Raw genomic sequence first — 461,373 nt, 5'->3', positions numbered from 1 at the left:
AGGTGGATGTATATAAGCAGTTGAGCAAGGAATGTTATATCCGATCCGGACTTTCCGAAGGAGACAGGGTGTTGAATAATAATGTATTGTTAGTGTATAATGCTTTGAATACGGATTAAAAACAGAGAATAGACTTATGCATAAATTCATAGATAATATAGTGGCTTTCTCGCTGAAGAACAAGTTCTTTATCTTCTTTTGTACGGCGATTGCCATTATAGCCGGAGCTGTCTCTTTCAAGCACACTCCGATAGACGCTTTTCCGGATGTAACAAATACGAAGGTGACGATTATCACGCAATGGGCGGGACGCAGCGCGGAAGAAGTGGAGAAATTTATCACGATTCCTATCGAGATAGCCATGAATCCGGTTCAGAAGAAAACGGATATCCGCTCGACTACGCTTTTCGGACTTTCCGTTATCAATGTGATGTTCGAAGACCGTGTGGATGATTTTACAGCCCGTCAGCAGGTATATAATTTGTTGAATGATGCCGATTTGCCCGATGGGGTGACACCGGAAGTACAGCCTTTGTATGGCCCTACCGGAGAGATTTTCCGCTATACGCTACGTAGCGACAAGCGCAGTGTGCGGGATTTGAAGACCATTCAGGATTGGGTAATCGAGCGTAATCTCCGTTCGGTGTCCGGTGTGGCGGATATTGTGAGCTTCGGTGGTGAAGTGAAAACTTTTGAGGTGAGTGTGAATCCTCACCAGTTGATTAATTACGGCATTACTTCCCTCGAACTCTATGACGCGATAGCCAAGAGTAATATCAATGTAGGGGGAGACGTGATTACGAAAAGCTCACAAGCCTATGTGGTTCGTGGCATCGGTCTGATTAACGACCTGGACGAACTGCGGAATATCGTAGTGAAGAATATCAATGGTACTCCGATTCTGGTAAAGAACCTTGCCGAAGTACACGAATCATGCCTGCCCCGTCTCGGACAGGTAGGGCGAATGGATGAGGACGATGTAGTTCAAGGTATCGTGGTGATGCGGAAAGGGGAGAACCCGGGCGAGGTAATCGCCAACCTGAAAGACAAGATAGAAGATTTGAATCAGAATGTGCTTCCGAAAGATGTGCAAATAGTCTCGTTCTATGACCGTGAGGACTTGGTGAACCTGGCTGTCAGGACGGTGACGCATAACCTGATTGAAGGAATATTGTTGGTTACCTTTATTGTTTTAATTTTCATGGCAGACTGGCGGACTACTGTGATTGTTGCTGTTGTCATCCCATTGGCGCTGTTGTTCGCATTCATCTGTTTACGTGCAATGGGAATGTCCGCCAATCTGCTTTCTATGGGAGCTATCGACTTCGGTATCATTATTGACGGGGCGGTGGTGATGGTAGAAGGGGTATTTGTCGCCCTGGACAAGAAGGCAAGGCAAGTGGGAATGCCTGCTTTCAACGTCATGTCCAAAATGGGACTGATCCGTAATACGGCAAAGGACAAGGCGAAAGCGGTATTCTTCTCCAAATTGATTATTATCACGGCACTGATTCCTATTTTCTCTTTCCAGAAAGTGGAAGGAAAGATGTTCTCACCCTTGGCATATACGCTGGGTTTTGCACTCTTGGGGGCACTGATATTTACGCTTACCTTAGTGCCGGTCATGTCTTCCATGCTGTTGAAGAAAAATGTCCGTGAAAAGAATAACCGTTTTGTCCATTTTATCAATACCAAATGCTCGGCTCTCTTTGATACTTTCTATGCGCATAGAAAGCTCACTATCGGACTGGCTACGGTGATAGCGGGTGTCGGCCTATGGCTTTTCTCTTTCCTGGGTACGGAGTTCCTTCCGCAGTTGAATGAGGGTTCTATCTATATCCGCGCCACTTTGCCGCAAAGTATCTCATTGGATGAATCAGTGACGCTTGCCAATAAAATGAGAAGGAAGTTATTGACATTCCCCGAAGTGCGGCAAGTATTGTCGCAGACCGGACGACCGAATGACGGTACGGATGCTACCGGATTCTATAATATAGAATTTCATGTCGATATTTACCCCGAAAAGGAATGGGACAGCAAGTTGACCAAGTTGCAGTTGATTGACAAGATGCAGGATGATTTGTCTATCTATCCCGGCATTGACTTTAACTTCTCGCAGCCGATTACCGATAACGTGGAAGAAGCGGCTTCGGGCGTGAAGGGTTCTATTGCCGTGAAAGTCTTCGGCAAGGATTTATATGAGTCGGAAAAGTATGCGGTTCAGATTGAGAAGATTCTCAGTACGGTGCAGGGGATTGAAGACTTGGGAGTAATCCGGAATATCGGTCAGCCGGAACTTCGTATCGAATTAAATGAACGGCAGTTGGCACGCTACGGAGTAGCCAAGGAAGATGTGCAGTCGATTATCGAAATGGCTATTGGCGGTAAATCAGCTTCACTGCTCTATGAAGATGAACGGAAATTCAATATCATGGTGAGATATAGCGAACAGTTCCGTCAGAATGAAGAGGAGATAGGCAAGATACTGGTTCCGGCAATGGATGGAACGATGGTGCCTGTCAAGGAACTGGCGGATATCACGACCATTACAGGCCCGTTATTGATTTTCCGTGATAACCATGCACGTTTCTGTGCGGTTAAGTTCTCCGTGCGGGGACGGGACATGGGTACGGCAGTTGCGGAAGCGCAGAAAAAGGTGAATGCGTCTGTACATTTACCTGCGGGATATTCTTTGAAATGGACGGGCGACTTTGAGAATCAGCAACGGGCAACGAAGCGGTTGGCGCAGGTGGTGCCTGTCAGTATCGCTATTATCTTTATCATTCTGTTTGTCCTTTTCTCTAATGCGAGGGATGCCGGACTGGTATTGCTGAATGTCCCGTTTGCGGCTGTCGGGGGGATTGCGGCACTTCTGATAACCCGTTTCAATTTCTCTATTTCGGCAGGTATCGGCTTCATAGCCCTGTTCGGTATCTGTATTCAGAATGGGGTGATTATGATATCCGATATAAAAGCGAACCTGAAGCTGGGGGCTCCGTTGCAGGAAGCGACGAAAGAAGGAGTCCGCTCGCGTATCCGTCCCGTGATAATGACGGCGGCGATGGCGGCTATCGGTTTGATGCCTGCCGCCATGAGCCACGGCATCGGTTCGGAATCCCAGCGTCCGCTGGCGATTGTTATCATTGGCGGATTGATAGGAGCCACTTTCTTTGCCTTGTTTATTTTCCCTCTTATTGTGGAAGTGGTATATGAACGGATGCTGTATGATAAAAACGGTAAGTTATTGCAAAGACGTATATAAATAATTTCATTATCTATTCTATGAAAAAAACTCTCATAGATTAAATTGTATGTTTTCAGTAGGTAGAAGTGAGAAAGGGATAAAAAAGGGGGTGAATTAAAAAATCACCCGTACTTTTGTCCCTTTTTCTATTTCGGAAGATATTTCCAGTTTGCCGTTGTAGGCAGATATAATTTTCATTGTCAGGCTAAGGCCGATTCCCTGTCCTGCATAGTCGTGGGTATTGCTGCCCCGGTAAAAAGACTGGAAGATATGCTCTATTTCTTCCTGCGGGATACCGATTCCCCGGTCTTCTATTTCAATCACGACTTGTCGGTTTATCCGGGAAAGGATAATGTCTACTTCCTTTTCAGAATATTTGCATGCATTGTCTATGATGTTCTTCAAGGCTATTTTTAGCAGGTAGGAGTTTGCTTGTATAGTAGCCGGTGCGCCCGATTCCCGGGTATGAAGCCGGATTCTGTCATTGTCAGCCGTTAAATCGGTCAGCATATCCTGAAGGGAGATTTCTTCGATGTTGGTTTTCAGCAGTTCTTCATCCTGTCGGGAGAGAAAAAGGAGATGGCGTATTAGGTTGGACAGCCGTTTGCTTTCCGATGAAATACGTTGCAGGGCTTCCACATATTCTCCGGTGCTTCTTTCTTTGAGCAGGCTGATTTCACATTCTCCCTGAATGGCGGTTATCGGGTTGTTCAGCTCGTGTGACGCATGGCTGACAAAGGATTTCTCTGCTTTGAAAGCACTGTCCAGGCGGTCGAGCATATGGTTCAGGGTGACTATGATTTCTTCCAGTTCGTCATTGTTTCCGGTTTGTTTTAGTCGCCGGTTGAGGCTGTTGGCGCGTATTCTTTTCAGTTCCTTCAATATATGCTGAAGGGGAACAAGGATGCGTCCCGAATAGATTTTCCCTATAAAGTAGATTAGGATGGAACTGAATAATACCAGGAAGATGGAAAGCAGCAGCAGATGTTCCTGAATCTCCGTTCCGTAAGCATTGCGGGACATGACGAGAACGATGAAATTGCCTTCATTGTCGGGATAATAGAGGGCTGCACCCAGTTGGTCTTTATATTTGAAGGAGAAAGGGATGCTGTCTTCGCCTGTTATAAGAAGTGCCTGTTGCTGTTGGGTGAGATATTTATCCAGTGTATCGCGTACTTCGGAAAGGCTGTCCATATTCAAGAGAATCTCATGGGCTTCGGGCAGAAGTTCGTCATATTTGCGTTGGATAATCTGATAACTCTGTTCGTCCACTTCGTCTTTCTCCCAATGTTTCTGCGCGGTCAGGTAGGCTTTTTCACGAAGGTAGGAAGCATAGAGCCTGTTGATATACTGCGTGCTGAAGATATAGAATACAGTAATGATAATAACAGTAGTCAGCACACTGGCTAATGTATAGAAAAGAGCTATTTTAGAACCTACTTTCATACCCGTGGCGGTTGGTGATGTGTTTAAGCATTCATTATATATCCTAATCCTACTACCGTGTGAATCAGTTTCTTATCGAAGTCACGGTCTATCTTTACACGGAGATAATTGACGTAAACATCCACGATATTGGTATTCGTGTCGAAGTTCTTGTCCCATACATCTTTGAGCAGGGTGATGCGTGAGAGGGCTACCCCCTGATGAGTCATGAAATATTCGAGCAGGCGGTATTCCTTGACCGTGAGCTCGATGTCTATATCCCCTCTTTTTGCCTTCCGGGTGTTGCAATCCAATATCAGATTATCACAAGTCAGTTGGTTGGCGGCAACTTCCTTGCCGCGGCGCAGCAATGCCTTGATGCGTGCTTCCAGTTCCTGGAAACTGAATGGCTTGACAAGGTAATCATCCGCTCCCGCGTCCAGTCCCTTGACAATATCCTCAGTTGTGCCCAAGGCCGTCAGCATGATAACGGGAGTCTGGTAACCGAACATCTGGCGATAGAGATGGCAAAGTTCCAAACCATTTATTTTCGGCATGATAATATCCAGTATTAAAAGGTCGAAAGGTTCTTCCTGAAGGATTTTCCAACCGGTATTGCCATCGTGACAAACGCTTACCGTATGTCCGAATTCTTTCAGTCCCCGTTCAATAAAAGAGGCGATATTTATTTCATCTTCCACCAATAGTATCTTTGCCATAATCGTACTGTTTACGTGCAAAGATACTTTTTCTTTGCATTTGGAGAAAGAAAATCGCCTTACATTTAAGTGTTTCTTGTTTCTGAATTGTACTATATATAAACAAGAGATATGCTATGAAAATAAATTATTTAGTCGGAGCTTTTCTGTGTATGCTGGGATGTTATGCGTGTAGCAGTCTGAAAACAGAAGTCAAATCACCGGACGGTCATATTAAAATGTCTTTTACAGTAGATGAAAACGGCAGACCACTTTATAATGTTTCGGTAGGTGATTCCTTATTAATTGAAAATTCGGCAATGGGATTCACGGAAGGCAACGGCGTTGTCTTGGGAGAAGGATTCCAAATAAAGAATACAACTTTTACCAGCAAGGACGAGACTTGGACACAACCCTGGGGCGAGAATAAAACCAACCGCAACCATTACAATGAAATGGTAGTCAACCTGACTAACGGGAATCAGGTGGAACTGACGCTCCGTTTCCGTGTGTTCGATGATGGAGTAGGGTTCCGCTATGAATACAACGTCCCCACAGTAGATTCATTGATGATAACGGATGAACTGACCACTTTCCGGTTCCGCCAGGACGGTACTTCATGGTCGATTCCTGCCAGTGCGGAAACTTATGAATTACTATATAAGCAACAACCTGTCTCCGAGGTGGAAACAGCCAATACTCCCTTTACTTTCAAAACGGCGGACGGCGTGTATGGAAGCATCCATGAAGCAGCTTTGTATGACTTCTCCGAAATGACCTTGAAGCAGGCAGGTAACTATACATTGAAAGCGGAGCTTACCCCATGGCCCGATGGCATCAAGGTGCGCAAAGGCAACCACTTTACCACTTCCTGGCGCACCATTCAGATTGCTCCCGAAGCTGTCGGACTTATCAATTCTTCATTGATTCTGAATCTGAATGACCCTTGTGTACTGGAAACTACCGACTGGATTCGCCCGTTGAAGTATGTCGGAGTCTGGTGGGGAATGCATCTCGGCGTAGAAACCTGGAAGATGGACGAACGTCACGGAGCCACTACGGTCAATGCTAAAAAATATATCGACTTCGCAGCCGCCAATAATATAGAAGGCGTCTTGTTTGAAGGTTGGAACGAAGGCTGGGAAAGTTGGGGCGGTATGCAGAACTTTGACTTTACGAAGCCTTATGCCGATTTTGATATTGACGAGATAGTCCGTTATGCCAAAGAGAAAGGCATTGAAATCATCGGCCACCATGAGACAGGTGGAAATATCCCTAACTATGAGCGTCAGATGGATCATGCAATGCAATGGTACACCGACCATGGCATTACGATTCTGAAAACCGGTTATGCAGGAGCTTTCCCAGACGGACTTTCACATCACGGACAGTATGGAGTCAACCACTATCAGAAAGTGGTGGAAACGGCTGCCCGCCACAAAATGACACTTGATGCGCATGAACCGATTAAGGATACCGGAATCCGCCGTACATGGCCTAATATGATGACTCGCGAGGGTGCCAGAGGGATGGAATGGAATGCATGGAGCGAAGGCAACCCGCCTTCCCATCATGTGATGCTGCCGTTTACCCGTCTGTTGTCCGGCCCGATGGATTACACTCCGGGAACTTTTGACATTCTGTTCTTACAGACTAAAGATTCTCCCCGTCGTCAGAAATGGAACGACCAGGATAAAGGAAACAGCCGTGTGAATACAACTTTGGCAAAACAGCTCGCTAACTGGGTAATTCTGTATTCTCCTCTGCAAATGGCTTCTGATATGATAGAACATTACGAGGGACATCCTGCTTTCCAGTTCTTCCGTGATTTTAATCCGGATTGTGACGAATCGAAAGCATTGGCAGGAGAGCCGGGAGAGTTTGTAGCAATCGTGCGTAAAGCAAAAGACAATTATTTCTTAGGAGCAGCTACCGACGAGAAGCCGCGTACACTGGAGATAAAGCTGGATTTCCTGGAACCGGGAAAACAGTATAAAGCTATCATCTATGCCGATGGAGAAAAAGCGGACTGGAAAACAAATCCTACGGATTATCAGATAACAGAGCAGACGGTGACTTCCGAAAATACATTGACTGTGCGGATGGCTGCCGGCGGTGGACAGGCTGTTTCGTTCATGCCGCTTTAATTCAAAATTGGTATTATAAATGGGTATTTTATTTAGACATAAGAACAAAAGAACATAAAGGCTGCGCTTGGAAAATTATTTCTGCCGGTCATTAAACTACTACTGTTGTTTCATCTTTTGTTCTTATGTTCTTCTGTCTAAAGAAAATATTATTCTGTCTGCAAAAAAAAATATCATTTAATTGTGAGACAATATCCATGTCCAACTGCATTATCCTTTCGCTTCCTGATACATAAAGCGTTTGATTGATTTCTTCGCCGTCTTTTCAAATTCTTCGAAATGAATTTTAATCTTGCTTATTTGAGAATAGTTGGGAAGCTGCTGATTCAGTTCGATACGGTTCTGTTCCATTACTTTTTGAATATCCGCCTGCTGCAATCCATGCGCAAAAGCGTCATCGAAATCCGGATAAATAAGAGCTACCAGTTTTTCATGCTGCAAGACAATGATGGACTCCGAAACATACGGCATGTTGTTCAATTTGCTTTCAATCTCTTCGGGATAGATGTTCTGTCCGCTCGAAGTAAGAAGCAGGTTTTTGCTACGGCCACGAACCGTTATGTATCCTTCTTCATCCATTGTTCCGAGGTCGCCCGTATGCAGCCAGCCGTGTACATCTATGATTTGTGCAGTAGCTTCGGGATTTTTGTAGTATCCCAACATCATATTGGCTCCTCTGCAAATGATTTCTCCGGCATGGGTTTGGGGATCCGGTGAGTCGATTTTCACTTCCATGCGTGTCGTTGCTTTTCCGCAGGAAGCCAGCTTCAACGTTTCCCAACGGCTGGAACAGATTATCGGCCCACATTCGGTCATACCGTAAGCAATAGTGTAGGGGAATCCTATCTTTTTAAGGAAAGCTTCCACTTCGGCATTGAAAGGAGCGCCGCCAATAATGATTTCGTCAAAGTTACCACCGAATATTTCCATAGCGGCCTGACGTGCCAAAGACTTAATCTTGTCATTGACAATAGGCACTTTGAGCAATAACTTGCCAATCTTGCTGTCCACTTTAGGCAGAATATCCTTCTTAATAATCTTTTCTACAATCAAAGGCACACAAGAGATTACTCTTGGTTTGATTTCCGAGAAAGACTGGGAAATGATTTTCGGAGACGGCATACGCGTCAGGAAGTAGATATGCGCACCTGCCGAGAATCCGTACAGAAAGTCGTACACCATACCGAATACATGACCCATAGGAAGCATGGAAACGATGTTGTCTCCCGGCTTAAGCGGAAGCATCTCGAAGCAATACGCCACATTCGACCAAATGCTGCGGTAGGGGAGCATGACTCCTTTTGAATATCCCGTAGTGCCTGAAGTATAGTTGATAATCGCCAGTTCTTCCGGCCTGTCTTTCCGGTAACAGATGTGTTCCGGTCGGAAATTCTTGGGATACCGCTGGCCATAAATAGCGTTCCGGTGTTCGAAGGCATAAGTGAGCTTCTCGTTCCGTGATACCAAGGCTGAAAAGTCAGTCAGCAAAGCAATACCTTCCAGTAAGGGCATGGCATCCTCATTCAGATTTTCCCAAGCCTGGTCGCCGACGAAAAGTAGTTTGGCTTCGGAGTGATTGACGATATTATGAATGTTGTCCGCCTTGAATTCATGCAAGATAGGCACGATAACGGCTCCATAAGTGATAGTGGCTAAGAAAGTAACTGCCCAGTGGGCACTGTTGCGTCCGCAGACTGCTATTTTATCTCCCGGCTGAATTCCGGCGCTTTCCAGTACGATGTGAAATTTAGCGATTTTACGCGCTACGTCTTTATATTGAAGGGTGATTCCTTTATAGTCAGTTAAGGCATCTTTGTCCCAGTTTTTGATAATACTTTGCTCAATATAATCAATGAACTGATGTTCTTGTTCCATTCGATTCTTGCACATTTAGTTAAAAACTGCGCAAAATTAATACTTCATATGTGTAAACCGAATTTTAAATTCAAGTTTTACGGTTAATTAACGGAGACTGACCGAACAATTCCTTTCGGGCTGACGGCGGGCTTTTCCCGTTTCTTCCTTAAAGCTGATTGGCGGGTATATTTGAAACGTTGAGAGGTATCAGATAAATCAAATATTTATTATAATAATAAGGCACGGATTACACGAAGTTCACGGTCTCAAAAGATTAATTAGTCAAAACCGTGTAATCTGCGTAATTCGTGCCTAAATAATTAGTTATAACGAAGTTCTGGCAAATCTATTCATAAATTGTACCTATTCTATTGCTTCCTCTTTGGATTTCTCGGAAATGAGCAATAGTTTATCCCCCTCGTGCAATTTCAATGTTCCGTTGGGAATCAGGAACTCATCTCCACGTTTCACAATCATTACCAGTGTACCTTTGGGAAGATTCATATCTTTCAATGTATCCGCTTCTTCCAGCATTTCCCGGGTGATTGTCATGTCGCTTAGGTCGGAGTCTATTTCTTCCGGAAGTTCGACACCGAAGTCATTGCCTGTTTTCTCCAGTGGTTCGGAGAGATGCAGTAAACGTGCCACAAAAGAAATGGTAGTACCCTGCACAACCAGTGAGACAATGGTAATGAAGAACACGATATTGAAGATAATATTCGAACCTTCGACTCCTGCAACCACCGGATAGGTGGCGAAGATAATAGGAACTGCCCCGCGCAATCCTACCCACGACACGAACAAGCGTGATTTCATCGTTATTTTACGGAACGGGAGCAAGCAGAGGAATACGCTTAGCGGGCGACCGATAACAATCATAAATACGCCAATCAGCAAGGCAACGACAGCTACTTCCAACATTTCGTGCGGATTGACAAGCAATCCCAGGCAGAGGAACATAATGATTTGGAACAACCAGGTCAGTCCGTCCATAAACGTATAGATTTCCTTACGATGCATGATTTTATTGTTTCCTACCATTATACCGGCGATATATACAGCCAGGTATCCATTACCTTTCAGCAAGTCGGTGATGGAGAAAGTAAAGAAAACAAAAGCCAGTAACAGGATAGGGTATAACGCCTGATTGTCAATATTAAGCTTATTCAACATGCGGATAGCCAGTTTGCCGAGTAAATATCCGGCAGCGGCACCTACAATAAACTGGATGATAAAGGACATTGCGATAGCGCCGACTCCCATGCCTGCAGATTGGATAAACTGTATCAGGACAATGGTAAGCATATATGCCATCGGGTCATTACTTCCACTCTCCAACTCCAGCATAGGGCGGAGATTGTGCTTTAAGTTCATCTTTTGTGAACGAAGAATGGCGAACACCGAAGCCGAGTCGGTAGATGACATGGTAGCTGCCAGTAGCAGGGAAGTAGTGATAGGTAAATAAATGTTCGTCCAACTCATGCCGGATAACCACCAAATAAAGAGTCCGGTGAATAGGGCTGTTAATAGCACTCCGACAGTGGAAAGCACGATACCGGAACCTAATATAGGTTTTATTTCTCTGAATTTCGTGTCCATACCACCCGAGAAAAGGATGATACTCAAGGCGACCATACCGATGAACTGCGCCTCTTTGGCATTATGGAACTGGAGTCCGAAACCGTCGCTTCCGAATATCATTCCCACTACAAGGAATAGTAATAACGTGGGTACTCCAAAGCGGTATCCGGTCTTTCCAACGACAATGCTGACGAAAAGTAAGATAGAACCGATAAGTAAGGTGTTTTCTGCTGTAAATATCATAGGCAATATATTATAAAGTTATAAAATTGTCGTATTGGTTTTCACTGTGCGAAGTTACACATTATTAACAACAAATAAAACCCCTATTTGGATGTATTTTTGTCAAAAAAGGTAGTTAAATTGTCTAAAAAGATTAATTTTATACTCAATTATCTACAATCTACTTATGGATTCAAATAATCTTACGCTTTTGGAGAAAGGAAAAGAATCACCCGCACCACAGATTGATGAACGGTAGCGCGGGTGATTTTTATTTATAAAGGTTTATGACAAGAATTTCATTATATCTTCGTCTACAGTACTGATACCACCGATACCGAATTGCTCAATCAATACATTCTTTACATTCGGTGAAAGGAAGGCCGGGAGAGTGGGGCCTAAGTGGATATTCTTCACACCTAATGCCAATAGAGCTAACAATACGATAACCGCTTTCTGCTCATACCAGGCAATATTATAAACAATAGGCAGTTTATTGACGTCGTCCAGACCGAAGATTTCTTTCAGTTTCAGTGCGATAACCGCTAATGAGTAACTGTCGTTACATTGTCCTGCATCCAGTACGCGGGGAATCCCGTTAATATCACCCAAAGCTAATTTATTGTACCGGTATTTAGCGCAACCGGCAGTCAGGATAACGGTATCCTTCGGTAACTTCTGCGCAAATTCCGTGTAATACTCACGGCTTTTCATACGTCCGTCACATCCTGCCATGACAAAGAATTTGCGGATAGCTCCACTCTTGACAGCATCTACCACTTTATCAGCCAGTGCTGTCACCTGTGCATGGGCGAATCCGCCGATAAGTGTTCCGTTTTCGATGGCTACGGGCGGCTGGCATTGCTTGGCATGGGCAATCAGTGCGGAGAAGTCTTTTGGTTTTCCGTCTTTCCGTTCAGGGATATAATGTGCGCCTTCCAGTCCGCAGGCTCCTGTGATATAAATACGGTCTTTGTAAGTAGCGTTCGCACGCGGGGGAACGATACAGTTACTGGTAAACAGGATAGGGCCGTTGAAACTTTCAAATTCTTCTTTCTGTTTCCACCAGGCATTTCCATAGTTCCCCGCCAGGTGTTTGTATTTCTTCAATTGCGGATAGTAATGTGCAGGAAGCATTTCGCTGTGGGTATATACATCTACTCCCGTTCCTTCGGTTTGTTCCAACAGTTCTTCGAGGTCTTTCAGGTCGTGTCCGCTGATAAGAATGCCCGGATTGTTGCGGACGCCGATATTAACTTCAGTGATTTCGGGATTTCCGTAGCTGCTTGTATTCGCTTTGTCCAGTTGTGCCATAGCGGATACGCCATGTTTCCCTGTTTCCAAAGTCAGTTGTACCAACTCTTCCACGGTAATGTCATTACGGGTTAATTCCGCTAATGCGTGTTGCATAAAGGCAAAGATTTCCGGTGACTGGTAACCTAGGTTGTTGGCATGCTCTACATAAGCCGCCATTCCTTTCAGTCCGTAGTGCACCAGTTCTTTCAGCGAACGGATATCCTCGTTCGGGGTACGAAGTACGCCTACCGTTTTCGATTTTTCTTCAAACTCGTTTTCATTGCCATCCCAAAGACATTCGTCGGGAGCATTTTGAATCGTTACCTTACTGCCGAGTTCTTTTTTCAGCTTCAATCCTTCTTTGATTTTCCGGGTGATGGCATCCTTGTCAAAGTTGGCGTTGGTAATGGTGATAAACAGGGCATCGTAGATAAATTTGTCTGCGTCTTCAGAAGGATGTCCCTCTTTGCGCAGGTGTTCGTTGTAGACAGCAATTCCCCGTACTACAAAGAGTAACAAGTCTTGCAGATTAGCCACTTCGGATGTTTTACCGCATACTCCTTTCAAGGTACAACCAGTACCCATTGCAGTCTCTTGACATTGATAACAGAACATACTCATAACTTTTACGTTTTAATTAGTCTTATAGTTTATTGAACGCAAAAGTAGGGGAAAGGTTTGAGCCAATTCTGTAACCAATGTTACAAGGATGAATGTTTTTTCATTAATACTCCGGATTTTCTATTAATTACCCGAATTTTTTATTGAATGAGCCGGATAAGCGATTCTTTTTGGAGAATCGTAATATGCTTCCGGTCGGCTATAAGCAGACCATCTTCCTGCATATGCGCTAGCTCGCGTGCGAGGGAAGGACGCGATACTCCGAAATAATCGCTTAACTCCTGTTGCGAACGGTCGAGAGTGATATGTAATTGCTGCTGCTGTTTATGCAACCGGAGCAGATAAGAAGCCAGTTTCTGCCGAATCGTCTTGAAGGACATGAAGAACAGCTTATCCGATAACGTCCGTGCATAATTGGCGGAAAGGTTCATATAGTTTTCCAAAAACTGCTCGTTCTTACGAAACAGGTTCAGGACGCTCGATTTGGGAAGTTCGATAACTTCCGTCGGTTCGTTGGCAGTCACTTCTACCGGAAAGCGATTCTCTTCTCCAAAAAGAAACAAAGGAGCGAGGGCTCTTGGCGCAGCTATGTCTTCCACTTTGATAAGCCGTCCCGAATAGTCAATCATTTCACCGCGTACACTTCCTTGGGTCAGGATGACCAGGCGGTTGCACACATCTCCCTGCCGGGCGAGTATTTCCCCTTTCTTATAAGAACGGGTGTGGAAACTGATTGCTTCCAAATCGGCAGAAAGCCTTTCAGGAGTAATACCACGGAATAACGGGTTATTGATGAGTGTAGGTATCATAATCGGCTATTATTATTGGGGGTTATAGTTGGCTGTTATTATTTGAATTTAAGGATAAACCTGGTTTCCTTGTCCGGCAGTAACGTAAGACTTCCGCCTGAAAGGCGCATAATCTGACGGGAGATGCTTAATCCGATTCCGCTACCCCCTTCCTTGGTGGTAAAGAAAGGGATGAATATATGCTCCGCTATCTCTAACGGGATTTCAGGGCCGTTGTTTTTTATTTCAATCAGTATTTCTTCCGTGTCATTGCAATAAGCCTGAATCTCAATTTTTCCATCCGGTTGGCTACCGATAGCTTGAATGGCATTCTTCAGGAGATTGATAACCACTTGCGAAATCAAATTCTCATCTGCATATAGAATCAAGTCCGCAGGAGAAATCTCCGTATGGAAGATGATGTTATCACACGGGTTCTGATGGCGGGCGAGTTCGACCATTCTTTCTATAAATGCCTTTACATAGAATAAAGATGGTTCGGGAGTCGGTATGCGTGTGAACTGCCGGTAAGATTCTACAAAAGAGAGCAGTCCTTTTCCCGTAGCGCTGATAGTCTGCAATCCATGGCTGATTTCTTCGTCCTTGCTCTCCGACATGGAAAGGAGCGTGTCGCAAAGGGAAGTGATGGGAGTGACCGAATTCATAATCTCATGCGTAAGTACACGCGTCAGGCGAATCCATGAATCTATTTCCTTTTCGTCCAGTTCGGTATTAATGTCATTCAGTGCCAGGATGCGCAGATGCTCTTTGCGCACATTGATTTCAGATACGCGTATGGACAGGTTGACCGTTCCCCGCTCATTATGGAAAGTTACTTGCAGCTTGTCTCCGGGACGGCAATTTTCCACCCTGTTCATCAATTCGGTATCTACTTTACTTAACTGGCGGACGTGCGTGAATATATTCAATCCTATAAGTCGCAGAGCTTCTTTGTTCTTCTGATAGACTGCCCCATTGTCATTAAGCACTAACAATCCGGTGCTGACAAAGTCCAAAATCAGTTCGTAGTATTTTTCCTGTTGCGCTGTTTCCGACTTTACATTATATAAGATATGTCCAACCCGGTTGAGCGCTACATTAATTTGCCTGCTTTCCATTGTTCCGTCTTCTTCGGGAAAACGAAAAGTATTGTCGTTATTCTCTAAAGCATCAATCATGAAAAGTACTTGCTTGATATGATGGCGGTATAGCCGCATTTGCCATATAACGCTTAGAATCAGTAGAATGACGCAGATACCGAATCCTATATATTCCTTCTGAAAATCAAACCAGACAGTCAGCAGACAAGCACAGACAGTCAGTACTATCCTGAACCAATATCGGTAACTAAGTTGCCGGAAAAACTTTCTCATAATCCGAACTTTTTCATCTTGTTATAAAGAGTCTGCCTGGTGATTCCCAGTTGGCCGGCAACTGCCGATAGATTTCCTGCACAGGCGTCCAGGGCTTTCCGTATCATCTGTATCTCCATCTCTTCCAGTGTGGAAATACTTTTCTCCTGAATCCCTGCCGTACGTGGAACGGATAATTGAAACAGCCCGGCAGGAATCAACGGGCTGTCATTGATAATGATAGCCTTTTCAATCACGTGTTCCAGTTCGCGGATATTTCCATACCAGGGATGCGCTGTCAGTTTCTCTTTTGCTTCGGGCGCAAATGCCATCACAGCCTTGTCATATTGCTTGCAGAACCGTACGATAAACCTTTCCGCAAGTGGAATGATATCCTCTTTCCGTTCCCGCAAAGGGGGAATTTCCACATGAATGGTATTGATTCGATACAGCAAATCTTCCCGGAATTCTTCTTTTCCTACCATCTCTTGCAGATTCCGGTTCGTTGCGCATATCAGCCGGATGTCAATGGGAACAGGAGTATTGCTTCCTACACGCACAATACTTCGGCGTTGGATGACAGTCAGCAGTTTGGCTTGCAGATGATAAGGCAGATTTCCTATTTCATCCAAAAACAGGGTGCTTTTGTCGGCAGACTCGAACTTGCCTGTACGGTCAGCGTGTGCATCCGTGAAAGAGCCTTTTATATGCCCGAAAAGCTCGCTTTCAAACAAGGACTCCGTGATAGTCCCCATATCAACAGCAATCATTTCTTTATGTTTCCGGTTGGACAGGGAATGAATTTCACGTGCCAGCATCTCCTTTCCCGTTCCGTTCTCACCGGTTATCAGGATATTGGCATCGGTGGCGGCCACCTTTTCAATCAGCGTGCGGAGTTGCTGCATCACTTTGCTTTCTCCCCAGTACATAGCCGGGTGAATCGGTTCTTCTTTTACGCTCGTTTTCTTTTCGCGGAGTGTAGACGCGGCTGCGGTTTGCAGGGTTGCCACTAGCTTTTGGTTATCCCAGGGCTTCACGATAAAGTCGGTTGCCCCTTCCTTTATCCCCCGGATAGCCAGTTCAATATCCGCGTAAGCCGTAAAAAGTACGACCGGAAGCCCCGGACATACTTTCTTTATTTCATGCAACCAAAACAATCCTTCATTACCGGTATTGATGCCCGATGTAAAATTCATATCCAGCAATATTACTTCCGGCATCTCTTCCCGAATGACGCTTGTCAGCGTGACGGGAGAGGAGAGTGTAACGACTTTTGAGAAATAGCTTTTTAAAAGGATTTGTACTGCGGTCAGCACCCCTTTATTATCGTCTACAATGATGATTGTTCCTGATTTACCCATTTTCGTGTAAGTTTGTAATGCGCAAACTTACGAAAAAAGTAGTTGATAATTCAATATTTGGATTTCAAAATTAAATTTACAGCCATTGGAACTTCAATCCGAAAGACAGGCTTAGGTAATCACGCGGACGGAGATAGCTATTCTGTACGGCACTAATCAAGTACAGGTCGCACGTACTTATTTCATAGAAAAATGTCACGGATTTTGCCAGGAATCTGCGTTGCGGGTCAATATCATAAGTCAGCCGCTGCCCCATAAAGACATGGAAACGTACTTTGCTTGAAAAGCCATAGTAACCTTTCGGATAGCGGTCGGGCTCATTTACCCAAAATTGGTCTCCGAATACCGTATTCACATAAAGACCGCAGGCAAGAGGTTCCGTAGAGAATCCTTTCCCTATATTGATGCTCCAGGGCATATAATTCTGTTTGAGCGTCAGGGTTACTTTCGCCTTTTTAGAAGAATACTTCGGGATAAATCCGAGCAAAACATCCGTTTCCCATTGATTCCGCTTACCATAATCCCAGCCTGTGCCGAAAGAAAGCAATCCCATATTTCCGGCATATTGTATCTTGGAATGAGTCGGGATGATTCGTTCCCAGTTCCTGCGCAAACGGTGTACCCGTTTGTCATAACGGGAATGCTTGACATGCTTGGGTGTGGCAGGCAATACAGAATCCGCCTTGATAACAGTAAAGACCGAATCTCCTGTATGAAAGGCAATAATCGAATCATCCTTAATAACAAAATGGAGTGATTCCATTTTAAATGTATTAATGAGAGTATCCGTCTTGCAAGTGGCCGAAACCAGTAAGGGGAAGGAGAGGAGTACCGACAGCACTCCTGCCCGTAAGATATATTTAGTATTTAACCAGTTCATATTCGTATTTTTCCGGAGTTATGGTAAACACCAGATAACTGCGGTAATCCATGCAGTCACTGGTGATATAATGTATGGCATCATCAAAAATCACGTCGTCCCGATGATGGTGGGTGTGCGCGGCCGTGCAGAATTGTATGCCCGGGTATTGAGTGACATAACGATGGAATACTTTTGCCACGTTATCATTGAATACATCCGTATAAGGACGCGCATGCATACTAATTACTGTCTTTTCAAATTCATCGCTTCTGTTCGTTATTTCCTGCTCCATGAAAGTGAAATCGGGAACAGGCTCTGAATAATCATATTCCAGTGCATTGGTATTCAGGCAGACAAACTTCACATTGCCTGCAATAAAGGAGAAATTCGTAGCACCGAACACAGCTTTGTATGTTTCCGCCCCCGTACCCAAACAGTCATGGTTCCCAATCAGAGCCACGTAAGGTACGTTTAGCCCGTTCATAATATCACGTTGCCAAAGGAATTCTTTCGTCACCCCGAAGTCACTCATATCCCCGCCATGAATGACGAAATCAATATCATTCCGTTTATTAATCGCTTTCACGAAATCTTCTGTTTCGTCATACCAACGTTGTGAATCGCCCATGGTTGCGAAGCGTAGTGTAGTCTTCCCTTTGCAATTCGCTTCTATCTTTTCGATATTGTGTGCATTGACATTAGTTTCGCCACTGATGCGGACATCGTACGGATGATAATCTATCATACCACATCCGGAGAGGAACAGACACGACAAGAGTACATATAAATTCTTTCTCATCATAATTAAATATTATAGTTTAGAAAACTTTACGCAAAGATATAGTTTTCTGTTTGGATGGACAACGGCTAAAACGCGAATGAGGAGTGAACGAACAATAAATGTGTAAAATAGAACAGTTCACCGTTGTCTAATAATTAGACGCTGCTGTCTAATTATTAGACAGTATTTGCAAGACTCTAAAAGGTAAACAGTTGATAATGAGTTATTATTCTTTTTGGCACGCTTTCTGCGTTTAATAAATAGAGAAAAAACAGAAAAACATCTAAAATATGAAACAACTCTATTATGTAATCCGGACTTTGTTGCGGGGGCGTGGTTCAAACATTATCAAAATCCTTTCTTTGGCATTGGGACTGACAATGAGTATCCTGTTGTTTGCCCGTGTAGCTTTCGAGCAGAGTTTCGATAAGTGCTTCAAGGAATATGATAACCTATATCAGATTTTCTCCGTCTTTTCCACGAACGGACAGACTTTTGAGCCGCAAGATAAGAATTGCGGCCCGGTGGCAGGCGCTATCTTGGAGAATTTTCCCAAAGAAGTGGAAGCGGCTACCAGTTATTGTGACTGGATGGGAGCCTCTCTTTATAATGGAAGTGTCCGTTTCGATGCCCGTAAGCTTGTAGCCGATTCACTTTTCTTCAAGACGATGGGGATTGAAGTACTGAGTGGTATCCCTGAAAAAGAACTGATGCAGAAAGACGTTATCTTTTTGAGCGACCGCCTGGCACGGAAGATGTTTGATAAGGAAAACCCGATAGGGAAAGTAATCACCTACAACAAGGATATAGAGTTAACGGTAAAAGGAACCTTTGTCGACATCCCGGAGAATTCCACGGTAAGACCGGAAGCCGTGGTTTCCTTACCTACCATCTGGACTCGTAATTGGGGAAATTACTCATGGAGAGGGGGAGACAGTTGGCTCGCCTTTATCCGCTTCCGTCCGGGATCCGACAAGTCGGTGGTAAATGCCCGCATAGATGAAATGATAAAGAAATACCGTCCTGCGGAAGATCAAAAGGTGGTAGGCTATACAGCTTTCGTGAAACCTATTCGTGATGTTTATCGTGAGTATAAGGATGTGAAGCGGATGCGGAATATCATGTCAATCTTGGGAATCATCATTCTCTTTATCGCTACCTTGAATTATGTCTTGATTTCCATTTCCTCACTTTCTCAACGTGCCAAAGCCATCGGTGTACATAAGTGCAACGGTGCAGGCAGCGGCAGGATATTAAGTATGTTCCTGTTGGAAACAGGCGTCATTATTCTACTCGCATTGGTGCTGATGGGCTTAATCCTGTTGAACTTCCGTGAATTCTTTGAAGATACCGCGTCTGTCGAGCTAAGTGCCCTGTTCGCTTTAGACCGTCTTTGGGTACCTTTGCTAATTGTCGTCGTACTGTTCGTAATAGGCGGAATATTGCCCGGTCGTCTGTTTGCCAAGATACCTGTATCCCAAGTATTTCACCGCTATACCGAAGGAAAGAAAGGTTGGAAACGGCCGTTACTGTTCGTGCAGTTTGCTGGCGTAGCCTTTATCTGCGGACTGATGTATGTAGTGATGCTGCAATATTATTATGTACTGAACAAAGAGCTTGGATATAACCCGCAACGTGTTGTCGTAGCCAGTGCCAGTTTTGGAAATGACGAGAATCAGAATTATGCTCTGACGTTCTTTAAGGGTCTGCCATATGTAGAGGCGGTGTCCAGTGCCGATACCCATCCGGTGTATAGTTATAGCGGGACAATGATTCAAAATGAAGGTGGACAGTCACTTTTTTCATCCCGTTATTGTGATATGATGGAAGATTATCCGGCAATGATGGGGATGGTTATGAAAGAAGGACGTATGCCGCGCAACCGTGAAGAAACGGTAATCAATGAGACATTTGGCGAATGGATGCACTGGGGAAACGACCTGCTGAATCGTACCGTCTACAACTCCGGTTATGTCTGCAAGGTAGTGGGAGTTCTCAAAGATTTTCGTATCGGAAATTTCACTAATCCGCAACAACCTATCACCATTATGGTCACCAAGAAATTTGGATCCTGTATCCACATCCGTCTAAAAGAACCATTCATGGAAAACCTTCAGAAACTGAATAAAGAATCGGCAGAAGCATTCCCCGATAAAACGATTGATTTCCGTCCGATGGAACAAATGATAAAAGACAGTTATAATTCAGTCCGTGTATTCAGTAACGCCACTATGTTGGCGGCGATAACCATGTTCTTTGTGATGCTGATGGGATTGATAGGATATACCACCGACGAAGTCCGCCGCCGTTCCAAAGAGATTGCCATCCGTAAGGTCAACGGTGCCGAAGCATCCGGTATTCTGGAAATGCTGGTGAAAGACGTGCTCTATATAGCCGTTATTGCAGTTGTTATCGGCGTGATAGCTTCCTGGTATGTCAATGATATGTGGATGGATATGTTTGCCGAACACGTGCCCGTCAGTTGGGCGGCCTATGTCCTGATAGCGATAGTCAACCTGCTTGTCATCGTTGCCTGTGTCGTTTGGAAATCCTGGCACATAGCGAATGAAAACCCGGTAAACAGTATTAAAAGCGAATAATTAAAAACATAAAATAAAAAGATTATGATTGAAATAAACAACATCAGTAAAGTATTCCGTACTTCCGAAGTGGAGACAGTAGCTTTGAATCACGTAAGCCTTGACGTAAAAGAAGGAGAGTTTGTAGCCATTATGGGGCCTTCCGGCTGTGGTAAATCTACCTTGCTGAATATCCTCGGACTGTTGGATAATCCCACCGAAGGTTCTTACCGATTGGTAGACGAAGAAGTGGCCGGACTGAAAGAAAAGGAGCGCACTCATGTCCGCAAAGGCAAGTTAGGCTTCGTATTCCAAAGTTTCAACCTGATAGACGAACTGAACGTTTACGAAAACGTGGAACTCCCTTTGACCTACCTGGGCATTAAATCTTCCGAACGCCGCCGCATGGTGGAAGACATCCTGAAAAGAATGAATATCAGCCACCGTGCCAAGCACTTCCCGCAACAGCTTTCCGGCGGTCAGCAACAGCGTGTAGCCATTGCCCGCGCCGTAGTGACTAACCCGAAGCTGATTCTTGCCGATGAACCGACAGGTAATCTTGATTCAAAGAATGGCGCGGAAGTGATGAATCTACTGACGGAACTGAATAAGGAAGGAACTACCATTATTATGGTGACACACTCACAGCACGATGCGAGTTTTGCCCATCGCACTATACATTTGTTCGATGGTAGTATTGTAGCGAGTGTCACAGCATAAAAAAATACGAAACAGTATGAGACAAATCTACTATAATATACACACATTACTACGTGAGCGCAGCTCGAATATCATAAGAATCATCTCTCTTTCATTGGGACTGACTATTGGTATTCTGCTTTTCTCGCAGATAGCTTTCGAGCTAAATTTTGAACAATGCTATCCGGATGCGGAACGGTTGTCTCTTATTTTGCGGAACAGGCATGGCTTGACCAGTTTGCCGAACAGATTGATTTGGATACGTTGCTTTTTGTAGGCACAGCCCTTTTTGTTCAATTACTGATTGTAATTTGTGTTGTTCTGAAAGCATGGCATATCGCCAATGAGAATCCGGTAAATAGCATCAAAGCGGAATAGAAGTTACAGGACAAAAACAGAATAGGGCAGGAACAGCCTTATTCTGCTATCACACTCTGTTGTTTCGACACCTTCTTAATATAAATCATCAGACTGACAACCGCCGTAATAAACGCCAATGCATCCGATACCGGCATACTAATCCAAATCCCTTTCAATCCTAATCCCCACCAATTGGGGAAAAGCAACAGGCAAGGCAACAAATAAAGCAACTGCCTTGTCAGCGAAAGGAAAATGCTGATTTTCGCCTTGCCGATACTTTGGAAGAAGTTACCGATAACAATCTGTGCCCCTACGAACGGGAACATCAATACCGTCAAGCGCAGTCCTTCTACGGCAAGCCCGATCAGTTCATCATTATCCGTAAAGAGCGCGGACACCGCATGCGGGAAAAACTCACAAATCAGGAAACCGCTGCTAGTGATAACCACTCCCGAGATAATCCCCAGTTTCAACGTCTGCTTCATCCGGTCTATCTTCTGTGCCCCGAAGTTATAACCGACAATCGGCTGCATGCCCATCGTCAATCCCAATACAATCATAACATAAAGCGTCAGCAATCGGTTGATGATACCATACGCGCCGATAGCCATATCGCCCCCATATTCCTGCAAACTGTTATTGATAATAATAACAATGGCACACGCGCAAACATTCATCAGAAACGGCGACATGCCGATAGCGAAAATACTCTCCACGATTCTCCGCTTCATCTTCCATACCTTTCCTTCAAAATGCACCGTGCTGTCTTTCTTCATAAAATGGCTCACCACCCACACCATGCCGATCAACTGCGAAATGACCGTTGCCGTAGCAGCACCGCGCATTCCCCATTCAAAGTGGAAGATAAAGATAGGGGCGAGGATGATATTAGCCACCACCGTCACCATAGAAGTAAGCATCGCCTTCTTCGGATAGCCGGTAGCACGCATCACGTTGTTCAATCCTATCATCGTATAAGTAATGGGAGTTCCCAATAAAATAACCTGCATAAAACTACGTGCATAAGGCAACGTATCAGGACTCGCCCCGAAGAAAGTCAATATATCATCCAAAAAGATGAAAGACAATATCCCGAAGAAGAAAGAATTTGTGATGCAGAGCATCAGCGTATGTGACAGAATCTCCGTAGCCCCCTTCATATCCTTTTGCCCCAGACGGATAGAAGCAAGCGTAGAACCGCCCGCCGACACTAACGTACAGAAAGCCACCACAAGATTCATCAGTGGGAAACTGATAGCCAACCCCGCAATAGCCATCGGGCCGACCCCATGCCCGATAAAAATACTATCAATAATATTATAGATGGAAGTAATCGTCATTCCTATAATAGCGGGAATGGAGTATTGTAACAGCAGTTTGCCGATACTCTCTTTTCCTAAGATATGTGGGTCGTTCTTGCTCATGCGTCAGTCGATTTGTTGGATAAACCAGTAGAATTGTTGGATAAAAACGTATGTTACGTTTTTTTTAGCTTTGCAAAGGTACGAATAATTTGCCTGATTCGATGATTATTCGGAACTTTGCGCCCGTTGATACACAAGGTTTAACGTTTTAGGTAAAAAGAAAGTTTGATATGAATACAACAAAGACAATTGCGGCACTGTTCGACTTCGACGGTGTCATTATGGATACAGAGACGCAGTACACCGTTTTCTGGAACGAACAAGGACTGAAATATCTGAACGAAGAAGATTTCGGGCGCCGGATCAAAGGACAAACCTTGGCGCAAATCTACGAGAAATACTTCTCGACTCTCCCCGAAACACAGCAGGAAATCACAGCGAAACTTAACGTCTTCGAGAAACAGATGTCCTACGAATACATCCCCGGTGTAGAAGCCTTTATCGCCGACCTGCACCGTCATGACGTAAAGATAGCCGTAGTCACCAGCTCCAACGAGGAAAAGATGCAGAACGTTTATAACGCCCATCCCGAATTTAAAGGAATGGTAGACCGCATCCTTACTGGCGAGATGTTTGCCCGTTCCAAACCCGCTCCCGACTGTTTCCTGTTAGGAATGGAAATATTTGAATCCACCCCCGAAAGCACATACGTCTTTGAAGACTCCTTCCACGGCCTGCAAGCCGGAATGACTTCAGGCGCAACCGTTATCGGACTCGCCACCACCAACTCCCGCGAAGCCATCACCGGAAAAGCCCATTACATCACGGACGACTTTACCGGAATGACCTACGATAAACTGTTGACGCTGAACCGCTGACCCCGTTCCGCATTTAAACGTCTTCATCCATCTTCCCGACCGCCCGTCAGCTATCCCTGACGAGTGATTGAGAGGATTTTTTGTATTTCCTTCTCTGTTATGAATTAAATGTTATAACTTTGCCCCGATTTTTTGCTGATGTTTAACGACACAGCTCAAAACACATAATAATAAATTTATAATTAAAACTTAAAAAAGACATGGCTGGTTATATATCAGATGACACAAGAAAGGTGACTACTCATCGCTTGGTTGAAATGAAACAGAGAGGCGAAAAGATTTCTATGCTTACTTCCTATGACTACACGATGGCACAGATTGTAGACGGTGCAGGAATGGATGTTATCCTCGTAGGCGACTCCGCTTCCAATGTAATGGCAGGTAACGTAACCACGCTGCCCATCACGCTTGACCAAATGATTTATCACGCTAAGTCCGTAGTACGTGGTGTAAAACGTGCCATGGTAGTCGTTGACATGCCTTTCGGTTCCTATCAGGGCAACGAAATGGAAGGACTTGCTTCCGCTATCCGCATCATGAAAGAGAGTCACGCCGATGCTTTGAAACTGGAAGGCGGAGAAGAAATCATTGGTTCTGTGAAACGTATTATCAGCGCAGGTATTCCGGTAATGGGACATCTAGGACTAATGCCGCAGTCTATTAATAAATACGGAACTTACACCGTACGCGCCAAAGACGACGCTGAAGCTGAGAAACTGATTCGCGACGCCCATTTGCTCGAAGAAGCGGGCTGTTTCGCCATCGTGCTCGAAAAGATTCCGGCAACCCTTGCCGAACGTGTAGCTTCCGAGCTGACTATACCTATTATCGGTATCGGTGCAGGCGGTCATGTAGACGGCCAGGTACTGGTTATTCAGGATATGCTTGGCATGAACAACGGCTTCCGTCCCCGTTTCTTGCGTCGTTACGCCGATTTGTACACGGTGATGACCGATGCTATCAGCCGTTATGTATCCGATGTGAAGAATTGCTACTTCCCCAACGAGAAGGAACAATATTAAACAAACTATATGGCAGTTAAATTGTGGACAGTTCATTTTATGCGGATATGTGTAGCTAATTTGCTGTTGTTTATATCCTTGTATGTGTTATTTCCGGTGCTTTCCGTTGAGATGGCCGACCGTCTCGGAGTGCCGGTTGCACAGACAGGAGTAATCTTTCTCTTTTTCACGCTGGGAATGTTCCTTATCGGCCCTTTCCATGCCTACCTCGTAGATGCATACAAACGTAAGAGTGTGTGTATATTCTCTTTTGCCCTGATGGTAGCGGCAACGGTAGGTTATGCTTTTGTGACTAACATAACGGAACTTATCCTGCTGAGTACCGTACAGGGATTGGCATTCGGCATAGCCACAACAGCAGGCATCACCTTGGCAATCGACATCACCAACTCTACACTGCGCAGTGCGGGGAATGTCAGTTTCTCATGGGTGGCACGCCTAGGGATGATACTGGGTATCATTCTCGGAGTATGGCTCTATCAGAGTTATTCCTTCCAAAATCTGCTGTCCGTCTCCGTTATCACCGGAGCAGCGGGAATCCTCGTAGTGTCCGGTGTCTATGTGCCTTTCCGTGCGCCGATTGTCACCAAGCTCTATTCCTTCGACCGTTTCTTGCTGTTGCGGAGTTGGGTGCCTGCCATCAATATGATTCTGATTACGTTCGTGCCGGGACTACTGATTCCGCTCGTTCATCCTTTCCTTAACGACTCTGTACTCGGAACTACGGGAATCCCCGTACCTTTCTTTGCAGGAGTAGGAGTAGGATACCTCGTATCTCTGTTTCTGGCACGCCTGTTCTTTATGAAAGAGAAAACGCTCAGACTGGTCATTGTAGGAATCGGACTGGAAATGCTGGCTATGTCCCTGCTGAATGCGACTACTTCGATAGCCGTTCCTTCCGTGCTCTTAGGACTCGGACTGGGGCTTATCCTGCCGGAATTTCTGGTCATATTTGTGAAACTTTCCCATCATTGCCAGCGTGGAACGGCAAACACCACCCATCTTCTGGCAAGCGAGGTCGGAATCTCCTTAGGTATCGCCACTACTTGCTATCTGGATTTGGATACCGACAAGATGCTTCATGTCGGACAGATGGTAGCTTCGGTCGCTTTAGTGTTTTTCGTCATTGCGACGTATCCTTATTATATAAGAAAGAAAGTGAGATAAGAGGGATAAAATCCCTCTGGAAAATGGCGTCACTATACTGTCCGGATAGTGACGCTATACTATAAAAATAGTGACGCTATCACATGCGGATAGCGTCACTATTTTTATTGCATGAATTCGTTGTTAATTCCGGCTTACCTGTTTCACTCCTTTCACCGTCCTCAGCTTCTTGATAAGCGCTTCCAGTCTTCCCGTATCGCCAACCATAACCGTCAGCGTCCCCGAGAACAAGCCGTCATGCGAGTCAATGCCGATAGAGCGGAGAGTAATCCCGTTCTCCTTGGATATAATAGAAGTGATATTCGTTACGATACCAATATCATCGTGTCCCACAACGCGCAGCGTGATAGGATACTGTGTACCTACCGACTTACCTGCCCAGCGGGCCTTCACAATCCGGTAACCGAAACGTTCGCGCATCTGATTCGCGTTCGGGCAGTCCTTCCTATGAATCTTGATTCCCCCGCTTACCGTCACGAAACCGAATACATCATCACCGTAAATAGGATTACAACACTTCGCCAGTTTGAACTCCAATCCTTTCAGGTTCTGGTCAATCACAAGCACGTCCTCTTTCGAAGTCGTCTCTTCCTGTGTAGCCTGCAAGTTATATCCCTCGGCACTGCGATACACAATCTCGTCATGCGTATCATTGTCCCGCTTCTGCTGCTCGATGTATTTGTCCAAAACCTCGTTGACATCCAGTGCTTCATCAGCTATTTTCTGATAAAACTCCGTCACGTTCTTGAATCCTAAACGCTTGATAAGACGCATCATCGTCGCCTCGTCATACTCCAGTTTGCGGTTCTTGAACTTCCGTTCCAGTGTCTCTTTCGCAAAGTCATGCTGACGTGCCACCATCTCTTTGAGAGCCTGCCGGATCTTCGTGCGGGCTTTGGAAGTGGTCACAATATTCAGCCAGTCCTGTTTCGGCGTCTGCGTATTCGAAGTCATAATCTCCACCTGGTCGCCGCTGTTCAGCTTCTGCTTCAGTTGGACATTCTTTCCGTTCACCCTTGCGCCGATACACTTGCATCCCAACTTGCTATGGATATGGAAAGCAAAGTCGAGCACCGTAGCCCCCTTTGCCAGTTTGAACAAATCCCCTTTGGGCGTGAAAACGAAAACTTCGTCCTCGTAAAGATCCATCTTGAACTGATCCATTACCTTCATCGAGTCGTTGTCCGCATTCTCCAACGCTTCCCGCACCGAAGTCAGCCATTCGTCCAGACCCGTTTCGCCTTTGATACCTTTATATCTCCAGTGCGCGGCCAGTCCGCGTTCCGCGATTTCGTCCATGCGGCGGGTACGTATCTGCACTTCCACCCATTTCCCTTCCGGGCCCATCACAGTGATGTGCAACGATTCGTAACCATTGCTTTTCGGGATAGACAACCAGTCGCGCAGCCGCTTCGGGTTCGGTTGATACATGTCCGTCACGATAGAATATACCTGCCAACATTCCTGCTTCTCCTTCGCCGGTTCCGGTTCCGAATCCAGGATAATGCGGATGGCAAACAAGTCATAAATCCCTTCAAACGGAGTCTTCTGTTTCTGAATCTTGTTCCATATCGAATGGATGGACTTGGTACGCCCCTTGATGTCGAATTTCAGTCCCGCTGCCGCCACCTTCTTTTGGATAGGCTCGATAAAAGCAGCGATATACTTGTCGCGTGACGCCTTCGTCTCATTCAGCTTATCCTTTATATAATAATAGGTGTCCCGCTGTGTATATTTCAGCGACAAATCCTCAAGTTCCGATTTCAACTTGTAAAGTCCCAGCTTATGCGCCAGCGGAGCATACAGATAGGCAGCCTCATTCGCTACCTTGTTCCGGTCTTCCTCGTTGCCCGTATCCTTGATTTTGCGCATCACGTTCACGCGGTCGGCAATCATAATCAGAATCACACGCATATCCTCGGCAAACGAGAGCAGCAGGTTACGGAAATTCTCCGACTCAATCGCCGGACTCTTGGCATAGAGTTCATTCGTTTTCACCAATCCCTTGATGATGCTCGCCACATCTTCCCCGTATTCCGCATTCACTTCCTCGATGGAGAGTATATGCGCTTTCACAATTTCGTGCAGCATGATACCAATCAGGCACGAGCCCTTCATTCCAATTTCTTCGGTCACGATAACCGCCGTTTGTAAATCTCTGATGACGGGATTCATCCCGAAGTTATTGCGTTGCAGCCCGTTACATTGGGCAGCTTTGATTAGATGTTTCTTTAACTTTAGGCAATCCTGCCAGGAAATGCTGTCTCCGGCAGATAGCATCAAATGCCGGTAGAGTGAAAAAAGCTCCTTTTTTTCCTCTGATGTAAAAAAGACGTCCATATTCAATCTTGTTAATTCGATGTAAAAGTAGTTTTTTTCCTGCACATTCAAAAGGAAGTAACAATTATTTGTTATCAGTAACTTATAAATATGGTTTGGTTATCAATATGTCACATTTCAGCCCTAAAAGAACCAAAGTGAAGAACCATAAAAAAGAACCATTTTAAAGAACCGATTATGATAGGGCAGATTTTTTTCAATGAAGTTAGGGCTAGTTTTAATTTGAGGAAGCCGAAAAGTGACAGACCAACGAATATATATCTGGTATGCCGAATAAATAAAAAGCAGGTAAAGTTATCTACAGGAGTAAGGGTGTATCCCGACCAGTGGAACACAAAAAAGCAGGAAGCGTATGTAAGTCCAAGACTAACCGAGTTGGATAATATAAATAACGCAATAGTAAACGATGAGATAAATAAACTCAAAGCAGATTTTATTGATTTTAAGCGTTATATTTGCGATAATCCAAATGAGATTGATAATAGCTTATTTTTACTAAAGAAATATATTTACAAATATAAAATGATGAAACAACAAGAATTGCAGAAGCCTGTTCAGTGGCTTCGTAGAGCTATTAGCCAAGATAAAACGATAAAATCAGATGGACAAAGGAATACATTGGCTATTTATTGGGGACATTTAAAGGTATTTGAAGAATTTCTAAAAGCAACCGATAGAGATGATATAACGTTTACTGACATAAATTTGGCTCTAATCAAAGATTTTGAAACTTATCTGTTTAATAAACAGGTCAGTAAGGGTAAGACTACTAAAACAAGTACTGTTGGTAATAAAGTAACCGCTTTGATTTCAATTATAAAGAGAGCAGAACCATACGGCTTAATAGACACTTCAGCAGCGAAGTTGAACCTGTATAAGAAGCCCAAAAGTAGGGAAGGTGATGATAATGAAATATATCTGTCAGAAGAAGAAGTAAGCAGAATGTATGCTTTAGAACTCAAAGGCTTAGAGGAAAAGGCTAGAGATGTTTTTGTATTACAATGTTGGACAGGGCAGAGGTTCAGTGATATGCAATTGTTAAATGGTGGTACTGTTAAAGACTTCAATAATGGGAAGATATTGGAAATTGTGCAAAAGAAAAGAACACATAAAGTTTCAATACCATTGTTTCCTGTTGCTTTAGAGATACTGGAAAAGTATAATTTTCAAGTACCCAAAGTACGTGAAAATACTATGTTGAAATACATAAAGGAAGCAGGACAAAAGGCAGGTATAATAGGCAAACATATTGTAACAGAAGATAGAGGTTCAAAAATAACTAATACTACTTATTGTAGATATGAATTGATAGGTACACATACAGGAAGACGTTCATTCATTAGTAATATGCTGAAACGTGGTTATGATAGTCATATACTTATGAGAATAACAGGGCATACTACAGAAATGGCATTTAAGAAATATGCTAAAATAAGTTCAGAAGATGCAGCTAACTTGATGCTAGAAACAGAAGCTAGCAAGATTAATCAAGCTAATAAAGTCAAACAATCCAATGACATTATACCTTCTAGTAATGAGAATATAGCAGAAGCAATAAGTAAAGGTATTGAAGCTGGTTTGAAACATAAGAATGATATAGCTTATGACTTGTTATTTAATAGTCAGGAAAGTAATATTGAATCTTACGGAATAGATAGAGATGTGGATATAAGCCAATTCGATTTAAATAAGGATGAACTAGACTTTCTTAATAGGTCAATGGATAATTTTGAAGTTGGAACACCATCTTTAAAGGTAAGGAAAATACTGAATAGATTGCTGGAATTGGGAATAGTGGTACGGCTTAAATAAAAATATTTATATGAAAAAAGCCCACCTTGATTTATATCAAAGTGGGCTTAAGTTGCTTATAATCAGGTTTATTAAGACGCTAGTTTGGCATCCTGTAGATTTCCATTCATCCATTTGCCGTTCTTTCTGATAAAGATTCCAGCCAGATTAGTAGGTATCATAATAACGCCTTTGGTTGTTTTGTAGTAGTTGTAATTGGCAGTAGTGTAATTGCAATACGCTGTTTCAGAACGTAGATTCTTTACTTTGTCTGCATTATATATAAAGCATATATCTTCGCCAAAGAAGTTGACGTACCACGCTGCTTTACAATCGTGAGTATCCTTGACAGCCAATAGGCTTTTAAGTTTTTCAGTTTCCATTAAATGAGTGGGATAATTAACGTACCGTATATCCCTGCATTTTATTTCAGCTACTATTTTATCTTCGTTGTGTATTAAATAGAAATCTACGGGATTATATCTACCAGTAGATTCCTTGTATTTGGTTATATTTCCATCTTCTAATAATGACTTGAATAAGTCCCTTCCTTTACGTTCCATTGCTAAAAAGTTATCCATTTGCTAGTAATTTGATTACTAGCCTGTTTCTATATTACATATTCATAAACATTAGCCATTGTGCATTTTCATTACAGGCTAATTAGGTTAATATATTTATTGTCTTGTATTGATAATCCTATCTGCTTCTTTCGTGATGTGTTGCTTAATCTCTTTTACTGTGAATCTTACTAAGTAAGTTGATAATAGTGCTGCTGCAATAAGTGTAATGTAAATCATAATCGTTTATTTAATTGAATGTTGTCTTGGTGTATCTTTACTTGAATACTATCTTTGGTCTGTAAATCTCATATCCTTTGACTGTTTTACTGTCAATCCACTTAGCAATAGGTTTACAATCAAACCATTTATCAAGGTCTGTAGCTTTGACCTTATCGGTAATACCTAGTATATCGTATGCTTCTTTAATACAGTCCTTAATATCAGCATTACTAAAGAATCCAGTCTTTATCTGCTTGCTAAGTATTTGTACTATTTTCGTATCTCTGTTTTTATCCGATTCCAGACTGATAAGAGCTTTTTCTATAGCTGTTTTGATGTATCGCAAACTTCTAACTTTATCAGTTCCTAATTTGTGATAAGCAGGTACTACTAATGGCTGTACTCTAACTATTTCGTCTGTTTCTGGAGTAATAACCATATTTTGTAGTAGTTCCGTATATCTAAGGAAAGCATCTTTAAAAGATAGTTTTTTTCCTGCTTTATTCATTGTTTCGTTTAGTCTTTCATATTCTAATTCAGTAGTCATATTCCCGTTTGCATTGTGTTCCTTTCTTAAAGCGATACCATCATTATAGATAACCTTTTCCAATTTGAAATTATAAAGGTCTAACTTTACTAGCATATCATTAAGGAAATAGTTCCCTTCTTTATCACACACTGCATAGGCACTGTTAAGCATCTTTTCAGCCATACTTTTAGCTTTCTTGCTACTATTGTTGATAGCAGTAATTAATTCGTTTGCACCTTCTATTTCATCATTCATTCTTTGTACCATTTCTTCGTAGGTAATATCTAGATTTAGCTTCCTTTTTCCCACACTATTAAAGATGTGTACCATTATGTTTCTAAATGGATTGGATTCAGTCCTGATTCTACCAGCTATCTGGTAAATGTCAGTGGATATATCGAGCAGGGTATTAGTATTGCTGGAATTACTAACCACGAAGCACATACCTGTTTCACTGAAATAATCAGCACCTTCAAATGATTTGGAAGTAATGAAAGTAAATGGCTTATTGGTACTTCTACTGTTGCTGATAGTATATCCTGCTAATTTGTCTCTGTTTGACGGATTATCTGCACATACAATCTTTACTTCATCGTTACCAAGTTGGCAATATTCTAAGATAGAAGCTATATCTGTAACAGAATTTATAAAGAAGTATGCTTCCGTACTTTTATTACCATTTATTTCCAGATAGCCATCTTTCTTATAAGCGTTAATATAATTGGCTGCCTTTACATAGGGATGATTGGTTTGGTCTAATTTTACTATTAAAGTGTCTGTATTATCCCATTGAGCTTCTACCAGTTCCACATCTGAAAGAATGGACGGTGTGAAATCTGCACTGATTGGAGTGGCAGACATAAAACAGAATGATTTGTATTTCCTAAAGCAGTCCAGTACACCGTCAATAGCTTTCTGTCTATAACTGTATGCTTTTAGCAATATATGATATTCATCTATAAGCAGTCTGAAATCGGTAGGATTTAGGTACTGTTCTAAATATTCCATCTTATCATAGGTACACATTATCTTTTTTATTCCAGTGCTGGAAGCATATTTCTTTAGCTCTTTTTTGGCTTGGTAAGTAAAAGTACCGAATAATCCAAATACAGGCTGCTCTTTGCCATCATAGGATGTAATAGTAGTAAGACCAGATTCTGTTAAGCCCGTCTTATTTACGATAAGTTCTGTAGTAGGTACTGCAATGATATAGGATTCATCATTAAAGAGGACTACAGTAGTACCACCACAGCCAGTAACTACTTTATTAAAGATACAATTATGTGGTAAATCAGGTAAGTTTAAATATCCATTAGTTGAATTTATTTTTAAGGTTTTCATAGGTTTTTACATATTAAATTAAGGTAGTAAGTAATCTGAATAGTAGTAAATCTGAATTTAGAAGTTAATCTGGTTAAAATCTTTGGTCTTGAGTTCCTTACTTTTTTTGTATGGTATAAGGTAGCATTTGCAAATTTTGGTAAGGATTGGGATAAAATAATAAGCGTATCACTACGCCTATTATCCGTTGTTTCAATTTACTAATTTAAGAAAATGCAGAGGAAAGCTGCATTTTTAACAATGGAATCCCAAAGGGATTATATGAATTATGAAAAATGAATCAAAAAGAAGGAACTAGCTACTATTATTCACTAGTTCCATATTTTAGTCAGAATTTCGCAACAATAGAAGCATTTATGATAGTAGCTGCTTCTTCTAATTTGCTGATACAAAGATAATAAAACTTTTTGACTATAAAAACTGGAAGATACACAAATTTGAAAAATAGTGTACAGGTGTTTCTAAGCTCTGTATTTATCTACCAGATGTGCGTGAATGCTGGATGAATGAAGGTGAAGTATGTTTTTTTATCGTTTCTTTCCAGTATCCCGTTTTCAAGAGCAAAGTATATACTATCGTGTTGTATGCTTACTTCGTGGACTATCCGATTAAGTGAGAGGTCTACAATATTAGTACCAATTCTGGTGTATGATTTAAGCCGTATAAGTGCTCCTAATTGGTTCTTATTGCCATTAATGTTAAGCAGGTCTGAATCTATGGTTATATATAGTCTATCAGGTTCTGTGTATCTGTATGTGTTATATGTTCCAGTTCTATCTATTACTAAGTATCCTAGCTCATCAAATTTCTTTAAATGCTTGAATACAGTAGTTTCGCTTATACCACAGGTACGTACTACATCTTTAATTGTTGCATCTGGATTATTGGCTATTGTTACTAATGTACAGAAGTAGGTGAATGCTTCATTATTTGTAAGATTCTGAATGTATTGGATGTTTAGTTTGATTTTCATTGGTAAAATGGGATATTATTTGTTTTAATATATTTATATTTGCATCTAAACTTAATTGTTGTAATTATGGAAGATAAGAAAAATAAAAAGTGCTTTATAATGATGCCTATTAGTGATGCAGAAGGCTATGACAAGGGGCACTTTACGAGAGTGTATGAACATCTTATAAAGCCTGCTGTTATGGATGCTGGTTTTGAACCAGTACGGGCAGATGATACATCAAAGGCTAATTTTATAGTAGTTGATATACTAAAGCAGATACTTGATTGTGATATGGCTATATGTGATTTAAGCTCTAGAAATCCTAATGTATTTTATGAACTTGGCATTAGGCAGGCTTTTAATCTTAAGACTGTTTTAATAAAGGATAGTAAGACTGTAATGCCTTTTGATATATCTGGAATAAGAACATTACCTTATAGTGAAACTCTTAGAATAGATGAGGTTAAGAAAGCTATTCCAGAGATGGCTAAATGTATAAAAGAAACATATGATGCTGATATTAAAGAGGTTAATTCGTTGTTGCAGTTGCTTTCAATAGAAAAACCAGCAGCCTTGCCAGAGAAAATAACTTTAACACAAGATTCTAGTATAATATTAGGCGAAATAAATAAATTGCATAAGAGGATTGATGTTTTAGCTACAAATGGAAACTACTTCGTAAAACTTCCTAATGGTGAAACAGCTCAAGTTGGTAATGAACTTTATGATACTAACTTCAATTCTGTAGGGGTTTTGGTTGGAGAAACATCGTATAGTATTATACTTAGAGATAATGAAAATAATATAGAAAATATACCCAAAAATAGTGACTTAGGTAAAGTGCTTACAATGTTTCCTTTCTAAAGACACTGTCCAAAATTTTGTGTAAATGGCAATATGATTCAGTTGTAAGTTTCCTCTTATTTATATCTGGATTCTGTTTCCATTTACACAAAATATTTTATAATGCCAAATCTTTTTTAGTATGTAAATGTTTTCTGGAATGGCACTGTTCACATATAGACATTAAATTATCTGGATTATAAGCCACTTCTTTGCGTTTCATTCCTTCATAGTTCATAAAGCTATCTATATGATGGGCGTGAAACGCAGGAGTGATTACACCTTTGGATAAACATACTTCACATAATGGTGACTGCATTAGTTTGCTAGCTCTAAGTTTGTGCCATCTGTCAGTATTATAAATCTTCTGTCTTTCTATCCTGTTATTTGATGGATTACGCTGTTTCTTCGCTTTCTTTAAATATGGCATTATTGTAGTATTCTGTAGGTATTATATACTCTCCATCTTCCGTAGCTATTTCCAGTGGAAATAGCTTTTTCTTCATAGTGTAACTTTGCAGTTGTGCATATTTTTTAGCTGTATAAAACTGTATCTTTACTAATTTCAGAACGGTGTCTTCCGTTACTTTATCCAGTCCTATTTCCAAACATTTGATTATAGCTTTATGAAGTAAATCTTCTACAGTTTGGGACATATAAATAGTGTCTTTATAATAGTTGGTGCACTGCTTTAGTAAATCTGGGTAGTGCTTAGCTATGATAGCCATAATTTGCTTATGTTGTGGTGATAGCGGTTTGTCTATTGTTGGATTGTAGCTGTATTGTTCGTATTGTGGTTTCCAGTTAATCTTTTTATCTAGTTCTTCTGTTGATATGTGAAATATTTGCGCTGTTTTATCTATTCCATAGTCATATATATACTGTTCCAATACTTCTTTACTTGGGATTGTCTTTTTCATTTTTAAATCGTAGGTAGTCATTCATTGTTTGCCTGTTGTAGCCATAGAAGTCTTTCAGTATTGCTTCTACCAGTTTTTCTCTATCTAACTCGTTGTCTGTCTCTTTATATTTGTCTATTAAATCCAGATTCCTGTCAAAGAAATCAGCGATTATCAATCTTAATATTTTAGACCTGTCTTTCTTTAATAAATCGCATAGTTCATTCAGTAGCAGTTCCGTATTCAGGTCTATTTTAAACTTAATTTCTATCGGATAATTACACGTTCTTTCCATAGTGTTTGATTTTTTATTCTATACAAATTTACTGAAATAAAATAGGGTGTCAAAATGAATGTATTACATTCTTAATTAATTGTGTTATAGTCTCTTTATGTGTAATTGAGTACCTTTTTAGCTTTACTATTTAGAAAATAAAAAACGTAATACTATGAAGAAATATTCAATTCCCAAAGGTATAGAAAAAGAAGCTGCTGAATACATACAAGGAGTACTTGCAGAGCTTGAAAATAGAGGTGTTTTAGAGAATATAGATAATGCTGCCTTAGATATGCTGGCAAGAAATTACAGCACATTTATCAAGGCATCCAAACAGTTGGAAATAGACGGTTTGACAGTTACCAGTGATAGAGGTAATATAGCACCACATCCATTGGTAAAAGTTGCAAAGGATGCACAAACACAAGCTATGAAAGTTATGTTGGAATTTGGACTGACAGCCAAAGCACGTACCAAATTACCAAAGATGGATAAAACGGATGACGAGGAATCCACACCATTAGAACAGTTCATTGTTACTGGTAAGAAAGAAGTTAGATGATGAAACTTTACTATGAGTATGCAAGTAAGGTTCTTAATAATGAAATAATAACAGGTGATACAATAAAACTGGCTTGTAAGAGATTCCAGAATGACTTATTGAGGGATGATTTGGAGTTTAGGGAAGATGTAGTAGACAGGGCTATTAGCTTTATTGGCACTTTGAAACATTATACAGGCAAGCACGCTGGCAGTAACTTCATACTGGAAGGCTGGCAACAGTTTATTATAGCTAATATACTGGGATTTTACTGGAAGGGTACAGGAACTAGGAGATTCACCAGTTCATACATAGAAGTATCTAGAAAGCAAGGTAAGACTGCTTTAGCTGCCGCCTTGTGTTTGTATTATCTAATTGCTGATGGTGAAGATGGTGCAGAAGTCTTGCTGGCTGCAAACAGTAAGGAACAGGCAAAGATAGCTTTTGATATGTGTTCCAAGTTTAGTAAGGGACTGGATACCAAAGGCAAATATTTGACAGCTTACAGGGCTGATATTCTGTTTAAGGCTACTAATAGTAAATTGAAAGTACTTGCTGCTGATGATAGCAAACTGGATGGATTTAATGCCAGTTTCGGTTTACTGGATGAATACCACGCTGCCAAGACAAGTAAGGTAAGGGATGTAATAAAATCCAGTATGGGTATGCGTGAGAATCCACACCTGTGTACTATTACTACTGCTGGATTCGACAAAACTTTACCTTGTTACCAATTAAGAACTGTAGCTATAGAAGTGCTTAATGAATTGAAAGCAGATGATGAAATGTTTATTGCCATCTATTCTTTAGATGCTGCTGATGATTGGAGAAGTGAAAAGAACTGGATGAAAGTTGCTCCTAATTTGAATATTACTGTTACCAGCAAATACATCAAAGGACAAGTACAGCAGGCTATTAATAATCCTTCTGATGAAGTGGGAGTACGTACCAAGACACTTAACCAATGGTGTGACAGTGCTACAGTCTGGCTGTCTGATGAAAGTATTATAAAGTGTACACAAGCAGTAGAGCTGTCAAAATTCAAAGGATTACCCTGTTATATTGGAGTGGATTTAGCTGCTACCAGTGATTTAACTGCTGTATCTTATTTAGTCGTTGATAGTGATAAATACTATTTTAAAACTCATTACTACCTTCCTGAATCGGCACTTACAGATAAGACAGACAAGGAACTTTATAAGCTATGGAAAAGGGCTGGCTTACTTACTGTTACTGCTGGTAATGTTACTGATTATGATTACATAACTACTGATATGCTTAAATATTCAGAAATAGTTAATATACAGGCTGTAGGATATGATAAGTATAATGCTACACAGTGGGCTATAAGTGCTACAGAAAAAGGATTACCACTGGAAGAATACGCACAGACATTAGCCAACTTTAATAAGCCTACCAGAGAGATGGAACGGCTTATATTATCTGGGAAGGCAGCAATAGACAATAATGAAATAAACAGGTATTGCTTTAGGAATGTGACTTTGAAGTCAGACCATAACGGCAATATCAAACCTAACAAACAAGTAGACAAAAAGAAGATTGATGGAACTATATCTATGATACAGGCTTTAGGTATGTATTTGCAAGTACCACACTACACAAACCAAATATTTACATTTTAATGAAACTCAATATCAATTTCAATCCATTTAAAAAGAAAGAAGCCAGACAAGAAGAACGCAGCTATAACTTTCTTTCAGATTCTCTATTTTATAATTCAGCTACTACATATTCAGAATCAAAAGCTATGCTGTTATCTGCCGTTTACAGATGTGTAGACGTGATAAGTGATTCTGTTGCACAGTTACCGTTAGAACCGTATTATGTAGATGATGAGGGCTTTAAAACAAAGTTTACCAAGCATCCTACATATTGGTTATTAAACAGAGAACCGAACGACCAAATGAGCAGATTTACTTTTATCAAGACACTGGTTACCAGCGTACTTCTTACAGGTAATGGCTATGCTCTTATTAACAGAGATGAAAAAGGTGATGCCAAAGAACTGATATTCTTAAAATCAGATTCAGTATCAGTCACTTTTAAAAACGGAAAAAAGATGTATAACATTACAGGGATAAATCAATTGGTAGAAGCTATCAATATGATTCATATCCTGAATTTTAGTTATGATGGGATTACAGGTATAAGTACTTTAAAACACGCCAGAAATACACTAGGGTTAACTGCCGATTCAGAAGCGCACGCAGAAGGATTTTTCAAAGGTGGTGCTAATCTGGCTGGCATTATTAAAGTGGAATCTTCATTGACGGCACAACAGAAGCAGGACATTAAAACGGCTTGGAGTAGTGCTTTTAATTCTATTACTGGTACTCCCAACGGTGTAGCCGTAATGGAAGGCAATATGACTTTTCAGCCTATAACCGTAAATCCGTCTGATGCACAACTATTGGAGACTAGACAGTTCAATGTGATTGATATTTGCAGGTTTTTCGGTGTGTCGCCAGTCAAGGCTTTTGATTTGTCCAAGTCCAGTTATAGTACAGTAGAAGCTACTCAACTGGCTTTCTTGACTGATACGCTTTCACCACTACTGGAAAAGATAGAACTGGAATTTGAACGTAAACTGTATAAGCCGTCTGAAAGGAATAATATAGATGTTCGTTTTGACACTTCCGTTCTTCTTCGAGCAGATAAGGCAAGTCTGGCTAGTTATTATAATACGCTGTTCCAGATTGGTGTGATTACTCCAAATGAAATCAGAAAGAATCTGGATTTACCAGCTATTGAAAACGGTGACAAATCATTTGTACAGGTGAATGTACAGACACTAGATAATGCAGTTACTAAGCAAACAGAAAAAGACAATGAGGTATATAATCAAGGGGAATGATTTTAGCTTTACTTGGACTATAAAGGACTGTAACGGCTATGTAGATTTATCTGCTGTTACTGATTTGAAGGTAATGTATCAACATTCTACAGTTCCATCCAAGAAATATGTAGCAGATGCCAGAATAGTTGATATAGTCCTTAAAGAGAGGGAAGAAGATTTAGGGGATACTGTTCTTTATGACAGTACTTTAGTGAAAGGCATTGAGTTTGAGGTAACAGCCGAACAACAGCAGGAAATGCTTTTGGGAGACTATAATGTTATCTGTACATTTATAAAGAATGATGATAGTCACTGCTATAAAATGATTAGGGCTTATACCATAGTAGCAGATAATGATGGTCTTAAATATTGCTGTTCTGAATCAAAGGAAAGACTGATTAAGCTAAGTCAGTTGATAAATGATATGGGATTTATCACTAGAGATGATTTACCTACCAAAGTAAGCGAGTTGCAAAATGATTGTAACTATGTCAATATAAATAGTGTACCTACTAAACTTAGTCAGTTAGTGAATGATAGTAACTTTGCTTCCAAAGATGAAGTTCCCAAATATACAACGGAGCTTTCCAATGATGCACAGTTTACCAATGTTGTAGACTTGGCAAAAAAGGTTGATAAGGAATCTGGCAAAGGATTATCTACTAATGATTATACTAATGAAGATAAAACCAAGCTTACTAATTTATCTGATTTTGATTCGACAGGTATTAATAAGGAACTAAAAGAACTGGAAGAAGCACTGGCTGCTAAAGCTGATACTAGTGAAATACCTAATTTCACGTCTGATTTAATAAATGATTCCAAGTTCGTAACAAGTTCCGATTTACTTGCTGAAAATGTAGGATATGACAGTACAACTGTGAAAGACACATTGGATTCATTGCTGTACGAAGCTATTAATATAACTTCATTTACCAGTAACGTAGAACCAGTACAGGAAATAGGAACTAACATTAACAGTATAACACTTACTTGGAAGTTAAGCCAGCCAGCAACGGAACAATTTATTAATGATGTACCTGTGACAGGCAGTTCTTTCACATTTGATACTCCATTCAACAGCAATAAATCATTCACACTAAAGGTAAATGATGGAACTACCATCAAATCTAAAACTATTGATATTAAGTTTATGAATAATATATATTACGGTGTATCATCTTCTACTACTTATGATTCCAACTTTATTGAATCTCTTACAAAAGAACTACGGCAAGCTACAGAAATGAATTTCAGAGTAAATGCAGGCAAGGATGAATATATCTGTTTTGCATATCCTTCTCATTATGGAGAAGCCGTATTTAGTGTAGGCGGATTTGAAGGAGGATTCAGAGAAGTAGCCAAGTTTTATTACACCAATGAATCAGGATATAACGAACAATATACAGTTTACTGCTCTGATAATCCCTGTCTGGGAGATACTAGGGTAAAGGTAATATATGTATAAGGGATTACTACGATACTATGAAAGAAACACGAAATTGTAAAATTGAAAAAAGAAACGAAGATTCCAGAATTGTTGAGGGTTATGCAATAGTATTCAATTCTGAATCTAGAGATTTAGGCGGGTTTACAGAAGTTATAGAACCTACGGCACTGGAAGGAGTGCTACAACAGTCAGATATTTTGTGCCTTTTGAATCATAATGAAGACAGAGGTATTCTGGCACGTTCTAAATATGGTGCAGGCAGCCTGAAACTGAAAGTTGATTCTACAGGTCTTAAATATAGCTTTGAAGCACCCTGTACAAATCTGGGAGATGAATTGCTGGAAGGTTTAAAGAGAGGTGATATTACTACTTCATCTTTTGCTTTCACCATTGATTCCGATACTTGGACAAAGAAGGAAAATGGTTCTTATATCAGGACTATCAATAAGTTCAAAGAACTGTTTGACGTGTCACCTGTCTATAAAGAAGCGTATCCTGATACGAGTGTAGCACTTAGAAAGCTGGAATCATTTGATAAAGAAGATTTGACTGATTACTATATGGAGCTAAGACACAAACTACAATAATGAACACTTTAGAACTGTTAGACAAAAAAGAACAGTTAAAGCAACGGGCAGAGGAAATAGTTTCCAAAGCAGAAAAGGAAACCAGACGGTTAAATGAAGGTGAACACGCTGAATTTAATTCTATCACCGTTGAACTGGAAGACATAGATAAGGAAATAAGAAAGATTGCAAGCGAGACAAAACTAACAAACACAAATAATACATCTATGAAAAAAGAGAAGTTTTCACTTTTAAAGGCTATTAATGACGTAGCCAATAGCAGACAACTGGACGAAAGAGCGCAAGAAGTTGTATCTGCTGGTATTGCAGAATTTAGAAAATCAGGACAGAACTATTCTGGACAAATCGTATTACCGATTGAGGAAAGAGCTATTGTACAAGCAACTGTAGAAGGTGCAGGACAGGAAACTGTAGCAGAAGATAAACTGGCTCTGTTAGAACCATTGAGAGCTAATTTAGTAATGGTTAAAGCTGGTGCAAGCTATCTGTCTGGACTGGTAGGTAATGTTTCTATTCCTGCTTATTCTGGAAGTAATGTTAGCTGGGCTGGTGAAGTTGCTGCTGCTACAGACGGTGCAGGTGATTTCAGTGAAGTAAACTTAGAACCAAAGAGACTAACCGCTTATGTAGACGTTTCCAAACAATTCTTGATTCAGGATTCTGCCAGTGCAGAAGAGATGCTTAAACGTGACATTGTAAATGCTATATCAGACAAACTGGAAGCTACAATCTTGGGTAGTGCTGCTGGTTCTGCTACTATGCCTGCCGGTATCTTTAATGGCGTTACTGCTGAAACAAAGGATATTACTTATAAGAGATTGGTTGATATGGAAACTGCACTGGAAGAAGCTAATGTAGCAGGAAACAAATGTTTCATTGTATCGCCATCTGCAAAAGGTATTTTGAAAACTACTGCTAAAGACGCTCTTTACAATGTAACTGACGGTGGTGTACATACCTGTGTCGGTTGTGCTGGTTGTCTGATGGAAGAAAATGAAGTGAACGGTTATCCAGTATATTGTACATCCAATGTTACCAGTAAGGGTGTTGTAATGGGACACTTTGAAGATTTTGTTATTGGACAATGGGGTGGGATTGACTTAACAGTAGACCCGTACACACAAGCAGCTAACGGTAAAGTTAGATTGGTTATCAATGCGTATTTCGATGCAAAACCAAGAAGAACAGGTTCTTTCCAAAAAGCTATCTTAAAATAATATGTACGTCAAACTGGAAGAAGCTAAGAAGCACCTTCTTTTGGATGATTCTTTCAAGGATGATGATTTATATATACTTGGATTGATTGATGTTGCAGAGGATGCAGTAGCACGCAATTTGAATCTGAAACTGGATGAATTGGCAGTGGATGGGGAATTTACCCCACCTGCTGTTATTCACGCTATTCTGCTGCTGATTGGTAATCTATATGCCAATCGTGAGCCAGTATCTTATTCATCCGTTAATAAAGTGCCATATACATTTGACTATCTAATTTCACTTTATAAAAACTACAAAGAAGTATGATTGACTATATACATAATAGAGACGGTAGGGCAACGTCTACACAGGTTAGTAGAATGGATGATATTACAGAGGATGTATTCACACCAGAATTTTATTTTCTCATTAAAAATACCAATGATAATGAAGTAACTGTAGAAATTAGACCTGCTGGACAAGAGAAGTTTATAACTACGGTTCTTTATCCTGGCTGGAATCCTGAATTATGTAGTGCAGTAAAAATAAGCGGTGAAACTGGATTACAGTACGGCTATTAATACTATATACTATGAGGGCAGGGTTACTGACAGAGACAATATTACTACAGGAATCAGTACCAGTTAAAAATGAGTTTGGGGCTACTTCTATGGAATGGGTAGACTATCTGCAAACAAGAGCCAACATTAAGTTTAATTCTGGTAATAGGGTTAATCAGAATAATGAAATATTTACTTCTTATACACTGACTTTCACAATCAGGTACTATCATAAGGTAAACGAGCAAATGAGAATTATCTATCAAGGTAAGAAGTATAGGATACTGGCTATCAATTCAGACAGGGCTAAACAATCTACAGAAATCATAGGAGAGCTTATTAATGAATAACGGTGTAACTGTAGACGCTTCACAGGTGCTAAGAATGTTTAGTGAACTTAACAGCAGACAGCAAAAAAATGTGTATAAGAATGCACTACGGAAAGCTGGAAGAATACTGCAAAAGGAAACGAAGACACAACTAAGAAGCGTAGTAGGTAAAGCTATAAATCATAAGAATAGATGGAACGGCAAAACTTTAGGCAGTGGAATAAAACTAAAGGTTGATAAGAAAGCTACAGAAGCGAAGGTTCATATAATGGGGGACTTTAGATTAAAGTTCTTTGAACTTGGAACAACTACCAGACAGCTTAGGAAAAACGGAGCTAACAGGGGGAGGATGAAGGCTGCACATTTCTTTAAAACTGCTAAAGATAAAACGGAACGTGCCATCTTCGATAATATAAATCAAATGGTTGAAGAATCAATAACAAGGATTGCTAATAAAAAATGAGCTTACAAATAGGAAAGGTTATCTATCATTTATTAAAGAAAGATAGCAGGATAAAAGAAAAGGTAGGTTCTAAGATATATCCTTTGATAGTTGAAGAATCCACCACTTTTCCTTTTATCATTTATAAAAGAACCAATATCACACCAAACTACACTAAAGGCAGTTATTCCGTTAATGAATCTGTTACGGTTGATGTAGTTATAGCTTCTAAAGATTACACGGATACCGTTGAACTGGCAGACTATGTAAGGGATGCTTTAGAAGGTAGAAGGGGGAACTTTGCAGGAATAGAAATAAATGATATAAGGATGATTAGCGCAGATGAAGAATACATAGAAGATACATTCATTCAGAATTTAACATTCGACATAAACACAAATGGCAAACAAAATACTTAGAGGTAATGACCTGATGATTTTTAAAGATACAACTGGTGCTGGTACTGCTTATAAAGCATTGGCATTTTCAACCAGTTGCCAGCTTTCCTTAACAGGAAACACTTTGGAAACTTCATCAAAAGACGGTGGTAAGTGGACTAGTAAAGCTGTAAGCAAGTTAAGCTGGTCAATTACAACTGACAATTTATATAGTGTAGAAGATTTTAATGCTTTAGTAAATAGCTGGATAAGCAGGGAAGAACTGACTGTTGCTTTTGCTGTATGCACCAATGCAGACAGTGACACAGGTATGCCTGCCGATGGCTGGACTGCTGGCGGTGGATATACAGGCAAGGTAGTTATCACCAGTATTACTGCTAATGCTCCAGATAATGACAATGCTACTTATTCTGTTACTTTGGAAGGAACAGGGGCTTTATCACCTAAAGTAGCGTAATATATTCACTGGGGAAGCTGTTACAGTTTCCCCTTTTTTATTTATATACTATGGAAATTCAAATTAAAGGTACTGCATATAATATACGATATACTATCAGAGCTATGTTTGTGTTTGAACAGATAACAGGCAAGGTATTCAGATTGGAGAATCTGACGGATTACTACCTGTTTTATTATAGCCTGTTGGTAGCCAATAATCCAGATTTGCAAATGACATTCGAGGACTTTATTAATGAATGCGATGATGAACCAGCCTTAGTTATCCAGCTACAGGATTTTCTTTCTAAGGAGATGGAAAAGCAGTCTGCATTCATATGTGATACTGTAGATTCAAAAAAAAAGTAACGATTAGCGAATTGTATGCTTTGATAGTTCTGGAAGCAGGTATAACACCTGATTATTTTCTGGACAGTATGCAAATGTATGAGGTGAAGGCAATCTTGGAGAATCTGCAATATAAGAATAAGACTGGCTGGGAACAGGCTAGGATGATAAGCTATATCATAGCCCAAACTAACAGTACCAAGCAGTTATCACCTACTGATATTATGAAGTTTGATTGGGATGAAGCCAAAGAAAAAGATACTTCTATCAGTAAAGACGATATAGCCAGACTACAGGCTAAAGCTAATCAATTTATAAACACACAAAACTAAATATATATGGCTGATTTAGTAACCAGACTATTACTTGATTCATCTGGTTTTAATAATAACATAGTTAGGAGCAGTAGGCAAGTACAGGAGTTTCAACAGATAACAGGCAATATAGTAGGTACTATAGGAAAGTTTGCTGCTGGTATTGGAATTGCGACTACTGCCAGTGACGCTTTTATGAAGATAATAAGAAGCTCACAGGCTACTAATGATGAATGGGACAATACATTAAATTCCTGTAAAGGAACTGTAGATTTATTCTTTCAGTCTATGTCTGCTGGCAGTTTTGAAGCATTTAATAACGGTGTTCTTTCTACAATAAGGAATTTGAAAGAACTTTCTGCTTTGCGTGATTCGTTGAATGATGCTAAGTTATCAATGGGATTCAATACTAAAGTCTTTGAAACGGAGTTTACGAAATATGAATCTATAATCAGAGATACTACCAAAAGCAAGCAGGAACGGGAAAAGGCATTTAAAGACTTGCAAAAGTTGAAAGACGATTTTAAAATAGATGTTACTGATGTCTTGGGAGGTGCAGAAGAAGAACTTATTCAATCATTGAATATTAGAACAGGACGAAAAGACTTTAATATTAATGATATACATAAATATATATCAATCAATAATAATGATTTTTCATCTAGAAATGAGAAAAAGGCATTAACGGAGTATCAAGACCAGTTAAAGGCATACGAAAAGGAAATAAACCAAATACAAGGCAGGATTAATTCTACCAGAGGTGATACTAATGAATGGACAGGTGAAACCAAAAAACAGATGAGGGAAAAACTGTCTTCTATTAAGCAACAAATGGAACTGTTCAAACAACAAAATTCAGAACTTGAAAAGCAGAATTTCTTGAATCAGGATAATGATGCCAATAGAGGTGAAATGATTAAAAACTATGAATATGCTTATGATTTGAAAAAGCGTATGTATGATTTTGATAAACGCACATTGGAATTACAGAATAGTCTTAAACCTGCTGGAGGAAATAATAAGGTAAAAACAGAAGAAGTAATTCCTGCTGGTTCTGTTGCTGAATTGGATAAGCTGATAACGGAAGCCAGAAAGAAGTATGCTGCTGCCATTACAAACGATGCCAGAGTATCTGCACTAAAACTGATACAGGAACTGGAACAGAAAAAAATAGTTCTGAATATTACTGCTAAATATAACAGTAGGGAGCAGGGAGATTTAAAACCTGCTGGTATTCCATCTGTTAAAGGCTTTAATTCAAAGGATATTGGTAAACTAACTTCTCCATTTGTAACAGAAGAAGATGTAAAAGTAAATAATGATTATGCGACTTCATTAGGAGCTATTGCTACTGTTATGGGTTCTATATCCCAAATGACAAATGAAGGTGCTTCTGCTTGGTTAACTTGGAGTGCTAATTTAATGACAGCTATAGGTACTGCTATTCCTGCTATAGAAGCTCTTATTGCTGCAAAGAAAGCGGAGTCTATAGGAAATGCCGTAGCCAGTGCCACGCAAACACCAGTAGTAGGTTGGTTGTTGGCTGGTGCTGCTGTAGCTTCTGTAATAGCAGCTTTTGCCACTATGCCACAATTTGCCAATGGTGGTGTAGTTGATGGCAGTTCCTTCTTTGGTGATAAGGTGTTGGCTAGGGTGAATAGTGGTGAAATGATTCTGAATAAAAGTCAGCAGTCCAATCTGTTCAACCTGTTAGACGGTGGTTCATCTGTAAAAGGAGGTGCTATGTCAGGTGAAGTTGAATTTAAGATTTCAGATAAAGCATTGGTTGGAGTTTTAAAACAACACAATAATAGAACAAACAGACTAAGGTAAAATGGGCTATCAATTAATATATAACTCATCTTTTAAGGATATAGATGAGAATACTATCAATATTGAAATATACAGAGATTCAGGAGGAACTTTGATAGCTTCTGAATTACTCTGTTCTGCTGATGCAGTTTCAATTAACTATGAATCAGATGATGATGTATTCAAACCAATCAAATGCTCAGATTGCCAGATTAATGTCTTAACAACTAAGGTACTGGCTAATCTCTACACAGCATTAGGAAACCAGATATATTGTACCATCTCAAAGAATGGTTCTTTATTGTGGTGTGGTTATTCAGTCCCCTGTCTTTACAGTACGGATTATAATGAAGAATATAATTTGTTATCCTTGCAGTTCAATGATATTCTTTCATCTCTTGGTAACTATAACTACACCTATCTAAATGAAAAGCAGTCTATAGTGTCTTTTTATCAGGTAATCAAACATATCATAAGCCAGATTGATACTAATGAACTAATAAAGAATGTCTATGTACATAACGCTAAGAAAATAAATGATACTACTGATTTACTAAATAACTTATTCATCCTTGATAGGAATTTTTTTGATGAAGCAAATGAACCAGAGAATTGTAAAGACGTATTAGAATATATTGCAAGGTATCTGGGTATGACTTGCTATTATTATGGTGATTCTATTTACTTCGTGGACTATGATATTATTAAGAATATCAATTCATATACTAAATATACCCTGTCAGATGATAGTAATACGGTGGTAGCACTTGATAACACCGTTATTAATGTTAATCAGAATATTTATGAAAGTAATGCCAGTATAGCTATTGGTGAGCTATATAATAAGGTGGTGGTAGTTGCTAATTCAAATTCTAATAATACTATAATTCCTGAATGGAATGATGAGGATGATATTATAAATCAGAATGCAGACGCAAATAAGTATTATGAATCGACAAGGGATATTAGTGGTAAGAATTATACGTTGCTGAATGCTTTCTTTAAATCGAAAAATAATTGGTGGTGGGCTAAACCTTCTATTCTTGCTGTTCCGATTGAAGAAGTAACGCCACAGAATGCAGATAGTAACGGAAGTTATTGGCAGAAGGCAGCATATTATGAGACTGCCAATGAACCTTCTTCTTTAAATTGGAAGACATATTTTACGATAAGTGATTACGGTCTGATGGGATGGAAAACAACAGACGGAGTCCAATTGTCATTGAAAAATAAGCTGCCTATAGCAGTCAAAGGTGGAACTTTCATTATTGATATAAATTATAGACTGTCTGGTGATTGGAATGCAGCAGAATGTATTGTAACATCTGATGAACAATACTATGATGGTAAATATTCCACTGGATTTACAGATACGATGTTTAAATGTAAACTTGCAATTGGTGATAAGATGTACTATGATGGTGATGGATGGGTTAATTATCAAGAGTATCATAATAAAGTTGCAAGGAATTATTATAAGATATGTAACGGTCCAAATACTTGGGCAGGTGCAACTTGGTATAAGTATCTGGATGAATACGGCTACTGGCGATTTGTTACTAAAGGGGAATATGATTCTATTTCTGGACGTGAAAAGTATAGCGGTGGATATGCAGATAGAAATTATGTGTATTCATATATGAATAGCAGTAATGAGCGTGTATTTGTCGAGAAATGGTTCTATGATGAATGTAAATTGCAAGACTGTTTTTATCTGGTGCATAAGAATAAAGTAGGGGATAAGGTGTTTGATACAGATTATTCATTGACTAATACAGTTTCGTGGCGTATGAATCTGGCAGAAAGTGAAGATGGTGTTGCCGTTTCATTGCCATCTGATAAAATGACATTAGGGGAGTTGATATTTGAACTTTACGCTCCTAATCAACTTGGAACTACTCCTATGAGACGTACCGATAAAGAACCTGTCAGGTGTAATTCATTTCATATTAATGATGTTAAATTGAAATATACTACATCTGATTATGTGAAGGATATTTTTAATGATGAAACGTATGATGAAGACTTGAAGTTTGAGAATGTAATTGATGAAAATATAGTCAATGATTTTGATGATATTGAATTTAGAATCAATACTTATAACGAACACGCAGGCAGTTATAGCTATGTTCTTACTAAGATAGGAGATGAGTATTACTTTGTTGATACGTTGACTGATACAGCTTCACTGGATAAACTGAAAGCAGAAGAGCACTGTATTAATAAATATGTGAATTACTATAGTAAGCCACGATTCAGATACAGTAATTCAATAAAGAATAGGGGTATATCGCTTAATTCAGTCCTGAAAGAGAATACCTTGAATAAGAACTTTGTAATCAATTCCATCACATACGATTTGATTAATAATAAATGTGATGTTGAATTGAACGAAATACGATAATATGGAAATAAAATCTAACTATATACCACATAATTTCAGGAACAAGTATTTAAAGAATGTAGGTGGAAGTTATTCAAGTACAGTTTTACAGTCTACAGTATCAGGTGAAGCTGGTACTAAAGTTGTGGTAATTGATGATTTGGAAACTTCCAGTAAAGATAAGGCATTATCTGCCAATATGGGTAAATACTTGAATGAAAACAAACAAGATAAGAATGAATATGTAGATACAATAAATCAGTATTTAAGTACTGATTCTGATGTGAAATTTAACTCTGTCGCTGGCAAGAATGGAGAGTTTGACAATCTGAAAGTAAAAGGTGGTTTGGATGTCTTTACTATTACGAGTAATGAGGTAAGGGGAACGAATGGCATTTTATATGTCACCGATTCAGCACAAGTAACAGGTATAACTTCTAATGAAAATAATGTAATGGTTCTTACAGTCAGTGATTCTGTTTTTAGGGTAGACGATATTCTACTTAGCCAGACTTTTGATTCATCTTCAAAGAAGATAGTCTTAAAGGTAACTACTGTAGATGGTACAACTATTACCTGCAATGTAATAGAAGCATTAGGCAATATAGAAACTGGTGATGCTTTAGTAAGGATAGCCAATACGAGTGATGCAGCCAGACAAAGTTCTATCCTGCTGAATCCGTATGATGGCTGTATTGATATACGTACAGGTTGTACTTCTGAATCAGATTCCATAGTATCCAGTAGAATAGGTAATCTGGATGGAATTACTGATACTGATTTTGGGAAACTGTCTGGTGATGGACTTTATTCTAATAATGCTTATCTGTCTGGTGCAATAAGAAACTTATCTGGAAAATGGGAATTGAAAGATGATGGTTCTGGTAAGTTGGCAAATGGAAATATTAGCTGGGATACAGAAGGTAGTTTAACATTAAAGTATGGTACGAGGAAGGAATTTAAAACTATAGATATTGATGATTATGATTTTGCAAATGCATTTGAAGTTGATTTAAAGGATGGGTTGAATTTCTTCTTTACGAAAAATAAGGATAATGACCCTAGAACAATAATATTACCTTGCAGTGATACATTTATAGGGCTTGAAGTTGAAATGATATTTAAGGGAAATCCCGGTTTAATAAGGATTGAATGTACAAATAATTATGCGTTTATGTATAACGGGCAAGATGTACGCTACATTTCAATCGGACATTATCCAAGACGATTAAAATTAGTAGCGAGAAAATATAATTTCTCAACTAAGGGTATGTGTAGTTGGTGGATTGATAATGCAGCAGAGTTTAAAATCAGTAGTGATGGTACATTTGCAGGAACATTCAGGTCTATTTGAGTTTATGAATCAGCAACAAATACAATTAATAATAGCCTGCATACTGGTTGTCGTAGGTATAGGATTACTGATAGCAGGATTCTGTGTAGTACCTGTAGGTATCATACATAGTTCTATTCTGGTAGCATTTGGTGAGGTGCTTACTTTCGTTGGAGCTTTATTTGGAATAGATTATCATTATAAGAGTAAATAATATTAGCCTGTAGTCTTGATTGATTACAGGCTTTTTTTGTACCTTTGCAGCAATTTCAGATATCTAATGTATTAGGAGCTGAAAGGACATATTAGTTAACGAAGAGCGTTTTAAATATTATCCTATCGTGAAATCTCGACAATTTCAAGGAATGGGGATAGTAGGCAAGAACGCTCACGTCAGTGTTATATACTCATCTTATATGGATGGATTATATACATATCTGGCGTGGGCTATTGTTTATTACCCATTCTAGGCAGTCGAGAGCCTCACGATAGTAATATTCAATAGTTTCCACGCCTTCTTTATGTTTAATCGTCAATGGAGGGAACAGTTGACATTAATACAAGTATCTAAGAAACAGACAGTCTATCTACTAATCAACTACAGTTCTATTTAAGAAGTGTGCAACTTCTGTTGTGTTCCTCACACTTATTCCAAATTATTAATGCTTTCTATAAGGAACGTAGAATCATAAACGGATTATGTAACAATGAAAATATTCAGATTAATAGGCATACTTTTTATAGGAAGTACTCTATTCTCTTGTAGTAATAGTGACGACGAACTACTACCTAAGGAGCAGGAACAAAACGACCAAGAAACTTATACTATCTCATTCGATTTAGGAGGTGAGTTTATTTCGACTTCTGAAACTCCTTTAAGTAGAGTAGGAGAAAAGTTAAAAAAAAGGATTTATGGAATAAATGTATATTATAAAGAGGATAATGGTACTTATAAAAATTATGCATATGGTTTATTCGATAATATTGGGGATATGAACATATCTTTAATTAGTGGATATAAATATAAGTTTGAATGTACTTTAGTAGAAGATGGGGTGGATATTGTTTATTTTGAAAATAGTAGCAATCAGTCTAAGTATTATGCGCCGTTTCATAGAGGGATATTGTCGAATGGGGTTAATAATAAAGTATATCAGTATTCTATCTTGAATAATAAGTTTGAAATATCTACGTTGTTTGATACTCATTTGGAAGGATTACAATTGGGTATAACAAGTATTAGAGATAGCAGCAATGGAGGAGCAGAGCAATATCCACGAACTGATAGATTTTATGGTGAATTAACTGATTATATCCCAACGGCTAATGGTACTGTCAATATAGATTTAAAACGCACGGTTTTTGGGGTAAAGTTTGCAGTCCATCCACCTGTAGACGGTACATTATCAGTTAGAAATTATGAACTTGAACTTGATATGGCGATTTCTACAAATGATAGTATGCAAGAGACCGAAGCCATCTATACTTTTTATAGGGTTTATGATTGCTGGAAAACTGATAATTATACAAATAATTTTAAAATAGATTTGGCTTGGAGAAGAGCTAATGGCGCTACTCAATATTTTAGTGAATCTATTACTGTTAAACGTAATATAATGACTACAGTTAATATTAAAGTGGATGGTGGAAGTACAGATGCTGCTATTGGATTAAATGAAGAAAAAACTCCAATGGGAAGTGAGAATGTTGATATGAACTTTGATGGAGGGGATTTAGATGATAACGAAGTAAATCCTAGTAAGTAAATAATTAAAACTATTTTAAAATGAAAACATTAAGATTTATAGGAATGGCAATAATTGCCGTGATTATGAGTGTTAACTTTGCTGCTTGCAGTAGTGACGATGATGATGAAAATAAAAGTGATTCTCCACTAGTAGGCACGTGGATGATGACGAAATCTATTAAAGATGGTCATACACGTATTCCTGGACAAAATGGATTTGATGGCGGATTAGGACTTGTTTTTTCAGCTAATGGCACATTTTACAAATTGGTTGAAAATGAAAAAGCAGAAGATGGTAAGTACTCCTATGATGAGAAGGGGAATACCTTGACGCTTATATATACAGATGATGAAACGGTACACTGTACTGTTAAGTCATTTAGCGAATCTGCTCTTGTTATTTCATATACGGAAGGTTCATCTACTCGTGAAGATTATTTTGTTAAGCAGTAGTAAATAACCTGTCGGTTTATTGGAAAACAGCATTTGAAGAAATTCATTTGCTGTTTTTTTATTTTATAGGATAAACTATTGAAGTGTTTAAGTATATTTGCTGTTGTAATCATTTAAATATTAAAACTATGAGTATTGAAGAATTTAAAAAGACATTAGAGATTATAAAAGAAGACTGGAACAATGAATCTCATTCTTATAAAAACGAGAACTATTTTATCTATATAAAAGAAAATCTGGAAAGTTCCTATGTAGAAAGGACTTTAGGGACGAAGTCTTTAATAAATATACGATATATTATTCCTATAGGAGCATATAGCTATTCTTTCAAGAATAATAAAGAAACCTCTCTAAATACGATTGGCTTCTTTAATAACGAATATGAACCTTGTGAAGTAGTATTTGATACTTGGGAGATGTACAAATTGGAATTTACAAGTCTCAATTGTGGTGGAGTAATAGATTATTATCCTATACCCTATATTAGAAAAATAAATAATCCGACTTGTAAGCAGAAACTTGAAACAGGTTATACTATTGAAGATTTTGATGAAATTCTAGCTGCTATTTGGAAATATATAAAAGAACAAAAGTAGGTAATGAAGCCAGTAGATAAGTTCTCAATCCAGTATAGCGAGTTGCTAGAGTATATATATCCAGTGACACAAGAATATTTCCCTGATTTTGATTATGATGAAGAAACAGGACAGGCATATATGTTGCCGTCACAAACGCCAGATACTTTTAAAGGAAGGTACAACAGAGGAATATTGAAAGGCAAATTCTCGTTTGATTCATACATAAAGAATGACGAACTTCAAGAATTGCTTACTGTATTGGGCTTAGACGCTGAAAAGTTCTGGTATCTATTGCTTTTCTGTTATGATTGCAGTTGGGGTAAATGTATGGAAGGTATAGAAATAAAAGAATCCCCTAAAGAACAGATAGAAAAATTTGTTAATGCTATCAGTGAGGATTATAAAAGAGATACTCCGTTTGGTGCAGTCTTTAAAAGCCCAATTTGTATTACCTTGAAAATAGGTAGGAAGAATATCGTGATAGATAATAAGACGGCTATTGCTAGTATAGCCAAGTTTTGTGCAGACGGATTGGAAACAGTAAATTCAGACCAAATGAATACTGGTAACGTTGATTTGAGTAATTCACATACTGAATCATTCTCCGTATTGGCTTATTATTTCTCACAAATGATTATCACTGCCTTGAATTATCAAGAACAGGTAAAAGAAAAGAGAAAGAAGGGAGCTAATATGTCTGACAAGGAAAAGACGCTGATTTCTCATTTACTATACTTCACTGGTATCGTGAGCAACGAAAGTGTGTTGGTTGACTATGACTACTTGAAGTCCCTGTTGAAACAATATAAGGATAAGGACATAAGGAGTTTGAACGCATTTTATTATTGATTGAGACTTATTTTATTGTTTATTTCTGCTTTCTTATTCTCTAAATACTTCATTCTACAGCTTGTGAAGTAGGGGAATAAGAAAGCGGTGTTTTTTTATTCCCGTTAGCTTTTCAAGAAAAGGGCAATCTTTGTAGTATAAAATTAATTAAAGCTGGAGCGCACCAGTCTAAAAACTGCAAAGGTATTATGACTACAAAAGAATGTAAGAATGAAATCTTTACTCTGGAATCAAGAGAATTGAACGAAGGAAAGAAAGTTGCTTTTATTGCTGGTGGTATTAATCGGGACATCAACAAGGCTAACTTGAATGACAAAATGAAGTCTATTGGAGAACATACACAGTATTTTCCGCTTGTTGTGGTTGATGGTGAAGATGTGGTAAAGGAGGGGTTAACTTTGAAAGACCCTGTATCTGGTTTTCCAATAGATTCTTCTAAAGCTAATGATTATTTGGTTATTATTGAAGGTCAGCACAGGTATAGGGCTATAATGGAGCTTCGAGAAAAAGATGCAAAGGCTAAGAAGAATTATGAAAATGCAATGAAGAAATGGCAAAAGAACGGAAGCAGAAAGGAAGATAAGCCAGAAGAATTTACGCCTAAAGCTCCTGCACAGATAAAGGCTATGTATCCATTGGTTAAAGATGAGGATATACGGATTATGATATCAGAAATGAACAATACGTCAGTAAAGTGGAATAAAGGAGATTTTGCTAAACAGGCTTGTGCAGCGTATCCTGATAATGCTATCTTAGGTTTTATCGTTAAGTATATGGATATACAACACCAAAGAACAAAGAAAGGTGAAGCAGATGATATGTTACCAAATGGTGGATTCAAACTGACAACGCTTAGTAAGTATCTGATTTATTCTGCTGACATAAAAGAATCGGTACTGGCAGATACGTGTAAATATGGAGAAAGCACTCTTACAAAGTATGTAGGTAATGAGCCTGAAAAAATGGTTGAAAGAGCAGAGAAGATAATTAAAGCTGGATTAGATGCTGGGTTTACCTATCGTTTTCTGGCAAAAGGTTTCTTCATTGATTGGATTGCGAATAAGAATAATTTAGGGATTCAATATACAGAACTCCTTGAAAAGTTAAAGGATGTAAATAGAGAGGTGGTAGACAGTATTATGAGAGAAGCACAGAAACATAATTTTATGGAACAGTTAAATAGAATAGGATAAACGGGAATCTTTAGTTATTGATGTCAGTTGCCAGCTAGCGTAATGTTAGCTGGCTTTTTTATTGCTTTATTATCGGTTTATCTGCCGTCCGTCTCAACAATAGGGGTATGGGGTGAAATTTTATCAGGAAAGTGCTTTAAACCACACGCTCCCCAACTTTCCACGGCTGGTAAGATTTCAAATATCTAAAAGGTCTGTAATCTTATTGTAATCGGTTAACTCTATTTATTCTACAAATTCTGTGATAACATCGGATATTTATCTATCTTTGTTGTGTTCAAATAACGCTGAAAAGTACATAAATGAATAACACTTCTTCGTAAGTGGCTGATAATGAAATATGGAAAGAAAAGTAGTTTTTTTCTTGGTTATTCGGCAAGAAGTAAATAACATTTTGTATTTTTGGGCATCAATTAATAAAAATAGATATTATGATAACGACACAGGACAAAGAGTTGCTTGCCAAGAAAGGCATTACGGAAGAGCAAATAGCCGAGCAACTGGCTTGCTTCCAGACAGGTTTTCCTTTTTTGAAACTGGACGCTGCGGCTTCCATCGAGAAAGGTATATTAGCCCCCGGCGCTGAAGAGCAGAAAGCATATTTGGCAGCATGGGACGCATATACAAACACGGATAAGACTATCGTGAAGTTTGTACCGGCTTCGGGTGCCGCGAGCCGTATGTTCAAGAACCTCTTCGAGTTTCTGTCTGCCGACTATGATACGCCGACTACAAAATTTGAACAAGCATTCTTCGACGGTATCAAGGATTTTGCTTTCTATGACGACCTCAACGTAGCTTGTCAGCGTACAGCCGGAAAAGACATCCCCGGATTAATCGAGGAAGGTAACTATAAAGCCGTAGTTTCCGCATTACTCGAAACTGCCGGCTTGAATTACGGCGCACTGCCGAAGGGTCTGCTCAAATTCCATAAATATCCCGAAGGCGCACGCACCCCGTTGGAAGAACATCTTGCCGAAGGGGCTATGTACGCAGCCGGAAAGAGCGGCAAAGTCAACGTGCACTTCACCGTATCTACCGAGCATCGTGAACTCTTCAAGAAACTGGTGGAAGAAAAGTCCGGCGAATTCGCCAAACGCTACGGAGTAGATTACTACATCACATTCTCCGAGCAGAAACCGAGTACCGACACCATTGCTGCCGATATGGACAACCAACCGTTCCGCGACAACGGCAAACTGCTGTTCCGTCCCGGTGGACACGGCGCGTTGATTGAGAACCTGAATGACCTCGATGCCGATATTATCTTTATCAAGAACATCGACAACGTTGTTCCCGACAAACTGAAAGAGGACACCGTTACTTATAAGAAACTGATTGCCGGCGTACTCGTCTCCCTGCAAAAGCAGGCATTCGAATACCTCGAACTGCTTGACAGCGGCAAATATACGCACGACCAAATGATGGAAATGCTCCAGTTCCTGCAAAAGAAATTTTTCTGCAAGAATCCGGAAACGAAAGACCTCGAAGATTCCGTACTCGCTATCTATCTGAAGAACAAACTGAACCGTCCAATGCGTGTCTGCGGAATGGTGAAGAACGTAGGCGAACCGGGTGGTGGCCCGTTCCTTGCATACAACAGTGACGGAACGATTTCCCTGCAAATCCTCGAAAGCTCTCAAATTGACATGAACGACCCTGAGAAGAAGGAAATGTTCGAGAACGGTACACACTTCAACCCGGTAGACCTGGTATGTGCCGTGCGTGACTATAAAGGTCATAAATTCGATTTAGTGAACTACGTGGATAAGGCAACTGGCTTCATCTCCTACAAATCAAAGAACGGCAAAGACCTGAAAGCTCTTGAACTTCCCGGCTTGTGGAACGGTGCGATGAGCGACTGGAATACCGTATTTGTAGAAGTTCCCCTCTCTACCTTCAATCCGGTGAAGACGGTGAACGACCTGCTGCGCGAGCAACATCAGTAAAGTAAAAAGACGACCGCCCGGTCGGGGAAAACCGGGCAGCCGTTTTCCACAAACTAACAGTCCGGTTGCGTTTGAGCGGCTCTGCATCCGCAAGCAACCGGCTATTTAAAAAAGAGTGTTTAGAATGAATCAGATTGAGAAAATCATTGATATTGCTACCTGGAACAGAAAAGAACATTTCGAGCACTTCAGTGCTTTTGACGACCCGTTTTTCGGAGTGACGGTCAATGTAGACTGCACCCGCGCATATCAGGAAGCCAAAGACAAAGGCGTATCTTTCTCCCTCTTGGTGCTGCACCGGATTGTTACCGCTGCCGCCAAAGTCGAAGAGTTCCGCTACCGTATCGAAGGGGATAGGGTAGTGTGCTATGACAGCCTTCTGCCCGAAGCCACCGTAGGCCGTGCCGACCATACGTTTTCTTTCGCCGCCTTCGAATATGACCCGGACGAACTTACCTTCATCCGCAAAGCGAAAGCCGAAATGGAACGTCTGCAAGCCACCACCGGACTGAACAAAGGGGGGACATTCTATCCCAACGCCATTCATTACTCGGCTGTTCCGTGGCTCGTTTTCACAGATATGAAACACCCCACCAATATGCGTTCGGGCGACAGCGTCCCAAAAATCTCCACCGGAAAGTATTTCCGTGAAGGAGAGAAACTGCTGCTACCTGTCTCCGTCACTTGTCATCATGGACTGATGGATGGTTATCATGTCGCCAAGTTTATTGAAATCCTCGATTTATAAACTTCGTTCTAAAAAGACAAACCAGACGTCTATGAGATTCAAAATACCAAGATGGAAAGACATCGCCTTCCGTTTTACCTTCTGTTCGGCATTACTTTTTCCGGGAGCTTTTTTACATTCACAGGAAGTCCGGCAAGATACACTGGAAGATACCCGTCAGGATGTGAAACAACTTCAGGAAGTTGTACGTGAACTCCGACAGGAAGTCAGGAAGCTACAGGAAGAAATCCGTGGACTCCGGCAGGGATATTTCCCGGAATACGGGGAATACCGATTCGATTCCGTTTCGGCATACACTCCTCATCGCTTTATCCATCGCCTGGGCATAGAAGCCCGCCCGCAGTACGTATTTCCCACCAATCCTTTCCTGCGTGGAGAGAACGAGCGGTGGAAACCGATTCAGACGTCTTTTGCCGCCCATCTGAAATATTCATTCAAATTCCGTCCCAATACTTGTGCCGATCGCATCTATGGCGGTGCCTATCAAGGTTTCGGTTTGGCTATCACCACCTTTGGCGACAAGAAACAGCTCGGTGACCCTTTCACTTTCTATCTATTTCAAGGTGCACGCATCGCGCGTTTCAATCCGCGCCTTTCGCTCAATTACGAATGGAATTTCGGTATTTCCGCCGGATGGCAGCCGTATGACAATGATTATAATTCCTATAACGGAGCTGTCGGCTCCCGCATGAATGCTTACCTCAATGCAGGTATTTACCTGAATTGGGCGTTCTCCCGTTATTTCGACCTGATAATCGGTGGCGACTTCACGCATTTCTCCAATGGAAACACCAAGTTTCCCAATGCAGGAGTGAACACTACCGGAGCTAAAATCGGACTGGTTTACAACTTCAACCGCGAGGAATCCGACCTGACCAAATCACTGGTAACTCCATTGATTCCCCGCTTCCCGCGCCACATCAGTTATGACCTTGTCATGTTCGGCTCATGGCGGCGGAAAGGAGTGTATGTAGAGAGTGGAAAACAGATTGCTTCTCCCGGCAGTTATCCCGTGGCGGGATTCAACTTTGCCCCGATGTACAATCTCAATTATAAATTCCGTTTCGGAGTTTCGTTGGATGGTGTTTATGACGGCAGTGCCAATGTCTATATCGAAGATGTGATTACAGAATACGGAGATACCGGTGCCCGCCGTTTTTGCAGACCGGGAATCCAGCACCAGTTAGCCTTGGGTGTTTCGGGGCGTGCGGAATACGTGATGCCTTATTTCACAATCGGCGTCGGTCTTGGCTCGAACGTACTTGGGCGTGGCGACTTGCGTGGCTTATATCAGGTGTTTGCCTTGAAAATGGACATCACCCGTAGTTCATTCCTTCACATCGGTTACAATCTTCAGAACTTTCAGACCCCTAATTACCTGATGCTCGGACTCGGTTTCCGTTTTCACAATAAATATCCGAAAGTACGTCATTAAAAAAGGCCGTATTTCATCGAAATATACTAATTTTGCATCACTAATATAAAACACTCAAAATGATGAAGAAAATACTGTTACTCGGTTCAGGAGAACTAGGAAAAGAGTTTGTAATTTCAGCTCAGCGTAAAGGTCAGCATATCATTGCCTGTGACTCTTATGCGGGAGCTCCCGCTATGCAAGTGGCTGATGAATTTGAAGTATTCGACATGCTGAACGGTGAAGAACTGGAACGTGTCGTAAAGAAACACCAGCCGGACATTATCGTGCCGGAGATTGAAGCCATCCGCACAGAACGCTTGTACGACTTCGAGAAAGAAGGAATCCAAGTAGTGCCCAGTGCCCGTGCCGTCAACTTCACGATGAACCGCAAGGCCATCCGCGACCTTGCCGCCAAAGAACTCGGACTGAAAACAGCCAAATATTTCTATGCCAAGACACTGGAAGAACTGAAAGAAGCTGCCGCCCAAATCGGTTTTCCCTGTGTGGTAAAACCTTTGATGTCATCATCCGGCAAAGGACAATCCCTTGTAAAGAGTGCCGACGAACTCGAACACGCCTGGGAATACGGATGCAGTGGAAGCCGTGGTGATATCCGCGAACTTATCATCGAAGAATTTATCAAGTTTGACAGCGAAATCACCTTATTGACTGTTACCCAAAAGAATGGCCCTACCTTGTTCTGCCCGCCCATCGGACACGTACAGAAAGGTGGCGACTACCGCGAAAGTTTCCAACCCGCACATATCGACCCCGCCCATCTGAAAGAAGCGGAAGAAATGGCGGAAAAAGTAACCCGTGCCCTGACAGGCGCAGGACTGTGGGGAGTGGAATTCTTCCTGAGCCACGAAAACGGAGTTTACTTCTCCGAACTTTCTCCACGTCCGCACGATACGGGCATGGTGACACTGGCAGGAACGCAAAACCTGAACGAATTTGAACTTCATCTCCGTGCCGTACTTGGTCTGCCTATTCCCGGTATCAAGCAGGAGCGGATAGGGGCAAGCGCCGTTATCCTTTCTCCGATTGCCAGCCAGGAACGTCCTCAATATCGTGGATTGGAAGAGGTGACAAAAGAAGAAGATACCTATCTCCGCATATTCGGCAAACCGTTTACCCGTGTCAACCGTCGTATGGGAGTAGTGCTCTGCTACGCTCCGTTGAATTCCGACCTCGATGCGTTGCGTGATAAGGCAAAGGGAATCGCTGAAAAAGTAGAAGTGTACTAAAAAACAAACATGAAAAAAGCCCACCTTTTTGTAGCAGGTGCAACCCTGCTGCTACTGACTGCTTGCTCGCCCAAAGTGGTGACCCATATCTCAAAAACTTATCCGGACGTGATTCCGGCAGATTCTGTGCACGTTATCGAACCGGGCGGGATGGTTCCTAATACTGCCGAAACGATAGGACGTGTTGTGGTAGTAGATCGGGGCTTTTCCAATAAATGCCGTTACGACCAGGTACTGCGTCTTGCACAGGAAGCTACCGGGAAGAACGGCGGGAACGGGCTTGCCATTACCGACCATCTGGAACCTTCTTTTTGGGGAAGTTCCTGCCATCAGATTTCCGGCCTGATGCTCCGTCTTTCGGATATGGAAGTGGATACGCTGAAAGTGAATCCGTTGCAAGATGTGATTGACCTCGGTCATGTGGTAGCTAAGGAAGAGAAGGAGAAGAGGCGGGCGCCCGCCAGTACTATCGAAGCCAGTATAGGGTATGGATGGATTACAAGTAAACTCTATGACCCCGACGGAAAATCTTTGGGAAATAAAGGTGGCTTGGAATGGAAACTTTCTTACGAATATACTTGGAGTAGCGGTTGGGGCATCGGATTGCAATATTCCGGTTTCAAAACCTCTTTCCCCGGCGGGGACATGATGCTTTCTTATATCGCTCCCGAATGGGTGGCGCGTTACCGATGGGATAAATGGATGATGAAAGCCGGCTTGGGTGTCGGTGTATTCCTTTATCACGAGCCTTTCTATAATTCTACCGGAGTAGGAGCGCATGCTACGATAGGTATGGAATATATGATTGACACCCATTGGGGTATTGGTGTAACTGCGAATACGGTTAACGGCAGTCTGCCCGACCGTAGCGAAGTGAAACTGAAAGATAATGAACGTACCGGAATTACCCGTATCAATGTTCTTGGGGGAATACGCTACTATTTCTGATTGTCACTATAAGTTCAGAATCTATTCCTTTCATTAAGGAAATCATATCAAAAGGCGGCTCATGTCCAAGTAACATGAGCCGCCTTTATGTTGGAATCATAATAATCCCCAAATAATAAATTATAGATTTAAAAATATCCGGCTTGGCTTTCTATATTCAAAAAAATATTGTTTCATTTATAAAGTGGGAAATGATGAATTTAGTAAATAATAATTATTGTAGAAAAGTAAATGAAGAAAGAAAGTTTAGTCTCGTTTATGAGAGAGATTGCAGCGGAATTACAAAAAAGTGGGAATTTAGGGACTGCCCATGTATATAGGAGCAGCTTGAATGCAATACTCACTTTTCATGGTTCCGAAAAATTATCGTTTTATCAGTTGACGCCCGAATGGTTAAAACGTTTTGAGAGTAGTCTTCGGAAACGTGGATGCAGTTGGAATACGGTGTCTACTTATATTCGTACTTTGCGGGCGATTTATAATCGTGCGATAGACAGACGGATAGCTGTATATGTACCGCATTTGTTTCATTCGGTTTATACAGGCACACGTGCAGACCGTCAGCGTGCATTGGATATGGAAGACATGAAGAAAGTGTTTGCCCGTCTGCCGCGACAGGCTACTGCTTCTGTTCCTTCCGCTATGAGAGAGGCGCAAGAGTGGTTTATTTTGATGTTCTTGCTTCGTGGCTTACCGTTTGTCGATTTCGCTTATTTGCGCAAGAGTGACTTGCGGGATAACGTCATCACTTACCGTCGGCGTAAAACAGGACGTCCGTTGTCGGTGACACTGGCTCCGGAAGCAATGATTTTATTGCGGAAACATATGAATCATGATGTTAGGTCTCCTTATTTGTTTCCTGTTCTGAAAAGCGGGGAGGGGACGGAAGAAGCCTATCGCGAATATCAATTGGCATTGCGTAGCTTCAATTATCAGTTGGCTTTGCTAGGGAAATTCTTGGGGCTTAAAGACCACTTGAGTTCTTACACCGCCCGCCACACGTGGGCTACGACTGCTTATTATTGCGAAATTCATCCGGGTATTATCTCCGAAGCGATGGGGCACTCATCCATTATGGTGACGGAGACATATCTGAAGCCGTTTCGAAACAAGAAAATTGATGATGCAAACGGGCAGATTATTGATTTTGTGAAGCGGTCGATCGGTGGCGCAATAGCTTAATAAATAGACTGTTACTTTGTAGGTAACAGGAATATTATTCCGCTGCAAATATGGTCATATTTCTTAATTTAAACAAATAAAATACGACTTTTTTTCTTCTAAATGAATCTAAAAGGGAATTGACACGATAAAACATATAGATTTTTTGCTTTAGAGCTCTTCTACTCTCTGAATTTTGCAAAAAGCTTCCTTCCCTCTACTACCCTTTGGAAGCAGGGGTAAGAATATTTCATCTTTAATTAGGCTGTTTTCCGTATTGATTACTCTAAAAGAGCAGGAACAAAGGTTTTCCTGTTACCTACAAAGTAACAGGAAAAGGGATGGTATAATTAATAGTGAAGTGATATGATACAACAAATTCGGAAATTTTGCAAATCAAGACATCGTGGTGTTTATAATGAGTTGGCTATCAAGTTTAGAGTCTCTCCCTGGAAGATTTATAAACTTGCACATGGAAAGCGGGCTGTAACTAATGTAGATTCGGATATACTGGAAGAGTTGTTTGAACGTGGCATCATTAGTGGGATAAGACCCTATTAGGCAAATTAGATATAATTAAGATTAGAAATAAGGGAAGGAGAGCTGTATAATGGATATTAAGAAGCATAATTTTATTTTTATTGTAATGTTGTTCTTATTGGGGACAACAAGCGTGTTAATGGGTGGTTGCCAGAAAGACTACGACGGACAACTGGAAATCATCCGTAATCAGATAAAGGATGGAGAAATCAGTTTGGATAATCTAAATTCAAAGGTAATTCTTATTGACGAACAAATCGCGGCATTGCAAAAAGCATTGGAAGATGCTGAAACTACGGAGGAGCATAAAAAAGATATTCAGGCGGTTCTGAAGAAACTGGATGATGTGAAAACGGAACTGGAAGGGAAAATCGCCGGTTTGGAAAAGAAAATTGCGGATAACAATGAAGAATTAATCGGTATTAAAGACTCGATTGAATCTTTGGAACAGCAGTTTAATGAGAATTTATTGGCTATTTCTATTGAAATCCAAGGTATTGATGTTCGTCTTGATGCATTGGACGGGCGCGTGAATGCCCTGGAAGGACAAGTGAAAGCGTTGGAAGAGATACGGGAAACCATTCAAGATGAAATTGATGACTTGAGGGACAAAATTGCAAAGGCACCTTCTCAAGAACTGATTGGGAAACTGGAAAAAGCGGTAGGCGATTTGACCAAATTGCAGGAAGAGTTGGGGAATAGTATCACAACTCTTACAAAGCAAGTGGGCGATATTGCTACTGATGTGAAACGTCATGAAGAGGCGATAAGTGATGCTGCACGGGATATTATAGATATTAATAACCGGATAACTGAGGTGATGGCAGAACATGCTACTGAGTTTAAGAATTTGTGGGATGCTATTAATGGAATAAAAGAACAATATACCAAGTGGGATGAAAAGTTTGAAAAATTGACTGATGAATTTTCTGTCTTACAAAATGACTATATTGAAAAAATAGCAGCTCTTGAAGAACTGATTAAGACAGTAGAACCGGAAAAAATTGCAAAAGAAATTGAAGAGGTAAAGAAAGAACTGAATGAGTTGTCTGGTGCTGTCGAAAAAAACAAGACTGACATATTAACCACAAGTAAACTTGTGGCAGATGTTAAGAAACAAGTTGAAGCGTTGAATAAAATCGTTACGGAGTACGAACAAAGGATTTTAGCGATAGAGAAGGAAATAGAATCAATACAAGAAGATATAAAGAATCTGTTTGACCGTATCCAAAGTATGGTGATTATTCCGCAATACATAGGAAACTACGTGAAATTAGAATCTAGTGATAATGGTTATGAATTAACTATGGAGGTGGATATTAGACCTTTTGAGGTAGCGAAAAAAATTGCAGAAGGTGCGTTCTCAATCTCTGTGAAGTCAGTGGACTCAACTCCGACTCGTGCAGAAAATGAACTTCCGGTTTTTAGTATTGAGTCTATAACTTCTACACAAAGTTCTACTTTTACAATAACAGCATCAATGACAACGGAAATCAAGAATGCATCTATCTATTCAACTCCTATGAATTTCCAAGTAGCTCTTGCTTTGAACGACGTAAGCGTTGGTGCTTCAAAGAATGATAGACTATCTGAGTATATGGGCGTATATTATGTTGCACCGGGATCTGTTGATGAGGGTTTACTTTATAAGTTCTATGAAAATGGGGATACGAAAAAAGAACTGAAGAATGTAAAAGAAAGTATATCCCCTACCATTTCAGAATCAGATTGTTATCAAAGATACTTTTTGATAGACGGCAATTTCATGAATCAATCACATCCTATTTTTGACTCTAAGATTACAGCTAATCAAGGAGAAAAAACGTTAGCTAATGAAGGAGAGGATTTAGAGGTAGAATTTAGTTTAGCTTCTGCTGCATATAGCAATCAAACAAGTCTTGGCTTGGCGAATTGTTTTACCGTATCCAGCAATGGGACTATAACGCAAATTAAAGATGCGTCTGACTACGTGAAGACTTTGGATGGCGTTAAAATATTTGTAGGCTTACAAGCTAAGAAAGGCTCAGTTAAATACGGTAAACATTGCTATATCTGTGTAGTTCTTAAAAACAAAGCAAACTGATTGCGAATTTATTGTAAACAATAAAATTGATACAAATGAAAATATTACGTTATGTAGCGATAATAATATGGTGGGTGTATTTGCCGGATATGACTGTTTCAGCCCAAGATATACATATTTCAGACCCTTATGCGAATTATCCTACTAAAAAAGCAATGTATGATGAGTATTCGCATTGGAGTATCGGACTGAATGGCGGTATCCCTTTTTTTGCCGGCAATTTCCGCTCCATGTCATTGGGGAATAACTATTGGGGCGGAATGGCTGGCATACAAGCCGGATATCAGATTAATCCTCTTTTCGGAGTGCGTATGTCCGTAGATTACGGAGTGAACAAAGCAGGTTCTAAAAACTATGAGGATAACTTTATCCTACTGCCTGATGCGGAAACTTATTACAATGTCAATCTTCCTGAGGGCGCTAAATACTATCGTGAACTTTACAGTTCCATCAAGATGTGGAACGTCGGTTTGAATTTCGAGACAAACCTGTTTAACTTGTTCCGTAGAAGTGATGGTGACCGTCGTTGGGGAGTGATTGTATCTCCGGGCATCTATTTGCAGAAATTTTCGCCTACCGTGAAATCAAAATCGGACGGTAAACAATTCGCTTCTGAAATCAGTAATAAACTGAATATCGGCTTGGGTGGAGATTTGGCTGTACGCTATCGGGTGAACCGGAATATTGATTTACAGCTAAAAGGCGGCATGATGTGGGTAAATAACAATACCCTCGACGGAGTGAAAACCATATGCGATTGCAAACATAGCAGTATGGTCACTGTCCAGGCAGGTGTTATCTGGAAAATTGGCAATGGCACGAATAAGAAGAAAGATAATATCATGTATGCTCCGGGATATTTGCCGGAATGGAAGCGTGCGACGCGTACGGTGACTAAGATTATCCATGATACTATTTATATAGAAAAGAAAATCATAGAGAAATCTCCCGAAGTGGTAGTTTGCAAAGGCTTGCCTGATTTGCCTGCTATCTATTTTGAACGTGGCAAGTCGAAATTGGATACGGATAAATATGCTATCCAGTTGTTTACTATAGCCCAAGCCATGATGAGTAGTCCTTTATCCGAAATTGATATTCTTGGATTTGCCGACCATACAGGCGGGGAAGCGATTAATGCCAAACTTACGAAGAAGAGGGCGGAAGCTCTGAAGAAATTCCTGGTAAAGGTTGGTATTGACAGTTCCCGGATTCATACGTATGGTATGGGAAAAGATATGAAAATAGAGAAAGAACTGCAATTTTCGGAGAAAGCCCGTCGTACAGAAATCAAGGCAATCTTGAATAAAAAATGACCAGTCATTGGCTAATTGTCAAACATGAATAATTTAGTGATATTTTTTCAACGTAAAAAAGACTAAACCCTGTTTCAGGCTTTCTTGGGAATATTGAAAGACCTGAAACTCATCTCAGAAAGTTGGGGCTTGTGAAAGTCCGGGCTTTCAAAATCATGAAAAGGGATATCGCCTTATATCTATGGGGTATTCCTTTTCAATCCCTAATTTTTTGAAACATCTTCCTTTGTTGCGTAAAAAGCGTCAGTCCTCATTTCCCTTGGATAAGGGGATGTTTCAAAAATACAAACGCCCGGGTCTGTGAAGATCCGGGCGTTTCGGTTTCTTCAAGAAAACTTTCGTACAGGATTTTGTGTTTTCTTAATTTGAAAAGTGTATCTTTGTAGTATATTAAAGATTGGAGGTCAATATGGATGATACTTTAAAATTAACAGAATCCTATTGGGAAATGTTGAAGTCGTTGAGTGATGAAGTGAAATTACGTTTGGCAACGCGCCTTACCGCATCTGTGGTAGCGTCAAAATCGAATAGCATGGATAAGACGGAAGAAATGCTGAATAAACATCTTGGGGTTTGGAAAGATGACCGCACTACGGCTAAGATTATTGAGGATATGTATGCGGAACGTCAGAATACTAAAGCTCCCCTGAATTTCGATTGATATGGTAGGAAAGTATTTACTTGATAGTAATATCTGCATTTATATTCTAAGGGATAAAAAAGGAATGCGTGAGCAATTAAAGAAAGTGGGATGGGAGAATTGTTATATTTCAGAAATGACAGTCGCGGAACTGTTATATGGTGCTGAATGTAGTAATGCGGTTGAGGATAATATAAAAGCTGTTAACTCTTTTTGCTCGGATATGAAGATTATACCTGTTGGCATTGCATTGGCCGAATACGCCAAACAAAAAGCAAGATTAAGAAAAAATGGAGTTTTGATTGATGATTTAGATCTCTTTATTGGCTGTACAGCCCTTATCTCTAATTGTATAATGGTCACGGAAAATGTGAAACATTTAGAGCGCATTGAAGGTATTCATATTGAGAACTGGTTGATGGAGAATCTATAAAGCTGTTTAGTAAGAAGAATTATATGAATCGGAATCCTGTACGAAATTTTTTCGTGCAGGATTTTGTGTTTTCATTAAGACGTCTTTAATCTTTATTAAACAAAGAAGGGAATAGGATATAGTTTTGTGCTCGACCACAAAACTAGTTGTCATTGCTACTATTTTATCTCCCGGTTAATACACTGATTTTAAATAAGCAGATATAAAACTCTGCGAATATATGGAGTTTATTATTATTTTATCATCAGATAATACGTATTACTTTATAATTGTAACTGAAAGATTCCGATTTTGTCATTTTTGTAGTATTTCTTGGGCTAATAAGTGTTATCGAACGACAAATAATGACAAAGGAAGAACAATCTCACGTATTTGTTTCTACATTTGTACCGTTGTTTATTTAACTATTTCTTTTGATGATAGTTTATTAGAAATAGAAAATAGATGAACAAAAGCTGAACTTAGCTGTTTATTATAATAGTAAAACAGATAAAGCGCGAAATATTCGTTCCTTGTCATACTATTAAGATTCAATAGGAATAGAGAAAGAATAATATAAATAAAAAGATTGCTTATGTCACAGATTATCGGACATATCTCGCAGGTTATCGGCCCTGTGGTCGATGTGTACTTTGAAGGTACGGATGCAGAACTGGTGCTGCCAAGTATCCACGATGCACTGGAGATAAAAAGGCCAAACGGCAAAATACTGGTTGTGGAAGTTCAGCAACATATCGGTGAGAATACGGTGCGTACCGTAGCAATGGACAGTACCGACGGACTGCAACGAGGCATGAAGGTGTATCCCACCGGAGGCCCGATTACCATGCCGATCGGCGAACAGATTAAAGGCCGGTTGATGAACGTAGTCGGTGATTCTATCGACGGTATGAAAGACCTCGACCGCAAAGGCGCTTATTCCATCCATCGTGATCCCCCTAAATTTGAAGATTTGACAACTGTGCAGGAAGTGCTCTTCACAGGTATCAAGGTTATCGACCTGCTCGAACCGTATGCCAAAGGTGGTAAAATCGGTTTGTTCGGTGGTGCCGGTGTGGGGAAGACTGTATTGATTCAGGAACTTATCAATAATATCGCCAAGAAGCATAACGGATTCTCCGTATTCGCTGGAGTAGGTGAGCGTACCCGTGAAGGTAACGACTTGCTGCGCGAAATGATTGAATCGGGCGTTATCCGCTACGGCGAAGCATTCAAGGAAGGGATGGAGAAAGGTCATTGGGATCTTTCGAAAGTAGATTATAACGAATTGGAGAAATCGCAGGTATCGCTGATATTCGGTCAGATGAACGAACCGCCGGGAGCGCGTGCTTCCGTAGCATTGTCCGGACTGACGGTAGCGGAATCTTTCCGTGATGCCGGAAGCGAAGGCGAGAAACGCGATATCCTGTTCTTCATTGATAATATTTTCCGTTTCACGCAGGCCGGTTCGGAAGTGTCCGCCCTTTTGGGACGTATGCCTTCCGCCGTTGGTTACCAACCGACACTGGCTACGGAAATGGGTGCGATGCAGGAACGTATCACGTCTACCCGCAAAGGTTCCATCACCTCTGTACAGGCTGTGTATGTGCCGGCTGACGACTTGACAGACCCGGCTCCCGCAACGACTTTCAGCCACTTGGACGCGACTACCGTGCTCGACCGTAAGATTACGGAGCTGGGTATCTATCCGGCTGTAGACCCGTTGGCTTCTACTTCCCGTATCCTTGACCCGCACATCGTCGGCCAGGAACATTATGACGTAGCGCAACGGGTGAAACAGATTCTGCAACGCAACAAGGAATTGCAGGATATTATCTCCATCCTCGGTATGGAGGAACTTTCGGAAGAGGACAAGATGGTAGTGAACCGCGCCCGCCGTGTGCAGCGTTTCCTTTCACAACCGTTTGCCGTAGCCGAACAGTTTACGGGTGTGCCGGGCGTGATGGTGACTATCGAAGATACGATTAAGGGATTCAGGATGATTTTGGACGGTGAAGTGGATTATCTTCCCGAACAGGCTTTCCTGAATGTCGGAACCATCGAGGAAGCGATAGAGAAAGGTAAGAAACTGATGGAACAGGCAAAGAAATAAAAACATAGAGTGATGAAAGAACTGCATTTGAGTATAGTATCGCCCGAGAAGAGCATATTCGACGGAGATGTGAAGATTGTCACATTGCCGGGCACCATCGGGTCGTTTTCCATTCTTCCGGGGCATGCGCCCATCGTCTCGTCATTGAAAGCGGGTACGCTGAGTTACACGACGTTGGAAGGAGAGGAGCATACAATGGATATTCAGGGTGGTTTTGTCGAAATGAGTGACGGGACGGTTTCTGCCTGTATTTCCTGACGGAAAAAGACGAGATTGAATAAGTACAGAAGAAAAACACAGTGACATTATGGTGAACATTAGTAAAACGAAACGGAACTTTATCGGTTTGCATACTTTATTTGCAATCTTAAGCGCGGCACTTGGGGCGGTCATTTTGCACTTTGCTCTGCCCGGGCATTATTTCGGCGGGTATCCGTTCATTCCGGTTTATTTCTATTTATTCGGTTTGTTTAGTATCTATATGTTCGATGCGTGCCGACTGCACGCTCCGCAAAGAATGTTACTGTTGTACCTGGCGATAAAGATGGCAAAGATGATTCTTTCTATTATCCTGGTCTTGATTTATTGCCTTGCCGTACGCGAAGAAGCCAAAGCGTTTCTGCTCACGTTTATCTCGTTCTATTTGATATATCTGATATTCGAAACCTGGTTCTTCTTCTCCTTTGAAGTGAACCGGAAACTGAAGAAGAAAAATAAGAAGAAAAATGAAACAGTTGCATAACATAGTAGCTCCTTTGGTTCTGTCCTGCCTGATGTTGGTGGTCAGCCTGCCGGTTCTTGCACAGGAACAGGCGGGGGACGCGACTTCTCAAACGCAGGACGGGATTACTCCGAAAGAAGAAGAGGAGAACACGGTGGACGTGAAGGAAATCGTGTTCGGGCATATCGGCGACTCATATGAATGGCACATTACGACATGGGGTAAGACGCAGATTATTATACCATTACCCATCATCGTTTATAGTGGTAGTACAGGTTGGCACGTGTTCCTTTCTTCCCGTCTCGAAGAGAATGGCGGTACGTATGAAGGACTCTCCATCGCTCCCGCAGGAAGTAAGTACGAAGGCAAATTGGTGGAATATAATGCGGCAGGTGAGCAGGTTCGCCCTTGGGATATTTCTATTACGAAAGTGACATTCGCCCTGCTGTTCAACAGCGTATTGCTGCTGGTTATCGTGTTGAGTGTGGCGCACTGGTACAGGAAACGTCCCCAAGGAGCCAAAGCGCCGGGTGGATTTATCGGATTTATGGAGATGTTCATCATGATGGTGAACGACGACATCATTAAGAGTTGTGTCGGCCCGAACTACCGGAAGTTTGCCCCGTATCTGCTGACAGCGTTCTTTTTTATCTTTATCAATAATATGATGGGATTGATTCCGCTCTTCCCCGGAGGTGCGAATGTGACGGGAAATATCGCCATTACCATGGTACTTGCGATATGTACGTTCCTGGCAGTGAATATCTTCGGAACGAAGCATTATTGGAAAGACATCTTTTGGCCGGATGTGCCCTGGTGGTTGAAAGTGCCGGTACCGATGATGCCGTTCATCGAGTTCTTCGGAATCTTTACGAAACCGTTTGCCTTGATGATCCGTCTTTTCGCCAATATGCTGGCGGGACATATGGCGATGTTGGTGCTCACTTGTCTGATATTCATCTCGGCAAGCATGGGGCCTGCGCTGAATGGCACGCTGACGGTGGCTTCCGTATTGTTCAACATCTTTATGAATGCGCTTGAACTGTTGGTTGCTTTCATCCAGGCTTATGTATTTACCATGTTGTCGGCAGTGTTTATCGGACTGGCACAGGAAGGAGCAAAGGTCAAGGCAGAAGAGAAATAAATAGATGAATAAATAGAGAATAAAAAGAGAGTAAATAAAAAATATAAACCATTTTAAAACTGAAAATTATGATCCTATCAGTATTGTTACAAGCCACTGCGGCAGCAGTAGGAGTAAGTAAATTAGGTGCAGCTATCGGTGCAGGTCTTGCAGTAATCGGAGCTGGTTTGGGTATTGGTAAAATTGGTGGTTCGGCTATGGAAGCTATTGCACGTCAGCCGGAAGCGTCAGGTGATATCCGTATGAATATGATTATCGCCGCCGCCTTGATTGAAGGTGTGGCATTGTTGGCGGTAGTAGTTTGTCTGTTGGTATTCTTCCTCTAAGCCTATGTCATTACTATTACCTGATAGTGGCCTGTTGTTCTGGATGTTCCTCTCATTCGGGATTGTGTTCGTGATATTGGCAAAATACGGCTTCCCCGTCATCATCAAGATGGTGGAAGGCCGTAAGACCTATATCGACCAGTCCTTGGAGGTGGCGAGGGAAGCCAATGCGCAGTTGTCCAAGCTGAAAGCGGAAGGCGACGCGTTGGTGGCTGCTGCCAACAAGGAACAGGGACGCATCTTGAAGGAAGCGATGGAAGAACGTGACAAGATTGTTCACGAGGCTCGCAAGCAAGCCGAGATAGCCGCACAAAAGGAACTGGATGCGGTGAAACAACAAATCCAGATTGAAAAGGACGAAGCTATCCGCGATATACGTCGCCAGGTGGCTGTTCTTTCGGTCGACATCGCCGAGAAGGTGCTCCGCAAGAGTCTTGAGGACAAGGATGCGCAGATGGGCATGATTGACCGGATGCTGGATGAATTATTAACCCCGAATAAGAACTAAGGAAGATGGAAGTCGGAATACTCTCGATGCGTTATGCAAAAGCGATGATTGAATACGCGCAGGAAAAAGGTTTGGAGGACAGGATATACCAGGAATTTATGACTCTGGCCTATTGCTTCCGTGCCCAGCCCGGGTTGCGTGAAACGCTTGAAAATCCTGTCGTCACGACGAAAGAGAAATTGGCGCTGGTCTGTACCGCTGCCGATGGTGACGGTAAGTCAACGAGGGAGTTTGTCCGTTTCATCACTTTGGTATTGAGAAACAGGCGTGAGGGCTATCTGCAATTTATCAGCCTGATGTATATGGATCTTTACCGGAAACTGAAACATATCGGCACCGGCAGGCTGATTACGGCCGTGCCCGTCGATAAGGAGACGGAAGACCGGATTCGCTCTGCTGCCACGCATATCCTGCACGCCCAAGTGGAACTGGAAACGGTGGTGGATCCGTCTATCGACGGTGGATTTATCTTCGATATCAACGACTACCGGCTGGACGCGAGCGTTGCCACGCAGTTGAAGCGAGTGAAACAACAATTTATTGATAAGAATAGGAGAATTGTATAATGTCTGAAAATATAAGAGTAAGCGAAGTATCGGATATATTGCACAAGCAGCTCGAAGGAATCAATGCCAATGTGCAACTTGACGAAATCGGTACGGTGCTCCAGGTGAGCGACGGTGTTGTCCGTATCTATGGACTGCGGAATGCCGAAGCGAATGAACTGCTTGAGTTTGACAATGGTATCAAAGCAATCGTGATGAACCTTGAAGAGGACAACGTGGGTGCTGTGCTACTGGGGCCGACGGACAGAATCAAAGAGGGATTTATCGTGAAACGTACCAAGCGTATCGCCTCTATCCGTGTGGGAGAGGGGATGTTGGGACGTGTCATCGACCCGTTGGGTGAACCGCTCGACGGTAAAGGGCTCGTCGGTGGCGACCTGTATGATATGCCGTTGGAACGGAAAGCTCCGGGAGTTATCTTCCGTCAGCCGGTAAACCAACCGTTGCAGACCGGACTGAAAGCTGTGGATGCCATGATTCCTATCGGTCGCGGACAGCGTGAGTTGATTATCGGTGACCGTCAGACAGGAAAGACCTCTATCGCGATTGACACGATTATCAACCAGCGTAATAACTTTCTGGCGGGTGACCCTGTATATTGTATCTATGTGGCTATCGGTCAGAAGGGTTCTACCGTTGCTTCTATTGTGAATACGCTTCGCGAGTACGGCGCACTGGAATACACGATTGTAGTTGCCGCCACAGCCGGTGACCCGGCTGCATTGCAGTATTATGCACCGTTTGCGGGTGCCGCCATCGGTGAGTATTTCCGTGATACCGGTCGTCATGCATTGGTTGTCTATGATGACCTTTCCAAACAAGCGGTAGCTTATCGTGAGGTTTCTTTGATTCTTCGTCGTCCGTCGGGACGTGAAGCATATCCGGGTGATATTTTCTACCTGCACTCCCGTCTGTTGGAGCGTGCGGCAAAGATTATCAGCCAGGAAGAAGTGGCGCGCGAAATGAACGACTTGCCGGACAGCTTGAAAGATATTGTCAAAGGTGGTGGTTCTCTCACCGCACTGCCTATCATCGAAACGCAGGCAGGTGACGTCTCGGCCTATATCCCCACGAACGTGATTTCTATCACCGACGGACAGATATTCCTCGAAACCGACTTGTTCAACCAGGGTGTACGTCCGGCCATCAACGTCGGTATCTCCGTTTCCCGTGTAGGTGGTAACGCGCAGATCAAGGCGATGAAGAAGGTTGCCGGAACACTGAAGATGGACCAGGCGCAATATCGCGAACTGGAAGCTTTCTCCAAGTTCAGCAGTGATATGGACCCGATTACCGCCCTGACCATCGACAAGGGACGCAAGAATGCCCAACTGTTGATTCAACCTCAGTACAGCCCGATGCCCGTAGAGCAGCAGATTGCTATTCTCTACTGTGGTACGCACGGACTTCTCCGTAACGTCCCATTGGATAAGGTGCAGGACTTTGAACGCAGCTTCATCGAATCTCTGCAACTGAATCATCAGGAGGATGTCTTGGATGTATTGAAAACCGGTGTTATCGACGATAGTGTAACGAACGCCATCGAAGAGACTGCCGCCATGGTTGCGAAACAGTACTTATAGAAATGTGTAGAAATGAAGAAATCATTTGTTTATACTGCATAGCAGGTTCTTCATTTCTCATCTTTAATTCTTAAATTAGAAAGTTATGGCTTCACTGAAAGAAGTAAAAACCAGAATAAATTCGGTAAAAAGTACCCGAAAAATCACTTCAGCAATGAAGATGGTGGCTTCTGCCAAATTACACAAGGCACAAGGAGCCATTGAAAATATGCTGCCTTATCAGAGGAAGTTGAACAAGATTCTGACTAATTTCCTAAGCGCTGACCTTCCTGTCGAGTCTCCTTATGTGAAGGAACGCGAAGTGAAGCGTGTTGCCATTGTCGCTTTTTCCTCGAACACCTCTCTGTGTGGTGCTTTCAACGCCAACGTCATCAAAATGTTATTGCAAACGGTTGGCGAATACCGTACCCTGGGACAGGACAACATCTTGATTTTCCCGGTAGGCAAGAAAGTGGATGAAGCCGTGAAGCGCATGGGGTTCCAACCACAGGAAACTTCTCCCACGCTCTCCGACAAACCGACTTATCAGGAAGCCGCCGATCTGGCTCACCTCCTGATGCAAATGTATGTGTCCGGTGAAGTGGATCGCGTAGAGATCATCTATCACCACTTCAAATCTATGGGCTTGCAGATTCTTCTCCGTGAAACGTATCTCCCCATCGACTTGACGCATATCATAGATGAGGAGGAACAAAAGAACAAGGAGGAAGTGGAAGATCATGAAATAGCAAACGATTATATCATCGAACCCAACGCCGAAGAACTGATAGCCAACCTGATTCCAACGGTATTGAGCCAAAAACTGTTTACTGCTGCCGTTGACTCAAATACTTCGGAACATGCCGCGCGTACGTTAGCTATGCAGGTAGCTACGGACAATGCAAACGAGCTGATTCAAGATTTGACGAAGCAGTATAACAAGAGTCGGCAGCAGGCGATTACCAATGAGTTGCTGGATATCGTAGGCGGTTCCATGAAATGATGTTCTTTTTCTTTCGTATCAAGACGAAAGAAAAAGAATATTAGCTACCTTTGTTGAAAATTTGAAGCACATGGAAAATAACCCTGAACTGCAACTTGCTTGGCAGTTCATAGAAAATACAGGCACACATCTATTTCTTACCGGTAAAGCCGGAACTGGAAAAACTACATTTTTAAGACGGTTAAGAGAACAAAGTCCTAAACGCATGGTTGTTTTGGCGCCTACGGGTATTGCGGCTATCAATGCGGGCGGAGTAACAATCCATTCTTTCTTTCAGTTGTCTTTTGCGCCGTTCGTGCCGGATACCACTCTTAACTCGGCACAGATACACTACCGTATTAATAAGGAGAAACGTAACATCATTCGGAGCATGGATTTGCTTGTGATTGATGAAATCAGTATGGTACGTGCGGATTTGCTGGATGCGGTGGATGCGACTTTGCGGCGTTATCGTGACCGTGAGAAACCATTCGGCGGGGTACAGTTGTTGATGATTGGGGATTTGCAGCAGTTGGCGCCCGTTGTGAAAGACAGCGAGTGGGAGATGTTGCGGCATTATTACGAAACACCCTATTTCTTTGCTAGCCGTGCGTTGAGGGAAACTACTTATATGACGATTGAACTGGAAAAGGTATATCGTCAGAGTGATACTTTTTTTCTTTCCCTGTTGAATAAGATACGGGAGAATAAAGCGGATGATGAAGTCTTGAATGAGTTGAACAAACGGTATCAGCGAGATTTTCAGCCCCCAAAAGAAGAAGGTTATATCCGTCTGACGACACATAATAATCAGGCACAGCGGATCAATGACCGTGAGCTGGCTTCTTTGCCCGGGAAGGCTTACAGTTTCCGTGCTGAAGTGAAAGACGATTTCCCCGAATATTCCTATCCTGCGGATGAAGTTCTCACTATTAAGGAGGGGGCGCAAATCATGTTCCTCAAGAATGATGTTTCTTCGGAAAAACGGTATTATAACGGTATGATTGGAGAAGTGGTGACTGTCAACGAAACGGGTATGTTTGTACGTGGAAAGGATAGCGAACATGAGTTTCAACTGTTGCAGGAAGAATGGGGGAATTATAAATACGTATTGAACGAGGAGACGAAAGAAATTACAGAAGAAATAGCGGGAGTATTTCGACAGTATCCTATTCGGCTGGCTTGGGCTATTACGATTCATAAAAGTCAGGGATTGACGTTTGAACGTGCCATTATTGATGCGCGTAATTCCTTTGCACATGGACAGACGTATGTAGCTTTGAGCCGATGCAAGACTTTGGACGGAATGGTGCTGGAATCTCCTTTGCGCCGGGAGGCTATCATTAGCGACAGTGTGGTCGATAACTTCACAAAAGCAGTGGAGCGGAATAAGCCGGGAAACAAACAGTTGAATGATATGCAGAAGGCCTATTTCTTTGACTTGTTAAGTGATTTGTTTAACTTCTATTCTATTGAGCAGGCTTATAAGCGGCTGCTCCGCATGATGGATGAAGACCTTTACAGGCTCTTTCCGAAGCAGCTTGCCGAATACAAGGCTTTGGAACCCCACATGAAGGAAAGGATTGTGGAAGTTGCCCGTCGTTTTCGCAACCAATATACCCGGTTGATAAATGAAAGTGAAGATTATGCCGGAAATCAGGAGTTGCAGGAACGTATCCGTTCCGGTGCCGGATATTTTCGTAAAGAGTTGGAACCGGTTCGTGCCTTGTTCGATAAGACCAATATGCCTCTTGACAATAGGGAATTAAGGAAACAATTGAATGAACGTCTGCAAACACTGGATGATGCGTTGTGCATTAAAGAATCTTTATTGGACACCGTATGTACGTCAACTTTCACCGTTTCGGATTATCTGAAGCAGAAAGCGAAAGTTATGTTAAGTCTCGAAGAAGATTCTTCAACTTCTGCCTCGTCTTCCAGAGTTCCGGGAGAGAAAAGAGAACGGAAAGAACGTGCGGCAAGCAGTCGTTCCGGGAAAGTGAAAGTAGATGTTCCTACGGATATTCTGCATCCGGAGCTTTATCGTGCTTTGGCGGAATGGAGAACAGAAAAGACGCGTGAAGCCAATGTGCCTGCTTATGTCATTATGCAGCAGAAAGCATTGATGGGAATTGTCAATCTGTTGCCGGACACTCCGGCGGCTTTGGAAGCCATACCGTATTTCGGGGCGAAAGGAGTGGAGAAATATGGGCTTGAAATTCTGGGGATTGTTCGTAAGTATATGAAAGAAAATCAAGTGGAACGGCCGGAAGTCAAGGAGATATTTATTTCAGCGAAGGAGCATAAGAAAGATAAGAAAAAGGAAGAGAAAAAAGAGCTGAAGAAAGATACAAAAATTGTTAGCTATGAAATGTTCTGTCAAGGGATGAGCATAGAGGAAATTGCTAAAGCGCGTGATTTGGTGACTGGGACGATTGCAGGACATTTGGAACAGTATGTTCGTTCGGGTAAGATTAAGGTGGAACAGGTGGTGAAAGCTGAAAATCTGGCGAAGATACGGAAGTATTTGGAAGAACATGAATATATGGGGATGTTTGCTATTAAAGCAGCATTAGGAGACGATGTCTCCTATGCTGATATTAAGTTTGTCCTCGTTGCTTCCGGATTAGTCCATCCGTCTTAGAGATTACAGAAAAAAGAGACGAAAACCGGAACGCTGATATCAATCAGGATACCGTGCAGGATGGCAATGGGAATCATTTCCTTTCCTGAATATCTGCTGATAGACGGTAACAATACATCCATTGAATTGACTCCGGCTACTGAGATAGGGGCTAGCTTCCCAAAATATTTCTTGATAACCGGAGTGCCCAGTAGAGCCATCATTTCACGGAAGATATTGGTCAGCAGGGCGATAGTTCCCAGTTCCGTAGCCAGTTGAAGGCCGATAGATGGTTCCTTGAATTGGGTGATGAGGATAGAAGAAAGCGAGTAATATGCAAATCCGCTTCCCACTGCCATACAGTCGAATACACTCCATTGACGCAGTAACAGGCTTGCCAGGGCCGAGAATAACAGTGTGCCGATAATTGTCCCCAAAGGAATCAATAACATTTTGGGATGCAGATGTGAAACAATAGCTTTCAGATTCTTGTTAGAACCGATACTGATTCCCACTTGCAGCATTAATGCGTAGAGTATATACATAGAAACGGTATGTGTATCGAATTCGAACTTATTGAAAAGTCCCATGACACAGCCTACGCAAAAGAATAATATAACAATCAGACTTCCTTTCATTGTTTACCTCCTTTCTTGAAAAATAGTTGTAGTACCAAGCGGGCAGCAATCAGGCTTCCCAATACACCGGATGAAGCAAGAATGACAGCTTGCCATCCGAACTTTCCGAGATTGTTCACAATCAGGCTATTAGAGCCGATAGACACACCGAGAATAAAGAGCAACAAGAATATTGTAAGAGAAATTGTCTTTTCTGTCTTTTGCAAAATACTCCAGTTACGCAATACATAACCGATGCCGATTCCTAAGAACATAGTAGATATAATAGAGAACATATTGTATATATTTTTGGTTAGGTTAAACGAATGATTGGATTACACACTGCACATTTTCAAAAAAGATGATGCATCTTATTGAAAATCAAGTAGGAATACTGCTTATGAGTAACAAAATAAGTCGATAGGCAGTTCCTTTAAAAAAGGATGGGTGAATTTAGATGAATCCGCTGAACCAATGCACATGCACGCAACTTGAATTGCAGAAGGAAGGTATCCCTGCAAGAGTCGGAGAAGCGTTATGTAATTGTAATATTTGATTCATCACTGGTCTTTTTTTATTTTGGTGCAAAGATAAGGCTTTACTGCATATTTTCAAAATAAATATGCAATAAAGATAGATTATTGAAAGGTTGAAGCCGGAAAATACTGTTGTAATAAGTTGGTAATGTGTCCTTTCCCTTATAGAATTTCCCAATCTGAAAGGATCTTTTTTAGTTTTCGTGGTTCGTATCCAAGCATCGTTTTAGCTTTTTCAATACTCATACCGCTGAAACGGGGACGGGGAGTGGCTTCTTTCATCTCTTCCGTAGTGGCAGGATGGATAAGCGAACGGTCGAGATTCAGATAGTCTGCTACCTGGTAAGCAATCTCGGTGATGGTCATACATTCATCCCCACAAATATGAAATATTCCGTTGGTCGTATTTTCTATCAGGAGTTGTATTCCGTTCGATACGTCTCCGACATAAGTCGGGGTTCGCCATTGATTGGATACAACGCGAATCTCTTGTCCGGCTTTCAAACGGTTCATCACTAATTGGACGATATTTCCATGCTGATCTGCCAATGCTTTGCCATAAACAATTTCCACCCGAGCTATTGCGTAATTGCTACAAATCCCGGCAACCTTTTCTTCGCCTTTCCATTTGGTAAATCCATAATAATTAACGGGAGCGGGAACGTCTTCTTCCGTATATAATTGTCCGATATGCTCATCCATCTTTCCGTCAAAGACGAAATCGGTGGATAGATGGATGAAACGGCTTTTGTATCCCTCACAGAGATGTGCCAGTTGCTCTACTGCCGTAACATTGGTAAGATAAGCTTCTTCGTGGTGCGTCTCGCAATAATCGGGGACGGACAGGGCAGAACAGTTGACGACTACATCGGGATGAACTCTTTTGAAAAGGTCTTTCACAGCCGCCGCGTCCCGTATATCAGTTTCAATGAAATGATAGCTTCCGGCCTTGTCCGGAGTTGGAAGAATATCCGGGTGCAGGGAGCATCCGGTGACGTTATATTGTTTATGAGCCAACAAATCATTCAATAGTTGGCGTCCGGTAAATCCGTTAGCGCCGATAATCAGTATTCTTTTCATTGTTTCTTTTTAAGCAGTTTGAGTATGGACATAAAAAAAGGAGCAACGCCTTGCTCCAACCTTTGTTAACCTTAAATCTAATACTATGAAAAACACATTACAAAGGTACGTACTTTTGCGACATCTGCAAATAATCCAAGATAAAAAGTATGTTTTATAACATTGATTAAGAATTTGTTTTCTCGATTCAATTTTTATTAAGAGATTTTGCCGGAAGCCGTCAGAGTGATGGCATTTATTCTGACAGTTCCCTGTCTCTCTTTAAATAGCTTCCTGTCTCTTCAATGTGTAGCCATATACCAGGCTGTCTCTTTCTTTTTAGCAGCTTCCGTACTGGTGCTCGGGTCGGAAATAGTAATCCCCGAAAAAGTATCTATTTTTATTTTTCCTCTAGTCATTGTGTAGTAATAATCTGTATTTCTTTTGAATGGAACAGTCCTATCCAACTGTTCTTTAAATTGGGCTAATAATCCCTGGTCAGGACACAACTTAGAAACATAGTCTTCACAATCGAAGAATATAGCAGGTGAATAGCCATCCAGTCTTTGCAAAGAACCGATTAATGTCGGGTCAAATGTATATTGGCTATTAATGTCTTTCATTATGGTTGCCAGATTTTCCAATTCCGAGCAATTGGTAACAGCAAGCGTACCGCACGGCATTGCTGTATAATTTGAATAAAAAGAATAGAACCCGTCACAAATCTTCTCGTAATTGACTTCTCCTATCAGATATTCTCCAATCTCTGTATAAGGCATTCCATATGCCATCACCTCACTGGTAGAAGCAATTAAATGCTCCGTTACGTCCTTGAGGTCATAAGCTACCTCTACGCCCGACATATAGCAATCATCAAAAAGTATATATTCCATTTTCAGGCCGACACGGGTTATTCCTTCGGCAAGCGTAGTTATATCCGTCTGATATTCGGGAGACAGTCCGCCGAATAAACGTGTCATAGGTACATTTTCATATTCCCAATGTCTCTTGGTTGCACTGAATCTACTGCGGGATTGAGTATTGGATACGGGAATCCATCCCAGTCCGTGACATCCGATAATCATTGCATATCGTTTGGCAGGAGCATAGGTTTTAACATCATTCAGAATAGCGGCAATACCATCTGTTGTTGTATATTCAAGATTTGAAAACTCATAATTATTTTTATAAGTCTTTCGTACGTCTTCTCCGTCTTCATAGATAAGTTCGAAAAGAGCTGCTTCTGTCGGTGTGGTACACATGAACACGATAATCCGTTCATTCTTTAACACATTTCTGCCTACTACTTTTCTCAGATCGGTGATATTCTGTTTGAAGTTACTTGTAAGGTTAGTAGACCAGGGAAGATACATGAATACAGTTTGTTCATTATCCGGACGTATAATCGGGTCACTAAGTTCAAAATCCGTCAAGTCGTCGACCGGAGGGTCTGTTTGTCTTGTACTCGGAGGGGTGGAAACAGGTTCTTCTTTCTCGCACGAACTCATGCTGAAGGAAAGAAGTAGTATGAAGAAAACTGATTGTATCAGTCGGAAATATTTGTGCGTTGTCTCCATGATTCTATGGGGTTAATTTTTTCTTTTTATATATAACGTAAAAAAAGAACTTTTTGATTTATCTTATCGGGAGAAATTAGATTTGATGCATCTCTCTTTATGCAAAGTTACTGAAAATTAGCGGATTTCTCACTATTGGGCATAAAAAAAGGAGCAACGCCTTGCTCCAACCTTTGTTAACCTTAAATCTAATACTATGAAAAACACATTGCAAAGGTACGTACTTTTGTGATATCTGCAAATAATCCAAGAAAAAAAGTATGTTTCATAACATAGATTAAGAATTTGAACTTCCAATTCTATTCTTATTAAACACTTTTTTTAATTAGGCATCCTAAAATCATTCGGTGAACACCCGGTAATCTTCTTGAATAGCCTGCTGAAATATTGCGGATTCTGAAACCCAAGCTCCTGTGTTATCTGACTAAGTGGCTTATCGGTATTTGTCAGCCACTCTTTCGCTTTCTCGAAGCGTTTGAACTGGACATACTCTTTAAATGATTTCCCTGTTTCATATTTCAATAAATCATTGAAATATTCAGAAGATAAATGAAGGAGCCCGGCATATGTCTCATTCGAAAGTATATCGAAAGTCTGGGCAGGCTTCGTTTCAAAATGATTATCGAGGATTTTATCGAACCGTTCGATAATTTGTTTATTCACTTCGTTGCGTGTAATAAACTGGCGTTCGTAGAAGCGTACACAATAATCGAGCAATAACTCGATATATTGGGAGATAATCTTCTTGCTGTGACGGTCGATGCAACGTTCCAACTCCTGATTTATCTTATCCATAAATTCCAGAATTACCTGTTTCTCGCGTAAGGAGACGTGCAGTGCTTCCTTGAGGTGATAAGAGAAAAGAGTATAGTCTTTTATATTCATCCCGAGGGGAGTACCGCAAATAAGATCGGGATGGAATGCCAATATCCATCCTTTGGAAGGAAGTCTTTTATTATTTGCTTCTATACTGATTGACTCTCCGGGAGCAAGGCAGACAAGAGTACCATCCGAAAAATCATAATACCGATGACCGTATGTATATGCTTCGCACTTGCACTCACTCAACAGAATTGTATAAAATCCGAACTTGATATCAGTATGTGGCGACAAGTCAGCCTTTGAGAGGTCGATGACACTCACCATCGGGTGCAGTGTCTTACTTCCCAAACAACAGTTACATTGATGTACGGTTCCTATTTTGAGTATTTTATCTCCCATGACGTAAACTATCTCCTATATCTGATACCTTAAAAACGATGTTTTAGTTATTTTGTTTATATTCGTTTGGTGTGCATCCGACGTGCTTTTTAAACAACCGGCTGAAGTGCTGCGGATACTGGAATCCCAATTCATAAGCTATCTGGCTGACGGTCTGGTTTCCTTCCAGTATCCGTTCCTTGGCAAGCTCTATAATCCGGCACTGGATATATTCTTGCGCAGTTTTTCCTGTCTCCTTTTTAATCAGGTCGCCGAAATAATTCGGAGAGAGACAAGCTTTGTCGGCAAAGTATTTCACAGAAGGCAGCCCTTCTGTCAGCGCATGCTGATTCAGGAAATATTCATCCAGCAGTTGCTCGAATTTCACGATTATATCTTTATTCTCCTGATTACGTGTGATGAACTGACGTTCGTAGAAACGCATACAGTAATCAAGCAATAACTCGATGTTACGGACGATAAGCTGCTTGCTATGCTTGTCGATAGGATGCTCCAGTTCCAGTTTTATCTTATGGATACAGTCGGTTACGATTTCTTTTTCCTGGTCGGAAAGATGAAGTGCTTCGTTCACTTCATAAGAGAAAAAAGTATAGTTTTTAATCGTCTGCCCCAATGACGTTCCCCGGATTAAATCAGGATGGAATAAAATGCCGATAGAATTTGTCCGTGGAGTTGTCGTATTTCGTTTGTCCACTCCGGTGACCTGTCCGGGAGCCATGCAGACCACTGTCCCTTCCTGATAATCGTAATACTTGCGTCCATATCTGAGGTCACCGCAGTTCGCTTCCTTTAGAAATAAACAATAGAACCCGATATTCATGCGGATGTATTCGACCGTCCTTGTGGACTTTGCGAATTCAACCACATTAACTAACGGGTGCAACGTTTCCAGACCAAACAGTTGGTCGTACTGGTCAATAGTCTCAATTTTAGTTATTTCATCCATAGTGCCTTGTTATTTATCTTCTGCCACAAAGATAAAACATTTCGATATATCTTTCTCATTCTGATATTCAAATCAGTAATAAGGGTACAAGAATCTGTAATTTGTATACTACAGCAAATTAATACCAACGATTGGCGGAAATGAACCATAGAATTGATATATTTGTTCCACAGAATTTAAAGACCTATTTTTATGAAAGCATTATTCATTGGTGGAACAGGTACAATCAGTACCGATGTCGTTGCATTGGCACAACAAAGAGGGTGGGAGATTACCCTTCTCAACCGCGGTTCGAAAAAGATGCCGGAAGGAATCCGCGGCATCCTTGCAGATATAAACGATGAAGACGCTGTGGCAAAAGCCATCGCAAATGAAAGCTACGACGTAGTTGCCCAGTTCATAGCCTACACGGCAGAAGATGTGAAGCGTGACATTCGTCTGTTCCATAATAAGACCAGGCAATATATCTTTATCAGCAGTGCTTCCGCCTATCAGAAACCATTGGCTGATTACCGCATAACAGAGAGCACCCCTTTGTCAAATCCCTATTGGCAATATTCGCGAAATAAGATAGAAGCGGAAGAAGTACTGATGGCAGCTTATCGGTCGGATAGATTCCCGGTAACCATTGTCCGTCCCAGCCACACCTATAATGGCACAAAACCGCCTGTCAGCGTACATGGAAACAAAGGCAACTGGCAGATTTTAAAACGTATTCTCGACGGAAAACCTGTGATTATCCCCGGTGACGGGACATCTCTGTGGACATTGACACACTCCAAGGACTTTGCCGAAGGATATGTAGGACTGATGTCAAATCCCCATGCCATAGGGAATGCCTTTCATATCACTACCGATGAAAGCATGACCTGGAATCAGATTTACCAAACGATTGCCGATGCTTTAGGAAAACCTTTGAACGCATTACACGTTCCTTCCGATTTTCTTGCCAGTCATGGAGAAAATTATGATTTCAGAGGTGAACTGCTGGGAGACAAAGCAGCTACCGTTGTCTTTGATAATTCGAAGATAAAACGTCTCGTGCCTGATTTTATTTGCCATATTTCCATGGCGGACGGTCTGAGACAATCTGTACACTATATGCTTACCCATCCTGAATCTCAAACACCCGATCCGGAATTTGATTCATGGTGTGACCGTATAGCCGGTTCGATGAGGGCTGCGGACGAAGCTTTTCTAAGGGACTCCCGTTAATTTTTTCCAGTAACCGATTCCCTTAGGATTGTCGATTCCTTTTGGGTTTTAGTAGGGGACATTGCGCCCCTGCTGCACTTCAATCCGTATGCCGAAATTACCATTGGCGGATTTTAGCTCGAATGCACCCCGGAAATTATTTTTTTCCCAAGGCATAGCGCTCCGGTTGGGTATTCTCCAACCGTCTTTATCATAATCTCCATACGTATTGATTCTCATTCCATTTTTCAGCTTGAAAGAGCCCATCTGCATAAATTGCGGAGAAGAAGACAATCCCCAACCATATCCATATCCGAAACCGGAAAAAGAAGAGGAAGAAAAAGCATCCGTAAATCCCTGCGTATAGGTAGCATCCGTATTGAAACGGAATATCTGATTGTAGTCTTTACTCAAATCGGGCATACTCAAATCAAACTTAGGCAGTTGGGGAGCAGTGACATTCATCAATCCCATATCCAGTAAGAAACCGCCGAACTCTTTTACATTGGCTGACGGGGCACGACGAATACTATCGGAAGGAATTTCCGACTGTGCGGATGCAAAACCGACTGATAATGCCAGCGAAAGAAATAGAATCAGTTTTTTCATCTTCGTAAAGGTTGATTTACGACAAAGATAGAAATTTTCAGCCTGACTACCCACCTTCGTTATATTTTCTTAGAGAAAAACTCCTTAAAACATGCTGACATTATTTATATGCCAGTTTAAGTAGCAATCAATTTATATCCGATTCCCCGTACATTTACGATACGAATCTGTTCGTCCGACGAGAGCTTATGACGTAATTTCGTGATAAACACATGCAGGCTCCGGGAATTGAAGAAGCTGTCATCTCCCCAAAGTTCGAGCAATACATCCTGCGTGTTAACTACCTGGTTACGATTCTCACACAACCGTTTCAAAATCTCCGATTCACGATGAGAGAGTTCCTGTTTCACTCCGGCATGCAGCAATGTCTGTGCTGTGGGATCGAACAGATAACTCCCAATCTCGAAACGGTTGGAAGTTTTATTTTCAGAGAAAAGGAATGCTTTCCCCATAAGCGCCTTGATACGGATAATCAACTCCTGCATGCTGAAAGGCTTCTTCAGATAATCATTGGCACCGAGCTCAAAGCCTTCCACCACATCATTGATGCCCGAACGGGCAGTCAGGAACAGGACAGGGGTCTGCTTGTCCGTCTGACGAATCCTACGCACCATTTCGAAACCATCCATTTTGGGCATCATAACATCTGCCACCAATACATCCGGCCGGAGTTCGAAGAAAAGGCGCAGCCCTTTCTCTCCATCGGCGGCTGTATGGATAATGAATCCACTATCTTCAAGCGTATCTTTGATAATCATGGCGAGAGTCAGCTCGTCTTCTACCAGCAGTACTGTTATTTCGTTTTTGCTCATGACCCAAGTGTTTTATAGAGTTCAAGTGTATTTTATAGAGTGATGGTAAATATACTTCCTTTTCCCGGTTCGCTTTTTACGGTAATCGTTCCGCCGTGTTTCTCCACCATGCTTTTCACATAGAAAAGTCCCAGTCCATACCCTTTCACATTGTGAAGATTGCCTGTCGGAACCCGGTAAAACTTATCGAATATATGCTTCTGTTTATCCAAAGGAATCCCGATTCCCCGGTCGGCGATACTGATTGTAACCGTCTGCTCCGTCTGCCGGCAACGAATGGTAATATCGGCTCTCTCTTTCGAATACTTCACGGCATTGTCTATCAGGTTACTGATAATATTACTGAAATGTGTCCGGTCTACTACGATAGTCAGTGTCTCCGGTTCAATCTCCAAAGTTATCTGCGCCGGCTTGTCCGCCTTCAGTTGGTGCTGTTCCACCAATGAAACGATCAACTCTTTCAGATTGACCTCTTCGGGATGCAGGCGGAAAGTCTTGCGGCGTTCCATACTCATAGATAAAATCTGTTCTACCAAACTACTCAAACGTTGCAACTGTTCCTGGCAGATACGCAGATATTGATCCCGTTTCGTCTTTTCTTCCGCCTGATTAAAATTGAGTAACGCATCATTCGCCGCGTAAGCCACCGCAATCGGCGTTTTCAGTTCATGCGTGATATTATTGGTAAAATCACTTTTTATTTCTTCCAATGTCTTTTGCCGGAGTAGCGTCCGGATAAGAAACCAAAAGGAGAATCCTAAAATAAGTAGAATAATGAAAGAAGTAGCCAGAATTCCCGTCATATGTTTCCATACCAGTGAATCGACAGGTTCAAAGACAAGCTGGTAACGCTGGCTGCGACTCATGTTAAAGTCGTAATCGTAGCGAATCGCCCGTGGAGTAGGGATGTAACTGCTGTCTCCCGCCATACCGACAGTATCAATATACATAACGGTGGAATCCGCATTCCTTCCGGTATGAATCAATAAAGTATGATGCGGAATTTCAAGTTCATGTTCCTTCAGCACATTGTTCAGCAGACTGTCATATCGTTGCAGGTTAATGTCGATATACGTATCTACTCCCGCATGGATACCTTGCTGAATACTAAGCAGCAGTTCCTTCAAAGAATCCTGCTTCTTCAATAAAACGTCCAGTCCGCTTTCACTGGACGCAACTGCCCGTGCTTCGTCACTTCCCGTATCCGTCCTTACAGTGTCAGCTATTGTCTCCGTCCGTGAATGTAGCGTATCCTTATAAGTACTGTCCGTATAAGAAATCGTCTGACTTGTCACTAATGAATTACCGTCCGCGCCATATCCGGCAGACACCGTCACCGAGCCATGCTCCACATTATCCTTCTGAAGTTCATTCACCCGGAGCACTATCTCGTTGAAGTCACTCGTACGCATGGCATCCCTAATGGTATTTTCCATATCCTGCTTCATAGTCCGGTAAAGCCCTGTCAACCAATAAGCCTGATAGACAAAGATACCCGCTAACGAGCAAATGACTAGAATAACGATATGTTTCAATGGTAATTTCATACCCGCAAAGATAAGAGGAAACAATTATATCCCTTCTCTTTGATAAGACTAAATAACACAGAAATGTGAAATTAACAGTCTGTTGCACAGATACCTATAAACACTGAAAAAAAAGTAGGTAACGAGTAAGAATACTAGAGGCTATTTTATATCTCAATATTGTTGTGGAAGAAATCAAAACTAGACCACTATGTTATTATGGGTTGACCGGGTTTGTCCGTATATGTAGAGAGTTTCCAATGTAGCTGTCGTGTAAAATGCAAAAACCTAATGGGTACCAAAAGTGTTATTAACTCATTATTGATATGCATATTATGAATGAAAGTAAACTAATTATATACGGTGCTTATGGGTATTCCGGAGAGTTAATGGTGCGCGAAGCCATCAAGCAAGGGATTAAACCGGTGGTTGCAGGACGTATTGCCGAAAAATTGCTGCCCATAGCCAACGAACTTGGTTTGGAATATAGGGTATTCAGCGTGAAGGATGCCGCAGGGTATTTGCAGGACGTAACCGTTTTGCTGAACTGTGCAGGACCGTTTTCTGCTACGGCAGAAGCTTTGGCAAAGGCATGTCTCTCACAAAAGGTACATTATTTGGATATTACCGGCGAGATAGATGTTTTTAGAAAATGCTATGCGCTGGACGATGAAGCCAAAAGCCGTAACGTAATCGTGATGCCGGGTGTGGGAACCGACATCGTACCGACCGACTGCCTGGCAGCCATGCTGAAAGAGAGGCTGCCTGCTGCCACCCGTATCGACCTTGCTTTTTCTTTTGGTACAAGCCCGAGCATCGGCACCGTGAAAACTTCCATCGAAAGTGTTGGAAAAGGAGGATTAATCAGGGAAGGCGGTCGGCTCAAGACTGTGCCCAATGCATATCGGATGAAGAAGATTCCTTTCCAGAATCAACCGCAATGGGCGGTAACTATTCCCTGGGGTGACGTCTTCACATCGGGAATATCTACCGGAGTACCTGACGGAATGGTTTATATGGCGATGACCAAACTGGGCATTTATATGTTGCGTCTGTCCAACCCGTTTAAAGGGATTATGAACACCCGTTTTGGGCAGGACTTGGGCAAGAGTTTGGTAAGCAAATTCATAAAGAAAGGTCCCGACGAACAAGCAAGAGAAACGCAGCGGGGGCAATTCTGGGGAGAAGCGGAAGCGCCCGGCGGCGACAAAGTGGAAATGACCATGTCAACTCCGAACGTCTATTCGCTGACTGTCGAGGTAGGTATCCGAATTGCCGGGTACTGTTTAGGTAACCACGGGAAAAGCGGATATTACACCCCCTCCATGTTATTAGGGAGCCATTTCATCGATTCAATTCCGGGTATTGATATAAGAGTGCTCTAATTGTTGCAGAATGACTTTCGCTATTTCTTTCGAACTGAAGGGGTTCTGACCGGTAATCAGGTTACCGTCCACCAAGACTTTAGATGTCATCGGTATAAAGGCTTTCCGATAATCGGCACCCCTCTTTTTCAGTGTCTCTTCAAGATTAAATGGCACTTCCTTTTCCCGCCTTGCCAAAATTTCTTCGAACCAGCTATATCCGGTTAATTCTTTTTCTCTCACCAGATACTCTCCGTCGGAGAGTCTGACGTTCAGCAATCCACATACACCATGACAAATGGCTGCCACCATCTTGTCGCTTTCATAATGGGATTTAATGATGGATTGCAAGACTGCGTTGTCCGGGAAGTCGTACATCGTGCCATGCCCACCCGCAAGATAAATGCAATCGAACATCTTTCCCGATATTGCATCCAAGCTTTGGGTATGTTGCAACATGCGTCTGAATGCCGGATCGTCCCAATACTTCCTGGATATTTGGTCTAATAGCAGTTGTTTTAAACTCTCGGGGTCAATAGGCACATTACCACCTTTAACATGAAAGGCTGAGAAATTAATAAGCCAGCATTACTCTACCCAAGCAGTGTTATGTACAAACTGTAGTGGCGTATAGGAACGGATGGATCATCGATTCGGTCATACATTACTCAAATCGGTTGTATTCTGTCTTATTGGAATCGAAAGTTCAATAGTAAATCCTGATTGAAACTTAAGGTTGCCCTTCGTTTTTTCTTTTATCAGTGATTTTGGTTAGATAATCAGTGATTTATATACCTTTATGATAGATATTATTCTGTAATTTTGTACCATGATAATAGAAATTAAAACTATAAAGGGCAATGAAGATTAAAAGTATGATTATGGTAGTGATCATGATGTTATGTATCACTATAAATGCACAGGAACAGAGTAATAAGACATTGGTGGCTTATTTCTCGGCAACAGGAACGACGGAGAAAGCAGCAAAGTTGATTGTAGAAGTTACAGGGGTGGTACGCTCTACGAGATACAACCTGAAAAGGAATATGTCACTGCTGATTTGGATTGGCATGACAAGTCTTCACGTAGCAGTGTGGAGATGTCAAATGCTAAATCACGCCCTGCATTAAAATTTAAACCGGAGAATCTTGCAGATTACGATATCATTTATATAGGTTTCCCTATTTGGTGGAATTCAGCTCCGAGAATTATCAATACTTTTATTGAAAGCGGTGATTTTGCAGGTAAAATGATTATTCCGTTTGCTACATCGGGTAGCAGCAGTATTTTTAATGCGGAAAAAGAGTTGCAGGAAGCCTATCCTGATATGAAATGGCAAAAGGGCTGCCTTTTGAATGGTGCGACGAAGGAAGATATTAAGAAATGGACTAAAAAATAAATTATTATGAGAAAGAATTTTGGGGCAAAGCCCTTTACTTATCCGCAGCCGGTGTTTATTATCGCTGCTTATGATGAAAATGGTACTCCCAATGCTATGAATGCGGCTTGGGGTGGTATCAGCGAGATGCATGAAATTAGTATTTGTATTAGTGAGGGACATAAGACGACTGCAAATATACTGAAGCGTAAGGCTTTTACCGTGAGTATGGCAGAGGTCGGACAAGTTGTTGCCTGTGATTACGTGGGTATTGTTTCCGGTAATAAGGTATCGGATAAATTTGCTCGTGCAGGTTTCCATGCTACTCGTTCGGAGTTTGTAGATGCACCGTTGATCGACGAATTATCTGTAGTGCTGGAATGTAAGTTGAAGGATTATAATCCTGAAACCTGTATTTTGCGTGGGGAAATAATAAATGTGAGTGTAGATGAACGTGTTCTTGACGAAAACGGAAAAGTGGATGTATCCAAAGTGTCTCCTATTATATTCGATCCGTTCAATAACGATTACCTGGAAGTGGGTAAGAAGGTAGGTAACGCCTTTTCGGATGGGAAGAGATTGAAATAAGGAGTAGCATTATATATGAAAGAAATAAGAATAGACTGCGCACACCAAAGAGCGGGTAGTGTTGTGACCAGAGACGTAGAACCGAACACGATTGTGGCAGGTAATCCCGCCAGAGTAATTCGGAAGATTTAGATTTTTCGATTATTGGTTATGGAAAAATATAAGAATAAAAACGGAAGGGATTGATTTCTCTTCTGTTTTTATTTTTGTGAACCCTCGTTTGTTGCTTGTAGAAATTCAGACAATATTCCTCTTTATATATGTTTGTGTTCTGGGACAATGCACAAGGCATTTCAAACAGGTACTACATCCATGTATGTTAACGATTTCATCTCTTGAAACAGATCTACTCCAAACTTTACCTTTGAGAACTTTTCTCTCGCAGATATTGACGCAAGTAATGCAATTTCCGCATTTTGGAGATAGAGGTTCATGCAATACCGTTTCCAGTGGAGCATCAGTCAAAACCGTGCCGAGACATTGTGCTGCGCCATATTCAGGAGTAATTAACAGGTTGTTTTTCCCAATCCACCCTAATCCGCCAAGTAGTGCAACGGTTTTATGGGGCAATACTGATTCTTTTGTTTCATAATCGAATACGCCATCAGCCACTAATCCTGTATCGGATTGCGATATGGCTTTATAGCCCTTCCCGGTGATGAACTTGGCTAATTCGTCTGCTATTTCTCCCGCTTTATGTTCGGTTTGCGAATATTCATCATCGTCAAAATTGTAATTATCCGCTATCCGTGCTTGTACGTAGTCGGGAATATTAAATACCATTTCAGCATATTCTGCGGTAAGCGGAAGTGCAAAAACAATGGCGGTCGGGAGTTGTCTGTTTTGCTTTTCATCCAAATGCGATATGTCAACAAAGCGTATCAGTTTTGCTCCTTGATTTTTTAACTCGTTTTCTATTTCTTGGTTTAAGTATTTCATATTTCTTTTTTTGTAATAGGGATATAAATATCTGTTATAAGCTCCGAAACCGGAGTTTTTTCGAGAGTGTTGATGTAACTCTCAAAGGTGAGCTGTTCCCGCAGGGTATAATCGCTTGTCGGCAACCAGTCAAGGTAAATATGGCGGTATACCTTATTTAATTCATGAAAACTCACGTATTTACATCCTTTTGAAGATAATTCATATTTTTCGGAAAATTGTAGCAACTGCTTCCACAAAACAGAGAAACTATGGATGACATTATTTGTTCTTTCCAATTTCAAGTATGCGATTCGGATACCAGATATTTTTTCAATACTTGGTTCAATTCGTATCGAATTCTTCCTTTCCGAAGTGAGATTGACTCCTGTCTCTTTATAATATTCTTCGGGGAAAAGCTCCCAAAGGTAAATGAGATAATCCATTGAGAAATCATAGAGTTTAACCCCGTTGTGCAAACAATAGTCGCAATATTCCACATTTTGGTTTGCCTCAAGATTTGTATAATCTATATCTAAAGGTATTCCACACGTCTGGCAATATTTTGTTTCAGCATTGATTTTCATAAATATCTTATTATTCAGGTACAAAGTTAACCAATAGATTGTACTAAAGGTTACCATAAATAGCTTTCTTTTAAAAGAAAACAGGGGATACCTTAATAATTATAGATTAGTCTGTTATCTGTGTTATTATCATTCTTCTTTGTTAGGTAGCGGGCGATAAGACTAAATAACACTAGATAAGCGGGCGATAACGCAAAGTCTCGCTTTTTCTGCCGTATTTTGCAGAGTACCAAAATTAATGAAATACGAAATGAAACGAATCAGTTTACTACTTCCGCTTTGCGTCTGCGCATGGATGCCGGTAGCGGCGCAGCAGGAACAGCAAATGCAAGCCCCTGCGGATAGCGTGAAAAATATAGCTTACATCGACAGCATATTCAAAGAACTGCCCGAAGTAATGATAACCGGCGAACGCCCCATCGTTAAGGCGGAACAGGGAAAGCTGGTCTATGACCTTCCGAGACTGGTAGGCAACCTGCCCGTAGACAATGCCTATGACGCCGTGAAAAACCTTCCGGGAGTCATGGACTTGGGGGAAGGACTGATGCTGGGCGGTCAGGAAGTAACCGTCGTTATCAATGGAAAAGTGACCACCCTGTCTACCGGACAATTAAACGCATTATTGAAATCAATCCCCGTCAGCCGGATCGAAAAGGCGGAAGTGATGTACTCCGCCCCGGCACGTTACCAAGTCCGGGGTGCTATGATAAACCTGGTACTGGCTTCAGGCACAGGACACGAACCTTCCCTTCAGGGAGAACTCTATACCGCTTTTAATCAAAACCATTACGAATCCTTGGCAGAGCGTGGAAGCCTTCTTTATTCCGGCCGTAAATTCTCTGCTGACCTTCTTTACTCTTACTCTTACGACCGCGACCGGAGAGAAACGGACAAAGAAGCGCTTCACACGCTTGCCGACGGTTCAACACATCAGATGGATATGTATGAAAACACAATCTCCCGTAACAACAGCCATCAGATACGTCTCGGAATGGATTATGCCTTTACAGACCAACATCTGCTCAGCCTTGTATATACAACAGCCTTTACAGATTCCAAACATAATGCCACAGTGACCGGCGCACAAAACTCATTGACAAACTCGCACGCGGACAATCAGCTCCATAACACGAAACTCGACTATCAAACCCCGTTCGGCCTGAAAGCCGGCGTGGAATTTACCTATTACCGTTCTCCCGGCAGCCAACTTCTATACAGTACGCTGGGAAATGAAACCATGAACTTCCTAAGCCGGGATAACCAGCGAATCAACCAATGGCGTTTCTATGCCGGACAAGAACATACCTTAGGCAAGGACTGGGGATTGAACTATGGTATGGCATACACGACCGCCTTAGACCATAGCTTCCAAAGATACTACGAACCCGAAACAGAAACCCTGCTGCCGGACAATAACATGCAGTCCCGCCGCCGCGAACAAACCCTCAACTTCTACGCCGGCCTGAGCAAAAGCTTCGGGCAGAAATTCTCGGCGGATATCTCTTTAGCGGCCGAACAATATCATACGGACATTTGGAATGAATGGAGCTTCTACCCGGTTGCCAACCTTACTTATACCCCCACTGCCGGACACATGCTGCAACTCTCATTAAGCAGCGATAAGGAATACCCCGAATATTGGAGCGTACAGAACGCCACCTCTTATATGGGCGCTTATTCCGAAATCCAGGGCAACCCCCTGCTCAAACCCGCCGCGAATTATGAAACGACACTTAGCTATATCTTAAAAGGCAAATACGTCTTTTCCGCCTATTACAGCTATACGAAAAATAATGAGATGCAGACCCTTTACCAATCTCCCGACCGCCTGGTAGAAATCTATAAATTTTTCAACTTCGACTTTTCAGAACAGGCAGGAATTATGATGGCCGTTCCGTTTAAAATAAAGAATTGGCTGGATTCCCGCCTGACGGCAGTCGGACTTCGTTACCACCAAAAGGACAGCGATTTTTGGGATATTCCGTTCGACCGCAAACTCTATACATTTGTGCTGACCATGAACAATACCTTCATCCTCTCCACCAAACCGGATTTGAAGCTGACCCTGACCGGCTTTTATCAAAACAAAATGATACAGGGAACATTCGACCTTCCCCGTTCGGGAAACCTGAATACAACACTGCGTTATACTTTCGCCAAGGGCAAGGCGCAACTCACACTGAAATGCGATGACATATTCAATACCTCTACCATTTCCACACGCATCCGTTTCGGCAATCAGAACGTGAAGAACCATTATATGAGAACAACACGTGAGTTCGGCGTTTCTTTCAACTATAAATTCGGCGGATATAAAGAGAAAAAACGGGAAGAAATTGATACTTCCCGTTTTAAATAAACTTATGATACGGATGCTTTCCAGGTTTCGGCATACTCTTCCAGTACCCGCTTGATGCTCTGCCCGATTTTAACATAATCGTTTTCATTCAGATTGGCGAGCGATACGCGGACACTCCATTTCGGGCCGGCGAAACCACCGCCGTTCAACAGCACGAGTGAAGTCTCATTGGCGAGGCGGAACACTACATCCAACGGATTATATGACTTTTGCAGGTAAGCAACGAAATCATCTCCATAGAATTTCTTCGCCCATACCAGCATATCTATTTCCGAATAGTATCCGGCGCGTAACGGGTCTTCCACCAGTGTGAAACCGGTATTGTCCCATAACGCATGCAGACGGCGATGAATAATTTCCTGCATCCTGGCTTTATAGCGGTCTTCCTTGTCAAGCAGTGAGAACATGGCAAACAGACTCATCTGCATCTGTTGCGGCAGTGAAAGCCCTGCGGTATGATTCAGTGCAATTTGCCGGCTGTCTGCCACCATGCGGTCGATAAACTTCATCTTTTCCGGCTGCAAACTCAGGCTCGAATAACGCTTGTTCAGGATTGCCTTCTGCTCCGCCGACAGGCGGGCAATCATTTTGTCGTAGATGTTGTCTTCGTGCAATGCAATAACCGCGTCTCTCCATCCCGTAGCTCCGAAATATTTGGAGAAAGAATAGACGCAAAGCGTATTATGCGGTAATTCTGCCATCAGCGAACGGAAGTGCGGGATAAATGTCCCATACACGTCATCCGTAATAATCATCAGGTTTGGATTGTCATTCTTTACGATGTTGACAATACGGGCGGCAGTCTCCGCGCTGAGCGCGTAACTGGGCGGATTGCTCGGATTCGTGATAAACAATGCCTTGATTCGCGTATCTTTCAGCTTGTCAATATCTTCATCCTTATATTGCCACGTATGCAGTCCGTCGGCCGTCATTTGGTCAGCAGATATTTCGGTAACATCGAACTGATAACGCCGTAGTTGCGGAATCTCGATATAAGGTGTAAATACAGGAACCATCAACGCGATGGCATCTCCCTGATTCAACAGGAAGTTCTCCTGCAGTGAATCAAACAGGTAACACATGGCAGCCGTTCCCCCTTCAGTGGCGAAAAGGTCGAAAGTTCCTTTCGGCGGACGGCGGTCGCACATTTCCTGTGCCAGATAATCCTGTATTATCAGTTCCGTGAAATGCAGGATACGGTCGGGCACAGGATACTGGTCGCCGATAACGGATTCCGCCCATTCGTGAACAAGCGTGTCCGGATCGGCAGCGTGTTCCATCAACATATAGTTGTATCCTTCTTTCAGCAGGTTGGCACCTGCCGCTTTCTCATTGTCTTTCAGGAAAGCCTCGAAACGTGCGGCAATTCCTGCCTTTTGTGGAATACCCGCTATCCCTTCATCCAGTGAAAACGCACGGCGGCATTCGCAAAGCCCGAACTGTCCTAACAGGAAAAACGCTTCCCGTGGTTCGGTAGCAATCCAGTTCGGGTTACCCCGACCGGCATTCAGCATGGTATGCGCTATTTTCTTGATACTTTCATCCGCCATGTCAATGAGCTTGTTTTTAAGCTCGAACGGGCTGATGGTTTCCATTTTCCTGGCATAGCTTTTGCTGATAGCCGGGCTATTGTCTTTTTTTTCCATAATGTGAAATCTATAATTTGTTAATGAATTGTCTAAAATATCCGGTCAACGTCTACATCAGTAACACGATAACCACTCCCCAAATAATCAGTAACGTGTTGCCGACAGCATAGGTAACCGTATATCCCAAAGCCGGAGTATCACTTTCCACCGCGTCTTGGATAGCTCCCAGCGCGGCAGTTGTAGTACGTGCTCCCGCTGTGCATCCCAAAGACAGGGCAGGATGGAACTTGAATACATATCGTGCCATCAATAACCCGCAAAGCAACGGAATTGCGGTAGCCAGTGCGCCGACGATAAACAGGCTGAAACCTACATCCTTGAATCCGGCTACGAAACTGGGGCCTGCGGCAATGCCGACCACTGCGATAAACATATTCAGCCCCACATTATTCAGTACCCATAAAGAAGGCTCGGGGATACCGCCGAAAGTAGGATGCTTGCTGCGCAGCCAACCGAATAGAAGTCCGGCAATCAATGCGCCGCCACTCGTGGAGAGACTGATAGGAATACCGCCCAAATGAATGGCAAGCGCACCGACAAGACCGCCGACCAAAATACCCAGCCCTACGAAAATCATATCTGTCTGATTAGTCGGACGGTCAACATATCCCATCTGCCTGGCAGCTCCTTCCACTTCATGCTTCATTCCTGTAAGTTCGAGGATATCTCCCGAATCCACCACCGTCTGCGCAAGTACAGGAACATTGATACCTGCACGCTTGATGCTGCGGATGCTGACACCATGCATGAATTTCTGTGCCCGGATCGTCGCAATCTTTTCTCCCGCGAAAGTCCGGTGAGTAACCATGACCGGCAACGTCTCCGCCGGAAAATCGAGTAACTGTGCATCTACCACTTCCGGCCCGATCCAATCTTCTTCACCGATAACGAACTCCCGTCGTCCGCTCAATACTACTTCATCGCCCGGTTGGAGAATCATGTCAGGACTGACTTCCTTCACGACTCCCTGCTGGCGAACCCGTTCAACAAATAACCGTTTGTCTTTCCCGGTCAGATAGGTTTCCAGTTCGCTGACTTTTTTCCCTTTGCCAAACCACTTATTCGTGATTTTATAGGCACGGAACACCACGGGACGAAGGGCAGGAGAGAATCCCGGCTCATCTACTTCCGAAGTCCCCATTTGTGCTTCCAATGCTTTGCAATCCGCCTTTACCTTGTCCAGTCCACCCAGCATCTTCGGGCCTAGGGAAGCCAAGATCCATGCCGAGCCTGCCGTACCGAAAATATAAGTCACGGCGTAAGCCACCGGAATGGCATTGATATACGTAGCCTTCTGCGCTTCGCTGATACCCAACTGATTGATCGTGTCACTAGCCACACCGATAACGGCTGAAATAGTCTGTGACCCCGCCAGTAATCCGGCAGCTTCCCCCACATGATACCCCATGATTTTGGCCAGTATCCACGGGGCTATCAGGCTGACAATACACATTAGCACGGCGAATCCCACTTGTGGTAACCCATCTTTTTTCAGCCCGCGAAAGAATTGCGGGCCTACCTTATAGCCTACGGCAAATAAAAAGAGCAGAAAAAATACGGCTTTCATCGGGCCGTCTACGGTAATATTCAGTTGTCCTACCAATACCCCGACCAACAGGACACTGGTCACAGTACCTAAAGAAAACTTCCCGATTTTAAGCCTGCCCAACCAGAATCCCGCAAAGAGAGTGAGAAAAATGGCAAGCTCCGGGTGTACCCTTAGTTGATTAATAATCCATTCCATAATTAAGTTGTTGTTTAGGTTTATGTTACTTACAACAGTTATTGTGCGGAAAGAGTTTGTTACTCGACGCAGATTTGTTACTTTTGCATTTTCAAAATAAAACTAACCATATTCTATATGAAATCAGACATAGAAATTGCCCGCAGCATTGAGCTGAAGAAAGTAAAGCAAGTTGCTGAAAGTATCGGAATCCCCCGCGAGGAAGTAGAAAATTATGGTCGCTATATCGCAAAGATTCCCGAACAACTGATTGACGAGGAGAAAGTAAAGAAGAGTAACCTTATCCTGGTAACTGCCATTACAGCCACCAAAGCGGGTATCGGTAAAACTACAGTATCTATCGGTCTTGCCCTGGGACTCAATAAAATAGGAAAGAACGCTATTGTTGCCTTGCGCGAACCTTCTCTCGGCCCATGCTTCGGCATGAAGGGCGGAGCAGCCGGCGGCGGATACGCCCAAGTACTCCCGATGGACAAAATCAATCTCCACTTCACCGGTGATTTTCACGCCATCACCTCTGCGCACAACATGATTTCCGCCTTGTTGGACAATTATCTTTATCAGAACCAGGCGAAAGGTTTCGGACTGAAAGAAATCCTTTGGCGTCGGGTGCTCGATGTGAACGACCGTTCACTGCGCAGCATTGTCGTTGGGTTGGGGCCGAAATCGAATGGTATCACCCAAGAATCCGGTTTCGACATTACACCCGCTTCAGAGATTATGGCTATCCTCTGCCTTTCTAAAGACGTGAACGACCTCCGCCGCCGTATTGAAAATATCCTGCTCGGATTCACCTACGATGACAAACCTTTCACAGTTAAAGACCTGGGGGTGGCAGGAGCCATCACTGTATTGCTGAAAGATGCCATCCACCCCAACCTTGTTCAAACCACTGAAGGAACTGCCGCTTTCGTACACGGTGGCCCGTTTGCGAACATCGCTCACGGGTGCAACTCTATCCTGGCTACCAAACTGGCCATGTCTTTCGGCGACTACGTAATCACAGAAGCCGGATTCGGTGCCGACCTCGGTGCGGAAAAGTTCTATAATATCAAATGTCGTAAAAGCGGGCTTCAACCACGCCTGACAGTAATCGTTGCCACGGCGCAAGGACTGAAAATGCATGGCGGCGTCAGTCTCGACCGCATCAAGGAACCGAACATGGAAGGGCTGAAAGAAGGATTGCGCAATCTCGACAAGCACGTCCGTAATCTCCGCTCTTTCGGACAGACTGTGATTGTTGCTTTCAATAAGTTCGCTACCGATACGGATGAAGAAATGGAACTGCTTCGCGAGCATTGCGAACAACTGGGCGTAGGATTTGCCATCAACAACGCATTCAGTGAAGGCGGAGAGGGGGCAGTGGATATGGCACGCCTGGTAGTGGACACCATCGAAAACAAACCGTCTGAATCTCTGCGTTATACGTACAAAGAAGAAGACAGCATAGAGCAGAAGATTGAAAAGGTAGCTACTAATATCTACGGAGCAAGTGTCATCACTTACAGCAGCATTGCCCGCAACCGTATCAAGCTGATTGAGAAAATGGGAATTACACACTATCCGGTCTGCATCGCCAAGACGCAATACTCATTCTCTGCCGATCCTAAAATTTATGGTGCGGTGAATAACTTCGAATTCCATATCAAGGATATAGTTATCAATAACGGTGCGGAAATGATTGTGGCGATAGCAGGAGAAATCCTTCGTATGCCGGGACTTCCGAAAGAGCCGCAGGCATTGCATATCGACATTGTGGATGGAGAAATTGAAGGGCTGAGTTAACAACAGTTGAACCGCAAGGAAACCTTGCTCCAACGCTACGTTGGTAAATCCCCGTCTTTCCTTATAAATCAATAGGGAAAGACGGGGATGCTTGTATATAGAGTCCAGTGCGCTTTTTTATATCTCTTCTTGCACACTGTACGATTGAATTCATCTTTATCGAAGAGATATTTTTATATCCTTTTTGTAATAAGAAAAACGAATTTTCTGACAGATAGTTCGGAGAGCGGAGTTAATAAATACAAAAAAAGTCTGCCCTTTTCACAAAGAGCAGACCCATGAAAATTCACGAATCAGAATATGATAGCCGGCTAAAACTATCATATATAAAAATATTTTTAATAAGCAAAAAGAGGATATTTCTTCATTGTCTCGTTGACACGTGCACGTACCTGTGCAATAACCTCTTCGTTTTCTACGTTAGACAATACAGTCTCAATCATTTCAGCAATTTCGATCATCAAGTCTTCCTTAGCACCACGGGTAGTGATGGCAGGAGTACCCAAACGGATACCGGAAGTCTGGAAAGCCGAACGGCTGTCAAACGGAACCATATTCTTGTTAACGGTAATGTCAGCAGAAACCAATGCCTTTTCTGCCACTTTACCTGTCAGGTCAGGATATTTGCTACGCAGGTCTACCAGCATGGAGTGATTGTCAGTACCACCGGAAACGATGGTAAAACCACGGTCTACAAGAGCCTGTGCAAGTACAGCTGCATTTTTTTGTACCTGTTTAGCGTATTCCTTAAATTCAGGTTGCAGGATTTCGCCGAAAGCTACTGCCTTGGCAGCAATCACGTGTTCCAGCGGTCCGCCCTGGATACCGGGGAATACGGCAGAATCCAACAATTGAGACATCATTTTGATTTCACCTTTCGGAGTCTTCTTGCCCCACGGATTGGGGAAATCCTTACCCATCATGATGACACCACCACGAGGTCCGCGAAGTGTTTTATGTGTAGTAGAAGTGACGATATGTGCATATTTTACCGGGTTTTCGAGTACTCCGGCAGCAATCAGACCGGCAGGGTGAGCCATGTCGATCATCAGGATAGCGCCTACTTTGTCAGCGATTTCGCGCATGCGTTTGTAGTCCCATTCGCGTGAGTAAGCAGAACCACCGCCGATAATCATTTTCGGTTTCTCGCGCAGAGCGACTTCTTCCATCTGGTCGTAGTCAACGCGTCCTGTTTCCTGATTCAGGTTATATTCGCAAGGAGTATAGATAATCCCCGAAGTATTCACCAGTGAACCATGAGAAAGGTGTCCGCCGTGTGCAAGGTTCAATCCCATGAATTTGTCGCCCGGATTCAGGACAGCCAGGAAAACTGCTGCGTTGGCTTGCGCTCCTGAGTGCGGCTGTACGTTTGCCCATTCGGCTCCGAAGATTTCTTTCAGGCGGTCGATAGCGATTTGTTCGCTTTGGTCTACAACCTCACAACCACCATAATAGCGTTTGCCCGGATAACCTTCTGCGTACTTGTTGGTCAGACAAGAACCCATTGCCTGCATTACCTGGTCACTCACAAAGTTTTCTGATGCAATCAGCTCGATACCTTTCAGCTGACGTTGATGCTCTTTTTCGATGATGTCGAAAATTAAGTCGTCTCTTTTCATTCTTTTATAAGTAAGATTAAATTTCTAATTCGAGATACCTATTTTTAAGCGCACAAAGTTAATGAAAATAAATAAAGAATGAAGGAAGTGCAAGAAAAATGTTAGTAAAAAGCGGGATTTAATGATATTTTATTTCTAAAGGATGAATCCCAACGAAAAACTTAACGCGCTGTCGCGACGGCGGAAAGTGATGTTGCTGACTCCCGTACTACCGTCGGAATTGATATTATCATACACTATGGATTTGGAAATATTTCCCACCCCCTGCTCATAGCGGAAATCGAAGAAGATACGGGAAATATTGACGCCGACACCGATCACGGCACTGATATTGAACGGATACAACTTCTCGTGAATACCTTTCTGGTCGAAGTTCTTGAAAGTGATCTCATTCTTCTTCCCCCATAAATAGCGGAGCTTCGGGCCTGCAAAGATAGACATTCCATACGGTCCTTTCTTCACCACATTATACCCGTACAAGACAGGGAAGTCGATACTATGCAGTACAGACTGCACCGAAGCATAATCCGGCTCGATGGCAGGATGCTGCGATCCCAACTTGTCAAAAGTAATCTCGCATTTGGTCACATTGTACGATACTTCCGGCTGAATGAAGTGCTTCTTCATATTGATGCGCATAAAAAGGGCTCCGAAATAACCGATTTTATAGTTATTCTGCACCTCGTCAATCGTCACATCCTTAATCTTCAATTCAGATACCATGAACATGGACGAGTTGAATCCCGCCTTGATACCGAAATTTATTTTCTTCGTATTGGGGCGGTCTACTCTATCTGTGTTAAAGTTCTGCCCGAAAGCCATGCAGGCTACAGATAACGAACCGAAAAGAAAGATTTTGCGCAGCATATTCATGGCTATATCGTCCTTAGTTTATGTCTTTTTCTTTTCTACACTCCATCCGAACTTACCGATTTTCTCTCCCAAATCATAATACCCGCCATGTACATACACCAACGGATTAGCTTCCGCCAGTTCGAGTTTTCCGGTTTCGGGATTCAGGTTCCGGTCGTCGGCGCGTACATTCACCACATCTGCTATGAACATATCATGCGAACCGAGAGAAATAATTTCCTTCACACGACATTCGATACAAAGGGGAGACTCCTCAATCAGCGGTGCGCTGACCACAGTACATCGTCCCGGAGTAAGTTTCATCTCTTTGAATTTATGATAATCGCGTCCCGAACGAACCCCGCACCAGTCGGTGGCAAAAGCCATGTCTTTAGTTGTCAGGTTGATTACGAATTCCATATTCCGTTTGATAATCTCATAAGAATGTCGTTCCGGTCGTACGGATATATAGCACATGGGCGGGTTTGTGCAAATCGTACCCGTCCATGCCACAGTGATAATGTTATATTCACTTTCTTCTTTTCCGCAGCTGACTAGTACAGCCGGCAGCGGATAGATCATCGTTCCTGGTTTCCAGTCCTGTTTCAATTTGAATGAAGATTTAAAAATGAGGAATCAAAGAATTCAGAGGATGGTAATTTCCTCACGTTTCTGTTCTTTCTCGCAATAATGGCATTTTACGATGCAGTTATCCTTGTCTATCACGTGGAATAACGTAGCCATCGGCTCATTGTTCGTGATACATTTCGGATTGGCGCATTTCACGATTCCGCGAAGTTCGTCCGGCATCTTCACTTCCTTCTTTTCCACTACCTCGTAATCACGGATGATATTCAGTTTGACATGAGGCGCAACCACTGAAATACGGTTGATCTCCTCATCGCAGAAAAACTTATCCGCAATCTTGATGATACCTTTCTTGCCCAGTTTCTTGCTTTCGAGATTGAATCCGATAGTGATGTTGCTCGTCATATGTTCCACACCGAGCAGTTGTACTACGGTAAAGAGCTTTTCAGATGGAATATGGTCAATCACTGTCCCGTTCTCAAGGGCGGCTACTTGTAGTTCTTGTTTATTTTCGCTCATAATAAAATATCGTTTTTAACGTCATCTAATGTGATACCTAACACATCGCAAAGAATTGCTTCGCGGGCATACAAGCCGTTTTGTGCCTGTTGGAAGTAATACGCTTTCGGATTATCGTCCACGTCATATGCAATCTCGTTGACACGTGGCAGCGGGTGCAAAATGCGCAGGTTCGGACGGGTATTTTCCAGCATCTTGTTGCGGAGAATATACACGTTCTTCACCCGTTCGTATTCCATCAGGTCGGTGAAACGTTCGCGTTGCACACGGGTCATATACAGAATATCGGCATCAGCGATAATCTCTTCGGAGAAGTCCGTATGTTCAACGTATTTTATTTGGTGAGTCTTGCAATAGAGTTTGTATTCTTCCGGCATTTTCAGCTCTTCGGGAGCGATGAAATGGAAAGTAGGATTAAAGTGGCGCATCGCCATCAACAGTGAATGTACGGTACGTCCGTATTTCAAATCGCCTACCAGGAAAATATTCAGGTTCTCCAGCGTACCCTGAGTCTTGTAGATAGAGTAAAGGTCGAGCATGGTTTGCGACGGATGCTGGTTAGCTCCGTCTCCTGCATTGACAATAGGCACCGGAGCCACTTCGCTGGCATAGCGTGCCGCTCCTTCGAGATAGTGGCGCATGACGATAATGTCCGCATAATTGCTCACCATCATAATCGTGTCTTTAAGTGTTTCCCCCTTGGAAGAACTGGTAGCCTTGGGATCGGTGAATCCGATAACCCGGGCGCCGAGACGGTTGGCAGCTGTTTCAAAACTCAGGCGGGTGCGGGTGGAAGGCTCGAAGAACAGGGTTGCTACAACCTTTCCTTGCAATAACCGGCGGTTGGGGTTCATTTCAAACTGCTTCGCCATTTCGAGCATGTAGAGGATTTTTTCTTTAGAATGTTCGGCAATGGTTACTAAACTTCTGTTTTCCATTTTGTTATATTTTATGTGGATAGAACTTGTTTTACCGGAGTGTAAAGGTACGAAGAATTTGTGAAAAGCACAGATTTTTCGTACCTTTTTTATCAGCTTTTTATCATCCGGCTTGTTTCCGTCCGCCGGCTAACGCCGCAATGATATATTTCCCCGGCGCCCCGATTTTGTTCCAGGACGTATTGGAAAGCAGTTTCCACACCTGAGTACCTTTCCTGCCATAATCCGACAGCCGGAGAATCGTCTGCCTCTCTTTCGGATTCGTCACTTTGTGGCATTCCAGGCTTTCTATCAGCCCGGCTATGTTGTGCGTAGCCTGATTGTAGGCATACCCCGGAATTTCAAACGAAGCATCGCTTATTTCTTCTTCCTCAGGATTTAGTTTAGTTTGCTTTAGTTTAGTTTGTCCGGAAATGTCATCATTTTCCGGATTCACGTTCTCTTGAGTTGGAAAAATGTCTGCATTTTCTTTACCCGCATCCTCTTTCTGTTTCCCTTTTTTCTTTTTGTTTTCCAATATATAAGGTAATTGGGAGAAATCTATTTTTCGCCGCGTAGTTGCTTCGAACCACACTTCCTGAATTCGTTCCGAAGTCAGTACACCATATTTTTCGAACGTCTCCTTATGGAAAAATCCCTTCTCCAATAATAGTTCCATAACCTTTTCCATTATTTCCTCTTTTATCCCGCCACCTACTTTGCGGATGAAGATCAGGCTTTGTTCCTTTCCCCAGGAAATGTAATATCCTTCCTTATAAATTTTGCAAAGCAATCGCAGGACGATATAAGAAGCTAAAACTCCGAATTTGGCTTCCAGTAATTCCATAGTTTCTTCATCGAAAAAGTTTGCCGGTGTAGGGAAATAAGGTATCCCTTTGTTTATCATACTCATAGTTAAATATTTTTATTATAAATTATACGATTGCCTTCCATTCCATCAGGTTGCTGATTCTGAATCTTCTCCATCCGTTTTGTTCCTCACTCCAGTAGATTACAGACTCCTGTTTCACAGTGAACTTGAATTCACGATGAAAGAATTTTTCGTATCCTACCAATGTGCCTTTTTCCAAACAGAATGTTCCGTCCTGTTTCTGAAAAGCTATCATTACATTTCCATATAGCATGTGCTTTACCAGTTCCATACACTTCTGCACGATTCTTTCCGCACATATTTCCGAAATTCCTTTTTCGACGGCAATACGTTTCTTCCATACTGACATGTAGTCTTCAGACTTTTTTTTCTTACAATTTTTTCTCATTATATAAAAAGATTTAATTAAAATTACTCCTGTTTATTGCATAAACTTCTCCCTCTCGGGATAGTGACGGTATGCTGCAGATATAGCGTTACTATCCTCGTCTCATAGTGACGCCATCGCGACCGGATAGCGTCACTATTTTTTCTGGTAAAAGTTTACTGTTTTTCAGCCGGTTGTAAACGGCGGCAAAAGTAGAGCTTGCATCTCACCTGCACAATTATTTTTGTAAAAACTTATTAGAGCCTTTCTCTTTAGCCTGTCTTTCCTTTTCTTCCCGCTGTTCCCGGAGAGTTCCTCTGATTACGGATAACTCTGTTTCTATACTGCTGACTTCCATTAACTTATACCCACCTTGCTTTGGGACGTACAAGTGCTCTTTTTCATGGATGTGTTTGGCTAAATCTTTTAGTTTTTTGGAGTACTTCATATGGACATCTCCCTTGTCAAATTTTTGCAGATATACCGTGAAAAGTGCCGTTTCATCTCCGGTCAGTCCGCCTCTTTTTTCCAGTTCTTCCTCACTGATAATTTCCGCTTTCTTACATCTGCCGCCACTCTTTTTCCGATTTTGGGCATTGTTTTTTACTCGTGTTTTCGCTTCTCTTTTGGGTGTCTTTTTACTAGCCATAATTTGCTAATTTTTACTTTAGTTAAAAGTATTAAATATTAGAACATACTTTGGCAAGTGTGCGATAAAGCTGCGAAAAGATTCGTTTTTTTGCCGCTTGCCAAATGGTATATATATAAAATAACTAGTGATGCAAATGACAAGTAAAAATGGATTTAGCCGGTGTGGGGAACTCTACATCGGTCGTTTGCGAGAGGAGGGGCGCCATTCCACGGCGCATGTTTACAAGAATGCCCTTTTTTCTTTCAGCAAGTTCTGCGGCATATCCAATATGTCGTTCAGGCAGATCACCCGTGGCCGTTTACGATGCTACGGGCAGTATCTTTACGAGTGTGGCTTGAAGCCCAATACGATTTCTACGTATATGCGTATGCTTCGTAGCATTTACAATCGGGGAGTGGAAGCGGGGAATGCCCCTTATGTGCCCCGACTGTTCGGTGATGTCTATACGGGCGTGGATGTCCGTCAGAAAAAAGCCTTGCCTGCTGCCGAACTTCACAAGCTCTTGTATGAAGACCCGAAGTCGGAGCGTTTACGTCGTACGCAAGCCATTGCCACCCTGATGTTCCAGTTTTGCGGAATGTCGTTCGCTGACTTGGCTCATCTGGAGAAATCGGCTTTGGAAAGCAATGTGCTGCGTTATAACCGTGTCAAGACCAAGACTCCCATGAGCGTGGAGGTGTTGGACAGCGCAAGGGAGATGATTGAGCAACTACGGAACAAGCAGGATTCTTTGCCCGATTGCCCGGATTATCTGTTTGATATTCTCCGTGGTGACAAGAGACGGAAAGATGAGCGTGCTTTCCGGGAATATCAGTCCGCTCTCCGCCGGTTTAATAGTAATTTAAAGGATTTGGCAAGGGCGTTGCATCTGAAATCTCCGGTTTCTTCCTATACGCTTCGTCATTCCTGGGCTACTACCGCCAAATACCGGGGAGTCTCAATTGAAATGATTAGTGAATCATTAGGACACAAATCTATAAAAACCACACAAATCTATTTGAAAGGCTTCGGGCTTGAAGAACGTACAAAGGTAAATAAAGGGAATTTATCTTACGTAATGAACTACTGCGCAGGCAGGTGATTTTAGTGTAATGTATTGGTAACCAGTGATAATAAACGCCCGTTACTTCTTAGGTAACGGATTTAAATTTGACGCAAAGATAGACAAAAACATAAATAGCATACAAATATTTCTTCACTTTTTTTAGTTTTATCTGAAACATAGGGCAAAAAACTATCCGAACATGAAATAAGTCTATTTTCATGTTCAATCATTTTTATTGCCTAATCCAAAGAGCCTTTTCGTTGATTATTAGGCAATTCCTTTTTTTCTCCCCTGTCAATGTGTGTAATTTCCTTTTTCATTGTTGCATGTGATTTATCCGTTACCTAAGAAGTAACGGACAAATATGGGGTAAAAAAACATGATTTTAACAAAGAGAAAATCAGTAATTGCTGGGCCTAGTAATGGGACAGGGGAAGGCGTAGCACACTCTAAACGCTGGTATGTAGCTTTGGTTCGCATGCATCACGAAAAGAAAGTCTCGGAACGTTTGTCTAAAATGGGGATTGAAAATTTTGTTCCGGTTCAACAGGAGGTTCACCAGTGGAGTGACCGCCGTAAGATGGTCGAATCAGTGTTGCTTCCAATGATGGTGTTTGTGCATGCCGATGCAAAAGAACGCAAAGAGGTTCTTTCCTTTTCTACAGTAAGTCGGTATATGGTAATGCGTGGTGAGAGCAGTCCGACTGTCATTCCTGATGAGCAGATGGCTCGTTTCCGTTTTATGCTTGATTATTCAGAAGAAGCAATCTGTATGAACAGTGCTCCTTTGGCACGTGGTGAGAAGGTTCGCGTCATCAAAGGCCCTTTGATGGGACTTGTGGGTGAACTTGTTACGGTAGACGGTAGAAGTAAGATTGCCGTCCGGCTTAATATGCTTGGATGTGCCTGTGCTGACATGCCGGTAGGTTATGTAGAGCCGGTGAGGGCTTGATTTTAATTTCTGGTTGTATCTCTGATACGCAATTTTATTCGTTTATACTATAATGGAAAAAACATTAAGGGGTATAGCTCAATACGCTCGTAAGAACTATTTGAGTTATTGGATCATTTTGGGTATTGATACGGTGGTATCTGTCTTATGTTCATTGGTCGCTTATGCTGTCATTCATTATATGGCGCATGTTCCGATGAGCGACTGGATGCTTTGTCAGTTTGTCGGCGTTTCTTTGTCGGCAAGTGTTGCCGGAGCCTTATTGTTTCACACCTATCGCAATACCATCCGTTTTTCTCAGGCACGCGAGCTTTGGCGTATCATGTGCGCTGTATTATTCAAGATAGGATGTTTGTCCGTGATTTCTTTCTGGATTATATCCGACACACAGCTACTTGATAATTATAAAGTCTCCTACCTTCTGTTTGACGGTTTGTTGACGCTGGCTGCGCTGACGGTCTTTCGTGTTTCACTTATCATCACTTACGATTTTTTGTTGGATTGGGTAAATAAGAAGAATACACGTATCCTTATTTATGGTGTTGACGAGGAGAGTGTAGCCTTGAAGTTGCGTCTCCGTGACAGTGCACATTATAAGGTTGCAGGCTTTTATGTCTATGGCAAAAACAACAGCCGTCGCCACTTGGCGGATCTTCCTATTTATTATTTTGAAAATGAAGCGGATGTTGACTATATAATACGTAAGCGTGGTATTAAGGGTATTCTTTTTGCCCGTTATGAGGATACCCGTCTGGAGGAAAACCGTCTTTTGGAATATTGTAAAAGCAATGCTCTTAAAACTCTGATTGCTCCCACTATTAGTGAGGCGGATTCCGACGGTAATTTCCATCAGTGGATACGTCCCATTAAGATTGAAGACTTGCTGGGTCGTGCTGAAATAAATATCAATCTTCGTCAGGTCGCCGAAGAATTCCGGGGCAAGGTTGTGTTAGTAACAGGTGCGGCTGGTAGTATCGGTAGTGAACTTTGCCGTCAGCTTGTACAGATGGGTATTCAGAAACTCATTATGTTTGACTCTGCCGAGACTCCTTTGCATAATGTCCGTCTTGAATTTGAGAAAAAATATCCTACCATAGATTTTATTCCGGTGATTGGCGATGTGCGTGTGAAAGAACGTGTACGTATGGTATTCGATCTCTATCATCCTCAAATTGTCTTTCATGCCGCCGCTTATAAACACGTGCCTTTGATGGAGGAAAATCCCTGCGAAGCTGTTCTGGTGAATGTCACAGGTTCCCGTCAGGTAGCTGATATGGCTGTGGAGTATGGTGCTGAAAAAATGATCATGGTCTCTACCGATAAAGCCGTGAATCCTACCAATGTGATGGGCTGTTCCAAACGTCTGGCGGAGATCTATGTACAGAGTTTAGGCTGTGCCATCCGTGAGGGAAAAGTGAAAGGCCATACCAAATTCATCACTACCCGTTTCGGTAATGTATTGGGTAGTAACGGTTCAGTTATTCCTCGCTTTAGAGAACAGATAGAGAATGGTGGTCCTGTCACTGTTACTCATCCTGATATCATCCGTTTCTTTATGACTATTCCTGAGGCTTGCCGTTTGGTAATGGAAGCTGCTACGATGGGAGAGGGTAATGAGATTTTTGTCTTTGAGATGGGTAAGGCCGTGAAGATTGTGGACTTGGCTACCCGTATGATTGAACTGGCGGGTTATCGTCCAGGAGAGGATATCAAGATTGAATTTACCGGTTTACGTCCTGGTGAGAAGCTTTATGAAGAAGTTTTGAGTGATAAGGAAAATACGCTTCCGACCGAGAATAAGAAGATTATGATAGCTAAAGTCCGTCGTTATGAATATGCCGATATTCTTGATACTTATGCGGAGTTTGAGAAGTTGTCGCGTACGGTTAAGATAATGGATACGGTCAGATTAATGAAGAAAGTTGTGCCTGAATTCAAATCGAAGAATTCTCCGCGGTTTGAGGTGTTGGATAAAGAATAATAAACTAGAAATATATCTATGAATACATCATTTTGTATTGCTACAAGTATGCAGAAAAAAGTCGGTGGAATACTTTCCTGCCTGTTTGTACTCTTTCTGCTTACTTCCTGCCAGTCATACAAGAAAGTCCCCTATCTGCAGGACTCTGAAGTTGTGGGACAGGTTGCCCAACAGGAAACTCTGTATGATGCCAGAATAATGCCTAAGGATCAGCTTACTGTTGTGGTGTCATGTACGAACCCTGAATTGGCAGCTCCTTTCAACCTGACCACAATTGGTTCTGCCGGTCTGACTACCGAAAACTCACAGAGTGCTTCCCAATCCTCCCAACAGACTTATCTGGTAGATAATGAGGGTAATATTAATTTCCCTGTATTGGGGATATTGAAAGTTGGGGGACTGACCAAAAAGGAGGTGGAGCAAATGATAGTGGAGAAACTGAAGCCTTACATCAAAGAGACTCCGATTGTTACTGCCCGTATGGTTAATTATAAAATCTCCGTATTAGGTGAAGTTGCCCGTCCCGGTACATTTACTGTTAGTAATGAGAAAGTGAATCTGTTGGAGGCCTTGGCCATGGCGGGTGATATGACCATTTACGGAATCCGTGACAATGTTAAATTGATTCGTGAAGGTGCTGACGGCAAACAACAGATTATAACATTGGATTTGAATAAGGCCGAAACTCTTCTTTCTCCTTACTATTGGTTGCAGCAGAATGATATTGTATATGTGACTCCGAATAAGGCCAAGGCTCGTAATTCAGATATCAGTAACAGTACAAGCCTTTGGTTCTCTGCAACTTCTATTCTAGTGTCATTGGCAAGTATATTAGTAACGATTTTAAGAAAATAACATCGTATGGTTGAGGAAAGAAAGGAAAGAACGGGGGCACAATCCGAAGAACAGATCAATATTCAGGAAATCCTTTTCCGTTATTTGATTCATTGGCCATGGTTTGTGGTTTCGGTAATAATTTGTGTTGTTTTGGCATGGGGATATTTACGTCTGACAACACCTGTATATGATATTTCCGCTACTGTCTTGATCAAGGATGAGAAGAAAGGTGGCGGTGCGAATATGTCTTCCGAACTGGAAAAAATGGGGCTAAATGGCTTTGTCTCTTCATCAAGTAATATAGAGAATGAAATTGAAGTTCTGAGTTCCAGGACATTGGCAAGGGAGGTGGTCAACTCTTTGGGATTGTTCGTGACTTATATGGATGAAGACAGGTTTCCTAAAAGGGAATTGTATCGTACTTCCCCAGTTTTGGTAAGCCTGACTCCACAGGAAGCAGACAAACTTCCTCATACAATGGAGGTGGGTATGTCTTTGCAATCTTCCGGTGTGATGGATGTACAGATTAGGGTTGGAAAAAAGGAGTACCGAAAACGTTTTGAGAAATTGCCTGCCGTATTTCCGACCGATGAAGGTACAATCGCTTTTTTTACGAACAACGATACCCTATTATCATCAGTCCGTCCGGAGAGTGTTACAAAAGAATGCCATATCACAGCTTATATCAATAGACCTTTTTCTGTAGCGAAAGAATATGCAGATTTCCTGTCAATAGCTCCTACCTCAAAGGCGACTTCTGTAGTGACCGTTTCACTTAAAAATTCCAATACCCGACGTGGCAAGGATTATATAGATAAGTTACTTGAGATGTATAATATCAATGCCAATAATGACAAGAATGAGGTGGCTCAGAAAACAGCAGAATTTATTGACGAGCGTATTGGTATCATCTCAAAGGAATTGGGCAGTACGGAACAGGATTTGGAGAATTTCAAGCGTAGTGCAGGTATTACGGATTTGAGTAGTGAAGCCCAGATAGCCTTGACCGGCAATGCGGAATATGAGAAGAAACGTGTGGAGAATCAGACTCAGATTAATCTTGTCACGGACCTGCAAAGATATCTGCAAGGTACTGAATATGAGGTGTTGCCTGCAAATGTCGGTTTACAGGATGCTGGTGTAGCAGGTGCAATTGACCGGTATAATGAAATGGTGGCTGAGCGTAACCGTCTGTTACGTACATCAACGGAAAGTAATCCGGCAATTGTAAATCTTAATGCCAGTATCCGTGCGATGCGTGGTAATATACAAACCACCTTGGATGCAACGCTGAAAGGTCTTGAGATCACTAGGGCTGATTTGGCCCGTGAAGCGAGTCGTTATTCCCGTCGTATTAGTGACGCTCCTACCCAGGAACGACAATTTGTTAGTATTGCTCGCCAACAGGAAATCAAGTCCGGCTTGTACTTGATGCTGCTTCAAAAGCGTGAGGAGAATGCCATTGTTTTGGCCGCTATAGCCAATAACGCCAAGATTATTGACGAGGCACAGGCAGACGGTGCTCCGATTTCCCCAAAGCGGATGACGATTTATTTGGCGGCTCTGGTATTTGGAATTGGTATTCCGGTAGGTATCATTTATCTGATTAGTTTGACCAAATTTAAAATAGAAGGTCGTGCTGATGTTGAAAAATTGACTTCGCTCCCTGTTATCGGTGACATTCCATTGGCAGATGAAAAGACAGGGGCTATTGCCGTATTTGAGAATCAGAACAATCTTATGAGCGAGACTTTCCGTAATGTCCGTACCAATCTTCAGTTCATGCTTGAAAATGGTAAGAATGTAATTTTGGTTACTTCTACTATTAGTGGTGAGGGTAAGTCCTTTATATCCGCCAATTTGGCTATCAGTCTTTCCTTGTTAGGCAAGAAAGTTGTAATAGTTGGTCTTGATATTCGTAAACCGGGCTTGAACAAGGTCTTCAACATACCTAAGAAAGAGCATGGTATTACTCAATTCTTGACAAATCCTACTATAAATCTGATGGATTTGGTGCAGCCTTCTGATATAAACAGAAATTTATATATTCTTCCTGGTGGTACAGTTCCTCCTAATCCGACAGAGTTGTTGGCTCGTAACGGTTTAGAAAAAGCTATTGAAACACTGAAGCAGAATTTTGACTATGTGGTACTGGATACTGCTCCTGTAGGTATGGTGACAGATACTTTGCTAATAGGCCGTGTAGCGGACTTATCCGTTTATGTATGTCGTGCTGATTACACCCGTAAGGCTGAGTTTACTTTGATCAATGAACTCGCTGAAAATAATAAATTGCCTAATCTCTGTATTGCCATCAATGGTTTGGATCTTCAGAAGAAGAAATACGGCTATTACTATGGCTATGGTAAATATGGCAAGTATTATGGCTATGGTAAACGTTATGGTTATGGCTACGGGTATGGGGAACATAAGTCAAGTAAAAAGTAAATATCTCATTTTTTAATAATCTGCTAGAGAAGGTAATTTGCCTTTTTGCATTAAAAGTAATATTGGGAGTAGGTGGTAATATCGTCTTGTAAACAATATACTGAAGCCGAATATTAAAAACGAGTAATTATTTTATAGTAGCTCTAATAAAAAGGATATATTTATAGATAGAGTTGTGTTACATGTTTATTTTTCATATTACTATCTTTTTTATTTTGAACGGACATCATTTTTTTAAGTCTTTTTGCAATATATGTCAGAACTACAAATAAGTAATTCGCAATCAAACAATAGGCGGATAGCGAAGAATACTGTTTTACTTTATTTTCGTACACTTTTTATCATGATGATTACACTATACACTAGTCGTGTCATCTTGAATCAACTCGGAGTGGAAGACTATGGTATATATAATGTTGTAGGCGGTGTAGTTGCAATGTTTTCAGTAATATCTGCTGCTCTCTCTTCTGCTATTAGTCGCTTTATTACTTTTGAATTAGGCAGAGGTGATACATATAGGTTGAGCACTATCTTTTCTACGAGCATCAATATTCAGGTGGGAATATCTCTTATCGTTTTGTTCCTTGGCGAAATTATAGGTGTATATTTTCTTAATTGTAAGATGTCCATTCCTCTTGAACGAATTAGTGCAGCTAATTGGGTCTTTCAATGCTCGCTTATCACCTTTTGTATTAATTTGGTTAGTGTTCCTTATAATGCTTGTATTATTGCTCATGAGCGGATGTCTGCGTTTGCTTATATCAGCATTCTTGAAGCAGCTTTGAAACTAGTTATTTGCTACATGCTTATTATTTCGCCATGGGATAAGCTTATCTTCTATTCAGTTCTGATAGTTGCGGTATCTGTCATTATTCGTTTTACTTATAGCATTTATTGTAATATCTATTTTGAAGAGAGTCATTACAAATGGAAGTATGATAAGGCAATTTTACGAGAAATGACAAGTTTTGCTGGTTGGAATTTCTTTACGAATGTAGTATATGTTTTCAACACTCAAGGTGTCAGCCTACTTATAAATATTTTTTTTGGTGTTACACTAAATGCCACTCGAGGAATAGCTTCGCAAGTTGAAAGCGCAGTAATGCAGTTTGTTAACAACTTCACCACTGCTATTAATCCACAGATTACCAAGTGTTATGCAGCTGGTGAGAAAGAACAGATGTTTACCCTCATTTGCCGTGGAGCTAAGTTTTCATATTTGCTCCTTCTAATATTTGCACTTCCTCTTATGATTGAGACTGAATACATTCTTATTTTATGGCTTAAGATTGTGCCAGAACTGACTGTCATTTTCGTTCGTCTTACACTGATAAGCGTAATGGTTAATATACTTGGGAATAGTTGCTATACTGCTTGTATGGCAACAGGAAATATCAAACGATATGTGATATGGGTTACATTTGTGGGTTTACTTGTTTTTCCTTTTACTTGGATTGCTTATGCTTGTGATTTATCGGCGGAGAGTGCTTATATTATTTATATCTTGGTTTATGTGGGCGTGGATATTACTCGTCTTTACATCATGAAAGGGTTGCTTCATTTTCCAATAATAATATTTGTAAAGAATGTCTTGTGTCCTATTACTTTTACTACAATTATCGGAGTTATTCTCCCTGTGCTTGTGGTAATGCATATGCAATCGTCATTCTTTCGTATGATTGTCTCTTGTTTGGTTAGTTTTATTTCTGTAGGATTAGCTGCTTGTTATATCGGTTTAACCAAACATGAGCGTGAAATGACATTTGGGAAAGTCTGGGCAAAAATAAAAAAAAGGATAATATGTCAGTAGTAAATAAACTGAAGTACATGGTTTCTTTTCTTCTCCATGGTAACCCCAAAAAGACTATAGCCAACATCAGCTATCTTCACCCTAATCACCAGTTGCAAGGTAAGAAGATTATTATTACTGGTGGTGGCAGGGGACTTGGTTTTGCTATGGCAAAGAAGTTCAAGGCCGAGGGGGCAGTGGTGCTGATTGCAGGAAGAAACGAAGGTATATTAAAGGCAAGTGCCGAAGAAATTGGTTGCAAATATCTTTATCTTGATGTGCAAAATGTCGATTCATTCAAATCTTTCATAGATGAAGCGGACAAACAGCTTGGTGGTGTCAATTGTATCGTAAATAATGCAGGAATTTCTCTTCATGAAAATGGTTTCCTTGATGTTTCTTTAAAACAGTTTGACTCTCAGTTTGACACAAATCTTAAAGGAGCTTTTTTCTTGACTCAATGCTTTATCAATAAATCTAGGGAAAATAAAACAGAAGGTACCAAAAATATACTTTTCACTTCTTCAGAGACTAGTATTACAGTTGATGAACGTCCGTACGGATTAACAAAAGCTGCGCTTAATAGTCTTGTCCAAGGACTTGCTTATCGTTATGTGAATGAAGGTTATCGTATTAATGCTGTTGCTCCTGGAGTTACAGTATCTGATATGGTGGGAGCTGGAACTGATGGAAATCTCACCTGTAATTATAACATTACAGACCGTTACTACTTGCCTGAAGAAGTGGCAGAAGTTGCTTGTTTTCTTCTCAGTGATGCTTCTAATTGTCTCAATGGGCAGATACTTGTTTGTAATGAAGGAAAAACGCTTAATGCTCGATGGAAATAATGATATAATAATGAAAAAGAAATACTATACCAACGAACGGAATGTGCAGATAGTCATAGCATTACTTAAAGCTTACAACATTCGAAAAGTGATTGCGTCTCCAGGTACTACCAACATGACATTTATCGGTAGTATTCAGAATGATCCCTTCTTTGAAATTTATTCATCAGTTGATGAACGTAGTGCTGCTTATATCGCTTGTGGACTTGCAGCAGAAAGTGGTGAACCTGTAGTAATTAGTTGTACAGGGGCAACTGCATCCCGAAACTATATGCCGGGACTCACAGAGGCTTATTATCGCAAGTTGCCCATATTAGCTATCACTTCGCACCGTGGGGATGCTTCCATTGGACATCTGGTAGATCAGCAGATTGATCGCCGCAACATACCTAATGATATTGCGATGACTAGTGTAACAGTTCCTCTTGTTAAAGAAATTGCTGATGGATGTTATTGTATGAATGAGGCTATCAAAGCTATTCTTGCCCTTCGTCAGCACGGTGGTGGACCTGCTCATATAAATATGCATACGGGGTATTCACTGGATTTTTCAGTTAAAGAATTACCAATTGTACGTAAAATTGAACTACATACTGCTTTTGATAAACTTCCCGAGCTTCAGGAAGGTAAGCGTGTGGCTATTTTTATTGGTGCTCATAAACCTTTTACAGTAGAAGAGACAAATGCCATTGACCACTTTTGTGAAGCGCACGATGCAGTTGTTTTTTGCGATCATACTAGTGGCTATCGTGGTAGGTTCGAGACTCATTTCTCTCTCTTTTTCACACAGGATAATTATCGTTCGCCTTTTTTGAGTGCAGATATCCTAATTCATCTTGGTGAAGTTTCAGGAGATTTGGCACGCATGAGTATCGGTGGGGTATGGCGAGTTAGTGAGGATGGAATTCTTCGCAATACTTTCGGTTGTCTTACTCATATTTTTGAGATGCCAGAGAGTTATTTCTTCGAGGTATATACTCCAGAGAATTACACACCTCGTACAAATTTTTATGATGCATGTCAGCAGGAACTTAAGGGAGCATTAGCTAAACTTCCTGAACTCCCTTTTAGTAATGTATGGATGGCTCAACAGATTCATGACGGATTACCGGAGAATAGTTATTTTCATATGGGGATTTACAATTCTCTTCGTAGTTACAACTTTTTCTCTCTTCCAAAGTCGGTTATATCTTCATGTAATGTTGGGGGATTCGGTATTGACGGTGGTGTGTCAACCCTTGTGGGGGCTTCTTTAGCCCATCCTGACAAGTTACATATCGGTATTTTTGGTGATCTTGCTTTTTTCTATGATATGAATGTTTGTGGCAATCGTCATGTTAGTAATAATGTTCGTATTTTACTTATCAATAATGGTAAGGGTAACGAGTTTAGAAATTATGGTCATTATTGTTCCATTTTGGGAGAAGATGCCGATAAATATGTAGCGGCCGCTGGGCATTATGGACAGAAATCGTCAGTTCTTGTTAAGCATTATGCAGAAGATTTGGGTTATGAGTATTATCAGGCAAGTACCAAAGAGGAGTTCCTTCTAAATGTCGATAAGTTCTTGAATCCAATTATTGGTGACAAGCCAGTCATTTTTGAAGTATTTACTACTACTGAGGGTGAGAGTGATGCTATCCAGATTATGCGCACTTATCTCAATGATTATAAGATAATCATCAAGAATAAGATTATAGGAACTGTACGTATGGTTCTTGGAAAAAATGGAATAGAGACAGTCAGGAAATTGTTAGGTAAATATTGAATATGAGAATAGGGATTCTTACTCAGCCACTCTATTGTAACTATGGTGGTCTTCTCCAATGTTATGCGCTTCAGCATACTTTGCAACGTATGGGACATGAAGCTATTGTTGTACGGCGTGAATGGAACAGGCAGTATAGTTTTAAAGGGGCTTGCATCTATTACGTTAAGCATATAGTGAAGATGCTGATGGGTAAACGTGAGTCTTGGCATTATTATGTGGCTCAGGAGAAGCGTGATTATATAGCTCAGAATACATATAAGTTTATAAATAAGCATATAATTCCTTACTCTAATTATTGTTATTCTACGGAAGAATTGAGAAACGAGGTAGAACGGCTGCAGTTGGATGCTATCATTGTAGGTAGTGACCAAGTATGGCGTCCTCATTACTCTCCTTGTCAGCCCAATTATTTCCTAGATTTTCTCCCTCTGGATAGCCGTATTAAGCGTATCAGTTATGCTGCTTCTTTTGGTGGTGATGATTGGTTGTTTTCTCCAGAACTAACTGTTCAATGTAGCAAACTTCTTAAACGTTTTGATGCTGTTTCCGTACGTGAGCAGTCAGCCATAGGGCTTTGTAAAAAGTATTTCAATGTGAATGCTGTACAAGTTCTTGATCCTACAATGTTGCTTGAATCAGTGGATTATAAGGTAATTATAGGTTCATGCTCAAAAGACAGAGGTAGTCTCTTTTGTTATATATTAGACAGAACAGAAGAAAAAAATAATATAATTAAGAAAATAGCGGAAAGGGTAGGGAAGAAACCATTTGAATCAATGCCTGAGTTACCGGATGAGGTTTATAATCTCTATGGTAAGATAGATAAATGTATTTATCCTCCTGTTGAGGATTGGGTATCAGCTTTCATGGAGGCTGATATGGTTGTTACTGATTCATTTCATGGGACTGTTTTTAGTATCATTTTCAATAAACCTTTTTGGGTGGTAGGTAACGAAAGTCGTGGAATGGCACGTTTTCAGAGTCTTTTGTCTATGTATGGATTGGAAGATAGATTGATTACTGCCAAATCATTGCAGGAGATTGACTTTAATACAACCATTAAATGGGACAGTGTCAATGAGAAGAGAAGAATGTTACAGGTGAAATCAAAAGAGTTTATCACAAAAGCATTATTATGAGTACGATAACTTTCGGTCGTGATAAGACACAAATACTTAAAGGTATTGCTCTATTATTGATGCTTATTCACCATACGAGTAATCCTTCGTATTGGTCGGAGAGAGGGACGTCATTGTATTCTTATTTTGAACATCAAGTAGCATCAACAAAAATGTGTGTGTATATTTTTGCTTTTCTTGTTGGCTATGGTTTCTTTTGTTCAAAGAACAAGACATTGAAATATAGCTTCAAGCGCATACTCCTGTTGATAGTACCCTTTTGGACGATGCTATTTTGTATGTTTGTTCCTGCTGCATACGCATCTGGTGAATTTTATGATGTATTGGACTGTAATGCAATAGGGAGTAAAAATGGTATTGTAGAGTTGTTCTACAATATGTTTGGTTTCGTGGAGACGCTCAATTGGTATAGTTGGTTCGTTGGCTTCTATTGCTTTAGCATGTTGCTTATGCCTGCACTACATAAGTTTTTTCAGAAGTTCCAGTGTTTTGGATGGTTGATTGCTATTATAGTATTCTACATACTTGCTGTAGGCATTCACTCCATTCGTGATTGGGATACTATGCCTATCGTTCACATGATGTTCATAACTTGTACGCTCATACCTCTGATTATAGTGGGCTATATGTGTGCGATGTGGAATGTGCAAGGCAAGATCCCTACATGGTTTGAGGGTAGGGAGCATATACCATTGGCATTGCTTACTATTGCAGCAGTATTGGTGGTAAATGCTCTCAAGATCCAGACCGCAGGCTTCTGCATACAGGCATTCTATACTCCACTGCTCATCTTTGCTGTTGTTGGCATTTTTAATAGCGTCAATGTGAAGTGGTTGAGCAAGGGATTGATGCAAGTTGGCGACCTCTCGATGTATATGTGGTTCTTCCATGCCATCTTCTTTACTGAGACGGTTAACCTCTATACTAAGCAATTGGTCTTCAGTTCTATACATAGCTACTTATACACTCTCTTCATGACCTTTGTACTCACCTACATCGGTTCGTGGATAATTAAGAAAATTATTTCACCTATATTGAATGTGATTAAATGAAATTTAATATTGTATTCTAGTTTCCTGTGCATGAGAAGTTTGAGGTAATTATAGATTGATTGTTAGATATTACTACTTCTAATCGGAATTGTGCAGTTGTTTTACTCATTCAGGTGAAATGATAAAGATATTCAAAGACAAATTTGGTAAATAATAAACAATATGAGACGTCTACACATTGTTATGCCTATGGCTGGCGAGGGCTCTCGTTTTGCCAATGCGGGCTGGACCACTCCGAAACCCCTCATCGAGCTTAACGGTCAGCCTCTGTTTAAACGTGCTATCAGTAGTGTGGTTGCTGAGGGTATTGAGATGAAGTATAGCTTCATCGTGCGTCAAGAACACATCGATAAGTATGGTATCGATGCAGGTATCAAATTATTCCTGCCTAAGGCTAATATCTTCTCAGTGATGAAGACTACCCGTGGAGCTGTTGAGAGCTGTCTGATTGCAGAGAGTGCTATTGCAGATGATGATGCCGTCATCGTGATGGATTGTGATTTGGAGTTCAGGAGTGTGAAGTTTATCGAGATCATTAAACAGATCCTTTCTCTGTCGATGGAGGAAGCTAACGGTGGTGCTCTTGTCAGTTTCGAGTCCGAGCAGCCTAAGTACAGTTATGCAGAGGTAGGTGAGGACGGTTACGTAATACGTACAGCCGAGAAAGAGGTCATCTCCAATCACGCCCTTTGTGGTGCTTACCTCTTTTCTACAGGTAAGCGTTTCAAGGAGATCGCACATCAGTTGCTCAATGAAGCTGAGTTCAAAAAGACCGAGTACTACGTGAGCCTGCTATATAACTATATGCTGGCAGCAGGGGAACGCGTTCGGCTCGCACCTATGGAAGAATATTACTCATACGGAACCCCCGAAGAACTGCAAAGATATTTGTTATGATTAAGGCAATAATTACAGATTTTGATGGCACACTGGTCGATACTTTTGAGGCTAATTTTCGCGCTTATCAAGAAGCGTTTGCCAGTATAGGCGAAACGCTTACTCCAGAGCGCTATCGTGAGTGTTTCGGATATCGCTTTGAGCACTTTATGTTAGAAATTGGTATCAATGATGTAGCAAAAGTAAATGCAATCAAAAAGGCGAAGAAAGAAGCTTATCCTAAGTATTTTGACAGTCTTCGTCCTAATAAGGTGCTAATCTCATTGATCGAGACTTTCAAAGTAATGGGAGCAAAGACGGCAATAGCCTCAACAGCTCGCAAGGAGAATCTCATGAATGCAGCTACATTCCTTGGAGTTGATAAACATTTTGATTTGATTTTTGCAGGAGTGGATGTAAAGGAAGGTAAACCATCACCGGAGATTTATCTTAAAGCGATGGAAACTCTTGGTGTCAAACCTGAAGAAACTTTGATATTTGAAGACAGTCAAGTTGGTATTGATGCAGCAAAGGGTTCAGGAGCGCAATGTATGGTAGTCTCGGAGAAACAGTTTTTGTGATTTGAAATATTTTAAGAAATGATAATAAGTATTTCAAAAGACAAGACAACTGTTTTGAAGGGAATAGCAATTGTTTTCATGATACTCCATCATTGTTTGATTAAGGAGTTTTATGCTGAACCGCCAGCTTTATTGTCAACTTTCCCGGCTCTTAGAATGCAGATTGGCATGAAGATATGTGTCGGTATCTACACTTTCATAATCGGTTATGGATTTTGGTATTGTCAGTCATATAGTCCGAAGTATGTATGGGAGCATATTTGGAAATTGTTGAAGCAATATTGGATAGTGCTTTTCTTGATGATTGTTCCAATTTCTATATGTGGAGGATATTTTATAGGGGGTAAATTGTTGATATACAATATGTTTGGTCTTCAGTGTCAATACAATTTGGGTAATTGGTATATTTATTTTTACGGCTATGCATTATTGGTGTTACCATTACTGAAGCGTGGGATGCTGCACGATGGAATATGGCGATTGATAGTTGCAATTGTGGTATTTGGAGGGTTAGCAACATTATTCAGTTCAAGCAGCATTCTTTCAAACTGTTTTAGATATTCACAAGTACTTGCAGTTGGTTTATATTGTGCAAAGACTCAAGTGCTCTCAAGATGGAGCAAAAAGATAACTTTAAAATATGTGTGGATAGTTTTGGGGCTACTTGCTGTTGTATTTCGTTGTGGCATTAGTGGTATCAAAGGTTTTACAACGGACACCCTTGCTGTTCCTTTGGTGGTAATTACTATATGTTTTCTTTTCCAAGGAAAAGAAAATACCTGTACATTCAGAATATTGACTCAGTTGGGTAAATGCTCAACCTATATGTGGTTTATCCATTGTATATTTTTTAGTGTTGCTACTAGAGGCGTTTTCCAAGATATGCCAATATGGATTAACTCAGTACCTATAGTTTTCGTTATTGTAACGTTGATTTCTTACGCTATTGCAGCAATGTTGATAAAATCAGAAAAGTTATTGATTAAGTTAAAAACAACGTCTTTTGAAGAAAGATTATGAAGATAGAAGTTAAAGGACATAGTGGATGCCAGATTGATGTGGTCAATGAGAGCAATGAAATTTATGTGTATAAATCCACGGCAGATCCAAAGTACATTGAGCGCCTTGTTCTGCAGGCTGAGAAACAATGTGCAGCAGCAGAGATAGAACATCAGCATATCCGTGTGCCTAAAATTTACGATATTGAGAAAACTGATGAGACCGTTGTGGTCAAGATGCAATATGTGTACTCTAAAAACTTCATCGAGTTCTTTGAGCAGGCAGGCTTCGAACAAGTGGATTACCTGATTGGTGCATTGGAGTATTTTGTGGAACATGAGATCAGCAAAAGTAAGTTGCAGACTGTGTCGGCCTCCATCTTTCAGGATAAGTTTGCAGAGATTAAAAGTAAGTGCGAGAGCAATCCTTTCTATCAGAGAGACGAGCGCATTGCTTCTATTCTAAGCCGGTCTGAGTGGGTGTTTGCAGAACTCAACGATATGCTCATCCCTGTAGGTCTCTGCCATGGTGATCTCACCTTTAGCAACATTCTCTTCAACGGCAACAATTATTATCTTATCGACTTCCTTGACAGTTTCATCGAGACCCCTTTGCAGGACATAGTTAAACTTCGTCAGGATACTTGCCACCGCTGGTCACAGTTGATGTACACCAAGCGTTACGATGCTGTCCGTCTGCATATTGTACTCGACAAGATAGACCGTGAGATTGATACCTACTTCAGTAACAAGTATGAGTGGTACCGCACCAACTATCCTATCATGCAGCTTATGAATATCCTCCGCATTCTGCCGTATGCGCATGAGGAGAAAGTCCTCTGTTTCCTCAAGGAGACCCTTGAGTCGCTACTTGATGGTTTAGATAGTAAGAGATGTGTAGAGAATGTAGGAGACTGTGGAGAAAGTACCCCCTCTCAAATTCTCTCAAACTCTCTCAACACTCGCAAGAGTTTGCTCGTTCCCGTAGCCGCCGACAAGCCTGAGTACGAGAATGGTCTTCCATATGTCTTTGGTTTGGACAAGGATGGCGTGATCATCTGCATAAAGAGCATCATGGGGTTGGATCTTGAGAAGTTCGATAATATCTATTTTACCGTCCTTCGCAAGCATAATGAGCGTTTCTTTGTGGCTGACTCACTGAAACTGCAGTTCAAACGTCTCGGCATCAAGAATGCTAAGGTAGTGGTGCTCGATGAACCCACGCAGGATCAGGCTGAGACTATTTATCGTACCATCATGCTGGAACGGATAGAGGATAGTATCTTCATCAAGGATGCTGACTGTTTCTTCTATACCGACCTTACCGATGGGAATGCTGTAGCCATTTTCCCTATTGAGCAGTTGGAGGTTTTGTCACCTAAAGACAAGAGCTATGTAGCCGTTGATGATATGTACTATCTTACCAACATCATTGAGAAGACTGTGGTGGGGCGCTACATCAGTGCTGGCGGTTACGCTATCAAGCGAGTGGAGACTTTCATACACTACTATAACTGTCTTCGTCAGTATGGGCGTCTCTACCTCTCCCACATAATCTATGCTATGCTTCTTGACAAGAAGCCCTTCCGCCCGATGATGGTGGAGGAGTATAAGGACTGGGGAACACAACGTGATTTGATGAGATATGAGTAAGTATGTTTAATAAGTCCCGAATCATCAATTTAGAAAATTGGCTAACAATAATTCGCACATTCGCTAATTCGTGATAAAAAGAAAGTTTATGATATCCAAGCAATGCTAACGATCCAAACAATGGATAATATCATATCGATCTTGAGGCGCAACTATTCACTCTACATCTATATCTTCCATATACTCATTATGTAAGTGTGCGAAGTCGTAGCGATGCGACTTCCCGAGTCGATAGAAAACATATATATGTATTTCAACCCGCTGGTGGTAATTCTGTTCAGTATAGAATTTACTTTCTGCTGGGGAAACTTAGAATAATAAAAGTATGAATAACACTCCTTTGGTGTCTATCCTTTCACCAAGTTACAATGTAGAGAAGTTTCTACCTCAATGTCTTGATTCCATTATTCATCAGACTTACAGCAATTTGCAGATCGTGCTGATAGACGATGGTAGTGAAGATGGTACCTGGAGCGTGATGCAAGAATTTGCCGCCAAGGACAAACGTGTTGAGATATACCACCAGAAAAACTGTGGTGTGGCCATCACACGTAACCATCTGCTGGATAAGGTGAGGGGTGACTATGTGCTTTTTGTGGATTCCGATGACTGGATTGAGCTGGACATGGTGGAGCTCTTAATACAAAAAGCACTAACTACAAACTCGTCCATCGTGACATGTGGTATGGTCAAAAATGATAATTCATTCGACAAAAACACCCAAAACGAAGTAATTTGGGAACAACCCGAAGTAGTTCTCGAATTCCTTCGTCATGTGCGTTTCAACGGTTCATTATGGAATAAACTTGTTGCGACGAGTTTATTCCATAATGTGCGATTTCATTGTGGAATCTCCTACGGAGAGGATGCGCTATTTGTATGGGGATTATTACAGAATGTGGATAAGGTAGTACTGATTGACAAGATACTGTATCATTACAGAATGAATGATGACAGTATCTCCCATGCATCTTGGACACCGGAGAAGAAGGGATCGAATCATCAGGTATGGAAACAGATAACTGAAGATGTAGCCAAACTATGGCCACAATATCTTGATGTTGTCAAGGTGAGAGCAGCCCTCGAAGACATGTGGGCTTTGTATTATGCATCGGCTACATCATATGGATATGATGGGCATATCCATATGCGTCAGCAGAATGTGAGATGCAACTTGATGTTGATACTCAAGTCAGATATCCCAACAGCCAATATGAAGTTGTATGCTATTGCGGCATCCATATCGTTTAGCTTATTAAAATATATACACAAATGATTCCAAAGATTATTCATTATGTTTGGTTTGGAAACAACCCATTCCCACCCAAAATACAGAAGTGCATAGATAGCTGGAAGAAGTACCTGCCAGATTACGAGTTCAAACTTTGGAACGAAGAGACTTTTGATGTCAACTCGTGCCAGTTTGCAAAGGAAGCCTTTGAACTGAAGAAATGGGCTTTTGTATCAGACTATGTTCGCATCGAAGCTATCTATAAATATGGCGGCTGGTATCTTGATACCGACATCGAGATACTCAAGCCTATTGCACCGTTGGAAGTTCATCGCGTAGTATTGGGTACCGATGAGGATGGAGCCATTACCGCCATGTATGGTACAGAGCCGAGACACCCCTATTGGAAGAAGGTGCTTGACTACTACAGAACTATGTCTTTTGTCAAGCCAGATGGTTCGCTCAATATGGCAGTTGTAAACGAACACCTGCAAGAGGTGCTTGTAGAATATGGCTATGTACATAAGAACAAATATCAGGAATTGAAGGAGGGGATTATTCTCTATCCCGACGACTATTTTCATGTGGTGAGTTTGGAGCGAGGAACCAAACACCAAACTGAAAATTCATACGCCATCCATTGGCAGACGATGACATGGACCTCTAAGACCAGCCACTTTGTCCGCTTCATTCGAAAGAAACTCCTCATACCTATCTTTGGAGAAGGCTTTTTGGACTTCTACAACAAATTACGTAAACTGAGAAAAAGAAAATAAGATATGCAAAGAATCATTTTCATCAATCTGCATACTAGCTGGATGCTTGTGCGCAACTCGCAGGTCATCTATTTTAGGACTTCGGCAGCTCTGAAACATAGATATATTCTTGATTATCTGCTTGATAGCGACAAGTATGAGGTGTGCAACTACATCACTGAGCATGGGTTCTCACTCGTTCCGAATGATGGTGGCGCCTTAAATAAGTTCCATTGTCTCAGGTTCTGGGAGAATAAGAATATTCTGAAGAAGAACGGCATCGATCCTAAGAAGGTAACCATTCTGACAAAGGCAAGTGACATCCGACTTGATGACATCGTCATCCTCTATAATATCATGGGTAAGAGCAACTATGAGGTGGCTGGTGATATCAAGGCATTCAAGGCTCTAAGCATGCTTCATTTCCATGGCCGCAAGACCGAGAATGCATGCATGGAGAAGGCCGACTTCCAGTGTTATTTCAACGAAGTGGATCTGAGTAAGTCTTCTGAACTCTTCCGCAAATATTATCACGTAGAGCGTCCATGGGTGGTTATACCTTTTGTGTTTGCTGAGCGTTTTAAGAATATGAAGCCCTTTAAGGAGCGTCAGAACAAGTGCTTTTCCACAGGTACTATCACCTATAAGGAGCATGAGGAGTTCGTGTCTGTCTATGGTGACCCTTGCGACCAGCCTGCTCGTAAGTTCGTGAAGGATTATCCGGACTTCTTCAAGGACACAGTAGATTGCTACAGTAGCGACTATCTGGAGGACAACATAGGTAAGAAGTATGTAGATGGCGAGAACTATTTTGTGCGTATGTACAAGAAGTTTTATAACCTCACCCATATTGGTCAGCAGAAGAAATACTTCAGTTTCAATATGGTGGAGAAGTTCAACGATTACAAGATGCATCTCCTTGGTGAGGAGATCCTCGGTGTTCCTGGTATCGGCTATGTAGAGGGCATGGCATGTGGTAGCGCTTACATTGGTCTCGACTCGCCTATGTATCGTGATCTTGGTCTTATTCCCGGAATACACTACATTGCTTACGATGGTACTAAAGAAGGTCTCCGTAAGACGATAGAGTTCTGGCAGAAGTCTGAGAATCAAGACGAACTGGAGAAGATAGCCAAGAGGGGATGCGAATTTGTGCGTATGAATTTCTGTGGTGAAAAGGTAGCTAAAGAGTTGATGGCAACTCTTGTTAGTCAAAAGAATAATTGGCTAAAGGAGAATTAACAATGATTCCAGGATCATATTATTTATTTATCTACTTGTTCATAGTAACGATTGCCACCTTTTCGGTGTACAATCGGTATAGGATGAGCAGTAGTGGAGTGTTAGTCAAAGACAGTTCTAGCAACACACTTATTCTTGCATTGCTTTGTACAGTCTTTATTGGACTGCGCCCGAATGATCCGGTATTTGTTGATACGGTAGGTTATGTTGCAGGATACTATTATCATTTGCATGAACCTTTTGTGCTGTCAGCAGATGTGGAGAATTTGCTGTTCGAAAACATTTATCGCTTCTTTGCATCATACGATCTTGGCTGGCATACTCTGTTCCTATTTATGGCAAGCATATATTTTATAGGAACGTATCTTGCCTGCAAAAAGTTCTTCCCTAATAACACGTTGATTGCATTTGTTGTTTTTTTAGGGGCTTTTTCCACTTTTTCATATTCTGTAAATGGTGTGAAAGCAGGAGTTGCTGCAGCTTTGTTCCTATGTGCTTTAGCTTATAGGTCTGATAAACCAGTTCTTGCTTCCATTCTGGTTGTTGCTTCATGGGGTTTCCATCATTCTATGACTCCTTGTGTATTGTCCTTCTTTATCGTATGGTTCTACAGCAAGCCTAAATGGTATTTCTTGTTCTGGGTAGTGTGCCTTGCGTTGTCGGCTGCTCATGTAACTTTCTTCCAGACATTGTTTATGTCCTATTCTGATACTAAAGGTGCCTCATACCTTGATGCTGAGAATATGGCAGGTTGGGAAGGCAAGACGGGTTTTCGCTTAGACTTTGTGGTATATAGTGCAATGCCGGTTTTAGTTGGTTATTGGGCAATATTCAAGAAAAAGATAGATAACTTAAAGTACAATCGAGTTCTTTGTACCTATCTCTTAATGAATGGTATTTGGCTCTTGTGTATGTACGCAGGTTTCACCAATCGTATTGCATACCTCAGTTGGTTTATGTACCCTATTGTGTTGGTCTATCCGCTACTGGATGAAGAATGTGTCTGGGGCAGTTCGAGGTTTAAGACTGTAGCCCTTTTTGCCGGCCTTCACCTTGGCTTTACTTTGTTTATGAACATTATTTATCTGTAATGTGTATGAAATATAGAATCTCTGTTATAATGGGCATATACAATTGTGCTCCAACATTGCGTGAGGCCTTTGACTCAATGCTTGCGCAAACATATAAAGGCTTTAAAGTTATTATGTGCGATGATGGATCGAAGGATGATACGTACGCTATTGCTAAAGAGTATGCTAATAAGTATGAGAACTTCATTGTAATCAAAAATAAGTATAATATGAAGTTAGCAGCTACCTTAAATCATTGCATTGAGTATGTTGATACTGAATTTATAGCTCGTATGGATGGTGATGATATCAGTGTGCCGAACCGCTTCGAGACCCTTATTAACTTTTTGGACGCTCATCCCGAGTATGCTTTCGTTAGTAGTGCCATGACACACTTCGATGAGAACGGTGATTGGAAGGTGACACGCAAGGAACCGGAACCAACTATCAACTCATTTAAGCGAACTTCACCTTTCTGTCATGCTCCTGTGCTGATGCGTACAGAGGCTCTTCGTGCTATTGGCAACTATACGGCAGAACCGAAGGTGGAGCGAATGGAGGATTATTACCTTTGGCATAAGTTCTATTGTGCAGGTTATAAGGGATATAATCTTCAAGACCCTCTCTATAAGATGCGCGATGATAAGAATGCAACTATCAGAAGACATGGAATATCATCTAACTTCCGAGGTTACAAAACAGATCTGGAGATCTTGAAGAATCTTGGCATTAAAAACTATTGGTTGGTGCCTACAATGAGGTTCCTCAGAACGCTCCTCATCCCCAATTTCATGATGCATAGACTGAGAAAGATTAAAGCTAAATTCCAAAAATAATATGCCAAAGGTTTCAGTGATTGTCCTTGTCTATAAGACAGAAAAATATATTGAGAAGTGCGCCGTCAGCCTTTTCGAACAGACTCTGGAGGATATTGAGTTTATCTTTGTGAACGATGGCTCTCCAGATAATAGCATAGTTCTTCTTAATGAAGTTATTAGTCGATACCCTAAGCGTGAGAGTTCTGTAATAATCCTGAATAAGGAGAATGGCGGTCAAGCTTCTGCAAGAATCTATGGTCTTCAGCATGCTACTGGAGACTACATCATCTATTGTGATAGTGATGACTGGGTGGATACCAATCTTTATGAGTCGTTGTATAGGAAAGCTATTAAGACTGGTGCTGAGGTGGTGATGTATCCTGTTACTGAGGAATGGGGGGATCATTCTTTTGTGAGAGAATTAGGTGATTTAGGTGATAGCTGTCAGGATGTATTAAAGAATTGGTACAAGAACTGTGTGCAAATGTACACAGTTAATAAGCTCGTGAAGGCGAACGTATATAAGGATAATAACCTTCTTCCATACGAAGGTATAAATATGTGGGAAGACAACGGCTTGATGCTTCGAGTATTCTATTATGCTAAAGGTCTTGCCCAGATAGATAATGCTACATATCATTACTTTAGGGGCAACGAGCAAGCATTTACGCATAACTATGGTCGAAAGGCTGTTGATCAGATGATCAAGTGTGCTGGTTATTTGTACGATTTTTATAAGGAAAAAACAGACTTCAAGGAATACGAGAAGACTGCTTTAGCTATAAAGTTCTTTGCAAGAATAAACCTTATTACCACCACTTTCAGTGGTTTACGTGAATATTACCAATTGTTCCCTGAGAGTGATGCTGTCATTCCTTTCATCGGTGATAATGCTTTCTCGTCAAAGGGTATTATACGTTTCAAATTTGTTAAGTATAATTTGGCATGGCTTTTCGTACTTCTATTTAAAGTTTCATTATGGGTGAAAAAGTAAGACAATCCAACTTTGAACTGCTTCGCATTCTATGCATGTTTGGAGTATTGACATCACATTCTTTGATGGCAATGTATGATCTGCAAACTGCAAATTTCTCATTTGCCAACGAGATGCGCGTATTTGTGATGCATGCAAGCTGTTTGGCCGTTAACTGTTTCGTGATGATTAGCGGCTATTTTCAAATACGCCAATCATGGAGAGGGTTTATCGACTTGTTGGCGCCATGTTTGTTTTGGGCTGCAGTATGTAGTTCGTTTGCATTATTTAATTCAGAATGTAGTGTGATTGAGGCTGGCAAAAATATTCTCTTCCCGCTTACTGAAACAGAGTTATGGTTCATAAAAGCATATTTTGCATTATATCTTATAGCCCCCTTTGCTGAATGCCGGTATTAATCATCTTAATGATGTACAATTAAAACTTGCGTGTTTAATGCTGTTGGTTGTGGATGTGTATATCGGTTATATCCATCAGAGTTCAGAAGTAACAGTAGATGGCTACCATATTATTCACTTTATAACGCTCTATACTATTGCTGGCATGCTACGGAGATTACCGATAAAAACATTAAGTGTCGGTAAGTTAATGGGGGGGGGTAATTTTGTGTATTGTACTCATGACACTCCTCCATATGTGTAAGATGGTATTTCCTCCTACGGCAATAATTTATTCTATGCGGTATAATTCGCCGATACTTTTTGCTACATCCGTATTGATATTTTGGTTGTTTGCAAATCTGAAAATCCAAAACAAGGCTATCAATTGGGTATCAAACTCTGTTCAGGCAGTTTATCTGATATCTTCATTACCGTTTTTTGGATCATGTTATTATAGGTGGCTCGTGCAAGTGAATGAAGCATATACTGGCGTAATTGCTTTACTCTTAGTTGTGGGAATAATGGTATTCTTCTATATTGATTGCATATTAGTCGAACATCTAAGAAAATGGATTATGCATTCACTTGAGGATAAAATTATATCCTTTCTCGAAAGAAGGCTTATTGTGAAGCTTTAATATAGTTATGTGTCTTGGGAGCTATTCGTATTTCTCTTTCACATTGATCTGCTATGGTGGTTGAAGCCTTAGGGACGACAGGGATTCAAAAAATCAAGAAGATTTGAATGGGTTCAATCGCTTGGTTTGTATTATTGATATTTGGATTATAGTTTGCATCTTCCTGATACTGTGGTTCACAGTATTGGGAGGTTAGGGGCATGGTTTATGACCATTGGCTTTAGGGCATTGGTGAGCATTCATATTGAGATTCTACAGTTGGTGACAGGAACTAGTATGTGCGAGACGTATGATGTCTTATATAATAACATTTTAAACAAGGTAAGTAAGAAAAACTTTTATGTAGCGCTTATATTAATTATTGTTATCATTTTCCTTCTGTATAAACTATGTACTAATGCAGGAAGTGTGTAATAATGTGATAGTGGGCCAGTAGACTGATTAGGTGTAGGGAATAATTATGCAGGTGGTATTGTGATGGCGTTTCTCTTTGGATTGTTCATTTTGCGCATGTGCTCAATTGTACAATACAGGAGAATCGAAAAAATGAGACCCTCCGTTCATACAATTATAAGTAACAGTTAAGGCATGATATACATAATAAACTTGAGACTATGATTTTAGAAGAAGCTTGTATCTTTTTAGGTTATTGCGCTTCGTTCTTCTCTAATTAATCTTTTAAAAATATATGAAAAAAGCATTAGTCTTGGCGTCGGTGGCGTCAATGATAGATCAGTTTAATATGCCGAATATCCGGTTGATGATAGAACTGGGGTATAAGGTGGATGTGGCATGCAATTTTGTGGAGGGTAGCACATGTAGTGATGAGAAGGTGGCGGTACTAAAGCGTACCCTGGCGAAGATGGGGGTGGAGTGTCATCAAGTGGACTTTGCCCGTAATGTGCTAAAGGTGGGGCAAAACCTGAGGGCGTACCGTCAGACGCGCCATCTAGTGAAGGAGAACGATTATGACCTGATACATAGTCATTCGCCCATAGGTGGCTTGCTGTCGCGTATTGCAGCCCGTGATATGCAGGGCAAGGGTACGAAGGTGATCTACACCGCCCATGGTTTCCATTTCTTCAAGGGTGCTTCACTGCAGAATTGGCTGATATTCTATCCTATTGAGAAGTTCAGCAGCCGATGGACTGATGTACTGGTGACTATCACTTACGAGGACTACAAGTTGGCGCAGGAGAAGATGTACGCTAAAGAGGTGGTGTATGTGCCTGGAGTGGGTATTAATACCAAGGCTTTCAATCCAGCGGCAGATTATGCTGAGGTGCGTGCTGCTAAGCGCAAGGAACTGGGCATTGGCGATGGCGATATCTTGATGCTGAGTGTGGGTGAGTTAAACAGGAATAAGAATCATGAGGTGGTGCTACATGCGATGGCTTCCTTGGGTGACAAGCGCCTGAAGTATGTGATAGCTGGACGTGGGGTACTGAAAGAACATTTGGAGCAGTTGGCGACAGAACTGGGTATCAACGAACAGTTACAATTGTTAGGGTTTCGCACGGATGTTCGTGAGCTGTTCAAGGCTGCAGATGTGTTTGCGCATCCGTCGTACAGAGAGGGGTTGTCGGTGGCTGTGATGGAGGCTATGGCGAGTGGGTTACCGGTGCTTTGCTCTCGTATTAGGGGTAATACGGATCTGATAGATGAGGGTGAAGGGGGATTTCTGTTCTCTCCTGCCAAGAGCGATGAGGTGACTATCGCCCTAAGTAAGATCATGGTTGCCAAAGACTTGAAGGCTAGGGGCGCGTACAACATTGAAAAGGCCAAGAGCCTGGACGTTGGGGCTGTGATGGAAATTATGAGGGAGTTGTATAATCCTGTCAATGTGCTTTAGACTCCTATTGGGGTACTAAGGATATTGATGTGGAGGAGAATGAGTTTAATAAAAATAACAACATATAAATGAAGAAAATTCTTATTACCGGCGCGGGTTCATACGTGGGTGAGAGTGTGCGTCAGTATATTTTGGCAAGTGCTCCTGGAGAGTATCTGATTGATGCGGTGGATACCATGGAGGATAATTGGAAGAAAGTTGACTATAGCAGGTACGATGTAGTGTTCCATGTAGCAGGTATCGCACATGTGAATGCGGATCCGAAGATGGAGCAGCTGTACTACAAGGTGAATCGTGATTTGGCCATTGAGGTGGCGAAGCACGCGAAGGTGAATGGCGTGAAGCAGTTCATCTTCATGAGCTCGCAGATTGTATTTCACGAGAGTCGGAGTTTGAAGAGCGAGGTACTGACAGCTCATAGCAAGCCGAATCCTAATGGATTCTATGGTGACTCGAAGTTGCAGGCGGAGAATGGCCTGAAGGCCTTGGTGCAGAATAGTTCTGAAGATATGAAGATATGCATTTTACGTCCGTGCATGATCTATGGTGCTAACACGAAGGGCAATTTCTCACGTTTGGTGAAGTTGGCTTGCAAAATTCCTGTCTTCCCGGAGTGGCATAACAAGCGTTCTATGCTCTACATCGATAACCTTGCGGAGTTCGTAAAGCAGGCTATTGAGCATCAGCTAGCAGGCACGTTCTATCCTCAGAACAGAGAGTTGGCTGATACTGTTGAGATTATCCGCTTTTTTGCCAAGGCGAGGGGGCATAAAATTTGGATCACTCGTCTATTTAATCCTTGCGTTTGGTTGGGTAGTTTCATGCTACAGCCAATCAACAAGATGTTTTCCACCTATTATTACGACCCTCAGATGTCGAAGATGGACTTTGACTATCAGTTAGTTTCTTTTGAGGAAAGTTTGAAACGTGTGGCACAATCGTTAAAGAAATAGTAGTATATGAATGTGGTTGTAACTTACGGAATCATCTTTATGATTCTTCTTGCATTGGAGTTGGCGTATTTCAAGATCGCTGACAGGTTTAATATCATCGATAAACCGAATGAGCGTTCGAGCCACTCAACGAGCGTGCTGAGGGGGGGAGGAATCATCTTCCTGTTAAGTCTATGGATTTGGTCTGTCTTTTATGGCTTTCAGTATCCATTTTTCCTCTTGGCAGTTACCCTCATTGCCGGAGTGAGCTTCATTGATGACATCCGTTCGTTACCAGATAGTGTGCGGTTGGTGGCTCAGATTGTTGCCATGACGATGATGTTTGGACAGTTGAATATCCTACACTGGGATATGTGGTGGATTGTGATCATTGCGCTTATAGTGTGTGTGGGCGCATCGAACGTGGTCAATTTTATGGATGGTGTGAACGGCATAACTGGGGTGTATGCAATGGCATCACTTGTACCTCTTGCTTTGCTAAATAACACGATTTACTTTGTTAATCAGTCGCTCATTTATGTGGTGTTGATTGCAGATGTGATATTCTGCTTGTTCAACTTCCGCCCGAAGGGTAAGGCAAAGTGCTTTGCGGGTGACGTCGGTTCTATTGGCGTAGCTTATATCTTGTTGTTTATGATAGGTTTGTTAGTCTTAACAACAGGAGATGTGACTTATCTCATTTTCCTTCTCGTCTATGGTGTGGATGGCTGTCTGACTATCTGTCATCGCATCTTGCTGCACGAGAATCTAGGGGAAGCTCATCGTAAGCATGCCTATCAGATTATGGCTAACGAACTGAAGATCGGGCATGTGAAGGTGGCATCTCTGTATATGGTGGTGCAGCTGGTGCTCTCTCTCGGATTTATCTATCTCTGCCCTGATACAATATTCGCTCATTGGGTATATTTGATCAGTACATTGATTGTATTAGCTATTGCTTATGTATTGTTCATGAAAAAGTACTATCACTTGCATGAAGAATATCTTATATCATTGAAAAAATAACGATTATGGAATTTGATAAAGAATTTTTAGATACGCTTTTTGAACAAGCTGTGACCAATCCTCGTTTACGTCAGAACTTCGATTTGCGTACTTCGCCTGTCGATACGAGCCAGCGCATGCTCAATGCGTTGTTGCCGGGTACGGTTGTGCCTATTCATCGGCATGAGGATACTACTGAAACGGTAATCTGTTTGTGTGGAAAGTTGGATGAGGTAATCTATGAGGAAGTAGTTTCGTATGAGAATGGTGCGGAAGAACTTTCACAAGGTATGGATGCACAGGATGTAGCCCGTAAGGTGAAATATCGAGAGATACAACGTATCCTTCTCAATCCTGCTGAAGCCAAGTATGGTTGCCAAATACCCAAAGGCGCATGGCATACAGTAGAAGTAATTGAGCCTTCGGTGATATTTGAAACCAAGGACGGAGCGTATAAATGAAGCTGCGTGACTATATCTGTATTGGAATACTTAAAGAAATTATGATACGTTCAAATTGAACACTAACTGGGATAATAAATATGCTTAATTTTCAAAAAATAGTAGATACTATCTCTGAAGCATTTAGTATTCTTGATTTTTCTTATATCATTTCTGGAACTTTGACCTTTTTAATCATTCTCTTGAATTTACATATACACGACATTCATTTAGAACTGATAAATAATTCTGTAATGATTTGTTGCTGTATTTTTCTTGCATATATTGCTGGAATATTCTCATGGATAGTAGGAAAAGCTATACGATGGAGGGGGATTAAGGATGATTTTGAAAAAATATATAATGAAACAATAAATGCTTTGGGGGCAAACATAGATATGGATACCTTTACTCCTGTTTCAAAGAAAAAAGATGCGTATACATACATGTGGATTGAACTGCAAAAAAACGAGAATGCGAAAGATAGGGTCAATTTCATTCATCGTTTCTGGGTAATGCAGGCTATGTTTGAGGGATTAATGACTTCTTGTTTGGTGGCATTCGCTGCGGTGTTAGAACTGAAATATAGTTTTGGCGAAAAGTTTGCTTGGGGCTATTTTGTACTTTTAATAGCATTGTGCCTTATTTTGTTTTGGCGATGTATGATAGCTGCCAAAGAAAATGCGGAAGTTCAAATACGTGAAATTATATTAAGTTACTATAGCTATATTAAATCGAATCAAAATTGGATACTATGAACAATACTAAAGTCCTTTTAGATCTTTCAAAAATGAATTATTCGGATGCCGCGGCATGCGAAAACAATAATTTAATTCATCAGTCAAAGATGGCTCAAATTATGAGTATATGGGATGGATTATATAAAAAGGCATTGGGAGCGCTTGATTATAGTAATGAACAAAATCAGGAGATACATCGACATCATAATGCCATTTCTATTTTTGCCAGCAGAGGAGCCGGAAAAACAACATTCTTGTTATCCGTATTAGCTAGAATAAAAAATGAATACGAAAATGTGTTGTGTTTGAAACCTTTGGATCCTTCATTGATTGAAATGAAGCAGCATCCTTTTATCAACATCATTGCTGGTATTCAAGAATTGGTGGAACAAAAATATGATAAGGATGAAAGATATGATACAAGGAGAGAAGAATTTGAATATAAAAAGGAATTTGATAATAACTATAAAAAAATGTTGAGAGCTCTCCCCTTTATAGATGGAGTTGGCAAAAAAGGGGTTTATGAGGAGTGGGATGATGAGGAATTTATTTCTATCTTGGGAATGGAGAAGGCTGAAGCTTCTAATAATTTGGAGAAATCGTTTCATGATTATGTAAGGATGGCTTTAAAACTTCTGAAAAAGAGGTGTCTGGTCATTTCTTTTGATGATATTGATACAGAATTTAAAAGGGGATATGAGATTTTGGAAGTAATAAGGAAATACTTAACTTCTGCTCAGATTGTGACGATAATTACCGGTGATTTGGAATTGTACGGTAAGTTGGTGAGAAAGGCTTCTTGGAAATGCTTTGATTTGGCTTTTTTGAGAAAGGAAGTTCAATACGGGAAGAGAAAAAAAGAAGAATTTTCGTTGATGGTGGATCAATTGGAAAACCAATATTTGGTGAAGATATTGAAACCGGAAAATAGGGTTTTATTAAAAACTATCAGAGAATATCTGGAGGAGGAAAATTATTCTCTTGAAGTGCTTTTTTCTTCTCAAAAAGAAATGGAAATTGATGACTGCTATAGTCTCATAATAGAACTTCTTGGGTTGGAAAAGAATAATTTGAAAGTAAGTGAAGAGATTATTCGTTTTTTAGAGGGATTGTCATTACGGGTACAGATCCGTATTCTTACTTTATTGAATAATTTATTAATAGCGCAGGGACGTTATGATAAAAGAAAAATGCTTGCTAAACCGGAACTGTCTACCGGATTATTAGATATATTCTGGAATGATATCAATCAGAAATCTCATAATGCGAAGGCTTTGATTAAAGCAGGACCTATCTATACGATAGATATGTTGAATTTTCTAGTGAATACTGATGCTTTGTATATTGGAGCAAACTTTTTGCCTGAAACGAATGATGAAATTCTGAATAAAGCCTTATTTGCTATCGGGGCAAGATTTAATGAATTGGTGAATAGAAATCATTTCTTGATTTTTGATTACTGGATGCGTATTTCGTATGTGCGTGTAGTAAGTGAGAAAATGGGGGGAAAAAAAGACAACGAAATTCTTAACAATTTTCTGGGATTTACTCTTTTGGATGCAGATGCCGGATTAAATAAGAGTGTTGGACTGGCTCATGCATTTTGTAATTCTGTATTGAATGACTCTTTTAATGATGAGATAGATGTGTTGCCAGGGACTATTTTTATAGGAAATAAATCGCCGTTGCAATTATTGGAGTATAATTATATATTATCATTACTTCCAATGCTTGGTACGATGGATGCGATGAAAAAAGAAAGTGTATTTGTTTCAATATATAAGTTATTATCTATCATCAGAGATGCTTTGTTTATTTTTAACAAAACGGATAAAAATAAAACAGATGAAAATAAAGTTGCTAAGTTGGTTTTATTTTTGAATAAGCTGGGGCAGTATAGAAATTATTTGGAACCGAATGATGGATTACATCCGCAAATATCTTCTGAAAAGAAAGAAGAAGAGCAATGGGGAGTTTTACAGATGAAGGAGCAGGGAGACATGGAATCTTTGAAAGGTTTGTTGATGGGCTTTATGAGGTGGTCGTCTATGAAGGTTACAGTGTCTTGCCAATTATTGGATCGTGTTTTTACACGTTTTTATTTTACTTTGGTGCATATTGACCAAAATAAGGAGTATTATAGCAATGTGGGTGAGAAATTTAATCTTTATGTCATAGCACTGTTAAATGCCGCTCTTGTTGAGGATGGAGCTGATAAAGGTTGGGAAGGATTAAATTTTAATAACGTAGGTGATATAGAACGAATCTATATTGAAAATGTACAAATAAAGAACTGTATATATAGAAAAAAGAGGCAGATGACTGAACGAATATGTTTGTATGATTGGCTGGCTCAATGTCCGCTGTTGACTTTGTTCTTGAACCCTTTTGTGGTTAGTTTAATAGAACGAAAAACTGATGCGGAAAGAGTTGTTTTGAGTGAGCTGTTAAAGTTTAATCGTAATTTCATATCTTTGGATTCATTGAGAACTATAAGGGGGAAACTGGAGCAGGGTATAGAAAAATGCCGTAATAATATTGATTGGTTAGATAACTTTTATAAATTGGAAGAATTGGAAGAGGAAATAACTTTTATCCAAAAATATATAGATTCTGGAATGGATTTATGGGAAAGGAGGGAAAAACTGAAAAGAGAAAGGGATAAAATAAAGAAAGAGATAAAGAGACCACTTGAGTTGGAAAACGGAAAGATTATTACATACAGAACTAATAAGTCTTTGGTTAATGATCAGTATACGGATGAACAGCAGAATATGAGGGCTTTGGTAACTAAGCTGGAAAATGTGAATAGTGAGATTATAAATCTGGGTAAACGACAAGAAGGGATAGCAAGCTGGGTTAAGGAGGAATATAATAAAGGTATGGAATATAAACAGAATTCTGGGAAGTCCGTTTATAATATATTAAATTCCATTCTTGTAAAATAAATGGGTATGTTGCCGATATTGTCTCAATTTCTGTGCGATAATGAAAGTTTATTTGAGTATGAACGTTGTTTGGATGGAAAGCATATTGTAGATTTTAGGCATATTTGTCGTAGACTTATTGCGGTAGAAAGACAGGCTAATCCCTTTAAAAGTGATATATATTATGAAAGTTTGGGGGATATGTATCTGACGAATTATGAGAACTTTGATGATTTTATATGGAGGATGCCTTGTGAATTGGCTGAGGAGTATTTATTTCGATCAAGAGATTCTTTATATGTAAAAGCGGAGCGTTTTGACGGATGGATGAATTTGATAACTCAAGTTCCACCTTCATTAATTATTGCAGCTAATTTTCTTGATGATTTTTCTATGTGTCTACTTCAGCCTAATGATATATTCTCTTTTGCAAAAAGGAAGCTGTCTATTTTTAAGTATACTGCACAATTGCTACCTTTTCTTCCGGATTTGAATTATTTGGTTCAAGAAGCGGGGGGATTAAATGATTTGCATATACATCTGAATGGAACAACAGAAACAGATGTTTTATGGAATTATATGCTACAGAATCCATGTCTTGTAGCTAAAGATTATTTGGAGGTTTATAATAGCAGATTGGCTGTGAGAAAATTATCTGAGCAGATTATAGCCGATTTTACCCCTATGACATTGTTGAAAAGACTTGAGGATGCTCAGGAAATTAGGAGGAAGATGGTTGTAATAATCGCTTCGGGGAATGATATATTCAAGCAGGGAACTGTAGATCGACTAAAAGACTCTTTGATTCTCAGAAATCTGTGGGGAGAAGTTCGTGATGATAGTTCATTGGGGATACTGGTAGAAGAATTGTTGTTGTATTTGTTAGTGATGTATGAAATCAAACGAACTCGCAATATGGAATTGGTAGGATGGTTTCATCATTATTTGTTAATAAAGGGATTAGTACATAGATTTATAGTAATGCAACAAACACAAACGGGATTTTCACAGTTTCAGTTACTGACAGAGAATTCTTTTCGGTATAGAGTAGAAAAACTATATAAAAATAGGTTTCTGCAATTATCCAGTTGTGGTGGACAAGTGTATTTAGGAACTTTGGAAGGACGTTTTTCACCCAAAGAATCATTGATTGAGAATAGCCGTTTAGTTGCAAGTATTATGAAAGGATATGAAAAGGCAAAAGAAGAGTCTGGACTGCTTGGAAAATCTAATCTATTATTAGTAGCTCATTTTATTAAAGAACCTGAATCAAAAAAAGTCAAAAAACTAGCGATTCGCCATCGTTTGCTACGGAAAAAATTGCAGAAAAAGGCGTTGGCGCTTGATAGCTTTTTACATAGGAGCAAATATAGTTCTAAGATTGTTGGTATTGATGCGGCTGCAAATGAATTGGATACAGGACCGGAAGTTTTTTCTCAGATCTTTCGTTTTTTGAGAAAAAGGGGAATTGAGCATGTAACTTTTCATGTAGGAGAGGATTTTAGACATTTGTTGAGTGGGTTGAGAAGTATTTGGGAAGCTATTGATTTTCTGGAGTTGCGTTCGGGAGATAGGTTGGGGCATTGTACTGCTGTCGGAATTTCTCCTGAATTATGGAGGACGCGAATAGGAAATATATGTTTTGTTTCACAAGGAGAGTGGCTGGATGATTTAGTTTTTGTCTGGGAATTAACGAAAGAATCTCATCATATAAAGTTGCAGAAGGTCATTTTGGAATTGGAAAGTAAAATTCATGAACTTGCATATAAAATATATGGAGATTTTTATCCACCTTATCTTTTATGTTTGGCATGGAAACTTAGAAAATATGATCCTTTTTTGTATTTAGAAAAAAAATATTCAAAGATTGCAGAATGGGACTCTGTGGAATCTTATAAGGAATACAAAAAAGTTGTTGATGTGTTAAAGGAAGAGAGGGTGAGAAGTATAATGAATATGTATCATGCTCCTTTGCAAGGTAGAGGAAGTCGGGCTGAATACGATAAATTAATTCAAATAGAGACGACAGGGGTGATATCGGTGGATATCTTGGAGCTGCTTCAATGTATCATGCTAGAAAAAATGGCCAAGAAAGGGATTGCCGTTGAAGCTTTGCCAAGTAGTAATTTGCGGATTAGTTATTATAGAGAATTGGGAGAGTATCATTTGAAAAAATGGTTGGAAGTACAAGAAACGGATTGCTTGCTTCCACCTGTTGTACTGGGTACGGATGATCCAGGAATATTTATGACTAATATTTATAATGAGTATGCTAGAGCGTATTTACATTTGGAAAGTTGTGGATTTTCACCAATAAAAAGGATGAATGTAATTACTGATTTACAGAGGTCTTGCAATATTTATAAATTTATGGAAAATGAACAATGATAAGAGGGCTTGTATGGCATATATATGTGGAGTGATATTAAATGTTAGTTCTTCATATAGTTCTGTTTATGATTTTGTGAGAGGAGAACATTATTACTATCAGAAACGTACCTTAGTGTCGGGAAATAGGATTCAAATATATGATTACAAGCGAAGAGGCTATATACAAGGGAGACTTCCTAATTTCTATGATTATGTTTCGGGGTTTTATATATTGATAAAAGTAGAACGTGGAAAATTTAAAGGGTATGACTATGAGTCTGGTGCCTATTATATGGGAGAAGTGCGTGGAAATGAGATTCGCATTTATGATTATGAAAAATCGGATTATTTTAGATATAAAATTTATTGAACTATATGTATGAAGAATTGTAAAACTAATATAGGAAGCATACATTTAACACATGAAAATATTAATAGATAACGGACACGGCAAGGAAACTCCTGGTAAACGTTCGCCTGACGGTCGTTTGAAGGAGTATGCATATACTCGTGAGATTGCAGACCGAGTGGTAACCGGATTACAAAATGAAGGTATTGACGCCATGCGCATTGTGCCGGAAGAAAATGATGTGACGTTATCTGAGCGTGTGAAGCGTATCAATGTATTCGACAAGGAAGCTATACTGATATCAATCCACTGCAATGCGATGGGGAGTGGTGCTGAGTGGATGTCTGCAAACGGATGGAGCGTATTTGTTGGTAACAACGCTTCAATGAATAGTAAACGGCTTGCCCGGCGACTGGCACAAGCTGCCTTGAACAGGAAAGTGAAAGTCCGTCGTCCGTCTCCACAGGAGCTTTATTGGACTGCCAATCTTTATATCTGTCAGAAAACGAATTGTCCGGCAGTGCTGGTCGAAAATTTCTTTCAGGATAATAAGGAGGATGTTGAATATCTTCTCTCGGAAGAGGGGAAGCAGTGCGTCACGAATATATTGTTGGAAGGTATTACGAACTATTTAAAGGAATATCAAAGAAATATGTAGGTCCCTGAACTCATGATATATTCATGAATTCCCTGCATTATACGAGTTGGGAAGAATACAGCGGTATATTCCTGACTTATCCCTCATATTGGCGTAAAAGCTGATATGTGTTTGTATGTATGATATATCAACTGTCTGTGAAGATGGTTGATATATCTGTTTTAAGGGCATGTTGAAAACAAATGCTTAATGCACTACACATATACTCATGCAGGACGTAGTTCCACAGTCATTCCCATGGCAGAAGCTATTTTATATAATGTAGCAACGGTAGGAACAGTTAACCCGCGTTCAACCCTTGAAATATATCCTTTGTCAGCCCCAATGCGCTTAGCAAGTTCTGACTGCGTAAGACGTGCATTTTTTCGGGCTTCGAGGAGTATTTGGGCGTTATATTCCTCCCATGCCTTTTCACGGTTTTTCTCACGTTCGGGAGTCCCCTCCTTTCCAAGACCTTCGTCCAACCAAGCATCTACATCATAGATGTCTTTACTGATTTCTTTTAGCTGCATAATATTCCTCCTTTAATTTTAATGCCTTTTCTATTTCATTATTGGGTGTCTTTTGCGTCTTCTTCTTGAATGCATTAAAAAGAACCACAATAGTATCACCATCATATATGAAAAAGATACGAAATTCATTGTTTCCATAAGTGATACGAAACTCATAAACTCCATCACGTATAAACTTTATGAAATGCCTTGGCATTTTATCTTCTACTTTAAACAAGTCTAATGCACGACGTATTTTATTCATTTCATCTTTGGATAATTTTTTAATGAAGTCGCTGAAATAGTTTTTATATGTGATTATCTTTCTCATGGCACAAAGATAGGATAAGTTATATAATAATACAACTTTTATAGCTGAATCTTTAATGCAATATGAGATATTTAACTATTTAGAAACAAATTCCCGCCCGTCGCAAGATGGGCGGGGAACTGGTTAGGAATGAGAAGATGATTATTTAGATTTCTACATAGATATAAAGATTACAATATGAAGGTATTGACGCAATGCGTATTGTGCTGGAAGAAAATGATGTGGCGTTATCTGAGCGTATGAAGCGTGTCTATCAACTGTCTGTGAAGATGGTTGATATATCTGTTTTAATGGTATGTTGAGTGATGTCTTTTTCTATCGGTTTAAGGGAAAATAATTAAGGAATAGTATCTATTTTCGGATTTACCAGCTATCTTTGTGGTATAAAACAGCTCATAAAATGAAAAAGAAAGAATCTCATGATATAGAGAAGAAAGAATATCCTTCACATGTGTCAGAACCAACTTCTGGATATGGAGCTTATTCAAGTTCTACATCTATACTAGGTTGTTGCTCAATAGATGAACTTCATACTATTTTAGACCGTGTAGAAAAGAATTTTTCTCAGGGAAAAAAGGTGTGTAATGAAGAAGCCTTAAAGAGAATAATGTCGTGGTAGAGTTTCAAGTTGAATGGGATGATTGATATATATTTTTGTAGAGCAACGAATGGCGTGATGAATAATTTTTAGTAGCTTTGTAAAAAATATGATTGATATGGAAGACTTGCGAAAATTATATCCTATCGGGATTCAGACATTCTCGGAAATACGGGAGGGTAATTACCTCTATATTGATAAGACAGCATATGTCTACAGGATGACGCATGCTTCTGCTAAATATATGTTCTTGAGTCGTCCGCGACGTTTTGGTAAATCATTGCTTACTTCCACGTTGCATAGTTATTTCTCCGGTCGTAAGGGACTTTTTAGTGGGCTGGCTATAGAAAATTTGGAGAAGGAATGGATAGAGTTTCCGATACTGCATTTTGATATGAGCACTGCCAAGCATGCGGATAAGGAGCAACTGTTGCAAGAATTAAATCTGAAACTATTTGGATATGAGCAGATTTATGGACGGTTGGAGGAGGAAGTTAATCCCAATCAACGTTTGATGGGGTTGATAAAACGTGCTTACGAGCAGACTGGCAAAAAAGTGGTTGTACTTATTGACGAATATGATGCTCCTCTACTGGACGTGGTACACGAACGGGAAAATCTTGATGTATTGCGTAATATAATGCGCAATTTCTATAGTCCATTGAAGGCCTGTGATCCTTATTTGCGGTATGTGTTTCTGACTGGTATAACTAAATTCTCTCAACTTAGTATTTTTAGTGAACTGAACAATCTTGAGAACATCAGTATGGATGAGCCTTATGCTGCCATCTGTGGGATTAGCGAAGATGAGATACATTCTCAGATGAAAGAAGATGTGGATGAATTGGCGAAGAATTTGGAGGTTACACCAGAGGTCGCCTTGATGAAGTTGAAAGAAAATTATGATGGGTATCATTTTACTTATCCATCACCGGATATGTACAATCCATTCAGTTTGCTTACAGCTATGGAAAAAGGTAAGATTGGTTCTTATTGGTTTGGTAGCGGAACGCCTGCATATTTGATAAAGATGTTGGATAAATATAGTGTAGGACCTTCCGAAATTGGGAGAAAAATGACTGCGGTTGAGGATTTTGACGCACCAACGGAAAGGATGACAAGTATTATCCCGTTATTATATCAAAGTGGTTATATCACAATAAAGGATTTTGATAAGGAGTTGGACTTATACACATTGGATATTCCCAATAAGGAAGTGAGAATAGGCTTGATGAAAAGTCTCCTTCCGCATTATGTCGGCAGTAAGGCTCCGGAAACCACGACTATGGTGGCTTATCTCTCCCGTGATATCCGTAATGGTGATATGGATGCTGCTTTACGTCGTTTGCAAACATTCTTGTCTACGATACCCCAATGTGATAACACAAAATATGAGGGGCATTATCAGCAGATGTTTTATATTATATTTAGCTTAATAGGTTACTATGTAGACGTGGAAGTCCGTACTCCTCGTGGACGGGTGGATATGGTGCTGCGTACAAAGACTACGCTATATGTTATGGAGTTAAAGTTGGATAAGGATGCGGATATGGCAATGGAACAGATTGACTTGAAAAATTATCCGGAACGTTTTGCTTTGTGCGGTTTACCTATTGTAAAGGTGGCTGTCAACTTTGATAGTGAACGTTGTACGATAGGAGATTGGAAGATTCTAAATACTTAATTATCCGGTTGATTAATAGTCTGTTATATATTTGATCGAATAAAAAGAGCTCCGCAAGGGGCTTTTTCCTTTTCTATACGAGATAAAAGCCGCACCTTTGCATCGTTGATCAACGAAACGTGAATAAATAACTTGAATTTGAATCTTTAAAAAAAACGTATTATGAGTGTAATTTACAAAGTCATTACGCGGCCGACAGATCCGCGTGTCCCTAATTCTCCCAAAAGGTTTTATCCGCATCTGATAACTTTGGGTCAGTCGGTCAATCTGAGATATCTCGCTGAAAAGATGAAAGATCGTTCCTCTCTTTCTGTCGGTGATATCAAGAGTGTGATTCAGAACTTCGTGGATAAGATGAAGGAGCAATTGTTGGAAGGTAAGTCGGTGAATATCGAAGGCTTGGGAGTGTTTATGTTGGCTGCCCGCTCGAAAGGTGCGGAGCTGGCGAAGGATATTACTGCTAAAAGTGTAGAGAGTGTTCGTATCTTTTTCCAGGCGAATAAGGAATTGCGTGTTACCAAAACTGCAACACGGGCAGATGAGAAGCTGGACTTGATTAGTCTGGATGAATATCTGAAGAAAATTAGTGTTACCGTAGTGCCGGGAGAACCGGATGACGGTGGTGATGAAGGAGGCGGCAATGAAGGGGGAGATGACGGAGAAACGCCTGACCCGGCCGCTTGATTAATTGACAGTTCATATTTGGCTGTCAGATAGTTTGTTTAATGTTTAATTTAAAAAGTAGAATGTCTATGAAAAGAACTTGGAGTATGATTTTGAAAGTGATTATTGCTGTTGCCGGTGCAATTGCCGGTGTGATTGGTGTTCAGGCGGCAACGATGTAATTGATGTCTTATAAATAAGATATATTTTTAGGTATGAATGGATAGGCGGGATTTTTCCCGCCTGTTTTGTGTTTTAGAGGGATGTGGTATTTAACAAAACTGAAATAATAATCAAACTCGTTGGCTGAATACCGGATTTTATCTACCTTTGTACCTTAATTATTTGCGTCTTTTTAAGCTAGAAAAAACATGATTCGAAAAATAATAAAAGCTCTTTGGATTTTATTGGCGATTGGAGTAGTGGCTGTAGTCACTATATTTGTTTCCATTTCAAAAGGTTGGATAGGTTATATGCCGCCTGTTGAGGAATTGGAGAATCCAAGCTATAAATTTGCGACGGAGATTTTCTCGGAAGATGATAAGGTACTTGGTACTTGGTCTTACAGCAAGGAAAATCGCGTATATACGGCCTATAAGGATTTGTCACCCAATATTATTAATGCATTGATTGCTACGGAAGATGTTCGTTTTGTCGAACATTCAGGTATTGACGCCAAGGCATTGTTCCGTGCGTTTGTGAAACGCGGTTTGATGTTCCAGAAAAATGCAGGTGGGGGTAGTACCTTGTCACAACAGCTTGCCAAGCAGTTGTTTACGGAAAATGTAGCGAGAAATACCCTTCAGCGTCTTTTTCAGAAGCCTATCGAATGGGTGATTGCCGTGAAACTTGAACGCTACTATACTAAAGAAGAAATTCTGAGCATGTATCTCAATAAGTTCGATTTCCTGAATAATGCTGTCGGTATCAAGACGGCGGCTCATACCTATTTTGGCTGCGAACCGAAGGAATTGAAACTGGAAGAAGCGGCTACTTTGGTAGGTATGTGTAAGAATCCGTCGCTTTATAATCCGGTACGTTTCAATGAACGTTCCCGCGGACGTCGTAATGTGGTGCTTGAACAGATGCGTAAGGCGGGATATATCACAGAAGCGGAATGTGATTCTTTACAGGCTCTTCCGTTGAAGCTGACTTATAATCGCGTAGATCATAAAGAAGGTCTGGCGACTTATTTCCGCGAGTATCTCCGTGGTGTAATGACCGCGCCGAAGCCGGTGAAGAGTGATTATCGCGGTTGGCAAATGCAGAAGTTCTACGAGGATTCTCTTTCCTGGGAGACGAATCCGCTATATGGCTGGTGTGCGAAAAACAAGAAAAAAGACGGAACGAATTATAATATCTATACGGATGGATTGAAGATTTATACTACCATCAACTCACGTATGCAGCAATATGCCGAGGATGCTGTGAAAGAGCATTTGGGCGATTATCTGCAACCGGTATTCTTCAAGGAAAAAGAGGGTAGTAAGAATGCTCCTTATGCAAGGTCTTTGCCAGAAAAACGGGTGGAAGAATTGCTGACTAAGGCAATGAAGCAGACTGACCGTTATCGTCTGATGAAAGAAGCGGGAGCTTCGGAGCGGGAGATTCGGAAAGCATTCGACAAGCCGGAAGAGATGACTGTCTTTTCTTGGAAAGGGGATAAGGATACGATTATGAGCCCGATGGACTCCATCCGTTATTACAAGTCTTTCCTGCGTACGGGATTCATGTCGATGGATCCGATGAACGGACACGTGAAGGCTTATGTAGGCGGGCCGAATTATGTGTATTTCCAGTATGACATGGCTATGGTAGGACGTCGTCAGGTAGGATCTACTATCAAACCCTATCTGTATACGCTGGCTATGGAGAATAATTTCTCTCCTTGCGACCAGGTGCGTCATGTAGAACAGACATTGATCGATGAGAACGGAACTCCGTGGTCACCACGTAATGCCAACAACAAGCGTTATGGTGAAATGGTGACTTTAAAATGGGGACTGGCCAACTCGGACAACTGGATTTCCGCTTACCTGATGGGTAAACTGAATCCGTATAATCTGGTGAGACTTATTCATAGTTTCGGTGTACGCAATAAGGCTATAGACCCGGTTGTTTCACTTTGTCTCGGCCCTTGCGAAATCTCTGTCGGTGAAATGGTGAGCGCCTATACAGCTTTCGCTAATAAGGGTATTCGTGTAGCCCCGTTGTTTGTTACCCGTATTGAAGATAGTGACGGCAATGTGATTTCTACATTTGCACCGCAGATGGAAGAGGTTATCAGCGTTTCGAGTGCTTACAAGATGCTTGTCATGCTCCGTGCCGTTATTAATGAAGGAACGGGTGGACGTGTCCGCCGTTATGGTATCACTGCCGATATGGGTGGAAAGACGGGAACTACCAATGACAACTCCGATGCCTGGTTTATGGGATTCACTCCCTCACTGGTATCCGGTTGCTGGGTAGGAGGCGACGAACGTGATATTCACTTCGGCAGAATGACTTATGGACAGGGAGCTGCTGCTGCACTGCCTATCTGGGCACTCTATATGAAGAAGGTATATGATGACCCGACTTTGGGATATGACCAGCAAGAAACGTTCAAACTTCCTCAGGGATTTGACCCTTGTGCCGGTTCGGAAACTCCGAATGGCGAAGTGGAAGAAATGGGGTTGGACGACTTGTTTAACTAAGCTTCTTCTCCCGCCATGCATAAGTGTATCATCTGCATTGGAAGTAACTACAACCGGAAGGAAAATCTGTTTTTTGCACGGCAAAAGCTGGCGGATTTGTTTCCTTCCATCCGTTTCACGTCCGAACAGGAAACGCAGCCTTTGTTTTTCCGGAGTCCGGCGTTATTTTCCAATCAGGTAGCACAGTTCTTTTCCGAAGCCGGGGAAGAGAGGGTAAGGAAGGAGTTGAAAGCCATCGAGAAATCTGCCGGCCGTCGTCCGGAAGATAAGAAAGAGGAAAAAGTTTGCCTGGATATTGATTTACTCGCTTTTGACGACAGGGTATTGAAACCCGAGGACTTGAAAAGGGAGTATATCGTGAAGGGATTAGAAGAATTAAAATAGATTCAGATATGAAATTTCTGGGAATAATACCTGCCCGTTACGCATCCACGCGTTTCCCCGCGAAACCGTTGGCTATCCTGGGCGGAAAAACAGTGATACAACGTGTATATGAACAAGTAGCGGGTGTATTGGACGATGCTTATGTAGCTACTGACGACGAACGGATCGAAGCGGCTGTAAAAGCCTTCGGTGGTAAGGTGGTAATGACTTCTGTTCATCATAAAAGCGGTACGGACCGTTGTTACGAAGCCTGCACCAAGATAGGTGGTGATTTCGATGTCGTTGTCAATATACAAGGGGATGAACCTTTTATCCAGCCTTCGCAGCTGAATGCTGTAAAGGCTTGTTTTGAAGACCCGACTACACAAATTGCCACATTGGTGAAGCCTTTCACTGCCGATGAACCGTTTGTCGTACTCGAAAACGTGAATTCACCAAAAGTGGTGATCAATACAAACTGGAATGCACTTTACTTCAGTCGTTCTATTATACCTTATCAACGTAATGCTGAAAAGCAGAACTGGCTGAAAGGACATACCTATTATAAACATATCGGCCTGTATGCCTATCGTACGGAAGTGCTGAAAGAGATTACGGCTCTCCCGCAGTCTTCTCTTGAAATAGCCGAGTCGTTGGAACAGCTTCGCTGGCTGGAAAACGGGTATAAGATAAAGGTAGGTATCAGTGATGTGGAAACGATTGGTATTGACACTCCCCAGGACTTGGAACGTGCAGAGGAATTTTTGAAAAACAGAGGATAAATCTTATGGATCGCACGATACAACCTGAAATACAAACCCTGAAAAACTTCCGGATATTTGCTCCCGTCCGGTCTACTTTGCCGAATGGTATTCCGTTGACCGTTATTAATGCCGGTGAGCAGGATGTGGTACGTATGGATATACTTTTTGCCGGAGGTCGCTGGCAGCAGTCGCAGAAATTGCAAGCGTTGTTCACCAACCGGATGCTGCGTGAGGGCACTACGAAATATACGGCGGCAACAATTGCCGAAAAACTGGATTATTATGGTTCGTGGCTCGAATTGTCGAGTGCCTCGGAATATGCTTATGTCACAGTCTATTCTCTGAATAAGTATTTGGCGAAAACACTCGAGATAGTAGAGTCCATGATTAAGGAACCGCTTTTCCCGGAAAAAGAACTGCGGACTATCCTGGATACGAATATCCAGCAATATTTGGTCAATACTTCCAAAGTTGACTTCCTGGCACATCGCAGTCTGCTGAAATCCCTCTACGGAGAACAGCATCCATGCGGAAAGATAGTAATGGAAGAAGATTACCATACTATCACTCCGGATGTACTTCGTAATTTCTACGAACAGCATTATCATTCGGGCAACTGTTCAATTTTCCTTTCCGGGAAGGTGACAGAAGATACTATTCGCCGGGTGACGGATACTTTTGGTGTTCCGTTCGGACAACATCAATTACAGATGCCGAAATTAAGCTTTCCTTTTGCCGCTGTTCCTGAAAAGAGAATTTTTACAGAGCGTGAGGATGCGATGCAAAGTGCAGTGAAAATGGGATGTACCACTATTACCCGTGAACATCCGGATTATCCGAAGTTGCGGGTACTGATGACTTTGTTCGGTGGTTATTTCGGTAGCCGCCTGATGTCTAATATCCGCGAAGAAAAAGGATATACCTATGGAATTTCGGCAGGGATCATGTTTTATCCTGATAGCGGGATGCTGCTTGTTTCCACGGAGACGGACAATGAATATGTGGAACCGCTGATACAGGAAGTGTATCACGAAATAGACCGTCTGCATCAGGAATCTGTATCTATGGAAGAACTGACAATGGTGCGCAACTATATGCTGGGGGAAATGTGCCGGAGCTATGAGTCGCCTTTCTCGCTCTCGGACGCATGGATATTTATAGCTACTTCCGGTCTGACTGACGACTATTTTTCTCATTCCCTGCACACTGTGAATGAGATTACACCTGCGGAGATACAGGATTTGGCACAGCGCTATTTATGCAAAGAGACATTAAAAGAGGTCATTGCAGGTAAAAAGTTGTCATAATTTGCTTTCCGGTAGGGGAATGTATGGGAGAGAAATTGTATCTTTGTCCAAATTGTAAATCTAAAAAAGAGTAACTACTAAAATAAATGAGGAAATATCTATATACTACACTTTTATTGGCTCTCCTTGCACAAGCGGGAGCGATGGCACAAGAAAATGAAGGAAAAAAAGGCGGATTTTTCGGGAAAATCAAAGATACATTCTCTACTGAAATAAAGATTGGCAACTATACTTTCAAGGATGGTAGCGTTTATACTGGTGAAATGAAAGGACGTAAACCGAATGGGAAAGGAAAAACAGTCTTTAAGAACGGTGATGTCTACGAAGGGGAATACGTGAAGGGAAAACGTGAAGGCTACGGTATTTATATGTTTCCCGACGGTGAAAAGTATGAAGGGCAATGGTTCCAAGACCAGCAGCACGGAAAAGGTATCTATTATTTTATGAATAATAACCGTTATGACGGTATGTGGTTTCAGGATTACCAGCATGGTGAAGGAACGATGTATTATCACAACGGTGACTTGTATGTCGGCAACTGGGTTAATGATAAACGCGAAGGCAAAGGTACTTATACCTGGGCGAACGGCGCAAAATATAGTGGTCACTGGAAGAACGACAAGAAGAACGGCAAAGGTACCATGAATTGGGATGATGGCTGTAAGTATGAGGGTGACTGGAAAGACGATGTCCGTCATGGTAAAGGGGTCTTTGAATATACCAATGGTGATAAATACGATGGTGACTGGGCGGATGATATTCAGCATGGGAAAGGTACGTACTTCTTCCACACGGGTGACCGTTATGAAGGCTCCTATCTTTTAGGCGAACGTACCGGCGCGGGTGTTTACTATCACGCGAACGGTGATAAATATGTAGGAAACTTCAAGGATGGTATGCAAGACGGCAAAGGTACTTTCACGTGGTCGAACGGTGCAGTGTACGAAGGTGACTGGAAAAATAATAAACGTGACGGAAAGGGTATCTACAAATGGAGCAATGGTGACGTTTACGATGGTGACTGGAAAGATAATCGCCCGAACGGGCAAGGTACTTTAAAGACTGTCGCAGGTATGCAATATAAAGGTGGTTTCGCTGACGGACTGGAAGAAGGACAAGGTGTACAAGTCGACAAGGATGGCAACCGCTTCGATGGATTCTTCAAACAGGGAAAAAAGGATGGCCCGTTTGTAGAAACGGATAAGGACGGAAAGGTTATCAAGAAAGGAACCTATAAATTAGGAAGACTTCAATAAAAAATAGAAATACCAAAAAGAAAACGGTGAACAAATTGCGTAGTGCAATATTTGTTCACCGTTTTCTTTTTAGCGATATTGATTCGCTTAGATTATGTATTGTGAACTGATAGACTCGTTATTCATAACGCGTTTGATAGTTTCAGCAAACATATCGGCGATACTCAACTGTTTTACTTTTGCGCATTTCTTGGTGTAAGGGATGCTATCGGTAAATACCATTTCAGTAAGACCGGACTCCTGTACACGGAAGGACGCCGGATCAGACATCACACAGTGGCTGGCAATAGCGCGTACGGATGCTGCACCGGCTTCCATCATGATATTGGCAGCTTTAGTGATTGTACCTGCTGTGTCTACGATGTCGTCAACCAGTACGACGTTCTTATTGCTCACGTCACCGATGATTTGCATGGAAGCAACTTCATTTGCCTTTTCACGTGATTTGTTACAGAGTACCAATGGCACACCGAGATATTTGGAGAAAGTGCTGGCGCGTTTTGAACCGCCTACGTCCGGTGTAGCAATCACCAGATTTTCCAGGTTTAATGACTGGATGTAGGGGAGGAATACGGCTGATGCATACAGGTGATCTACGGGAATGTTGAAGAAACCCTGGATCTGGTCTGCATGCAAGTCCATGGTAATCAGTCGGTCGATACCTGCCACTGAAAGCAGGTCGGCTACCAGCTTAGCTCCGATTGATACACGAGGTTTGTCTTTTCTGTCCTGACGGGCCCATCCGAAATAGGGGATTACAGCTACAACGCTCTTTGCAGATGCACGTTTTGCAGCGTCGATCATCAGGAGAAGTTCCATTAAGTTGTCTGAGTTTGGGAAAGTGGATTGAACCAGGAATACATGTGCGCCACGGATTGACTCCTCATATGAAACCGCAAATTCACCATCGGCAAAATGCGTAATGTTCATATTTCCCAGAGGACAATTCAGGCTTGCGCAGATTTTTTCTGCAAGATATCTCGAGTTCGTTCCCGAGAATACCATAAAGGGTGCTTTTTCGCTCATTTTGTAATAGATGTTTTACCTATTTGTTAATTTGCCTGCAAAGGTAGGAATTTCTCTTATTATTTAGAAGGACTTATTGTATAAAAAATATTTTTCTCTCCAACTTATCGGAAATATTTGTAGATTTGCAATAAATAATGGGGAATATCCATTATCCGTTGTTAATTATCCGATAATAAAATGAGTTCACGCTTTCCTCTATATATAATAGGTGTAGTGTTATTCGCCTCTTTTTTCTCGTGCACTGATATGGTGCCGACCAAAGAAGTGCGTCTGATTGATTCACTGAACGGGAAAGCGTATGCTTTTCGTTACCGGAATCTCGATTCTTCTTATAGATATGCCGAGCAGGCTTATCGTAAGGTAAACTTATATAAATCGGGGAAAGCCGAGGCATCCAACAACCTGGGATTCTGGGCTTACATGAACATGGATTTCGACCGTGCCGAAGCCTTGCACAAAGAGGTGTACAAACTGACCAAGAACGAACTCGAACTACTGATTGCCGACATCGGACTGATGAAAATCTGTCAGCGGACGGCCATGAACAAGGAGTTTTATGATTACCGGAACAGTGCACTGAAACGCATGAAGCGTATCCGTGAAGAAAGCGACTTGTTTGCCGACCGCCACGAGAAACTCCGGCTGGATTATGCTTTCACGGAGTTTTTCATCGTTTCTTCTATTTATTACTATTATCTTCAGCAACGTCAGGAAGCGGTCGCCTCGCTCAATCAGATACCGGAAGATGAAGCATTGGCGGATACGAACCAATTGCTTTATTATCATTATCTCAAAGGTTCTGCTTCTTTGGTGGAAGCCGGTAAACCGGAAGATAGGAAGCTCCGCGAGTTCGACCACCTTTATTATACTTGGCGGACGGCAGTTCAGAGCAATCATCCCTATTTTGAAGGAAATGGCCTGCAAGGGCTTGCCAACCTGATGATTGCTCCCAATGACTTCGATTTATTTCAGGCAAGACGGGGACATGCGTTAGACCAGTTCGGCTTTCCGATAGATTCGCTTTTACCTTTGCGTCTGGCACAGCTTGCACTCGAAAAATTCCGTGAATATAATGATTTATATCAGATTGCCGGGGCATATGTCTCTATCGGCAAATATCTGAATACGCACGGGCGATATTCGGAAGCATTGGATACGCTTACGAAAGCATTGGATTGTGTGAATCGCCATCATATACTCTATTATCACCATGAGGCGGATACACTGGATAAACTATATACGTTTGCCGAAGGGGACACGACCTATACGGGAGTGCCGTGGATTACGCAGGAGAATGTAAAGACTGTACCCGAATGGATTTCGAGAATCCGGGAACAATTGAGCGTATCGTATGCGGGATTGGGAATGAAATATGCCTCTGATTACAATAGGAATATTTATCTGGATATTCTGAACTTCACCCGTCAGGACAAGGAACTGGAGAGTCGTTATGTTTCATTGGAAGCCGGTTCGCGGCAGATGACACTTGTGCTTTCTTTGGTGATTGTCGGATTGGTGCTGGTAGTGATTCTTTGGTGGTTCTTCAACAGGCGTTCCAAGATAAGGAATCAGATTGATGTGGAGCGTCTGCAACAGATTTTGGGGCTTTGCCGGGATATTACTTCTTCTATTCCAATGAATGTTCCGTTGATTCAGGAAGGAATAGACAATCTGTTTGGTAAGGGTAGGATGAGACTGGATATTCCCGAAGAGGGGAAAGCGGCGCTTGTCCCCGCACATCGGTTGAACCGTGATGAAAAGGCTTTGGTGCATGTGCTTGAACCTTATATTATCTGGGCGGCGGACAATGAACAGATGGTGGAAGCATTGAGCGACGAACGGATGCAGTTGGAAAAACAACGGTATATCTATGAGCAGCATATTGCGGGAAATAAGCGTCAGAATCTGATAAAAAAGGCTTGTATGGCTATTGTGAATGGTATTAATCCTTATATCGACCGTATTCTGAATGAGGTGCACAAGCTTACGGAGAAGGGATATATTGATGATGAAAAGATAAAGAAGGAGAAGTATCAATACATTGATGAACTGGTAACTACTATTAATGAGTATAACGATATACTGGCTCTGTGGATCAAGATGAAGCAAGGATCGTTGAGCCTGAATATCGAAACGTTCAGTCTTGACGGATTGTTTGAACTGTTGGGAAAAGGACGGCGTGCTTTTGAGATGAAAAAACAGACGTTGGAGATTGAGCCGACTACTGTTATGGTGAAGGCAGACCGGGCGCTAACTCTGTTTATGATTAATACGCTAGCGGAGAATGCCCGTAAATATACTCCGGAAGGAGGAACTGTCAAGGTCTATGCACGTACTACGGATACGTATGTGGAGATTTCCGTAGAAGATGACGGACGCGGTATTTCGGAGGAAGATGTGGCGCGTATTATTGGTGAGAAAGTATATGATTCACGGGTGATAGGAATCAAGAATGCGGAGAATCCTGACGAATTGAAAGAAAATAAGGGCAGTGGTTTCGGACTGATGAACTGTAAGGGAATCATTGAGAAATATAAGAAAACGAATGAACTCTTCCGGGTATGTACCTTCGATGTGGAGAGTGAATTGGGAAAGGGAAGCCGTTTTTATTTCCGTTTGCCTTTGGGAGTGCGTAAGGTGATTGGCGTATTGCTTTGCCTGTTGCTTCCTATGGGAATGGTGTCTTGCTTGCATGACCCGATTCCGCCTATGTCGCAGGAGAGAGATTCGATAGCGGTAGTTACTGATTCTGCTTATGAGGACTTGCTGGATGCTGCGTCGGACTATGCCAATGCTGCATATTTTGCCAATGTGGATGAAAATTACGAGCTTGCCTTGCAGTATGTGGACTCTGCCATGTCGTTGTTGAACGAGCATTATGAAAAGTATGCGCGTCCGGAAAGTCCTCATCGTTATATGAAACTTGTAGGTACAGGAATACCTGCTGAAGTCAGTTGGTGGAATGAATTATTTGATTCGGATTATCATGTGATTTTGGATATAAGAAATGAAGCGGCGGTCGCTTTCCTGGCTTTGAAGCAACTGGATGGGTACAGTTATAATAATTCGGCTTTTACGGATTTGTATAAGTTGCAGGGGGAAGACCAGACATTGGAAGCATATTGCAGGCAGTTGGAGCGTTCGAATACTAATAAGACGGTGGGGATTATCCTATGCTTTGTCTTGTTGATTGTTTCTTTGGTTGGTTATTATTTTCTGTATATGCGAAAACTGTTACAGAATCGGCTGAACCTCGAACAGGTGCTTGAAATAAATCAGAAAGTATTTGCGGCATCTATAGTCAGACTACAGGAGCAGGAGGATGCGGAAGCGCTTCAACGCGAGGAGAGTACGCTCAAAGAAATACCACAGCGTATTGTGAATGAAGCATTCGGCTCGGTGAATGAATTATTGACGATTGACCGGATGGGAATCGCAGTGTATAATGAAACGACGCATCGACTGGAGTATGCTTCGCGTCCCGGACAGGAGATGCCGGAAATGGTGCAGCAGTGTTTTGACTCCGGCGAGTATCTTGCGGAACAACATCTGTTGGCTATTCCGTTGAAAGTGGAAGCGGGGGGAGAACATCAATGCGTCGGTGTGTTATATCTTGAGCGTAGGGAAGGTTCGGAGCAGGAAACGGATCGTTTGCTCTTTGAATTGGTGGCTCGTTATGTGGCCATTGTGGTATTTAATGCGGTAGTGAAACTGGCTACGAAATACCGGGATATCGAGTCGGCGCACGAAGAAACGCGTCGGGCTTCCTGGGAGGACAGTATGTTGCATGTACAGAATATGGTGCTTGACAACTGCCTGTCTACGATTAAACATGAAACGATTTATTATCCGAATAAAATCAAGCAGATTGTAGGACGGCTGAATACGCTGAGTCTTTCGGAAAAGGAAGAGCGCGAAGCGGTGGAGACTATGACGGAATTGATTGAATATTATAAGGGCATCTTTACTATCTTGAGTTCGTGTGCTTCCCGTCAGTTGGAAGAGGTTACTTTTCGGCGGACGGTGATTCCGGTGCAGGAGCTTTTTGATGCTGCCGGAAAATATTTCAAGAAGATGATGAAGAACCGGACGAAGAGGATAGAACTTGAGATGGAGCCAATGGAGGCAAGAGTAATAGGAGACGTGAACCAGTTGCGCTTTCTGTTGGAAAATCTGATTGACGAAGCATTGACGGTTCGTGAAGATGGTGTGCTTCGTTTGCAGGTTCGTAAGGATGATGGATATATTCGTTTCCTCTTTACGGATACGAGACGTGAAAAGAGTGTGGAGGAACTGAACCAGTTGTTCTACCCGAATTTGGCACGTATGACTTCCGGTGAAAAAGGGGAGTTGCGGGGTACGGAATATTTGGTGTGCAAGCAGATAATCCGTGACCATGACGAATTTGCGGGACGCAGGGGATGCCGTATTAATGCCGAACCTGCTGCGGATGGAGGATTTACGGTCTATTTCACGGTTCCGCGCAGATAAAAAAGAAAACACATAAAAGTTATTAGATAAGGAAATGGAAGAACAGAAGTTTAAAGTTATTATCGTAGAGGATGTAAAACTGGAGTTAAAAGGTACGGAAGAGATATTCCGTCACGAAATACCGAATGCGGAAGTGATCGGTACTGCCATGACCGAAAGCGAATTCTGGCCGTTGATGGAAGCGCAACTCCCTGATTTGGTATTACTGGATTTGGGATTGGGTGGGTCTACTACTATCGGAGTGGATATTTGCCGGAATATATTCAAACGCTATAAAGATGTCCACGTACTGATTTTCACAGGTGAGATTCTGAATGAAAAGCTGTGGGTGGATGTACTGAATGCCGGAGCTGACGGAATTATCCTAAAGACGGGAGAATTGCTGACCAAGACGGATGTACAGGCTGTTATGGATGGTAAGAAGCTGGTATTTAACTATCCGATTCTGGAAAAGATTGTAGAGCGCTTCAAGAGGTCTGTTGCCAATGATGCGAAACGTCAGGAAGCGGTAATCAGTTATGATATTGATGAATATGACGAGCGTTTTCTCCGCCATCTGGCTTTGGGATATACGAAGGAGATGATTGCGAACCTGAAAGGTATGCCTTTCGGCGTGAAATCATTGGAGAAACGACAGAATGATCTTATCGGTCGCCTTTTCCCGAATGGAGAGCGGGTGGGAGTGAATGCTACCCGGTTGGCTGTCCGTGCATTGGAATTACGTATTATTGATTTGGATAATTTGGAGCCTGACGAAGAATAACTAAAAAAAGCTGACGAAGAATAAACCTGAAAAGCGATGAAGACAAAATGGCGTATGCCCCATCCTGCTACAATGTTCATGCTACTGACAATGGCAGTAGTCTTTCTGTCATGGATATGTGACATCTATGGACTGAAAGTGACATTGCCACAGACTGGCGAGGATATTCGTGTGCAAAGCCTGTTGAGTCCGGAAGGAATCCGTTGGTGGTTGAGGAACGCTATCAAGAACTTTACAGGGTTTGCTCCGTTGGGCATGGTGATTATTGCCATGTTCGGACTGGGGGTTGCCCAACATTCAGGCTTTATTGATGCGTGCATCCGTATGGGGGTGGGGAACCGGAAGGAGAAGAGGAAAATTATTTTGTGGGTGATTATTCTCGGATTGCTGTCGAATGCTATTGGTGACGGTGGATATATTATCTTGTTGCCTATTGCCGCCATGCTGTTTCAATGGGTGGGACTTCATCCGATTGCGGGGATTGTGACGGCTTATGTCTCCGTTGCCTGCGGGTATAGTGCCAATATTGTGTTGAGTACGATGGATCCGTTGCTGGCTCATACCACGCAGGAAGCTGCATTGGCTCAAACAGGCTATCAGGGGAATACGGAACCTCTTTGCAATTACTTCTTTATGAGTGCTTCTACGGTAGTTATTACTGCCATTGTTTATTGGGTGACTCAAAAATGGCTTCTTCCCAGATTGGGTAAATACGAAGGAAGTGTAAAGGTGGAAGCCTATCGTCCCCTGTCCCGCAAAGAGAGACGGGCGATTATGATTTCCATTATGGTGGCGGCTGTCTATGTAGTTCTTGTTTTATGGCTTACTTTTTCCTCTTATGGAATTTTGCGCGGTGTGAATGGTGGCTTGATGCATTCACCGTTCATTGCCGGTATTTTGTTTCTTCTTTCTTTGGGAGCAGGTATCACGGGCATGGCGTATGGTTTTAGTTCCGGTCGCTATCGCACGGATAATGATGTGATTGAAGGACTGACGCAGCCAATGAAACTTCTTGGCGTTTATTTCGTGATTGCTTTCTTTGCTGCTCAAATGTTTGCCTGTTTCGAATATTCGCATTTGGACAAGTGCCTTGCCATTATGGGTGCTGAACTGGTTTCTTCTTTCGAGCCGGCTCCATTGGCGGCTTTGGTCTTGTTTATCCTGTTTACGGCATTTATCAATTTGATTATGGTATCTGCCACTTCCAAATGGGCTTTCATGTCTTTCATCTTTATCCCGATGTTTGCGCAGATGGGTATTTCTCCCGACGTGGCACAATGTGCTTTCCGTATCGGAGACAGTTCGACAAATGCCATTACGCCTTTCTTATTTTATATGCCTTTGGTGCTGACTTATATGCGTCAGTATGATAAGCAGATCACTTATGGTACATTACTTAAATATACCTGGAGATATTCATTGGCTATCTTATTTGCCTGGACATTGCTGTTTATCGTTTGGTATTTGCTGAAAATACCGGTAGGCTTGTAATGATAGATGGATAGCAGGACTTCTGTTTCATCAACCGGAGTTTTGTTTTTCTGAATTAATTATTATCTCTATCCGTTGCCATTGAAGCAATTGGCTCTGAATACGAATTTGGAACAAAATCCGGTGTGGACTAAGTAATTTTGAGTGAATAATATATACAAGACCTGTAATATTTTAGTATATTGCAGGTCTTTAAAATTTAACGTGTAAAATGAAGAATAGATTCTCTGTAAAATACACTCTTCTTTGCGGAACGGCTTGTTGTTTCTCTTCTATGATGCGGGCACAACAGGATGTATCCCGAATGAATGTTCTTTTCATAATGGCGGACGATATGCGCCCCGAGTTAGGCTGTTATGGAGTAAAGGAAGTGAAGACACCTAATATGGATCGTTTGGCTGCAAGCGGTGTCCTGTTTCAGAATGCTTATTGCAATATACCGGTGAGCGGAGCGTCTCGTGCCAGTTTATTGACAGGTGTATATCCCCGGTATCCGAACCGTTTTATCAGTTTTTCTGCTTATGCCAGCAAAGATTGTCCCGGGGCAATACCTATTTCAGGATGGTTTACACAGAATGGCTATCATACAGTTTCGGATGGAAAAGTGTTTCATCATATGAGTGACCATGCTGATTCATGGAGTGAACCGCCCTATAGGAATCATCCGGATGGATATGATGTCTACTGGGCAGAATATAACAAATGGGAACTTTGGATGAATTCGGAATCGGGGAAGACGATTAATCCGAAAACAATGCGGGGACCTTTCTGTGAGTCTGCCGATGTGCCTGATACTGCCTATGATGATGGTAAACTGGCGAACCGGGCTATTAGTGATTTAAAGAGAATGAAAGAGATAGGTAAACCTTTCTTCCTGGCTTGCGGCTTTTGGAAACCCCATTTACCGTTTAATGCTCCGAAGAAGTATTGGGATTTATACAAACGTGACGAAATTCCCATGGCTACCAATCGTTTCAGACCTGAAGGATTGCCGGAACAAGTTCGTAATTCGTCAGAGATTTACGCTTATGCACGGGTTACGGATACGAGTGATATTGATTTTCAGAGGGAAGTAAAGCATGGATATTATGCTTGTTTGAGCTATGTGGATGTGCAAATAGGAAAGGTATTGGATGCGTTGGACGAATTGGGGTTATCGGAGAATACGATTGTTGTTCTGCTGGGAGATCATGGGTGGAATTTGGGCGAACATGATTTTATAGGAAAGCATAATCTGATGGACACTTCTACTCATGTACCGTTAATTATCCGTGTACCGGGAATGAAAAAGGGAGAAACCAAATCTATGGTGGAGTTTGTTGATTTATATCCTACTTTATGCGAACTTTGTAAACTTCCTGTGCCTAATGAGCAATTGAGTGGACAAAGCTTTGCCGGAGTTTTCAAGAATTTGAAGGCTAAGACTAAAGAGGAAGTTTATATTCAATGGGAGGGGGGAGATAATGCTGTTGATCGGCGTTATAGCTATGCTGAATGGATGAAAGGTGACGTGAAGAAAGCAGGCATGCTGTTTGACCACCGGATTGATAAAAAGGAAAATAAGAATCGGGTAAATGAGAAAAAATATAAAGAAAAAGTTGAATCATTATCTTCTTTTATCAAAGTAAAGAAAACATCATTAAAGAAATAGTATGAGAACATGTTTTTTACATTCCAGCCGTTTGTTGGCGGTTGTTTTATTTGTGATTTATAGTCTGTCTACATTTGCGCAGCGACAGGACATTTTATTAAATGATAATTGGAAGTTCCGGTTCTCACATCAGGTGCAGAAGGGAACGGAAGTAAGGGTTGACTTACCCCATACCTGGAATGCGCAGGATGCTTTATCCGGTAAAATAGACTATAAACGAGGTATTGGCAATTATGAAAAGAAACTGTTTATTTGTCCCGAATGGAAAGGTAAGCGTCTTTTTCTCCGTTTTGAGGGAGTGAACAGTATTGCTGATGTTTTTATAAATCGTCGTCATATCGGTGAGCATCGCGGAGGGTATGGAGCCTTTGTTTTTGAAATTACCGGAAAGGTTGAGTATGGGAAAGAGAACTCTATATTAGTGCGGGTGAACAATGGAGAACAACTGGATATCATGCCTTTGGTGGGTGATTTTAACTTTTATGGCGGAATCTATCGGGATGTGCATTTGATGATAACTGATGAAACGTGTATTTCTCCTTTGGATTATGCTTCTCCGGGAGTACGTCTCATACAGGATAGTGTGAGCCATAAATATGCGAAAGTACGTGCACTTGTTGATTTATCAAACGGAAATACTGCTAATCAGGAAGTAGAACTTAATATCCGTCTTCTGGATGGAAAAAAGGTTGTGAAAGAAGGAATGAAAAAGGTAACTCTTTCCGGTGCTTCGACTGTGCAGCAGGAACTTGTATTTGAAATTAGTCAACCCCATTTGTGGAATGGGCGTCAAGACCCGTTTCTTTATCAAGCGGAAATTTCCCTTTCCCGGAATGGTAAAATTGTAGATTGTATTACGCAACCTTTAGGGCTTCGCTTTTATCGGATTGATCCTGATAAAGGTTTTTTCCTGAATGGAAAACATTTACCTCTTCAGGGAGTATGTCGTCACCAGGATAGGAGTGAGGTTGGAAATGCTTTACGGACCCAACATCATGACGAGGATGCCGCATTGATGTTGGAAATGGGAGTGAATGCCGTTCGTTTGGCACATTATCCCCAAGCTACTTATTTTTATGACTTGATGGATAAGAATGGTATTATTGTGTGGGCTGAAATTCCTTTCGTCGGCCCCGGCGGATACAATGACAAGGGTTTTGTAGACCTGCCTGCTTTCCGTGCTAATGGAAAAGAACAACTTAAAGAACTGATCCGTCAACACTATAATCATCCTTCTATCTGTGTATGGGGGCTGTTTAATGAGTTGACAGAGCTTGGAGATAACCCAGTAGAATATATTAAAGAACTGAATGTACTGGCTCATCAGGAAGATACGACACGGCCTACCACCTCTGCAAGTAACCAAATGGGAGATTTAAACTTCATTACGGATGCTATTGCCTGGAATCGTTATGACGGATGGTACGGTGGTACTCCCGCTGATTTGGGTAAATGGCTTGACAGCATGCATAAAAAACACCCCGATATCTGTATTGCTATCAGCGAATATGGTGCCGGTGCCAACATCTATCATCAACAGGATTCATTAACGAAAACTGTACCTACTAGTTGGTGGCACCCGGAAAACTGGCAAACATATTATCATATTGAAAACTGGAAAGAAATTTCTTCCCACCCATATGTATGGGGAAGCTTCGTTTGGAATATGTTTGATTTTGGTGCTGCACACCGTACAGAGGGAGACCGCCCTGGTATTAACGACAAAGGCCTGGTTACTTTTGACCGTAAAGCCCGTAAAGACGCTTTCTATTTCTACAAAGCCAACTGGAATAAGGAAGAACCAATGCTCCATCTAACAGGTAAACGTAACATTATACGTTCTCAACGTTTGCAAACGATTACCGCCTTCACCAATCAGCCTGAAGCTGAATTGTTTGTAAATGGCAAAAGTTGTGGTAAAGCGACAGCAGACCAGTACGCTATTTTAGAATGGAAGAATGTGGAATTACAACCGGGAGAGAATGAAATCAAAGTGGTTTCTACCAATAAGAAACAGCCTTTGAGTGATAGCTTCCGTTGTCAGTTAGGTATGATTAGTCAATAAAATCTGAACGGAATTCTAATGCAGTAATCATTGAGAATAAAATTTTCAATAAATGTGGCAAATTTACCACATTTATTGAAATAAAGATATACCTTTGTCGTGTTAAAAAAATAATCTATTAAAAGTGGGGGCAACACTTATAAATTCTGCAAATTTATACATGACAAGTAATAGTATTAAAAGTATTGAAGATCTGTGTGATTACATAAATGAAAGTAAGGAGTATCCTATGAATATTAGCAATATTATTCAGAAATATAAATGGATAGATCTGAATGGATATAATAAGCACCCTGAATATATTTGTACAGATGGTGCTTTTTTATTATTGAAAAGTGAAGATGGCGTAGAAATACGCACTGTTGATGGCGATTTTATAGAAGATACTCTCGAAGAAATAATGCAAAGTACTGATGTTTCTGATTGTGATTGCGAATTGCGGATTTTTGATGAATTAAGAAAATTGAAAATTCATAGTAATCGTGTGAGATTTGGAAATCGAATTGAAGAGCTTCGTGTTATGAAAGGACTGAAACAACATGAATTGGCAGATGTTTCAGGAATTGACCGTACTAATGTAGTTAAAATTGAAAATGGACGCTATAACGCTAGTTTTGATATTTTATCTAAAATAGCTAAAGCATTGGATTCTGAAGTAGATATTGTTACCAATGAAGAGTATGTTTATTTGGAGAATATGAGACGGCAGGAAGAGGCAAAGGCAATATTTGCTTACTATGATGGCGAGAACCGGGATGTCTGTGTATTTGGAGAGTGGGCGGTAAACGAGTGTGGAGATATAGTAAACTATAAGAAGCATTATCCACTTTATAACTATGATCTAAATCCATATGGATATGGTGAGGATAAAAGTTTATCATATTGGTACGACCATATTAGTGAAAAGTATGATTATGATGTAGAACATTTTGTTCAAGCGTTTCGATATGCAATGAAGGTTATAAAGGAAAACAGTAAAAAGAAGGATTATATAACAAAATTAGGTGCCTTCATAATAGATAATAAGGATCGTGACGATATAGTTGGTGATCTGTGTAATGATCTAATGAGAGATAAAGCGTTTGCTGATTTTACGAAGGAAAATGAACAAAAAGAATATATTATTATGGTTGGACACAGTCACACTCATATACAAGATTCTATAGTACAGTTATTTAAAGAATATTCAGGAGAAGAAATTACATTTGAAGAAGAGTCTTTTGAAGTATAAAAGCAATCTAAAAAAAGAAGCCCTCGCAAATCATTGGATATTTGCGAGGGCTCTTTATGTTAAAACAAAAAATCACTTTTTCTTTCTAAGCACTACCGCAGTGCGTGCAGGAATATAAAGCTTCAACCACTCTTTCTTTTCCTTCTTATACAGTGGATCGGCTATTGTAAAATGAACGACAGAATCATCTGCCAAACCGTTTCCGCCGAATGCTACATTATCCGTATTCAGTATTACTTCATAAGCGCCCGGAGCTACCAGGAATCCATAATCAGCGAATGACTGTTTCGGGTTGAAATTAAAGACAAATATCAAATCCTTACGTCCATAAGCCAATACCTGGTCGCCGTCATTATGCCAGATTTCCTGAACCGGCGTTGCCTGGAAGTCTTTTACACTCTTGATTACTTTCAGCATTTCTGCGTCAAAGTCACCCATATAGTGATAAGTCAGGTTCTTATTGTCTACCAAATCCCATTGGCGACGGGCATATTTGCAAGACCATCCGTTACCCTCACGTGGGAAGTCAATCCATTCAGGATGACCGAATTCATTGCCCATAAAATTCAGATAACCACCGTTAATGGTAGAAGAGGTCAATAAACGAATCATCTTATGCAAGGCAATACCCCGATTGACTACATAATTTTCATCTCCTTTTTGCATATGCCAATACATATCAGCGTCAATCAGACGGAAGATGATTGTCTTATCTCCCACCAATGCCTGGTCGTGACTTTCCGCATAAGATATGGTCTTTTCATCCTGACGGCGATTGGTTACTTCCCAGAACATACTGGAAGGTTTCCAGTCTTCATCAATCTTTTCTTTGATTGTCTTGATCCAGTAATCAGGAATATTCATGGCCATACGATAATCGAATCCATAACCACCATCTTCTACCTTCGCAGCCAGTCCCGGCATACCGGAAACTTCTTCTGCAATTGTGATTGCTTTCGGATTGACCTGATGAATCACTTCATTAGCCAATGTCAGGTAAGCAATTGCATTATCATCCTGATGACCGTTGAAATAATCTCCATAATTACAGAAAGCTTCACCCAATCCATGACTATAATATAGCATGGACGTTACTCCATCAAAACGGAATCCGTCGAACTTATATTCTTCCAACCAATATTTGCAGTTGGACAGCAGGAAATGAATCACTTCATTCTTGCCATAGTCAAAGCAAAGAGAATCCCAAGCCGGATGTTCGCGGCGACCGCCCGGATAAAAGTACTGGTTCGGATCACCGGCAAAATTTCCTAATCCTTCCACTTCGTTCTTTACGGCATGTGAATGAACGATGTCCATAATCACAGCAATTCCCATCTCATGGGCAGCATCAATCAATGCTTTCAATTCGTCGGGAGTTCCGAAACGGGAAGAAGCGGCGAAGAAACTGGATACATGATACCCGAAACTTCCATAATAGGGATGTTCCTGGATTGCCATAATCTGAATACAGTTGTATCCTTCCTTAGCGATGCGTGGAAGTGTTTTTTCGCGGAATTCGTTATAAGTTCCGACCTTTTCCTCTTGCTGTGCCATTCCGATATGACACTCGTATATCAGCAAAGGATTGGTGGTAGGCTTAAATGTTTTCTTCTTGAATTTATAGGGTTTTTCCGGTGCCCATACTTGTGCACTGAATATCTTGGTCTGTTCATCCTGAACGACGCGTGTAGCCCAGGCAGGGATACGCTCACCTTGACCACCATCCCAATATATATTCAGCTTATACAAGTCTCCATGATGAATGGCATCTGCCGGCAGGTTGATCTCCCAAATCCCATTCTTTAGTTTTTTCAACTTGTAGGCAGCTTTTTCTTCCCAGTTGTTAAACGTACCTACCATATATATATGTGTAGCGTTCGGCGCCCATTCACGAAAGGTCCATCCTTTATCAGTGCGGTGCAGTCCGAAATAAAGATAACCCGACGCAAAGTCTGAAAGAGTTTGTTTTCCCTTATTGGTCAGTTCGGCTTCCTTGTCCAACACAAACTGATGACGACCTGCGATAGCATCGGCAAAAGGTTCCAGCCAAGGATCATTTTTGATAAGATTAAGTGTCTTTTCCATATCAGAATTGAATTTAGATTATGCTTTTACTTTTACGATTACTTTCTTCACACCGTCCGGAGTAATGCCGGGAGCGTGTCCGTCCTGTGGAAAGAAGATAGCAAACATTCCCGGTTTCACGGCAACGTATGTTTCAGCTAATCCTTCAAAGAAAGTAATGTCCTTTTCTGCATTATAAGGAGCATTTGCAGAAACACAGTCCTTAGCAGCAGTATAACCCATAATTTCTGTTCCTGACAATGGAATCTGAATATCTATAAATTCCTTATGTGTTTCCAGTTTGGCCTCTTCCCTGGTCTTTGGCTTAGTTTGTGCGATATTCACCAGCAGATCTTTTCCTTTCAATTCTGTCTTACCGATTTCCATGGCTTGAAGGTCATGAGATTTCAGAAACTCAATAGCCTGTGCAAATAAAGGATTTAAAGACGCATATTTCTCCAGATTTTCTAAAGTATCTACTACCATATAAGTTCAATTTTAAAGTTTATATTTTAGGTATTATTCAAAATCATCAATCGTGTAATTTATAAAATCGGCAAACCGCTTGAATTGACGGAATACCTTATCTATCTGTTCCAACACATCCGGTTGGGTAAAGAAGTTATCGGGAACATTATAGGAACAAACGTATTCCTTGCATTTCAAATAATCAATGTACTTGAAATCTTTCGGGAAGCCTTTAGGAGCTGTTTTCAGGAAGTCCTCTCCTATCACCGGAAAGTATTGCTTAAATTCCGGGTCTTCCACGATAGTGACAAACTCTTCGATATTATCATAAATAGACTGCCGAACGGCTTTCAGAATATTGGAAGGCAGGCACAGGCTTCCGCCGGCAAGCATAGAGCCATCGGGTTGCAGATGCACATAGTATCCACAATGATCAGATTTCTTGCCCTTTGCATTGATATAACCACCGAAATGTATCTTATAAGGTGTTTTATCCGTAGAGAAACGGGTATCCCGGTAAATGCGATAGGTACAGTCTTTGGGTTGAATTCCCCGAATTGTTTCATCAAACAGGGAAATACGGGCAATCACTGTTGCCAAAAAATTGTCAAACTCGGCACGGGCTATCTCATATTCTGCCTTATGCTCATTAAACCACTCACGATTATTGTTCGCGGAAAGATCTTTTAAAAACTGAAAGATAACGGGTATGTTCATCTTTATCATTTTCTATTATTATCCCACAAACGTACAAATTTTATTTCATATAAACTACAAAAGGGGGCAAAAGGACATAAAAAAAAGCATCGGCCTGGTAAACCGATGCTCTAACACATTTATCAAAAAAAACAGACTCTTCTGTCTCTGACGTACTTTAGCTTTCACAAGTGGAGTACAATCTCTTTAATTAATCTTATATCTAATACTATGAAAAACACATAAATATAACAGTACAAAAGAGGCTTTTGTTCAGCAGTTCTCTGTATATTTCAGTTAATTATAGTTTATAGAATAAAATGTTTATCATCAATGGGTAGTATGATACGTCCCCAATCAATCATTGCATTGAATAACATGACTTTAGAGTACTCGCCTAAATATGCTTGTGTAATGTCTCTTTCTACAATCAGTTGCCTGTCCAAAAGCTCGGCACGTTTTGTTCCCCGAAGCAACGGATGAGAGGGTGTATACCACATTTTTCCGTCATAGAGTGCTACATTGGCTATGGAAGTATCTGTCAAATAGCCGTTTCTCACGATTAAGACATCATCCGCTGTTTTTCTTTGGGCATACAAAATATTCAATTCTTCCCGGTTCGTACTTTTATAAGTATAATCAATAGTATCGGCTACAACCAGACGTAACGAAGAAACTTCCCGCATCTGATATGGTGCATATGTAATTTCTTCTATTTCTCTGCCATATACAATCCGGCATTTATGAATTCCCTGCAATGATTGCGGAGATATAAATTCCTGCAAAATGAGTGGGGTACTGTCTTTCCAAAAGGCAGCACGAGTTCGATTAAACCGTTCTGTATGATAGTCAAGATTGTAAATCTTTCCATCTTCTATCCGGATGGTTTCAATAAATAGGCACATATACTTTTTGTTTCATTTCATTATACTCACTTTCCACATCACTCTGACAAGTGATTCCACCACCACTTTTAAAATACATCTTCTCTCCTTCCTGTTCTACAAAACGTATCATAACAGCACTATCCAAATTTTCACCGTCAAAATATCCCATGATACCTGTATAAAATCCTCTTTCATAGTTTTCTGCTTCTTGAATGATCTGCATCGTTTTTTTCTTTGGAGCACCTGTTATAGAACCTGCCGGCAACAGTTTAAAAATGATTTCTCCCAAGTGTTCCTGATAATCCTCCGGCAAAACACCCTGAATTTCCGAACTTGTCTGAAGAATTGCACCTTGATTAGTATGCAGCGTATCAATATACCGGTAACGGGACACCGATACTTGATTGGCAACCATACTTAAATCATTACGTATCAAGTCTACAATGGTGGCATGTTCTGCGGCTTCTTTCGGGTCATCCATCAATAACCGGGATGCATCAGGAATTGAAGCATCAATAGTCCCCTTCATCGGATATGAACTGATTTTCCCTTGATGGATACGAACGAATATTTCAGGAGAAAATACCGTAAATGAATCTCTAAGCCACAACTTGTAGATAGCTTTTGAACGGAAATAAATATCTTGCAGAGTGAGATTGGTTTCTATTGGAGTTCGGCAAGTCAGATTAGTAAGAAAGCTGTTTCCTGCGAAAATATTCCGTTGAACAATATTGAACGAATGCCGATAGATATCAAAAGATTCAGGAAATGATTGCCAATGAATATGTTCTTTCTTATTATTTAGACAAGAATTCCCATTACTTTTATCCGATGTTGATTGATTAGTAAATCCGTTCAGATTATATAATAATTCAGTGGGATCTATGGACGAAATTTCTTCTACATAAGAAGCACCTTGTAGATAATTAATTATAAAGATAAAAGGGCGACGTAATAGGCCCCAATTATTCATCCGTTTGACAGCTTGTTCCTTAGTATGTAAATGCATAAGAATCCTTCAGTGTTTAGGGAAGGCAAAAGTACACAAAAAGTATAGATTAGAAAAAAAACAATAAAAAAGGGTTGCCAAATGTATTTATTGGCAACCCTTTATATTCTTTATAATAATCTAAATTACTTCATGGCAGCTTTCACCTGCGGAAGCATCTTTTTCACGTTCTCGTTTTCCGGTGATATTTTGGCAGCTTCTTCCAGATAATCTACTGCTTCTTTGAACCTTGCATCAGCTTTTTCTTTTTCTGCAGCATATTTGTCAGCATCTGAATTTGCCAAAGGAGCGGCTTTCTTCAAAATATTAGCACCGTCATTATAGCAAAGAACTCCCAAGCTATACAGAGCATTTGTCTTATAAGTCTTGTGATTCAAAGGAATTACTTTCTTAAAACAATCTTCTGCTTCCTCAGCTTTACCGGCTTTCTGAGCTGCAAGTCCTGCTTTCAAATAATGAAGACCATAATTCTTTACCATTGTCTTATTATTCGGGTCTACTTTCAAGCCTTCTTCCAATGTAGCTACATATTCATCAGTCTTCTTTAAAGCATCTAAAGCCAAAGCTTTACGGGCATACGCATTTCCTGTGTTGAATTTCTTTTGGATTGCAATATCAAAGAAAGTAACAGCTTCTGCATATTTCTTTACTTCATCAGCAGCTATACCACAATAATAAGCTGTCGCAGAATCTTGATTATTAGTCTGCTTTAAATATTCACTGAATTTGGCGTATGCCACAGGATAATTTTTTGCATTGAATGCATCATTTCCTTCTTTCTTAATTTGGTTAGGGTCGGTTTGAGCAAAAATGTTGGTTACTGTGAAACAAAATGCAAATAAAAAAATAAATTTCTTCATAACTTTATGTGTTTTTTAGTTGTTTATCGCCCAAAAGTAAACCTTATAATACAAAAACACAACCCTATTTAAGTTTTTTGAGCTTTTTGAAACCTATATAACGTTCGTTATTCTTCGTAAAAAGAATGATTCACTACTCATCCATACTACAACAGAGAAATAGACAAAATATTATACCTATATAAATTACTGATTCATAGCCATAAAGAAAAATATGAATAAAAAAGTGTCGGAAAGTTTTTGAGTTTTCATAAAAAGCACTACCTTTGCATCCGCAAATAAGGATGGTTCCGTAGCTCAGCTGGATAGAGCAACGCCCTTCTAAGGCGTGGGTCAAGCGTTCGAATCGCTTCGGAATCACTTAAAGGAGGTTGTGTCAAAACGCTGACACAGCCTTTTTTTATGCGCAAAGCCCAGACTTTCTCAAGCCCGGGCTTTGTTATTACCCAAAGTTTTCGTATCTTTAGGTATAAAGTTTTTCGTTATGGCAAAGTTACATTTTCGTCCTTACATTCCCAACCAAACCGTTCTTTTTCCACAAAGAATTGATGAAAACATAGCTGCGACCGACCCAGTCCGCATCGTGAATGCTGTTATTGACAATCTCAATCTTGAGAGTTTCAAGAAGCTTTATAAGGAAACGGGCCGTTGTCCTTATCATCCTAAAATGATGCTTAAGGTGATAATCTACGCCTACATGAATAATATCTATTCTTGCCGTAAAATAGAGAAGCACCTCCTTCGTGACATTCATTATATTTGGCTTGCCGGTAATGAGCATCCGGATTTTATCACGATCAACCGTTTTCGTAACCGTGTAAAGGAGGAAATAAATAATGTATTTACCCAGTTGGTTCTTGTCCTTGCCGATAAAGGTTTCATCAGCCTTGATGTAGAGTATATCGACGGCACCAAGATTGAATCCAAAGCCAACAAATATACTTTTGTCTGGCGCAAGACAGTCGAACGGAACCGTACGATACTAATGGATAAAATCCGTATTCTCTTGGAGCAGGTGGATCAAGCCATTGCACAGGAGAACTCTATAAAAGACACATCCGTGGAGTTTACTCCCTGCAGGCTCTCTGACATAGTGGATGAACTTAAAGAAGCCCTGGAACGCCAGCCTGCAACAAAGGATAAGGAAGAAAAGAAAGCCCTGCGCAAAAAGAAGAAGCAGGTCATGGAACTTGAAGGGTATCGTGACAAGCTGATAGAATACAACAATCACCTTGATACCCTTGGAGAACGTAACTCCTATTCCAAAACCGATCCTGGTGCCACATTCATGCGCATGAAAGAAGATGCCATGAAGAACGGGCAGACCAAACCCGGATATAATCTGCAAATAGGTACTGAAAACCAATTCATCACAGACTTCCGTCTGTTTCCCAACCCTACCGATACACTGACCCTCATACCTTTTTTCCACTCTTTCCAGTACCGCTATAACCGTTTACCGAATATCTGTGTGGCAGACTCCGGTTACGGTTCGGAAGAAAATTACCGGTTCATGCAGGAGAATGGGATAGAAGCCTTCATCAAGTACAATTACTTCCATAAAGAACAGCGTCCTCGTTATACTCCCAACCCGTTCCATGCCGAAAGTCTCCATTACAATGCCCAAGAGGATTATTACGTTTGTCCTATGGGACAGCACATGAACCGTATAGGAACCAAACGTGACAAGACAGCGAGCGGATACATCATCGAAAGTGCCCGGTATAAAGCAAAAAGATGCGAAGGTTGCCCTTTGCGTGGCAGTTGTTTTAAAGCTCGGGGGAACCGTATTATAGAAGTCAACCACCGATTAAATCAATACAAACGGCAGGCACGGGAAAGGTTGCTCTCAGAAGAAGGTATCAAGCATAGAGGCAGGAGGTGTATAGAACCAGAGGCTGTGTTTGGACAAATGAAATACAACATGGCATACAGAAGATTCCGGCATGTGGGAGAAGACAAGGTTACAATGGACTTTGCTTTCTTTGCTATAGCCTTTAATATCAAAAAAATGTGTGCTAAACTGATAAAAGAAGGAAAGGGGCTCATTACAGTTGCCAAATATATGTTTATGGGACTATTTATAACCCGATATAATTGGAATATAGCAACTTGTTGCCAAATGCATGAGGAAAAAGCAGCATAGCCAAAAGAAAATATAGCAGAACTGTAAAATATAAAAGAGGTTGTGCCAACGTTTTGACACAACCTCCTTGTATTTATGATGTAAGTGTTCTTTTAGTCTGATACTGGGTCAACGTAAAAAGGCTCAGTCTGAAAATTTGGGGGATTTGGTTAAAATATCTACTTTTGCATCATGAAAACTCCTTCTCAATCCATAGCTTTAATTGATGCCCTAAGTTTGTTCTTACCTTCGGGCTTACTTGATTATTTTACGCTTGTTGACAGTATCTCTCAAGATACCTGTTTTATCCTTTATTTGGAAGAGAAAGCTGTTATCCCTGATGAATATTCCGACCTTCATCTTCATTCCAAAGGCTTCTTTCCCGAGATTGAAGTACAAGATTTCCCTATCCGTGGAAAAGCAGTTTATTTGCGTATCAAACGTCGTCGTTGGGAAGAGCCTACAACAGGACAGACCTATAGTCGTGACTGGACTTTGGTAGCCTCCGGCACTCGCATTACAGCAGAGTTCGGAGCATTTTTAAAAGAATTACTTAGACAATCATGCCGTTAGCTGCCAAAGCGTAGCTGAACATTATTGTATGGATGGTAAACAGCTTCAGAGTCAATACAAAGAACATTTAAGTGATTATAAAGACTGGGAACAAAAAGAGCATGCCCAAGATTATATTCTTTATCCCAAGAATGTCGGCTATCGTCTTTGTATAGACGAGACAGCCCTAAGCAAGGGAGAGCTTTACACAATTATTATCAATAAGGACAAACATGGAAGAAAAGGTTCTATTGTGGCAGTCATTAAGGGGACTAAAGCGGAAGACGTTATAGCTGTACTGATGTTGATTCCGGAAGATATACGCCGGCAAGTCAAGGAAATCACTTTGGACATGGCCGCAAGCATGTATAAAATCGCCAGAAAATGTTTTCCGCAGGCGATGCAGGTCATAGACAGGTTTCATGTACAAAAGTTGGTATATGAAGCAGTACAAGAACTACGTATTACCTATCGCTGGCAAGTAATCAAGGAAGAAAACAAGCGGATGAAAGAAGCACGAAAGAGAGGAATTGATTATGAACCGGAAGTATTTGAGAATGGGGATACAATCAAACAACTCCTGGCCAGAAGTAGATATCTTCTTTTTAAATCACCTGATAAATGGACCAAAAGTCAGAAGATTAGAGCAGAAATTTTATTTAAACAGTTTGAGGATATCAAGCATGTATACTACTATTCACTCCAGTTAGGAAAGATATTTTCGGCTACTTATGACAAGGATGTGGCAAGAGCCAAACTCGCGTTATGGTACAATAAAATAGAAGAATATGGATATGACACATTTTCCACTGTGGCTAATTCCATTGAAAACCATTATGAAAGAATATTGAACTTCTTTGTGAACAGAAGTACGAATGCGGAGGCAGAAGCATTTAATGCCAAAATAAAGGCATTTAGAGCATCATTTAGAGGGGTAGTAGACAGAAAGTTTTTCCTATTTAGGTTAGCCAAAGTATATGCATGAGGGAATTAACACTAGTTAATCCCCCAAGATTTACAACTGAGCCTAAAAATGTACCCGGACCAAGAATATCATACATATAACTGACGTTCCGCGTTTTCAATAGCATCCCTTGTGGAGTATAGAATAACTGATATTTGATATCTACGTTGTCTTGTCCCACTTTGATTACTATAATAGCCTGCCATTTCGGAAATTCTACCATAGTCACATCATCCACTACCCAGCTCGCATAAGGGCCGGATACAAATGCATTATAAACTGTTGGTGACAAGCGGTCGAGACTGACAAGGTCAGTCTGTGTCATAGCCCATTGCCCCTGTGTATTGAACCATACATTTTTAGTAAATCCATTCTTTACAAAATTCGCGCAATAATAGCCGCCATCCTGTGACCAGGCTATACCAGCAGCCTTCGGATACATCTTCTTGAAAGTAGTCTGCACATTACCGGGAGGGGTGTCCGCAAAAGCAGATATAGACATTAGCAAAAGCAATACGAACTCCCCGATATTAATCTTCTTCATAAGCCTTGAGTTTAGAGTATTATTTATCTACCTAAAACAGACTTTGAGAATATTTGTTTGAGTGATATACATAAAATAACCCGGCCATTCATAATGACCGGGTTGTAATGAGTATATAAATCTTAGCTTTTACTTAAAAAGTAATCTTCAGTATCTTTCCATTATAGGCTCCGACTGAAACGTCTGTCGGTTTATAAGGCAATAAACTGATTTCTTCTTTAGCGCCAGTCATCAGGTCTACTGCCTGGTAAGACTCCATTTGAGGAATCTGCAAGAAGTCGAAAGCGTGTGAAGGTATATTGATTGCCACATCTACCAGCTGACTGTCGAAATTAATAACGAAGAACAACAATTCATTTTTATATTTCCTCATAAAAGTATATTGCTTGCGTTCATTGAAACGCCAGCCATTTATATTGGCATACATTAAATCAAAGAATACACCTTTTGTGATTGCTTCTTCCTCGTTGCAAAGCGTCAGTACTTTCTGATAAATGTCATAAAGTCGTTTATGATCTTCGGTAAGCATCTTACCGTCGAATTTTCCTCCGTTGCGCCAGCGGCGAATCGTGTCTACACTCCAATAATCAAATATAGTAGTCCTTCCGTCCCTACCACTGAATCCTTCACTGTCCATTCCCATTTCTCCAAATTCCTGACCGAAGTAAATCATCATAGGATTTGTGTTCATACAGGCTGAAACAATGAGCGCGGGAATCCCTTTGCGTGGATTGCCGGCAAAGAAACTAGAAGCGATGCGTTGCTCATCGTGATTTTCGAGGAAGTTGAGCATCCTTTTCTCAATGCCGTTCAGGCTTTGCCAGCAATGTGTGATGGCAGCGGCAGATTCATATCCGCATGCTACATTGCGTAATGTATCATACAAGCCTACCTTATCATATAAATAATCAAATTTGCCACGCATCAGATAGTTGCGGTATTCATTCGGATTGTAGACTTCTGCGATGAAAAGAATTTCAGGATAAGCCTCTTTGACCTGTGGAATAGCCCATTCCCAAAACTCAACGGGAACCATTTCAGCCATATCACAACGGAAGCCGTCAATATTCTTGGACGCCCAAAAGAGAAGGATATCCAGCATCTTGATCCACGTGTCCGGAGTCGGGGAGAAGTGACATGTACCACCATTCTGATAGTCCACTCCATAGTTCAGTTTGACTGTTTCGTACCAGTCGGTAATATTGGGAGTAGCGTCAAAACGATTATTACCAGTTGCCTTCGCCGGAAACTCCCGGTAAGGTTCGGCAGCACCGTCTTTCATGTCAAACTGGGCATGGAGCTCCGCCTGTGGAATGTAATAGAAATTATTGTAAGGGCTGAAAGACAGGCTTGAATCATCATTCGCTCCCAGTTCCGTAGTGCCGTCCGGTTGTGCATCCGAATGATATTGGCGGGCCACATGATTGGGAACAAAATCAATGATAACTTTCAATCCGGCACGATGGGTACGGTGTACCAGATTCTCGAATTCCTTCATACGTCCTGGCACATCGTTTGCCAGATCCGGGTCAACATCGTAATAATCCTTGATGGCATAAGGCGAGCCGGCTTTTCCTTTCACGATAGCGGGATGGTCGGGACTGATGTTGTATCGGCGATAATCTGTCTGCGTAGCATGTTCGATGATACCTGTATACCAAATATGCGTACTACCCAGTTTCTTGATTTCTCCAAGTGCCTTCAGGGTGAAATCGGTCATTTTTCCACAGCCGTTGGCGCTTATGTCACCATTGTAGACACAATGGTTGTTATTATTTCCAAACAGGCGGGTGAACACCTGATAGATGATTATTTTTTTTTCGTCATTCATATCGAGTAGATTTTTATGATTCATATTTATTGTTCTTTTGGGAGAATATGGGTTATTTCCATATTTTCCCCTTTTCTGCCAACAATTGGTTCAACACTTCGTTGGCTGTATTATATCCATGTTCAAAGATTTCTTCTGCTTTTTCCAGTTCCGTGTTGCTATACCCATATAAGTTGTAAGGCTCAATCAGCAAATCGCATTTTTCTCTTTCAGGAAAAGTATTAGCACGAAACATAAAGTGGAATGAACGCATGGCGATGCTTACAATATTCATCTTATAATCTTGCGCCATGATGGGGCTTACGTTGACAGCCACCACCTTGTCACAAACCCGTCGAAGAGTGGAAACCGGAAGATTCATCATCAATCCGCCATCCACATAATTAGTTCCTTCTATATTGACGGGGGCAAACATGACAGGCATACAGCAGGAAGCAGCCACCCGCTCCGCTATGGTGCCACGATGAAAATGAACCATACGTCCGTGGTCGAGGTCGGTCGCCGTGATAATCAGGGGAATCTGCAAATCTTCCAGATTCTTGGCTTTTACGTTCGTCCGGAGAAAATCAATAAATTCACAGAGGTCGAATAACCCTTTCTTGGGGATAACCAATTTGGTCAAGTCCTGGAATTTATGTCCGGAGAAATAATCAAGCACTTTGTGGGGTTCGTTGCCGTCCGCATAGAAAACTCCTGCGAGTGCTCCCGCGCTTACTCCGGAGATAATGTCCGGTTTGATGTCATGCTCCAAGAGAGCTTGCATTACCCCCAAATGGGCAAATCCTTTAATAAACCCTCCGCTCAGAGCATAGCCAATCTGATATTTCCGGCTATTCCAGTTATTTGTATATACCTCCATGAAATCCTATTTTCTTTAGTTCGCCACGAATTTAGTGAAATTATTGAAAGTAGGCGGAATATAATGAATAGTTTTTTTGGAAGTTAGAATCCGAAGCCATCAATTTCAACTTTATGTTCTTCGCTTTCTTTAAATGGTTTTGCTTCTTTTTGTACAGGATTTCCTTCAATATATACGGCCCGGAACGGACGTGCAGGACAGACATATTCACAACCTCCGCAGCCTACACATATCTCTGTATTTACATGAGGGATTGTCAGCCCATCCCTGTAAGGTACCATGGCGATGGCTTGAGTGGGACAGTGCTCCGAACAAGCTCCACAACTGGTTCCATCTGTATAGACAATACAGTTTTCTTCGATAAATACCACGGTTCCCATTTGGGTGAGGTGTTTCTGCTCGACAGTCAAAGGAAGAATGGCACCATTGGGGCATACATCTCCGCAAACCGTACAATCGAAATTACAGAATCCTTTATCGAAATTGACAGTAGGCTGCATCATACCTGCCAGTCCATATTCCATGAAAGCAGGCTTCAGAACATGTGACGGACATTTGCTTACACAAAGATGGCACGACGTACATTGCTGCTGGAAATGCTTCCGACTGACAGAACCCGGCGGAGTAATCGGATTTTCCTTTTTATAAGCCTTTTTCCCTTGCATGGTTGCCACAGATTCCTGGACTTGTGAGAGTATCTTAGGTGCTGCTCCGGCAGTAATAAGGCCGGCAACAAGGAAACGTCTTTTGGAAGAATCAGTAGTTGCCGGTGTAGCAGCTTCTTCCGAAAGCAATTGTTGCTTTGTGGTTGCAGGACTATAAACTAAAGCCTTCTGTTTGCAAGCCCCTAGACAATCGAAACAATCTACACAACGACTATGGTCAATGATATGTTCCTTACTGTTGATGCAGGCAGCCTTACATTTGGTAGCACAAAGCCCGCAACCATTGCATTTCGTAACGTCAATGCGAACTTTGAATAAAGAAAAGCGGCTTAAAAAACCGAGTACAGTCCCGACGGGGCAAATTGTGTTGCACCAGGTTCTTCCATGTTTCCATGCCAATATAATAATGATTCCGAATGTAAGTATTGCGATAAGCAGGGAAGAAAGACTAAGCATGGACGTATCTACCTGATAAAATGTATAATTCTCAAATTTGGAAAAGACAGATTCCAGCAAGTTATTCCCTGACATATAGACAGGCTTGAATATATGCACCGCAATACGTCCGTAAGCACTATACGGATCCAATATTCCTATTGCGGCAGTGAATTTGCCAATAAAAGCAATAACCAGCACTCCGACGATGCTCCATCGCAATATATTTTTGGCAGGGCTGTATTTGTACCTTTTCTTTTTCTTTCCTGTCGATTTGGAAATGCGTGCAACGACATCTTGCAGAATACCCATCGGGCAAATCGTTGAGCAATAAACGCGTCCGAACAGCAAAGTCAGTACAATAAGAAAAAGTAATATACCTACGCTGAATGATATCAGCGCAGGTATAAATTGAATATGTGCTAACCTATGAAAACTATTCGGTAATATCCCTGCGAAATCTATAAAATAAAAAGTAATCAGTGCAAAAAGCAGGACTGATAGTACGATACGTATCTTTCTTAACATTATAATTTACATCTTAATTCGCTTGACATTCAGTTTGTCAAGATTCATAGTTCCTACTTTCAAAGCTTCTCCTTTGGAGAGATGTCCTACGGTATCCAATGGCATCTCACGTACCTGGTTGAAGAACCTGGCGGCAGCCGTATCTACGGCTACAATATCCGGTGAAATAAACAATCCTTTTGCCAGGACAACATCTGATGCCGAACGTCCCCGAGGCCCATTGGTTTTCATAATCCGATAAGCGTCTACTACATTGAGCACGGCCTTTTTTTGCAATGTACATATATCCGCTATGCACTGTTGCAAATCATTCTGATGGAAGAAACCGCGATCCCATACAATCCCCATATGATTTTTCATTGAGATTGTCAGATTGGCTCCGCCATGATTCTTCAGGATAGGGACATTGATCCACACGTCACAATTCAGAATCGCTTCATGTACTTTTGCCTTCTTCATCTTTTTGCCGTTTGGCAGGTCTACAGGTTTGTAGTAGGATTCCAAATGAGCAGGCATTACCTTAGCTCCCGCACTTTTGGCGGCTGCTTCGATACCGCTATTCTTGTAGCATTTCTGCCAATCATCACAAGTATGGTCGAATACCGTCACTTCTTTAGCTCCGGCAGCAAAACATTGCTTCACGATTTCCTCAACCAGTTTCGGATTTGTATTTCCCGCCAGTTCCGGTACTTTATCCCAACCGATATTCGGTTTTACAACTACTTTCTGTCCCGGCTTCACAAACTGCTTCATTCCACCCAGTTCGCTGATGGCACGGCGGAACATCGCTTCCGGCTCTCCGCCCATAACAGCCACCAGGTCGGGATTATCCCCGTTTGCTTTATTGATAGTCTGAGTTAGTATCTCCATAGCTTCCGAACGCTGTATAGTCAGAGCTGCTCCGGTGATCGCTACTGTTTTTAAAAAGTCCCTTCTATCCATTGTTTTTAAATTTAGAGTTTAGAGTTTTGCAATCGCTTTTAACAGGGCATAGCCACCAAACCACTGGATCAACATTCCTGGAATACCGATACGGAAATCTTGTGCCGCTGCATGGAAATCACCGAGAATCGCCCATTCAAAAGCAGTTCCTATGATCTGATAGGAGAGTACGACCCCAAGAACACCCAATAAAGAGACAGATTTCAGTGTTCGTGCGGCGAGAGCAGAAGCTCCGGCGAGTAGAGTGGATTTTATCAGTATAACCGGAAGCACGGTTTCCGAAGGCATGGCAAACAACAGATGGTTAATGACAGGAGAAAGAATTGCAGTCAATAATCCTACGCGAAATCCATACTTATAGCTTGCAACCAATGTGAAAAAATAGATAGGCAGCAGGGTAGGACCACCATAAGGTATAAGATGACATAGTTGTGGAAGTGCAATGTTGCCTGCTACAAACAGCAGAGCGAACAGGTAAGTTTTTACATTGCTGTAATTCAGCGAGTAGAGCTTGACAGATGTTTCCATTTTCGTTGATAACTTTTGTATTTAATAGAACGATGATATCTTAAAAATTAGACTTCTCTCTATCAGAAAGGTTTAATCCGGGAAAAGAACTATTTGCTTATTTTCTTAAAAATGGGACAGAAAAGTTTCAGACCTATTTGAAACTATTTGTTTCATACCGGGAAACTTATTTTGGAACTATTTGATTCTCTCTTTTGCCTTATTCAGCATCCATTCTTTCCCGAATCTTGCCCCATGCATGTGTATCAAACAAACAGCTTTGGCGCATCGTCAGATACATCTCTTTAAACCTTGACATAGGTATAGTGTAGCTTAGTTTATCCGCTTCGAAATAGGGGCGGACGGAGGGATCGAAGAAACCGATGAAAGTACGTTTACCGCCTTTCCGGTTCTCTATGGTAGCTTGAGTCACTACACTGCTGCAACCGGAACCAAAAGTAGAAACTACACAGTCTTCTGCGTTGTTATCATAGAAAGCCCATGTCGTCAATCCGGAAAGCATGTCAGGATTGGCTAGAAAAACAATCCCCTCTACCTCTTCAAAACTCTTCACTTTATCTATTCGTGCAAAGTGGAGATACTTTTTTTCCGTTCTCGAAACCCCGATTTGCTCCACAAAGTCAATAACCATTTGCGGAGTCTTCTTGTACTTTTCTTTGAGTGAAACAAAAGTCGGCACGCGTTCCGGCATTTCAGTAAAACCTGTATAGAACTTGCCGCCACCGCAGCCGATATTCTCTTCATTCTTTGTTTTATATGTAGGTCTTTCCACAAAGTTAGAATAAAAAAGGATAAGCGCAAGCGAATCAAAAGTTAATGTCTGATACACTTTTCTTACATTCTTCCAATTTTTCCAGCCCTTCTTTTGACAGTTTGGGATAATGCAAGTCCAATTGTTGCATCCGGTCGCAAATGATTCGCCCCACTGCATACCGCATGAACCATTTATTATCTGCGGGAATTACATACCAGGGAGCCACTTCAGTCGATGTCTCCGTCAATACGTCCGCATAAGCCTTCATATACTCATCCCAGAACCGGCGTTCCTTGATGTCTGCGGAAGAAAACTTCCAGTTTTTTGCCGGATCGTCCAATCGCTCCATAAATCGCTTTTTCTGTTCAGCTTTCGATACGTTAAGGAAGAATTTCAGAACGACTGTACCATTTTCCGTCAGGTAACGTTCGAAATCATTAATCTGCCGATAACGGCGTTTCCAGAAGTCAGGATCAATATCTTTCATCGTTTCAATGCCCGGCAGCTTATTGGATAAAATGATTTCAGGATGCACCCTGGCAATCAACACATCTTCGTATTGTGAACGGTTGAAGATGCCGATGCGTCCTCTTTCCGGCAGCGAACGATTGATGCGCCAAAGATAATCATGGTCTAATTCTTCGGCAGAGGGCTGTTTGAATGAATACACCTGGCATCCCTGCGGATTAATACCGGACATCACATGCTTGATAGTCCCATCCTTTCCGGCTGCGTCCATCGCCTGAAAAATAATCAGAATCGAATACCGGTCTTGTGCGTAAAGCATACTTTGCAGCTCTGAGAGTTTCTCAACATCTTTAGCCAACTGTTCTTTAGCGTCCTGTTTGGACAAATCACCCGTGAATGACGAATCGAAATCCGATACCAAATGTTTTTTTCCGGGCTTTGCCAGTAATTCTTTAAGCATATCCTTCTTCATGTGACTGTAATTTAGAGGTTTCTACTGAAAATAAAACAGTTGAAGCGTCCGATTAGTTTTTCAGGTCAGCACGTTTGGAGCATTAAGACAAGAACAAAGCTTTTTAACGGAAATAGATGCTGAAACATTGCATCGTACACACGCTGTTCATCCCCTCAATCGGAAGAAAAATAGATATTCGTCTTCGTATTAAACAATAATTACTTATATTTGTCTCACACAACTTAAAATATACATTATGGAAAATAAACTCAAAATAGCACTGACCTTTTCAGGAGGATGTTGGAATCTGCTTGAATATATAGAAGATATCAAGAAAGATCCGACAAACACAAATGAACGTCATCAATTAATTATCGCCTGCGAAGAACTGTTGAGAAAAGACTGGGAAGAATTTCAGAAGAATCCGCTTTGCAAACTTGATGAATGGAAGAAATAAAAGGTGTCGTTTACTGATATATAATCAATAAAAAGGATATAGAATGAAGTATTTGCTAATCTGTGCAGGACTGTTTTTGGCAGCCCTGCAATCATGGGGACAAGAGAAATTGGCGGACAGAATTACTCCACCGACAGGATATGTCAGAGAGGACTGTCATGATAATTCTTTTACTGCTTATTTGCGCACTCTGCCCTTATTGCCAAAAGGTAGTAAAGTCTTGCTTCATAATGGAAGAGAAAAATCGAATCAGGCCGCTGCATTTGCCGTGGTGGATATGGAAATAGGTAATCGTGATTTGCAGCAATGTGCCGATGCCGTGATACGTTTGCGGGCGGAATACTTGTGGAAGCACAAACGGTATGACGAAATAAAATTCAATTTTACAAGTGGATTCGCGGCTGAATATAAGAAATGGGCGGAAGGAAATCGTATAAAGGTTAGTGGGAATCAGGTGCAATGGTATGATTCGGGCAAGGGTAAGGATTATTCATATAAAACTTTCCGCGGTTACCTGGATATCGTCTTTATGTATGCCGGAACGGCTTCTTTATCCCAAGAACTTCAAACTGTACCTTATACTTCTCTGCAACCCGGTGATGTTTTTATAAAAGGTGGTTCACCCGGGCATGCTGTCATTGTGATAGATGTCGCCATTCACCTGGATACAAAAAAGAAAGTATTTCTGTTGGCACAGAGCTATATGCCTGCACAGCAGATTCATATTCTCGTAAATCCTACCAGTCGAAGGTTGTCTCCCTGGTATGAACTGGCGGAAACTGATGAAGGAAAACTATACACTCCGGAATGGATTTTTGAGAAGAAAGATTTAAAACGCTTTAAATAGTCAGGAAATAATCTCACCTATTTTTATTTGTTTTTCTATCTTTTCCTTATCTTTGGCGTTCAACAAACCGTTTTTAATCATACAACAACGAAAAACAACCGATTATGAATCAAAATTTATCAATGAATGCCAACCAATTGGTAGCATTCCTTCAGAAGCCGACTTCTGAATTTACCAAAGCTGACATTATCTCATTTATCCAACAAAAAGATATCCGCATGGTTAATTTTATGTACCCTGCGGGAGACGGTCGTTTGAAAACTTTGAACTTTGTTATCAATAACGAGGCTTATCTGGAAGCTATTCTTACTTGTGGAGAACGGGTAGACGGTTCCAGTCTTTTCTCTTTTATAGAAGCGGGAAGCAGTGACCTTTATGTAATTCCCCGTTTCTGTACTGCATTTGTTGACCCGTTTGCGGAGATTCCGACCCTGTCCATGCTTTGCTCTTTCTTCAATAAAGACGGAGAGCCGCTCGAAAGTGCACCGGAACATACTCTTTACAAAGCAAGCAAGACCTTTACGGAAGTCACCGGAATGGAATTTCAAGCTATGGGCGAACTGGAATATTATGTAATAGCACCGGATACCGGCATGTTCCAGGCAACCGACCAACGTGGTTATCATGAATCAGGCCCTTATGCCAAATTCAATGAATTCCGTACCCAATGTATGTCATATATCGCACAGACGGGTGGACAAATAAAGTACGGCCACTCCGAAGTTGGTAATTTTACTTTGGACGGTTATATCTACGAACAGAATGAAATAGAATTCTTGCCTGTTCCCGTGTCGCAGGCAGCAGACCAACTGATGATAGCCAAATGGGTAATTCGTAATTTGGGATATAAATATGGATATAATGTGACGTTCGCCCCTAAGATTACAGCAGGTAAAGCAGGTTCGGGCTTGCATGTTCATATGCGTATTATGAAAGACGGAAAGAATCAAATGCTACAAGACGGCGTTTTGTCCGAAACAGCCCGTAAGGCAATTGCCGGAATGATGGTACTTGCTCCTTCGATTACTGCCTTTGGAAATACGAATCCTACTTCATACTTCCGCCTTGTCCCTCATCAGGAGGCACCTACCAATGTTTGCTGGGGAGATCGCAACCGTTCCGTATTAGTGCGTGTTCCCCTGGGCTGGGCTGCCAAGACAGATATGTGTACATTGGCAAATCCATTAGAAACTGAAAGCCATTTTGACACCAGTCAGAAGCAGACAGTGGAAATGCGTTCGCCGGATGGTTCGGCAGATTTATATCAACTGTTGGCTGGTTTGGCCGTTGCCTGCCGTCATGGTTTTGAATTAGGAAATGCATTGGATATTGCCCGCGAAACATATGTGAACGTGAATATCCATCAAAAAGAGAATGAAGATAAACTGAAAGTATTGGCACAATTGCCGGATAGCTGCGAAGCTTCTGCCGACTGCCTGCAACAGCAAAGAGCAATCTTTGAACAATACAACGTATTTAGTCCGGCAATGATTGACGGCATTATCCGAAAACTTCGGAGCTATGAGGACAAGACATTGCGTGCGGATTTGGATGGTAAACCACAGGAAATGTTGGAGTTGGTACATAAGTATTTCCACTGCGGGTAATAAATAACAAGATATATTGAGGAAAAGGCTATCTTCCTTTGGGGGAGGATAGCCTTTTTGTATGGTTGCTCTGTACTTTGGCATCTATTTAGCAATCAATCTCAGCTACTCGTACTTTTTGCGTATATGGCTAATTGTTTCCGGAGTCACGTCGATACGAATGATATTTTTATCAAGTCTTATGAGATAGCTATAGGCGGAAGTTATAAGAAACAGTTTTTTGAGGAGTTTGTAATGAAGAGGCTGCCGAAAGAAAATTCAGATGATAAACTTGGAAAATCACCGGCAATAAGGCTTAAATACGTTAAGTATTGGCCTAATTTCATAAAAAAGATGTTTTATTGAAAGAAAAAGGAGGGAGTATAGTGCATTATCCCCAAAGAATGCTTTACTTTGCATCAACAACAATAAAGAGGTTTATTGCGATTTGATTATTTTACATGAATCTTCTCATTTACTTGAGCATTTCCATCTCTAATTTAGCTCTTCCCAAAACTTTCTTATTGAATTATTAATTTTTTATATTTGTATTTTATGAATTTGTACATTGGAAATCTTAGCTATAATGTTAAGGAATCAGACTTGAGAAATGTAATGGAAGAGTATGGAACAGTTGCTTCAGTAAAGTTAATCACAGACCGTGAAACTAGAAGATCAAAAGGTTTTGCGTTTATCGAAATGCCGGATGATACAGAAGCTAACAATGCTATCAAACAATTGAATGGTGCTGAATATGTAGGTCGTTCAATGGTAGTAAAAGAAGCTTTGCCAAGAAACTAAGACTGGATATACAGCCGATAATAAAGAAGGGCGTGTCAGGTAAACCGACACGCCCTTCTTCTATTTCAGCTAGTCCTCATTATTATCTTCTTCATCATCCACCAGATTATTGAGTTCCAGTTCAAGATCTACCAGTTCCTGTTCCCATAACTTCAGGATATTCTTTGGCGTATCCTTAGCCGCTTTCTTTATTCTTTCCTGTGCCAGGGATACTTCATGCTCCAATTGCCTACGTCTGCCCATATTATTCTAATTTTTAAATGACTGTTTCTTATTATCTTTTCAATAATTCCGGAATGTCCGAAGGTTCTTCCGCTACTCGGATACCGGCAGCTTCCAGTGCTTTGACCTTCTCTTCTGCCGAACCGGAACTTCCTGAAATAATGGCTCCCGCATGTCCCATCTGTTTTCCCGGAGGAGCGGACTGTCCGGCAATAAACGCCACAACAGGTTTGCTGACATTCTGACGAATATATTCGGCAGCCTGTTCTTCCGCGTTTCCGCCGATCTCTCCAATCAGTACAATAGCTTCTGTTTCCGGATCGTTCTGAAACATCTCCAGTAATTGGAGAAAATGCAGTCCTACGACAGGATCGCCACCGATACCGATAGCGGTGGATTGTCCCATGCCATTGGTCGTCAAGTGATATACTATTTCATAAGTGAGTGTTCCGCTGCGGCTGATAACTCCGACTTTTCCTTCCTTGAAGACTTGTCCCGGCAGGATACCAACCATACTTTTTTCCGGAGAAATAAGTCCCGGACAATTTGGTCCGATCAACATGGCGCCTTTCTCTTCAACAAACCGGTGCGCTTTAATTACATCCAGTGTGGGAATACCTTCCGCAATGCAGACAATTAACCGGATACCCGCATCTGCCGCTTCCATAATCGCATCCGCCGCAAAACGCGCCGGAACGAAAATGATGGAAGTGTTGGCCTGCGTCTGTCCGACAGCTTCATACATGGTGTTGAATACCGGAATACCGTCTACGTTCGTTCCGCCTTTGCCCGGAGAAGTTCCGCCAACAACATTGGTTCCGTATTCTTTCATCTTTTTGGCGTGGAAAAGTCCGTCCCTGCCTGTGATTCCTTGTACAATCAAGCGAGTGGATTTATCTATTAATATGCTCATAATTGGTTTACTTTTAAAGTGATTCGTTATGCATTATGATTTCAGAGCCATCAACGCGGCTTCTTTCATGGTCGTGGCTATCTGAAAACGGCTATGATTCCGTAGCAGCTCCCGTCCGATATTCTCATTGGTTCCTGTAAGCCGTACGATGACAGGTATATCGCCCTTTATCATGTCGAATGCCTGGATAAGTCCCATTGCCACATCATCACAGCGGGTGATTCCGCCGAAAATATTAATCAGAACCACTTTGACTTTTTCGTCCTGCAACAGGAGTTTCATGGCTTCCACTACTTTGAGAGGATTGGAACTACCGCCGATATCTAGGAAGTTGGCCGGATTTCCACCGTGCAGTTTAATCATATCCATTGTAGCCATGGCAAGTCCGGCGCCGTTCACCATGCAACCGATATTACCGTCCATATGAACATAACTGAATCCTTTATCTTTCGCGTTTGCTTCAACCTTTTCTTCTTCCGTCGGGTCAGATAATGCCTGTATGCCCGGATGGCGGTAAAGAGCATTATCGTCAAAAACAATCTTGGCATCAATAGCTATCAGCGTACCCTTTGCGGTGAGCGCCAACGGATTGACTTCCACCAACGATGCGTCGTTTTCTATAAATACTTTATAAAGTTCCTGAAGGATAACGGCCATCCTGCCTGCCTGTTCCATCTGTGGAAATAGGGAGAAAGCGAAATGCCGTGCCAAATAATCGGGAAGCCCGATAAACGGATCTATTGAATACCGGATGATTTTTTCCGGTGTTCGCCGGGCTACTTCTTCAATATCCATTCCACCGGATGCGCTCATCATAAGAACAACGGAACGTGTGTTCCGGTCGATAGTAAAGCCGACATAATATTCGGCTGCAATATCAATGGCTTCACTCACCAGTACCTGATTGACGGGGAGCCCTTTGATGCTCATCTCAAGAATATTTCTTGCTTCCTGATAGGCATCTTCCATGTTATCTACCACTTTGACTCCACCGGCTTTTCCCCGGCCACCCGTCAATACTTGCGCTTTAATAACGACTTTGTCCGTCCCGATAGTCCGAAATGCGGCTACAACACCCGTGGCGGTACGGCATAGCGTGTGCCTCTCAACAGGTATTCCATACTTGGAGAAAATCTCTTTCGCTTGATATTCATGTATTTTCATGGCTCACAAATTTGAGTAAATGATTCCTATTAATAAAACAGAAGCAAGATACGGAAAGTTTACGGAAAAGAATTCTGCCTGAATGTTTTAGAACATGTTAGTATCCTTTTGGTATGAAGATTGAGAATAAAAAAAAAGCGTGTTGACAATCCTGCCAACACGCTGTAAACTAATGAATAGTGTATTTTTTCTGATGTTTATGCAATGCCATGGGCACTGACAGAACCGTCTATCTTTTTAATCAATCCCTGAAGTACTGCACCCGGGCCGCATTCTGTGAAATCAGTAGCGCCGTCGGCAATCATATTCTTCACTGATTGAGTCCAGCGTACGGAAGCAGTCAACTGGGCAACCAGGTTTTTCTTGATTTCGGCAGGATCAGTATGAGGGAGGGCGTCTACATTCTGATATACCGGACATTTGGGAGTATGAATTTCTGTTGCCTTGATAGCAGCTTCCAGTTCTACTTTAGCCGGATCCATTAACGGAGAGTGGAAAGCACCACCCACTTTCAACGGAAGAGCGCGTTTTGCCCCGGCAGCTTTCATCAGTTCGCAAGCTTTCTCGATACCCGGTATAGAGCCGGAGATAACGATTTGTCCCGGACAGTTGTAGTTGGCAGGTACACAAACTTCACCTTCTGCATTTACAGACGCACAGATTTCTTCTACTTTTTCATCCGGCAATGCGATAATGGCAGCCATGGTAGAAGGAGTTGCTTCGCAAGCCTTCTGCATAGCCATTGCACGTGCATAAACCAGTTTCAAACCATCTTCAAAGCTCAAAGCACCGGCAGCTACCAATGCAGAGAATTCGCCGAGGGAGTGTCCCGCAGTCATTTCCGGCTTGAAGTCGTCGCCCATGCAAAGAGCAGAGATAACGGAATGAAGGAATACGGCAGGTTGAGTCACCTTTGTCTGACGAAGGTCTTCGTCTGTACCGTTGAACATGATATCTGTAATGCGATATCCAAGGATATCATTTGCTTTTTCAAACAATTCTTTTGCTAAAGCTGAGTTTTCATACAGGTCTTTACCCATTCCTACAAATTGAGCGCCTTGACCGGGAAATACAAATGCTTTCATATTTTTATTATTTAATTGATTTTTAATTGCGGGTGCAAAGTTACGTATTTTTATGATACGACCGCACAAAATGTACACATTTGTGCAATGGAGTCGGGAAAATGCCATAGCGGGCCATTGCCGTGACCGATGTGCAAATCCTTTCCTGCAATGATTGCCTGGGTGATATAAGCTTTGGCATGCTGGATGGCTTCCCGCATGGGATAGCCTTTTGCGAGGTAGGTGGCAATAGCGGAGGAGAGGGTGCAGCCTGTTCCGTGCAGATTATTGCTTTCTATCTTTTTCTCTTTATATATATGGTATATGGATTCGGCAGTGTGCAGAAGGTCGAACATTACGTCGCCTTCCAGATGCCCGCCTTTTATTAAAATGCCGGTATGGAAACTATCTGTCAATATTTTGGCTGCTTCCTGCATCTCCCGGATGTTGTGAATGCTTTTGCCCGTGAGCACGGTTGCTTCATCAATATTGGGAGTGAGTAAGGTAACGAGAGGCAGCAACTCTTTTTTTATTTCTTCTATGGCTTCGTCCGTCATCAATTTTCGTCCGCTGGTAGATACCATGACCGGATCATATACCACGTATTCGGGCGCATACTTTCGCAGGCAATCGGAAATGACATGAACAATCTGAATGTCACTCACCATACCTATTTTTATAGCAACAGGTTGAAGGTCTTCCATCACGGCCTCTATTTGTCCACGTACAATTTCAGGAGACATGGCTTGTACGGCGCATACTCCCAGTGTGTTTTGTACGGTCACTGCGGTAATGGCTGATGCCGCATATCCGCCTAAAGCCGAGATTGTTTTTATATCTGCCTGAATACCTGCGCCACCCGAACAATCGGAACCGGCAATGGATAAAATGACTGTAGGATGTTCCATTTTAGTTTTTTTAATATTTACCTGCAAAGATAGGATAAAAAACGATAAGGTACAAAATGGCATATCGTTTAAAGTACAATAAGTATCCTTGTTGCCACTAACCGTTATTTGCATGAAAAGTACTGATAATAAAGCGTAAATCTAGTTTTTGTACTTTATACAATTACTCATCCCGGGAACGGCTGGAATACATATTGTAAATCAGAAGATAACACTCTCTATACATATTGTAGTATGTATGATATGTATTTATATGAAAAACAATGTTTTATAGCATGTTTTATAAGTTTGCTTTGACAGTATTTCCCTTCTATATTTGCATCGTCTTAAAGAAATAGATATGCAGAATATACAGAAAAATACCCCTTTGGCCAACAATCACATATCAGTAGACTGTGTAGTGATTGGTTTTGACGGAGAACAACTGAAAGTATTGCTTGTAAAACGTGCAGGTGAAGAAAACGGTGAGGTATATCACGATATGAAACTTCCCGGAAGTCTTATATATATGGATGAAGATTTGGATGAAGCTGCACAACGCGTATTGTTTGAATTGACAGGACTCAAAAATGTGAACCTGATGCAGTTCAAAGCATTCGGTTCTAAGAACAGAACCAGTAATCCTAAAGACGTGCGTTGGCTGGAACGTGCCATGCAGTCGAGGGTAGAACGTATTGTGACTATCGCTTATCTGTCAATGGTAAAGATAGACCGTGCATTGGATAAGAATTTGGATGAGCATCAGGCTTGTTGGATTGCTTTGAAAGACGTCAAGACATTGGCTTTCGACCATAATTTGATTATTCGGGAAGCGATGACTTATATCCGCCAGTTCGTGGAATTTAATCCTTCCATGCTATTCGAACTGCTTCCGCGTAAATTTACGGCTGCACAATTAAGAACTCTTTTTGAGTTAGTATATGATAAAGCGGTAGATGTGCGCAATTTCCATAAGAAGATAGCCATGATGGAATATGTAGTTCCTTTGGAAGAAAAACAACAAGGAGTGGCTCATCGTGCCGCCCGTTATTATAAATTTGACAAGAAGATATATAATAAGGTAAGGCGGTAAGGGTTAATACCAGAACGCCATCCGTTAATCACTAAAATCATTAATCCGTTAATCACTAAAAAATGTTTCTATTAGGTTATGACATAGGTAGCTCGTCTGTAAAAGCGAGTCTGGTAAATGCTGAGACAGGCAAATGTGTATCATCGGCATTTTTCCCGAAAACAGAAGCGAATATTATCGCAGTAAACCCCGGATGGGCTGAACAAGACCCGGAAAGTTGGTGGGAAAACCTGAAGTCGGCTACGCAGGCCATTATGACTGAATCGGGTGTCAGTGCTGCCGAAATTAAAGCTATCGGTATTTCTTATCAAATGCACGGACTGGTGTGCGTTGACAAGAATCAGCATGTGTTGCGCCCTGCTATTATTTGGTGTGACTCTCGTGCCGTGCCTTACGGACAGAAAGCATTTGAGACAATAGGAGAGGAGAAATGTCTTTCTCATCTGTTGAACTCGCCGGGCAACTTTACCGCTTCCAAACTGGCATGGATTAAAGCCAATGAACCTGCTATCTATGAGCAGATTTACAAAATAATGCTTCCGGGTGATTATATCGCCATGAAGCTAAGCGGAGAAATCTGCACAACAGTTTCCGGCCTTTCGGAAGGAATGTTTTGGGATTTCAAGAACAACCGGGTAGCCGATTTCTTAATGGACTACTACGGATTTGATTCTTCTTTGATTGCGGATATCAAACCGACTTTTGCGGAACAGGGACGTGTCAATGCTGCGACAGCCAAAGAACTGGGACTGAAAGAGGGAACTCCAATCACCTACCGCGCCGGTGACCAGCCTAATAATGCCCTTTCTCTGAATGTGTTCAATCCGGGTGAGATAGCTTCTACGGCAGGAACATCGGGAGTGGTTTATGGAGTAAACGGTGAAGTGAATTATGACCCTCAATCACGTGTCAATACCTTTGCGCATGTCAATCATTCAACAGAACAGACTCGCTTGGGTGTACTGCTCTGCATCAACGGAACAGGTATCCTTAATTCATGGGTGAAACGTACGATTGCTCCCGAAGGAATATCTTATAATGAAATGAACGTCCTGGCTTCCAAGGCGCCTATCGGAAGCGCTGGAATCAGTATCCTTCCCTTCGGCAACGGTGCCGAGCGTATGCTGAACAATAAGGAAATCGGTTGCAGTATTCGCGGGCTGGATTTCAATGCACATGGCAAACATCATATCATTCGCGCTGCTCAGGAAGGTATCGTGTTCTCCTTTAAATATGGTATTGATATTATGGAGCAGATGGGTATTCCTGTGAAGATGATTCATGCCGGACACGCCAATATGTTCCTGAGTTCGATATTCCGTGATACGTTGGCAGGAGTAACGGGAGCCACTATCGAGCTTTATGATACGGACGGTTCGGTAGGCGCAGCGAAAGGTGCGGGCATTGGCGCAGGTATCTACAAAGATAATAACGAGGCGTTTGCCACGCTCGACAAACTGGATGTGATTGAGCCTAATGTGGCTAAACGTCAGGAATATGCGGACGCATATGCCAAATGGAAATATCGCCTTGAAAAATCAATGGCAGGCAAAATACCGGCTCCGGTTCTTTCTTCAGATAAGTAATTGACAATATAAATAATAACCATTTAAAAAATAAAAAAGAATTATGGCAACAAAAGAATTTTTCCCGGGAATTGAAAAGATTAAGTTCGAAGGTAAAGATAGTAAAAACCCGATGGCATTCCGTTACTATGATGCTGAAAAGGTAATCAACGGTAAAAAGATGAAAGATTGGTTGAGATTCGCTATGGCATGGTGGCATACATTGTGTGCGGAAGGCGGTGACCAATTCGGTGGCGGAACAAAACAATTCCCTTGGAATGGTAATGCAGATGCTGTTCAGGCTGCAAAAGATAAAATGGACGCAGGTTTTGAATTCATGCAGAAAATGGGTATCGAATACTACTGTTTCCATGACGTAGACTTGGTTTCTGAAGGTGCAAGCATCGAAGAATACGAAGCTAATCTGAAAGAAATCGTAGCATACGCAAAGCAGAAACAAGCTGAAACAGGCATCAAACTGTTGTGGGGTACTGCCAATGTATTCGGTCATGCCCGTTATATGAACGGTGCTGCTACTAATCCTGATTTTGACGTTGTGGCCCGTGCTGCTGTTCAGATTAAGAATGCGATTGACGCTACTATCGAACTTGGTGGTCAGAACTATGTATTCTGGGGTGGACGTGAAGGATATATGTCTCTTCTGAACACAGACCAGAAACGTGAAAAAGAACATCTGGCACAGATGTTGACTATCGCTCGCGACTATGCCCGTGCCCGTGGCTTCAAAGGTACTTTCCTGATTGAACCGAAACCGATGGAACCGACTAAGCATCAGTATGACGTAGATACGGAAACTGTAATCGGCTTCTTGAAAGCTCATGGTCTGGATAAAGACTTTAAAGTAAATATCGAAGTAAACCATGCAACCTTGGCAGGTCATACTTTCGAACATGAATTGGCAGTAGCAGTGGACAACGGCATGTTGGGTTCTATCGACGCTAACCGTGGTGACTATCAGAATGGTTGGGATACAGACCAATTCCCGATTGACAACTACGAACTGACTCAGGCTATGATGCAGATTATCCGCAACGGTGGTTTGGGCAATGGTGGAACAAACTTCGACGCTAAGACCCGTCGTAACTCTACCGACCTGGAAGATATCTTTATCGCTCACATTGCAGGTATGGACGCTATGGCTCGCGCATTGGAAAGCGCAGCAGCTTTGCTGAACGAATCTCCGTACAAGAAAATGCTGTCTGACCGTTATGCTTCATTTGACGGTGGTAAAGGTAAAGAATTTGAAGACGGCAAGCTGACTTTGGAAGACGTAGTTGCTTATGCTAAAGCAAACGGCGAACCGAAGCAGACTAGCGGAAAACAAGAACTTTATGAAGCAATCCTGAATATGTATTGCTAATTAAAATCTAATACTAAGACGATAGGGCAGTGGGGAACTGCTGCTTTATCGCCTTCTTTTTATATCTAATCCAACTACTACACACTACTTTATCCAACTTATAGAAACTATGAACAATACAACGAACGAAGGAAGCAAACTTTATTTGTATTCCATCACATCCGTTGCTATCCTGGGCGGACTGCTTTTCGGTTATGACACGGCAGTTATTTCCGGCGCAGAAAAAGGCTTGGAAGCTTTTTTCCTTTCAGCCTCTGATTTCCAATATAATAAAGTAATGCATGGAATTACTTCATCCAGTGCATTGATAGGCTGCGTGCTTGGTGGTGCTCTCTCCGGTATATTCGCTTCCCGCTTGGGACGCCGTAATTCGTTGAGACTTGCCGCCGTACTTTTTTTCCTTTCAGCATTAGGTTCTTACTATCCGGAATTCCTGTTTTTCGAATACGGAAAACCGAATATGGACTTGCTGATTACATTTAATCTTTATCGTGTCTTAGGTGGTATCGGCGTCGGACTGGCATCTGCCGTTTGTCCGATGTATATCGCGGAAATAGCTCCTTCCAACATCCGTGGAACACTTGTTTCGTGCAACCAGTTTGCTATTATCTTTGGTATGTTGGTGGTGTATTTTGTGAATTACCTGATTATGGGCGACCACCAGAATCCTGTTATCCTGAAAGATGCTGCCGGAGTTTTATCAGTTAGCTCCGAATCTGATATGTGGACTGTATTTGAAGGCTGGCGTTATATGTTCGGCTCTGAGGCTTTCCCTGCCGCTTTCTTCGGTCTGTTACTATTCTTTGTGCCGAAAACTCCACGTTATCTGGTATTGGTACAGCAGGATGAAAAAGCTTACTCCATTCTGGAAAAAATCAACGGTAAGGCAAAAGCGCAGGAAATCCTTAATGATATTAAAGCTACTGCTCACGAAAAGACAGAGAAACTTTTTACTTATGGAGTGGCAGTAATTGTTATCGGTATTCTTCTTTCTGTGTTCCAACAGGCTATCGGCATTAATGCGGTACTTTATTATGCTCCGCGTATTTTCGAAAATGCAGGAGCAGAAGGTGGCGGTATGATGCAAACTGTTATTATGGGTATCGTAAACATCATCTTCACATTGGTTGCTATCTTTACCGTAGACCGTTTCGGACGTAAACCGCTATTGATTATCGGATCCATCGGTATGGCAGTAGGAGCATTTGCAGTGGCAATGTGCGATAGCATGGCTATAAAGGGAATCTTCCCGGTACTTTCAGTTATCGTATATGCTGCATTCTTCATGATGTCATGGGGGCCGATTTGCTGGGTACTGATTTCAGAAATCTTCCCGAATACAATCCGCGGCAAGGCAGTTGCCATCGCCGTAGCTTTCCAATGGATATTCAATTATATTATATCTTCCACTTTCCCGGCATTGTACGATTTCAGTCCGATGTTCGCTTATAGCCTTTATGGAATTATCTGTGTAGCTGCCGCAATCTTCGTATGGCGTTGGGTACCCGAAACGAAAGGCAAGACACTGGAAGATATGAGCAAGCTTTGGAAGAAAAACAAGTAAATTAGGTTAGTGTAATTTCATCGTGTCGTCAGGATTTCAGTGTGACGGCAGGATTCTATCAAGATTATGACATCATGCCAATGGTATGGTGTCATAATCATTTATATGCATATCTTTCAGTAAATCAATAGCTTATTTTGCATCAACTATATTTCTGGATATTCCAAACCATCCCGGCACAGGAAAATAAAAAGGAGAACGAAGATACCCCGGATGAGTCAGTTTCCCTTCATCCACCCGTTTCTGTAATCTGCGAAGCGCAGTTGCCTTCCGTAACCCACAGATAGAGCAAAGCTGTTGTGTAGTGATGTAAGAGTTGTCTCTAAAAAACTCTGCCAGTTTTCCATCAATTTCTATATCGCTTAATTCTTGTGAACGCCGGGGCTCGCTCACTTTCTCAAAAGTGGTAGCTTTTAATTCACGAAGCAAGTCTTTCTCCGGTGTGAAGACGATTCCACTGCAATGGACGTTTTCGGCACGCATCTCTTTTGGAGAACGTACTTCAGGAGATTCAGCCTTGATACGGAATGAACCGACCCCGGGAATATGAATGCTGTTACCATTGGATAATTCTTGTTTGAAAACATCTGCGAACTCTATAAAAGAGCCTATTACGTCGCTTTGTCTTAAACTACTTCTGGATTCAATCCTTTCGGCAATATCCTCTAGTGTAATGGTATCCCGTACGACCAGCCGGGCGTGATATCTCGTTTTATTGGAGTCTTTGGGTTGAGGAGTTAGGAAGAAATCATAAAGTGCATTCATTGCTTTAGTTGTTTTGTGCGCATCAATTAGCAGATTTACGCAGTTGTTTTATTTTTTTGTGCCTATCTATTGATTGGCTCACATTATGTGCAACAGCTAACTCACATATTGTGCAACAACTGTTGCTCATTATGTGCGACAGCTATCGCACAATTGGTGCTACAACTAATATGATGCGTCAAAATTACTAATTATTCTAATCAAAAACAATACTTCAACGGTTTATTTCTGTTAGTTCATTTTATTAAAAAGAATGAAGCTACTTATTTGCAAATCCGGTCTTTAGTATTATACTTTTGTGTCTCAAATTTCATAATAATTAAAAGAATGACGAATATGAAGACAATGATTAGAGAAATGGTAGAGACAATAAAACAGTTATTTGTACAGAAACAGTTGCAGAAACCGGTAGTTCCGGAATCTGCAATACCGGAGAAGGCAGAACAAGTGGTTACGGAGAATAAACCGGAAAAAAATCCTAAGCCTAATAATAAATGGAACAAGTCGTTGACCTTACAATTAAAGGAGTATCTGGATAATAATTTTGTATTTCGCTATAATAGCCTGACAGGTGCAACGGAGTACAGAGGGATAAGTGAAAAGAATGTTTTTCGCCCCATTAATGAACGCGAAATGAATGGCATTATTGTGGACGCCCGTTTGGATGGAATTCCTTGTTGGAGAGGGGATGTGCCTACCTTTGTCCTGTCAAACAAAGTTGGGTCTTATAATCCTTTTCATCTTTATGTAAAGGAGTTGCCGCCCTGGGATGGAGTAGACCGGGTGACCCCTTTATTATTAAGGGTTTCGGATAATGAACTTTGGCTGAAAGGAGGGCGTTGTTGGTTGCGGGCGATGCTTTCGCAATGGAGTGGGGAAGAACGTTTGCATGCCAATGTACTTACACCTGTATTAATAAGTGGAAAGCAGGGATTGAGCAAAAGTACCTTCTGCCGTTTATTGATGCCGGATTCACTTCGATGTTATTTTCTGGATAATTTGAATCTGGCGACAGGCAGTTCCCCGGAGAAAAAACTGGTAAAGAACGGCTTGATTAATTTGGACGAATTTGATAAAATAAAAGAGAGCCAACAGGCTACATTAAAAAATCTTCTCCAAATGGTGAATGTATCCGTTTTTCATGGCAAGCGATTGGGGTGGGTGAATGAACCCCGTCTCGCTTCTTTTATAGCAACAACGAATGTTTATCAGGTTCTAACCGATCCTACGGGAAGCCGCCGTTTCCTTTGTGTAGAAGTCTTGAAACCGATATCGGAAGAGCCATTGGAGCATAAACAAATATACGCACAGCTAAAAGAAGAATTGGAGTCCAATGCACCGGATCATTTAAACAAGGAAGAAGAAAAAGCTTTGCAGAAACACAACAAGGCATATTATCGTCAGTCTTTATTGGAGGATGTGTTTCATTGCTGCTTCCGTCGTCCTCTTGATACGGAAAAAGGTATTTGGCTGACAACTGCCGAAATATTTCAGATAATGCGTAAATTCAATTCGGCTGCTTTGAGGGATATATCTGCACGGCAATTAAGTCTAAGACTATCTGCAATGGGATTTTTTGCCAAACATACGTCTTTTGGGAATCGCTATTATGTATTTAATCTTTTGGCTACGAAAGAGTAGTGTCATTGTATTAGGCTATGTTTAAGGTGATTACGTTGAAAAGTGATTTGCTGATTAGGATATTTAAAAAACAAACTCCCGCTTTACGTTCGTCTGGTCATACGACGGAAAGCAGGATATTTGAACGAATATCAGTTTGTGTTACTCGTTGGTTATATTCTGAGTTTCGGATGGTTTGCCACCCAAGAGTTTTTCCAAGTCACGTAATTGGCGATGATAGTCTTGCAATATCTGACTGAGGAAACCACGATGAAAGGAAGCTGCGATCAGGAAATCCGACCATTTCGTCCATTCTTCAAATATTTTTTGGCATTCTGTACGAGGTGAATTTTGTAAAGCCAGAAAATGTAGGCAAGCCTTTTGCATCTCCGGCATCCCATTTTCCCATGGACGGTCAAAGTTGGCCAACGCTTTAATAAAATGCTTGATTTTGTGGTGTAACGCTCCCAAACGTTGCGTTTCCGAACAATCGGCCGATACGGTAGGGCATAGTCGTCGTGATTGGTCTAAATAAAACTGCTTTAATTTCTCTTTTTCTTCCGGATTGGAAGAATCTGCTTCCTGCCGATTGCTGCGAACGGCTTTTACAGATGCATTGCTTTGTTCTTCATGCATGATGCAACGGTTTTTAAGATAGGCGGGAATAAAAAAACGGTTCCGCCTTTCCCGTTGACTAACACTCCACAGAAGCTGGGGACGCATTAACGTTCCCCACGGGGGTACGAAACCGCGTATCTACGACAGTAACAGGCATAAAAATGCCTGCCACTGGAGTTGAAGCAGGTTCACTGCTTCTGTGGATATAAAATGTTAGTCGTTGCAAATGTACGATAATTTTTGGAAGTCACAAATTAAATAGCGCAAGAATCTGTGTGAAAATTATGTGATGTTATGAAGTGCTGTAGCTATTTTTAAAGCACATCTTAAAATTAGGTATAATGCATTTTTTATTTTGTAATGACAATGTATAAAGATAAACAGTACCTTTGCACTGTCTTTAAAATAAAAACACGTATTGTTATGGAACAACATCCGATTAAAATTAATAAAGTGCAGATACGTAACCTTCAAATAGAAGATTACACACAATTATCCCAATCGTTTACCCGTGTTTATTCTGACGGCAGCGATGTGTTCTGGACTCATGCCCAAATCAAGAAATTAATAAGTATTTTCCCGGAAGGACAGATTGTAACAGTGGTTGACGATAAAATTGTAGGTTGTGCCCTGTCTATTATTGTCGATTATGACAAAGTGAAGAATGACCATACTTATGCGCAAGTCACTGGTAAGGAAACTTTCAATACGCATAATCCCAAAGGAAATATCCTGTATGGCATTGAAGTGTTTATTCATCCGGGATACCGCGGGTTGCGCCTGGCACGTCGTATGTATGAATATCGCAAGGAACTTTGTGAAACATTGAATTTGAAAGCCATTATGTTCGGCGGACGTATTCCGAATTATCACAAGTATGCCGATAAGATGCGTCCGAAAGAATATATCGCACGGGTTCGCCAACGTGAAATTTATGATCCGGTTCTTACTTTCCAGTTATCGAATGATTTCCATGTTCGCAAGGTAATGACCAATTATCTTCCGAACGATGAAGAATCGAAACATTATGCTTGTTTGCTGCAATGGGATAATATCTATTATCAGCCACCTACGCAGGAATATATAAGCCCTAAAACTACCGTTCGTGTAGGCTTGGTACAATGGCAGATGCGTAGTTATAAAACATTGGACGATCTGTTTGAACAGGTGGAATTCTTTGTGGACGCAGTATCGGACTATAAGAGTGACTTTGTACTCTTCCCGGAGTATTTTAATGCTCCTTTGATGTCGAAGTATAATGATAAAGGAGAATCACAGGCTATTCGCGGATTGGCTCAATATACGGATGAGATTCGGGAACGATTTGTAAATCTGGCTATTAGCTATAATATCAATATTATCACCGGTAGTATGCCATACGTAAAAGAGGACGGACTGCTTTATAACGTAGGATTCCTTTGCCGGCGTGACGGAACGTACGAAATGTATGAGAAGATGCACGTCACTCCTGATGAAATAAAAAGCTGGGGACTTAATGGCGGCAGGCTGTTGAATACCTTTGATACTGATTGCGCGAAGATTGGCGTTTTGATTTGCTATGATGTAGAGTTTCCCGAACTTTCCCGTTTGATGGCAGACCAGGGGATGCAGATATTGTTTGTACCTTTCTTGACAGATACGCAGAATGCTTATTCCCGTGTTCGTGTCTGCGCACAGGCACGTGCCATTGAAAATGAATGTTTCGTAGTCATTGCAGGAAGTGTGGGCAATCTTCCCCGTGTACATAATATGGATATTCAATATGCCCAGTCCGGCGTATTTACTCCATGTGACTTTGCTTTCCCGACCGATGGAAAGAGGGCAGAGGCAACTCCGAATACGGAAATGATTCTGGTGTCCGATGTCGATTTGGATTTATTGAACGAACTACATACTTATGGTAGTGTCCGCAACTTGAAAGACCGCAGGAACGATGTCTACGAGGTCAGATTGAAGAAATAAAAATAGTGACGCTATCCTGTCACGATGGCGTCACTATATGCTTAGGATAGCGTCACTATCCGGGGCACATAGTGACGCTATATTTTTACCTCGAAGAAGTACCGCTTTCCAGTATGCTAACGATAGAAAACAGGGTGAAACAGATGGTTCCTAATCCTGTTAAAACACGTGCCGGAATAAAATAATCAGCATGTTCCGTTGCAAGCTCAAATACGAATGCTGCTAGAAACAAGCAGGCTAATGCCGTCAATATCGGAATCATGGGGATACGGTTGGCTAGTTTAAATTCCTGTCTCCATATTTTGGCCAACAGGATTACTTTGCTGGAAATGCTGTAACAAACCAGACCGAGACCAAGCATAATATATCCCGTGGTACCATTTGCGCTACCTGAATCCGCAAGAATCACGAATATCCCCCATATAAAAGAGATTGAGCCCATCAGTAGAACCAGTTTCGGCCATTTGCTTCGTTCCTTTTCCAGATATTCATTACGTATTTGGCGTGCGATAGTAGCTACCAGCGCAATCAAGCTGGTACAAATACATGCAAGGCCTACCATTACATGTCCTGCTACAAAATAGGCGGGATGGGAATGGCTGTTACCTAATAAGACAAAAGCCCATATCCATGCGATAAGGGAAATGATGGTTGCAATAATTACTAATACCCGTCTTTGTCCCACGGAGAAGGCTCCCTGTGGAACTTCATTATCCGTCGCTTTTGAATTTCCCGGAATCAAAGAAAAGCGGGTGGAAGAAGTGGCGGCAGTAGCTACGCAGGTTGTGATAAATCCTACTCCTGTAATTACATGACCAGCGACGAAGGCAGAAGTGGAAGCGGCATTACTGAAAATACAGATACCACTGATAATGGTAATTGTAGCTGCCAAGTATCCTATGATGGGCAAAACATATTTCGCCGTCTGGTTATAAGTATGTATGATTTGCCGGATAATAGTGGCTGCCGTACAAAACAGCGCAATACATATCATACCTAGTGAGAATACGACAGGCCCCGCTACTACACGATTTCCTGCATCTCCGTAACCATAAATAAATGCTCCGTATCCGAAGCAAAAAAGTGCCATCGCCAAAGGGATTGCTCTGAATAAAATACTAATACCGTAATTCATAAGTTAAGTGCTTTTAGGTTTTCCACTACAACAAGGATATATCCGTTTTGTTTAAGGCGCAAGCCGTTTATAATCATTAACTTCACATGATTCTGATTAAAAGTCATTGCTTTTTGCTCAACTAAACAAATGTTTTTGTAAATTTGCACCCTTAAAAACGGGGATACCCCTCAAAGTGTAAATTGTAATATAGTAAAATCGTAGATACAGCTATGAGTAAGAGATTTACTGAGTATTCGCAGTTTGACCTTTCGCAGGTGAACAAAGATGTGCTGAAGAAATGGGACGAAAACCAGGTTTTCGCCAAGAGTATGACAGAACGTGACGGCTGCCCTTCATTCGTGTTTTTTGAAGGGCCACCCTCGGCTAATGGTATGCCGGGTATTCACCATGTAATGGCTCGTACTATTAAGGATATTTTCTGCCGTTACAAGACGATGAAAGGTTATCAGGTAAAGCGTAAGGCCGGATGGGATACGCACGGACTGCCTGTGGAACTAAGTGTGGAAAAAGCATTGGGTATCACGAAGGAAGATATTGGTAAGAAAATCTCTGTTGCCGATTACAATGCCGCTTGCCGCAAAGACGTGATGAAATATACCAAAGAGTGGGAAGACCTGACTCATCAGATGGGATATTGGGTGGATATGAAGCATCCTTATATCACATATGATAACCGCTATATTGAAACACTGTGGTGGTTGTTGAAGCAATTGCACAAAAAAGGACTGTTATATAAAGGATATACTATCCAACCGTATTCTCCGGCTGCGGGAACAGGATTGAGCTCACACGAGTTGAACCAGCCGGGTTGCTATCGTGATGTAAAAGATACAACTGCCGTTGCCCAGTTTAAGATGAAGAACCCCAAGCCGGAAATGGCAGAGTGGGGAACTCCTTATTTTATAGCATGGACAACCACTCCGTGGACATTGCCTTCAAATACAGCGCTTTGTGTAGGGCCGAAAATTGATTATGTTGCCGTACAGTCTTATAATTCTTATACCGGAGAACCGATTACGGTTGTCTTGGCAAAGGCTTTGTTGAATGTACATTTCAATGCGAAAGCGGCAGATTTGAAACTGGAAGATTACAAGGCTGGAGATAAGCTTGTGCCGTTCAAGGTAATTGCCGAATATAAAGGCGCTGACCTGATTGGCATGGAATACGAGCAACTGATTCCTTGGGTGAAGCCGGTTGAAGTATCCGAAGACGGTGCCTGGAAAGCCAGTGATAAAGCTTTCCGTGTAATTCCAGGTGATTATGTGACTACAGAAGATGGTACAGGTATCGTCCACATTGCACCGACATTTGGTGCGGACGACGCGAATGTGGCACGTGCTGCAGGAATCCCGTCACTGTTCATGATTAATAAGAAAGGTGAAACTCGCCCGATGGTAGACCTGACCGGTAAATTCTATCTATTGGATGAACTGGACGAAGAGTTTGTGAAGGAATGCGTTGATGTAGATAAATACAAGGAATATCAGGGCGCATGGGTGAAAAATGCCTATGATCCTCAATTTATGGTAGATGGCAAATACGATGAGAAAGCCGCACAAGCTGCCGAGTCTCTGGATATTGTGATTGCCATGATGATGAAAGCCAACAACAAGGCTTTCAAGATAGAGAAACATGTCCACAACTATCCGCATTGCTGGCGTACAGACAAACCGGTACTTTATTATCCATTGGATAGCTGGTTTATCCGTTCTACTGCCTGCAAGGAACGTATGATAGAACTGAACAAGACCATCAACTGGAAACCGGAATCTACCGGAACAGGACGTTTCGGCAAGTGGCTGGAAAATCTGAATGACTGGAACCTGAGTCGTTCCCGTTATTGGGGTACTCCGTTACCTATCTGGCGTACGGAAGATAACTCTGATGAGATATGTATCGAGTCTGTAGAAGAACTTTATAATGAAATAGAAAAATCGGTAGCTGCCGGATTTATGAAATCAAATCCTTATAAGGATAAAGGTTTTGTTCCGGGCGAATATACTGAAGAGAACTATGATAAGATTGACCTTCACCGTCCTTATGTAGACGATGTGATATTGGTATCGAAAGACGGTCAGCCGATGAAGCGTGAATCCGACTTGATCGATGTTTGGTTCGATTCGGGTGCTATGCCATATGCGCAGATTCATTATCCGTTTGAGAATAAGGAAATGTTGGATAACCGTGAGGTATATCCGGCCGACTTTATCGCGGAAGGAGTGGATCAGACACGTGGTTGGTTCTTTACGTTGCATGCTATTGCCACTATGGTATTTGATAGTGTGTCATATAAAGCTGTAATCTCCAACGGGCTGGTGCTTGATAAGAATGGTAACAAAATGTCCAAGCGTCTGAATAACGCTGTCGATCCGTTTACTACGATTGAAAAGTATGGTTCAGACCCGTTGCGTTGGTATATGATTACCAACTCTTCTCCGTGGGATAATTTGAAATTCGATGTTGAAGGAGTGGAAGAAGTTCGCCGTAAGTTCTTCGGTACTTTATATAATACTTATTCATTCTTCGCGCTTTATGCCAATGTGGATGGATTTGAATACAAAGAAGCTGATGTCCCGATGGCGGAACGCCCGGAAATCGACCGTTGGATTCTGTCTGTATTGAATACACTGATAAAAGAGGTGGATACTTGCTATAATGAATATGAGCCGACAAAGGCAGGTCGTCTGATTTCTGACTTTGTGAACGATAATTTGTCTAACTGGTATGTTCGCCTGAACCGTAAACGTTTCTGGGGTGGTGAATTTACACAGGACAAATTGTCTGCATACCAGACACTGTATACCTGTCTTGAAACAGTTGCCAAATTAATGTCTCCCATATCTCCGTTCTATGCAGACCGTTTATATACGGACTTGGTTACTGCAACAGGGCGCGATAATGTGGTTTCTGTCCACTTGGCTAAATTCCCTGAATGTCAGGAAAACAGGATAGACAAGGAATTGGAAGCCCGTATGCAGATGGCACAGGATGTGACGTCTATGGTATTGGCATTGCGCCGTAAAGTGAATATCAAGGTTCGCCAACCGCTGCAATGTATCATGGTTCCGGTGGTGGATGAGGAGCAGAAAGCCCATATCGAAGCCGTGAAGAACTTGATTATGAATGAAGTAAATGTCAAAGAAGTCAAGTTCGTAGATGGTGCGGCCGGTGTATTGGTGAAGAAAGTGAAATGTGACTTTAAGAAGCTCGGCCCTAAATTTGGAAAACAAATGAAAGCGGTGGCCGCTGCTGTTGCGGAAATGTCACAGGAAGCAATTGCCGAACTGGAAAAGAACGGAAAATATACATTGAACCTGGACGGAGCGGAAGCTGTCATCGAAGCGACGGATGTGGAAATCTTCAGTGAAGACATTCCGGGATGGCTGGTTGCCAACGAAGGCAAACTGACTGTTGCGCTTGAAGTGACTGTTACCGAAGAGTTGCGTCGTGAAGGTATTGCCCGCGAATTGGTGAATCGTATCCAGAATATACGTAAATCAAGCGGTTTCGAGATTACAGACAAAATAAAAATAACAATCTCGAAAAATACGCAAACAGATGATGCGGTAAAAGAATATAATACTTATATTTGTAACCAGGTTTTAGGCACATCTTTGGAACTTGTAGATGAGGTGAAAGACGCTACAGAGCTTAACTTCGATGATTTCTCACTGTTCGTGAATGTGATAAAAGACTAATACTATATTGATTAACCTTTTAAAATTGTAAGATTATGGCAGAAAAGACTAGATACTCAGATGCGGAACTCGAAGAATTCCGTGCCATCATAATGGAGAAACTGGAATTGGCACAACGTGACTATGAACAGTTGAAGAGGAGTCTGATGGGATTGGACGGTAATGATACCGACGATACATCTCCTACATACAAAGTGTTGGAAGAAGGAGCTAATACGCTTTCAAAAGAAGAGACTACCCGCCTGGCACAGCGCCAGTTGAAGTTTATCCAGGGATTGCAGGCTGCTTTGATACGTATTGAGAATAAAACGTATGGCATTTGCCGTGAAACGGGAAAGTTGATTCCGGTAGAGCGTTTGCGTGCTGTTCCTCATGCCACTTTGAGTATTGAGGCAAAAAACAGTGGTAAAAAATAATAGATAGCTACATAAGCTACGGGTAACGAGCTACAAGTAGCTGCGCAAAGTTTACGCACGGCACTTGTAGCTCGTTATGTTTAATTTAAATGAACACATGAAGAAACTATTCACGAAGGGGAGAATTGCTCTCATCGTTATCTTTTCCGTATTAATTATTGACCAGGTCATTAAAATCTGGATTAAAACTAACATGTACTGGCACCAGAGTAACCGTGTGACAGATTGGTTTTATATCTATTTCACCGAAAACAACGGGATGGCTTTCGGCATGGAAATCTTTGGTAAGTTATTCCTGACTACATTCCGTATTGTCGCTGTGGCATTGATAGGTTGGTATCTCTATAAAATAGTGAAGAAAGGCTTTAAAACCGGATACATCGTTTGTGTAGCTTTGATCCTGACCGGTGCATTGGGAAATATTATCGACAGTGTATTCTATGGCGTCATTTTCAATGAAAGCACTCATTCGCAGATTGCGAGTTTCATGCCCGAAGGCGGCGGATATTCTACCTGGTTTTACGGTAAAGTGGTGGATATGTTCTATTTTCCGATAATAGATACAAACTGGCCCACATGGATGCCGTTTGTAGGTGGAGAACATTTTATATTCTTCAGTCCGATCTTTAATTTTGCTGATGCTGCCATCAGTTGTGGTATCATTGCTCTGTTGCTCTTTTATAGTAAATATCTGAATGAATCCTACCATTCGTTGGATAAAGATAAAAAGGAAGAAAGTGCGAATCATGAATAATAAATTTCGGTTTCATCTGTGTCTTGTCTGCATGCTTGCTTTTGCAGTGGCCGGGTGTAAAGTGAAAAGGCCCAGTGATGTCATCTCTGAATCGAAGATGGAGAATCTGCTGTATGATTATCATCTGGCAAAATCCATGGGAGACAACCTGCCTTATAGTGAAAACTATAAGAAAGCGCTGTATGTGGATGCCGTTTTTAAGAAATACGGGACTACACAGGCTGCATTCGACTCCTCTATGGTGTGGTACACACGTAACACAGAAGTGCTATCGAAAATTTATGATAAGGTAAGAAAGCGTTTGAAAGACGAACAGGAACTTGTCGGCGACCTGATAGCCAAACGTGACAAGAAGCCGAAAATGACTAAGCAAGGTGACAGCATTGATGTCTGGCCATGGCAGCGCATGGTACGTATGACCGGTGAAATGATGAATAATCAGTATGTATTCACTTTGCCGACCGATTCTAATTATAAAGACCGGGATACTTTGGTGTGGGAAGTGCGATATCATTTCCTCGAACCGATGCTTGCCGATTCTTTGAGATTTGTTACCATGGCGATGCAGGTGATATACGAAAAAGATACAATCAACCGTTGGGAGACTGTGACCGAGCCGGGTATTCAGCAGATACGTCTTTTTGCCGATACATTGGGACAGATGAAGGAGATAAGAGGCTTTATTTATTATCCGGTGGAAAATCAGCAGAAGGCGGGGGCATTGTTGGCCGATCGTTTTTCGATGACTCGTTATCATTGTACGGATACGCTTGCTTTTGCTGTTCGTGATTCCTTGAATAAGATAGAAGCTTTGCGGGTGGATTCTTTGAAAAAACTTGCTGATAAGGAAAAAGTTGATTCGCTACAAAAAGTGGTGGAAGAAAATAAAGAAGATGCACAACGTCTGACGCCGGAAGAAATGAACCGTCGCCGTACGGGAACCCAGCGTGAGAAGAAGCCGGAGCAGATTGAAGTGGAGCAGCATATCCAGCAGGAAAGGATAGAGCAGAGAAGAGAACGGCAGATGAACCAGCGTAAGCAGCAACAGCAAAGACGTCAAACCCGTTAGGCATTATGAAACGATTTGCATCGCATTATTTACTGATACCTGATGTGGGATTTATGAAACAGCAGGTGGTGGAGATTAATGACGAAGGAATTGCGCAAGGTATATTCCCATTGACTGAAGAAATAGAGTCGGTTGAATGGATGCCGGGAGTTATTGTACTGCTTTCTGCACGTCAGTATAATCTTTCAGGCACGGATTACGCGGATTACACGGTTTTCTCATATTTTAAACCGTGTAATCCGCGTAATCCGTGCCTGATAAATAGTTTGAATGAACATTTGCATGAAATGGAGAGGAGAGGGGAAGCCTTGCTTCCTTATTTGTTCTATCCCTTTGATTTTATTTCCATGCAGCCTGTCGACGGAACTCGGCACAGATTACTGCGGTAGCGATGGCTACATTGAGTGATTCGGAAGTTTCCTGCCCCTGCGGATAATTGGGAATATAAAGTTTTCTATTGATTAGCGTTTCCACCTCTTTTCCTATTCCGTTTCCTTCATTTCCCATAACGATCAATCCGGTGGCGGATAATGGCTGCTCGTACATGTTTTTTCCATCCAGGAAAGTACCGAATACCGGAGCATCTCCAAGTGAACGAATAAAATCGGGTAGGGAAGTATAATGCACCTTTACCCGCGCGATTCCACCCATGGTGGCTTGTACGGTTTTTGGGTTATATACGTCTACCGTATTCTGTGAGCAGATAATATGCTCGATACCGAACCAATCGGCTAATCGGATGATAGTCCCCAAATTTCCGGGATCCTGAACGTCGTCCAGTGCCAGGCAAAGGGACTGGTGTACAACTTCCGGATTTAAAATATAGTGGGGCTGTTCAAAAACAGCGAGTACCTGTTGGGGAGTTTTCAGCAAACTGGCTCGTGAGAGTTCTTCCTGTGAAACTTCTGCGATTTCACCTGCATGAATATCCGGATGCTTTTGAAGCCATACGGAAGTGGCGGCCAAAAAACGACAAGGAAAATGTTCAAGTAAATCGCCTGTCAGTTTGGGGCCTTCGGCAAGAAATACCCGTTCTTCTCTACGTATTTTCTTCTGTTCCAGCGAGTGGATATACTTTATTTTGTTTTTACTTAATGATGCCATATATTTGATATTCTTTTGCAAAGCTATAAAGATATTTCCAATCTACCCTTACTTTCCCCTCTTTTTCTTAATTTATTTTCCCCATCGGAAAATATAATTTATCTTTGTAATCGCATTTTTTGTGCTATCGATGTAGAAACCGTATGAGGAGAAATTTTCTTTTTTTGATAACTTCCGCTGCTGTCCTGTCACTTGCTTCGTGCACTGCCACTAAGTTTGTGCCGGATGGTTCTTATTTGTTGGATGAAGTCAAGATTCGTACGGATCAGAAGAATATCCGCCCTTCTTCCTTGCGCATGTATGTGCGCCAGAATCCTAATGCCAAGTGGTTTAGTTTGATAAAGACGCAGCTTTATGTCTATAATCTTTCGGGACGTGACTCTACCAAATGGGGGAATAAGTTTTTGAGAAGGATAGGGGATGCTCCTGTGATATATAGTGAGGAAGAAGCGCTACGTTCAGAGGAAGAAATCACGAAGGCTGTACATAATATGGGATATATGGCAGCAACAGTGACGCGTTCGACGAAGATAAAAAAGAAAAAGATAAAGTTGTATTATGACGTGACGGCAGGAAGCCCATACGTTGTCCGGTCTATTAAATATGATATACCCGATCCAAAGATAGCCAGTATCCTGAAACAGGATTCTGCCAGGAATTTGCTGAAAGAAGGGATGTATTTTGATGTCAATGTATTGGATGCAGACAGGCAACGTATCACGGACAGGTTACTGCGGAACGGTTACTATAAATTTAATAAGGATTATATCGGCTATACCGCTGATACGGCCCGTAATACATATAATGTGGATTTAATCCAACATTTGCAACCCTATAAAGTTCATGCAAGCGATTCTGCCAGAGCACATCAGCAATACAGGATAAACAAGATTAATTTTATTACGGATTATGATGTGTTGCAGTCATCTGCAATGAGCAGTGTGGAAATCAATGACTCTGTTCATTATAAAGGCTATCCGATTTACTATAAAGACAAACTTTACTTGCGTCCCAAAGTGCTGACGGATAATCTTCGTTTCAGTTCCGGGGACTTGTATAATGAACGGGATGTGCAGCAGACGTATTCCAGTTTTGGGCGTTTGTCTGCCTTGAAATATACAAATATCCGTTTTGTTGAAACACAGATCGGCGATTCGACAAAACTCGATTGTTACGTGATGTTGACTAAGAGTAAGCATAAATCCGTAGCTTTCGAGGTGGAAGGGACAAACTCTGCCGGAGACTTGGGGGCGGCAGCTTCCGTTTCTTTTCAGAACCGAAATCTTTTTCGGGGTTCGGAGACTTTTATGATAAAATTCCGTGGTGCTTATGAAGTGATTTCCGGACTTCAAGCTGGTTATTCGAATAATAACTATACGGAATATGGGGTGGAGACAAGCATTAATTTTCCTAACTTCCTGTTTCCTTTTCTTTCATCGGACTTTAAACGGAAAATCCGGGCTACTACGGAGTTCGGATTGCAGTATAATTATCAGTTGCGACCAGAATTTTTGCGTACGATGGCTTCCGCTAATTGGAGCTATAAGTGGACTCAGCGTCAGCGGATACAACACCGCATCGACTTGATTAATATCGGTTTTCTCTATTTGCCGCGTATATCCGACAAATTCAGAGAGGATTATATAAATAAGGGGCAGAATCAGGTTTTCCAGTATAATTATCAGAACCGCTTGATTATAAATATGGGATATAGCTATAATTATAATAGTGTGGGCGGATCCATAGTTAATAATACAATCGCTGCCAATTCATATTCTATCCGTTTTAATTTCGAATCTGCCGGAAATGTAATGTATGCTTTGTCGAAGGCTACCGGTATTCGGAAGAATGGTAATGGTGAGTATGCAATTTTGGGTATTCCTTATGCCCAATATCTGAAAGGGGAATTTGATTTTGCTAAAAATATAAGGATTGACCGTCGTAATTCATTTGCGTTTCATGCAGGTATAGGCATTGCTGTTCCTTATGGAAATGCGAAAACAATTCCGTTTGAGAAGCAATATTTCTCGGGTGGAGCCAATAGTGTTCGTGGTTGGTCTGTACGTGATTTGGGGCCGGGCTCTTTTGCCGGAAATGGGAATCTGCTGGATCAATCCGGTGATATTAAGTTGGATGCCAGTATTGAATATCGGAGTAAATTGTTCTGGAAGTTCCAGGGAGCGGTATTTGTTGATGCAGGCAATATTTGGACAATCAGGAATTACGCGAATCAGCCGGGTGGCGTATTCGAATTTGATAAGTTCTATAAGCAGATAGCAGTGGCTTATGGATTAGGGTTACGGCTTGATTTGGATTTCTTCATCCTTCGTTTTGACGGTGGTATGAAAGCGGTTAATCCGGCCTTCCAAACAAAAAAAGAGCATTTTCCTATTATTCATCCTAAGTTTAGTCGTGATTTTGCTTTCCATTTTGCAGTGGGATATCCTTTCTGATTAGCCATTTATTGTATTCTCTTACCAGTTCGAGCGTATCTTGCAGGGCGTTTATCTGTTTCATTTCCCCATTTATTGGATTGATAATCAATGCATTCTTTATTTGGCAAACAACTGTTGCTCTCTCGGAGTTGGCATCTATTTCACTTGAGACAATTGAAACTTTAGCGGCTCCTTGTGCCTTTAACTGGTCTAGGTGAGTTTGGCGGACATTAGATGCCAAAAAGCTAAGGTAGGACAGGGAAGAAGGAGTACTCCATTCTTTGGCAACCGGATAATTGAAATTATAAAATGCTTCACAAAAATCTATGGCTGTTTGCTCAATTTGGTTTTGCGGGGTTTGTTGCTGGCATGAAAAACATGTGAATAATAAGAATGAAAGGATTAATATGTGTAGCTTGTTCATAGGATAAAGAAATTTGTAATCGGGAATGATAATGAAAAAAGGAGATGAAACTCACCTGAACAGGTTCCATCTCCTTCATATTTGTTTTCTTTTGATTATTAACGGGCTGCAAACATAAGGTTGCTTGTTGTAGCCTGACGGGCTGCCATCATACCTTGGGCATCCAGTGTAACATTCATCTTTTCGCCGTTTGGTAAGAACAGATCGGCTGTACCGTCATTGTTCATCTTGATCAATTCTGTGCTTTCACCGTTTGCTACAACATTCCAAGTATTGGCTTCTTTGTTGTAAATCAGATCCATGGAAGCAGTTTCACCTTCTTTAGTGATAGAATAACCATTCTCAAGCGTTTTTACCATGTAGTTGCCGTTTTCTCCTTTTACTTTCTTCACGTCACCTACATTAGCCATCGGATTGGAGCCACTCCAGAATTCGATAGAGTTGATAACTAAAGCATCAGCCAGATAAGCTACTCCATAAACCGGAATAATGTTGAAAGCCAAAAATACAAGTTCATTTACAAATTTGTTTCCAACAGACTGGTTCCAGGAAGATAAACGGTTGAATAAACCAAATGAACCTACACAAGAACTGAATAATAGGCTGCCGCTAAGTACTACTGCGACTAAAGACAGTTTCCCTCTTTTCATGACAAAAATGTTTTTGATTAATAAAAAATGTTTATATATTCTCTTTTAAATGTATGCAAATATAATATTTTTTAATTAATCAACGTTATTATTTCTATTTTTTGTATGATTTAGATTTTCGCCGTTGCAATTCGTAGCCGATTATATGGTCAATTGAGAATTTGCCGGGGCCGGCAATATACATGACAATAAATACGACTAAGTAGATGAAAGCCATCTCTTTAACTGCAAACGCATCATTGGCGTGAACTATAAAGAATGCTACAATCATAGTGAAAATCATTGGAATCATTGCTAGCCGGTACAGGAAGCCGACGATAAATGCCATTGAGCACACAAGTTCGCCAAAAATAGCTAATCCGAGAGAGATAGGACTTCCTATTCCCAACGGATCGGGAAAGGCTGTCGACAGCTCCTGAAAATTACTCCATTTTTGTATACCGTGGTTCATTAATAATATTCCGAAGATAATTCGGACTGCCAATAAAAGCAAAGAAGCTTTTGTCGTATTGGGCTTTGTCGGAAATAAAAGATTATAAATCATAAGTTGTTCTATTTTTTAGTTCATCTCTATTTATATAAACATAAAAAATCTTGATTTTGTTCTTTGGAGATTATAAAAATGGATATGTTTGATATTGAAAAGAAACAAGTAACCTTGTTCGTGAATAAATAAACTTTGTATCTTTGTCGAAAAATATAAAAGATATATGGCACAACATACTTATGACAATGATTCTGTCCAAGAGTTGCTGGACTGGGCAAAAAAGATGATTGAAATTAAAAATTATCCGACTGAAAAATATCAGCTTAATAAGTGTACTACAATTATTGATGGTAAACAGTATCTGGAGTCTTTGGTGGCGATGATTGCCAGGAACTGGGAAAATTCAACATTCCATCCGATTATTGACCAATTATGGGAGTTTCGGGAGAAATGGGAGAATAAAGAAGCATAACAGGAGCCAGGAATGGCATTGCTTAAAAATATATGTGCACTCTAATCACGCTTGATGAGAGTGCACAATTTTCAAAATAAACATATAATACTCGTGACTTTAATAAGGGCACGAGAAATAAGGGTGTGCAAATATACACCGAATAGTCGCAAAAATCGACTGTTTAGTCACATTTTTAATCTAAATAGGCAAAATTTACATTTGTTTGAGCGCCTAAAAGGGCAGCCATCTTTTTTTCTTTTTCAGAGATGGTTTTTCCTCTTCTCCATTTTGGCTGTATATATCTGCGAATGTCTTTTTCTCTTTTATCATTTCATAGATAACTCCCCAGTCCGGCAATCCGCCCAGGTTACGGTCGTCTATAAACATGTCGGCTTTCAACTTCCGGGAGAAGCCCTGGTGGTCTTTTTGCTCTTCAGGATAATCCTTATTGACGGCATAAAACTCCAAGCCTCTGGCTTTGCACCATTCGACAGCTTCATCCAGAAGTGAACCTTCGCGCACACTCCACAATATCAAACGGTGCTTTTCTTGTTGCAATAACTTCAGCGTATCAACTGCAAATGGAATTTCCTCACCAATACGCGGGTAACGATGTTCTACAATCGTTCCGTCAAAATCAACAGCTATAATCATAGTTCTTTTTTAATACCTAATTTTAGACAAAGATACGGACAGTAAGCCAAAAAAACGTATCTTTGCTCCAAATTAACATTTTAATAAAAATTATCACTACATGAACAATTCCCCTCAGCGTGCTGCCAAAGGCTTTACAAGAGCATTTTGGGTCAGCAACACAGTCGAACTGTTTGAACGTATGGCGTATTATGCCGTTTTTATCGTTCTCACTATTTATCTATCCTCTATTTTAGGTTTTAATGATTTTGAAGCAAGTATGATTTCCGGTTTATTTTCCGGTGGATTATATCTGCTTCCTATTTTTTCCGGTGCTTATGCCGACAAAATCGGTTTCCGGAAATCAATGATTATAGCATTTTCCTTATTATCTATCGGATATTTAGGGCTAGGAGTCTTGCCTACTTTATTAGAAGCGGCCGGATTAGTAAGTTATGGCGCAACGACACAGTTTAGCGATTTGCCTGATAGCAGTTCCCGTTGGCTGATTGTGCCTGTCTTGTTTATTCTTATGGTAGGCGGTTCTTTCATTAAATCTATTATTTCCGCTTCTGTAGCCAAAGAAACGACAGAAGCCACCCGTGCCCGCGGTTATTCTATTTTTTATATGATGGTGAATATAGGTGCTTTCACCGGTAAGACAATTATTGACCCTTTGCGGAATGTAATTGGTGAACAGGCGTATATCTACATCAATTATTTTTCCGGTGCCATGACTATTATTGCTTTGCTTGCCGTTATTCTTCTTTATAAATCTACTCATACGGCAGGAGAAGGGAAAAGTCTTTGTGAGATTGGGCAAGGATTTATGAGAATTATAACGAACTGGCGTTTGCTGATTCTTATATTGATTGTCACAGGCTTCTGGATGGTGCAACAACAACTTTATGCTACGATGCCCAAGTATGTGATCCGTATGGCCGGCGAAACGGCAAAACCGGGATGGATTGCCAATGTGAATCCTTTTGTGGTGGTATGTTGTGTTAGTTTTATCACACGCTGGATGGCAAAACGCAGCGCTATCACTTCAATGAATGTAGGAATGTTTCTGATTCCTGTTTCGGCTTTATTGATGGCATGTGGCAACTTGCTTGGCAACGACTTGATTTCAGGTATGAGCAATATCACATTGATGATGGTTGCGGGTATTGTTGTGCAGGCACTTGCCGAGTGTTTTATCTCGCCGCGTTATCTGGAATATTTCTCTTTGCAGGCTCCTAAAGGAGAAGAAGGAATGTATCTGGGTTTTAGTCATTTACATTCTTTCCTTTCGTCTATTTTCGGTTTTGGGTTGGCGGGAATCCTGCTGACTGAATATTGTCCGGATCCTGCTTTGTTCGAGACGCGTGCAGCATGGGAGGCAGCCAGCGGAAATGCCCATTATATATGGTATTACTTTGCTGCAATTGGTCTGATTGCCGCTATAGCGCTGCTATTATTTGCAAAAATCACCGAATCCATCGACAAAAAGAAGAAGGCTAATCAGTAATTCTCTTCTTTTTTACGTATATTTGCCGTCACTTTGCTGTAAAAGTTGACGGCATTTTTATTTTTTAATAAAGAAGATAAAACATGAAAGTAAAATTTATAAGCTTGGCGAGTGGCAGTAGTGGGAACTGTTATTATCTGGGCACTGAAACCTATGGAATACTGATAGATGCTGGAATTGGTATCCGTACTATAAAAAAGACACTGAAGGATTTCAATATCTTGATGGATAGTATCCGTGCCGTATTTATTACGCATGATCATGCGGATCATATTAAAGCCGTAGGTCATTTGGGTGAGAAGTTCAACATTCCGGTCTACACAACGGCACGTATCCATGCGGGAATCAATCGTAGTTATTGCATGACGGAGAAACTAAGTTCGTCGGTTCGTTATCTGGAAAAGCAGGAACCTATGATTTTAGAGGATTTCCGCATTGAATCTTTTGAAGTCCCGCATGATGGCACGGATAATGTAGGGTACTGTATCGAAATAGATGGCAAAGTATTTTCTTTCTTAACCGACCTTGGGGAAATTACGCCTACGGCAGCCCATTATATCAGTAAGGCTCACTATTTGATTCTCGAAGCTAACTATGACGAAGAAATGCTCAAAATGGGGCCTTATCCCCAATATTTAAAAGAGCGGATCACAAGCAAGACCGGACACATGAGTAACTCCGATACCGCCGAGTTTTTAGCGGAAAATATCACGGAACACTTGCGATATATCTGGTTATGCCACTTGAGTAAAGACAATAATCATCCGGAGTTGGCTTTTAAAACTGTAGAATGGAAATTAAAGAACAAAGGGGTTATTGTTGGCAAAGACGTGCAACTGCTTGCTTTAAAGCGAAATACGCCTTCCGAGCTTTATGTGTTCGAATAAAAGCGAAAAAAATATAGTAAAAAAGCTGCATGATTGTTTGGTCAAATAAAATAAAAGACCTACTTTTGCAACCGCAAACGAGGAAATAAGCACTCTTAGCTCAGTTGGTAGAGCAACTGACTCTTAATCAGTGGGTCCAGGGTTCGAATCCCTGAGGGTGTACAAATTCCGAAGTTGCAACGTAAATTTAATGTTGCACTCTTAGCTCAGTTGGTAGAGCAACTGACTCTTAATCAGTGGGTCCAGGGTTCGAATCCCTGAGGGTGTACAAAAAAAGAAGTAACAGATGTTGCTTCTTTTTTATTTATATAAGCCGCTCAATTGGCTGAAAGCCTTTTGGAGCATGGAACATTCTTAAATTCTGAGAGATTTTGAGGAATGAGATAAAATAAAATGCCGCTGCTTGAATTGAAGCTCAAACAGCGGCATTTGTATTTTTAACTGCGATATATTAGAACTTGAAGAAGTTCTTTGCGTTATTGTAGCTGATGTCTTCAATCATCTGATTTACGCGTTCCATTTCAGACGCCGGGATTTCCCCGTTCTCTACATCACGTCCTACAAGATTACATAATGTACGACGGAAATATTCATGGCGAGGATAGGAGAGGAATGAGCGGGAGTCTGTCAACATACCTACAAAGCGGCTTAAAAGACCGAGTACGGACAAGGCGTTCATTTGTTTTTCCATACCGTCCTTTTGGTCCAGGAACCACCATCCGGAACCAAATTGGATTTTTCCTGCTACGGAACCATCCTGGAAGTTGCCTAACATAGTAGCGATAACTTCGTTTGCACATGGATTCAGATTGTAGAGGATTGTTTTAGTTAATTTGCCGTTGGTGTTCAGACGGTCGAGGAATTTAGCCATTGCTTTGGCGGTTGTAAATTCACCGATAGAGTCGAAACCGGTGTCAGGACCTAACAGTTTAAACATCTTGGTGTTGTTGTTACGGATAGCTCCATAATGGAACTGTTGCGTCCATCCTTTTTCCCAATCCATCTCTCCGAAAATCACGAGCATAGCTGATTTGAACTTCAGAATTTCTTCTTTTGTCAGTTCTGCACCACCATATACCTTATTAAATATAGCCTTGATTTCCGCATCTGTATAGTCTTCTGCGTAGAATTCTTCGATACCATGGTCAGACAAACGGCATCCTTGTTCTGCGAAGAAGTCATGGCGTTTACGTAAAGCAGCAATCATATCATCAAAGTTGGAGATAGTAACACCGCTTACTTCTGCTAGTTTTTCTACGTAAGCACGGAAATCGGCAGGTACTTCTACCGCCATTGCCTTATCCGGACGCCAGGTCGGCAACATCTTTACTTCAAATCCGCTTTCACGGGTTTTGATGTGGTATTCCAGTGAATCGATAGGGTCATCCGTAGTGCATACTGCTTCTACATGGTAACGACGCATCATTCCGCGAGCTGAATATTCAGGTTGAGCCAACTTCTCATTGCATTCATCGTAAATCTCACGTGCTGTTTGCGGATTCAATATCTTATTGATGCCGAATGCTGTCTTTAATTCAAGATGAGTCCAGTGGTATAGCGGGTTACGGAATGTATAAGGAACTGTTTCAGCCCATTTTTCGAATTTCTCCCAGTCTGTAGTGTCTTTACCTGTACAGAAGCGTTCGTCTACACCATTTGTACGCATTGCACGCCATTTATAGTGGTCGCCACCCAACCAGATTTCAGTCAGTGATTTAAACTTGTAGTCGTCAGCTACCATTTGTGGGATTAAATGACAGTGGTAGTCGATGATCGGCATTTTAGCCGCATGCTCGTGATACAACTTTTGTGCGGTTTCTGTCTGCAACAAAAAGTTTTCGTCCATGAAGTTCTTCATTATTACTGTGTTTTAAGTATATAAAATTATTACTTTCTGTATTTATACCTATATAGTATTGATTTTAAAGCTAATAGGTGTAAATCTCGTTTTAGTTTTATTAACCGTTATCGAACACAAAAATAGAAAATTTACTTGGAGTAACAAAATAATTCGTATATTTGCAGCGATTATTTATAATATTTAAGTTTTAGCACTATGGAGAACCAGAACTATACCATTAAAGACATAGCCCGCATGGCCGGTGTTTCTGCCGGAACGGTTGACAGGGTATTGCACAATCGCGGTGACGTATCTCCCAAGAGCAAAGCTAAAGTGCAAAAGGTACTGGATGAGATTCATTATCAGCCTAATGTATTTGCTATCGGACTGGCTGCTAAAAAGAAATACTCTTTCATTTGTCTGATTCCTTATTATATAGAACATGATTACTGGCATTCGGTAGTGGGTGGTATTGAACGTGCCCGACAAGAGTTGCGTCCATTCAATGTGAGCGTGGATTATCTGTGCTATCATCATGGTGACGAGCAAAGTTATCAGGAAGCCTGCCGTACTATTAAGGATAGCAATGTGGATGCCGTTTTGATTGCTCCGAATTTCCGGGAAGAAACGCTGTCATTGACAGCTTATCTGCAAGAGAATAAGATAGCTTATGCCTTTGTCGATTTCAATATGGAAGAGGTGGATGCATTGACATATATCGGGCAGGATTCTTACAAAAGTGGATATATTGCGGCCAAAATATTGATGCGTAATTATTCGGTAGGAGAAGGGCAGGAACTGGTTCTGTTTCTAAGTAATAGTAAGAATAATCCTGCTGAAATACAGATGCAGCGCCGTTTGAAAGGCTTTATGAGTTATATAACTGAAGAATACAATAATCTGACGATTCATGAAGTAGTGCTCAATAAATCCAATCAGGAAAATAATCAGCAGATTTTGGATGATTTTTTTCAAGCGCATCCGAAAGCTGTACTCGGTGTTGCCTTTAATTCCAGGGTTTATCAATTAGGTGAGTATCTCCGTCACACAGGACGTAGTATGAAAGGATTGATTGGATATGACCTTCTGAAAGCAAATGTAGACCTTCTGAAATCGGGTGATGTACATTATCTGATTGGTCAGCGTCCCAGATTACAAGGATACTGTGGAGTAAAGGCATTGTGTGACCACGTGGTATTTAAAAAGACTGTCGATTCTGTGAAATATATGCCTATTGACATATTGATTAAAGAGAATATTGATTTTTATTTTGAATTTGTATAATATCAACTTTATAAATTACAACTAACATGAAAGCATTAAACAAAGAAACTGCTCCTAAAGTACAACGTCCGGAGCGTATTATTCAATTTGGCGAAGGTAACTTTTTACGCGCTTTTGTAGATTGGATTATTTATAACATGAACCAGAAAACTGATTTTAACAGCAGTGTTGTAGTGGTTCAACCTATTGATAAAGGCATGGTCGATATGCTGAATGCGCAGGATGACCTTTACCATGTTAATCTTCAAGGATTGGATAAAGGGGAAGCGGTTAACAGCTTGACAATGATTGATGTAATCAGTCGTGCGTTAAACCCGTATACTCAGAATGATGAGTTCATGAAGTTGGCAGAACAACCGGAAATGCGTTTCGTTATTTCGAATACTACAGAAGCCGGAATCGCTTTTGATTCGACTTGCAAGCTTGATGATGCTCCTGCTTCATCGTATCCGGGTAAATTGACTCAATTGCTGTATCATCGTTTTAAAACATTCAACGGTGATAAAACGAAAGGTTTGATTATTTTCCCTTGTGAACTAATTTTCCTGAACGGCCACAAACTGAAAGAAACGATTTATCAGTATATTGAATTGTGGAACCTGGGTAATGAATTCAAAACTTGGTTTGAAGAAGCTTGTGGCGTATATGCAACATTGGTAGACCGTATCGTTCCGGGATTCCCACGCAAGGATATTGCTGCTATCAAAGAAAAATTGCAATATGATGATAACTTGGTTGTTCAGGCTGAAATTTTCCATCTGTGGGTAATTGAAGCTCCGCAGGAAGTTGCCAAAGAATTCCCGGCTGATAAGGCAGGTCTGAATGTATTGTTCGTTCCGTCGGAAGCTCCTTACCATGAACGTAAAGTGACTCTGTTGAATGGCCCTCACACAGTTCTTTCTCCGGTTGCTTATCTGTCCGGAGTGAATATCGTTCGTGATGCTTGTCAGCACGAAGTAATCGGTAAATATATCCATAAGGTGATGTTTGGCGAACTGATGGAAACATTGAATTTGCCGAAAGATGAATTAGAGAAATTTGCTAACGACGTATTGGAACGTTTCAATAACCCGTTTGTAGACCATGCAGTAACAAGCATTATGCTGAACTCATTCCCGAAATTTGAAACTCGTGATCTTCCGGGGTTGAAAACTTACTTGGAACGCAAAGGTGAACTTCCTAAGGGATTAGTACTCGGTTTGGCTGCTATCATTACTTATTATAAAGGTGGCGTACGTGCCGACGGTGCTGAAATTGTACCGAATGATGCTCCTGAAATCATGAACTTGTTGAAGGAGCTTTGGGCTACTGGCTGTACAAAGAAGGTTGCAGAAGGTGTTCTTGGCGCAGAATTCATCTGGGGTGAAGACTTGAATAAGATTCCGAGACTGACAGAAGCTGTGAAAGCGGATTTGGATTCAATTCAGGAAAAAGGTATGTTGGAGACTGTGAAAGGTATTCTTTAAAGTTAAAAGGATAATTTGAAAATAGCGCCACTATTCTTTGAACGGTGGCGCTATTCTTTTTATAATATATTGTGATTGTCTATTCTTCTTCTTGTTCAGCAGCATGCAAAATAAATGTTGTAGCTCCAATAGTCACAATAGCTCCGTCTTCAATGCGGATCCGATCCTTATCCCTCAGGATTTCATTCATCAGAAATGTCCCTGTCAAGCTGGGAGCATCACGTAATGTATAAACAAGTTTTCCTTGTTTATTGCGTTTTATATTGATGATGCAGTGACGGCGATCCATGCTCATATCACCACTTTCGATAGGAGTATTAATATTAGTTCCTACACAACGTCGTCCTATGACATTGTCTCCTTCTTGTAATGGAAGTATTTGTTTAAACCCAAAAACGTTTTCGATTACTGTGATATATCCGAATTCTTCCTTATGTGCTTCGGCTTCTTCTTCCAGATTTTCTTCGTTTCTAAGGGCTTTTACCTTACTTTTTCCAAGCCGGATACTGAATTGTTTGCCACAATGTTCACATTCAAATACAAGTGATTGGCCTTCACTATATTTGGTTTCATCAAAATAAAGATAATTCTCACATTTGGGACAAAGAACTCGTTTCATGCTTTTTATAAAGGGATTTTTTATTTGGCCAGTAACCAGGCATTCTTGTAGGTTTCATTTTTTCTAAGCTCCAATAGCTGTTTGGTAGCTTCTTCACGATTTTCGAATGAACGGATGCTGACACGTACTTTACCATCTGTATTCAGTGCTTTTGCTTCTGCAAATCCTTTTGAATTCAATTGATTTGCCATAGCTTCTGCATCTTTAAGACTGATTCCGCCTGCTACTATAATATGATAAGGATGATCCACATTCGCTTGTGGCTTGACAGATACAGGAACGGGAACAACTTCTTGTTTGGCTACTTTTACTTCTTTCACAGCAATAGGTCTTGATGTCTGCGCTTTATCCGCTGTCAGTTTTGGAGTGGATGAAGTCTTGGCTGAAGCAGAAGTCTTCTTTGTTTGTTGCGCGACATCGTTCTTTACGTAAACAGGAGTTACTGCAACCGATTGCTTTTCTATTTGCTCAAAAAGTTCGCCGGGTAATAACTGTGCATAATTGTTCTTCTGAACATCGGTATTCTCTACCGGAGTTGAAAAAGCAAAAAACAATACGATAGCGGCAATCATAGCGGCTGCATTACGAAGGAATGCACGATTGATGCTAATTTCATAAGTTTTCTTCTCTTTTTCCAGATTGGCAGGCACTAATACCTTTTCTCTTTGTTGCAACGTGGATAGTTCGTGCATTTCAAAAGAGTCCAGTCCATAGAGTGAAGGAGTCGTTATCTTATAATCATAAGGGATAAATTCATAATTTCCATAAATGTTATAATGAATTTCACCTATATTCTCCAAATGCGCTTTACCTTCCTCATGAAGAAGCCCGATAAACTCGCTTACTTCCTTTTCTACGATGCGGTTGGCATCAGCAAAACTCGTGTCGTATGCTGACATATAAGATTGTACTAATACTCCGTCGTTCAGCTTTAATTGAGGATTAAAGCCGATAGTGCGGGTAGGGGGCAAAAAAAGATTCTCTTCTTTTACATGAGTTGCAGGAGCGTAATGTGCTACGAATCCACCAAATCCCGGAACGATAACGCAGTCGTTTTCCAGTAGTAAAACCTCTATATGTTGTGCCAATTCAATCATGTCTGCAAAATTAAGAGATAAATTGAATATATCCCAGAAAACTGCGAAAAATTCACTACTTTTGCATCGTTTTATTTATTACTATAACGATGAACTATATACAGACGGAAATAGACGGAGTGTGGCTGATAGAGCCGAAAGTGTTCTCCGACGAACGTGGCTATTTTATGGAAGCCTTTAAGCAAGAAGAGTTTGAAGCCAATATCGGGCCTGTAAATTTTATACAGGATAATGAGTCGAAATCTTCTTTTGGCGTATTGCGCGGATTACATTATCAGAAAGGTGAATATAGTCAGGCTAAATTGGTTCGCGTCATTAAAGGAGAAGTGCTGGACGTTGCCGTTGATTTGCGTAAATCATCACCCACATTCGGAAAACATGTGTCCGTATTACTTAGTGAGGAGAATAAAAGACAGTTTTTTATTCCACGCGGTTTTGCGCATGGTTTTGCTGTATTAAGCGAAGAAGCCATTTTTACGTATAAGGTAGACAACAAGTATACTCCACAGGCAGAAGCCTCTATTTTATATAATGATGAAACATTGGGAATAGATTGGCCGCTGACTGATTCGCAGATGTTATTGTCTTCCAAGGACAGAGAGGCCACGGCTTTCAAGAATGCTGCATATTTTGAATAACTTCTAAACAAACAATAAAATATAAAGTATGAAAATTGCGATTGTAGGAACCGGATATGTAGGTCTGGTGTCAGGTACATGTTTCGCTGAAATCGGCGTGAATGTAACTTGTGTTGATACTGACAGCGAGAAAATAGAATCTTTGCAGAAGGGAATCATTCCGATTTATGAGAATGGATTGGAAGAGATGGTGCTCCGTAATATGAAAGCAAAGAGATTGAAGTTTACCACGTCATTAGAGAGTTGTCTGGATGATGTGGAAGTGATATTTAGTGCTGTGGGTACACCGCCGGACGAAGATGGCAGCGCTGACTTGAAATATGTGTTGGAGGTAGCCCGTACTATCGGTCGCAATATGAAGCAGTATAAACTGGTGGTTACTAAGAGTACGGTTCCCGTAGGTACTGCCGGCAAAGTTCGTGCAGCCATTCAGGAAGAATTGGATAAAAGAGGAGTGAAGGTGGATTTCGATGTTGCTTCTAATCCGGAATTTCTGAAAGAAGGAAATGCAATCAGTGACTTTATGAGTCCGGATCGCGTGGTAGTAGGAGTAGAGTCGGCACGTGCGGAGAAACTGATGTCCAAGTTGTATAAGCCGTTCTTATTAAATAACTTCCGTGTGATTTTCATGGATATTCCGTCTGCCGAAATGACCAAATATGCGGCAAATTCAATGTTGGCAACCCGTATCAGCTTTATGAATGACATTGCAAACCTTTGCGAGATAGTCGGTGCGGATGTAAATATGGTACGTAGCGGAATTGGTTCGGATACGCGTATCGGACGTAAATTCTTATATCCGGGCATTGGATATGGCGGTTCATGTTTTCCTAAAGATGTGAAAGCCCTTATTAAAACCGCAGAGCAGAATGGGTATATAATGCGGGTACTTAGCGCTGTGGAAGAGGTGAACGAACAGCAGAAAAGTGTTTTGTTCGAAAAGCTAGTGAAGCATTTTAATGGTGATTTGAAAGGTAAGACCATCGCTCTTTGGGGCTTGGCATTCAAACCGGAGACAGATGATATGCGCGAAGCTCCGGCACTGGTCCTGATTGATAAGCTGCTGAAAGCCGGCTGTCAGGTACGTGCGTATGATCCGGCTGCTGTACAAGAATGCAGACGTCGTATTGGAGATACAATCTATTATGCTTGCGATATGTATGATGCGGTACTTGATGCTGATGCATTGATGTTGGTTACCGAATGGAAGGAATTCCGTTTGCCTTCATGGGCTGTCATCAAAAAAACAATGGCACGGCAGATTGTGTTGGACGGACGTAATATATACGACAAAAAAGAGATGGAAGAACTTGGATTCGTTTATCATTGTATTGGTAAATGAAAAAATAAGAGTATCTTTAGGCAAAACTAAGACAGATGATGAAATATGTGGCTATATCGTTAATGGTGTTTTTTTCTGCGGCATGTAGCGGCAATAAGAATCCGGATTCTCCCGAACAGGGGAAAGAGGATACGAATGCCAAGGAGCTGTTGCAGGGAATTTGGCTGGACGATGAGACTGAAAGCCCGTTGATGCGCGTGGAAGGGGATACCATCTACTATGCCGATGCCCAAAGTGCTCCGATTGCATTTAAAATCATGCGGGATACTCTTTATACCTATGGCAATGACACGACTTATTACAAGATTGACAAGCAGGCGGAACATATATTCTGGTTTCATGCCATAACAGACAACATCATCAAGCTGCATAAATCAGAGGATCCTAATGATTCATTGTCATTTGCCCGTCAGGAATTGGTGATTCCGACTTATAATGAAGTAACTCAACGCGATAGCGTGGTGACCTATAATGGCACCCGCTATCGTGCTTATGTCTATATCAACCCTTCTAAAATGAGGGTTATAAAAACTACCTATTCCGAAGACGGGATTAGTATGGATAATGTATATTACGATAATGTGATGCACATCTGCGTTTATGAGGGCAAAAAGAGTCTGTTTGCCAGTGATATTACTAAACAGATGTTTGACCAGGTGGTTCCCGGAGATTTTTTGATGCAAGCTATTTTATCTGATACGAAGTTTGTAAAAGTAGACCGGAATGGTTTTCATTATCAAGCTGTTTTAGCCATTCCGGAAAGTTCTATATATAGCATTGCAGATATGGAAGTAAGTTTTGAAGGAAACTTGACCATTACTTCAACGAAATAACGGATTTCGTATTAATTCTGTCTGGGAGAGGGGCGGTTGTTGCCTTTTCCACCATTGTTTTTTCCACGGAAGTTCCTTCTTTTAGGGTTGTTGCCATACTTGCCTTTATTGAAAGAACGCGGCTTGTATTCCGGTGCTTCCCCCAACTCTGCGGGAATAGGTATCTTATAGATTTCTTTTTCCAGAAAATTCTCAATACTTTTAAAGTTGCTCTGTTCCTTTTCGTTGACAAACGTAAGCGCTACTCCGTCATTATTGGCACGTGCCGTACGTCCGATACGATGTACATAGTCTTCGCTGTCATGGGGAACATCAAAGTTGATTACCAAACGGATATCATCAATGTCAATACCACGGGCAACGATATCTGTGGCTACTAATATATTGATCCGGCCGGCTTTGAATTCGTGCATCACTGCTTCCCGTTGAGCTTGTTCGAGATCCGAATGCATTTCTCCTACATTCAATTTCATTGATTTCAAAGCTTTAGCCACCTCTTTTACTTTGATCTTGGAAGATGCAAAGACGATGACACGTTCGGGAACTTCGTTCACAAAGAGGCTGCGAATAATTCCCAACTTTTGATTTTCATAACAAACGTATGCAGCCTGTATAATCTTATCAGCAGGTTTTGAAACGGCCAGTTTTATTTCTGCCGGATTATTCAGGATCGTATTTGCCAGTTGTTGTATTTTGGCAGGCATGGTTGCAGAGAACATGATAGTCTGCCGTTCTTTCGGCAAATACTTCACGATCTGCATGATATCCTCGTAGAATCCCATGTCCAACATCCGGTCTGCTTCGTCCAGAATAAAATAAGAAACCTTGGAAAGGTCTACATATCCAAGGCTTAGATGGGCGAGCAGACGTCCGGGAGTGGCAATAACAACATCTGCTCCTAATGTGAGCCCTTTTTTCTGTTGCTCAAACAAGATGCCATCATTTCCGCCATATACGGCAACACTCGATGCCGGCATAAAATAGGAAAATCCTTCCATTTGCTGGTCTATCTGTTGGGCCAATTCCCGGGTAGGAGACATAATGACACAATTGATTGCATCTTCAGGATGTTTTCCTTCAGATAATTTATTCAATACAGGAAGCAGGAATGCTGCTGTTTTGCCTGTACCGGTCTGTGCTACGGCTATCAAATCTTTCCCTTCAAGTATGAGCGGGATTGCCTGTTCCTGAATAGGCGTGCATTCGTCAAATCGCATGGCATCGAGCGCCTCAAGCACATTTGCGTTTAATTGTAGTTCGGAAAACTTCATTCTTTTATTAATTTGTCAGCAAAGATAATTTATTTTTCGGTCTAATTACATATTCAAATAAGAATCTTTGAATCCGAGGAAATAGAGCACTCCGTCAAGCCCGATGGTATTGATGGATTGTTTGGCATTTGCCACTACTTTAGGCTTGGCATGAAATGCGATTCCCAGTCCGGCAACTCCCAGCATAGGGAGGTCGTTAGCGCCATCTCCTACGGCAATGGTCTGTGCGATATCGACTTTTTCCACTTGGGCGATCAGGCGTAGTAGTTCAGCCTTTCGTTTGCCGTCTACGACATCTCCCAGGTAGCGTCCGGTCAGCTTTCCATCTATAATTTCCAGTTCGTTCGCATATACGTAGTCTATGCCATATTTCTTTTGCAGATACTGTCCGAAGTAAGTAAATCCGCCGGAAAGGATCGCTATCTTATAACCATATTTTTTCAATACATACATCAATCTGTCAACTCCTTCTGTGATAGGCAGGCTTTCAGCGATTTCCTGCATGACAGATTCGTCCAGACCTTTCAGTAAGGCTACGCGGCGGGTAAAACTTTCTGTGAAGTCTATTTCACCGCGCATGGCACTTTCCGTGATCGCTTTCACTTCATCACCCACACCGGCACGGATGGCCAGTTCGTCAATAACCTCAGTCTCGATCAATGTAGAGTCCATATCGAAACAGATCAGACGGCGCATGCGACGGTACATGTTGTCCAGTTGGAAAGAGAAATCCATATCCAGTTCGCTGGCCAGCTTCATCAGGCTTTCCTGCATGGCAATGCGGTCTTTGGGAGTACCTCTCACTGAAAATTCGATGCAGGCACGTGTACGTGCGTCTGTATTGCATTCATCCAATGGAATACGGCCTGTCAGACGTTTGATTGCGTCGATATTCATGCCTTGTTCTGCCAATACCCTTGTTGCTGCTGATATCTGGCGTGCGGAAAGTTTACGGCCAAGTACCGTCAGGATATAGCGGTTTTTTCCTTGCATACCCACCCAATTCTCGTATTGTTCTGTTGTAATCGGCTCAAAGCGGATGGTAACTCCCAACGAAGATGCTTTGAACAACAACTCCTTCATTATAAAACCGGAATGTCTTTCTTCACTCTTGAATAGGATACCTAATGACAATGTATTATGAATATCCGCCTGACCGATATCAAGGATGGTAGCATCGTATTTGGCGAGTATTTCAGTCACGGATGAGGTAAGTCCCGGACGATCTTCGCCGGTAACTCGAATCAGAATCAATTCAGTATTTGATGGTTGCATAAGAAATAGACTTTTATCCTGCAAAAGTAGAGAAAAAAGTTCGTTTTTATGCTAAATAACATAAAAAGTTATACCCGAAAAGTGAGATTTTTGCTTATTTGCTTGGAAGTTATTTTAATAATTACTTACCTTTGCACCCGGTTTCAAAAATAAAGGCTCTGATAATCAGCGGATTCCTCTTCGCCTGATGCCTGAAAAGACAACGTTTCGGGAAGAAACCACTGTTTAAGGACAGTCCCGGATAGTATTAACTAAAACCGAATTACATGAAGCATGTAAAGTGGATTTTTGTTGTATTACTGATTTGTTCCTTGACCGCTTTCGTTGAGAAAGACAAACCTACCGGAGGTTTGAGTGAGGGTGATGTAGCCCCGGATTTTAAAATCGAATCTACATCAGACGGGCAACCCGCCTTTAAATTGGAAAATTTGAAAGGGCGATATGTGTTGCTGAGTTTTTGGGCAAGTTATGACGCGCAGTCCCGGATGCAAAACGTAAGTTTGAGCAATGCGCTTCGTTCTTCTCATAATGTGGAAATGGTTTCCATTTCATTTGACGAATATCAGTCAATTTTTAAGGAAACCGTTCGTAAGGACCAAATAGTTACGCCCACTTGTTTCGTGGAAACAGAAGGCGAGGGCTCCGGATTATTTAAGAAATACCGTTTGAACCGGGGATTCACTAACTATTTATTGGATGGAAATGGTGTAATTATAGCCAAAAACATCTCTGCTGCAGATCTTTCTGCTTATATGAAAAAGATTGGTTGACAATCTTGAGAATGTAAGGAGAAAGAGGTATTTTCCGAATAAAGCACCATTTGGTGAATGACGGAGAATAGACAAAAGAGGAAATGGATACAACAAAAAAGTTCCGCCTATACTTGCTTTGGGCAAGAATAGACGGAATTTCTATTTTATCTATATCCTTATTTTTATTTAGGCGCTTTTTGATATAAGAAGAAAGCAATGCCTGCATAGAGGATATTCGGAATCCAGACCGCGATGGCGGGAGGCACGTTTCCGTTGACGGCAAAGGTTGAAGTAATCGTTTGGAACAGGATATATGAGAAACTTAATCCAAGGCCTATACCCAGATGAAGTCCCATACCACCTTTTGTTTTTCGTGATGAAAGAGATACGCCGATAATTGTCAGGATGAAAGAGGCGAATGACATGGCGATCCGCTTGTGATATTCAATTTCAAACTCTTTGATGTTGGCGAATCCTCTTCGTTTCTGTTTTGCAATATAATCACTTAATTCGGGGCTGGTCAACATTTCCTGCTGGTTCTTCATAATAAGGAAGTCGGAAGGTTCCATATTGATGATAGAGTCAATCCGGTCACCTTTGGTGATCTTTTCTTTCAGTCCATCCAGTTCACGCACCATATAGTCGTGGATAGTCCATTTATGAACGGTAGTCGTATCGTAAGTAATACGGCGTGCGGTTAGATGCGAAACCAGTTTCTTATCGACAAATTTATCCAGTGAAAAGCGGTTTCCGGTTTTCATGGCATTATTATAATTGTCAATGTACGCAATGACACCGCTATCAACCTCTAACTGGACATTGCGTGCAGTATTCTGCTTTTTGGGCTTGATATACCGGTCTTCAAAGTTCAAACGTGTCACACTTCCTTTCGGGATTACGTATGAGCTAAGCATAAAGGTAGTCAATGCAATGATGGCGGCAGAAATCATATAAGGGCGCATCATTCTCTTGAAGCTCATACCGGTAGAGAACATGGCAATGATTTCAGAGTTCTCTGCAAGTTTGGAAGTGAAGAAAATAACAGCAATGAATACAAACAACGGACTGAACAGGTTGGAGAAATAGGGAATAAAGTTCATGTAGTATTCAAGAATGATTTTACTCCATGGGGCTTCATGCTCCATCAGCTTGTCCATCTTCTCATTGAAGTCGAATACCACTGCGATAGAAATGATTAGTGCAATAGCAAATACGTATGTCCCCAAGAATTTCTTGATGATATACCAATCCAGCCGTTTTATAAATCGATTGCTTTTCATTCTTTATAATCTAGTTGATACTCTTTTGACCATCATCGGCTTCCAGGTTGAGAAATCTCCTGCAATGATATGTTTTCGTGCTTCACCTGCCAGCCATAGATAAAAGGCAAGATTATGTATAGAAGCGATTTGCATTGCCAATAATTCTTGTGCATGGAAAAGATGGCGCAAATAGGCTTTGCTGTATAATGTGTCTACGCAGGAAGCTCCATCTGCTTCGATGGGAGAGAAGTCCATTTCCCATTTCTTGTTTCGCATGTTGATGATACCGTCTTTGGTGAACAACATGCCATTTCGTCCGTTTCGTGTAGGCATTACGCAGTCGAACATATCCACTCCACGCTCGATTCCTTCAAGAATATTGACGGGAGTGCCTACTCCCATTAGATAGCGAGGCTTGTCTTTGGGAAGAATCTCATTGACAATCTCGATCATTTCATACATTTTGTCTACCGGTTCACCTACCGCCAAACCGCCGATAGCATTGCCATCTGCTCCTTTGGAAGCGACAAACTCAGCCGATTGCTTGCGTAAATCGGGATATACGCATCCTTGAACGATGGGGAAAAGCGACTGATTGTAGCCATATTTAGGTTCCGTTTCATTAAAACGTTTTATACAACGGTCGAGCCACCTGTGTGTCAATCCCAATGACTTTTTGGCATATGCATAGTCCGAGTCTCCCGGAGGACACTCGTCGAAAGCCATCATGATGTCGGCGCCAATCGTACGTTCGATGTCCATCACTTTTTCCGGAGTAAAGATGTGTTTACTGCCATCAATGTGTGAACGGAACTCGGCACCTTCTTCACGGAGCTTTCGGATTCCGGCTAATGAGAATACCTGGAACCCGCCACTGTCGGTCAGCATAGGACGGTCGAAACCGTTGAAGCGATGCAGTCCGCCTGCCTTCTCAATCACTTCCAGTCCCGGGCGCAAATAAAGATGATAGGTATTGCCCAGAATAATCTGTGCCTGAATATCTTCTTTCAGCTCTGTCATATGTACTCCCTTGACAGTGCCCAGTGTGCCTACCGGCATGAATATAGGTGTCTGTATCTGCCCGTGGTCAGTGGTTATCAGACCGGCACGGGCATTACTTTTGGTGTCTGTATATTGTAAGTCAAATGTCATTCCCGGCTAGCTTTCTTTACAGATAAATCAATGGCATCCGCAACCTTTTCATTTGTCAGTGCGATGGCGAATACTTCTTTAATGTCGTTTACATAGTGGAAAGTCAGTCCTTTCAAATAGAGATCCTGAATTTCGTCTATGTTCTTTTTATTCTCGGCACTCATGATGATTTCCTTGATTCCGGCACGTTTGGCAGCCAGAATCTTCTCCTTGATACCCCCGACCGGAAGCACTTTGCCACGAAGCGTGATTTCTCCTGTCATGGCAAGATTAGCTTTCACTTTCCGTTGTGTCAGGGCAGAAGCCAAAGAAGTAGCCATAGTGATACCTGCGGATGGGCCGTCCTTAGGAATTGCTCCTTCGGGTACGTGAATATGGATATTCCAGTTATCAAAGATTTCTTCATCCAGGTTCAGGATAGAAGCATGCGCCTTGATATACTCAAGTGCCAGCATGGCAGATTCTTTCATGACATCTCCCAGATTACCGGTCAATGTAAGGCGTCCGCCTTTGCCACGGCTCAAACTCGTTTCTACGAAAAGAATTTCACCACCTACAGCTGTCCATGCCAGTCCGGTAACTACACCGGCATATTCATTTCCCTGATACTTGTCACGTGTATATTCCGGTGCTCCCAAGAAATCGTACAAGTCGGCAGGTTTGATTTCCGTCTTGGCGAAATAGCCGTCGGTTGCGTATTGACGAGCCGATTTACGGAGAATCTTACCGATTTTCTTTTCCAGTTCACGGACGCCGCTTTCGCGGGTATATGATTCAATGATAGCTTCCAGCGTGTCTTTAGGAAGTTTGATGTCTGTCTTTTTGAGTCCGTTGGCTTCCAGTTCTTTGGGTACCAGATGCTTGCGGGCAATCTCGATCTTTTCTTCCGTGATATAACCGCTTACTTCAATCAATTCCATACGGTCGAGCAACGGGCCGGGGATTGTATTCAGATTGTTGGCTGTTGCAATAAACAGTACTTTTGAAAGATCATAGTCTACATCCAGAAAGTTATCATGGAAAGATGTATTCTGTTCCGGATCAAGAACTTCCAATAATGCAGAAGAAGGATCTCCTTGACGGTCGGCGCTGACTTTGTCTATCTCATCCAAAATAAATACCGGATTGGAAGCGCCTGCTTTTATCAGGCTCTTGATAATTCGTCCCGGCATAGCACCTATATATGTTTTGCGGTGACCACGGATCTCAGCTTCATCATGTACACCACCTAAAGACATACGTACATATTTGCGTTTGAGCGCGGACGCGATAGACTTTCCGAGAGATGTTTTACCGACTCCCGGAGGGCCGTACAAGCAGATAATAGGTGATTTCATATCATCCTTCAATTTCAGTACAGCCAAATGTTCCAGAATGCGTTCTTTCACCTTTTCCAGTCCATAGTGGTCTTTATTCAACGTTTTTTCTGCATTTTTGAGGTTCAGATTGTCGGTTGTGTAAACGCCCCACGGAAGGTTGAGCATTGTTTGCAGATAATTAAGCTGTACGCTGTAATCCGGCGATTGCGGATGGGTGCGTTCCAGTTTCGCCAGTTCCTTCATGAAAGTTTCTCTGACTTCCGCATTCCAGCGCATTCTTTCTGCTTTTTGGCGCATTTCTTCTATTTCCTGCTCCTGGCCGCCGCCACCCAATTCATCCTGGATAGTTTTTATTTGCTGTTGCAGGAAATATTCACGTTGTTGCTGGTCAATGTCTTCACGGGCACGCATCTGGATGGATGCCTTGATTTCAGCCAACTGTACTTCACGATTCAGGATTTCCAATAAGTGATAAGTACGTTCGCGTAATGAATTGATGCTTAATAAATCAATCTTCTCATCTTTCTTGAATGGTAGATTCGAGCAGATGAAGTTAATCAGAAACATCGAGCTATTAATATTTTTAATAGCAAATGCCGAATCCTGATGCATTGCATCCGATGATTTGATATAACGCATCGTCAAGTCCTTGCATGTTTCTACCAGTGCCTGGAATTCTTTATCAGTGTTATTCGGAATTTCTTCTTCCAGAAGTTCTATTTCGCCTTTCAAATATGGATGCGTATCAGTAATACTTCTCAGTCTCAAACGCTTCATTCCCTGAAGAATGACAGTGGTTGTCTGATCCGGCATTTCCAATACCCGCACAATACGCCCTACAGTACCGATATTATGTAAATCTTCCAGTTTGGGATCTTCCGTATGCGCTGATCTCTGGCATACTACTGCAATATCTTTATGTTTTTTCTCGGCGTCACGTATGAGCTTCAGAGAGGACTTGCGCCCCACTGTGACAGGCAGGAATACTCCGGGAAACAACACCATATTACGAAGGGGAAGAACCGGAAGAATTTCACCAGATTTAATATTTACATCGAATGCATTCTCATCGTTACCATCATAGTCAGTAATTAACGAGAAACCGTTGTTATCACCTACATCTTCCAATAAGTATCTTTCTTTCATCTTTTCGTTTTAATTTAGTTTATGTCATACAAATATGCATAAATCGTTTGCAAAGTTAATTGATTCTCTCTAATAATAAAGCACAGCTTGGAATAAAAACACAAAAACAATGCCAAAATATGGGACGATTGAAGAAGTATTCCATAATAATTATTTATTTTTGGCGGTTTCCAATAAAATAGTAGAATAAAACAGGTTTAAAAATAAGCGGATAAAATGTCGAATCCTTATTTTCAATTTAAGCAGTTTACAGTGTGGCATGATAAGTGTGCTATGAAGGTGGGCACGGATGGGGTGCTTTTGGGGGCATGGACTTCTGTACGGAACGCACATAAGATTCTGGATGTCGGGACAGGGACGGGATTGGTTGCATTGATGTTGGCTCAACGTAGTCTGCCGGATGCGGATATTGTAGCATTGGAAATAGATAAAGCCGCTGCCGGACAGGCCGGGGAGAATGTAGCCCGCTCTCCCTGGAAGGAGCGGATAGAGGTAGTGCAGGCTGATTTCAGGAACTATCAATCTTCGGACAAGTTTGACGTGATTGTTTCTAATCCCCCGTATTTCGTTGATTCATTGGAGTGTCCGGATCAGCAGAGGAATGCAGCCCGGCATAATGATTCTCTGACCTATGAAGAATTATTGGAAGGGGTGGCCGGATTATTGGCGGAAGATGGAGCTTTTACGATTGTGATTCCGACAGATGTAGCTGATAGGGTGAAAATGACAGCTGCAGCGAAATATTTATATGCAGCCCTGCAGCTAAATGTGATAACTAAGCCTGGCGGCATTCCTAAACGTACCCTGATTACTTTTACTTTTTCTAATCAGGAATGTGTTGTCGAAGAATTGTTGACGGAATTAGCCCGCCATCAATATAGTGAGGAATATATAGCATTGACGCGGGAGTATTATTTGAATATGTAAATATAAAGGAGTAGAGGATGAATTCATCCTCTACTATCCAAGCTGTTTATATCAGGGTTTAATTCCCTTACAGCCTCTTTTACTTCTTTATTAGTTGGATTACGATTAGTTTCTACCTGTTGTACTGGTACAATCTCATTCACCATTCTTTCATATCCTTTTTGTTCTAACAAATGAACTTCTTTTTCATTGGTCTCTTTTTGCTTTTTTGTTTTCATATGACTTTTCTTTTTTAGTTCCTACTTTGAAAACAGAAAACAGTGAAGGTTGGTTCATTCTGCTAAAATATATTTTCAGTTAATTCATCTCAATTAAACGCATTAATATCTATACTTTGTCCGATATAACAGATTCTTTGTTATTTACTCCGACGTCCTATGATGCTTTTGATTTCTGCTAGAAAAAAAGTTGAAATACAAACAGATGAAACTCAGACTATTGGGAAATAATAAATAAAAAACATTCGTTTAGCTATTGTTAATTAAAAAATACTCCCTATCTTTGCACCGCTTTTGAAAAGAACAATCCTTCAAAAAGTAGCGGGGTGTAGCGCAGTCCGGTTAGCGCACCTGCTTTGGGAGCAGGGGGTCGTGGGTTCGAATCCCGCTACCCCGACTACAAAGAAAGAAGGAGTTTAGTTGAAATTTTTTCGGGGTGTAGCGCAGTCCGGTTAGCGCACCTGCTTTGGGAGCAGGGGGTCGTGGGTTCGAATCCCGCTACCCCGACGAAAAAATAAGTCAAGAAAATTTGAATGGTGTTGAGCTGATACAGTTTGTATCGGCTTTTTTTATTTGTATATTTTAAGAGAGTTAGCCCCCTGCTCCCAAAGCAGGTGCGTTAACTCTCTCTATCTTAATGAAGAATCGCAATTTATACACAACAGTTGCAAAATTGCAATAACCCATTATTTAGGAAAGGTGAGAATGAATCTACTTCCTTTGCCTGATTCTGATTTTACATTGATGCTTCCTTCATGTAAAGTCATAATCTGTTTGCATAAGCTGAGTCCGATACCCGAACCGGTTGTTTTGGTACTAAAGAAAGGTACAAATATCTTGTCTAGAACATCCGGTAAAATGCCTTCTCCATTGTCGGATACTGTCATAATCTTATTGTTGGCAGGTGAAGTGATTATTGTTACCCGAATATTTTTATCTGCTTGCTTTCCACACGCCTCGCGGGCATTTTTCAATAAATTAATGAGGACTTGTTCTATTTGTGCCCGGTCTATATACAAGTTCAGTTCTGATAAAGGAGTTTCAAAATGAATGTATTCTTCCGGGAATAACTTCTTTAAATCCATGAATAGTTCTGCAATAGAAACTTTGGTGCGGACAGGAGCGGGGATTCGTGTCAGGCGACGGTAGTTTTCTACAAATTCTAATAACCCTTTACTTCTTCTGTGAATAGTTTGCATGGCTTGCAGGATAATGGAGTATTCTTTTTCTCCAAGCTGTTCGGGTATTCCTCTTTCACTTAGTGTTTCGGAAAGAGAAATAATCGGTGTGATGGAATTCATGATTTCATGAGTCAGTACACGTATCAGCTTTTGCCAGGCTTCCATTTCATTTCGTTCCAGTACGGAATGGATATTTTTCAGGCTGATTATTTGTTGCTCTTTTCCTTGTGTCGCAAACTTGGTGCAAGAAATGGCCATTTCCAGGACAGTGCTGTTTTGTTCGATACGGATAATTGGAATATCATTAGTCGCAGAAGCGATTAGTAATGCTTCCGGTAATTGTGAGATTTGTCCTAAATGGGTGACGGCCGCCTGATTCATCCATTCTACATGTCCGGATCTGTCGGCAACAAGTACGGCTGTGTCTACCTTGTTCAATAAGTTTTCGTAATATTGGTGCTTTATTTCCTCAGCCAACAGTTTTCCCCGGAAGTCTTTCAGGCTTTCCGAAAGTTCTTCTGCCCACTCATTCATTATTTTACTCTTGAAAGGCGGGTGGAAGGCTTGCGTCATGTCATTATACCGGAGTCCGTCTGTCAGCCGTCGCAACAAAGTAATTTGTTTGAATTGCATACGGTATAGGTGCACGCCGGTAGTTACCAACAGTATGATACAGATGGTGGTGCTGAACCATAACTGTTTCTGGAATAACAGACAACTTCCGATGGAAAGCAGTATTATAAATAAGATGTGTAAAATCACTCTGATTGCATATCGTTTCATAAGCCTAGTTTTTCAAGTTTACGATATAAGGCAAAGCGGGTTATGCCCAGATATTCGGCGGCACGGGAAATATTTCCCTCGCTAAGTTTCATTGCTTTTTCAATGGTCTGGCGTTCCAGTTGTTCCAAATTTAATATCGTTTCTTCTTCCTTCCTTTGTTTAGGAGCGGCATGGAACAGAAAGTTTTCAGGTTTTAATAAAGAGCCGTCTCCTAATATGACAGCGCGTTCTATCGTATGCTGCAATTCCCGCACATTTCCGGGCCAGGCATACTTTAATAGTTTGTTTTTGGCTTCCCGGGTCAGGCCGCGCATATCCTTTTTGTATTTACGTGCATACCGTTGCAGGAAGTGTTCGGCCAGTAGAATAATATCATTACCACGTTCGCGGAGCGGCGGGATATGTATTTCAATGGTATTGATACGATAGAGCAAGTCCTGCCGGAAGTTTCCTTCATCCACTAATTGGCGAATATCCGCATTTGTGGCACAAATCAGGCGGACGTCAATAGGAACGGCTCGTGTACTGCCTAAACGGTTGATTTGTCGCTTTTCGATAGCAGTCAATAGTTTCGATTGCATGGGAAGTGAAAGATTGCCGATTTCATCCAAAAACAGAGTTCCGTTGGTGGCAACTTCCATTCGCCCGGCTTTTGATTTTTTAGCGTCGGTGAAAGCCCCTTTTTCAAATCCGAACAGTTCGCTTTCGAACAATTGTTCGGGGATACTTCCCAAGTCAATGGTGACAAAAGGCTTGCCGTATCGGGGGGAACAGCGGTATAAGAAATGAGCAATCACGTCTTTTCCTGTTCCGTTTTCTCCTAGAATCAGGATATTGGCATCTGTACAACTTAGTTTGTTTATTGTAGTGAAAACTTCCTGCATGGCAGGAGATTCTCCGATAATGTCTCCTTCCGATGTGTTTTGACCGCTAAGTACTTCTATCTGCTCTTTTAAGATATTCACTTCTCGTTGTGACTGGCGCAACCGCATTCCGGAAGTGAGTGTGGCCAGTAGTTTTTCTTTTTCCCACGGTTTGGGAATAAAATCTGTTGCGCCGGCTTTGATAGCCCGCACTGCTTTGTCTGTATCTGCATAGGCGGTCATAAAGATAACAATAGCCTGCGGGTCAATTTGCAGTATTTGCTCCAAGCTCTCAAATCCTTCCTGACCACTAATAGCGTCACGGCTGAAATTCATATCCAATAAGATAAGATCGGGTTGAAAAGTGGTCATGAAATGTTCGATTCGGTCAGGAGTGGTGGCTACCTTTATTTTCTCCGCATAAGGTTCCAATAACAGGTTGAGGGCGAAAAGGACATCTTCGTTATCGTCTACTATAAGTATTTTCCCCAGTTTGCTTGCTTCTTTCATTTCTTTTGCTGAATAGATTTATTGCTTTTTTTTATTACATCGGCAAAGATATGGATAATAATCATGTGTTGTATGTGCGATTGCGCACTAGTTTTGTGCGTATTTGCACGCTGATAATAGAAGAGAGATAAACGTATCTGTTTGAAGTATAGTAATTTATATAAATGGCACAGGTTTTGAATAATAAATTAATAAATATAACGAAGGATGAACCTGAAATTAATCTGCATAAGCATTGGAATCCTGTCGACGGAATTATCGTCTGCCCAAAATCAGACAATGGAGCTGTCACTGGAGCAGACCGTAAGAATAGCGCGCTTGGAATCTCCCGACGCGCAAACGGCACGCCATAGTTTTCGTTCTGCTTATTGGAATTATAAATATTATCGTGCCAATTATTTACCGACTTTGAGTTTGACATCCGATCCTAATTTGAACCGTGCCATTAATAAGATAACAATGGGTGACGGTTCGGTTAAGTTTGTCGAGCAGAACTTATTGAATACTGACCTGACTTTGAATCTTTCACAAAACGTATCCTGGACAGGAGGATCCTTGTTTCTCGAAACATCTGCCCAACGTATGGACTTGTTCAGCGAGCATAAATATTCATGGCAGACTTCACCTGTTATGATAGGCTATCGGCAGTCACTTTTTGGCTATAATAGTCTGAAATGGGATAAGCGTATAGAACCCGTACGTTATCAGGAGGCTAAGAAAAGTTATGTGGAGACGTTGGAACTTGTTTCAGCCAGTGCGATTAATAAATTCTTTGCTTTAGCTACCGCCCAAAGCAATTACGACATAGCGTCGTTCAATTATGCGAATGCAGATACACTTTACCACTATGCCCAAGGGCGTTATAATATAGGTACGATAACAGAAAATGAGATGCTGCAACTGGAACTTAATCGTCTGACAGAAGAAACGAACCGTATGAATGCCCGCATTGAAATGGATAACTGTATGCAGGAGCTTCGTTCATATCTGGGTATTCAGGAAGACAAGGAAATTCGTGTACGTGTCAGTTCCCGGGTGCCGGATTTCAGCATCAATCTGAATGAGGCGCTGGCACTGGCGTATGAAAATAGTCCTGACATACAGACGATGAAGCGACGAAAGCTGGAAAGTGAAAGCGCTGTTGCGAGAGCCCGTGCCAATGCCGGTTTGAAGGCGGATATTTATCTCCGTTTCGGACTGACACAGACGGCGGACAAATTACCGGAAGCCTATCGGAACCTTTTAGACCAGCAATATGTAAGTTTAAGTATCTCCCTGCCGATTTTAGACTGGGGACGGGGAAAAGGTCAGGTACGGGTAGCCCGTTCTAACCGTGATCTGGTTTATACGCAGGTGGAACAAAGCAGGACGGATTTTGAACTGAATGTCCGCAAACTGGTGAAGCAGTTTAATCTGCAAACGCAACGTGTCCGTATCGCTGCCCGCACAGATGAAACTGCCCGACGGAGGAATGAAGTTGCCCGTAAACTTTATATATTGGGAAAATCAACCATTCTTGATTTGAACGCTTCTATTTCAGAAAAAGATAGCGCACGCCGTAATTACGTATCGGCTTTATATAACTATTGGAGTTTATATTATACACTTCGTAGTATGACGCTATATGATTTTGAGAGAAACAGGTTGCTGACGGAGGATTATAATCTTCTCGTCGAATAGGGTTGAATGATTTTCTTGTAATTGATATGAATATAAAAAACTATATGACCTCATGGATATAAAATTAGAAAAGAAGCCGTGGTACATTCGTTATAGATATTATCTGATAGGGGGACTTTTGTTTCTCTCCTTTCTGATTTATGTAATCATCCTTTCATCAGGTCCCAGAAAATTACGTGTTGATGTCGGGAATATCCAGATAGCGGAAGTGGTAGATGCTGACTTCATGGAATATGTAGATGTGGAAGGATTGGTTCAACCCATATTGACTATCAAGGTCAATACCCGCGAAGCGGGAAGTGTAGAAAAGATAGTGGGGGAAGAAGGCAGTTTGCTTCAGCAAGGTGATACGATTCTTGTTCTTTCCAATCCGGACTTGCTTCGTAACATCGAAGACCAGCGTGACGAATGGGAAAAGCAAATGATTACCTATCAGGAGCAGGAGATTGAAATGGAGCAAAAGAGTCTGAATCTGAAACAGCAGGCTCTGACGAATAATTATGAGCTTGAACGTCTGAAAAAAAGCATTGCCCTTGACCGTGAAGAGTATCAGATGGGGGTAAAGAGCAAGGCTCAACTGCAAGTGGCTGAAGATGAGTATAATTACAAACAGAAAAATGCAGCTTTGCAACAGGAGAGCCTGCGGCATGATTCTGCTGTAACAATGATTCGTAAAGAGTTGATTCGTAACGACCGGGAAAGGGAACGGAAGAAATATGAACGCGCTCATGAACGCTTGAATAATTTGGTGGTAACAGCTCCGATAAAAGGACAGCTTAGCTTTGTAAAGGTTACTCCCGGGCAACAAGTCTCTTCCGGTGAAAGTATTGCTGAAATAAAGGTGCTTGACCAATATAAGATCCATACTTCGCTCAGTGAATATTATATTGACCGGATTACTACCGGATTGCCTGCCACTATCAATTATCAGGGAAAGAAATACCCGTTGAAAATAACGAAAGTAGTCCCCGAAGTGAAAGACCGTATGTTTGATGTCGATCTTGTTTTTACAGGTGATATGCCTGATAACGTAAGAGTGGGCAAGAGCTTTCGTGTGCAGATAGAATTGGGGCAACCGGAACAGGCGCTTATTATCCCACGCGGTAATTTCTATCAGGCTACGGGAGGACAATGGATTTATAAGGTGAATGCTTCAAAAACAAAAGCTGTCCGCGTTCCTTTATCTATCGGTCGCCAAAATCCGCAGCAGTATGAAATTACAGAAGGTTTGCAGCCCGGAGATTGGGTAATTACGACGGGATATGATACCTTTGGCGATGCGGAAGAATTGATATTGGATTAAAGAGTTAACAGTAAAAACATTATGATAAAACATTATTTGAAAGTTGCATTCAGAAACCTGTTGAAATACAAGACACAAAATATAATCTCTATCATCGGTCTTGCGGTAGGATTGCTATGTTTTTGCATATGTATGTATTGCAGCCGTTTTGTTGAAACGACCAACCATTGTTTCAGTAATTACACCCGCATTGCAGAACTGAGTCTTTATGATTACCAGACCGATACTTATTTTTCCGGCACGCAGGTGGCTTTGTCCGAAGAACTCCGTACATGGGCGATGGGAGAGGTGGAAGCAATCTCCTGTATGGCATATTCCCGTGAACGTTCTTTTCTTGCCGGGATTTCAGAAGAGAAATCACTGCCTTATGAACTTGAGACGATAGAAATAGATACGTTATATAATAAGGTATTCACTCCCCGGATACTGGCGGGAAATTGGGAGACGGCCAGCCGGACGCCTAATGCTGTCATTTTGAGTGAATCTACCGCCATAAAGATATTCGGTAAGATTGAAACTGCTATCGGCAAGCATCTGACGTTGATGAGACGACTCCATACTTCGCCCGAAAGTACTCCGAAAACAGGAGGTATTGTGTACACTGTCCAGGTAGTAATGGAGGATATTCCGTTGAACAATGGTTTCAGCTTTATGACACATACTGATGCTATGGTGTTAAATGATAGCGAAGGACTTTTTCAAAGCCCGAAGCGTCATGACATGACAGGAGCCTTAACGTATGTCCTGCTTTCCCCTCATGCGGATATAGCCGCGCTGGAACAACAATTCTCGAAGCGCGATTATACTTATACCATGTATAATCAGGCATATTCGGTTGTAGCGAATTACATTGGCGACCGGAGTCAAAAAAAAGGCGCTTTTGTCCTGGGGTGGGCGACCGGAATAGTCGGTACATTAATACTGCTGGTCGGACTTGTCAATTTCTTCCATTTTCTTATCGGTTCTTTTCTCAATCGCACTAAGGAATACAGTATTATGAAAATGGCCGGATGTAATTGGAGTCAACAATTCTGTCTGCTGTTTGTACAGTCACTGATTGTCATAGTTGCTTCTTCCTTTCTGGTTGTATGGGGAATAGAGTTGATTGGCGACAGGATGGATTTTTCCCTGTCGGGTATTACGATGACTTTTCCTCCTGCCGTCCTTTTGAAACACGCTTTGCAATATATCATTTTTCTCATTCTGCTTTGTGCTGTCATCTGTATGTTTGTATCTGTCCGTATCCGCAGGATTTCAATACAGGACGGAATGCATGGGGGCAACAAGCGTCGCGGAAAACAATGGGGACGTAACTTTATGTTAGGTATTCAGTTCTTTATCTGCTGGATATTTGTATCATTCACCGTTGCGTTATTCTTGCAATCGGAAACAACAACCAAAACACTGTTCCATACATTAAGCCAGAAAGAGAAAGAGGCAATTCTGAGTATCCCGCTAGATTATTCGTTCATGAAAAACGAAGAAAAGCTGGACATGGTAGAACGTTTCAAACAACATGCAGGGGTGAAGGATATTCTGTTGTCAGATATCGCTTATACGCAGGGAGTGTCCGGCAATCTGCTGATGACCGAAAAAGGGAATGATAATTCCTGGACTGATATTGATATTATGTGTGTGCCGCTGAACTTTTTTACTTTTATGAATATTCCGGTAAAGGAAGGTAGGACTATCCTGACAAAACAGGATCTTGTCATGGATGAGGTATGGCAGAACAAGCAAAAGAAGAATGTGATCGGGATGAATTTCTATGACCAGAACAATGATTATACCGTATGCGGAGTTTGTGCCCCTTTTCAGACCGATGTTCATAATCATAGCGGCGGTTACGCTTTTATACTCTATGATCCATCCGTATATGTAGGACATTGTTATGTGAAATGTTATCCGGAACAACAAAGGGAAGTAGTGAAGTGGATTGAAAGAATCCGTCAGGAGATGTTGCCGGAAAATATTCCTTGTCAGGTACGCACATTTCAGGATGACCTTTATGAGATGCAGGCTATGGAATATATCCTGAAAGATATTATTTTGTTTTTCGCAATGGTCAGTATCATTATTACATTGTTGGGTGTATATTCCAGCATTACTCTCGACACCGAACGCAGGCAGAAAGAGGTTGCTGTCCGTAAGGTAAATGGAGCCGGAATCAGGCATATAATCTGGTTATTTGCCCGTTTGTATATAGCTTTGTTGGTGGTTACTGCTATTATATCTTTTCCGTTGGTGTACATGGTGTTGCAGTGGTGGAAACAAATATATACAGTATTCTTTAACTGCGGATGCTGGTTTTGGACAGGAATTTTTCTGTCTGTTGCCATGGTAACGGCATTGACTATCTGGTTTCGTATCATGAAGATTGCAAGAATCAATCCGGTGGAGTCTATCAAGAATGAATAAAAGAATGATATAATTTACGAACAATATAAATTTACGATTATGATTAAGACAGTAAACTTACAGAAGATTTTCAAGACAGAAGAAGTGGAAACTTGGGCGCTGAATAATGTCAGCATCGAGGTGAAGCAAGGTGAGTTTGTAGCCATTATGGGGCCTTCCGGTTGTGGAAAATCCACATTGCTTAATATTTTAGGGCTTTTGGATAACCCGACGGGAGGGGAGTATTATCTGAATGGTACGGAAGTTTCGAAATATACGGAATCGCAGCGTACAAATCTCCGTAAAGGAGTCATTGGTTTTGTATTTCAGAGTTTCAATCTGATAGATGAACTGAACGTGTATGAAAACATTGAACTGCCTTTACTTTATATGGGAATCTCGGCATCCGAACGGAAAAAGAGGGTTGAGACAGCTATGGAGAGAATGGCTATTACTCATCGTAGCAAGCATTTTCCTCAACAACTTTCCGGAGGTCAGCAACAACGTGTTGCTATTGCCCGTGCAGTAGTTGCCAATCCTAAACTGATTCTTGCCGATGAACCGACTGGTAATTTGGACTCCAAAAATGGTAAGGAAGTCATGGGGTTGTTGAGTGAACTGAATAGAGAGGGGACAACAATTGTCATGGTAACCCATTCGCAGCATGACGCCGGCTATGCCAATCGCATCATCAACTTGTTTGACGGTCAGGTGGTAACGGAAGTAAGCATGTAAGTACGTTGCATCAAGCAACTATAAATGAGGTATCATGATAAAACACTATCTTAAAGTAGCCTTTCGCAATCTGATGAAGTATAAGACACAAAGTCTTGTCAGTATCATCGGACTGGCTGTCGGATTTACTTGTTTTGCGCTATCTGCTTTGTGGATTCGTTATGAAATGACTTATGACGATTTTCATGAGGGGGCCGATCGTATTTATTTGGCAGGCAGTAGCTTTCGTCTTTATGGAGACGGATTTAACTATAATTCATCTAGCTTTTTAGCTGATTATTTGGCAAAGAACTGTCCTGAGGTAGAGAAAGTATGTTGTATCTATTACGATTGGGATGAAAAAAAGATTAAGAATGAGGATACCGAGTTTTCGGTACGGCGGATAGAAGTAGATTCAAGTTTCATTTCAATGTTCAATATTAAGGTATTGGACGGGGATAATCATTTACAGCTAAAAAAGGATGAAATTGCTATAACTGAAAATGCGGCAGAACGAATATTTGGAAAAGAATCTCCGATAGGTAAACACTTGATTTTCGAAGAAAATAATGAAGAAAAAACAATTGTCGCAATTGTAAAGTCATGGGAAGGGCATTCTTTGTTTTCTTTTGATATATTGTTACCATTTTATGATGCAAGCCCTAATTGGGGACGCCAACGATGTCAAACGCTTTTTCGCACTTATCCCAACTGTGATATGAAAGCATTACAACAAAGATTATCAGAACATGAAGTGCAACAAGAAGGCCATAAATATCCAATCTCTACGCCTATTGCCCTATTATCGACACTGCGGAGTACTCATTCAAGAGAAGATGTAAATGTGAAGTTGGATCATATTCGTCTTTTTGCTTGTATTAGTGGTTTGGTCATCATTTGTGGAATATGCAATTATTTAACAATGTTGGTGACTCGTATCCGGATGCGTAGACGTGAGTTAGCGTTGAGAAAGGTTAATGGTTCATCAAATAGAGGTTTACTTACCCTACTTCTCATAGAACTAGTCTTAATACTGCTTCTATCTTCAGGAGTAGGTTTGGTGTTGATAGAGTTAATTTTGCCCACTTTCAAACGTTTGTCACAAATTGATGAAAGCACTTCATTCTTTTATATCGAAGTATTTGTTTATATCTTATCATTGGTTGCCGTGACAGTTGGTTTTGCATCTCTGCTTATACAATATATCAGTAGACGAACTCTACTTAATAATATAAGCAAGAAGTCAAATACACATCTCTCAGGATGGTTTTATAAAATCAGTATTTTTTTTCAGCTATTTATCAGCTTGGGCTTTGTGTTTTGTACTTTGGTAATGATGATGCAACTTCATTTTCTATTGAATACTAGGGAGCTTGGAATAGAGCGGCATAATGTGGGGGCAGTAGTTTATTGCTCTGAAAATATCCCTTTCAAAGAAGTAGTGAATCAGATACCTGAAATAGCAGAATGTTTGAATGGTTTTCATACACCTATTCCCAAGATGTACTATTCAACATATAGATTAAAAGAATGGGACGGAAAAAATACTGATAGTGAACAATATATTGAACTGGAAGATGAAACGATTAATCAGGAGTATGCCGATTTCTTTGGAGTTGAGGTATTGGACGGAAATATGTTGGATGAAAAGGATGGAAAAGATATGGTTGTTATAAATGAGGCTGCTGTGAAAGCTTTAGGATGGACACAACCGATAGGAAAGAAAATAGGTAAATTAGGAAAGCAATATATAGTGAAAGGTGTCATTAAAAATATTTCATATAACGCTCCAATACATCCGGTAGCTCCTGCCATGTTTCATTTACCGGATAGTAGAGACAGAGGAGGTATTATTTTCAAAGTGAAGGAAGGAACTTGGGACATTGTTTCTGAAAAGATAAAAGCAGAAGTGAATAAAGTTAATCCGAATGCAGAATTGATGTTGTCTAATATGGAAGAAGTTTATGACGCTTATATGAAATCAGAGAGAACATTGTGTAAGCTGTTAAGTGTAGTTTCCGCTATTTGTATAATAATTGCAGTATTCGGTATATTTTCGTTAGTAACTTTATCCTGTCAGCAACGTCGTAAAGAAATAGCCATCCGTAAAGTAAATGGTGCCAGCGCAAGGCTGATTCTGAACTTATTCTTTAAAGAATACTTGCTATTACTTGTTATGGCATCATGCATTGCTTTTCCATTAGGATATGTCATTATGAAACGTTGGCTTGAAAACTATGTAAAACAGACTCCGGTAAACTTGTGGATATATATAGGAATATTTGCAGGAATGCTTCTTGTTATTTTCTCAAGCATTGTATGGAGAGTTTGGAAAGCAGCCATTCAAAATCCGGCAGAAGTGATTAAAAGTGAGTAATAGATTCGTATAACATATAAGATGGATATGAAAAATCAACTATCATCAATTAAAGCATTATTTCGTTTCAGGATTTATACGATAATCAATATTATTGGATTGGCGGTGAGTGTAGCGGCAACGTTAATCATAGTGCGCTATATTCATCAGGAATTAACAGTTGACCATTTCTGTAAGAACTTGGATCAATTATATATATTGACGGCTCAAAGAAGTAATGGTGGCATTTCCATTATTGACAATACAGACAGGAATAATGATCCCAATTTTATTGACCCGATGAAGAATCCCGAGGTAGAGGGGTATTCGTATTGTATTTCTTATAAAGATGATTATATCATATACGACGAACATCGCTATCGAGTCAATGTCCTAGTGACAGACAGTTTGTTTCTGCAATTAATGGACTATCCGGTCATATCGGGCATTAAGACTATTCAACGTCCGGATGATGCAATCATTACCCGACAGTATGCCAAACATCTTTGGGGAGATGAGGAGCCACTCGGAAGGCAGTTTGTCTCTTCGGCAGGTTATACGCTTACCATACGGGGAGTTGTAGATGAACCAGATACCAAGTCTTCATTGCAATTTGACTTGATAACTCCTGTGAATCAGGGAAAGTATATGGATTGGACTCGGATGGGATTCTGTATAGCACGCTTGGCTAAAGGGACTGAACTAAAGAGTTTTAATGAGAAAATATCAAAACCGCAGTCATTGATTTGTTTTGGTCATTCACCTATACAATTCAGGCTCTTGCCTTTGAAAGAGTTATATTTTGATAAAGTGGTAAGTTCGGAATCCAGTTTTTTCTTGAGGGGAAATAAAGAGCATATCACAGTCTTATCTATCGTGGCATGTATGTTATTGTTGGTAGGAATCTTCAATTTTATCAATATCTATACGGTTATTATCTTGAAACGGGCGCGTGAGTTTGGAGTTAAAAAAGTGTATGGTGCTAGTGGTATTCAGATATTCTCACAGATATACATGGAAAATGTGTGTATGGTTGCCGTTTCGATGTTGCTTATTTGGACGCTAATTGAAGTTACGGCAGGCGTGTTTGCGTCTGTATATTCCATTCCAGTGAAACCGGATCTGAAATTCGACATCTCATTGTCTTTCATTCTATTGTTCGGATTGCCGTTTATTACTTCTGTATATCCTTTTTTGAGATATAACTATTCTTCTCCGATTACCTCTTTACGCTCGGTTAGTGTCGGAGGATATTCGATTGTATCCCGTGCTGTTTTTCTATTTGTTCAATATATCATCACTTTCTGTTTGATAGTGGTTTCATTGTTTTTTGTACGTCAGTTATATACTATGCTTCATGCAGATCTTGGTTATCAGGTGAAGAATATTATATCCTGCCAGTTTTTATCGCATGATACACAAAATAGGAGGTACTTTAGCGATGAAGAGTGGCAGAAGGAATGTGATTCAAAACGTTATAAAGAACAAGTTATCAGACAGAAAATGGATGCCTGTCCTTTGTTCGTTTCATGGAATTATGGTAAAATGCCGATTCGTTTGGAACCCCAAGTAGATGTGGAAGCGGACAATGGAGAAAAGCATAAAGTGGCTCTTATGTTTGCCGACAAGAAATACATGGATATGTTCGGGTTGAAGCTTAAGGAAGGAAGAGAGTGGAATGATAAGGATCAGTTTGCTCAGTATAAAATGATTATTAATGAAACTGCCAAAAAACTTTTCCGAATAAAAAATATAGATGAGGTGTTGTTACAAACGAACTCGCGTTTATGGTGGAGCATGGGAGTGGATGAGGGGAAGAACCCTCCCTTTCAGGTGGTAGGAGTGATAGAGGATTTTCGTACCGGACATTTGTCCAAGGGAGATGCACCGCTGGCAATTTTATATAATGAGAGTGATAATCCGACAGACCCTCTGTTGGCAACGATTGCGGAGGGAAAGCGTAAAGAAGCTGTTAATTTCCTGAAAGACTTGCACGATGAAGTGTTGGGACAAGGAGAGTTTGATTACCAGTTTGTAGAAGATGAGGTTAAAAAGTTATATAATGATGATAAGAGGACGACTCGCATTTATGTCACTTTTGCCGGATTGGCTATCTGTGTATCTTGTCTTGGTTTGTTGGGGCTGTCCCTGTATGACATTCGTCAGCGATACCGGGAGATCGCATTACGTAAGGTAAACGGCGCTACTGGCAAACAGATAGCTTTATTGTTGGTACGCAAGTATCTCTATATTTTAGGAGCGGCATTTGCGGTTGCTATTCCTTTAGCCTACTATATCATTCAGGATTATACGAAGGATTTTGCAGTGAAAGCTCCGATAGGAATAGAGCTTTTTATAGCAGGCTTTATTCTTACCTTAGTAATTTCTTTAGGAACATTGTTATGGCAGGTTTGTAAGGCTGTCCGAATTAACCCTGCACTGATAATGAAGAATGAATGAGCCTTGCATAAGGTGGAGTGGCTATTGGAATAAATGGAATGATTTCACAGATTTTACATCAAAAGACATTTGAAAAAACAGTATCTTTGCATAATTCCAAGTTTATTTCAAATAAGAGAATGTATATGAATAGAATAAAGGTGTTTTTATTGTTTGCAGTTTGGATTGGTCTTAATGCGTGTCAATCGAAAGGAAAACAGGCTATCGAGAAGGAAGTGGGAGAGGATACTTTAATAATAGCTCCAACAGAAGAAGAGAAAACAATAACCGGAGTTGTAGGAGATGCTTCAACGAATCACTTCGCGCTAATTACCTCAAAAGGAGATACGCTTTTTATCAGTACAATGGATCAGGAACCGAACGATGTCACAGGTTTTGAGTTGGGGGATACGGTGAGAGTGAATTATATAGAAGAAGAGGAAGAACCCGGTTCGAGTACTATACCGACCGCCCAAAAGGTAGTTGTGATAGGAAAGAAAATCCGGAATAAATAATTAATCTAATAAATAAAAAAGCTACTTTCCCAATTCAATATAGGAAAGTAGCTTTTTTATAGGGTTATCAATACTGATTATAAAATATCCAAAGTCTTGAATGCCTTCACCAACTTTTCTACAGCACGGTCAATCTGTTCTTTTGTATGAGTAGCCATCAATGCCACACGTACCAATGTATCTTGTGGAGCACATGCCGGCGGAATAACCGGATTGATGAATACACCTTCGTCGAAAGCCAGTTTCGTAACCATGAAAGTCTTTTCCGTATCACGCACATAAAGAGGAATGATAGGTGACTCTGTTGCACCAATCTCAAAACCTGCTTCGCGGAAACGTTTCAATGCATAGTTGGTAGCTTCCCACAGAGCTTCAAGTCTTTCCGGTTCGTTCTGGATAATATGGAGAGCTTCCAAAGCAGATGCAGTAGCAGCCGGAGTATTGGATGCGCTGAATATATAAGTACGTGCATTGTGACGCAGCCAGTTGATGATTGAAGAGTCAGCAGCAATAAAACCGCCGATAGAAGCCAGTGATTTGCTGAAAGTACCCATAATCAAGTCAACTTCGTGAGTCAGACCGAAATGGTCGCAAACTCCACGTCCTTGCTTTCCGAATACGCCCAAACCATGAGCTTCATCTACCATGATAGTAGCATTGTATTTATGTTTCAAGCGTACGATTTCAGGCAGATTTGCCAAGTCACCTTCCATAGAGAACACACCGTCTACTATGATTAGTTTTACTGAACTCGGATTGCACTTTTGAAGTTGCTTCTCCAAATCAGCCATATCGTTGTGCTTGTATTTCAATTGCTGGGAGAAAGAAAGACGACGGCCGTCTACGATAGATGCATGGTCACGGTCATCACAGATGATATAATCATTGCGGTCTGTCAAAGCAGGAATAACACCGGAATTCACAGTAAAACCGGTAGAAAAACAGAGAGCTTCATCTTTACCGACGAAAGCTGCCAGTTCTTTTTCCAGTTGGACATGCAGGTCAAGCGTACCATTCAAGAAACGCGACCCTGCGCATCCGGAACCATATTTATGCATGGCTTGAATGCCAGCTTCAATAACTCTTTCATCTCCTGTAAGGCCAGTGTATGCATTGGAACCGAACATCAACACTTCGTGTCCGCCCATCTCTACCTCTGTACCCTGTTTTCCTTCTATCTCACGGAAATATGGGTAAACGCCCTGTGCCATAAACTTTTGTGGCAGGTCGTACTTTGCTAACTTCTCTTGTAATAATCCCATGAATTATAATTTATAATACTCATACTCAGACCGTTCGCTGACGGTCTAATATCCTTTTATCTTAACAAGTGTTTAAAACAGGGGGCAAAGATAACAAATTTTGCTTTCATATGTTCTTTTTAAGAGAAAAAAGTTGCTCGCTTGAGATTAGAAACCTCTAATAGATTAAAATTTAAGATATTTATATTACTTTTGTCGTCTACAATCGACAAGAATAGCATGAACGAAAGTATGAGAAAAATAAAATTCGTCGTCAATCCTATTTCAGGAACACAAAGTAAGGAATTGATTCTTAGCTTGCTGGATGAGAAAATAGACAAGACGAAAAACTCTTGGGAAGTAGTATATACGGAGAGAGCCGGTCATGCAGTAGAGATAGCTGCCAAAGCTGCGGAAGAAAAAACGGACGTGGTGGTAGCTATCGGTGGAGACGGGACAATCAACGAAATAGCTCGTTCGCTGGTACATACTGATACCGCTTTGGGGATTATCCCTTGCGGGTCGGGCAATGGGCTGGCGCGGCATCTGCATATACCTATGGAACCGAAAAAAGCATTGGAAGTGCTTAATGAGGGTTGCACGGATATAATAGATTATGGTAAGATTAACGGAACAGACTTCTTCTGCACCTGCGGAGTGGGATTTGACGCTTTTGTTAGTCTGAAGTTTGCGCATGCCGGCAAGCGCGGCTTGCTGACCTATTTGGAAAAGACGCTTCAGGAAAGTCTTAAATATCAGCCGGAAACCTACGAACTGGAGACTGAAAACGGAGTGTCCAAGTATAAGGCTTTTCTTATTGCCTGCGGAAATGCGTCACAATATGGGAATAATGCCTATATCGCCCCGCAAGCCACATTAACGGACGGTTTGCTGGACGTCACCATATTAGAACCGTTCACCGTCTTGGACGTACCTTCCCTTGCTTTCCAGTTATTTAATAAGACGATTGACCAGAATAGCCGTATCAAGACTTTCCGGTGCAAGCAGTTGTGTATTCGACGGACTACTCCGGGAGTGGTTCATTTTGATGGCGACCCCATGGAGACAGACGCTGATGTAAATATTGAATTAATTCAGCAGGGATTGCGTGTAGTCGTTCCGCGTGCAGCGGAAAAAGATGCCGCCAACGTGCTTCAAAGAGCACAGGAATATATGAACGGCATCAAATTGATGAATGAAGCCATCGTTGACAATATTACAGACAAAAACAAGAAAATATTGAAAAAGCTGACAAAGAAAGTCTGATAAAATTACGGATAACTAATCACGAATTACAAATTATTGCGTATTTTTGCGGAGTTTTGGTTCAGCCAAAATGAAAACGCGAGTGATAATCGTTTAAATAAGAAAATATATGTTCAGAACACACACATGTGGAGAACTGAGAATCTCTGATGCAAATAAGCAAGTAACGCTGTCCGGTTGGGTACAGCGCAGTCGTAAAATGGGAGGGATGACCTTCATCGACCTTCGCGACCGTTACGGAATTACTCAATTAGTCTTTAACGAAGAAATCAATGCAGAACTTTGTGAACGCGCCAATAAATTGGGACGTGAGTTTGTCATTCAAATCACAGGAACAGTGAGCGAACGTTTCAGTAAGAACGCTAACATTCCTACCGGAGACATTGAAATCATTGTTTCCGAACTGAATGTACTGAACACTGCCATGACTCCGCCGTTCACCATTGAAGACAATACAGATGGTGGTGACGATATTCGTATGAAATACCGCTATCTGGACTTGCGTCGCAACGCTGTTCGTTCTAATCTGGAACTACGTCACAAAATGACAATCGAAGTGCGCAAATATCTCGATAGTCTTGGTTTTATCGAAGTGGAGACACCGGTTCTGATTGGTTCCACTCCGGAAGGTGCACGTGACTTTGTCGTTCCGTCACGTATGAATCCGGGACAGTTCTATGCACTCCCGCAATCCCCGCAAACATTGAAGCAACTATTGATGGTTTCCGGTTTCGACCGTTATTTCCAAATAGCTAAATGCTTCCGTGACGAGGACTTGCGTGCCGACCGTCAGCCGGAATTTACACAGATTGACTGTGAAATGAGTTTCGTAGAACAGGAAGATATTATCACCACCTTCGAAGGGATGGCTAAACATCTGTTCAAGACTCTTCGCGGTGTAGAACTGACCGAACCGTTCCAGCGTATGGCTTGGGCTGATGCCATGAAATATTATGGTAGCGACAAACCGGACTTGCGTTTCGATATGAAGTTTGTGGAATTGATGGATATCATGAAAGGACACGGATTCTCTGTATTTGATAATGCTGCTTATATCGGTGGTATTTGCGCAGAAGGTGCTGCAACTTATACCCGTAAGCAACTAGATGCATTGACCGAGTTCGTGAAGAAACCTCAGATTGGCGCCAAAGGCATGGTCTATGCCCGTGTGGAAGCAGACGGTACAGTAAAATCAAGTGTAGATAAATTCTATACACAAGAAGTTCTTCAGCAAATGAAGGAAGTATTTGGTGCTAAACCGGGTGACTTGATTCTTATTTTGTCTGGTGACGATGTGATGAAAACACGTAAGCAGCTTTGTGAACTCCGTTTGGAAATGGGTTCTCAACTAGGTTTGCGTGACAAGAATAAGTTCGTTTGCCTTTGGGTCATCGACTTCCCGATGTTTGAATGGAGCGAAGAAGAAGGTCGTCTGATGGCTATGCATCATCCGTTCACACATCCGAAAGATGAAGATATTCCATTGTTGGATACCAATCCCGCAGCGGTACGTGCCGACGCTTATGATATGGTAGTCAACGGTGTCGAAGTAGGTGGCGGTTCTATCCGTATCCACGATGCACAGTTGCAGGCGAAGATGTTCGAGATTTTAGGATTTACTCCTGAAAAGGCAGAGGCACAGTTCGGCTTCCTGATGAATGCATTTAAGTATGGTGCGCCACCTCACGGTGGGTTGGCATACGGGCTTGACCGTTGGGTATCTTTGTTTGCCGGTTTGGATTCTATCCGTGACTGTATCGCATTCCCGAAGAACAACTCCGGTCGTGACGTGATGCTGGATGCGCCATCTACAATTGATCAGACTCAGCTTGATGAATTGAATTTGATTGTTGATATCAAAGAAGGCGAGTGAAAGAATCTGTACGCATATTCCGTTTTATAGTAATCGGTACAATGAATGCCATAATCATGGCGTTGGTTGTATGGTTGATGATGAGAGAAATATCATTCGACGGTGACTATATGGTGGCTAATATAACAGCGTACCTGATAGCTCAGATTCATAACTTTATCTGGTGCAAATATTGGATATTCCCTGTAGAAAATAGAAAGAACAGTCTCTGGAAACAGATACTGCTCTTTTGTTCTGCTTTCGGATTGGCATATACAGCACAATTCTTATTTCTTATTTTATTAGTGGAAGGATTGGATGTCAATGAATATTTGGCGCAATTCCTGGGTCTATTTATCTATGGAGGTGCCAATTTCCTGGCTAATAAGAAACTGACATTTCAATAAGAAAGAATATATAAAGTATATAGAAAGGGCACAGAGTTTAAATTTATAGTTTACTCTGTGCCCTTTCTGTTGTTTATATCCGCGTGCTTTCTTGTCTAATCTAAAAAGCGTTTAGTCAGTCCTTCATACTCGTCAATACGACGGTCGCGCAGGAACGGCCACCAACGGCGTACATTTTCCGAGCGTTCCATATCAATCTCCACTACTATATTTTCCGGTCGGTGGTTTCCGGCCTGTGCCAGAAATTCTCCTTGTGGCCCTGCTACGAAACTATTTCCCCAGAATAAAATACCGTTGGTTTGTCCTGACGGGTCAGGTTCGTGTCCTACACGGTTGACTGAGATAACTGGAAGTCCGTTTGCGACAGCATGGGCACGTTGTGAGATAATCCAGGCATTGAGTTGGCGTGCTTTCTCATCATCCGTGTCGCTGCTTTCCCAACCGATGGCAGTGGGGTAGATTAATAGTTCCGCACCTTTTAATGCCATTAAGCGGGCAGCTTCCGGATACCATTGATCCCAGCATACCAATACGCCCAGTTTTCCTAAAGAGGTCTGAATAGGCTCGAAGCCTATATCTCCGGGAGTAAAATAGAACTTCTCATAATAAGCGGGATCATCAGGAATATGCATCTTCCGGTATTTACCGGCAATACTCCCGTCACGGTCGAAGACAACAGCAGTATTATGATAAAGCCCCGGTGCGCGTTTCTCAAAAAGAGAAGTCACGAGAACTACTTTATTGGCTGCCGCCAGTTCAGAATAGAATCCGGTGGAAGGGCCGGGGATAGGTTCGGCAAGATCGAAGAGGTTTGTATTTTCTGTCTGGCAGAAATAAAGCGAGTTGTGCAACTCTTGAAGCACAATCAGTTGTGCGCCATGTGCGGCACATGCTTCAATGCTTTTGGCCAGGTTCATCAGGTTTACCCGAATATCAGAAGTGTTGGATTGCTGGATAAGTCCGACTTTTATCTTTCTCATGATGAATTTTTATTTTAATCTACTTGTATATTCTATTTTAATCTACCAAATTATTTTAGAACTCCCATCGGATATTGCATGGTAACGCAGTGCAGAGAACCATGCTGTTTGATTAAGGCACGACAATCTATTCCGATGATTTGATGCTTTGGAAAAGCTTGCTGCAATACTTCTCCGGCTTTCCTGTCATTCTCCGGCTGGTTATAAGTCGGGTAAAGGACAGCCTCATTCAGAATTAAGAAATTGGCGTATGTGGCAGGCAGACGTTCGCCGTCTTCTTCTATCTTATCTGTCATGGGTAAAGCCAAAAGCCGGTAAGGTTCTCCTGCCAATGTGCGGAATGTTTTCAGTTGTTCTTCCATGGCAAGCAGTGCTTCGTAATGTTCTTCTGCTTCGTCCGTACACTTCACATATGCAATGGTGTCAGTAGAGCAAAAACGTGCTAAAGTGTCAATATGGCTATCTGTATCATCCCCTGCGAGATAACCATGATCCAACCAAAGCACCTTTTGCAGATGGAAGGTTGATTTCAGATATTCTTCTATCTCTACTTGGTTCAGTTTTCCGTTCCGTTGGGGAGAAAGCAGGCATTCGGAAGTGGTAAGCAAGGTGCCCATTCCGTCACTTTCTATGGAGCCGCCTTCAAGAACAAAGTCCAGGCAGTCTATGTACTGTCCTTTCAAGGCTCCGGCTTCTACGGCTTGTTTAGTGATTTGGTTATCAAGTTCGGCGGCAAATTTCAATCCCCAGCCGTTGAAGGTAAAATCAAGTAGCGAGGGATTACCGGTATCTATCATGGTGATAGCCCCGTGATCGCGTGCCCATGTATCATTGGTCGCGCATTTCAGGAAGCGGACGTTATCCATGTTGACAACAGCACTTATCTGTTTCTTTACTTCTTCAGGCTCGGGAGTGACAATTAATAGTAACTCGCGTTCCGCTATCTCTTTGGCTATCCTGATGAAGCATTCTTGTACCTCTTCCAGCATATATGCCCAGTCTGTACCGGCATGCGGCCACGTCAGTTGTATACCGCTTTGCATATGCCACTCGGCGGGCAAATGAGGGGCTCTCATTTCTACTTGTACGGTCATATTCTTACCGAAGTTCAATTGCAAATCTTTCTCCGAGCCACTAGGACTAGGCAGTCCAACCATAATTCCCATCAGACTTATGTTATTTAGTTATTTATATAATCGGTTTATTCATCCACCGGCAACCGGTATTAATCTTTATTTTCCTGCTTCGGCTTCCGGTCGAAGAACGGATTCTTGGAAGATGCGCTGACCGGAATCGCCATTACCATTTTGCAGTCTTTCAGCCAGTTCAGGCGTTGGGCCGCCAATCCGGCAGAGAACATCACGCGTGTGTCTACACGCAAATCGGCTGCCGTGGCACAGGCTGAACCTATTGCGATGCCAACGTCGATGCTGTTCAGTGCACAAGGAACACCTTCTGTGCGTTCTGCACAAGTCGCAAATCCGCAATGGCCGCAATTCAATCCTTGCGCCTGTTCGCGCGTTCCTATTAATATAACACATTCGGCACTTAAGATGTTGTCGGCATCACGCAGAAAAAACTTCATTCCATGCTCTTCCACCATCGCTATCATAGTGTCCGACAATTGCTTGATTTCTTCATTAGTAATCAAAGCAACTTCAATAATGTCTATCCCTTTTCCCTTGGGAGCAGTGCGTGCGGCAGTCATCATTTGACGTGCTACCTGCAATATATGCTCATGACGAGCGTCTCTTTCGTTCAGTATCATAACTTTTCTTGAATTAATTAGTCAGGCAAAGATAACGTTTTTCAAGAAAATAGTACCTTTGCCGGAAAGAAAGAATTCAAAACGTCATGTTACATATCAATAATGCCTGTATTGCTTTTGGAACAGAAGTGCTTTTCTCCGGTTTTAACCTGAAACTGGAACGGGGAGAAACAGCCTGTATCGTAGGGCAGTCCGGCTGTGGAAAGACTTCGTTGCTGAATGCGGTAATGGGCTTTGTTCCGCTGAAAGAAGGCTCCATTCAAGTAGGAGAGACACTGCTCGACATATCGACCATTGATAGCGTCCGCCGGCAGATAGCATGGATTCCGCAGGAACTGGCCTTGCCGTTTGAATGGGTGAGAGAAATGGTTGCCCTTCCTTTTGAGCTGAAAGTGAATCGTTCTATTCCATTCTCGGAGGAAAGGCTTTATGCTTGCTTTGACGAATTGGGGCTGGAGCATGAATTATATGCAAAGAGAGTGAACGAAGTATCGGGCGGCCAACGTCAACGAATAACACTGGCCGTAGCTGCCATGCTCAACAAACCTCTGATTATCATAGATGAACCGACTTCTGCCTTGGATGCCGGATCAACTGACAAAGTACTGTCCTTTTTCCGGAGACAGGCAGAAAAAGGGGCGGCTGTGCTGGCAGTGTCTCATGACAAGGACTTTGCACAGGGATGTCATTATGTAATAGAATTATAACACGAATCAGATAGAATTATAAGAATATACATTGTGGGAACGATTGACATATCATATTATAATCTTTTTATAGGCTTGCTTCTGCTTGCTATTCCGTTCTTTTATCTATGGAAATTTAAGACGGGACTGCTGAAACCTGCCGTGATTGGTACGTTACGAATGATAATCCAATTATTTTTCATCGGTATGTACCTGAAATATCTATTTCTGTGGAATAATCCCTGGATTAATTTTCTTTGGGTGATTATCATGATATTCGTAGCCGGACAGACCGCATTGGTACGTACCCAACTGAAACGTAGCATTCTCCTGATTCCGATTACTGTGGGATTTCTTTGCAGCGTTGTATTGGTAGGTTTATATTTTATCGGAGTCGTTCTTCAACTGGATAACATTTTCAGTGCTCAATATTTTATTCCTATATTCGGGATTCTGATGGGTAATATGCTTTCCAGCAATGTGATTGCCTTGAATACCTATTATAGCGGATTGAAACGTGAACAGCAATTATACAGATATTTATTAGGCAATGGAGCTACAAGGCAGGAAGCCCAGGCGCCATTTATCCGGCAAGCCATTATTAAGTCTTTCAGTCCCTTGATTGCAAATATCGCGGTCATGGGCTTGGTTGCCCTTCCAGGCACGATGATTGGGCAGATTTTGGGTGGGAGTAGTCCGAACGTTGCCATCAAGTATCAGATGATGATAATGGTAATCACATTCACGGCATCCATGTTATCGCTGATGATTACTATCTCGCTGGCATCACGACGTTCTTTTGATGCATACGGAAAACTGTTGGAAGTAACCAAAGAACCGAAGAAATGACTGTTGTTGACCGGATATTCCATCAGGTAGCTGAAATTTCTATTCCCTGTTTCTTTATTACGGTGGAATTTGCGGCTATGGGCAGCGAAGTGCCCAAGCATATTGAAACTTTCTTGCAGGAAAAGTATAACGCAATTCTTCACGGTGCAAATGGTCGAAAATTCATCTATCGGGAAGAAGAATGGAGATTGATTTTTACTTTTTTCCCTACAGACAAAGTAGTCGATGAAAGGTATGCCTTGAAGAATAAAACCTCTCTCTATATAAAAAAGAAATAAAACTTGCTGTCATCTGTCACATCTTTATGCTTAAATGATTGATTGATGAGTGATTAGAGCGTGACAGCATGCTGTGACAGCAATGTGATGGCAGATGTTGCTGTCACAAGAAGGGATGGGGTAGCTTTGTTTTTCCGGTGAAGCATGTCTTGTTCTGTGTAGGGATAGCGACAGTTTCAACGGTCTGAAACTTTGGTTTCAACAGTCTGAAACTATAGTTTCCCACCGATGAAACTCCAGTTTCAAGCCTTGGAAACTTTTGTTTCACACGGGCGAAACTTCAGTTTCAAGGCGTGAAACCAATAGTTTCATGTGTTGAAACAAATGGTTGTACTGCTTGAAACAAATTATTTCCCCTTGAGCTTCTCATATAAGCAGCGAAGTTGGACGAATTGTTCTCCCGGTTGCACATATCCGCCTTCAAGCATTTTTTCCGATACTTGGAATTTAGAGAGATGATGCCGTATATACTTCTCCAGATCCGGCGATTGCTTTTTGACAAAAGCTTGTAAATCAACCTTTCCGTTTTCATAGATAAAAACTTTTGCTTTAATAGTACGGAAACCCCATTCTTTGCAGTGCTTCGTTTCCGCTTTATCTATCCAGAAGATGGCGGTGGCTTTTACTGTATCTGCAATACATTCTTCCGCATCATCAGCACTTATGTCTTTGGCAGTTTGCTTTTCAGCATTTTCGTTCTGCCTTAATTGGCAGGAAACAAGCAGGGCAACTAATAGAAAATAGGACAGGATAGCTTTCATCGTATTCAATTGTTATAGGATATGCGCCAAATTTACTAAAAAAATGAGAACAAAGGGCGGTTGTTCCTTTTATTTTCTTATCTTTGCAACCAAATTTTCTACCAAATAATGAAAATTAAGGAAATAGTAAGCGCCCTTGAACGATTCGCGCCTCTGCCATTGCAAGACGGATTTGATAATGCCGGCCTGCAAATAGGATTGACAGAAGCGGAAGCAACAGGGGCTTTGTTGTGTCTTGACGTTACCGAAGCTGTGTTGGATGAAGCTGTCGCGTTAGGGTATAACCTCGTTATATCGCATCATCCGCTCATCTTTAAAGGTTATAAATCCATTACAGGCAAGGATTATGTGGAACGTTGCATATTGAAAGCAATAAAGAATGATATTGTAATCTATTCAGCGCACACCAATCTTGATAATGCTCAAGGTGGAGTCAACTATAAGATAGCCGAGAAGATAGGACTGAAGAATCTGAAAGCGCTTGAGCCGAAAGAGAATAGCTTGGTTAAGCTGGTGACTTTCGTACCTTACGCGCAGGCAGATGCCGTACGCGAAGCACTGTTTGCTGCCGGATGCGGAAATATAGGTAACTATGATTCATGCAGTTATAATCTGAAAGGAGAGGGAACCTTCCGGGCAAACGAGGGAACACACCCTTTTTGCGGAACCATCGGAGAACTACACCGTGAGGATGAAGTGAGAATTGAAACCATTCTTCCTATATATAAGAAAGCGGAAGTCGTTAAGGCATTATTGTCTGCCCACCCTTATGAGGAACCGGCTTTTGACTTATATCCGTTGCAGAATAACTGGCAGCAGGCAGGTGCGGGAATTGTAGGTGAATTGGATGAGCCGGAAACGGAACTCGAATTCCTGAAACGCATCAAGAAAACCTTTGAAGTGGGTTGTGTCCGTCATAACAAATTGACAGGCAGAGAAATACAGAAAGTGGCATTATGTGGTGGTGCCGGAGCTTTCCTGCTTCCGCAGGCAATCCGGACGGGTGCGGATGTCTTTATTACAGGAGAAATCAAGTATCATGATTATTTCGGCCATGAAGGTGATATTCTGATGGCGGAAATCGGTCATTACGAAAGCGAACAATATACAAAAGAGATTTTTTATTCTATAATCCGGGATTTATTTCCTAATTTTGCGCTCCAATTGAGTAAAATAAATACGAATCCCATAAAATATTTATAAGTAAAATGGCTAGAGAAGCAAAAAAAGATCCGAATGAGTTGACGGTGGAACAGAAAGTGAAGACTCTGTACCAACTGCAAACTATGTTGTCTAAGATTGACGAGATCAAGACATTGAGAGGTGAACTTCCATTGGAAGTACAAGACCTTGAAGATGAGATTGCCGGTTTGAGTACCCGTATCGACAAGATTAAAGCTGAAGTAGACGAACTGAGAACTGCTATTTCCGGTAAGAAGGTAGAGATTGAAACGGCTAAAGCTTCGGTTGAAAAATATAAGTCACAACAAGACAACGTCCGTAACAACCGTGAATATGACTTCCTGACAAAAGAAATCGAGTTCCAGACACTGGAAATCGAACTTTGCGAGAAGAGAATCAGGGAATATTCTGCAGACAGGGAAGAAAAAGAGATTGAAGTAGAGAAGAACGAACAGATTTTGAACGAAAGAAAAAAAGACCTCGAACAGAAGAAGAGCGAACTGGACGAAATTATCTCTGAAACCAAGCAGGAGGAAGAGAAACTGAGAGACAAAGCCAAAGATTTGGAAACTAAAATCGAGCCGCGTCTGTTGCAATCATTCAAACGTATCCGTAAGAACTCCCGCAACGGACTGGGTATCGTGTACGTACAGCGTGATGCATGTGGTGGTTGCTTTAACAAGATTCCGCCTCAGAGACAGTTGGATATCCGTTCCCGTAAGAAAGTGATCGTTTGCGAATACTGCGGACGTATCATGATTGACCCGGAATTGGCTGGTGTACAGCTCGAACACAAGGTAGAGGAAGCTCCGGCACCGACTACAAAAAGAGCAATCAGAAGAAAAACAGCAGAATAAGCGTTTGCTGTTTCACTATATTTTTCAAAGCTCCGCCTGATGGCGGGGCTTTTTTTATACTCCTTTCTTAACGTTTCCGAAATAAACAAACCAAACCTTTGGTTGTTATCTTATCATTTCATAAAAACCTGAACTGATATGAATATACGAATGTGGGGCACATCGCTCCTTATGTTTCTTTCAACTGTATCTGCGGTTGGACAAACTGCAAACCGCTATCTGAAAGCGCCTCTCCCCGGTGAATGGGAGGAGAGTGGAGAGGTATTTCAACAAACGCTTCCGGTGGACGATCATTGGTGGAAATCTTTCCGGGACACCAAGTTGGATTCTTTGATTGCTTTGGCCGTAGACCGCAATTTCTCTGTCGCAATGGCCATCAACCGTATATCCGCCGCCCGTGCCAATCTTTGGATGGAGCGTAGCAATTTCTTTCCTTCCGTCGGACTGAATGCCGGATGGACTCGCCAGGAAACAAGCGGAAATACAAGTGCCTTGCCCCAATCTACGGAACATTATTACGACGCTTCGCTCAGCATGAGCTGGGAAGTTGACATCTTCGGAAGTATCCGTAAACGGGTGAAAGCGCAAAAGGAGAATTTTGCCGCAAGCAAGGAGGAATATACAGGAGTGATGATTTCTATGGCAGCGGAAGTAGCCTCAGCCTATATCAACCTGCGGGAATTGCAGCAGCAACTTGAAGTAGTGAAAAAGAATGCCGCTTCGCAGGAAGAGGTACTGAAAATCACGGAAGTACGCTATAACACCGGACTTGTCGCCAAATTGGATGTCGCACAGGCCAAGTCTGTTTTGTATAGCACAAGAGCTTCCATTCCGCAACTGGAAGCCGGCGTCAACCAGTATATTACAACATTGGCTGTTCTGCTAGGCATGTATCCCCAGGAAATCCGTCCTGTCTTGGAAACGGTAGGAACACTGCCCGATTATATGGAACCCATCGGAGTGGGGATGCCTGTCGATTTATTATTGAGAAGACCCGATGTGCGGAGCGCGGAACGGAACGTAAACGCACAGGCGGCATTGCTCGGAGCTTCTAAAGCCGACTGGTTACCGAAAGTTTTTCTGAAAGGTTCGTTTGGTTATGCTGCACGTGATTTGAAAGACTTGGTGAAAAGTAAAAGTATGACTTATGAGATTGCTCCGGCATTGAGTTGGACGATTTTCAATGGCGGGCAGTTAGTCAATGCCACAAGACTGGCGAAAGCCCAACTGGACGAAACGATTAACCAGTTTAATCAAACGGTGCTGACTGCCGTACAGGAAACTGATAATGCCATGAATTCCTATCGAAATTCTATCAAGCAGATTGTGGCACTGAGAGAAGTGCGCAATCAAGGCATCGAGACATTGAAACTTTCCTTAGAGCTTTATAAACAGGGACTTTCACCTTTCCAGAATGTGCTTGACGCACAGCGTTCGCTATTATCTTATGAGAATCAGTTGGTACAGGCAGAAGGAAGTTCGTTGTTACAACTCATTGCCCTTTACAAAGCCTTGGGCGGTGGATGGCGAGAATAATAGAATCTATAAATAAAATATAACCTAACGGATATGAAAAAACTAATGTATATCTTTCTTGCGCTGCCGATATTGACAGGCTGCAAGGAGAAGAAGAGCGCAGGAGCGATGGGAGGGATGCCTACTCCTGAAATTAGCGTGACCAAACCCATAGTGGAGGATATTACCCTGACGAAAGATTACCCGGGTTATCTGACAACGGAGCAAACGGTCAACTTGGTGGCAAGGGTAAATGGTACATTGCAGTCCACTTCCTACACTCCGGGAGGAAGGGTGAAGAAAGGGCAGTTATTGTTCGTTATCGAACCTACCTTATATAAGGATAAAGTGGAACAGGCGAAAGCGGATTTGCAAACTGCCCGGGCGCAACTGGAATATGCACGGAGTAATTATAGCCGTATGAAGGAAGCCATCAAGAGTGATGCGGTAAGTCAGATACAGTTGCTTCAGTCGGAAGCGAATGTGACAGAAGGCATTGCAGCCGTGAATAATGCGGAAGCGGCTTTGAGTACGGCACATACGAATTTGGGATATTGCTATGTCCGCGCTCCTTTTGACGGGACTATCACGAAGTCGACAGTGGATATAGGAAGCTATGTAGGCGGAGCATTGCAGCCCGTGACACTAGCTACTATTTATAAGGACGACCAAATGTATGCGTATTTTAATGTAGCGGATAACCAATGGCTGGGAATGGCGATGAACAACAGTAAGCAATCGGCAAAGAATCTGCCACAGAAGATTATGGTACAACTGGGTAAGGACGGAACGGAATCTTATCCTGCCGTATTGGATTATCTGTCTCCGAATGTGGATATGAGTACGGGAACATTGATGGTGCGTGCCAATTTTGATAATCCGAAAGGAGTTTTGAAGAGTGGGTTGTACGTGAGTATTACTCTTCCTTATCGGGAAGCCAAAAAAGCGGTATTAGTGAAAGAAGCTTCTATCGGAACCGATCAGTTAGGTAAATATCTGTATGTTGTAAATGACTCGGATATAGTTCATTACCGCCATATTGAGATCGGCCAACTGATGGGTGATACCTTGCGCCAGGTGATGAGCGGGATTTCTCCGCAAGAGCGGTATGTCACGGAAGCTCTGATGAAAGTCCGGGACGGAATGAAGGTGAAGCCCATACCATAAAGGGAAGTTCTTTCATTTTAAGTATTAATCCTAAACTCATAGATCTATGTTTTCTAAATTCTTTATAAACCGACCGATTTTTGCTACGGTGCTTGCCCTGCTCATCGTGGTAGCCGGTTTGGTGACACTAAATATATTGCCTGTTGCGCAGTTCCCGGAGATTACACCGCCAACGGTACAGGTATCCGCCGTTTATCCGGGAGCAAATGCCGAGACGGTGGCTCAAACGGTAGGTATTCCTATCGAGCAGCAAGTGAATGGTGTGGATGGTATGCTCTATATGTCTTCCAATTCCTCTTCTTCGGGAGCGTACTCTCTGACTATCACTTTTGCTGTCGGTACGGATATTGATATGGCAACCGTGCAAGTACAAAACAGGGTAAGTATTGCACAATCTTCGCTTCCCGAACCGGTAGTGGTGCAGGGAGTGACAGTACAGAAACAATCTTCGAATATTGTTATGTTCCTGACGATGACTTCACAGGATTCTGTCTACAATAGCTTGTATCTGACCAACTACGCTAAATTAAATCTTGTCGACCAACTGACACGTGTACCGGGAGTCGGTGCGGTGAACGTTATGGGAGCGGGAGATTATTCCATGCGTGTCTGGCTGGATCCCGAAGCCATGCGGATTCGTAATATTTCACCACAACAGGTCTATCAGGCCATACAGTCACAGAATGTGGAAGTTTCTGCCGGATATATAGGTCAGCCCATCGGACAGAATAACAAGAATGCGTTTCAATACACTCTGAATGTGCAGGGAAGGCTTAATTCGCCGGAGCAATTCGGTGATATCATCATCCGGACAGAGAAAGATGGAGCGATGCTTCGCCTGAAAGATATTGCCCGGATTGATTTGGGTTCCGCTTCTTACAGTGTGGTGTCCCGGCTGAATGGAAGACCTACGGCCGCCATCGCTATTTATCAGCAGCCGGGTTCAAATTCATTGGATGTCTCGAAGGGAGTGAAAGCCAAGATGGAGGAATTGGCTGCCAATTTTCCGTCAGGAGTTTCTTATAATGTAACGTTGGACACGACGGATGTGATTCATGCTTCTATTGACGAAGTAATGGTGACGTTCTTTGAGACAACCTTGCTGGTGGTACTTGTTATTTTCCTGTTCCTTCAGAATTGGAGGGCGGTTATTATTCCTTGTCTCACTATTCCCGTTTCTTTGATTGGTACGCTTGCTGTGATGGCGGCATTTGGTTTCTCTATCAATACGCTGACTTTGTTCGGATTGATTTTGGCCGTTGCCATTGTGGTGGATGATGCGATAGTGGTAGTGGAAAATGCTTCGAGGTTGTTGGAAACCGGGCAATATTCACCTCGTGAGGCTGTGACGAGGGCAATGGGAGAGATTACGGGCCCGATTGTAGGTGTGGTTCTTGTGCTACTCGCCGTGTTTATTCCTACAATGCTGATTAGCGGTATTTCCGGCCAATTGTATAAACAGTTTGCCTTGACTATCGCTGCTTCAACGGTGTTGAGCGGTTTTAATTCATTGACATTGACTCCTGCGCTTTGTGCGTTGTTCCTTGAAAAGAGTAAACCATCCAAGTTCTTCATTTACAGAGGATTCAATAAAGCTTATGATAAAACGCAAGGTGCGTATGACGGAATAGTGAAATGGTTGCTCAAACGTCCGGGATTCAGTTTTATATCTTATGCCATTCTGACGGTGATTGCTGTTTTGCTCTTTATGCATTGGCCTTCTACGTTTGTTCCCGATGAAGATGACGGGTATTTTATAGCTGTGGTTCAGTTGCCGCCGGCTGCCAGTTTGGAACGCACGCAAGCGGTTGGAGATAAGATAAATGCCATGCTTGATTCGTACCCTGAAGTACAGAATTATATCGGTATCTCGGGTTTCTCCGTTATGGGCGGTGGAGAGCAGAGCAATTCGGCCACTTACTTTGTCGTACTGAAAAACTGGAGTCAGAGGAAAGGGAAGGAGCATACGGCTGCTGCCGTTGTCAATCGTTTCAACGGTGAAGCGTATATGACGATTCAAGCTGGGCAAGTATTTGCGATGGTGCCGCCGGCTATTCCCGGCTTGGGAGCTTCGGGCGGTCTGCAACTTCAAATAGAAGACCGGAAAAATCTCGGACCGACTGAGATGCAACAAGCCATCAATGCACTGTTGGCTTCTTATCACACCAAACCTGCTTTAGCTTCCATATCCAGTCAGTATCAAGCAAATGTACCACAATATTTTCTTAATATAGACCGTGATAAAGTGCAGTTTATGGGAATTGCCTTGAATGATGTATTTTCTACATTGGGATATTATATGGGAGCGGCCTATGTGAACGATTTTGTAGAATTCGGACGTATTTATCAAGTGAAAATTGAAGCACGCGATCAGGCTCAACGGGTCATTGATGATGTGCTGAAGTTGAGTGTGCCGAATTCGGCAGGAGAGATGGTTCCTTTCTCTTCCTTTACGAAAGTGGAAGAGCAGTTGGGGCAGGATCAAATCAATCGGTATAATATGTATTCTACGGCGGCTTTGACTTGCAATGTAGCTCCCGGAAGTAGTAGCGGACAGGCTATTCAGGAAGTGGAAGCGCTCTTCAATGAACAGTTAGGAGATGAGTTCGGTTACGAATGGACGTCTGTTGCCTATCAGGAAACGCAAGCGGGCAGTACGACGACTGTCGTTCTGATTATGGCTCTGGTTGTTGCTTTTTTGGTTTTGGCTGCCCAATATGAGAGTTGGACAAGCCCGGTAGCGGCTGTCATCGGATTGCCGGTAGCACTGTTGGGAGCAATGATCGGATGTTTGGTTATGGGTACTCCGGTGAGTATTTATACACAAATCGGTATTATTCTGTTGATTGCTCTTTCGGCAAAGAACGGAATCCTGATTGTGGAATTTGCCCGTGATTTCCGTGCCGAAGGAAACTCTATCCGTGAAGCGGCATTTGAAGCAGGACACGTTCGTCTGCGTCCGATTCTAATGACGTCTTTTGCTTTCGTCTTAGGAGTGATGCCATTGTTATTCGCTACTGGAGCAGGTGCGGAAAGCCGTATAGCATTGGGTGCAGCAGTGGTATTCGGTATGGCTATGAATACGCTGTTGGCAACGGTTTATGTTCCTAACTTCTATGAATTGATGCAAAAATTGCAGGAGAGATTCAGCAAGAAGAAAGTGGATGATAATGTGAAGAAAGACATCGTAACACAAGAGTAAAAGTGCCCTGAGGACTATCTAGAGCGGTGGTAATTATAGTGACGCTATCCGTTCGGGATGGCGTCATTATAACAGGCAAATAGCGTCACTATCCGCACAAGATAGTGACGCTATTTTTATGCTATGGATAAAGTGTATTTTTGAGGATTGAATGAACGGATGATTATAGGGAATTGTAATCAGGAATATCTTTCAGAAAAGTATAGCTCTGATTTTCATAATCCATCCGGCAGCAATAATGTTGCATCCCGTTGCTGACAATCAGATAATCTACTTTCAGCACCATATTATATCGGGTAATCTGGTCGAAAACCGCTTGCGTGATTTCGATATGCGGAGCTTTATATTCTACAATCATCCGGGCGGATAAATCTCTCCGGTAGAGCACCGTATCGCATCTTTTTGTGGTGCCGTTCAACTTAACCATCACTTCATTGGCCAGGAGTGCGGACGGATACCCTTTGTGTGCAATAAGAAAGTGAACGAAGTGTTGCCGTACCCATTCTTCAGGTGTAAGGGCGACATATCGTTTGCGAATCACGTCAAAAATTACATTTTTTCCGTTTCGTACGTTTATTTTAGTGTCGAATACTGGTAGGTTTAACGATAACATTTATTATTTTTGTAAGTTAAATAACGGGTTCCTTTATTTGGAGCCACAAATTTAATGAAATTATGAAAACAAAAGAAGAAATCGTCGCTAATTGGCTACCGCGTTACACAAAACGTAACCTGGAAGATTTTGGGGAGTATATTCTGTTGACTAACTTCAACAAGTACGTAGAGATTTTCGCCAATCAATTTGATGTTCCGATATTAGGCAGGGATGCTAACATGATCTCTGCCACTGCTGAAGGCATAACAATGATTAATTTCGGTATGGGAAGCCCTAATGCCGCCATTATCATGGATTTATTGGGTGCCATTCGTCCGAAGGCTTGTCTGTTCCTTGGCAAATGCGGGGGGATCGACAAGAAGAACCAGCTCGGTGATTTGATTCTTCCTATTGCTGCTATCCGTGGTGAGGGAACTTCTAACGACTATTTTCCGCCTGAAGTTCCGGCGTTACCCGCATTTATGTTGCAACGTGCCGTTTCTTCATCTATCCGTGACAAAGGGCGTGACTACTGGACAGGTACTGTATATACCACCAACCGCCGCATTTGGGAGCATGACGAAACATTCAAGGAATATCTGAAAAAGACCCGTGCAATGGCGGTTGATATGGAAACAGCCACTTTGTTCAGTTGTGGTTTTGCCAATCATATTCCTACAGGTGCGTTACTTTTAGTTTCTGACCAGCCGATGACTCCCGACGGAGTGAAAACGGATAAAAGTGACAACCTTGTCACCAGAAATTACGTAGAGGAACATGTGGAGATTGGCATCGCTTCTTTGCGTATGATTATTGATGAAAAGAAAACTGTAAAACACTTGAAATTTGACTGGTAACTCCCAGTCTTGAAAGATATATATGGCAAAACAAGAATTGACGTGCGATGATATTCTCAAGGAATTGAGGGCGAAGCAGTATCGTCCTGTCTATTATCTGATGGGGGAAGAATCGTACTATATCGATCTGATCGCAGATTATATAACGGATAATGTGTTGAATGAGACGGAAAAGGAGTTCAACCTGACGGTTGTGTATGGTGCTGACGTAGATGTAGCCACTATTATAAATGCCGCGAAACGTTATCCGATGATGTCTGAACATCAGGTGGTAGTGGTGAAGGAAGCACAGGCAATCCGTAACATGGAAGAGTTGTCTTACTATCTCCAGAAGCCGTTACTCTCTACTATTTTAGTGATATGCCATAAGCACGGCACATTAGACCGAAGAAAAAAGTTGGCTGCCGAAATAGATAAAGTGGGCGTACTATTCGAATCGAAAAAGATAAAGGATGCACAACTACCGGCCTTTATATCTTCTTATATGAAGCGTAAAGGTGTGGATATGGAGCCTAAAGCGACGGCCATGTTGGCTGATTTTGTTGGCTCTGATTTAAGCCGCTTGACGGGTGAATTGGAAAAGTTGATTATTACTTTGCCCACTGGTCAGAGACGTGTGACCCCCGAACAAATCGAAAAGAATATTGGTATAAGCAAGGATTATAATAACTTCGAATTACGGAGTGCGCTTGTAGAAAAGGATATTCTCAAGGCAAATAAGATAATAAAATATTTTGAGGAGAATCCGAAAACTAATCCGATACAGATGACGTTGTCTTTGCTTTTTAGCTTTTACTCCAACCTTATGCTGGCATATTATGCACCTGATAAATCGGAGCAGGGAATTGCTAGTATGCTGGGGTTAAAGACGCCTTGGCAAGCTAAAGATTATCTGGCTGCCATGCGAAAATACAGTGGAGTAAAGACGATGCAAATCGTTGGTGAAATACGATATGCTGATGCAAAATCAAAAGGAGTAAAGAACAGCTCAATGACAGACGGGGATATTCTCCGCGAATTAGTGTTTAATATTTTGCATTAGGAAGAACGGGATTTTGATATAAAAAGAAGGCATATACTTTTACTATATATAGAATAGAGTATATGCCTTTTTTATATTCCCGAAATTACGTTTTTATTCTGATAGTATAACTTCTATATTTTGAGTAAAAAATTGAACAATAAATTCACTCTATTTTCCTGTCTTCTCTTGATTGCTAATCTGTTTTTAGCGAACTTTTAATTTCTTCATTTTAATTCCGTTTAGTCGTTCTCGATATTATCCTTTAGTTGGATAATGAGATTTATCCCATTGAAAAATTTGGATCCCTATTGAAATATAGTAGAAGCAAAAATAGGATCACTCTAAAACTGTTCTAGTCCATGACAAGATGGAAAATCCTTTTTTAGATAATGATTTCAAAATATCATTTTGATAGTTCGAGAGTTTTTAGTCGACAATTGCTGCTATTTTTCTATTTCAATTAAATATAGAGCTTGAGTAATGTGTTTTAAATACCTATATTACAGTGTGTTATGTAAAATTTAACCTTTCTAGAATTGAAAAAATACAATGAATTGGGAGATGGGACGGAAATATCGCAAGGATTTGACATTTAAGAGTGCAATGTAAAAGATGATTTGATGAAATCATAAAATACATTCGTAAATAATGGTGTTTATCCTTTATTTTATTGCAACTGCAACTTCTTGTATTTACGTTTGTGTATTTCTGCTTGTATATTTGTAATTAATATATTTGTGAATGATATACATATGTGTTTAATTAGAAGTTGTCACAAATGTATATTTCTTGATTTACAAAACTAAATTGCATTATATAAATGTAGTAGGAGAGTGTTTAACACTCATGTTTGTACATATTATATACTTGAATATCATGTATATATAGTGATTATATGATTCGTTGCTGTAAATCAATGGTTTATCGGCGATATATTTTTGTGAATGTCGTAATTATGTTTATATTTTATATGCATAAAGTGTTTATTATCAGATGATAATGACTGTTGGTTAAACAAGAAGTATGATAGTAAAATATAGCTTATTATCTATTGTACAAACGTGATTTTCTAAATGTGAATAATTGAATACGTTTGTGATATTGGTATTTTTATATCTGTAATTTGCTTTTGTGAAATGTAATATTTACCTTTGTATAGTGATTGATTTTAGATGTATTTTTGTGAAACCAACATTTAGTACTACAATTGTAATTCAATAAATGCCCAGTATGGAAATAAAAGACAGAATAAGAATGATTATGGAAAGGGAAAAAGTTCCCCCCAGAGTTTTTGCTGAAACAATCGGAGTTCAACAGTCTACTCTTTCTCATATTCTAAATGATAGAAACAAGCCGAGTCTGGAAGTAGTGATGAAAGTTCACCAAACCTATAGTTATGCAAATCTTGAATGGTTGCTATATGGGAAAGGCGAAATGCTGGCTTCTGCAGAAGGCTCTTCACTAGCTTCTCCTAATGGCGATTATCAGCCTTCTTTATTCGATGAGAATCCTATAAATCCGTCCAAAGAGACGATTGCTCCGGAAAATCGCAGGGAAATGGCGTTAAGAAGCACCGAAAATACACCTAAAGAGATTGTAAAACAGGAGATTAGGTATATAGAAAAGCCTGCCAGGAAAATCACTGAAATAAGAATTTTCTTTGATGATAATACCTATGAAACGTTTAGACCTGAAAAATAAGAGGTAAAATCGCTGGTTTGAGCAAATTCCTGTATCTTTGCACCCGGAATACGAATTTATACTTTTTATATCCATACATGAAGAAATTTATTTTAGATTTGACGGTTACGGAGAATATCAAACTGCATGCTAATTATGTATTGCTAAAACTGACTTCTTCGTCGTTACTGCCCGAAATGTTGCCCGGGCAGTTTGCTGAACTCCGGGTGGACGGTTCGCTTACTACTTTCCTGCGTCGCCCTATTTCTATTAATTTTGTAGATAAACAACGAAATGAAGTATGGTTTCTGATCCAAATGGTTGGAGACGGAACAAAGCGCCTGGCAGAGATAAATCCGGGCGATGTAATCAACACGATACTTCCGCTGGGAAATGGCTACACAATGCCACAAAAGCCTTCAGATAAGCTCCTGTTAGTTGGTGGCGGTGTTGGAACAGCTCCTATGTTATATTTAGGTGAACAATTGGCTAAAAACGGGCATAAACCTACCTTCCTTTTGGGTGCCCGTAGCGATAAAGACTTGCTTCAACTGGATGAATTTGCTAAATATGGTGAAGTGTATACTACTACGGAAGATGGCAGCCATGGAGAAAAGGGATATGTTACCCAACATTCTATATTAAATAAGGTACGGTTTGAGCAGATTTACACTTGTGGCCCTAAGCCCATGATGGTGGCCGTGGCGAAATATGCCAAAAGTAATCAGATAGAATGTGAAGTATCTTTGGAAAATACAATGGCTTGTGGTATCGGAGCATGCTTATGCTGTGTGGAAAATACGACAGAAGGTCACTTGTGTGTATGTAAAGAAGGTCCTGTTTTTAATATAAATAAACTACTATGGCAGATTTGAGTGTAAATATTGGTGAATTACAAATGAAGAATCCGGTGATGACAGCATCCGGTACATTTGGATATGGTGAAGAGTTCTCAGATTTCATTGATATAGCGCGAATAGGCGGTATTATTGTAAAGGGCACTACTCTTCACAAACGTGAAGGAAATCCTTATCCGCGTATGGCCGAAACTCCTTCGGGCATGTTAAACGCTGTAGGACTGCAAAATAAGGGTGTCGACTACTTCGTAGAACATATATATCCCCGCATAAAGGACATCCAGACGAATATGATTGTAAACGTTTCGGGTTCTGCTATCGAAGATTATGTGAAAACAGCTGAAATCATTAATGAACTTGACAAAATTCCTGCCATAGAATTAAACATCTCTTGCCCTAATGTGAAGCAAGGTGGTATGGCTTTTGGTGTGTCAGCAAAAGGTGCGTCAGAAGTAGTGAAAGCTGTGCGTTCTGCTTACAAAAAGACACTTATCGTAAAACTCTCTCCAAACGTCACTGACATCACCGAAATAGCCCGTGCAGCAGAAGAAAGTGGTGCAGATAGTGTGTCATTAATCAATACATTACTGGGAATGGCGATTGATGCGGAGCGTAAACGGCCTATTTTATCGACTGTAACAGGCGGGATGTCCGGTGCTGCCGTAAAACCTATTGCATTGCGTATGGTATGGCAGGTCGCTAAAGCGGTAAATATTCCTGTCATTGGTTTGGGCGGTATTATGGACTGGAAAGATGCGGTTGAGTTTATGCTTGCAGGTGCATCTGCCATCCAGATTGGTACGGCAAATTTCATAGATCCGGCTGTTACTATCAAAGTGGAAGATGGTATAAATAATTACTTGGAAAGACACGGATGTAAGTCCGTAAAGGAAATTATTGGTGCGCTTGAGGTGTAATTGCAAACATACAATAACCATTCGCACTGGGTACACAAGAAAAATGTTATTTCCCTTCCAAGTTTTGGAGTGTAGGACTGAGCGTGAAATGATGAGTGAATAAGATGCTTGTGTTTAGAGGAAAAGGCAACCGGTAAACCCTTCGGATGGTGGACATAATAAAAACGACGGTGAGAATTCGTTTGATTCTCACCGTCGTTTTTATTTACATTATACTTTTAGTCTTCCAATAAGTCGGGACGAAGCTTTTTGGTGCGTTCCAAGGATTGTTGCAACTCCCATTCTTTAATCTTCGCTTCATGGCCTGATAATAGAATATCGGGAACTTTCCAACCTTTATAATCGGCAGGACGAGTATATACAGGAGCTGCCAATAAATTGTCCTGGAAAGAATCGGAAAGCGCGGATTGTTCATCGGAGATAACTCCAGGAATGATACGTACGATAGCATCGGCCATAACTGCTGCGGCCAGTTCGCCACCTGTCAGGACATAATCTCCGATACTGATTTCTTTAGTAATCAGATGCTCGCGAATACGATAATCAATGCCTTTGAAATGACCGCAAAGAATGATCAGGTTCTGCGCTAAAGAAAGGCTATTGGCCATCGGTTGGTCGAATTGTTCTCCGTCAGGGGTTGTGAAGATCACCTCGTCGTACTCCCGTTCCGCTTTAAGGGCATTGATGCAACGTTCGATTGGCTCTATTTTCATGACCATTCCGGCGAAACCGCCAAAAGGGTAATCATCGACACGACGGTATTTATCTTCAGTATAGTCACGCAGATTGTGGATATGTATTTCTGCAAGTCCCTTGTTTTGAGCCCTTTTCATAATGGAACAATTGAAGAAGCCTTCAATCATTTCGGGTAAAACTGTTATAATATCAATACGCATAATCTTTAATTTTTCGCAAAAGTACAAATATTCAAAGATAAACCTGTATTTTTGCCTTAAACAATCGAAGAAATATGGATATAAAGGAAAAAATAGAGGATTTGCGTGCCGAACTTCATCGGCATAATTATAATTATTACGTGTTGAACGCTCCCGAAATCTCGGATAAGGAGTTTGATGACAAGATGCGTGAGCTTCAGGATTTGGAACAGGCGCATCCGGAGTATAAAGACGAAAACTCGCCTACTATGCGTGTAGGTAGCGATCTGAACAAGAACTTCACCCAGGTGGCACATAAATATCCTATGTTGTCATTGGCAAATACGTATTCGGAAGCCGAGGTGACAGATTTTTATGAACGTGTTCGCAAGGCGCTCAATGAGGATTTTGAGATCTGTTGTGAAATGAAATATGATGGTACATCGATCTCATTGACTTATGAAAATGGGAAATTGATTCGTGCCGTCACCCGCGGTGACGGTGAAAAAGGGGATGATGTGACGGATAATGTGAAGACGATCCGTTCCATCCCGCTTGTGCTTCATGGTGATAATTATCCTGCCACTTTTGAAATTCGTGGGGAGATTCTGATGCCGTGGGAAGTGTTTGAGGAATTGAACCGTGAGAAGGAAGCACGTGAGGAGCCGCTCTTTGCTAATCCGAGAAACGCGGCTTCCGGTACATTGAAGTTGCAGAATTCTTCTATTGTTGCTTCTCGCAAGCTGGACGCGTATTTGTATTATCTGCTGGGAGATAATCTTCCTTGTGACGGACACTATGAAAATCTTCAGGAAGCTGCAAAATGGGGCTTTAAAATATCTGATTTGACACGTAAATGCCAGACATTGGACGAGGTTTTTGAATTTATCAACTATTGGGATGCCGAACGTAAGAATCTGCCGGTTGCCACAGATGGAATTGTTTTAAAAGTTAATAGCTTGCGGCAACAGAAGAATTTGGGCTTTACGGCTAAATCTCCGCGTTGGGCCATTGCTTATAAGTTTCAGGCTGAACGTGCTTTGACACGCTTGAATAAGGTGACTTACCAGGTAGGCAGAACAGGTGCAGTCACTCCAGTGGCGAACTTGGATCCGGTACAGCTTTCGGGAACGGTTGTGAAACGTGCGTCTTTGCATAATGCGGATATTATTGAAGGACTCGATTTGCACATTGGAGATATGGTTTATGTCGAAAAAGGTGGTGAAATCATTCCTAAAATCACGGGGGTCGACAAGGATGCGCGTAGTTTTATGCTTGGTGAGAAGGTTAAGTTCATCACTACTTGCCCCGAATGTGGCAGCAAATTAGTCAGATATGAAGGAGAAGCTGCGCACTATTGCCCTAATGAAACGGCTTGTCCCCCGCAAATTAAAGGTAAAATAGAGCATTTCATTAGTCGGAAGGCTATGAATATAGATGGATTGGGCCCGGAAACGGTAGATATGTTCTATCGGTTAGGTTTAATTGAAAATACGGCTGATTTGTATAAGCTTACAACTGATGATATCAAGGGCTTGGAGCGCATGGGAGAGAAATCTGCGGAGAATATTATAACGGGAATTGCTCAAAGTAAAACGGTTCCTTTTGAACGGGTAATCTTTGCTTTAGGAATACGCTTTGTCGGTGAAACTGTGGCGAAGAAGATAGCGAAGTCGTTTGAAAATATAGATGAACTACAACAGGCAGACCTTGAAAAACTGGTTGGTATCGATGAAATCGGAGAAAAAATAGCTCAAAGTATCTTGCTGTATTTTGCAAATGAGTCTAATTGTGAGTTGGTTAGTCGCTTGAAAGATGCCGGATTACAGCTTTATCGCACTGAAGAAGATTTAAGTGGATATACGGATAAGTTGGCAGGACAGTCTATTGTTATCAGTGGCGTATTTACTCATCATTCACGGGATGAATATAAAGAACTTATCGAGAAAAACGGTGGCAAGAATGTAGGAAGTATTTCTGCGAAAACAAGTTTCATCCTTGCTGGAGACAATATGGGGCCTGCGAAACTGGAAAAAGCGAAAAAACTTGGAATAACCATACTTGGCGAAGACGAATTTCTGAAACTTATATCGTAAGATAAGAAAAATATTCGTACTTTTGCGGCTAAATAAATTAGAGATTATAATTAAAACTCATGATACAGACTAAATTGAAAGGAATGGGGGTAGCACTGATTACTCCTTTCAAAGAGGATGAGAGCGTTGACTATGACGCATTGATGCGCATGGTGGACTATCTATTACAGAATAATGCGGATTTTTTGTGTGTGCTGGGAACTACAGCCGAAACCCCGACTCTTACAGAGGAAGAAAAGAAAACCATAAAAAAAATGGTGATTGACCGCGTTAATGGAAGGATTCCTATTCTGTTGGGTGTAGGTGGTAATAATACTCGTGCTATTGTCGAGACATTAAAAAATGATGATTTCACAGGAGTCGACGCTATATTGTCTGTTGTGCCATATTACAATAAACCTTCGCAAGAAGGCATTTACCAGCATTATAAGGCAATCGCCGAAGCTACGGAGCTTCCTATCGTGTTATATAATGTTCCGGGTCGTACGGGCGTAAATATGACTGCTGAAACGACTTTGCGTATTGCCCGTAACTTCAGCAATGTGGTTGCTATAAAAGAAGCATCCGGCAATATCACGCAAATGGATGATATTATCAAGAACAAGCCTGAAAACTTCAATGTGATTTCCGGTGATGACGGCATTACTTTCCCTCTCATCACTTTAGGGGCTGTGGGCGTTATTTCGGTTATCGGGAATGCTTTTCCTCGTGAATTCAGCCGTATGACACGCCTGGCGCTTCAGGGAGACTTTGCTAATGCACTGACTATCCATCACAGATTTACAGAATTGTTTGATCTGCTATTCGTAGATGGGAATCCTGCCGGCGTGAAATCAATGCTGAATGCTATGGGAATGATTGAAAATAAACTTCGATTACCGCTAGTTCCTACCCGTATTACTACGTTTGAAGCGATACGTAAGGTCTTGAACGAATTGAATATAAAATGCTGATTTAAATATTAGTCTTTGGCGAATTAAACGTATTTTTTTATTTCTTTTAAATAAGGGAAGCTCAAAGGCTTCCCTTATTTTTTGACATTTTGAAAGAAAAACGCTAATTCACCGTTGGGCAACGAGAAATTTGCCGTTGCCCAACGGTGAATTCATGGTTGGCCAACGGTGAATTAGGCGATGAGGTGCTTTAAATAATAATATTTTCTAACATGATTTATACGAAAAAGCATAAAATAAAGCTAGTATCTTTGGATTCCCCAAATTTTCAGACTGAGCCACCAAATCCCCCAAATTTTCAGACTGAGCCTGAACTGCCTTTACAACTGAACCTGGCTCAGTTGTAAATCTTGGGGGATTAACTAGTGTTAATTCCCTCATGCATATACTTTGGCTAACCTAAATAGGAAAAACTTTCTGTCTACTACCCCTCTAAATGATGCTCTAAATGCCTTTATTTTNGTGTCATATCCATATTCTTCTATTTTATTGTACCATAACGCGAGTTTGGCTCTTGCCACATCCTTGTCATAAGTAGCCGAAAATATCTTTCCTAACTGGAGTGAATAGTAGTATACATGCTTGATATCCTCAAACTGTTTAAATAAAATTTCTGCTCTAATCTTCTGACTTTTGGTCCATTTATCAGGTGATTTAAAAAGAAGATATCTACTTCTGGCCAGGAGTTGTTTGATTGTATCCCCATTCTCAAATACTTCCGGTTCATAATCAATTCCTCTCTTTCGTGCTTCTTTCATCCGCTTGTTTTCTTCCTTGATTACTTGCCAGCGATAGGTAATACGTAGTTCTTGTACTGCTTCATATACCAACTTTTGTACATGAAACCTGTCTATGACCTGCATCGCCTGCGGAAAACATTTTCTGGCGATTTTATACATGCTTGCGGCCATGTCCAAAGTGATTTCCTTGACTTGCCGGCGTATATCTTCCGGAATCAACATCAGTACAGCTATAACGTCTTCCGCTTTAGTCCCCTTAATGACTGCCACAATAGAACCTTTTCTTCCATGTTTGTCCTTATTGATAATAATTGTGTAAAGCTCTCCCTTGCTTAGGGCTGTCTCGTCTATACAAAGACGATAGCCGACATTCTTGGGATAAAGAATATAATCTTGGGCATGCTCTTTTTGTTCCCAGTCTTTATAATCACTTAAATGTTCTTTGTATTGACTCTGAAGCTGTTTACCATCCATACAATAATGTTCAGCTACGCTTTGGCAGCTAACGGCATGATTGTCTAAGTAATTCTTTTAAAAATGCTCCGAACTCTGCTGTAATGCGAGTGCCGGAGGCTACCAAAGTCCAGTCACGACTATAGGTCTGTCCTGTTGTAGGCTCTTCCCAACGACGACGTTTGATACGCAAATAAACTGCTTTTCCACGGATAGGGAAATCTTGTACTTCAATCTCGGGAAAGAAGCCTTTGGAATGAAGATGAAAGTCGGAATATTCATCAGGGATAACAGCTTTCTCTTCCAAATAAAGGATAAAACAGGTATCTTGAGAGATACTGTCAACAAGCGTAAAATAATCAAGTAAGCCCGAAGGTAAGAACAAACTTAGGGCATCAATTAAAGCTATGGATTGAGAAGGAGTTTTCATGATGCAAAAGTAGATATTTTAACCAAATCCCCCAAATTTTCAGACTGAGCCCTGAACCTTCCCTGAGCCGATTTCTTCGATGAAATGGGGATAAAAAAGAAATCCTCTACAAATAAATGCAGAGGATTTTGTGATCGCGACAGGATTCAAACCTGTAACCGGCTGATCCGTAGTCAGCTACTCTATTCAGTTGAGCTACGCGACCCAATATGTGATTTCTTTTTTTAGTGACCGCGACAGGATTCAAACCTGTAACCGGCTGATCCGTAGTCAGCTACTCTATTCAGTTGAGCTACGCGGCCAATCTGTTAATTCAAATAAGTGATCGCGACAGGATTCAAACCTGTAACCGGCTGATCCGTAGTCAGCTACTCTATTCAGTTGAGCTACGCGACCGTTATTTTGTTTTAACGGGTGCAAAGATACGGACTTTTCCCGAACTAGCAAGTATTTCAACGTTTTTTTTGTAGAAAAATTATTCTATGAACCGATAATTGAATAGTTGCCAACCTATGCTCAATCCGACATTCCACTCCTTTTTCGGTGAGCTATAATGATTTACATATGCGGAGATGTCTCCGAATGGCAATTGACATACAACAGAAATTTCTCCCAAATATTCGAATTTTGAGAAAGCTTTTCCGTAATATGCTTTATTCAACGAGTTTCTTTCGATCGGATAAATGGGCATAAAACCGTAAAATTCTCCTCGCAGGTGGAACATTTGATTCAAACGATATACAGGTCGAATACCGGCACTTACGAATTGATTGGCGCGGAAAGCTTCGTTATAGGTCATTTTGCTGTGCAGTGTGGGAGAAAACTCTCCGGCTTGCATCATTGTTGCTGTATAGTTCTCCGAGAAGTTCTTAGAGGCGTATAATGCTTTCAAATACCATCCCAAAACCCAATGCTCACTCATATTATGATATTTTTCTTTCATATAGGATAATTGCAACCAGGAATGGTGGTCTTTATTGTTACTTCCTGTGGTAGTTCCTTCTCCTGGATAGAATCTCTCCCTACCAACGAAAATCTGCGCTACAAGAGCTTCCCTGTATCCACGTGTCGGATACTGCCGGGAGTTAAGTGTACTTCCGTTAAAACTAATCGAACCGCCAAATAAGTCATAGCGGCTTTTATCAAATTTGTCATTTCCAAAGTCAATGACGCTTTTTTGAAAATATTTATCCTCTATTTTAGCAATTCCTATTCCGAATTCAGCACGTTTGCTCGAAAGAAAGGGTAAACCGACCTGTAATTTCAGGAATCGTTCGTCTTTTTGGTTAAAAGCAGGCTTGTCATTTCTTGAAAAGAGCTTGTCTTTTTTAAAATAATCGAAAGTACTGATTGAACCTATAAGGCGGTATGAGGTCGGAATGGCTGTGGCAAAGTCTATCTTGGCCATAAACTGGACGTTGTTATATACTTTTCCAAGTTGTCCGTCGAGAATAAATTCTTTGGCATAGTAATTCAAATCCTGATAACTCAATCCCAGATATATTTGATTGGAATTGGAAGTAGATATATTACCGCCCAATCTGACAGCGAAATTATTCTCTAATTTGACTTTCAGGTGTAGATCATATGTATCGTCTTCCGGGTTATAAATCGCATGAGGGATAATTTCAGAAATCATTTTATCTGAAAGCAACCGGAAATAGCCCTGTTTTAAATCCTCATAGGTGAATTCTTTATTGTCTGATTTATGAAATTCTTTTTTAATATAAACCTGTTGTTGGGGATTGGCTCCGTCGATAATGATGTTTTTGAAGCGTAGCTCCGGGAGATTACTCCGGTAGACCATTCTTCGTAAACGTATGTTATCATAGTTGACACGGCGATGAATACGGCTTTTAATGGAATCCATCATGCTGATGGTTCGATTATATCCGATATCATGTAATTCATCGATGCGTTGAAAATCCATAAGATTGACATTGTCATATTTGAAGGTCATTGAAATTCCCACTGAATCAGGAATAGAATAATCGGTTTTTTGCATCACCATATTTTCTATCTGGCTCATAAGGTCGTCTTCCTTGGGTTTGGTGGGATTGGTTGATACTACACTTCCTATGATAATATCTGGATGAAAATCATCCCGCATGACATCTGTGGGGAAATTATTATAAATTCCACCGTCATAGGCTAATACGTTGTCTATTTCAATAGGTTTGAACATGAATGGAAAACTCATTGAAGCTCTGACAGCATCTCCCAAGTCTCCGTTTTGCATTACTAACTGCTTCTTGTTATATACATCGGATGCAATGCAACGGAAAGGGACGAAAAGTTTATCAAAATCCCCTTTGCAAGCGGCTGTTGCACGTGCATACAAGTCTACAAAAACGAGATTCATCTGAATTGGATTCACTACACTGGTAGGCAGAAACTGAGGTTTCAGGCTCTTTAGTGAATCTTTGAATGAGAAACGTATATTGAAAAACTCAGGAGTGGGAAGATTCTTCTTGAAGTGATATACGTATTTTTCTTCCACTTCTCCGGAATACCATCGTTTGAAATCTTCGGATTTCAGCAGTTCCACCATGTCGTCAGGAGAGTATCCCATGGCGTACAAAGAGCCGACGATAGCTCCCATGGAGGTGCCTGCAATATAATCAATAGGAATGTTGTTTTCTTCCAAAGCGCGAATAATACCGATGTGTGTTAATCCTTTTGCGCCGCCGCCACTTAGTACAAGTCCTACCTTTTGGGCGTGGATAGCCGGAATGGTCAGCCATAAAGTAATTAACACTAAAAGAATTTTTCTCATAACCCGAATCAAGCAATTGGTATTTCTGTCTATTAAGTGTTCAAATATATGCAATACTTTTCAATTTATCGATATTTTGCAGGTCGTTTTAAAATGAAAAAGAGCATTACAACGTGTATTTTAACGTTGAATGCTCTTTTTGTAGTTATATAATGTTTAAAAGGGCGATATTTAAATCAGCTCGATGCTACGTTTTACGAAGTTGTTTAATGCTTCACCTCTCAACATATTGTTTTGCAATAAAGCTAAGTCGATAAGCTGACGGATTACTTTGTTATTACTTGCATAACCAATGAAGACAGCTTCTTTCTTGCTCTTCAAGTCATCCCATTTCTTATCCAAATCATTCAGTTCGTCCTTTTCTGCTGTTGGGATATCTTCGTCTTTTTTATCCTTCTGCTTGTCTTTCAATTCATTACGCAGTTTGTTGACGTTATCCATTTCAGACTGTATCGGAGCGACTTCAGCATGACAAGCACCTTCTTCTTCGTTTAATACCTGCTTGATCAGCTTGTGGTCAGAATTCAAGATTAAGTTGAACATATCAGGCATTTCACCATAGAAGCTCATTCCGGCCTGAATATTTGCCATTTCTTTCATACGGCGCATATATTCGCTTTGGGTAATCATCACTGGAGCAGAGTTTTCTCCTAATGCCTGTGTCATTACATTGAATTCAACTTTATCCATTTTGGGTAGTTGGCTCTTGAAGGCTGTTGTGATAGCATCTTGCTTATCGGCTTCCAAGACTTCACCTTTCTTGTCTTCTTTAACGATAAGGTTGTCTACCACATCACTATCGACACGGGTAAAACGGGATTTTTCCAATTTTTGTTCCAGCATGCTTACCATCGCTACATCCAGTTGACCATCCATGAGCAATACATTGTATCCTTTGTTGGTAGCAGCTTCAATGTAACTATATTGTTCATCCTTATTATTGGCATACAGATAGATTAGATTTCCATCTTTGTCTGTCTGATTATCTTTAATAAGAGTCTGATACTCTTCGAATGTGTAATGTTTGTCATTTGTATCGGTGAAAAGGGCGAATTTCTGCGCTTTATCATAGAAATCCTCTTGTGTGAGCATTCCGTAATTGATAAATATTTTTAAATCATTCCACTTTTCTTCAAATTGCTTGCGGTCATTCTTGAAGATAGATTGCAGACGGTCTGAAACCTTCTTGGTGATGTATGTTGAAATCTTCTTCACGTTCGAATCACTTTGCAAGTATGAACGGGAAACATTCAACGGGATATCCGGTGAGTCTATTACTCCATGTAACAAAGTCAGGAAGTCCGGCACTATGCCTTCAACTGAGTCTGTAACATATACCTGATTGCAATATAACTGAATCTTATTTTTATTTAGTTCGATATTGCTCTTTACTTTCGGGAAGTAGAGGATACCAGTCAGATGGAATGGATAATCCACATTCAAATGAATCCAGAAGAGTGGCTCGTCAGACATTGGATACAACTTGCTATAGAATGATTTATAATCCTCATCCGATAGTTCACTCGGTTTACGAGTCCAAAGAGGAGTCGTATCATTAATGATGTTGTCTTCAGTTGTTTCTACCTGTTTACCATCTTTCCATTCTTTCTTTTTTCCAAATGCAATAGGAACAGGAAGGAAGCTGCAATATTTCTTCAAAAGTCCGGAAATACGTGCTTCTTCAAGGAATTCTTTGCAATCATCATCAATGTATAAGATGATGTCTGAACCACGATCGGCTTTTTCTATGTTTTCGATAGTGAATTCAGGGCTACCATCACAAGTCCATTTTACTGCTTGTACGCCGTCTCTATATGATTTAGTGATTATTTCTACTTTCTTCGCAACCATAAAGGCAGAATAGAAACCGAGTCCGAAGTGGCCGATAATGGCATTTGCGTCATTTTTGTATTTCTCGAGGAAATCGTTAGCTCCTGAAAATGCAATCTGATTGATATATTTTTCAATTTCTTCTGCTGTCAGACCGATACCACGGTCAGAGATGGTAATAGTGTCTTTACCTAATTCGACATGAACGGTCAGTTCGCCCAGTTCACCTTTGAATTCGCCAATAGAAGCCAATGTATTCAGCTTCTGGGTAGCGTCTACCGCATTGGATACTAACTCACGAAGAAAAATTTCATGGTCACTGTACAAAAACTTCTTGATGATAGGGAAAATGTTTTCTGTTGTAACCCCAATATTACCTTTTTGCATAATACGTATATTTTTTAGTTTATCTATTGATTAATTTTAATTGATGTTTGCTCAGATAGAGACAAAAAAAATGCCAGACCCGAAGGTCTGACATTATGACATATTTAAGATTCGCTTATTCTGAAAATAATTCTACTCCGCAGCAATAACTTTCATTTCAAGTTCACCTTTTTCTTCATTGAGAGAGACTTGAATATTATCTCCTTCCTTCAAGGATGAAGAAATGATAAGCTCGGACAGGCCATCTTCCAAATAAGTCTGAATTGCTCGTTTTAAAGGACGGGCGCCATATTGCACATCATATCCTTTACTTGCGATGAATTCTTTTGCTTTATCTTCAATAACAAGCTTGTATCCAATGGATTCAATCCTGCTATGCAGCCCTTTCAACTCTATGTCTATAATCTTTGTTATAGCATCCAAAGAGAGTTGGTCGAATGTGATAATTTCATCCACACGATTAATGAATTCAGGCGCGAATGATTTATTCAAGGCCTTTTGTATTACACTTCGCGAGAACTCTTTATCATCCAGGCGGCTTTGTGTCGCAAATCCGACACCTCGTCCGAATTCTTTTAACTGACGGGTTCCAATATTGGAAGTCATGATAATAACGGTATTTTTGAAGTCTACCATTCTGCCATAACTGTCAGTCAAACGACCTTCATCCATCACCTGAAGCAGGATATTGAATACATCAGGATGTGCCTTTTCTATCTCATCAAGCAATACGATAGAGTATGGTTTGCGACGAACTTTCTCAGTCAACTGACCACCTTCTTCATATCCTACGTATCCTGGAGGCGCTCCGACCAATCGTGAAACTGTGAATTTCTCCATATATTCACTCATGTCTATGCGAATCAATGCATCGGCAGATCCGAACATATATTTGGCCAACTCTTTTGCTAAATGGGTTTTACCAACTCCTGTCGGGCCTAAGAACATAAATGTACCAATCGGCTTATTAGGATCTTTTAGTCCTACACGGCTTCGCAAAATCGCTTTCACCAACTTCTCTATGGCTGTATCCTGCGCAATGACTTTGGACTGCAAGTCTTCTTTCATACCTGCCAGTTTAATGCCTTCAGCTTGAGCCATGCGTTGCACGGGGATACCTGACATCATTGAGATGACATTAGCTATTTCTTCTGCATCCACAGTTTGTCTGTTCTCCTTGAGATTAGCTTCCCATTCTTTCTTCATCTCATCCAATTGGAGAGAGAGTTCTTTTTCCTTATCCCGGAAGCTGGCTGCAAGTTCGAAATTCTGTGATTTTACAGCTTCATTTTTCTTGTTTTTAGCTTCTTCGATCAGTTTTTCCTGTTCTTCTATCTCTTTAGGGACATTGACATTGGTTAGATGTACCCGTGAACCGGCTTCGTCCAAAGCGTCAATGGCTTTATCTGGGAAATTACGATCTGTGATATAACGATCTGTCAGCTTGACACATGCTTCAAGGGCTTCATCTGTATAATATACATTGTGATGATCTTCGTACTTGTCCTTGATATTACGCAGAATCTGAAGCGTTTCTTCAGCAGTAGTAGGTTCTACTATTACTTTCTGGAAACGACGTTCCAAAGCGCCATCCTTTTCGATGTTCTTGCGATATTCATCCAAGGTGGTGGCACCAATACACTGTATTTCTCCTCTTGCCAATGCCGGTTTCAGCATATTTGCAGCATCCATAGAGCCTGCTGCCGAACCTGCACCTACAATCGTGTGAATTTCGTCAATAAACAAAATCACATTCGGATTCTTCTGCAACTCATTGAGAATGGAACGGATACGCTCTTCAAACTGTCCACGGTATTTGGTTCCTGCCACGACAGCTGTCATATCGAGGGCTACCACTCGTTTGTCAAACAGAATTCGTGAAACCTTTTTCTGGATGATTCGCAAGGCAAGTCCTTCAACGATAGCAGACTTTCCGACACCCGGTTCGCCGATCAGAATCGGATTATTCTTTTTACGACGACTCAAAATTTGAGCCAGGCGTTCGATTTCTCTTTCTCTGCCGACTACAGGATCCAATCTTCCTTCTTCTGCCGCTTTTGTCATATCCGTACCGAAATTATCGAGTACCGGTGTGTCATTGGACGGCTTTTTTGAAGCAGTTTGTGCCTGCTGACGTTCTTCAGAACCACCTCTGCCACCTGAACGGGGAGAGGACATTTCTTCGTCATCATCATCGTCCTCTGTAAAACCCATGCCTGAGTTGATATCAGGCTGCAACGTAGCTTGTTCCAATACTTTTGCGTAATTTATATCATTTGCTTCAAGTACGGAAGCTGCCATATTATTTTTCTCTCTTAAAATTGCTAACAGAACATGTTCTGTATCAGCGATGTTACTTTTCATTCCACGTGCTTCTAAAATACACATTTTTAATATCTTTGCCGCATCATTGGACAACGGCACCTCTGCATCAGGCAGTAACATATCATCAGCTTCTGCCTTCAATTGAGTTTCAATCTGCTGCTTGATTATAGCCAAATTGGTGTTGAGTTTAGACAATATCTCGATAGCTTTTCCTTCACCGTCACGGAGCATTCCCAGAAGCAGGTGTTCAGGGCCTATGTACCTACTTCTCAACCGATTCGCTTCTTCCTTGCTATAGACGATAATGTCGGAAACTCTTTGTGAGAATTGATTATTCATACTTATTCCTTTTCTTCTAAGGGTTATTCACTGGCAAATATACGCATTAAATCAGGTTTGTATTGCAATATTTGCTTTATTTCTTATATCTACAAATGGCGTGCCATAAAAACAGTGTATTTGCATTATATATATAAGGTATAACAAACATTCAGGCATTTTTTCCTGATATTATACTGTCTTTATACCTTATATTTATTGTTTTTCTCCTTTTGTTTTCGTATTTTAAAGCTTTGCCGGACATCGTTCCGGCCATAATAAAAGTTTCTTCCCAAAAACTTTCGTATATCCGGGAAAAGTAGTACTTTAGCGTGGTTTTTCACAAACCGTAGAATGTATAATTAATAATCATTTTAAATGCTTGAACAAGACAGAATTATAAAGATTAACATCGAGGAGGAAATGAAGTCATCGTACATTGACTACTCCATGTCGGTCATAGTTTCACGTGCCCTTCCGGATGTTAGAGATGGATTTAAGCCCGTTCACCGTAGAATTTTATACGGAATGATGGAATTGGGTAATACTTCAGACAAACCTTATAAGAAATCAGCGAGAATCGTCGGTGAAGTACTTGGTAAGTATCACCCTCACGGAGATTCTTCTGTTTATCTTGCAATGGTGCGTATGGCACAGGAATGGGCAATGCGTTATCCATTGGTAGACGGACAGGGTAACTTTGGTTCGGTGGACGGTGATAGTCCTGCGGCTATGCGTTATACCGAGGCCCGTCTTAATAAGTTGGGTGAAGCAATGATGGATGACCTGTATAAGGAAACTGTCGATTTCGAACCTAACTTTGACAATACGTTGGTTGAACCGAAAGTAATGCCGACCCGTATTCCTAATCTTTTAGTAAATGGTGCATCCGGTATTGCTGTAGGTATGGCTACCAACATGCCGCCTCATAATCTTTCGGAAGTAATCGATGCTTGTGATGCATATATCGATAATCCGGAAATTACGGTAGAAGAGTTGATGGAATTTGTTAAAGCTCCAGACTTTCCTACAGGCGGATATATATATGGTGTAAGCGGTGTTCGTGAAGCATATCTGACAGGTCGTGGACGTGTAGTTATGCGTGCAAAAGCTGAAATAGAAACCGGACAGACGCATGATAAGATCGTAGTAACCGAGATACCGTATAATGTAAACAAGGCAGAATTGATTAAATACATCGCTGACCTTGTGAACGATAAGAAAATAGAGGGTATCTCGAATGCGAATGATGAGTCTGACCGTGACGGTATGCGTATAGTTATTGACGTGAAACGTGATGCAAACGCAAGTGTAGTGCTGAATAAGCTCTATAAGATGACAGCTTTGCAGACATCTTTCGGTGTGAATAACGTTGCTCTGATTCACGGACGTCCGAAGACTCTGAATCTGAGAGATTTAATTAAATACTTCATTGAGCATAGACATGAAGTTGTTATCCGTCGTACACAGTTTGAACTCCGCAAGGCAAAAGAGCGTGCACACATTCTCGAAGGTTTAATCATAGCTTCGGACAATATTGATGAAGTAATCCGTATTATTCGTGCAGCTAAAACCCCCAATGATGCTATTGCAGGCTTGATAGAGCGTTTCAACCTGACAGAAATTCAGTCTCGTGCCATTGTAGAAATGCGTTTGCGTCAGTTGACTGGTCTGATGCAGGATCAGCTTCATGCAGAATACGAAGAAATAATGAGGCAAATTGCTTATTTGGAAAGTATCCTGGCTGATGATGAAGTATGCCGCAAGGTAATGAAAGAGGAATTGTTAGAAGTAAAAGCGAAATATGGCGATGAACGTCGTTCTGAAATTGTTTATTCTTCAGAAGAGTTTAATCCGGAAGACTTCTATGCGGATGACCAGATGATTATCACAATCTCTCATATGGGATATCTCAAACGTACACCGTTGACTGAATTCCGCGCACAGAACCGTGGTGGAGTAGGTTCCAAGGGTACAGAAACCCGTGACGAAGACTTTGTTGAGCATATTTATCCGGCTACCATGCACAATACTATGATGTTCTTTACACAAAAAGGTAAGTGCTATTGGTTGAAGGTATATGAAATACCTGAAGGAACGAAGAATTCTAAGGGACGTGCTATCCAAAACTTGCTGAATATTGATTCTGACGATAATGTAACAGCATACTTGCGTGTCAAGAGCCTGGAGGATTCTGAATTTATTAATAGCCATTATGTATTGTTCTGTACTAAGAAAGGTGTAATAAAGAAAACACTGCTTGAACAATACTCTCGTCCTCGTCAGAACGGTGTAAATGCAATTACTATTCGTGAAGATGACAGTGTTATTGAAGTTCGTATGACGAATGGAAACAATGAGATTATCATTGCTAATCGTAATGGACGTGCAATTCGTTTCCATGAAGCAGCAGTCCGCGTAATGGGACGTACTGCGACGGGTGTACGTGGTATTACATTGGATAATGATGGTCAGGACGAAGTTGTTGGAATGATTTGTATCAAGGATTTGGAAACAGAATCTGTAATGGTTGTTTCTGAACAGGGATATGGAAAACGTTCTGAAATCGAAGATTACCGTAAGACTAACCGTGGCGGTAAGGGTGTCAAAACCATGAATATTACGGAGAAAACAGGTAAATTGGTAACAATCAAGTCTGTTACAGATGAAAATGACTTGATGATTATTAATAAGTCTGGTATCACTATCCGTTTGAAAGTGGAAGATGTTCGCATCATGGGACGTGCTACGCAAGGTGTTCGTCTTATTAATCTTGAAAAACGTAACGATCAGATCGGTTCGGTATGTAAGGTTATGACTGAAAGTCTTGAAGATGAAATACCGGCAGAAGAAACAGAGGGAACTATTGTGAGTGATCCAAACGCAGATGCTCCCGATGTTGAAGATGTAGCTGACGTTAATGAAAACGAAAGCAACAATGAAATTGAGGAATAGACATAATATTAATAATTAATCAAACAACAATCATGAAAAGAGTATTATTTTCGATGGTTTTATTGATGGCTGTTAGCTTCTCATTCGCTCAGATGAAGAATGTGAAAGAAGCAAAGAGTATTGCCAATGATGTAAAACCTAATTTTAAGCAGGCTGAACAGCTCATTAAAGAAGCTATGAAGAATCCTGAAACAAAGGATCTTGCTGACACATGGGACGTTGCTGGATTTATTCAGAGACGTATCAACGAAGAGCAAATGAAAAATGCTTTTTTGAAAAAACCGTATGATACATTGAAAGTATACAATAGTATTTTGAAAATGTATGAGTACTATACAAAATGCGATGATTTGGCACAAGTTCCTAATGAAAAAGGTAAAATTAAAAACAAATATCGCAAGGCAAATGCTTCCAGCATGTTGGCTGAACGTCCAAACTTGATTAATGGTGGTATCCAGTATTTCAATTTGGATAAGAATAAAGAAGCTCTGAAATTCTTCGCAACATACGTAGAATCAGCTTCTTATCCGATGTTAGCTGACAAAGAAATTGCTAAAACTGATACTCTGCTTCCACAAATTGCTTATTATGCAACATTGGCTGCTGATAGAGTAGGTGATAAAGACGCAATCATCAAATATGCACCTGCGGCTTTGGCTGATAAAGACGGTGGTAAATTTGCAATGCAGTTGATGGCTGATGCTTATAAAGCTAAAGGTGATACTGCAGCATGGATCAAGGCTTTGGAAGAAGGTATCCTAAAATTCCCGGGAAATGACTATTTCTTTGCAAACTTAGTTGATTATTATAATAGTTCTAATCAAGCTTCTAAAGCAATGGAATTTGCTGATAGAATGTTGTCTAATGATCCTAACAACAAACTGTATTTGTATGTAAAAGCATATCTGTATCATAACATGAAGGAGTATGATAATGCAATCGAATACTATAAGAAGGCTATTGCTGCTGATCCGGAATATGCAGAAGCATACTCTAACGTTGGTTTGGTATATTTGATGAAGGCACAGGATTATGCTGACAAAGCTACAACAGATATTAATGATCCTAAGTATGCTGAAGCACAGGCTGTAGTGAAAAAATTCTATGAAGAAGCTAAACCCTTCTATGAAAAAGCCAGAGCTTTGAAACCTGATCAACAAGATTTGTGGTTGCAAGGTCTTTACCGAGTTTATTATAACTTGAATATGGGGCCTGAATTTGAAGAAATTGATAAGTTGATGAAATAATCATCTTTCTGAATAAATCTGAATAAAAAAGATAAAGAAGGTTACTTGTAAAATAGTAACCTTCTTTTTTTATTTCATTTTTTGAGAAGGATCGTTTTGTAGTTTCGGCTTTCCAACAATTGATGGATAATAATTTTTGGATGACACAAAAACAGAAAAGGAGCAAAGTATGAATTTGCTCCTTTTCTATTAAACATAATATTGATTATTCCCTCATCGTGAATCTCTTTTTATATCCGTTTTGATCATCCATTAATAACTAGTAACGGTGTATCAGAGTGAAATATCATCTTTCTGGCAATACTTGGATTAAATAAACGCGCGAATATATTTCTTTTATATGAAGTTAGTGTGATTATATCTATTTGATTCTCTTTGATATATTGATCAAGTCCTTTTAATAAATTATCACTCATTACAACATCATAATGAATTTCAAGCCCCGGATATTGTTTATGGAAATATTCTTTTATTCCTGCAAGTTTTATTTCATTCCAGGTATCTTTGGATTCGGTAAGATGTATCAAAGATACTGAGAAATGGAATGATTTCCAAGTATTGAAGAATGCTTCAAATGCAATTAAATCTCTTTGGTCGAAATTAGTTATGAAAGCAATATGTTTGACTTCACTGAATTGTTTGAATGGTGTATTTTCAGGAATGGCCAACACTGCAGTACGACTTCTCTCAATAACTTCAGCGGTTACACTGCCAATCAAATCAATATCTTTTTGATTCTTGCCCCGAGTTCCCATGATAATCACAATGGGACGTTGCTCTTTGGCATATCTAAGTATTTCTTCTTCAGGAATACCTTCCCGAAGAATACAACTATATTTGATATCAGGAAATTCTCCTGAGGCAATTTTTTCTTTTATTTTTGTAGATAAAGCATTGAGATCTGAATGTACCTTGTGAATAATAGTTTTCACAGTTTCTTCATCTCCAACCTGATAATTGAAAACATCCCCATATGGCAATGATGATGCATATATAGGCGTAAAATAAACATGTAATAAGATGACTTCTGCATTTTCTGTTTTCGCCAAATTAAAAGCAAATTCACACGCTTTCATCGAGTAATTAGAGAAGTCAACAGGGATTAAAATCTTATTCGATTTGTTTTCAACCTTAGGCTCCTTCTCTCCCACTATACTTTCGGATAGCCAGGTCGAACTTTCTGTTATTTTTAGTGCACGTGGTAAATCACTTTCCTTAATTCGTAAGCGAACACCCGAAGAAACAACCGGTTGTATTTGGTTTACGTTATGAATGTATGTTTCAATACCTTCATTTTCAAGGACATTCTTTAATATCTGAGCTTTGGTATACGTCAGAATGGCTAGGGTTACTAATTTGTCTTCCATAAATGTACATTTTTGAAGGGTGAACAAATAAGAAATCCCAATTGTTTGCTCAATTGGGATTCAGAGTTTGTTATATTTTAAACTTGCACAGATTCGGTAGCCTGTTCTTTTTGCATTCTCATATTCAATTCATCCAATATCTTTAAAGCCCGATCAAGAACTGTCGTATCATCCAGCATTACAAGCCCACCATCCGGACCGGGCTCAAGATGTATTCCGACGCTTTTTCCTTCCTTGAAATTGTGGCCGCCAAAGAAGTTTCGCACAGTATCTACGTGCAAACCAAGTTCGTCTGCTATTCTATGCATGCTACCGCTAGGCAATGAATCTTTAATCTTACGAAGTTCATTAAATGTTATTGTTCTCATGTCTCGTAAATTTAATGGTTAATACTATGTGATTTTTTTATCACGCTATAAACTTAAGCAAAAAAAAAGATAAAACAAATTATTTGCTTATCTTTTTTCTGAATTTATTAAATCTTTTATTTAGCTCTATATCACCTCAATAGCGGAAGCCGGCACCCAGCCTACTTTTCCGTCCTCCAAGCGAATTTCTTTCCATTCTTTCATCGAATTGTCCTTGATGCTTACCTTTCTTCCTTCATGGAGAATAAATAAGCTAGTGCCACTTTCACTGGGAGTACTTCGAACTGTGACACTTGGATTCATAACAATTGCTTCATTCCGGTTTACTAAATGTTCTTTTTGCTCTGAAGCAAAAAGATTAGTACATATAGTAATAATCAAAAAGATGATTCCTGATATAAAACCGGCTTTCTTCCACATAATCTGTTTAGAGAATATGAAGAAATAGAGTGCAACAATGAATAAAATAAAAGAGATGATTCCCCATGTTGCCCATGCATCTACACTCATACTATTTATCAAAGACTTAGTCCATGAGACAAAGAATACTTCGGGAACTGGTTCTACTTTATCTATTGTTTTGGCACGTGCTACTTCAAGATTAGCACGAATGTCATTATTACCGGGTTGTAATAGTAAAGCACGTTCATAGTTGAGGACTGCTTTTGCTATTTCTCCTATTTTATAATAACTATTTCCCAGGTTATAATAAACGTCAGCAGCTTCTCCATTCTTTAACAGCGTTTCGTATACTTGAATAGCTGTGGCATAATCTTCCTTTATGTATGCGGAGTCCCCTTCAGCTTTTGTAATATCACCGGGTGTATCATTAGAGAATATAGTAGAACCCGCATGGATAGAATCGTTAACTTGTATAGAATCAATGTTTTGTGAATTCTGTCCAAAACAAGTCACCGACATTAATATTAATATAAAAAATAATATTTTTTTCATAACACAATCTCTTCTTGGTTAATGTTTTATTGAATTCTCCATTTTGCTTATTACTTCTATTGAAGATGAATAAACTTTATCCATAGCCTGATTTTCATCTCCTGGAGCGAAACGGGCAAATTCACAGTCATTCAGTGTATTCAGGAATCCTTTAATTAGTTCCTCATTCACTCCATGGTTTCTCAGTTTTTCTTCGATATTATCTTTGGATAAACGGGATACCGGAATATTTAACTTATCACTAATATATCCCCATAATGCTTTCAGAACCTCATCATAAAAAGCATCCTTCTTGTTTTCAGAAAGTAGCTTACCTGCTAATTTCATACGTTTTGTAGCGACTTTATTAGCTTTCTTTGTCCGCACCTTGGCAACATTGGCATTCTCTGCTGCTTGTTTACGATAAATAATAAAGAAGATAATAAAGGCAAGAGCCGGAATAATATAGAATAACCAATAGGTCATTGAACCGTAGAAGAAACTACCTTTAGGTTGAAGCGTTACCTCGTTTTGCTTGATATAACGTATATCTTCTCCTAATACTTTCAAGTCTTCTTTATTAGTAAAGTTTGCAATCACTTGATCTGCATTTCCTGCACCCTTCTCAATATTCACTACATACTCTTCCGTTTTCAGAGTTTTATATGATTTGGAACGAATATCGAAATAACTGAAAGATACTCCCGGAATCTTATAAGTCCCGGCATGTCTGGGAATTGCCAGATACTCAATTACTTTATTACCAGTAAGTCCTTCACGGGTCAATCTAACCTGATTGTCTACTTTGGGGTCATATACTTCGAAATCATCCGGGAATTTTATTTCCGGATTAGAAATCAACTTCAAGTTTCCTGTGCCGGAAATAACCAGTTTGATAGTAATAGCATCATTGGTTTTCAACTCTTTGCTATTAATAGATGAAGAAATGGTAAACTCTCCTACACCACCAGAGAAGTCTGACGGCTTACCGGCTGGAAGTGGATTGACATTTATTGCTATCTTAGGAGTGGCGATATTTTTCTTTATTTCCACCACACTACTTCCACCATTAAAAAATGCATCGAAAGGATCGGCTGATTGTACAGGTTTTCCTACTGTCATCTGAAATTGAGCCGGATCTATATATAGTTTGCCTGATTGTTGTGGAAAGAGTACAAACTGACGATAAACTGTTGTATAGTAATTACGTCCCTGATAATGTTCAGGAGTCCATTTAGCATTTGTTGTCATTTCGATTTCCTGTGAATGGAAACCTTTAAAATCAGGGAGCTTGGCATTATTTAACTGCAAATTTGACTCTCTGGTATAGATCTTATATGTCAGAACAAATGCTTCCTGTTCGAATACATTGGTTTTGCTGGCAGTTGCAGTGATAAATAAGTCCTGATTAGATACAGTCGTACCGGACGAAGAATGTATGGAAGAGTTGTTATTACTGCTACCGTTTTGACCTCCATTACTGCTTTGATCTTGTGGCAGTACTTTAATTTTTACCGAGTTCGATACCATTTGATTACCATCGGCTACAATCGAAGCACCACTAATCGTGTATTCACCGGCAGTATTAGCCATTAATATATATGTAAATGTAATACTACTGGTAGATGTAACATTACCATTTATAATTTGGGTACTACTTTGCTGTGAACGGCTCGGTCCCATCAATACATCGAATCCCTTAATTGAGGGAGCCTGAAAATCTTTAATTTTCTGTGTAGTTACAGTGTAAGACAGCCTGAATTGATCGCCTACTACCACTACGTCAGGAGCAGAAGCAGTAAAAGACACTTTGTCAGCCAATGCTTGAGTGCCATATGCTATCAATGCCATCAATATAATAATCAGTTTTTTCATTGCTTATGAAATTTATATCGTCAACTTTATATTACCAATCTTTTTCTAAACGACCACCCTGCAATACTTTCTGTTGTTTCTTTACTTTATCCTGCACGTCTTTTTCATCCTGCATCACAGAATTCAGCAATTGTTCAGCGTTCTCCTTCGACATCTGATTATTTTGTTTTTCAGATTTAGGCGGTTGTTGCTGATCTTTCTTTTCATCTTGCTTCTGGTCGTTTTGCTGATCTTTATTTTGGTCTTGTTTTTGATCTTGCTTTTGTTGATCTTTGTTTTGATCCTGATTCTGGTCTTGATTCTGCTGGTTCTGTTGTTGATCTTTCAACATTTTTTGGGCAAGAGCCAGATTATATCGCGTTTCATCATCTGTAGGATTATTGCGCAATGACATCTTGTAGGCATCCACAGCTTTTGCATAATCCTTGCCAGCCTGGAAAAGTACTCCCATGTTATGGTAAATGTGCGCCAGTTTCATTTTGTCTTTTTCTATATTGCCAGCAGCCACATATTGCTCCATAGCATCCTGAAACTTTTGCTGTTGTGAAAGCGTATTACCCAAATTGTACATGGATACTGAAGATTTAGGATTTACTTCCAGAGCTTTCCGGTAGTTTACTTCTGCATCCACAAATACACTATCATTAAACAGGCGGTTTCCTTTACGGATATAGTCACGTTCTGCTTTCTGCGCTGAAACAGCAGCAGCCGATAGCAGAAGCACAACGAATAGAATATATTTACTTTTTAACATGCGCATAACTATTTCTTATTAGAAAACAGATGAATGTTCTTAAATAAAGGATTTTTGCGATCCAAAATTAATATTTCTGCCAATAGCAATAGTAGAATAATCCATGCAATTGCCTGGAATTGTTCGTTGAACTCTGTGTATACTTTAGACTCTACATCAGATTTTGCCATTTTGTTCACTTCTTGATTAATAGCTTTCTGTGCCGAATTAGAGTTGTCTACCCGTACATATATACCTTTTCCTTCTTTGGCAATTTCCTGACACATAGCTTCATTCAGGCGGGTAACAATTACATTACCATCCCGGTCGCGACGATAATCATTTGTACCCTCAGCCGGTATAGGAGCTCCATCAGGCATACCTACTCCCAATACATTCACTTGGATACCTTTTTCTGCTGCAGCTTTAGCTGCTTCCACTGCGCCGCCTTCATGGTTCTCACCATCCGTAATAACAATGATGGCACGCCCTACTCCTTCTTGAGGAGTGAAACTACGGGCGGCCAAATTGATTGCCTCTCCGATAGCTGTACCTTGTTTGGATATTAATGAAGGATTTATAGACTCCAAGAACATCTTTGCGGAAATATAGTCACTGGTAATCGGTAATTGGGTGAATGCGTCACCGGCAAAAACAATCATGCCGACTTTATCATTATCAAGTTCATCTACCAATCTGGATATCAGTCTTTTTGCTTTCTCCAAACGACTAGGTTGTACATCCTGAGCAAGCATAGAGTTTGAAATATCCAATGCGATAATCACTTCCACTCCTTTACGCTTTACCGTTTCCAATTTAGAACCAAATTGAGGACGTGCTAATAGTACTGAAAATAAGCCGATAGCAGTAAATAAGATCCAGAATTTTACATCCGGACGATATTTAGAGACGTCAGGCATTAATTGAGCCAACAAAGCAGGATCACCAAAACGGCGAATATTCTTCCTTCTTTTGTAATTGGAATACAAGTAGAAAGCTGCTAAGAAAGGTAATAGCAGCAATAAATATAAATATGTAGGTTCTCCAAATCGAAACATCTTCTTTACTATTTTATGATTGACAAATTACAATTGACAAACCACCTTACGGAATTTTCTTGAGTATTGAATTACGTAGCAATACTTCCAATAGCACGCAGAGGAAAGCAGCCAATGCAAACCAATGATACTCTTCATCGCGTTTGCTGTACTCTTTTACGTTCAGTTTGGTTTTCTCCAGTTTATCAATTTCCTCATACACTTCTTTTAGTTTCGAATTACTAGTTGCGCGGAAATAATTACCATCTGTTGTTCCGGCAATCTGCGTCAATGTCTTTTCGTCGATTTCCACCGGCATATTGACATATTGCACAGTATTTCCGACCGGATAAGGGTAAGGCGCCATTCCATTTGTTCCCACACCGATAGTGTATACACGAATTCCAAAACTCTTGGCTATTTCGGCAGCTGTCATCGGAGAAATATCTCCTTTGTTATTAGTACCATCCGTCAACAAGATGATAACTTTCGATTTAGCTTTACTATCTTTCAGGCGGGTTACAGCATTAGCTATCCCCATACCTACCGCAGTACCATCTTCGATAAGGCCACATTTGATATTATGAATCATATCCAGTAATACAGCATGGTCTACAGTTAATGGGCATTGAGTGAAAGTCTCACCGGCAAATAATGTAATACCGATATTATCATTGGGGCGTCCATTAATAAACTCTGCTGCAACATCCTTCGCAGCTTCCAGCCTATTAGGTTTCAAATCTTCAGCCAGCATACTGGTGGAAACGTCGATAGCCAGCATAATATCAATTCCTTCTATCTCGCTGTTTTGCCACTTATTAGTCGTTTGTGGGCGTGCAAGAACCAAAATAACCAATACTAACGCTATGATACGTAGTAGAAATGGAGCATGCAACAAATAATTCTTATAACTTTTGGGTGTATGCGCATATACCCTGGCATCAGAAATTTGAAGAGTAGCTTCACTTTTTCTTTGCTTCAGAATATACCATACAATATAAGGTATAAGTAATAATAGCAAAAACAGATATTCAATATTGGCAAAAACCATTTTATTTATGATTTAACAGTTTACTATTTAGTATTCAAGCTACACATTCTTTATACAAAAAGATTGTATATCTGCATACCTATATATATAAAGGTACCAATCAATGCTACTGATAAAAGCGTAATTCCGCAAATCAGCATCGCTTTCACCCGCAAGGAGCGTTTCTCAATGATGGTAATTTCTGTTGGTTGCGGTTTCTGATTTTCCTCTTCCGGTTGTTTCGTCTCATTGATAAAGTCAATAGCGTTAATCAAGTTTGCGTCATTTTCATTCATTTGAGGATCGTGTTTGGCAAACTTCACTAAATCGGCAGTCTGGAAAAGATATTTCAAATCAGATATAGCTTCCTTGTCCTTCATTTCCAATAATTTATCAATGATTTCAGAAGAAGTCATTTCTAATGCATTAAATCCGAAACGGTCTTTTATATAAGTACGAAGAGTGTCTGTCAATTCCGTATAATACTCCTTCGACTGCCCTTTTTGCCATACTTTCTCAGTTTTGATACGTTCTATCTCTTGCATGGCGGCCTGATGTGGCGGCAGTTTAGGTTCTACCTTTATCTTACGAATAATCGGTTTATTATCACGAATACGTATGATAAGATAGATCAGCAAACCGAGCAAAGGTAAAGCCAGGAATGAACAAGCAATCAAGCCGTACCAGTCTTCCCATGCAAAAGGTGCTTTCATCACAGGTTTCTGCCCGAAGAATTGGTCAGGGTGCAATGTATCTACCGGCATGGAATACACTTTCAGCGCCAAGGCTTTTGATTTATACTCTTTGCCATCTACAGTAACAGGCATTGGTGGCAGATAATATAAAGCCGAATCAAAAGAAGTGATAACATATTCCTGAGTAATCAACATTCTCTGGCGATCGTTCAGAAATTGAGTATCCGGTTTGATGGTTTCTATAATTTCTACACCTTTTATTAAAGTATCGGCATAAGCAGGAAAAATAGCACGCTGCCTGGCATCCATGGCAACTTGCAATTGCAATTTCGCCTGTTCACCAATCAGTATCTGCAATGAATCTATCTTTGCTTCCACCGTAACAGATTGTGCTGTTACTTTGCCGATAGATAGTAGACCTACTAATGCTATCAGAATAATATTTCTATTCATATTTGATTTCATTAATTTCGTTTGGCAAATAAGTTCAATAATGCCTTTACGTAATCCTGATCAGTTCTAACTGACACAGAGTCTACATTACTTTTAGTAAATGTATCGCTCAGTTCAGCTTGCTTCTGTATCCACCAGTCACGATGTGCACGACGTACAGCTTTAGAAGAAGTGTCGATCCATTGCTCATGTCCGGTCTCTGCGTCTTTTATTCGCATTAATCCTACAGGAGGAAGATCACTCACTCTCCGGTCGTAAACTTGTAATGCTACTACGTCATGTTTCCGATTGGCTATGGTTAATGCATTTTTAAAACTTTCCTGATCAATGAAGTCTGATAGAATGAATGCCGTACAGCGTCTTTTCATCACATTAGTCAAGTATTCTAATGCAAGACGTATATTGGTACGACGGCTTTCCGGTTGAAAATCAATCAGTTCACGGATAATATATAGAATATGTTTACGTCCCTTTTTAGGTGGAATAAACTTTTCTATCCGGTCTGAAAAGAAAATCACGCCGATCTTATCATTATTCTGTATGGCAGAAAAAGCAAGAGTAGCCGCAATTTCCGTTACCATGTCCTTCTTTAGCTGTTTAACAGTACCAAATTCCAAACTTCCGGAAACATCAACCATCAACATGACTGTCAGTTCACGTTCTTCTTCAAACACTTTCACGTAAGGTTTGTTAAAACGTGCCGTCACATTCCAGTCTATGTCACGTATATCATCGCCAAACTGATATTCCCGGACTTCGGAGAACGACATACCCCTACCCTTGAAAGCCGAGTGATACTGGCCTGCAAAGATATTGTTAGACAATCCCCGTGTCTTTATTTCAATCTGACGAACTTTTTTTAGTATTTCACTTGTCTCCATTTATACAGTAGTTAAGTAGTAAGTAGCTAAGTAGTCAAGTATAACACCATGACTACTTATTGACTGTATTATAACTACGAATCAGGGCACTTCAACCTTATTCAGAATCTTGCTGATGATTTCGTCCGAAGTCATATTGTTAGCTTCCGCTTCGTACGTCAATCCGATACGATGACGAAGAACATCATGTGCAACAGCACGTACATCTTCCGGAATTACATAACCACGACGCTTGATGAAAGCATATGTACGGGCAGCCAAAGCCAGATTGATAGAAGCACGGGGCGAACCACCAAATCCGATCATATCTTTTAATTCTTTGAGATCATATTTTTCCGGGAAACGGGTAGCGAATACAATATCTACGATATAACGTTCTATTTTCTCATCCAAATATACCTGACGAACGACTTTGCGTGCTTCAATAATTTCATCAGCTTTTAGAATCGGTTTCACATTGAACTTTTCTCCATTGATATTTTGGCGGATAATCAACTTCTCTTCTTCCAACTTCGGGTAGTCGATGACCACTTTCAGCATGAAACGGTCGACCTGTGCTTCAGGAAGAGGATAAGTTCCTTCTTGTTCAATCGGATTTTGAGTAGCTAATACAAGGAAAGGTTCTGGTAATACAAATGTCTCTTTACCAATAGTAACCTGACGTTCCTGCATGGCTTCCAACAAAGCACTCTGTACTTTGGCCGGAGCACGGTTTATTTCATCAGCCAGTACAAAGTTGGCGAAAATCGGGCCTCTTTGTACCTTAAAAGATTCATCTTTCTGACTGTAAACCATTGTTCCTATAACGTCGGCAGGCAATAAATCCGGTGTGAACTGGATACGGCTATATTTCGCGTCGATCAGAGAAGCGAGTGTTTTAATAGCCAAAGTTTTTGCCAAGCCAGGTACACCTTCCAAAAGAACGTGACCATCGGAAAGTAATCCGATAAGCAGTGATTCAACCAAATGTTTCTGACCAACAATGATTTGGTCCATACCTGTCGTAAGATTGGTAACGAAAGCACTTTGTCTTTCAATCCGCTCATTTAGCTCGCGGATATCAATTGATTCAGCCATAAATACTTAATATTTTATTATTTAATTCCCATTATTTTTATGTAAGCCTTGCCTGTGTCATAAGGCTTTTAATTTTGCTTCCAAAAGTACGCCATATAATTAACGATTGCAACTAATTTTTATTAAAAAACTATGCGAAATCTTTAGATTAAGGTACTTTCATACGCTTTTGCACATCCATAACATTTCACCCGACCAATACAGTGTTTGTATGGTCGGGTGAATGGATTATTGTTACTTATTCTTTGGTAAGTTCCGGTATTTTGACTGTTGTACCGTATGGCACATTATTGGGATTCTTGATTACGTCCGGATTATGTTTCACAATGTACGGCCACATAGCTTTTGTGCCATAGAATCGCAAAGAAACTCTTGTCAAAGTTTCGCCCTCTTTGATTGTGTATTTGGTTTTGGTTCCCGTAATCTTATAAGATGCCGAATCCAAATAAGCAGAAGCTGGTTGTTGTTGCACAACTTTATTTTCAGTTTTTGCGGGAGTGCTCGCTTCTTCCTTTTTAGCAATCGGCTGTGGAGTAACAACTGCTTTAGGTATATCAGGCGTTATTTCTTTAATTGTATCTTTATGCTCGATTGTATCAGAGAGTTGCGCTTCCGGTTGGACGGGTTGAGTTGTGACAGGTGGCATATCAAGCGCATTTTTATCGGATGAAGAAGAAAATAAATCCGGATAATAAATGAATAGAACGACACCGCCGCATAACAGTAAAACAAGAATAATGACAGCAACCAAGTAAGGTACTGGTGACTTTTCTTTCGCCGAAGAATTTTTCTTCTTGGAACTCGGAGAGACAGTAGTCTGTGCCGGCTTAACAGGGGTTGCATTTTCCTCTTTAGCCGGTACTATGGGAATTTCACGTTTCAGGTTTGCTTTCAGAAGCTCTTTCTCAATAATCTCTTCGGCAGTGAATCCTTCTTTTTCTTTTATAGGAGTCGGCTGTTGTTCGATGATAGATATTTCTTTGGCAACTTCCTCTTCTTTTGGCTGTTCTATCGGTTCTTGTACAACTACGGGGGCGATTTCATCTGTAATCTGCTCTCCAATGGTCGTTTCTTCAGATTGTTCGGTTACTTGTTCTTCCTGTACCGTTTCCTCTTCCGGAAGATCCTCGCTCTCATCAACAGCTTCATTTATTTCTACTACAGCAGAGCTATAATCATCCTCTTGAATCTCTTCTTTCTCATTTGTCGGTGTCTGTACAGGAATCTCTTCTACTATTTCTTCTTCCTCCGTTTCTTCTACCGGAGTATCTTCTAAAATTGTATTTTCATTTAGAACGACAGTTTCAAAATGCGCAAAAGGTTTGTTGATAATATCTCTCAGACTAGCATCCGGAGAAAAGGAAACTTTTGTATGACCTTTTATCTGAAAGCGTTCTCCAGTATTGACATTGACACTTTCCCTACTATCTACATCAATAAGCTTGAAAGTTCCCAATCCTTTGATTTTTACAGTATTCTCGCTTTCCAAGGCTTGTTCTATCAGGAGAAAAAACTCTTTTACGAACGCCTCGGCATCCTTCTTGGTCATGCTATGTTTGGCAGCCAATAAGTCAGTAAGATCTTGAATTGTTAGTCTTTCATTCATAACGGGAAATATTTATTTAAACTTATCTTTCAGTGTATTGCTAGGTCTATAAGATAATACCAATTTGGGAGGAACCAGCATACGCTGTTTACTCGCCGGATTAATAGAAATGCGCTCCGCTTTCTTCTTTACTTCGAAAGAACCAAATCCCTGTACCGCAATCATATTACCTTCCTCCAGCTCTTGCGTCATGCTGGACAGCAAAGAGCTTATTAATTCGGAAGTATCTTTGATGGTATATCCCAATCTTTCTGCCAGTTCAGATGTAAATTCCTTATTATTCATAGTCATCTATTATCTTTGCATATAAATCAAAATCATCTGCATCTATCACTTCTACCTGATAGAACTGTCCGATTTTAAGTTCTTTTTCTGAGCGATTAATCAACACTTCCGGATCCACCTCCGGCGAATCGAATTCTGTTCGCCCGATATAATAATCTCCCTCTAGTCGGTCGACGATAACTTTCATTTGTCTACCGACCTTTTCGGCACTTAATTCAGCAGAGATTCCCTGCTGAATATCCATCAGTTCATCAAGTCTGGCTTGTTTTACCTCTTGTGGGATAGAGTCTTCATATGCTTCTGCTGCATAAGTCCCCTCTTCTTCTGAATAAGCAAAAGCCCCCATTCTATCAAAACGTACTTTTCGCACAAATTCTTTCAGATCCTCAAAATCCTCTTCGGTTTCCCCCGGATGTCCCACCATTAGCGTCGTTCGCAGATGAATACCAGGCACTTCTTTGCGGAATTGCTCAATCAGCCTATAAGTATCTTCTTTGCTAACTTGTCGGCGCATCAATTTCAACATATTGTCGCTGATATGCTGAAGGGCAATATCCATATATTTACATACATTATCGCGCTCGCGCATTACACGGAATAAATCGGTCGGAAAGTGTGCCGGATATGCATAATGCAGACGAATCCACTCCACTCCCGGAATATCTGAAATGCGTTCAATCAATTCAGGAAGCATTTGTTTCTTATACAGGTCGATGCCATAATAAGTCAATTCCTGCGCAATCACTTGAAACTCTTTCACTCCTTGCGACACCAGATACCGAACTTCATCCAGAATTTCTTCTATAGGTTTGGATATATGACGCCCCGTAATTATCGGAATGGCACAATAGGAACATTTGCGATCACACCCTTCTGAAATTTTCAGATAAGCATAATGCTTGGGAGTAGTCAATGTCCGCTCGATGTACAACTCGTCGTGGTATGTTTTCCCTAAATCCTGTAGTAATTCTTTCCAATTGAATTTACCATAAAACTTATCTACCTGTGGTATTTCAATCGCCAATTCTTTAAGATAGCGTTCAGAAAGACAACCCATTACAAAAAGTTTCTTCAGATCACCTTCCTCTTTTCTTTCGGCAAATTCCAGAATCATATTGATAGACTCCTCTTTGGCGTCACCGATAAAACCACATGTATTGATAACGGCTATTTCTCCTTGAGGTTCTTCCGTATCATGAGTTACGCTGTATCCGACTTCTTCCAACTGACGCATCAATTGTTCCGAGTCAACCAGATTTTTGGAGCACCCTAAGGTGATTATATCAATTCTTTTTCTTTTCATGCATTTTCGCCAAACAAGGAATCTACAAATTCGTTTTTACGGAATACTTGTAAGTCCTCCATACCCTCGCCTAATCCAATATATTTAACGGGAATCTTGAACTGATCGGAAATGCCGATCACTACACCACCCTTTGCCGTACCATCCAGTTTTGTGATAGCCATAGCAGTTACTTCAGTTGCCAAAGTAAATTGTTTGGCCTGTTCAAAAGCATTCTGTCCGGTAGAGCCATCCAATACCAACAATACTTCGTCCGGTGCATCAGGCACCACTTTTTTCATAACGTTTTTTATCTTTGTCAGCTCGTTCATCAAACCGACTTTATTATGAAGACGCCCCGCCGTATCGATAATGACGATATCAGCATTGTTGGCGACAGCGGAACTAAGAGTATCATATGCCACAGATGCAGGATCAGCTCCCATTTTCTGTTTGATAACCGGCACACCTACCCGTTCCCCCCAAATCATGAGCTGTTCTACCGCGGCAGCGCGGAATGTATCAGCAGCTCCTAAATAAACGGATTTACCCGCTTTTTTAAATTGATAAGCCAGTTTGCCGATTGTCGTAGTCTTACCCACTCCATTCACTCCCACCACCATAATCACATACGGCTTTCTTTCGATGGTTACGTCGAAATCGGCTACATCGTCCGAGTTGTTTTCGGTCAGCAAGGCGGCTATTTCATCGCGCAATATATGATTCAGTTCCTGAGTATTCACATATTTGTCAGCAGCGGCACGTTTTTCTATGCGCTTGATTATATTCAAAGTGGTTTCCACACCCACATCAGATGTAATTAGCACTTCTTCCAGGTTATCCAATACTTCGTCATCTACCTTTGACTTTCCAGCCACGGCACGAGCTATTTTACTAAATACGCTCTCTTTGGTTTTAGATAATCCTTTATCTAAAGTTTCCTTCTTCTCCTTTGAAAAAAAACTAAAAAATCCCATATTTACGGTTGTTTGTATAATACATTATTCTACAAAGATATAACAAAGGATTGAAAAAGTAAAAAAAGAAGCAATAAAAAATCCTCTCACTGATAAACAATGAGAGGATTTTGAATTTATAGCGTGTGTGCTATTTCAATTATTTTTTGAAAAAGTCTTGTACTTTTTCATTAGGAACCATTTGCTCATCAAAAGTATATGCTCCGGTTTTCGGAGATTTTACCATTTTGATAACCTTGGTATAAGCACGACCTTCTTTTGAACCTTCGTGCAAACTAGCTACTGTTTTCTTTGCCATGGGTTATACTTCTTTATTATTTAATTTCCTTGTGTACTGTTACTCTCTTCAGGATTGGGTTGTATTTCTTCAACTCAAGTCTTTCTGTAGTATTCTTTCTGTTCTTAGTTGTGATATAACGAGATGTTCCCGGCATTCCACTGTCCTTGTGTTCTGTACATTCCAGAATCACCTGTACTCTGTTACCTTTTGCTTTCTTTGCCATTGTAAGTTTTCTCCTCTACGTTTAGCCGATTACTTTAATGCTTTTCCAATCACAAAAACCTTTAGCTACAGCATCAGTAAGTGCAGCATCCAGTCCCTTTTTGTTGATAATACGCAACCCGTTAGCACAAATGCTAAGGCTGATCCAACAATCCTGTTCTACATAATAGAACTTTTTGTTAAACAAGTTCAAATCAAAGGTTCTTTTAGTTCTTCTCTTTGAGTGTGAAACATTGTTGCCAATCATGGCTTTCTTTCCGGTAATTTGACAAATCTTCGACATTTCTATCTTATTTTTATAGTTTTATATCTATACTTATTTCAAACAGGACGCAAAGTAAGCACTTTTATCCGTATAAAACAAGGATTTCTTAAAATAATTCACTTATAAGTAGCTATTTTTCTTTATTTGAGTAAATCCCGAAGCATTAGCAGCGCATTATTGCCCGCCCGTTCAATATTCATGGCCCTTCCACGATTTGTTTCCTGCTTGTAAGTACGAATTTCGCTTTTATAACCAGCGGCTATCCAGACAGTCCCTACAGGTTTTTCCGGTGTGCCTCCGCCCGGGCCGGCTATTCCCGATGTAGCAACCGCACAGTCAGTTTTCAATGCTTTCATCGCGCCTTTCACCATTTCAATCACAGTCTGCTCACTTACAGCGCCATAGCGTTCCAAGGTTTCGGTAGAAACGTGTAAAAGTCCCATTTTTACGTCATTGGAGTAAGCCACCACACTACCGTTAAAGTATTCCGAGCTTCCGGCGATGGATGTTAATCGTGCGGCAATACTTCCTCCGGTACAACTTTCTGCGGTGGAAACGGTTAATTTCTTCTTTCTCAAGAGTTCGCCCACAATAATTTCCAATGGCACATCTTCTTCACTGAAGATGTCATCACCTAATATTTTCTCTAGTTTTACTTTTTCGCAGTCAAGAAGTTTTTTTACTTCTTCTTCTCTCTGTCCGCGTCCGGTTAATCTCAGGCGGATTATCCCAAGTTTGGGCAGGTATGCTAATTTGATACATTCAGGTAAAGCACTTTCCCAAGGTTCTAATTTTTCAGCCAATACCGATTCCGGATAATGTTGTACAAGAAAAGTCTGATGGATGATTACATCCGTTTGGAACCTTTCGTGCAACTTAGGTAATACGCTTCCGGTCATTACGGCAGTCATTTCCTGCGGGACTCCGGGCATAGATACAAGTACTTTCCCATCCTTTTCAAACCAACTGACAGAAGCGCTCCCTACAGGATTATTGATTACCGTGCAATTTTCAGGAACCATTGCCTGGCTTTTATTCAGCGCATTCATTGGGATTTTTCCTGCTAACACCCGTTTTACATTCTCGAATACTTCTTCACTGAATACCAGTTGCGTGTGGAAGTATTTACAAAGAGTCTGTTTGGTTATATCATCCTTAGTAGGGCCAAGTCCTCCGGTCACTAAAACAATATTTACCCTTTCCATCGCATTATCAATCGCTTCCAGAATCTCTTCCTCACGGTCACGGACTGAAACAACACGAAGAACTTCAATACCTATTTTGTTTAACTCCTGCCCCATCCAGGCGGAGTTAGTATCGATAACCTGCCCTATCAGCAGTTCATCGCCAATGGTTATAATCTCGGCAAACATATTTCCCTGCTTTATTTTAATTATATATATAGGTACGCGATAGCAACTTATAATGTCACGCGGGAATAAGCCGGAAGATCAATGGAGCAGAAGGCTTTATCCAGATACTTAAAATATCCGGTAATGGCAATCATTGCCGCATTGTCGGTCGTATAGCTGAATTTAGGAATAAATATATTCCAGCCATATTTTTCGGCGTGTTCACGGAACGCATTACGTAGTCCGTTATTTGCGGAAACGCCACCTGCTACGGCTACTTCCTTAATTTTATATTCTTTCGCTGCTTTCCGCAGTTTATCCATTAAGATATCTACGACCGTTGCTTCCAGCGACGCAGCTAAATCCACCTTATGATGTTCGATGAAATCAGGATCTTCCTTCATCCAATCACGCAATGAATACAGGAATGACGTTTTCAACCCGCTAAAGCTGTAATCCAACCCCGGAATATGCGGTTTGCTGAAAGTAAATGCTTTCGGATTTCCCTGACGTGCCAATTTGTCAATAATCGGGCCACCCGGATAACCTAATCCCATGACTTTCGAACATTTATCTATTGCTTCACCTGCTGCGTCATCAATCGTTTGCCCGAGAATCTCCATGTCATTATATGCTTTTACCAATATAATTTGGGAATTTCCTCCGGAAACCAGCAGGCAAAGGAAAGGAAATTGCGGTTGCTTATTCTCTTCTCCTTCTGCTTTAATAAAATGTGCTAAAACATGCCCTGTCAAATGGTTAACATCTATCAGAGGAATATTTAAAGAACGAGCGAACCCTTTTGCGAAAGAAACACCGACAAGCAAAGACCCCATTAATCCCGGGCCACGGGTGAAAGCCACCGCACTTAATTCTTCTTTGGTAATGCCGGCGCGTTTCAACGCTTCATGTACTACCGGTACGATGTTTTGTTGGTGTGCCCGTGAAGCCAGTTCGGGTACTACTCCACCGTATGCTTCATGTACGGCCTGACTTGATACCACATTTGACAGCAGATAACCATCCTTGATTACGGCTGCCGACGTATCATCACAAGAGGATTCTATTCCTAATATTATTGCACTCATAAGTATTTAAACTATTAAACGGTGCAAAAGTAATCATAAAACTACGATTCATAACGAACTATTTTATATTTTTGTTCGCAAAATAAAAGTAATCGCATATCAGAACGCTGAAAAAGACTGTACGCTGGGTAGTCGGTATTGTACTGGGAGTATATATCGGGGCTATTATCTTGTTGAATATACCAAGTATTCAACGAGCTATGAGTTCATTTGTTGCCGGAGAACTTTCCGAGGTCTTGAATACAAAAGTCATGATCGGCAGAATCAATATCGGATTATTGAACCGCATTATTATCGACGATGTATTGCTAGACGATCAAAAGGGACAGGAAATGCTCAAAGTTACCCGTCTGTCCGCCAAATTTGATATAATGCCTTTCTTTAAAGGAAAGATTTCTATCAGCAGTGTCCAACTTTTCGGTTTTAATATCAATCTTCAGAAGGATACACCGGATTCTCCGCCAAATTTTAAGTTTGTTTTGGATGCCTTCGCGTCAAAGGACACTGTGAAGAAAGAGAATTCACTCGATTTACGTATCAATTCCATTTTGATTCGTCGGGGTCGGATGGCCTATCATGTACTTTCGGAAGAGGATACGCCGGGGAAATTCAATGCCAAGCATATTCAGCTCCAAAATATCATAGCTAATATTTCTTTGAAAGCATTGAGCAAGGATTCTGTGAATTTAGGAATCAAGCGATTGAGTCTAGACGAAAAGGTATCGGGATTTTCTTTGAAGAAAATGAGTTTAAAGTTGGTAGCCAATAGTAAGCGGACGAATATTGATAACTTTGCCATCGAACTGCCGGAGACTTCTCTGAAAATGGATACCATACACTTGGTATATGATAGCTTGGAAGCTTTCAATCATTTTACAGAGAAAGTTCATTTTTCTTTCCGTACATTACCGTCACAAGTTACTTTAAAAGATATTTCACCTTTTGTACCTGTCCTGTCACATTTCAAAGAACCTGTTACGCTGGATATGGAAGTGAAAGGTACAGTCGACCAATTGAATTGTTCGCATTTGGAGATTACAGCGGACGACCGTCAGTTTCGTCTCAGAGGAGACGTGTCGCTTCAGGATTTGTCGCACCCACAAGATGCATATGTATATGGTACTCTTTCTGAACTCTCAGCCAATACTCGTGGTGTCGGCTTCTTAGTACGCAATTTGAGTCATAATTACAACGGGGTTCCTCCCGTCCTCGAACGTTTGGGAGATGTCAGCTTCCGGGGAGAAATTTCCGGATATTTCACGGATTTGGTTACATACGGACAATTGCATACCAGTTTGGGAAATGTAAAGACTGACTTGAAGTTAAGTTCGGATAAAAGTAAAGGGCTGTTTGCTTACTCCGGTGCTGTGAAAACGGAAGATTTCAAGCTTGGTGAACTATTAGCCAATGAACAGTTGGGAGAAATCACTTTCAATCTCGATGTACATGGGAGACATATCACAGATCGGCTTCCGATAGTGGAATTAAAAGGATTGATTGCTTCTATAGATTATAGCAGATATAGATATGAGAATATAACGTTGGACGGTGAATATAAACAAGGCGGCTTTAATGGTAAAGTGGCATTGGATGATCCGAATGGTTCTATCTATTTGAATGGAGATGTCAACGTCACTTCCAGGATTCCGACTTTTAACTTTCTTGCAGTGGTTGACAAGGTACGGCCCAATGATTTGAATCTCACCACCAAGTATCCGGACGCGGAATTCTCTTTAAAATTGAAAGCTAATTTTACAGGCGGGTCTGTGGATGAAATGATTGGAGAAATCAATGTAGATAGCCTGAAGTTTACAGCGCCGGATAAAGAATATTTCATGAGAAATATGAATATCCGGGCTACAAAGCAGAATAACGAGAATCAATTAAGGCTGACTTCCGAGTTTCTGACAGCAAGCGTAGAGGGCAAGTTCCAATATCACACGTTGCCTGCCAGTATTTTGAATATTATGAGGAAATATGTCCCATCTTTGATATTACCTCCTAAAAAGCCAATTGAAACACATAATAATTTCCTGTTTGATATACATATATATAATACGGACATCTTATCTACAATTTTTGATATTCCGCTGACCGTATATACTCATTCAACTTTGAAGGGATATTTCAATGATCCTATGCAACGTTTGCGCGTAGAAGGTTATTTCCCTCGTTTGCAATATAAGAATAACTATATAGAGTCCGGTTTGGTTCTTTGTGAGAATCCGGCAGATCATATTCGCGCACGGGTTCGTTTAACCAGTTTGAAAAAGAAGGGAGCAGTAAATCTTTCCCTGGACGCACAAGCGAAAGATGATAATGTCAGTACGACATTAAACTGGGGAAATAGTGCGGCAGTAACGTATAGCGGGCAATTGGCTACCGTGGCCAAGTTTTTACGTACCGAGGGAGAAAAGCCATTATTGAAGGCAATGGTAGATGTGAAGCCTACGGATATTATTTTGAATGATACTCTCTGGAAGATACACCCTTCGCAGGTTGTGGTAGATTCGGGGAAAGTAGATGTGAATAACTTCTATTTCAGCCATCAAGACCGTTATGTACGCATTAACGGACGTCTCTCTGACAATCCCAACGACACGGTTAAAGTCGATTTGAAGGATATTAATATGGGATATGTATTTGATATTGCAAGTATCTCTGATGATGTCAACTTTGAAGGTGATGCAACAGGAACAGCTTATGCAAGCGGTGTGCTGAAAAAGCCTGTGATGAATACCCGTTTGTTCGTAAAGAATTTCTCGCTTAACGAAGGACGTTTGGGTGACTTGGACATATACGGTGAGTGGGATAATGAAAACAGGGGTATCCGTCTCGACGCATCTATTCAAGATATAGCTTCTGCCCCATCACGCGTCACGGGTATTATCTATCCATTAAAACCGGAAAGCGGACTTGACTTGAATATCGAAGCTCATGGATTGAACCTGAAGTTTCTTGAGCATTATATGAAGTCCATTGCTACCGATATAAAAGGCCGGGGAACCGGAAAGGTACATTTCTATGGAAAATTCAAGGGATTGAACTTGGATGGTGCCGTCATGACGGACGCTTCCATGAAATTTGATATATTGAATACTCATTTTGCCGTTAAGGATACAATCCGCCTTGCTCCTACAGGGTTGACATTTAATAATATGTATATTTCCGATATGGAGGGGCATACCGGAAGAATTAATGGATATTTGCATTTCCAGCATTTTAAGAACTTAAACTACCGCTTTGAGATACAAGCTAACAATATGCTTGTGATGAATACAAAGGAATCGGCAGATATGCCTTTCTATGGTACGGTATATGGTACGGGAAATGTGTTACTTTCCGGAAATGCAGTGCAAGGATTGGAAGTTAATGCCGCTATGACCACCAACCGGAATACAGTCTTCACCTATATTAATGGTAGTGTAGCATCAGCCACCAGTAATCAGTTTATTAAGTTTGTGGACAAAACACCCCGTCGCACTATTCAGGATTCTGTTCAAATCATCTCTTACTATGACCAGATACAGCAAAAACGTCAAGCGAAGACAGAGGAACAAAAGACGGATATTCGCTTGAATATTCTGGTAGATGCAACGCCTGACGCTACTATGCGGATTATCATGGATCCGGTTGCCGGAGACTATATCAGTGGAAAAGGTACAGGAAATATCCGAACGGAATTCTATAATAAAGGTGATGTGAAGATGTTTGGTAATTATCGAATTACACAAGGGGTATATAAGTTCAGCTTGCAGGAAGTCATTCGCAAGGATTTTGTGATCAAGGATGGAAGTACGATTACTTTCAATGGTGCGCCTTTGGATGCTAATATGGACATACAAGCTTCGTATACGGTAAATTCTGCCTCGTTGAATGACTTGATACCCGACGCTTCAGCTATTATACAACAGCCTAATGTGCGGGTAAATTGTATTATGAATTTGAGTGGGATGCTGGTACACCCGACTATAAAATTGGGTATTGATCTTCCCAATGAAAGAGATGAGGTGCAGACATTGGTACGCAACTATATCAGTACGGAAGAACAAATGAATATGCAAATTCTTTATTTGTTGGGTATCGGCAAGTTTTATACAGAAGATGCCCGGAATAACAATCAGAATTCTAATGTGATGTCATCGGTACTCTCTTCTACCCTTTCCGGTCAGCTGAATAACGCACTATCACAAGTTTTTGAAACAAACAACTGGAACATTGGAACAAATTTGAGTACAGGTGATAAAGGTTGGACAGATATGGAAGTGGAAGGCATCTTGTCCGGCCAACTATTGAATAACAGACTGTTGATTAATGGAAACTTCGGTTATCGGGATAATCCGATGGCAAATACCAACTTTGTGGGAGACTTTGAAGCGGAATGGCTGATTAACCGTTCAGGCGATATTCGTTTGAAAGCCTACAATGAAACGAATGACCGCTATTATACAAAAACGAACCTGACCACGCAAGGTGTGGGTATTATGTACAAAAAAGATTTCAATAAATGGAGCGACCTGTTCTTTTGGAATAAGTGGAAGTTACGCAATAAACGGAAACAGGAAGAAAAGACCAAACAAAAGACAGATAGTATCATCGAAAATGACAGTACAGCAAAGTCTGTATTGAAAAGGCAACGCGATACACACTGATAAATTGTCATTTTCTCTGAAATTTCGTAGTGTAAAACAAGATAAAACATTTCTGAGAACAACCTTGTAGCAAATACTCGTAGATTCTTTTTTGATTTATATTTGCTTCATTATAAATCAAAAAAAGACTTATTTTATGAAAACAGGTAATCGAAACATCTACAAAGTTTTAATCATTTTTGCTTTATTGTTTTCCTTCTATGGATGCTCATCAGACGAAGATGAGCCACAAGAAAGCCAACTCCCGACTTTTAAATCATTTCAAGGTACATTTAGTCCGATAAGTGGTAATGGAGAATATGTAGATGGTGTATGGCATAGCGAGGTGACATGCTCTGCTACTATATTAGATAATGGTGGGGCTCCCATTATTGAATACGGCTTTTGTTGGGTAAAAAATGCGACAGACACTCCTTCCACAGAAAATGGGGAAAAAATTATAGTGGGAACCGATGACTTTACAGGAAACTATAATGCAAAATTATTGGTCGAGTTGTATAAAAATTATAGTGTACGAGCTTATGCCATTAATTCATTGGGAGTAAGTTATGATGATATGAAGCTTGCCCGTGGTGGATCGATAAGTCCAAGATAAAGTAGTTCGGTTTATTGAATAGATTTCTATTTTGAAAAATAGGAATCTATTCAATAAATATAAATGGTGCCCACTTATTAGGTTCATTTGGATATTTGTTTTTCATATTGCGTTGAGCCATAACGAATGCATTTTGTTTATTTATCCCCTCTTGCCAATAGCGATAAAAATCTACCATCAATTCTTTAGTTTCTTTATCTGATATATTCTGAAAAGAAATAATCGACGATTTTACTCCAGCTTGACGAAAAGCACGTTGTAGACTGAAGTTACCTTTCCCATAGCGGACATCCCCCTTACCTGTGTCACAACCTGATAGCACAACCAACTCTGTACCAGACAAATTCATTGACGCAATCTCATATGCAGTGAGAATCCCGTCATTTATTCCCAAAGGCTGCAAGCCATTCCAAGTAGAGTTGGCACCGGAAAATGCAAGTCCTGTATGTAATAAATGATTCTTATGTCCACTAAATCCATCTAATTGAAGGAGAACGCTTTGAATTTTAGGATTATATAAGATATAAAAACCATGAGTCGAGATATGTATGACCGCAGAATTTAACGATTGACCGGATAATTTCCTGAATGAAGTTTCTGTTGCGTCTTTACCCATATATTTGTGAATATTCCATTGGTTTGAGAGAAGTTTTTCTATACTTTCAATTTCGTCAACTGTTCCTTGTAAATATTGGAATCCTTGTAGTGCTGTTTGGAAAAATGGTGTATAGTTAAACTCAGCTCCTCCAAAAAAGAATATATCCTTTTGAGAAACAGAAGTGACATGTGTCCGTTCTGATTTAATACGAGGAATATCATTACTGGAGAATAAATAGTGAAAGTTATAATTATCAATAATATATTCATTTTCATTATGAATAGATGCAAATGAAAGATAGCTCAACGTTTCTTCTGAAGAAATATATAGATGTGTACACTCTCCTATTAGTTCTTTGATCGGAATCCAAATATTGTTATATAGCATTTTGTCTTTTGCAGTCATTAATACTGTTTCAGGCGGTAACTCTATTAGATGAGGAGATTTGTTTTTAGTAAACACAATGGCTGCATGGCCATTATTTACCACATTGTAAGGCAAACTAAAAATCTCTATTACCGCTTCGTTAGAATCCAGTGAAGCGGCAATTTCATTCCAAGGTTTTATTTCTGGAAATTGAGGTGATACTCTTTTTTTTACATAACTGATTAATGCTTTTTCCTGTTCCCGACGTATAACCTGATTCTGTAGCCATTTAATCCTGTTTTCGGGAGATTGTAGCTTAAATGAATTTCTGTCCAAAGCAATTGAATCTATAAACGATTGCATCTTTAAAATGGATATACTGTCACTGTCGGCCAAATAACGATGATATTGAAAAGATGGTTTTGCAAATAGCTCTTTCATTAGTAGAATGTTTTCATATAGAAAAGGTATCATTCCTTCAAGATTGTGGTTTTCATAGGCGAAAGTTTGCATCTCCTCAAAATAAGGTTTCATTATTTCGCAAAGTTCGTATTGCTCAGATGGTAGCAGGAAAGAAAAGTCATCACCTATTGTCTTTTTTATTAACCGTTCAATCAGTCTATATATTTTTAATGCATATAAAGGCTTTTGACTGTTTACACAAGTTCGTGCAGCTTCCCGATACATAGAAAAATATTCAGGCAGTTTTTGTTCATATAAGATATCTTTGACCGAAACCGGATAATACATGCTTTTAGCGATTCGCAGGCATTCACCTAGAGTGGCAAGAGATAAAGAAGGTAACAGACATGCATTTTCCAACCGTCTATGTAGAATCCGCCGTTCATGATCGGCAAGAGTCCCCCATGATGTTTTTCTCTGAGCCTTATTGATTTCTTTTATAATTCGTTCAGTTTGGCCCGTCTCCCAATAATATCGGGTAATGGCATTCAGATGTTCCAATCGTGGAAACTCCAATTGCTCATAAATGGAATGAATCTTATTTCGGGAATCTCCTTCACGTAAACAGTTGCATATGGTATATCCGGCAATTGTCAAAGTAGATGCCTCTGAAGTCATATAAATTAGGGATAGATCCAGATATTGGTCTCCTCTACTTGTCAATAGGTCTAAAAGGAATATGTTAAGATCCAGATTTTCTTCATATAACGTGAAGTCATCTTTACTTTCAGGGGTTTTATTGCTCAATACTTGCGAAAGTATTTTACTTGCTTTGATGCCTGCAATTCTGCTTTCTTCATACATGCCTAATTCACGGCAGTATCGGGCTATAGAATATAGCTCGTGTGCATATTGGGCACTGTCACGTACTTGTTCCAGCTTCTGGAAATATTCCACTCCTTTATCAAACGAATGTTCGCTTATTTGGGCATACACATTATTGGTGATACATAAAAATAGAATACTTCCGAATAATAACAGTATTTCTTTTCTTAGAACCATTTCTTTTCTTTTAAGAGCTGCTCTATAAAAGTCGTTTTTTTCACATATATTCCATTGTTATTTTTTATTTTCTCAACCCATTGCAATGCCTTATTCCTGTCGTTTGTTTTCATATAGCAGCAAAGCAACAGCCATTCGGCTTCTTCCTTATATTGAGTATCAGTCAAGGATAGTAATAATGGAATAGCTTCCTGCTCTTTTTTTTGCTCCATGAAGGCTATACTTATATAGAGTTGCGTAGATACAGGAAAAGCATCAAGCAAATCAGAAAGATTCTTTTTCTGATATAATTCAGCAATAACTTTGTATTGTTGTTTTTCATAGGCATTTATAATTTGCTGGTTATATAAAGCTACTTCATCAGCCAATCCTTCTCCACGTGCCCGCTCAATAATAGGGATTTCATAGTATGAATCGTAGATTTCTTGAAGAGAGTAACGATATGAATTGCTCGTATATAAACCGACACCTACAAGCACAAATACAACACAAGCTACAGCTACCCACGGACGAATATGAAACCCTTTAGATGCTTCCATTGCTGTCCTGGCTTCTTTTTCCGCACGAATCAATTCTCCTTCAATTAGTAGCATACGAAGTTTGACTTGCTGTTTCAGCTTATTATCAGTTTCAAGTTTTTGACTAAAATCCAGTCGTTCGGCGGGAGACAATTCATTATTAATGAATTGGTCTATTTGTTGTTCAAGTTGTTGTTTATCCATTATCTTGTTTTTTTATTATCCTAATATGATACCGGCAGATTCCAGCCTTTTCTTTAATTCAAATGATAACCTGCGCAGACAGGAACTTTTCTTATTTTTGGCCACTTGCTCTGTTTTATAATTCATATACTGAGCTATATCTTCCATTTTCCGATGCTCCCGGTAATAAAGAGTAAGAACCTTATTACAATCCGTATCAGCTTCTTCCAGTAACTTTGATACAATATTTTGTGCTTCGTTCCATTCTTCTACAGGATATTGTTGCGCACTCCATTCAGATGCTAAAGTCTGAAGCATACTCATCTTCTTCTGCTCCTGGTTCAGATACTTGAATATGTGATGCTTCCCTATTTCAAATAGATATGTTTTTAAAGATATGTTCCGTTCTGTATATTTTCCATTTCTGATATTCTGATACATGGCAGTAAAACTTTCCTGATATATATCCATTGCTGTATCTTCATCTACAAAATAATATTTTGTAGCGAACTGAATAAAAGGATGTTTATATAGTTCATACAAGGTTTCTATCTCTTTATTCATCTCCCTTGGATGACTTTTCTTTCCTATGTAACTGAATATTTTCATAATTATTTTCTTTGTCCTATATAAAAAGGAACCGTTTCATCAGAACACTCCATATAAGGTATTTGTAATCGAAGATTTGAGTGCTTTAGAGAAAGCGTGTCTTTTAAAAGTTTTTGAAAAAAAGCCTTTATTGTACATGAAAATTTCATCTTTTTTATCTGTTGACAAAAAACATAAGTTAACTTGCCAACATACATAGAACGTTGTTTGTCATAGTATTCATAGTTTGTAAACTCTGGTAAACAAGCGCTGAATACTGCAATAGTAGCCAATCCTTTTTGTTTTTTCAGTCGCAAACTTAATTCTTGATGTTTGCCAGGTAACGGTACATATCCTTCCGGCGCAAAGATAGCAGTCGTTCCTCGGATATATTCTTTATAGTCTCCAAGATATTCTTTTCCATCCCGGTTTGCAGTACCACTATGACAGGCATCCAATGTAACAGTTACTCTTCCCGCTTCACCTGCTTTTCGACGAAGTTTGTCAAGCCATATACCTAACTCATCATCTCGCAAATGGTTTTCTCCTTCATATTGTTGTGGAATATACTTATATTTTGCATCATATAATACTAAACTTTCGTCTAATCCATCTTCTTCGTCTCCATTGTCATCCATCATTTGTTGCCCGTGACAAGAGAAATGTAAAAAGATTGCGTCTCCCGGTTCTGTATCATTATAGAGTTTTATCAATGCATTTGAGATATTTGCTTTGGTAGCTTGTTCGTCAGACAAAATGGCAATATGGGCAGGCTGAAATTCTTTTAATGATAAAATCTCCAAAATATATTTTTTATCATTGTCAGCATGAATGCTTTCCCATCCGCTATTTAGAGGATAGTTGGCTATTGCAACGATGAGTGCTCTATTGGTTTGTGCAGACATATAAATATTTATCAGGCACCCAATTAGGATAAAAAAGTATTTTATAAAATTCCATTTGTTCATGATGCCGGCAAAAGTAAATCATTTTTTTCAATTCTCCCCTGTTACTTTTTCATTTTTTCAATAATAAAGAGAAAAAACAACCTTGTTCTGGAGTAATAGTAGGTGAAGATAGAACCTAAAATCGTATTCAATAGAAAAAAATATCTATCATATCTATCATGATTTCCGGTAATTTATTGGATTTCAAATTAATAGGCATGATGGACAAGTCATAAAAAAGGTATCTATCATCATTGCGCCATCAAAAATAGGGTATCTATCATACCATAAATCCCTGAAATAAGGGCTGATTCACCATAAAAAGGCACACTTTTGTTGCAATGAAGCAGATAAATCCATCTATTCATGCCTGAATTATCCTATTAGGATAACGGAACATCTTGAGCCCGCATATGTGGGCTCTATATCCCACGTATGCGGGATGTGCGGCACACACTTGTGGGCTATATAGCACACAGATGTGGGATATAAAAATATCTTCGCCCTAAATGGATTATTAAGGTATCAAATACTGATTATCATGCAAATAAACTTGCATTCACCTACCATTTAATGCTTGATTTTCCTATAGGATACAGTAAAACAGCCTGGGATAGGTATGATAGATGCATTGTTTTAATGGTAAAATCATGATAGATACCTTTTTTAGAACTTATCTATCATGATTATCTATCTAATAAACAGTGAATTATGAGAAACAATGAAAGTATGATAGATATTTTTTTTCACTATGTAAAAGATGGAAATGTTTTTGGCAATTCAATATGATTACGTGTACCAAGTAATTTTTTTCATTCTCCTCTGTTACCTTTTCCCTTTTTCTTGTATAAAGAGAAAAAAGCAAACCTTGTTTTGGCAGGGTGCGTAATTAATAGTTGTGATGATGTTCCAAAACAAGGTTCGTTGATTTTCGTCAACAACCTTGTTTCGGATAGTGCACAACTGTTATTTAACTTATTTTTGTCCAACATAAGTACATAAAACATGAATGATAAACTAAGTATATCTTATCATACAGCAAAAAGAATTTTATTGGAGCTATTGGAAAATAATGATTTTTCAACGGATGAAGATATTTTGAAGATTTTAGGTTCGGTGGTACAAAAAGAGATTAATAATGAAACAAACAATGATAAGGAAGAAATGAGCCGGATTATTATAGACAAGAACGGGCATATATTTTTGCCTGACTACTCTCCTATGGAAGTAAAGATGCCATATCTGCCGAAAACCGTATTTCTTTTTTTCTTAATACATAAAGAAGGTGTCGAATTTAAAAGTATGTACAACTATATGTATGAATTGTATGAAATCTATCAAATAGTAGCGTTAGAGAAAAATACGGAGGCCGGCAAGATAAGGCGTAGTCTTGAAAATTTGGTGGAACCTGTCAATAATAGAATCTACGAAACATGCTCCATCATCCGTCGAAGTCTTGCGAACGTAGTTCCTGAATCATTGATGGAAATATATTGTATTACGGGGAGACGAGGGGAAAAGCATCAGATCAATGTCGACCGCTCATTAATAAAAGTGGAGAATGGAAAACTAAAAGAGATGTTTGATATGAAAAATGATTTATAATGAGGAATAAACTAAATGTTACACTAAAAAAAATAACAATGAAAACATTGGATAAACTGTTTGTAAAAGGCAAAATCAGCCATAAGAAAGCAACCCTTCTTTTAGGAGTAGTTTGCGGTACTTTATTAGTATCTTCCTGTGGTGGAAGCATGATCAAGAAAGAAAAAGGAAATGATTGGACAGTAATGAAACTTAAAGGTCAAGTAAAAAAAATGACAGAAAAGAAATCGTCCTTTGATATTTCTTCACTTTATACCTTTAATGAAAAAGGTTATTTTAATGAGAAGGGACAAATTTCAACTTGGCCCGCTAATAAAACTGTAATAACAGAACGGTATGAATATGATGCTGATGGCAAACTCTCTTGCATTAGTTTTTTTAGTAATATGTCAGGTGATTTGCAGAGTAAACAGATCTACAAAGATGGTTTACTTACAGAAGAGCAGAAGTATGCTGCCGATTATCCAGAGAGTAAACTTAGTAGCACAAAATATTATGCTTATGACAAAAAAGGTTTACTTTCTAAAAGTTGGACAGATCAAAATGAACAGAATCGTGCAGAATATGAATGTGACCGGGCGGGAAATATTATAAAGCTCATTGGTTATTCGATGGATAAGGTATATGAAACTTGTAAGACGGGCTATGAATACGATAATCACGGAAATATAACAAAACATGAGATATATTATCGGGAAAGGAAAGATGATCCGGGAGAAAAAGATGGTATGCTTGATTATGTTGAAGAATATAAATACGATGATAATAGCCGTTTATTGGAACGGAACAATATCATTTATCGATATAATAGCGGAAAAAAAGAAAATGAAATCAGTCAAAAACAATCTTATACATATAAGTATGATGAACAAGATAATGTAGTAGAAATGTCATGCCTGACGTATGGCTATAGGGACGGAAAAGAACAGGAACCCGGTTCTCCGGCAATTACTACTTACATATATACTTATGATAAACATGGAAACTGGACTTCACGGGAGACACAATATAACGGAAGAAAACAAGATATGGTATCCCGTACGTATACGTATTATGGAGAAGCTGAGCCTAAATTTACAATGGAAGATTTGGTCGGTGCATGGGACTATTATTCCGAACCTACGAACAAAATTGAAATGGTGTTCAAAAGGGACGGAACACTGATTGACTATATTGATTTTCATTCCACAGGAACTTATAAATTCAATCCGGAAGGTACAGTAATAACAATGCAATTTACATATGATGATGGAGAAGAATCACAGACTTCCAAGCCTATGGATTTTCAGATTCAAGAATATACCGGAGATCGATTGATACTAAAAAGTGGTGAAACTCTTCTTTATTATGACAGAAAAACAAAAAGCGAAAATTATAATGGTAAATACTAACAATTTAACAACTATAGTGATGAAAACAACAAAAAATTATTTGATTTTCGGAGTGTTAACCTTATGCTCCTTGTTCTTTTTGGCAGGATGTGATTCTGATGGAAAACTGCGTGAAAGTTTGAATGAATATGTTAATATGAATCATAGTCAGTTCTTTCTTACCGGAAAGTTTGTCTTCGACGAAAATGTTACAGATATGAATCTTGGTAAAATTACTATTGATATGTTAAGCAGCCTACGGGATGAAGGACTTATCACATATACAGTTTTGGAAAGTCAAGGTTCAATTCATGAAGTTGATGTAAAATTAACAGAGGAAGGGATGAAATATGCAGAAAAAGCAGAAGGAAATGTATATTCAGTACGTTTACATACAGAGAAAGTCGATAAGATATTGGAAAAAGAATTCAATGAAGACACAGGTACAGGAATATGCTATTACTCTACCGTATATGATAAAGTTACTCCTTTTGGAAAAATCATGATGGGAACTAAATCCGGCGATGTATCCCAGAAGAAAATTGATAGAAGAGTAAAGAAGATTGATGGAGTATGGCAAGCTGAATGGCCGTCTTGGAAAGCACCGAAAGAGAAAAAGTAAATATATAGAATAATATGAAGAAAATATTCTTTTTATTTTTGATGATAGCTACCTTGTTGAAAGTACAAGCACAGGGAAGCTCTCCTGTAGGGGTATATGAAGGAAAAGATAAAGTGTTAGGAATGACTCGCTTAGGATATCTTGAGATAAATCTTGATGAGCCTTTGGTACCAGACTTTTCACAACAATTCATAAAAGGGCAGAATCATAAGTTTATGCTTCTGCCTGATAATTACCAAAAAAAGCCTTCTACTCATTTTAAAGGACAAAAGGCTACAGGGTTTATAAAATTTCAGAATAGAATGTTACTTGTCAATTCCGAGGTTTGTAAATTAAGTAATCCTTCTGAAGGTGATAACTGTTGGACATTAGACTGGGAAAACGAAATGGGACAAAAAGGAAAATGTACTTTATATGCTCCTACTGACTCTACGTTGCTTTTTATTGGACTAGGTTCATTTGATAAGTCAATAGGCCCTGACAGTTTACTGTTTGCCCTCAACAAAGAAGAGAGTTCGGTAGCCGGTAAAAGGTCATATCTCACCCGCAAACCTCGTCCTCAAAAAGAGGAAGAATCCGGTAATCCCTCTAATTCTCCTGAGGCTTCTGATTCTTCCAGGCCATCTTCCCAAATACCCGATAATGTACCTGAAGTATTACGGAAGTATAAACCTTCCGTGCCGACAACTATAAAAGTTCCAGCTACCAATTCGGGCTATATTAAAGGCACATGGGTAGGAAAACTTACCGATGGAAGCGTTATTTCCATCACATTGAATTCTGCTGCCAAAAGCATCAGCTATTATGGACATAAATACTATGGACTTGTTAAAACGGATGGGCCGACTTTCATAGAGGAAGGGGTAGTTGCTGTTCAGAAAATAGGAGATGCTATGTATGGACTATACACTCGTCCGTTAAGTACAGATGTATCTGATATTCATTATTCCATTGTGGCTGGTTATCTGAAAGATATACTGTTTTTCCCGACTTCTGCTACTCCGGCAAAAAATGTTATGGGTCGTCCGGCACCTATGCCGGTGTCGATATACTGTATGCCGCCATTGCCGCATTTTATTCCGATGTGTTCAACGGGAAAAGAAGTGAAAAATTTCCCTCTAAACTTTTATCAGAAGGGATATTATAAAAACAGAGAAGGGGAAGCTGTATTATGTTATGGAATCATATTTACTTCCTTTAATATGGGAAGCCGTACAGATGAAGATATTATTCTGGAAGCCTATCCTGACATACATGGTGTTGATAAAAAGAATGTCAGAATAAAATATAAGTGTGGCAGAACGGATAATGTTTATACGGCGGTCTTGGTATATAATCATCAAAAAACAGAATATAAGGTTACTCAAGTGAAGATGGTAAAATCAGAAAGTAAATACCCCGATGCAAATGACTGTTATTTACAGAATGGTATCATTGGATGCGTGGGACTTTTGGAAGTAGTGATAGAATATAAACGATAATATAAAAATATATAGACATGAAACGTATTAATAAATTCTTGCAGTTACAATTCTGTATGCTGTTGTTGTTACTGACAGTTTTACCTGAGTTTAATTTACTCAGTGCACTTTTGGGTTTTAATTTTGACATTCCTAAATTCTGTTGTAAAGTACTTGGACTTGTTGGTGGAGGTATGGCTTTTTATTATTTTTATAAAGAGGCACAATCGAAATCTCAGCAACTTCCTACTTCTTTCTTAGCCACTGCCATAAGCGGTATGGCTCTTGTCCTGCTAGCCATGATTCCGGGAGTACCTTCTTGGTTGGATTATATTGCACTTATAGCTTTGTTTGTTGCAATTTACCTTTGCAGGAATAGCCTAGGTGTTGAGTGGAAAAATAGAGGATCGCAAGGAGCCTATTTTATATTATTGGCCATTTTGCTACATGTATATAATGGTATTGGTGACACAATGATAACCGGTGTTGCAGCTCTAATCGGTTTAATAATCTACTGGATGGGGCTTGGGCGAATTAGGACAGCTTTGGATTCTATAGGTGAGCAAGGAGTATCCAAATTGAAAATAGCCGTTATATTGGGACTGGTAGGAGTAATTATCGGATGGATTCCATTAATTGGTGGTATCATAGGCGGTATTCTTGCTATATTGGCTTTCGTGTTTGAATTTATGGGATATGGACTATTAAAAAGCTCAAATGCCATCGGTAACGAAGGACAGATAGGTGCAGGAAAGTTGCGTACAAGTATGATTATTCTTTTAATAGCCACTGTTATCGGTTTTATTCCCGGATTAGGAATAGTCGAAAAATCACTCTCATTAGTCTCTTTATGGTTTGTATTTCAAGGTTGGAACCAAATTTTATTGGGTATGGAAATGAAATCGGGAAGAGCGGAAGTCGAGCTTCAAGAAAGTTAAACTATAATATATAATAAGGGTCAAATAAACGATGACATCATCCGCCAGGAATCATGTCATCGTTTATCTTATATATGATGTAACTATTACTACTTCAGAATATTATCATCACAAGTCATTAACCAAGTATCTGTCCGTCAGCCGATATCTTCACATCCTTTTCGCTGTTTTCTATATCTATCAAGTAGTATGTGTCACCTGTTGCTTCTTCCACATATTCAGCGTCGTCATCATCAACTTGGCCGGGGTATGTGGTATTAATCGTATTTTTTACAGCTTGCGGCAGTGCATCATACGGAATATCCGTTTCCGTCATCTGCCACTTCCCATCTTGAGTGAACCATGCAGACGTTTCGTATCCATCATAGAAATCCGCTACATAATATCCTGACTTGCTCTCCCATTTCACATTGGCCGCGTTCGGATATTTGGATGAAAAGGCATTTTGCAATTCAGCAGGAACAGCTATGGAATCATCGTCATTATTATCACAGCTTTGCAAGCTCCATGCAGCACCTAACGCTAATATAAGTGTATAAATTTTCAGTTTCATCATTGTCTGAATTTTGAGGGTTTAGTTATCAATATCAATCAAGTTGAATTTCAAGTCAAACTTCAATTCCGTACGATTGAAAAGTTTTACTTCATACTCCTTTTTATCGCGTTCTATTTTCAGAACCTTTACGTCAGGATAGTTGGTCGTTACATATTGCCGGATAGCCGTGGGGATCGTTGCTGTGGGAACGACCGTATGTTTGCAGTCTATTTCCGTCCACTCTCCCTTCTTGTCAAATTCTACTTTATTACCATTCGTGAAAATCACTTCATAACTTTTATAGAAGAATTCACTCTCCATCTTTGCCAAAGCCACTTTGCTGTCAGCAAAATGCTGTTTGATAAACTGCTGTGCCGCTTGTGGCATTTGAGTAACCTGAATGGGCTTGTCATCATCTGCACGTGCCACAGTTTGCAAAGTAAATAAGCATACTAATAAGAATACTAACTTTTTCATAATCGTTGTTTTTTTAATTGGTTTTACTATTATCATTTAATTTATACTGCAAAGATGAGAGCAGAATCTGAAAAGATTTGGGAATTTTGAGAAATTTCGCAAAAAAAATCATCGAAAATTATAGTGACGCTATACCGTCGTCATGGCGTCACTATGTTTATGGGATACCGTCACTATCCCATGAAGATAGCGTCACTATAATTTCACCACAGAATTAGATTCTTTATAATTCTTTTAGTAGCAATTAATAAACACATCACTTATTTTTGCAGCCATAGATTTGGCAATATTCATATTAAATAACCATAAGAACTTTTGTATGACTATGAGAACAAATTATCTCTTATTATTAGCTATTCTACTGGGACTGATTCCCATGAACTACACACGCGCAAATGATTCGATTTCTAAAAGCGTGGTATTGTACACACCTTACACAAAAATCTCCGTATCACCCGGAGCATCAATTGATTACAGCATTGACCTTATTAACAACACTGACGAATTGACGAATGCAACCCTTTCCGTCAGCGGGCTAGGCAGCAGTTGGAAACATGAAATGAAATCCGGTGGATGGAGTCTGAGTCAGTTATCCGTGCTTCCTAAAGAAAAAAAGACTTTTAATTTAAAAGTCGAAGTTCCATTGAAAGTAAATAAAGGAAATTACCACTTCGTTGTGTATGCCGGAGAAACGAAACTTCCATTGGACATTGTTGTTGCCCAGAAAGGTACTTATCAGACGGAGTTTACTACCGACCAGCCTAATATGCAGGGAAACTCCAAATCCACTTTTACTTTTAGCGCTACTTTGAAGAACCAAACGGCCGATCAGCAATTATATGCATTGATGGCTAATGCGCCAAGAGGATGGAATGTTATTTTTAAACCCAATTACAAACAAGCCACTTCAGCTCAGGTAGAAGCAAACAGCACTCAAAACGTAAGTATAGATGTTACTCCGCCTGCCAATGTCGAAGCCGGCAGTTATAAGATTCCGGTACGTGCGGCCACGGGGACTACTTCGGCAGAATTAGAATTGGAAGTCGTTGTTACCGGCTCTTATCAAATGGAGCTGACTACTCCACGTGGACTGTTAAGTACAGACGTTACAGCCGGTGATGTGAAGAAAATAGAGTTGGAAGTCAAGAATACAGGATCTTCATTGCTGAAAGATATCCAATTATCCGCCAATAAGCCGGCAGACTGGGAAGTGACCTTCGAACCTTCCAAGATTGATGCGTTAAAAGCCGGAGAAACATCAACTGTGACGGCTACATTGAAAGCTTCTAAAAAAGCACTTCCCGGCGATTATGTGACTACCATGATGGCCAAGACCCCTGAAGTAAACGCGGATGCGCAATTCAGGATAGCTGTAAAGACTCCAATGATATGGGGATGGGTAGGTGTACTTATTATTATTGCTACCATAGGTGTTGTCTACTATCTGTTCCGTAAATATGGAAGGAGGTAAATATGGGCGAACAAGTGATCGTACTTACCGATTTAACCAAACAATATGGTAACTTTACTGCTGTAGATCATATTCGCCTGAATATTCAGAAAGGAGAAATTTTCGGATTATTAGGCCCGAACGGTGCCGGAAAATCAACGACTATATTAATGATGTTGGGATTGACGGAACCCACATCGGGAACGGTCGAAATTTGTGGAATAAATTCCACTACACATCCTATCGAGGTGAAAAGGAAAATCGGGTATCTTCCCGAAGATGTAGGATTCTATGATGATATGACAGGCCCGGAAAATCTGATCTATACAGCCCGGTTGAATGGTATTCCTGATGGGGAAGCAAAAGAAAAAGCAATGGAGTTGATGAAGCGTGTAGGCCTTGAAGACCAGTTGAAGAAAAAGACCGGAAAATATTCCCGGGGAATGAGACAGCGTCTGGGGCTTGCCGACGTACTAATAAAGAATCCGGAAATTATTATTTTGGACGAACCGACTTCAGGTATTGACCATGCGGGTGTTCAGGAGTTTATCGAATTGATTCATTGGTTAAGCAAAAAAGAGGGCTTGACTGTGCTGTTTTCGTCCCATCATTTGGATCAGGTACAGAAAGTTTGTGACCGGGTGGGGTTGTTCAGTAGCGGCAAATTACTGGCTTTGATTGATATGGCAGAACTGAAAGAAAAGAAACAGGAATTGTCTGATATTTATAACCATTATTTTGAGGAAGGAGGAGAAAGACATGAATAAAGTCAATCATCCTTTTTGGGTTATCGTCAACAAAGAAATTGCCGATCATGTCAAGAGTTGGCGTTTCATTATCTTGATTGGTATTATAGCACTCACTTGTATGGGGTCGTTATATACGGCGCTCACCAATATAGGTGCAGCCATAAAACCTAATGATCCGGACGGTTCATTCCTATTCCTGAAGTTATTCACGGCATCGGACGGGACTCTTCCCTCTTTTGTGTTGTTTATCAACTTCCTGGGGCCATTGTTGGGAATTGCTTTAGGTTTTGATGCTGTTAATTCCGAGCAGAATAAGGGAACATTAAGCCGTATGCTCTCCCAGCCTATTCATCGTGATTGTATTATTAATGCCAAGTTCGTGGCTGCTTTAATAGTCATTGGTATCATGCTGTTTGTACTGGGCTTTTTAGTAATGGGATTCGGACTGGTTGCCATTGGTATTCCTCCTACGGCAGAAGAATTCTGGAGAATTGTTTTCTTCATTATAACAAGCATTTTCTATGTTGCCTTCTGGTTGAATCTGGCTATTCTGTTTTCACTTCGTTTTCGTCAGGCTGCTACTTCAGCACTGGCATCGGTAGCCGTATGGCTATTTTTCAGCATATTCTATACGATGATTGTGAATTTGGTGGCAAAAGGGCTGAGTCCGTCGGAAATGGCATCGCCTTATCAGATAATCAGTTATCAGAAGTTTATTCTTGGTTTGATGCGTCTGGCACCGAGCGAACTGTTTAATGAAGCTACTACGACATTGTTGATGCCTTCTGTCAGAAGTCTCGGCCCACTGACTATGGAACAGGTACAGGGAGCTATTCCAAGTCCTCTACCTTTAGGACAAAGCCTTTTGGTCGTTTGGCCGCAACTGACCGGATTGATTGCAGCGACTGTTATCTGTTTTGCAATTTCGTATAGTATGTTTATGAGAAGGGAAATCCGTTCCCGATAACTATCGTACAATTTAATTCTAATGAAATTCCCCTTGTTTAAATCACGCTTATCTGCAATATGATTTAAATAAGGGGATTCTTTTATGGAGAGAATCAAGTCCTATTTAGAAATCTCAAAGCAATGTTCTCCCTGTTCGTAGTAATACCGTAGGGTAAGATGCTGCAAGCGACAGATGGATTCGGCTATTGCCAATCCCAATCCGGTAGAACCTTCCTTCTTGGCACCTTGATAGAAACGCTCAAAGATATGTTCCTTGTCCAACGGATGCTCTACTCCTGTATTCCGGAAAGTTATATTGTTTTTAGTCACAACTATTCGGATATGTCCCCTATCTACATTATGCACAAAAGCATTCTTTAGAAGATTTGTCAGTAAAGCCACCGCCAGGGATTCATTCATTGTAACATTGAAAATATCTTGTTCTTCAATGCAAGTTTCTATATTGCGATAGTTATACACTTCTTTATAGTCTTGCAAGTACTGTTTGAGAAGTATATTAAATTCCAACTGTTTAGCATCGGTAAACTGACCATTATCTATCTTAGTAAGTAATAGCAGGGATTTATTCAGTTTGGTAATGTACTCCAAGGTCTGATGTGTTTTTATCAATTCTTCCAGTTGCTTTTCTGATAATGAATCATCTTCCATCAGCATTTCCAATCGGTTGCGGCAGATGGCAAGCGGAGTCTGTATCTCATGCGAAGCATTCCCTATAAACTGTTTTTGCTGTTCAAACATCTGTTCTGTACGTTCTACATAACGGGTAGCGGCATCATTCAATTTCCTAAATTCTGTAATTTGGGTATTATTGTTCAACGGTTCATTTTTTTTCCCGGTTTGATAATTGTCCAACCAATGAAGAAGTACATACAGCGGGCGCATGTTCCGATAGAATACCCACACCGAAATTATAATAATACAGAATAGTAAAGCCACATACAGAAAAATAATCCATACCTGAATAGCATCTTTCAAATCATCTTTTTCGATACTGGGAGTAGAGACTGTCAGTTCATGGTATCGTCCTTCATCATCCTGAAAGATTGTGGTAAGAATGCGTGCCGGTTCGGTTTCTCCTTTTTCTTCAATATATACCATGGAGTCCTTGTACTGAATATCTTCCTGACTTTCCGCATATTCCTTACTTACTTCCGTCATATAATACTGATTGTTGGAACCGTTAGTCTTGGAGGGTAGTTCCTCGCCTGCCAACGCACGGATAATAATTGTTTCCGAATAGTCTTCCAAGGCATCATCCACTTCATCATTCACTTCGTCAATCATCGTGACATAAAAGAAAACAGCCCAGACAGTCAAGATAAGAGTCAGAGCAAGAGTGATACGGAGAATGATGTAATATATTAATTTCATGGATGATAGTCTCTTTTTATTCAACAATCAATTTATATCCGAATCCGTAGACTGCTTTTATTTCAAGGGTTGCGCCCGAATCTTTGAGCTTTTTGCGTAGATTCTTGATTTGGGCATATATGAAGTCGAAATTATCTACCTGATCAATATGATCTCCCCACACAGATTCGGCCAATGTATTTTTATTGATTAATCTTCCGGGACGGTTAATGAAGTATAGCAGAATATCATATTCCTTTCTGTTCAATTCCAGTTCGCGGTCATTAACGAATACACGGAATTTATCCGGTTCTATCCGGACATTTCCCTGACGAATATCAATCTCTCCATCCTGTTGATGACGACGGATCACGCTTTTTATCCGGGCATTCAGTTCCACCAAATGAAATGGTTTCGGTAAGTAATCATCCGCTCCGAGCTCAAGCCCCAAGACTTTATCTTCTAAAGAATCCTTTGCAGAAATGATAATCACGTTTTCCCGTTTATGGAGAGCTTTCAATCGTTCGAGAAGGTCAAGCCCGCTTCCATCCGGCAGCATAATATCCAGCAAGATACAATCATAGTCGTAATCCTCAATTTTACGTAACGCTGAATTGAAGTCGCCCGCTGTTTCCACAACATAACGTTCTTTTTCAAGTGAACATTGGATCAGTTCCCTTAACGACGGCTCGTCTTCTACAATCAATATCTTCATTGTTCTTTCTCCTTTCTTTATAAATGCATTACAAAGAAAAGGGATATTTCTGAAATAAAACTGAAATGGGCATAAAAAAAGTCGGAAACCATTACTGATTCCCGACTTTTGATTCTATCAGATTTACTTTCTATAAGCTTAATAAGAACGTGCGAATACTACACGGCAAGCAGAAGGTTTACCTGTAACCATACATTTACCCGGTTCCTTGTCACCCGGAACAAAGGAGTCGAACGGGATACAACGGATAGTAGCTTTTGTATCTTCTTTAATCTTTTCTTCTGTTTCGGTAGTTCCGTCCCAGTGAGCAAGAATAAATCCGCCTTCTTCGATTTTTTCTTTGAATTCGTCGTAGGTATCTACTGTCGTAATCTTGGAGTTACGATAGTCTAATGCTTTCTTGTAGATATTTGCCTGCATTTCTTCAAGCAAGTTCTGAACGTATGTCTCGATACCGTCGCACGTAATAGTTTCTTTTTCCAGCGTATCGCGGCGCATCACTTCCATCGTATTGTTCTCGAGGTCACGGCCACCCATTACCAAACGAACAGGAACACCCTTCAATTCATAATCCGCAAATTTGAAGCCCGGACGCTTATTGTCTGCATTATCATATTTCACTGAGATGCCCAATGCTTTCAATTTAGCGACAATACCTTCTACTTTAGCGTCAATCTGTTTCAGTTGGTCATCGTTCTTATAGATAGGAACGATGACTACCTGAATCGGAGCCAAATGCGGCGGTAATACCAAACCGTTATCGTCAGAGTGAGTCATAATCAATGCACCCATCAAACGAGTGGAAACACCCCATGAAGTAGCCCAAACATACTCCAACTTGTTTTCTTTATTAACAAACTGAACGTCGAATGCTTTTGCGAAGTTCTGTCCCAAGAAGTGGGAAGTACCACTTTGCAATGCTTTTCCATCCTGCATCATCGCTTCGATTGTGTAAGTATCAAGTGCGCCGGCAAAACGTTCGTTAGCTGATTTTACACCTTTTACTACCGGAACGGCCATATATTTTTCAGCAAAGTCACCATACACATTCAACATTCTGATAGCTTCTTCTTCCGCTTCTTCACGGGTAGCGTGAGCGGTATGTCCTTCCTGCCACAAGAATTCAGCAGTACGCAGGAACAAACGGGTACGCATCTCCCAACGGAAAACGTTCGCCCATTGATTGCAAAGGATGGGCAGGTCACGGTATGACTGAATCCAGTTCTTATAAGTGTTCCAAATGATCGTTTCCGATGTCGGACGGATAATTAATTCTTCTTCTAATTTAGCAGCAGGGTCTACTACTACGCCCGAACCATCTTCCGCATTTTTCAGACGATAGTGTGTTACTACGGCACACTCTTTTGCGAAGCCTTCCACATGCTCTGCTTCGCGGCTCAGGAATGATTTCGGGATTAATAACGGGAAATATGCGTTTACGTGTCCTGTCTCTTTGAACATGTCATCCAGTTGACGTTGCATTTTCTCCCAAATAGCGTATCCGTAAGGCTTAATCACCATACATCCGCGTACGGCAGACTGCTCTGCCAAATCAGCTTTTACCACCAAATCGTTGTACCACTGTGAGTAGTTTTCACTACGTTTGGTAAGGTCTTTCAGTTCTTTTGCCATTATATTCTTCTATTTAAATTTTTTCGGGTGTTAAAACAGGGTGCAAAAATACGAAAAATGAGCGAACTGCGCTCATTCTTCATACATTATTTTCTTTATATCTCAACTGTATATTATAATAAACAAAAAATCAGACAGTATGCATAAGTTAACTGCCTGATTTTCAAACGAGCGGTAAACGAGGCTCGAACTCGCGACCCCCAGCTTGGGAAGCTAGTGCTCTCTAAAGCCTTCAAAGCCTTCGGCTTCGCAGGCAACCAACTGAGCTATAACCGCTTATAATAGTTATCTTTAATAACAGATTTCCTTATAGAATCTATGGTTGAACTCTTGGTTGAACTTCTAAGTTAAATCCAAGAATGGTTAATAATTAAATTAATAATCTCTTTGCGGACTTCATCCACGCTGCAAAGGTAATGAATTATACTTATAATGCAACTATTCAACCCTTCATAGACAGGGGGATTATATTAATATATTCTGCAATAAAAGGTAGTATTAGTAATGCTATGGTAATTATCTACATTCAATAATAGCTTAATCACCTATTCCTTGTTTACAGCCTTACAAACTTTGGAATAGTGGTATTTAAATATGCCTGCCCTGCAATATTTAAAACTTCGCTCCTTGTATTATGTTCTTCCCCTGCTTCTTAGTACCTTTACTGTAGATAAATCAATTACCAACCTATTTATTGCTACACAAATATGCAAGTAACACCAAAGAGGAATAACACAATTCATTATTTACCACAAGAGATTAAAGAAACCAAACTCACAGAAGTAACATACTTACCTATTACAAGGGAAATGTTAGAACAACTATTCTCAAATTCAGCTAAGAAGGATAAGCATAAATTAGTTAAGAAGAGAAGGAGGTAATTAATAAGGCAGCAAGTGAATGTTACTTCAATGCTGCCTTTCGTCTTTATTGAAGATTCTTGTTATACCTTCTTACAGTAGAAGGTAGTCCATTGGTTATTATCATCTTCGTCCCATTGCCATTGGAATTCTGTATCAGTCAGTTTAACGACCTTGATAGTATAAGATTCTCCACCATTTACATACTTGGCATTAATAACCTTATTCTTTGCGTCATAGGTATAAGTCGAATGGTCAGATTTAGTTGCTCCTGCTTCATCTGTAAAATAGAAGTTAGAAGCTGTTACCACAAGGTATGGATAACCATCCCATTCTTCTGTTTCACCTTCGTAATTTGTCTTTTCAATCTTCCACTTGCCTATGAAATTGGCAGCATCACCACTCTTGTCGTCATCATCATCACCACAAGCTACAAAGTTCACACTCATAATAATGGCTACTAAAGCCATACCAATAAATCTTAATGTCTTCATTATCATAATCTATTAGATTCAATACTCATTTCTTCTTATAAGTAATTTCTGTACCATACTCATTCTTGGCTGTCATAGTATTGCCATTAATGTTGATAGTGTATTTGTCGGTATCATCATCGTCATAGTTTATTATTAATGTACTGGATTTACTATCATAGATGTAAGTAAACTGATATGTGTATGATTCACTATCATCGTCATAAAATAAATGCTCTTCTCCGCTTCCGTCATTTCGGAAGGTCCACCTTAAATGTTCGCCTTCATCATCGTTCTGCCATACTCCAACCAATGGATTAGACGGGTCATCATCGTCATCATCACCACAAGCGGTAAAGTTCAAACACAACACAACCATTAACAAGGTCGTTCCAATAAATCTCAATGTTCTCATAATTGATATAAATTTAATCTTGCCAACCTGTTCCCTATAGTTGGCTACTACATACAAGAAGCGTGGGAACTATTGAATATTACTATCATGAGGCTCTGGACTGCCCACTACTTAATAATAAACAATAGCCCACGCCAGAAGAATATATAGTTCATCCCTTAAGATGAATATATAACACTGACGTGAGCGTTCTTGCCTATTATCCTAAGTAGTTGAAATTGTCCAGATTTCATGATAGGATAATATATCAAACGCTCTTCGTTAACTATGTCCTTTCAGAACTATCTCCATAGAAGTCTGAAATTGCTACAAAGTTACTAAAAGCTGTTTAATTTGCAAGAACTATTGTTTATTAAATGTTGAGAGCTGTCTCTACTCAATAATTCAAGGTTGGTATGAAACTTGCCAAATCCCCATATAAGTAGAAATTCTGAACTTCCATACCAACACAATTTTAGAAGCTAAGACAATCATAAGTATTAAGTAATTCCTCTTGCCTTAATCCCAAGTATCTCTTAGTAATTGACACACTGGAATGATTGAATAGCTCCATGAGCTTGACAAGTGCAAGCTCTGAATTATCACTGTTCATATTATAGACCTGTCTGCCAAAGGTCTTCCTAAGAGAATGGCAACTGAAATTGCCTATATGCAACCTGTACTTCTTCTTAATCTCCTTCAACATGACATTAATTCTTTGAACTGTGTAGACTGTCCCCTTCTGACTTATCAATACAGGCGCATTTATGCCAACTGGATTTATATGCTCATAACAATCTCTGATATGGTGCTGTAGCTGCATATTAATCCTAATTGTCCTTTGCTTCCCTGTTTTAATCTCTGTAATGGTAAACTCTTCTGCATCTAATATCTGATTCCACCTCAAAGCAAGAATATCAGAAATTCTTAAACCTGTGAAGCAACCTAAAGCAATAAGAAGTGACATCTTATAATTACTATCCCTTGCCAATTTTCTTATTAAGTTCATTGCTTCGCTCCATTGCAGATAATCTGCTGTTGTACTTGAATATTTAAGTGACATAACGTTCTGATTTATAGTGAAACTAATATAAGTGAATATTAATTTTAAACTGGAATATCTAACTTGCTGATTATTAGCTAAACATTCACTAATAGAAGAAGTGAATATTATAAAGCAAGGACACTAAGTAAATAATGTCCTTACTTCATTCAACCTATATAAAAGGTAGGTGAGCTTCATCCAACACGCCACTATCAACTATCCGTTGACAAAGTTCGTGTGATGCCTGATTCCTAAGGTCTGTACCATAGTCCTTACTACCAACCATGCGAATAATCTCCACAATGGTCTTTATTAATTCCTGCTGTAGTGTACGGTGATAACACCTTGTACTCTCTGCAAACCTTTGGGGATTCCAACTATAATCGTTCAAGGCTCTTTCAAGTTCTTGCGCTGCCTTGTATTCGCGACTGCCTTCTATTACCATATTTATAATATTTAAGAGGTTTATAAATAGCAAGAGTACCTATATAATAGTATATAGATACCCTTATTAGTACTTCATGTACTACCTCAACATAATAATTTGAAATATTGATATATAGTCCAAATAATCATGAAGAAGAATACAATAGGTGAAACTGCACATGCAATAAAGAACATAATAGTCCAAAATATAACAGCGAATAATGCTACTAACATAAATCTTTAATTATTAATTAAGTAATGAATAAATTAAGGGACACCCTTATTATATGGATGTCCCCTATTAAATACTGTATAATACCACTAACTAAGAAACCATTGGTATTTGTCATCACCGTGTAAAGCGGAACATATACCCGTTGCAAGTTCTGTAGCATTATAGGCTCTATCCAAGAATGAATCTATATAGCTACTCTTATTTGCACCTGTGAGTAAGTTGTAGAACTTCCACATGGACAAGTCATTTCCCAAGCTGCCAAAGTTCTCGTCATTGATATACGCTTTAGCCACATTGTTAACCTGTGTATCAGTAAGTAGCATTCTTGGTATATCCTTTTGATAGCCTTGCGGTAATGACTGATAAAGTCTCATTCTGCCTAATAGTTGGCAGAACTGATGCTCTGTCATACTGGTATTGCCTAAAGACTGCATCAAATGTATGTGCTTGGCTGCATCGTATTTGTGGAACATCTCCAATACCGCTTGATATAAATCCCTTGTATTGGTAACTTCCAAGCAACTAAGATAACCGTCTGTAGATACACATAGATTTGTGCAAACCTTACAAGTAAAGCCAATAAACACTTTAAAGCGTTCCGCACCTTTCTTTGAATAAAGATTGGTATGGTTATAAGCTCTGACACCGCCAATAGCAAGTGTTAGCCTGTTACCATGTACTGTCTCATAGATAGTAGGAACTTCAATAACAAAAGCGCACCTCTCGTAGTAGATAGTCTTGTCACTCTCTAATAACTGATTGGCGGGCTTATGAATTGCTTCGGGAATCCTGCCTTTGATTACATGAGAAATACGAATATCTGGCGATTCAATTTGTTCACCGCTAAAGAGTGTATTGGTTGCATCCTGTACCGCTTCGATAAAAGCCACATGAGATAATGTAGCTTCGTTATCTTTGGCAAATACAGGGATAATGCAATCATTCCTTAGATGTTCCAAACTGGCTTCAATCGTATTGGCTTCAATAAATAACGGGCGTTTCTGCTTAATAACAGGCTCTTCAATTATTACCGCTTCTTCTGCATATTCACCAAAGTTTCTACTAATTCTCTGCACTGGCATAATCTGTAATGTTGATTCCATAATCTGATAAATTATTAAGTTAATATGATTAGTAAATACTGCATTTGAGGACAAAATGAGGGCTTAACATGAAGTACTATTCATTCACTTATCTTTGTGCATCTTTATATGTAGACATATACAAATCGTTGATAAGTCCGCATATTTCAGAAATTCAAAGCGTTTGTGGGCTGAATAGCGATTCATGTTATCCTTTCATTTCTCCTAATGATTCGGTATGGGGTGTTAGGCGTAACATGAGCGGCTTGTGTATGATATATATGTACTTATACGCTTACTGACAAATCAAATATTTCACTCTATCACTGCGTAAAGTCTAAATAGAAACACGACCTAAATCTAAAGGGCGGGGGTATGATTTTAGATACTACCAAATTTGGGTTTGGGCATATAATATAAATAAATCTCATTAAAAGGTAGTACACTAATACATCTTTATATTGTCAGATTCAAATAGATTGGCTACATTTGCATAAACTCATAATTATATGAATTATGGAATATATAAATGAATTTCACAAGCAATGGATAGAGCGTACCCGCCAATCAATAATCTCTTGGAGCAAGCAGCCTGTATCACCGGAAGAAGTAAGGAAGCAACAGGAGAAGTTGAACCAACAGAGAGCTATAAGGGAAGGCAAATTAAAGAACTGATAGAATTTGCCAACGCCAACAACTTATGGATTGACTTGTCACCCCTCAATATAACCTACATGGATAAGGGCGGTGAGAATGAAGTGTTCCATGACGGTAAATCGTCTGTTATCAAACTGAACAACTTTGAGTATGCAGGAGATGATTTGGAGAACTTCTTCATTCGCATTAACGCACACAATAAGTTCTTTAGTAATGTACCCTATCAGATGATTGGCTTCTCTTATAACAGCCGCCAAGAGTTCAGTGCAGTTCTCACACAACCTTACATATTGGCAGAACGGGAAGCAACAGAAGATGAAATTGTTGAATACATGGAAGCGCTTGGCTTTGAAATGGATTATATAGACGAGTTCCATAACGACCAATATGAAGTGTTTGATGCTGTTCCCAACAATGTGCTGTACGGTATTGACAAGGACTTGTATTTTATTGATACTCAAATCAGACTAAAGAAGTAATTTAGATATATGTGTAGAGGGATAAAATCCCCAACCTTATAATATAAATCTCATTAAAAGGTAGTATTCTTATCAAATGCTGTCTCTATCATTATTAATTTGACTTCATAAGCATATAACGTTCATATACCATAGGTGGTGGGGAAATTCATCTCATTATTAATTATATAATATAAGATGTATTTTCCCCTGTTTCCCATTAATCAGACTTCAGAAGCGTATTATGTGCATATAATATCAGTATGGCTACCTTCCGCCAATAAATAATCAGTAGAAATGTCTATTAATATACTGGCTGTCTGATAATGGGGAAATTATGTGCCTTATTAATTATATAATATAGCACTATTTATCCCCTCTATTCGTCTTTACTGGAGTTCAGAGTTATATTGGGTAGTTCACAGCATCCCCGTTCTCTTGCACTTGACTTCTTCTGCCCTTTAAAGTCATTCTCAAGTAAAATTCCGTCAGTGTGGAGAACTAATTTGTTTCCATTATAAGAAACGAGCTTGCTAAGCAATTCACTGATGTACTTGTCATAAGTCTTTCTATCCATTCTTAAAGTCTTGATTATATTAGCTTTAGTAAGTTCTATATTGCCATATTTGGATAGTAATATAAGTTGGATAAATAAACCCTTAGCCTCAACACTCAATTCTACGTTAACAAATTCTCTGGATAATGTTATACATTTAAGTTCCATAGGTGGGATATGATACACATTACGTTTACTCTTGTATGCAAATCCATTATTTGCATAGTACGGTTTAATATCTAAGAACTCTCTGAATTTATTATTGAATCCATTTACAGACTTGTCGCCAGTCAAACTCTTTAGTTCATCCAATGTAATTCTAACATTGTACCAATCATCTCTACATAATGATAAACAGTAAAACCTGTAAAGATAGGCAGGCTTGAACAAGTTAGTCATTGAGTAGTTGATTGTAGCATTGCTTCTGCACGAAGCTAAAAATCTTGTCTTCATATCTTTATTGTATTTAATATTAATAATTTGTTATTGGTAGAGCCTACCTGTCACATAGGCTCTCTGTTTGATTGGAGTTAGGCTTCCAGTGCTTCTTTAAGCATTACTTGGAAGTCATCCTCTTCTTTGACCTGTTTCAGTCTCTCTTCATTCAGATTCAGAGCCTTCAATTTATCCAATGCTTCAAATGCCTGCTCCTCACCATTTATCTTAGCGTAACTGTTAAAGCCTTTAATGAAGTATCGCTTTGTGAGGAAGGAGACTGTGAGGTGGGCGGCTTTACAAAGTGTAATGAATTTATTTCCCCTCTCAATTTCAATTGTCGTACCTTTAGGCAGCTTGTACTCTTCACCCTTCAATACCTTGTCAAGAGCTTTCTCTGATATGCTCTTCCTTGTATAAACCAAACCTGCCGTTGTAGGATTGAATCCCTCTTTGATAAGTTCTGCCATATTCTTGAACAATGCTTCTTCTGATGTCAGAGCGGCTACTGTCAGTCTGTCTTTCTTGTCCCAGTTACCAACAGTGTTGATGTTTACCAGATATTCTCCTATATTCTTAACTTCTTTGACAAATACATTAGGAATGACTATGCCGCCCTTGATTGCGTTTAACTTGGCAAATGCAGTACCTCTGTGCTGTCCGTCCAGAATCACATAGTAGCCTTCTGCTTCCTCTGCACTTAACTCTCTGCCGTTGATGTCCGTTACAGTATATCCTGCTTCTATCAATGCTTTGGCTTCCGCTACAATGATTGGGTAGGCTTCTTCATACTTGCCATTGTCAATAATGGCGATGAACTCATCCACTTTCTTAGAGTTGATAACCCTGTTATTCTTAACCAAAGCTATCTTCTTTGACACTTCCTTACCGTCCTTAGCCAGTCTGAACGTGATTACATCATCATTCAAAGCTACGGTAGATGCCAGCTTCTTGCTTTCAACCTGTGCAATCTCCTGTTGCAATTGGGCTATAATTTCCCGTTGGGCATTGATGATAGTGTCATTCATTCTCTTGTTGATTAAGCTCTTTAAGTCTCTCTCTTCTTTAGCAAGACGCTTCTTTAAATCTTTGGTGCACATGGTTGTTATTGTTTTAATGTTAGATACTGTGTTTACGTTCTCTGTTGCTTTGGTTAATTCTGCTGTCATATTCTTTAAGTTTTAAATGGTTAATAATTATTGCAACCTCCGGTTAAGTGTGCACCCTTAACGTTTGATTGCGGTGCAAAACTACTGCTATCCTAACTGCTGTCTTATAAAGAATAAGCTCTGATTTCAGCTCTATTCTTTAGGAACTTGTCTTGTCAGTTATTCAATGCTCTCGTTTGACATTGCAAAGGTGAGGAATAGTCGGAAGGTGTGTTATAAAGAATAGAAGGCGATTTTGTGTGCATTCTTTAGATATAAGAATATCAATGAATTAGCTAATTTAAAGACATAAAAATAACTACCACGTGATTACATGGTAGTCTGTAAGGATTGGTGGATTATTAATTACCAGAGATGTTCTGTAGACTGATTATTGGGTGAGAAATTGTAGTCTTCTGTCTGTTTGGTCTTCCATTGCGGTTTATAGCCTTGTTTCACCAAATAGGCTATTGCTGCATTGGTGTAGTTCTCATCATTATTGAAACTGCCTGTTTCAAATAATAATTCCATGTAGCCTAAAGTCATGCGTATCTGTTCACTCTTGGTCTTTAATGCGGAATATCTTTGTAACAGGTGGAATGTACCGTACATGATTAGATTATGGGCTGCATTATTGGCTTTCCTACCCTTCTTCTGTGAATATACTTCCTTCAATTCCTGTTGGGCTTCTTCCAAACTATTTACTCCTAAATAGATGTGAAGGTAGTTATCCAATAAATCAGTCAGCCAATAGCAAGAGTTATCAAGAGTAATCTTCTTAACTCCGTTATCAATGGTTATAGGACTGAATACCCTTAGCTCCTTCTTCTTGGAAGGTGAGTATCTCTTGGTATTCAGCAACTCATATAGCTTTAGCATTTCTGGACGGACTTGTTCCAGATAAGGCAGTGTGTTCTCTGATATGGTAACTTCTGTGTAAAGTTCACCATTCTTATACTTCTCATATATGGCAGCTACAACAAGCATACTTATTCCAATTACTCCGTCGTTGTCAGTTTCACCATGCTTCTGTAATAAATCAATCAGCCGTTCCAATAAATTATCACTTGGCAGAGTGATAAGTATATTGTGTTCTGAATCTATAATGAAGCTACTTGGATTAAACGCCTTACTGGTAGAAGTGGGTTTGGGAGCATACCGTTTATAATCAAATACTCCGTTATCTACTGCGATAGTATTTAGAAATGAATAGTCTGTCATGTAGTTCTTACAAACATCTTCACTGATTCCGTTGGGATATTCATGGTAGTAAGTAGCTGACAGTTCATTCTCAAACATGGCACGCTTATAGCCAAAGTATTCCATGAGTATGGGTTCTATCTTCTTTAATTCTGGAATTGGTAGTATGTAATCTCTCATATCGCTTCATAATGTTGGCGCTGTAAAGTTAACAAGAATAATCCCACCTGCAATAATTACAAGTGGGATTAATTGAATGTACTATAATAAGTTCTTCATTGCATCATCTATCTGTTCGTTATCGAAACTATCAAGGTATACTTGTGTTGTTGCTAAATCAGAATGTCCTAGCGCTTCACTTATTAATGCAATATTTACTCCTGATTTCTTCAATACAGTCGCAAACGAGTGACGAGCTACATAAGTAGTTAAGTTAATATCAAGTCCTGATTGTGTAGCTATTAATTTAAGATTACTGTTAACCTTACTTAATATCTTATGGATTCTATTCTGTTTCTGCAATGCTGTCTTATGTACTTCTACATTTAGAATGGGAAATAAATATCCATGACTATTAGGGGCATACCGTTCAATAATTCTTAAAGCTGCATCAGATAATCCCAACTTAATAAGTTTACCTGTCTTCTGCCGTATATAATGTAACCTCTTGCCGTCAACAATGTTCTTACTTGTTAAATTGGCAATATCAGTAAAATTGATTCCACCACATAAATAACTAAACATGAATATATCCTTACTTAATTGTACGTATTGTCGCTTACCAACAGAAGATATATCGGCTGTCAGCTTCATTATATCAGCTTTGGCTATAGCCCTCTTCTCTGTGCTGACATCAAATTTACCAATCTTGTATTCATTGAAAGGATAGTCTGATTTACGTGCATATTTATTCTCAATAGCCTTATTATATGTACTACGTAAAGTACGTAACATCAAACTCATAGTTGTCTCTTTGTTACCTTTAGAACGTAACCATTTCTCATAATTACAAAGCCATGAAGGGTTAATTGCGCTGAATGGAATATCTAAATTACCTTTAGTGAAGGTATAAAGAGAATTATATGAAGATTTATAAATGAGTCTATTGCCACATTTACTCTCATCTGCATATTGTTTTATTAAATCCTGATAGAACTCACCAACTGTCTTATGTTTAACTGTCTTATCTGTATCATTGAGAAGAAGCATATTGGCGGTATACTCCCTGTCATCTGATTTTAATTCTAACATTCGTTGCTGAAGTTCTGCCTGCTTATTGAGGATTATCTTCTGAATGTATTCTCTATTTGGGCAACTAGGTTTAAGCCTATTTCTAGTAAAGTCCCAATACTTAACAGGAATAGAAATTCCCAAACTCTGATACTTCTTCTTACCATCCTTACAGATACGTAACATTAATGGTACTTCTCCATTTGCAAGCGTCTTCCACTTACAACATACGACGTTAATGGTTGCATTCATGACAAATTTTGGTTGAACTCTTGGTTGAACTTTAGTCAGTTCAACCACCGTTTAACGTCTTATTCTATAAACAAAAATCAGGTAGCCATCCTAAGATAACTACCTGATTATCAGTGGAGCGGTAAACGAGGCTCGAACTCGCGACCCCCAGCTTGGGAAGCTAGTGCTCTACCAACTGAGCTATTACCGCATTGTTACGTTTCTCTGCAAAAAGCTTTCTGAAACGGTGATGCAAAGGTAAACATAATTTTTATATCTCAAATAAAATCTTTGAAATTTTAATGCAGGAAAAAGTATCTTTCATATTTGTTTTGCTGATGAAATAATCTCTGTGCCTTGTGAAATGAACAAACCTGTCTTTTTATCTGTTAGAATAGCTCAAAATAGATATAACCTAACCAGTATGAAAAAAAATAAGTTACTTTTTGTACTATTGACTTTGTGTTTTTCCATTATTCGGGTAGATGCACAGACACCATTAAGTTTCGAAGAATCGTTGCGTCTTCTTAATCAGGGAAATCAGAGCCTGAAGATTGCTGACAAAGAAATTGAGATAGCCAAGGCAGAACGTGACAAACTGAATGCTTTTTGGTATCCCAGTCTTCAGTCTACGGGAGCATTTGTACATATGTCCGAGAAGATTGAAGTAAAACAACCGTTATCGCAGTTTACAGACCCGGCTAAAGACTTTGTACATTCCATTATCCCGGATGACCAAATTATTTCATCCATATTGGATAAGATAGGAGCAAATACGCTTGTTTTTCCTTTGACCCCGAGAAACCTGACTACTGTCGATTTATCTGCGGAATGGGTGCTGTTTTCCGGTGGTAAGCGTTTTCGTGCTACTAATATAGGTCGGACAATGGTAGACCTGGCTCGGGAAAACCGGGCACAAGTATCCGCCGGGCAACAGAATTTATTGGCCGAGAGCTATTATGGATTACGATTGGCGCAACAAATCGTGACTGTTCGCGAAGAAACCTACAACGGACTGAAGAAGCATTATGAGAATGCCTTGAAACTTGAAGCAGCCGGAATGATTGACAAGGCAGGACGACTTTTTGCGCAAGTGAATATGGATGAAGCAAAGCGCGCGTTGGAAGCCGCACGTAAGGAAGAAACCGTAGTGCAAAGCGCACTCAAAGTTTTATTGAATAAAAAGGATACTGATGAGAATATCATTCCCACCTCTCCCCTTTTCATGAATGATACCATCCCGCCCAAGATGCTTTTTGACCTCTCCGTGAATAGTGGAAACTATGTGCTCAACCAACTGCAATTGCAGCAGCATATTGCCAAACAAGAGGTGCGGATTGCTCAAAGCGGTTATCTGCCGAATATAGCTCTTTTCGGAAAACAAACCCTATATTCGCATGGCATTCAGAGCAATCTATTGCCACGTACCATGATAGGAATTGGCTTTACGTGGAATCTCTTTGACGGGTTAGACCGTGAGAAGAAAGTACGGCAGTCCAAACTGACAGAGCAGACGTTGGCCTTGGGACAGATGAAAGCCCGCGACGAGCTTGCTGTCGGAGTGGACAAGCTTTATACGCAACTACAAAAAGCGCAGGACAATGTAAAAGCCCTGAACGCTACGATTGCTTTAAGCGAAGAGCTTGTACGGATTCGGAAGAAATCTTTCACAGAAGGGATGGCGACCTCTACCGAAGTTATTGATGCTGAAACCATGCTTGCTAATGTAAAAGTGGCTCGCCTGGCAGCATATTATGAATATGATGTGGCACTGATGAATTTACTTTCACTTTGTGGCACACCGGAACAATTTGCAAACTATCAACCTAAACCGTAACAAACAATGAAACTAGCCAGTAGAACCCTATCATGGGCTTTTGTGATTATAATGTTGGCTGTGGGTATCTTCACAGCCCTTGGAATCATATTGATGCATAAACAACCGATGGTGCTTCAAGGACAAGCAGAAGCAACAGAAATCCGTATCAGCGGAAAACTTCCCGGACGGATAGATACATTTTTCGTTCAGGAAGGTGACTGGGTGCGCCAAGGCGATACACTTGTCGTCATCAATAGCCCTGAGGTGCATGCCAAATATCAGCAAGTGAATGCTTTGGAACAGGTTGCCGTGCAACAAAACAAGAAAATAGATGCAGGAACCCGCCGTCAGATTGTAGCTACCGCATTGCAACTATGGAACAAAACAAAAAGTGACCTCGGTCTCGCTGAAACGACTTATAACCGTATTCTTACCTTATATAAAGATAGCGTGGTCACTTCGCAGAGAAAAGATGAAGTGGAAGCGATGTACAAAGCGGCTGTCGCTGCCGAGCGTGCAGCCTATGAACAATACCAGATGGCTGTAGACGGCGCACAGCAGGAAGATAAAGCGTCTGCCGCCAGTATGGTAGATGCCGCCCGAAGTACAGTAGACGAAGTCTCCGCTTTATTGGTCGATGCCCGGCTGACAGCCCCCGAAGACGGGCAAATAGCGACCATCTTTCCAAAACGCGGAGAGTTAGTCGCTCCGGGAACTCCAATTATGAATCTGGTAGTGATGGATGATGTACATGTCGTGCTCAATGTGCGCGAAGACCTGATGCCACAATTCAGGATGGGAGAAACATTTGTCGCAGACGTACCTGCCATCGGCAAAAAGAATATTGAATTTAAAATCTATTATATTAGTCCACTGGGCAGCTTTGCTACTTGGAAGTCGACAAAACAGACCGGAAGCTATGACTTGCGTACTTTCGAGATTCACGCCCGTCCCACTCAAAAGGTGGACGATTTGCGCCCCGGTATGTCTGTGTTATTGACACTTGATTAATGAATGTAGCAAAATCAATCATAGAATGGATTCATCACACAGATATTCACCTTTTCGTTCCGTACTGCTCAGGGAGTGGCGGCGAATGACTTCACGGCGTCTTTATTTCGGTGTCTGTATCATTTTGCCGTTGTTTACCCTCTTCTTTATGGCTACAATCTTCGGCAACGGGCAGATGGAGAATATTCCTGTCGGCATTGTCGATCAGGATAATACCGCCACTTCCCGGGCTATCGCCCGGAATATCTCTGCCGTGCCTACTTTTAAAGTGACGAAGCATTATATAAATGAAGCGGCTGCCCGCGAAGCCGTGCAAAGGAAAGAAATATACGGCTATCTTTCCATTCCCCCGAAATTTGAGCAGGATGCCACCACCGGAAAAAATGCTACCCTCTCCTACTATTATCATTACGCTTTGCTATCGGTAGGCGGTGAGCTGATGGCAGCTTTTGAAACATCATTGGTCCCCGTGTCCCTTTCGCCTATTGTGATGGAAGCCGTATCTTTGGGAGTGGAACAACAGCAGATTACCACATTCCTACTGCCTGTACAAGCCAGCAATCATCCGATATACAATCCCAGCCTGGATTATTCGGTTTATCTGAGCCAGCCTTTTTTCTTTGTCCTGTTTCAGGTCTTGATTCTGCTGACTACCGTATATGCAGCCGGCATTGAAATCAAATTCCGCACGGCGGCCGACTGGCTGGCTACCGCCAAGGGCAATATGGTGACCGCCATTTTGGGTAAATTGCTCCCCTATACCATTATATATATACTGATAGGATGGTTTGCCAATTATGTCATGTTCGGTATCCTGCACATTCCTTTTCAAGGGAGTTGGTGGTTTATGAATATGATAACTGCGCTCTTTGTTGTCGCGACGCAGGCGCTCGGGTTATTTTTATTTTCCTTGTTTCCGGCGGTATCACTGGTTATCAGCGTCGTTTCCATGGTCGGTTCTTTAGGGGCTACCTTGTCCGGAGTTACTTTTCCGGTTCCCAATATGTATCCGCTGGTGAGAGATGCTTCTTATCTTTTTCCTGTCCGTCATTTTACGGAAATAATGCAAACGATACTTTATGCGGGTGGCGGGTTCGTCCATCTTTGGCAGTCGGCAGTGATACTATGTATTTTCCCGCTGCTGGCCTTGTCGCTGCTTCCCCATTTAAAACGAGCTATAGAAAGTCATAAATATGAAAACATTAAATAGAATCCAGCAATTATCGTTCATTATCCGCCGGGAGTTTCTCGCCATAAGCACTAGTTATGCCGTTCTGTTAGTGCTGATGGGCGGAATCTTCATGTATGGGTTACTCTATAATTATATGTATGCCCCCAATATTGTAACAGATGTGCCTGTTGCCGTAGTGGATAATTCGCATAGTGAACTAAGCCGTAATTTCATCCGTTGGCTGGATGCCACCCCGCAGGCGGAAATATACAATCAGGCAATAGATTATCACGAAGCCAAAGAATGGATGAAAGAGGGTAAGGTGCAAGGAATAGTCTATCTGCCCCATGATTTTGAAGAACGGGTATTTCGTGGGGAAGAATCCGTATTCTCCCTATATGCGACGACCGACGCGTTTTTGTATTTTGAAGCATTGCAAGGAGCCTCTTCGCGTGTCATGTTGGCAATTAATGACAAATACCGACCGGATGGAGCAGTGTTTCTTCCACCGCAGGGATTATTGGCGGTAGCTATGGCAAAACCGGTGAACGTAGCAGGGACTGCACTCTATAATTATACGGAAGGATATGGTTCCTATCTGATTCCGGCAGTTATGATGATTATTATTTTCCAGACTTTGCTGATGGTTATCGGCATGGTGACCGGAGACGAACATACCAATCGGGAAATTCGTGCCTATACGCCTTTCGGACAGGGATGGGGAGTCGCAATTCGCATTGTGGCAGGAAAAACGTCCGTATATTGTACTCTGTATGCTGTTTTTTCTTTCTTTTTGCTAGGCTTGCTTCCCTACTTTTTCAGTATCCCTAATATCGGAAACGGATTGTATATTATATTATTGCTGATTCCTTATCTGATGGCAACTTCTTTTCTGGGACTGGCAGCTTCCCGATATTTTACAGATTCAGAAGCTCCGTTACTCATGATTGCCTTTTTTTCAGTCGGATTGATTTTCCTTTCCGGAGTTTCTTATCCGATGGAATTGATGCCTTGGTACTGGAAAGCCGCACATTATATTCTTCCCGCCGCACCGGGCACACTTGCCTTTGTAAAACTGAATTCTATGGGAGCCGATATGGCGGATATAAAACCGGAATACCTAACCCTGTGGATTCAGGTTATCATTTATTTCATATTAAGTGTATGGGTATATAAAAAGAAATTGGATATAAAGCCTGATTGATTAAATTAACCAAACAAACAAAATGCGAATTATGTATATATATGGAAGAATATTTCTCAGATAAGTCAAGTTCTTTAAGTAAATAATCAACTTTGGAAATAAAAAACTTTCCAAATGAAATTTTTTAAAAAGAATATCTCCTGTTTCTTTGTTTCTTTCATTGGTTTTGTATAATTTCGTTGACTGTTATCACTAGAAGTAGTATAAAACAAATACTAACATGAAATACATTATCTATATTCTCTTCTTTTTTCCTGTTTGGGTCACTGCACAAACATACAAATATATAGGGACTGAAGATGGATTGAGCAACCGGAGAATATTCAGTATCCAAAAAGACGATCAGGGATATATGTGGTTTCTTACCGATGAAGGTATGGATCGCTATAACGGTAAGGACATAAAGCATTACAAACTAAATAAGGATGACAGTACGCTTGAAGCTCCCATCCATTTGGGGTGGATATATACCAAGCCTCATATAGGGACATGGGTCATTGGCAAGCAGGGACGGATTTTCCAATATGAATTAAAGTATGACGACTTTAAAATGGTGTACAAGTTGCCGAATAGCCTGGAAACGATTAGTTATGGCTATATGGACAACAATGATAATATATGGTTATGCCGTAAGCATTCCATATTGCTTTATAATGTCGGAGACGCCCGGATAGTCCAATTCCCCAATATACTGCATAGCAATATAACAGCAATAACACAAGTGGACGAGCACCATTTCTTTATAGCGACAGAAACGGGAATCCGATATGCCAGGCTGGAAAACGGTGAACTGGAAATTATTCCTGTTGAAACGCTTGACTATTTTCATGCGCAAGTGAACGAACTGTATTACCATCAAGCATTAAAAAGATTGTTTATCGGTTCATTTGAGAGAGGAATGTTCGTATATGATATGAATAGCCGGGAAATAATAAAACCCGAAGCCGATCTAAGTGATGTAAATATAACTTGTATCTTTCCATTGGACGAGTCGCAGCTATTAATATCGACAGAAGGAATGGGGGTATATAAGATCGACATAAACACTTGTAAGCTGGAACATTACATTGTGGCAAACTATCAAAGTTATAATGAAATGAATGGTAATAATATCAATGATATCTTTGTTGATGAAGAAGAGCGGATATGGCTTGCCAATTACCCGACCGGCATTACGATAATAGATTATCGATATGAAAATTACCATTGGTTGAAGCATGCCATGGGGAATAAACAGTCATTAATCAATGATCAGGTACATGCCGTGATTGAAGACAGTGAGGGCGATTTATGGTTTGGCACCAGTAACGGCATCAGTCTTTATAATTCAACAACAGGGCAGTGGCATTCATTCCTGAGCTCTTTTAACGAACAATTGAAAGATAAAAATCATATCTTTATTACTTTGTGCGAAGTATCTCCCGGCATTATCTGGGCAGGTGGCTACACTTCGGGTATTTATAAAATAAACAAGCATACATTATCTGTCGAATACTTCTCCCCTTACCTGCTCACTTCTATCAATATGCGTCCGGACAAATATATTCGTGATATGATAAAGGACTCGAAAGGTAACATATGGTCGGGCGGATATTATAACTTGAAATGTTTTGATCTGGAAACCAAAAAGGTGCGTTTGTATCCCGGAGTGAGTTCTATCACTTCTATTGTGGAGCATGACAAGGAACATATGTGGATTGGCACGGCTACCGGATTGTATTTGTTGAATAGAAATTCCGGCCAATACCAGTATATTGAAGCAGAGATGGGAGCGGCTTATATCAATTCGCTTTATCAGGCTGACAACGGCTCGTTATATATAGGAACAAATGGCTCAGGAGTGTTTGTGTACAATATACAGAACCATACTCTTGAACACTACTATACGGATAATTCGGCATTAGTCTCCAACCGGATATTCACGATATTGCCGGAAGTGGACGGACGTATCATGATGAGTACGGAGAATGGGGTCACATGTTTCTTCACCAAAGAAAAGAACTTTCATAACTGGACTAGAGGAGAAGGATTACTACCTGCTTATTTTAATGCCTCTTCGGGTACATTACGCAAAAATAGAAGTTTTGTTTTCGGTAGTACGGACGGGGTTATCGAAATTCCTGAAAATGCCAGGTTCCCCCGTTATAAGTTTTCAAAGATGATATTCAGCGACTTTCATATTTCTTATCTACCTGTCTATCCGGATAGTGAGGACTCCCCTTTGCAGGAATGTATAAACGACACAGAAGTGTTGAAGTTGAAATATAATCAAAATACTTTCTCCCTCAATGTTTCCACTGTCAATTACGATTCTCCGGGAAATGCGCTTTATTCCTGGAAGTTAGAAGGATTCTATGAGAAATGGACACAGCCGGGAACAACAAATCTGATTCGTTTCACCAATCTGCCGCCAGGAAAATATACGCTTCGTGTGCGTGCCGTATCCAGAGAGGAACATGATGTTGTCTTTGAGGAGCGTGCGATGAAGATCATTATCACGCAGCCTTTCTGGTCTAGTTGGTGGGCTATCTTGTGCTATGTCTTGTTTATAATATGGGGAATCTCTTTCATTATACGTACGATGAACCTGAGAAAACAAAAGAAAATATCAGATGAAAAAACGCAATTTTTTATCAATACAGCCCATGACATACGTACTCCGCTGACTTTGATAAAGGCGCCTTTGGAAGAATTGCTCGAAGAGGAGACTCTTACAGAGGTTGGGGTAACCCGTACAAAGACTGCGTTGAGGAATGTAGATTCTCTTTTGAGACTGACTAGTAACCTTATTAATTTTGAACGTGCTGACGTATATTCTTCCGAGTTGTATATATCCGAATATGAGCTGAATACTTATATGAAAGAGGTGTGTGCCGCATTTACCAATTATGCCAGTATCAAACATATAGACTTTACTTACGAAAGCACTTTCAGTTATATGAATGTATGGTTCGATAAAGAAAAGATGGATTCTATTCTGAAAAATATAATATCGAACTCGTTAAAATATACGCCGGAAAACGGAAAAGTCAGTGTCTTTGTCTCTGATACGAATGACTCATGGAAAGTGGTGATAAGTGACACCGGCATCGGGATTCCTTCTGCTGAACAAAATAAGTTGTTCAAATTGCATTTTCGTGCCAGCAATGCCATTAACTCCAAAGTTACGGGTAGTGGCATAGGGTTGATGCTGGTGAATAGGTTGGTTCGTCTTCATAATGGAAAAATCAATATAGAAAGTACCGAATATCAGGGGACTACTGTCAAGATTGTTTTTCAGAAAGACAATAGGGCTCTTCAGAAGCCGAATCAGAAACCCGCCCCTGAACCTGCATTGGAAACACCGGAACTGACTGCTCCGGCCACGTTCAAAAGTATCGCCAATGCAGCCAATAATGCGGATTTACAGCGTATCCTTGTTGTAGAGGATAATGATGAGTTACGTTCCTACCTGGTTAATTTACTTTCTCCTTTGTATAATGTACAGACTTGTGCCAATGGTAAGGAAGCACTGATTATAATAAAAGAATTTTGGCCGGAACTTGTCCTTACTGATGTGATGATGCCCGAAATGCGAGGTGATGAGCTATGTGTTGCTATAAAGAATGATATTGAGACTTCACATATTCCAGTATTGCTGCTTACGGCATTGGGAGAAGAAAAAGATATTCTTGAAGGACTGTCGATTGGGGCGGACGAATATATAATCAAGCCTTTCAATGTGACAATATTGAGAGAGAGCATCAAGAATCTATTGACCAACCGGGCATTGCTACGTAGCAGATACGCGAGCTTGGAAACGGATATGCAGTCAATGGTTCCATCAGCTAAAGGAACAAATAGCCTTGACTGGAAATTCATATCGGATGTAAAGAAACATATTATGGATAATATTGACAATACAGAACTCAGTGTGGTTATGCTCTGTGAACTGCAATGCATGGGGCGTACAAGTTTATATAACAAGCTGAAAACATTAACCGGATATACCCCAAATGGTTTTATTCAACTTACTCGTGTGAAACGCGCTGCAGTGCTCTTAAAAGAAGGACAGCATAATATCAATGAAATTTCTGACATGACCGGATTCTCCGATAGCAAATATTTCCGGGAAGTATTTAAGAAACACTATAAGATGAGTCCGAGCCAATATGCAAAATGTGGGGGAAACATCTCTCCTGTTACTTTGGAAGAGGATGAAGACGAAACGGATGACGCAAACGAATAATATTTTTTTCAAGCTTGTGATATGACAATATCAAATATATATGAATAATGTAACGATATAGGAAATGATACTTTCACTAAGTGATTAAATGGAAGCATATAAATTCAAAAAGAGTCTGGCATCAACCGATACCAGACTCTTTTTACCTAATCAGACTTATATTGAACTGACGTTATATTGTTATTTGCGAATCAGGTATTTAATGAATAAATAGCCACCGAATACTTGCAGGCACATTCCGGGAATACCGATACGGAAATCCTGAACAGCTTTATAGAAGTTGCCGATGTAAGCCCATTCTCCTAATGTCCCTATAGATTGGTATGTAAGTACTACACCTGCCAGAAGAAGGATGGAGATATGTCCAGAACGTTGTGCAGTCCATCCGGCAGTAACAGCCAGTAATACGGATTTCAATAGGATGGCAGGTAGTGCGGACGGCATTGGCATTCCAAAGAGTACAGAGTTTATAACAGGCGAAAGGATAGAGGTCAGCAGTCCTACTTTCCAACCATATTTATACGCACCGATCAGCGTAAAGAAATAGATTGGCAGCCAGGTTATTCCTCCTTGTGGGATGAGATGAAAGAGTTTGGGAAAAAGCATATTGCCAATGACAAATAACGAGGCTGCCAAATAGGTATTTACATTGTTGTAGTTCAGCGAATAGAGTTTTACAGTAGTTGATTCCATATTCATTTTATTATTTAAAAGTTCAAATTAATACCACCCATAAATGTAGCTTTCGGCATAGGATAGCCGGCATTTATCTCATAACGTTGCGCAAGCAGGTTCTCCCCTTTCACAAAGAGACTGGCGAAACGGTATACACGATAATTCCCCCGAAGATTCCATAAAACAAAATCTTCTTGTTGTTCACGCCCTTTGGTGACAGAGGTATAAAGCCCTTTTACATATTGCAATCCGGTCGATACGCTCCAACGCCCCGAAGAATAATCGACTCCCGCATACAGTTTATGTTCGGGAGCGGCAAGAACCGGATTCTCCATATGCAGCCAACTATAATTGGCATTGATATTCCAATGCGAATTAATGTGATAATTGATATTGGCTTCGACACCCCAGTTCTCGATTTCCCCGGAATTGATATTCAATGGCGGAACCAGTCCGTTTGACATTATTATATTATCACCATTGATATAGTAAAGATTCACTCCATAGGATAATGCCCCGTCCAGTAAACGCTGCGAATAGGAAAGTTCATAACTCATCAGTTTTTCCGGTTGCAGTTCAGGGTTGGCAGGGGCGAACATATACATTTCACGAATCGTCGGGTTACGGTATCCTTTGCTGACCATTGCTTTGAGTTCCGCGCTTTTCGGCAGATGAAATGCTAATCCTCCTTGTGGTATCCATTCTGTGCCTACATGAGAATGGTGGTCTACACGGATACCAGCATCCAATGAAAACCAATTGTTTATGTCCTGACGGAAATCAACATATCCTGCAAATTCATCCAGTTGTTTGTCAACTCCCGGCTTACGTTTGCCCGTAGCTACCACTTTATTCCACGATTCACCACCGAAATGCTGATAATCAAACCCTGCCGTAATACGATTGCCGGCAAAGAAAGTCGCACTCTGATACCACGATACGCCCAGCATCTTGTCTTTAGAATTGAAATGCGCTGTCTGCGGTTCTTTTCCCGACTGATAACCATCGTTTATCTTGTGCCGTCCCCAGTTATAGAAAAAGCTCAATGCTCCCGATGTATTGTTATAATGATTTTCCAATGCGAATGAAGTCATTCCACGAGTGATACGCGAATCATTATCGATAAGTGGAACCTGAATTGTTCCGGGGTTGGAAGCATTGAAATGGGTGACGTTGACATCTCCCGCTAGTTTCCAAAAAGAGCTTATCTCATAACCCAGTTTTGCATATCCGCCGTATTGTTCGAATTCCATATCAGGACGATGCCCGTCCGTCCGGTTGTAAGAACCGGTTACGATGCTGCTGAAACGTCCCTTTTTCACACGGTTGGAAAACTCGGTCTGCAATGTATTATATGAACCATATCCTACTTGCATATTGGTATTTATCCCCTCTTCCTCTTGCTTGCGGGTGACGATATTGATAACTCCTCCCATAGCATTTGAACCGTAAAGCACGGATGCAGGGCCGCGCAAAACCTCTACCCTTTCCGTCATCATGGATTGGTAAGCATCTGCTATCGGATGCCCCATCAGTCCCATATACTGCGGGTGACCGTCTATTAAAACTAACAATCCTGCCGTGGGACTGCCACCGACACCCCGCAGGCTCATACCTCCCGCCGCTCCGGTGGAGACGCCATATCCCATGATACCGCGACTGGTAGTGAACAATCCCGGAACCTGTTCCGTCAGCAACGGTAAAAGAGAGGGTTCGTACCTTTTCTCAATCTGTTGTCGCCCTACTACGGAGATAGTCATCGGAAGATGGCGTACATCCGTCTCATTCCGTGTTCCCGTGACTACTACCTCGTCAATGACGTAGTTTCTTCGGAACTGTGTACTGTCTTTTTTATTCTGTGCCACTCCCGGAACAGAAAGCAGACCGGCGAGCAGAAACAGACAAGTTGTATCTTTTCTCATATTTTATTCCGTGTATCTGATTCTTTCTTTTACTTCTTGCTTCTGACTTTCTCAAGAAAGTCACGAATCATCGGTAAAATAGCTTCAGCAGATTCTTCTTCACTACACATCGTTTCTACAGGACACCATCCCGTACGGTCGCGATTCCAGATAAAAGGTACTTCCTGCCCGAAACCGACTTTTACATCCGATGTCCGAAACAAGTCCATAGCTTTAGAACTGATAATATCTGTGTACAGCTCTTTTATACCACCTGAAATCATCAGGGCTGCCGCCCCTTTCCCGACAACCTTATCGGCAATCAAAGCTCCTTTCAGGAAATCCGGTTCCTGAGTCAGCAAATCATATAAGTCAGCCACCCCGCGTTGGGTAAAAGTACGTACCTTTCCTTCGTTGGCAATCACGCAGGAATATTCTCCGCTATGTAATAAATTGATTAATTCTTCCATTATAAAGTTCCTTGTTTCAGTTGTTCGACAAATTGGTCTATCCTATGCAACTCTTTGGGTATATCTATGTTTTGCGGACAATGCGCCACACACTGGTTGCATCCGATACAATGGCTTGCCTGACGAAGTTTCGGCACGCTGCGGTCATAACCGACGAGGAATGCGCGACGGGCTTTGGCATAGTTTTCATCCTGTCCGTTCTTGGGCACATTCCCTTCGTTGACGCAACGGTTATAATGCAGGAGAACAGCCGGAATATCCAGTCCGTACGGGCAAGGCATACAATACTTGCAGTCATTGCAGGGAATGGTAGGATATTTCAGCATCAACTGTGCCGTTTCTTCGAGGAAGTCCATTTCTTCATCCGTCAACGGTTCCAAGGGAGAATAAGTACGGAGATTATCCTGCAGATGTTCCATATAAGTCATGCCGCTTAATACAGTCAGTATATCCGGGAATGAGCCGGCAAAACGGAACGCCCATGAAGCGACACTGTTTTCGGGACGGCGTTGCTTGAGACGTGCCACCAAGTTGTCATTCAACTTAGACAAACGCCCACCCAGAAGCGGTTCCATAATAATAGACGGAATCCCTCTCTTGTGCAGTTCGCCATACAGATATTCGGCGTCGGTATTTCGGGCGTTAGTTGCTTTCGCATGCTTCCAGTCTACATAATTGAGCTGTATCTGCACGAAGTCCCATTTAATTTCATCATGCCGTGAAAGCAGATAATCATATACTTCAATATCTCCATGATAAGAGAATCCGAGATTACGGATACGCCCTGCTTCGCGTTCCTTTATCAGGAAATCGAGTATGCCGTTATCCAGATACCGTCCTTTGAGGGCATCCATCCCGCCCATGCCAATGCCGTGAAGCAACATATAGTCGATGTAGTCAACCTGAAGTTCGGCGAATGACTTGTGATACATTTTAAGTGATGCTTCACGCGACCATGTGTCCGGAGAAAAGTTGGACAGTTTGGTAGCGATAAAATATTTATCTCGGGGATGGCGGCTCAACGCAATACCCGTTGCTCTCTCGGAAAAACCTTGTACATAAGCCGGAGATGTATCGAAATAATTCACTCCATGGGCAATCGCATAATCGACCAATCCGTTAACGGCATCCTGGTCAATGACTTCTCCGTTACCGTCCGGAGCGGGTTTGAGCGGCCAGCGCATACAACCATATCCCAAAAGTGAAACACGGTCACCGGTAGTTGGAGATGTCCGGTAAGTCATTTTATCAGTCGGTATCTCCCCTTCTCCCGTGGCACTGCCCGAAGCGGAGTTGTTTTTTGAAGAACATCCGTATAGTAAACCTGTCGACGTGGCAGCACTGATACCTACAATCTTAATGAAATCTCTTCTATTTATATCTTTTTTCTTTTTTTCTTCCATACTACTTATACTGATTTATTAAATCAAATAATTCTGTGCATTTGATGTCCTGTCACGTAGATAGCACTGAACGGACGAGAAGGACAAAGATTCTCACAAGCTCCGCAGCCGATACACTTCTCTACGTTCACTACCGGAATCTTTGGAGAATCCGACTTTTCAGAATCGGACGCCACCATCTGAATAGCTCCAGTAGGACAATGGCGAGCACAGTTGCCACACTCCATACCATCGGTCAATGGCACACAATTCTCCTTTATCCATACAGCGTGGCCGATTTGAATAGCTGATTTTTCAGCCAAACTGGTCAAGTGAATGGCATCTGTCGGGCATACTTCCGCACATTTCGCACATTCTGGACGACAATATCCACGCTCATATGACATTTCGGGTTGCATCAAGGTCATCAGATTATCAGAAGGACGCAACACTTGGTTGGGGCATACGGAAACACACAATTGGCAGGCAGTGCAATGCTGCGCAAAATTACGGGCACTTAATGCCCCCGGCGGATAAATAGGATTCTCCCGACTGGGAATCTTCTTGTCTTCAATAGCAGCCAATCCCCCATCCACTTTCTTTTCCTGGGCTTTCAATACGGAAGTCGTAGCAAAGATTGCCGATGCTGAAAGAAAACTACGCCGGGCGTTATCTACCTGTTCCGCAGTAACAGAGTGCGCTTTGACTGTTTCTGCCACAGACGTATCTTTTGTAGCAGTCCGTCTCGTGTACTTGATAGCTCCACGTTTACACTTATCCAGGCAATCCATACAAGCTACACACCGGCTGTAATCAATCTCATGTTTTTTTGAATGAATACATGACGCCTTGCAGTTGCGGGCACATAAGCCACAGCCATTACATTTGGAAGCATCAATCACAGGTTTGAATATCGCATACTTGGAAATGAATCCCAATACAGTACCCACCGGACATATCGTATTACAATACGTACGCCCGTTGCGCCACGCTAAAACGCCGAGAACTATAAAGGTAACCACAGCGATAAGAAGCGTTGAAAGACTTTTCATCCAAACATCCACCTCGTAAAAGGCATAACTGTCCATTCGCTCGGCAAAATATGCTAACAGGTTATTTCCCCATTGCCATACCGGTGCAAAGAGACTGGAAGCTATCCGGCCATACGCACTATAAGGTGCTATCAGAATAGCCAGGAAATTCAACCCTGCAACCATCATAATAATGAATACTCCTAAAACACCATATCGCAACCATTTCATTGCAGGTGAATAGCGAAAGCGGTTCTTCTTTTGCTTGCCTGATACCCAGGAGATAATATCCTGAAATACCCCCAACGGACAAATAACCGAGCAGTACACACGCCCGAAAAGGAAAGTAAGCACAACAAGAAACAATACGACACCTATATTCAAGGCTAATAGAGCCGGCAGTAATTGAATTTTCGCCAACCATCCGAACCAGGTGTGCAAGGTACCCGTGAAGTCAAGAAACAACAGGGTAATAAGCGTGAAGCACACGATGGCGGCTGTAAGTCTGATAGTACGTAGCATAAATTTATTAATTTTCAAATTATAGTAGTTATATCTCAATATCCGAAACAATCAAGACAGATGAATCTTTCATTTTTCTAATGGCACGACCTCTCCGATTTCAGGAATCAACACATTCAGAGAGTCCTTATTCTTCATATCTTCCGCATTCTTCAGAGGCTCGTCCCAACGATGTTTGGCCAACGCATATTTAGAATGATGCACGGTCAAAATTTTCTTTGCCTTCAAATCCCTGGCTGTCTGTGCCATATATTGCGGCATCAAATGAATTAAACTCCACTCTTCATTGTATTGCCCATTTTCAAGAATGGCAAGGTCAATGTTAGCGAAACGATTACCGATTTCTTCATAATGAGTATCATATCCCCCATCTCCGCCGATGTAGATTTTCTGTGCAGGAGCTTCCAATAAGAAAGAAGCCCAAAGCGACTGATTGGCGGAAAGTCCGCGACCGGAAAAATGACGGGCAGGCAGACAATAGATTTTAAAACCGTCAGTCAGGTTTGCATCTTCGTTCCAGTCAAGTTCGACAATACGTTCCTTATCGAATCCCCAGTACTCGAAATGCTCGCCGACACCTAACGGGCAAATCACTGTCTCAATCCGGTCTTTTAACTTCTTGACCGTATTATAATCCAAATGATCCCAATGGTCGTGACTGATTATCAGATAATCAATGTCCGGCATATCTTCCGGCTGATAAATATCTGTTCCTTTGAATGGCTTATTGACGAAAGAAACGGGAGAAGCCATGCAAAATACCGGGTCGACCAATACCCGCTTTCCGCCCATCTGAATGAGATAAGAGGAATGCCCGAACCAAACTAACACTTCCTTATCTCTGTCTATCTTCCGTAAGTCAGTCTTTATTGCCTTGACAGGCTGGTCGGGGCGCAGCCCGTCTATCTTTCTGAAAATAAATTCCCAAATACCTTCGAAACGTCCTCTGTCTGAAGTCATTAATTTCGTTTCATGCTGATTCTGAAATGCTCCGTTTCTGTAATTGGGAGATTTCTGAACTCTTTCCAACCGTTCGCCACGGGGCGTCCGGCCAAAACTGGGCTGATTGATAAAAACAAAGACTGACACAGCCAGCAACGCCATTATAGCTAATATACATCCTATGATCATACGTGCTCTAAGTTTCTTGAATATAATACGCATATAATTAAGTAGCTAAATTATTTCACGCAGCAAATATACAGGAATTTAGAAAAGTGAGTAGTATATATATTACAGATTATCATACCATAATTACTGAAACGCGTTATGGACATTAAATTTATTACTATCATGTATTTTTGAAATATTAATGATATTAGAAGTATTTATTCTATTTTTGCAAGAACCGTATAGTGAAAAGAGAAACAAACTAATAATGTGAATATGGAAAAGAAAAGTTCAACTCTCCGTTTTATTTATCCTCAATGGCAAGGGGGAATTGTAGATCATTGGATGTCCGATATTCCGGCTGAAGATTCATCCAGGGGGTATTACCTGGGAGCGCAGTTATTGAATTATCTGGCTCCGCAAACGAATCAAAAGACCGTTGAAGTCCCTGTTTCACTGGATATAAATGACAGAGCCATAGAAAAAGGTATCAGTGCGTGTGGTGTACTATTGAAACAAACTAAAGCAGCACTCGAGCTACTGAAAGAGAATAATCCCGACAGGATTGTTACTTTAGGGGGAGAATGTTCTGTGAGTGTAGTTCCGTTTACATATTTGATTGGTAAATATCCGGACGATGTCGCTATCATTTGGATAGATGCGCATCCCGACATAAACCTGCCATATGATGATTACAAAGGTTATCATGCCATGGCACTCACAGCCTGTATGGGGATGGGTGATGAAGAAATTATGGGCTTACTGCCCGGAAAGGTGGATACTTCCAAAACATTACTCGTCGGACTTCGTTCCTGGGATGAAGGCATGAAGGAAAGACAACAAGAATTGGGTGTAAAAGGATTGTCGCCGAAGGAAGTTGCTAATGACAGCTCAAAAATCATGGAATGGCTAAAAAACACAGGCGTATCAAAAATCGTTATCCATTTTGATATGGATGCGTTGGATCCGGCAGAAATCATCGCTGCCGTGGGCGTTGAACCCGACGGCATGAAGATTAAAGAAGCAGTCCGTGTCATTAATGACATTTCATCTGAGTATGATTTAGTAGGGCTGACCGTTGCCGAACCTATGCCGCGGATAGCAATCAAACTTAGAAATATGCTCAATCAGTTACCTTTATTGAAGGATTAAGTTTTGTTTATTGAAAAATTAAAGTTTGCTTTGATTGGGACGATAAAGTATGCCGAATATATTCAGCAAGTATCCGAGTAAACATAATACGGGTGCTACACTTATACGGGACTTACTGAATATATCGGGATTATAGGCGGCAAGGGTACTCCCCTCGCCGCTCATTACTATATAACCCGCAATAATTAATATGGAACCGACTGTCAGAATGATATAATTTCTTTTGCCAAAGACAGTTTCCGGTTCTTTCTCTTTCATTATTTTCGATTTCATATTCTTTGAGTTTAGTTTTTGGATTTCATTAGTTGGGTAAATACAGTGTATTTCTGTTCAAAGCGTTGGTCACTCTGCTTGTAAAGTTCTTCATCTGTATTCTTCAGTAATTCATTGCACTGATTCCATTGCCAAAACTTATACATACAATCCCGCTGAACCATCTCTATCCGATTGACTCCCAATGAGAAAGCCCAGTTGATATAATCTTCCGATTCAGCTATCAGATGATTCAATAAAGTAGTTGCTTTCGCTTTGTCGCCCGTCGAAGCATAAGCTACGGCTATCTCATACGAACCACTCTCATAGACTTCGGGAACATTATATGCCGGAATAGCCTGTTCGGCGTATGCAAGCACGTGCTTTGCACGGATACTATCACCTTGCTTTACCAATTCTTTGGCAAGTTGCGCAAAAAGTCGTCGGTGAGAATAGCAGATACGCAGTGTTGTTTCATCCAAATAAAGGCCGGGAGTATCCAGACCGCCATATTTGTATCTGTTCATCACATTTTCATAGAGTTTTTCCGTATCTATCGCATAACCACTTTCTCCTTCCACATCTCCCCATCTCTTATAGTCGAAAGGTGTGAAACGGAATGCCAGTCCTTCCTGCACAAAGTAATTGTCGAACTTTAGTTTAGTGGCTTCACCTACGGAGATAGCCATATACAGCGGACGTTCCCAATTACAATTTGCCAGTATTTCAAGGATGAGTAGGTCTACTTTAGTCAGCATACGTATATCCTTCAGGGAGATAGAGAGCTTGTCCGGTATCGCATTTTTCAGTTCTTCCCCTTTCAAATGGCGGATTGATTTGGGAAGCATGATGCCCGAACGGAGTACCGCGTCCTTATCTATGCGGATATTTATCGTATCGGTAGGAATCACATGAAATTCCTTCTTCTCTGAAAATACCCAGTATTTCAGGATATTCTTCACTTCAAACGGGTCATCTCCGAAGCTGTCACGGGCTTCTTCGGGATGCTTCTGATATAAATCTTCTATCTGTTTCTTCAGTTCCGGACGTACAGCTACATATTCATTCTTGCCTTCCTGATATTGATTCTGATTCCAGCTTATCGGCAAACCGGGGGCGTCATATAAAGGACATTGCTGCTGATAAATATACCAATCGGTCTGGGCATAACTAAGGTTGCAGATACGTGCATCCCTACGCACTTCTTCCGTGTCCTGATTATACCATAAAGGGAAAGTATCATTGTCTCCATTGCAGAATATAATAGGATTTCCCGCATCGGGAAGTGTCATCAGATAGTTGGCTCCAAAGTCACGGCAGGTATAGCGGTTGCTCCGGTCGTGGTCATCCCAGGTCTGGCTTGCCATCTGTACCGGGATTAACAGGCAAAGAAACATTAACACGCTGATTTGAACGACTGTTCCCTTCTTTTTGCGGAGCGTGTCACACAACCCCGCAGCGCCTATTCCTATCCAAATGGCAAAGGCATAGAATGAGCCTGCGTAAGCATAATCCCGTTCACGAGGTTGTCCGGGGACTTGATTCAGATAGAGTACAATAGCCAGTCCTGTCATGAAGAACAGGAAAAATACGACACTGAATTGTTGCTTCCCTTTCTTTTCCCGTGCCCACTGCCAATAAATTCCAATCAGTCCCAATAATAAAGGTAAGCCATAAAAAACATTATGACCTTTATTCTGACGCAAGGATTCAGGCAAAAGCTCCTGATTCCCCAAACGCAGGTTGTCAAGCCATGAAATCCCCGTAATCCAATTCCCGTGTTCCGGTTCTCCGCTTCCTTGAATGTCATTCTGCCGTCCGACAAAATTCCACAGGAAGTAGCGCCAGTACATATAATTGAGCTGATATGAAATGAAGTAAGTCAGATTCTCTTTTTGTGTGGGAGCACTATCCGTTCCTCCCGACCATCCCTTGTAAGAAGAAGTCAGCCGGTCATTCCACATGCGGGGGAACAGCATATTCTGAGTATAGCACACATCTTCTTTATAGCGGATAATTTTATATTTCCCCTCTTCCTTATCAGGACGATATACTGCACTGCCTTTTTTTGTTTTTACCTTATAATATTCTCCTTCAGGTATATACTCCGGTTCGGAAGCATAAGTTCTTCCGTAAAGCAAAGGGGCACTTTCGTACTGCTCACGATTCAAATAGCTTTTGAGCGTAAAAATATTGTCCGGCGCATTTTCATTGAGTGGTGTATTGGCGTTGGCACGAATCAATATCACCGCATAAGTGGTATATCCTACTGTGAGCATAAGCAAGCACCACAAAACTGTATGTATCATTCGTTTTCTGAATCGGTAGATAGCTCCTGCCAATAGACCAAATATTAAAAACAGGAAAATTATCAATCCCGATTGGAAAGGAAAACCTAATACATTGACAAAGAATAGTTCGAACCACCCTCCTATATCGGCCATACCGGGAATGTAGATAAAGAGAATCAGTACAATAAGAAGACCGGACAAGGCAATCGCACCAATCACTCCTTTAAGGGATATTACCTGATATTTCCGATAATAGAACACTAATACAATTGCCGGAATACAAAGGAGATTGAGCAAATGCACTCCGATTGACAGTCCGATGACATAAGCTATCAGGATAATCCATCGGTCGCCGGATACGGAATCCGCTTCGTCCTGCCAGCGAAGAATCATCCAAAAGACCAAAGCTGTGAGGAAAGAAGAAAAAGCATACACTTCACCCTCTACCGCACTGAACCAAAAGGTATCACTAAAGGTATAAGCCAATGCTCCTACAACTCCGGAACCTAAAATGATAATGAAGTCTGTAACTGACAACTTCTCTTTGTCACTCGTAATCAAAGACCTCACCAAGCGGGTAATGCTCCAGAAAAGAAACAAAATACAACCGGCACTTAACAATGCGTTCAGGAAGTTAACCGTGTATGATACGTACTTCGCGTCAGAAGCAAACTGGGTAAACAGATTCCCGACAAGCATATAAAAAGGTGCGCCAGGCGGATGACCAACCTGTAACTTCTCGGCACATGAAATAAATTCAGGACAGTCCCAAAAACTGGCAGTAGGCTCAATAGTCATTCCATAAACCAATGCTGCTATAAGAAAGACCATCCAACCGCTAAAATCGTTCCATCTTTTAAATAATAAGTTGCTCATTGTTCCGTAACTTTTTTGTTTGCAAAGTTAGGGAACACGCAACTAAAAATGGCCTTTTTTGTCGGACGGATACGGACAAGGGAAGTCTATAAAATATTGATATTCAAAGATGTTAATCAAGAGCAACAGACAAATACGGACTGGGACATCAGACGTGTACAAAAGTCCTTAATTAGGGTTTCAGTATGACAGGAATCAAGTAAAGGAAGAACTTACTTTTTTTAAGAATAAGGATTATCTTTGAGAAGCTCTGACGGCATTGTTGGTTCCCCGTAAGGAAACGCCAGTATCCTCGTAGAGAAACGGTCGTATCCTCGGTGGGAAACGACTGTTTCCTCGGTGAGATACGCCAGTTTCCTGTGCAGGAAATGACAGGAAACTATAATTGATTAATTAATAGACGTATAGCTATCTTTATTAAAAGTCAGCGAAGAGCAGTTCTTCCAACTTAAATGGAGAACTTCACAATGACTTCACAATATCTTCCAGTGATTCTTTAGAGTTTGACAGCATCAGTTTCTCCGTCTTTATTCGGGAGATTCGCCGGGTTAATGTCTCCGTGGTCAGTTTCATTAAATCCGCAAAACAAGCCGGCTGAACTCCTTCCCGTAGAAAGGCGCATACCCTTAAATCCTCTTCTGTGAGTTTAGGACTCATGCCTTTTAATTTGGATACGAGTCCATAGACATTTTCCTGAAGCCGGAGTAATTCAGTCCAGTCCTTTTCGGAGAAAGAAGGGATTTTGGTAGATAATGCCATTCTTTCCTTGAACTGGCGGACTTTGGAAATGACAGGAGAAGTTTCGTAAATATCTTGTTGGAGAGATTGGTATTTCTCCTCGAGATAATTGCATTGCAGCATCAGTCTATCCGATTCGACGTTTTTCTTCTGCATTTCTTCTTTGAAGGTACTCAGTTGGGAATATACATACTGATTCTTTTTCCAAAGCAATCCGAGTAATAGAGACATGATACCGAACACACCCAATGCCGAAGATAAAATGACAGATGAATTATTTTTGCTATCATTCAGCATCAATTGACTAGCGTAAGCCTTTCTCTCCATTTCCAGTGCTTCGTCAAAGTTGCCGTATTTCTGATAATAGAGGCTGCATCGTTTGCAAATCTTTGCCATATAATCATATTCTTCGGTCAGTGCTGCGAGTTTTATTGCTTCCTTAAAGTGGATTTCGGCATTGTCTCTTTGTTCCAAATCACTTTCTACGCAAGCGAGGTAGTAATATGCTCTTGATTTCTGATATTCATTGCCATGCATCTCATAGTAAGATGCCGCCTGCCTGATTTGCGCATCGGAAGAATGGGGGATATTCTTGTCTTCGTTGACCTGCGTGCACAGCAAATTATACTCCGCAAGTTGGGCTTCATTCATTTGGTTCACCTGAATGTTTTCAAGAATAACAGATGCCGTATCCGGATCCTGCTCCATTAATTGCGCGGCTTTGTCTAATCCTTGTTTCACATTTGTGCCTTCCGGATGACATGCAGCCAGGGAAAGGACAGCCATATACAATAAAATTCGAAGATTATTCATAACTTTACTTTTACTTTGCCTACAAATGATTGGATTTGCAAATATAAATAATAATCAGGATAGCGCCACTATGTTTTTTTGACAAATATCAAGCCGTTCTGAACAATTAATTAAGAAGATAAGCCGTATCTTTGTAGCAAACATAAATTATATATCATGATTAAAAATATTGTATTTGATTTTGGGGGAGTGATTGTAGATATTAGTCGTGACAAAGCGGTACAGGCGTTTATCAAACTGGGATTGGCTGATGCGGATACCCGCCTTGACAAATATCACCAAACCGGAATCTTTCAGGAACTCGAGGAAGGCAAACTCAGCGCGGATGAGTTCCGCAAGCAACTGGGTGATTTATGCGGGCGTGAACTGACTATGGAAGAAACGAAGCAAGCATGGTTGGGCTTTTTCTACGAAGTGAATTTAGACAAACTCGACTATATACAGGAATTAAGGAAAAGCTATCATGTATATCTCTTGAGCAACACCAATCCTTTTGTTATGTCATGGGCTTGCAGCCCGGATTTTTCTGCAAGGAAACTTCCATTGAATGATTATTGTGACAAGCTATACTTATCTTATCAGGTAGGCCACACAAAACCCGCACCGGAAATCTTCGATTTTATGATAAAGGATTGTAATATCATCCCTTCCGAAACTTTATTTGTGGACGATGGCGCTTCCAATATCGAAATAGGAAAGGCGCTTGGATTTGAAACATTCCAACCGGAGAATGGAGCGGACTGGCGGGAAGAACTGACAAGTATATTGAATAAGTAAGTATTGCCGTAACTATTACATTCGCAAATAGAAAGATATGCAGTCACAGATTATTCTTATCACCGGAGCGTCTTCTGGCTTTGGAAAGTTCACAGCTCAAATGTTATCGGAACAAGGACACATCGTTTACGGAACAAGCCGGAAACCTTCCGAAAATATGAACAATGTAAAAATGCTTGTTGTCGATGTCACCAGTCCTCTTTCTATCCGCCAGGCTGTGGAACAGATTATATCGGAACAGGGACGGATTGATGTATTGATTAATAATGCCGGCATAGGTATCGGCGGTGCTCTCGAACTTGCTACGGAAGATGAGGTAAGCAAGCAGATGAATACCAATTTCTTCGGTGTAGTGAATATGTGCAGGGAAGTATTGCCTCTCATGCGTAAGGCACGGAAAGGAAAGATTATCAATATCAGTTCCATCGGTGGAGTGATGGGTATCCCCTATCAGGGATTTTATTCGGCTTCAAAGTTTGCCGTAGAAGGATATAGTGAGGCCTTAGCACTGGAAGTGCACCCGTTTCATATTAAAGTATGCCTGGTAGAACCGGGAGATTTCAATACCGGATTCACGGATAACCGGAATATATCCGAGCAGACAAGGCTGAATGCCGATTACAGGGAAAGTTTCTTGAAATCACTGGAGATTATAGAAAAAGAAGAACGTAACGGATGCCATCCGCGGAAACTGGCTGCTGCAATCTGTAAGATAGTAGCCCGCAAAAATCCTCCTTTCCGAACTAAAGTAGGCCCGTTGGTGCAAGTCCTGTTTGCAAAAAGCAAAAGATGGTTGCCTGACTCGGTCATGCAATATGCCCTTCGGATATTTTACGCAATAAAATAACAATTCAGGCACGGATTACGCGGATTTCACGGTAGCTAATTTGCGATGTAATTAGCAAAAAACGTGAAATCCGTGTAATCCGTGCCTGAACTTTTTGCTTTGTTTCTGATTAGTTTTTCGGAACTAATTCCAGAAACATCGTTGTAGTCAGTAATATAGCCAGTCCGACACAAACGGTAATCAACAGCCAGTTAATGTATTTCGCTTTCGGCTTGGTATCGGCATGCAGATTATTCAGGAAGTACTCTCTGAAGAAAAGATACAGGCCGGGAATCGTGGCACTTGCCAGTAGAAAATCTTCGGGAATCTGAAAGAAATAAGTTTTGGACAATCCTATCAATGACCAATGGCAAAGGAAAAGTACCAGGAACATATTTACTTTGTGGGCAAACAGCAGTAATAATCCGATAGTAAACACTACCACGGAACAAGGCATTACCGGAGAAGTCATTTCCGGGAAAGAAAGTCCGCGTGCCAAGGATACCAAAGGATATATGAAAGGCATTGCCAACAGGATATAGGACAATATGTCATACTTATGGGTACGTTCAAAGGTGGTGTATCCCGTAATCGCGTCCCATATCCAAATGACAGCCATTACTCCCCAAAACATCGCCATCACTCCATTGTAGCTGCGTTCTTCGCAATAGATATAATAGTAAATGATAGAAATCCATGCATAAAGTCCTATCATATAGAACTTCATAGCCATCTTCACCCACGGACGCGGTTTGCTGATAAGCAATCCGGTCAAAGCCACACCAATCAAGATGATAAATATCTGTAAAATCCAGGTAGCCGAATTATAATAGGCAATTGTTCTCCAAAAAATCTCCATAAAAGTAATTTTAGTGTCTTGTTAACGAAAAAGCTCTATGTGGGAACAGGAACATCGGGAATGTAGCTCCTACTGCCAGCATGAAAATAACCGTGCTTGCTATCATCGTGTTGGAGAAGAACATGGACATGAACTTATCCAGTTTTTCCGGCTCATTCACATTCTGCAAACACATGATGAGTGAAAATACCATGTTGTACGCAAACTTACCCGGAATCATGGGAAGCAATGCCGGAATGTAAAGTACCGTCATCGGGCAATATACCTTTTTTCCTAACCATAAGCTGCCGAAACCTATTACCAATCCGGCAAACAAGGAAGCCGTAGCAATATCCACGCCTAAATAAGTCATCAGGCAAAAGCGGCAGGCGTGTCCCAGTGCCGCCAATATGGCAATCATTTTGAATGCACGCAAAGGCGGGTCGGAAATCGCACCAAATCCTATACCTGCTACTGCAGCAAAAAATCCATCAGTAAGAATATCAAGTGCTATCATATCAAATTAAACTGTTTTTTACCATTAATAATGTGAAGGAAAGTCCGATAGCGATGCTGACAATCAGCAGAGAGGCTTCCGTCAGACGGGCAAATCCTGTCAGAACGTATCCTTCGACTACATCAATCACGCCGTTAATCAAGGGAACGCCGGGAACAAGATAAAGTACACTGGTCGCCATGGCTATTTCGGATGTCGTATCGAAAATAAGGGCGGTAGAAGCACAAAGGGAAGCAACGAAAGCCGAGACTATGAATACGATGTAGTGGTTCATTTTCTTCTTCTGCATCTGCTGCTTCAGATAGAATCCCGTGATAGTGGCCGAGAAGACAATTCCCATGGAAATCAAGTCGCCGCCGAATAGTTTGCAGAAAGATGCATTGGCGAATCCTACCAGCAGCAGGACGAAAAGAGGATGTATCATCGGGGCGGAAACAATCTTCCTGTATTTCGCAGTCAGTTCTTCCAGCGACAGATGATTGTCCACTGCTTCCCAACTTAATGCGCTTAACTCTGAATTGTGCTCGAAGCTGATAGGATGCGCGGGAATATCTATTACTTCATTACAGGCTTCGTTTGTTTCCTTGTCTATAATTGTAAGAATGATATTTTTATGAAATACGCCTAATTTTACATCTAAGCCAAAAGCTTCTCCGATACGTTTGGAGTTACGCACTACTCGTGAAGTATGCACTCCGGCCCCCATTAAATGGGCTGAATATTCCGCTATGAACTTACCTATGGATAATAAAGATTCGCTTGTCTTCATGAATGTGATATTTTTAAATCGGGCGCAAAAGTACGAAAAAGAGTTATAGGAGCAAGCCTTATTCCTGAATATTTTCCCACTAAATATCATGGAACAAAAAAAACGCAGTCTTTCATAGAGTTCCCCAATGAAACTTCTATGAAAGACTGCGTCAATCTTTTAATGCCTTAACTAACCTAACTAACTTTATCTAACCTAACTACAAAATACCCGAAAAATCTTTTATACTACTAACAATCCTATCTTTTAATATCTTATTTTCAACTATTGAGAAATCGCAGGCAACGTCTGCCGGTGCTAATAATACAGCTTTAGCTTCTTCTGCATCTGCCATCTCTTCCGGATGCTCTCTGAAATAAGTTTCCCATCGGGAAGCTAATTGTGGAGTTACACCCAGCACATAGTTGATGAAATCATCGTCCGTCAAAAAATCCTTTACCTTAGAGCACATATCGCATCCTTTTTTAAGCGTTTTACATAAATAGGACGACGTTATCCTGTATATGTACTCAACAAAATAACCTTTTTACTAATATTAACTTGCCAGCATGCGTAACTTGGACAATCCGCGGTGCATCAAATTGCGTACGGACTGATAATTCATATTCATAATCTCGCAAATATCTTCGTATTTCTTTTCTTCTATATAATATAAGGTAAGTGCTTCACGCTGGCGGGGTGATAATTGGTCTAGTAAACGCCTTACCAATGAAAACTCGTTCTTGCGTTGCTCATTTTCCATATAGTCGTCTTCTACATCTGTAGGAGTCGGTATAACCACTTCTTCTATAGATGTATCAGAGGTGTACATGCGTCTGCGAAGTTCGTCGCAGAGTTTATTCTTTAATGAGATGAATAAATAGGATCTGACATTATCAATGACTCCTAATTCATCTCTCTTAGTATAGAGTTTCACGAAGACGTCATGGATGCAGTCTTGGAGTAACTCTTTATCAATAGTCAACTTTAATCCATAATTAAAAAGGACGTTGATGTGCAAATTATACAGTTGAGAAAACGCTGCCATATTCCCCGCTTGAAAAGAAGCGAACAAAGTTTCGGTTGAATTATTAGTCTGTTCCATCATAGCATTAATTCGATTGATTTGATGTTGCAAAACTAAGCAGTATTGGCCGCAACCTTAGGTAAAATCTGGTTTGTGGATTGAAAAAACAAGTATCATGTTTTATAACACTCTTTTACTAGATATTACTGATAAAAAAGAAAAATCCCGCTAATTTGTCGTCAGCGGGATTTTCTGTTTTACAGCTTATGGAACCAATAAATACCTTCTTTCTTATCAGGCACCTTCAGGTTGTATAATCCATTTATTTTCAGTGATTTACTAATTATATCAATCTTTCCGGTAGCAGGATGAATGTACTTTAATGCATATTTTCCGGACGATAATTGAATAGGAATATCTGTTCCCGACTTGGAATAAATGATACTTCCAATATCAGATTTTACCAATTTCCTGTATTCATCGGTATTTGTTTCTTCCACTTCCATTGCCGCAGCATCCTTCAGGAATACCTTGTCCATGCACGGAATTACAGGACATGAACCACCCGCCATAAATATTGCCCAACCCATAGCCGGATAATTCTGTGCGTAGAATGTCACTGCTTTTTGGGGATATTTCCGGCGATACTCATTTACTGCTTTATAAGCTTCATTGAAAGTAACCTTCCCGACTTTCATCTTACGCATATGCTGGCGGGGAGCCATATTCTTGCCGCCTTCAGGCGCAAAGATTCCGTCCGTCTTATAATGCCAGTAGCGAATGTCGATAATATCTACTATGGCAGCCCGTTTGGAATCTGCAAGAATCGCATCCTGCACATCTTTTGTTGTACTCAGCGCTACTTTGGCTTTTTTGCCGGTTTCTGCTTCCCATTCGGCAATGACATCCAGCCAAAACTGCACGAAGTGCAACGGGCCTGTAAATTCTGCGCTTGTCAGTTGGATAACATTCGAATTATCAGCAAAGTTATTCAGGCATTGACGGATATATTGCCTGTGCAGCTCGCGGCGTACCGGATGGGTAACGTCATAGAACATATCTGCCACGAAGATTCGTTTGTCTCCGGCAAACGGAACTGGTTCCGGGAATCCGGTCTGATTGATATTATTGCTGCTTCTCCACGGACTATCCACCCAGTGAGCTCCGGCTTCTATGATATTATGTTGGAAATAGTTTTCATGGAACAGCAGCAACCCGTCTTCACTTCCTTTTTCTGCAAATTCTTTCAATCGCGACCAATACCATGCGTTGGGACGGTTCAAGTCATATTTACTCAATCCTTCCCAAGCTGTTCCCTGACCGCTGCGTCCGAAAGGTTGTTCGTAGAAAGGCCCCCATACGTCTCCATCCCGACGCCGGATACGTTCGTGGTCGTCACGGCGGCGGTCGTACCACAGTCCATAGTTCTGGTCGAAAACAAGAATGTTCTTCTGTTTCATAAAGTTGACGACAGAGTCGATACGGTCTGTCAATCCCAAGCCTTCACGTCCCGGAACAAAGCGGGTGATGGCAGGACTTGCCTTTTTCAGGAAACTGGTTTTGAGTCTGCCGTTCCACCACGGAGTGGTATGACTGCCACCTACCAACAAAGCACCGTCCATTTGGATACGTCCGTTGGTAATGGTTACTTCCGGTTGAGTCAAGAACGTCTTTAAGTTTGAAGGAGTCTTTTTCTCTTTGATGTCCTCTATTGATTTCACTCCGGCGGATGCTACTGAAGGAGCAAATTTGTTTTCTTCAATCCAACGCTCCAGTGTCAAGCGAGGAATATAAGCTTCTTTTGCCAATTCCATAGCCACTTCTACGGTCGGACTACTGGTTGCGCTTGTATTTCGGGGCAGGATGCGGGCGCGTTCAGCACATTCCTTTTGCAGCCGTTCGGCTAATTGTGCGTAAAAGATGCTGCGAGGCTGTACGTGATTATTGGATTGTGCCCACTCACCGTCTCCCGAGAACTGTGCCCAACAACCGTATGCACGGTTCTTAGCGTCTTCAGTCGGGGCATAACACTCGATTTCCGCGGCGGTACACTGCCAAAACAAACTGTTTGCCGTGTTCCATCCGGCTCCGTTCTTATCTTGTCCCAAGTTCTTGAAGGTAAGATTATGTCCGTCGATATTGACTACATCAAACAGCAACCCGCATGCCCAGGCATCGATAGAACCGCTGAATCCTAAAGATTCATACGAGTCGCATTGTACGAAAGCATTAGGCCCGGCAGCGCAGAATCCGGCGGCAAAGTCATGAATCCCATGTTCGGAATAGCAACGTTGAAACAAAGTCTGCTGTCCCAAAGTGTGGAATGTACAACGGCGCATTCCGCCAATTTCAGAAATAGGTTCCCTCGAAATACAATCTTCGACAGTAATCTTTGAACCTGTACGTTGAACGATAACGGCACTTCCTGCAAAATGCCTGAAATTAACCTGTCTTACCCAACTGTTTTCCGCATCTTCGATAGAGATGCCCGTCCAACAATGGTCTTCATCTTTGGGATAACGTCTGTCGTAGTCGGAAACCAATGTCATGTTTTCTACTCCACAGTTATTAATACGCCCGTTCCATTGGTAAGTCATAATCGTCGAAGTGCCGTATCGGGCATCCAAAGCTACGGTCAATGGGGCATCTAGTGTAATTTGATTTCCATTCACTTCGCTGACTGTCCTGTCCCAAACCAAATCCGTATCCCCCACTTTCCATCCCAAAGCACTGATGCCACCGCCAAAGATGTCACAGCCCAGTGAAGCAATCCATTCCTTACCGGAAGGGCGGGTTATCATTATCCGGTCACCTTTCTTCAGGGAAGTTCCCGAAGCGACTTCCAATGTTTTCGTATTTACCGGAACGTACTTGGAAAGCACCTGCAATGTATCCTGTATATTCAGGTCATTCCTTCCTTCCATGTAGATAAGCGAACCTCTGTCTACTCCTTTCTTCAACAATATTGTCTTCTCCTTATCCATCCCCCGCAGTACGATTCCTGAAGCAGTAATACGGATACTGCCGGATAAGGAAAATTCTCCCTTATCTAACAAAACAGCTCCACGAAAACCGGAAGCATCGGGAGTTTGTGAAGCTACGTAGTCGATGGCACGCTGAATCCGTGCCGTGTTGTCTCCTACTTTCCATGGTACAAACACCACATTCCGAATGGAAGGAATATCTTGTTCGGATGCCTGATAACCGCAAGTCGAGAAATCGAGAATCCGGTTTCCCTGCCCGTCGGTCAGATAAGTAATCTGGTTATCCTTTACTTGCAAAGCAAAGGTTTGCGCATGACTCTGCGCAAACCCGATACTCAATACTCCCAAAAGGATAGTTCTTATTCGTATATTCATTACAATAAACTTTAGTATCTATTTATTCGGCTAAAATAAACTTTTCCGTTTAGATAGTGTATCATGGTTGTTCTTTAAATCAGTCCAATCCACCTTTTTCTTTGTGTCTATGCCATGGATGAATTTCTCAATATTGGTGTAACCGTCCCCATTGCAATCTTTCACGGCATCTGACGGGTCATTTGGGTTCAAGCCGTTAGCTATTTCCCAAGCGTCCGGCATACCGTCACCATCTGTATCGACATACGGTTTTCCCTTATATTCAGGAAGTCCTCCCACCTGACGGATATCTGTAATAATTCCCTGTTTATATGAATCAGCGGGTAAGCGCCTTTTTACATATGGAGAAACAAATTCGGGCGCATCTTTTACGTAGATGGCTTTTCCGGTTTGTACAGTCTTGATGACACGGGCATCTACGGCATCACGTTTCGGGAAATTGGCTCCTACATTATTCAATACAAAATTATACGCTTTTTTTGTTTCCATAATGGTTACAGGAGACATTTTGAACGGTTTGTCCACCTTTATTTGTGGCAGGAATTTTCCGGCATCTACTTCATTCGCCAGTTGCACGCCGCCATCCCAGTTATTTTTTGTCACCTTGGAGTTACCATGAACGATGTTCCCGTTCACATAAGCTTTTCCAAAAGACAAAGGCCGGCTTTTATCGCGTCCGGCTTCCGGTTTGAGGATACGGTACGAAATCGGTTTATCCAACGGAGTGATGGGGCCCGGCTTGAAGTAATTATTAATCATGTTGTAGAAACTCTTGTTATCTCCCCCGTCTACGGAACGATTCCACCAGTTGAAAACAACATTGTTGACGAAGTTAAAGTCTCCGTCCATACCTACCGAACTGTTACGGCTGATGTTGGAAGCGAAGAGATTGCGGCAGAACATGCTGTTATGCCCGCCGATAGTAGCACCGAACGCATGGTTGTAAGCATCCAATGCTTCGGAGAATACGGAATTCTGAATGGTGATATTTACAGTCGGAAGTTTCAATCCATGTCCGTCTGTCCCCCTGTTATATACATGGCGGTAGATAGACATATTCTCATCCAGTCCCCAACTTGCCGAACAGTGGTCAATCATAATATTTCCTACTGCATTTCCGCCCACCGCATCATCACGGAAAGCGACATCTTGCGCGCCACGGCGGAAACGCATATGGCGGATAACAACATCATGCGTATCAATCAGGAAAGACTGGCCTGTCACACAAATACCGTCTCCGGGTGCTGTCTGACCGGCAATCGTCACATAAGGAGCACGCACGCTAATCGGGCTTTTCAAACGAATCACACCCGACACATTGAAAACAATGATACGTGCGCCACCGGTTTCGCAGGCTTCCCGAAGGGTTCCGGGGCCTGAATCTTCGAGGGAAGTGACTACAATCACTTTTCCACCACGGCCTCCGGGAGTGTACATGCCACCACCTTCCGCACCGGGGAAAGCAGGAATATTGCTCTTTATCAAATCTTCCGGTTTAGAAGCCCACGGCTTATAGGGGCGTCCTTTTTGTGCTTCTTCCAAAACTGTCGGCAGGGCTTTTTCCCATGCCGCATCTGATTTCCGTTCGAACTCCGCTTCTTGTTTTGCTCCTCTAGCCTTTACCGAGTCCGGAATCACAGGATACTGTGCTGCCGCAGGTAGTACGCAGGCAACCAGCATCCATGCTGATAATACTTTCTTGATGTTGTTCATTCTTTCGAATCTTAATAGGTTTACTAAAAAGACGATTAAGAAAGCATTTTGTAATCGGTTATCTCTCTCCTTTCCGCCATTCATTCATATATTCACGGGGAGTCTGGTTATATTTCTTCCGGAAACACTTGCTGTAATATCCGGAATCTTTGAATCCGACAGCAAAAGCAACTTCTGAAACGCTTAAATCCGTGTTCTTGATCAGTTCAACGGATTTATTCAGGCGGATTTCTTTTACCAGATCTACGGGTGCCAGTCCGGTAAGGCTCTTCAACTTTTTGAAGAATGCCGAACGGCTCAAGCCGATACCGGAAGCTATCGTATCTATATTGAAATCGCTGTCGTCCATGTTTTCCTCAATCACCTGATGAATCTTTTCGAGGAATTGCACGTCTTTCTTTACCAGATATTGTTCGTAGCTGTCTTCTTCCGTCGTTGTCTGATTCTCCATTTGCTGACGGATACGTTCACGGAATATTTTCCGTTCGGCGAGCAACTGGTCGATACGTGCCAGCAGATATTCTTTGCTGAATGGTTTGGTTATATAAGCATTCGCACCTAACGTAATCGCTTTTGTCTTGGCGCCTTCATCGTTCTTTGCGGTCAGGATAATCACAGGAATATGACTGATTTGGAAGTCTTTACGGATAGCCTGCAACATTTCCAAACCGCCCATTTCAGGCATCATCTGATCGGTCACTACGATGTCAGGATGATATAGATGCACTTTCTTCAAGCCTTCCACTCCATTATTGGCTACGTGAATATTGAATTTATCTTCGAGCTGAAGTTTTATCAACTGACAAAGGTCTTTATTGTCTTCCACCAACAAGAGAGTAGGCAACGAAGCGTCAATTGCCAGTTCTGCTTCCATTCCTTCCGATGAAGAAATAGTCTCAGCCGATTCTTCTTCGGAAGCGGTCGGAGCAACTTCTGTATCGCTGACATAGTAGTCAACTTCGGACGGACGGTAATGTTCCTTATCCATCAGAAGTTCTACGGTAAATACAGCGCCCTGTCCTTCGGGACTTTCGGCACGAATCACCCCGTGGTGCAGATTGACTATCTCTTTGGAAAGTGCCAGACCGATACCTGTACCTTGATAATACGGATTCTTTGTATTCTCCCCTTGTGAAAAACGTTCGAATATCTCGGTCAGTTTGTTTTGCGGAATCCCCTCTCCATTATCTTCCACCCGCACATAACAACGTTTTCCGTCGTCCGTCAGGCCGGCAGTGACATGGATACTTCCACCGGCATGGGTAAACTTGAATGCGTTTGATATGATATTACGGATCACAATACTCAATTTATCTTTGTCCGCCCATACCATAATTGATTCATCCGGCAACTGAAAAGTAAAGCTGATTTCATTCTCTTCCGAGAGTACCCGGAATTCTTTTTGGAAAGAGGCAATCATTTCATTGAAATCAATCAAGGAAACATGCAGGCGCATCTTACCGTTCTGAATCTTGCGGAAATCTAGTATCTGATTGACTAACTGCAACATCTGATTGGTATTCTTCTCCATCAATTCTACATATTGCAATCCTTTCGGAGATAGTTGCTCGCGTTCTTTCAATTCCTGTATCGGGCCTTTAATCAATGTCAAAGGTGTGCGGAGTTCATGGGAAATATTGGTAAAGAACTTGATTTTCAGTTCCGAAACCTTTTGCTCGATATAGATGTCATTCTTCATCTTAATCATAAAGAAAGCCAGTCTTAGGGCAAAATAGAGAGCTGCCAGCCCAAGAATAACGTAGATAAGCGTCGCCCACCAACTCAACCACCAAGGTGGAAGAATGGTAACGGCTAACGTACGACTGGAAACAAGTTCGGGACTGGCTTCATCTATCGTTTCCACACGGAACGTATAGCTGCCAGGGGGCACGTTGGTATAAGAAGCAATACGGTTCTTACCGTTATAATGCCATTCTTTTTCGTATCCTTCGAGTATATAGCGGTATGTCACCCTGTTCTGATTGTAGAAATTCAAGGCGGCAAATTCTATCGTGAACATGGACTGGTTATAGTTCAGTCGAATCGCATCTGTGTACGTAATGGATTCTTTTAGAATCGGGCAATCCTGGAAACTACGCAAATCCCGGTTGGAAACCTTAAAATCGACAATACGTGTATCATACTTCGTATGTTGTGTTTCCAACTTGTCAGGGGAAAATGCCAGAATCCCCTGACGGGTACCGATCCACAAATTCCCGTTCAATGTGCGGAGCGCGCTGCCCTCTTCCATTTCCACATTCAGAAATCCGTCATATTTGTCATAGTTACGGAACTGCTCGGTAGTCTTATTGAAACAGGACAGACCGATTTCGGTAGTAAACCACAGATTCCCATTCTTGTCTTCTACAATTGACTTGACTACATCATTGTTCATTCCTTCACGTATGCCGTAGGATTTGAAAACCGGTTCATGCTTTTCCTTGTCATATTGAACTAATTTGTTCAGTCCTCCACCAAATACACTTACCCATATTTGCGAATCAGCATCTTTATATAGCACATAGATATCATTGTCCGCCACGTTGGAACGGTCGCTAACCTGACGGTAGGTTTCAAACTGAATTTGTTCGGGCGTTGTAAAATGCCCGTCAAAAGACATCAGGCCATCCATTGTTCCCACCCAAATACGTCCGTCTTCATCTTCCGTCATTGTACGCACTTCCATATAAAGCCCGTAAGGCGGATATTGTTTCAGTCCGTTGTATTTATGTATAAAGCCAACTTCCCCGTTTTCTTCGGAAAGCAGGTTCAATCCCCCGCCTAATAATCCTACCCAAATGCGTCCCTGACTATCCTGATAGGTAAAATACACATCATTATTACTGATAGAGTTCGGATTTTTAGGGTCATTCTTGTAACGGGTAAAACGTAGGCCATGAGGTGAATTCATATCCGGCTCGGCTTTGACAAGTCCGTTTCCTTTGGTAGAGAACCACAGATTTCCGTCCTTATCTTCCATTATATGATAGACTGCCCCCAACAGATAGTTCTTGTCTGAGAAAATCTGCTTCACCTGACCGTTACGATCCAGACGATACAAAGTCTGCCAGCGGGTTCCCACCCAAATATCTCCGTTCTTCGCCTGGAAAAGGGCACGTATCCCCTGATTCCAGGAAGTAGGTCTTTCGGTGGTAACGGGAACAGGAGATACTTCGGTCAACAACTGGAATTGTTTTTTAGGGAAATTCACTCTATACACTCCGCTACTTGTAGATGCCAGCCACAGAATACCATCCTTATCCAAAAGAAGATGGAAGAAAAGTTGGTCGGGAATGTCATCAGAGAACGGTTTAATTTGGTTGATACGGGTCATCTCCAGTTTATCCCTGTCGAACAAAAGGATTTCTCCGCTTGGAGTCAGGAAAAACATGCCTTGCTCGCCGGCATCCTGCATTTCAAAGTTTCCGATAGAATTCTGGACGGGAAATGTAAAGCGGTGGCTGCTTCTGTTCAGAGGATCATAATATATCAATGCATGATTCCCTTCCTGAAACCATATCTTCTCATATTTATCATAGAAGATCATTCCGGCATCTTTCCCGGGGATGGTAAACGGAAGTTTAGTGAGTTGCTTGTAACCGATATTGTATTCATAACTTCCTTCATTAGTGGTAATATACATCAAACCGGATTCTGTAACCAATAAATTGGAGATTGGCTGCTTGATTTCCGGTATTTCATAACGGTTCACTACTCCGTTCTGAGGGTCGATACTATAAATATGCCCGTCCCTATCCCCTAGCCACAGGAACTTGGAACTATAAGCAGCACAAGTGAATTGTTCGGGATTGGCAGAAATCTTTTTCTGTATGAAGTCACCCGGTTTATCTTTCAGGGCATCTCCTTTTCTAAGGGATAAAATCTGATAATCCATACCAATCCAGTTGATGAACTCGGCTGTTTCACAGAATACGTTGTGTTTCAGCCGCATATCATAGACGTTCACGTTGGGGCGTGAATCGTGCAACTGCTTCATTGTGATTTTTCCATCCTTATCGGTATAGGCACGCAGAAGGCTCTTGTCCTTGGTCAGTAGCAGAACGTCCCCGTCTTCCGTTGTCTGGATTTTGATAATCTGAATGTTTTCGGAGTATTCTTTTACGTCATCATAGACTGCATGGAAACTTTCATGGCGCTTGTCGAACAGGTAAAGTTTACGGTCGATGGTCTTAATCCATAGGAAACCATTTTTATCTTCTACAATACGCTGAATCTTGCGAGGGGGAATATCGGCAGAATAAAAGCCGTCGCGGTTGTCATATGAGCGGAATTTAGTTCCGTCAAAGCTACATAGTCCATACCATGTGCCGAACCAGACAAAGCCATCCTTCCCTTTTAAAGTACAATTGACGATATTATTAGACAAACCGCGCTCGGCTGTGTAGTGTTCAACAATCATATTCGGATAGGCAAAAACACAAGCGCCCATCATTGACAGTAATAGTATTAGAATATTCCGTTTTCTCATTTATGGTCATCATTGGAATTAAATGTAGTCAAAGATACAATATTTTTTGAAGATAGTGACCGGAATCACTATCTTCTTATCTTTTATCGTTCTATTTTTCTGTTCCAAATTCAGTCTGCTGACGTTCCACCTCGTCCAATACCCGTTGGCGCTCTTCTTCGGTCAGTTGTACTTTTCCTTCGGATTTACTGTTTATAAAACCTGTTTTAACTGTTGGTGAAGTGACAGCCTGTTCCACATAACAGAAAGGAAGTTCTGCCGGAATACTTTCAAATTCCAGTTCGGCGGCTGTCGGAGCTTGTGTACCCTCAAACTGAACGTGTGCTTTTACTTTTATCTTACCGGCTTTCCGTGTAGAACGGATCAGCACAGGAGCCGATCCGAATTCCACGGCACGGGAATTGGCATTGATTGTGGCATCTCCAATAATCTCCCCCTCACCTTCTACCGTAAATACGATATTTTCTTTTGCCAGACGGCGTACGTTTCCATTATCGTCGGTCACTTCGGCAATTACCACAATGAAATCGGAGCCGTCTGCCACCAGGTTGACTTTTTGTGTATCCACATGCATACGCAGTTTGGTAGAACGACGGGAAGGCATTTTCTTTTGTGTGCATACCACTTTCCCGTTGATAATACCTTCGGCAACCATATTGACCTTCTGCCAGTTCTTTTGGGTATAGCTGTATCCACGCGCTTCCCAAAAATCCCATACATCATCGAAAATAACAGGTGCGTTCGGCATATGCCCTTTCGCGTGAACCACAGGCTTCGTCCATGTTTTTGTTCCGTCATAAATAGAAAGACGCACAGAATCACAATTACTGAACACTACTACGTCTTTATCTGAGAATTGCGACATTTCGTGAGCAATAAATATCATCGGCCCGCATTCAGCTATAGGATGTTCGAGATTGGCAGGTGACTGGCTGCGAAACATTTCATAAGCGTATTTCTTCTGACGGAAAGCATCGTAGACACCACCCCAATAAGGGTCAGGGTGATAACCGCGCTGATGGTCAAACGGATGCCATTGGGCACCGCCGATAAACAGACCTGTGGTGCAGTACATTTCATCATAGCTTTTTGCCAGGGATAATGCCTGTACAAGCAGCGGTCGTTCTCCCCAACTACGGCTTGCACGGTTGTTGTTATTGTGTGCGTACCAATCGTCCACGTTTTCTCCAAATTCACGGGTAAAGATACACTGTTCCGGCCTGTCCGCCTTTTCATCATCGCCCGGCCAGCCGTAGACTACATCATAATGCTCTTTCACACCTGCCGAATGAACGTCGGCTGCCGCTACCGGGCGTCCCGGATAAGGATATTCTTCTCTGGTTATTTCCAATGCCTTCAAGGCAAAATCAAGCGGATAGCGGGTTTCATTCAATATCGGTTCCCACATCAGGACAGACGGATGATTTCGGTCACGACGAATCATTTCACGGGTGTTTTGATGAACCAGTTCCCCGAACTTCGGATCTTTATTCCAATATTGCCATCCGGGAGTAGCTACAATGACAAACATTCCGAGTTCGTCACAGGCATCCATAAAGGCAGGGTCTTGCGGATAATGAGCTACACGAATAATAGTGCATCCTGCATCCCGCAGACGCTTCGCGTCACGCCATTGCTGTGAGTTGGGCAAAGCATTGCCTACATACGCGAAATCCTGATGGCGGTTAGCTCCCACCAATTGTCCGAAAGGCTTTCCATTCAGCCAGAAGCCGTCTTTTCCACGAAACTCGGCAAGACGGATGCCTGCACGGGTAATTCCCCCGTCAATAGTTTGATTGCCTTTCTTTATCCGTGATTGTATCCTATATAAATAAGGTGTGTCCGGTGACCATAGTTTCGGATTCTTCACTTCCATTTGTTGCCCGATAGATTTCTTTTCTCCGGGTTTCAGGGAAAGTTTGCCGGAAGTACGTTTGATGACTTTTCCGTCTGCATCGGTCAGAGTGGTTTCTACGGTGACAGTTTCCTGATGTCGTGCATCATTCTGTAACTCAGTCTTTACACAGACTTGCGCGCTCTTATCGCTGATTTTATCGAAATGTACGAATACTCCACCACCGGCAACGGTTTGGGAATCAAGAGCGTCGGTAATAGCAACAGGTGATTTGGCAATCATCCATACATCACGGTAGATCCCGCCGTGATAGGCAAAGTCCAAGGTATACTGGCGTTTACCGGGGGGATAAGATTTGTCATCGCTGTTGTCTGTTAAGACAGCAAGCAGACAGGAGTCACCTGCCTGTACGCCATTGGCGGTTAAATCTAACGTGAATGGCAGATAGCCACCGATATGCTCTTGAACACGCTTCCCGTTCAAGTAGATAATCTGCTTGCCCATGGCGGCTTCAAAATGAATAGTCACTCGTTGTCCTTTGGTTTCGGAAGGAATCACGAAATGCTTGCGATACCATGCCGGGCCTTGATAATTACGGCATCCACTGGCTTCGGCAGGCATCAGTTCCACTGTATGCGGGGTAGATACTATTTCCCAGGAGCGGTCGTCAAAGTCCACGGCTTCCGCCCCACGGACATCTCCTTTAAAGAATCGCCATCCCGGATTGAAATTATACACTTGTCGCCCACTACCGGGAAGCTGGATAAATCCGGCGACCGATGTCTCGGGACGGTAAGTTTCTGTCGCTTGTCCTTTCTCTGTCAATGAGAACAGCAACAAAAAAGCTGATAAGATTAAAAACGGTCTTTTATTCATAATTCCTTTATTTCTTAATCATTATAATAATGTCTTTCTTTCTACTTTCCGGCAAAACTTTCAAATCCTTCACCTTTCCGTCTTTTAGAGTAACTTCTACTGTAGTCTTGTCCGGCGCATGCAGTTTAAAATGCACATTCCATTCTTTCGGCCATGCGGGGAAAAGAAGAATTTGTTCTCCATTGGTCTGCAAGAGCATCTCCTGAAGACCTATCATTCCGCTACCTCCCCAGTTATGGTCGGGAGTCCAATCGTATCCCGGCCCCCAAAAAGCAGGAAAGCGGTGCGTACCGTTGGCCAGTTTGGCGAGGGATAGTCTTTTCGCTTCTTCGGTTAATCCCAAACAGGCAGCCCAAATGTTATCTTGTTTCCATCCGGTATGCGAACGAAACTTGATTGCGTCAGGGTCATAGAAATATGTATTACGGGCTACTTCCAGTTTTTCCTTTCCTACTCCATAGATGCGCCATGGAAATACAGGATAAAGCTGCGGGGTTTCTATGTTGTTGATGCGTTCCCAACTTACAGCGGGAGAAATCGTCTGTCTTAGTTCCGGGGTAGATGCAGGATTCAGAGAGTCTTTTACCTCTATATATCGCAAAGGGATCGGGGGGATTGTTTTCAACATCTCCTCTTTCTTTCCATACGTTTCGAGCACAGTCCGCAAGGCTGCTATGGTACTACTGGCATTATTCGTCATCTTATAGGTTTCACAGGCAGAACCCGGAAAAAGAATCAGATGCCCGTCACCGTCCAGTGCTTTTCGTCCGCGACGGGATGCAAGCATACGATAGTGTTCGTCAAAGAATGTGAGTGAGCTTTCTATCAAAGGAAGATAAGGAGTGATGTCGGCATCCGCATAGTTCTTTGTTTCCAGTATCATCTGGCAAAATTCAAGCACCGTATCCCACTCATATTCGAGCCACGCATTATATTCCAATCCCTTGTCAAACCAATCAGGACGCTTGAAACCATATTCCGCAGGGTTAGGCAAACCGAAGTTCTCAATCTGCTCACTGAAGCAAGCTCCATCATGCTGCCAGTATATACGGCTACGAAGCTCTGCATTTTTCAGCATCCGGTTGTAGAAATCAAATTGGGCGGACATCATGTCATAATCCCCGCTTTTCAGCATCGGCCAATATACCAAACGTTGGTTCTGTGCGGTCATTGTGCCACCTCCCCATTTCCGGTAATCGGGAGTAAATGATTGTTTTTCGTCTACATGGCAAGGATCGAAAGTAAACAGTCCGCCGTTAAATTTCGTCGGTACGCTACCGTAAGCATTGCAGCCCAGCATATAGCGGAATAGTGTGTAGTTCCGGGTGATTTCCTGTGCTTCTCCTTCCGCTACGATAAAACTGCGTTGCCAAAAAGAGTGCCACCATGAACGGGTTTGTTTTTTATCTTGTACTATGGTCTTTGCGGAGTTTTTCCCTTTTGGGACAATTCGTTCTAAAGCAGTTTGCAGACCTTGTTCCCATTGTGTCGTGGTTTCTGTCTGTTCCGTATGTAGTACAATATAAAACTGTTCCTTGCGGGTAGCTTTGGAAGAACGAAAATTCCAGGCACGGTAGTCCGTTCCGGCATATATGCCATCCGTAGTATTTGTAAATTCCAGGTTCTCTCCGAAAAGAGTTCCGCCGAAAGTCAGATTCTTCAAGGGATTCATCATTTGTAATTTCACTTCGTCCATCCCTTGTTGGGCTACGGCAACATCAAAGACTGTCTGTTCGGGGTTGCGATGATAAAATACAAGTTGGTTGTTCCTGCCGGACGCATTGTTTTTCAGAGATACGAAGTCGGCACTTGTAACCGTTCCTTTCGGAGGAGCCCATTTGTAGGAACACTGTTGTCCCTCTCCTTTCCGGACAGGACGTTCCTGATAACGCCAGTTTTCATAAGAGACTTCTGTATGCAAAGGCTGTGAATTCGCTATTTCGACATGAATAACCGGATGGAAGACATCTACCCAAAACTGTATTTGCGCACCTTCGGCTTCAACTTCGACATAGCCGTCGTTCAATTTCAATTCCTGACGGAAGCTTTTGTTTTCTTTGAAAGGATTGGGTGACAGGCGAAGCCGGAAACGACCTTGTTTCAGTTGGCAGTTATTTTCATCGAACGTACCACTTCGGCTTACATAAAACAAGATGTCGCCATCTTCCACCCATATATTCATACCAATATCACCGCCACCGCAAGGCATGGATTCGGAAGAATTACGGCTGGGGGTATTCCAAACGACATTGGCATGTTGGCTCCAAAGTGCCGACACGCCAATAAGCAGTATGGTTGTAATCAGATAAAATCTCTTCATGTTTTTTATATTACCAATTATCCGAGCGGAAAGACCCTAAAGGTAAACCGTCACAATAAACATCTCCTTCCACATAGTTTTTGAATCCATACCGGACGGCTACCGGATGCGGAACTTTCTCACTTTTCACAAGCATCTTACTACGCTCAATCCAGGCTTTCGCAGGATAGAACACCCTGTCTTCACCTGCTACTTCGAAGTTTTCCGACTCGAAACAGTTCTTGCCGCTAATCCACATTCCGGCACGTTCAAAGCTTACGACTACCGTGTCATTCTTTATTTCAAGACTTTTATAATAAGGGCTTTCCCCATTTACTCCTTCCACTCCATAGGTCTTGGTCAGGGCAAGAAGTGCCAGACGTTCTCCGGCAACCTGTTTCTTTGCCGGATGAATTCCTTTCTCCATTCCTGCGTCCAACAATACCGCCATGCCACTGTTTGTCACCCGATGTTCAACTTTCGACTGCGCCTCCCGAAGATAGGCGGAATTTATTACTTCTTTTCCTTTTTCCGTGATGATTCCATAATCATATGGGGCTATCTGACAATAGTAAAAAGGAAAATCCCCTTGTTTCCATTCGGCACGCCAACCGTTAATCAAGGTCGTAAACATATCTGCATACGTATGTGCACGATTCCAGTTATCTTCGCCCTGATACCATATCACTCCTTTCATTGTCATACCGATAAGTGGATGTAACATACCATTGTAAAGCACTGTCGGAGTACGGTTCTTCGATTTAATGTCCGCTTCCGACTGAGGAATTTTTGCGTCGGGAAAAGCTTTCAGCCAGTCGGCTGTCATCCATGCTTCGCACGCTGAACCACCCCATGCTGCCACCACCAGACCTACCGGAACATCTAATATTTCATTAACCAGTCTGCCGAAATAATAAGCCGTCGCACTGAAATCACGAACACTGGCCGGAGCTGCTTCTTTCCATGAACCGACTACATCATTTTGCGGAGTAAACGTAGAAGTACGTTTGACCGTAAACAGGCGAATTTCAGGATTCTTACTGTGAAGAATATCCATGTTGGCATTCTCCACCGGCTGGTTCTTGAATCCTTTCATCGGCATTTCCATATTGCTCTGTCCAGAACATAACCATAACTCACCTATCAATATATTATTCAGTGTTTTTTTACTTCCATCATCAAAGGTGACATTATAGGGGCCTCCTGCTTCGGGGGTAGCAACCGTAAGTTTCCACGCACCATTCTTGTCGGCAGTTGCTACATACTGTTTCATATTCCAACTCGTCGTTACTGTTACTTTTCTATTGGGAGTAGCAGTTCCCCAAAGATTGGCATTTGTCTGTTGCTGCATCACCATTCCGTCGGAAAAGATTGCAGGCAATTTTACTTCCGCATGTGTTGACAGGCAGGCAGAAAGCAGAAAGCTTGCCAATATTGTACCTGTTTTAGTCATTGAACTTTTCATACTTTAACTGTATTATAATGAATCAGGCACGGATTACGCTGTTGTTTTTACGTAACACGATTCTTATGAGCCGTGTAATCCGTGCCTTAAAATCTTAATCTGTGATAGAAAAACCCAAAGAACCAAGCAATCCTGCCGGAAGCAACGTTCTCTCTGCCCTGCGATATTTAGCGTTCGTCCAGATCCCGTCAAACGGTGCTTTTCCTTCATCGGCTCCTTGCAATGCATTCGCCCACGTGTTCGTCACTTCTATTTCAAGCTCATTCATTCCTTTTTTCAAAGCTGCGGTTATATCAGCCCGATAAGGAGCCGTCCAAACAGTGCCACAATCTATTCCATTCACACGAACTGTTGCTATATCGCATATCTTCCCCAAGTTCAGCCAGACTTTTCGGTCTTTCTTCAGCTTATTCTTCCAACGGAACATGGTTTTATAAATCGCAGTTCCTGAATAATAGCGGATTTGTTCGTCATCCTCTTTACTCCAGTCAAACAGTGTTTTCTGGGTTATTTCTTTCCCATTGTTCAGGAAAGTGACTTTATACTCTTCCGGTTCAAAAGCTACTTCCTCAATATTTCCAGTGGAGTTCTTTTTCTCTTTCCATGATTTTTGCGTATCACTGTCATAACCATTACGAGCTTCTTCCGTGGAAAAGACAACGAATACCGACTCATTGGGAGCCAATGTCAAAGTTACTTCCGTGCGGTTATCTTTCTGTTCGTAAAGGGGATTCGTTTTAATCTCACCCGTCACGGGATTCCAACATTCCGGTCGGCTTCCGGTGATACGCATACTTGCGGTGAACGTACGTGTCTCTTCTTTCTGATTGGCAATAAAATAAATATCTCCCAATTCACCGCGACGATGTGTCCAGGCAATGTCTTCCGGCACAATCAAATCACGTTCCAGTCCATATGCAGAGAAGTCGTCCTCCATATAAGGAATGGCAGGAATCAGCACACCTGCTTTTTTCAGTTCATTGACCTTTTGTTTCACTTCCGGCGAAAGTTCCACCGGTTCAGGATTCATCGGACGGGCATTCGGCAGTACCAAAACCTTATAACTGGCTCCGCCCGGCAATATCATTCTGCCATTTTCTACTTTTGCCAAACGCAATAGTGCATCCTTGTTAAAACTGTCATAAGCATATCCCCGAAGCGGATTCACCCATTTTTCAGGATCAGCCATATTCGCGGAATGAGTAACGCCTACCGGACGCACACGCAAAGGCTGTCCCTCATTCGCCAAACGAACACGTTCGCTTTCCACACGTTCCGCACCGAAAATCCCCGGAAGGGACGGAACCAGTCGTTCAGGTAATACCGAACGTCTCGGCACTTCCTCACCTGTGAATACTGCGATATCTGTCACCGGATGACCGTACTGTAATAACGACTGGCAACGGGCGGCATATTCGGAAAAGGCTTTAGCCCCTTTATCCCACCAAGTTTGGTCACGCTGGAAGAAAAGCCCGATGCCATCCAGTGTCATGCCGGGCTTGCGGTCTAGCCAGGGATTATGTACATATACGTGGTAGAAGAGACGATTGATTCCTAATGCGTAATTACGATCCAACAATGCTTTCAACATTCCGGGGTATTCATTCCATGTGCCACGCACTTCGGTGAATCCTTCCGCCTGAATGATATTCTTTCCGTAGATATGGGCACCGCTGATGGCATCGAGCATATCATTCGGTTTATCATGGGTAGGACTGTTCAGCCAAAATTCTCCCATAGGAAGATCTACCTTTTGGTAATGCAGCAAGCCGTCACTCACCATTGTCGGTGCTACACACTCCGCTGAAAACTGACAATCATACTCTTTGGCGCAGTCTGCTAGTACCTGATAGAAAACATCGACTACCAGTTCGGCAATCGTTGTACGTACATCCCGCAGGATCTTTTCGCTCCGTTCGGCACTTTCCATGGGAATACCTGCCAATAGGGGTAAATAAGGTATCAGGTCATAGCCGTGGCGTTTCTTGAATTCAGTTGCGAAATTATGATTCCAGTTCTGACTTCCACATTCCCAACTGTCCACATGCATATATTTCAGTACACGCCGTGCCACTTCCGGATTCGTTTTTACAAATGCTTGCGCAAACCAGTTATCAAACTGTTTTCTTACTGTTGCCGGATCGAACTTATCACATTCCAGTCCCTTTCCGCCACCGGCTGTCGCATTGGTATGTCCGGTAGCAGTATGCCCCATGCGGAGTAATTTCCATTTACCTTCAGGGAGAATGGCAGTCAATGTTTTCTCTTTAGAATGACTGGCAGGGATATTATTGTATTGTTCCGTCAGATTAATAATCTGTGAAAGTGAATAACAATCCTTTTTCCCTATTTCTCTTTCCTTAGTGGATTCAGCTACACGCCATACCAGTCCGGCTTTTCCTTCCCACTGATTCAGACGGGCTTCCCGATGCAGGCGCAGTTGTTTTATTTTCAAATTGGGCTTCCATTTCGCGGCATCCATATCTTCACTTCCCGGTTCACTCCCTTCGGGTGTCCAATAGAAACGGAAATAACGGGCAGTAGTTGCGGGAATACTATGCGTGGAGTTTTCATCTGTATTCTGCCATCCCTGACGTGCAGGAACCAATTGTTTTACGAAACGGTAATTGACACCGTCATCACTTGCCATCACTTTCAAGCGATGTGCCTGATAATTATTGCCATTCAAGACTATTTCAATGTTCCGGCAGGTAAAAGGTTGTCCGTATTCGTATTGGATATAGCATGGATACGAAGAGCGGATAACTCCTGCCGCATCCATATTTACTGTTTGGGCGGGCTTTATATTATCCGTTATCGCCAAGTTTACGCATGTGATTTTGGCAGGCATTTCATCTACTTCATCTTCTACCGGTAAAGCAAACAATGCAATATCTTCATAATAATTCTCATAAGCTTCTGGTTGTGGCAGACGCAATGCATCAAGTTTTCCGCCATTAACAATCGTATCGCTCCAAACGACTTTCTGCATGGATTCTTTGGGAGTGATCCAAGGCCCTCCCGCCAATGCAAAACCGTCACAAATATGCATTCCCAGTTTCAGCCCTAACCGGTCGGCTTCTTCCATGCTGAAACGTACCATTTCCCACCATTCAGGGGTTAACTGTTGTGCTTTGCCATTATATTGGGAACCTTCATTTATACCTTTAATCGGCATCAGGTACGTACCTCCGAGTCCTGCATGTTTCATTGCTTCCAAATCGGCGGTAATCCCCTCTTTGGACACAGCGCCATACATCCAGTACCAAAATGTCCAAGGTTTCGCTTCATCGGACGGGTTCTGAAATTGGTCGCGAAGTGAGCGTGTTTGTTGCGCATCGGCAGAACAGAAAGCAGTCCATGCCAATAAAGAGATTGCAAATATTCGCTGTTTCAGTCGGCTTTTCATTTTAATATCTATATTTTACTATTAAAAAAGACGAAAAAGGAAATATTTTGTACTCACTATTTGTTGAAAATATTAGAGAGACGTAAACTTTAATTATAAAAAGTGCACCTCCTTTCCCACTGGAAAAAAGGTGCACACACAAACAAAACAAACAATAGACGACCTTCACAGGCAGTATTCGTATTTTATTTTTCTAAATGCCGCTATTCGATACAATCTAGGACATAAATTCTCTCCCTATATTCTGAGGGTGTCATGCCGGTATGTTCACGAAAGAATCTTGTCATAACGGAATTTGACTGGAAGTGTGTTCGCGAAGCCACTTCTTTTATCTCGAGATTAGTGTCCTTCAATAGTGCTTTTATTTCAAGAATGGAATATTCTATAATCCAGTCTTTTGCTGAACGACCGCTCATATCGGTTATTACCATTGTCAGATGTTTAGCGGACACGCACATCTTTTCCGCATAAAAAGCGACATCCCTACATACCGTATGAAACTCTATCACCAAACAAAAGAAATCGAATACAATTTTTTCCTTACGGGTATATTTTACTAATTCGGCCACTTCCGGTTTTCTTTTATAAGCCGCATAGATATCCCAATAGAAAACACGTAACAGTTGCATGATAGACTCCCGTCTGAATAAGTCCTGGGGTAAGTCAATACGGTAAGTCAATATCTGGCAAAAATGAATGAAACGTTGACATTCTTCATCGTATAGCGAAGTGCTGAAATTCTTCCGCATATAGAAAAAGAAGTCAAGGGTAGGCATACATATACCGCTTATCGTATCTATAAACAGGCTTTTGGATACTTTTAGGAATGTCATTGAAAAGTCATCACTAATTTCCGTGACAGATGCCAACTGGAAAGGAAAAATAATGACCAAATCATTGGGGACAATACGCCGTTTATTACCGAAAACATTAAAGAGCGCACTTCCTCCCGTACATATCCCGTTTATCCCCTCTTCAAGATACGTCGGATTTTCATCAAGAGGTAAATGGGCAATTGTAGTATATACGTTAAACTCTTCAGATTTCAATAATTTGTCAACTACTTTATCCGGACTATATGGCATATTCATTTTCATTGAATGTTATTAATGCTATTTTTACAACTCATACTTCGTTCATAATTCATTTCGATGGAATATCCCGAATACAGCGGAGAAAATATTTAGTACTTTTGGAACCGCTAGAGGATGCATATTTCACTTTTGTTACGTCAGGATAGAATTTCATATACCATGCATAAGTAGAAGAACCGGAATGTTCTGTTGCCAACCAATAAGCGGTACCGTTTGTAGACAATGCGAATTTATTAAAACCAGTTCGCACATTTGTTTCCTCCAATTCTCTATAAAAAATCATTATCAGGCTACCTTCCCGAAAGGTAGGAACCCGCCATGTTCCCGGTGCGTCTTTTCCATATTTTCCACGGTACATGGCACATCCTTTAGGAACGGCATAACTTGTAACATCGTATTTATTTTGGTTTGCTGTAGCAAGATATCCGTTTGCAGTAGCCCAGTCCATTGTTGTCGTAGTTGTACTTGCACCATCACTGTCAATCGCATCCGGAGATATAATAAATCCCTTGGAGACTTTCATATCATTGTTGCCACTATTTATAGCATTATTATGCCGACTTACACGATGAACATAAACTAAATTTCCATTGCTATCTTTGACAGGGTTCGTGTTTTGACCGTTTGAAGTCCATTCATAGAGTTGAATATTCGTATAAAACGTTGAATTTTCACTTCTATTCTCCACTCTACTTTCGGGTAAACCTGTCGAATATATAACTGCATATTGATTTCCTTCCTCATCCGTATATATACCCGTTATCTGAGAATATCCCTTTACATGCATGAAGAGAGACGCGGAAATTATAATAATCATTCGTTTCATTTTATTCTTGTTTTTGTTTATTTCGCTTTAAAATTGCATTTGCTTGATACTTATATCTCTTACGCACCTTGAGCCACCATCAGTTTTATAGTAAGAATTCAGTCCGTTATACCATCTTTTGACACTACCATTTCCATCTTCCGTAGTTGTATTTCCGCTGGTAATATTCAATGAACTACCTATATAAATACCAATCAGTTGATTGGATGCAGGCATATACCACTTTAATTCATCACCTTCTATTCGTCCGTTTCCATCTTCATCTCTGTTTTTATCATAACAGACTCTTGCGGAAAAGGTACTGGCCGGATATTGGTATTGATATAATAGTACATGACCGTTTGCATCTTTCTGCGGAACAGGTATATCACCTGTCCAAGAAAGGTTATGTATATTTTCAGCTAGATTAATCGTTGCTGTTTTTCCGCAATTTATATCATCTGTCCCATATGATTGTGTTGCTGTTTCAACATTGTTATAACCATATTGTATTTTTCCCATGGTGGTTATGCCCACCAGATATTTATTTGTGCTACGCACAGATAATCTGTCATGCACTAATCCCATCGTATAATTCCCATCCGTATCTTTTACTCCTCCGAAACGTCCGGCATATATTGCCGGTCGCTGATCCATTCTGAATATATGTGAAGCTTGCAATATTTCTCCATCTCCCTCGGTTGTGGTAGTAACTTTGATAAATAAGGAACGCTTTCCTTCCGCATCGCTTTCACCACCAGAATCGACCAGATTACCGTTTTCATCATATATGTACTCATCATTATAAAGATAAAATTTTATTTGTGTGGGAAGTATGGTACTTGCTTTGATATATGTATTCAGCGGCTCCTTGACATTATTATATGCATCGGTATAATTAGATGAAGAAGACAAACGAAGCCAACTGTTATCGGGAGCTTTCTGTGTACATTCTTTATTGGTATATATCTCCACTTCCACTGTTCTTCCCTGAGTTTGTACAACTATCGGTCGAACATCATAAGCTGCATCAAGGTCATAATCTTTACCTGATTTATTGTAGAGGTTCTTAAAAGTATCAAATGATGCCCCTCCACTAACAGCTACATTATAACTAGCATGAAACTCTACATATTGACTGGCAATGTACGCTCTAATCCGTTCATCGTTTTTTGCAGAATTTATGTCTGCGTTAATGGTAGTACGTAGATTATAAAAATGATTGGGTTCCACATCAAAATTGTTAGTATTGTTGTTCCCGACATACATTTGGTAAATTGCATATTCGTCTGTTACAGTAGAATATGCCCATGCTTCTATCTGTGTACCCAACACTGGTGCAGCCCCAGAAGGTACTTTATTGACTATTTTGTAGTAACGTTGGTTTTCACTCATAATACTACCTACAGTTCCCTGACAATTCTGTGCAACATACCATGTTGCCGAATAAAAGCCGTTTGCATCCGGTTCGCCCAATTTATCTACTTCAAACGTGGCATAAGTATCTTCATCACTATTCTTTTCAGGATTGGTGAGCCGAATCGTACTGTTTACATTCAATAATTTCAAACCCTGCAATTTGTAATTTTCCACTTCAAATTTATAGCGTAATGTAATGCGTGCCATCAGCTTTCTTATTTCGATACCTCCAACAAAACCGACAGGCTTGTTATATTCGACCAATCCCCGGTTACCTCCGTCAATATCTACGACAGTAACACCCGGCACTTCTCCGGCCAATGGTACTTCGTCGTCAGCGGTGATAAGTGACTGGGTATGACCTTCTATATTAGTCAAGTATTCAAAACTCCATTTTTTAAGTTCATCGAGATAACTTACCTTACTCATGTCGTAATTTAGCTTGGGACCCAGCACCAGCAGATATAAAGTTTGATTCTCCGCCACCACAAGAGGAACATCTATTGTTGCTAGATCATTAATAGCTGTCGTAGTATCACTCAGTTTATGAGGTTTTCCATTAATGGAGCCATCTTCCTTAAACTGGAATAGCCATAGGTTATGTAGTTTGGTTGTCCCATCGGAAGCACGGGTAGTTATGGTATGCGGTTCCTGCTTTCCTTCCAAAACCACAGTAAACGGAGAGTCAGAACAAGTTTCTTTCCTAAAAAATGACTTTGCAGCTGTATAACCACTCGCGAATGTCGGTTCTACAGCAGCAGGAAGACTGACATTCAGGCTGACCATGACCGTTTTACCTGAAGTATTTCCCGGATTAAACTCATCCAGTTTGTCATTTGTGCAACCCAAGTATAACAGTGACAGCAAGGTTGTGCAGACTGTCCGGAAATACTTTCTATATCTAATTCTTATTCTCATATCATATCTATTTATCACCAAGCTTCATGCCGGTTCTTATTGATAACCATTTTGTGAAATAATCGGATTTCCAAGGGAAACTGTTAATCCGGACTCTCTTGCCAATAATATCTCAACCGTAAGATTAATGGCACTCGGACTATCATTTTCCGGGATTTCTATTGAGACAGGATACTCATATTTATGTGATTCAGTATTTACTTCGGTGCTGACACACTTTGTGGCACCTGCATAGCTGATTCTCAAATACAATTTTCCGGCAGGCATGGTTACATCTGTGGGGGTAAGTTGAATGGTTGTCTCGTAAGTTCCTCCCTCCTGAGGTATATTACCAGAACTGCCTAATCCTGTTTTGGCACGTAAATCATATCCGCTTTGTGAAACAGTGAGTAAGAGACTCTCTGCCCGCCCGTCCAAACCGATGCCTGCCACTCTCACTCTAAATGAACGTGGCGAAGCACTTTCCTTACGTTTGACATATACAGAGATATTCTGAGTGTTACTGCCGTGGGTAGTATGTATGCTGCCACCTCCGGGCTCAAATGAAAAATCGTTGGGAGATGCTGTTCCCATTTCCGAACCTGATGTTACAAGTGTTGCCGTCCAATAAGGAATATTTGATATAATGCCGAAGTAAGAGTTTCCACTATTCTCGGTACCCTGATAAGTGGGACTGACAATATTACCTATCTTCATCTGGCTTTCTGGTATCTCATTGCGCACACAACGGATCATATATGCATTTTGTCTGTTTATACCATTTTGAAGTCCAGCTTCCTGTGATTGACCGGAGAATTTGAATACTGAGGCATCATTTGCCCAATACCATCCATTGGAACGATCTCCCTTGGAAATGCCGTCCGTATCCCTATACCGATTATGTGGAGAAAGCAACCAATGGAAAGAAGGGTAACCGTATGAATTATTTTCATTATCAGTTGCCATTATCAGAATGTTATTCTCATCCGAAGTAGCCATATGCCACTGTCCGTTATCCACAATTCCCAAAGTCTTGATTTGAGCTTCAGATAGTCCGGCAAGTTTGCAAGGATCTCCCAATCCTTTCGCAATCTGGACTGCCGTATTATTTTCAGGTATTTCACCAGTATCCTGATAAGGAATGTCCGCCCATCCCTTGATAGTTAAAGGGGCGTATGAGCCCGGATACCAAAGTACATCGTTCAGTTCATTAGCATTGTCGGGTGCTGCAAATGTTTTCCCTTCTTCCGATGCGCTGTGTATAGCTATCAGGCTGCCGTACTTGAACAGGACATCTTTGTATCCCGTCTCCGAATGATATGCTTTCAGTACACCTGAATAGATGGTAAAGTCATTCCATATATTCACATTTTTGGATGTATCGGCTGTGGCGTCATAATCTGCCGCCTTGTCACTCACTATTACCAGTCCGTCAATAGGCTTCCAGTTGATTGTGATATCATGTTCCTCCATTGCCACTATTTCCGCATAAAGTCCCATTGCACCCATACCGGTAATGGTGGCGTATATCTGATAATGGTTATTTCGTGTCAGGTTATGGTTTTCAGGGGGATTCTGCCCGATATCTAGTAAATAGATGCAGTTTAGTACCTGCGTACTTCCATTTTTAAGTATGCATTGTGCGTCAATCTTGAGATAGGTTGCTTGTGAAGCATTTTTAGGTTCGGATAACAAGTGCTCGGGGATATAAGTGGCGGGAATTGTTATGAAATCTACGTTATCAGGAATGGTGTATTTATTTCCATTTATTATATATGTACCGTTATTATCGAGTTCGCCTGTTCCTGATATAGTAAGGTCATCCGACCAAATATTTTTCGTATATGCCTGTCCTTCTCCTATGGTAGTGGCGGCTGGCATACGACATACCTTGATTGACAGTTTGGTTACCTTAAAATCCTCATCCGGATTGGTTATATTTTTAATTGCTGTAAAGCTAAGACGGGATACCATACGGGTTACTTTAACCGGTAGTTCCGTCATTTTAACATTATTAATTGTGACTGTGGCATTTTTCCCGTCACTGCGGGATTCTACATAGGCATGTTGCACATTTCCATACATGGGTGGCGGAGCAATGATACCTACTGCGGAGAATGTCACATTTTCTATTTCATTCTCCCGTGTAATGGCGTTGAGTTTTTCCGTAAGTTCCTCTGTTTCATTACAAATGATATAAATGTTGTTGTATCCCCGTGCCGCCCTTATTGGAGCGGTATATGTGTCATCATCATTTATGGAAGTGTCCGAAACACCATTATACACCAGTTCATCCTTGTCATTAAAAACAATCGCACGTACGGAACTTATGACTTTATCATTATCGGTAGTAGTATTGCGTGTCCCCATAGTAATACTTAGAGGTATTCTTTCTCCTTCGTAAATACGTGCACCTGTCGGTTCATTCTCGTTTACACAAGAATCAAGCAACAAGGCAAACGTCGTCAAAAGCAAGACAACTGCCGGAAATTTTATGTTTATAGTTATATTCATCCTTAATCGTGCCAAAATTTTGTTTCAAAAAACGGCTTACATATCCGTTGGCTGAAACCAATACGTCCAATTGTTGACGGTTATGCTCAATGCAATGTAACCGTTCTCTTCCTTGTCTCCAATACGGATATTGATGTCCCACTGATATCTGCGGTCAAGATATTCCTGCTCATCCATCATTTCCGGTTTACTCATCAACAGGTAATCAATGAGGTTTATTGTTGTTTTACCTCCGATATCTATTGCTTTTCCTGAAGATTTTTCTGTGATGGAAAAAGTCATATCGCTATCTTTGACAAGCCTGAGCGTATGAATCCGGGTGTGGAAAGATACTCTACTGTCCTCCTCTTCAGGACAAGGATAATAAGTTATGTTCTTGTTTTTCTCTCCAAAATTATTTTTATAGTCATAAGAACTGTTTGCTGCTATCAGTTGTATATCATATTTTGAAACATCAACAGGGTTGCTGCTCTGTGTAATACCTATCGTTATATCGTTGGTATTGCGCACCAAGCTGACCGTTTCCGTATTGCCGCTATTCTCTAACGAAAACATTTGCAGAGAACTGCTATGCCATAACGCATCGAGATGATTGTTGCTTATGTCATTTTCAGGTTCATATTTCAATGTCAATTTATCTATCGGAGTGCCTGCGGTCATTATCGGTAATGAATAAAAACTGTCTGTTTTTCCTGCCCACACAACAGCCGTACAGCCTTTCAGACGATAAGGTATCAGCATACGATAGTCCGGACTTTTCAGCAGACTGCCATTTTCGGTGAATGTCTGTATATAGCTCCCTTCTGCATCAAACACAAAGACCTTTACTTCTTCCACTTGATCGGCAAACCAGTTTTCGTTTGCCATGTTATAGTCATACCGGAACTTCAGAAAAAGATCACACTGTTCGAGGTCGTCATGAAGGACATCGCAACCGGTAATCCCTGCCGCCATAAAAGCGGCAAGGATTATTATGTATTTCTTTATGTATCTCTTGATTTCCATCTATTAATGCAAATCAACACCTTGTGTCCAGAAAGTCCATGGATTGATAGTGATTTCAACAGATAGATAAGCGTCTGCTTCATCATCATCGGTATCCGGTGGTGTAGGATTATTTGGATCAGGGTCGGACGGATCGGGAATCCACGGTGTTCCGGGGCCGCTCACACTCTGAAGCTCAAGGTGATACCAGTTGTTGCGTACTACACCATATCTACCTAAAGCCATTTTGGTTGTGACATTTTGGTCGTGACGGATTAAAACGTCATAGTAGCATACTGATGCGTGATAGTAACGTACAGCGCAGAAACGTCCGATAATACCGGTTTTCTCATTGAAGTCGTCAACAGTAAGATCTGCAATCGCCTTATCTATGTCTGCAACACCCTCTTCCACGACGCCTGCTTTTTTCAAGAATATAGGCAAATCTGTTTTCAGTCCGCCGCCAGTGGTTTCTTTGTATGCTTTTTGAAGCCCTTCTAGTGTATAATAATTACCTTTCCAAGAGAAGTAACTGGTATTTACAGTCAAATCTTTAGGAGTATACCGAGCTTTTACCACCACCTTGGTAGTAAATCCCAATTGCTGCGCTGCCGCATCCATAGTGTTTTCAAGACAATACAAACTTGTTCCATCCGTCTGCTTCACTTCAGGCATAGTTTCCGCTGTATTATTGATGTTTTTCAGATAATTGAAAGCTGCATCCATGTTAGCTTCCATATTTTCACTAATATCAGGCTGTTCGCTCAGCAGATAGTTCTTATCCCGACGATAAACAGCCCCTTCTGTAGCATTGTCATAAGGAATAAGATCACTATATAATTTTACACTCTTATTGGTAACACTTAATTCCCAACCACCAAAAGTAAAATTGGAACCATCTGGTTTTGTAAAGTCTGGTGACTTAACCGCAACCTCAACTTTGGCACTCAACCGGTCTACATTGATTTTAGCAGGAGTATTTTTGGCGTTAGTCTTTGCCTGATTCTCTGCTTCCGGGGTATATTCAGTCGGTTTAAACACATTCGACTTTACATCTGTTAATGCTCCAGCATCAGTGATACCTGCACTCGCCATCATAAAATTCTGGTCGCCCGTAACATTGGTAATAGTCGCATCAATAGCAGCATTAATCGTGTTCCAAGGTTTACCCTTTACGACATCTTTAGATAAATCCCACCCAGCACTATAAGGGTTGATAACCACAAATACTTTCTCAGTTTTTTCCGGCACTAATTTAGCTTCACTGGCTGCAGCAGACGGATTCCCTTCTCCTCCGCTGTTTCCAACAGTAGCACCACTAAAGTCAACCACATCAAGGCATACATCATCCTTGTCAAATAATAGAACAGTTACAGTCCCCGCTCTACTTTCCCCTGAAGTACCCGGTTTTGTTGTTGCTCTTGTAGTAGCTATATGACTTTTAAGCGAAAGCGACAGATACGCTTTGCCATTCAGGTCATCACCCGGAATGTTGTTTTCCCCTGCTTCCTCACTACTACAACTGGCAAGCATAAAAGCTGCCAACGTTGATAATAGAAAACTTCTTGTTTTCATCTTTTTAAATGTTTAAATGTTGTAAATGAAATGATAATTATAAATGATAGTAAAAATAAATCAATAGTCTTGTTTGTTTATTGTCCGGATATTGTCTCTACCTTTAGCCAATTCCTCGAGATTAAGACGTGCTTGTCTCAATCCAGATTCGGCAGCTTTATTGAGATATGCTTCTGCTTGCTCATATTCCCCTTTCAATAAGTGTAACACTCCCACTGTGTTTTCATACTCCGGTACGGAAATCTTTGTTTTCCTAAGATATTCTTCTGCTAATACTGTATCTCCATGTGAAAGTGCAGCCGAAGCGGCATTTAAATTGGCAACCTCATCGTTAGGAAAGATTCTGACGGCTGTTTCAAATAGTTCTATAAATTCCGGTGAACCATTTTCGTAAGTAAGAGCTACTTGATAGATTTCATTCAGGCTCAAATCTTGAGGTCGACTATGAAGTAGTATTTTTGCCTGTTCTATATTAAAATTCTGAACATTATATTTTATCTTACATATTGCTTTACGTAAATGTGGATAATACTCGTTGAGCATATATCGATATGGCTCACCATGTTTATATAGCATCAATGATTTTTTACGACTAGTATTTGTATGATAATTTATAGCAGCCGGTGTATTATCAATGATATGAAGAATATCCTCTTTCTCCATCATATCAGATTCTGCAACCATCTTGCGTAATCCATCCCAATTTTCACCGCCATATTCCACCTTGTATAATTCTTTAGAAAAAGAGAAATGAGGGAGCAGGTAATTGACAAGTGCTTTCGCACGTCCTTCGGAAAGTTGCCTGTTAAAAAGGAAAGAGCCTTCCGGTGAAGCATAACCGATGACCGATATCTCACGAATCGTTATAGTTGTATCATTTTTCACTTCAGCAAGCATGGAGTCTATCTTTTCCAACTCTACCGGATTGTTCATATAATCCGGTTTTATGTCGGTTTTAGAGACGACAAAGTCCAAAAACGCTTCGCATGACATCTCACGATTTTTAACATGTTCCACTTGTGGTTGAACGTAGCTGATATGTGGAATAACTTGATACGGAATAGCAAGTTGTTCCAAAGCAACAGTACTAAAAAGAGGAATTGTCGATAGTAACTTGCCCGGTCGGCAACAACCTGTCACTTCCTTTTTGATATCCAAACGCGCATCTTTCATCCATGGTTCGAATGGAATGACCAATGAATACCGGATTTGTTCTTTTCCGGTTGTTCCATATCCTTTTACAACACGATATGGAGCTTCCGACTGGTAAAAATCACGTTCCTGTGTATTCATTAAAGCCAATTTACGTTTCAGGCCTTGGTAATTACTACGGCCTTTGACAGAGATTTCCGGCAATTCCATTTGGTGGCTTGTAGTAACTAATACCGGTATCAGTTCTATTGAATGATTGGAACTGACTTTTATTTTATCGAAGTCGTAAAGCATTTGAATATGTAAAGAATCTCCCACTTGTTGTAGTTTAAGAGCTTCTGGGTGCATAGTTCCTTTATACCATTTGTCTGGCAGGTTTTCTCCATATAGTAAAGGAGAAAAGAGCAGTGACAGAGTCAGTAACCATAAAATTGATTTAGCTTTTATCATGTTTTTATTATTTTATATGAAATATAAGTGAGACTGCGGCTTTAGTCGGTCCGAAATAGTTGCGTTTTTCCGTTCCGGTTTTTTCACCACAAGTCTCGCACCTGAACTTGTCGTAATGAAGCCGGACATATCCCATGCCTATATTCGCTTCGAGACTCCAACGATTGCTTAGGAGAAAATGGTAGCCATACGAAAATCCTCCGCCTATCCCCCATCCTTCATAACGATGGCGTCTGGAATCATCTCCGAATAGAAGTGGCAAATGATGACCGGCTATGTTGTACTGTCCTCCTAATATATGTATTCCCCAAAAATGTCCGCTGAATCTTTCACACGTCCAATAACGATATTCCGCAGAACCGAGCCAGTGTACCAGTTTTTTGTTTGAGGATGATTTGCCGGATGTAAACCAGTTAAAGCCGCCACCCAGTTCTACTGTACTACTTGGTGAAAGTCCGAACTCGACTCCAAGATTAGGTGAATTTGAATAAATCCCGTAGAACAGATTTGTTTTTACCGCTACTTTTTGAGCTGAACAATGCCCTATGCTTCCCAAAAACATCAAAAGTAGAATTATTATGTCATGTATCTTCATCAAATGTATATAATAGAGTGTTTTTTGTTTATGCTTATAATTAATATTCGCTGCAAATATACAAAAGAAATATAGATTAAAATAAAACGTTCTGAAATTGCACACGGATTCCGAAATTTCGTTCAAAACAACTTCAGATTCATTCAAAATGAGAAACTAATCTCTCTCATAAAAGACGTATTCGGTAGATATTGTTAAATCATTATCCATCTATTCGGTTAACTTCTGTGACATACAGCGTATATATACATGCACAAGACAAACGATGTATAAAATAGGTTATGTATATTTATATATCGCTTGAAACTTCAACTATCCGTTCATTTGTTGGTAAAAGAGTTAAATAGATTTCTATAATGTGGTATCAACAGGAAGAATATCCTGCTAATACCACATTAATTGATTGTCAATTTTTCAGTAAACCTACTATTATTATAGCCAACGTACAAACTTCCTGATATACCAATTCTTAATAACTTGCGTCAAGATACAATAAGAAAGCAGAATACCTATCAGCCAGGGGAAATAGCTTAATGGAAGAGCCTGCAATCCAATGGAACGTCCGAAAGCCGTGAAGGGTATAAGAATGCCGACTGCCATGATTAATAGCGTCATTCCCATTACAGGCCATGTTGCCCGGCTTTGTATAAACGGAATTTTTCGTGTGCGTATCATGTGGACAATCAAAGTCTGTGACAATAGTCCTTCAACGAACCATCCGGTCTGAAACAAGGTCTGATGCTCGGGACTGTTACAGCTAAAGACATACCACATGACCAAATAGGTGGCAATATCAAAGATAGAACTGATAGGACCGATATAAATCATAAAACGGCTTAAATCAGACGCATCCCATTTACGCGGCTTCTTCAGAAATTCCGGATCCATACGGTCAAACGGAATGGTTGTCTGCGAAATGTCATACAGCAAATTCTGAATAAGCAGATGTATCGGCATCATCGGAAGAAAAGGCAGGAATGCGCTTGCAAATATCACGCTGAACATATTCCCGAAGTTTGAACTGGCTGTCATCTTAATGTATTTATTGATGTTGCCAAAGGTCTTTCGTCCCTCCAGCACACCATCTTCCAACACTAGCAAATCTTTCTCCAACAAGATAATGTCGGCACTCTCTTTCGCTATATCTACCGCCGAATCCACAGAAATTCCAATATCTGATTGCCGCAGAGCACCGGCATCGTTAATGCCGTCGCCCAAGAAGCCAACCGTATTTTCCTGCTCTTGCAAAAGAGAGATTATTTGTGTCTTTTGCAACGGGGTCAGTTTAGAAAATAGCGTAGTGCTCCTTACCGCTTCTTTCATTACCGGTTCATCCATATTCTCGATATCCATCCCCGTAAGAGAACGGGTAGTGTCGATGCCTACCTGACGGGCAATCGCCTTCACTACGATGTCATTATCTCCTGATAATATCTTGACCTCCACTCCATGTACATACAATTGCTCTATCGCTTCGGCGGCAGACGGTTTAGGCGGGTCAAGAAAAGCAAGATAACCTATCAATACCATTTCTTTTTCATCTTCGACTGCAAAGTTTCCGTTCTTTTCGATAAAACTCTTTTGGGAAACCGCCAGTACTCTCATTCCCTGCCGGTTCATTTCTTCACTTATCTTTTGTGCCTTGACTTTCAAGTCGCCAGTCAAAGGATAAATCTGTCCGTCGAATTCCGCATATGTACATACATCGAGAATTTCTTCCACCGCCCCCTTAGTGATAATCTGCCGTTTGCCCAAACGGTCTTCTATAACTACGGACATTCTCCGGCGTGTAAAATCAAAGGGGATTTCATCTACCTTCGTATAATCATCCTTCAAATGCTCCAAATTCAGTTCTCTTACGTGGGAGAGAATCGCTTTATCCATCAGATTCCTTAATCCGGTCTGAAAATAACTGTTGAAATAGGCATGGCGAAGAATACGTTTACTATTGTCACCGCTTCCATCTGCATTTATATATTTCTCCAACACTATTTTGTCACAAGTCAGTGTCCCTGTCTTGTCCGTACAGAGTATATTCATGGCTCCGAAGTTCTGAATCGCGTTCAGGTTCTTCACGATTGTTTTCTTTTTCGACATGGCTAGCGCACCTTTGGAAAGATTGGTGGTGACAATCATCGGAAGCATTTCCGGTGTAAGCCCTACGGCAACGGAAATGGCAAAGATGAAAGCCTGAAACCAGTCTCCCTTTGTGAAACCGTTGACCAGAAACACAAAAGGAACCATGACCAACATAAAGCGAATCAACAAAAAACTAACTTTACTGATTCCTTTATCGAAAGCAGTGGTAGCCCTATGCCCCACCAGACTTCTGGCAATAGTGCCCAGATAAGTCTTATTTCCCGTCTCAAAGACGATTCCTTTTGCAGCACCACTAATCACATTGGAACCCATATAACAGATATTATCCAATTCTACCACGCTCCCACTGCGGTATTGCTTTCCCCTGACTTCCGGCAATTTCTCAATAGGTTCTGATTCTCCGGTCAGTGATGCCTGACTGATGAACAGGTCTTTTGACTCGATAATGCGGATATCAGCCGGAACCATATCTCCGGCAGCCAGATAGACAATGTCTCCGGGAACAAGTTCCGTAATATCCAACTCTTCTTCCTGAGCCCCCGCCCGTTTTACCAAACACGTATTCTTTACCATCTTCATCAAAGAGTCGGTGGCTTCGCTTGCTCTCCACTCCTGCCAAAAACGCAGAATAGCACTGAACACGACCATAGACGCAATAATGATGACACCCGTCCACTCCTGCTCTCCCGGTGAAGCCATGAGTACATCCAAAATCAGGGATACAACAGCCAGTCCGGTGAGAACTCCGATAAACGGATTTATAAATGTCTTGATAAACAGGATAAAGGGATTCTTTCTCTGCTCGTGAACTACTTCATTCTTTCCATAGGTGGATTGACGTTGTTCCACTTCTCCTTTTGTCAGTCCGAGCCGGGTGGTCTGCAAATATGAATAGACAGATTTGCCCGGTTGGGTAGCAACCAGAAAAACTTTTTCTGAATTGAATGAGTACTGCGGTTGGCGCAATTTCTTCTTCCACATCATAATCTCTTATTTTTAAAGTTACGAATTGCATTTTTTCAATCACGATGCAAAGGTAAGGACAGCTCCACCGGGAAGCTGTTAGAGATATATTAGAGTGGTATTAGAAAATCATTAGAATATTATCAGGGAGTGTCAGATATGAGGGAGCTTTACCACAAAAGTAGTGCCCTCGCCCTGATGGGAAGATACGGTCAGTTCTCCTTTATGTAAATGAATGATTTTTTGAGTCAGAGTCATGCCGATGCCATGCCCGGAAGCAAAAGCTTTGTTTTCTCCACGATAGAATAGCCGGAACAGGTTCTCCTTGTCCTTGTCGGAGATTCCCACGCCATTGTCCGACAGGCGAATGACAGCCGATTGTTCCCAAAAGGAAATCAGCACGAATGAGCTCCGGTTGGAAGAATACTTGCAGTTGTTCTCTATCAGGTTCACGAATGCGGTAGTCAGCAGATAATTGTTCCCGACAACAGTCAGGACATTGTCGTTTTCAGCTTCCTGATCGAATACGAGTTCGACATGATATTCCGGATGAGCTTTCAACACTAACTCCCGTGCGTCCAACAGCAATTCATCCAGACGGACTTCCTCCATCTTGATTTGTTCCGATTGGTAATCCGCCTTGGCAAGGTTCAGTAGTCCGTCAATCAGCTTGATGATTCGATGGGCGTCCTGCAAAGCATTACCGATAGCTGACTGATACTGTTCCGCTGTACGCTCTTTCAGCAATGCCAGATCCAGTTCCGCCGTAAGCGCAGCCATAGGAGTACGGAGTTCGTGGGAGACATTGCTTACAAACATTTTTTGTGAGTTGAACGATTTCTCCAAACGTTCCAACAGGTTATTGAACGCAATACAGAGTTCTCCTAATTCATCCTGTTCGTTTTTTACGGGAAGCCTTTTGTCGATATGGGATGCGGTGATATTTTCCGCTTCCTTCACAATGCTGCGTATCGGCTTCAGGGTACTTTTAGCAAGGATATAGCCTACAACTGCCAGTATTGTCAGTCCACCGATAAATAACAGGATTAACATATTCCTCAAAGCATCCCGATTGGCATACCCATAGCCGTCATAGGCGGCAGCGGTAACGATATATTCTTTCCCTTCAAAGGTATAGACAAGTCCTACCGCCTGATATTCATTGACATAGAAATTGATAGTCTTTCGTTTCAAGATGCGGGTGACCATTTCAGGAGTTTCCTTGATTATATCATTTTGGAGAGCGTCATGGTATAATATCCGGAAGTCCGGGGTATAGACAGCTACTTCCACCTCATTGATAAACTGCCTGTTATTCAGATAAATGGATTGCATCGTTGCGGCATCCACTTGATTATTCAGAAAAAGATGCGCCTTTGTTATCGCTTCACTTTGCAGATTCCGAAAAAAGGCATTGCTGCGTGAATGTTCACTCACGTAGTAGACAGCTATAACGAATACAAGAAATACCGCTGCGGTCAGTCCTGCATATTGCAGGGTCAGCATTGTCCTGATTTTCATAATTTGTCGGTTAGTATGAAACCCATTCCGGCTTTGGTGTGGATGAGTTTCGGTTCAAAATTCCGGTCTATCTTTTTGCGAAGGTAGTTGATATATACGTCAATGAAGTTAGTTCCCGTATCAAAATGGGTATTCCATACTTTTTCGGCTATTTCAATCCGACTCAATACTCTTTCGGCATTCTCTACCATATAGAGCAACAGGTTATATTCTTTGGGGGAAAGTTTGATAGATATACCGTTCCGTTCTACATTCTTGCCTTGCAAATCGATACGTAAATCTGCATAGGAAAGTTCATGCGGCAAATCCTTTTTATCACTATTTCCCCGTTTCAACAATACTTTTATCCTTGCATTCAGTTCCCTGAAATCGAAAGGTTTCACCATATAATCATCCGCACCGGCATCAAACCCGTCCAACTTATCGTCAGTAGCCCCCAGTGCCGTCAACATCAGTATAGGAATACAAGAATTTACTTTGCGTATTTCCTTGCATAACTCAAATCCATTCATTTTCGGCAGGACAATATCGGAAATGACCAGATCGAATGAATGTGCCTGAAAAAGCCGGAGTCCCATCAGACCATCATATGCCACCATTACCTGATAGCCATTCTCTTCCAGACCGTTCATCAGCAGATTAGCTACCCGGGGTTCATCTTCTATAATCAATATTGTGTACATAGGAATAATGCGTGAATGATATATATCGGCAAAAATAGTAAAAACCTGCCAAAGCCGGCCCATATACAGAAAAATATGCCAAAAGAAAGTAGCATTCTCTCTTTTGGCATATTCGTTCAGTTGTATTTGAGTACTTTTATTCTTATTCTGTAAACCGGAAAACGATTCGTCCCGTTTGCGGACCATTCACCCACTTGGGTTGTGAAGAAGGGCCGCACAAGTCCGTAGAGTTTACTTTGTTACGTACGGGCGGAATCACGTTCAGTACGGAGATTCCACTTTCGGGAAGCGTGTAAAGCAAACGGTCACGACCGTCACGGGGTTGATATATTCCGATGTAAGTGCCGGGTGTTTCGTTTGTCAGGCTGATTGTACCCTCTTTCGTGCGGATATTCATCCAGGAAACATCTCCGAAGTAACCTTTGAACTCAGGATAAGTAAAGGTTTCACCCGGAATAGGGTCGTTATAGTCATTTTCCCAAATATCGTATTGTGTACCATGAATACGATTTTGCCATACACGATAAGGACCTGCTCCTAACCAGCGTTTACTGATTACTTGTTCTTCAGGATAGTCGAAACAGATTCCCATCAGGTCTACTACGCCGGAGAAGTTATAAGTATAGTCGAGTGTAACAATTCCGCTCGGATTGATTGTCCATTGGGCTTTATCCAAGTTTCCTAATTTATAATTAGCGGTGATAATTAGGTTGCCGCCGTCTTCCCTTACATCAAGTTTGGTAAATACGGCCGCATCGGGAAATTCGCTGTAAGTGCGGTCTTTTTCCTTAGACTTTTCGTCATCGTGATTATAGAACTGGTCCAGTGAACGGTCTGCGCGACGGGCACCGATGAAACGGGGACCGTTGGCAAAACTGATTTTGCGGTTGTTTACAGATACACCTTTCAACTGTCCGTCTTTTTTAGAAAAGATAAAAGTGCGATTGTTTGCTTTTACTGTGAGAGCATTTTCCGTTTCGGTGTAAGTTGCTTTGCCGGATAACGGAGAAAGTTCCTCTTTTACCTGATTCAATTTATCTATCGGGAATGTCCAACGCCAAAGTTCATGACCGTATTTGTCGACAGCCGTCACAAAGAGAGCGTCCGCATCAGGGAGAATGGTTGTTTTAAGATCTAATATGCCTGCTGAATGAGCGGCAATATCACTACCTTGCACTTCACCTTGTTTTACAACTTTAGTGCCGGCATTGGGAACATCTGTCGCTAAAGGGAATTTCACTTGTTTCCAGAGGAAACGGCAGGTGTTCAGATTCAGGTAATCATAGCGGTTTTCTACGGATAACTTGCCGTCGAATTGCCTGTCAATAGAAGTGTCCATTATTTGTACAGGACTCCATAACTGCTTGATAGTGTAATAACTACCTTCCTTTTCGTGATGCGGGCCTACAATACCGTCAGCACCAAAGTTACCTTGATTATCAATGAAGCCGTCCATATCTACCCGTTTCACCCCTTCGTCTGCCAGTACCCATAAAAAGCCGCCGATACAACGGGGATGCTTGCGCATCATTTCCCAATAATCATACAATCCGGCACCGTGCCCGCCATCATACAAGCCGTGAAGAAATTCAGTGGGCATAAAGATTTCCGGCAAGCGCATATAGTTCTGACTTTCCCCATAAGAACGATAATGCATGGTTTCAAAACCGGAGAAGTTACCTTGCGGATGAATGACCGGACGTTTCTGCGGGTCATATTTATGGAATTCTCCGTCCAGTTCCGTGTTCCATCCTTTTTCATTGCCATTGCTCCACCAAATAATGGAAGGATGATTCACGTCACGCTCTATCATACCTTCAATCAGGCGAACTCCGGTCGGAGTATCATATTTGCCATGCCAGCCACCCAGTTCGTCCATCACATATAATCCGAGAGAATCACACGCTTCCAAAAATTCAGGGTCAGCCGGATAATGGCTCAGACGAACAGAGTTCATATTCATATCCTTCATTAAAAGGACATCTTCGATATTCTTCGCTTTGCTCAATGTACGCCCGCTTTCCGGGCGGAAGCTATGGCGGTTGACACCACGCACATTGATACGTACCCCGTTCACATAAAGCCCGTCACTTTCGCGTACTTCGATAGTGCGGAAGCCGAATGTTTCCGTTTCGTTATGCAATACTTTGCCGTTCTTATCCAGTAATGAAAAGTGTGCCTTATAGAGATTCGGTGTTTCCGCTGTCCACAGGGCGGGATTAGAGACGTTCAGTTGGATAGAAGTCCAGTCTCCACCGGCTTTTACCGGAACAGTCGTTTCGGTCAGTTTCTTGCCTTTGCTATCTGAAATCTGTGCACGGACACTCATTCCGTCATTCGATATATTCGTATAGCAGTTCGCACGGAACGAACCATCCATTTGCGCATCAATAGCAATGTGACGCAGATTGACGGCAGGCTTCACTTCCAGAAATACAGGACGGAAGATACCGCCGAAGTTCCAATAGTCGGCACGGCGTTCGGCAAGGTTCACACTCGCGTTCTCACTTTCTTTGGATACTGTTACTTCCAACAGGTTCTTTTTACCATATTTCAAGAAGTCCGTAACATTATACGAGAAACGGTAGAAAGCTCCCTGATGTTTCGAGCCGACCTTTCGCCCGTTCACTTTCACTTCCGTATCTGTCATGGAAGCTTCAAAGACAAGATTCACTTGTTGTCCGCGAAACTTTTCGGGAACTTCAAATTCGTACTTATACATGCCCTTCTCGTCGGCGATCCCTTCGGGAAAAGCTTTACCGTAAAAGGTGATTCCGTACTGATAAGTACCAAAGCCTTGCAATTCCCAACAGGACGGAACGCCAATCTTCGTCCATTTGCCGGAGTTGCGTCCGTCGGTACAGAAGAAGTCCCATTCTACCATGTCATCGCATCCGTGGCCGGAAAGGTATTGCCGTTCCGTCTGAGGAAGATTCTGAGCAGCCAGGGTAGTTGCCAATGCCAAGGTTGATAATAAAGTGGTTACTTTTTTCATTCTTACTTTTATTATTGTGTTAGTTATTTAATAATTCATTTTTTAGTTATACGTATATGTAAGGTATGTTCCTTCTTCCCGATGGCATATTTCTTCAAGACGCCCGGGCCGCAACTGCTATTCCCTAACCCGAGCACGGCGGCATCCAAGCTGAGAATAACTTCGGCATGTGGTTTTAAATAACAATCATGTGTCTCTTTGTACAAGTCCTGCGCGGTATAGTGCAAGGCAGATGCTGAGAATACCTCTTCCACCGCATCTATACGGATGCCTTTATTTTGTTTGTCCGTCAGCGTCAGATAATGCACTTCCTCTTTATTCCCACTATCCTGCGGACGGGGATAATGCACATACTGCTCATCTATCGTTCCTTTCCACAGTCCTGTGGCGGCAGAAGTTTTACGATCAGGATAGTTGTCCTGTGGCCCTCTTCCATACCATGTAAACGTATCATAAGACGGAGAAAGACAGAACGCAATCCCCAATCGGGGCAGTTCGGGAAGTACTCCTTGCGGCAGGAAAGTTGTTTTCAGGTCAATCGTTCCGTCAGAACAGATAGTATAAACTGATGTAGTCGTTATCTTGCCTTCTTTATATACATTATTTGTCCGGACTTGAACAATCACAGCTCCATCTTCGCGCAACTGATGGTCGAAAGATTCCAGACTAATCTGCGGATTATCCATCCCATGCAATTTCCAGTCTTTCGCCAACCAGTTTCCAAAACTCTTATCATTATCGGTCGGAGCACGGAAAGCCTGTGTTACGGGTTGAACCGGAAAATCGTCGGAGTGTGCCAACATCTCTTTACCATTATAAATAAGGGAGGTCATGCTTCCGGTCACTGTCTTCTTCCATTGTACGGAAAAGCCGCGTCCGCTGACTTGCAGAGTTTTATCATCCTCTTTTATTTGTAACTGTCCTTTATTAGCAAAACCGGCTGATAACAAATCGCCTTTTTGCAAACAGAATTGTTCCCAAGCTACTTCATGTCCCGCTTTTGCCCAAAGAGCATCTGATTTCAGGACGATACTCACTTTAAGCTGACAATCAGCAGCAGGCTTTACAACATCTTTTCCTTTATTCCTTTTGTTGGAAGAGCTTTTGTCTGATAATGAACGGAAATCAGGTAAAGTCATTGTTCCTGTTTTTCCCGGAGCAACTTCGGGCAATATCAATTCCCCATGTTCTTTCTCCTTACCATCCACAGATAATGTCCACAGACAACGATACGATGATAAATCAATATGATGATTCCGGTTGGTCACTTTCAAGGCTCCATTCTCCATTCCCAGCAGAACCGGAGCATATACTTTCTTCACTTCCCAATATTTGGGCGTAGTTTCACGGTCGCTCATCAACAATCCGTTAAAGCAGAAGGCTTTCAAATTAGGCTTGTCACCGAAGTCACCGCCATAAGCTACCATAGTACGCCCGTCGGGTAATGTTTTATAAATCCCCTGATCCACCCAATCCCAGATAAATCCGCCCAACATGCGCGGATTACTGTATATCTCGTCCCAATATTCCTTGAAATTACCTAATGCATTCCCCATAGAATGGGCATATTCACTGGTCATTACCGGACGATTATCGTTAATACGTTCCGCAATCTCCAGTAACCGTTCCCAACGTGCATTTTCCGCCCGTTCCTTGTCTTCCCCTTCAGCAATACCCGGATTCAGATATTCCTGTTTCACCCGTGTATAAAAACGGCTGATTACGTCCACTGTCTTCGGGTCAGGATTACCGTCCGTTCCTTGCGCACCTTCATAATGCACAGGACGGGTAGGGTCAAAATCATGCAACCATGCCGAGATAGCCGCAAAGTTAGGGCCATAACCACTTTCATTTCCCATACTCCACATTACGATACTTGGATAATTCTTATCACGTTCAGCCATACGGACAGCGCGATCCATAAATGCAGCATGCCAATCGGGAGTACTCGCCAGTGTCCCCCGCAATCCATGCTCTTCAATATCCGCTTCGTCCATCACATAAAGCCCTATGCTGTCACAGAGTTCATACCAACGGCTTACATTCGGATAATGACTGGTACGCACGGCATTGATATTAGCCTGTTTCATCAGAAGAATATCTTGAAGCATACGTTCGTCCGTCATGACACGGGCTGTGCGAGGATCATGTTCATGGCGGTTTACGCCCCGAAAACGAACAGGATTGCCATTTACCAGCAGTTGCCCGTTCTCTATTTTAACAGAGCGGAAACCTACCGGCTGCTCTACTTGTTCTATCACTTTCCCGTCAGAATCTTGCAGTGTAAGATACAGCCTATATAAATAAGGTGTTTCCGCCGTCCACCTGTGAGGGGATTTGACAACAGCCGACAGACGTCCCGTTTTGCGGGAACCACGTTGCGGATACCACTCGTTCATCCGGCTTGCCTTATGCTCCAAATCGAGTATATCTTCCACGTCTCCTTGCAAAGTTACCACATCTTTTCCGGAAGCATCTTTCAAAACTCCCTGTATAGTATAACCTTTACCTGTGAATCCTCTATAAACACTGAATTGCGGGTCTACCTGAAAAATAAAGTCCTGATAATTGTTCGTTGACAAGGGCAGTGTACGTACCGCATAGTCACGGATACGGATGTCCGGCGTATGCATCAGATGGATACTGCGATGAATGCCGCCGAAGCGCCAAAAGTCCTGATCTTCGAGATAAGAACCGTCACTATAACGGTAGACTTCCAATGCAATCTGATTTTCTCCGGAGTACAGATACTTTGTGATATTGAACTCACTCGGTTCCATACTCCCTTGGCTATACCCTACCCGTTCACCATTTATCCAAACATAGAAAGCACTCATAACACCTTCGAAGCGAAGGAATGTCTGTCCTTTTGCCGTCCAATCAGCAGGAAGAACAAAAGTACGGCGATACTGCCCCACCGGATTCCTCTCCTTATAAGTAGTGTATTCCGCTTTCGGTTCACCCATCACACGGGGCGGGTCAATCTTGAACGGATATCCCGCCGATACATAGATAGGTGTGCCATATCCGTTTATTTCCCAATTGGCGGGAACCGGAAAGTCTGTCCAGTCCCTGTCATCAAAGTCCGCCCGATAGAAATCAATGATTTTTTGGTCAGGAACAGGAGTCCACCGGAATTTCCACATTCCATCCAGACACAGGGAGCAGTCCCCCTTTTGTTCAGTAAATGGCGTAAATGCCGCCCGTGCCGGTTCCCGGTTGATTTGCAGTACATGATGATTTTCCCAATCATGTACTGTTTGTGCCTGTATCGGACAAGCTATCAATGCCCCAAGCAATAAAGTATATATTTTCATTCGTTCTTTTTTCTTCATATCAAATAGACGGACAAAACGTCATTTTGTACCCTTTTCTTTGATTGAAATATTAAATAAAAAGCGGGGCACCGGAAGTATATTCAAACTTCTTTGTGCCCCGCTTCTATTTATTACTGCTTATATGCCTGACTTCTTAAAAGCCTTACTGAATATCCAATGCGTCGAACGCCAAACCATCCATATTCTCAGCCGAAAGCAGCACTTTGTAATGTCCGGCATTGATAAATGTGCCGGTCGTGGTACTCATCATTTTCCACTTGTCCGGTGTTTCCGGAAAAGTAAGGATATCCTCTTTCAGCACTACACCTTTCGCGTCAATGAACTTCATCAATACAGGGATTGGTTTTCCGCTTGTATTCATATATTTAAAACGAAGGGCATAGACTTGCGCCAATCCGGTGGAGACATTCCATTCGATACTGTTACCCTTTCCTTTGCTGAAAAACACCCCTGTCTGTTTACGGTGTTCTTTCTTTTGGAATTTACCTTTCAACGTAGCGGCTTCCGCTTCGTAGGCCACGCTGACACGGGCGTTCTTATCTTCAGGAAGAAGTTCTTTCGGCGTTTTTTCCATCACTTCCTTACTTGCTTTTTCCCAACTCCAATCGGACGCGGAAAATTGCGCTGGCTTCAAATCCATATTTGTGGAAGCGATGGCAATACCTGAAATCAAGGCCTGTCCCGCTTTCACTTCCGGAAAGTGTATCCTCAATGTTCCACCTTTTACTGTCGCATACACCACTTTCTTACACACTCCGTCATGTCCGCTTTCCGCCCATATATCCAAATCGTCCAACACGACAGAATCATTCACGGCAACATCGAAAATACGTAATCCTTCACAATCAGTGGAAGCACTTCCACCTGTTCCATGCCAAGGTTCCGTGAAATATAACTCAATGCGATAGGTACCATCTGATACCGGAAAACGGTATTCCAGTTGATGCCGTCCGAAACGGAAATGTTGGAACAATGCCCAATCATGAGTACCGCGAATCGGGTCGTTGGTAATACGTTGGCTTGCAAGATAAGGATTCAGTCCCTTAAAGTTTTCTGCCCACGAACGGGAATAATTCGTATTGTCCTGCAACCATGATTGACCGAAACTGTCTGTATAGTTATCGCCACCGCAGTTGATACGATAAATATAATTGTATCCTGCTTCCCCTTTCAATACAGGCTTTTCTTCCTGATAAAGAACTTCGAAATCAGGGGCTTGCTCCAGTCCGTCAAGTACTAACAGGTCTTCCGCAACAGGTTTTCCTTTGTAGTAACCTACGGCACGAAGGACATTGTAACGGATGTCCCGGTTTTCCCACATAAAATGAGTACCTGTTCCGTTGTTCTTTTTACGTCCGAGAAAAGTGGATTTTTCATCAGTCACACCGTTATATAGCAATACTGAGTCACAGTTACTATAAGCCTCGATAGTGGCACGACGGCGTCCTTTCTCAAAACGGTTTGTCCATGTATGGGATACCAGATAGACCATCGGGTCTTTTGCTGCCGGAACGTAATTCGCACGATACATATAATAGACGTCCAACGGCTCTTCCCAAGGGGTAACCAGTCCTTTATAATTGAACGGCCCTACTTTATCTATTTTACGATATGCTTCATCCGGCTGTCGGCGTCCGGGATTGTCATGGCTGCTGAATATCCATTGGAATTGTCCGCAGACGCTATCTTTAGCCTGTTCTGCCAGACGGATTTTAGTTTCCATCAGTTGGCACATACGGCTTTCACTCCATATTCCGTTGACTTCAAAGTCTCCCGGTTCCGTATGCAGGTCGATACTTCTCCAAGCTCCATACTCCCCGTTCAATAATTGGTTGGATTGAGAGAGTTCACGACCATATTGAGCCACATCTCCGCCATATGTACCACTCCAATTCTGAACCACATTCCAGTCCGTACCTTCCCCGCCATTGCAAGTGGTGATGATACGCATCGTACGTGCAGTCGGATCCATTTCACGGATGATTTCACTGCACTCTTGCGCGAACTCACGAGGTAGAGTACTCTCATTCTGTAATCCCCACATCACTACCGACGGAGAATTACGGCGTTCTTTTACCCATTGGCGGAGCAATCCCTTGAAGTTCTCACGAAATTCCGGTGTGTCATACCACACATGAGCCGAAAATTGCGTCCAGAACAAGACACCCTCTTCATCCCAATACTTCTGATAATCGAGGTGATGCGGTTGATGGGCGTCACGGAAAGCATTGAAACCTGCCGCACGCATTTGTTTTACTCTTGCGGCTACCTGTTCCTTGCTGAAAGCATGGCTTTGCCCGAACTGGTGTTCATATTCGCATACACCATTAATAAATACCGGTTTTCCATTCAAATAGAAACGTCCGTCTCCGTCATTGCGTTTCACCGGCCAACTTATAGTACGGATACCGAACGGCGTAGAAATCTCATCCGTCGTTTTCGTGTCACGCTTAATCATACTGGCAAGTTTATAGAGATATGGATTCTCCGTATCCCATAAAACGGGTTTCCCGACAGGAGACTGCTGACAAATCACTTTCATTTCTCCCGGAGCCAACGTTACTTTCTCCATCAGACGGAAAACCTGTTTGCCATCCGCATTACTCAGTTTATTGACCAACTCTACAGTTTCAGTTGTCTTGCCATAATTCTTAACTTCTGTCTCTACAAAAACATTCGCTGCCTTTTCATCATTCCAAATATGTACGCCGAAAGGCTCGATACGAATCTCGTCCGTTGCTTCAAGCACCACAGGGCGGAAGATACCCAACGGTTGGGAGCCTTCACTAAATCCCCATTCCGAGGAACAGCCGCCGCATACCCAAGGCATATCCGCTATCATTTCCGGATGCCCGGCCTTTACTTCCAACCGGTTGGTTCCTTGTTTCAAGGCATCGGTAACATCCAATGTCAATGTAGTACGTCCCACAGGATGGCGACCGAAATCCTGCCCGTTCACTTTAATGGTAGCATATGTACCCACTCCTTCAAAACGGAGAAAATACCGCTTTCCTACTTTCTTATCTGTAGTGAAATCCTTCACATACATGGCAGTTCCGTGCATATTTCCATGCGTTAACTGACGGTATCCGTAATAGTCATCCCAATTATGGGGAATATTCACTGTTTTCGCAGGCATCATGAAATTACCCTTTAAATGGGTAGCTTCTGTAATCCAGGTTTTCCAGCCCTCATTCAATTCTGTGATAAGTCTGCGGTTCTTTGTTTCCGCTTTGGGGAAACGAACAGCCGAGCGTCCCATCGGCTTGCTTGTAGCAATAGCGATGCCGCGCTGTTCTGCGTTATTGACCGCACAATAGAAATGATAGACTACTCCGTCATGTTTCACCACATAACTTTTATGCGCAAACAGTTCATCATAGTTCTTGGAAGGAATAATCAAATCCGCTCCCTTCCAGTCCGTCCAGTTCACCAAGTCATAGCTGGCGGCAAACGTATTGAATGCCTTGTATTTTCGTGAAGGTTCAAAAGCGGAGAAATAGAACATCACATACAGATCCCCCATCTTTTGGATATGTGCGTCTCCTGTAATCGTTCCATCCGCTTCATGTGCAAAGACCGGATTTCCTGCGTACCGCTTCCATGTTTTCATATCCTTGGAGAGTGCGATTCCTACACGTTCCCCTTTCAAATCCGTTTCGGGATGACGGCCGCCCGCATTGTAGAACATCACAAACGGTGCTCCCAATGTTTTGTCTTTATCCCAATAAACAGTGCTTTTATATTGAGTCAGTTTTTCCCACCATTGCGCATCCTTATCATGGATACTCAAAATCGGTTTATCCAATGACTCCCATTCATGTGCGGTGGAAATGTCTCCTTTCGTAGATGCCAGACCGACAAAAAGCGGAGCTTTCACAGCTTCGTAACCAGTGCCCTCGCCACCTATATAAGTCATCCAATGACGACCTTTATACGTTTGCAGTTCATAGCTTCCACCCCACTCCATATCCGGCAATGCGGGAAAACCGCCGCGCTGGTTGCAATCCCATTTACCGTCCCGATAAGAAAGGATGCGTCCCAAAGTACGCCATTCGAGCAGGTTTTCACTTTCCGCTATCCATGTCTCGTATCCACGGCCGTCCGTACCGCTCTTGCCATTATAAACGACATAAGTCATTAACCACTTGTCGCCCTGACGAAAAACGGTGGGACAGTCAATCTTATGATAATTATCCGCCGGAGCGACAGCAAGCCCGTATTTATACGGTGTCTTCACTTCCTCGTAAATCTGTTCCATCCGTTCCTGCGGAACTTCATGTTGCGCAGGAACGGACAGGGCAGTTACCATACAAGAGATTGTCAGTAATAATCTTTTCATTATCCAATATTAATAGAACAGCCAATCCATTGTTTCTTCGTCTCCGGCAAGTCCGGCATTACGGGCTTTCGTATCCGCAGCAGTGAATCCCAACACTTGAAGATACCCTTTGGGCAACATCAAGGTATGCTTTCCTGGCGTGAAACTATATGCGTGTATATTTGCCAGAGGCATTCCGTTGATACGAACCGCGTTTGACAATACCGGTTCCGCCTGTCCGTAATCATTGGCGGAAGCGTCAATTTCCAATTTCGGAGCTTTCGCATATTTCTTTTGGTCGTCCTTGAAGTAAGCTACCATTAATTTTACCGGAGCGTCCGTCTCAAAAGTAATGCTTGTTCCCTTTTCGCGTTGCTCACTTCCATTGAAGCGGAATGCCTGCATACCTTTCAGTTCGGGAGCTACCGCTTCTATTTTGCCGGAAATATCAGTAAACAGGGAAATACCCTCATCTACTTTCACTGTCGGATAATTCGACATAAGTTTTACTGCGGCAGGAGCCCAGGCAGCGATTTCTACAGTTTCAGCAACAGCGTTTCCATTCTGCTTTTCTTTCAACAGGGCGAGATTGGCTTTGAAGTTCTCCAATTCCTTTTCATAATGTACCAGCAATTCTTTCCAAGTCTTATTCTTGCCATCATCTCCACCGATAGGAATACGGCGTTGTGCAGTCTGCATACTGTTTGCATACAAATAATGCCCGTCTGTCAGTTCCACCAGTTTGCGATAATGCTCCAAGCTTTGTTCCATCAACGGAATCGCTTCTTCCAGATTCTTGATATCCTTTCCCCATTGATAATCCAATACCAGTTTCGCAGCTTTCACCTTCAGGTTGAATGCATACGCAAATTCACGATAGCAATGCATATCATTCTGCAAACGTGCAAATTCATCCTTATTGGATGATACGGAAGCGGCTGCCTTGTCAATGGCCGCTACCGCCTTGTCTCCATGCTCTATTACCTGAGCTATAATATCCAGCGGCATTTCACCCACATGAGGTTGCTTCTTCCATTCTTTCTCTACATATTCAATCAGCTTCTCGCCTTCCGGCCCGCAGCTTTCATAGAATCCCGGATAAATAGTATATTTATAAGGATTGACAAGCTGACTCATAAACATACCCAGCAATAATGTCTGGCGATTTCCTTCCGTGATGCCAAAACGACGGAGCAGTTTCGGAGCAATCTCCCCGCTTTCTTCGTAAGCAACACGGATATTACCCGCATTTTCGTCAGATGTTCCGTAGAACTTGCCTAACTGCCGGTTCCAGTAACCTACCTCGTCCGTACGGTCACGATGACAATTCCATGCATAGCGTCCCCATGTCTGATACCAAATCCAGTCGCGGTCTAATTGGAATTCACGCTCGCCATCCGGCAGTTTGTCGGCAGTATAAGGCCAGTCCCAATAAGAAGCCTGCGGATAAAGATGCAGGGCATTGGCGCCATGTACATTGTGCATTGCCTGCACCGCTTTCTGAACAAAATCAGGAGAACCCCAACGGAACGGTTCCAAGTTTGCCAGGATATGTACATTGCTGATATGGATAGAACCCAGAGAACTCAAATCCGTATGAATCTTCGACCAGGGGCCGCGTGGCTCGTACGTTGTCAGAGACTCACCGTTGTACTTATGCATGGTATAAAGATTCTTATATATCGGCAGTGCGGCATCCATTACCAGTTTGCAGTCCGTATCGTGTGCACGCAACAAGAGAGGCGGCTCGTCCGTACGCCCCAATGCCTGCAATCCGTCCTTTACTCCCGGAATGATTGTTTTCGTAAACCATTCCACATCATCTTCTACCGTACACATCGCTTCACCCAGGCAGACAAGTAATCCTACATTCGGATACTTCTCAATAAAGGCGGCAATGCTCTTGCGTGTATAATCGGCAATCACCGGAGTGATGGGACGGTTACGATCCTGAGTTTTCAGTCCGTAATGTTCAGCAAACGGTTTTGAGAGAATGATATTATAGAACATCTGAATAACGAAAATACCACGCTTGTCCGCTTCTTCCGTAAGGAAAGAAAACATCTCCTCATTTTTCTTGAATGTTTCCTCGTCCACTTCCAGTGCAAACGGATAATCTTCCAGTTTCACCAACGACGCAAACGGGTGTCCGTTCCAGAGATACAGGGAATTCATACGGTTGGCAACCAGCATATCCAAGTATTTAATCCATTGTTCCTTATCATAGAACCACGGGAAACTCTCGGGCGTATAGGGATATTCATAAACACCGTGTCCCGGCAGATAAGTCATTTTCTGCAAACCGACACAAGCACCACGAAGCACCATTTCCGGCCCGTCCTTCAATTCTTCCGGAAAGTTCAGTTTGCCTTCCGAATCGTTCACACAGTCTATCAGTTCACGGCATCCGTAGATTACGCCGCTACCGTCCCTACCGGAAACTCTGGTAAGATTGCCGGCAGTCGTAATATGAAAACCCTCTTTCTTCAAAGTGGTATCATTCACTTCCGTCAGCAGAATTGTCTTTATTTCCGGATCGGAGAATGTGGTGTCTCCCTGTTGCATCATTACCTGATAGCCTGCTTTATCCAAGGTAGTCTGTAACTGCTCCGCACCGAACAGGACACGGTTGGACGCATCCGGCGGAGTCATAATTTTCACGGTTTGCTTGCCACACGCTGTCAATAGAAGTGCGCATGCCGCAAACATGAATAATTTGGTATTCTTCATTCTTCTGATATATATTATTAATTATATAAATTCAGTTCTTATCTAAGAGGAAGACGAAATAATCCTCTGTTTGTACTCATTCTACCATTTTGCCACTATCCGATACCGTAGTTCCACTTTTCGCTTTGCGCAAGTATGCAATCCCCTCATTATTTAAAAGTTATACTTATCTTTGCAAGCTAATTTCTCAAACAGTAAACAATAAACAAGGAACAAACAATATGAATGAACAATCAAAATTTGACTATGAAAAATACCTTCAGATAGCTCAAATGGCCAAAATGGGATGGTGGGAGTCAGATTTGAAAAATAAAGAATATATCTGCTCCGACTTTATTGTAGACTTGCTCGGTCTTGACAGTAACCGTATCAGTTTCACGGATTTTCATCAAAGAATACGGGAAGACCATCGGTTGCGGCTTAAAAACGAATTCCTGTCCCTCTCTAATCTGGAAATCTACGAACAGATGTTTCCCATGCAAGCCAAAGACGAAGAGATTTGGGTGTATTCCAAAATCAACTTTCAGAAGCCGGATAAAGAGGGCTATAGAAATATGGTCGGTTACCTGCAATGTATAGACAAGCCTTTCGATAACTCGAACGAAAATATAGATTTTCTTCAAGTCAACAGCCTGCTTTATCAGCAAAACAGTATTTCATATTCATTGCTTGCTTTTCTGCAAAGCGATGATACGCAACAGGTAATTGACCGGATATTAGGAGACATTCTCAAGCAGTTCAAAGGAGACCGCACCTATATTGTTGAAATAGATAGAGAGAGACAGGTACAGAACTGCACATATGAAGCGGTCGCAGAAGGGGTGTCTGAAGAACGGGACAATTTACAGAATATATTTTGGGATGATTCTTTCTGGTGGAACCGCCAAATTACGGACAGGAAATCCATTATCCTGAATACATTAAACGACATGCCTGCGGAAGCTCAGGAATATCGCACCTTGCTGGAAGCACAGGACATCAAGTCATTGATGGCAGTCCCGTTGGTAGCCAAAGACGAGGTTTGGGGATATATGGGCATTGACATGGTCAATACCTGCCGCAGTTGGAGCAATGTCGACCTTCAGTGGTTCTCTTCCCTTGCCAACATTATCAGTATCTGCATAGAGCTACGGAAATCGGAACTTCAGGCAAAAGAGGATCGCCGCGCTTTGGATCATAGTGAAAAGATTCTGAGAAATATCTATAAGAATCTGCCCGCAGGTATCGAACTGTATGATAAGGACGGGTATCTGGTGGACATCAATGATAAGGAACTTGAGATATTCGGCTTGGCTGACAAGAACGGAGCATTAGGAATCAACCTTTTCAATAACCCTAATATTCCCATAGAAGTAAAAGAAAAGCTGAAAGCTAAGGAAGATGTGAATTTCTCAATCAATTATGATTTCTCAAAAATAAAACAATATGTGAAAACCCACAGAACGGGAGTTATCAACCTTACAACCAAGGTTACTACTCTCTATGATTCGCAAAATCAATTTATCAACTATCTGTTCATCAATATAGATACGACAGAAACGACCAATGCATATACCAAAATACAGGAGTTTGAAAACTTGTTTCTTCTGATCGGTGATTATGCCAATGTGGGATTCGCCCATTTCAATGTGATGACAAGAGACGGATATGCACAGGATACATGGTACAGGAATCTGGGAGAACAAGAAGGGATTCCCATGCCGCAGGTTATCGGGGTATATTCTCATGTAGTTCCCGAAGACCAGGCAGTCTTAAGGAACTTTGTACGTGAGGTCAGGGAAGGGAAATCGACCAGTCTGCGCAAAGAAGTCCGCGTTTGCAGGGATAACGGCAAATATACATGGACAAGCATCAATGTGATGGTCAGGGATTATCGGCCGCAGGATGGAATTATTGACATGTTGTGTATCAATTATGATATTACGCCGCTGAAAGAGACTGAACAGAAATTGATTGTCGCCCGCGACAAAGCGGAAGAACTGGATCGCCTGAAATCTGCTTTCTTGGCTAATATGAGCCATGAAATACGTACTCCGCTCAATGCCATTGTCGGCTTTTCCAGTCTGATGGCGGAGACGGACAGCAGGGACGAACGGCAGGACTATATCAAAATCGTGCAGGAGAACAACGAGCTGCTCCTGCAACTTATCTCTGATATTCTCGACCTTTCGAAAATAGAAGCCGGCACATTCAATTTTGTATATACGAATGTGGATGTAAACGAGACTTGTTCAGAAATTATCAAGTCAATGGGTATGAAAGTGAGCGATGATGTAGAACTGATTCTTGAGAAAACAATGCCGGAATGTTACATCTACACGGATAAAAACAGATTCGTTCAAGTGATTAGTAACTTTATCAACAATGCACTGAAGTTCACCCAACATGGAAGCATTACTTTAGGATATGAACAAGAATCACATCAAAAAATCAAGTTCTATGTGCGCGACACGGGCGTAGGCATACCGAAAGACAAGCAAGATAGTGTATTTGAGCGTTTTGTGAAGCTGGACAGTTTTGTTCAAGGCACGGGGCTCGGACTTTCCATCTGCAAAAGCATCGTTTCGCAAATGGATGGGGAGATTGGCGTTGAATCAACCGAAGGAGTTGGTTCCTGCTTTTGGTTCACGCATCCGTATCATGTTGCCGACTAAATGAAGAAACTATTGACTTTTCCTTTTTTATTTCGTATATTTGCCATAACAAATCAGCCGGAATAAAAATGAAATATACAAAAATAAAGACATAAAGTAATAATTTGGAGACATGCCTGTGTATCCAAAAGAATATCAATGGGGTGAAATCTGCAACGATTCCACCCCGTTTTGTTTAATATATTCGGTATCGTTTAGTAAATTAGCCCGAATATTGTTTATTATAAACGTAAGACCCGTTTATAATAAACTGTTTCATTATTTATTAAAAACGCAAAATGAGTTTATTAGCATCTTGTATAATAAAAAGAGAACAGTTTAAAAGTAAGAATGGCATCAACATACTATTTATGAATATATCTATACATTTCAGGTAATAAATGAGCTTTACACTAATTCTCTTTTTCACTTACTACTCATAACAGTCCAAGCTATAATCATAATTGAGTTACTGCCGCTCCACAGGGATATCTATACCTTTGTCCGATAAGCCCGGTCCGCCACCGCCTGTATATCCACCGCTTTCACCCGTCTGCCATTCGGAAATCCAAAATGAATATAAATCGGCCTTATTCAGATAAAACTTAAACCGGAGCGTTCTTCCCGCTAAAGGCTTCAGTTCCGAATGATTCTTCCATGAAATCATCTGTTTCGTCTTATCCGACTTCTTCATTAATATGCAATCTCTTTTAGTGAATCCTTCTATGGGTTGCCCGTTATCATTCAGCACTTCTACCGCTAAAATCCCTTTCACATCTGCGTTTACAAACAAATAGTTCCCATTTGCCGGAATCTGGATTTTAATTTCCACATAACCTTCCTTTTTCCCTGCCCGCATCGAGACAAACCCGTCACGACGAAGCATCGCAAGCCCTGTGGCAAAGTTGGAATCATGTTTCGGCTTGCTATTATAGCGTCCACTGACATAAAAATAAAGAGAGTCTCCAACTATCAGAGGGTTGCCCGCAGTAGACTGTACATTACCCGCATTCCATGCATGAAAGTCCTCACTGACAGGAAGAAAAGGTTTCTTGTTTTCCCGATTCCAATGGAAACCGTCTTTGCTCCAACCTATCAGGACTTCATTTCTTTTTTGAATATTCAGGCTGTCGCAAACATTGTTCTCCGGGCCCTGCCAAACGGTGAAGTAGCCTAACATATAGCCTTCATACGGCATTGCTTCATGATTGTATATCTGTGGACGCAGCCCGGGGAATTGAGGATGACGCGGGTCATCCTCATCGGCATTAAACCAATAACGGATAAACTTATCGCTCTTGTTGTCATATATCCTATGTGCCAGGCTAACCAGCATTTCCGGGTCTTCATGTTCCAAATAGTTGCGTGAACGCCTATACACTCCATTTATGGTTTTCAATGACAGGACGTATTTCTTGCGGAACGGGTCGTAATAGGCCGCACAACGGTCGTACAATTCTCCCGAAAGAGCCTTCGGCGCACTCCAATGGATTCCGTCAGAAGAATATTTCAGTTTCATGCTGACCGTGAAACGATTGTTAAATTCTACAACAAACATTTTATAACGTTTTGTCCGGTCTTTCTCAAATTTGTCAAGCAATACGGAAACGCAATCATGTTCTAATGTATCTACGATATTGGTACTCGGAACAACGTCTAACTCCGGTTTTGTCCAGACTTTCCCGTCGGACGACTCTGCATAGCAAGTGACGAGTCCTAATAACTTCCCGCCACCGGCAGAATACCACATCTTGAATTTATGCTCTTCTTCATCATACCATACGCCACCGCTGAAAGGAGCGGCATAAGGGTCGCCGTTTATATTCAATTCCCATTTCTTGTCAGCTTTCAAAACAGGATTGCCTGAATAATAAACGGGCGAATGATGTATTCGTTGCAGATTTGTTTTCTCAATGAGTGTTGTATCAACAAAAAGGATACGTCCTGTTTGCCCGCATACGGAAACATTGCAGATTAATAATAAGAAAACTGTCAATAAAGAATATTTCTTCATAACTATCAGCCTTTTAAGATACTTACTTTTGTAAGCCCGTTCGTTGTGGATTCTGTCCTTTCATCGGCCACGCTGAATCTGCATAAGTTGTAGCTCCGGATGAGATACATACCATATCAGATGCGCCTGCGACAGCTTCTATGCCGACATATAAATATCCTTTTGAATCCATTACCGGACTGGAAGTACATTTTACTCCCAATTCAGCGGATGCAAGCAGACTACCGTCTTGTTTCACAATATAATAGATGGCTTTGTCCGAGATGATGTGGACATATCCTCTGTTATCAACGATTGGCACACAGTTGCTGACGTTCTCTGTTGTAGCATAATGCCATTTTAAAGTTCCATCCGGATTTAAAGCGATAACACCTGCCGAAGCTTCACCGGCAACAGCATTTCCACCGTTGGCATAAAGCGTTCCATCCGTACCAATCACAACACCACCGTTGACAATGGTGCCTGGAGTTTTATGTACCCATTTTTCCGTTCCGTCAGGATTCAAAGCTATAATAGCGCCACCTGATGTCAGTTCGGCTACGGTATAAATAGTTCCGTCCGCTCCTACTGTGTACGAGTTTCCTTTCAATGCCGTACCACCCAAATCTTTCTGATAAACAAACTTTTGAGTATCGGTAGCAAAATCATAACCGAAATATCCCGTATTCTTGGAAGAACCGAAATAGATAGTTCCATCTTTCGACAGAGACATACCGGACAACACTTCCACATCTAAAGCTATTTCTTTGACTATATCACCGGCCGGACTTAATACGATAAGTTTCTTTCCCCGATGTCCGAAATAAATATTACCGGATGCGTCAATAGCCGGAGTGACAGCATACAAATTGGAATCGGCGGCTTTGTACGCCCATTTCCTGCTGCCGTTGCTTCCTACGGCAAACAAGAATAATGCACGGGGATGTTCAGCAGTAGCCGGCTTCAAATCGCGAACCACAATATATACATCTCCATTCGGTCCCACTGCCGGACTTGCATATACCATGCTTGCCCCTCCGCCCGGATTCAGTTCATTCATGTTGGCAGTTACGTCAAATGCCCATTTCAGTGTTCCGTTTTCCGTATCATAAGCATAAAGTTTCACGTCGAATGCTCCTGTGGAAGTCTGGTCGGTAATCATATAAACCGTTTTACCGTCAGCCGACAATGCGGGTGAGACTGTACTTTCAATAGCTCCGCCCATTTCCTTCTGCCACATTACATTGATTGCTTTAGCGGGGTCCAGAATGGTAAGGTCTTTCTTGGCTGTCGCGCTCAAACCGTTATTGTCCGTCACCGTCAGTTTAATGGTAAATGTACCGTCCGACGGATAAACGAAAGTTGGGTTCTGTTCCGTTGAGACAGATTTCTTTGCGTCTCCAAACTCCCATAACCATGCTATTATCTGATTCCCTTCATCGGGCACGGACGCATCTTTAAAGACAGCAGCCTGTCCCAATTCATACATACTTTCACCAATGGTAAAGTCTGCCTTTGCCGCAGTGTTATAATATACCTTATCCTCTTCGCAAGAAGAAAATGCAAGAATACAAATCAATGATAATAAATAAGCTAATCTGTTCATAGTATTCATTTTTTAATTGGTTTTATCTATTCCGGAAATATTCAGCCCGGGACCTCCGCCAGCGGTGTATCCCATACTTTCTCCGTTCACGGAAGGAGAAATCCAGAAAGCGAATATTTCACCGTTATCAATATAGAATTTCACTTTCAGTTGTTTGTCCTTCAAAGAGGATAACGAAGCGTTTCCTGTCCATTCAATCCTCGCTTTTACATTATCCCCTTTAAAGGCTTTGCACTCGTCTTTTGAGAATCCTTCGATTACTTTATTGCCGGAGTCTAAAAGTTCAACTTTCATTTCTCCCGTAACGTCGGCATTCACAAAGAAGTGAGAACCGTCAAATTTCAGTAAGGAAGTTTGCAACTCTCCTGTTCCTTTCATAGACGCAAATCCATCGCGGCGAAGCATGGCCAGTCCGGTAGTGGTAATCTCCTGTGTGCCTCTCAAACGACGGCCGCTCAGATAGAAATAGAGTTTGTCGCCTACTATTAACGGCGCTCCGGCTACGGATTGCAAATTGCCTTGGTTCCATGCGTCCGGAGTTGTCGTATTTACGGCATGGAAAGGAGCCATGTCCTCACGAAACCAACTGTAACCGTCGCGGCTATATCCCACCATGACCTGATTTCTCTTGATTACGTTGTCCGAAGCGCATACATCATTTTCCGGTCCTTGCCATACGGAGAAGAATCCCAACATAATACTTTCATAAGGGGTGGCATCCTGATTGTATATCGCAGGAGCGATGTCCGGATAGTCAGGATGACGCTGTTCGTTCGCCCACGGACCGAACCAAAATGCACTCAATAATGCTTCCGCTTTTTTTGTGCCGGCTTGCGGGTCGGCATTTTCATTATAATCCCTTGCACGGACTAATTTGTTTGCGTCTATCCGGACATTGTGCCGCATACTATATACCCATACGTTCCTGAACGGATTCTTATAGACTGTGGAGCGGTCGGCAACCGGTTCCGATTGTGCGGCGGCACGCCAGACCTTGCCATCTGAAGAAGTTTTATAATTATATCTCCATTTTCCGGCTTCACGCGCCACTAAAAACATCTTGTATCTTTTCGATGCATTGCTTTCCTGTTTATCCATCCAAATAACGGATGCATCACGTTCCGAGTTATAGTCAACGATATTTGTTCCGGCTACAACGGAAAGAGTCGGTTTCGTCCAGTTGATTCCGTCCGTTGATTCCGCATAGCAAGTCACTCCCGCCCCACTGGTTGCATAAGAGCCGCCACCTGCCATATACCACATCTTGTATTTTCCTTCCTTTTCGTCATACCATACCCCGTCGCTGAAAGGAGCGGCAAATGCCGCACCTTTTGTCCCGGTTTTCTCCCAATCCTGTTCCGGTGTCAGTATCGGATTGCCCGAATAATATTCAGGATAATAGAAAGTACGTTTCAGATTGGTGGATTCTATCAGGAAATTGTCTACGAACAACTGGCGTCCTACCGAAATATTAATAACAGAAGGCTTATCCGACAGATAAAAAGGTGACATTCCCTTTTCCAGTTCAGACGAAGATGAACGTACCGGCGGCCACTGTTCGGGCAGACGAATCCCGTTGTACAATAACCGTGAATCTACCGGCTCTTCGCCAGGCGGAACCACGACCGGGGGATTATTGTCTCCACCCGGAGTATCATCACTACCACCGCAAGCTATCAGCATACAAGGCAGGAAGAATAGTAGTATATAAAATAAACGTTTCATAGTTATTTACTTTTTATTGGTTTGTAGGGACATCTATGCCGCTAGCTGACAGTCCTGGCCCGCCGCCGCTTGTATATCCGCAGCTTTCGCCCGTTTGCCACGGAGAAATCCAAAATGCGTATATATCAGCGTTATCCAGATAGAATTTCAGTCGGACAGCCTTCCCGACGAGTGATGCCATATCCCGGTGTTTCTTCCATGTGACCAATTGTTTTGTCTTATCCGTTTTCTTCACCGGCACACAGTCTTTCCGGGTAAATCCTTCCAATGGTTTCCCATTTTCATCCAGGATTTCTACGCTCAGGCTACCTTTTACATCTGCATTGATAAAAAGATGCTTGCCGTCAAAACGAATCTTCTCCGTCAGCAGATAACCGTCCTTATCTCCATGCATGGATACAAAACCATCCCTGCGCAAAGTAGCCAGTCCGGTAGATGTGTAGCTATCCCACATAATCTTGTTTCTTTGGCGTCCGCTGGAATAGAAATAAAGTGAATCTCCTACTACCAGAGGCACTCCGTTGATAGACTGCATATTTCCCCAGTTCCATGCTCCTTCTGTCTCATTCACTGCCATGAAAGGCTTGAAAGAAGGACGGTAGAAATGGAAGCCGTCACGGCTATACCCTAGAAAGATTTCATTCTTTTTCTGAATCCCCAGTTTGGCGCAGACTCCATTCTCCGGTCCCTGCCATACACTGTAAAGTCCCAACATGATACTTTCGTAAGCAATGCCATCAAAATTGTAAATACCGGGGTCGACTTCCGGAAACTCCGGATGACGCGGCTCTTTATCACTCGGAGTAAACCAGTAGACCATATTCTTGTCCGGCACTCCTTTTCGGATACGATGTGCGAAACTTACTGCCATTTCGGGGTCTTTATTTTCCAGATAGCTGCGTGAACGGGAAGAGACTTTTGTCCCATAACGCATGCTCAATGCCCACACATCACGGAACGGATTGTAGAATGCCGATGAACGGTCGTATAAATCACCGGACTGGGCTACTCCCTCTCCCCAATGAATCCCGTCTGACGAGTATTTCAAGATAAATTGCCATCTGCGGTCGGTGGGACGGCGTTCGACATTGAACATCTTGTACCGTTTGGACGGGTCTTTCTCCTGTTTGTCCAACCAGATAGTGGCTGCGTCACGATTGCAGGTATCTACAATATTGGTCTGGTTCCAAATATCCAGTACAGGTTTTGTCCAGTGCTTGCCGTCTTCCGATTCGGCATATCCGGTATAAAAGGTCTGATTGTCTCCTTTGTGAAGGACACCTGCACCTGCCAGGTACCACATTTTGAACTTCCGGTCTTTTTCGTCATACCATATCCCGTCACTGAAGGGGGCAGCGTAGAGCCCGCCTTCGGTTGTCTTTTCCCATTCCTTGTCAGGGCCGAGTACCGGATTCCCTTCGTAAAACCGGGGAGTATGGATGACTCTGTCCAGATTGGTTTCTGCAATCAGAAAGGAATCAACAAATAGTTGCCGCCCTATATTTACCGGGATTACTCCCGGCTTTTGTTTAAGATAGGGTATCGGCATATCTTGTGCCTTTTGTGGCTCCTCATAGCGGGGCGGCCATTGTTCAGGCAGGTGTATGCCATTGTAAAGTACTTCTGTCTGGGCAATAGTTATGCCCGGTACTACCAAACTGAACAGTAGTACCGCAATATTTTTCAAATTTATCATGCTAATTCTTTCTTAGTTAATATCCCGGATTATTTTCTGTGATATAAGGATTGGAATTCACTTCATTAATAGGAATCGGCAACCATTCGTGCTTGTTGGTGACGAATCCTTTAAAGTCATCTGCCGATATGAACTTCTTGAAGTTAGGATCAGATTCCTGCAATTCCGTAAAACGGCTGGCCAGCTTGCCCCAACGGAGCAAATCATAGAAACGATGCCCTTCCAAGGCAAATTCCAGGATTCTTTCATTCTGAATATCAGCCATAGTTACGGAAGGGAGTTCGCTCATGTTGGCGCGTCCGCGTACTTTGTTTACTGCCTGCAAGGGTGTCATATTCGATGCTTGTGCACCACCGCTGACGACAGCTTCCGCATACATCATCAACACATCGGCATAACGGATATATCGCCAGTTCACTCCATGGGCACGCGGCTGATTATATACATACTCCTTGACGCCTGCACCTACACCGACCAGTTTAGGAGTTCCGTCTGCTTCCGTTTGTGTAGGCATGGAACAGTCAATCCCTTTCCTGATACCCGCTTTGAATGGGTGTGCCAAAGGATTGGATACAGTAGCAAATCCTTCTTTTCCATTCTTTGCAGGATAAAGTTCTTCCCATTTATAGCCACCGGGGCCTTCCAGACGTACCGGATTGCCACCTGCGTCATTTCTCAAATGAATGCTCGCATCCAAATCATTGAATATCATTGTGGAGAACATCCGGATATCCGTATAGCCGTCTTTGTCTATCGAATTCACGAAAGCGTTATAGAGCCAGTTATGCACTACACCTTCATAACCTACTCCCGCTCCCGGCAACATCAGTCCACGTGAATCGAACGCCAGACCGGAAGTGGCAAGTCCCGGATTGAATCCTGCATTATCGACATCGCCCAAGAATTGAAACTCAAGGATTGATTCTTCATTATTTTCATGGGCGACATCAAAATTATCAGCATAATTTTTAGTCAGGTCATAAGTTCCGTACTTTCCGTCTATAATATCACCAAATTCTTTGGCGGCTTCACTGTAAAATGTAGTCTTGTCTTCGCCATAATTTTGCTCGATTCCACTACGGTAGAGATAAGCTTTTCCCAATAAGGCGGCTGCGGAAGCTTTTGTCACGCGACCGGCATTCTTGCTGTCCCAATATCCCTTCACGGGCAACAGTTCTTTCGCATGTGCCAGGTCTTCCTGAATAAAGTTCCATACAGCGGCAGGTTTCTCTAAGGGACGAACATAGTCATCACCGTTTCTCGGCATCTGTCTGATGGGAGATATGTTCCGGAAATTAATCAACAGGTAATAGTGCGCAAAGGCTCTCCAGAAATAGGCTTCACCCATATATGCGTTCCGCAGTTCTTCATTGCCGCTAAAATCGACAGACGGGGCGGTTTCAATGATGTAGGATGCTTGGGAAGCGGTGGTGTACATCAACGTATAAGGTTGCTCAATGGTGTAATAACTGGCATTCAAGTCGGCACCAAACATACCCGGTTTTCCATAATCCGAATTGGACGATGCTTCGTCAGAGCGGATTATCGTTGTCTTGGAGCCGGAAGCTCCCAGGCAGCGTTGCGTAGACATATATCCGTACATGGTCATCACTGCGTCATTCACAGCGGACGGACTGGTGAAATAAGCTCCCATACTCGGCTGATTCGGATTGATAGCCAGGTCATCAAAGATACCGTTACATCCGTGTAATATCAAGCCGCCTGCCAAGATAAATGCGGCATATACTTTCTTATAGTTTTTCATATGAATCATATTTTTAGTTATCAGAATGAAGCGTTAAAACCAAAAGTGAATGTCCGGGCATTGGGGTATGAACTGATGTCAATGCCACGTGAGAACAATACGTTAGAACTTACTTCGGGGTCATAACCGGAGTATTGGGTCAGTGTAAACAAATTCTGCACACCTGCATAAACACGCAGCTTATTGAACCGGATTGCTTCCAGCCACTTTTTAGGCAGTGAATAGCCTAACTGAAGGTTCTTCAGACGTAAATAGGAACCGTCTTCAACATAAAATTCACTCGGCAGGGAGTTTCCGCCACTTGTGTTTTGGGTTTTCATGACAGGTATTCCCGTATTCTTATTTGTTTTCGTCCATCCATTCATAGCCTCTTTGACCACGTTGTTGGAATAATCAAAATAATAGGTGTACTTTTTCTGATTGAATATATCATTTCCCTGCACTCCCTGGAAGAAAACAGTCAAATCAAAGTCCTTGTATTCCATGTTGATGTTCAAGCCGTATGTAAAGTCAGGGATAGGGCTGCCCAGAATGACTTTATCATTTGCATTGACTACTCCATTCTTGTCCGTATCCGCAAAGATGAAATTTCCTTCCGCATCAAAACCATCAATCTTATAGCCATAGAATGAACCGATAGCTTCTCCCGGCATGGTAATGGAAGCAGCATCATTAAAGTAGCTGGACATTGCGCCGGAAGTAATCGGCTGCACGTTTTCCCCCAATGATAATACTTTATTTTTCAACGTTGCAATATTGAATGTCGCATCTATATGGAAGTCTTTCGTCAATTGTTTCCTGTAATTCATCATAAACTCCCATCCTGTATTTTTTACGGAAGCTGTATTGACGTACGGTTTTTCACGTGAACTGTTGATTTCAAAGATTTGCCCGGAAGACAGGTTCAAGTCAATCTGCGCCAACAAATCTACGTTCTTTTTCACGAAATAGTCTAATGATAAAGTCAGGTCATTGTTGAAGAAGCCCAGTTCGATACCAATATCTGTGGTTTTGGCAGTTTCCCATTTCAGGTCTTTCGATTTCAGATAGGCTGCGCGTCCTGTCACATAGCGCTCTCCGCCTACCGTGTAGGGAATAGGCCCATAAGCTATCGCGTCGAAATTATAGGGGTTGAGGAAGTTGGCTCCCAACTCACCGTAACTGGCTCTAATCTTCAATTTGCTCATTACAGGATTTTGGAACCATTTCTCCTGATGTACATTCCATCCGGCGGAAACAGAGGGGAAGTAACCTACCCTATTGTCTTTATGAAACTTGGAAGATTCGTCCCGGCGGATACTCAAGGACAGCAGATATTTATTATCATAATCGTAGTTCACACGGGCGAAGAAAGAAAGCAATGCCGCATTACTGTCGCCTGCCGAAATCTTGCCATCTTCATTTTGGAATCCGGTGATATCCGTTCCACCCAAGTCGTTAATGGTAGAGTTGGTCATGTAGCGATAGTATTCTCTCATCCAGCTTGTTCCTAGTAAAGCGTCTATTGAGTGACGGTTGAATGTCTTGTTGTAAGTCAGCAAGTTATCAATCGTATAAGTAAATTCTTCACCTCTTGTTTCCGATACGCTGTTGCGTGTATTGCCGTAATCTTTATCGGGAGTTCCATCTGAGTTCCATTTTGTGTAGTACTCAGGTGTATGGGTATAATTATGCTTATTGCTATAATTTCCGCTTAACGATAATTTGTATTTTAAGCCGCCCCAAATATCCAGTTGGGCGTTCAAAGAGCCGATTAAATCCGTCACTTTATTGAACTGGTCAGTATAATGCAATGGGGCTATCTTATTCTGCGCCTTGCCATCTTCGGGGTTGATGTAATAATCAGGGCCACCCGAAGTAAACCGTCCTTGTTCATCATAAATAGGTAATGTTGGCAAAGCTATGTTGAAAGCTGTTGTAGGAGTTTTATCCTTATGGGTCAGTCCGAGGGTTTCGGAAAATGAGAAACGCCCTTTTTTATAAGAGGTATTCAGGCGGAAGTTATAACGTTTGTAATCTGAATAAATCGTCATGCCGGTCTGGTCAAGATAACCGAGGCTTGTACTGAAAGTAGAGTTGTCTCCACCACCTGCGATACTGGCATTCAGGTTCCATACCGGGGCAAACTGTATCCATTCTTTTGACCAGTCGGTATTCAGGTTCGGATTGGTAGGATTATCATTCTCCGGTGCATGAGGCAAGCCACTGTTATCTGCCACCATATTGGCAAATTCTCTCCATTCCGACGCATTGAGAAACTCTGGAATATTAGTCGTTTTCTGGAAAGCGAACGAACCGTCTATCTGAATGACGGGCTTGCCGGACTTTCCTTTCTTTGTAGTAATCAAAACGACGCCATTGGCTGCACGTGAGCCGTAGATAGCGGCAGCCGCACCGTCTTTCAGTACTTCGATAGATTCAATGTCATTGGGATTCAATGAGCTTAATCCGGCATTACTGAATGCTCCGTCGATGACATACAGAGGTTCGGTAGCGCCAAAAGAAGCGGCACCGCGAATCACGATGTTGACATCTGCTCCCGCCACACCGGCTTGCTGTACGATGTCTACACCCGGTGTACGTCCTTGTAAGGTTGAAGCGACATTGGAAGATACCTGTTTGCTGATTTCCTGGGAAGAGATGGAAGCGACTGCACCTGTCAGGCTTGATTTCTTCTGCACGCCGTAACCGACTACTACGACTTCATCCAGAACTTCCGTATCGTCCTGCAACTGGATAGAATATGAGTGCTTATTCCCTACCTTTACTTCCTGTGTCTTATAACCGATATAGCTGACAGCCAGAAGTGCATCTGCCGGAGCATCCAATGTAAAGTTACCATCTACATCTGTCACAGTACCTGTCCCCGCTCCTTTCACCAATACACTGGCACCAATTACCGGTTCGCCTTTGGTATCTGTCACGGTTCCCGTTATTTTCTTTGTTTTCTGATTTCCTTGTGATGTAACGGGGGCTTCTTTTGCTTTGAGGTATATTTTCTTCTCCCCAATTTCATAAGCCACATTGGTACCCGCAAATAAGTCATCTAATACTTTGGAAAGGTCTTTGTCTTTTGCCTGAACGGAGACAATCCGTTCAGGGTTGACAATCGTACGGCTGTAAGCTACCGTAAGCCCTGTCTGTTTGGTAATGAGCGAAAATACTTTCTCCAACTTGACTTGTTGAAGATTCATTGTTATTTTCTGAGCCGATGCCGCAAGACTTACAGCAAAGCTCAATAACAATACAAGCAATACTCTGTTCTTCATACTTAGTTTGTTTAAAGTTATAAATAGGTTCTTAATCTCTTTGTATTTAGTGGACACACGAGATTAAGAAGCGGGTGAGGGAAAAAGCGTTTTTTTCTGAGGTTTTTTTATTTTCAATAAAGATTCTCGTAGTAACAAGTTCGTTTTCAATAAGATATGATTTAGCTTTTATTTGTAGGAAAATGGAATATAAAAAGAAAAGTCCTTCCGGATTTTATTTTCAGAAGGACTTATATCAATAGATTCGGTTTCTTGGTTATTCGTTAGAAACAGTCTTTTGGGATAGTGACGGTATCCTGTCCACATAGTGACGCTATACTTACCGGATACCGTCACTATCACGCAAGGATAGCGTCACTATATTTTTTTGCAATCTAGTAAAGTTCCTGATTCACCAATTCGTCAAAGAGCTTTGCATATTTTTCCGCAACTGCTTCTGCAAACTTTTTACCTTTTTCCGCAGAAGCTCCACGCGGGTCGCCGACACCGGTATCTTTGGATACTTTTCCCCAGTTTCTGGGAATCCACGCCACCTTTTCATTCAAAGACTGTATGGCAAAGGTTTTGTATTCTCCATTCCCTGCTTCTTCAAGATTGACCAGTTCGGGATGATAATGCATCATCACTGACGTCTCGACTTCATCCGCATGGTCGCCCGGATTTTCAAAATAGTCCTTTACCTTTAATACGGTGTACCATTCACTTGATGCTATCAGGAAGTCAGGATAGTCTACCGACAAATCACGAATCATACTTTTAAAAGTATTGCCGCCATGCCCGTTGATTATTACCAATTTCCGGATGCCTTGGGCATAAAGGGAAGAAACAATATCCGTCAATATGGCTTTCTGCGTTTCATAACGCGTATGGATACAGAAGGGTAATTCCCGTTGTCCCGGATTTTGTGACCCCATGCCGACGGGCGGCATGACCATGCAGTTCACGCCATATTCCTGTTTAGCTATCAATGCGGCATCAACCGCTACATCATGAGAAAGAATACAATCCGTCATATATGGCAAATGCAGATTATGAGGTTCGGTAGCTCCCCACGGCAATACCACAATATCATATTTCCTGTCTTTTACTTTTCCATAACAAGATATGGATAAATCAACTTCTTTATTCATATGCCTTATTTATTTCTAATGATTATATTATTTCATTTTTACTATCACTTCTTTCTTATCTTCATTGTACTCAAACTTCACCGAAGCGATTTTCTCTAAATCCATCAATACTTTCTCTAATAATGTATTGTCCGATGTCAATGTATAGACATACTTCAAAGCCTGCCCGTCTTCTACTTTAAAGTCCACATCATACCAGCGGTTCAATACCTTGATGACTTCCGGTAGCGGAGTATCTTTAAATACTATCACATTCTGTTTCCACATTGACAAGCGTTGCATATCGTTCATTTTGGATATGGTGCACTGCTTGTTCTCTTTGTTATATACCAATCTTTCGCCGGGTTGCACCGGGTATTTCTTTTCCGTAGGCAGAGTCATATTTATATTTCCTTCATCCAAACATACTACAATATCCTTGTTTTCCGGATAATCCTGTACATTGAAAGAAGTTCCCAATACGTGAATTGCCGGCCCGTTCAGGTTGACAATAAAAGGACGGTTCTTATTCTTGGCCACTACGAAATAGGCTTCTCCTTCAAGAAAAACTTCCCGGGTGTTTAAAGCAAACTTCTTGGGATATCTTAATTTCGAATCAGAATTGATATATACTTTTGTTCCGTCCTGAAACATGATTTGTATGCGTTCGCCTTTATCTACAACTACTTCTTCGTATTCGGAAGTGCCGAACAGGTCTACTTTTGAATTAAGTTGTATATAAAGTCCGACAATCAAGACAACAGGAATCAATACAGCTGCAACCCGGAAACAGATACGTTTCAACTTCTTCATACGAATGTTCTTCCGTATCTGCTCTTGTATTTTCTTTGAAGGGATATCATGGTCTACATATAAGTCTGCAAACTCATTTTTTATAAGCTCGGAATCCCGTGTCATAGCAGCTTCCAGGTAGTCGCTACCCTCTTCCGTAGCAAACCACTCTGCCACATATTTTGCATTTTCCGGACTGGCAATTCCTGCCAGTACTTCTTCTATTTGTTTATCAGTAGGTCTGTTCATCTTTATCACTTTATTAAATGGACACTCAAAAAGGTCATTAGTGTGGCAAATGCAACAATTATTAACATCTTACTTAAATGGATACGGAGAAGTTTCAGTGCTTCCGAATAATGCGTCTTAATAGTGTTTACAGATAAATTCATCCGTTCCGCTATCTCCTGATTCGTCAGTTCTTCCTGAACTTTCATCAGGCAGATGTCCCTTTTCTGAGCAGGAAGCATATCCACAGCTTTATAAAAACTGGACATCAACTCTTTCTTCTCCAAATTTTCTATCAGATTATCTTCGTAAGGTGAAGCGATTTGTGCCATCTCATAGTTCTTTGCAATAGCGCTGTTTTCATTGCGAATCAGGTTCAGGACATGATTTTTCGTCATTGTAAAGAGGTAGTTTTTCAGGCTGATTCCCACATGTAATTCCGAGCGGAATTCCCACATACGAGTGAAGACGTGCTGCACTACATCTTCTGCCATATCAGAACTCATTAAATAACGGTAAGCTAATACATACAATAGTTTATGATATCTTTCATAAACTTGGGTGAAAGCTCTTTCATCACCTTGTTCTATCAAGGCAAAGAGTTTTTCATCATCTGTATCAGTATATTGGTCAATCTTGTTATTCATTCTCCGGATTTTGTTTACTTGTTTCCAAAAGAACTAAAAGTATATTACTTGCTTCTCTCTTTATGAAGAGCAAATGTAGCAAATTCCCTAGAAAACTTAGAGGTATTTACGAAAAAAGTCCCCGATTAACAATTCCCCTTTTCTAATGAGGGATTATCAATCAAGGACTTCATCCACTAACTAATTAACAAATAGATTACAAACGATAGGTAATAATTCTTTCTTCCGGCGAATCAATCCAAAGACGCCATGTGTTTTCAGATACTTTTTCTGCTGTTCCTATGTTGGCTTTCGGTTGGCGGCTGCTCTTAATGGTAAGGTAACCTTTGCCTTCCGTTGCCTTTACTTTGATTGTTTTCTTGTCCATATAGATATGGATGTCTCCATTCGGAGTGGGCACGGTGCCTTCCATCCATTTCAATCCTCCCAATACAGGAGCAATGGAGAATTCCTTATATCCTTCTTTTACAGGTTTTACTCCCAAGTAATATTTGCCTAACAGATAGATAGGACTAGCTCCCCAAGCATGACAGAGACTTTTTCCGTAAGGACGGCCATACATGGCAAGATGCTGCGTTCCGGTTTCTTCGGGGTTGTATTTCTCCCAAAAAGAGGTTGCACCTTCTTTCAACATTCCGCCCCAATAGGCTTTCATTTCTTTCATTACCGCCTCTTGTTCACCAAGTGCGCAGAGGGCTTCCAGTTCGTAAAAGCGCATATAAGGGGTTGTTATTTTCAATATACTATCGTTCAAGAGAACTGATTTTTTAATAGCTTGTTGCTTCTTAGCATCCAAGTATTGAAAGAATACGGAAAACATATTTGCATAGCGGGTCACTGCATCACTTTGCTGACCATTCACACAATTATGTACAAAGGCTTGTTTTTGGTCATTCCAAAAAGTTGGTTCCAACTTTGCTTTCAAAGCATCAGCCAGTTTTTCGTATTTCTGTTTACTATCTGCATCCCCGACCAGATCTGCACACAAAGCCATTGTTTCAAGACTTCTGCAGAAAAGAACTTGTTCAAAGGAAAGTTCGCCCTTCTTATCCAAATAGCCGTCCGCCCAATCTACAAATACCCAGTCACCGGTCATACCTTCCACCATGCCATTCTTATTGGTACGTCCCAGTACGTAGTCCATCATCGTCTGCATACGCGGATAGAGTTGGGTTACAAAATGACGGTCACCGCTATACATATAATAATCGTATACGCTAAGGAACCAATAGAATGTATAATCCATGATTGTATTACTATGACTCGTCACGGGGTCTTTACCACGAAGCAGCCAAATAGTGCGTTTCACTGATTCGTTATCGAAGAAAAGATAGTAATTCATCAGATAACTTTGGATGGCATCACCGCTCCAGACCCAACGGTCGCGCTTGATACCGTCAATGAAAAACTCACGGGTAGTGAGATGCATCGTATAGGCTCCCACTTCCCAAATCCGGTTCAGTTCTTCATCATTACAACGGAAGCTGCCACGATATTCTTCGGGAAGATATTCATATTGCATGGAGACATCACCGATTGTCACTCCCGGTTCATGGGTGATATAGACATAACGGAAAGCCTTGCTATTCTCTAATGTATATCCATTATCAGAATCATTCAAGGGGGATGTACTGCGTATGGCAAGGTCGGTCATCCGCCCCTTTTCCAATAGAAACTTATCCAAGGTTTCGCAATAGGCTTTGTCTTTGGCCTCTTCCGGACTTTCACCATAATAGATTTCAATAGTGCCTTTTCCCGAAAGATTCTTCAGGGTGATATATCCGAAGGTTTCTTTTCCGAAGTCATACAGAATACCACCTTCGGGTTGCTCTGCCTTGGAGACAGGTTGATGCGGTTCACGCGTTAATTTAAACTGTGAAGGACGTTGGGTGGCTCCGTCAAAGTTCCAACATCCGGCATCCATGTAAATAGTGGCGGATGTGTCACTGGCTTTACCGCTTTCGTCAATCCATTCTTTATCCTCATAGGTCACCCGCCAGGAAGAATCAGAGTTGACTGTTTTTCCTTTTACATAGATTGCAGGTGGTGTAGACTGATTCCAAACCTTTATATTCAAGTTGTGCTTACCGGCAGGAAGAGTCATCGTTTCCGGCATGCCGAATTGGAGTTTTCCATCTAGCTTAACACTGTATTTTCCCTCGGCAGCAATGAATATTTCTTCCGGTTCGGCGAGATTCAGTTGTTTGCTGAACTCTACGACTACATAGTGACTATCTGTTTTCCAAAAAGGGGGGAAAAATGCACCACGTTCCGTACGTCTGTTGTTCATTTGGTTGCCTAACCAAATTTCATAATCTCCCGGATACCATATCCAGGTTTGTGCAAATGTGCTGCTTGCCAAAGATAAGGCAGCCAGTAATATCTTATATTTCTTTTCCATTGTTCTTTCTACTGCTTTCTATCAATTCCTATCTAAGATTCAACAAATCCTTATATTCACTCTCCAACCCTGCACGTTCACGAATAGCAGCATCCACTTTCGAACCATTATTCTCCCATACATTACCGGGGCCGTTGGCATTTTGCAAATACTTCTCTCCTTCCGTCCAGTTATCACGTACAGTAATAAAAGAAGAGCCTTCATCCGTATATAGATAAAACCAATGATTCGGGTCGTGTACATAACTTGGTTTGTAAATACTGTGCACACAATTCTCCGTTACATAACTTTTCGGCTGCGAGCCGAGGGTATAAACACCTGCCACATCGTACATATGCTTCGCATAATGATGAATCAGATTAGCATGTACACGGTTATTGCGCATACAATTTACTGTCTGCGTCCATCCCCAACCAAGGCTGATACCACTATAAGGAACTTCACAAATCTCGTTATGCTCTATGCGTATATCTCTCACATATCCTGCCGCAATAGCAAGACATCCCCAGTCTTCATTACCAACTTCTGTAAAATAGCAATTATTGATTTGCTGATATGCGCATACTTCCCGACTGTCAGCAGGTTCATAAGGCAAATGTGTTTCATGGGCAGCCGGAGAAAAACTGCCGACTAACAAACCATTCCCCGCAATATCACGGAAAAGACAACCACGAACAACGCCGCCCTGAACCGCTTCTTCATAATCCAGTCCCGTAGAACCTAAATGTTCAAAACGGCAACGCTCAAAATCAATCCGACTCGCAGCTATTACACTGACAGCAGCCGCAGGACGTCCCAGCCATCCTTGATTATCCAGTTGATGATTCAAATAATCCCGTTGCATCTTAGGGTCGATGCGGTATCCATCCGTCAAGTACATTCCTGCCTGAAGGGGCACGTGTCCTTTCTCTGACGGACGCATCCAGGTAGTATAAGAAAAAGTAATCTTCTCAAAACGGATATTGGAGACGGGACGATCCAGTGTCCCTTCTATCTGCACCAATGTTTCAATGGCAGGTACTATCACTTCTGTATCTGCATCCTGCATCTTCTCCCCTTCCCGTGGATAATAATAAACCTTACGGGCTTCTATATCATGGTACCATTCTCCCGGCACATCCAACAGTTCACGGGCATTTGTCAGATAGAAAGCGGAGTTATGCCCGTCCGTTGTCACCATCGGTCGTGGCCAGGGATGCTCGAACTGAATACGGCTTTCCGGCTGATGAAAACGTATCGCCGCACTATCTCCCTGCATTTCAAAAGAACGAATACGGAGATTGGCAACACACCACATTTGATGAAGTACCATTTCAGCATATCTGGCCTTCAAATTCCCTTTGCTGTCTACGAGCTTGCGCATCGCAACCGCAGGAACATAAAGAATTTCGTTCTTCTCATCCACACTGCAAATGCGATTCATCTTCTCGAAATCTTCCACATTCCGTGCACGAACGGCCTTTTCTCCATTCACCCATAACTGACGGAAATCCAACGGTCGTCCATTAAATGCCGGAACATCTGCCACCCACACTTTTCCTTGTTTTTTCCAGTCATTGATACGGATACCACCGCTCAAAATAACCTTTTTATCGGCTGCGGCACGAATTACTGTCGGAGACTCTTTCGTCCCACTATCTTCCGGCCGGATAAACACCGGCTCATATAGAGCATACGTTCCTTCTTCCATATAGATAGTGATTCCTCCCCGGACACGTTCATTTCCTGTCCTGCGCCACTCGCGTGCTTGTCGTAAAGCAGAAGTCAGAGTCGCTTTCGGAGATTGACGGGTACCGTCGTTCAAATCATTACCCTGTGCAGAAATCCATATCTCACCCGCTGACAACAGATAAGTGCACAACAGACATATAGTCGCTAAAAATAACTTTTTCATAGTTCTTCTTTCTTTTCTGTATAAGAGGATTATCTAGCCAATGGCATCCAAACAGTCATTTCTCCTTTTCCCCTGTTTCCCCAGGCATAATAGGGAATCAAACGAATATCCACTGTCTTTTCCACTTGAACGACCGGACGATAAAGCACGCCTTCCCAAGAAGGAGCAGACGCCAAACGTGCCGTCCCTTCAAGTGCGACAATCGGACTGCCTTCGATACTGATTTTCTTGGGCGTCAGTTTAATATCCGCAGGAATGAGGACATTATCAATCTTTTCTCCATCAGTTATATCCATACTTTCCAAACAGTAAACCAACGGGCCACGCTTCACTACTACCTGATTACGAATTTCCTCTGCCAACGGATGGGCTTCGAGCAAACGTACAGGCATATCCATTGTCAACTCCACCACGTCTCCCTTCTTCCATGTACGATTTACTTCCGCGTATGTATTCGCTTTTGCATGTATCTGCATCTCCTGTCCGTTTACTGTAAGTGTGGCTTTCTCACACCATTCGGGAATACGCAGAAAAAGAGAGAAAGCGCCTGCCTTCCGCGGAACTTTATCCAATGTCACACGTACAGTCCCATCCCATGGATAATCCGTTTCCTGTGTCAAGGCAATTTCTCCTTTATCTTTCCAAGTTGTAGTCAATGTATTTGCACCGTACAGATTGCAATAGATTCCTTCAGTTCCCAATGTATAAGCATAATTCTGCGCCTGACAAAGTGTACGCAATGTATTGGGCGGACAGCAGAAACAACTGATATATTCCGTCCGTTCTTTCGGCCAACGAAGTGTATAAGGCAGATCGGCACTGATACGCAACGGATTCGTATAGAAATACTTCTTACCATCCAAGCTGATACCACTCAATACACTATTATAAAGGCAAGTCTCTACGAGTTCCGCATACTTCGCATCTCCCGTCACTTCCAGCATACGCCAGTTGAACAGCATATTGCCGATATTGGCACATGTTTCATTATGCGCTGTACTATTCGGTAACTGATAAGGACGCCCATAACTCTGGTGTACTTTCTGAATACTGTCCGGTTCATAACAAGTACCATCAGGCGAGGTACCATCATAAAGCGCTCCGCAGGCTCCGGTCACATACATTTTGCGGGTGACAATATCATTCCAGATGCTGGTCAGGTTTTTCATTAACTGCTGTTCGCCTGTCTCCGCATATACATCCGCTACACCTGCATACAGATAATTGGCACGTACGGCATGCCCCATTGCGCGATACTGCTCACGGAAAGGAATACGATCCTGATTATCATCCGTACCATTCTCCACCATACCGCGAATATCAATCAGGTTCTTTGAAAGTTCAAGATAACGGGGATTTCCGGTAGCGCGATACATTTCGACTACGCCCATATAATGAGAAGGGCAAATGGCATTACGAGCCAGTTCGGCAGAAGCCGTTTCGTAAAAGTGACAAAGGAAATCCGTTGCCTTTACAGCGGCATCGAAGAGAGTTGTTTTTCCGGTGGCACGACGATGGACGATACCCGCCATCATCAGGTGTCCCAAATTATAAGTTTCAAAGTTCAAGCGATTGGCAAAAGCCCCCTTCTCGTCTTTCGCACCTACTTTCGTACCAATCACAGTCTGCTTGTGCTGATCGTCCAATGCATGAGAATCAACCCCTTTATTCAGTTCTTCAATGATAACAGGGGTATGTATGTAACCATCTGCACGTTGGGCTTTTATGACGCAAGCAATAAAGTTATCCATTAATTTATCCAGCTCAGGATCTTTATTGACGGCATAGACAGAAGCTACTCCTTCCATCCACTTATACATATCTCCGTCATGAAACGGTGGCCCCCAATGCTCCCCTTTGCACACACCGGCAGCAATTTCAAAATTACGGAAGCCATGAGAAACTTCCGGTGTATTCCAGGTGTTCCACATACTCTGCAAAGAAGTATGACTGAACACATTAAAACGATCTCCCCAAAATCCGTTTGTCCACTGTACTGCATTGACTCCGGTATTCGCCATTTTTGCAAAACGGCTCTGACTCATATCCGTCAGTCCGTTACTTTGCGCAAATGCTCCCGTAACGGTGGCGGAAGCTAAAAGAAATAACAGCTTTATCTGTTTCATTAATATGGATAATTTAAAATTTACACAACATCTTTATAAAAAGACGTGATTATCCACGTTTTGTACTCAACAAAACAAAAGCGAAGACTGTCCTGCCCGACAATCCCCGCTTTTCTTAAACTGTATCCGAAAAGAATGATCCGCTATTTTTCAGGAGTATAATTCAGTTCCGCCTTTCGTGCCTGCGAATGTTGAAACTGGCGGGCAACTTTATATTCGTGTCCGTCTTTCAGCAAATAACTGCCTGTCTGCTTGAACCAAAAGCCGACATTCGCTTCCACACACTGTCGTCGAATATCCAACACCCAGTCATAATCACACACACGGGCTTCTTTTCCCGATTCTCCTCCGGCAACGACTTGTTCCACCCAATCTCCCAGTTCTCCCCTAAAGTCAATCCGACTAAGAAGCGGCTCACAGATAATGATTTTATGTTTAATAGGAATTGCCTTATAAATAGGCAGACGATAATCCACTCTATCCTGATTCTCCATTGTGCAGCAAATCGTCACATTATCATACCCCTCTCCCCAATCGGCGGGCAGACATTGCTGTAATCTGTCAATTCGCTTGGTAATAAAAAGGAAACGGAGATCTTGTCGTATCCGCATCATCTCCCATGCTTCAGTGCGCCATTCGTCGGCATCCTCTATCAGAAAATCAGAAGTAAAACAAGTATAGACCAAATTACCTGACGGAATCTTATACGTCCCATTCTTTTTCTGTTGCAAAGGCAGATCAAACTTTTCCGTCTTTGTCACGACCGAACTATCCTTCCCATATTTACCATCCGTACGGTACACATAGCAATGACGGCACCCCTCACTCAGTTTGTGACAGCCATGCCAAAGATTCCACATTGATGCTTTTTCACCCATTCTCTTTTTTTCGTCAAATGTATGTTTTATCTGTCATATATCCATAAAAAAGAGTGCACCTTTTTTCTATAAAAGAAAAAGGTGCACAAAACACAAACAAAACAAACAATAGAGCGACCTTCACAGGCAGCCGGTCGGTTAAGACCATATCTTTAATCCGCCCATCTCGATGCAGGCAGTTTTTTCTTGCAGTATGCTTTCGTCCAGCTATAGGATTTTCTTTTCCTCAGATAAAGCGTATCTCCACAATGCTTCTTCGCTTCCCAGTCAAAGATAGAATGATGCCTGATCATCCTTTCCCACCAATAAAGAAAATGATATGTACACAAAGGTATTAACATAAACCACCACGAAAGCCACAAGGACAATCCCAAAGCCGGCAATAACATGAGAAAAAAACACTCTGTATATTGTCTTAAATGAATCCGGTTTTCCATTTCTTCCCAGATTTCCAAATATTTATAGCGAGTAAAACAGAAACCAAATATCATAAAAGAATGTTTCTTCTTACTGAGAAAACACTTCGCCAAACGACTGTTATATAAAATCATTATCCCTAATACTGTTTGTAAGTTCCACTTTGCAAATGTCCATATAATCGCGAAGATGGCAAATTGTATTCATGTCTAAGAGAACAATATCTGTCCGCAAACATGACTAATAGCATAAACTTCAAATCCCATGCTTCGAAATACATAAAAACATTCATCCAAAGACGTACACTTTTGTGTTATTTGCATAATTTGAGGTGTCTACATTCCGATTATCACAACAGAGTAACCACCCCAGTTTAACTGGTCACCGATATTGGAACATATATAATGAATAATATAAGCCCGAACATCTTTAATATTTTCACAAAGATACTATATTTATATGTATTTTATATGAAATATAGATAAAAATCATTCAATGATGCATTAAAATAAAAAGTGCACCCTCTCTCCCACCGGAAAGAAGATGCACAAACAAAATCTGCCTTCTGTATATTGAGGAGCACCTATCATGCCAAAACGTAACTAGAACAATTTAGTCACCATACTATTTACCTTATCGAGCAAGGACACATCGAATTCTTTCAAATAAACGCGTGTCATCTCTTCCGAAGTATGTCCCAAACCGGCACTGATTACAGAAACCGGCGCACCGTAGTCACGGGCAAGGGTAGCCCAGGTATGGCGCGCGGTATAAGTAGTTAAAGGTACTTTGATATCTATCATGGCAGCTATTCTTCTGAGATGACGGTTGATACGTCCTAATGCCAGGCGATATAACTTGTATTCAGATGAGTCTTGTTTGTTGAGAATAGGAAATATATATTCTCCCCCAGCTTTATATTTATCCATTATCTCCTGCATTTGAGGGGTTACGGCAATACGGATCAGTTGTTTCGACTTGTGGCGGGAATAGGTCAGTATGCCGTTGCAGATACTGGATTTTTTCAAAAGTACAATATCGACAAAAGCCATTCCCTGAGCATAGAAACTGAATAAATATAAATCACGGGCAAATTCCAGTTCCGGAGTATCTTCTAACATAAGGTTTGCAAGAGATTGAAGATTTCCCCGGGTCAGGGCACGTTTCACTGTCTTGGCCGGGCGGGTTTGCGCCTTGACAAAAGGATATTCACCCAGAGAATGGCAGCCATCCAGCATAGCTTGATTGTACAGAATTCTAAAATTCCGTAAGTAATAACTTACCGTATTACCGGTAACTCCGGTACTATACAAAAAATCCTCATAGCGCCGTACAAAGCGTAAATCAATTACCGGAATCCGAATATCCGAATTGTTCAGAAACTTGGCCAATGATGAACGTGTACTTTTGTATGCAGCAGCCATCCCTTCTTTCTTTAGAGTTTTTTTCCGTTCTATCTGTGTATCAATGTATCGCAACAAATAAAACTGCTGTCTGACATTTTTATGAACACACGGTACCAAAACATCTTCCACCGTAAAATAATCAGTGGTTCGTTCGAGCTGCCGGATTCTTGCGTTAATTGTACTTCTTATCTTCCTCAGTTCACGATTCATCTTCGTTATATCTGTAACAGAAAAAGCTGAATCCGTACCATTCGCAACAATCCTTTCTTCCTGCTCGTCAAAAGCTTCTTCTTTTATACGATAGCCCGTATATAGCAACTTCTTTCTTCTTTTATGTATCACCTGAAATACCAAAGGGTAACTGCCATTGTTCAATCTTCTAGCCTTATTCAACATGAGTTTTATTGATGTTATCATACCTTTATTTTTTTTGTTACTGTAAAATTACAAAGTTTACACGCAAAACAAGTGGTATATCGAAATGTTTAACTGCCGCACGAAGAAGCAATCATATTGGCAAAAGGCACATCTTATACCAATGCCTTTTGCCGATATTGATCCTATCTCTAGCCTACAATGGTCTTTATATAATCGGAAGGACAGATATTATAGAATTCCTTAAACTTTTTTCCAAAATATTTGGCGTCACAATACCCCAGCATAGTGGCTATTTCAGTATTGCTATACTGCTGGGAAGCCAAGAACTTGCGCGCCTTATCCATTTTAAATGAATAGATATAATTCTCCGGTGATTTTCCGGTTAGTTCTCTCATCTTGCTATAAAATGCCGTGCGACTTTTGCCGATATCAGTACAAAGTTGCTTTATCAAATATCTTTCTGACAAATTTTCTTCGAGGATTGAATTCACCTTTTCCATGAATTCCTGATCTTCTTTCGTTGACTTTTCCTTTGGAGACATTAAAGGAGAAATTGCATCTGACAAAAATTGTTTTATTCGCTCCCGCAAGACTAAATGGTTTTCTATCAGCATACGTATATTTGCCCTGAATTTGCAGATACTTTCAGTTCGCAACTCCAACCGATCCGCTCCACTTCCCAAATGGGACATATAGCTTTCATTATCGAATGACCTTATCAAAAGTACAATCGGCATATTCCCCACTATCTTGTCCGCTTTGATTCGGAAACAAAGAGCATCTCCACTTACTCCATTTACATTATCATCAATAATAACCGCATCAGGATTCAGGTAGATAATGTTTTTTATTAACAGATCCGGGTTATCAAGAACTGTAATCCGAAAATATCTCGACAAGTCCTTTTTCAAATAATCGCTAAATAACTTATCTCCCATAACTAACAGGATACAAGGCATATCCTTGATTTTAGAATATTGATTATCATCCTCCGGAATCTGAACTGAACTGTCGGAAGCACTTTTTGTTTCGGCTACTTTATGTTTTATAACGGGACATGACTGATTCCGGCAGCAACAGTCTGTCGGAATAACAATCCGAAAACTGACTGCCTTACCATATCCGTAACCTGTTATTTTTCCGCCGTGCAAATGAATGATTTTTCTCACAGTCCGTAAATCACTATAACCATATATAGGGAACATAACAGGAATAAGAGGAATTATCATCTTATTCCTGCCTTTCTCCGCAATCCCACAATTACTTACATATAGCTCCCACGAATTTATCGCATGTGTTATCTTTATGGATATGCAACACCCCGGTGCAGAAGTCTGAATCATTTTGTTCAAAAGATGTTGCAATGCCGCTGTCATAATATTCTCATTAATCCTACAACTTACACAATCCGGACATTCATTGACTACCAAACGTATCTGACGGGATTTCGCATACGGACGGCACTGATTCACAATGGAAGTGATATAGGTAAAAAGTTCAAAACTAATTGTGGATGTTTTGGGCTTGATTTTTCCATTCACTTTATCAAGTGTGGCAACATTGTGATTACAGTCTATTATACATTTAGTATACCCCAGTGCCTCTTCTATCTTTGGAGAAAGGGATTCCGGAAGATTATCGGTCCTAATATCTTCCAACTGGTTCTGTAATAATAGTAATGGCGTATGTACCGCATGAATCATATTTACTGTAAGCTTATATTTTTCATGTGACTGTAACCTTGAATTATAGTCCAACAAGAAATACACCAATAGACAAACAAACAGCCCAAGTCCAAGACTCTCCACAGGAACCACATACCCTAATAGAGACATATTGGGTAAAATTACATCAGCAGTTTGCTTACTATCTGCCAAATTGGCTCCGGCACTCAAAAAGAGTGAAGCCTGAAAATCTGATAACAAATTCAGGTAACAATTATTCATACTAGTATCGGATTAAATTAATTAATATTTTACACTTTCAACATAACACGCCTAATTCTTTTTATGCATGCCAAAAGTCGATGCAAGTGTAAACATTTTAACAGCCGCCGTACAGGTGGTTTCCGACATAATAAATGGGTGTTTTTTATCAAATGGTAACAAATTACGCTGTTACCTCAGAAATACAGGACTTAATCGCAATTTTACCGGTTCGGTATAGGCTACAGTCTCCATCCATTCAATCATAGGACTGCTGATATACCACTTTAGAAAAACCGATATGACAATTAATAATGGCAACAATTATAGAAAGACTTCATCATAGGAAGGAATATCTTTAGCATCATAAACATGAGCGACAGCAAATATATCTTCTTTTTTTATTAACAACCAGTCCTTCCCCTTCTCATCCATATTGGTACGTACAAGTGTAAATAATCCTTTGAGCTTATGCCCATGTAACTTAAACTCAAGTAGACCATGTTCGATAGCGGAAGATATGTCATGACTATTGCCGACATATGCGTATGTCCCACTATCCCATATCTCTACTTCACCCGCACCATAGTTACCCTCCGGTATCACTCCTTCAAAGTGGGCATAACTTAAAGGATGATCCTCCACTTGGATAGCCAACCTCTTGTCCTTAGGATTCATAGAAGGTCCCTTGGGCACCGCCCAGCTTTTCAATACTCCGTCTATTTCCAAACGAAAATCAAAATGAAGACGACTTGCCTCATGCTTTTGTACAACAAAAACAGGTATGCGGTTGGGAGTTTCCAACATCTCCGGTGACGGTTCCGAAGTCCTGCCAAATTGTCTTTTTTCCTGGTATTCTTTAAGACTCATATATTTTTATGATTTAAATGATTCAGCTCTATAACATTCCATAGACTTCTTTGTTTGCGGGTTTCATGCATTTTAATGGCTTTAAAAACGTATTTAATTTTACTAACTTAATAATTGCTTTCTTAAATCTGTCTTCTGGAAGTTTATTTGAATGTACTTAAATCAATAGAAATCACATAAACTAATTTCCCTTCAGATTTGTTTTTCAATGAAAAACAATTATTATGAAGAAGAATTTATCTGTTAATCAAGTAGTCATTGGCTGTCTGTTTGTATTCTTGTCTCCTTCTCTTGCAGAAGCCTGCACAGGCATTACTTTAAAAAGCAAAAATGATACTACTATCGTTGCAAGGACGATTGAATGGGGTGGAAGTGACATGAACAGCCAATATATCATTGTTCCAAGAGGGCATACCGAACAATCATTCACTCCGGATGGCATTGACGGAATGTTGTATGCCGCACGATACGGCTATGTAGGACTGGCTGTCGAACAAAAAGAATTCATAGCCGAAGGTCTGAACGAAGCCGGACTGTCAGCAGGATTGTTTTATTTTCCTCATTATGGTGAATATGAAAAATACAATCCGGCAGAGAAAGCAAAAAGTATTTCTGATTTACAACTCGTATCCTGGATTCTGGGAAAATGTAAAACTGTGGATGAAGTGAAAAAAGCAGTTCAAGAAGTACACGTGATTAATTTTATCCCACAAGCATCTACTGTTCATTGGCGTTTTACCGACACTTCCGGTCGCCAGCTGGTTTTGGAGATAGTTCAGGGCATCCCCCATTTTTATGAGAATAAATTGGGAGTACTGACAAATTCTCCCGGTTTTGAATGGCATCTGACGAATCTCAATAATTATGTCAACCTATACCCCGGATCAGCTCCGGCCAAACGTTTGGGTAATATAGAATTAAGTGCTTTCGGCTCTGGAAGCGGCTTTCTAGGTATTCCAGGTGATATAACTCCACCCTCCCGTTTTGTACGTGCCGCTTTTTATCAGGCAACGGCTCCCCAACAGGATACTGCCTTAAAGACCGTTCTTCAATGTTTCCAAATACTGAACAATTTCGATATACCGGAAGGGATAGAGTTTCCGGCAGGAGAAATTCCGGCAAATATTCCAAGCGCTACCCAATGGACTTCAGCGACAGACATAGCCAATCGAATCATTTATTTCCGTACGATGTATAATAGCGCTATACGCAGTATCGATTTACATTCGATTAATTTTTCTACTGTACGTTATCAAGCCGTACCGATGGATATTGTCAAACAACAGCCTGTTGAAAATATAAGAATAGAATAGAAAATACCGGAAGTATATCCACTATACATCTCTCTTCATTGTTCTGTAGAATAATACTTGCATTTCCGAGGCAAGATGTTTCACAGAATATGGGTACAAAAATCGTCTCCAATCGTCCTTTTATAAAAGTATAAAAGCAATTGGACAGAAATGAATAAAAAGAGATTAATCGGATATCTGTTTGTAATGGTGTCTGTAAGTTGTATTCATGCACAGGAAAAGAGAGCAGCCATGCAGGAATACAAATTATGGTACGACCGTCCTGCACAGGTATGGACTGAGGCTTTACCCTTGGGGAACGGTCGCCTGGGAGCTATGGTATATGGTACACCGGGTACAGAACAAATACAGCTAAACGAAGAAACCATTTGGGCAGGACGCCCCAACAACAACGCAAACCCGAATGCACTGGAATTTATTCCGAAAGTACGCGAACTTGTTTTTGCCGGAAAGTATCTGGAAGCACAGACCCTTGCTACAGAGAAAGTGATGGCGAAAACAAATTCGGGAATGCCTTACCAAAGTTTCGGTGACCTGCGAATCGCTTTTCCCGGACATACCCGTTATTCCAATTACTACCGGGAATTAAGTCTGGATTCGGCACGTGCCATCGTCCGTTATGAAGTGGACGGAGTGCAGTATCAGCGTGAGACAATCACCTCATTTACCGACCAGGTGATAATGGTCAGACTGACAGCCAACCGTCCGGGGCAGATTACCTTCAACGCCCAATTGACTTCTCCCCATCAAGACGTTATGATTTCTTCCGAAGAAGGAAACTGTGTCACGCTTTCAGGTGTGTCTTCCTGGCATGAGGGACTGAAAGGAAAAGTGGAATTTCAGGGACGGTTGAGCGCACAAAACAAGGGCGGGAAACTAGCTTGTACTGACGGCATCCTTTCCGTTGAAGGGGCTGATGAAGCCATCGTATATGTATCTATCGCTACCAACTTCAACAATTATCTGGATATTACAGGCAATCAGACTGAAAGGGCTAAAGAATACCTGTCTAAAGCTATGATGCATTCTTATGCGGAAGCCAGGAAAAGTCATACAGATTTCTATCGCCGATATCTGACCAGAGTGTCTTTGAATTTAGGCGAAGACCAATATAAAAATGTAACAACCGACAAACGGGTAGAGAATTTCAAAGAAACGAATGATGCCCATTTGGTTGCCACATACTTTCAGTTCGGGCGTTATCTGCTGATTTGTTCCTCGCAACCGGGCGGACAGCCTGCCAACCTGCAAGGTATATGGAATGATAAACTATTCCCTTCATGGGACAGCAAATATACCTGCAATATCAATCTGGAAATGAATTACTGGCCTTCGGAAGTTACGAACCTGAGCGAACTGAACGAACCTCTTTTCCGACTGATAAAGGAAGTAAGCGAAACAGGAAAGGAAACTGCTAAAATCATGTATGGAGCTGACGGTTGGGTATTGCATCACAACACAGACATATGGCGTGTCACAGGAGCTATTGACAAAGCTCCCTCAGGTATGTGGCCGAGTGGCGGAGCATGGCTCTGCCGTCATTTATGGGAACGTTATCTCTACACGGGAGATGTAGATTTCCTGCGTTCCGTTTATCCCATACTAAAAGAATCGGGACGTTTCTTTGATGAAATCATGGTCAAAGAACCTGTACACGGTTGGCTGGTAGTCTGTCCAAGCAATTCACCGGAGAATGTACACTCAGGCAGTAACGGCAAAGCAACCACAGCCGCCGGATGCACAATGGACAATCAATTGATTTTCGACCTTTGGACGGCTATTATTTCGGCGTCCGACATATTGGATACTGATAAAGAATTCGCCACTCACCTGTCACAACGTCTCAAGGAAATGGCTCCCATGCAGGTGGGACATTGGGGACAGTTACAAGAATGGATGTTCGATTGGGACGATCCGAATGACATACACCGTCATGTATCCCATCTTTACGGGCTATTCCCCAGCAACCAGATTTCCCCTTACCGCACTCCCGAATTATTCGATGCCGCACGCACTTCGCTCATTCATCGCGGAGATCCTTCGACCGGTTGGAGCATGGGATGGAAAGTCTGCCTTTGGGCACGTCTGCTTGACGGCGACCATGCCTACAAACTGATAACAGACCAGTTGACCCTTGTACGCAACGAGAAGAAAAAAGGCGGCACCTACCCTAACCTGTTCGATGCGCACCCGCCTTTCCAAATTGACGGAAACTTCGGTTGCACCGCAGGTATCGCCGAAATGCTGATGCAAAGTTACGACGGTTTTATCTATCTGCTCCCTGCGCTTCCTTCTCTTTGGAAAGAGGGTTCTATCAAAGGAATTATTACCCGTGGCGGTTTTGAACTCGACTTGAGTTGGAGCAACGGGAAAGTTAGCCGTTTGGTTATAAAATCCCATAAAGGTGGCAACTGTCGTCTGCGCTCGCTCAACCCGTTGACAGGCAGAGGACTGAAACGTGCCAAAGGGGAAAATCCGAATCCTCTCTATGCTGTTCCTACTATTCCCGAACCATTAATCAACGAAAAAGCCAACCTGAATAAGGTGGTGGTTACAGACACTTATATCTATGACCTGCCCACCAAAGCAGGACAGGAATATATATTGACCGGAAAATAATAACTCAACCGATATGAACAGAAACTTATCAAAACTGATTGTCGCTTGCGGAGCTGCTTGTTTTATCGCATGCACGGCACCTCAGAAAGCAGAAACAGAAAAATGGAGTGAACGTATGGCACGCTCCGAAATGAAACGTTTTCCCGAACCCTGGATGATTGAGAAAGCCAAGAAACCACGTTGGGGATATACCCACGGTCTTGTGGTTAAGTCCATGCTCGAAGAATGTAAACATACGGGCGACAGCACCTACTATGATTATGCAAAAATCTATGCAGACAGCCTGATTGATGCCGACGGACGTATCAAAACCATGAAATATCTTTCATTCAACATTGATAATGTCAACGGTGGCAAGATTCTTTTTGACCTTTACGCACAGACAGGAGACGAACGTTACAAGATTGCCATGGATACCTTACGCAAGCAAATGGCGGAACAACCCCGTACAAGCGAAGGCGGATTCTGGCATAAACTGAGATACCCGCACCAAATGTGGCTGGACGGAATCTTTATGGCTTCTCCGTACTTGGTTCAATATGGCACCACTTTTGATGAACCGGGCTTATTTAATGAAGCTGTAAAGCAGATTCTTCTCATAAACCGAAAGACTTATGATCCTGCAACCGGACTGTATTATCACGGTTGGGACGAAAGCCGTGACCAAACATGGGCAAATCCCGAAACGGGCTGCTCCCCTAACTTCTGGAGCCGCAGTATCGGATGGTACGGAGCCGCCATTGTCGATGTACTCGATTATCTTCCACAAGAAACTGCCGGACGCGACAGTGTGATGCAGATTCTTCAGGGACTGGCCAAGACACTGGTGAAATATCAAGATCCTCAATCGGGCACCTGGTATCAAGTGACCGATCAGGGAGCACGCGAAGGAAATTATCTTGAATCTTCGGCAACGGCACTATTTATCTATACACTTGCCAAAGCTATCAATAAAGGATATATCGGCAAAGAATATATTGAACCCACACAAAAAGCCTTCGAGGGTATGGTTAATACATTCACCCGCCTTGAAGAAGACGGCAGCTATACAATCACCAACTGCTGCGCAGTTGCCGGATTGGGTGGAGATTCTAAAAGATACCGTGACGGCTCATTCGAATATTATATCAGTGAGCCGATTATCGAAAACGATCCGAAATCGGTAGGTTCGTTTATTTTGGCTGCTATTGAATACGAGAAAATGATAGAGAAAAAATAATATTCAGGCACGGATTACGCTGTTGCTATATGCAATCATATTTCTAAAAACCGTGAAATCCGTGTATTCCGTACCTGAATACGAAATCATTAGTACAATAAACTAAAAACGATAAAATACAATGAGAAAATTCAAGATTATTCCTCTTTTGTTGCTGCTATTGACACTGGCTACTTCGGTTGCAGCACAAAAGAAAACACAAAAGACGTATATCCCCTGGGACAATGGCAAGCTCGTCGTTTCCGAAGAGGGACGCTATCTGAAACACGAAAACGGTACTCCTTTCTTCTGGCTCGGAGAAACAGGATGGCTGCTCCCCGAACGGTTGAACCGTGACGAAGCCGAATATTATCTGGAACAGTGCAAACGTCGCGGATACAATGTGATTCAAGTTCAGACGTTGAATAATGTACCATCCATGAATATCTACGGACAATATTCAATGATAGACGGATATAATTTCAAAAACATCAATCAGAAAGGTGTATATGGTTATTGGGATCATATGGATTATATCATCCGTACGGCTGCAAGAAAAGGTATGTACATCGGTATGGTTTGTATATGGGGAAGCCCTGTGAACCGTGGAGAAATGAATGTAGAACAGGCGAAAGCCTATGGCAAGTTCCTGGCGGAACGTTATAAAGACGAGCCGAACATTATCTGGTTTATCGGCGGTGATATTCGTGGTGACGTAAAGACAGCCGAATGGGAAGCATTGGCGACCTCTATCAAGGCAATCGACAAAAATCACCTGATGACTTTCCATCCACGCGGCAGAACGACTTCGGCAACCTGGTTCAATGATGCCCCCTGGCTGGATTTCAACATGTTCCAAAGCGGACACCGCCGTTACGGACAACGTTTCGGTGACGGTGACTACCCTATCGAAGAAAATACGGAAGAGGACAACTGGCGCTTCGTTGAACGTAGTATGGCTATGAAACCGATGAAACCTGTGATTGACGGAGAGCCTATCTATGAAGAAATCCCTCACGGCCTGCATGACGAAAATGAATTGTTATGGAAAGATTATGATGTACGCCGTTATGCTTATTGGTCGGTCTTTGCAGGTTCTTTCGGACATACGTATGGACACAATTCCATCATGCAGTTTATCAAACCGGGTGTAGGTGGTGCCTATGGAGCAAAGAAACCCTGGTATGATGCTTTAAACGATCCCGGTTATAATCAAATGAAATATCTGAAAAACTTGATGCTGACTTTCCCATTCTTTGAACGCGTACCGGATCAGTCCATTATCGCAGGTCAGAACGGAGAACGTTACGACCGTGCCATCGCTACACGCGGTAATGATTATCTGATGGTATATAATTATACCGGACGTCCGATGGAAGTCGATTTCAGTAAAATCAGCGGTGCAAAGAAGAATGCCTGGTGGTATACAACGAAAGACGGCAAACTGGAATATATCGGTGAGTTTGATAATGGTGTGCACAAATTCCAACATGATAGCGGTTATTGCAGCGGCAACGATCATGTCCTGATTGTTGTAGACAGCAGTAAAGATTATCTAAATAAAGACTGGACGGAAATCAATGCTCATGAATAAAAGAATTTTTATATTATCTATATTATCTCTTCTGTTCTTTGCAGGTTCGCTACGTGCATCTATAGGCATAACTGACCTGCGAGTAGAGCAGCTAAAGAGCCCGATAGGTATCGATGTACGCCAGCCCCGACTGGGTTGGCGTATCGAATCGGATGAACAGAATGTGATGCAAACAGCGTATCACATTCTTGTTGCATCTTCTCCCGAGCTATTGGCGCAAGGGAAAGGAGATATCTGGGACTCGGGAAAAATAGAGTCCGACGCTTCCCAATGGATCACTTATCAGGGAAAGTCTCTAAAACGTAATACTCCCTACTATTGGAAAGTGAAAGCATATACCAATAAAGGTGAAGCAGACTGGAGTGCTCCGGCTTCCTGGAGCATGGGATTACTCAACGAAGCAGACTGGCAAGGCCAGTGGATTGGTTTGGATCGTGCCGCACCCGGTGATAGTGAGACGCAATGGAGTCGCCTGGCAGCCCGTTACCTTCGCAAAGAATTTGCTTTAAGCAAAGAAGTGAAGCGTGCAACGATACACATTGCCGGAATGGGACTTTACGAATTGTTTATCAACGGACAGCGTATCGGCAACCAGGTATTGGCGCCCGCTCCTACCGACTACCGGAAAACAATTCTGTATAATACCTACGATGTAACTTCTCAACTTCAGAAAGAAAACGCCATCGGAGTTACTTTAGGAAATGGCCGTTTCTATACGATGCGTCAGAATTACAAACCATACAAGATACCGACGTTCGGTTATCCCAAACTTCGTCTGAATCTGATTGTCGAATATACGGATGGCAGCAAAGAAACAATTTCTACAAACACTTCATGGAAATTGACTACCGAAGGCCCTATTCGCAGTAACAACGAATATGACGGTGAAGAATATGATGCCCGCAAGGAACTGGGAAACTGGACACAAAGCGAATATGATGACAAGAACTGGATGCCGGCACAACGGGTAAGTATTCCTTCGGGAACATTACGCGCCCAAATGATGCCGGGTATGAAAGTAACGGAAACATTGAAACCTGTTTCTATCAAAAAGCTTGGTGATAAATACATTCTGGACTTCGGCCAGAATATGGCAGGTTGGGTACGTTTCCGCATTAAAGGACAGACAGGTGACAGTATCCGTCTCCGCTTCGCGGAAACCTTGCAGGCTAATGGAGAACTCTTTACCAGAAATCTGCGTGATGCCCGTTCCACGGATGTATATATTGTAAACGGGCGGGAAGATAAAGACGCTACCTGGGCACCCCGTTTCATTTATCATGGCTTCCGCTATGTAGAAGTCAGCAATTATCCTGACGCAAAGGCGGAAGACTTCGTTGCTGAAGTAGTAGAGGATGAAATGGAACATACGGGTTCTTTCAGTTGTTCCGATGAGACGCTTAACAAGATTGTCCGTAACGCATCTTGGGGAATCCGGAGTAATTATAAAGGTATGCCGGTAGACTGTCCGCAACGCAATGAACGTCAGCCCTGGCTAGGCGACCGCACTATGGGTTGTTGGGGAGAAAGTATGCTTTTCGATAATCACGCCATGTACACCAAGTGGGCACGTGACATCTGCGAAGCACAACGTGAAGATGGCTGTATTCCCGATGTAGCTCCGGCTTACTGGAACTATTACTCGGACAATGTGACCTGGCCTACTGCCTTACCTATGGCATGTGATATGCTTTTCACCAATTTCGGCGACAAACGTCCGATAGAAATAAATTATCCGGCTATCAAGAAGTGGGTGTCCCACATTCGTGAATACTACATGACCAAGGATTACATCATTACCAAAGACAAATATGGTGACTGGTGTGTTCCGCCCGAGTCATTGGAACTCATTCACAGCAAAGACCCTTCCCGCAAAACGGACGGTTCACTTATCGCCACTGCTTATTATCTGAAAGTGTTGCAACTGATGCATCGTTTTGCAAGTTTACAAGGCCTGAAGGATGACGCAGAAGAATGGGAAGACTTGGAGCATCGCATGAAAGATGCGTTCAATGCCCGTTTCCTGCATATAAATGAGGGAACTTCCCTTGTTCCGGGACATACATTATACCCGGACAGCATCTACTATGGCAATAATACGGTTACTGCAAACATTCTGCCGCTTGCTTTCGGTCTGGTTCCTAAAAATCACATCAAAGAAGTAGCCAAGAATGCCGTTACCTCTATTATTATAACTAACAAAGGACATATCAGTACCGGAGTAATCGGCGTACAATGGCTATTGCGTGAATTAAGCCGTCGCGGTCATGCCGATGTGGCTTACTTGCTTGCTACCAATAAAACATATCCTTCCTGGGGATACATGGTTGAAAAAGGCGCTACTACCATTTGGGAATTATGGAACGGTGATACGGCAAATCCTGAAATGAATAGTGGCAACCACGTGATGCTTTTAGGAGATTTATTACCCTGGTGTTTCAATAATCTCGCAGGTATCCGGGCAGACCGTTGGAAATCCGGTTATAAGCATATTGTCTTTCAGCCGGCTTTTGAAGTCCAGGAGCTAAATAATGTAGACGCATCCTATATGAGCATCTACGGAAAGATAAGCAGCCGATGGAGCAAAACGCCC

Annotated in this window: 365 protein-coding genes, 10 tRNA genes and 7 pseudogenes (2 of these 382 cut by a window edge); 194 read left to right on the top strand and 188 right to left on the bottom strand. The window is 41.4% G+C overall.

Annotation, left to right across the window (positions count from 1 at the left end):
- Positions 1-119, top strand: partial view of an efflux RND transporter periplasmic adaptor subunit gene (locus BQ7997_RS09505; protein WP_073345752.1) — the 3' end only. Its footprint begins 976 nt before the window's first position; only the last 119 of its 1,095 coding nucleotides appear in the window; its start codon lies beyond the left edge, outside the window; the stop codon is at positions 117-119.
- 17 nt (positions 120-136) lie between these two features.
- Positions 137-3,262, top strand: a complete 3,126-nt coding sequence (locus BQ7997_RS09500; RefSeq protein WP_073345750.1) for an efflux RND transporter permease subunit — start codon at positions 137-139, stop codon at positions 3,260-3,262.
- 96 nt (positions 3,263-3,358) lie between these two features.
- Here BQ7997_RS09500 and BQ7997_RS09495 read toward each other — a convergent pair whose 3' ends face one another.
- Both BQ7997_RS09495 and BQ7997_RS09490 read right to left on the bottom strand, forming a co-directional pair.
- Positions 3,359-4,690, bottom strand: coding sequence for a sensor histidine kinase (locus tag BQ7997_RS09495; protein WP_073345747.1), 1,332 nt, complete (start codon positions 4,688-4,690; stop codon positions 3,359-3,361).
- 23 nt (positions 4,691-4,713) lie between these two features.
- Positions 4,714-5,388, bottom strand: coding sequence for a response regulator transcription factor (locus BQ7997_RS09490; RefSeq protein WP_044654072.1), 675 nt, complete (start codon positions 5,386-5,388; stop codon positions 4,714-4,716).
- Between the two features lie 116 nt (positions 5,389-5,504).
- Here BQ7997_RS09490 and BQ7997_RS09485 point away from each other — a divergent pair, with 116 nt between their 5' ends.
- Entirely contained in the window at positions 5,505-7,514 is a 2,010-nt protein-coding gene (locus tag BQ7997_RS09485) for a glycoside hydrolase family 97 protein (RefSeq protein ID WP_073345745.1), read from the top strand.
- 210 nt (positions 7,515-7,724) lie between these two features.
- Here the strand turns inward: BQ7997_RS09485 and BQ7997_RS09480 are convergent, their stop codons facing one another.
- The 8 genes from BQ7997_RS09480 to BQ7997_RS09445 all read right to left on the bottom strand — a co-directional run bounded on the left by BQ7997_RS09480 (position 7,725) and on the right by BQ7997_RS09445 (position 18,256).
- Complete coding sequence (locus BQ7997_RS09480; RefSeq protein WP_073345743.1) at positions 7,725-9,389, bottom strand: long-chain fatty acid--CoA ligase; 1,665 nt, start codon at positions 9,387-9,389, stop codon at positions 7,725-7,727.
- A 345-nt stretch (positions 9,390-9,734) separates the two neighbouring features.
- Positions 9,735-11,195: a potassium/proton antiporter gene (locus tag BQ7997_RS09475; protein ID WP_044656557.1), complete on the bottom strand. Its 1,461-nt coding sequence runs from the start codon at positions 11,193-11,195 to the stop codon at positions 9,735-9,737.
- Positions 11,196-11,459: 264 nt separating this feature from the next.
- The gene (hcp, locus tag BQ7997_RS09470; RefSeq protein WP_073345741.1) at positions 11,460-13,091 is read right to left on the bottom strand and encodes a hydroxylamine reductase; all 1,632 of its coding nucleotides are present in this window, start codon (positions 13,089-13,091) and stop codon (positions 11,460-11,462) included.
- Between the two features lie 140 nt (positions 13,092-13,231).
- Complete coding sequence (locus tag BQ7997_RS09465) at positions 13,232-13,900, bottom strand: Crp/Fnr family transcriptional regulator (RefSeq protein WP_073345738.1); 669 nt, start codon at positions 13,898-13,900, stop codon at positions 13,232-13,234.
- A 38-nt stretch (positions 13,901-13,938) separates the two neighbouring features.
- Positions 13,939-15,252 carry a sensor histidine kinase gene (locus BQ7997_RS09460; RefSeq protein ID WP_073345736.1) on the bottom strand — a complete coding sequence of 438 codons (1,314 nt, stop codon included), beginning with the start codon at positions 15,250-15,252 and terminating at the stop codon, positions 13,939-13,941.
- Positions 15,249-16,592: a sigma-54-dependent transcriptional regulator gene (locus BQ7997_RS09455; RefSeq protein ID WP_073345733.1), complete on the bottom strand. Its 1,344-nt coding sequence runs from the start codon at positions 16,590-16,592 to the stop codon at positions 15,249-15,251. The genes BQ7997_RS09460 and BQ7997_RS09455 overlap by 4 nt, the downstream gene beginning before the upstream one ends.
- Before the next feature lie 76 nt (positions 16,593-16,668).
- Positions 16,669-17,472: a hypothetical protein gene (locus tag BQ7997_RS09450; protein ID WP_022137296.1), complete on the bottom strand. Its 804-nt coding sequence runs from the start codon at positions 17,470-17,472 to the stop codon at positions 16,669-16,671.
- Positions 17,453-18,256 (bottom strand): metallophosphoesterase family protein, encoded by an 804-nt coding sequence (locus BQ7997_RS09445; RefSeq protein ID WP_073345731.1) that lies wholly within the window; start codon positions 18,254-18,256, stop codon positions 17,453-17,455. The genes BQ7997_RS09450 and BQ7997_RS09445 overlap by 20 nt, the downstream gene beginning before the upstream one ends.
- 269 nt (positions 18,257-18,525) lie before the next feature.
- Between BQ7997_RS09445 and BQ7997_RS09440 the strand changes: the two genes are divergently transcribed.
- The 3 genes and pseudogenes from BQ7997_RS09440 to BQ7997_RS09430 all read left to right on the top strand — a co-directional run.
- A complete protein-coding gene (locus BQ7997_RS09440; RefSeq protein ID WP_073345728.1) occupies positions 18,526-20,835 on the top strand; it encodes an ABC transporter permease in 2,310 nt (769 codons plus the stop codon).
- Positions 20,836-20,859: 24 nt separating this feature from the next.
- Positions 20,860-21,534: an ABC transporter ATP-binding protein gene (locus tag BQ7997_RS09435; RefSeq protein ID WP_073345726.1), complete on the top strand. Its 675-nt coding sequence runs from the start codon at positions 20,860-20,862 to the stop codon at positions 21,532-21,534.
- A 171-nt stretch (positions 21,535-21,705) separates the two neighbouring features.
- Positions 21,706-21,891, top strand: a pseudogene (locus BQ7997_RS09430) (hypothetical protein); the annotation flags it as partial.
- Between the two features lie 38 nt (positions 21,892-21,929).
- Here the strand turns inward: BQ7997_RS09430 and BQ7997_RS09425 are convergent.
- On the bottom strand, positions 21,930-23,297 hold the full coding sequence (locus tag BQ7997_RS09425; RefSeq protein ID WP_073345722.1) for an MATE family efflux transporter: 1,368 nt from the start codon (positions 23,295-23,297) through the stop codon (positions 21,930-21,932).
- 170 nt (positions 23,298-23,467) lie between these two features.
- On the opposite strand from BQ7997_RS09425, the gene BQ7997_RS09420 reads away from it, so the two are divergent.
- From BQ7997_RS09420 to BQ7997_RS09410, 3 genes are all read left to right on the top strand, one after another.
- A complete protein-coding gene (locus BQ7997_RS09420; RefSeq protein WP_073345719.1) occupies positions 23,468-24,115 on the top strand; it encodes an HAD family hydrolase in 648 nt (215 codons plus the stop codon).
- A 200-nt stretch (positions 24,116-24,315) separates the two neighbouring features.
- Positions 24,316-25,137, top strand: a complete 822-nt coding sequence (panB, locus tag BQ7997_RS09415) for a 3-methyl-2-oxobutanoate hydroxymethyltransferase (protein WP_022137289.1) — start codon at positions 24,316-24,318, stop codon at positions 25,135-25,137.
- Positions 25,138-25,146: 9 nt separating this feature from the next.
- Positions 25,147-26,304 (top strand): MFS transporter, encoded by a 1,158-nt coding sequence (locus tag BQ7997_RS09410; protein WP_073345717.1) that lies wholly within the window; start codon positions 25,147-25,149, stop codon positions 26,302-26,304.
- A 123-nt stretch (positions 26,305-26,427) separates the two neighbouring features.
- On the opposite strand, the gene BQ7997_RS09405 is transcribed toward BQ7997_RS09410, so the two are convergent.
- Positions 26,428-28,644: a RelA/SpoT family protein gene (locus BQ7997_RS09405; protein ID WP_073345714.1), complete on the bottom strand. Its 2,217-nt coding sequence runs from the start codon at positions 28,642-28,644 to the stop codon at positions 26,428-26,430.
- A gap of 177 nt (positions 28,645-28,821) precedes the next feature.
- Here BQ7997_RS09405 and BQ7997_RS09400 point away from each other — a divergent pair, with 177 nt between their 5' ends.
- Complete coding sequence (locus tag BQ7997_RS09400; RefSeq protein ID WP_073345712.1) at positions 28,822-30,456, top strand: tyrosine-type recombinase/integrase; 1,635 nt, start codon at positions 28,822-28,824, stop codon at positions 30,454-30,456.
- 71 nt (positions 30,457-30,527) lie between these two features.
- Here the strand turns inward: BQ7997_RS09400 and BQ7997_RS09395 are convergent, their stop codons facing one another.
- From BQ7997_RS09395 to BQ7997_RS09385, 3 genes are all read right to left on the bottom strand, one after another.
- Complete coding sequence (locus BQ7997_RS09395) at positions 30,528-30,998, bottom strand: hypothetical protein (RefSeq protein WP_235817276.1); 471 nt, start codon at positions 30,996-30,998, stop codon at positions 30,528-30,530.
- A 274-nt stretch (positions 30,999-31,272) separates the two neighbouring features.
- Complete coding sequence (locus BQ7997_RS09390; RefSeq protein ID WP_073345707.1) at positions 31,273-33,087, bottom strand: hypothetical protein; 1,815 nt, start codon at positions 33,085-33,087, stop codon at positions 31,273-31,275.
- 478 nt (positions 33,088-33,565) lie between these two features.
- Complete coding sequence (locus BQ7997_RS09385; RefSeq protein WP_073345705.1) at positions 33,566-34,060, bottom strand: MarR family transcriptional regulator; 495 nt, start codon at positions 34,058-34,060, stop codon at positions 33,566-33,568.
- A 66-nt stretch (positions 34,061-34,126) separates the two neighbouring features.
- On the opposite strand from BQ7997_RS09385, the gene BQ7997_RS09380 reads away from it, so the two are divergent.
- On the top strand, positions 34,127-34,906 hold the full coding sequence (locus BQ7997_RS09380; RefSeq protein ID WP_235817275.1) for a hypothetical protein: 780 nt from the start codon (positions 34,127-34,129) through the stop codon (positions 34,904-34,906).
- 97 nt (positions 34,907-35,003) lie between these two features.
- On the opposite strand, the gene BQ7997_RS25895 is transcribed toward BQ7997_RS09380, so the two are convergent.
- The 3 genes from BQ7997_RS25895 to BQ7997_RS09365 all read right to left on the bottom strand — a co-directional run bounded on the left by BQ7997_RS25895 (position 35,004) and on the right by BQ7997_RS09365 (position 36,079).
- Entirely contained in the window at positions 35,004-35,204 is a 201-nt protein-coding gene (locus BQ7997_RS25895) for an HNH endonuclease signature motif containing protein (protein ID WP_235817274.1), read from the bottom strand.
- A 76-nt stretch (positions 35,205-35,280) separates the two neighbouring features.
- Positions 35,281-35,805: a hypothetical protein gene (locus BQ7997_RS09370; protein WP_235817273.1), complete on the bottom strand. Its 525-nt coding sequence runs from the start codon at positions 35,803-35,805 to the stop codon at positions 35,281-35,283.
- Positions 35,783-36,079, bottom strand: coding sequence for a hypothetical protein (locus BQ7997_RS09365; RefSeq protein WP_004308831.1), 297 nt, complete (start codon positions 36,077-36,079; stop codon positions 35,783-35,785). Before BQ7997_RS09365 ends, BQ7997_RS09370 begins: the two co-directional genes overlap by 23 nt.
- A gap of 154 nt (positions 36,080-36,233) precedes the next feature.
- On the opposite strand from BQ7997_RS09365, the gene BQ7997_RS09360 reads away from it, so the two are divergent.
- From BQ7997_RS09360 to BQ7997_RS09145, 44 genes are all read left to right on the top strand, one after another.
- The gene (locus BQ7997_RS09360; RefSeq protein ID WP_004308833.1) at positions 36,234-36,623 is read left to right on the top strand and encodes a phage terminase small subunit P27 family; all 390 of its coding nucleotides are present in this window, start codon (positions 36,234-36,236) and stop codon (positions 36,621-36,623) included.
- Positions 36,623-38,245 (top strand): terminase large subunit, encoded by a 1,623-nt coding sequence (locus BQ7997_RS09355; protein ID WP_073345697.1) that lies wholly within the window; start codon positions 36,623-36,625, stop codon positions 38,243-38,245. The genes BQ7997_RS09360 and BQ7997_RS09355 overlap by 1 nt, the downstream gene beginning before the upstream one ends.
- On the top strand, positions 38,245-39,477 hold the full coding sequence (locus BQ7997_RS09350) for a phage portal protein (RefSeq protein ID WP_073345695.1): 1,233 nt from the start codon (positions 38,245-38,247) through the stop codon (positions 39,475-39,477). Before BQ7997_RS09355 ends, BQ7997_RS09350 begins: the two co-directional genes overlap by 1 nt.
- Positions 39,452-40,927 (top strand): hypothetical protein, encoded by a 1,476-nt coding sequence (locus BQ7997_RS09345; RefSeq protein ID WP_073345692.1) that lies wholly within the window; start codon positions 39,452-39,454, stop codon positions 40,925-40,927. Before BQ7997_RS09350 ends, BQ7997_RS09345 begins: the two co-directional genes overlap by 26 nt.
- 17 nt (positions 40,928-40,944) lie before the next feature.
- Entirely contained in the window at positions 40,945-41,496 is a 552-nt protein-coding gene (locus BQ7997_RS09340) for an HK97 family phage prohead protease (protein WP_073345689.1), read from the top strand.
- Positions 41,496-42,713 (top strand): phage major capsid protein, encoded by a 1,218-nt coding sequence (locus BQ7997_RS09335; protein WP_004308843.1) that lies wholly within the window; start codon positions 41,496-41,498, stop codon positions 42,711-42,713. Before BQ7997_RS09340 ends, BQ7997_RS09335 begins: the two co-directional genes overlap by 1 nt.
- Before the next feature lies 1 nt (position 42,714).
- A complete protein-coding gene (locus BQ7997_RS09330; RefSeq protein WP_004308845.1) occupies positions 42,715-43,020 on the top strand; it encodes a head-tail connector protein in 306 nt (101 codons plus the stop codon).
- The gene (locus BQ7997_RS09325) at positions 43,017-43,274 is read left to right on the top strand and encodes a hypothetical protein (protein WP_008648051.1); all 258 of its coding nucleotides are present in this window, start codon (positions 43,017-43,019) and stop codon (positions 43,272-43,274) included. The genes BQ7997_RS09330 and BQ7997_RS09325 overlap by 4 nt, the downstream gene beginning before the upstream one ends.
- Positions 43,275-43,285: 11 nt before the next feature.
- A complete protein-coding gene (locus BQ7997_RS09320; protein WP_032855836.1) occupies positions 43,286-43,603 on the top strand; it encodes a phage head closure protein in 318 nt (105 codons plus the stop codon).
- Positions 43,596-44,045 carry a hypothetical protein gene (locus BQ7997_RS09315; RefSeq protein ID WP_073345687.1) on the top strand — a complete coding sequence of 150 codons (450 nt, stop codon included), beginning with the start codon at positions 43,596-43,598 and terminating at the stop codon, positions 44,043-44,045. The genes BQ7997_RS09320 and BQ7997_RS09315 overlap by 8 nt, the downstream gene beginning before the upstream one ends.
- A complete protein-coding gene (locus BQ7997_RS09310) occupies positions 44,042-44,443 on the top strand; it encodes a DUF3168 domain-containing protein (RefSeq protein WP_073345685.1) in 402 nt (133 codons plus the stop codon). Before BQ7997_RS09315 ends, BQ7997_RS09310 begins: the two co-directional genes overlap by 4 nt.
- A complete protein-coding gene (locus BQ7997_RS09305) occupies positions 44,424-44,879 on the top strand; it encodes a phage tail tube protein (protein WP_070750241.1) in 456 nt (151 codons plus the stop codon). The genes BQ7997_RS09310 and BQ7997_RS09305 overlap by 20 nt, the downstream gene beginning before the upstream one ends.
- Positions 44,880-44,929: 50 nt before the next feature.
- Positions 44,930-45,226: a hypothetical protein gene (locus BQ7997_RS09300; protein WP_070750242.1), complete on the top strand. Its 297-nt coding sequence runs from the start codon at positions 44,930-44,932 to the stop codon at positions 45,224-45,226.
- Positions 45,227-45,237: 11 nt separating this feature from the next.
- On the top strand, positions 45,238-45,537 hold the full coding sequence (locus BQ7997_RS09295) for a hypothetical protein (RefSeq protein WP_394333727.1): 300 nt from the start codon (positions 45,238-45,240) through the stop codon (positions 45,535-45,537).
- Positions 45,538-45,543: 6 nt separating this feature from the next.
- The gene (locus BQ7997_RS09290) at positions 45,544-47,352 is read left to right on the top strand and encodes a rhoptry family protein (protein WP_070750243.1); all 1,809 of its coding nucleotides are present in this window, start codon (positions 45,544-45,546) and stop codon (positions 47,350-47,352) included.
- 1 nt (position 47,353) lies between these two features.
- Positions 47,354-49,735 (top strand): hypothetical protein, encoded by a 2,382-nt coding sequence (locus BQ7997_RS09285; RefSeq protein WP_073345682.1) that lies wholly within the window; start codon positions 47,354-47,356, stop codon positions 49,733-49,735.
- Position 49,736: 1 nt separating this feature from the next.
- The gene (locus tag BQ7997_RS09280; RefSeq protein WP_008648041.1) at positions 49,737-51,068 is read left to right on the top strand and encodes a hypothetical protein; all 1,332 of its coding nucleotides are present in this window, start codon (positions 49,737-49,739) and stop codon (positions 51,066-51,068) included.
- Between the two features lie 4 nt (positions 51,069-51,072).
- A complete protein-coding gene (locus BQ7997_RS25890) occupies positions 51,073-51,261 on the top strand; it encodes a hypothetical protein (protein WP_008648040.1) in 189 nt (62 codons plus the stop codon).
- 493 nt (positions 51,262-51,754) lie between these two features.
- Positions 51,755-52,813 carry a hypothetical protein gene (locus tag BQ7997_RS09270; protein WP_083589204.1) on the top strand — a complete coding sequence of 353 codons (1,059 nt, stop codon included), beginning with the start codon at positions 51,755-51,757 and terminating at the stop codon, positions 52,811-52,813.
- Between the two features lie 20 nt (positions 52,814-52,833).
- A complete protein-coding gene (locus BQ7997_RS09265) occupies positions 52,834-53,247 on the top strand; it encodes a lipocalin-like domain-containing protein (protein WP_073345680.1) in 414 nt (137 codons plus the stop codon).
- 128 nt (positions 53,248-53,375) lie between these two features.
- On the top strand, positions 53,376-53,843 hold the full coding sequence (locus BQ7997_RS09260) for a hypothetical protein (protein WP_073345677.1): 468 nt from the start codon (positions 53,376-53,378) through the stop codon (positions 53,841-53,843).
- Between the two features lie 3 nt (positions 53,844-53,846).
- Complete coding sequence (locus tag BQ7997_RS09255) at positions 53,847-54,674, top strand: hypothetical protein (RefSeq protein ID WP_073345675.1); 828 nt, start codon at positions 53,847-53,849, stop codon at positions 54,672-54,674.
- Positions 54,675-54,862: 188 nt separating this feature from the next.
- Positions 54,863-55,867 carry a hypothetical protein gene (locus BQ7997_RS09250; RefSeq protein WP_073345672.1) on the top strand — a complete coding sequence of 335 codons (1,005 nt, stop codon included), beginning with the start codon at positions 54,863-54,865 and terminating at the stop codon, positions 55,865-55,867.
- Positions 55,868-56,298: 431 nt separating this feature from the next.
- Positions 56,299-57,816, top strand: a complete 1,518-nt coding sequence (locus tag BQ7997_RS09245; RefSeq protein ID WP_073345669.1) for a DUF4301 family protein — start codon at positions 56,299-56,301, stop codon at positions 57,814-57,816.
- A 124-nt stretch (positions 57,817-57,940) separates the two neighbouring features.
- Positions 57,941-58,564 carry a chloramphenicol acetyltransferase gene (locus BQ7997_RS09240; protein ID WP_073345667.1) on the top strand — a complete coding sequence of 208 codons (624 nt, stop codon included), beginning with the start codon at positions 57,941-57,943 and terminating at the stop codon, positions 58,562-58,564.
- Between the two features lie 31 nt (positions 58,565-58,595).
- On the top strand, positions 58,596-59,999 hold the full coding sequence (locus tag BQ7997_RS09235; protein WP_044654084.1) for an acyloxyacyl hydrolase: 1,404 nt from the start codon (positions 58,596-58,598) through the stop codon (positions 59,997-59,999).
- Positions 60,000-60,061: 62 nt separating this feature from the next.
- Positions 60,062-61,228: a formate-dependent phosphoribosylglycinamide formyltransferase gene (gene purT, locus BQ7997_RS09230; RefSeq protein ID WP_073346506.1), complete on the top strand. Its 1,167-nt coding sequence runs from the start codon at positions 60,062-60,064 to the stop codon at positions 61,226-61,228.
- Between the two features lie 9 nt (positions 61,229-61,237).
- The gene (locus BQ7997_RS09225) at positions 61,238-62,176 is read left to right on the top strand and encodes a hypothetical protein (protein WP_073345665.1); all 939 of its coding nucleotides are present in this window, start codon (positions 61,238-61,240) and stop codon (positions 62,174-62,176) included.
- Positions 62,177-62,407: 231 nt separating this feature from the next.
- Positions 62,408-63,358: a tyrosine-type recombinase/integrase gene (locus tag BQ7997_RS09220; protein ID WP_073345662.1), complete on the top strand. Its 951-nt coding sequence runs from the start codon at positions 62,408-62,410 to the stop codon at positions 63,356-63,358.
- A 345-nt stretch (positions 63,359-63,703) separates the two neighbouring features.
- Entirely contained in the window at positions 63,704-63,898 is a 195-nt protein-coding gene (locus BQ7997_RS09215; protein WP_022137280.1) for a hypothetical protein, read from the top strand.
- A 49-nt stretch (positions 63,899-63,947) separates the two neighbouring features.
- Positions 63,948-65,960, top strand: a complete 2,013-nt coding sequence (locus BQ7997_RS09210) for a coiled-coil domain-containing protein (RefSeq protein ID WP_073345660.1) — start codon at positions 63,948-63,950, stop codon at positions 65,958-65,960.
- Between the two features lie 35 nt (positions 65,961-65,995).
- On the top strand, positions 65,996-67,273 hold the full coding sequence (locus tag BQ7997_RS09205; protein WP_073345657.1) for an OmpA family protein: 1,278 nt from the start codon (positions 65,996-65,998) through the stop codon (positions 67,271-67,273).
- Positions 67,274-67,682: 409 nt separating this feature from the next.
- Complete coding sequence (locus BQ7997_RS09200) at positions 67,683-67,934, top strand: hypothetical protein (RefSeq protein WP_073346501.1); 252 nt, start codon at positions 67,683-67,685, stop codon at positions 67,932-67,934.
- Position 67,935: 1 nt separating this feature from the next.
- Positions 67,936-68,346 (top strand): type II toxin-antitoxin system VapC family toxin, encoded by a 411-nt coding sequence (locus BQ7997_RS09195; protein ID WP_073345648.1) that lies wholly within the window; start codon positions 67,936-67,938, stop codon positions 68,344-68,346.
- Positions 68,347-68,920: 574 nt separating this feature from the next.
- Positions 68,921-70,438, top strand: a complete 1,518-nt coding sequence (gene atpD, locus BQ7997_RS09190; protein ID WP_022137276.1) for a F0F1 ATP synthase subunit beta — start codon at positions 68,921-68,923, stop codon at positions 70,436-70,438.
- 12 nt (positions 70,439-70,450) lie between these two features.
- Entirely contained in the window at positions 70,451-70,696 is a 246-nt protein-coding gene (gene atpC / locus BQ7997_RS09185; RefSeq protein ID WP_022137275.1) for an ATP synthase F1 subunit epsilon, read from the top strand.
- Between the two features lie 49 nt (positions 70,697-70,745).
- Positions 70,746-71,180 carry a hypothetical protein gene (locus BQ7997_RS09180; RefSeq protein ID WP_073345646.1) on the top strand — a complete coding sequence of 145 codons (435 nt, stop codon included), beginning with the start codon at positions 70,746-70,748 and terminating at the stop codon, positions 71,178-71,180.
- Positions 71,164-72,303: a F0F1 ATP synthase subunit A gene (gene atpB, locus BQ7997_RS09175; protein ID WP_073345643.1), complete on the top strand. Its 1,140-nt coding sequence runs from the start codon at positions 71,164-71,166 to the stop codon at positions 72,301-72,303. The genes BQ7997_RS09180 and atpB overlap by 17 nt, the downstream gene beginning before the upstream one ends.
- A gap of 68 nt (positions 72,304-72,371) precedes the next feature.
- On the top strand, positions 72,372-72,629 hold the full coding sequence (gene atpE, locus BQ7997_RS09170; RefSeq protein ID WP_024988623.1) for an ATP synthase F0 subunit C: 258 nt from the start codon (positions 72,372-72,374) through the stop codon (positions 72,627-72,629).
- Positions 72,630-72,633: 4 nt separating this feature from the next.
- Positions 72,634-73,137 (top strand): F0F1 ATP synthase subunit B, encoded by a 504-nt coding sequence (atpF, locus tag BQ7997_RS09165; RefSeq protein ID WP_073345641.1) that lies wholly within the window; start codon positions 72,634-72,636, stop codon positions 73,135-73,137.
- A 5-nt stretch (positions 73,138-73,142) separates the two neighbouring features.
- Positions 73,143-73,703 (top strand): F0F1 ATP synthase subunit delta, encoded by a 561-nt coding sequence (locus BQ7997_RS09160; RefSeq protein ID WP_044656831.1) that lies wholly within the window; start codon positions 73,143-73,145, stop codon positions 73,701-73,703.
- Positions 73,703-75,286, top strand: a complete 1,584-nt coding sequence (atpA, locus tag BQ7997_RS09155; RefSeq protein ID WP_073345639.1) for a F0F1 ATP synthase subunit alpha — start codon at positions 73,703-73,705, stop codon at positions 75,284-75,286. Before BQ7997_RS09160 ends, atpA begins: the two co-directional genes overlap by 1 nt.
- An 85-nt stretch (positions 75,287-75,371) precedes the next feature.
- Positions 75,372-76,268 carry a F0F1 ATP synthase subunit gamma gene (locus tag BQ7997_RS09150; protein ID WP_044655054.1) on the top strand — a complete coding sequence of 299 codons (897 nt, stop codon included), beginning with the start codon at positions 75,372-75,374 and terminating at the stop codon, positions 76,266-76,268.
- Between the two features lie 70 nt (positions 76,269-76,338).
- Positions 76,339-78,891, top strand: a complete 2,553-nt coding sequence (locus BQ7997_RS09145) for a helix-turn-helix domain-containing protein (protein WP_073345637.1) — start codon at positions 76,339-76,341, stop codon at positions 78,889-78,891.
- On the opposite strand, the gene BQ7997_RS09140 is transcribed toward BQ7997_RS09145, so the two are convergent.
- The 6 genes from BQ7997_RS09140 to BQ7997_RS09110 form a co-directional block, all read right to left on the bottom strand.
- Positions 78,888-79,508: a LysO family transporter gene (locus BQ7997_RS09140; protein ID WP_022138006.1), complete on the bottom strand. Its 621-nt coding sequence runs from the start codon at positions 79,506-79,508 to the stop codon at positions 78,888-78,890. The two genes, BQ7997_RS09145 and BQ7997_RS09140, sit on opposite strands and share 4 nt — an antisense overlap.
- On the bottom strand, positions 79,505-79,783 hold the full coding sequence (locus tag BQ7997_RS09135) for a LysO family transporter (protein ID WP_022138007.1): 279 nt from the start codon (positions 79,781-79,783) through the stop codon (positions 79,505-79,507). Before BQ7997_RS09135 ends, BQ7997_RS09140 begins: the two co-directional genes overlap by 4 nt.
- Before the next feature lie 402 nt (positions 79,784-80,185).
- The gene (locus BQ7997_RS09125; protein ID WP_073345633.1) at positions 80,186-81,103 is read right to left on the bottom strand and encodes an SDR family oxidoreductase; all 918 of its coding nucleotides are present in this window, start codon (positions 81,101-81,103) and stop codon (positions 80,186-80,188) included.
- Positions 81,104-81,384: 281 nt separating this feature from the next.
- Positions 81,385-82,659, bottom strand: a complete 1,275-nt coding sequence (locus tag BQ7997_RS09120) for a clostripain-related cysteine peptidase (protein WP_073345630.1) — start codon at positions 82,657-82,659, stop codon at positions 81,385-81,387.
- 321 nt (positions 82,660-82,980) lie between these two features.
- Positions 82,981-83,880 (bottom strand): helix-turn-helix domain-containing protein, encoded by a 900-nt coding sequence (locus BQ7997_RS09115; RefSeq protein WP_073345628.1) that lies wholly within the window; start codon positions 83,878-83,880, stop codon positions 82,981-82,983.
- 43 nt (positions 83,881-83,923) lie between these two features.
- On the bottom strand, positions 83,924-84,826 hold the full coding sequence (locus BQ7997_RS09110) for a helix-turn-helix domain-containing protein (RefSeq protein ID WP_022138011.1): 903 nt from the start codon (positions 84,824-84,826) through the stop codon (positions 83,924-83,926).
- Positions 84,827-85,018: 192 nt separating this feature from the next.
- Between BQ7997_RS09110 and BQ7997_RS09105 the strand changes: the two genes are divergently transcribed.
- Positions 85,019-86,041: an SDR family oxidoreductase gene (locus tag BQ7997_RS09105; RefSeq protein ID WP_073345625.1), complete on the top strand. Its 1,023-nt coding sequence runs from the start codon at positions 85,019-85,021 to the stop codon at positions 86,039-86,041.
- A gap of 48 nt (positions 86,042-86,089) precedes the next feature.
- Here the strand turns inward: BQ7997_RS09105 and BQ7997_RS09100 are convergent, their stop codons facing one another.
- The 3 genes from BQ7997_RS09100 to BQ7997_RS09090 form a co-directional block, all read right to left on the bottom strand.
- Positions 86,090-86,629, bottom strand: a complete 540-nt coding sequence (locus BQ7997_RS09100) for a hypothetical protein (RefSeq protein ID WP_022138013.1) — start codon at positions 86,627-86,629, stop codon at positions 86,090-86,092.
- Positions 86,630-86,745: 116 nt separating this feature from the next.
- Positions 86,746-87,441, bottom strand: a complete 696-nt coding sequence (locus BQ7997_RS09095; protein WP_073345623.1) for a response regulator transcription factor — start codon at positions 87,439-87,441, stop codon at positions 86,746-86,748.
- A 32-nt stretch (positions 87,442-87,473) separates the two neighbouring features.
- On the bottom strand, positions 87,474-88,988 hold the full coding sequence (locus tag BQ7997_RS09090) for a sensor histidine kinase (RefSeq protein WP_073346499.1): 1,515 nt from the start codon (positions 88,986-88,988) through the stop codon (positions 87,474-87,476).
- A gap of 314 nt (positions 88,989-89,302) precedes the next feature.
- Between BQ7997_RS09090 and BQ7997_RS09085 the strand changes: the two genes are divergently transcribed.
- Complete coding sequence (locus tag BQ7997_RS09085; protein ID WP_073346496.1) at positions 89,303-90,352, top strand: saccharopine dehydrogenase family protein; 1,050 nt, start codon at positions 89,303-89,305, stop codon at positions 90,350-90,352.
- Here the strand turns inward: BQ7997_RS09085 and BQ7997_RS09080 are convergent.
- A pseudogene (locus BQ7997_RS09080) lies at positions 90,320-90,886 on the bottom strand (type 1 glutamine amidotransferase domain-containing protein); the annotation flags it as partial. The gene BQ7997_RS09085 and the pseudogene BQ7997_RS09080 sit on opposite strands and share 33 nt — an antisense overlap.
- Positions 90,887-91,191: 305 nt before the next feature.
- Between BQ7997_RS09080 and BQ7997_RS09075 the strand changes: the two are divergent.
- The 3 genes and pseudogenes from BQ7997_RS09075 to BQ7997_RS25365 form a co-directional block, all read left to right on the top strand.
- Positions 91,192-91,730: pseudogene (locus BQ7997_RS09075) on the top strand (flavodoxin).
- A gap of 6 nt (positions 91,731-91,736) precedes the next feature.
- Positions 91,737-92,297, top strand: coding sequence for a flavin reductase family protein (locus BQ7997_RS09070; protein ID WP_005820162.1), 561 nt, complete (start codon positions 91,737-91,739; stop codon positions 92,295-92,297).
- 51 nt (positions 92,298-92,348) lie between these two features.
- Positions 92,349-92,429: pseudogene (locus BQ7997_RS25365) on the top strand (galactoside O-acetyltransferase); the annotation flags it as partial.
- A 105-nt stretch (positions 92,430-92,534) separates the two neighbouring features.
- Here the strand turns inward: BQ7997_RS25365 and BQ7997_RS09065 are convergent.
- Together BQ7997_RS09065 and BQ7997_RS09060 are read right to left on the bottom strand one after the other, a co-directional pair.
- Positions 92,535-93,236: an epoxyqueuosine reductase gene (locus BQ7997_RS09065; protein WP_073345620.1), complete on the bottom strand. Its 702-nt coding sequence runs from the start codon at positions 93,234-93,236 to the stop codon at positions 92,535-92,537.
- On the bottom strand, positions 93,233-93,802 hold the full coding sequence (locus BQ7997_RS09060; RefSeq protein ID WP_073346494.1) for a GyrI-like domain-containing protein: 570 nt from the start codon (positions 93,800-93,802) through the stop codon (positions 93,233-93,235). The genes BQ7997_RS09065 and BQ7997_RS09060 overlap by 4 nt, the downstream gene beginning before the upstream one ends.
- Before the next feature lie 250 nt (positions 93,803-94,052).
- On the opposite strand from BQ7997_RS09060, the gene BQ7997_RS09055 reads away from it, so the two are divergent.
- Positions 94,053-96,161 carry an outer membrane beta-barrel family protein gene (locus BQ7997_RS09055; protein ID WP_073346490.1) on the top strand — a complete coding sequence of 703 codons (2,109 nt, stop codon included), beginning with the start codon at positions 94,053-94,055 and terminating at the stop codon, positions 96,159-96,161.
- 2 nt (positions 96,162-96,163) lie between these two features.
- On the opposite strand, the gene aspD is transcribed toward BQ7997_RS09055, so the two are convergent.
- Both aspD and aspT read right to left on the bottom strand, forming a co-directional pair.
- A complete protein-coding gene (aspD, locus tag BQ7997_RS09050) occupies positions 96,164-97,807 on the bottom strand; it encodes an aspartate 4-decarboxylase (protein ID WP_073345618.1) in 1,644 nt (547 codons plus the stop codon).
- Between the two features lie 52 nt (positions 97,808-97,859).
- A complete protein-coding gene (gene aspT, locus BQ7997_RS09045) occupies positions 97,860-99,554 on the bottom strand; it encodes an aspartate-alanine antiporter (RefSeq protein WP_073345615.1) in 1,695 nt (564 codons plus the stop codon).
- A gap of 117 nt (positions 99,555-99,671) precedes the next feature.
- On the opposite strand from aspT, the gene BQ7997_RS09040 reads away from it, so the two are divergent.
- Positions 99,672-101,339, top strand: a complete 1,668-nt coding sequence (locus tag BQ7997_RS09040; RefSeq protein ID WP_022138024.1) for a formate--tetrahydrofolate ligase — start codon at positions 99,672-99,674, stop codon at positions 101,337-101,339.
- Positions 101,340-101,677: 338 nt separating this feature from the next.
- Here the strand turns inward: BQ7997_RS09040 and glyA are convergent, their stop codons facing one another.
- The 8 genes from glyA to BQ7997_RS09000 all read right to left on the bottom strand — a co-directional run bounded on the left by glyA (position 101,678) and on the right by BQ7997_RS09000 (position 107,742).
- On the bottom strand, positions 101,678-102,958 hold the full coding sequence (gene glyA, locus BQ7997_RS09035; protein WP_044654190.1) for a serine hydroxymethyltransferase: 1,281 nt from the start codon (positions 102,956-102,958) through the stop codon (positions 101,678-101,680).
- Positions 102,959-103,093: 135 nt separating this feature from the next.
- The gene (locus tag BQ7997_RS09030; RefSeq protein ID WP_082073412.1) at positions 103,094-103,831 is read right to left on the bottom strand and encodes a porin family protein; all 738 of its coding nucleotides are present in this window, start codon (positions 103,829-103,831) and stop codon (positions 103,094-103,096) included.
- 18 nt (positions 103,832-103,849) lie between these two features.
- The gene (locus BQ7997_RS09025; protein WP_073345612.1) at positions 103,850-104,419 is read right to left on the bottom strand and encodes a flavin reductase family protein; all 570 of its coding nucleotides are present in this window, start codon (positions 104,417-104,419) and stop codon (positions 103,850-103,852) included.
- Between the two features lie 36 nt (positions 104,420-104,455).
- Positions 104,456-104,917 (bottom strand): aspartate carbamoyltransferase regulatory subunit, encoded by a 462-nt coding sequence (pyrI, locus tag BQ7997_RS09020; protein ID WP_044654188.1) that lies wholly within the window; start codon positions 104,915-104,917, stop codon positions 104,456-104,458.
- Positions 104,914-105,855, bottom strand: coding sequence for an aspartate carbamoyltransferase (gene pyrB / locus BQ7997_RS09015; RefSeq protein ID WP_044654187.1), 942 nt, complete (start codon positions 105,853-105,855; stop codon positions 104,914-104,916). Before pyrB ends, pyrI begins: the two co-directional genes overlap by 4 nt.
- 103 nt (positions 105,856-105,958) lie before the next feature.
- Positions 105,959-106,747, bottom strand: a complete 789-nt coding sequence (locus tag BQ7997_RS09010) for a DUF4373 domain-containing protein (protein WP_073345610.1) — start codon at positions 106,745-106,747, stop codon at positions 105,959-105,961.
- Between the two features lie 22 nt (positions 106,748-106,769).
- A complete protein-coding gene (locus BQ7997_RS09005) occupies positions 106,770-107,114 on the bottom strand; it encodes an SH3 beta-barrel fold-containing protein (protein ID WP_022140297.1) in 345 nt (114 codons plus the stop codon).
- 217 nt (positions 107,115-107,331) lie between these two features.
- Entirely contained in the window at positions 107,332-107,742 is a 411-nt protein-coding gene (locus tag BQ7997_RS09000; RefSeq protein WP_022140296.1) for a DUF4119 family protein, read from the bottom strand.
- Positions 107,743-107,878: 136 nt separating this feature from the next.
- Here BQ7997_RS09000 and BQ7997_RS08995 point away from each other — a divergent pair, with 136 nt between their 5' ends.
- From BQ7997_RS08995 to BQ7997_RS08840, 30 genes are all read left to right on the top strand, one after another.
- On the top strand, positions 107,879-108,826 hold the full coding sequence (locus BQ7997_RS08995; RefSeq protein WP_073346487.1) for a tyrosine-type DNA invertase cluster 3b: 948 nt from the start codon (positions 107,879-107,881) through the stop codon (positions 108,824-108,826).
- A gap of 343 nt (positions 108,827-109,169) precedes the next feature.
- The gene (locus BQ7997_RS08990) at positions 109,170-109,742 is read left to right on the top strand and encodes a UpxY family transcription antiterminator (protein ID WP_073345607.1); all 573 of its coding nucleotides are present in this window, start codon (positions 109,170-109,172) and stop codon (positions 109,740-109,742) included.
- A gap of 52 nt (positions 109,743-109,794) precedes the next feature.
- Complete coding sequence (locus tag BQ7997_RS08985) at positions 109,795-111,723, top strand: polysaccharide biosynthesis protein (protein ID WP_073345603.1); 1,929 nt, start codon at positions 109,795-109,797, stop codon at positions 111,721-111,723.
- 18 nt (positions 111,724-111,741) lie between these two features.
- A complete protein-coding gene (locus tag BQ7997_RS08980; protein WP_073345600.1) occupies positions 111,742-112,578 on the top strand; it encodes a polysaccharide biosynthesis/export family protein in 837 nt (278 codons plus the stop codon).
- A gap of 6 nt (positions 112,579-112,584) precedes the next feature.
- Positions 112,585-115,008: a GumC family protein gene (locus BQ7997_RS08975; protein WP_073345598.1), complete on the top strand. Its 2,424-nt coding sequence runs from the start codon at positions 112,585-112,587 to the stop codon at positions 115,006-115,008.
- 343 nt (positions 115,009-115,351) lie between these two features.
- Positions 115,352-116,818, top strand: a complete 1,467-nt coding sequence (locus tag BQ7997_RS08970; protein ID WP_235817272.1) for an MATE family efflux transporter — start codon at positions 115,352-115,354, stop codon at positions 116,816-116,818.
- The gene (locus BQ7997_RS08965) at positions 116,809-117,645 is read left to right on the top strand and encodes an SDR family NAD(P)-dependent oxidoreductase (RefSeq protein ID WP_073345593.1); all 837 of its coding nucleotides are present in this window, start codon (positions 116,809-116,811) and stop codon (positions 117,643-117,645) included. Before BQ7997_RS08970 ends, BQ7997_RS08965 begins: the two co-directional genes overlap by 10 nt.
- Positions 117,611-119,413, top strand: a complete 1,803-nt coding sequence (locus BQ7997_RS08960) for a thiamine pyrophosphate-binding protein (RefSeq protein WP_235817271.1) — start codon at positions 117,611-117,613, stop codon at positions 119,411-119,413. Before BQ7997_RS08965 ends, BQ7997_RS08960 begins: the two co-directional genes overlap by 35 nt.
- Positions 119,414-119,415: 2 nt before the next feature.
- Complete coding sequence (locus BQ7997_RS08955) at positions 119,416-120,555, top strand: polysaccharide pyruvyl transferase family protein (RefSeq protein ID WP_073345590.1); 1,140 nt, start codon at positions 119,416-119,418, stop codon at positions 120,553-120,555.
- Positions 120,552-121,607, top strand: coding sequence for an acyltransferase family protein (locus BQ7997_RS08950; protein WP_073345587.1), 1,056 nt, complete (start codon positions 120,552-120,554; stop codon positions 121,605-121,607). Before BQ7997_RS08955 ends, BQ7997_RS08950 begins: the two co-directional genes overlap by 4 nt.
- A 162-nt stretch (positions 121,608-121,769) precedes the next feature.
- Positions 121,770-122,504: a glycosyltransferase family 2 protein gene (locus BQ7997_RS08945; RefSeq protein WP_073345585.1), complete on the top strand. Its 735-nt coding sequence runs from the start codon at positions 121,770-121,772 to the stop codon at positions 122,502-122,504.
- On the top strand, positions 122,501-123,064 hold the full coding sequence (locus BQ7997_RS08940; RefSeq protein WP_044656255.1) for an HAD family hydrolase: 564 nt from the start codon (positions 122,501-122,503) through the stop codon (positions 123,062-123,064). The genes BQ7997_RS08945 and BQ7997_RS08940 overlap by 4 nt, the downstream gene beginning before the upstream one ends.
- An 18-nt stretch (positions 123,065-123,082) precedes the next feature.
- Positions 123,083-124,084 (top strand): acyltransferase family protein, encoded by a 1,002-nt coding sequence (locus BQ7997_RS08935; protein WP_073345582.1) that lies wholly within the window; start codon positions 123,083-123,085, stop codon positions 124,082-124,084.
- Complete coding sequence (locus BQ7997_RS25885) at positions 124,081-125,715, top strand: phosphotransferase (RefSeq protein WP_229088277.1); 1,635 nt, start codon at positions 124,081-124,083, stop codon at positions 125,713-125,715. Before BQ7997_RS08935 ends, BQ7997_RS25885 begins: the two co-directional genes overlap by 4 nt.
- 325 nt (positions 125,716-126,040) lie before the next feature.
- On the top strand, positions 126,041-126,991 hold the full coding sequence (locus BQ7997_RS08920) for a glycosyltransferase family 2 protein (RefSeq protein WP_073345578.1): 951 nt from the start codon (positions 126,041-126,043) through the stop codon (positions 126,989-126,991).
- Positions 126,988-127,722: a glycosyltransferase family 32 protein gene (locus BQ7997_RS08915; RefSeq protein WP_044656220.1), complete on the top strand. Its 735-nt coding sequence runs from the start codon at positions 126,988-126,990 to the stop codon at positions 127,720-127,722. The genes BQ7997_RS08920 and BQ7997_RS08915 overlap by 4 nt, the downstream gene beginning before the upstream one ends.
- Before the next feature lie 3 nt (positions 127,723-127,725).
- Positions 127,726-128,943, top strand: coding sequence for a glycosyltransferase (locus BQ7997_RS08910; protein WP_073345575.1), 1,218 nt, complete (start codon positions 127,726-127,728; stop codon positions 128,941-128,943).
- A gap of 83 nt (positions 128,944-129,026) precedes the next feature.
- On the top strand, positions 129,027-130,034 hold the full coding sequence (locus tag BQ7997_RS08905; protein ID WP_159436753.1) for an EpsG family protein: 1,008 nt from the start codon (positions 129,027-129,029) through the stop codon (positions 130,032-130,034).
- Entirely contained in the window at positions 130,034-130,849 is an 816-nt protein-coding gene (locus tag BQ7997_RS08900) for a glycosyltransferase (protein WP_073345570.1), read from the top strand. The genes BQ7997_RS08905 and BQ7997_RS08900 overlap by 1 nt, the downstream gene beginning before the upstream one ends.
- Before the next feature lies 1 nt (position 130,850).
- Positions 130,851-131,825, top strand: coding sequence for a glycosyltransferase family 2 protein (locus BQ7997_RS08895; RefSeq protein WP_073345567.1), 975 nt, complete (start codon positions 130,851-130,853; stop codon positions 131,823-131,825).
- Positions 131,810-132,223, top strand: a complete 414-nt coding sequence (locus BQ7997_RS08890; protein ID WP_073345565.1) for an acyltransferase family protein — start codon at positions 131,810-131,812, stop codon at positions 132,221-132,223. Before BQ7997_RS08895 ends, BQ7997_RS08890 begins: the two co-directional genes overlap by 16 nt.
- Positions 132,224-133,567: 1,344 nt before the next feature.
- Positions 133,568-134,695 (top strand): glycosyltransferase family 4 protein, encoded by a 1,128-nt coding sequence (locus tag BQ7997_RS08880; RefSeq protein ID WP_159436752.1) that lies wholly within the window; start codon positions 133,568-133,570, stop codon positions 134,693-134,695.
- A 68-nt stretch (positions 134,696-134,763) separates the two neighbouring features.
- Complete coding sequence (locus BQ7997_RS08875; RefSeq protein ID WP_044655987.1) at positions 134,764-135,648, top strand: NAD-dependent epimerase/dehydratase family protein; 885 nt, start codon at positions 134,764-134,766, stop codon at positions 135,646-135,648.
- A gap of 6 nt (positions 135,649-135,654) precedes the next feature.
- Positions 135,655-136,653 (top strand): MraY family glycosyltransferase, encoded by a 999-nt coding sequence (locus tag BQ7997_RS08870; RefSeq protein WP_044655988.1) that lies wholly within the window; start codon positions 135,655-135,657, stop codon positions 136,651-136,653.
- Positions 136,654-136,658: 5 nt separating this feature from the next.
- Positions 136,659-137,093, top strand: coding sequence for a WbuC family cupin fold metalloprotein (locus BQ7997_RS08865; protein WP_073345558.1), 435 nt, complete (start codon positions 136,659-136,661; stop codon positions 137,091-137,093).
- Positions 137,094-137,173: 80 nt separating this feature from the next.
- On the top strand, positions 137,174-137,830 hold the full coding sequence (locus BQ7997_RS08860) for a hypothetical protein (RefSeq protein ID WP_073345555.1): 657 nt from the start codon (positions 137,174-137,176) through the stop codon (positions 137,828-137,830).
- Entirely contained in the window at positions 137,827-140,760 is a 2,934-nt protein-coding gene (locus tag BQ7997_RS08855) for a hypothetical protein (protein ID WP_073345553.1), read from the top strand. The genes BQ7997_RS08860 and BQ7997_RS08855 overlap by 4 nt, the downstream gene beginning before the upstream one ends.
- Positions 140,761-140,766: 6 nt before the next feature.
- Positions 140,767-143,127, top strand: a complete 2,361-nt coding sequence (locus BQ7997_RS08850) for an amidohydrolase family protein (protein WP_139260892.1) — start codon at positions 140,767-140,769, stop codon at positions 143,125-143,127.
- Positions 143,117-143,479, top strand: coding sequence for a hypothetical protein (locus BQ7997_RS08845; protein WP_139260891.1), 363 nt, complete (start codon positions 143,117-143,119; stop codon positions 143,477-143,479). Before BQ7997_RS08850 ends, BQ7997_RS08845 begins: the two co-directional genes overlap by 11 nt.
- A gap of 52 nt (positions 143,480-143,531) precedes the next feature.
- Positions 143,532-144,116: an N-acetylmuramoyl-L-alanine amidase gene (locus tag BQ7997_RS08840; protein ID WP_022138964.1), complete on the top strand. Its 585-nt coding sequence runs from the start codon at positions 143,532-143,534 to the stop codon at positions 144,114-144,116.
- Positions 144,117-144,322: 206 nt separating this feature from the next.
- On the opposite strand, the gene BQ7997_RS08835 is transcribed toward BQ7997_RS08840, so the two are convergent.
- Together BQ7997_RS08835 and BQ7997_RS08830 are read right to left on the bottom strand one after the other, a co-directional pair.
- Positions 144,323-144,628, bottom strand: coding sequence for a helix-turn-helix domain-containing protein (locus BQ7997_RS08835; protein ID WP_044656474.1), 306 nt, complete (start codon positions 144,626-144,628; stop codon positions 144,323-144,325).
- On the bottom strand, positions 144,606-144,938 hold the full coding sequence (locus tag BQ7997_RS08830; protein ID WP_073345545.1) for a type II toxin-antitoxin system RelE/ParE family toxin: 333 nt from the start codon (positions 144,936-144,938) through the stop codon (positions 144,606-144,608). The genes BQ7997_RS08835 and BQ7997_RS08830 overlap by 23 nt, the downstream gene beginning before the upstream one ends.
- A 400-nt stretch (positions 144,939-145,338) precedes the next feature.
- Here BQ7997_RS08830 and BQ7997_RS08825 point away from each other — a divergent pair, with 400 nt between their 5' ends.
- From BQ7997_RS08825 to BQ7997_RS08790, 9 genes are all read left to right on the top strand, one after another.
- Positions 145,339-145,557 carry a hypothetical protein gene (locus BQ7997_RS08825; protein ID WP_073345542.1) on the top strand — a complete coding sequence of 73 codons (219 nt, stop codon included), beginning with the start codon at positions 145,339-145,341 and terminating at the stop codon, positions 145,555-145,557.
- Between the two features lie 97 nt (positions 145,558-145,654).
- The gene (locus BQ7997_RS08820) at positions 145,655-147,220 is read left to right on the top strand and encodes an ATP-binding protein (RefSeq protein ID WP_073346480.1); all 1,566 of its coding nucleotides are present in this window, start codon (positions 145,655-145,657) and stop codon (positions 147,218-147,220) included.
- Between the two features lie 162 nt (positions 147,221-147,382).
- Entirely contained in the window at positions 147,383-147,904 is a 522-nt protein-coding gene (locus tag BQ7997_RS08815) for an HU family DNA-binding protein (RefSeq protein ID WP_022138961.1), read from the top strand.
- Between the two features lie 68 nt (positions 147,905-147,972).
- The gene (locus tag BQ7997_RS25475) at positions 147,973-148,065 is read left to right on the top strand and encodes a smalltalk protein (protein ID WP_156150203.1); all 93 of its coding nucleotides are present in this window, start codon (positions 147,973-147,975) and stop codon (positions 148,063-148,065) included.
- A 189-nt stretch (positions 148,066-148,254) separates the two neighbouring features.
- Complete coding sequence (locus tag BQ7997_RS08810; RefSeq protein ID WP_073345540.1) at positions 148,255-150,579, top strand: transglycosylase domain-containing protein; 2,325 nt, start codon at positions 148,255-148,257, stop codon at positions 150,577-150,579.
- 15 nt (positions 150,580-150,594) lie between these two features.
- Entirely contained in the window at positions 150,595-150,963 is a 369-nt protein-coding gene (locus tag BQ7997_RS08805; protein ID WP_022138958.1) for a 2-amino-4-hydroxy-6-hydroxymethyldihydropteridine diphosphokinase, read from the top strand.
- An 8-nt stretch (positions 150,964-150,971) separates the two neighbouring features.
- Positions 150,972-151,724 (top strand): 3-deoxy-manno-octulosonate cytidylyltransferase, encoded by a 753-nt coding sequence (gene kdsB / locus BQ7997_RS08800; RefSeq protein WP_073345537.1) that lies wholly within the window; start codon positions 150,972-150,974, stop codon positions 151,722-151,724.
- Between the two features lie 5 nt (positions 151,725-151,729).
- Positions 151,730-153,013 carry a M16 family metallopeptidase gene (locus BQ7997_RS08795; protein ID WP_073345535.1) on the top strand — a complete coding sequence of 428 codons (1,284 nt, stop codon included), beginning with the start codon at positions 151,730-151,732 and terminating at the stop codon, positions 153,011-153,013.
- Between the two features lie 86 nt (positions 153,014-153,099).
- The gene (locus BQ7997_RS08790) at positions 153,100-154,269 is read left to right on the top strand and encodes an MORN repeat-containing protein (RefSeq protein WP_022138955.1); all 1,170 of its coding nucleotides are present in this window, start codon (positions 153,100-153,102) and stop codon (positions 154,267-154,269) included.
- Between the two features lie 87 nt (positions 154,270-154,356).
- Here BQ7997_RS08790 and BQ7997_RS08785 read toward each other — a convergent pair whose 3' ends face one another.
- A complete protein-coding gene (locus tag BQ7997_RS08785) occupies positions 154,357-155,295 on the bottom strand; it encodes a ribose-phosphate pyrophosphokinase (protein ID WP_073345532.1) in 939 nt (312 codons plus the stop codon).
- A 180-nt stretch (positions 155,296-155,475) separates the two neighbouring features.
- Here BQ7997_RS08785 and BQ7997_RS08780 point away from each other — a divergent pair, with 180 nt between their 5' ends.
- The 6 genes from BQ7997_RS08780 to BQ7997_RS08755 all read left to right on the top strand — a co-directional run bounded on the left by BQ7997_RS08780 (position 155,476) and on the right by BQ7997_RS08755 (position 166,990).
- Complete coding sequence (locus tag BQ7997_RS08780) at positions 155,476-159,789, top strand: sensor histidine kinase (protein ID WP_083589201.1); 4,314 nt, start codon at positions 155,476-155,478, stop codon at positions 159,787-159,789.
- Positions 159,790-159,823: 34 nt separating this feature from the next.
- Entirely contained in the window at positions 159,824-160,552 is a 729-nt protein-coding gene (locus tag BQ7997_RS08775; protein WP_022139325.1) for a DUF5932 domain-containing protein, read from the top strand.
- Between the two features lie 36 nt (positions 160,553-160,588).
- Positions 160,589-162,043 (top strand): AbgT family transporter, encoded by a 1,455-nt coding sequence (locus BQ7997_RS08770; RefSeq protein ID WP_073345529.1) that lies wholly within the window; start codon positions 160,589-160,591, stop codon positions 162,041-162,043.
- Between the two features lie 211 nt (positions 162,044-162,254).
- Positions 162,255-163,694, top strand: coding sequence for a sulfatase (locus BQ7997_RS08765; RefSeq protein ID WP_073345527.1), 1,440 nt, complete (start codon positions 162,255-162,257; stop codon positions 163,692-163,694).
- Position 163,695: 1 nt separating this feature from the next.
- On the top strand, positions 163,696-165,759 hold the full coding sequence (gene lacZ4, locus BQ7997_RS08760; protein ID WP_073345524.1) for a beta-glucuronidase LacZ4: 2,064 nt from the start codon (positions 163,696-163,698) through the stop codon (positions 165,757-165,759).
- A gap of 124 nt (positions 165,760-165,883) precedes the next feature.
- Entirely contained in the window at positions 165,884-166,990 is a 1,107-nt protein-coding gene (locus tag BQ7997_RS08755) for a helix-turn-helix transcriptional regulator (RefSeq protein ID WP_210436300.1), read from the top strand.
- Between the two features lie 72 nt (positions 166,991-167,062).
- Here the strand turns inward: BQ7997_RS08755 and BQ7997_RS08750 are convergent, their stop codons facing one another.
- From BQ7997_RS08750 to BQ7997_RS08725, 6 genes are all read right to left on the bottom strand, one after another.
- Positions 167,063-169,075, bottom strand: coding sequence for an alpha amylase C-terminal domain-containing protein (locus BQ7997_RS08750; RefSeq protein WP_073345520.1), 2,013 nt, complete (start codon positions 169,073-169,075; stop codon positions 167,063-167,065).
- A gap of 18 nt (positions 169,076-169,093) precedes the next feature.
- The gene (locus BQ7997_RS08745; RefSeq protein WP_073345517.1) at positions 169,094-169,540 is read right to left on the bottom strand and encodes a NanQ anomerase/TabA/YiaL family protein; all 447 of its coding nucleotides are present in this window, start codon (positions 169,538-169,540) and stop codon (positions 169,094-169,096) included.
- 33 nt (positions 169,541-169,573) lie between these two features.
- Positions 169,574-170,248: a DUF2461 domain-containing protein gene (locus tag BQ7997_RS08740; protein ID WP_083589200.1), complete on the bottom strand. Its 675-nt coding sequence runs from the start codon at positions 170,246-170,248 to the stop codon at positions 169,574-169,576.
- Between the two features lie 278 nt (positions 170,249-170,526).
- Complete coding sequence (locus tag BQ7997_RS08735) at positions 170,527-171,123, bottom strand: aminotransferase class IV family protein (RefSeq protein ID WP_073345515.1); 597 nt, start codon at positions 171,121-171,123, stop codon at positions 170,527-170,529.
- Positions 171,107-172,114 (bottom strand): aminodeoxychorismate synthase component I, encoded by a 1,008-nt coding sequence (locus BQ7997_RS08730; RefSeq protein ID WP_073345512.1) that lies wholly within the window; start codon positions 172,112-172,114, stop codon positions 171,107-171,109. The genes BQ7997_RS08735 and BQ7997_RS08730 overlap by 17 nt, the downstream gene beginning before the upstream one ends.
- A 125-nt stretch (positions 172,115-172,239) precedes the next feature.
- Complete coding sequence (locus tag BQ7997_RS08725; protein WP_073345511.1) at positions 172,240-172,974, bottom strand: tetratricopeptide repeat protein; 735 nt, start codon at positions 172,972-172,974, stop codon at positions 172,240-172,242.
- A gap of 286 nt (positions 172,975-173,260) precedes the next feature.
- Between BQ7997_RS08725 and BQ7997_RS08720 the strand changes: the two genes are divergently transcribed.
- The 4 genes from BQ7997_RS08720 to BQ7997_RS08705 all read left to right on the top strand — a co-directional run bounded on the left by BQ7997_RS08720 (position 173,261) and on the right by BQ7997_RS08705 (position 176,636).
- Positions 173,261-173,334 (top strand) — tRNA-Arg (locus BQ7997_RS08720).
- 124 nt (positions 173,335-173,458) lie between these two features.
- Positions 173,459-175,120 (top strand): IS1182-like element ISBf3 family transposase, encoded by a 1,662-nt coding sequence (locus BQ7997_RS08715; protein ID WP_073344447.1) that lies wholly within the window; start codon positions 173,459-173,461, stop codon positions 175,118-175,120.
- Positions 175,121-175,291: 171 nt separating this feature from the next.
- Positions 175,292-175,672, top strand: a complete 381-nt coding sequence (locus BQ7997_RS08710; protein WP_022136870.1) for an ISAon1 family transposase N-terminal region protein — start codon at positions 175,292-175,294, stop codon at positions 175,670-175,672.
- Between the two features lie 28 nt (positions 175,673-175,700).
- Complete coding sequence (locus BQ7997_RS08705) at positions 175,701-176,636, top strand: ISAon1 family transposase (RefSeq protein WP_073345508.1); 936 nt, start codon at positions 175,701-175,703, stop codon at positions 176,634-176,636.
- Positions 176,637-176,679: 43 nt separating this feature from the next.
- Here BQ7997_RS08705 and BQ7997_RS08700 read toward each other — a convergent pair.
- The 8 genes and pseudogenes from BQ7997_RS08700 to BQ7997_RS08665 form a co-directional block, all read right to left on the bottom strand.
- Positions 176,680-177,159 (bottom strand): annotated as a pseudogene (locus BQ7997_RS08700) (PepSY-like domain-containing protein); the annotation flags it as partial.
- A 133-nt stretch (positions 177,160-177,292) separates the two neighbouring features.
- Complete coding sequence (locus BQ7997_RS08695; RefSeq protein WP_073345506.1) at positions 177,293-178,990, bottom strand: alpha-amylase family glycosyl hydrolase; 1,698 nt, start codon at positions 178,988-178,990, stop codon at positions 177,293-177,295.
- 52 nt (positions 178,991-179,042) lie between these two features.
- Entirely contained in the window at positions 179,043-179,849 is an 807-nt protein-coding gene (locus tag BQ7997_RS08690) for a patatin-like phospholipase family protein (RefSeq protein WP_022138837.1), read from the bottom strand.
- 83 nt (positions 179,850-179,932) lie between these two features.
- Complete coding sequence (locus BQ7997_RS08685; protein ID WP_073345503.1) at positions 179,933-181,477, bottom strand: 4Fe-4S binding protein; 1,545 nt, start codon at positions 181,475-181,477, stop codon at positions 179,933-179,935.
- A 6-nt stretch (positions 181,478-181,483) separates the two neighbouring features.
- Positions 181,484-182,419, bottom strand: coding sequence for a DUF362 domain-containing protein (locus BQ7997_RS08680; protein WP_022138835.1), 936 nt, complete (start codon positions 182,417-182,419; stop codon positions 181,484-181,486).
- Between the two features lie 18 nt (positions 182,420-182,437).
- Complete coding sequence (locus BQ7997_RS08675) at positions 182,438-182,947, bottom strand: hypothetical protein (RefSeq protein WP_044655382.1); 510 nt, start codon at positions 182,945-182,947, stop codon at positions 182,438-182,440.
- Between the two features lie 199 nt (positions 182,948-183,146).
- Entirely contained in the window at positions 183,147-183,776 is a 630-nt protein-coding gene (locus BQ7997_RS08670; protein WP_073345501.1) for a DUF169 domain-containing protein, read from the bottom strand.
- Entirely contained in the window at positions 183,754-184,641 is an 888-nt protein-coding gene (locus tag BQ7997_RS08665) for a polyphosphate kinase 2 family protein (RefSeq protein WP_073345499.1), read from the bottom strand. The genes BQ7997_RS08670 and BQ7997_RS08665 overlap by 23 nt, the downstream gene beginning before the upstream one ends.
- A gap of 238 nt (positions 184,642-184,879) precedes the next feature.
- Here BQ7997_RS08665 and BQ7997_RS08660 point away from each other — a divergent pair, with 238 nt between their 5' ends.
- From BQ7997_RS08660 to BQ7997_RS08645, 5 genes and pseudogenes are all read left to right on the top strand, one after another.
- Positions 184,880-185,080 (top strand): hypothetical protein, encoded by a 201-nt coding sequence (locus BQ7997_RS08660; protein ID WP_073345498.1) that lies wholly within the window; start codon positions 184,880-184,882, stop codon positions 185,078-185,080.
- 43 nt (positions 185,081-185,123) lie between these two features.
- Positions 185,124-185,927 carry a DUF4846 domain-containing protein gene (locus BQ7997_RS08655; RefSeq protein WP_073345496.1) on the top strand — a complete coding sequence of 268 codons (804 nt, stop codon included), beginning with the start codon at positions 185,124-185,126 and terminating at the stop codon, positions 185,925-185,927.
- A gap of 104 nt (positions 185,928-186,031) precedes the next feature.
- The gene (locus tag BQ7997_RS08650; RefSeq protein ID WP_073345495.1) at positions 186,032-187,534 is read left to right on the top strand and encodes a glutamine synthetase family protein; all 1,503 of its coding nucleotides are present in this window, start codon (positions 186,032-186,034) and stop codon (positions 187,532-187,534) included.
- Positions 187,535-187,687: 153 nt separating this feature from the next.
- Positions 187,688-187,777, top strand: a pseudogene (locus tag BQ7997_RS25880) (DNA-binding response regulator); the annotation flags it as partial.
- Between the two features lie 291 nt (positions 187,778-188,068).
- A complete protein-coding gene (locus BQ7997_RS08645) occupies positions 188,069-188,314 on the top strand; it encodes an RNA recognition motif domain-containing protein (RefSeq protein WP_007755457.1) in 246 nt (81 codons plus the stop codon).
- 69 nt (positions 188,315-188,383) lie between these two features.
- Here the strand turns inward: BQ7997_RS08645 and BQ7997_RS25695 are convergent, their stop codons facing one another.
- The 5 genes from BQ7997_RS25695 to thiD form a co-directional block, all read right to left on the bottom strand.
- Positions 188,384-188,557 (bottom strand): hypothetical protein, encoded by a 174-nt coding sequence (locus tag BQ7997_RS25695; RefSeq protein WP_162842109.1) that lies wholly within the window; start codon positions 188,555-188,557, stop codon positions 188,384-188,386.
- Positions 188,558-188,588: 31 nt separating this feature from the next.
- Positions 188,589-189,449, bottom strand: coding sequence for a succinate--CoA ligase subunit alpha (gene sucD / locus BQ7997_RS08640; protein WP_073345493.1), 861 nt, complete (start codon positions 189,447-189,449; stop codon positions 188,589-188,591).
- 33 nt (positions 189,450-189,482) lie between these two features.
- A complete protein-coding gene (gene sucC, locus BQ7997_RS08635) occupies positions 189,483-190,613 on the bottom strand; it encodes an ADP-forming succinate--CoA ligase subunit beta (protein WP_073345491.1) in 1,131 nt (376 codons plus the stop codon).
- Between the two features lie 197 nt (positions 190,614-190,810).
- The gene (gene fabD, locus BQ7997_RS08630; RefSeq protein ID WP_044654566.1) at positions 190,811-191,698 is read right to left on the bottom strand and encodes an ACP S-malonyltransferase; all 888 of its coding nucleotides are present in this window, start codon (positions 191,696-191,698) and stop codon (positions 190,811-190,813) included.
- Between the two features lie 50 nt (positions 191,699-191,748).
- The gene (gene thiD, locus BQ7997_RS08625; protein WP_073345488.1) at positions 191,749-192,585 is read right to left on the bottom strand and encodes a bifunctional hydroxymethylpyrimidine kinase/phosphomethylpyrimidine kinase; all 837 of its coding nucleotides are present in this window, start codon (positions 192,583-192,585) and stop codon (positions 191,749-191,751) included.
- 340 nt (positions 192,586-192,925) lie between these two features.
- Here thiD and BQ7997_RS08620 point away from each other — a divergent pair, with 340 nt between their 5' ends.
- From BQ7997_RS08620 to xylE, 4 genes are all read left to right on the top strand, one after another.
- Entirely contained in the window at positions 192,926-193,657 is a 732-nt protein-coding gene (locus tag BQ7997_RS08620) for an NUDIX hydrolase (protein WP_073345486.1), read from the top strand.
- A gap of 62 nt (positions 193,658-193,719) precedes the next feature.
- Positions 193,720-195,243 carry a xylulokinase gene (locus tag BQ7997_RS08615; RefSeq protein ID WP_044655828.1) on the top strand — a complete coding sequence of 508 codons (1,524 nt, stop codon included), beginning with the start codon at positions 193,720-193,722 and terminating at the stop codon, positions 195,241-195,243.
- Positions 195,244-195,286: 43 nt separating this feature from the next.
- Positions 195,287-196,603, top strand: a complete 1,317-nt coding sequence (xylA, locus tag BQ7997_RS08610) for a xylose isomerase (RefSeq protein ID WP_022138821.1) — start codon at positions 195,287-195,289, stop codon at positions 196,601-196,603.
- 109 nt (positions 196,604-196,712) lie between these two features.
- On the top strand, positions 196,713-198,167 hold the full coding sequence (xylE, locus tag BQ7997_RS08605) for a D-xylose transporter XylE (RefSeq protein WP_044655827.1): 1,455 nt from the start codon (positions 196,713-196,715) through the stop codon (positions 198,165-198,167).
- A 132-nt stretch (positions 198,168-198,299) separates the two neighbouring features.
- Here the strand turns inward: xylE and BQ7997_RS08600 are convergent, their stop codons facing one another.
- Positions 198,300-198,932: an HU family DNA-binding protein gene (locus BQ7997_RS08600; protein WP_073345483.1), complete on the bottom strand. Its 633-nt coding sequence runs from the start codon at positions 198,930-198,932 to the stop codon at positions 198,300-198,302.
- Positions 198,933-199,268: 336 nt separating this feature from the next.
- Between BQ7997_RS08600 and BQ7997_RS08595 the strand changes: the two genes are divergently transcribed.
- A complete protein-coding gene (locus BQ7997_RS08595) occupies positions 199,269-200,573 on the top strand; it encodes a DUF3874 domain-containing protein (protein WP_073346473.1) in 1,305 nt (434 codons plus the stop codon).
- Between the two features lie 141 nt (positions 200,574-200,714).
- Here BQ7997_RS08595 and BQ7997_RS08590 read toward each other — a convergent pair whose 3' ends face one another.
- Complete coding sequence (locus tag BQ7997_RS08590) at positions 200,715-201,188, bottom strand: hypothetical protein (RefSeq protein WP_073345481.1); 474 nt, start codon at positions 201,186-201,188, stop codon at positions 200,715-200,717.
- A 405-nt stretch (positions 201,189-201,593) separates the two neighbouring features.
- Between BQ7997_RS08590 and BQ7997_RS08585 the strand changes: the two genes are divergently transcribed.
- Complete coding sequence (locus BQ7997_RS08585) at positions 201,594-203,132, top strand: carbon-nitrogen hydrolase family protein (protein ID WP_022138813.1); 1,539 nt, start codon at positions 201,594-201,596, stop codon at positions 203,130-203,132.
- Positions 203,133-203,217: 85 nt separating this feature from the next.
- Here the strand turns inward: BQ7997_RS08585 and BQ7997_RS08580 are convergent, their stop codons facing one another.
- Positions 203,218-204,267: a DUF2776 domain-containing protein gene (locus tag BQ7997_RS08580; protein ID WP_073345478.1), complete on the bottom strand. Its 1,050-nt coding sequence runs from the start codon at positions 204,265-204,267 to the stop codon at positions 203,218-203,220.
- A gap of 212 nt (positions 204,268-204,479) precedes the next feature.
- On the opposite strand from BQ7997_RS08580, the gene ileS reads away from it, so the two are divergent.
- The 5 genes from ileS (at position 204,480) to BQ7997_RS08555 (ending at position 210,596) form a co-directional block, all read left to right on the top strand.
- Positions 204,480-207,968 (top strand): isoleucine--tRNA ligase, encoded by a 3,489-nt coding sequence (gene ileS, locus BQ7997_RS08575; RefSeq protein WP_073345474.1) that lies wholly within the window; start codon positions 204,480-204,482, stop codon positions 207,966-207,968.
- A 35-nt stretch (positions 207,969-208,003) separates the two neighbouring features.
- On the top strand, positions 208,004-208,384 hold the full coding sequence (locus BQ7997_RS08570; protein WP_022138809.1) for a TraR/DksA family transcriptional regulator: 381 nt from the start codon (positions 208,004-208,006) through the stop codon (positions 208,382-208,384).
- 97 nt (positions 208,385-208,481) lie between these two features.
- Complete coding sequence (locus BQ7997_RS08565) at positions 208,482-209,138, top strand: lipoprotein signal peptidase (protein WP_022138808.1); 657 nt, start codon at positions 208,482-208,484, stop codon at positions 209,136-209,138.
- On the top strand, positions 209,131-210,207 hold the full coding sequence (locus BQ7997_RS08560; protein ID WP_073345471.1) for a DUF4296 domain-containing protein: 1,077 nt from the start codon (positions 209,131-209,133) through the stop codon (positions 210,205-210,207). Before BQ7997_RS08565 ends, BQ7997_RS08560 begins: the two co-directional genes overlap by 8 nt.
- Before the next feature lie 5 nt (positions 210,208-210,212).
- Positions 210,213-210,596 carry a hypothetical protein gene (locus tag BQ7997_RS08555; RefSeq protein WP_073345469.1) on the top strand — a complete coding sequence of 128 codons (384 nt, stop codon included), beginning with the start codon at positions 210,213-210,215 and terminating at the stop codon, positions 210,594-210,596.
- On the opposite strand, the gene BQ7997_RS08550 is transcribed toward BQ7997_RS08555, so the two are convergent.
- A complete protein-coding gene (locus BQ7997_RS08550; RefSeq protein WP_073345466.1) occupies positions 210,547-211,311 on the bottom strand; it encodes a TrmH family RNA methyltransferase in 765 nt (254 codons plus the stop codon). The genes BQ7997_RS08555 and BQ7997_RS08550 overlap by 50 nt on opposite strands.
- A gap of 143 nt (positions 211,312-211,454) precedes the next feature.
- Between BQ7997_RS08550 and tamL the strand changes: the two genes are divergently transcribed.
- On the top strand, positions 211,455-213,764 hold the full coding sequence (gene tamL, locus BQ7997_RS08545) for a translocation and assembly module lipoprotein TamL (protein WP_022138804.1): 2,310 nt from the start codon (positions 211,455-211,457) through the stop codon (positions 213,762-213,764).
- On the opposite strand, the gene BQ7997_RS08540 is transcribed toward tamL, so the two are convergent.
- The 3 genes from BQ7997_RS08540 to BQ7997_RS08530 form a co-directional block, all read right to left on the bottom strand.
- On the bottom strand, positions 213,718-214,170 hold the full coding sequence (locus tag BQ7997_RS08540; RefSeq protein ID WP_073345463.1) for a hypothetical protein: 453 nt from the start codon (positions 214,168-214,170) through the stop codon (positions 213,718-213,720). The two genes, tamL and BQ7997_RS08540, sit on opposite strands and share 47 nt — an antisense overlap.
- Before the next feature lie 98 nt (positions 214,171-214,268).
- Positions 214,269-214,820: a DUF3332 domain-containing protein gene (locus BQ7997_RS08535; protein WP_022138802.1), complete on the bottom strand. Its 552-nt coding sequence runs from the start codon at positions 214,818-214,820 to the stop codon at positions 214,269-214,271.
- A gap of 94 nt (positions 214,821-214,914) precedes the next feature.
- A complete protein-coding gene (locus BQ7997_RS08530; protein WP_022138801.1) occupies positions 214,915-215,364 on the bottom strand; it encodes a DoxX family protein in 450 nt (149 codons plus the stop codon).
- 166 nt (positions 215,365-215,530) lie between these two features.
- Here BQ7997_RS08530 and BQ7997_RS08525 point away from each other — a divergent pair, with 166 nt between their 5' ends.
- Complete coding sequence (locus BQ7997_RS08525; RefSeq protein WP_073345461.1) at positions 215,531-215,779, top strand: DUF6965 family protein; 249 nt, start codon at positions 215,531-215,533, stop codon at positions 215,777-215,779.
- 213 nt (positions 215,780-215,992) lie between these two features.
- Here BQ7997_RS08525 and BQ7997_RS08520 read toward each other — a convergent pair whose 3' ends face one another.
- Entirely contained in the window at positions 215,993-216,415 is a 423-nt protein-coding gene (locus BQ7997_RS08520; RefSeq protein WP_022138799.1) for a BT0820 family HAD-type phosphatase, read from the bottom strand.
- Positions 216,416-216,515: 100 nt separating this feature from the next.
- Between BQ7997_RS08520 and BQ7997_RS08515 the strand changes: the two genes are divergently transcribed.
- The 4 genes from BQ7997_RS08515 (at position 216,516) to BQ7997_RS08500 (ending at position 219,059) form a co-directional block, all read left to right on the top strand.
- Entirely contained in the window at positions 216,516-217,904 is a 1,389-nt protein-coding gene (locus BQ7997_RS08515; protein ID WP_073345457.1) for a peptide MFS transporter, read from the top strand.
- An 83-nt stretch (positions 217,905-217,987) separates the two neighbouring features.
- Entirely contained in the window at positions 217,988-218,791 is an 804-nt protein-coding gene (locus tag BQ7997_RS08510) for an MBL fold metallo-hydrolase (protein ID WP_022138797.1), read from the top strand.
- Between the two features lie 89 nt (positions 218,792-218,880).
- Positions 218,881-218,953, top strand: a tRNA-Lys gene (locus BQ7997_RS08505).
- A gap of 33 nt (positions 218,954-218,986) precedes the next feature.
- Positions 218,987-219,059 (top strand) — tRNA-Lys (locus tag BQ7997_RS08500).
- A 183-nt stretch (positions 219,060-219,242) separates the two neighbouring features.
- Here the strand turns inward: BQ7997_RS08500 and uxaC are convergent.
- Positions 219,243-220,649 carry a glucuronate isomerase gene (gene uxaC, locus BQ7997_RS08495; RefSeq protein ID WP_073345454.1) on the bottom strand — a complete coding sequence of 469 codons (1,407 nt, stop codon included), beginning with the start codon at positions 220,647-220,649 and terminating at the stop codon, positions 219,243-219,245.
- Positions 220,650-220,847: 198 nt separating this feature from the next.
- On the opposite strand from uxaC, the gene BQ7997_RS08490 reads away from it, so the two are divergent.
- Together BQ7997_RS08490 and BQ7997_RS08485 are read left to right on the top strand one after the other, a co-directional pair.
- Positions 220,848-221,915 (top strand): LacI family DNA-binding transcriptional regulator, encoded by a 1,068-nt coding sequence (locus BQ7997_RS08490; RefSeq protein WP_073345452.1) that lies wholly within the window; start codon positions 220,848-220,850, stop codon positions 221,913-221,915.
- A 26-nt stretch (positions 221,916-221,941) separates the two neighbouring features.
- A complete protein-coding gene (locus BQ7997_RS08485; protein WP_073345449.1) occupies positions 221,942-223,381 on the top strand; it encodes a tagaturonate reductase in 1,440 nt (479 codons plus the stop codon).
- A 79-nt stretch (positions 223,382-223,460) separates the two neighbouring features.
- Here BQ7997_RS08485 and BQ7997_RS08480 read toward each other — a convergent pair whose 3' ends face one another.
- The gene (locus tag BQ7997_RS08480; protein ID WP_073345447.1) at positions 223,461-224,000 is read right to left on the bottom strand and encodes an FHA domain-containing protein; all 540 of its coding nucleotides are present in this window, start codon (positions 223,998-224,000) and stop codon (positions 223,461-223,463) included.
- Positions 224,001-224,020: 20 nt separating this feature from the next.
- Positions 224,021-225,097 (bottom strand): HU domain-containing protein, encoded by a 1,077-nt coding sequence (locus tag BQ7997_RS08475; protein ID WP_073345444.1) that lies wholly within the window; start codon positions 225,095-225,097, stop codon positions 224,021-224,023.
- Between the two features lie 89 nt (positions 225,098-225,186).
- On the opposite strand from BQ7997_RS08475, the gene rfbC reads away from it, so the two are divergent.
- Genes rfbC through BQ7997_RS08460 form a run of 3 tightly spaced genes read left to right on the top strand, consistent with a single transcriptional unit; the run spans position 225,187 to position 227,910 of the window.
- The gene (gene rfbC, locus BQ7997_RS08470; RefSeq protein ID WP_022136470.1) at positions 225,187-225,735 is read left to right on the top strand and encodes a dTDP-4-dehydrorhamnose 3,5-epimerase; all 549 of its coding nucleotides are present in this window, start codon (positions 225,187-225,189) and stop codon (positions 225,733-225,735) included.
- 28 nt (positions 225,736-225,763) lie between these two features.
- Positions 225,764-227,077 carry a UDP-glucose dehydrogenase family protein gene (locus BQ7997_RS08465; protein ID WP_073345442.1) on the top strand — a complete coding sequence of 438 codons (1,314 nt, stop codon included), beginning with the start codon at positions 225,764-225,766 and terminating at the stop codon, positions 227,075-227,077.
- A gap of 35 nt (positions 227,078-227,112) precedes the next feature.
- Positions 227,113-227,910, top strand: a complete 798-nt coding sequence (locus tag BQ7997_RS08460) for a DUF4738 domain-containing protein (protein ID WP_073345439.1) — start codon at positions 227,113-227,115, stop codon at positions 227,908-227,910.
- 11 nt (positions 227,911-227,921) lie between these two features.
- Here BQ7997_RS08460 and BQ7997_RS08455 read toward each other — a convergent pair whose 3' ends face one another.
- Positions 227,922-229,181 (bottom strand): DEAD/DEAH box helicase, encoded by a 1,260-nt coding sequence (locus BQ7997_RS08455; RefSeq protein WP_073345436.1) that lies wholly within the window; start codon positions 229,179-229,181, stop codon positions 227,922-227,924.
- 45 nt (positions 229,182-229,226) lie between these two features.
- Complete coding sequence (gene serB / locus BQ7997_RS08450; protein WP_022136474.1) at positions 229,227-230,456, bottom strand: phosphoserine phosphatase SerB; 1,230 nt, start codon at positions 230,454-230,456, stop codon at positions 229,227-229,229.
- Between the two features lie 266 nt (positions 230,457-230,722).
- On the opposite strand from serB, the gene BQ7997_RS08440 reads away from it, so the two are divergent.
- Entirely contained in the window at positions 230,723-231,226 is a 504-nt protein-coding gene (locus BQ7997_RS08440) for a thioredoxin family protein (protein ID WP_073345434.1), read from the top strand.
- A gap of 164 nt (positions 231,227-231,390) precedes the next feature.
- Here BQ7997_RS08440 and BQ7997_RS08435 read toward each other — a convergent pair whose 3' ends face one another.
- The 3 genes from BQ7997_RS08435 to lon are packed head-to-tail and all read right to left on the bottom strand — an operon-like array spanning position 231,391 to position 236,087.
- Complete coding sequence (locus BQ7997_RS08435; protein ID WP_022137496.1) at positions 231,391-232,488, bottom strand: LptF/LptG family permease; 1,098 nt, start codon at positions 232,486-232,488, stop codon at positions 231,391-231,393.
- Between the two features lie 3 nt (positions 232,489-232,491).
- Complete coding sequence (gene tgt, locus BQ7997_RS08430) at positions 232,492-233,622, bottom strand: tRNA guanosine(34) transglycosylase Tgt (protein WP_044655520.1); 1,131 nt, start codon at positions 233,620-233,622, stop codon at positions 232,492-232,494.
- Positions 233,619-236,087 (bottom strand): endopeptidase La, encoded by a 2,469-nt coding sequence (lon, locus tag BQ7997_RS08425; RefSeq protein ID WP_073345431.1) that lies wholly within the window; start codon positions 236,085-236,087, stop codon positions 233,619-233,621. The genes tgt and lon overlap by 4 nt, the downstream gene beginning before the upstream one ends.
- A gap of 216 nt (positions 236,088-236,303) precedes the next feature.
- Between lon and BQ7997_RS08420 the strand changes: the two genes are divergently transcribed.
- On the top strand, positions 236,304-237,014 hold the full coding sequence (locus tag BQ7997_RS08420) for a tRNA1(Val) (adenine(37)-N6)-methyltransferase (RefSeq protein ID WP_073345429.1): 711 nt from the start codon (positions 236,304-236,306) through the stop codon (positions 237,012-237,014).
- A gap of 23 nt (positions 237,015-237,037) precedes the next feature.
- Here BQ7997_RS08420 and BQ7997_RS08415 read toward each other — a convergent pair whose 3' ends face one another.
- Positions 237,038-237,232 carry a hypothetical protein gene (locus BQ7997_RS08415; protein ID WP_022137493.1) on the bottom strand — a complete coding sequence of 65 codons (195 nt, stop codon included), beginning with the start codon at positions 237,230-237,232 and terminating at the stop codon, positions 237,038-237,040.
- Between the two features lie 322 nt (positions 237,233-237,554).
- Between BQ7997_RS08415 and BQ7997_RS08410 the strand changes: the two genes are divergently transcribed.
- Both BQ7997_RS08410 and BQ7997_RS08405 read left to right on the top strand, forming a co-directional pair.
- Positions 237,555-237,629: transfer RNA gene (locus BQ7997_RS08410), tRNA-Pro, on the top strand.
- A gap of 35 nt (positions 237,630-237,664) precedes the next feature.
- Positions 237,665-237,739, top strand: a tRNA-Pro gene (locus BQ7997_RS08405).
- Positions 237,740-237,918: 179 nt separating this feature from the next.
- Here BQ7997_RS08405 and BQ7997_RS08400 read toward each other — a convergent pair.
- Together BQ7997_RS08400 and BQ7997_RS08395 are read right to left on the bottom strand one after the other, a co-directional pair.
- Positions 237,919-239,196, bottom strand: a complete 1,278-nt coding sequence (locus BQ7997_RS08400) for a sensor histidine kinase (protein ID WP_073345426.1) — start codon at positions 239,194-239,196, stop codon at positions 237,919-237,921.
- Positions 239,193-240,569 carry a sigma-54-dependent transcriptional regulator gene (locus BQ7997_RS08395; protein WP_073345424.1) on the bottom strand — a complete coding sequence of 459 codons (1,377 nt, stop codon included), beginning with the start codon at positions 240,567-240,569 and terminating at the stop codon, positions 239,193-239,195. The genes BQ7997_RS08400 and BQ7997_RS08395 overlap by 4 nt, the downstream gene beginning before the upstream one ends.
- Before the next feature lie 207 nt (positions 240,570-240,776).
- Between BQ7997_RS08395 and BQ7997_RS08390 the strand changes: the two genes are divergently transcribed.
- The 7 genes from BQ7997_RS08390 (at position 240,777) to BQ7997_RS08360 (ending at position 251,973) form a co-directional block, all read left to right on the top strand.
- Entirely contained in the window at positions 240,777-242,249 is a 1,473-nt protein-coding gene (locus BQ7997_RS08390) for a TolC family protein (protein ID WP_073345421.1), read from the top strand.
- A 52-nt stretch (positions 242,250-242,301) separates the two neighbouring features.
- Positions 242,302-243,552 (top strand): efflux RND transporter periplasmic adaptor subunit, encoded by a 1,251-nt coding sequence (locus tag BQ7997_RS08385; RefSeq protein WP_073345418.1) that lies wholly within the window; start codon positions 242,302-242,304, stop codon positions 243,550-243,552.
- A 21-nt stretch (positions 243,553-243,573) separates the two neighbouring features.
- Positions 243,574-245,970: an ABC transporter permease gene (locus BQ7997_RS08380; protein ID WP_073345416.1), complete on the top strand. Its 2,397-nt coding sequence runs from the start codon at positions 243,574-243,576 to the stop codon at positions 245,968-245,970.
- A 12-nt stretch (positions 245,971-245,982) separates the two neighbouring features.
- Positions 245,983-246,684 carry an ABC transporter ATP-binding protein gene (locus BQ7997_RS08375; protein WP_285819499.1) on the top strand — a complete coding sequence of 234 codons (702 nt, stop codon included), beginning with the start codon at positions 245,983-245,985 and terminating at the stop codon, positions 246,682-246,684.
- A 34-nt stretch (positions 246,685-246,718) separates the two neighbouring features.
- Positions 246,719-249,040: an ABC transporter permease gene (locus tag BQ7997_RS08370; protein WP_073345413.1), complete on the top strand. Its 2,322-nt coding sequence runs from the start codon at positions 246,719-246,721 to the stop codon at positions 249,038-249,040.
- A gap of 27 nt (positions 249,041-249,067) precedes the next feature.
- Entirely contained in the window at positions 249,068-251,479 is a 2,412-nt protein-coding gene (locus BQ7997_RS08365) for an ABC transporter permease (protein ID WP_073346471.1), read from the top strand.
- A gap of 125 nt (positions 251,480-251,604) precedes the next feature.
- A complete protein-coding gene (locus BQ7997_RS08360; protein ID WP_073346468.1) occupies positions 251,605-251,973 on the top strand; it encodes a hypothetical protein in 369 nt (122 codons plus the stop codon).
- Between the two features lie 77 nt (positions 251,974-252,050).
- Here the strand turns inward: BQ7997_RS08360 and spt are convergent, their stop codons facing one another.
- The gene (spt, locus tag BQ7997_RS08355) at positions 252,051-253,235 is read right to left on the bottom strand and encodes a serine palmitoyltransferase (RefSeq protein ID WP_022137481.1); all 1,185 of its coding nucleotides are present in this window, start codon (positions 253,233-253,235) and stop codon (positions 252,051-252,053) included.
- A gap of 219 nt (positions 253,236-253,454) precedes the next feature.
- On the opposite strand from spt, the gene BQ7997_RS08350 reads away from it, so the two are divergent.
- From BQ7997_RS08350 to BQ7997_RS08340, 3 genes are all read left to right on the top strand, one after another.
- A complete protein-coding gene (locus BQ7997_RS08350; protein ID WP_073345410.1) occupies positions 253,455-254,480 on the top strand; it encodes a diacylglycerol/lipid kinase family protein in 1,026 nt (341 codons plus the stop codon).
- A 109-nt stretch (positions 254,481-254,589) separates the two neighbouring features.
- The gene (gene aspS / locus BQ7997_RS08345) at positions 254,590-256,353 is read left to right on the top strand and encodes an aspartate--tRNA ligase (protein ID WP_073345408.1); all 1,764 of its coding nucleotides are present in this window, start codon (positions 254,590-254,592) and stop codon (positions 256,351-256,353) included.
- Positions 256,350-256,739: a GtrA family protein gene (locus BQ7997_RS08340; protein ID WP_073345405.1), complete on the top strand. Its 390-nt coding sequence runs from the start codon at positions 256,350-256,352 to the stop codon at positions 256,737-256,739. Before aspS ends, BQ7997_RS08340 begins: the two co-directional genes overlap by 4 nt.
- A gap of 95 nt (positions 256,740-256,834) precedes the next feature.
- Here the strand turns inward: BQ7997_RS08340 and BQ7997_RS08335 are convergent, their stop codons facing one another.
- The 3 genes from BQ7997_RS08335 to BQ7997_RS08325 are packed head-to-tail and all read right to left on the bottom strand — an operon-like array spanning position 256,835 to position 259,487.
- Positions 256,835-257,719 carry a carbon-nitrogen hydrolase gene (locus tag BQ7997_RS08335; RefSeq protein WP_073345403.1) on the bottom strand — a complete coding sequence of 295 codons (885 nt, stop codon included), beginning with the start codon at positions 257,717-257,719 and terminating at the stop codon, positions 256,835-256,837.
- Between the two features lie 50 nt (positions 257,720-257,769).
- The gene (locus BQ7997_RS08330; protein WP_073345400.1) at positions 257,770-258,885 is read right to left on the bottom strand and encodes an agmatine deiminase family protein; all 1,116 of its coding nucleotides are present in this window, start codon (positions 258,883-258,885) and stop codon (positions 257,770-257,772) included.
- Positions 258,886-258,944: 59 nt separating this feature from the next.
- The gene (locus tag BQ7997_RS08325; RefSeq protein WP_073345398.1) at positions 258,945-259,487 is read right to left on the bottom strand and encodes a ferredoxin domain-containing protein; all 543 of its coding nucleotides are present in this window, start codon (positions 259,485-259,487) and stop codon (positions 258,945-258,947) included.
- 86 nt (positions 259,488-259,573) lie between these two features.
- On the opposite strand from BQ7997_RS08325, the gene BQ7997_RS08320 reads away from it, so the two are divergent.
- The 3 genes from BQ7997_RS08320 to BQ7997_RS08310 are packed head-to-tail and all read left to right on the top strand — an operon-like array spanning position 259,574 to position 261,300.
- A complete protein-coding gene (locus BQ7997_RS08320; RefSeq protein ID WP_022137474.1) occupies positions 259,574-260,194 on the top strand; it encodes an ABC transporter ATP-binding protein in 621 nt (206 codons plus the stop codon).
- A 33-nt stretch (positions 260,195-260,227) separates the two neighbouring features.
- A complete protein-coding gene (locus BQ7997_RS08315; RefSeq protein ID WP_022137473.1) occupies positions 260,228-261,022 on the top strand; it encodes an ABC transporter permease in 795 nt (264 codons plus the stop codon).
- Positions 261,019-261,300: a hypothetical protein gene (locus tag BQ7997_RS08310; RefSeq protein ID WP_022137472.1), complete on the top strand. Its 282-nt coding sequence runs from the start codon at positions 261,019-261,021 to the stop codon at positions 261,298-261,300. The genes BQ7997_RS08315 and BQ7997_RS08310 overlap by 4 nt, the downstream gene beginning before the upstream one ends.
- A gap of 347 nt (positions 261,301-261,647) precedes the next feature.
- On the opposite strand, the gene BQ7997_RS08305 is transcribed toward BQ7997_RS08310, so the two are convergent.
- Entirely contained in the window at positions 261,648-262,061 is a 414-nt protein-coding gene (locus tag BQ7997_RS08305) for a DUF4891 domain-containing protein (RefSeq protein ID WP_073345395.1), read from the bottom strand.
- 108 nt (positions 262,062-262,169) lie between these two features.
- Between BQ7997_RS08305 and BQ7997_RS08300 the strand changes: the two genes are divergently transcribed.
- The 5 genes from BQ7997_RS08300 to BQ7997_RS08280 all read left to right on the top strand — a co-directional run bounded on the left by BQ7997_RS08300 (position 262,170) and on the right by BQ7997_RS08280 (position 269,984).
- Complete coding sequence (locus tag BQ7997_RS08300) at positions 262,170-263,264, top strand: Nif3-like dinuclear metal center hexameric protein (RefSeq protein ID WP_073346466.1); 1,095 nt, start codon at positions 262,170-262,172, stop codon at positions 263,262-263,264.
- A gap of 5 nt (positions 263,265-263,269) precedes the next feature.
- On the top strand, positions 263,270-264,100 hold the full coding sequence (locus BQ7997_RS08295; RefSeq protein ID WP_022137469.1) for a zinc ribbon domain-containing protein: 831 nt from the start codon (positions 263,270-263,272) through the stop codon (positions 264,098-264,100).
- A 138-nt stretch (positions 264,101-264,238) separates the two neighbouring features.
- The gene (locus BQ7997_RS08290) at positions 264,239-265,636 is read left to right on the top strand and encodes an efflux transporter outer membrane subunit (RefSeq protein ID WP_073345393.1); all 1,398 of its coding nucleotides are present in this window, start codon (positions 264,239-264,241) and stop codon (positions 265,634-265,636) included.
- A gap of 33 nt (positions 265,637-265,669) precedes the next feature.
- Positions 265,670-266,782 (top strand): efflux RND transporter periplasmic adaptor subunit, encoded by a 1,113-nt coding sequence (locus tag BQ7997_RS08285; protein WP_073345390.1) that lies wholly within the window; start codon positions 265,670-265,672, stop codon positions 266,780-266,782.
- Between the two features lie 46 nt (positions 266,783-266,828).
- Entirely contained in the window at positions 266,829-269,984 is a 3,156-nt protein-coding gene (locus BQ7997_RS08280; protein WP_073345388.1) for an efflux RND transporter permease subunit, read from the top strand.
- Between the two features lie 163 nt (positions 269,985-270,147).
- On the opposite strand, the gene BQ7997_RS08275 is transcribed toward BQ7997_RS08280, so the two are convergent.
- Positions 270,148-270,597, bottom strand: a complete 450-nt coding sequence (locus tag BQ7997_RS08275) for a type I restriction enzyme HsdR N-terminal domain-containing protein (RefSeq protein WP_073345385.1) — start codon at positions 270,595-270,597, stop codon at positions 270,148-270,150.
- Positions 270,598-270,659: 62 nt separating this feature from the next.
- Between BQ7997_RS08275 and BQ7997_RS08270 the strand changes: the two genes are divergently transcribed.
- The 5 genes from BQ7997_RS08270 to BQ7997_RS08250 all read left to right on the top strand — a co-directional run bounded on the left by BQ7997_RS08270 (position 270,660) and on the right by BQ7997_RS08250 (position 275,914).
- Positions 270,660-271,436, top strand: a complete 777-nt coding sequence (locus tag BQ7997_RS08270) for an AMP nucleosidase (RefSeq protein WP_022137464.1) — start codon at positions 270,660-270,662, stop codon at positions 271,434-271,436.
- 22 nt (positions 271,437-271,458) lie between these two features.
- Positions 271,459-272,478, top strand: a complete 1,020-nt coding sequence (holA, locus tag BQ7997_RS08265; RefSeq protein WP_073345382.1) for a DNA polymerase III subunit delta — start codon at positions 271,459-271,461, stop codon at positions 272,476-272,478.
- Between the two features lie 1,212 nt (positions 272,479-273,690).
- The gene (locus BQ7997_RS08260) at positions 273,691-274,161 is read left to right on the top strand and encodes a helix-turn-helix domain-containing protein (protein ID WP_073346463.1); all 471 of its coding nucleotides are present in this window, start codon (positions 273,691-273,693) and stop codon (positions 274,159-274,161) included.
- A 77-nt stretch (positions 274,162-274,238) separates the two neighbouring features.
- Positions 274,239-275,015, top strand: coding sequence for a dihydroorotate dehydrogenase electron transfer subunit (locus BQ7997_RS08255; protein WP_044655173.1), 777 nt, complete (start codon positions 274,239-274,241; stop codon positions 275,013-275,015).
- A complete protein-coding gene (locus tag BQ7997_RS08250) occupies positions 275,003-275,914 on the top strand; it encodes a dihydroorotate dehydrogenase (protein WP_022137460.1) in 912 nt (303 codons plus the stop codon). Before BQ7997_RS08255 ends, BQ7997_RS08250 begins: the two co-directional genes overlap by 13 nt.
- Positions 275,915-276,132: 218 nt before the next feature.
- On the opposite strand, the gene trmD is transcribed toward BQ7997_RS08250, so the two are convergent.
- The gene (gene trmD / locus BQ7997_RS08245; protein ID WP_073345380.1) at positions 276,133-276,810 is read right to left on the bottom strand and encodes a tRNA (guanosine(37)-N1)-methyltransferase TrmD; all 678 of its coding nucleotides are present in this window, start codon (positions 276,808-276,810) and stop codon (positions 276,133-276,135) included.
- Positions 276,811-276,884: 74 nt separating this feature from the next.
- Here trmD and ligA point away from each other — a divergent pair, with 74 nt between their 5' ends.
- Together ligA and dapA are read left to right on the top strand one after the other, a co-directional pair.
- Positions 276,885-278,885: an NAD-dependent DNA ligase LigA gene (gene ligA, locus BQ7997_RS08240; protein ID WP_073345377.1), complete on the top strand. Its 2,001-nt coding sequence runs from the start codon at positions 276,885-276,887 to the stop codon at positions 278,883-278,885.
- Between the two features lie 59 nt (positions 278,886-278,944).
- Entirely contained in the window at positions 278,945-279,838 is an 894-nt protein-coding gene (gene dapA, locus BQ7997_RS08235) for a 4-hydroxy-tetrahydrodipicolinate synthase (protein WP_073345374.1), read from the top strand.
- A 377-nt stretch (positions 279,839-280,215) separates the two neighbouring features.
- On the opposite strand, the gene BQ7997_RS08230 is transcribed toward dapA, so the two are convergent.
- The 8 genes from BQ7997_RS08230 to BQ7997_RS08195 form a co-directional block, all read right to left on the bottom strand.
- Positions 280,216-281,052 carry an ISAon1 family transposase gene (locus BQ7997_RS08230; RefSeq protein ID WP_073345373.1) on the bottom strand — a complete coding sequence of 279 codons (837 nt, stop codon included), beginning with the start codon at positions 281,050-281,052 and terminating at the stop codon, positions 280,216-280,218.
- A gap of 28 nt (positions 281,053-281,080) precedes the next feature.
- Positions 281,081-281,461 (bottom strand): ISAon1 family transposase N-terminal region protein, encoded by a 381-nt coding sequence (locus tag BQ7997_RS08225; protein WP_073345369.1) that lies wholly within the window; start codon positions 281,459-281,461, stop codon positions 281,081-281,083.
- A gap of 131 nt (positions 281,462-281,592) precedes the next feature.
- A tRNA-Arg gene (locus tag BQ7997_RS08220) sits at positions 281,593-281,666 on the bottom strand.
- 23 nt (positions 281,667-281,689) lie between these two features.
- Positions 281,690-281,763, bottom strand: a tRNA-Arg gene (locus tag BQ7997_RS08215).
- Between the two features lie 20 nt (positions 281,764-281,783).
- Positions 281,784-281,857 (bottom strand) — tRNA-Arg (locus BQ7997_RS08210).
- A gap of 79 nt (positions 281,858-281,936) precedes the next feature.
- Positions 281,937-284,237 (bottom strand): patatin-like phospholipase family protein, encoded by a 2,301-nt coding sequence (locus tag BQ7997_RS08205; protein WP_073345366.1) that lies wholly within the window; start codon positions 284,235-284,237, stop codon positions 281,937-281,939.
- 171 nt (positions 284,238-284,408) lie between these two features.
- Complete coding sequence (gene htpG / locus BQ7997_RS08200; RefSeq protein WP_073345363.1) at positions 284,409-286,454, bottom strand: molecular chaperone HtpG; 2,046 nt, start codon at positions 286,452-286,454, stop codon at positions 284,409-284,411.
- Between the two features lie 132 nt (positions 286,455-286,586).
- Entirely contained in the window at positions 286,587-289,118 is a 2,532-nt protein-coding gene (locus BQ7997_RS08195) for an ATP-dependent Clp protease ATP-binding subunit (RefSeq protein WP_073345361.1), read from the bottom strand.
- Positions 289,119-289,475: 357 nt separating this feature from the next.
- On the opposite strand from BQ7997_RS08195, the gene gyrA reads away from it, so the two are divergent.
- Both gyrA and BQ7997_RS08185 read left to right on the top strand, forming a co-directional pair.
- Entirely contained in the window at positions 289,476-292,052 is a 2,577-nt protein-coding gene (gene gyrA / locus BQ7997_RS08190) for a DNA gyrase subunit A (protein ID WP_073345358.1), read from the top strand.
- A 32-nt stretch (positions 292,053-292,084) separates the two neighbouring features.
- Entirely contained in the window at positions 292,085-293,299 is a 1,215-nt protein-coding gene (locus BQ7997_RS08185) for a tetratricopeptide repeat protein (protein WP_073345355.1), read from the top strand.
- A gap of 245 nt (positions 293,300-293,544) precedes the next feature.
- Here the strand turns inward: BQ7997_RS08185 and BQ7997_RS08180 are convergent, their stop codons facing one another.
- From BQ7997_RS08180 to tsaD, 19 genes are all read right to left on the bottom strand, one after another.
- Positions 293,545-294,666 (bottom strand): universal stress protein, encoded by a 1,122-nt coding sequence (locus BQ7997_RS08180; RefSeq protein ID WP_073345353.1) that lies wholly within the window; start codon positions 294,664-294,666, stop codon positions 293,545-293,547.
- 77 nt (positions 294,667-294,743) lie between these two features.
- Positions 294,744-295,034, bottom strand: a complete 291-nt coding sequence (locus BQ7997_RS08175) for a hypothetical protein (RefSeq protein ID WP_022138231.1) — start codon at positions 295,032-295,034, stop codon at positions 294,744-294,746.
- Between the two features lie 126 nt (positions 295,035-295,160).
- Entirely contained in the window at positions 295,161-295,988 is an 828-nt protein-coding gene (locus tag BQ7997_RS08170) for a tetratricopeptide repeat protein (RefSeq protein ID WP_073345350.1), read from the bottom strand.
- Positions 295,989-296,006: 18 nt separating this feature from the next.
- Entirely contained in the window at positions 296,007-297,842 is a 1,836-nt protein-coding gene (locus tag BQ7997_RS08165) for a BatD family protein (RefSeq protein ID WP_073345348.1), read from the bottom strand.
- 31 nt (positions 297,843-297,873) lie between these two features.
- A complete protein-coding gene (locus BQ7997_RS08160) occupies positions 297,874-298,596 on the bottom strand; it encodes a tetratricopeptide repeat protein (RefSeq protein ID WP_195407311.1) in 723 nt (240 codons plus the stop codon).
- Between the two features lie 8 nt (positions 298,597-298,604).
- Positions 298,605-299,633, bottom strand: a complete 1,029-nt coding sequence (locus BQ7997_RS08155) for a VWA domain-containing protein (RefSeq protein WP_073345345.1) — start codon at positions 299,631-299,633, stop codon at positions 298,605-298,607.
- 46 nt (positions 299,634-299,679) lie between these two features.
- A complete protein-coding gene (locus BQ7997_RS08150) occupies positions 299,680-300,663 on the bottom strand; it encodes a vWA domain-containing protein (protein WP_022138236.1) in 984 nt (327 codons plus the stop codon).
- A gap of 50 nt (positions 300,664-300,713) precedes the next feature.
- Positions 300,714-301,802, bottom strand: coding sequence for a BatD family protein (locus BQ7997_RS08145; RefSeq protein ID WP_097677767.1), 1,089 nt, complete (start codon positions 301,800-301,802; stop codon positions 300,714-300,716).
- Complete coding sequence (locus tag BQ7997_RS08140) at positions 301,802-302,671, bottom strand: DUF58 domain-containing protein (RefSeq protein ID WP_022138238.1); 870 nt, start codon at positions 302,669-302,671, stop codon at positions 301,802-301,804. Before BQ7997_RS08140 ends, BQ7997_RS08145 begins: the two co-directional genes overlap by 1 nt.
- Positions 302,672-302,752: 81 nt before the next feature.
- Positions 302,753-303,748: an AAA family ATPase gene (locus BQ7997_RS08135; protein WP_022138239.1), complete on the bottom strand. Its 996-nt coding sequence runs from the start codon at positions 303,746-303,748 to the stop codon at positions 302,753-302,755.
- A 238-nt stretch (positions 303,749-303,986) separates the two neighbouring features.
- The gene (locus BQ7997_RS08130) at positions 303,987-305,354 is read right to left on the bottom strand and encodes an HU family DNA-binding protein (RefSeq protein WP_073345342.1); all 1,368 of its coding nucleotides are present in this window, start codon (positions 305,352-305,354) and stop codon (positions 303,987-303,989) included.
- 12 nt (positions 305,355-305,366) lie between these two features.
- Complete coding sequence (locus BQ7997_RS08125; RefSeq protein WP_073346459.1) at positions 305,367-305,639, bottom strand: HU family DNA-binding protein; 273 nt, start codon at positions 305,637-305,639, stop codon at positions 305,367-305,369.
- Positions 305,632-306,942: a 30S ribosomal protein S12 methylthiotransferase RimO gene (gene rimO, locus BQ7997_RS08120; RefSeq protein ID WP_073345340.1), complete on the bottom strand. Its 1,311-nt coding sequence runs from the start codon at positions 306,940-306,942 to the stop codon at positions 305,632-305,634. Before rimO ends, BQ7997_RS08125 begins: the two co-directional genes overlap by 8 nt.
- The gene (gene ftsY, locus BQ7997_RS08115; protein WP_022138243.1) at positions 306,939-307,898 is read right to left on the bottom strand and encodes a signal recognition particle-docking protein FtsY; all 960 of its coding nucleotides are present in this window, start codon (positions 307,896-307,898) and stop codon (positions 306,939-306,941) included. Before ftsY ends, rimO begins: the two co-directional genes overlap by 4 nt.
- A 139-nt stretch (positions 307,899-308,037) precedes the next feature.
- A complete protein-coding gene (locus tag BQ7997_RS08110) occupies positions 308,038-308,196 on the bottom strand; it encodes a DUF4295 domain-containing protein (RefSeq protein WP_022138244.1) in 159 nt (52 codons plus the stop codon).
- A gap of 16 nt (positions 308,197-308,212) precedes the next feature.
- A complete protein-coding gene (gene rpmG, locus BQ7997_RS08105; RefSeq protein ID WP_002560155.1) occupies positions 308,213-308,401 on the bottom strand; it encodes a 50S ribosomal protein L33 in 189 nt (62 codons plus the stop codon).
- Positions 308,402-308,422: 21 nt separating this feature from the next.
- Entirely contained in the window at positions 308,423-308,683 is a 261-nt protein-coding gene (rpmB, locus tag BQ7997_RS08100; RefSeq protein WP_022138245.1) for a 50S ribosomal protein L28, read from the bottom strand.
- Positions 308,684-308,805: 122 nt separating this feature from the next.
- A complete protein-coding gene (locus BQ7997_RS08095) occupies positions 308,806-310,038 on the bottom strand; it encodes a competence/damage-inducible protein A (RefSeq protein ID WP_073345337.1) in 1,233 nt (410 codons plus the stop codon).
- Positions 310,039-310,085: 47 nt separating this feature from the next.
- Positions 310,086-311,105, bottom strand: coding sequence for a tRNA (adenosine(37)-N6)-threonylcarbamoyltransferase complex transferase subunit TsaD (tsaD, locus tag BQ7997_RS08090; protein ID WP_073345336.1), 1,020 nt, complete (start codon positions 311,103-311,105; stop codon positions 310,086-310,088).
- Between the two features lie 200 nt (positions 311,106-311,305).
- On the opposite strand from tsaD, the gene BQ7997_RS08085 reads away from it, so the two are divergent.
- The gene (locus tag BQ7997_RS08085) at positions 311,306-315,757 is read left to right on the top strand and encodes a translocation/assembly module TamB domain-containing protein (protein ID WP_073345333.1); all 4,452 of its coding nucleotides are present in this window, start codon (positions 311,306-311,308) and stop codon (positions 315,755-315,757) included.
- A 136-nt stretch (positions 315,758-315,893) separates the two neighbouring features.
- Positions 315,894-316,352 carry a hypothetical protein gene (locus BQ7997_RS08080; RefSeq protein WP_073345331.1) on the top strand — a complete coding sequence of 153 codons (459 nt, stop codon included), beginning with the start codon at positions 315,894-315,896 and terminating at the stop codon, positions 316,350-316,352.
- A gap of 46 nt (positions 316,353-316,398) precedes the next feature.
- Here BQ7997_RS08080 and BQ7997_RS08075 read toward each other — a convergent pair whose 3' ends face one another.
- From BQ7997_RS08075 to BQ7997_RS08060, 4 genes are read right to left on the bottom strand one after another with little or no spacing between them, the layout of a single operon-like run.
- Positions 316,399-318,780, bottom strand: coding sequence for a CHAT domain-containing protein (locus BQ7997_RS08075; protein WP_083589198.1), 2,382 nt, complete (start codon positions 318,778-318,780; stop codon positions 316,399-316,401).
- Positions 318,771-319,502 (bottom strand): anti-sigma factor, encoded by a 732-nt coding sequence (locus tag BQ7997_RS08070; RefSeq protein ID WP_073345328.1) that lies wholly within the window; start codon positions 319,500-319,502, stop codon positions 318,771-318,773. Before BQ7997_RS08070 ends, BQ7997_RS08075 begins: the two co-directional genes overlap by 10 nt.
- A 15-nt stretch (positions 319,503-319,517) precedes the next feature.
- A complete protein-coding gene (locus BQ7997_RS08065) occupies positions 319,518-320,090 on the bottom strand; it encodes an RNA polymerase sigma factor (protein ID WP_073345325.1) in 573 nt (190 codons plus the stop codon).
- 2 nt (positions 320,091-320,092) lie between these two features.
- Positions 320,093-320,974, bottom strand: a complete 882-nt coding sequence (locus BQ7997_RS08060) for a caspase family protein (RefSeq protein ID WP_235817270.1) — start codon at positions 320,972-320,974, stop codon at positions 320,093-320,095.
- Positions 320,975-322,021: 1,047 nt separating this feature from the next.
- Between BQ7997_RS08060 and BQ7997_RS08055 the strand changes: the two genes are divergently transcribed.
- The 5 genes from BQ7997_RS08055 to BQ7997_RS08035 are packed head-to-tail and all read left to right on the top strand — an operon-like array spanning position 322,022 to position 327,011.
- Positions 322,022-322,621, top strand: a complete 600-nt coding sequence (locus tag BQ7997_RS08055; RefSeq protein WP_073345320.1) for a hypothetical protein — start codon at positions 322,022-322,024, stop codon at positions 322,619-322,621.
- Between the two features lie 38 nt (positions 322,622-322,659).
- Positions 322,660-324,012, top strand: coding sequence for a hypothetical protein (locus BQ7997_RS08050; protein WP_073345318.1), 1,353 nt, complete (start codon positions 322,660-322,662; stop codon positions 324,010-324,012).
- On the top strand, positions 323,969-324,613 hold the full coding sequence (locus BQ7997_RS08045; protein WP_073345315.1) for a helix-turn-helix domain-containing protein: 645 nt from the start codon (positions 323,969-323,971) through the stop codon (positions 324,611-324,613). Before BQ7997_RS08050 ends, BQ7997_RS08045 begins: the two co-directional genes overlap by 44 nt.
- 14 nt (positions 324,614-324,627) lie before the next feature.
- A complete protein-coding gene (locus tag BQ7997_RS08040) occupies positions 324,628-326,094 on the top strand; it encodes a hypothetical protein (RefSeq protein WP_073345313.1) in 1,467 nt (488 codons plus the stop codon).
- A gap of 17 nt (positions 326,095-326,111) precedes the next feature.
- The gene (locus tag BQ7997_RS08035) at positions 326,112-327,011 is read left to right on the top strand and encodes a hypothetical protein (RefSeq protein WP_073345310.1); all 900 of its coding nucleotides are present in this window, start codon (positions 326,112-326,114) and stop codon (positions 327,009-327,011) included.
- Positions 327,012-327,135: 124 nt separating this feature from the next.
- Here the strand turns inward: BQ7997_RS08035 and BQ7997_RS08030 are convergent.
- Together BQ7997_RS08030 and BQ7997_RS08025 are read right to left on the bottom strand one after the other, a co-directional pair.
- Positions 327,136-327,564, bottom strand: a pseudogene (locus BQ7997_RS08030) (PepSY-like domain-containing protein); the annotation flags it as partial.
- Positions 327,565-327,585: 21 nt separating this feature from the next.
- Complete coding sequence (locus BQ7997_RS08025) at positions 327,586-328,023, bottom strand: PepSY-like domain-containing protein (RefSeq protein ID WP_073345308.1); 438 nt, start codon at positions 328,021-328,023, stop codon at positions 327,586-327,588.
- Between the two features lie 319 nt (positions 328,024-328,342).
- Here BQ7997_RS08025 and BQ7997_RS08020 point away from each other — a divergent pair, with 319 nt between their 5' ends.
- From BQ7997_RS08020 to BQ7997_RS08010, 3 genes are read left to right on the top strand one after another with little or no spacing between them, the layout of a single operon-like run.
- Entirely contained in the window at positions 328,343-329,494 is a 1,152-nt protein-coding gene (locus BQ7997_RS08020) for a COG1470 family protein (protein ID WP_022138261.1), read from the top strand.
- Positions 329,495-329,496: 2 nt separating this feature from the next.
- Entirely contained in the window at positions 329,497-330,240 is a 744-nt protein-coding gene (locus BQ7997_RS08015) for an ABC transporter ATP-binding protein (RefSeq protein WP_073345305.1), read from the top strand.
- On the top strand, positions 330,233-331,189 hold the full coding sequence (locus BQ7997_RS08010) for an ABC transporter permease (protein ID WP_044654816.1): 957 nt from the start codon (positions 330,233-330,235) through the stop codon (positions 331,187-331,189). The genes BQ7997_RS08015 and BQ7997_RS08010 overlap by 8 nt, the downstream gene beginning before the upstream one ends.
- 101 nt (positions 331,190-331,290) lie before the next feature.
- Here the strand turns inward: BQ7997_RS08010 and BQ7997_RS08005 are convergent, their stop codons facing one another.
- The 9 genes from BQ7997_RS08005 to BQ7997_RS07970 form a co-directional block, all read right to left on the bottom strand.
- A complete protein-coding gene (locus tag BQ7997_RS08005) occupies positions 331,291-332,562 on the bottom strand; it encodes a sensor histidine kinase (RefSeq protein WP_073345303.1) in 1,272 nt (423 codons plus the stop codon).
- Positions 332,563-332,578: 16 nt separating this feature from the next.
- A complete protein-coding gene (locus BQ7997_RS08000; protein WP_073345300.1) occupies positions 332,579-333,256 on the bottom strand; it encodes a response regulator transcription factor in 678 nt (225 codons plus the stop codon).
- Between the two features lie 138 nt (positions 333,257-333,394).
- Complete coding sequence (proS, locus tag BQ7997_RS07995) at positions 333,395-334,888, bottom strand: proline--tRNA ligase (protein WP_022138266.1); 1,494 nt, start codon at positions 334,886-334,888, stop codon at positions 333,395-333,397.
- Between the two features lie 170 nt (positions 334,889-335,058).
- Positions 335,059-335,164, bottom strand: a tRNA-Gly gene (locus BQ7997_RS25470).
- Between the two features lie 667 nt (positions 335,165-335,831).
- A complete protein-coding gene (locus BQ7997_RS07990; RefSeq protein WP_159436751.1) occupies positions 335,832-336,242 on the bottom strand; it encodes a lipocalin-like domain-containing protein in 411 nt (136 codons plus the stop codon).
- 25 nt (positions 336,243-336,267) lie between these two features.
- A complete protein-coding gene (locus tag BQ7997_RS07985) occupies positions 336,268-336,636 on the bottom strand; it encodes a lipocalin family protein (protein WP_073345295.1) in 369 nt (122 codons plus the stop codon).
- A 454-nt stretch (positions 336,637-337,090) separates the two neighbouring features.
- The gene (locus BQ7997_RS07980) at positions 337,091-337,678 is read right to left on the bottom strand and encodes a tyrosine-type recombinase/integrase (RefSeq protein WP_073345292.1); all 588 of its coding nucleotides are present in this window, start codon (positions 337,676-337,678) and stop codon (positions 337,091-337,093) included.
- Positions 337,679-337,832: 154 nt separating this feature from the next.
- The gene (locus BQ7997_RS07975; protein ID WP_010536485.1) at positions 337,833-338,105 is read right to left on the bottom strand and encodes a hypothetical protein; all 273 of its coding nucleotides are present in this window, start codon (positions 338,103-338,105) and stop codon (positions 337,833-337,835) included.
- Between the two features lie 302 nt (positions 338,106-338,407).
- Complete coding sequence (locus BQ7997_RS07970; protein ID WP_073345291.1) at positions 338,408-339,424, bottom strand: DUF3871 family protein; 1,017 nt, start codon at positions 339,422-339,424, stop codon at positions 338,408-338,410.
- A gap of 524 nt (positions 339,425-339,948) precedes the next feature.
- Here BQ7997_RS07970 and BQ7997_RS07960 point away from each other — a divergent pair.
- A complete protein-coding gene (locus BQ7997_RS07960; protein ID WP_073345284.1) occupies positions 339,949-340,539 on the top strand; it encodes a putative polyvalent protein kinase domain-containing protein in 591 nt (196 codons plus the stop codon).
- Between the two features lie 358 nt (positions 340,540-340,897).
- Here the strand turns inward: BQ7997_RS07960 and BQ7997_RS07955 are convergent, their stop codons facing one another.
- From BQ7997_RS07955 to BQ7997_RS07935, 5 genes are all read right to left on the bottom strand, one after another.
- Positions 340,898-341,527 carry a hypothetical protein gene (locus BQ7997_RS07955; protein WP_073345282.1) on the bottom strand — a complete coding sequence of 210 codons (630 nt, stop codon included), beginning with the start codon at positions 341,525-341,527 and terminating at the stop codon, positions 340,898-340,900.
- Between the two features lie 77 nt (positions 341,528-341,604).
- A complete protein-coding gene (locus BQ7997_RS07950) occupies positions 341,605-342,678 on the bottom strand; it encodes a hypothetical protein (protein ID WP_073345279.1) in 1,074 nt (357 codons plus the stop codon).
- A 345-nt stretch (positions 342,679-343,023) separates the two neighbouring features.
- The gene (locus tag BQ7997_RS07945) at positions 343,024-343,983 is read right to left on the bottom strand and encodes a hypothetical protein (RefSeq protein WP_235817269.1); all 960 of its coding nucleotides are present in this window, start codon (positions 343,981-343,983) and stop codon (positions 343,024-343,026) included.
- A 135-nt stretch (positions 343,984-344,118) separates the two neighbouring features.
- A complete protein-coding gene (locus BQ7997_RS07940) occupies positions 344,119-345,339 on the bottom strand; it encodes a site-specific integrase (protein WP_073346454.1) in 1,221 nt (406 codons plus the stop codon).
- Between the two features lie 114 nt (positions 345,340-345,453).
- Positions 345,454-345,529: transfer RNA gene (locus BQ7997_RS07935), tRNA-Gly, on the bottom strand.
- A 213-nt stretch (positions 345,530-345,742) separates the two neighbouring features.
- Between BQ7997_RS07935 and BQ7997_RS07930 the strand changes: the two genes are divergently transcribed.
- The 5 genes from BQ7997_RS07930 (at position 345,743) to BQ7997_RS07910 (ending at position 354,751) form a co-directional block, all read left to right on the top strand.
- Positions 345,743-347,155, top strand: coding sequence for a TolC family protein (locus BQ7997_RS07930; RefSeq protein ID WP_044655780.1), 1,413 nt, complete (start codon positions 345,743-345,745; stop codon positions 347,153-347,155).
- Between the two features lie 6 nt (positions 347,156-347,161).
- Positions 347,162-348,148, top strand: a complete 987-nt coding sequence (locus tag BQ7997_RS07925; protein ID WP_044655781.1) for an HlyD family secretion protein — start codon at positions 347,162-347,164, stop codon at positions 348,146-348,148.
- A gap of 25 nt (positions 348,149-348,173) precedes the next feature.
- Entirely contained in the window at positions 348,174-349,358 is a 1,185-nt protein-coding gene (locus tag BQ7997_RS07920; RefSeq protein ID WP_073345274.1) for an ABC transporter permease, read from the top strand.
- On the top strand, positions 349,342-350,523 hold the full coding sequence (locus BQ7997_RS07915; protein ID WP_073345272.1) for an ABC transporter permease: 1,182 nt from the start codon (positions 349,342-349,344) through the stop codon (positions 350,521-350,523). The genes BQ7997_RS07920 and BQ7997_RS07915 overlap by 17 nt, the downstream gene beginning before the upstream one ends.
- A 220-nt stretch (positions 350,524-350,743) precedes the next feature.
- Complete coding sequence (locus BQ7997_RS07910) at positions 350,744-354,751, top strand: hybrid sensor histidine kinase/response regulator transcription factor (RefSeq protein ID WP_073345269.1); 4,008 nt, start codon at positions 350,744-350,746, stop codon at positions 354,749-354,751.
- Between the two features lie 180 nt (positions 354,752-354,931).
- Here BQ7997_RS07910 and BQ7997_RS07905 read toward each other — a convergent pair whose 3' ends face one another.
- The 6 genes from BQ7997_RS07905 to BQ7997_RS07880 form a co-directional block, all read right to left on the bottom strand.
- The gene (locus BQ7997_RS07905) at positions 354,932-355,444 is read right to left on the bottom strand and encodes an ECF transporter S component (RefSeq protein WP_073346451.1); all 513 of its coding nucleotides are present in this window, start codon (positions 355,442-355,444) and stop codon (positions 354,932-354,934) included.
- Positions 355,445-355,458: 14 nt separating this feature from the next.
- Positions 355,459-357,348: a TonB-dependent receptor plug domain-containing protein gene (locus BQ7997_RS07900; RefSeq protein ID WP_073345267.1), complete on the bottom strand. Its 1,890-nt coding sequence runs from the start codon at positions 357,346-357,348 to the stop codon at positions 355,459-355,461.
- Positions 357,349-357,377: 29 nt separating this feature from the next.
- The gene (locus tag BQ7997_RS07895; protein WP_022138274.1) at positions 357,378-357,797 is read right to left on the bottom strand and encodes a DUF1893 domain-containing protein; all 420 of its coding nucleotides are present in this window, start codon (positions 357,795-357,797) and stop codon (positions 357,378-357,380) included.
- Positions 357,797-359,200, bottom strand: a complete 1,404-nt coding sequence (locus BQ7997_RS07890; protein WP_044653779.1) for an aldo/keto reductase — start codon at positions 359,198-359,200, stop codon at positions 357,797-357,799. Before BQ7997_RS07890 ends, BQ7997_RS07895 begins: the two co-directional genes overlap by 1 nt.
- Positions 359,201-359,223: 23 nt before the next feature.
- Positions 359,224-360,732, bottom strand: a complete 1,509-nt coding sequence (locus BQ7997_RS07885; RefSeq protein WP_073346449.1) for a 4Fe-4S binding protein — start codon at positions 360,730-360,732, stop codon at positions 359,224-359,226.
- A gap of 69 nt (positions 360,733-360,801) precedes the next feature.
- The gene (locus BQ7997_RS07880; protein ID WP_022138277.1) at positions 360,802-361,896 is read right to left on the bottom strand and encodes an MBL fold metallo-hydrolase; all 1,095 of its coding nucleotides are present in this window, start codon (positions 361,894-361,896) and stop codon (positions 360,802-360,804) included.
- 222 nt (positions 361,897-362,118) lie between these two features.
- Here BQ7997_RS07880 and BQ7997_RS07875 point away from each other — a divergent pair, with 222 nt between their 5' ends.
- A complete protein-coding gene (locus BQ7997_RS07875; protein WP_073345264.1) occupies positions 362,119-362,994 on the top strand; it encodes an arginase family protein in 876 nt (291 codons plus the stop codon).
- An 18-nt stretch (positions 362,995-363,012) separates the two neighbouring features.
- On the opposite strand, the gene BQ7997_RS07870 is transcribed toward BQ7997_RS07875, so the two are convergent.
- From BQ7997_RS07870 to BQ7997_RS07860, 3 genes are all read right to left on the bottom strand, one after another.
- Positions 363,013-363,267, bottom strand: coding sequence for a DUF3098 domain-containing protein (locus tag BQ7997_RS07870; RefSeq protein WP_073345261.1), 255 nt, complete (start codon positions 363,265-363,267; stop codon positions 363,013-363,015).
- 11 nt (positions 363,268-363,278) lie between these two features.
- Positions 363,279-366,413, bottom strand: a complete 3,135-nt coding sequence (locus BQ7997_RS07865; RefSeq protein ID WP_073345259.1) for a DUF2723 domain-containing protein — start codon at positions 366,411-366,413, stop codon at positions 363,279-363,281.
- A gap of 462 nt (positions 366,414-366,875) precedes the next feature.
- Complete coding sequence (locus BQ7997_RS07860; RefSeq protein ID WP_073345256.1) at positions 366,876-367,964, bottom strand: hypothetical protein; 1,089 nt, start codon at positions 367,962-367,964, stop codon at positions 366,876-366,878.
- Positions 367,965-368,120: 156 nt separating this feature from the next.
- Here BQ7997_RS07860 and BQ7997_RS07855 point away from each other — a divergent pair, with 156 nt between their 5' ends.
- Together BQ7997_RS07855 and kdsR are read left to right on the top strand one after the other, a co-directional pair.
- Positions 368,121-368,741 carry an HAD family hydrolase gene (locus BQ7997_RS07855; RefSeq protein ID WP_073345254.1) on the top strand — a complete coding sequence of 207 codons (621 nt, stop codon included), beginning with the start codon at positions 368,121-368,123 and terminating at the stop codon, positions 368,739-368,741.
- A 37-nt stretch (positions 368,742-368,778) separates the two neighbouring features.
- The gene (gene kdsR, locus BQ7997_RS07850) at positions 368,779-369,588 is read left to right on the top strand and encodes a 3-ketodihydrosphingosine reductase (RefSeq protein ID WP_073345251.1); all 810 of its coding nucleotides are present in this window, start codon (positions 368,779-368,781) and stop codon (positions 369,586-369,588) included.
- 109 nt (positions 369,589-369,697) lie between these two features.
- On the opposite strand, the gene BQ7997_RS07845 is transcribed toward kdsR, so the two are convergent.
- The 27 genes from BQ7997_RS07845 to BQ7997_RS07715 form a co-directional block, all read right to left on the bottom strand.
- On the bottom strand, positions 369,698-370,426 hold the full coding sequence (locus BQ7997_RS07845) for a DUF6064 family protein (protein WP_073345248.1): 729 nt from the start codon (positions 370,424-370,426) through the stop codon (positions 369,698-369,700).
- A 10-nt stretch (positions 370,427-370,436) separates the two neighbouring features.
- Complete coding sequence (locus BQ7997_RS07840; RefSeq protein ID WP_022138285.1) at positions 370,437-370,922, bottom strand: threonine/serine exporter family protein; 486 nt, start codon at positions 370,920-370,922, stop codon at positions 370,437-370,439.
- A gap of 1 nt (position 370,923) precedes the next feature.
- Positions 370,924-371,691, bottom strand: a complete 768-nt coding sequence (locus BQ7997_RS07835; protein WP_073345246.1) for a threonine/serine exporter family protein — start codon at positions 371,689-371,691, stop codon at positions 370,924-370,926.
- 199 nt (positions 371,692-371,890) lie between these two features.
- Positions 371,891-372,142 (bottom strand): hypothetical protein, encoded by a 252-nt coding sequence (locus BQ7997_RS07830; protein WP_073345243.1) that lies wholly within the window; start codon positions 372,140-372,142, stop codon positions 371,891-371,893.
- Positions 372,143-372,226: 84 nt separating this feature from the next.
- A complete protein-coding gene (locus BQ7997_RS07825; protein ID WP_073345240.1) occupies positions 372,227-372,778 on the bottom strand; it encodes an RNA polymerase sigma factor in 552 nt (183 codons plus the stop codon).
- A gap of 176 nt (positions 372,779-372,954) precedes the next feature.
- Positions 372,955-376,056: a DUF6298 domain-containing protein gene (locus tag BQ7997_RS07820; protein WP_073345238.1), complete on the bottom strand. Its 3,102-nt coding sequence runs from the start codon at positions 376,054-376,056 to the stop codon at positions 372,955-372,957.
- 30 nt (positions 376,057-376,086) lie between these two features.
- Positions 376,087-377,769, bottom strand: a complete 1,683-nt coding sequence (locus BQ7997_RS07815) for a polysaccharide lyase (RefSeq protein ID WP_073345235.1) — start codon at positions 377,767-377,769, stop codon at positions 376,087-376,089.
- Positions 377,770-377,827: 58 nt separating this feature from the next.
- The gene (locus BQ7997_RS07810; RefSeq protein ID WP_097677766.1) at positions 377,828-382,258 is read right to left on the bottom strand and encodes a hybrid sensor histidine kinase/response regulator transcription factor; all 4,431 of its coding nucleotides are present in this window, start codon (positions 382,256-382,258) and stop codon (positions 377,828-377,830) included.
- 91 nt (positions 382,259-382,349) lie between these two features.
- On the bottom strand, positions 382,350-384,989 hold the full coding sequence (locus BQ7997_RS07805) for a glycoside hydrolase family 2 protein (RefSeq protein ID WP_073345230.1): 2,640 nt from the start codon (positions 384,987-384,989) through the stop codon (positions 382,350-382,352).
- A gap of 7 nt (positions 384,990-384,996) precedes the next feature.
- Positions 384,997-387,309, bottom strand: a complete 2,313-nt coding sequence (locus tag BQ7997_RS07800; protein WP_073345227.1) for a DUF5703 domain-containing protein — start codon at positions 387,307-387,309, stop codon at positions 384,997-384,999.
- 10 nt (positions 387,310-387,319) lie between these two features.
- Complete coding sequence (locus tag BQ7997_RS07795) at positions 387,320-388,753, bottom strand: sialate O-acetylesterase (protein WP_073345224.1); 1,434 nt, start codon at positions 388,751-388,753, stop codon at positions 387,320-387,322.
- A 94-nt stretch (positions 388,754-388,847) separates the two neighbouring features.
- Positions 388,848-392,162, bottom strand: coding sequence for a glycosyl hydrolase (locus tag BQ7997_RS07790; RefSeq protein WP_073345222.1), 3,315 nt, complete (start codon positions 392,160-392,162; stop codon positions 388,848-388,850).
- 203 nt (positions 392,163-392,365) lie between these two features.
- Positions 392,366-393,259: a helix-turn-helix domain-containing protein gene (locus tag BQ7997_RS07785; protein WP_073345219.1), complete on the bottom strand. Its 894-nt coding sequence runs from the start codon at positions 393,257-393,259 to the stop codon at positions 392,366-392,368.
- Positions 393,260-393,305: 46 nt separating this feature from the next.
- On the bottom strand, positions 393,306-394,082 hold the full coding sequence (locus BQ7997_RS07780; RefSeq protein WP_073345217.1) for an Lcl C-terminal domain-containing protein: 777 nt from the start codon (positions 394,080-394,082) through the stop codon (positions 393,306-393,308).
- Between the two features lie 27 nt (positions 394,083-394,109).
- On the bottom strand, positions 394,110-396,398 hold the full coding sequence (locus BQ7997_RS07775) for a DUF4906 domain-containing protein (RefSeq protein ID WP_073345214.1): 2,289 nt from the start codon (positions 396,396-396,398) through the stop codon (positions 394,110-394,112).
- Between the two features lie 36 nt (positions 396,399-396,434).
- On the bottom strand, positions 396,435-398,906 hold the full coding sequence (locus BQ7997_RS07770; RefSeq protein WP_073345211.1) for a fimbrial protein: 2,472 nt from the start codon (positions 398,904-398,906) through the stop codon (positions 396,435-396,437).
- Between the two features lie 21 nt (positions 398,907-398,927).
- Complete coding sequence (locus BQ7997_RS07765; protein WP_073345209.1) at positions 398,928-399,896, bottom strand: FimB/Mfa2 family fimbrial subunit; 969 nt, start codon at positions 399,894-399,896, stop codon at positions 398,928-398,930.
- A gap of 3 nt (positions 399,897-399,899) precedes the next feature.
- Positions 399,900-401,450, bottom strand: a complete 1,551-nt coding sequence (locus BQ7997_RS07760; protein WP_073345207.1) for an Mfa1 family fimbria major subunit — start codon at positions 401,448-401,450, stop codon at positions 399,900-399,902.
- 60 nt (positions 401,451-401,510) lie between these two features.
- Positions 401,511-403,052 carry a DUF3868 domain-containing protein gene (locus tag BQ7997_RS07755; protein ID WP_073345205.1) on the bottom strand — a complete coding sequence of 514 codons (1,542 nt, stop codon included), beginning with the start codon at positions 403,050-403,052 and terminating at the stop codon, positions 401,511-401,513.
- Positions 403,053-403,059: 7 nt separating this feature from the next.
- On the bottom strand, positions 403,060-403,647 hold the full coding sequence (locus BQ7997_RS07750) for a DUF3575 domain-containing protein (protein WP_073346446.1): 588 nt from the start codon (positions 403,645-403,647) through the stop codon (positions 403,060-403,062).
- A 432-nt stretch (positions 403,648-404,079) separates the two neighbouring features.
- On the bottom strand, positions 404,080-406,731 hold the full coding sequence (gene mgtA / locus BQ7997_RS07745; protein WP_073345202.1) for a magnesium-translocating P-type ATPase: 2,652 nt from the start codon (positions 406,729-406,731) through the stop codon (positions 404,080-404,082).
- A 132-nt stretch (positions 406,732-406,863) separates the two neighbouring features.
- On the bottom strand, positions 406,864-408,231 hold the full coding sequence (locus BQ7997_RS07740) for a HAMP domain-containing sensor histidine kinase (RefSeq protein WP_044654779.1): 1,368 nt from the start codon (positions 408,229-408,231) through the stop codon (positions 406,864-406,866).
- Positions 408,228-408,914, bottom strand: a complete 687-nt coding sequence (locus BQ7997_RS07735) for a response regulator transcription factor (RefSeq protein WP_073346444.1) — start codon at positions 408,912-408,914, stop codon at positions 408,228-408,230. Before BQ7997_RS07735 ends, BQ7997_RS07740 begins: the two co-directional genes overlap by 4 nt.
- A gap of 142 nt (positions 408,915-409,056) precedes the next feature.
- The gene (locus BQ7997_RS07730; RefSeq protein WP_073345200.1) at positions 409,057-411,909 is read right to left on the bottom strand and encodes a glycoside hydrolase family 2 protein; all 2,853 of its coding nucleotides are present in this window, start codon (positions 411,907-411,909) and stop codon (positions 409,057-409,059) included.
- A gap of 35 nt (positions 411,910-411,944) precedes the next feature.
- Complete coding sequence (locus tag BQ7997_RS07725) at positions 411,945-415,226, bottom strand: glycoside hydrolase family 2 TIM barrel-domain containing protein (protein WP_073346441.1); 3,282 nt, start codon at positions 415,224-415,226, stop codon at positions 411,945-411,947.
- Positions 415,227-415,389: 163 nt separating this feature from the next.
- Complete coding sequence (locus BQ7997_RS07720; RefSeq protein WP_073345197.1) at positions 415,390-419,589, bottom strand: beta-d-glucuronidase/beta-L-arabinofuranosidase; 4,200 nt, start codon at positions 419,587-419,589, stop codon at positions 415,390-415,392.
- A 9-nt stretch (positions 419,590-419,598) separates the two neighbouring features.
- Entirely contained in the window at positions 419,599-422,298 is a 2,700-nt protein-coding gene (locus BQ7997_RS07715; protein ID WP_073345195.1) for an alpha-d-galacturonidase, read from the bottom strand.
- Between the two features lie 221 nt (positions 422,299-422,519).
- Between BQ7997_RS07715 and BQ7997_RS07710 the strand changes: the two genes are divergently transcribed.
- Complete coding sequence (locus tag BQ7997_RS07710; RefSeq protein ID WP_073345192.1) at positions 422,520-424,952, top strand: sensor histidine kinase; 2,433 nt, start codon at positions 422,520-422,522, stop codon at positions 424,950-424,952.
- Positions 424,953-425,400: 448 nt separating this feature from the next.
- Here the strand turns inward: BQ7997_RS07710 and BQ7997_RS07705 are convergent, their stop codons facing one another.
- The 17 genes from BQ7997_RS07705 to BQ7997_RS07625 all read right to left on the bottom strand — a co-directional run bounded on the left by BQ7997_RS07705 (position 425,401) and on the right by BQ7997_RS07625 (position 452,056).
- Entirely contained in the window at positions 425,401-426,945 is a 1,545-nt protein-coding gene (locus BQ7997_RS07705; RefSeq protein ID WP_073345190.1) for a hypothetical protein, read from the bottom strand.
- Between the two features lie 22 nt (positions 426,946-426,967).
- On the bottom strand, positions 426,968-428,539 hold the full coding sequence (locus BQ7997_RS07700; RefSeq protein ID WP_394333725.1) for an outer membrane protein assembly factor BamB family protein: 1,572 nt from the start codon (positions 428,537-428,539) through the stop codon (positions 426,968-426,970).
- A 3-nt stretch (positions 428,540-428,542) separates the two neighbouring features.
- Complete coding sequence (locus BQ7997_RS07695) at positions 428,543-430,255, bottom strand: glycoside hydrolase family protein (RefSeq protein WP_073345187.1); 1,713 nt, start codon at positions 430,253-430,255, stop codon at positions 428,543-428,545.
- Positions 430,256-430,268: 13 nt separating this feature from the next.
- Positions 430,269-431,951 (bottom strand): hypothetical protein, encoded by a 1,683-nt coding sequence (locus BQ7997_RS07690; RefSeq protein WP_073345185.1) that lies wholly within the window; start codon positions 431,949-431,951, stop codon positions 430,269-430,271.
- A 16-nt stretch (positions 431,952-431,967) separates the two neighbouring features.
- Positions 431,968-433,716, bottom strand: a complete 1,749-nt coding sequence (locus BQ7997_RS07685; protein ID WP_073346436.1) for a RagB/SusD family nutrient uptake outer membrane protein — start codon at positions 433,714-433,716, stop codon at positions 431,968-431,970.
- Positions 433,717-433,736: 20 nt separating this feature from the next.
- Positions 433,737-436,985 (bottom strand): TonB-dependent receptor, encoded by a 3,249-nt coding sequence (locus BQ7997_RS07680; protein ID WP_073345182.1) that lies wholly within the window; start codon positions 436,983-436,985, stop codon positions 433,737-433,739.
- A gap of 374 nt (positions 436,986-437,359) precedes the next feature.
- Positions 437,360-438,115, bottom strand: a complete 756-nt coding sequence (locus BQ7997_RS07675) for a creatininase family protein (RefSeq protein WP_073345180.1) — start codon at positions 438,113-438,115, stop codon at positions 437,360-437,362.
- Positions 438,116-438,142: 27 nt separating this feature from the next.
- Positions 438,143-439,135: a FecR family protein gene (locus BQ7997_RS07670; RefSeq protein ID WP_073345177.1), complete on the bottom strand. Its 993-nt coding sequence runs from the start codon at positions 439,133-439,135 to the stop codon at positions 438,143-438,145.
- Between the two features lie 5 nt (positions 439,136-439,140).
- A complete protein-coding gene (locus BQ7997_RS07665; RefSeq protein ID WP_073345175.1) occupies positions 439,141-439,761 on the bottom strand; it encodes an RNA polymerase sigma factor in 621 nt (206 codons plus the stop codon).
- A 196-nt stretch (positions 439,762-439,957) separates the two neighbouring features.
- Positions 439,958-442,162, bottom strand: a complete 2,205-nt coding sequence (locus BQ7997_RS07660; RefSeq protein WP_073345172.1) for an alpha-L-rhamnosidase-related protein — start codon at positions 442,160-442,162, stop codon at positions 439,958-439,960.
- Positions 442,163-442,190: 28 nt separating this feature from the next.
- A complete protein-coding gene (locus BQ7997_RS07655; RefSeq protein WP_073345170.1) occupies positions 442,191-444,056 on the bottom strand; it encodes a right-handed parallel beta-helix repeat-containing protein in 1,866 nt (621 codons plus the stop codon).
- Between the two features lie 29 nt (positions 444,057-444,085).
- On the bottom strand, positions 444,086-446,182 hold the full coding sequence (locus BQ7997_RS07650; RefSeq protein WP_073345167.1) for an aceric acid hydrolase: 2,097 nt from the start codon (positions 446,180-446,182) through the stop codon (positions 444,086-444,088).
- A gap of 143 nt (positions 446,183-446,325) precedes the next feature.
- A complete protein-coding gene (locus tag BQ7997_RS07645; RefSeq protein ID WP_022140071.1) occupies positions 446,326-447,060 on the bottom strand; it encodes a DUF5131 family protein in 735 nt (244 codons plus the stop codon).
- 152 nt (positions 447,061-447,212) lie between these two features.
- Positions 447,213-447,611, bottom strand: a complete 399-nt coding sequence (locus BQ7997_RS07640) for a hypothetical protein (RefSeq protein ID WP_022140070.1) — start codon at positions 447,609-447,611, stop codon at positions 447,213-447,215.
- 468 nt (positions 447,612-448,079) lie between these two features.
- Complete coding sequence (locus BQ7997_RS07635; RefSeq protein ID WP_073345165.1) at positions 448,080-449,300, bottom strand: site-specific integrase; 1,221 nt, start codon at positions 449,298-449,300, stop codon at positions 448,080-448,082.
- A gap of 149 nt (positions 449,301-449,449) precedes the next feature.
- Entirely contained in the window at positions 449,450-451,207 is a 1,758-nt protein-coding gene (locus BQ7997_RS07630) for a helix-turn-helix domain-containing protein (protein WP_073345163.1), read from the bottom strand.
- A gap of 303 nt (positions 451,208-451,510) precedes the next feature.
- Positions 451,511-452,056 (bottom strand): DNA polymerase ligase N-terminal domain-containing protein, encoded by a 546-nt coding sequence (locus tag BQ7997_RS07625; protein WP_022140058.1) that lies wholly within the window; start codon positions 452,054-452,056, stop codon positions 451,511-451,513.
- A gap of 224 nt (positions 452,057-452,280) precedes the next feature.
- Here BQ7997_RS07625 and BQ7997_RS07620 point away from each other — a divergent pair, with 224 nt between their 5' ends.
- The 5 genes from BQ7997_RS07620 to BQ7997_RS07600 all read left to right on the top strand — a co-directional run.
- Positions 452,281-453,369 (top strand): linear amide C-N hydrolase, encoded by a 1,089-nt coding sequence (locus BQ7997_RS07620; protein WP_073345161.1) that lies wholly within the window; start codon positions 452,281-452,283, stop codon positions 453,367-453,369.
- 150 nt (positions 453,370-453,519) lie between these two features.
- Positions 453,520-455,988, top strand: coding sequence for a glycoside hydrolase family 95 protein (locus tag BQ7997_RS07615; protein ID WP_073345158.1), 2,469 nt, complete (start codon positions 453,520-453,522; stop codon positions 455,986-455,988).
- A 13-nt stretch (positions 455,989-456,001) separates the two neighbouring features.
- Positions 456,002-457,207: a glycoside hydrolase family 88/105 protein gene (locus BQ7997_RS07610; protein WP_073345156.1), complete on the top strand. Its 1,206-nt coding sequence runs from the start codon at positions 456,002-456,004 to the stop codon at positions 457,205-457,207.
- A gap of 121 nt (positions 457,208-457,328) precedes the next feature.
- On the top strand, positions 457,329-458,780 hold the full coding sequence (locus BQ7997_RS07605; RefSeq protein ID WP_073345153.1) for a glycoside hydrolase family 140 protein: 1,452 nt from the start codon (positions 457,329-457,331) through the stop codon (positions 458,778-458,780).
- Positions 458,773-461,373, top strand: the 5' portion of a protein-coding gene (locus tag BQ7997_RS07600) for a family 78 glycoside hydrolase catalytic domain (protein ID WP_073345150.1). The gene runs 1,266 nt beyond the window's last position; the window shows 2,601 of its 3,867 coding nt (coding positions 1-2,601); its start codon is at positions 458,773-458,775; its stop codon lies beyond the right edge, outside the window. Before BQ7997_RS07605 ends, BQ7997_RS07600 begins: the two co-directional genes overlap by 8 nt.

Source organism: Bacteroides congonensis, from assembly GCF_900130125.1.
In the GTDB taxonomy this organism is placed as follows: Bacteria; Bacteroidota; Bacteroidia; order Bacteroidales; family Bacteroidaceae; genus Bacteroides; species Bacteroides congonensis.
This window is presented reverse-complemented; position numbering and strand designations above follow the sequence as displayed.

What these genes read in the sequence shown, in the direction of transcription:
- BQ7997_RS09500 (WP_073345750.1), top strand. Translation starts at nt 137, where the DNA reads ATGCATAAATTCATAGATAATATAGTGGCTTTCTCGCTGAAGAACAAG.
- BQ7997_RS09495 (WP_073345747.1), bottom strand. Translation starts at nt 4,690, where the DNA reads ATGAAAGTAGGTTCTAAAATAGCTCTTTTCTATACATTAGCCAGTGTG.
- BQ7997_RS09490 (WP_044654072.1), bottom strand. Translation starts at nt 5,388, where the DNA reads ATGGCAAAGATACTATTGGTGGAAGATGAAATAAATATCGCCTCTTTT.
- BQ7997_RS09485 (WP_073345745.1), top strand. Translation starts at nt 5,505, where the DNA reads ATGAAAATAAATTATTTAGTCGGAGCTTTTCTGTGTATGCTGGGATGT.
- BQ7997_RS09480 (WP_073345743.1), bottom strand. Translation starts at nt 9,389, where the DNA reads ATGGAACAAGAACATCAGTTCATTGATTATATTGAGCAAAGTATTATC.
- BQ7997_RS09475 (WP_044656557.1), bottom strand. Translation starts at nt 11,195, where the DNA reads ATGATATTTACAGCAGAAAACACCTTACTTATCGGTTCTATCTTACTT.
- hcp (WP_073345741.1), bottom strand. Translation starts at nt 13,091, where the DNA reads ATGAGTATGTTCTGTTATCAATGTCAAGAGACTGCAATGGGTACTGGT.
- BQ7997_RS09465 (WP_073345738.1), bottom strand. Translation starts at nt 13,900, where the DNA reads ATGATACCTACACTCATCAATAACCCGTTATTCCGTGGTATTACTCCT.
- BQ7997_RS09460 (WP_073345736.1), bottom strand. Translation starts at nt 15,252, where the DNA reads ATGAGAAAGTTTTTCCGGCAACTTAGTTACCGATATTGGTTCAGGATA.
- BQ7997_RS09455 (WP_073345733.1), bottom strand. Translation starts at nt 16,592, where the DNA reads ATGGGTAAATCAGGAACAATCATCATTGTAGACGATAATAAAGGGGTG.
- BQ7997_RS09450 (WP_022137296.1), bottom strand. Translation starts at nt 17,472, where the DNA reads ATGAACTGGTTAAATACTAAATATATCTTACGGGCAGGAGTGCTGTCG.
- BQ7997_RS09445 (WP_073345731.1), bottom strand. Translation starts at nt 18,256, where the DNA reads ATGATGAGAAAGAATTTATATGTACTCTTGTCGTGTCTGTTCCTCTCC.
- BQ7997_RS09440 (WP_073345728.1), top strand. Translation starts at nt 18,526, where the DNA reads ATGAAACAACTCTATTATGTAATCCGGACTTTGTTGCGGGGGCGTGGT.
- BQ7997_RS09435 (WP_073345726.1), top strand. Translation starts at nt 20,860, where the DNA reads ATGATTGAAATAAACAACATCAGTAAAGTATTCCGTACTTCCGAAGTG.
- BQ7997_RS09425 (WP_073345722.1), bottom strand. Translation starts at nt 23,297, where the DNA reads ATGAGCAAGAACGACCCACATATCTTAGGAAAAGAGAGTATCGGCAAA.
- BQ7997_RS09420 (WP_073345719.1), top strand. Translation starts at nt 23,468, where the DNA reads ATGAATACAACAAAGACAATTGCGGCACTGTTCGACTTCGACGGTGTC.
- panB (WP_022137289.1), top strand. Translation starts at nt 24,316, where the DNA reads ATGGCTGGTTATATATCAGATGACACAAGAAAGGTGACTACTCATCGC.
- BQ7997_RS09410 (WP_073345717.1), top strand. Translation starts at nt 25,147, where the DNA reads ATGGCAGTTAAATTGTGGACAGTTCATTTTATGCGGATATGTGTAGCT.
- BQ7997_RS09405 (WP_073345714.1), bottom strand. Translation starts at nt 28,644, where the DNA reads ATGGACGTCTTTTTTACATCAGAGGAAAAAAAGGAGCTTTTTTCACTC.
- BQ7997_RS09400 (WP_073345712.1), top strand. Translation starts at nt 28,822, where the DNA reads ATGATAGGGCAGATTTTTTTCAATGAAGTTAGGGCTAGTTTTAATTTG.
- BQ7997_RS09395 (WP_235817276.1), bottom strand. Translation starts at nt 30,998, where the DNA reads ATGGAACGTAAAGGAAGGGACTTATTCAAGTCATTATTAGAAGATGGA.
- BQ7997_RS09390 (WP_073345707.1), bottom strand. Translation starts at nt 33,087, where the DNA reads ATGAAAACCTTAAAAATAAATTCAACTAATGGATATTTAAACTTACCT.
- BQ7997_RS09385 (WP_073345705.1), bottom strand. Translation starts at nt 34,060, where the DNA reads ATGAAAATCAAACTAAACATCCAATACATTCAGAATCTTACAAATAAT.
- BQ7997_RS09380 (WP_235817275.1), top strand. Translation starts at nt 34,127, where the DNA reads ATGGAAGATAAGAAAAATAAAAAGTGCTTTATAATGATGCCTATTAGT.
- BQ7997_RS25895 (WP_235817274.1), bottom strand. Translation starts at nt 35,204, where the DNA reads ATGCAGTCACCATTATGTGAAGTATGTTTATCCAAAGGTGTAATCACT.
- BQ7997_RS09370 (WP_235817273.1), bottom strand. Translation starts at nt 35,805, where the DNA reads ATGAAAAAGACAATCCCAAGTAAAGAAGTATTGGAACAGTATATATAT.
- BQ7997_RS09365 (WP_004308831.1), bottom strand. Translation starts at nt 36,079, where the DNA reads ATGGAAAGAACGTGTAATTATCCGATAGAAATTAAGTTTAAAATAGAC.
- BQ7997_RS09360 (WP_004308833.1), top strand. Translation starts at nt 36,234, where the DNA reads ATGAAGAAATATTCAATTCCCAAAGGTATAGAAAAAGAAGCTGCTGAA.
- BQ7997_RS09355 (WP_073345697.1), top strand. Translation starts at nt 36,623, where the DNA reads ATGAAACTTTACTATGAGTATGCAAGTAAGGTTCTTAATAATGAAATA.
- BQ7997_RS09350 (WP_073345695.1), top strand. Translation starts at nt 38,245, where the DNA reads ATGAAACTCAATATCAATTTCAATCCATTTAAAAAGAAAGAAGCCAGA.
- BQ7997_RS09345 (WP_073345692.1), top strand. Translation starts at nt 39,452, where the DNA reads ATGAGGTATATAATCAAGGGGAATGATTTTAGCTTTACTTGGACTATA.
- BQ7997_RS09340 (WP_073345689.1), top strand. Translation starts at nt 40,945, where the DNA reads ATGAAAGAAACACGAAATTGTAAAATTGAAAAAAGAAACGAAGATTCC.
- BQ7997_RS09335 (WP_004308843.1), top strand. Translation starts at nt 41,496, where the DNA reads ATGAACACTTTAGAACTGTTAGACAAAAAAGAACAGTTAAAGCAACGG.
- BQ7997_RS09330 (WP_004308845.1), top strand. Translation starts at nt 42,715, where the DNA reads ATGTACGTCAAACTGGAAGAAGCTAAGAAGCACCTTCTTTTGGATGAT.
- BQ7997_RS09325 (WP_008648051.1), top strand. Translation starts at nt 43,017, where the DNA reads ATGATTGACTATATACATAATAGAGACGGTAGGGCAACGTCTACACAG.
- BQ7997_RS09320 (WP_032855836.1), top strand. Translation starts at nt 43,286, where the DNA reads ATGAGGGCAGGGTTACTGACAGAGACAATATTACTACAGGAATCAGTA.
- BQ7997_RS09315 (WP_073345687.1), top strand. Translation starts at nt 43,596, where the DNA reads ATGAATAACGGTGTAACTGTAGACGCTTCACAGGTGCTAAGAATGTTT.
- BQ7997_RS09310 (WP_073345685.1), top strand. Translation starts at nt 44,042, where the DNA reads ATGAGCTTACAAATAGGAAAGGTTATCTATCATTTATTAAAGAAAGAT.
- BQ7997_RS09305 (WP_070750241.1), top strand. Translation starts at nt 44,424, where the DNA reads ATGGCAAACAAAATACTTAGAGGTAATGACCTGATGATTTTTAAAGAT.
- BQ7997_RS09300 (WP_070750242.1), top strand. Translation starts at nt 44,930, where the DNA reads ATGGAAATTCAAATTAAAGGTACTGCATATAATATACGATATACTATC.
- BQ7997_RS09290 (WP_070750243.1), top strand. Translation starts at nt 45,544, where the DNA reads ATGGCTGATTTAGTAACCAGACTATTACTTGATTCATCTGGTTTTAAT.
- BQ7997_RS09285 (WP_073345682.1), top strand. Translation starts at nt 47,354, where the DNA reads ATGGGCTATCAATTAATATATAACTCATCTTTTAAGGATATAGATGAG.
- BQ7997_RS09280 (WP_008648041.1), top strand. Translation starts at nt 49,737, where the DNA reads ATGGAAATAAAATCTAACTATATACCACATAATTTCAGGAACAAGTAT.
- BQ7997_RS25890 (WP_008648040.1), top strand. Translation starts at nt 51,073, where the DNA reads ATGAATCAGCAACAAATACAATTAATAATAGCCTGCATACTGGTTGTC.
- BQ7997_RS09270 (WP_083589204.1), top strand. Translation starts at nt 51,755, where the DNA reads ATGAAAATATTCAGATTAATAGGCATACTTTTTATAGGAAGTACTCTA.
- BQ7997_RS09265 (WP_073345680.1), top strand. Translation starts at nt 52,834, where the DNA reads ATGAAAACATTAAGATTTATAGGAATGGCAATAATTGCCGTGATTATG.
- BQ7997_RS09260 (WP_073345677.1), top strand. Translation starts at nt 53,376, where the DNA reads ATGAGTATTGAAGAATTTAAAAAGACATTAGAGATTATAAAAGAAGAC.
- BQ7997_RS09255 (WP_073345675.1), top strand. Translation starts at nt 53,847, where the DNA reads ATGAAGCCAGTAGATAAGTTCTCAATCCAGTATAGCGAGTTGCTAGAG.
- BQ7997_RS09250 (WP_073345672.1), top strand. Translation starts at nt 54,863, where the DNA reads ATGACTACAAAAGAATGTAAGAATGAAATCTTTACTCTGGAATCAAGA.
- BQ7997_RS09245 (WP_073345669.1), top strand. Translation starts at nt 56,299, where the DNA reads ATGATAACGACACAGGACAAAGAGTTGCTTGCCAAGAAAGGCATTACG.
- BQ7997_RS09240 (WP_073345667.1), top strand. Translation starts at nt 57,941, where the DNA reads ATGAATCAGATTGAGAAAATCATTGATATTGCTACCTGGAACAGAAAA.
- BQ7997_RS09235 (WP_044654084.1), top strand. Translation starts at nt 58,596, where the DNA reads ATGAGATTCAAAATACCAAGATGGAAAGACATCGCCTTCCGTTTTACC.
- purT (WP_073346506.1), top strand. Translation starts at nt 60,062, where the DNA reads ATGAAGAAAATACTGTTACTCGGTTCAGGAGAACTAGGAAAAGAGTTT.
- BQ7997_RS09225 (WP_073345665.1), top strand. Translation starts at nt 61,238, where the DNA reads ATGAAAAAAGCCCACCTTTTTGTAGCAGGTGCAACCCTGCTGCTACTG.
- BQ7997_RS09220 (WP_073345662.1), top strand. Translation starts at nt 62,408, where the DNA reads ATGAAGAAAGAAAGTTTAGTCTCGTTTATGAGAGAGATTGCAGCGGAA.
- BQ7997_RS09215 (WP_022137280.1), top strand. Translation starts at nt 63,704, where the DNA reads ATGATACAACAAATTCGGAAATTTTGCAAATCAAGACATCGTGGTGTT.
- BQ7997_RS09210 (WP_073345660.1), top strand. Translation starts at nt 63,948, where the DNA reads ATGGATATTAAGAAGCATAATTTTATTTTTATTGTAATGTTGTTCTTA.
- BQ7997_RS09205 (WP_073345657.1), top strand. Translation starts at nt 65,996, where the DNA reads ATGAAAATATTACGTTATGTAGCGATAATAATATGGTGGGTGTATTTG.
- BQ7997_RS09200 (WP_073346501.1), top strand. Translation starts at nt 67,683, where the DNA reads ATGGATGATACTTTAAAATTAACAGAATCCTATTGGGAAATGTTGAAG.
- BQ7997_RS09195 (WP_073345648.1), top strand. Translation starts at nt 67,936, where the DNA reads ATGGTAGGAAAGTATTTACTTGATAGTAATATCTGCATTTATATTCTA.
- atpD (WP_022137276.1), top strand. Translation starts at nt 68,921, where the DNA reads ATGTCACAGATTATCGGACATATCTCGCAGGTTATCGGCCCTGTGGTC.
- atpC (WP_022137275.1), top strand. Translation starts at nt 70,451, where the DNA reads ATGAAAGAACTGCATTTGAGTATAGTATCGCCCGAGAAGAGCATATTC.
- BQ7997_RS09180 (WP_073345646.1), top strand. Translation starts at nt 70,746, where the DNA reads ATGGTGAACATTAGTAAAACGAAACGGAACTTTATCGGTTTGCATACT.
- atpB (WP_073345643.1), top strand. Translation starts at nt 71,164, where the DNA reads ATGAAACAGTTGCATAACATAGTAGCTCCTTTGGTTCTGTCCTGCCTG.
- atpE (WP_024988623.1), top strand. Translation starts at nt 72,372, where the DNA reads ATGATCCTATCAGTATTGTTACAAGCCACTGCGGCAGCAGTAGGAGTA.
- atpF (WP_073345641.1), top strand. Translation starts at nt 72,634, where the DNA reads ATGTCATTACTATTACCTGATAGTGGCCTGTTGTTCTGGATGTTCCTC.
- BQ7997_RS09160 (WP_044656831.1), top strand. Translation starts at nt 73,143, where the DNA reads ATGGAAGTCGGAATACTCTCGATGCGTTATGCAAAAGCGATGATTGAA.
- atpA (WP_073345639.1), top strand. Translation starts at nt 73,703, where the DNA reads ATGTCTGAAAATATAAGAGTAAGCGAAGTATCGGATATATTGCACAAG.
- BQ7997_RS09150 (WP_044655054.1), top strand. Translation starts at nt 75,372, where the DNA reads ATGGCTTCACTGAAAGAAGTAAAAACCAGAATAAATTCGGTAAAAAGT.
- BQ7997_RS09145 (WP_073345637.1), top strand. Translation starts at nt 76,339, where the DNA reads ATGGAAAATAACCCTGAACTGCAACTTGCTTGGCAGTTCATAGAAAAT.
- BQ7997_RS09140 (WP_022138006.1), bottom strand. Translation starts at nt 79,508, where the DNA reads ATGAAAGGAAGTCTGATTGTTATATTATTCTTTTGCGTAGGCTGTGTC.
- BQ7997_RS09135 (WP_022138007.1), bottom strand. Translation starts at nt 79,783, where the DNA reads ATGTTCTCTATTATATCTACTATGTTCTTAGGAATCGGCATCGGTTAT.
- BQ7997_RS09125 (WP_073345633.1), bottom strand. Translation starts at nt 81,103, where the DNA reads ATGAAAAGAATACTGATTATCGGCGCTAACGGATTTACCGGACGCCAA.
- BQ7997_RS09120 (WP_073345630.1), bottom strand. Translation starts at nt 82,659, where the DNA reads ATGGAGACAACGCACAAATATTTCCGACTGATACAATCAGTTTTCTTC.
- BQ7997_RS09115 (WP_073345628.1), bottom strand. Translation starts at nt 83,880, where the DNA reads ATGGGAGATAAAATACTCAAAATAGGAACCGTACATCAATGTAACTGT.
- BQ7997_RS09110 (WP_022138011.1), bottom strand. Translation starts at nt 84,826, where the DNA reads ATGGATGAAATAACTAAAATTGAGACTATTGACCAGTACGACCAACTG.
- BQ7997_RS09105 (WP_073345625.1), top strand. Translation starts at nt 85,019, where the DNA reads ATGAAAGCATTATTCATTGGTGGAACAGGTACAATCAGTACCGATGTC.
- BQ7997_RS09100 (WP_022138013.1), bottom strand. Translation starts at nt 86,629, where the DNA reads ATGAAAAAACTGATTCTATTTCTTTCGCTGGCATTATCAGTCGGTTTT.
- BQ7997_RS09095 (WP_073345623.1), bottom strand. Translation starts at nt 87,441, where the DNA reads ATGAGCAAAAACGAAATAACAGTACTGCTGGTAGAAGACGAGCTGACT.
- BQ7997_RS09090 (WP_073346499.1), bottom strand. Translation starts at nt 88,988, where the DNA reads ATGAAATTACCATTGAAACATATCGTTATTCTAGTCATTTGCTCGTTA.
- BQ7997_RS09085 (WP_073346496.1), top strand. Translation starts at nt 89,303, where the DNA reads ATGAATGAAAGTAAACTAATTATATACGGTGCTTATGGGTATTCCGGA.
- BQ7997_RS09070 (WP_005820162.1), top strand. Translation starts at nt 91,737, where the DNA reads ATGAGAAAGAATTTTGGGGCAAAGCCCTTTACTTATCCGCAGCCGGTG.
- BQ7997_RS09065 (WP_073345620.1), bottom strand. Translation starts at nt 93,236, where the DNA reads ATGAAATACTTAAACCAAGAAATAGAAAACGAGTTAAAAAATCAAGGA.
- BQ7997_RS09060 (WP_073346494.1), bottom strand. Translation starts at nt 93,802, where the DNA reads ATGAAAATCAATGCTGAAACAAAATATTGCCAGACGTGTGGAATACCT.
- BQ7997_RS09055 (WP_073346490.1), top strand. Translation starts at nt 94,053, where the DNA reads ATGAAACGAATCAGTTTACTACTTCCGCTTTGCGTCTGCGCATGGATG.
- aspD (WP_073345618.1), bottom strand. Translation starts at nt 97,807, where the DNA reads ATGGAAAAAAAAGACAATAGCCCGGCTATCAGCAAAAGCTATGCCAGG.
- aspT (WP_073345615.1), bottom strand. Translation starts at nt 99,554, where the DNA reads ATGGAATGGATTATTAATCAACTAAGGGTACACCCGGAGCTTGCCATT.
- BQ7997_RS09040 (WP_022138024.1), top strand. Translation starts at nt 99,672, where the DNA reads ATGAAATCAGACATAGAAATTGCCCGCAGCATTGAGCTGAAGAAAGTA.
- glyA (WP_044654190.1), bottom strand. Translation starts at nt 102,958, where the DNA reads ATGAAAAGAGACGACTTAATTTTCGACATCATCGAAAAAGAGCATCAA.
- BQ7997_RS09030 (WP_082073412.1), bottom strand. Translation starts at nt 103,831, where the DNA reads ATGAATATGCTGCGCAAAATCTTTCTTTTCGGTTCGTTATCTGTAGCC.
- pyrI (WP_044654188.1), bottom strand. Translation starts at nt 104,917, where the DNA reads ATGAGCGAAAATAAACAAGAACTACAAGTAGCCGCCCTTGAGAACGGG.
- pyrB (WP_044654187.1), bottom strand. Translation starts at nt 105,855, where the DNA reads ATGGAAAACAGAAGTTTAGTAACCATTGCCGAACATTCTAAAGAAAAA.
- BQ7997_RS09010 (WP_073345610.1), bottom strand. Translation starts at nt 106,747, where the DNA reads ATGAGTATGATAAACAAAGGGATACCTTATTTCCCTACACCGGCAAAC.
- BQ7997_RS09005 (WP_022140297.1), bottom strand. Translation starts at nt 107,114, where the DNA reads ATGAGAAAAAATTGTAAGAAAAAAAAGTCTGAAGACTACATGTCAGTA.
- BQ7997_RS09000 (WP_022140296.1), bottom strand. Translation starts at nt 107,742, where the DNA reads ATGGCTAGTAAAAAGACACCCAAAAGAGAAGCGAAAACACGAGTAAAA.
- BQ7997_RS08995 (WP_073346487.1), top strand. Translation starts at nt 107,879, where the DNA reads ATGACAAGTAAAAATGGATTTAGCCGGTGTGGGGAACTCTACATCGGT.
- BQ7997_RS08990 (WP_073345607.1), top strand. Translation starts at nt 109,170, where the DNA reads ATGATTTTAACAAAGAGAAAATCAGTAATTGCTGGGCCTAGTAATGGG.
- BQ7997_RS08985 (WP_073345603.1), top strand. Translation starts at nt 109,795, where the DNA reads ATGGAAAAAACATTAAGGGGTATAGCTCAATACGCTCGTAAGAACTAT.
- BQ7997_RS08980 (WP_073345600.1), top strand. Translation starts at nt 111,742, where the DNA reads ATGAATACATCATTTTGTATTGCTACAAGTATGCAGAAAAAAGTCGGT.
- BQ7997_RS08975 (WP_073345598.1), top strand. Translation starts at nt 112,585, where the DNA reads ATGGTTGAGGAAAGAAAGGAAAGAACGGGGGCACAATCCGAAGAACAG.
- BQ7997_RS08970 (WP_235817272.1), top strand. Translation starts at nt 115,352, where the DNA reads ATGATGATTACACTATACACTAGTCGTGTCATCTTGAATCAACTCGGA.
- BQ7997_RS08965 (WP_073345593.1), top strand. Translation starts at nt 116,809, where the DNA reads ATGTCAGTAGTAAATAAACTGAAGTACATGGTTTCTTTTCTTCTCCAT.
- BQ7997_RS08960 (WP_235817271.1), top strand. Translation starts at nt 117,611, where the DNA reads ATGAAGGAAAAACGCTTAATGCTCGATGGAAATAATGATATAATAATG.
- BQ7997_RS08955 (WP_073345590.1), top strand. Translation starts at nt 119,416, where the DNA reads ATGAGAATAGGGATTCTTACTCAGCCACTCTATTGTAACTATGGTGGT.
- BQ7997_RS08950 (WP_073345587.1), top strand. Translation starts at nt 120,552, where the DNA reads ATGAGTACGATAACTTTCGGTCGTGATAAGACACAAATACTTAAAGGT.
- BQ7997_RS08945 (WP_073345585.1), top strand. Translation starts at nt 121,770, where the DNA reads ATGAGACGTCTACACATTGTTATGCCTATGGCTGGCGAGGGCTCTCGT.
- BQ7997_RS08940 (WP_044656255.1), top strand. Translation starts at nt 122,501, where the DNA reads ATGATTAAGGCAATAATTACAGATTTTGATGGCACACTGGTCGATACT.
- BQ7997_RS08935 (WP_073345582.1), top strand. Translation starts at nt 123,083, where the DNA reads ATGATAATAAGTATTTCAAAAGACAAGACAACTGTTTTGAAGGGAATA.
- BQ7997_RS25885 (WP_229088277.1), top strand. Translation starts at nt 124,081, where the DNA reads ATGAAGATAGAAGTTAAAGGACATAGTGGATGCCAGATTGATGTGGTC.
- BQ7997_RS08920 (WP_073345578.1), top strand. Translation starts at nt 126,041, where the DNA reads ATGAATAACACTCCTTTGGTGTCTATCCTTTCACCAAGTTACAATGTA.
- BQ7997_RS08915 (WP_044656220.1), top strand. Translation starts at nt 126,988, where the DNA reads ATGATTCCAAAGATTATTCATTATGTTTGGTTTGGAAACAACCCATTC.
- BQ7997_RS08910 (WP_073345575.1), top strand. Translation starts at nt 127,726, where the DNA reads ATGCAAAGAATCATTTTCATCAATCTGCATACTAGCTGGATGCTTGTG.
- BQ7997_RS08905 (WP_159436753.1), top strand. Translation starts at nt 129,027, where the DNA reads ATGAGCAGTAGTGGAGTGTTAGTCAAAGACAGTTCTAGCAACACACTT.
- BQ7997_RS08900 (WP_073345570.1), top strand. Translation starts at nt 130,034, where the DNA reads ATGTGTATGAAATATAGAATCTCTGTTATAATGGGCATATACAATTGT.
- BQ7997_RS08895 (WP_073345567.1), top strand. Translation starts at nt 130,851, where the DNA reads ATGCCAAAGGTTTCAGTGATTGTCCTTGTCTATAAGACAGAAAAATAT.
- BQ7997_RS08890 (WP_073345565.1), top strand. Translation starts at nt 131,810, where the DNA reads ATGGGTGAAAAAGTAAGACAATCCAACTTTGAACTGCTTCGCATTCTA.
- BQ7997_RS08880 (WP_159436752.1), top strand. Translation starts at nt 133,568, where the DNA reads ATGATAGATCAGTTTAATATGCCGAATATCCGGTTGATGATAGAACTG.
- BQ7997_RS08875 (WP_044655987.1), top strand. Translation starts at nt 134,764, where the DNA reads ATGAAGAAAATTCTTATTACCGGCGCGGGTTCATACGTGGGTGAGAGT.
- BQ7997_RS08870 (WP_044655988.1), top strand. Translation starts at nt 135,655, where the DNA reads ATGAATGTGGTTGTAACTTACGGAATCATCTTTATGATTCTTCTTGCA.
- BQ7997_RS08865 (WP_073345558.1), top strand. Translation starts at nt 136,659, where the DNA reads ATGGAATTTGATAAAGAATTTTTAGATACGCTTTTTGAACAAGCTGTG.
- BQ7997_RS08860 (WP_073345555.1), top strand. Translation starts at nt 137,174, where the DNA reads ATGCTTAATTTTCAAAAAATAGTAGATACTATCTCTGAAGCATTTAGT.
- BQ7997_RS08855 (WP_073345553.1), top strand. Translation starts at nt 137,827, where the DNA reads ATGAACAATACTAAAGTCCTTTTAGATCTTTCAAAAATGAATTATTCG.
- BQ7997_RS08850 (WP_139260892.1), top strand. Translation starts at nt 140,767, where the DNA reads ATGTTGCCGATATTGTCTCAATTTCTGTGCGATAATGAAAGTTTATTT.
- BQ7997_RS08845 (WP_139260891.1), top strand. Translation starts at nt 143,117, where the DNA reads ATGAACAATGATAAGAGGGCTTGTATGGCATATATATGTGGAGTGATA.
- BQ7997_RS08840 (WP_022138964.1), top strand. Translation starts at nt 143,532, where the DNA reads ATGAAAATATTAATAGATAACGGACACGGCAAGGAAACTCCTGGTAAA.
- BQ7997_RS08835 (WP_044656474.1), bottom strand. Translation starts at nt 144,628, where the DNA reads ATGCAGCTAAAAGAAATCAGTAAAGACATCTATGATGTAGATGCTTGG.
- BQ7997_RS08830 (WP_073345545.1), bottom strand. Translation starts at nt 144,938, where the DNA reads ATGAGAAAGATAATCACATATAAAAACTATTTCAGCGACTTCATTAAA.
- BQ7997_RS08825 (WP_073345542.1), top strand. Translation starts at nt 145,339, where the DNA reads ATGAAAAAGAAAGAATCTCATGATATAGAGAAGAAAGAATATCCTTCA.
- BQ7997_RS08820 (WP_073346480.1), top strand. Translation starts at nt 145,655, where the DNA reads ATGGAAGACTTGCGAAAATTATATCCTATCGGGATTCAGACATTCTCG.
- BQ7997_RS08815 (WP_022138961.1), top strand. Translation starts at nt 147,383, where the DNA reads ATGAGTGTAATTTACAAAGTCATTACGCGGCCGACAGATCCGCGTGTC.
- BQ7997_RS25475 (WP_156150203.1), top strand. Translation starts at nt 147,973, where the DNA reads ATGAAAAGAACTTGGAGTATGATTTTGAAAGTGATTATTGCTGTTGCC.
- BQ7997_RS08810 (WP_073345540.1), top strand. Translation starts at nt 148,255, where the DNA reads ATGATTCGAAAAATAATAAAAGCTCTTTGGATTTTATTGGCGATTGGA.
- BQ7997_RS08805 (WP_022138958.1), top strand. Translation starts at nt 150,595, where the DNA reads ATGCATAAGTGTATCATCTGCATTGGAAGTAACTACAACCGGAAGGAA.
- kdsB (WP_073345537.1), top strand. Translation starts at nt 150,972, where the DNA reads ATGAAATTTCTGGGAATAATACCTGCCCGTTACGCATCCACGCGTTTC.
- BQ7997_RS08795 (WP_073345535.1), top strand. Translation starts at nt 151,730, where the DNA reads ATGGATCGCACGATACAACCTGAAATACAAACCCTGAAAAACTTCCGG.
- BQ7997_RS08790 (WP_022138955.1), top strand. Translation starts at nt 153,100, where the DNA reads ATGAGGAAATATCTATATACTACACTTTTATTGGCTCTCCTTGCACAA.
- BQ7997_RS08785 (WP_073345532.1), bottom strand. Translation starts at nt 155,295, where the DNA reads ATGAGCGAAAAAGCACCCTTTATGGTATTCTCGGGAACGAACTCGAGA.
- BQ7997_RS08780 (WP_083589201.1), top strand. Translation starts at nt 155,476, where the DNA reads ATGAGTTCACGCTTTCCTCTATATATAATAGGTGTAGTGTTATTCGCC.
- BQ7997_RS08775 (WP_022139325.1), top strand. Translation starts at nt 159,824, where the DNA reads ATGGAAGAACAGAAGTTTAAAGTTATTATCGTAGAGGATGTAAAACTG.
- BQ7997_RS08770 (WP_073345529.1), top strand. Translation starts at nt 160,589, where the DNA reads ATGAAGACAAAATGGCGTATGCCCCATCCTGCTACAATGTTCATGCTA.
- BQ7997_RS08765 (WP_073345527.1), top strand. Translation starts at nt 162,255, where the DNA reads ATGAAGAATAGATTCTCTGTAAAATACACTCTTCTTTGCGGAACGGCT.
- lacZ4 (WP_073345524.1), top strand. Translation starts at nt 163,696, where the DNA reads ATGAGAACATGTTTTTTACATTCCAGCCGTTTGTTGGCGGTTGTTTTA.
- BQ7997_RS08750 (WP_073345520.1), bottom strand. Translation starts at nt 169,075, where the DNA reads ATGGAAAAGACACTTAATCTTATCAAAAATGATCCTTGGCTGGAACCT.
- BQ7997_RS08745 (WP_073345517.1), bottom strand. Translation starts at nt 169,540, where the DNA reads ATGGTAGTAGATACTTTAGAAAATCTGGAGAAATATGCGTCTTTAAAT.
- BQ7997_RS08740 (WP_083589200.1), bottom strand. Translation starts at nt 170,248, where the DNA reads ATGATAAAGATGAACATACCCGTTATCTTTCAGTTTTTAAAAGATCTT.
- BQ7997_RS08735 (WP_073345515.1), bottom strand. Translation starts at nt 171,123, where the DNA reads ATGTGCCTATTTATTGAAACCATCCGGATAGAAGATGGAAAGATTTAC.
- BQ7997_RS08730 (WP_073345512.1), bottom strand. Translation starts at nt 172,114, where the DNA reads ATGCATTTACATACTAAGGAACAAGCTGTCAAACGGATGAATAATTGG.
- BQ7997_RS08725 (WP_073345511.1), bottom strand. Translation starts at nt 172,974, where the DNA reads ATGAAGAAATTTATTTTTTTATTTGCATTTTGTTTCACAGTAACCAAC.
- BQ7997_RS08715 (WP_073344447.1), top strand. Translation starts at nt 173,459, where the DNA reads ATGGCAAAGTTACATTTTCGTCCTTACATTCCCAACCAAACCGTTCTT.
- BQ7997_RS08710 (WP_022136870.1), top strand. Translation starts at nt 175,292, where the DNA reads ATGAAAACTCCTTCTCAATCCATAGCTTTAATTGATGCCCTAAGTTTG.
- BQ7997_RS08705 (WP_073345508.1), top strand. Translation starts at nt 175,701, where the DNA reads ATGGATGGTAAACAGCTTCAGAGTCAATACAAAGAACATTTAAGTGAT.
- BQ7997_RS08695 (WP_073345506.1), bottom strand. Translation starts at nt 178,990, where the DNA reads ATGAATGACGAAAAAAAAATAATCATCTATCAGGTGTTCACCCGCCTG.
- BQ7997_RS08690 (WP_022138837.1), bottom strand. Translation starts at nt 179,849, where the DNA reads ATGGAGGTATATACAAATAACTGGAATAGCCGGAAATATCAGATTGGC.
- BQ7997_RS08685 (WP_073345503.1), bottom strand. Translation starts at nt 181,477, where the DNA reads ATGTTAAGAAAGATACGTATCGTACTATCAGTCCTGCTTTTTGCACTG.
- BQ7997_RS08680 (WP_022138835.1), bottom strand. Translation starts at nt 182,419, where the DNA reads ATGGATAGAAGGGACTTTTTAAAAACAGTAGCGATCACCGGAGCAGCT.
- BQ7997_RS08675 (WP_044655382.1), bottom strand. Translation starts at nt 182,947, where the DNA reads ATGGAAACATCTGTCAAGCTCTACTCGCTGAATTACAGCAATGTAAAA.
- BQ7997_RS08665 (WP_073345499.1), bottom strand. Translation starts at nt 184,641, where the DNA reads ATGAAGAAGGATATGCTTAAAGAATTACTGGCAAAGCCCGGAAAAAAA.
- BQ7997_RS08660 (WP_073345498.1), top strand. Translation starts at nt 184,880, where the DNA reads ATGGAAAATAAACTCAAAATAGCACTGACCTTTTCAGGAGGATGTTGG.
- BQ7997_RS08655 (WP_073345496.1), top strand. Translation starts at nt 185,124, where the DNA reads ATGAAGTATTTGCTAATCTGTGCAGGACTGTTTTTGGCAGCCCTGCAA.
- BQ7997_RS08650 (WP_073345495.1), top strand. Translation starts at nt 186,032, where the DNA reads ATGAATCAAAATTTATCAATGAATGCCAACCAATTGGTAGCATTCCTT.
- BQ7997_RS08645 (WP_007755457.1), top strand. Translation starts at nt 188,069, where the DNA reads ATGAATTTGTACATTGGAAATCTTAGCTATAATGTTAAGGAATCAGAC.
- BQ7997_RS25695 (WP_162842109.1), bottom strand. Translation starts at nt 188,557, where the DNA reads ATGGGCAGACGTAGGCAATTGGAGCATGAAGTATCCCTGGCACAGGAA.
- sucD (WP_073345493.1), bottom strand. Translation starts at nt 189,449, where the DNA reads ATGAGCATATTAATAGATAAATCCACTCGCTTGATTGTACAAGGAATC.
- sucC (WP_073345491.1), bottom strand. Translation starts at nt 190,613, where the DNA reads ATGAAAATACATGAATATCAAGCGAAAGAGATTTTCTCCAAGTATGGA.
- fabD (WP_044654566.1), bottom strand. Translation starts at nt 191,698, where the DNA reads ATGAAAGCATTTGTATTTCCCGGTCAAGGCGCTCAATTTGTAGGAATG.
- thiD (WP_073345488.1), bottom strand. Translation starts at nt 192,585, where the DNA reads ATGGAACATCCTACAGTCATTTTATCCATTGCCGGTTCCGATTGTTCG.
- BQ7997_RS08620 (WP_073345486.1), top strand. Translation starts at nt 192,926, where the DNA reads ATGCAGAATATACAGAAAAATACCCCTTTGGCCAACAATCACATATCA.
- BQ7997_RS08615 (WP_044655828.1), top strand. Translation starts at nt 193,720, where the DNA reads ATGTTTCTATTAGGTTATGACATAGGTAGCTCGTCTGTAAAAGCGAGT.
- xylA (WP_022138821.1), top strand. Translation starts at nt 195,287, where the DNA reads ATGGCAACAAAAGAATTTTTCCCGGGAATTGAAAAGATTAAGTTCGAA.
- xylE (WP_044655827.1), top strand. Translation starts at nt 196,713, where the DNA reads ATGAACAATACAACGAACGAAGGAAGCAAACTTTATTTGTATTCCATC.
- BQ7997_RS08600 (WP_073345483.1), bottom strand. Translation starts at nt 198,932, where the DNA reads ATGAATGCACTTTATGATTTCTTCCTAACTCCTCAACCCAAAGACTCC.
- BQ7997_RS08595 (WP_073346473.1), top strand. Translation starts at nt 199,269, where the DNA reads ATGAAGACAATGATTAGAGAAATGGTAGAGACAATAAAACAGTTATTT.
- BQ7997_RS08590 (WP_073345481.1), bottom strand. Translation starts at nt 201,188, where the DNA reads ATGCATGAAGAACAAAGCAATGCATCTGTAAAAGCCGTTCGCAGCAAT.
- BQ7997_RS08585 (WP_022138813.1), top strand. Translation starts at nt 201,594, where the DNA reads ATGGAACAACATCCGATTAAAATTAATAAAGTGCAGATACGTAACCTT.
- BQ7997_RS08580 (WP_073345478.1), bottom strand. Translation starts at nt 204,267, where the DNA reads ATGAATTACGGTATTAGTATTTTATTCAGAGCAATCCCTTTGGCGATG.
- ileS (WP_073345474.1), top strand. Translation starts at nt 204,480, where the DNA reads ATGAGTAAGAGATTTACTGAGTATTCGCAGTTTGACCTTTCGCAGGTG.
- BQ7997_RS08570 (WP_022138809.1), top strand. Translation starts at nt 208,004, where the DNA reads ATGGCAGAAAAGACTAGATACTCAGATGCGGAACTCGAAGAATTCCGT.
- BQ7997_RS08565 (WP_022138808.1), top strand. Translation starts at nt 208,482, where the DNA reads ATGAAGAAACTATTCACGAAGGGGAGAATTGCTCTCATCGTTATCTTT.
- BQ7997_RS08560 (WP_073345471.1), top strand. Translation starts at nt 209,131, where the DNA reads ATGAATAATAAATTTCGGTTTCATCTGTGTCTTGTCTGCATGCTTGCT.
- BQ7997_RS08555 (WP_073345469.1), top strand. Translation starts at nt 210,213, where the DNA reads ATGAAACGATTTGCATCGCATTATTTACTGATACCTGATGTGGGATTT.
- BQ7997_RS08550 (WP_073345466.1), bottom strand. Translation starts at nt 211,311, where the DNA reads ATGGCATCATTAAGTAAAAACAAAATAAAGTATATCCACTCGCTGGAA.
- tamL (WP_022138804.1), top strand. Translation starts at nt 211,455, where the DNA reads ATGAGGAGAAATTTTCTTTTTTTGATAACTTCCGCTGCTGTCCTGTCA.
- BQ7997_RS08540 (WP_073345463.1), bottom strand. Translation starts at nt 214,170, where the DNA reads ATGAACAAGCTACACATATTAATCCTTTCATTCTTATTATTCACATGT.
- BQ7997_RS08535 (WP_022138802.1), bottom strand. Translation starts at nt 214,820, where the DNA reads ATGAAAAGAGGGAAACTGTCTTTAGTCGCAGTAGTACTTAGCGGCAGC.
- BQ7997_RS08530 (WP_022138801.1), bottom strand. Translation starts at nt 215,364, where the DNA reads ATGATTTATAATCTTTTATTTCCGACAAAGCCCAATACGACAAAAGCT.
- BQ7997_RS08525 (WP_073345461.1), top strand. Translation starts at nt 215,531, where the DNA reads ATGGCACAACATACTTATGACAATGATTCTGTCCAAGAGTTGCTGGAC.
- BQ7997_RS08520 (WP_022138799.1), bottom strand. Translation starts at nt 216,415, where the DNA reads ATGATTATAGCTGTTGATTTTGACGGAACGATTGTAGAACATCGTTAC.
- BQ7997_RS08515 (WP_073345457.1), top strand. Translation starts at nt 216,516, where the DNA reads ATGAACAATTCCCCTCAGCGTGCTGCCAAAGGCTTTACAAGAGCATTT.
- BQ7997_RS08510 (WP_022138797.1), top strand. Translation starts at nt 217,988, where the DNA reads ATGAAAGTAAAATTTATAAGCTTGGCGAGTGGCAGTAGTGGGAACTGT.
- uxaC (WP_073345454.1), bottom strand. Translation starts at nt 220,649, where the DNA reads ATGAAGAACTTCATGGACGAAAACTTTTTGTTGCAGACAGAAACCGCA.
- BQ7997_RS08490 (WP_073345452.1), top strand. Translation starts at nt 220,848, where the DNA reads ATGGAGAACCAGAACTATACCATTAAAGACATAGCCCGCATGGCCGGT.
- BQ7997_RS08485 (WP_073345449.1), top strand. Translation starts at nt 221,942, where the DNA reads ATGAAAGCATTAAACAAAGAAACTGCTCCTAAAGTACAACGTCCGGAG.
- BQ7997_RS08480 (WP_073345447.1), bottom strand. Translation starts at nt 224,000, where the DNA reads ATGAAACGAGTTCTTTGTCCCAAATGTGAGAATTATCTTTATTTTGAT.
- BQ7997_RS08475 (WP_073345444.1), bottom strand. Translation starts at nt 225,097, where the DNA reads ATGATTGAATTGGCACAACATATAGAGGTTTTACTACTGGAAAACGAC.
- rfbC (WP_022136470.1), top strand. Translation starts at nt 225,187, where the DNA reads ATGAACTATATACAGACGGAAATAGACGGAGTGTGGCTGATAGAGCCG.
- BQ7997_RS08465 (WP_073345442.1), top strand. Translation starts at nt 225,764, where the DNA reads ATGAAAATTGCGATTGTAGGAACCGGATATGTAGGTCTGGTGTCAGGT.
- BQ7997_RS08460 (WP_073345439.1), top strand. Translation starts at nt 227,113, where the DNA reads ATGATGAAATATGTGGCTATATCGTTAATGGTGTTTTTTTCTGCGGCA.
- BQ7997_RS08455 (WP_073345436.1), bottom strand. Translation starts at nt 229,181, where the DNA reads ATGAAGTTTTCCGAACTACAATTAAACGCAAATGTGCTTGAGGCGCTC.
- serB (WP_022136474.1), bottom strand. Translation starts at nt 230,456, where the DNA reads ATGCAACCATCAAATACTGAATTGATTCTGATTCGAGTTACCGGCGAA.
- BQ7997_RS08440 (WP_073345434.1), top strand. Translation starts at nt 230,723, where the DNA reads ATGAAGCATGTAAAGTGGATTTTTGTTGTATTACTGATTTGTTCCTTG.
- BQ7997_RS08435 (WP_022137496.1), bottom strand. Translation starts at nt 232,488, where the DNA reads ATGAAAAGCAATCGATTTATAAAACGGCTGGATTGGTATATCATCAAG.
- tgt (WP_044655520.1), bottom strand. Translation starts at nt 233,622, where the DNA reads ATGACATTTGACTTACAATATACAGACACCAAAAGTAATGCCCGTGCC.
- lon (WP_073345431.1), bottom strand. Translation starts at nt 236,087, where the DNA reads ATGAAAGAAAGATACTTATTGGAAGATGTAGGTGATAACAACGGTTTC.
- BQ7997_RS08420 (WP_073345429.1), top strand. Translation starts at nt 236,304, where the DNA reads ATGTCGAATCCTTATTTTCAATTTAAGCAGTTTACAGTGTGGCATGAT.
- BQ7997_RS08415 (WP_022137493.1), bottom strand. Translation starts at nt 237,232, where the DNA reads ATGAAAACAAAAAAGCAAAAAGAGACCAATGAAAAAGAAGTTCATTTG.
- BQ7997_RS08400 (WP_073345426.1), bottom strand. Translation starts at nt 239,196, where the DNA reads ATGAAACGATATGCAATCAGAGTGATTTTACACATCTTATTTATAATA.
- BQ7997_RS08395 (WP_073345424.1), bottom strand. Translation starts at nt 240,569, where the DNA reads ATGAAAGAAGCAAGCAAACTGGGGAAAATACTTATAGTAGACGATAAC.
- BQ7997_RS08390 (WP_073345421.1), top strand. Translation starts at nt 240,777, where the DNA reads ATGAACCTGAAATTAATCTGCATAAGCATTGGAATCCTGTCGACGGAA.
- BQ7997_RS08385 (WP_073345418.1), top strand. Translation starts at nt 242,302, where the DNA reads ATGGATATAAAATTAGAAAAGAAGCCGTGGTACATTCGTTATAGATAT.
- BQ7997_RS08380 (WP_073345416.1), top strand. Translation starts at nt 243,574, where the DNA reads ATGATAAAACATTATTTGAAAGTTGCATTCAGAAACCTGTTGAAATAC.
- BQ7997_RS08370 (WP_073345413.1), top strand. Translation starts at nt 246,719, where the DNA reads ATGATAAAACACTATCTTAAAGTAGCCTTTCGCAATCTGATGAAGTAT.
- BQ7997_RS08365 (WP_073346471.1), top strand. Translation starts at nt 249,068, where the DNA reads ATGAAAAATCAACTATCATCAATTAAAGCATTATTTCGTTTCAGGATT.
- BQ7997_RS08360 (WP_073346468.1), top strand. Translation starts at nt 251,605, where the DNA reads ATGAATAGAATAAAGGTGTTTTTATTGTTTGCAGTTTGGATTGGTCTT.
- spt (WP_022137481.1), bottom strand. Translation starts at nt 253,235, where the DNA reads ATGGGATTATTACAAGAGAAGTTAGCAAAGTACGACCTGCCACAAAAG.
- BQ7997_RS08350 (WP_073345410.1), top strand. Translation starts at nt 253,455, where the DNA reads ATGAACGAAAGTATGAGAAAAATAAAATTCGTCGTCAATCCTATTTCA.
- aspS (WP_073345408.1), top strand. Translation starts at nt 254,590, where the DNA reads ATGTTCAGAACACACACATGTGGAGAACTGAGAATCTCTGATGCAAAT.
- BQ7997_RS08335 (WP_073345403.1), bottom strand. Translation starts at nt 257,719, where the DNA reads ATGAGAAAGATAAAAGTCGGACTTATCCAGCAATCCAACACTTCTGAT.
- BQ7997_RS08330 (WP_073345400.1), bottom strand. Translation starts at nt 258,885, where the DNA reads ATGGGAATTATGGTTGGACTGCCTAGTCCTAGTGGCTCGGAGAAAGAT.
- BQ7997_RS08325 (WP_073345398.1), bottom strand. Translation starts at nt 259,487, where the DNA reads ATGATACTGAACGAAAGAGACGCTCGTCATGAGCATATATTGCAGGTA.
- BQ7997_RS08320 (WP_022137474.1), top strand. Translation starts at nt 259,574, where the DNA reads ATGTTACATATCAATAATGCCTGTATTGCTTTTGGAACAGAAGTGCTT.
- BQ7997_RS08310 (WP_022137472.1), top strand. Translation starts at nt 261,019, where the DNA reads ATGACTGTTGTTGACCGGATATTCCATCAGGTAGCTGAAATTTCTATT.
- BQ7997_RS08305 (WP_073345395.1), bottom strand. Translation starts at nt 262,061, where the DNA reads ATGAAAGCTATCCTGTCCTATTTTCTATTAGTTGCCCTGCTTGTTTCC.
- BQ7997_RS08300 (WP_073346466.1), top strand. Translation starts at nt 262,170, where the DNA reads ATGAAAATTAAGGAAATAGTAAGCGCCCTTGAACGATTCGCGCCTCTG.
- BQ7997_RS08295 (WP_022137469.1), top strand. Translation starts at nt 263,270, where the DNA reads ATGGCTAGAGAAGCAAAAAAAGATCCGAATGAGTTGACGGTGGAACAG.
- BQ7997_RS08290 (WP_073345393.1), top strand. Translation starts at nt 264,239, where the DNA reads ATGAATATACGAATGTGGGGCACATCGCTCCTTATGTTTCTTTCAACT.
- BQ7997_RS08285 (WP_073345390.1), top strand. Translation starts at nt 265,670, where the DNA reads ATGAAAAAACTAATGTATATCTTTCTTGCGCTGCCGATATTGACAGGC.
- BQ7997_RS08280 (WP_073345388.1), top strand. Translation starts at nt 266,829, where the DNA reads ATGTTTTCTAAATTCTTTATAAACCGACCGATTTTTGCTACGGTGCTT.
- BQ7997_RS08275 (WP_073345385.1), bottom strand. Translation starts at nt 270,597, where the DNA reads ATGTTATCGTTAAACCTACCAGTATTCGACACTAAAATAAACGTACGA.
- BQ7997_RS08270 (WP_022137464.1), top strand. Translation starts at nt 270,660, where the DNA reads ATGAAAACAAAAGAAGAAATCGTCGCTAATTGGCTACCGCGTTACACA.
- holA (WP_073345382.1), top strand. Translation starts at nt 271,459, where the DNA reads ATGGCAAAACAAGAATTGACGTGCGATGATATTCTCAAGGAATTGAGG.
- BQ7997_RS08260 (WP_073346463.1), top strand. Translation starts at nt 273,691, where the DNA reads ATGGAAATAAAAGACAGAATAAGAATGATTATGGAAAGGGAAAAAGTT.
- BQ7997_RS08255 (WP_044655173.1), top strand. Translation starts at nt 274,239, where the DNA reads ATGAAGAAATTTATTTTAGATTTGACGGTTACGGAGAATATCAAACTG.
- BQ7997_RS08250 (WP_022137460.1), top strand. Translation starts at nt 275,003, where the DNA reads ATGGCAGATTTGAGTGTAAATATTGGTGAATTACAAATGAAGAATCCG.
- trmD (WP_073345380.1), bottom strand. Translation starts at nt 276,810, where the DNA reads ATGCGTATTGATATTATAACAGTTTTACCCGAAATGATTGAAGGCTTC.
- ligA (WP_073345377.1), top strand. Translation starts at nt 276,885, where the DNA reads ATGGATATAAAGGAAAAAATAGAGGATTTGCGTGCCGAACTTCATCGG.
- dapA (WP_073345374.1), top strand. Translation starts at nt 278,945, where the DNA reads ATGATACAGACTAAATTGAAAGGAATGGGGGTAGCACTGATTACTCCT.
- BQ7997_RS08225 (WP_073345369.1), bottom strand. Translation starts at nt 281,461, where the DNA reads ATGAAAACTCCTTCTCAATCCATAGCTTTAATTGATGCCCTAAGTTTG.
- BQ7997_RS08205 (WP_073345366.1), bottom strand. Translation starts at nt 284,237, where the DNA reads ATGAGAAAAATTCTTTTAGTGTTAATTACTTTATGGCTGACCATTCCG.
- htpG (WP_073345363.1), bottom strand. Translation starts at nt 286,454, where the DNA reads ATGCAAAAAGGTAATATTGGGGTTACAACAGAAAACATTTTCCCTATC.
- BQ7997_RS08195 (WP_073345361.1), bottom strand. Translation starts at nt 289,118, where the DNA reads ATGAATAATCAATTCTCACAAAGAGTTTCCGACATTATCGTCTATAGC.
- gyrA (WP_073345358.1), top strand. Translation starts at nt 289,476, where the DNA reads ATGCTTGAACAAGACAGAATTATAAAGATTAACATCGAGGAGGAAATG.
- BQ7997_RS08185 (WP_073345355.1), top strand. Translation starts at nt 292,085, where the DNA reads ATGAAAAGAGTATTATTTTCGATGGTTTTATTGATGGCTGTTAGCTTC.
- BQ7997_RS08180 (WP_073345353.1), bottom strand. Translation starts at nt 294,666, where the DNA reads ATGGAAGACAAATTAGTAACCCTAGCCATTCTGACGTATACCAAAGCT.
- BQ7997_RS08175 (WP_022138231.1), bottom strand. Translation starts at nt 295,034, where the DNA reads ATGAGAACAATAACATTTAATGAACTTCGTAAGATTAAAGATTCATTG.
- BQ7997_RS08170 (WP_073345350.1), bottom strand. Translation starts at nt 295,988, where the DNA reads ATGAAAAAAATATTATTTTTTATATTAATATTAATGTCGGTGACTTGT.
- BQ7997_RS08165 (WP_073345348.1), bottom strand. Translation starts at nt 297,842, where the DNA reads ATGAAAAAACTGATTATTATATTGATGGCATTGATAGCATATGGCACT.
- BQ7997_RS08160 (WP_195407311.1), bottom strand. Translation starts at nt 298,596, where the DNA reads ATGTTAAAAAGTAAATATATTCTATTCGTTGTGCTTCTGCTATCGGCT.
- BQ7997_RS08155 (WP_073345345.1), bottom strand. Translation starts at nt 299,633, where the DNA reads ATGTTTCGATTTGGAGAACCTACATATTTATATTTATTGCTGCTATTA.
- BQ7997_RS08150 (WP_022138236.1), bottom strand. Translation starts at nt 300,663, where the DNA reads ATGGTTTTTGCCAATATTGAATATCTGTTTTTGCTATTATTACTTATA.
- BQ7997_RS08145 (WP_097677767.1), bottom strand. Translation starts at nt 301,802, where the DNA reads ATGAAATCAAATATGAATAGAAATATTATTCTGATAGCATTAGTAGGT.
- BQ7997_RS08140 (WP_022138238.1), bottom strand. Translation starts at nt 302,671, where the DNA reads ATGGAGACAAGTGAAATACTAAAAAAAGTTCGTCAGATTGAAATAAAG.
- BQ7997_RS08135 (WP_022138239.1), bottom strand. Translation starts at nt 303,748, where the DNA reads ATGGCTGAATCAATTGATATCCGCGAGCTAAATGAGCGGATTGAAAGA.
- BQ7997_RS08130 (WP_073345342.1), bottom strand. Translation starts at nt 305,354, where the DNA reads ATGAATGAAAGACTAACAATTCAAGATCTTACTGACTTATTGGCTGCC.
- BQ7997_RS08125 (WP_073346459.1), bottom strand. Translation starts at nt 305,639, where the DNA reads ATGAATAATAAGGAATTTACATCTGAACTGGCAGAAAGATTGGGATAT.
- rimO (WP_073345340.1), bottom strand. Translation starts at nt 306,942, where the DNA reads ATGAAAAGAAAAAGAATTGATATAATCACCTTAGGGTGCTCCAAAAAT.
- ftsY (WP_022138243.1), bottom strand. Translation starts at nt 307,898, where the DNA reads ATGGGATTTTTTAGTTTTTTTTCAAAGGAGAAGAAGGAAACTTTAGAT.
- BQ7997_RS08110 (WP_022138244.1), bottom strand. Translation starts at nt 308,196, where the DNA reads ATGGCAAAGAAAACAGTAGCTAGTTTGCACGAAGGTTCAAAAGAAGGT.
- rpmG (WP_002560155.1), bottom strand. Translation starts at nt 308,401, where the DNA reads ATGGCAAAGAAAGCAAAAGGTAACAGAGTACAGGTGATTCTGGAATGT.
- rpmB (WP_022138245.1), bottom strand. Translation starts at nt 308,683, where the DNA reads ATGTCGAAGATTTGTCAAATTACCGGAAAGAAAGCCATGATTGGCAAC.
- BQ7997_RS08095 (WP_073345337.1), bottom strand. Translation starts at nt 310,038, where the DNA reads ATGTTTGCCGAGATTATAACCATTGGCGATGAACTGCTGATAGGGCAG.
- tsaD (WP_073345336.1), bottom strand. Translation starts at nt 311,105, where the DNA reads ATGAGTGCAATAATATTAGGAATAGAATCCTCTTGTGATGATACGTCG.
- BQ7997_RS08085 (WP_073345333.1), top strand. Translation starts at nt 311,306, where the DNA reads ATGAGTTCATTTGTTGCCGGAGAACTTTCCGAGGTCTTGAATACAAAA.
- BQ7997_RS08080 (WP_073345331.1), top strand. Translation starts at nt 315,894, where the DNA reads ATGAAAACAGGTAATCGAAACATCTACAAAGTTTTAATCATTTTTGCT.
- BQ7997_RS08075 (WP_083589198.1), bottom strand. Translation starts at nt 318,780, where the DNA reads ATGGTTCTAAGAAAAGAAATACTGTTATTATTCGGAAGTATTCTATTT.
- BQ7997_RS08070 (WP_073345328.1), bottom strand. Translation starts at nt 319,502, where the DNA reads ATGGATAAACAACAACTTGAACAACAAATAGACCAATTCATTAATAAT.
- BQ7997_RS08065 (WP_073345325.1), bottom strand. Translation starts at nt 320,090, where the DNA reads ATGAAAATATTCAGTTACATAGGAAAGAAAAGTCATCCAAGGGAGATG.
- BQ7997_RS08060 (WP_235817270.1), bottom strand. Translation starts at nt 320,974, where the DNA reads ATGTCTGCACAAACCAATAGAGCACTCATCGTTGCAATAGCCAACTAT.
- BQ7997_RS08055 (WP_073345320.1), top strand. Translation starts at nt 322,022, where the DNA reads ATGAATGATAAACTAAGTATATCTTATCATACAGCAAAAAGAATTTTA.
- BQ7997_RS08050 (WP_073345318.1), top strand. Translation starts at nt 322,660, where the DNA reads ATGAAAACATTGGATAAACTGTTTGTAAAAGGCAAAATCAGCCATAAG.
- BQ7997_RS08045 (WP_073345315.1), top strand. Translation starts at nt 323,969, where the DNA reads ATGACAGAAAAACAAAAAGCGAAAATTATAATGGTAAATACTAACAAT.
- BQ7997_RS08040 (WP_073345313.1), top strand. Translation starts at nt 324,628, where the DNA reads ATGAAGAAAATATTCTTTTTATTTTTGATGATAGCTACCTTGTTGAAA.
- BQ7997_RS08035 (WP_073345310.1), top strand. Translation starts at nt 326,112, where the DNA reads ATGAAACGTATTAATAAATTCTTGCAGTTACAATTCTGTATGCTGTTG.
- BQ7997_RS08025 (WP_073345308.1), bottom strand. Translation starts at nt 328,023, where the DNA reads ATGAAAAAGTTAGTATTCTTATTAGTATGCTTATTTACTTTGCAAACT.
- BQ7997_RS08020 (WP_022138261.1), top strand. Translation starts at nt 328,343, where the DNA reads ATGACTATGAGAACAAATTATCTCTTATTATTAGCTATTCTACTGGGA.
- BQ7997_RS08015 (WP_073345305.1), top strand. Translation starts at nt 329,497, where the DNA reads ATGGGCGAACAAGTGATCGTACTTACCGATTTAACCAAACAATATGGT.
- BQ7997_RS08010 (WP_044654816.1), top strand. Translation starts at nt 330,233, where the DNA reads ATGAATAAAGTCAATCATCCTTTTTGGGTTATCGTCAACAAAGAAATT.
- BQ7997_RS08005 (WP_073345303.1), bottom strand. Translation starts at nt 332,562, where the DNA reads ATGAAATTAATATATTACATCATTCTCCGTATCACTCTTGCTCTGACT.
- BQ7997_RS08000 (WP_073345300.1), bottom strand. Translation starts at nt 333,256, where the DNA reads ATGAAGATATTGATTGTAGAAGACGAGCCGTCGTTAAGGGAACTGATC.
- proS (WP_022138266.1), bottom strand. Translation starts at nt 334,888, where the DNA reads ATGGCAAAAGAACTGAAAGACCTTACCAAACGTAGTGAAAACTACTCA.
- BQ7997_RS07990 (WP_159436751.1), bottom strand. Translation starts at nt 336,242, where the DNA reads ATGAAGACATTAAGATTTATTGGTATGGCTTTAGTAGCCATTATTATG.
- BQ7997_RS07985 (WP_073345295.1), bottom strand. Translation starts at nt 336,636, where the DNA reads ATGAGAACATTGAGATTTATTGGAACGACCTTGTTAATGGTTGTGTTG.
- BQ7997_RS07980 (WP_073345292.1), bottom strand. Translation starts at nt 337,678, where the DNA reads ATGTCACTTAAATATTCAAGTACAACAGCAGATTATCTGCAATGGAGC.
- BQ7997_RS07975 (WP_010536485.1), bottom strand. Translation starts at nt 338,105, where the DNA reads ATGGTAATAGAAGGCAGTCGCGAATACAAGGCAGCGCAAGAACTTGAA.
- BQ7997_RS07970 (WP_073345291.1), bottom strand. Translation starts at nt 339,424, where the DNA reads ATGGAATCAACATTACAGATTATGCCAGTGCAGAGAATTAGTAGAAAC.
- BQ7997_RS07960 (WP_073345284.1), top strand. Translation starts at nt 339,949, where the DNA reads ATGGATAGAGCGTACCCGCCAATCAATAATCTCTTGGAGCAAGCAGCC.
- BQ7997_RS07955 (WP_073345282.1), bottom strand. Translation starts at nt 341,527, where the DNA reads ATGAAGACAAGATTTTTAGCTTCGTGCAGAAGCAATGCTACAATCAAC.
- BQ7997_RS07950 (WP_073345279.1), bottom strand. Translation starts at nt 342,678, where the DNA reads ATGACAGCAGAATTAACCAAAGCAACAGAGAACGTAAACACAGTATCT.
- BQ7997_RS07945 (WP_235817269.1), bottom strand. Translation starts at nt 343,983, where the DNA reads ATGGAATACTTTGGCTATAAGCGTGCCATGTTTGAGAATGAACTGTCA.
- BQ7997_RS07940 (WP_073346454.1), bottom strand. Translation starts at nt 345,339, where the DNA reads ATGAATGCAACCATTAACGTCGTATGTTGTAAGTGGAAGACGCTTGCA.
- BQ7997_RS07930 (WP_044655780.1), top strand. Translation starts at nt 345,743, where the DNA reads ATGAAAAAAAATAAGTTACTTTTTGTACTATTGACTTTGTGTTTTTCC.
- BQ7997_RS07925 (WP_044655781.1), top strand. Translation starts at nt 347,162, where the DNA reads ATGAAACTAGCCAGTAGAACCCTATCATGGGCTTTTGTGATTATAATG.
- BQ7997_RS07920 (WP_073345274.1), top strand. Translation starts at nt 348,174, where the DNA reads ATGGATTCATCACACAGATATTCACCTTTTCGTTCCGTACTGCTCAGG.
- BQ7997_RS07915 (WP_073345272.1), top strand. Translation starts at nt 349,342, where the DNA reads ATGAAAACATTAAATAGAATCCAGCAATTATCGTTCATTATCCGCCGG.
- BQ7997_RS07910 (WP_073345269.1), top strand. Translation starts at nt 350,744, where the DNA reads ATGAAATACATTATCTATATTCTCTTCTTTTTTCCTGTTTGGGTCACT.
- BQ7997_RS07905 (WP_073346451.1), bottom strand. Translation starts at nt 355,444, where the DNA reads ATGGAATCAACTACTGTAAAACTCTATTCGCTGAACTACAACAATGTA.
- BQ7997_RS07900 (WP_073345267.1), bottom strand. Translation starts at nt 357,348, where the DNA reads ATGAGAAAAGATACAACTTGTCTGTTTCTGCTCGCCGGTCTGCTTTCT.
- BQ7997_RS07895 (WP_022138274.1), bottom strand. Translation starts at nt 357,797, where the DNA reads ATGGAAGAATTAATCAATTTATTACATAGCGGAGAATATTCCTGCGTG.
- BQ7997_RS07890 (WP_044653779.1), bottom strand. Translation starts at nt 359,200, where the DNA reads ATGGAAGAAAAAAAGAAAAAAGATATAAATAGAAGAGATTTCATTAAG.
- BQ7997_RS07885 (WP_073346449.1), bottom strand. Translation starts at nt 360,732, where the DNA reads ATGCTACGTACTATCAGACTTACAGCCGCCATCGTGTGCTTCACGCTT.
- BQ7997_RS07880 (WP_022138277.1), bottom strand. Translation starts at nt 361,896, where the DNA reads ATGCGTATTATATTCAAGAAACTTAGAGCACGTATGATCATAGGATGT.
- BQ7997_RS07875 (WP_073345264.1), top strand. Translation starts at nt 362,119, where the DNA reads ATGGAAAAGAAAAGTTCAACTCTCCGTTTTATTTATCCTCAATGGCAA.
- BQ7997_RS07870 (WP_073345261.1), bottom strand. Translation starts at nt 363,267, where the DNA reads ATGAAATCGAAAATAATGAAAGAGAAAGAACCGGAAACTGTCTTTGGC.
- BQ7997_RS07865 (WP_073345259.1), bottom strand. Translation starts at nt 366,413, where the DNA reads ATGAGCAACTTATTATTTAAAAGATGGAACGATTTTAGCGGTTGGATG.
- BQ7997_RS07860 (WP_073345256.1), bottom strand. Translation starts at nt 367,964, where the DNA reads ATGAATAATCTTCGAATTTTATTGTATATGGCTGTCCTTTCCCTGGCT.
- BQ7997_RS07855 (WP_073345254.1), top strand. Translation starts at nt 368,121, where the DNA reads ATGATTAAAAATATTGTATTTGATTTTGGGGGAGTGATTGTAGATATT.
- kdsR (WP_073345251.1), top strand. Translation starts at nt 368,779, where the DNA reads ATGCAGTCACAGATTATTCTTATCACCGGAGCGTCTTCTGGCTTTGGA.
- BQ7997_RS07845 (WP_073345248.1), bottom strand. Translation starts at nt 370,426, where the DNA reads ATGGAGATTTTTTGGAGAACAATTGCCTATTATAATTCGGCTACCTGG.
- BQ7997_RS07840 (WP_022138285.1), bottom strand. Translation starts at nt 370,922, where the DNA reads ATGATAGCACTTGATATTCTTACTGATGGATTTTTTGCTGCAGTAGCA.
- BQ7997_RS07835 (WP_073345246.1), bottom strand. Translation starts at nt 371,691, where the DNA reads ATGAAGACAAGCGAATCTTTATTATCCATAGGTAAGTTCATAGCGGAA.
- BQ7997_RS07830 (WP_073345243.1), bottom strand. Translation starts at nt 372,142, where the DNA reads ATGTGCTCTAAGGTAAAGGATTTTTTGACGGACGATGATTTCATCAAC.
- BQ7997_RS07825 (WP_073345240.1), bottom strand. Translation starts at nt 372,778, where the DNA reads ATGATGGAACAGACTAATAATTCAACCGAAACTTTGTTCGCTTCTTTT.
- BQ7997_RS07820 (WP_073345238.1), bottom strand. Translation starts at nt 376,056, where the DNA reads ATGAATATACGAATAAGAACTATCCTTTTGGGAGTATTGAGTATCGGG.
- BQ7997_RS07815 (WP_073345235.1), bottom strand. Translation starts at nt 377,769, where the DNA reads ATGAACAACATCAAGAAAGTATTATCAGCATGGATGCTGGTTGCCTGC.
- BQ7997_RS07810 (WP_097677766.1), bottom strand. Translation starts at nt 382,258, where the DNA reads ATGAGAAAACGGAATATTCTAATACTATTACTGTCAATGATGGGCGCT.
- BQ7997_RS07805 (WP_073345230.1), bottom strand. Translation starts at nt 384,989, where the DNA reads ATGAATAAAAGACCGTTTTTAATCTTATCAGCTTTTTTGTTGCTGTTC.
- BQ7997_RS07800 (WP_073345227.1), bottom strand. Translation starts at nt 387,309, where the DNA reads ATGAAGAGATTTTATCTGATTACAACCATACTGCTTATTGGCGTGTCG.
- BQ7997_RS07795 (WP_073345224.1), bottom strand. Translation starts at nt 388,753, where the DNA reads ATGAAAAGTTCAATGACTAAAACAGGTACAATATTGGCAAGCTTTCTG.
- BQ7997_RS07790 (WP_073345222.1), bottom strand. Translation starts at nt 392,162, where the DNA reads ATGAAAAGCCGACTGAAACAGCGAATATTTGCAATCTCTTTATTGGCA.
- BQ7997_RS07785 (WP_073345219.1), bottom strand. Translation starts at nt 393,259, where the DNA reads ATGAAAATGAATATGCCATATAGTCCGGATAAAGTAGTTGACAAATTA.
- BQ7997_RS07780 (WP_073345217.1), bottom strand. Translation starts at nt 394,082, where the DNA reads ATGAAACGAATGATTATTATAATTTCCGCGTCTCTCTTCATGCATGTA.
- BQ7997_RS07775 (WP_073345214.1), bottom strand. Translation starts at nt 396,398, where the DNA reads ATGAGAATAAGAATTAGATATAGAAAGTATTTCCGGACAGTCTGCACA.
- BQ7997_RS07765 (WP_073345209.1), bottom strand. Translation starts at nt 399,896, where the DNA reads ATGGAAATCAAGAGATACATAAAGAAATACATAATAATCCTTGCCGCT.
- BQ7997_RS07760 (WP_073345207.1), bottom strand. Translation starts at nt 401,450, where the DNA reads ATGAAAACAAGAAGTTTTCTATTATCAACGTTGGCAGCTTTTATGCTT.
- BQ7997_RS07755 (WP_073345205.1), bottom strand. Translation starts at nt 403,052, where the DNA reads ATGATAAAAGCTAAATCAATTTTATGGTTACTGACTCTGTCACTGCTC.
- BQ7997_RS07750 (WP_073346446.1), bottom strand. Translation starts at nt 403,647, where the DNA reads ATGAAGATACATGACATAATAATTCTACTTTTGATGTTTTTGGGAAGC.
- mgtA (WP_073345202.1), bottom strand. Translation starts at nt 406,731, where the DNA reads ATGATGTGGAAGAAGAAATTGCGCCAACCGCAGTACTCATTCAATTCA.
- BQ7997_RS07740 (WP_044654779.1), bottom strand. Translation starts at nt 408,231, where the DNA reads ATGAAAATCAGGACAATGCTGACCCTGCAATATGCAGGACTGACCGCA.
- BQ7997_RS07735 (WP_073346444.1), bottom strand. Translation starts at nt 408,914, where the DNA reads ATGTACACAATATTGATTATAGAAGATGAACCCCGGGTAGCTAATCTG.
- BQ7997_RS07730 (WP_073345200.1), bottom strand. Translation starts at nt 411,909, where the DNA reads ATGAAAAAAGTAACCACTTTATTATCAACCTTGGCATTGGCAACTACC.
- BQ7997_RS07725 (WP_073346441.1), bottom strand. Translation starts at nt 415,226, where the DNA reads ATGAAAATATATACTTTATTGCTTGGGGCATTGATAGCTTGTCCGATA.
- BQ7997_RS07720 (WP_073345197.1), bottom strand. Translation starts at nt 419,589, where the DNA reads ATGAAAAGATTATTACTGACAATCTCTTGTATGGTAACTGCCCTGTCC.
- BQ7997_RS07715 (WP_073345195.1), bottom strand. Translation starts at nt 422,298, where the DNA reads ATGAAGAATACCAAATTATTCATGTTTGCGGCATGCGCACTTCTATTG.
- BQ7997_RS07710 (WP_073345192.1), top strand. Translation starts at nt 422,520, where the DNA reads ATGAATGAACAATCAAAATTTGACTATGAAAAATACCTTCAGATAGCT.
- BQ7997_RS07705 (WP_073345190.1), bottom strand. Translation starts at nt 426,945, where the DNA reads ATGAAGAAATATTCTTTATTGACAGTTTTCTTATTATTAATCTGCAAT.
- BQ7997_RS07700 (WP_394333725.1), bottom strand. Translation starts at nt 428,539, where the DNA reads ATGAATACTATGAACAGATTAGCTTATTTATTATCATTGATTTGTATT.
- BQ7997_RS07695 (WP_073345187.1), bottom strand. Translation starts at nt 430,255, where the DNA reads ATGAAACGTTTATTTTATATACTACTATTCTTCCTGCCTTGTATGCTG.
- BQ7997_RS07690 (WP_073345185.1), bottom strand. Translation starts at nt 431,951, where the DNA reads ATGATAAATTTGAAAAATATTGCGGTACTACTGTTCAGTTTGGTAGTA.
- BQ7997_RS07685 (WP_073346436.1), bottom strand. Translation starts at nt 433,716, where the DNA reads ATGAAAAACTATAAGAAAGTATATGCCGCATTTATCTTGGCAGGCGGC.
- BQ7997_RS07680 (WP_073345182.1), bottom strand. Translation starts at nt 436,985, where the DNA reads ATGAAGAACAGAGTATTGCTTGTATTGTTATTGAGCTTTGCTGTAAGT.
- BQ7997_RS07675 (WP_073345180.1), bottom strand. Translation starts at nt 438,115, where the DNA reads ATGAATAAAGAAGTTGATTTATCCATATCTTGTTATGGAAAAGTAAAA.
- BQ7997_RS07670 (WP_073345177.1), bottom strand. Translation starts at nt 439,135, where the DNA reads ATGAACAGACCTACTGATAAACAAATAGAAGAAGTACTGGCAGGAATT.
- BQ7997_RS07665 (WP_073345175.1), bottom strand. Translation starts at nt 439,761, where the DNA reads ATGAATAACAAGATTGACCAATATACTGATACAGATGATGAAAAACTC.
- BQ7997_RS07660 (WP_073345172.1), bottom strand. Translation starts at nt 442,162, where the DNA reads ATGGAAAAGAAATATAAGATATTACTGGCTGCCTTATCTTTGGCAAGC.
- BQ7997_RS07655 (WP_073345170.1), bottom strand. Translation starts at nt 444,056, where the DNA reads ATGAAAAAGTTATTTTTAGCGACTATATGTCTGTTGTGCACTTATCTG.
- BQ7997_RS07650 (WP_073345167.1), bottom strand. Translation starts at nt 446,182, where the DNA reads ATGAAACAGATAAAGCTGTTATTTCTTTTAGCTTCCGCCACCGTTACG.
- BQ7997_RS07645 (WP_022140071.1), bottom strand. Translation starts at nt 447,060, where the DNA reads ATGGGTGAAAAAGCATCAATGTGGAATCTTTGGCATGGCTGTCACAAA.
- BQ7997_RS07640 (WP_022140070.1), bottom strand. Translation starts at nt 447,611, where the DNA reads ATGATTTTATATAACAGTCGTTTGGCGAAGTGTTTTCTCAGTAAGAAG.
- BQ7997_RS07635 (WP_073345165.1), bottom strand. Translation starts at nt 449,300, where the DNA reads ATGATAACATCAATAAAACTCATGTTGAATAAGGCTAGAAGATTGAAC.
- BQ7997_RS07630 (WP_073345163.1), bottom strand. Translation starts at nt 451,207, where the DNA reads ATGAATAATTGTTACCTGAATTTGTTATCAGATTTTCAGGCTTCACTC.
- BQ7997_RS07625 (WP_022140058.1), bottom strand. Translation starts at nt 452,056, where the DNA reads ATGAGTCTTAAAGAATACCAGGAAAAAAGACAATTTGGCAGGACTTCG.
- BQ7997_RS07620 (WP_073345161.1), top strand. Translation starts at nt 452,281, where the DNA reads ATGAAGAAGAATTTATCTGTTAATCAAGTAGTCATTGGCTGTCTGTTT.
- BQ7997_RS07615 (WP_073345158.1), top strand. Translation starts at nt 453,520, where the DNA reads ATGAATAAAAAGAGATTAATCGGATATCTGTTTGTAATGGTGTCTGTA.
- BQ7997_RS07610 (WP_073345156.1), top strand. Translation starts at nt 456,002, where the DNA reads ATGAACAGAAACTTATCAAAACTGATTGTCGCTTGCGGAGCTGCTTGT.
- BQ7997_RS07605 (WP_073345153.1), top strand. Translation starts at nt 457,329, where the DNA reads ATGAGAAAATTCAAGATTATTCCTCTTTTGTTGCTGCTATTGACACTG.